The 461,373-nt window shown below is 53.9% G+C and carries 386 protein-coding genes, 8 tRNA genes, 2 other RNA genes, 5 pseudogenes and 1 other annotated feature (1 of these 402 cut by a window edge); of the genes and pseudogenes, 247 read left to right on the top strand and 154 right to left on the bottom strand.

Going from position 1 to position 461,373, the window contains the following annotated elements; translation table 11 throughout:
• Positions 1-362 precede the first annotated feature (362 nt).
• Together ACL2XJ_RS27570 and ACL2XJ_RS27565 are read right to left on the bottom strand one after the other, a co-directional pair.
• Complete coding sequence (locus ACL2XJ_RS27570; protein WP_413725203.1) at positions 363-1,145, bottom strand: ABC transporter substrate-binding protein; 783 nt, start codon at positions 1,143-1,145, stop codon at positions 363-365.
• 67 nt (positions 1,146-1,212) lie between these two features.
• Positions 1,213-2,376 carry a methionine aminotransferase gene (locus ACL2XJ_RS27565; protein ID WP_413725202.1) on the bottom strand — a complete coding sequence of 388 codons (1,164 nt, stop codon included), beginning with the start codon at positions 2,374-2,376 and terminating at the stop codon, positions 1,213-1,215.
• 213 nt (positions 2,377-2,589) lie between these two features.
• Between ACL2XJ_RS27565 and ACL2XJ_RS27560 the strand changes: the two genes are divergently transcribed.
• The 9 genes from ACL2XJ_RS27560 (at position 2,590) to ureG (ending at position 9,985) form a co-directional block, all read left to right on the top strand.
• Positions 2,590-3,531, top strand: a complete 942-nt coding sequence (locus ACL2XJ_RS27560; RefSeq protein WP_413725201.1) for a LysR substrate-binding domain-containing protein — start codon at positions 2,590-2,592, stop codon at positions 3,529-3,531.
• A gap of 72 nt (positions 3,532-3,603) precedes the next feature.
• A complete protein-coding gene (locus ACL2XJ_RS27555; protein ID WP_413725200.1) occupies positions 3,604-4,560 on the top strand; it encodes an aldo/keto reductase in 957 nt (318 codons plus the stop codon).
• A gap of 175 nt (positions 4,561-4,735) precedes the next feature.
• Positions 4,736-5,560, top strand: coding sequence for an urease accessory protein UreD (locus ACL2XJ_RS27550; RefSeq protein ID WP_413725199.1), 825 nt, complete (start codon positions 4,736-4,738; stop codon positions 5,558-5,560).
• A 201-nt stretch (positions 5,561-5,761) separates the two neighbouring features.
• Positions 5,762-6,064 carry an urease subunit gamma gene (locus tag ACL2XJ_RS27545; RefSeq protein WP_132926938.1) on the top strand — a complete coding sequence of 101 codons (303 nt, stop codon included), beginning with the start codon at positions 5,762-5,764 and terminating at the stop codon, positions 6,062-6,064.
• 13 nt (positions 6,065-6,077) lie between these two features.
• Positions 6,078-6,395: an urease subunit beta gene (locus ACL2XJ_RS27540; protein WP_132926940.1), complete on the top strand. Its 318-nt coding sequence runs from the start codon at positions 6,078-6,080 to the stop codon at positions 6,393-6,395.
• On the top strand, positions 6,392-8,095 hold the full coding sequence (gene ureC / locus ACL2XJ_RS27535) for an urease subunit alpha (RefSeq protein WP_132926941.1): 1,704 nt from the start codon (positions 6,392-6,394) through the stop codon (positions 8,093-8,095). The genes ACL2XJ_RS27540 and ureC overlap by 4 nt, the downstream gene beginning before the upstream one ends.
• A gap of 89 nt (positions 8,096-8,184) precedes the next feature.
• A complete protein-coding gene (gene ureE, locus ACL2XJ_RS27530) occupies positions 8,185-8,634 on the top strand; it encodes an urease accessory protein UreE (RefSeq protein WP_413725197.1) in 450 nt (149 codons plus the stop codon).
• Position 8,635: 1 nt separating this feature from the next.
• Positions 8,636-9,310, top strand: coding sequence for an urease accessory protein UreF (locus tag ACL2XJ_RS27525; protein WP_413726988.1), 675 nt, complete (start codon positions 8,636-8,638; stop codon positions 9,308-9,310).
• Between the two features lie 45 nt (positions 9,311-9,355).
• The gene (gene ureG, locus ACL2XJ_RS27520) at positions 9,356-9,985 is read left to right on the top strand and encodes an urease accessory protein UreG (RefSeq protein ID WP_132926945.1); all 630 of its coding nucleotides are present in this window, start codon (positions 9,356-9,358) and stop codon (positions 9,983-9,985) included.
• A 17-nt stretch (positions 9,986-10,002) separates the two neighbouring features.
• On the opposite strand, the gene yegD is transcribed toward ureG, so the two are convergent.
• The 3 genes from yegD to ACL2XJ_RS27505 form a co-directional block, all read right to left on the bottom strand.
• The gene (gene yegD, locus ACL2XJ_RS27515; protein ID WP_132926947.1) at positions 10,003-11,361 is read right to left on the bottom strand and encodes a molecular chaperone; all 1,359 of its coding nucleotides are present in this window, start codon (positions 11,359-11,361) and stop codon (positions 10,003-10,005) included.
• A 160-nt stretch (positions 11,362-11,521) separates the two neighbouring features.
• Positions 11,522-14,878 (bottom strand): diguanylate cyclase, encoded by a 3,357-nt coding sequence (locus ACL2XJ_RS27510; RefSeq protein ID WP_413725196.1) that lies wholly within the window; start codon positions 14,876-14,878, stop codon positions 11,522-11,524.
• 64 nt (positions 14,879-14,942) lie between these two features.
• Complete coding sequence (locus ACL2XJ_RS27505) at positions 14,943-16,430, bottom strand: magnesium transporter (protein WP_413726987.1); 1,488 nt, start codon at positions 16,428-16,430, stop codon at positions 14,943-14,945.
• On the opposite strand from ACL2XJ_RS27505, the gene ACL2XJ_RS27500 reads away from it, so the two are divergent.
• Complete coding sequence (locus ACL2XJ_RS27500) at positions 16,429-16,599, top strand: T3SS effector OspC family protein (protein WP_413726986.1); 171 nt, start codon at positions 16,429-16,431, stop codon at positions 16,597-16,599. The two genes, ACL2XJ_RS27505 and ACL2XJ_RS27500, sit on opposite strands and share 2 nt — an antisense overlap.
• 174 nt (positions 16,600-16,773) lie before the next feature.
• On the opposite strand, the gene ACL2XJ_RS27495 is transcribed toward ACL2XJ_RS27500, so the two are convergent.
• Genes ACL2XJ_RS27495 through ppk1 form a run of 3 tightly spaced genes read right to left on the bottom strand, consistent with a single transcriptional unit; the run spans position 16,774 to position 20,585 of the window.
• Positions 16,774-16,965 (bottom strand): YfgG family protein, encoded by a 192-nt coding sequence (locus tag ACL2XJ_RS27495; RefSeq protein WP_132926953.1) that lies wholly within the window; start codon positions 16,963-16,965, stop codon positions 16,774-16,776.
• Between the two features lie 17 nt (positions 16,966-16,982).
• Positions 16,983-18,512 carry an exopolyphosphatase gene (gene ppx / locus ACL2XJ_RS27490; RefSeq protein ID WP_413725195.1) on the bottom strand — a complete coding sequence of 510 codons (1,530 nt, stop codon included), beginning with the start codon at positions 18,510-18,512 and terminating at the stop codon, positions 16,983-16,985.
• 3 nt (positions 18,513-18,515) lie between these two features.
• Positions 18,516-20,585 (bottom strand): polyphosphate kinase 1, encoded by a 2,070-nt coding sequence (ppk1, locus tag ACL2XJ_RS27485; RefSeq protein WP_413725194.1) that lies wholly within the window; start codon positions 20,583-20,585, stop codon positions 18,516-18,518.
• A 177-nt stretch (positions 20,586-20,762) separates the two neighbouring features.
• Here ppk1 and ACL2XJ_RS27480 point away from each other — a divergent pair, with 177 nt between their 5' ends.
• The 3 genes from ACL2XJ_RS27480 to pstB are packed head-to-tail and all read left to right on the top strand — an operon-like array spanning position 20,763 to position 25,388.
• Positions 20,763-22,931 carry a phosphate ABC transporter permease gene (locus ACL2XJ_RS27480; RefSeq protein WP_413725193.1) on the top strand — a complete coding sequence of 723 codons (2,169 nt, stop codon included), beginning with the start codon at positions 20,763-20,765 and terminating at the stop codon, positions 22,929-22,931.
• Complete coding sequence (gene pstA, locus ACL2XJ_RS27475; RefSeq protein ID WP_413725192.1) at positions 22,928-24,559, top strand: phosphate ABC transporter permease PstA; 1,632 nt, start codon at positions 22,928-22,930, stop codon at positions 24,557-24,559. Before ACL2XJ_RS27480 ends, pstA begins: the two co-directional genes overlap by 4 nt.
• Positions 24,560-24,572: 13 nt before the next feature.
• Complete coding sequence (gene pstB / locus ACL2XJ_RS27470) at positions 24,573-25,388, top strand: phosphate ABC transporter ATP-binding protein PstB (protein WP_132926963.1); 816 nt, start codon at positions 24,573-24,575, stop codon at positions 25,386-25,388.
• Between the two features lie 2 nt (positions 25,389-25,390).
• Here pstB and purN read toward each other — a convergent pair whose 3' ends face one another.
• Together purN and purM are read right to left on the bottom strand one after the other, a co-directional pair.
• The gene (gene purN / locus ACL2XJ_RS27465; RefSeq protein ID WP_413725191.1) at positions 25,391-26,029 is read right to left on the bottom strand and encodes a phosphoribosylglycinamide formyltransferase; all 639 of its coding nucleotides are present in this window, start codon (positions 26,027-26,029) and stop codon (positions 25,391-25,393) included.
• On the bottom strand, positions 26,029-27,066 hold the full coding sequence (gene purM, locus ACL2XJ_RS27460) for a phosphoribosylformylglycinamidine cyclo-ligase (RefSeq protein ID WP_413725190.1): 1,038 nt from the start codon (positions 27,064-27,066) through the stop codon (positions 26,029-26,031). Before purM ends, purN begins: the two co-directional genes overlap by 1 nt.
• A gap of 234 nt (positions 27,067-27,300) precedes the next feature.
• Here purM and upp point away from each other — a divergent pair, with 234 nt between their 5' ends.
• Positions 27,301-27,927 (top strand): uracil phosphoribosyltransferase, encoded by a 627-nt coding sequence (gene upp, locus ACL2XJ_RS27455; protein ID WP_132928055.1) that lies wholly within the window; start codon positions 27,301-27,303, stop codon positions 27,925-27,927.
• Positions 27,928-27,981: 54 nt separating this feature from the next.
• The gene (uraA, locus tag ACL2XJ_RS27450) at positions 27,982-29,295 is read left to right on the top strand and encodes a uracil permease (protein WP_132926969.1); all 1,314 of its coding nucleotides are present in this window, start codon (positions 27,982-27,984) and stop codon (positions 29,293-29,295) included.
• Between the two features lie 352 nt (positions 29,296-29,647).
• Here the strand turns inward: uraA and ACL2XJ_RS27445 are convergent, their stop codons facing one another.
• Complete coding sequence (locus ACL2XJ_RS27445; protein ID WP_413725189.1) at positions 29,648-30,010, bottom strand: hypothetical protein; 363 nt, start codon at positions 30,008-30,010, stop codon at positions 29,648-29,650.
• Between the two features lie 276 nt (positions 30,011-30,286).
• Between ACL2XJ_RS27445 and hda the strand changes: the two genes are divergently transcribed.
• On the top strand, positions 30,287-31,000 hold the full coding sequence (gene hda / locus ACL2XJ_RS27440; RefSeq protein ID WP_413726985.1) for a DnaA inactivator Hda: 714 nt from the start codon (positions 30,287-30,289) through the stop codon (positions 30,998-31,000).
• A 230-nt stretch (positions 31,001-31,230) separates the two neighbouring features.
• Here the strand turns inward: hda and ACL2XJ_RS27435 are convergent, their stop codons facing one another.
• The 3 genes from ACL2XJ_RS27435 to ACL2XJ_RS27425 form a co-directional block, all read right to left on the bottom strand.
• The gene (locus ACL2XJ_RS27435) at positions 31,231-32,703 is read right to left on the bottom strand and encodes a M48 family metalloprotease (RefSeq protein ID WP_413725188.1); all 1,473 of its coding nucleotides are present in this window, start codon (positions 32,701-32,703) and stop codon (positions 31,231-31,233) included.
• 132 nt (positions 32,704-32,835) lie between these two features.
• Positions 32,836-33,303 carry a thioredoxin-dependent thiol peroxidase gene (bcp, locus tag ACL2XJ_RS27430; protein WP_132926976.1) on the bottom strand — a complete coding sequence of 156 codons (468 nt, stop codon included), beginning with the start codon at positions 33,301-33,303 and terminating at the stop codon, positions 32,836-32,838.
• Between the two features lie 20 nt (positions 33,304-33,323).
• Entirely contained in the window at positions 33,324-33,875 is a 552-nt protein-coding gene (locus ACL2XJ_RS27425; RefSeq protein WP_413725187.1) for a glycine cleavage system transcriptional repressor, read from the bottom strand.
• 146 nt (positions 33,876-34,021) lie between these two features.
• Between ACL2XJ_RS27425 and dapA the strand changes: the two genes are divergently transcribed.
• The 5 genes from dapA to ACL2XJ_RS27400 all read left to right on the top strand — a co-directional run bounded on the left by dapA (position 34,022) and on the right by ACL2XJ_RS27400 (position 39,574).
• On the top strand, positions 34,022-34,900 hold the full coding sequence (gene dapA, locus ACL2XJ_RS27420) for a 4-hydroxy-tetrahydrodipicolinate synthase (protein ID WP_132926980.1): 879 nt from the start codon (positions 34,022-34,024) through the stop codon (positions 34,898-34,900).
• A gap of 18 nt (positions 34,901-34,918) precedes the next feature.
• Positions 34,919-35,968 (top strand): outer membrane protein assembly factor BamC, encoded by a 1,050-nt coding sequence (gene bamC, locus ACL2XJ_RS27415; RefSeq protein WP_132926981.1) that lies wholly within the window; start codon positions 34,919-34,921, stop codon positions 35,966-35,968.
• A 67-nt stretch (positions 35,969-36,035) separates the two neighbouring features.
• Positions 36,036-36,749 carry a phosphoribosylaminoimidazolesuccinocarboxamide synthase gene (gene purC, locus ACL2XJ_RS27410; protein WP_203523651.1) on the top strand — a complete coding sequence of 238 codons (714 nt, stop codon included), beginning with the start codon at positions 36,036-36,038 and terminating at the stop codon, positions 36,747-36,749.
• Positions 36,750-36,936: 187 nt separating this feature from the next.
• Positions 36,937-37,389, top strand: coding sequence for a DUF441 domain-containing protein (locus ACL2XJ_RS27405; RefSeq protein ID WP_132926985.1), 453 nt, complete (start codon positions 36,937-36,939; stop codon positions 37,387-37,389).
• 22 nt (positions 37,390-37,411) lie between these two features.
• Positions 37,412-39,574: a tRNA(Met) cytidine acetyltransferase TmcA gene (locus tag ACL2XJ_RS27400; protein ID WP_413725186.1), complete on the top strand. Its 2,163-nt coding sequence runs from the start codon at positions 37,412-37,414 to the stop codon at positions 39,572-39,574.
• Positions 39,575-39,602: 28 nt separating this feature from the next.
• Here ACL2XJ_RS27400 and ACL2XJ_RS27395 read toward each other — a convergent pair whose 3' ends face one another.
• Genes ACL2XJ_RS27395 through ACL2XJ_RS27380 form a run of 4 tightly spaced genes read right to left on the bottom strand, consistent with a single transcriptional unit; the run spans position 39,603 to position 41,970 of the window.
• On the bottom strand, positions 39,603-39,788 hold the full coding sequence (locus ACL2XJ_RS27395) for a YpfN family protein (RefSeq protein ID WP_132926988.1): 186 nt from the start codon (positions 39,786-39,788) through the stop codon (positions 39,603-39,605).
• Between the two features lie 4 nt (positions 39,789-39,792).
• A complete protein-coding gene (locus tag ACL2XJ_RS27390; RefSeq protein WP_413725185.1) occupies positions 39,793-40,467 on the bottom strand; it encodes a M15 family metallopeptidase in 675 nt (224 codons plus the stop codon).
• Complete coding sequence (dapE, locus tag ACL2XJ_RS27385; RefSeq protein ID WP_132926992.1) at positions 40,464-41,591, bottom strand: succinyl-diaminopimelate desuccinylase; 1,128 nt, start codon at positions 41,589-41,591, stop codon at positions 40,464-40,466. Before dapE ends, ACL2XJ_RS27390 begins: the two co-directional genes overlap by 4 nt.
• Position 41,592: 1 nt before the next feature.
• On the bottom strand, positions 41,593-41,970 hold the full coding sequence (locus ACL2XJ_RS27380; protein WP_413725184.1) for an ArsC family reductase: 378 nt from the start codon (positions 41,968-41,970) through the stop codon (positions 41,593-41,595).
• A 713-nt stretch (positions 41,971-42,683) separates the two neighbouring features.
• Between ACL2XJ_RS27380 and ypfM the strand changes: the two genes are divergently transcribed.
• The gene (ypfM, locus tag ACL2XJ_RS27375; protein WP_132928056.1) at positions 42,684-42,743 is read left to right on the top strand and encodes a protein YpfM; all 60 of its coding nucleotides are present in this window, start codon (positions 42,684-42,686) and stop codon (positions 42,741-42,743) included.
• A gap of 129 nt (positions 42,744-42,872) precedes the next feature.
• On the opposite strand, the gene acrD is transcribed toward ypfM, so the two are convergent.
• Complete coding sequence (gene acrD / locus ACL2XJ_RS27370; protein ID WP_413725183.1) at positions 42,873-46,040, bottom strand: multidrug efflux RND transporter permease AcrD; 3,168 nt, start codon at positions 46,038-46,040, stop codon at positions 42,873-42,875.
• A gap of 305 nt (positions 46,041-46,345) precedes the next feature.
• Between acrD and nudK the strand changes: the two genes are divergently transcribed.
• Both nudK and ACL2XJ_RS27360 read left to right on the top strand, forming a co-directional pair.
• Positions 46,346-46,924, top strand: a complete 579-nt coding sequence (nudK, locus tag ACL2XJ_RS27365; protein ID WP_132926998.1) for a GDP-mannose pyrophosphatase NudK — start codon at positions 46,346-46,348, stop codon at positions 46,922-46,924.
• Between the two features lie 250 nt (positions 46,925-47,174).
• Positions 47,175-47,882: a phage antirepressor KilAC domain-containing protein gene (locus tag ACL2XJ_RS27360; protein WP_243701535.1), complete on the top strand. Its 708-nt coding sequence runs from the start codon at positions 47,175-47,177 to the stop codon at positions 47,880-47,882.
• A 4-nt stretch (positions 47,883-47,886) separates the two neighbouring features.
• On the opposite strand, the gene tkt is transcribed toward ACL2XJ_RS27360, so the two are convergent.
• From tkt to amiA, 5 genes are all read right to left on the bottom strand, one after another.
• Positions 47,887-49,881 carry a transketolase gene (gene tkt, locus ACL2XJ_RS27355; RefSeq protein ID WP_413725182.1) on the bottom strand — a complete coding sequence of 665 codons (1,995 nt, stop codon included), beginning with the start codon at positions 49,879-49,881 and terminating at the stop codon, positions 47,887-47,889.
• Positions 49,882-49,895: 14 nt separating this feature from the next.
• On the bottom strand, positions 49,896-50,846 hold the full coding sequence (gene tal, locus ACL2XJ_RS27350; RefSeq protein WP_132927002.1) for a transaldolase: 951 nt from the start codon (positions 50,844-50,846) through the stop codon (positions 49,896-49,898).
• 146 nt (positions 50,847-50,992) lie between these two features.
• Positions 50,993-51,442 carry a YaiI/YqxD family protein gene (locus ACL2XJ_RS27345; RefSeq protein ID WP_132927004.1) on the bottom strand — a complete coding sequence of 150 codons (450 nt, stop codon included), beginning with the start codon at positions 51,440-51,442 and terminating at the stop codon, positions 50,993-50,995.
• A complete protein-coding gene (hemF, locus tag ACL2XJ_RS27340) occupies positions 51,442-52,365 on the bottom strand; it encodes an oxygen-dependent coproporphyrinogen oxidase (RefSeq protein ID WP_413725181.1) in 924 nt (307 codons plus the stop codon). Before hemF ends, ACL2XJ_RS27345 begins: the two co-directional genes overlap by 1 nt.
• 94 nt (positions 52,366-52,459) lie before the next feature.
• Positions 52,460-53,335: an N-acetylmuramoyl-L-alanine amidase AmiA gene (gene amiA / locus ACL2XJ_RS27335; protein ID WP_132927008.1), complete on the bottom strand. Its 876-nt coding sequence runs from the start codon at positions 53,333-53,335 to the stop codon at positions 52,460-52,462.
• A 341-nt stretch (positions 53,336-53,676) separates the two neighbouring features.
• On the opposite strand from amiA, the gene ACL2XJ_RS27330 reads away from it, so the two are divergent.
• The gene (locus tag ACL2XJ_RS27330; protein WP_203523643.1) at positions 53,677-54,102 is read left to right on the top strand and encodes a GNAT family acetyltransferase; all 426 of its coding nucleotides are present in this window, start codon (positions 53,677-53,679) and stop codon (positions 54,100-54,102) included.
• A gap of 38 nt (positions 54,103-54,140) precedes the next feature.
• Here the strand turns inward: ACL2XJ_RS27330 and ACL2XJ_RS27325 are convergent, their stop codons facing one another.
• The gene (locus ACL2XJ_RS27325; RefSeq protein ID WP_413725180.1) at positions 54,141-54,533 is read right to left on the bottom strand and encodes a YgiW/YdeI family stress tolerance OB fold protein; all 393 of its coding nucleotides are present in this window, start codon (positions 54,531-54,533) and stop codon (positions 54,141-54,143) included.
• A gap of 202 nt (positions 54,534-54,735) precedes the next feature.
• Here ACL2XJ_RS27325 and ACL2XJ_RS27320 point away from each other — a divergent pair, with 202 nt between their 5' ends.
• From ACL2XJ_RS27320 to ACL2XJ_RS27285, 8 genes are all read left to right on the top strand, one after another.
• Positions 54,736-55,326 carry an RpoE-regulated lipoprotein gene (locus ACL2XJ_RS27320; protein ID WP_132927014.1) on the top strand — a complete coding sequence of 197 codons (591 nt, stop codon included), beginning with the start codon at positions 54,736-54,738 and terminating at the stop codon, positions 55,324-55,326.
• 389 nt (positions 55,327-55,715) lie between these two features.
• Positions 55,716-56,741 carry a sulfate ABC transporter substrate-binding protein gene (locus tag ACL2XJ_RS27315; protein WP_413725179.1) on the top strand — a complete coding sequence of 342 codons (1,026 nt, stop codon included), beginning with the start codon at positions 55,716-55,718 and terminating at the stop codon, positions 56,739-56,741.
• Positions 56,741-57,574 carry a sulfate/thiosulfate ABC transporter permease CysT gene (cysT, locus tag ACL2XJ_RS27310; RefSeq protein WP_413726984.1) on the top strand — a complete coding sequence of 278 codons (834 nt, stop codon included), beginning with the start codon at positions 56,741-56,743 and terminating at the stop codon, positions 57,572-57,574. The genes ACL2XJ_RS27315 and cysT overlap by 1 nt, the downstream gene beginning before the upstream one ends.
• Positions 57,574-58,443 carry a sulfate/thiosulfate ABC transporter permease CysW gene (gene cysW / locus ACL2XJ_RS27305; RefSeq protein ID WP_413725178.1) on the top strand — a complete coding sequence of 290 codons (870 nt, stop codon included), beginning with the start codon at positions 57,574-57,576 and terminating at the stop codon, positions 58,441-58,443. The genes cysT and cysW overlap by 1 nt, the downstream gene beginning before the upstream one ends.
• Positions 58,440-59,531, top strand: coding sequence for a sulfate/thiosulfate ABC transporter ATP-binding protein CysA (cysA, locus tag ACL2XJ_RS27300; RefSeq protein ID WP_203523639.1), 1,092 nt, complete (start codon positions 58,440-58,442; stop codon positions 59,529-59,531). Before cysW ends, cysA begins: the two co-directional genes overlap by 4 nt.
• Positions 59,532-59,689: 158 nt before the next feature.
• Positions 59,690-60,568 carry a cysteine synthase CysM gene (gene cysM, locus ACL2XJ_RS27295; protein ID WP_203523638.1) on the top strand — a complete coding sequence of 293 codons (879 nt, stop codon included), beginning with the start codon at positions 59,690-59,692 and terminating at the stop codon, positions 60,566-60,568.
• Positions 60,569-60,805: 237 nt separating this feature from the next.
• Positions 60,806-61,486, top strand: a complete 681-nt coding sequence (locus ACL2XJ_RS27290) for a response regulator transcription factor (protein WP_132927024.1) — start codon at positions 60,806-60,808, stop codon at positions 61,484-61,486.
• Positions 61,486-62,820, top strand: a complete 1,335-nt coding sequence (locus tag ACL2XJ_RS27285; protein ID WP_413725177.1) for an ATP-binding protein — start codon at positions 61,486-61,488, stop codon at positions 62,818-62,820. Before ACL2XJ_RS27290 ends, ACL2XJ_RS27285 begins: the two co-directional genes overlap by 1 nt.
• Positions 62,821-62,924: 104 nt before the next feature.
• Here the strand turns inward: ACL2XJ_RS27285 and crr are convergent, their stop codons facing one another.
• The 3 genes from crr to ptsH are packed head-to-tail and all read right to left on the bottom strand — an operon-like array spanning position 62,925 to position 65,514.
• Positions 62,925-63,434 (bottom strand): PTS glucose transporter subunit IIA, encoded by a 510-nt coding sequence (crr, locus tag ACL2XJ_RS27280; protein WP_132927028.1) that lies wholly within the window; start codon positions 63,432-63,434, stop codon positions 62,925-62,927.
• A gap of 41 nt (positions 63,435-63,475) precedes the next feature.
• The gene (gene ptsI, locus ACL2XJ_RS27275; RefSeq protein WP_413725176.1) at positions 63,476-65,203 is read right to left on the bottom strand and encodes a phosphoenolpyruvate-protein phosphotransferase PtsI; all 1,728 of its coding nucleotides are present in this window, start codon (positions 65,201-65,203) and stop codon (positions 63,476-63,478) included.
• Positions 65,204-65,256: 53 nt separating this feature from the next.
• Complete coding sequence (ptsH, locus tag ACL2XJ_RS27270; protein WP_132927032.1) at positions 65,257-65,514, bottom strand: phosphocarrier protein Hpr; 258 nt, start codon at positions 65,512-65,514, stop codon at positions 65,257-65,259.
• A gap of 113 nt (positions 65,515-65,627) precedes the next feature.
• Here ptsH and ACL2XJ_RS27265 point away from each other — a divergent pair, with 113 nt between their 5' ends.
• On the top strand, positions 65,628-65,858 hold the full coding sequence (locus tag ACL2XJ_RS27265) for a hypothetical protein (protein ID WP_413725175.1): 231 nt from the start codon (positions 65,628-65,630) through the stop codon (positions 65,856-65,858).
• A 68-nt stretch (positions 65,859-65,926) separates the two neighbouring features.
• Here ACL2XJ_RS27265 and cysK read toward each other — a convergent pair whose 3' ends face one another.
• Both cysK and cysZ read right to left on the bottom strand, forming a co-directional pair.
• Positions 65,927-66,895 (bottom strand): cysteine synthase A, encoded by a 969-nt coding sequence (gene cysK / locus ACL2XJ_RS27260; protein ID WP_132927036.1) that lies wholly within the window; start codon positions 66,893-66,895, stop codon positions 65,927-65,929.
• Between the two features lie 126 nt (positions 66,896-67,021).
• Positions 67,022-67,783: a sulfate transporter CysZ gene (gene cysZ / locus ACL2XJ_RS27255; protein WP_413725174.1), complete on the bottom strand. Its 762-nt coding sequence runs from the start codon at positions 67,781-67,783 to the stop codon at positions 67,022-67,024.
• Positions 67,784-68,010: 227 nt separating this feature from the next.
• Between cysZ and zipA the strand changes: the two genes are divergently transcribed.
• The 3 genes from zipA (at position 68,011) to ACL2XJ_RS27240 (ending at position 71,346) form a co-directional block, all read left to right on the top strand.
• Positions 68,011-68,988 (top strand): cell division protein ZipA, encoded by a 978-nt coding sequence (gene zipA / locus ACL2XJ_RS27250; protein WP_413725173.1) that lies wholly within the window; start codon positions 68,011-68,013, stop codon positions 68,986-68,988.
• A 91-nt stretch (positions 68,989-69,079) separates the two neighbouring features.
• Positions 69,080-71,110 carry an NAD-dependent DNA ligase LigA gene (gene ligA / locus ACL2XJ_RS27245; RefSeq protein ID WP_413725172.1) on the top strand — a complete coding sequence of 677 codons (2,031 nt, stop codon included), beginning with the start codon at positions 69,080-69,082 and terminating at the stop codon, positions 71,108-71,110.
• A 20-nt stretch (positions 71,111-71,130) separates the two neighbouring features.
• Positions 71,131-71,346, top strand: coding sequence for a DUF3820 family protein (locus ACL2XJ_RS27240; RefSeq protein WP_132927044.1), 216 nt, complete (start codon positions 71,131-71,133; stop codon positions 71,344-71,346).
• Between the two features lie 12 nt (positions 71,347-71,358).
• On the opposite strand, the gene ACL2XJ_RS27235 is transcribed toward ACL2XJ_RS27240, so the two are convergent.
• From ACL2XJ_RS27235 to ACL2XJ_RS27220, 4 genes are all read right to left on the bottom strand, one after another.
• Positions 71,359-72,291: a putative B6 ABC transporter permease subunit 1 gene (locus ACL2XJ_RS27235; protein WP_413726983.1), complete on the bottom strand. Its 933-nt coding sequence runs from the start codon at positions 72,289-72,291 to the stop codon at positions 71,359-71,361.
• Positions 72,291-73,388, bottom strand: coding sequence for a putative B6 ABC transporter permease subunit 2 (locus tag ACL2XJ_RS27230; RefSeq protein ID WP_413725171.1), 1,098 nt, complete (start codon positions 73,386-73,388; stop codon positions 72,291-72,293). Before ACL2XJ_RS27230 ends, ACL2XJ_RS27235 begins: the two co-directional genes overlap by 1 nt.
• Positions 73,385-75,088: a putative B6 ABC transporter ATP-binding protein gene (locus ACL2XJ_RS27225; protein ID WP_413725170.1), complete on the bottom strand. Its 1,704-nt coding sequence runs from the start codon at positions 75,086-75,088 to the stop codon at positions 73,385-73,387. The genes ACL2XJ_RS27230 and ACL2XJ_RS27225 overlap by 4 nt, the downstream gene beginning before the upstream one ends.
• A 69-nt stretch (positions 75,089-75,157) precedes the next feature.
• Positions 75,158-76,189: a putative B6 ABC transporter substrate-binding protein gene (locus tag ACL2XJ_RS27220; RefSeq protein WP_413725169.1), complete on the bottom strand. Its 1,032-nt coding sequence runs from the start codon at positions 76,187-76,189 to the stop codon at positions 75,158-75,160.
• 117 nt (positions 76,190-76,306) lie between these two features.
• Between ACL2XJ_RS27220 and ACL2XJ_RS27215 the strand changes: the two genes are divergently transcribed.
• The 9 genes from ACL2XJ_RS27215 (at position 76,307) to ACL2XJ_RS27175 (ending at position 86,813) form a co-directional block, all read left to right on the top strand.
• Positions 76,307-76,717 carry a hypothetical protein gene (locus ACL2XJ_RS27215; protein ID WP_413725168.1) on the top strand — a complete coding sequence of 137 codons (411 nt, stop codon included), beginning with the start codon at positions 76,307-76,309 and terminating at the stop codon, positions 76,715-76,717.
• Between the two features lie 508 nt (positions 76,718-77,225).
• Positions 77,226-78,611 carry an ethanolamine permease gene (eat, locus tag ACL2XJ_RS27210; protein ID WP_132927067.1) on the top strand — a complete coding sequence of 462 codons (1,386 nt, stop codon included), beginning with the start codon at positions 77,226-77,228 and terminating at the stop codon, positions 78,609-78,611.
• Between the two features lie 13 nt (positions 78,612-78,624).
• Complete coding sequence (locus ACL2XJ_RS27205; protein ID WP_413725167.1) at positions 78,625-80,022, top strand: ethanolamine ammonia-lyase subunit EutB; 1,398 nt, start codon at positions 78,625-78,627, stop codon at positions 80,020-80,022.
• Positions 80,019-80,870 (top strand): ethanolamine ammonia-lyase subunit EutC, encoded by an 852-nt coding sequence (eutC, locus tag ACL2XJ_RS27200; protein WP_165934263.1) that lies wholly within the window; start codon positions 80,019-80,021, stop codon positions 80,868-80,870. The genes ACL2XJ_RS27205 and eutC overlap by 4 nt, the downstream gene beginning before the upstream one ends.
• 66 nt (positions 80,871-80,936) lie before the next feature.
• Positions 80,937-81,665 (top strand): 4'-phosphopantetheinyl transferase family protein, encoded by a 729-nt coding sequence (locus ACL2XJ_RS27195; RefSeq protein WP_413725166.1) that lies wholly within the window; start codon positions 80,937-80,939, stop codon positions 81,663-81,665.
• Between the two features lie 454 nt (positions 81,666-82,119).
• The gene (locus ACL2XJ_RS27190) at positions 82,120-82,566 is read left to right on the top strand and encodes a MarR family winged helix-turn-helix transcriptional regulator (protein WP_132927073.1); all 447 of its coding nucleotides are present in this window, start codon (positions 82,120-82,122) and stop codon (positions 82,564-82,566) included.
• A gap of 15 nt (positions 82,567-82,581) precedes the next feature.
• Positions 82,582-84,045 (top strand): efflux transporter outer membrane subunit, encoded by a 1,464-nt coding sequence (locus ACL2XJ_RS27185; protein ID WP_413725165.1) that lies wholly within the window; start codon positions 82,582-82,584, stop codon positions 84,043-84,045.
• Positions 84,046-84,065: 20 nt separating this feature from the next.
• Complete coding sequence (locus ACL2XJ_RS27180) at positions 84,066-85,280, top strand: efflux RND transporter periplasmic adaptor subunit (protein ID WP_413726982.1); 1,215 nt, start codon at positions 84,066-84,068, stop codon at positions 85,278-85,280.
• Between the two features lie 12 nt (positions 85,281-85,292).
• On the top strand, positions 85,293-86,813 hold the full coding sequence (locus tag ACL2XJ_RS27175) for a DHA2 family efflux MFS transporter permease subunit (RefSeq protein WP_413725164.1): 1,521 nt from the start codon (positions 85,293-85,295) through the stop codon (positions 86,811-86,813).
• A gap of 87 nt (positions 86,814-86,900) precedes the next feature.
• Here ACL2XJ_RS27175 and ACL2XJ_RS27170 read toward each other — a convergent pair whose 3' ends face one another.
• The 7 genes from ACL2XJ_RS27170 to ACL2XJ_RS27140 form a co-directional block, all read right to left on the bottom strand.
• Positions 86,901-87,917, bottom strand: a complete 1,017-nt coding sequence (locus ACL2XJ_RS27170; RefSeq protein ID WP_413725163.1) for an alpha/beta hydrolase — start codon at positions 87,915-87,917, stop codon at positions 86,901-86,903.
• A gap of 376 nt (positions 87,918-88,293) precedes the next feature.
• A non-coding RNA gene (locus ACL2XJ_RS27165) (RtT sRNA) lies at positions 88,294-88,420 on the bottom strand.
• 44 nt (positions 88,421-88,464) lie between these two features.
• Positions 88,465-88,592, bottom strand: a non-coding RNA gene (locus tag ACL2XJ_RS27160) — RtT sRNA.
• 44 nt (positions 88,593-88,636) lie between these two features.
• Positions 88,637-88,712 (bottom strand) — tRNA-Lys (locus tag ACL2XJ_RS27155).
• A gap of 16 nt (positions 88,713-88,728) precedes the next feature.
• Positions 88,729-88,804, bottom strand: a tRNA-Val gene (locus tag ACL2XJ_RS27150).
• A 42-nt stretch (positions 88,805-88,846) separates the two neighbouring features.
• Positions 88,847-88,922, bottom strand: a tRNA-Val gene (locus ACL2XJ_RS27145).
• Between the two features lie 54 nt (positions 88,923-88,976).
• A tRNA-Val gene (locus ACL2XJ_RS27140) sits at positions 88,977-89,052 on the bottom strand.
• A 249-nt stretch (positions 89,053-89,301) separates the two neighbouring features.
• Between ACL2XJ_RS27140 and gltX the strand changes: the two genes are divergently transcribed.
• The 5 genes from gltX to ACL2XJ_RS27115 all read left to right on the top strand — a co-directional run bounded on the left by gltX (position 89,302) and on the right by ACL2XJ_RS27115 (position 93,655).
• Positions 89,302-90,711, top strand: a complete 1,410-nt coding sequence (gene gltX, locus ACL2XJ_RS27135) for a glutamate--tRNA ligase (protein WP_413725162.1) — start codon at positions 89,302-89,304, stop codon at positions 90,709-90,711.
• Positions 90,712-90,838: 127 nt separating this feature from the next.
• Positions 90,839-90,914: transfer RNA gene (locus tag ACL2XJ_RS27130), tRNA-Ala, on the top strand.
• 44 nt (positions 90,915-90,958) lie between these two features.
• Positions 90,959-91,034 (top strand) — tRNA-Ala (locus ACL2XJ_RS27125).
• Between the two features lie 441 nt (positions 91,035-91,475).
• Entirely contained in the window at positions 91,476-92,417 is a 942-nt protein-coding gene (locus ACL2XJ_RS27120; protein WP_413725161.1) for a glycosyltransferase family 2 protein, read from the top strand.
• A gap of 653 nt (positions 92,418-93,070) precedes the next feature.
• Positions 93,071-93,655 carry a class I SAM-dependent methyltransferase gene (locus ACL2XJ_RS27115; RefSeq protein ID WP_413725160.1) on the top strand — a complete coding sequence of 195 codons (585 nt, stop codon included), beginning with the start codon at positions 93,071-93,073 and terminating at the stop codon, positions 93,653-93,655.
• Positions 93,656-94,014: 359 nt separating this feature from the next.
• Here the strand turns inward: ACL2XJ_RS27115 and ACL2XJ_RS27110 are convergent, their stop codons facing one another.
• The gene (locus ACL2XJ_RS27110; RefSeq protein ID WP_132927083.1) at positions 94,015-95,199 is read right to left on the bottom strand and encodes a NupC/NupG family nucleoside CNT transporter; all 1,185 of its coding nucleotides are present in this window, start codon (positions 95,197-95,199) and stop codon (positions 94,015-94,017) included.
• Positions 95,200-95,582: 383 nt separating this feature from the next.
• Here ACL2XJ_RS27110 and ACL2XJ_RS27105 point away from each other — a divergent pair, with 383 nt between their 5' ends.
• Positions 95,583-96,818, top strand: a complete 1,236-nt coding sequence (locus ACL2XJ_RS27105) for an Nramp family divalent metal transporter (RefSeq protein WP_413725159.1) — start codon at positions 95,583-95,585, stop codon at positions 96,816-96,818.
• Positions 96,819-96,905: 87 nt separating this feature from the next.
• Here the strand turns inward: ACL2XJ_RS27105 and mgrA are convergent, their stop codons facing one another.
• Positions 96,906-97,895 (bottom strand): L-glyceraldehyde 3-phosphate reductase, encoded by a 990-nt coding sequence (mgrA, locus tag ACL2XJ_RS27100; protein WP_132927087.1) that lies wholly within the window; start codon positions 97,893-97,895, stop codon positions 96,906-96,908.
• Positions 97,896-98,121: 226 nt separating this feature from the next.
• On the opposite strand from mgrA, the gene ACL2XJ_RS27095 reads away from it, so the two are divergent.
• Positions 98,122-98,823, top strand: a complete 702-nt coding sequence (locus ACL2XJ_RS27095; RefSeq protein ID WP_413725158.1) for an aspartate/glutamate racemase family protein — start codon at positions 98,122-98,124, stop codon at positions 98,821-98,823.
• Positions 98,824-98,969: 146 nt separating this feature from the next.
• Complete coding sequence (glk, locus tag ACL2XJ_RS27090) at positions 98,970-99,932, top strand: glucokinase (RefSeq protein ID WP_413725157.1); 963 nt, start codon at positions 98,970-98,972, stop codon at positions 99,930-99,932.
• Between the two features lie 188 nt (positions 99,933-100,120).
• On the opposite strand, the gene ACL2XJ_RS27085 is transcribed toward glk, so the two are convergent.
• Both ACL2XJ_RS27085 and ACL2XJ_RS27080 read right to left on the bottom strand, forming a co-directional pair.
• On the bottom strand, positions 100,121-100,855 hold the full coding sequence (locus ACL2XJ_RS27085; RefSeq protein WP_203523615.1) for a LytR/AlgR family response regulator transcription factor: 735 nt from the start codon (positions 100,853-100,855) through the stop codon (positions 100,121-100,123).
• A gap of 36 nt (positions 100,856-100,891) precedes the next feature.
• Positions 100,892-102,559: a LytS/YhcK type 5TM receptor domain-containing protein gene (locus ACL2XJ_RS27080; RefSeq protein WP_413726981.1), complete on the bottom strand. Its 1,668-nt coding sequence runs from the start codon at positions 102,557-102,559 to the stop codon at positions 100,892-100,894.
• A gap of 487 nt (positions 102,560-103,046) precedes the next feature.
• On the opposite strand from ACL2XJ_RS27080, the gene alaC reads away from it, so the two are divergent.
• The 3 genes from alaC to iraP all read left to right on the top strand — a co-directional run bounded on the left by alaC (position 103,047) and on the right by iraP (position 106,022).
• Positions 103,047-104,288 (top strand): alanine transaminase, encoded by a 1,242-nt coding sequence (gene alaC, locus ACL2XJ_RS27075; protein ID WP_132927097.1) that lies wholly within the window; start codon positions 103,047-103,049, stop codon positions 104,286-104,288.
• 188 nt (positions 104,289-104,476) lie between these two features.
• Positions 104,477-105,310 (top strand): CPBP family intramembrane glutamic endopeptidase, encoded by an 834-nt coding sequence (locus ACL2XJ_RS27070; RefSeq protein WP_413725156.1) that lies wholly within the window; start codon positions 104,477-104,479, stop codon positions 105,308-105,310.
• A 409-nt stretch (positions 105,311-105,719) separates the two neighbouring features.
• Complete coding sequence (gene iraP, locus ACL2XJ_RS27065) at positions 105,720-106,022, top strand: anti-adapter protein IraP (protein ID WP_413725155.1); 303 nt, start codon at positions 105,720-105,722, stop codon at positions 106,020-106,022.
• A 176-nt stretch (positions 106,023-106,198) separates the two neighbouring features.
• On the opposite strand, the gene azuC is transcribed toward iraP, so the two are convergent.
• Together azuC and ACL2XJ_RS27055 are read right to left on the bottom strand one after the other, a co-directional pair.
• Positions 106,199-106,282 (bottom strand): stress response protein AzuC, encoded by an 84-nt coding sequence (azuC, locus tag ACL2XJ_RS27060; RefSeq protein ID WP_132928064.1) that lies wholly within the window; start codon positions 106,280-106,282, stop codon positions 106,199-106,201.
• 177 nt (positions 106,283-106,459) lie between these two features.
• Positions 106,460-106,939, bottom strand: a complete 480-nt coding sequence (locus tag ACL2XJ_RS27055) for a carboxymuconolactone decarboxylase family protein (RefSeq protein WP_413725154.1) — start codon at positions 106,937-106,939, stop codon at positions 106,460-106,462.
• A 248-nt stretch (positions 106,940-107,187) separates the two neighbouring features.
• Between ACL2XJ_RS27055 and ACL2XJ_RS27050 the strand changes: the two genes are divergently transcribed.
• Positions 107,188-107,529, top strand: coding sequence for a hypothetical protein (locus ACL2XJ_RS27050; RefSeq protein WP_413725153.1), 342 nt, complete (start codon positions 107,188-107,190; stop codon positions 107,527-107,529).
• Positions 107,530-107,970: 441 nt separating this feature from the next.
• Here ACL2XJ_RS27050 and ACL2XJ_RS27045 read toward each other — a convergent pair whose 3' ends face one another.
• The 6 genes from ACL2XJ_RS27045 to ACL2XJ_RS27020 form a co-directional block, all read right to left on the bottom strand.
• On the bottom strand, positions 107,971-108,336 hold the full coding sequence (locus ACL2XJ_RS27045) for a GtrA family protein (protein WP_203523607.1): 366 nt from the start codon (positions 108,334-108,336) through the stop codon (positions 107,971-107,973).
• Between the two features lie 281 nt (positions 108,337-108,617).
• On the bottom strand, positions 108,618-109,865 hold the full coding sequence (gene frc / locus ACL2XJ_RS27040) for a formyl-CoA transferase (RefSeq protein WP_413725152.1): 1,248 nt from the start codon (positions 109,863-109,865) through the stop codon (positions 108,618-108,620).
• Between the two features lie 92 nt (positions 109,866-109,957).
• Positions 109,958-110,395, bottom strand: coding sequence for a PAS domain S-box protein (locus tag ACL2XJ_RS27035; protein ID WP_413725151.1), 438 nt, complete (start codon positions 110,393-110,395; stop codon positions 109,958-109,960).
• A 5-nt stretch (positions 110,396-110,400) separates the two neighbouring features.
• Complete coding sequence (gene frc, locus ACL2XJ_RS27030) at positions 110,401-111,678, bottom strand: formyl-CoA transferase (RefSeq protein WP_413725150.1); 1,278 nt, start codon at positions 111,676-111,678, stop codon at positions 110,401-110,403.
• A 19-nt stretch (positions 111,679-111,697) separates the two neighbouring features.
• Positions 111,698-113,443: an oxalyl-CoA decarboxylase gene (gene oxc, locus ACL2XJ_RS27025; RefSeq protein ID WP_413725149.1), complete on the bottom strand. Its 1,746-nt coding sequence runs from the start codon at positions 113,441-113,443 to the stop codon at positions 111,698-111,700.
• A gap of 54 nt (positions 113,444-113,497) precedes the next feature.
• The gene (locus ACL2XJ_RS27020; RefSeq protein ID WP_132927117.1) at positions 113,498-114,820 is read right to left on the bottom strand and encodes an OFA family MFS transporter; all 1,323 of its coding nucleotides are present in this window, start codon (positions 114,818-114,820) and stop codon (positions 113,498-113,500) included.
• A 535-nt stretch (positions 114,821-115,355) separates the two neighbouring features.
• Here ACL2XJ_RS27020 and ACL2XJ_RS27015 point away from each other — a divergent pair.
• Positions 115,356-116,252 carry a LysR family transcriptional regulator gene (locus ACL2XJ_RS27015; protein WP_132927119.1) on the top strand — a complete coding sequence of 299 codons (897 nt, stop codon included), beginning with the start codon at positions 115,356-115,358 and terminating at the stop codon, positions 116,250-116,252.
• Between the two features lie 96 nt (positions 116,253-116,348).
• Here the strand turns inward: ACL2XJ_RS27015 and ACL2XJ_RS27010 are convergent, their stop codons facing one another.
• Both ACL2XJ_RS27010 and ACL2XJ_RS27005 read right to left on the bottom strand, forming a co-directional pair.
• Positions 116,349-116,933 carry a S1 family peptidase gene (locus tag ACL2XJ_RS27010; RefSeq protein ID WP_413725148.1) on the bottom strand — a complete coding sequence of 195 codons (585 nt, stop codon included), beginning with the start codon at positions 116,931-116,933 and terminating at the stop codon, positions 116,349-116,351.
• 651 nt (positions 116,934-117,584) lie between these two features.
• The gene (locus tag ACL2XJ_RS27005) at positions 117,585-119,402 is read right to left on the bottom strand and encodes a glycosyl hydrolase family 28 protein (RefSeq protein ID WP_413725147.1); all 1,818 of its coding nucleotides are present in this window, start codon (positions 119,400-119,402) and stop codon (positions 117,585-117,587) included.
• Positions 119,403-119,759: 357 nt separating this feature from the next.
• Between ACL2XJ_RS27005 and ACL2XJ_RS27000 the strand changes: the two genes are divergently transcribed.
• Entirely contained in the window at positions 119,760-122,450 is a 2,691-nt protein-coding gene (locus ACL2XJ_RS27000; RefSeq protein WP_413725145.1) for a hypothetical protein, read from the top strand.
• 178 nt (positions 122,451-122,628) lie between these two features.
• Here ACL2XJ_RS27000 and ACL2XJ_RS26995 read toward each other — a convergent pair.
• Positions 122,629-123,861, bottom strand: a pseudogene (locus tag ACL2XJ_RS26995) (IS3 family transposase).
• Between the two features lie 444 nt (positions 123,862-124,305).
• Positions 124,306-126,282 carry a hypothetical protein gene (locus ACL2XJ_RS26990; protein WP_413725144.1) on the bottom strand — a complete coding sequence of 659 codons (1,977 nt, stop codon included), beginning with the start codon at positions 126,280-126,282 and terminating at the stop codon, positions 124,306-124,308.
• A gap of 357 nt (positions 126,283-126,639) precedes the next feature.
• Here ACL2XJ_RS26990 and ACL2XJ_RS26985 point away from each other — a divergent pair, with 357 nt between their 5' ends.
• A complete protein-coding gene (locus ACL2XJ_RS26985; RefSeq protein WP_413725143.1) occupies positions 126,640-128,328 on the top strand; it encodes a hypothetical protein in 1,689 nt (562 codons plus the stop codon).
• 328 nt (positions 128,329-128,656) lie between these two features.
• Here ACL2XJ_RS26985 and ACL2XJ_RS26980 read toward each other — a convergent pair.
• Positions 128,657-129,781: pseudogene (locus tag ACL2XJ_RS26980) on the bottom strand (tyrosine-type recombinase/integrase).
• 165 nt (positions 129,782-129,946) lie between these two features.
• Positions 129,947-130,021: transfer RNA gene (locus ACL2XJ_RS26975), tRNA-Arg, on the bottom strand.
• A gap of 351 nt (positions 130,022-130,372) precedes the next feature.
• Here ACL2XJ_RS26975 and ccmA point away from each other — a divergent pair.
• From ccmA to sixA, 12 genes are all read left to right on the top strand, one after another.
• Positions 130,373-131,014, top strand: a complete 642-nt coding sequence (gene ccmA / locus ACL2XJ_RS26970; protein WP_413725141.1) for a cytochrome c biogenesis heme-transporting ATPase CcmA — start codon at positions 130,373-130,375, stop codon at positions 131,012-131,014.
• Entirely contained in the window at positions 131,002-131,661 is a 660-nt protein-coding gene (ccmB, locus tag ACL2XJ_RS26965) for a heme exporter protein CcmB (protein ID WP_413725140.1), read from the top strand. Before ccmA ends, ccmB begins: the two co-directional genes overlap by 13 nt.
• A 45-nt stretch (positions 131,662-131,706) precedes the next feature.
• Positions 131,707-132,444, top strand: coding sequence for a heme ABC transporter permease (locus tag ACL2XJ_RS26960; protein WP_413725139.1), 738 nt, complete (start codon positions 131,707-131,709; stop codon positions 132,442-132,444).
• Complete coding sequence (gene ccmD, locus ACL2XJ_RS26955) at positions 132,441-132,686, top strand: heme exporter protein CcmD (RefSeq protein ID WP_413725138.1); 246 nt, start codon at positions 132,441-132,443, stop codon at positions 132,684-132,686. Before ACL2XJ_RS26960 ends, ccmD begins: the two co-directional genes overlap by 4 nt.
• Positions 132,683-133,195 carry a cytochrome c maturation protein CcmE gene (gene ccmE, locus ACL2XJ_RS26950; protein WP_413725137.1) on the top strand — a complete coding sequence of 171 codons (513 nt, stop codon included), beginning with the start codon at positions 132,683-132,685 and terminating at the stop codon, positions 133,193-133,195. The genes ccmD and ccmE overlap by 4 nt, the downstream gene beginning before the upstream one ends.
• Positions 133,192-135,156: a heme lyase CcmF/NrfE family subunit gene (locus ACL2XJ_RS26945; protein ID WP_132927145.1), complete on the top strand. Its 1,965-nt coding sequence runs from the start codon at positions 133,192-133,194 to the stop codon at positions 135,154-135,156. The genes ccmE and ACL2XJ_RS26945 overlap by 4 nt, the downstream gene beginning before the upstream one ends.
• Entirely contained in the window at positions 135,153-135,707 is a 555-nt protein-coding gene (locus ACL2XJ_RS26940; RefSeq protein WP_203523515.1) for a DsbE family thiol:disulfide interchange protein, read from the top strand. Before ACL2XJ_RS26945 ends, ACL2XJ_RS26940 begins: the two co-directional genes overlap by 4 nt.
• A complete protein-coding gene (locus ACL2XJ_RS26935; protein WP_413725136.1) occupies positions 135,708-136,172 on the top strand; it encodes a cytochrome c-type biogenesis protein in 465 nt (154 codons plus the stop codon).
• Positions 136,172-137,383, top strand: coding sequence for a c-type cytochrome biogenesis protein CcmI (gene ccmI, locus ACL2XJ_RS26930; protein WP_413726980.1), 1,212 nt, complete (start codon positions 136,172-136,174; stop codon positions 137,381-137,383). Before ACL2XJ_RS26935 ends, ccmI begins: the two co-directional genes overlap by 1 nt.
• Before the next feature lie 34 nt (positions 137,384-137,417).
• The gene (mlaA, locus tag ACL2XJ_RS26925) at positions 137,418-138,176 is read left to right on the top strand and encodes a phospholipid-binding lipoprotein MlaA (RefSeq protein WP_413726979.1); all 759 of its coding nucleotides are present in this window, start codon (positions 137,418-137,420) and stop codon (positions 138,174-138,176) included.
• A 155-nt stretch (positions 138,177-138,331) separates the two neighbouring features.
• Positions 138,332-138,628 carry a YfcZ/YiiS family protein gene (locus ACL2XJ_RS26920; protein ID WP_132927151.1) on the top strand — a complete coding sequence of 99 codons (297 nt, stop codon included), beginning with the start codon at positions 138,332-138,334 and terminating at the stop codon, positions 138,626-138,628.
• 1,203 nt (positions 138,629-139,831) lie between these two features.
• Positions 139,832-140,314, top strand: a complete 483-nt coding sequence (sixA, locus tag ACL2XJ_RS26915) for a phosphohistidine phosphatase SixA (RefSeq protein WP_132927153.1) — start codon at positions 139,832-139,834, stop codon at positions 140,312-140,314.
• Positions 140,315-140,341: 27 nt separating this feature from the next.
• On the opposite strand, the gene smrB is transcribed toward sixA, so the two are convergent.
• Positions 140,342-140,872 carry an endonuclease SmrB gene (gene smrB, locus ACL2XJ_RS26910; protein ID WP_203523790.1) on the bottom strand — a complete coding sequence of 177 codons (531 nt, stop codon included), beginning with the start codon at positions 140,870-140,872 and terminating at the stop codon, positions 140,342-140,344.
• 180 nt (positions 140,873-141,052) lie between these two features.
• Here smrB and prmB point away from each other — a divergent pair, with 180 nt between their 5' ends.
• The 7 genes from prmB (at position 141,053) to ACL2XJ_RS26875 (ending at position 148,140) form a co-directional block, all read left to right on the top strand.
• Positions 141,053-141,985, top strand: coding sequence for a 50S ribosomal protein L3 N(5)-glutamine methyltransferase (gene prmB, locus ACL2XJ_RS26905; protein ID WP_413725135.1), 933 nt, complete (start codon positions 141,053-141,055; stop codon positions 141,983-141,985).
• 83 nt (positions 141,986-142,068) lie between these two features.
• Positions 142,069-143,154: a chorismate synthase gene (aroC, locus tag ACL2XJ_RS26900; RefSeq protein WP_413725134.1), complete on the top strand. Its 1,086-nt coding sequence runs from the start codon at positions 142,069-142,071 to the stop codon at positions 143,152-143,154.
• A gap of 5 nt (positions 143,155-143,159) precedes the next feature.
• Positions 143,160-143,987 carry a penicillin-insensitive murein endopeptidase gene (mepA, locus tag ACL2XJ_RS26895; RefSeq protein ID WP_203523511.1) on the top strand — a complete coding sequence of 276 codons (828 nt, stop codon included), beginning with the start codon at positions 143,160-143,162 and terminating at the stop codon, positions 143,985-143,987.
• 95 nt (positions 143,988-144,082) lie between these two features.
• Positions 144,083-144,883, top strand: coding sequence for a sulfite exporter TauE/SafE family protein (locus ACL2XJ_RS26890; protein WP_132927161.1), 801 nt, complete (start codon positions 144,083-144,085; stop codon positions 144,881-144,883).
• A 14-nt stretch (positions 144,884-144,897) separates the two neighbouring features.
• Positions 144,898-145,473, top strand: a complete 576-nt coding sequence (locus tag ACL2XJ_RS26885; RefSeq protein ID WP_413725133.1) for an elongation factor P hydroxylase — start codon at positions 144,898-144,900, stop codon at positions 145,471-145,473.
• Positions 145,474-145,483: 10 nt separating this feature from the next.
• On the top strand, positions 145,484-145,759 hold the full coding sequence (locus ACL2XJ_RS26880) for a YfcL family protein (RefSeq protein ID WP_132927165.1): 276 nt from the start codon (positions 145,484-145,486) through the stop codon (positions 145,757-145,759).
• Between the two features lie 317 nt (positions 145,760-146,076).
• A complete protein-coding gene (locus tag ACL2XJ_RS26875) occupies positions 146,077-148,140 on the top strand; it encodes a TonB-dependent copper receptor (RefSeq protein ID WP_413725132.1) in 2,064 nt (687 codons plus the stop codon).
• A 16-nt stretch (positions 148,141-148,156) separates the two neighbouring features.
• Here ACL2XJ_RS26875 and mnmC read toward each other — a convergent pair whose 3' ends face one another.
• Positions 148,157-150,175 carry a bifunctional tRNA (5-methylaminomethyl-2-thiouridine)(34)-methyltransferase MnmD/FAD-dependent 5-carboxymethylaminomethyl-2-thiouridine(34) oxidoreductase MnmC gene (mnmC, locus tag ACL2XJ_RS26870; RefSeq protein WP_413725131.1) on the bottom strand — a complete coding sequence of 673 codons (2,019 nt, stop codon included), beginning with the start codon at positions 150,173-150,175 and terminating at the stop codon, positions 148,157-148,159.
• A 155-nt stretch (positions 150,176-150,330) separates the two neighbouring features.
• On the opposite strand from mnmC, the gene fabB reads away from it, so the two are divergent.
• Positions 150,331-151,542 (top strand): beta-ketoacyl-ACP synthase I, encoded by a 1,212-nt coding sequence (gene fabB / locus ACL2XJ_RS26865; RefSeq protein ID WP_132927171.1) that lies wholly within the window; start codon positions 150,331-150,333, stop codon positions 151,540-151,542.
• Positions 151,543-151,641: 99 nt separating this feature from the next.
• On the opposite strand, the gene flk is transcribed toward fabB, so the two are convergent.
• The gene (gene flk / locus ACL2XJ_RS26860) at positions 151,642-152,676 is read right to left on the bottom strand and encodes a flagella biosynthesis regulator Flk (protein WP_132927173.1); all 1,035 of its coding nucleotides are present in this window, start codon (positions 152,674-152,676) and stop codon (positions 151,642-151,644) included.
• A 303-nt stretch (positions 152,677-152,979) separates the two neighbouring features.
• On the opposite strand from flk, the gene pdxB reads away from it, so the two are divergent.
• The 14 genes from pdxB (at position 152,980) to hisP (ending at position 166,286) form a co-directional block, all read left to right on the top strand.
• Positions 152,980-154,113, top strand: coding sequence for a 4-phosphoerythronate dehydrogenase PdxB (pdxB, locus tag ACL2XJ_RS26855; protein WP_413725130.1), 1,134 nt, complete (start codon positions 152,980-152,982; stop codon positions 154,111-154,113).
• Positions 154,114-154,130: 17 nt separating this feature from the next.
• Positions 154,131-155,141 carry an aspartate-semialdehyde dehydrogenase gene (locus ACL2XJ_RS26850; RefSeq protein WP_132927177.1) on the top strand — a complete coding sequence of 337 codons (1,011 nt, stop codon included), beginning with the start codon at positions 154,131-154,133 and terminating at the stop codon, positions 155,139-155,141.
• Entirely contained in the window at positions 155,141-155,962 is an 822-nt protein-coding gene (truA, locus tag ACL2XJ_RS26845) for a tRNA pseudouridine(38-40) synthase TruA (RefSeq protein WP_132927179.1), read from the top strand. Before ACL2XJ_RS26850 ends, truA begins: the two co-directional genes overlap by 1 nt.
• Before the next feature lie 42 nt (positions 155,963-156,004).
• Positions 156,005-156,658 carry a DedA family protein gene (locus tag ACL2XJ_RS26840; RefSeq protein ID WP_413725129.1) on the top strand — a complete coding sequence of 218 codons (654 nt, stop codon included), beginning with the start codon at positions 156,005-156,007 and terminating at the stop codon, positions 156,656-156,658.
• A 209-nt stretch (positions 156,659-156,867) separates the two neighbouring features.
• On the top strand, positions 156,868-157,788 hold the full coding sequence (gene accD, locus ACL2XJ_RS26835) for an acetyl-CoA carboxylase, carboxyltransferase subunit beta (RefSeq protein ID WP_132927183.1): 921 nt from the start codon (positions 156,868-156,870) through the stop codon (positions 157,786-157,788).
• Positions 157,789-157,860: 72 nt separating this feature from the next.
• Complete coding sequence (gene folC / locus ACL2XJ_RS26830; RefSeq protein WP_413725128.1) at positions 157,861-159,129, top strand: bifunctional tetrahydrofolate synthase/dihydrofolate synthase; 1,269 nt, start codon at positions 157,861-157,863, stop codon at positions 159,127-159,129.
• Positions 159,119-159,934 carry a cell division protein DedD gene (gene dedD / locus ACL2XJ_RS26825; RefSeq protein WP_413725127.1) on the top strand — a complete coding sequence of 272 codons (816 nt, stop codon included), beginning with the start codon at positions 159,119-159,121 and terminating at the stop codon, positions 159,932-159,934. Before folC ends, dedD begins: the two co-directional genes overlap by 11 nt.
• A gap of 190 nt (positions 159,935-160,124) precedes the next feature.
• Positions 160,125-160,613 (top strand): colicin V production protein, encoded by a 489-nt coding sequence (gene cvpA, locus ACL2XJ_RS26820; protein WP_132927188.1) that lies wholly within the window; start codon positions 160,125-160,127, stop codon positions 160,611-160,613.
• Between the two features lie 33 nt (positions 160,614-160,646).
• Positions 160,647-162,164 carry an amidophosphoribosyltransferase gene (gene purF, locus ACL2XJ_RS26815; protein ID WP_132927190.1) on the top strand — a complete coding sequence of 506 codons (1,518 nt, stop codon included), beginning with the start codon at positions 160,647-160,649 and terminating at the stop codon, positions 162,162-162,164.
• A 147-nt stretch (positions 162,165-162,311) separates the two neighbouring features.
• Entirely contained in the window at positions 162,312-162,887 is a 576-nt protein-coding gene (locus tag ACL2XJ_RS26810) for a UbiX family flavin prenyltransferase (RefSeq protein ID WP_132927192.1), read from the top strand.
• Between the two features lie 346 nt (positions 162,888-163,233).
• The gene (argT, locus tag ACL2XJ_RS26805) at positions 163,234-164,016 is read left to right on the top strand and encodes a lysine/arginine/ornithine ABC transporter substrate-binding protein ArgT (RefSeq protein ID WP_132927194.1); all 783 of its coding nucleotides are present in this window, start codon (positions 163,234-163,236) and stop codon (positions 164,014-164,016) included.
• A gap of 76 nt (positions 164,017-164,092) precedes the next feature.
• Positions 164,093-164,779: a histidine ABC transporter permease HisQ gene (locus ACL2XJ_RS26800; protein WP_413725126.1), complete on the top strand. Its 687-nt coding sequence runs from the start codon at positions 164,093-164,095 to the stop codon at positions 164,777-164,779.
• Positions 164,776-165,483, top strand: coding sequence for an ABC transporter permease (locus tag ACL2XJ_RS26795; RefSeq protein WP_132927198.1), 708 nt, complete (start codon positions 164,776-164,778; stop codon positions 165,481-165,483). Before ACL2XJ_RS26800 ends, ACL2XJ_RS26795 begins: the two co-directional genes overlap by 4 nt.
• 29 nt (positions 165,484-165,512) lie before the next feature.
• Positions 165,513-166,286 carry a histidine ABC transporter ATP-binding protein HisP gene (gene hisP / locus ACL2XJ_RS26790; RefSeq protein ID WP_132928068.1) on the top strand — a complete coding sequence of 258 codons (774 nt, stop codon included), beginning with the start codon at positions 165,513-165,515 and terminating at the stop codon, positions 166,284-166,286.
• A gap of 16 nt (positions 166,287-166,302) precedes the next feature.
• Here the strand turns inward: hisP and ACL2XJ_RS26785 are convergent, their stop codons facing one another.
• Both ACL2XJ_RS26785 and yfcG read right to left on the bottom strand, forming a co-directional pair.
• Entirely contained in the window at positions 166,303-167,208 is a 906-nt protein-coding gene (locus ACL2XJ_RS26785; RefSeq protein WP_413725125.1) for a TIGR01777 family oxidoreductase, read from the bottom strand.
• Positions 167,209-167,391: 183 nt separating this feature from the next.
• Complete coding sequence (yfcG, locus tag ACL2XJ_RS26780) at positions 167,392-168,018, bottom strand: GSH-dependent disulfide bond oxidoreductase (protein ID WP_413725124.1); 627 nt, start codon at positions 168,016-168,018, stop codon at positions 167,392-167,394.
• Between the two features lie 170 nt (positions 168,019-168,188).
• Here yfcG and yfcE point away from each other — a divergent pair, with 170 nt between their 5' ends.
• Both yfcE and yfcD read left to right on the top strand, forming a co-directional pair.
• Positions 168,189-168,740, top strand: coding sequence for a phosphodiesterase (gene yfcE, locus ACL2XJ_RS26775; protein ID WP_132927204.1), 552 nt, complete (start codon positions 168,189-168,191; stop codon positions 168,738-168,740).
• Between the two features lie 87 nt (positions 168,741-168,827).
• Positions 168,828-169,400, top strand: coding sequence for an NUDIX hydrolase YfcD (yfcD, locus tag ACL2XJ_RS26770; protein ID WP_413725123.1), 573 nt, complete (start codon positions 168,828-168,830; stop codon positions 169,398-169,400).
• 195 nt (positions 169,401-169,595) lie between these two features.
• Here the strand turns inward: yfcD and pta are convergent, their stop codons facing one another.
• Together pta and ACL2XJ_RS26760 are read right to left on the bottom strand one after the other, a co-directional pair.
• The gene (pta, locus tag ACL2XJ_RS26765; protein ID WP_132927208.1) at positions 169,596-171,743 is read right to left on the bottom strand and encodes a phosphate acetyltransferase; all 2,148 of its coding nucleotides are present in this window, start codon (positions 171,741-171,743) and stop codon (positions 169,596-169,598) included.
• 81 nt (positions 171,744-171,824) lie between these two features.
• Entirely contained in the window at positions 171,825-173,027 is a 1,203-nt protein-coding gene (locus ACL2XJ_RS26760; protein ID WP_132927210.1) for an acetate kinase, read from the bottom strand.
• 354 nt (positions 173,028-173,381) lie between these two features.
• Between ACL2XJ_RS26760 and yfbV the strand changes: the two genes are divergently transcribed.
• The 4 genes from yfbV to ACL2XJ_RS26740 all read left to right on the top strand — a co-directional run bounded on the left by yfbV (position 173,382) and on the right by ACL2XJ_RS26740 (position 177,356).
• Positions 173,382-173,837, top strand: a complete 456-nt coding sequence (gene yfbV / locus ACL2XJ_RS26755; RefSeq protein ID WP_132927212.1) for a terminus macrodomain insulation protein YfbV — start codon at positions 173,382-173,384, stop codon at positions 173,835-173,837.
• 156 nt (positions 173,838-173,993) lie between these two features.
• Entirely contained in the window at positions 173,994-174,488 is a 495-nt protein-coding gene (locus ACL2XJ_RS26750; RefSeq protein ID WP_132928069.1) for a YfbU family protein, read from the top strand.
• A gap of 23 nt (positions 174,489-174,511) precedes the next feature.
• Positions 174,512-175,168, top strand: a complete 657-nt coding sequence (locus tag ACL2XJ_RS26745) for a sugar phosphatase (RefSeq protein ID WP_132927214.1) — start codon at positions 174,512-174,514, stop codon at positions 175,166-175,168.
• A gap of 355 nt (positions 175,169-175,523) precedes the next feature.
• The gene (locus tag ACL2XJ_RS26740; RefSeq protein WP_413725122.1) at positions 175,524-177,356 is read left to right on the top strand and encodes an SLC13 family permease; all 1,833 of its coding nucleotides are present in this window, start codon (positions 175,524-175,526) and stop codon (positions 177,354-177,356) included.
• A 90-nt stretch (positions 177,357-177,446) separates the two neighbouring features.
• Here the strand turns inward: ACL2XJ_RS26740 and yfbR are convergent, their stop codons facing one another.
• Both yfbR and ACL2XJ_RS26730 read right to left on the bottom strand, forming a co-directional pair.
• Positions 177,447-178,049, bottom strand: a complete 603-nt coding sequence (gene yfbR, locus ACL2XJ_RS26735) for a 5'-deoxynucleotidase (RefSeq protein WP_132927218.1) — start codon at positions 178,047-178,049, stop codon at positions 177,447-177,449.
• A gap of 9 nt (positions 178,050-178,058) precedes the next feature.
• Entirely contained in the window at positions 178,059-179,279 is a 1,221-nt protein-coding gene (locus ACL2XJ_RS26730) for a pyridoxal phosphate-dependent aminotransferase (RefSeq protein ID WP_132927220.1), read from the bottom strand.
• A gap of 1,035 nt (positions 179,280-180,314) precedes the next feature.
• Between ACL2XJ_RS26730 and lrhA the strand changes: the two genes are divergently transcribed.
• From lrhA to ACL2XJ_RS26575, 31 genes are all read left to right on the top strand, one after another.
• Positions 180,315-181,256: a transcriptional regulator LrhA gene (lrhA, locus tag ACL2XJ_RS26725; protein ID WP_132927222.1), complete on the top strand. Its 942-nt coding sequence runs from the start codon at positions 180,315-180,317 to the stop codon at positions 181,254-181,256.
• 661 nt (positions 181,257-181,917) lie between these two features.
• Positions 181,918-182,355 carry an NADH-quinone oxidoreductase subunit A gene (locus tag ACL2XJ_RS26720; protein ID WP_132927224.1) on the top strand — a complete coding sequence of 146 codons (438 nt, stop codon included), beginning with the start codon at positions 181,918-181,920 and terminating at the stop codon, positions 182,353-182,355.
• Positions 182,356-182,370: 15 nt separating this feature from the next.
• Positions 182,371-183,051 carry a NuoB/complex I 20 kDa subunit family protein gene (locus tag ACL2XJ_RS26715; RefSeq protein WP_413725121.1) on the top strand — a complete coding sequence of 227 codons (681 nt, stop codon included), beginning with the start codon at positions 182,371-182,373 and terminating at the stop codon, positions 183,049-183,051.
• Between the two features lie 97 nt (positions 183,052-183,148).
• Entirely contained in the window at positions 183,149-184,948 is a 1,800-nt protein-coding gene (gene nuoC, locus ACL2XJ_RS26710; protein ID WP_413725120.1) for an NADH-quinone oxidoreductase subunit C/D, read from the top strand.
• A 2-nt stretch (positions 184,949-184,950) separates the two neighbouring features.
• Positions 184,951-185,484: an NADH-quinone oxidoreductase subunit NuoE gene (gene nuoE, locus ACL2XJ_RS26705; protein ID WP_243701539.1), complete on the top strand. Its 534-nt coding sequence runs from the start codon at positions 184,951-184,953 to the stop codon at positions 185,482-185,484.
• Positions 185,481-186,830: an NADH-quinone oxidoreductase subunit NuoF gene (nuoF, locus tag ACL2XJ_RS26700; RefSeq protein ID WP_132927230.1), complete on the top strand. Its 1,350-nt coding sequence runs from the start codon at positions 185,481-185,483 to the stop codon at positions 186,828-186,830. Before nuoE ends, nuoF begins: the two co-directional genes overlap by 4 nt.
• Before the next feature lie 106 nt (positions 186,831-186,936).
• Positions 186,937-189,666 (top strand): NADH-quinone oxidoreductase subunit NuoG, encoded by a 2,730-nt coding sequence (gene nuoG / locus ACL2XJ_RS26695; RefSeq protein WP_413725119.1) that lies wholly within the window; start codon positions 186,937-186,939, stop codon positions 189,664-189,666.
• Complete coding sequence (gene nuoH / locus ACL2XJ_RS26690) at positions 189,663-190,640, top strand: NADH-quinone oxidoreductase subunit NuoH (RefSeq protein WP_132927234.1); 978 nt, start codon at positions 189,663-189,665, stop codon at positions 190,638-190,640. The genes nuoG and nuoH overlap by 4 nt, the downstream gene beginning before the upstream one ends.
• A gap of 14 nt (positions 190,641-190,654) precedes the next feature.
• The gene (nuoI, locus tag ACL2XJ_RS26685) at positions 190,655-191,197 is read left to right on the top strand and encodes an NADH-quinone oxidoreductase subunit NuoI (RefSeq protein ID WP_203523487.1); all 543 of its coding nucleotides are present in this window, start codon (positions 190,655-190,657) and stop codon (positions 191,195-191,197) included.
• 10 nt (positions 191,198-191,207) lie between these two features.
• Positions 191,208-191,768, top strand: a complete 561-nt coding sequence (gene nuoJ / locus ACL2XJ_RS26680; protein WP_413725118.1) for an NADH-quinone oxidoreductase subunit J — start codon at positions 191,208-191,210, stop codon at positions 191,766-191,768.
• Positions 191,765-192,067 (top strand): NADH-quinone oxidoreductase subunit NuoK, encoded by a 303-nt coding sequence (gene nuoK, locus ACL2XJ_RS26675; protein WP_132927240.1) that lies wholly within the window; start codon positions 191,765-191,767, stop codon positions 192,065-192,067. The genes nuoJ and nuoK overlap by 4 nt, the downstream gene beginning before the upstream one ends.
• Positions 192,064-193,908: an NADH-quinone oxidoreductase subunit L gene (gene nuoL, locus ACL2XJ_RS26670; protein WP_132927242.1), complete on the top strand. Its 1,845-nt coding sequence runs from the start codon at positions 192,064-192,066 to the stop codon at positions 193,906-193,908. Before nuoK ends, nuoL begins: the two co-directional genes overlap by 4 nt.
• Before the next feature lie 147 nt (positions 193,909-194,055).
• A complete protein-coding gene (nuoM, locus tag ACL2XJ_RS26665; RefSeq protein ID WP_132927244.1) occupies positions 194,056-195,591 on the top strand; it encodes an NADH-quinone oxidoreductase subunit M in 1,536 nt (511 codons plus the stop codon).
• Positions 195,592-195,597: 6 nt separating this feature from the next.
• Positions 195,598-197,055, top strand: coding sequence for an NADH-quinone oxidoreductase subunit NuoN (gene nuoN / locus ACL2XJ_RS26660; protein WP_132927246.1), 1,458 nt, complete (start codon positions 195,598-195,600; stop codon positions 197,053-197,055).
• A 535-nt stretch (positions 197,056-197,590) separates the two neighbouring features.
• Positions 197,591-199,543 carry an FTR1 family iron permease gene (locus tag ACL2XJ_RS26655; RefSeq protein ID WP_413725117.1) on the top strand — a complete coding sequence of 651 codons (1,953 nt, stop codon included), beginning with the start codon at positions 197,591-197,593 and terminating at the stop codon, positions 199,541-199,543.
• A gap of 123 nt (positions 199,544-199,666) precedes the next feature.
• Positions 199,667-200,191: an iron transporter gene (locus tag ACL2XJ_RS26650; protein ID WP_132927250.1), complete on the top strand. Its 525-nt coding sequence runs from the start codon at positions 199,667-199,669 to the stop codon at positions 200,189-200,191.
• Positions 200,192-200,292: 101 nt separating this feature from the next.
• Positions 200,293-201,684, top strand: a complete 1,392-nt coding sequence (locus ACL2XJ_RS26645; protein WP_413725116.1) for a Fe-S-containing protein — start codon at positions 200,293-200,295, stop codon at positions 201,682-201,684.
• Positions 201,685-201,687: 3 nt separating this feature from the next.
• On the top strand, positions 201,688-202,977 hold the full coding sequence (locus tag ACL2XJ_RS26640; RefSeq protein WP_413725115.1) for an ABC transporter permease: 1,290 nt from the start codon (positions 201,688-201,690) through the stop codon (positions 202,975-202,977).
• A 49-nt stretch (positions 202,978-203,026) separates the two neighbouring features.
• Positions 203,027-204,139 carry an ABC transporter permease gene (locus ACL2XJ_RS26635; protein ID WP_413726978.1) on the top strand — a complete coding sequence of 371 codons (1,113 nt, stop codon included), beginning with the start codon at positions 203,027-203,029 and terminating at the stop codon, positions 204,137-204,139.
• Between the two features lie 3 nt (positions 204,140-204,142).
• Positions 204,143-204,868 (top strand): ABC transporter ATP-binding protein, encoded by a 726-nt coding sequence (locus ACL2XJ_RS26630; RefSeq protein ID WP_132927258.1) that lies wholly within the window; start codon positions 204,143-204,145, stop codon positions 204,866-204,868.
• Positions 204,846-205,358 carry a TlpA family protein disulfide reductase gene (locus ACL2XJ_RS26625; RefSeq protein WP_413725114.1) on the top strand — a complete coding sequence of 171 codons (513 nt, stop codon included), beginning with the start codon at positions 204,846-204,848 and terminating at the stop codon, positions 205,356-205,358. Before ACL2XJ_RS26630 ends, ACL2XJ_RS26625 begins: the two co-directional genes overlap by 23 nt.
• Entirely contained in the window at positions 205,355-205,657 is a 303-nt protein-coding gene (locus ACL2XJ_RS26620) for a c-type cytochrome (RefSeq protein WP_132927262.1), read from the top strand. Before ACL2XJ_RS26625 ends, ACL2XJ_RS26620 begins: the two co-directional genes overlap by 4 nt.
• A 115-nt stretch (positions 205,658-205,772) precedes the next feature.
• Positions 205,773-206,093 carry a stress response protein ElaB gene (gene elaB, locus ACL2XJ_RS26615; protein ID WP_132927264.1) on the top strand — a complete coding sequence of 107 codons (321 nt, stop codon included), beginning with the start codon at positions 205,773-205,775 and terminating at the stop codon, positions 206,091-206,093.
• Between the two features lie 181 nt (positions 206,094-206,274).
• Positions 206,275-207,630, top strand: coding sequence for an isochorismate synthase MenF (gene menF, locus ACL2XJ_RS26610; protein ID WP_413725113.1), 1,356 nt, complete (start codon positions 206,275-206,277; stop codon positions 207,628-207,630).
• Positions 207,631-207,634: 4 nt separating this feature from the next.
• On the top strand, positions 207,635-207,823 hold the full coding sequence (locus tag ACL2XJ_RS26605; RefSeq protein ID WP_413725112.1) for a hypothetical protein: 189 nt from the start codon (positions 207,635-207,637) through the stop codon (positions 207,821-207,823).
• Positions 207,780-209,501: a 2-succinyl-5-enolpyruvyl-6-hydroxy-3-cyclohexene-1-carboxylic-acid synthase gene (menD, locus tag ACL2XJ_RS26600; RefSeq protein WP_413725111.1), complete on the top strand. Its 1,722-nt coding sequence runs from the start codon at positions 207,780-207,782 to the stop codon at positions 209,499-209,501. Before ACL2XJ_RS26605 ends, menD begins: the two co-directional genes overlap by 44 nt.
• Positions 209,498-210,268 carry a 2-succinyl-6-hydroxy-2,4-cyclohexadiene-1-carboxylate synthase gene (gene menH / locus ACL2XJ_RS26595; RefSeq protein ID WP_413725110.1) on the top strand — a complete coding sequence of 257 codons (771 nt, stop codon included), beginning with the start codon at positions 209,498-209,500 and terminating at the stop codon, positions 210,266-210,268. The genes menD and menH overlap by 4 nt, the downstream gene beginning before the upstream one ends.
• Before the next feature lie 11 nt (positions 210,269-210,279).
• Positions 210,280-211,137 carry a 1,4-dihydroxy-2-naphthoyl-CoA synthase gene (gene menB, locus ACL2XJ_RS26590; protein ID WP_132927270.1) on the top strand — a complete coding sequence of 286 codons (858 nt, stop codon included), beginning with the start codon at positions 210,280-210,282 and terminating at the stop codon, positions 211,135-211,137.
• Entirely contained in the window at positions 211,137-212,129 is a 993-nt protein-coding gene (gene menC, locus ACL2XJ_RS26585) for an o-succinylbenzoate synthase (RefSeq protein ID WP_413725109.1), read from the top strand. Before menB ends, menC begins: the two co-directional genes overlap by 1 nt.
• Positions 212,130-212,167: 38 nt before the next feature.
• A complete protein-coding gene (menE, locus tag ACL2XJ_RS26580) occupies positions 212,168-213,547 on the top strand; it encodes an o-succinylbenzoate--CoA ligase (RefSeq protein WP_413725108.1) in 1,380 nt (459 codons plus the stop codon).
• A gap of 64 nt (positions 213,548-213,611) precedes the next feature.
• The gene (locus ACL2XJ_RS26575; RefSeq protein WP_203523479.1) at positions 213,612-214,880 is read left to right on the top strand and encodes a nicotinamide mononucleotide deamidase-related protein YfaY; all 1,269 of its coding nucleotides are present in this window, start codon (positions 213,612-213,614) and stop codon (positions 214,878-214,880) included.
• A gap of 37 nt (positions 214,881-214,917) precedes the next feature.
• On the opposite strand, the gene ACL2XJ_RS26570 is transcribed toward ACL2XJ_RS26575, so the two are convergent.
• Positions 214,918-217,089 carry a glycosyltransferase gene (locus ACL2XJ_RS26570; protein ID WP_413725107.1) on the bottom strand — a complete coding sequence of 724 codons (2,172 nt, stop codon included), beginning with the start codon at positions 217,087-217,089 and terminating at the stop codon, positions 214,918-214,920.
• A 536-nt stretch (positions 217,090-217,625) separates the two neighbouring features.
• Here ACL2XJ_RS26570 and ACL2XJ_RS26565 point away from each other — a divergent pair.
• Positions 217,626-218,927 carry an AAA family ATPase gene (locus tag ACL2XJ_RS26565; RefSeq protein WP_413725105.1) on the top strand — a complete coding sequence of 434 codons (1,302 nt, stop codon included), beginning with the start codon at positions 217,626-217,628 and terminating at the stop codon, positions 218,925-218,927.
• Positions 218,924-219,646, top strand: coding sequence for an HNH endonuclease (locus ACL2XJ_RS26560; protein ID WP_413725104.1), 723 nt, complete (start codon positions 218,924-218,926; stop codon positions 219,644-219,646). The genes ACL2XJ_RS26565 and ACL2XJ_RS26560 overlap by 4 nt, the downstream gene beginning before the upstream one ends.
• 69 nt (positions 219,647-219,715) lie before the next feature.
• Here ACL2XJ_RS26560 and ACL2XJ_RS26555 read toward each other — a convergent pair whose 3' ends face one another.
• The 5 genes from ACL2XJ_RS26555 to ubiG form a co-directional block, all read right to left on the bottom strand.
• Positions 219,716-221,206, bottom strand: a complete 1,491-nt coding sequence (locus ACL2XJ_RS26555) for an MFS transporter (RefSeq protein WP_413725103.1) — start codon at positions 221,204-221,206, stop codon at positions 219,716-219,718.
• A gap of 462 nt (positions 221,207-221,668) precedes the next feature.
• On the bottom strand, positions 221,669-221,932 hold the full coding sequence (gene yfaE, locus ACL2XJ_RS26550) for a class I ribonucleotide reductase maintenance protein YfaE (protein WP_132927288.1): 264 nt from the start codon (positions 221,930-221,932) through the stop codon (positions 221,669-221,671).
• 3 nt (positions 221,933-221,935) lie between these two features.
• Complete coding sequence (gene nrdB / locus ACL2XJ_RS26545) at positions 221,936-223,066, bottom strand: class Ia ribonucleoside-diphosphate reductase subunit beta (protein WP_132927290.1); 1,131 nt, start codon at positions 223,064-223,066, stop codon at positions 221,936-221,938.
• A 48-nt stretch (positions 223,067-223,114) separates the two neighbouring features.
• A complete protein-coding gene (nrdA, locus tag ACL2XJ_RS26540; protein WP_413725102.1) occupies positions 223,115-225,400 on the bottom strand; it encodes a class 1a ribonucleoside-diphosphate reductase subunit alpha in 2,286 nt (761 codons plus the stop codon).
• Between the two features lie 333 nt (positions 225,401-225,733).
• Positions 225,734-226,465, bottom strand: a complete 732-nt coding sequence (gene ubiG / locus ACL2XJ_RS26535) for a bifunctional 2-polyprenyl-6-hydroxyphenol methylase/3-demethylubiquinol 3-O-methyltransferase UbiG (RefSeq protein WP_203523472.1) — start codon at positions 226,463-226,465, stop codon at positions 225,734-225,736.
• 201 nt (positions 226,466-226,666) lie between these two features.
• On the opposite strand from ubiG, the gene gyrA reads away from it, so the two are divergent.
• Both gyrA and rcsC read left to right on the top strand, forming a co-directional pair.
• Positions 226,667-229,384, top strand: coding sequence for a DNA topoisomerase (ATP-hydrolyzing) subunit A (gyrA, locus tag ACL2XJ_RS26530; protein ID WP_132927296.1), 2,718 nt, complete (start codon positions 226,667-226,669; stop codon positions 229,382-229,384).
• A gap of 177 nt (positions 229,385-229,561) precedes the next feature.
• Positions 229,562-232,432: a two-component system sensor histidine kinase RcsC gene (gene rcsC, locus ACL2XJ_RS26525; protein WP_413725101.1), complete on the top strand. Its 2,871-nt coding sequence runs from the start codon at positions 229,562-229,564 to the stop codon at positions 232,430-232,432.
• Positions 232,433-232,518: 86 nt separating this feature from the next.
• Here the strand turns inward: rcsC and rcsB are convergent, their stop codons facing one another.
• The 4 genes from rcsB to ACL2XJ_RS26505 are packed head-to-tail and all read right to left on the bottom strand — an operon-like array spanning position 232,519 to position 237,460.
• On the bottom strand, positions 232,519-233,169 hold the full coding sequence (gene rcsB, locus ACL2XJ_RS26520) for a response regulator transcription factor RcsB (RefSeq protein ID WP_413725100.1): 651 nt from the start codon (positions 233,167-233,169) through the stop codon (positions 232,519-232,521).
• 8 nt (positions 233,170-233,177) lie between these two features.
• The gene (gene rcsD, locus ACL2XJ_RS26515) at positions 233,178-235,913 is read right to left on the bottom strand and encodes a phosphotransferase RcsD (protein ID WP_413725099.1); all 2,736 of its coding nucleotides are present in this window, start codon (positions 235,911-235,913) and stop codon (positions 233,178-233,180) included.
• Positions 235,914-235,937: 24 nt separating this feature from the next.
• Positions 235,938-237,089 (bottom strand): MFS transporter, encoded by a 1,152-nt coding sequence (locus ACL2XJ_RS26510; RefSeq protein ID WP_413725098.1) that lies wholly within the window; start codon positions 237,087-237,089, stop codon positions 235,938-235,940.
• Positions 237,086-237,460, bottom strand: coding sequence for a DUF4186 domain-containing protein (locus ACL2XJ_RS26505; protein ID WP_203523467.1), 375 nt, complete (start codon positions 237,458-237,460; stop codon positions 237,086-237,088). The genes ACL2XJ_RS26510 and ACL2XJ_RS26505 overlap by 4 nt, the downstream gene beginning before the upstream one ends.
• A gap of 926 nt (positions 237,461-238,386) precedes the next feature.
• Here ACL2XJ_RS26505 and ompC (ACL2XJ_RS26500) point away from each other — a divergent pair.
• The 3 genes from ompC (ACL2XJ_RS26500) (at position 238,387) to ACL2XJ_RS26490 (ending at position 242,542) form a co-directional block, all read left to right on the top strand.
• Entirely contained in the window at positions 238,387-239,523 is a 1,137-nt protein-coding gene (gene ompC, locus ACL2XJ_RS26500; RefSeq protein ID WP_132927308.1) for a porin OmpC, read from the top strand.
• 748 nt (positions 239,524-240,271) lie between these two features.
• On the top strand, positions 240,272-241,375 hold the full coding sequence (gene ompC, locus ACL2XJ_RS26495; protein WP_413725097.1) for a porin OmpC: 1,104 nt from the start codon (positions 240,272-240,274) through the stop codon (positions 241,373-241,375).
• A gap of 165 nt (positions 241,376-241,540) precedes the next feature.
• Positions 241,541-242,542 carry an ABC transporter substrate-binding protein gene (locus ACL2XJ_RS26490; protein WP_413725096.1) on the top strand — a complete coding sequence of 334 codons (1,002 nt, stop codon included), beginning with the start codon at positions 241,541-241,543 and terminating at the stop codon, positions 242,540-242,542.
• Here the strand turns inward: ACL2XJ_RS26490 and ACL2XJ_RS26485 are convergent.
• From ACL2XJ_RS26485 to ACL2XJ_RS26470, 4 genes are read right to left on the bottom strand one after another with little or no spacing between them, the layout of a single operon-like run.
• A complete protein-coding gene (locus tag ACL2XJ_RS26485; protein ID WP_413725095.1) occupies positions 242,524-243,702 on the bottom strand; it encodes an iron-containing alcohol dehydrogenase family protein in 1,179 nt (392 codons plus the stop codon). The two genes, ACL2XJ_RS26490 and ACL2XJ_RS26485, sit on opposite strands and share 19 nt — an antisense overlap.
• An 18-nt stretch (positions 243,703-243,720) precedes the next feature.
• Positions 243,721-244,587, bottom strand: a complete 867-nt coding sequence (locus ACL2XJ_RS26480) for an ABC transporter permease (protein ID WP_132927316.1) — start codon at positions 244,585-244,587, stop codon at positions 243,721-243,723.
• A 24-nt stretch (positions 244,588-244,611) separates the two neighbouring features.
• Positions 244,612-245,460, bottom strand: a complete 849-nt coding sequence (locus ACL2XJ_RS26475; RefSeq protein ID WP_413725094.1) for an ABC transporter ATP-binding protein — start codon at positions 245,458-245,460, stop codon at positions 244,612-244,614.
• Positions 245,461-245,493: 33 nt separating this feature from the next.
• The gene (locus ACL2XJ_RS26470) at positions 245,494-246,498 is read right to left on the bottom strand and encodes an ABC transporter substrate-binding protein (RefSeq protein ID WP_203523464.1); all 1,005 of its coding nucleotides are present in this window, start codon (positions 246,496-246,498) and stop codon (positions 245,494-245,496) included.
• Positions 246,499-246,783: 285 nt separating this feature from the next.
• On the opposite strand from ACL2XJ_RS26470, the gene ACL2XJ_RS26465 reads away from it, so the two are divergent.
• The 4 genes from ACL2XJ_RS26465 (at position 246,784) to cbl (ending at position 251,011) form a co-directional block, all read left to right on the top strand.
• Positions 246,784-247,815 carry a malate/lactate/ureidoglycolate dehydrogenase gene (locus ACL2XJ_RS26465; protein WP_413725093.1) on the top strand — a complete coding sequence of 344 codons (1,032 nt, stop codon included), beginning with the start codon at positions 246,784-246,786 and terminating at the stop codon, positions 247,813-247,815.
• Positions 247,816-247,868: 53 nt separating this feature from the next.
• Positions 247,869-248,870, top strand: coding sequence for a D-cysteine desulfhydrase (locus ACL2XJ_RS26460; RefSeq protein ID WP_132927324.1), 1,002 nt, complete (start codon positions 247,869-247,871; stop codon positions 248,868-248,870).
• Between the two features lie 6 nt (positions 248,871-248,876).
• Positions 248,877-249,602: an aspartate/glutamate racemase family protein gene (locus ACL2XJ_RS26455; protein ID WP_132927326.1), complete on the top strand. Its 726-nt coding sequence runs from the start codon at positions 248,877-248,879 to the stop codon at positions 249,600-249,602.
• A gap of 452 nt (positions 249,603-250,054) precedes the next feature.
• A complete protein-coding gene (gene cbl, locus ACL2XJ_RS26450; protein WP_132927328.1) occupies positions 250,055-251,011 on the top strand; it encodes an HTH-type transcriptional regulator Cbl in 957 nt (318 codons plus the stop codon).
• Between the two features lie 216 nt (positions 251,012-251,227).
• Here the strand turns inward: cbl and ACL2XJ_RS26445 are convergent, their stop codons facing one another.
• Both ACL2XJ_RS26445 and ACL2XJ_RS26440 read right to left on the bottom strand, forming a co-directional pair.
• Positions 251,228-252,397 carry a M20 peptidase aminoacylase family protein gene (locus tag ACL2XJ_RS26445; protein WP_413725092.1) on the bottom strand — a complete coding sequence of 390 codons (1,170 nt, stop codon included), beginning with the start codon at positions 252,395-252,397 and terminating at the stop codon, positions 251,228-251,230.
• Positions 252,398-252,539: 142 nt separating this feature from the next.
• Positions 252,540-253,388, bottom strand: coding sequence for an oxidoreductase (locus ACL2XJ_RS26440; protein ID WP_132927332.1), 849 nt, complete (start codon positions 253,386-253,388; stop codon positions 252,540-252,542).
• A gap of 1,735 nt (positions 253,389-255,123) precedes the next feature.
• Here ACL2XJ_RS26440 and ACL2XJ_RS26435 point away from each other — a divergent pair.
• The 3 genes and pseudogenes from ACL2XJ_RS26435 (at position 255,124) to ACL2XJ_RS26425 (ending at position 255,810) form a co-directional block, all read left to right on the top strand.
• Positions 255,124-255,327: a hypothetical protein gene (locus ACL2XJ_RS26435; RefSeq protein WP_413725091.1), complete on the top strand. Its 204-nt coding sequence runs from the start codon at positions 255,124-255,126 to the stop codon at positions 255,325-255,327.
• A pseudogene (locus ACL2XJ_RS26430) lies at positions 255,273-255,623 on the top strand (DUF481 domain-containing protein). The gene ACL2XJ_RS26435 and the pseudogene ACL2XJ_RS26430 overlap by 55 nt, the downstream one beginning before the upstream one ends.
• Positions 255,541-255,810 carry a DUF481 domain-containing protein gene (locus ACL2XJ_RS26425; protein ID WP_413725090.1) on the top strand — a complete coding sequence of 90 codons (270 nt, stop codon included), beginning with the start codon at positions 255,541-255,543 and terminating at the stop codon, positions 255,808-255,810. Before ACL2XJ_RS26430 ends, ACL2XJ_RS26425 begins: the two are co-directional and overlap by 83 nt.
• A 100-nt stretch (positions 255,811-255,910) precedes the next feature.
• Here the strand turns inward: ACL2XJ_RS26425 and ACL2XJ_RS26420 are convergent, their stop codons facing one another.
• Entirely contained in the window at positions 255,911-256,810 is a 900-nt protein-coding gene (locus ACL2XJ_RS26420; RefSeq protein ID WP_413725089.1) for a class I SAM-dependent methyltransferase, read from the bottom strand.
• 867 nt (positions 256,811-257,677) lie between these two features.
• Here ACL2XJ_RS26420 and ACL2XJ_RS26415 point away from each other — a divergent pair.
• Positions 257,678-259,504, top strand: coding sequence for a hypothetical protein (locus tag ACL2XJ_RS26415; protein ID WP_413725088.1), 1,827 nt, complete (start codon positions 257,678-257,680; stop codon positions 259,502-259,504).
• A gap of 608 nt (positions 259,505-260,112) precedes the next feature.
• Here ACL2XJ_RS26415 and ACL2XJ_RS26410 read toward each other — a convergent pair.
• The 3 genes from ACL2XJ_RS26410 to ACL2XJ_RS26400 form a co-directional block, all read right to left on the bottom strand.
• A tRNA-Pro gene (locus ACL2XJ_RS26410) sits at positions 260,113-260,189 on the bottom strand.
• Between the two features lie 78 nt (positions 260,190-260,267).
• Positions 260,268-262,043 (bottom strand): LPS biosynthesis-modulating metalloenzyme YejM, encoded by a 1,776-nt coding sequence (yejM, locus tag ACL2XJ_RS26405; protein WP_203523456.1) that lies wholly within the window; start codon positions 262,041-262,043, stop codon positions 260,268-260,270.
• A 19-nt stretch (positions 262,044-262,062) separates the two neighbouring features.
• The gene (locus tag ACL2XJ_RS26400; protein WP_132927338.1) at positions 262,063-262,290 is read right to left on the bottom strand and encodes a YejL family protein; all 228 of its coding nucleotides are present in this window, start codon (positions 262,288-262,290) and stop codon (positions 262,063-262,065) included.
• Between the two features lie 223 nt (positions 262,291-262,513).
• Here ACL2XJ_RS26400 and yejK point away from each other — a divergent pair, with 223 nt between their 5' ends.
• Positions 262,514-263,521 carry a nucleoid-associated protein YejK gene (yejK, locus tag ACL2XJ_RS26395; protein ID WP_132927340.1) on the top strand — a complete coding sequence of 336 codons (1,008 nt, stop codon included), beginning with the start codon at positions 262,514-262,516 and terminating at the stop codon, positions 263,519-263,521.
• 150 nt (positions 263,522-263,671) lie between these two features.
• Here yejK and rplY read toward each other — a convergent pair whose 3' ends face one another.
• Both rplY and ACL2XJ_RS26385 read right to left on the bottom strand, forming a co-directional pair.
• Positions 263,672-263,956, bottom strand: a complete 285-nt coding sequence (gene rplY / locus ACL2XJ_RS26390) for a 50S ribosomal protein L25 (RefSeq protein WP_132927341.1) — start codon at positions 263,954-263,956, stop codon at positions 263,672-263,674.
• 126 nt (positions 263,957-264,082) lie between these two features.
• Entirely contained in the window at positions 264,083-265,843 is a 1,761-nt protein-coding gene (locus tag ACL2XJ_RS26385) for a DEAD/DEAH box helicase (protein WP_413725087.1), read from the bottom strand.
• Between the two features lie 399 nt (positions 265,844-266,242).
• On the opposite strand from ACL2XJ_RS26385, the gene rsuA reads away from it, so the two are divergent.
• The 3 genes from rsuA to ACL2XJ_RS26370 all read left to right on the top strand — a co-directional run bounded on the left by rsuA (position 266,243) and on the right by ACL2XJ_RS26370 (position 268,857).
• On the top strand, positions 266,243-266,953 hold the full coding sequence (gene rsuA / locus ACL2XJ_RS26380) for a 16S rRNA pseudouridine(516) synthase RsuA (protein ID WP_413725086.1): 711 nt from the start codon (positions 266,243-266,245) through the stop codon (positions 266,951-266,953).
• A gap of 42 nt (positions 266,954-266,995) precedes the next feature.
• On the top strand, positions 266,996-268,201 hold the full coding sequence (locus ACL2XJ_RS26375) for a Bcr/CflA family multidrug efflux MFS transporter (protein ID WP_132927346.1): 1,206 nt from the start codon (positions 266,996-266,998) through the stop codon (positions 268,199-268,201).
• A 314-nt stretch (positions 268,202-268,515) separates the two neighbouring features.
• The gene (locus ACL2XJ_RS26370; protein ID WP_132927348.1) at positions 268,516-268,857 is read left to right on the top strand and encodes a YejG family protein; all 342 of its coding nucleotides are present in this window, start codon (positions 268,516-268,518) and stop codon (positions 268,855-268,857) included.
• A gap of 29 nt (positions 268,858-268,886) precedes the next feature.
• Here the strand turns inward: ACL2XJ_RS26370 and yejF are convergent, their stop codons facing one another.
• The 9 genes from yejF to ACL2XJ_RS26325 all read right to left on the bottom strand — a co-directional run bounded on the left by yejF (position 268,887) and on the right by ACL2XJ_RS26325 (position 279,542).
• A complete protein-coding gene (gene yejF, locus ACL2XJ_RS26365; protein ID WP_203523453.1) occupies positions 268,887-270,479 on the bottom strand; it encodes a microcin C ABC transporter ATP-binding protein YejF in 1,593 nt (530 codons plus the stop codon).
• Positions 270,480-270,481: 2 nt separating this feature from the next.
• Positions 270,482-271,507: an ABC transporter permease gene (locus tag ACL2XJ_RS26360; RefSeq protein ID WP_132927352.1), complete on the bottom strand. Its 1,026-nt coding sequence runs from the start codon at positions 271,505-271,507 to the stop codon at positions 270,482-270,484.
• The gene (locus tag ACL2XJ_RS26355) at positions 271,504-272,601 is read right to left on the bottom strand and encodes a microcin C ABC transporter permease YejB (RefSeq protein WP_413725085.1); all 1,098 of its coding nucleotides are present in this window, start codon (positions 272,599-272,601) and stop codon (positions 271,504-271,506) included. The genes ACL2XJ_RS26360 and ACL2XJ_RS26355 overlap by 4 nt, the downstream gene beginning before the upstream one ends.
• Positions 272,602-272,614: 13 nt before the next feature.
• The gene (locus ACL2XJ_RS26350; RefSeq protein WP_132927356.1) at positions 272,615-274,423 is read right to left on the bottom strand and encodes an extracellular solute-binding protein; all 1,809 of its coding nucleotides are present in this window, start codon (positions 274,421-274,423) and stop codon (positions 272,615-272,617) included.
• Positions 274,424-274,936: 513 nt separating this feature from the next.
• Positions 274,937-275,509 carry a bifunctional murein DD-endopeptidase/murein LD-carboxypeptidase gene (gene mepS / locus ACL2XJ_RS26345; RefSeq protein ID WP_132927358.1) on the bottom strand — a complete coding sequence of 191 codons (573 nt, stop codon included), beginning with the start codon at positions 275,507-275,509 and terminating at the stop codon, positions 274,937-274,939.
• A 403-nt stretch (positions 275,510-275,912) separates the two neighbouring features.
• The gene (locus ACL2XJ_RS26340) at positions 275,913-276,626 is read right to left on the bottom strand and encodes a phosphatase PAP2 family protein (protein WP_413725084.1); all 714 of its coding nucleotides are present in this window, start codon (positions 276,624-276,626) and stop codon (positions 275,913-275,915) included.
• Between the two features lie 47 nt (positions 276,627-276,673).
• Entirely contained in the window at positions 276,674-277,654 is a 981-nt protein-coding gene (locus tag ACL2XJ_RS26335; protein ID WP_413725083.1) for a CobW family GTP-binding protein, read from the bottom strand.
• A 34-nt stretch (positions 277,655-277,688) separates the two neighbouring features.
• A complete protein-coding gene (gene yeiP / locus ACL2XJ_RS26330; protein ID WP_132927363.1) occupies positions 277,689-278,261 on the bottom strand; it encodes an elongation factor P-like protein YeiP in 573 nt (190 codons plus the stop codon).
• 30 nt (positions 278,262-278,291) lie between these two features.
• Positions 278,292-279,542: a sugar efflux transporter gene (locus tag ACL2XJ_RS26325; RefSeq protein WP_132927365.1), complete on the bottom strand. Its 1,251-nt coding sequence runs from the start codon at positions 279,540-279,542 to the stop codon at positions 278,292-278,294.
• Positions 279,543-279,989: 447 nt separating this feature from the next.
• Here ACL2XJ_RS26325 and fruB point away from each other — a divergent pair, with 447 nt between their 5' ends.
• From fruB to fruA, 3 genes are read left to right on the top strand one after another with little or no spacing between them, the layout of a single operon-like run.
• A complete protein-coding gene (gene fruB, locus ACL2XJ_RS26320) occupies positions 279,990-281,123 on the top strand; it encodes a fused PTS fructose transporter subunit IIA/HPr protein (RefSeq protein WP_132927367.1) in 1,134 nt (377 codons plus the stop codon).
• Positions 281,120-282,076 (top strand): 1-phosphofructokinase, encoded by a 957-nt coding sequence (gene fruK / locus ACL2XJ_RS26315; RefSeq protein WP_132927369.1) that lies wholly within the window; start codon positions 281,120-281,122, stop codon positions 282,074-282,076. Before fruB ends, fruK begins: the two co-directional genes overlap by 4 nt.
• Positions 282,073-283,773: a PTS fructose transporter subunit IIBC gene (fruA, locus tag ACL2XJ_RS26310; RefSeq protein WP_413725082.1), complete on the top strand. Its 1,701-nt coding sequence runs from the start codon at positions 282,073-282,075 to the stop codon at positions 283,771-283,773. The genes fruK and fruA overlap by 4 nt, the downstream gene beginning before the upstream one ends.
• 47 nt (positions 283,774-283,820) lie before the next feature.
• Here fruA and nfo read toward each other — a convergent pair whose 3' ends face one another.
• Complete coding sequence (gene nfo, locus ACL2XJ_RS26305; RefSeq protein WP_413725081.1) at positions 283,821-284,678, bottom strand: deoxyribonuclease IV; 858 nt, start codon at positions 284,676-284,678, stop codon at positions 283,821-283,823.
• A 96-nt stretch (positions 284,679-284,774) separates the two neighbouring features.
• On the opposite strand from nfo, the gene yieE reads away from it, so the two are divergent.
• The gene (gene yieE, locus ACL2XJ_RS26300) at positions 284,775-285,662 is read left to right on the top strand and encodes a DNA-binding transcriptional regulator YeiE (protein WP_132927375.1); all 888 of its coding nucleotides are present in this window, start codon (positions 284,775-284,777) and stop codon (positions 285,660-285,662) included.
• A 691-nt stretch (positions 285,663-286,353) separates the two neighbouring features.
• Entirely contained in the window at positions 286,354-287,874 is a 1,521-nt protein-coding gene (locus ACL2XJ_RS26295; protein ID WP_413725080.1) for an amino acid permease, read from the top strand.
• A 12-nt stretch (positions 287,875-287,886) separates the two neighbouring features.
• Here ACL2XJ_RS26295 and fghA read toward each other — a convergent pair whose 3' ends face one another.
• From fghA to ptrR, 3 genes are all read right to left on the bottom strand, one after another.
• Positions 287,887-288,732: an S-formylglutathione hydrolase gene (gene fghA, locus ACL2XJ_RS26290; protein ID WP_413725079.1), complete on the bottom strand. Its 846-nt coding sequence runs from the start codon at positions 288,730-288,732 to the stop codon at positions 287,887-287,889.
• A gap of 79 nt (positions 288,733-288,811) precedes the next feature.
• Positions 288,812-289,936 (bottom strand): S-(hydroxymethyl)glutathione dehydrogenase/class III alcohol dehydrogenase, encoded by a 1,125-nt coding sequence (locus tag ACL2XJ_RS26285; protein ID WP_132927381.1) that lies wholly within the window; start codon positions 289,934-289,936, stop codon positions 288,812-288,814.
• A gap of 71 nt (positions 289,937-290,007) precedes the next feature.
• A complete protein-coding gene (ptrR, locus tag ACL2XJ_RS26280; RefSeq protein ID WP_413725078.1) occupies positions 290,008-290,943 on the bottom strand; it encodes a putrescine utilization regulator PtrR in 936 nt (311 codons plus the stop codon).
• Between the two features lie 103 nt (positions 290,944-291,046).
• Here ptrR and ACL2XJ_RS26275 point away from each other — a divergent pair, with 103 nt between their 5' ends.
• The 10 genes from ACL2XJ_RS26275 (at position 291,047) to mglC (ending at position 302,881) form a co-directional block, all read left to right on the top strand.
• Complete coding sequence (locus ACL2XJ_RS26275) at positions 291,047-292,171, top strand: YbfB/YjiJ family MFS transporter (RefSeq protein WP_413725077.1); 1,125 nt, start codon at positions 291,047-291,049, stop codon at positions 292,169-292,171.
• Positions 292,172-292,298: 127 nt separating this feature from the next.
• A complete protein-coding gene (gene folE / locus ACL2XJ_RS26270; RefSeq protein ID WP_413725076.1) occupies positions 292,299-292,964 on the top strand; it encodes a GTP cyclohydrolase I FolE in 666 nt (221 codons plus the stop codon).
• A gap of 92 nt (positions 292,965-293,056) precedes the next feature.
• On the top strand, positions 293,057-294,217 hold the full coding sequence (gene yeiB, locus ACL2XJ_RS26265) for a DUF418 domain-containing protein YeiB (protein WP_413725075.1): 1,161 nt from the start codon (positions 293,057-293,059) through the stop codon (positions 294,215-294,217).
• 54 nt (positions 294,218-294,271) lie between these two features.
• Positions 294,272-295,927: a phosphoethanolamine transferase EptA gene (eptA, locus tag ACL2XJ_RS26260; protein WP_413725074.1), complete on the top strand. Its 1,656-nt coding sequence runs from the start codon at positions 294,272-294,274 to the stop codon at positions 295,925-295,927.
• The gene (gene pmrA / locus ACL2XJ_RS26255) at positions 295,924-296,598 is read left to right on the top strand and encodes a two-component system response regulator PmrA (protein ID WP_132927393.1); all 675 of its coding nucleotides are present in this window, start codon (positions 295,924-295,926) and stop codon (positions 296,596-296,598) included. Before eptA ends, pmrA begins: the two co-directional genes overlap by 4 nt.
• Positions 296,599-296,627: 29 nt before the next feature.
• Positions 296,628-297,680: a two-component system sensor histidine kinase PmrB gene (gene pmrB / locus ACL2XJ_RS26250; protein WP_413726977.1), complete on the top strand. Its 1,053-nt coding sequence runs from the start codon at positions 296,628-296,630 to the stop codon at positions 297,678-297,680.
• Between the two features lie 325 nt (positions 297,681-298,005).
• On the top strand, positions 298,006-299,046 hold the full coding sequence (gene galS, locus ACL2XJ_RS26245) for an HTH-type transcriptional regulator GalS (protein ID WP_132927395.1): 1,041 nt from the start codon (positions 298,006-298,008) through the stop codon (positions 299,044-299,046).
• A gap of 212 nt (positions 299,047-299,258) precedes the next feature.
• Positions 299,259-300,260, top strand: a complete 1,002-nt coding sequence (mglB, locus tag ACL2XJ_RS26240; protein WP_132927397.1) for a galactose/glucose ABC transporter substrate-binding protein MglB — start codon at positions 299,259-299,261, stop codon at positions 300,258-300,260.
• A 69-nt stretch (positions 300,261-300,329) separates the two neighbouring features.
• A complete protein-coding gene (gene mglA, locus ACL2XJ_RS26235) occupies positions 300,330-301,853 on the top strand; it encodes a galactose/methyl galactoside ABC transporter ATP-binding protein MglA (RefSeq protein ID WP_413725073.1) in 1,524 nt (507 codons plus the stop codon).
• 17 nt (positions 301,854-301,870) lie between these two features.
• Positions 301,871-302,881, top strand: a complete 1,011-nt coding sequence (gene mglC, locus ACL2XJ_RS26230; RefSeq protein ID WP_132927401.1) for a galactose/methyl galactoside ABC transporter permease MglC — start codon at positions 301,871-301,873, stop codon at positions 302,879-302,881.
• Positions 302,882-303,380: 499 nt separating this feature from the next.
• On the opposite strand, the gene sanA is transcribed toward mglC, so the two are convergent.
• From sanA to ACL2XJ_RS26215, 3 genes are all read right to left on the bottom strand, one after another.
• The gene (sanA, locus tag ACL2XJ_RS26225; protein WP_132928074.1) at positions 303,381-304,133 is read right to left on the bottom strand and encodes an outer membrane permeability protein SanA; all 753 of its coding nucleotides are present in this window, start codon (positions 304,131-304,133) and stop codon (positions 303,381-303,383) included.
• A 161-nt stretch (positions 304,134-304,294) separates the two neighbouring features.
• Positions 304,295-305,209 (bottom strand): DNA-binding response regulator, encoded by a 915-nt coding sequence (locus tag ACL2XJ_RS26220; protein WP_132927403.1) that lies wholly within the window; start codon positions 305,207-305,209, stop codon positions 304,295-304,297.
• Positions 305,196-308,594, bottom strand: a complete 3,399-nt coding sequence (locus ACL2XJ_RS26215) for an ATP-binding protein (RefSeq protein ID WP_413725072.1) — start codon at positions 308,592-308,594, stop codon at positions 305,196-305,198. The genes ACL2XJ_RS26220 and ACL2XJ_RS26215 overlap by 14 nt, the downstream gene beginning before the upstream one ends.
• A gap of 272 nt (positions 308,595-308,866) precedes the next feature.
• Here ACL2XJ_RS26215 and urtA point away from each other — a divergent pair, with 272 nt between their 5' ends.
• From urtA to ACL2XJ_RS26185, 6 genes are all read left to right on the top strand, one after another.
• Positions 308,867-310,159 carry an urea ABC transporter substrate-binding protein gene (gene urtA, locus ACL2XJ_RS26210; protein WP_413725071.1) on the top strand — a complete coding sequence of 431 codons (1,293 nt, stop codon included), beginning with the start codon at positions 308,867-308,869 and terminating at the stop codon, positions 310,157-310,159.
• Positions 310,160-310,280: 121 nt separating this feature from the next.
• Entirely contained in the window at positions 310,281-311,207 is a 927-nt protein-coding gene (gene urtB / locus ACL2XJ_RS26205; RefSeq protein WP_203523437.1) for an urea ABC transporter permease subunit UrtB, read from the top strand.
• Positions 311,208-311,217: 10 nt separating this feature from the next.
• Positions 311,218-312,381 (top strand): urea ABC transporter permease subunit UrtC, encoded by a 1,164-nt coding sequence (gene urtC / locus ACL2XJ_RS26200; RefSeq protein ID WP_413725070.1) that lies wholly within the window; start codon positions 311,218-311,220, stop codon positions 312,379-312,381.
• A gap of 6 nt (positions 312,382-312,387) precedes the next feature.
• Positions 312,388-313,131, top strand: a complete 744-nt coding sequence (gene urtD, locus ACL2XJ_RS26195; RefSeq protein ID WP_413725069.1) for an urea ABC transporter ATP-binding protein UrtD — start codon at positions 312,388-312,390, stop codon at positions 313,129-313,131.
• Between the two features lie 10 nt (positions 313,132-313,141).
• Positions 313,142-313,831, top strand: a complete 690-nt coding sequence (urtE, locus tag ACL2XJ_RS26190) for an urea ABC transporter ATP-binding subunit UrtE (RefSeq protein WP_413725068.1) — start codon at positions 313,142-313,144, stop codon at positions 313,829-313,831.
• Positions 313,832-313,990: 159 nt separating this feature from the next.
• Positions 313,991-315,001: a formamidase gene (locus ACL2XJ_RS26185; RefSeq protein ID WP_413725067.1), complete on the top strand. Its 1,011-nt coding sequence runs from the start codon at positions 313,991-313,993 to the stop codon at positions 314,999-315,001.
• Positions 315,002-315,054: 53 nt separating this feature from the next.
• On the opposite strand, the gene cdd is transcribed toward ACL2XJ_RS26185, so the two are convergent.
• The 3 genes from cdd to ACL2XJ_RS26170 all read right to left on the bottom strand — a co-directional run bounded on the left by cdd (position 315,055) and on the right by ACL2XJ_RS26170 (position 317,348).
• Positions 315,055-316,113 carry a cytidine deaminase gene (gene cdd, locus ACL2XJ_RS26180; RefSeq protein ID WP_413725066.1) on the bottom strand — a complete coding sequence of 353 codons (1,059 nt, stop codon included), beginning with the start codon at positions 316,111-316,113 and terminating at the stop codon, positions 315,055-315,057.
• Positions 316,114-316,245: 132 nt separating this feature from the next.
• A complete protein-coding gene (locus ACL2XJ_RS26175; RefSeq protein WP_132928076.1) occupies positions 316,246-316,941 on the bottom strand; it encodes a CidB/LrgB family autolysis modulator in 696 nt (231 codons plus the stop codon).
• Positions 316,941-317,348: a CidA/LrgA family protein gene (locus tag ACL2XJ_RS26170; RefSeq protein WP_203523431.1), complete on the bottom strand. Its 408-nt coding sequence runs from the start codon at positions 317,346-317,348 to the stop codon at positions 316,941-316,943. Before ACL2XJ_RS26170 ends, ACL2XJ_RS26175 begins: the two co-directional genes overlap by 1 nt.
• 223 nt (positions 317,349-317,571) lie before the next feature.
• Here ACL2XJ_RS26170 and ACL2XJ_RS26165 point away from each other — a divergent pair, with 223 nt between their 5' ends.
• Together ACL2XJ_RS26165 and ACL2XJ_RS26160 are read left to right on the top strand one after the other, a co-directional pair.
• A complete protein-coding gene (locus tag ACL2XJ_RS26165) occupies positions 317,572-318,198 on the top strand; it encodes a protein phosphatase (protein ID WP_413725065.1) in 627 nt (208 codons plus the stop codon).
• A gap of 179 nt (positions 318,199-318,377) precedes the next feature.
• Positions 318,378-319,283: a dihydrodipicolinate synthase family protein gene (locus ACL2XJ_RS26160; protein ID WP_132927421.1), complete on the top strand. Its 906-nt coding sequence runs from the start codon at positions 318,378-318,380 to the stop codon at positions 319,281-319,283.
• A gap of 109 nt (positions 319,284-319,392) precedes the next feature.
• Here ACL2XJ_RS26160 and ACL2XJ_RS26155 read toward each other — a convergent pair whose 3' ends face one another.
• Positions 319,393-320,655, bottom strand: a complete 1,263-nt coding sequence (locus ACL2XJ_RS26155) for an MFS transporter (RefSeq protein ID WP_413725064.1) — start codon at positions 320,653-320,655, stop codon at positions 319,393-319,395.
• Positions 320,656-320,743: 88 nt separating this feature from the next.
• The gene (gene metG / locus ACL2XJ_RS26150) at positions 320,744-322,789 is read right to left on the bottom strand and encodes a methionine--tRNA ligase (RefSeq protein ID WP_413725063.1); all 2,046 of its coding nucleotides are present in this window, start codon (positions 322,787-322,789) and stop codon (positions 320,744-320,746) included.
• 130 nt (positions 322,790-322,919) lie between these two features.
• On the opposite strand from metG, the gene apbC reads away from it, so the two are divergent.
• The 7 genes and pseudogenes from apbC (at position 322,920) to ACL2XJ_RS26115 (ending at position 327,082) form a co-directional block, all read left to right on the top strand.
• A complete protein-coding gene (apbC, locus tag ACL2XJ_RS26145) occupies positions 322,920-324,032 on the top strand; it encodes an iron-sulfur cluster carrier protein ApbC (protein WP_132927425.1) in 1,113 nt (370 codons plus the stop codon).
• A 383-nt stretch (positions 324,033-324,415) separates the two neighbouring features.
• Positions 324,416-324,568: a hypothetical protein gene (locus tag ACL2XJ_RS26140; RefSeq protein ID WP_413725062.1), complete on the top strand. Its 153-nt coding sequence runs from the start codon at positions 324,416-324,418 to the stop codon at positions 324,566-324,568.
• A 277-nt stretch (positions 324,569-324,845) separates the two neighbouring features.
• Positions 324,846-325,052: a transposase gene (locus ACL2XJ_RS26135; RefSeq protein ID WP_413725061.1), complete on the top strand. Its 207-nt coding sequence runs from the start codon at positions 324,846-324,848 to the stop codon at positions 325,050-325,052.
• A gap of 252 nt (positions 325,053-325,304) precedes the next feature.
• Positions 325,305-325,621, top strand: a pseudogene (locus tag ACL2XJ_RS26130) (type II toxin-antitoxin system RelE/ParE family toxin).
• A 75-nt stretch (positions 325,622-325,696) separates the two neighbouring features.
• The gene (nadS, locus tag ACL2XJ_RS26125) at positions 325,697-325,993 is read left to right on the top strand and encodes a NadS family protein (protein WP_413725060.1); all 297 of its coding nucleotides are present in this window, start codon (positions 325,697-325,699) and stop codon (positions 325,991-325,993) included.
• Positions 325,994-326,487: 494 nt separating this feature from the next.
• Positions 326,488-326,775, top strand: coding sequence for an ash family protein (locus ACL2XJ_RS26120; RefSeq protein ID WP_413725059.1), 288 nt, complete (start codon positions 326,488-326,490; stop codon positions 326,773-326,775).
• On the top strand, positions 326,687-327,082 hold the full coding sequence (locus tag ACL2XJ_RS26115; protein ID WP_413725058.1) for a hypothetical protein: 396 nt from the start codon (positions 326,687-326,689) through the stop codon (positions 327,080-327,082). The genes ACL2XJ_RS26120 and ACL2XJ_RS26115 overlap by 89 nt, the downstream gene beginning before the upstream one ends.
• A gap of 213 nt (positions 327,083-327,295) precedes the next feature.
• On the opposite strand, the gene ACL2XJ_RS26110 is transcribed toward ACL2XJ_RS26115, so the two are convergent.
• The gene (locus tag ACL2XJ_RS26110; RefSeq protein WP_413725057.1) at positions 327,296-327,952 is read right to left on the bottom strand and encodes a phosphatase PAP2 family protein; all 657 of its coding nucleotides are present in this window, start codon (positions 327,950-327,952) and stop codon (positions 327,296-327,298) included.
• Between the two features lie 256 nt (positions 327,953-328,208).
• On the opposite strand from ACL2XJ_RS26110, the gene udk reads away from it, so the two are divergent.
• The 3 genes from udk (at position 328,209) to asmA (ending at position 331,391) form a co-directional block, all read left to right on the top strand.
• The gene (gene udk / locus ACL2XJ_RS26105) at positions 328,209-328,850 is read left to right on the top strand and encodes a uridine kinase (RefSeq protein WP_413725056.1); all 642 of its coding nucleotides are present in this window, start codon (positions 328,209-328,211) and stop codon (positions 328,848-328,850) included.
• 71 nt (positions 328,851-328,921) lie between these two features.
• Positions 328,922-329,503 carry a dCTP deaminase gene (gene dcd, locus ACL2XJ_RS26100; protein ID WP_132927436.1) on the top strand — a complete coding sequence of 194 codons (582 nt, stop codon included), beginning with the start codon at positions 328,922-328,924 and terminating at the stop codon, positions 329,501-329,503.
• Between the two features lie 46 nt (positions 329,504-329,549).
• Positions 329,550-331,391, top strand: a complete 1,842-nt coding sequence (gene asmA / locus ACL2XJ_RS26095; protein ID WP_413725055.1) for an outer membrane assembly protein AsmA — start codon at positions 329,550-329,552, stop codon at positions 331,389-331,391.
• A gap of 129 nt (positions 331,392-331,520) precedes the next feature.
• Here asmA and ACL2XJ_RS26090 read toward each other — a convergent pair whose 3' ends face one another.
• Both ACL2XJ_RS26090 and ACL2XJ_RS26085 read right to left on the bottom strand, forming a co-directional pair.
• Positions 331,521-333,101, bottom strand: coding sequence for a TerC family protein (locus tag ACL2XJ_RS26090; RefSeq protein WP_413725054.1), 1,581 nt, complete (start codon positions 333,099-333,101; stop codon positions 331,521-331,523).
• 424 nt (positions 333,102-333,525) lie between these two features.
• Entirely contained in the window at positions 333,526-333,804 is a 279-nt protein-coding gene (locus ACL2XJ_RS26085; protein ID WP_413725053.1) for a hypothetical protein, read from the bottom strand.
• A gap of 469 nt (positions 333,805-334,273) precedes the next feature.
• On the opposite strand from ACL2XJ_RS26085, the gene ACL2XJ_RS26080 reads away from it, so the two are divergent.
• The 18 genes and pseudogenes from ACL2XJ_RS26080 (at position 334,274) to galE (ending at position 357,287) form a co-directional block, all read left to right on the top strand.
• Positions 334,274-335,407, top strand: coding sequence for a polysaccharide export protein (locus ACL2XJ_RS26080; RefSeq protein ID WP_413725052.1), 1,134 nt, complete (start codon positions 334,274-334,276; stop codon positions 335,405-335,407).
• 2 nt (positions 335,408-335,409) lie between these two features.
• Positions 335,410-335,841 (top strand): low molecular weight protein-tyrosine-phosphatase, encoded by a 432-nt coding sequence (locus ACL2XJ_RS26075; RefSeq protein ID WP_413725051.1) that lies wholly within the window; start codon positions 335,410-335,412, stop codon positions 335,839-335,841.
• 22 nt (positions 335,842-335,863) lie between these two features.
• Positions 335,864-338,032 (top strand): polysaccharide biosynthesis tyrosine autokinase, encoded by a 2,169-nt coding sequence (locus ACL2XJ_RS26070; protein WP_413725050.1) that lies wholly within the window; start codon positions 335,864-335,866, stop codon positions 338,030-338,032.
• Positions 338,033-338,457: 425 nt separating this feature from the next.
• Positions 338,458-339,507, top strand: a complete 1,050-nt coding sequence (locus ACL2XJ_RS26065) for an EpsG family protein (protein WP_413725049.1) — start codon at positions 338,458-338,460, stop codon at positions 339,505-339,507.
• 528 nt (positions 339,508-340,035) lie between these two features.
• The gene (locus tag ACL2XJ_RS26060) at positions 340,036-341,127 is read left to right on the top strand and encodes a glycosyltransferase (RefSeq protein WP_413725048.1); all 1,092 of its coding nucleotides are present in this window, start codon (positions 340,036-340,038) and stop codon (positions 341,125-341,127) included.
• Between the two features lie 16 nt (positions 341,128-341,143).
• Positions 341,144-342,028 (top strand): glycosyltransferase, encoded by an 885-nt coding sequence (locus ACL2XJ_RS26055; protein ID WP_413725047.1) that lies wholly within the window; start codon positions 341,144-341,146, stop codon positions 342,026-342,028.
• A 1,453-nt stretch (positions 342,029-343,481) separates the two neighbouring features.
• Positions 343,482-344,486, top strand: a complete 1,005-nt coding sequence (locus ACL2XJ_RS26050) for an endo-1,4-beta-xylanase (protein WP_413725046.1) — start codon at positions 343,482-343,484, stop codon at positions 344,484-344,486.
• 477 nt (positions 344,487-344,963) lie between these two features.
• Positions 344,964-345,974, top strand: coding sequence for an acyltransferase family protein (locus tag ACL2XJ_RS26045; RefSeq protein ID WP_413725045.1), 1,011 nt, complete (start codon positions 344,964-344,966; stop codon positions 345,972-345,974).
• A gap of 146 nt (positions 345,975-346,120) precedes the next feature.
• Positions 346,121-346,987, top strand: coding sequence for a glycosyltransferase family 2 protein (locus ACL2XJ_RS26040; RefSeq protein WP_413725044.1), 867 nt, complete (start codon positions 346,121-346,123; stop codon positions 346,985-346,987).
• 1,269 nt (positions 346,988-348,256) lie between these two features.
• Entirely contained in the window at positions 348,257-349,321 is a 1,065-nt protein-coding gene (gene rfbB, locus ACL2XJ_RS26035) for a dTDP-glucose 4,6-dehydratase (protein ID WP_413725043.1), read from the top strand.
• Between the two features lie 21 nt (positions 349,322-349,342).
• Positions 349,343-350,209, top strand: a complete 867-nt coding sequence (gene rfbA, locus ACL2XJ_RS26030; RefSeq protein ID WP_413725042.1) for a glucose-1-phosphate thymidylyltransferase RfbA — start codon at positions 349,343-349,345, stop codon at positions 350,207-350,209.
• A 4-nt stretch (positions 350,210-350,213) separates the two neighbouring features.
• Positions 350,214-350,750 (top strand): dTDP-4-dehydrorhamnose 3,5-epimerase, encoded by a 537-nt coding sequence (gene rfbC / locus ACL2XJ_RS26025; protein WP_413726976.1) that lies wholly within the window; start codon positions 350,214-350,216, stop codon positions 350,748-350,750.
• Positions 350,747-351,595: a dTDP-4-dehydrorhamnose reductase gene (gene rfbD, locus ACL2XJ_RS26020; protein WP_413725041.1), complete on the top strand. Its 849-nt coding sequence runs from the start codon at positions 350,747-350,749 to the stop codon at positions 351,593-351,595. The genes rfbC and rfbD overlap by 4 nt, the downstream gene beginning before the upstream one ends.
• On the top strand, positions 351,592-353,028 hold the full coding sequence (locus tag ACL2XJ_RS26015; RefSeq protein ID WP_413725040.1) for a lipopolysaccharide biosynthesis protein: 1,437 nt from the start codon (positions 351,592-351,594) through the stop codon (positions 353,026-353,028). The genes rfbD and ACL2XJ_RS26015 overlap by 4 nt, the downstream gene beginning before the upstream one ends.
• Positions 353,029-353,662: 634 nt before the next feature.
• Complete coding sequence (wbaP, locus tag ACL2XJ_RS26010; RefSeq protein ID WP_413725039.1) at positions 353,663-355,096, top strand: undecaprenyl-phosphate galactose phosphotransferase WbaP; 1,434 nt, start codon at positions 353,663-353,665, stop codon at positions 355,094-355,096.
• Between the two features lie 19 nt (positions 355,097-355,115).
• Positions 355,116-355,244 (top strand): annotated as a pseudogene (locus ACL2XJ_RS26005) (phosphomannomutase); the annotation flags it as partial.
• An 81-nt stretch (positions 355,245-355,325) separates the two neighbouring features.
• Positions 355,326-356,216, top strand: coding sequence for a sugar phosphate nucleotidyltransferase (locus ACL2XJ_RS26000; protein ID WP_413725038.1), 891 nt, complete (start codon positions 355,326-355,328; stop codon positions 356,214-356,216).
• Between the two features lie 54 nt (positions 356,217-356,270).
• Positions 356,271-357,287 carry a UDP-glucose 4-epimerase GalE gene (gene galE / locus ACL2XJ_RS25995; protein WP_413725037.1) on the top strand — a complete coding sequence of 339 codons (1,017 nt, stop codon included), beginning with the start codon at positions 356,271-356,273 and terminating at the stop codon, positions 357,285-357,287.
• A gap of 164 nt (positions 357,288-357,451) precedes the next feature.
• On the opposite strand, the gene ACL2XJ_RS25990 is transcribed toward galE, so the two are convergent.
• Both ACL2XJ_RS25990 and ACL2XJ_RS25985 read right to left on the bottom strand, forming a co-directional pair.
• Entirely contained in the window at positions 357,452-360,223 is a 2,772-nt protein-coding gene (locus ACL2XJ_RS25990) for a hypothetical protein (protein ID WP_413725036.1), read from the bottom strand.
• A complete protein-coding gene (locus tag ACL2XJ_RS25985; protein WP_413725035.1) occupies positions 360,210-361,082 on the bottom strand; it encodes a hypothetical protein in 873 nt (290 codons plus the stop codon). Before ACL2XJ_RS25985 ends, ACL2XJ_RS25990 begins: the two co-directional genes overlap by 14 nt.
• Positions 361,083-362,299: 1,217 nt before the next feature.
• On the opposite strand from ACL2XJ_RS25985, the gene ACL2XJ_RS25980 reads away from it, so the two are divergent.
• From ACL2XJ_RS25980 to ACL2XJ_RS25970, 3 genes are all read left to right on the top strand, one after another.
• Positions 362,300-362,569, top strand: a complete 270-nt coding sequence (locus ACL2XJ_RS25980; protein ID WP_413725034.1) for a hypothetical protein — start codon at positions 362,300-362,302, stop codon at positions 362,567-362,569.
• A gap of 128 nt (positions 362,570-362,697) precedes the next feature.
• Positions 362,698-363,894 (top strand): methyltransferase domain-containing protein, encoded by a 1,197-nt coding sequence (locus ACL2XJ_RS25975; RefSeq protein WP_413725033.1) that lies wholly within the window; start codon positions 362,698-362,700, stop codon positions 363,892-363,894.
• Between the two features lie 45 nt (positions 363,895-363,939).
• A complete protein-coding gene (locus ACL2XJ_RS25970; protein ID WP_413725032.1) occupies positions 363,940-367,749 on the top strand; it encodes a glycosyltransferase in 3,810 nt (1,269 codons plus the stop codon).
• Positions 367,750-367,928: 179 nt separating this feature from the next.
• Here ACL2XJ_RS25970 and ACL2XJ_RS25965 read toward each other — a convergent pair whose 3' ends face one another.
• Together ACL2XJ_RS25965 and ACL2XJ_RS25960 are read right to left on the bottom strand one after the other, a co-directional pair.
• Positions 367,929-369,653, bottom strand: coding sequence for a hypothetical protein (locus ACL2XJ_RS25965; RefSeq protein WP_413725031.1), 1,725 nt, complete (start codon positions 369,651-369,653; stop codon positions 367,929-367,931).
• Positions 369,646-370,605 carry a glycosyltransferase family 2 protein gene (locus tag ACL2XJ_RS25960; protein ID WP_413725030.1) on the bottom strand — a complete coding sequence of 320 codons (960 nt, stop codon included), beginning with the start codon at positions 370,603-370,605 and terminating at the stop codon, positions 369,646-369,648. Before ACL2XJ_RS25960 ends, ACL2XJ_RS25965 begins: the two co-directional genes overlap by 8 nt.
• Positions 370,606-371,575: 970 nt before the next feature.
• Between ACL2XJ_RS25960 and ACL2XJ_RS25955 the strand changes: the two genes are divergently transcribed.
• The 10 genes from ACL2XJ_RS25955 (at position 371,576) to ACL2XJ_RS25910 (ending at position 383,945) form a co-directional block, all read left to right on the top strand.
• Positions 371,576-372,376: an ABC transporter permease gene (locus tag ACL2XJ_RS25955; protein ID WP_413725029.1), complete on the top strand. Its 801-nt coding sequence runs from the start codon at positions 371,576-371,578 to the stop codon at positions 372,374-372,376.
• A 15-nt stretch (positions 372,377-372,391) separates the two neighbouring features.
• Positions 372,392-373,132, top strand: coding sequence for an ABC transporter ATP-binding protein (locus ACL2XJ_RS25950; protein WP_413725028.1), 741 nt, complete (start codon positions 372,392-372,394; stop codon positions 373,130-373,132).
• Positions 373,133-373,678: 546 nt separating this feature from the next.
• Positions 373,679-374,692 carry an FkbM family methyltransferase gene (locus ACL2XJ_RS25945; protein WP_413725027.1) on the top strand — a complete coding sequence of 338 codons (1,014 nt, stop codon included), beginning with the start codon at positions 373,679-373,681 and terminating at the stop codon, positions 374,690-374,692.
• 658 nt (positions 374,693-375,350) lie between these two features.
• Positions 375,351-375,734: a hypothetical protein gene (locus tag ACL2XJ_RS25940; RefSeq protein WP_413725026.1), complete on the top strand. Its 384-nt coding sequence runs from the start codon at positions 375,351-375,353 to the stop codon at positions 375,732-375,734.
• The gene (locus ACL2XJ_RS25935; RefSeq protein ID WP_413725025.1) at positions 375,731-378,268 is read left to right on the top strand and encodes a glycosyltransferase family 4 protein; all 2,538 of its coding nucleotides are present in this window, start codon (positions 375,731-375,733) and stop codon (positions 378,266-378,268) included. The genes ACL2XJ_RS25940 and ACL2XJ_RS25935 overlap by 4 nt, the downstream gene beginning before the upstream one ends.
• On the top strand, positions 378,265-379,302 hold the full coding sequence (gene gmd, locus ACL2XJ_RS25930) for a GDP-mannose 4,6-dehydratase (protein ID WP_413725024.1): 1,038 nt from the start codon (positions 378,265-378,267) through the stop codon (positions 379,300-379,302). Before ACL2XJ_RS25935 ends, gmd begins: the two co-directional genes overlap by 4 nt.
• Positions 379,302-380,195, top strand: coding sequence for a GDP-mannose 4,6-dehydratase (locus ACL2XJ_RS25925; RefSeq protein ID WP_413725023.1), 894 nt, complete (start codon positions 379,302-379,304; stop codon positions 380,193-380,195). Before gmd ends, ACL2XJ_RS25925 begins: the two co-directional genes overlap by 1 nt.
• Before the next feature lie 4 nt (positions 380,196-380,199).
• The gene (locus ACL2XJ_RS25920; protein ID WP_413725022.1) at positions 380,200-381,339 is read left to right on the top strand and encodes a glycosyltransferase family 4 protein; all 1,140 of its coding nucleotides are present in this window, start codon (positions 380,200-380,202) and stop codon (positions 381,337-381,339) included.
• 8 nt (positions 381,340-381,347) lie between these two features.
• Positions 381,348-382,478, top strand: coding sequence for a glycosyltransferase family 4 protein (locus tag ACL2XJ_RS25915; protein WP_413725021.1), 1,131 nt, complete (start codon positions 381,348-381,350; stop codon positions 382,476-382,478).
• Positions 382,479-382,523: 45 nt separating this feature from the next.
• The gene (locus tag ACL2XJ_RS25910; protein ID WP_413725020.1) at positions 382,524-383,945 is read left to right on the top strand and encodes a mannose-1-phosphate guanylyltransferase/mannose-6-phosphate isomerase; all 1,422 of its coding nucleotides are present in this window, start codon (positions 382,524-382,526) and stop codon (positions 383,943-383,945) included.
• A 149-nt stretch (positions 383,946-384,094) separates the two neighbouring features.
• On the opposite strand, the gene gndA is transcribed toward ACL2XJ_RS25910, so the two are convergent.
• Together gndA and cpsG are read right to left on the bottom strand one after the other, a co-directional pair.
• Positions 384,095-385,501: an NADP-dependent phosphogluconate dehydrogenase gene (gene gndA, locus ACL2XJ_RS25905; protein ID WP_413725019.1), complete on the bottom strand. Its 1,407-nt coding sequence runs from the start codon at positions 385,499-385,501 to the stop codon at positions 384,095-384,097.
• Positions 385,502-385,670: 169 nt separating this feature from the next.
• Positions 385,671-387,038, bottom strand: coding sequence for a phosphomannomutase CpsG (gene cpsG / locus ACL2XJ_RS25900; RefSeq protein WP_413725018.1), 1,368 nt, complete (start codon positions 387,036-387,038; stop codon positions 385,671-385,673).
• A 679-nt stretch (positions 387,039-387,717) separates the two neighbouring features.
• Here cpsG and ACL2XJ_RS25895 point away from each other — a divergent pair.
• The 3 genes from ACL2XJ_RS25895 (at position 387,718) to ACL2XJ_RS25885 (ending at position 390,841) form a co-directional block, all read left to right on the top strand.
• Positions 387,718-388,302 carry a hypothetical protein gene (locus tag ACL2XJ_RS25895; RefSeq protein WP_413725017.1) on the top strand — a complete coding sequence of 195 codons (585 nt, stop codon included), beginning with the start codon at positions 387,718-387,720 and terminating at the stop codon, positions 388,300-388,302.
• A gap of 112 nt (positions 388,303-388,414) precedes the next feature.
• Positions 388,415-389,485, top strand: a complete 1,071-nt coding sequence (locus ACL2XJ_RS25890) for a hypothetical protein (RefSeq protein WP_413725016.1) — start codon at positions 388,415-388,417, stop codon at positions 389,483-389,485.
• A gap of 120 nt (positions 389,486-389,605) precedes the next feature.
• Entirely contained in the window at positions 389,606-390,841 is a 1,236-nt protein-coding gene (locus tag ACL2XJ_RS25885; RefSeq protein WP_413725014.1) for a hypothetical protein, read from the top strand.
• 180 nt (positions 390,842-391,021) lie between these two features.
• Here ACL2XJ_RS25885 and ACL2XJ_RS25880 read toward each other — a convergent pair whose 3' ends face one another.
• From ACL2XJ_RS25880 to hisG, 9 genes are all read right to left on the bottom strand, one after another.
• Complete coding sequence (locus ACL2XJ_RS25880; protein ID WP_413725013.1) at positions 391,022-394,003, bottom strand: ankyrin repeat domain-containing protein; 2,982 nt, start codon at positions 394,001-394,003, stop codon at positions 391,022-391,024.
• 388 nt (positions 394,004-394,391) lie between these two features.
• Positions 394,392-395,009 carry a bifunctional phosphoribosyl-AMP cyclohydrolase/phosphoribosyl-ATP diphosphatase HisIE gene (hisIE, locus tag ACL2XJ_RS25875; RefSeq protein WP_413725012.1) on the bottom strand — a complete coding sequence of 206 codons (618 nt, stop codon included), beginning with the start codon at positions 395,007-395,009 and terminating at the stop codon, positions 394,392-394,394.
• On the bottom strand, positions 395,003-395,779 hold the full coding sequence (gene hisF, locus ACL2XJ_RS25870) for an imidazole glycerol phosphate synthase subunit HisF (RefSeq protein WP_413725011.1): 777 nt from the start codon (positions 395,777-395,779) through the stop codon (positions 395,003-395,005). The genes hisIE and hisF overlap by 7 nt, the downstream gene beginning before the upstream one ends.
• Positions 395,761-396,501 carry a 1-(5-phosphoribosyl)-5-[(5-phosphoribosylamino)methylideneamino]imidazole-4-carboxamide isomerase gene (hisA, locus tag ACL2XJ_RS25865; RefSeq protein ID WP_413725010.1) on the bottom strand — a complete coding sequence of 247 codons (741 nt, stop codon included), beginning with the start codon at positions 396,499-396,501 and terminating at the stop codon, positions 395,761-395,763. Before hisA ends, hisF begins: the two co-directional genes overlap by 19 nt.
• Before the next feature lie 3 nt (positions 396,502-396,504).
• On the bottom strand, positions 396,505-397,095 hold the full coding sequence (hisH, locus tag ACL2XJ_RS25860) for an imidazole glycerol phosphate synthase subunit HisH (RefSeq protein ID WP_132927550.1): 591 nt from the start codon (positions 397,093-397,095) through the stop codon (positions 396,505-396,507).
• Positions 397,095-398,159: a bifunctional histidinol-phosphatase/imidazoleglycerol-phosphate dehydratase HisB gene (gene hisB / locus ACL2XJ_RS25855; protein ID WP_413725009.1), complete on the bottom strand. Its 1,065-nt coding sequence runs from the start codon at positions 398,157-398,159 to the stop codon at positions 397,095-397,097. Before hisB ends, hisH begins: the two co-directional genes overlap by 1 nt.
• Entirely contained in the window at positions 398,156-399,244 is a 1,089-nt protein-coding gene (gene hisC, locus ACL2XJ_RS25850; RefSeq protein ID WP_413725008.1) for a histidinol-phosphate transaminase, read from the bottom strand. The genes hisB and hisC overlap by 4 nt, the downstream gene beginning before the upstream one ends.
• Positions 399,241-400,563 carry a histidinol dehydrogenase gene (gene hisD, locus ACL2XJ_RS25845; RefSeq protein ID WP_413725007.1) on the bottom strand — a complete coding sequence of 441 codons (1,323 nt, stop codon included), beginning with the start codon at positions 400,561-400,563 and terminating at the stop codon, positions 399,241-399,243. The genes hisC and hisD overlap by 4 nt, the downstream gene beginning before the upstream one ends.
• A 4-nt stretch (positions 400,564-400,567) precedes the next feature.
• On the bottom strand, positions 400,568-401,467 hold the full coding sequence (gene hisG, locus ACL2XJ_RS25840) for an ATP phosphoribosyltransferase (protein ID WP_132927558.1): 900 nt from the start codon (positions 401,465-401,467) through the stop codon (positions 400,568-400,570).
• A gap of 36 nt (positions 401,468-401,503) precedes the next feature.
• Positions 401,504-401,621, bottom strand: a sequence feature (His leader region).
• A 179-nt stretch (positions 401,622-401,800) separates the two neighbouring features.
• Between hisG and ACL2XJ_RS25835 the strand changes: the two genes are divergently transcribed.
• Together ACL2XJ_RS25835 and ACL2XJ_RS25830 are read left to right on the top strand one after the other, a co-directional pair.
• Positions 401,801-402,634 (top strand): SDR family oxidoreductase, encoded by an 834-nt coding sequence (locus tag ACL2XJ_RS25835; RefSeq protein WP_203523367.1) that lies wholly within the window; start codon positions 401,801-401,803, stop codon positions 402,632-402,634.
• A 121-nt stretch (positions 402,635-402,755) separates the two neighbouring features.
• Complete coding sequence (locus ACL2XJ_RS25830; RefSeq protein ID WP_413725006.1) at positions 402,756-404,186, top strand: glutamine synthetase family protein; 1,431 nt, start codon at positions 402,756-402,758, stop codon at positions 404,184-404,186.
• A 12-nt stretch (positions 404,187-404,198) separates the two neighbouring features.
• Here ACL2XJ_RS25830 and sbcB read toward each other — a convergent pair whose 3' ends face one another.
• The 3 genes from sbcB to ACL2XJ_RS25815 form a co-directional block, all read right to left on the bottom strand.
• Positions 404,199-405,620: an exodeoxyribonuclease I gene (gene sbcB, locus ACL2XJ_RS25825; RefSeq protein ID WP_413725005.1), complete on the bottom strand. Its 1,422-nt coding sequence runs from the start codon at positions 405,618-405,620 to the stop codon at positions 404,199-404,201.
• 246 nt (positions 405,621-405,866) lie between these two features.
• Positions 405,867-406,175: a hypothetical protein gene (locus ACL2XJ_RS25820; RefSeq protein ID WP_413725004.1), complete on the bottom strand. Its 309-nt coding sequence runs from the start codon at positions 406,173-406,175 to the stop codon at positions 405,867-405,869.
• A gap of 676 nt (positions 406,176-406,851) precedes the next feature.
• Positions 406,852-407,982, bottom strand: coding sequence for a hypothetical protein (locus ACL2XJ_RS25815; protein WP_413725003.1), 1,131 nt, complete (start codon positions 407,980-407,982; stop codon positions 406,852-406,854).
• Between the two features lie 542 nt (positions 407,983-408,524).
• On the opposite strand from ACL2XJ_RS25815, the gene ACL2XJ_RS25810 reads away from it, so the two are divergent.
• Positions 408,525-408,788, top strand: a complete 264-nt coding sequence (locus ACL2XJ_RS25810) for a hypothetical protein (RefSeq protein WP_132927568.1) — start codon at positions 408,525-408,527, stop codon at positions 408,786-408,788.
• 311 nt (positions 408,789-409,099) lie between these two features.
• A complete protein-coding gene (locus ACL2XJ_RS25805; protein WP_413725002.1) occupies positions 409,100-411,160 on the top strand; it encodes a carbon starvation CstA family protein in 2,061 nt (686 codons plus the stop codon).
• Between the two features lie 574 nt (positions 411,161-411,734).
• On the opposite strand, the gene ACL2XJ_RS25800 is transcribed toward ACL2XJ_RS25805, so the two are convergent.
• Positions 411,735-412,955 carry a c-type cytochrome gene (locus ACL2XJ_RS25800; protein WP_413725001.1) on the bottom strand — a complete coding sequence of 407 codons (1,221 nt, stop codon included), beginning with the start codon at positions 412,953-412,955 and terminating at the stop codon, positions 411,735-411,737.
• Between the two features lie 262 nt (positions 412,956-413,217).
• On the opposite strand from ACL2XJ_RS25800, the gene ACL2XJ_RS25795 reads away from it, so the two are divergent.
• The gene (locus ACL2XJ_RS25795) at positions 413,218-414,297 is read left to right on the top strand and encodes an FUSC family protein (protein ID WP_413725000.1); all 1,080 of its coding nucleotides are present in this window, start codon (positions 413,218-413,220) and stop codon (positions 414,295-414,297) included.
• Positions 414,298-414,429: 132 nt separating this feature from the next.
• Positions 414,430-414,810 carry a DUF496 family protein gene (locus ACL2XJ_RS25790; RefSeq protein ID WP_243701544.1) on the top strand — a complete coding sequence of 127 codons (381 nt, stop codon included), beginning with the start codon at positions 414,430-414,432 and terminating at the stop codon, positions 414,808-414,810.
• Between the two features lie 1,219 nt (positions 414,811-416,029).
• Here ACL2XJ_RS25790 and ACL2XJ_RS25785 read toward each other — a convergent pair.
• Complete coding sequence (locus ACL2XJ_RS25785; protein ID WP_413724999.1) at positions 416,030-416,980, bottom strand: L-lactate dehydrogenase; 951 nt, start codon at positions 416,978-416,980, stop codon at positions 416,030-416,032.
• Positions 416,981-417,140: 160 nt separating this feature from the next.
• Between ACL2XJ_RS25785 and ACL2XJ_RS25780 the strand changes: the two genes are divergently transcribed.
• The gene (locus ACL2XJ_RS25780) at positions 417,141-417,779 is read left to right on the top strand and encodes a DNA-3-methyladenine glycosylase family protein (RefSeq protein WP_413724998.1); all 639 of its coding nucleotides are present in this window, start codon (positions 417,141-417,143) and stop codon (positions 417,777-417,779) included.
• A gap of 334 nt (positions 417,780-418,113) precedes the next feature.
• Here the strand turns inward: ACL2XJ_RS25780 and ACL2XJ_RS25775 are convergent, their stop codons facing one another.
• On the bottom strand, positions 418,114-419,409 hold the full coding sequence (locus tag ACL2XJ_RS25775; protein WP_132927580.1) for an NCS2 family permease: 1,296 nt from the start codon (positions 419,407-419,409) through the stop codon (positions 418,114-418,116).
• A gap of 370 nt (positions 419,410-419,779) precedes the next feature.
• On the opposite strand from ACL2XJ_RS25775, the gene ACL2XJ_RS25770 reads away from it, so the two are divergent.
• From ACL2XJ_RS25770 to ACL2XJ_RS25735, 8 genes are all read left to right on the top strand, one after another.
• The gene (locus ACL2XJ_RS25770; RefSeq protein WP_413724997.1) at positions 419,780-420,661 is read left to right on the top strand and encodes a MurR/RpiR family transcriptional regulator; all 882 of its coding nucleotides are present in this window, start codon (positions 419,780-419,782) and stop codon (positions 420,659-420,661) included.
• 86 nt (positions 420,662-420,747) lie between these two features.
• Positions 420,748-421,320 (top strand): D-alanyl-D-alanine dipeptidase, encoded by a 573-nt coding sequence (gene ddpX / locus ACL2XJ_RS25765; protein ID WP_413726975.1) that lies wholly within the window; start codon positions 420,748-420,750, stop codon positions 421,318-421,320.
• 44 nt (positions 421,321-421,364) lie between these two features.
• A complete protein-coding gene (locus ACL2XJ_RS25760) occupies positions 421,365-422,942 on the top strand; it encodes an ABC transporter substrate-binding protein (RefSeq protein ID WP_413724996.1) in 1,578 nt (525 codons plus the stop codon).
• Positions 422,943-422,995: 53 nt separating this feature from the next.
• Positions 422,996-424,015, top strand: a complete 1,020-nt coding sequence (locus ACL2XJ_RS25755; RefSeq protein ID WP_413724995.1) for an ABC transporter permease — start codon at positions 422,996-422,998, stop codon at positions 424,013-424,015.
• The gene (gene ddpC / locus ACL2XJ_RS25750; RefSeq protein WP_413724994.1) at positions 424,012-424,899 is read left to right on the top strand and encodes a D,D-dipeptide ABC transporter permease; all 888 of its coding nucleotides are present in this window, start codon (positions 424,012-424,014) and stop codon (positions 424,897-424,899) included. The genes ACL2XJ_RS25755 and ddpC overlap by 4 nt, the downstream gene beginning before the upstream one ends.
• Complete coding sequence (locus ACL2XJ_RS25745; RefSeq protein ID WP_413724993.1) at positions 424,900-425,916, top strand: ABC transporter ATP-binding protein; 1,017 nt, start codon at positions 424,900-424,902, stop codon at positions 425,914-425,916.
• Positions 425,917-425,933: 17 nt separating this feature from the next.
• Positions 425,934-426,854 (top strand): ABC transporter ATP-binding protein, encoded by a 921-nt coding sequence (locus ACL2XJ_RS25740; RefSeq protein WP_413726974.1) that lies wholly within the window; start codon positions 425,934-425,936, stop codon positions 426,852-426,854.
• A 60-nt stretch (positions 426,855-426,914) separates the two neighbouring features.
• Positions 426,915-428,606 carry a putative bifunctional diguanylate cyclase/phosphodiesterase gene (locus ACL2XJ_RS25735; RefSeq protein WP_413724992.1) on the top strand — a complete coding sequence of 564 codons (1,692 nt, stop codon included), beginning with the start codon at positions 426,915-426,917 and terminating at the stop codon, positions 428,604-428,606.
• Positions 428,607-429,406: 800 nt separating this feature from the next.
• Here ACL2XJ_RS25735 and ACL2XJ_RS25730 read toward each other — a convergent pair.
• The 18 genes from ACL2XJ_RS25730 to pduA form a co-directional block, all read right to left on the bottom strand.
• Positions 429,407-430,597, bottom strand: coding sequence for a sugar transporter (locus ACL2XJ_RS25730; protein WP_279433173.1), 1,191 nt, complete (start codon positions 430,595-430,597; stop codon positions 429,407-429,409).
• 153 nt (positions 430,598-430,750) lie between these two features.
• Positions 430,751-432,028 (bottom strand): citrate synthase, encoded by a 1,278-nt coding sequence (locus ACL2XJ_RS25725; protein WP_413724991.1) that lies wholly within the window; start codon positions 432,026-432,028, stop codon positions 430,751-430,753.
• 182 nt (positions 432,029-432,210) lie between these two features.
• Positions 432,211-433,122, bottom strand: a complete 912-nt coding sequence (locus ACL2XJ_RS25720) for a metallophosphoesterase (protein WP_413724990.1) — start codon at positions 433,120-433,122, stop codon at positions 432,211-432,213.
• A 189-nt stretch (positions 433,123-433,311) separates the two neighbouring features.
• Positions 433,312-435,360 carry an NAD(+) synthase gene (locus ACL2XJ_RS25715; protein ID WP_413724989.1) on the bottom strand — a complete coding sequence of 683 codons (2,049 nt, stop codon included), beginning with the start codon at positions 435,358-435,360 and terminating at the stop codon, positions 433,312-433,314.
• 113 nt (positions 435,361-435,473) lie between these two features.
• Positions 435,474-436,394, bottom strand: coding sequence for a PocR ligand-binding domain-containing protein (locus ACL2XJ_RS25710; RefSeq protein WP_413724988.1), 921 nt, complete (start codon positions 436,392-436,394; stop codon positions 435,474-435,476).
• Between the two features lie 455 nt (positions 436,395-436,849).
• On the bottom strand, positions 436,850-437,962 hold the full coding sequence (locus tag ACL2XJ_RS25705; RefSeq protein ID WP_413724987.1) for a 1-propanol dehydrogenase PduQ: 1,113 nt from the start codon (positions 437,960-437,962) through the stop codon (positions 436,850-436,852).
• Between the two features lie 17 nt (positions 437,963-437,979).
• A complete protein-coding gene (locus ACL2XJ_RS25700) occupies positions 437,980-439,371 on the bottom strand; it encodes an aldehyde dehydrogenase family protein (RefSeq protein ID WP_413724986.1) in 1,392 nt (463 codons plus the stop codon).
• Entirely contained in the window at positions 439,358-439,618 is a 261-nt protein-coding gene (locus ACL2XJ_RS25695) for a hypothetical protein (protein WP_132927603.1), read from the bottom strand. Before ACL2XJ_RS25695 ends, ACL2XJ_RS25700 begins: the two co-directional genes overlap by 14 nt.
• A gap of 32 nt (positions 439,619-439,650) precedes the next feature.
• Positions 439,651-439,929, bottom strand: coding sequence for a EutN/CcmL family microcompartment protein (locus tag ACL2XJ_RS25690; RefSeq protein ID WP_132927604.1), 279 nt, complete (start codon positions 439,927-439,929; stop codon positions 439,651-439,653).
• A gap of 4 nt (positions 439,930-439,933) precedes the next feature.
• Positions 439,934-440,413 (bottom strand): microcompartment protein PduM, encoded by a 480-nt coding sequence (pduM, locus tag ACL2XJ_RS25685; protein WP_132927605.1) that lies wholly within the window; start codon positions 440,411-440,413, stop codon positions 439,934-439,936.
• A 17-nt stretch (positions 440,414-440,430) separates the two neighbouring features.
• Positions 440,431-441,066 carry a phosphate propanoyltransferase gene (locus ACL2XJ_RS25680; RefSeq protein WP_413724985.1) on the bottom strand — a complete coding sequence of 212 codons (636 nt, stop codon included), beginning with the start codon at positions 441,064-441,066 and terminating at the stop codon, positions 440,431-440,433.
• 5 nt (positions 441,067-441,071) lie between these two features.
• On the bottom strand, positions 441,072-441,758 hold the full coding sequence (locus ACL2XJ_RS25675; RefSeq protein WP_413724984.1) for a BMC domain-containing protein: 687 nt from the start codon (positions 441,756-441,758) through the stop codon (positions 441,072-441,074).
• A 28-nt stretch (positions 441,759-441,786) separates the two neighbouring features.
• On the bottom strand, positions 441,787-442,077 hold the full coding sequence (locus ACL2XJ_RS25670; protein ID WP_132927607.1) for a BMC domain-containing protein: 291 nt from the start codon (positions 442,075-442,077) through the stop codon (positions 441,787-441,789).
• Between the two features lie 66 nt (positions 442,078-442,143).
• Positions 442,144-442,971, bottom strand: a complete 828-nt coding sequence (locus tag ACL2XJ_RS25665) for an MIP/aquaporin family protein (RefSeq protein ID WP_413724982.1) — start codon at positions 442,969-442,971, stop codon at positions 442,144-442,146.
• A gap of 52 nt (positions 442,972-443,023) precedes the next feature.
• Positions 443,024-443,944, bottom strand: coding sequence for a glycyl-radical enzyme activating protein (locus ACL2XJ_RS25660; RefSeq protein ID WP_413724981.1), 921 nt, complete (start codon positions 443,942-443,944; stop codon positions 443,024-443,026).
• Positions 443,945-444,057: 113 nt separating this feature from the next.
• Positions 444,058-446,604 carry a glycyl radical protein gene (locus tag ACL2XJ_RS25655; RefSeq protein ID WP_413724980.1) on the bottom strand — a complete coding sequence of 849 codons (2,547 nt, stop codon included), beginning with the start codon at positions 446,602-446,604 and terminating at the stop codon, positions 444,058-444,060.
• Between the two features lie 30 nt (positions 446,605-446,634).
• Positions 446,635-447,450 (bottom strand): propanediol utilization microcompartment protein PduB, encoded by an 816-nt coding sequence (gene pduB / locus ACL2XJ_RS25650; protein ID WP_132927611.1) that lies wholly within the window; start codon positions 447,448-447,450, stop codon positions 446,635-446,637.
• Positions 447,447-447,731 carry a propanediol utilization microcompartment protein PduA gene (gene pduA, locus ACL2XJ_RS25645; protein WP_132927612.1) on the bottom strand — a complete coding sequence of 95 codons (285 nt, stop codon included), beginning with the start codon at positions 447,729-447,731 and terminating at the stop codon, positions 447,447-447,449. The genes pduB and pduA overlap by 4 nt, the downstream gene beginning before the upstream one ends.
• Before the next feature lie 530 nt (positions 447,732-448,261).
• On the opposite strand from pduA, the gene ACL2XJ_RS25640 reads away from it, so the two are divergent.
• The 11 genes from ACL2XJ_RS25640 to ACL2XJ_RS25590 all read left to right on the top strand — a co-directional run bounded on the left by ACL2XJ_RS25640 (position 448,262) and on the right by ACL2XJ_RS25590 (position 458,468).
• Positions 448,262-449,071, top strand: a complete 810-nt coding sequence (locus ACL2XJ_RS25640; protein WP_132927613.1) for an N-acyl homoserine lactonase family protein — start codon at positions 448,262-448,264, stop codon at positions 449,069-449,071.
• A gap of 152 nt (positions 449,072-449,223) precedes the next feature.
• A complete protein-coding gene (locus ACL2XJ_RS25635) occupies positions 449,224-449,550 on the top strand; it encodes an NIPSNAP family protein (protein ID WP_132927614.1) in 327 nt (108 codons plus the stop codon).
• A 47-nt stretch (positions 449,551-449,597) separates the two neighbouring features.
• Positions 449,598-450,485: an NAD(P)-dependent oxidoreductase gene (locus tag ACL2XJ_RS25630; protein ID WP_413724979.1), complete on the top strand. Its 888-nt coding sequence runs from the start codon at positions 449,598-449,600 to the stop codon at positions 450,483-450,485.
• Positions 450,482-451,912, top strand: a complete 1,431-nt coding sequence (locus ACL2XJ_RS25625; protein ID WP_413724978.1) for an aldehyde dehydrogenase family protein — start codon at positions 450,482-450,484, stop codon at positions 451,910-451,912. Before ACL2XJ_RS25630 ends, ACL2XJ_RS25625 begins: the two co-directional genes overlap by 4 nt.
• Positions 451,913-451,996: 84 nt before the next feature.
• Positions 451,997-452,392 (top strand): carboxymuconolactone decarboxylase family protein, encoded by a 396-nt coding sequence (locus ACL2XJ_RS25620; RefSeq protein ID WP_132927617.1) that lies wholly within the window; start codon positions 451,997-451,999, stop codon positions 452,390-452,392.
• Between the two features lie 117 nt (positions 452,393-452,509).
• The gene (locus ACL2XJ_RS25615) at positions 452,510-453,856 is read left to right on the top strand and encodes an MFS transporter (RefSeq protein ID WP_203523335.1); all 1,347 of its coding nucleotides are present in this window, start codon (positions 452,510-452,512) and stop codon (positions 453,854-453,856) included.
• Positions 453,857-453,936: 80 nt separating this feature from the next.
• On the top strand, positions 453,937-454,860 hold the full coding sequence (locus ACL2XJ_RS25610; protein ID WP_413724977.1) for an NAD(P)-dependent oxidoreductase: 924 nt from the start codon (positions 453,937-453,939) through the stop codon (positions 454,858-454,860).
• Entirely contained in the window at positions 454,857-455,255 is a 399-nt protein-coding gene (locus ACL2XJ_RS25605; protein WP_203523333.1) for a cupin domain-containing protein, read from the top strand. The genes ACL2XJ_RS25610 and ACL2XJ_RS25605 overlap by 4 nt, the downstream gene beginning before the upstream one ends.
• Entirely contained in the window at positions 455,252-456,025 is a 774-nt protein-coding gene (locus ACL2XJ_RS25600) for a carboxymuconolactone decarboxylase family protein (protein ID WP_413724976.1), read from the top strand. Before ACL2XJ_RS25605 ends, ACL2XJ_RS25600 begins: the two co-directional genes overlap by 4 nt.
• Positions 456,026-456,109: 84 nt before the next feature.
• Positions 456,110-456,781, top strand: coding sequence for a GntR family transcriptional regulator (locus ACL2XJ_RS25595; RefSeq protein ID WP_132927621.1), 672 nt, complete (start codon positions 456,110-456,112; stop codon positions 456,779-456,781).
• 88 nt (positions 456,782-456,869) lie between these two features.
• Positions 456,870-458,468, top strand: a complete 1,599-nt coding sequence (locus tag ACL2XJ_RS25590) for an ABC transporter substrate-binding protein (protein ID WP_413726973.1) — start codon at positions 456,870-456,872, stop codon at positions 458,466-458,468.
• Between the two features lie 147 nt (positions 458,469-458,615).
• Here ACL2XJ_RS25590 and ACL2XJ_RS25585 read toward each other — a convergent pair whose 3' ends face one another.
• Positions 458,616-459,215, bottom strand: coding sequence for an ATP-dependent Clp protease proteolytic subunit (locus ACL2XJ_RS25585; RefSeq protein ID WP_413724975.1), 600 nt, complete (start codon positions 459,213-459,215; stop codon positions 458,616-458,618).
• Between the two features lie 265 nt (positions 459,216-459,480).
• Between ACL2XJ_RS25585 and ACL2XJ_RS25580 the strand changes: the two genes are divergently transcribed.
• The 3 genes from ACL2XJ_RS25580 to ACL2XJ_RS25570 all read left to right on the top strand — a co-directional run.
• Complete coding sequence (locus ACL2XJ_RS25580; protein WP_413724974.1) at positions 459,481-460,743, top strand: PucR family transcriptional regulator; 1,263 nt, start codon at positions 459,481-459,483, stop codon at positions 460,741-460,743.
• A 255-nt stretch (positions 460,744-460,998) separates the two neighbouring features.
• A complete protein-coding gene (locus ACL2XJ_RS25575) occupies positions 460,999-461,214 on the top strand; it encodes a DUF1656 domain-containing protein (RefSeq protein WP_132927624.1) in 216 nt (71 codons plus the stop codon).
• 32 nt (positions 461,215-461,246) lie between these two features.
• Positions 461,247-461,373, top strand: partial view of an efflux RND transporter periplasmic adaptor subunit gene (locus ACL2XJ_RS25570; RefSeq protein ID WP_413724973.1) — the 5' portion only. 704 nt of this gene lie beyond the right edge of the window; the window shows 127 of its 831 coding nt (coding positions 1-127); the start codon lies at positions 461,247-461,249; its stop codon lies off the right edge, out of view.

The following is a 461,373-nucleotide window of genomic DNA, read 5'->3' as shown; positions in this document are numbered from 1 at the left end:
CATCCTGAAACGCCTTTTCCTATAAGGCAGGATTGACGGTGTATTCCCTCTCGCTCTGGGACCAATGTAGGAGTAACAGCATTTTTTTACCAACTGGTTATACAAATAGAATCGATTGCTGAAATATTACGATAAGGGCCCGGAAAACCGGTTGGCCTGCCGCGCTTCATTGACGGCGGGCTATTTCGCAGGGTATGGGATTAACGGTTTTCAAATGAAGGTCGATTTTCTTGGAAAATGAATAATATTAGTGTGTCTCTTTAAAATTTATTTATTTTCAGTCAATTCGATTTCCATGGCGGTAGCGTCCCCATTCCTCTGGCAAGGGTTGGCAATGGGGACCAAGCGATAGTGATGGAATATTATTGCGGCGCCGAAACGTCGATATCGCCGAAATATTTATGCGCCAGGATTTTAATCGTACCCTGGGCTTTTACCTTGGCGATAGCCGCGTTCAACTGCCGTTTCAAGGCATCATCGCCTTTACGGACACCAAAAGCGATACCGCTGCCAAGAATGCTATCGTCGCTCACCGCCTCTCCGACAAAAGCGAAACCTTTGCCCTGCGGCTGGGCCAGGAAACCGGACTGGCCGGCCGGCGCCAGTACCAGCGTGCTATCCAGGCGGCCGGAAGCCAGATCCATATAGACCTGGTTTTGATCCTGGTAGGACACCACATGGACGCCCTGGCTTGCCCAATGGGCATTGGCATAGGATTCCTGAATGGAGCCCTGCAGGACGCCGACGTTTTTGCCTTTCAGCGCCTCGGGGGTGGCGGTTAATCCGCTGTCGGCGCGGGCAATGAGCTTTGTCGGCACGCGATATATCACATCGGTGAAATCGATGGCCTGCCTGCGTTTCTCCGTGACGTTCATCGCCGAATTGATGGCATCGAATTTGCGGCCCTGCAGCGCCGGGATCAGGCCGTCAAATGAGGTATCCAGCCATTGGCACTTTGCTTTGGCGGCCTGGCAGACGGCATTGCCTAAATCGATATCGAAACCTTGCAGTTCGCCGGTGGGGGATTTCGATTCAAAGGGGGGATAAAGCGCTTCGAGGCCAAAACGGATCGTTCCTTCGGCGGCCAGCGCCGGCAAAACGGCCAATCCACAGGTAATGAGCACTAAGGCGGAAAATTTATTCATTTTAAGTCCTGTTAAAGGTCAATGGTCAAAGGTAAATACGATGCTTCTGGATAAAGATCGCGATTCCTCAGACGGTGCCCCAGGCGCACAGCCGGCGCGCGCCTTCGAGCAATGTCTCGTCGTCCTTGGCAAAGCTGAGCCTTATCATGCCGGTCTCGGTGCCGTCACTGTAAAACGCCGACAAGGGTATGGAAGAGACTTTCGCGTCCCGTATCAATCCCACGGCCATGTCATTATCACTCATAGAGGAAAAATGGCGAAAGCGCGCCAATAGGAAAAAACTCCCTGCGCTTGGCATCACATGGAAAGGCGAGGACGCCAGCGCCTGCGTCAGCAGGTCGCGTTTGTGCTGGTAAAATGCCGGCAGGCGCAAATAGCTGTCGGGGTTTTCCAGCGCCGTGGCGAAGGCGTATTGCATCGGCGTGTCGGCGGCGAATACCATGAACTGATGCACTTTGCGGATCTCCCACATGAGCTCCGCCGGCGCCAGGCAGTAACCCACCCGCCAGCCGGTGACGCCGTAGGTTTTGCCGAAGGACGACACCACCACGCTGCGCGCGGCGAGAGCCGGGTAGGCGGCCATGCTCCGGTGGGGCTGGCCGTCGAATACCATATGCTCGTACACTTCATCGGAGAGAATCAGGATATCCGTATTCTCGGTCAAGGCGGTGAGCCGACGGATATCCTCTTCGCTAAAAGCCATGCCGGTGGGATTGTGGGGACTGTTGACGATGATCATCCGGGTGCGGGACGTAACGGCCGCAGACACCGCGTCCCAATCGATACGCAGGTCGTCAAGGGAGATTTTCACCGGCACCGGCACCGCCCCCTGCAGGCGGGTGATGGGCGCGTAGCTGTCGAAGGCCGGCTCGAAATAGATGACTTCATCCCCCGGATGGACCAGGGCGCTTATGGCGCTGTACAGCCCCTGGCTGGCGCTGGCGATAATGGTGACCTCCCGTGCGGGGTCGTAATGACCGCCGTACAGTCTCGCCACCTTTTCCGCCAAGGCTTCGCGCAGCGCCGGCAGGCCGGTCATCGCCGAATACTGATTATGTCCGGCGCGCATGGCTTCGGCGGTGTAGTCCACCAGTTGGGGATCGCAATCGAAACTCGGCGAGCCCGCGGCGAGATTAACGGCATTATGTTCGGCGCTCAACTGGCCGATGGTGGTAAATATGGTGGTGCCGACGTCAGGCAGCTTAGAGCGGGCGGGAATAACGCTCTGCATGGAATGGTCCCTCTATGGATACCGGCCGGGGGCAAAATACCGGGGGTAAGGTTGTGTAATGGACAATGTTCAACGATTAAGCAACAGATCCCACCGGCGGACAATGGATAATTCATCATGGTTGCCATGTTGCGAGATCATGGCTCCAATGGCAGTATGGCCTTGGACCGGGGTGATCTTTATTGTCATGGAAAAATTATAGCGGGTAGGGTCATGGGCGCACTTCCTTCACTGGATGTATTGAAAACCTTTGTGATTGTGGCGGAACAGCTGAACTTCACCCATGCGGCGCAGCGGCTGCATATTACCCAGGGGGCGGTCAGCCGGCAGATTGCCGGCCTGGAGCAGCATCTGGGGGCCGCGCTGTTTATCCGGCGGGCCCGCGGGCTGGTGTTAACTGCGCGAGGCGCCGCATTATTGGCCCCGCTGCAGCAGGCTATGGAACAAATCGATACCGCCCTGGACGGGTTCAACGCCAAGCCGGATACGCTGCGGGTTAAATGTCCCACCTGCGTCATGCGCTGGCTGCTGCCGCGGGTAATCCAACTGCAGGCCGGGCATCCGGAAATCGACATCGCGCTGACCACCTCCATCACCCACGGCGTGGATTTTCGCCATGAGCATTTTGATGCGGCGGTGCTCTATGGCCGGCCGGCGGATAAACAGCTGTGCGCCATCCATTTGTTCGACGAGGTGCTGACGCCGGTGTGCGTGCCGGAACTCTGGCGGGAAAACGCCGCCATCGCGGACGGACTGGCGGATAAAACCCTGCTGCATCCCACCCGCGACGGACGCGACTGGCTGGCGTGGCTGAAGGCCGCCGGCCGGGACGGCCTGCCGGCGGCCAAGGCGCAGCATTTCGATACCCTTGATTTGGCCATGACCGCGGCCATACAAGGCTATGGCATCGCCATAGGCGATCTGTGCCTGATTGAGTATGAGCTGCAGGCCGGCCGTTTAATCGCGCCGTTTTCCCACTGCCTGCGAAGCGGCGCGGCCTATTATCTGGTCTTTCCCGAACAATCCGCGCTATCGCCGGCGTTGCGGCTGCTGACGGAGTGGCTGCAGCAGGAAGCGCGGCACAGCCGGCAGCGCCAGCGGGACAATATGCCGGACGACGAGAATCTCGTTTCCATAGCCGGTAATACTTGGTAAAACAGATTAATACCCGCGGGCGCAATAACGTTTTACACTTCCCATATCAACATGACAGATCAAGGAGAGAGTATGAAAACCAGAACGCTGGGTCGTTCAGGCATTGCCGTTCCCAAACTCTGTTTCGGCGGCAACGTCTTCGGCTGGACCATCGATCAGGCTGCCTCCTTTCGCATCCTCGATGCCTTGGCGGAAAGAGAACTTAATTTCATCGACACCGCGGATGTGTATTCCGCCTGGGTTGACGGCAACCAGGGCGGCGAGTCGGAGACTATCATCGGCAATTGGCTGAAGAAAACCGGCAAGCGCGACGGGATTATCCTCGCCACCAAAGTGGGCAAGCCGATGGGCGCGGGTAAAGAAGGACTGTCGGCCGCCTATATCAAGCAGGCGGTGGAGGCTTCTCTGCACCGGCTGCAAACCGACTATATCGATTTGTACCAGTCCCATTCCGATGACGAATCCGTGCCGTTGGAAGAAACCCTGGGCGCGTTCGACGCGTTAATCAAAGAGGGCAAGGTGCGGGCCATCGGGGCATCCAATTATTCCGGCCCCCGGCTGGCGCAGGCGCTGCGCATCAGCGAACAGAACGGGCTGGCACGCTACGAAACCCTGCAACCGCAATATAACCTCTACGATCGGCAGGAGTATGAGCAGGATCTGGAGCCCGTTGTCACCGCCCACGGCGTCGGCGTCATTAACTATTACGCCCTGGCCAGCGGCTTTCTGTCCGGCAAATACCGCGCCAAAGAGGACGCCGCGAAAAGCAAACGGGGCGAGAAGGTCATCAGCACCTATCTCAATACCCGCGGCCTGCGTATCCTGCATGCCCTGGATGCGGTGAGCGAGCGCTACCGGGCCACGCCTACCCAGGTGGCACTGGCCTGGCAGATACAGCGGCCCGGCATCACCGCGCCCATTGTCAGCGCCACCTCCCTCGAACAGCTGGAGGAAGTGGCGAATGCCTTGACCCTGACCCTGCGTGACGATGACTATGCGTTACTGGAGCAGGCCAGCGCCTGGCGGTAATCCCTTTCCCAGTGAGTACGGTATCTCGAGCCCCGACCGTTTGCCGGGGACATGATTAACCCTCTTTTTGCGATGACTTCTTTGAGACCTTTTCTTTGAGACAAGAGTTGAGGCGAGAGTCGAGGCGAGACTTAAGGACAAAATGCACCCTGGCGCAGCAAATGATGAAATGCCGGTGAATCGGACAGCTGATGACGAGGCGGTCGGCTGGCTTGGCCGGTTGGATCTGACCTTTGCTCGCCGCGGCCGGCGTACGGCGATGATCCGGTGCGCCCATAGCGGCCCCTTCACCGTACAGCGCGCGTTTTACCCGGAAGAGGACCATCCCCATGTCTATCTCCTGCATCCGCCGGGCGGAGTGGTGGGGGGCGACCGGCTTGAGCTGTCGGTGCGTCTGGAACAACGCAGCCATGCCGTGATGACCATGCCGGGGTCGACCAAATTTTACCGCAGCGCCGGAGCCGAGGCACGGCTGACGCAAAAATTCTCCCTTGAAGAGGACAGCGTGCTGGAATGGCTGCCGCAGGGGAATATTCTATTTCCTGCCGCCAATGTTGCGATAAACAGTGAATTTACCCTGCAAGCCGGCGCGCGTCTGCTGGGATTCGAGACCTTTTGCCTGGGGCGCCCGGTGATGGGGGAAAGTTTTCATCGCGGCCGATGCCACAGCGTGCTGCGTATCCGCCTCCCCGGGTCGGCGGGGCTTTATGAACGGCTGGGCATCGAGGGGGGCAAACTGGATAAATTGGCCGGTTATCCCCTGATCGGCACCTTTTTCGCCGCGCCCGCCAGCGGTGAGATGCTGGATAACGTCCGCGTTTTATTATCCCGCTCAGCGCTGCCGGCAGCGGGCGCCACGCTGGTGGACCAGCTGTTGATGGTGCGGCTGCTGGATAATGACAATCAGCGCTTGCAGGAGATTCTGCACGGAATATGGGCCCTGCTAAGGCCGCTAATGCTGGACCGGCAGGCGGTGCCGCCGCGTATCTGGTCCACCTGAATGCGTGATATGCCCCCGGCTGGTGCAAATCGTCGCCGCTGCGCCGCCGTGGTGCGGCGGCTGACCTGAAACCGTGCCTGGCGGGATGATAACCGCCCGTTATCGCTGGCGTGATATTTGCAATGCTATGGTTTTGGCCAGGGTTCTGGTGCGACAGGTTTTTTCTCATAAAAAACAATTGGGCGACTTTAGGAGCAAGATATGGAGCTGTCCCCGAGAGAGAAAGATAAATTGCTGCTGTTTACCGCGGCGCTGCTGGCGGAGCGCCGCCGCGCCCGCGGCTTGAAACTCAACTATCCGGAAGCGGTGGCCCTTATAAGCGCGGCTATCCTGGAAGGGGCCCGTGATGGTTTGACGGTGGCCGAGCTGATGAGCGCCGGCCGTGAAGTCTTGACCCGTGACGATGTGATGGAAGGGGTGCCGGAAATGATCCCCGATGTGCAGGTTGAGGCCACCTTTCCGGACGGAACCAAACTGGTGACCGTTCACGACCCCATTATCTGACAGGATATTTATCATGATTCCAGGTGAAATGCGTATCGCCTCCGGTGACATCGATCTGAATGCCGGCCGGCCGCGAATCTCGGTAACGGTGGCCAATCACGGCGATCGGCCGGTGCAGGTGGGTTCCCATTACCATTTTTTTGAAGTCAATCCGGCGCTGCATTTCCATCGCGGGCCGACTCGGGGTTTCCGGCTGGACATCGCCGCCGGTACCGCGGTGCGCTTCGAACCGGGCCAGTCCCGGGACGTTGAACTGGTGGCCTATGACGGCCGGCGCGAAGTATACGGTTTTCGCGGCGAGATAATGGGCAAGCTGGAGCCATCCTCATGAGCAAAATCTCACGGCGCGCTTATGCCGAAATGTTCGGTCCGACCCAGGGCGACAGGGTGCGGCTGGCGGATACCGAACTGTGGATTGAAGTGGAAAAAGATTTCACCGTTTACGGCGAAGAGGTGAAGTTCGGCGGCGGCAAGGTGATTCGCGACGGCATGGGACAAGGTCAGATGACCTCGGCGTTTTGCGCCGATCTGGTGCTGACCAACGCGCTTATCATCGATCACTGGGGCATCGTCAAGGCGGATATCGGCGTTAAAGACGGCCGTATTATGGCTATCGGCAAAGCCGGCAATCCCGATATACAGCCGGGAGTGACCATTGCCATCGGTCCGGGTACCGAAGTGGTGGCGGCGGAAGGCAAAATCGTCACCGCCGGCGGCATCGACAGCCATATACATTTTATTTGTCCGCAGCAGGTGGAAGAAGCCATTTGCTCCGGCGTGACCACCATGATCGGCGGCGGCACCGGGCCGGCGGCCGGCACCAATGCCACCACCTGTACGCCGGGGCCATGGTATCTGGCGCGTATGCTGCAGGCGGCGGACGCTTTGCCGGTGAACATCGGGTTTACCGGCAAGGGCAACGCTTCCCGGCCGGAAGCCCTGGCGGAGCAGGTGGAAGCCGGCGCCATCGGCCTGAAGCTGCATGAGGACTGGGGATCAACGCCGGCGGCCATCAACTGCTGCCTCGGGGTAGCGGATGAATACGACGTCCAGGTGGCTATCCATACCGACACCCTCAATGAAGCGGGGTTTGTGGAAGATACCCTGGCGGCCATCGGCGATCGCACCATTCATACCTACCATACCGAAGGGGCGGGGGGCGGACATGCGCCCGACATCATCCGGGTGTGCGGCTACGGCAATATCCTGCCGTCCTCCACCAACCCCACCATGCCCTATACCGTCAATACCATCGACGAGCATCTGGATATGCTGATGGTCTGCCATCATCTGGACGCCGGCATCGCTGAAGACGTGGCCTTTGCCGAATCGCGCATCCGCCGGGAAACCATTGCCGCGGAAGATATCCTGCACGACCTGGGCGCCTTTTCCATGCTGTCGTCTGATTCCCAGGCCATGGGCCGGGTAGGGGAGGTTATCCTGCGCACCTGGCAGGCGGCACACAAGATGAAGGTGCAGCGCGGCCCGCTGGCGCCGGATACCGAGCGTAACGACAATTTCCGGGTGAAACGCTATATCGCCAAGTACACCATCAACCCGGCCATTACCCATGGCATCTCCCATGAGGTGGGGTCAATCGAACCGGGGAAACTGGCGGATCTGGTGCTGTGGTCGCCGGCGTTTTTCGGCGTTAAGCCCGCTTTGATCATCAAAGGCGGCATGATTGCCATGGCGCCGATGGGGGATGCCAACGCCTCCATCCCCACGCCGCAACCGGTGCATTACCGGCCGATGTTCGGCACGCTGGGCAATGCCCGCCACGCCACCCGCATGACCTTTTTATCCCAGGCGGCCTGCGGCAACGGACTGGCCGGTCGCCTGGGGCTGGCCAGCCTGATAGGGGAAGTGCGGGCATGCCGGCAAGTCAGGAAAGCCGATATGATCCATAATCATTGGCAGCCGACCATCGATGTGGATGCGCAAACCTATCAGGTGCGCGCCGACGGACAGCTGCTGGTGTGTGAGCCGGCGAGCGTTTTGCCCATGGCGCAACGGTACTTTTTGTTCTGATGCGTTTTTTCGAGTGCGGCGATTGCCTGCGCAAACCGTGTTGATTCGATCTTTTTATACCCGACTTTTAACAGAGCCAGAGAACCCGGATGATAGTGTTAACAAAACGTCTCGATCATGCCCATGACACCACCGCTACCCTGACCATCGATTTGGATACCCGGTTGAAAAGCCGGGCGCAGGTTATGCTCGATGACGGCCGCGAGGCCGGTTTGATGCTGCCGCGGGGGCAGATCCTGCGCGGCGGCGAGCTGCTGTCCACCGAGGACGGCGCCGAGGTGGTGCGCATTATCGCCGCGGTGGAAACCGTCTCCACCGCCTACGCCGCGAACCCGCTGCTGCTGGCGCGCCTGTGTTATCACCTGGGCAACCGCCATGTGCCGCTGCAAATCGAGCAGGGCTGGGTACGATATCAGCACGATCACGTGCTGGATGACATGGCGCGGGGATTGGGGGCGAAGGTCGGCACTGAACAGGCGCCCTTTGAACCGGAGGCCGGCGCGTACCAAAGCGCGCCGCACGGCCATCATCATCACTGACATGCCTGATCTGGCGCTGCTGCGCCTGCTGCAGTTAATCAGTCCCAGCCTGCCGGTGGGGGGATTCACCTACTCCCAGGGGCTTGAATACGCGGTGGAGGCGGGCTGGGTCGCCTCGGATACGGATTTTGTCCGCTGGCAGCAGCGGATTATCGAGGATACTCTCGGCGGCGTAGACTGGCCGGTTCTGGTGCGGTTATATCGCGCCTGCGAAAAAGACGATAGCCATGGGTTTGCCTGCTGGAGCGATTTTTTGCTGGCGAACCGGGAAACCGGCGAGCTGCGCAACGAAGAGAAGCAGCGGGGCCAGGCCTTGGCACGGTTAATCGCCGAATGGCCGGACCTGCCTTTCACCCCGCCGTGGCAACCGGCGGTACGCCAATGCCAGTTGGCGGGGTTCGCCTGGCTCGGATGGCAATGGGGCGTTCCGCTACGGGCGTTGGCGCTGGGTTATGGCTACAGCTGGCTGGAAAGCAGCGTGATGGCGGGACTCAAGCTGGTGCCGTTCGGCCAGCAGAAAGCCCAAAGCCTGCTGCGCGTTCTTTCGGCCACCCTGCCCGAGGTGTTTGCCAAGGCCATGACCCTTGAGGACGATGAATTGGGCGGCAGCTTTCCGCTGCAGGCTATTGCATCCTCCTGCCATGAAACCCAGTATTCCCGCTTGTTCCGTTCCTGAAGGAGCAAGACCGCTGATTGTTCGAATAACGTTTAGGAAAAGATGATGCAACAGTACAAACAACCGTTACGTGTAGGTGTGGGCGGTCCGGTGGGATCCGGTAAAACCGCGCTGCTGGAGGCGCTGTGCAAATCCCTGCGCCATCGCTATCAGCTGGCGGTGGTCACCAATGATATCTATACCAAGGAAGACCAGCGCATTCTTACCGAAGCCGGCGCCCTGGAGGCTGAGCGTATCGTCGGCGTGGAAACCGGCGGCTGTCCTCATACCGCCATCCGTGAAGATGCATCGATGAATCTGGCGGCGGTGGACGATCTGGCGAGGAAATTCGGCAATCTGGACATCATTTTTGTGGAAAGCGGCGGCGATAACCTCAGCGCCACCTTCAGCCCTGAGCTGGCGGACCTGACGGTATACGTTATTGATGTCGCCGAAGGGGAAAAAATCCCCCGCAAAGGCGGTCCTGGCATTACCAAATCGGATTTCCTGGTGATAAACAAAATCGATTTGGCCCCTTACGTGGGCGCTTCCCTGGAGGTAATGAAATCAGATACCGACCGGATGCGGCCGCAGCGGCCCTGGGCTTTTACCAACCTGAAAACCGGCGAGGGGCTGGAAACGCTGATAGCCTTTATCCTCAAACAGGGAATGCTCGCCCACAGCCCCTCGCTATAAGCCCATGCGGTACGGAGTTATCCGGCGAACTGCCGCTGCGCCCAGCGCGCCAAACCGGCGGTGACCGAACCGAAATCATCGCCGCCGGTGAGGGGAATGCCCGGCAGGCTGCGTTCCACCGCCGCTCGCAGCAAAGGGGAGCGCGCGCTGCCGCCCGTGAGATAGACCACATCCGGGCGCGGGGCGCCGCTTTGCGCCAGGACCTCGTCCACCTGCTGCTGAATCCGGTTCATGGGCTGGCGGATGGCGTCCTCCAGCTCCGCCTGGCTGATGGGCACCTCTATGCCGCTGCGGATAAAATCCAGCGGGGCGACCGTGCGCGATTCGGAGGAGAGGGCGATTTTGCTCTGTTCGGCGCTGCGCACCAACCGGTAGCTCAATCGCTGCCGATAAACCTGCAGCAGTCCGCTCAAGCGATCGGGGTCGGCGGCCCCCAGCATCAGCTCACGCAAAAAGCGTCCGTTGGCGGTACTGTAAAACTCGCTTTGCGCCGGGATATCATTTATCGCCACCGCTTGCCAAAAGGGCAGCGCCGGCAGCGCCAGTCCCTTGTTGGTCATGCCTCCCATACCGATGCTCGGCGTCAGCTGTTTAAACGCCAGCATGATATCCAGATCGTTACCGCCGACCCGGCAGCCGCTGTGCCCCAGCAGGCTCGCCCGGCGATCACGCTGTTTGAGCCACTCCGGTCCCATCAGTAGCAAGGAGCAGTCGGTGGTGCCCCCGCCGATATCCACCACCAGGACGATTTTTTCCTCCCGCAGGGTGGCTTCGAAGTCAAGACCCGCCGCCACCGGTTCAAACTGAAAAGCGACGTCTGAAAAGCCGGCGCGCGTGGCGGCGCGTTGCAAAATATTCTGCGCCTGCCGGTTGGACTCTTCCCCGCCGGTGCCCTGGAAGTTCACCGGCCGGCCGATCATGGCCTGGGTAATAGGAGCCGATAATGCCGTTTCCGCCTGCCTTTTGATATGGCACATCATGGCGCAGACCAAATCCTCGAACAGGGCGATTTGCTGCGGCTTGAGACCGTTGGCGCCCAGGAAAGACTTCGGGGATTTCACAAAGTAGACGTCTTCCGGGTCGGCGATATAGTTGGCCAGGGCGCGCTGGCCGAATTGCAGGCTTTGATCCGTGAGGATGATATCGTCCTCGCGATTGGCGTTGATGGCGCGGCGCAACAGCTGCTGGTTCTCGTCGCTGCCGGCGGGCACCTGCCAGAAGCGATGCAGGTATTCACTCACCGCATCCCTCGTCGGCGAGCATAACATAGACGCCATATAGGGCGAGGTGTCTTCCAGCGGCAGCAAGCGCGGCTGGGTGCCCTCCATCACCGCCACTGAGCAATTGGCGGTACCGTAATCGAATCCGATAAACATTATCATCTCCCCATGCCAATGAGGCGGCAAACTTTACAATAATGTAGCAAAGCAGGCAATGGATAACGGCCTCGGGCGGTAAATTCTGCTGGGTGGAAAGTGAACAATGTTATCAGGGGGAGCGTTCCCGGCACATTATGGCAACGACTTGAGCGCGGGATCAGCCTATGGCGGCATAGCCGCTATCGAGCACGGCGGTCAAGGGTATGGCGCGGCTTATGCTGTCCCCCTCCGCCATATCGATACCCAGCAGGCACAGCTTCTCCAGTACCGCCGGCAAATGGGCCGGCCCGGCAATGGAGCGGGCGTTGAGGCGATGAATATGCCCATTGATGATGGTCACCATCATCTCGTCCATTTGGCTATTGTGCAGGGAGTGGACAAACCGGTTCGGCAGTTTAATGTAATCAATGGTGCCGGTGGGTAATTTGTTAAAGGCGCTGAAATTATCGCCGAATTGATCAAGCATAAGCTGATTACCCTGCCGGCGCAGCCGTTGCAATGGCGCTTGAATAGCCGGATAGTTTTCCATGAAGGCCGCGCCGCTGACGCTGATGATTAAGGGATTGGCCTCCGGGCTGGTGCCTGAACCCGACCGGGACAGCAGTTTGTCCAGCAGCGCTTGGTCCTTCAGACCCGCCATGGAGAGGGGAATGACCAGGGTCATGCCTTTATGCGCGATGGCGGCGCCGTAAACCTCCATAATTTGATCCACCAGCCAATGATCCAGCAGCAGCGGCAAATCCTGCTGCTGCGCCGACTGATAAAATACATCCTGGGCCAGTGAACGATGCTCCTGCGGCCCCACCGCGACGGAGAGCTGGTAAAAACCGACGGCGAGCGGCGTCGCCGGCGGCGCCACCGGACCGGCCATAATTTCCAGCTCGCCGTTTTTCATCATCGCCACAACCCGGTCGCGGCTGATGGCCGGCGTCTGCATGACCAGTCCGGGATGCTTGAGCTCCGGCTCGAACAGGATGACCTGTCCGCGCCCGCTGTGTTTAGCGGTATAACAGGCGATATCGGCCTGGGTCATCACTTCCTTGGTATGGAAATTCTCTTCCGTTATCACGGTGATGCCCGCGCTGCCGCCGATAGAATATAATTTATCTTCCCAATGGAATGAATAGCTGTTGATGGCATCGATGATGCGCTGGACCTGTTTTTTGGCATCCGCCTGGGTACAGTCGGGCAGAATCAAGCCGAATTCGTCCCCGCCGAGCCTGGCCAGGCAGTCGTACTGCCGGATATTTTTCTGCATCAGCAGGCCCAGCTCCAGTAGCAATGCATCCCCCGCCGCATGTCCGGCCCGGTCGTTGATTTCCTTGAAACGATCCAAATCGATGAATACCAGCGCATGACGCCTTTTTTGGGCAATGGCGGTATGCAGCGCCTGGTCCAGATGCTGTGCGAAATTGGCGCGGTTAGGCAGCCCGGTTAAATCATCATGCAGCGCGTTGTAGCTCAGTTGCTGCATCAAATGACGGGACTCGCTGACATCCTTAATGACCAGCACCGCCCCCAATAGGGAACCGCTGATATTTTTCAGCGGCGTGCAGTTGTGCTGGATATCGAAAAACTGCCCGCTGCGGCTGTGCAGCACCAGGGAGTGTTGCAGGGAAGATCCCTTTTGCCTGGACGCGATCTGTGATTGCAATAAGGTCGGCAGCGCCGGTCCGTCATGGCCAAGGGTAAGCCGTATGATACTGTCGATATGTTTGCCGTGGGCTTCCCTTTGCAGCCAGCCGGTCATTTTTTCCGCCACCGGATTCATGAAATTGATGCACATCTGTTTATCCATCGAAATGACCGCGTCGCCGATGGAGTCCAAGGTAATGTGCAGCCGTTCCTTTTCTTCATGCAGCGCGTCGGTGAGCCTGGCCTCACTGGTAAAATCAAGGCTGATGCCCAGCATACGCACGGCCCGATCGTTTTCATCCGCCAGGACATTGGCGTACAGGCGAATATGGCGCAATTCTTGATCGGGCCCGCGGATACGAAATTCAAAGGAGAAGGGTTTGCGTTCGTCCATGGCTTTATAGAAAACCTGCAGCGCCATATCCCGGTCTTCGTCAATGATACAGGCCAACCAATAGTCATAGGTGGCTTTCTGGCCCGGCGGCAAGGAATAGATCTCCTCCATGCGCTTATCCCAGTTCATATCATCGGAAACAATATTCCATTCCCATATGCCCACGCCGCCGGCCTCGTTCGCCAGCGTAATCCGCTCCATTAAGCGGCGGTTGACAATCTCGCTGTGTTTAACTTCGGTAATATCTTCAATCTGGGAGATAAAATAGAGCGGTACTTCATGCTGATCGCGCACCAGTGAAACCGCCAGCAGTGCCCAGACAATTTCACCGTCGCTGCGGATATAGCGTTTTTCCAGCGTATAGCTCTCAATGACCCCGTTAATCAAGTCATTGAGCTGCTCGAGATCGGTGGTCAAATCGTCCGGGTGGGTAATCTCCTGAAAACTGAGCTGTTCCAACTGCCGGGGACTGTATTTTAAAAAGCGGCACAGGGCTTTATTTACCTGTAACCAGGTTCCCTCCAGGGATACCAATGCCATGCCGATGGCGGAATATTCCATGGCATAGCGAAAGCGGGTTTCGCTTTGCAAAATATTGCTGCGTTCAACCCGAAAGGCATACATGACCATGGCCATGGCGTGGGCGGGAATCAATATTATCAACAAGGGCATTTGCGGTAATAATCCCGGATTGATAATTTGTGGAATATTGAGATGGAGGAAACCCGTTATCAGGGCGAAAAACAGCGTCACGGTGACGATAAGAAACAGGCAGAAGGCTTCAAAACGCGGCAACCGTATGGCGCCGAAGAACAGCGGCAAGGCCGCGAAGGTAAACGGGAAGGGCAGTAATTTTATCGCCAGATAACTCACGGCAAGGGTAAATAACGCCGTTATGAACATTTCAATCCAGGTTTTCTGCTTGAGCATCTGGATTAAGGCCGGCCGCCGGCACAATATTCCCACTGGAGTCAGGGCGAGAATACCCACCCCTTCCGCGGTAAGCCAATGTATAATAAACGGCGCCAGGCGCGCCGGGGGAACGTGAAAAAAAAGCGCGGCGGTTGCGGCGGCGATGGCGGGAACCAATACCACGGCGATGAAGAAAAACTTCAGCCAGGAGACGATGCCGTTTAAAGGGTCCAGCGGATCCAGTGCGTATTTCAACAGCCAGGCGCCGAATACCGCTTCCAGCAGGGTGGTCGCCGTTAACGGCAGGCCGCTGGCCGGGCCGGCGCCGGCCAGGAGATTTGCGGCCGTCAGGGCCAGGGCGCTGGCGAGTATCAGCGCTGCCCAGCGCCGCAACGGCAGCGAGAATAGCGCCGCCAGCAGGATCGCCGTGGTAAACCACAATGGCGAAACGGAAAGGTCCGTGCTGCCCATGGACAAACACCACAGGGTTATTATGAAAACAAGCAGGGCGATTGCCGTAATGATGGGCCAATAATTATTATGGTTAATGGAGAGCTTATTGCTGGCGCCCATAATTATATCCTGAGGATTCTTATATTTAGAATAGCAGTTCACTACTGAAAAGGATGATTATCTCTTATGCTTGGTGCGCTAAAAAAACGGTCGCCAGTCCCAAAAAAATAAAATAACCGCCGGTATCGGTTATTGCAGCGATCATGACGCTGGAGCGTGCCGCCGGATTGCGCCCCAGCCGTGCCATGGCGAGGGGAATCATTACCCCCATCAACGCCGCCAGGATAAAATTAAACAGCATAGCCAGCATTATTACCCCTCCCAGCCCCGCATTACGGTATAAAAACCAAGTGGCCAACCCCATGATGCCGCCCCATAACACGCCGTTGATGACGGCTGCGCCCAGTTCGCGCAATAGCAGAAAAACGGCGCTGCCCTTTGCCAATTGACGGAGCGCCAGTCCCCGCACAATCATGGTCATGGCCTGGTTGCCCCCCGCGCCGCCGATACCGGCCACAATGGGCATCAGGGCGGCCAATGACACCAAGACCGATAGCGTGCCTTCAAACAGGCCGATGACGCGGGATGTGATAAACGCGGCGGCGAGATTTATCGCCAGCCAGCCCCAGCGGGCGCGCAGCGTGTTGCGTATCGGGGCGTAGATGTCCGCCGCCGGGCCGATACCGCCAAGACGGCGCTGGGTCTCGTCGTTTTCGGCAATAATCACATCAACCATGTGTTCGATACCCAGCCGGCCTACCAGCTTGCCCTTGATATCCACAACCGGGGCGGTGACGAGATCGTAGCGTTCGAAGGCGCCGGCCGCGTCCCTGGCCGCATCATCCGGCAGGAAGGCGGCGGGGTTGGCCTCCATGACCTCGGCTACCTGTTTGCCCGGCGGGTTAAGTAAAATCGCGGTCAATGCCAGTTCTCCCACCAGCTGGTTTTTCCGATCCACCACAAACAGTTTATCGCTGTTCTTTGGCAGCGTTCGGCGCCGGCGCAAATAGCGTTGCACCACGGCCAGCGTCACATCGGGGCGAACCGTCGCCAGCTCGACATCCATATACCGGCCGACGCTGTCCCGCTCGGCATTCATCATCGCCCGCGCCTGTGCCCGTTGCCGGGGCTCCAGGGCGGTGAGCATCCGGCTGACGATGTCCCGCGGCAAATAATGCGCTAGACAGGCCTGCTCATCCACCTCCAGCGGCCTGACGGCTTTCAGAATATCGCCGGGGTTCATGTCGGCTATCAGGCGGTGGCGGATGACCGGCGAGATTTCCACCAGGATTTTACCGCGTTTGTCATTATCAATCAGACGCCAGAACGCCAACCGTTTGTCCAGCGGCAGGCTTTCCAATATATCCGCCGCATCCGCCGCGCGCAGTTGTCGTTGTATATCGGCAAGTCGGGCGGTTTGATCCAGGAGTCTCTCCGGCGAAACGGTGGATTTGCGGCCGGGCCGGCCCAGGATGCTGTCCACCAGGGGGCGGTTGTCCAGTAATAGCGAGAAGACCTGATGTCTTGCTTTCGCCGGTTGCGAGGCATTATGTTTCACCACGGGCATAACGGCAACATTCCTTATGTTACAGGGTTGACAAGGCACTGAGATATCGAGCATTTTTTTAGAGCGCGGACTGGTTGATGCTAACAAAGGATTCGATAATCCCAACCCGGAAGGCACTATGTTTGATACTGCTATAAAATACTCTATTGAGGAAATGATTCGCTTGTTAAAACAATGGAGGGCTCTAACCGGAGCAGAATTGAAGACAGGCTGAACGCCCAGCCACTTCATATAGAGAATGATAGAATCCTGTCTACAACGGACCAAAGCAAGCGGATAAGATATAATTAAGTGATTTTAAGGCGCTTTAAACGTTGGGGAGGGGCGTGGCAAAACACGAAGTTTTCGCCGCAACAACCCTGGCATACGTTAAATTTCATGCCAGGGCTTAGTCATCCGGCCGGGAATCGTCGTTAACGACTTGCTCCGTCGGCTCCGCGGTCCCATCCTGCTGATGCTGCCAAGCGCCGATGGTGGCATAGATTAAGCGACCGAATAATATAATAAAACTGATAAGCAAAATCCAACGGGTCATCCGAACCGAGGTTCGTCGCCGTTTACGCGGATAAGCCAGTTTCATTAATCCGTCTTTGTCTCTCAGGGTGCTGTGTCCTCTGTAATGTCCAGTTGCCAGCCGGGAACGTCCGACCAGTAGCTCTGCTCACGTTCCAAATCCAGCTGCACCAGGTTGTTCTGGGCAAAAAAGCCGGCCGGGAACGTTAAGGTCCAATGATTCTGGTCGGTGGTAAGCCTCAATTGCATGGGCGTGGTGGCCTGACGTTGATTATTGAGCAAAACCGCCAGCCGGAGCAACTGCAGACAGGGCAAAAAATGTTTTTTCCGGAAAAGATTCAGGCGGGGCATTTCCTCAAGCTTAATGGCCTTGCGGTGAAAACGCACCAGGGTGGCCAGCAATAGCTGCTGCTCCTGATTGAATCCCGGCATATTGGTTTGCTGCAGGATATACGCGGAATGACGCTGCATCCCGCTGTGGTTTATGCCCAAACCCACTTCATGCAGCAGGGCCGCCCATTTCAGCAGGGCTTCCAACTGTTCGTTGCGCAAATCTTCGTTTTGGTTGTACCACTGCTGATACAGCTCATCGGTGGTATCGCTGACCCGTTTGGCCTGTTCGCTGTCGATATTATAATGTTCAGCCAGGCTGCGCGCGGTACGGCTGCGGATATCCTGGTGATGGAACCTGCCTTCCATTTCATACAGGACGCCTTCGCGCAAGGCGCAATCGGAGAACTGCAATTCGCTGATGGCCAGCGTATCCACCACGCCGCACAGGATAGCCAGCCCCGGCACGAAAACGCTTTTACGTTCTTCGGACAGACCGGGGAGATTAAGCGCGCTAAAACTTTTGAATTTCATCACTTTGTCATAAAGTAGCTGCAGGCGTTCCGGGGTGATGCCGCCGTCCTTCTCCCCCAGCTCGGCCAAAACCTCGCAGGCGGCCTTGATGGTCCCCGAGGCGCCCAGGGCGACCTGCCACCCCAACAGACGGTATTGCCAGGCCAGGGTTTCCAGTTTTTGCGCCGCCGCCAGCCGGGCGCGGCGGAAATGCACCGGACTGATGACGCCGCCGGGAAAAAACTGGTTGCCGAAGCTGACGCAGCCCATACGGCGGCTTTCCACCAGTATCGGTTCGAAATTTTCGCCAATCACCAGTTCAGTGGAGCCGCCGCCGATGTCGATGACCAGCTTGCGGCCCTTCTCGGATTGGGTGTGTTCCACGCCCATGAAAATCAGCCGCGCTTCTTCATGGCCGGAAATGATTTCAATGGGGTAGGGGATTACTTTTGCCGCCCGGCTGAGAAACTCCTCGGCGTTAATCGCTTCACGCAGGGCGTGGGTGCCGACCATGGTAACCCGCTGCGGCGGGAAACCCTGCAAACGCTCGGCGAACAGCGCCAGACAGTTCAAACCGCGAACGATGGCTTCCTCGTTCAGACGATTGCCGGCATCGAGGCCGTCCGCTAGATGCACGCGCTGTTTCAATCGGCTGAGAATCTGCAGCGCCCCGTTTACCACCCGGGCGACTACCATATGGAAACTGTTCGAACCGAGATCGATGGCCGCGAATTCTTCGGGTTTGGACGAGGTTGAGTTGTTTAGTGGCATACGTCAGGCCTGATCTCCGGATTGTTCCAATCGTTTAATATAATCATAGATGGCAGTCTGCGCACGTACCTTACGCCGATTACCGCGGGGGACATAGCGGTTACTGAGTTCGGCATCAATATATCGTGCTTTCACCGTGTCGCTGAACAGCAATGCTAGGATATCCAGCACCTGTTTTTTCAGCCTGGGATCCAGCAAACCCACCGCCACCTCAATCCGATAATCGATATTGCGGGTCATCCAGTCCGCCGAGGAGAGGTAAACCTTTTTATCGCCGCCGTTTTCAAAGACATAAACCCTATCGTGCTCCAGATACCGGTCAACGACGCTGATGACGCGGATATTCTCACTGATGCCGGGTAAATCGGGAATTAACGAACACATACTGCGCACCATGATATTGATAGGTACGCCGACGCCGGAAGCGGCATAGAGGCGGTCGATAAGTCCCTGATCAACCAGGTTATTGATTTTTAGCGTAATGCCTGATGCAATGCCGGCCTGGGCATTGGCGATTTCCTGATCCACCATCTGGTACAGCATATGCCGCGAATTCTGCGGCGAGACCAGCAGATAATCGAAGCTCACCGGGCGATAGGGATTTTCAATAAAGTTGAATACCCGGCGGACTTCGTTGGTAATGCGCGGATCGGCGGTAATCAAGGAGTAATCGGTGTACAGCCGGGCGGTTTTTTCGTTGAAATTGCCGGTGCCGATATGGGCATAACGCACGATATCGTCGCCTTCATGGCGGCTGATTAAAAACAGCTTGGCATGGATCTTGAGCCCCGGCGCGGAGAAGATAACGTGCACCCCCGCTTCGGTGAGGCGCTTGGCCCAGTGGATATTGGCCTCCTCGTCGAAGCGCGCCTGCAGTTCCACCACCACCGTCACCTTCTTGCCGTTGTGGGCGGCGTGGATCATCGCATCGATAATGCGTGAATCCTTGGCGACGCGGTATATGTTGATTTTGATGGAGATGACGCTGGGATCAAACGAAGACTGGCGCAGCAATTCCAGCACGTGCTCAAAGGTGTGGTAAGGATAATACAGCAGGATATCGCGCTCGCGGATGGCGTCAAAGCCGTTGCGAAAATGCTCGAACCAGTTATGGCGCAGGCGGGGCAGGGGCTTATTCACCAGGTTGGCTTTGCCGACATTGGGGAAGGTAATGAAATCCTTGAAATTATGGTAGCGTCCGCCGGGGATGACCGAGTCATAGGATGAAATGCCGAGCTTGTCTTTCAGCATTTCCACCATGTCGTTGGGCATATCCCGCTGATAGACAAAACGCACCGGCTCGGCGGTCAGCCGCTGTTTCAAACTGGAGGACATAAGCTCCAGCAGGCTGGATTCCATTTCCGTCACCAGATCATACTCGGCGTCGCGGGTCATTTTCATCGAGTAGGCGTTGAGGGTGTCATAATCGAAAAAGCCGGTGAAAATATCGTCCAGGCAATAGCGAAGTATATTGTCCAGAAGGATCATCGGCTTGCGACGGCGCGGCGGTTCCGCCGGCAGATTGATAAAGCGGGGCACCTTGTCCGCCGGTATTTCCAGCAGCGCATAGCTGGTTTTCTGTCCGCGGATGATTTCCACCGCCAGGTAGGTGTAATCATCCTTCAGGAATTCCACCAGATTGGTGTCGTGCTGGATTAATATGGGCGTAACGTGCTGGCGGAGCTGATGCTTGAAATGGGAACGCAGCCACTCCTGCTGGTTGGGCGAAAGCTGGCGCTCGTTAATCAAAAATATCTGGTTGCGGGCCATTTCCAACAGCAGGTCATTATAAAGATTGTCAAATTCCTGCTCGGTATTGAGCACTTTAGACTGAATTTTATTAAGCAGATGGCGGGACGCCAGTTGCGAACCCTGTTCTTCGCTGATCAGAATCCGCCGCTTTAATTCGGCGAACCGGACTTTATAGAATTCATCAAGATTATTGGAGTAAATGCCCAGAAAACGCATGCGTTCGATAAGGGGATTGGTTTTGTCTGCGGCTTCTTGCAGTACCCGCTCGTTGAAAGATAACCAACTCAATTCTTTTTCGCTGTATAGCTTTTCCTGACCCATTGCCGCTCCGTTAATTTGTTCAGGAAGGAAGGTCCTGTGTTGTCATCATTATCGACTCCTAAGGGGTAAAGTCCATAACAACAATTGTCTAGAGATTGTCATCATAATATCTTACAGGCAACATAGGCTTCCTTCATCCGCCTAATCGGTGAGATTGTTCCTATATAACAGGATAATATGACAGAAAAACGGCTTTCCACACTGCAAACAGCGCGCCACCGCCGCATAAACGACCGTCTGACCCGTTGTATTGTCAGCGCCGGCGGTTTACTGGTGCTGCTGGCGCTGCTGCTGATGTTTTTCTATCTGTTATATGCGGTATTGCCCCTGTTCCGCTCCCCGGCCATCGAACCGGCGTCCGGCGTCGCGTTGCCTGCGTCATCGGCGCCGCTGGCCTGGGGCGCCGATGAATCTCTTTCCTGGGGATATGGCATCGATAAAGGCGGCCTGGGGCGGTTTATCCGGCTGCGGGACGGGGAAACGCCGGCGGCGGTGCCCCTGATGGCGGATTTTTCCTCCCTGGCGGCCGCCACGGGCGGACAGCCGCTGTATATCATGGCCGACCGCCGCGGCAATATCAGGGTAACGCGACCGGTGTTCAGCCCTCATCCGGCCGAAACGGCGCAATGGACTTTCCCCTTCGGCGAGGGGCTGCGCGCACTCAGCGATGACGGACTGCCGCTGCGCCATGTGACGCTGGCGCAAACGGATGACGATACGGCGACCATTGCGGCGCAATCGGCCTCCGGCGAAATTGTCTTAGCCCGCATCGGCGCCCGGGATAGGATACGCCGGCTGCCGCCGCCCCTTAACGCCGCCGTCGATGGATTATCCCTGTCCGCCGACGGACGCCAGCTGTATGTGGTGTCCGGCACGCGTCTGAGCCTTTATCAATGGGGGGACGACGGTACGCCGCGTCTGCGGGAGCAGGTGGCGCTGGCGGCCGGCGGGCCGGTGGAGATAACGCCCTTGCCCGCGGACGGTTCGCTGCTGGTGCGGGACAGTGAAGAGAAATTGACGTTATGGTCCGACGTGCCGGCGCCCGGCGGGAACCACCTCACCGCCATCCGGCGCTTTACCGGCCCGATCCGGCCCGGCGCGCAAATCATGGTTTCGCCGCAGCGGCCGCTGTTTGGCGTACTGGCCCCCAACGGTGACTTTTCGCTGTTCAGCGCCCGTGAAAGCAGCCGGCGCTGGTCCGCCAGGCTTCTTGCCGGGGCTCAGGCCGCCTTCGCGCCGCGGGAGGCCGGCATCGTGGCGGTGGACGGTCACGGATGGCACAGCTGGCGCCTTAGCCTGGGGTCTCCTGAAGTCAGCTGGCGCACGCTGACGCAAAAGGTCTGGTACGGACATTATCCCGCGCCGGCCTGGACCTGGCAGTCCACCTCCGCAGACGGCCGTGACAGCGGTAAATTCAGCCTGGTGCCGCTGCTGGCCGGCACCCTGAAGGCCGCCGGTTACGCTATGCTGTTCGCCACCCCGCTGGCTCTGGCCGCGGCGATGTATACCGCCTGGTTTATGGCGCCGGTATTGAGGCGCTGGGTCAAGCCCGCCATGGAAATCATGGGGGCGGTGCCCAGCGTGATTATCGGGCTGATCGCCGGTGTATGGCTGGCGCCCCATGTTACCCGGGTGCTGAGCGGCGTTTTACTGCTGCCGGCGGTGCTGCCGGCGGTGATATTGGCCGCCGGCTGGGGTGTAAGCCGGCTGCCGGCCGGTTGGCGCAACCGGTTCGCCCCTGGCTGGGATTGCCTGGTATTGCTGCCCCTGGCGGCGTTCACCGTCGTCCTGATGTGCCGTCTATCGCCGTGGATTGACCGGGTGCTGTTCGGCGTTCCCCTGTCGGAGCGGCTGGGTGAGCATTACAACCCGATGAATGCGCTGGTGGTGGGCATTGCCATGGGATTTGCCCTGATCCCGTTGATGTTCTCGCTGGCGGAGGATGCCTTGTTCAACGTTCCGGTGAGGCTGGTTCAAGGCTCGCTGGCCCTGGGCGCCACACCCTGGCAGACCTTGTTGGGCGTCACCCTGCCCACCGCCGGCGCCGGCCTGTTTTCGGCGCTGATCCTGGGGCTGGGCCGCGCCATTGGCGAAACCATGATTGTGCTGATGGCCAGCGGCAATATGCCGCGGGTTGACGGCAGCCTGTTTCAAGGACTGCGGGCGCTGGCGGCCAATATCGCCATTGAAATCCCGGAAGCGGCGCAAAACGGCGACCACTACCGCATATTGCTGCTTACCGCGCTGGTGCTGTTTGTATTCACTTTTCTGATTAACACCCTGGCAGAGGCGCTGCGAATGCGTTTGCGCGAGCGTTATCGGCAACAGGATGGAGAGAACGGATGAACGCCTGGTTTCGTTCCGGCCGTCCCTGGATTTGGCTTACCGCCGGTTCGGTCAGTATCAGTTTGCTGGCCATGCTGTCGTTGATTGCGCTGTTGAGCTGGCAGGCAATGCGGCTGTTCTGGCCTCAGCCGGTTTACCAGTTCCAGCTGAGCGCCATGGCCGGGCAACCGGGCCGATTGCTGGGGGAAATAGTCGCCGTCAGGGGACAAGGGGCTTCGGCCGGCAGCGGCGCGGCGCGGACGGAGGACGGGAGGAAATATGTGATTCGTATCGGCGGCACGGATGCGGATCGTGACTTTTATACCGTGGCGGCTGACCGGGTGAGCGCACGGCAACGCCCTGCCGATGTACTGGTGGTGCAGCGGAGCTTTTACAGTAAGGAATATGGTTATTTACAAGGAATGCTGGAAGACGGGCAGCCGCTGACCGCCGTCGATATGCCCCGCGCGCTGCGGCAACGATTGGCGCTGATGGAGACCCAGCGCCGGCTGGCACGGGAACTGCGCGGCGTCGAACGGTCAGGACTGGATCAGCGGGCGGAACGCCTGGATAGCCAGCGGCGGCAATGGATAAAGGCCGGGCAATGGTCGGCCCGCAATCAGGCGGACTTCGGCGCCGCGCAGGCTGAACTTGCGCGCCGGATGGACCAGGTGGACCGGCAACTGGCGACGGTGGAGAAAGAGCTGGATCGGGATCAGCTGGTGCTGCGGGACGCGGAGGGCGCCGTGCGGATGATACCGCTGCGGGAGATAGAAAGCGCCTGGTTTCCCAACCATATGACGACCCTGGAAAAAGTGCGGCTGTGGAGCGGACAGGTGAGCCGGTTTGTCGGTGGCTCGGGAGAAGACGCCGACGCCCGCGCCGGCGCTTTCCCGGCCATGGTGGGCACGCTGTTGCTGGTGATGCTGATGTCGGTGATGGTGATGCCGCTGGGGGTGATGGCGGCGATTTATCTGCATGAATATGCGCGTTCAAACTGGCTCACCCGCCTGATACGGATCTCGGTGGGCAATCTGGCGGGAGTGCCGTCCATCGTATACGGCGTTTTCGGGCTGGGATTTTTTGTGTATGTGCTGGGGGGGACGCTGGATAAGCTGTTTTATGCCGATGCCTTGCCCAACCCCACCTTCGGCACCCCCGGCCTGCTGTGGGCGTCGTTGACCCTGGCATTGCTGACGCTGCCGGTGGTTATCGTCGCTACCGAGGAGGGGCTGGAGCGTATCCCCTCTTCGCTGCGCCACGGATCGCTGGCCCTGGGAGCGACCCGGGCGGAGACCCTGTGGCGCGTGGTGCTGCCCGGCGCGGCGCCCGCCATGATAACCGGCCTGATTCTGGCGGTGGCCAGGGCGGCAGGCGAAACCGCTCCGCTGATGCTGGTGGGCGTGATAAAATCCGCCCCCATGCTGCCCATCGACGGCGTCTTTCCTTATCTACATCCGGAAAGGAAATTTATGCATCTTGGCTTTCAGATCTACGATATGGCGTTTCAAAGCCCGGACAGCGATGCCGCACGTCCGCTGCTGTTTGCCACGGCGCTGTTGCTGATACTTATTGTCATCGGACTGAACCTGGCGGCCATCGGCCTGCGCCACCGCCTGCGGGAAAAATACCGCGCGCTGACGCTTTAATGGAGAACAAGCCATGTCATTGGTAAAGCAGGGTATTTTCCCGCCGGTGCCGGATATCAGCCTGCTGGATGTCGGGCAAACGGCGCTGGAGGCGAAAAGCCTCGCGGTGTATTACAACGGACGGCCGGCGCTGGAGGATATCAGCCTGCGCATACCCAAGCGGCACATCACATCGCTTATCGGTCCCTCGGGCTGCGGCAAATCGACGTTGCTGCGCTGTTTTAACCGCATGAACGATCTTACCGAAGATTGCCGCGTAGAGGGAGAGGTCCGTCTGGGAGGAGAAAATATCTATCATCCGCAGCAGGACGTGGTGGCCTTGCGCCGGCGGGTGGGCATGGTATTCCAGCGCCCCAATCCTTTTCCGAAATCCATCTATGATAACGTGGTCTACGGCCTGCGGCTGCTGGGGATCCGCGATCGTAGGGCGTTGGATATCGCGGCTGAACAGGCGCTGCGCGCCGCCGCGCTGTGGCATGAAGTGAAGGATCGTCTGCGGGAAAACGCCTTCCGCCTCTCCAGCGGCCAGCAGCAGCGGCTGGTCATCGCCCGGGCCATTGCCGTCGAGCCGGAAATTTTATTGCTGGATGAGCCGACATCGGCGCTTGATCCCATCACCACGCTGACCATCGAGGAGCTGATGATCTCACTGAAAGCGCATTTCACCCTGGTGCTGGTGACGCATAACATGCAGCAGGCGGCGCGGGTATCGGATTATACCGCGTTTATCCACCAGGGCCGCCTGGTGGAATTCAGCGCCACTGATCGTTTGTTTACCTCGCCGGCGGAACGTAAAACCGAAGAGTATATTACCGGACGTCTGCGCTAGGCCTAATCCGCCGCGTAGCCGGCCGGCGGCAACGGCAGCCCGTCCAACCGCGCCATGCCGTCCCGCAATTCCAGGCGGCCCTGCAGCAGCCAACGGATAGCCAGGGGATAAATGGCGTGTTCCTGGGTTTTGACGCGCGCCGCCAGCTCCGCTTCATTATCGTCCGGAAACACCGGCACCTTCGCCTGCAAAATCACCGGCCCTCCGTCCAGTTCCTCGGTGACGAAGTGCACTGACGTGCCGTGTTCAGCATCACCGTTGGCCAAGACCTGGCGGTGGGTGTGCAGGCCGGGATAGCGCGGCAGCAGGGAAGGGTGGATATTCAGCAGCCGGCCCGCATAATGGCTGACAAACGCCGGCGACAGGATACGCATATAACCCGCCAGGATGACCGCGTCCGGCCGGTGTTCATCAATGCGTTCCATCAACGCCAGGTCAAAGGCGGCCCGATGGGGATAATCGCCGGGATTAAGGGCATGGGCCGGCAGGCTTCCCTGGGCGGCGCGCTGTAATCCGTAGGCATCGGCGCGGTTGCTGAACACCGCGGCGATCCGCGCCGGAATTTTACCGTCCCGGCAGGCATCCATTACCGCCTGAAGATTGCTGCCTTCGCCGGAGAGAAGCACGACAATCTTTTTCATCAGCGGATGATCACCCGGTCCTCGCCGGTAAGGGGTTCGATCTCCCCCAGCTTCCAGGCGGTTTCCCCCAGGGCGCCCAGCATAGCAAGCGCGCTGTCCGCGCTCTCGGCCGGAACCGCTATCACCATGCCGACGCCGCAGTTAAAGGTACGGTACATTTCATGGCGGCTTACGTTGCCGGCCTGCTGCAGCCAATGGAATACCGCCGGCCACTGCCAGCTGCTTTCGTTAATCACCGCACGGGTATCCGCCGGCAATACCCGGGGGATGTTCTCCCAAAAACCGCCGCCGGTAAGATGGGCGATGGCATGGATTTCCGTCTGGGCGATAAGCTGCAGCAGCGCCTTGACGTAGATGCGGGTAGGCTGCAGCAGATGATCCGCCAAAGGCGCGCCCTCAAGCTGCGTTTGCAGCGGATCGGTCTGGCTGAACTCCAGAATTTTACGCACCAGTGAGTAGCCGTTGGAGTGCGGACCGCTGGAAGCCAGAGCCAGCAGCGTATCCCCCGCCCGGACTTTACTGCCGTCGATGATCTCTGATTTCTCCACCACGCCGACGCAGAAACCGGCGACATCATAATCCTCACCGTGGTACATGCCGGGCATTTCCGCCGTTTCGCCCCCCACCAGCGCGCAGCCGGCCTGCTTGCAGCCCTCCGCGATGCCGGTGATGACCTGGGCGGCGGTATCCACATCCAGTTTTCCTGTAGCGAAGTAATCAAGGAAAAACAGCGGTTCGGCTCCCTGCACCACCAGATCATTCACACACATCGCCACCAGATCGATACCTATGGTATCGTGACGTTGCAGATCCATCGCCAGACGCAGTTTCGTGCCGACACCGTCGGTGCCGGAAACCAGAATCGGCTCGCGGTATTTCTGCGGTATCGCGCACAGCGCACCGAAGCCACCCAGCCCGCCCATGACTTCGGGACGTTTCGTCTGTTTCACCACACCTTTAATGCGGTCTACCAATGCGTTGCCGGCATCGATATCCACACCTGCGTCTTTATAGCTGAGAGAGGTTTTTTCGGTCACTGCAAGATCCCCACGGAGATGATATGTTGCGGTTTAAATAGGGCGCGGGCAATTCTAACAGCGCGGGCAAACGTTTGCGAGTGGTGTTGTCAAACCATTTGGCTTTTCATTGTCTATAGTGAATTTTAATAATCCATTGATCGGGATCAGCTATTTTCATAGGGCGCGGCAAAAAAAAGGGGTTATAATCTCGCGATTTTTTTGACCGTTCAATGCTTCCTGGGGAGAGTAATGATGAAGATCGTTGAAGTAAAACACCCGCTCGTTAAACACAAGCTTGGTTTAATGCGTGAAAATGACATCAGCACCAAGCGTTTTCGCGAATTGGCATCGGAAGTGGGTAGTTTACTGACCTATGTGGCAACCGCCGATCTCGAGACTGAAAAAGTCACCATCGAGGGTTGGTGCGGTCCGGTTGAAATCGATCAGATCAAGGGCAAAAAAATTACCGTCGTGCCTATCCTCCGCGCCGGCCTGGGCATGATGGACGGCGTATTGGAAAACGTCCCCAGCGCGCGTATCAGCGTGGTGGGCATCTACCGCAACGAGACCACGCTCAAGCCGGTGCCCTATTTTCAAAAGCTGGTGTCGGATATCAACGAGCGCATGGCCCTGGTGGTGGATCCTATGCTTGCCACCGGCGGCTCGATGATTGCCACAATCGATCTGCTGAAAAAGGCCGGCTGCAAAGCTATCAAGGTGCTGGTACTGGTGGCGGCGCCGGAAGGGCTGGCGGCGCTGGAAGCGGCGCATCCCGATATTGAACTCTACACGGCGGCCATTGACGAGGGCCTCAACGAGCAAGGCTACATCATGCCGGGCCTCGGCGATGCGGGCGATAAGTTATTCGGTACCAAATAACATCAAGCCGACCGGAAGGGTCGGTTTTTTTTGATTTTAAATTGAGGAACTCACATGACCCGTCGCGCCATCGCAGTGGATGAACGCCCGCCGTTGCTGCAAACCATCCCATTGAGCTTACAACACCTGTTCGCCATGTTCGGCGCCACCGTCCTGGTGCCGATTTTATTCAAAATCAATCCCGCCACCGTGCTGTTGTTCAACGGCATCGGCACCCTGCTGTATCTGTTCATTTGCAAAGGAAAAATCCCGGCCTATCTGGGGTCAAGCTTTGCCTTTATATCGCCGGTGCTGCTGCTGCTGCCGATGGGATACGAATCGGCCCTCGGGGGCTTTATCGCCTGCGGCGCGCTGTTTTGCATCGTGGCATGGATTGTCAAAGTGGCCGGCACCGGCTGGATCGAGGTGGTATTCCCGCCGGCGGCGATGGGAGCCATCGTATCGGTTATCGGCCTGGAACTGGCGGGCGTTGCGGCCAATATGGCGGGGCTACTGCCTGCCGACGGGGCAAGCGTTGATCACTCCACCGTCATCATTTCCATGGTGACCCTGGCGGTGACGGTGCTGGGGTCCGTACTGTTCCGCGGTTTCCTGGCGATTATCCCGATCCTTATCGGGGTACTGGCGGGTTATGCCCTGGCCTGGTTTATGGGCGCGGTGGACTTATCGCCGGTGGCGGCCGCGCACTGGTTTGCCATGCCGACCTTTTACACACCGCGTTTTGAATGGGTGGCCATTCTGACCATCCTGCCGGCGGCGCTGGTGGTGATTGCCGAGCATATCGGCCATCTGGTGGTCACCGCCAATATCGTCAAGCGCGATCTCCTGCGCGATCCCGGCCTGCATCGTTCAATGTTCGCCAATGGCGTTTCCACCATGCTTTCAGGCTTTTTCGGCTCCACCCCCAACACCACCTACGGCGAGAATATCGGCGTCATGGCCATCACCAAGGTTTACAGCACCTGGGTAATCGGCGGCGCGGCGATATTCGCCATCCTATTGTCATGTATCGGCAAGCTTGCCGCGGCGATCCAGGCGGTGCCGGTCCCGGTGATGGGGGGCGTCTCGCTGCTGCTGTACGGGGTGATTGCCGCCTCGGGGATCCGGGTACTGATTGAATCGAAAGTGGATTATAACAAGCCGCAAAATCTCATCCTGACCTCGGTCATCCTGATTATCGGCGTCAGCGGCGCGAAAATACATATCGGCGCCGCCGAACTGAAGGGCATGGCCCTGGCTACCGTCGTGGGTATCGGCTTGAGCCTGCTATTCAAGGTGATTACCCTGGTCCGCGGTGAAGAAGTGATAATCGACGCTGACAGCACGCCGGTCCTTGACGCCGCCAATCTGGAAAAGCCGGAACGCTAGACCCGCGATCACCCTGCGTGAAGCGGACATGTTAAAGGGAGACCGTGACAATGGGGCCGAAGCCGCCGTCCGGCGGCGGCCGAAGTGCCCCATGGCGCGGTAGGCCCGCGATCGCCGCGCGTGAAGCGGACATGTTGAAGGGAGCGCGCCTGTCCTGATATTGATTTTCCGCTGGAGCGGCATCTTGCCGCGGTGCAGGAAAGGATTAGCCCACCGGCGGTGCCGGAAATAAAGCTTTATGAGCTACGTCGCCGCTACCGGCAGAAACGCATGAACGAATGCAGTATCTTGACGGCATTACGTTCGCCCGTCGTCGAATAAAACATTACTCATTCTTTTATCAGACTGACCATTAATGATAACTTGTCATAATATCCGTCACTATATTTCTTGGCAGGATTATTCCTTTGGCATAAGCCACCTCTATTTCCATATAAGCGGCCATTAATGTAATAGTATAATTAATCAAATCCAGTTTCAGGGCGACCTTTTCTAAAAACGGGAAATGCCGGGTAATAATTTCAGCATCATTCGTATTGATAAACCCTTGTTTATACGGCTTAAGCAGTAGTGCGGCAACCTCTTCCCTGCTATGTCCGCTCACGTAGGCAAGCCGGATAATTAATACCGTTAATAACGGCGGGGCGCCGGCCGATGTGGTCTGATTGTTTAAGTTATTTATGATTTCCGAGCACTCCAACGGCTGATGTTTCATGTTCTTTACTCCCTGCAATATTCATTGAAATAGCTAATCGGATGGTTTTAAAAAAACTTCAATTCCATTAATACCCCATGGGAACGATAAGCCTCTCCTGTCACGGAACAAACGAGGTTTGCCGTTCCCAATGAGCGTTATGATAAAAAAAGATTTCTAGTTACTTATGGAAAAACGGATTATGTATCAGGCAAATTAACTTTGCCAAGCCATCCTTTCCATATTATCCCCTTTTGAATTTTATGTTAAACTAAACCTGTTATCCTGCCTGTTTGCATTGAGGTAATTCTGACTACGCCGGCACAACTCTCTTTACCGCTTTATCTGCCAGATGACGAAACGTTCGCCAGCTTTTATGCGGGTGAAAATCTGTCGCTGCTGGCGGCATTGCACAGCATGTTAACCGAAGAGCACGGGAGTTATCTTTACTTCTGGTCCCGCACGGGGGGCGGGCGCAGCCATTTGATGCACGCCGCCTGCGCCGAACTCTCCGGCCGCGGGGAAGCCGTCGGCTATGTGCCGCTGGATAAACGGACCTGGTTCGTGCCGGAGGTAATGGACGGCATGGAGCAACTGGCGCTGGTCACCATTGATAATATTGAATGCATCGCCGGTGACGAGCCTTGGGAAATGGCTATTTTCAATCTCTACAACCGGATACAGGAAACCGGGCGAACCCGTCTCATCATCAGCGGCAACTGCCCGCCGCGCCAGCTGAAACTGAACCTGCCGGATTTGGCCTCGCGTCTGGATTGGGGACAAATCTACCGGCTTCAGCCTTTGTCCGACGAGGAGAAAGGCGCCGCCCTGCAGCTGCGGGCCAAACTGCGTGGTTTCGAGCTGCCGGAAGACGTCAGCCGTTTTCTGCTTAAACGGCTGGAGCGGGATATGCGGACCTTGTCACAAACCCTGGATCAGCTCGATCACGCCTCCATCAGTGCCCAGCGCAAGCTGACCATTCCCTTTGTCAAAGAGATTTTGCATTTATAAAGGCGGCGCTCAACGGCGCCCGAACCGTCGATAACCACAGGGCGTCCCGCCCTCAGACTGCCGACAAAGGTATTTGGAGTCAACAAGGCGGGACAGGCTGCCGGAAGAGTAAACCGTCCGCGCCAAGGATGGCGCGGATCGAGCCTACAAGGATGTATTCACGGCGTGTTTACGATCTGGCAGCCTGTTCCGACCGGGCATTTTGTCAACAAGCTCAGGGCGTCCTGCCCTCAGGATTTCTGGTAAGGCTTGAAGCGTTTTTCCAAATCCCGCAGCTGATCGATCCGGGCATCGTAACGGGCCTGTTGCAGACTGCCCAATTTCACCAGCGAGCTGGCATTGCTTAATGCCCGGACGGCCTGATCGAGCTGGCCGTTCAGCGCCAGGCTTTCCGCGCGCGCCGCCAGTTCCTGATCCCTCATTCCCAAGCCGGCGCAGGCTTGCGCCAGGAGATCCCAGCCGTTGGTATCGTCTTGATGATTGAAGGTGTAACGGTTAAGAAGATGGATGGCATCATTATAACGATGGCCTTCCACGTAAGCGTTCGCCAGATTAAGCAGCAAAACCGGATTGGCGGAATTGTCCTGTACCTTTACCAGCGCCTCCAGCCGGGCAATGGCCTGAGGCGCGCGCTGCTGCGCCAGGTCGATATCGGTCATCAAATCCACGAACCAGATACTGGCCGGCTGTTTGCTGAGCAGCGGTTGCAGGGATCGGCGGGCATCGTCGTATTTTTTCGCCTCTAGAAACAGCACCGCTTCACCATATTGCGCGGCGATTTGCTGACGCGCGTTGCCCTTTTTCCAGTGGGTGAGGGTGTCGTCCCCCAGAACGTTGTTGGTGGTGCTGTACATGCCGAGAATCCGCGCCTTGGCCAGATAAAAGTCCTGTGACGAATCCATCACCACATGCCGCATCTGGTTGGCCCGGTTGCGGATATCCGCCAGGCGGCTCATCGGCAGGGGGTGGGTCAACAGCATTTCCGGCGGGGTAGTGGAATAATGGGTATCGTCCGCCAGCTTTTGCAAAAAATCAGGCATGGCCTGCGGATCAAAACCGGAGCGCTGCAACACCTGAATGCCGACGCGATCCGCTTCCTGCTCGTTGCCCTGGGTAAAGCTGATGATTCCCTGCTGCGTCCCGGCGAGGGTACCGCTGAGCGCCGCCATGCCCATTTGCGGGTTAGCCATGGTCAGCAATATGGACCCCAGCGCGCCGGCCCAGGTCAGAGGCGCGCTGCGTTTTTGATCTTCCATGGCGCGCGCCAGGTGGCGCTGGGTCACATGGGATATTTCATGGGCCAGCACCGAGGCTAGCTGGCTTTCGTTATCGGTATAGCGGAATATCGCCGAATGCACCACCACGTTGCCGCCGAAAAAGGCAAAGGCGTTCAGTTCGTCGTTGCGGATCAGGAAGAAGTGAAACGGGAAATTCACCGAATGGGCATGGGACACCAGAATGTTGCCCAGATGGTTGATATAGGCCTCGAGCAGGGGGTCGTTAATCAGGGGCGAATTGCCGCGCAACTGACGGACATAAAAATCCCCCATCTGTATTTCCTGGCCGATGCTCAGCGTGCTGCCGGCCGTGGTGCCCATATCGGGCAACTGGTCCGAATCATCAGCCAACAGAAACGGGCAATAGGTCAGGGCCATGGCGGCCAGCAGGCCGGCGATAAGGCTGTTTTTCATCCTTGGTAGCATAAACTCCATCCTCTACCTGAGCCGTAGCGATACAGTCTTTGACAGCGACGGCAACTAAGCGTTCTGGCTTTTTTTCGCGCCGGCAAGCACTGACCGGCCCGCAGGCCGGACAATCATGGCCGGCATGATGAATCAGGCGCCTTTAAGGTAGGCCAGCACGATATCGTGATGGTTACTGGTTTTGAAGTCGTCGAACACCTTCTCAATCTTGCCGTCGAGTCCGATCAGGAAGCTAATGCGATGTATGCCGTCATAGGTTTTACCCATAAAGGATTTTTCACCCCATACGCCGAATTCTTCGGCCACGCTGTGATCGGCATCGGACAACAGGGTGAAATTAAGCAGTTCTTTCTCAACGAATTTCGACAGCTTTTCCGGTTTGTCGGTGCTGATGCCGAGAACTTCCACGCCCGATTTATGCAGTTCGTCCATATTATCACGCAGCCCGCAGGCTTGCACGGTACAGCCAGGGGTCATGGCCTTGGGATAAAAGTAAACCAATACTTTTTGTCCCTGGAAGTCGGTCAGACTAACCTGTTCACCGTCCTGATCGGGCAAGCTAAATTTCGGCGCAGTATCACCGGCTTTCAGTGGCGTCATTGCAATACTCCATCTATCTATTAATTCTTTGGATGATTCACAACACTAATACTGCCTTGCGCATTCAGTTCTGTACAGAGTTGATGAAACGTATCTTCGATCTCTCCCACCGGCCGATCCGACGAGCCATGGGCGGTAATCTGGATATAAAGCCGCGGCGGATGTTCACCCTGAGCCGGCTGCGTTTTGGAAACCAGCTCGGCGATATTCATATGATGGCTGTCGAACAAATCGGTAAAACGCTCAATCAGGTGGGGGGAATCCTCCACTTCCACCTTAACCCAGACCGTGGTGGGCGTCTCTTTTTGTTCACTGGCGACGGTTCGTTTCATCACGATAAGCAAATCCAGGTCGACACCCTGGAGGGGCAGGGTGGATTCGATAAGCGTGATGGCGTTCCAACTGCCGGATAACAACATGATCAGCGTGAATTCTTCCCCCAGCATGGCGAGGCGGCTATCTTCAATATTACAGCCACACCCGCTGACATGCCGGGTGATGGTATTGACAATACCGGGACGGTCGGTGCCCAGCGCGGTGATGACCAGATAATGTTGTTGTTGCTGCGGCAAAATTGCGCTTCCTGTCCAGCGAGATGTGATTTACATGGTAACCCTAAAAAAAACCTGCTGCCAAGGGCTTACATGACCGATGTTTGCTTGCTTTTGGATAGGTGACAAAAGTACCATGAATAACCTGTTTGTGGAGGGGATGGTCAATGTTTACGGGAAGCATAGTTGCACTGGTTACACCAATGGATGACAAGGGTGCCGTCGATTGGGCGAGTTTAAAAAAATTAATCGATTATCATGTCGCCAGCGGAACGTCGGCGATAGTCTCCGTCGGCACCACCGGCGAGTCATCCACCCTGAGCCACGATGAGCATGGCGAAGTGGTGATGCGGACCCTGGAACTGAGCGACGGCCGCATCCCGGTGATCGCCGGCACCGGCGCCAATTCAACCTCGGAAGCGATTTGCCTGACGCAGCGTTTTAACAACAGCGGCGTGGTGGGATGCCTGACGGTGACGCCTTATTACAACAAACCGACCCAGGAAGGCCTGTTCCAGCATTTCAAGGCGATCGCCGAACACACAGACTTGCCGCAAATCCTGTATAATGTGCCGTCGCGTACCGGTTGTGATATGTTGCCGCCCACGATTGCGCGTTTGTCCAAAATTAAAAATATCGTCGCGGTAAAAGAAGCCACGGGGAACTTAAACCGTGTCAGCCAGATCCAAGAGCTGGTTGATGATGATTTTATCCTGCTCAGCGGGGACGATTCCACTGGGCTGGACTTCATGCAACTGGGCGGCAGGGGCGTGATTTCCGTCACGGCGAACGTCGCCGCCCGCGAAATGGCGCAAATGTGCGCGCTGGCGGCGCAGGGCAATTTTCTTGAAGCGCGCCGGTTGAATCAGCGCCTGATGCCGTTGCATCAGAAATTATTTATAGAATCCAACCCAATTCCCGTTAAGTGGGCCTGTAAAGCATTGGGATTAATGGCAACCGATACGTTACGTTTGCCGATGACGCCGCTGACCGAGAATGATAGCCGTGTTGTTGAACAAGCGTTAACGGATGCCGGTTTGCTGTAACTCTGTTAGGGAGAATTGATGGCTTATTCATTACAAAAGTCGGTGGTGGCAAAAGTGGTGGGCGCGTCGTTGTTCATGCTGCTTGCGGCCTGTACCAGCGATCAGCGTTATAAACGTCAGGTAAACGGCAATGAAGATTACCTGCAGGCACCGGCACTTAGCGCGCTTAACAGTCCATCCGGTATGATTCTGCCCGTTGAGAACGGGGATTACGAAGTACCCCCCGGATCGCTGAAAGGCCAGGTAGGCAAGGAACTGGATGTCCGGCCGCCGGCGCAGCCATTGGCTTTGTTGGACGGTTCCCGTTCGCAGTATAGCGGCGATACCGCGGTCATCCAGATTGAAAACAGCGCGCAGGCCCGGGATTTGTGGTCGCGGGTCGTGGGTGTGGTGCAAAGCAAGGGCTACACCATCGCCTCCCGCCAGGACGCCGACCAGACATTAAACACCGATTGGGTGCAATGGTCCCGTGCCGACGAGGATGTGCAATATCGCGGCCGCTACCAGGTGAGCCTGCGTACCGAGGGTTATCAAACCTCGCTGATGGTTAAGTCACTGGCGCTTGAACAGCAAAACAACCCGGTGGCGGCGCCGGCCATGGTCCAGCGTTACACCGTGTCGATGCTGAACAGCGTGGCGCAGGGGCTCGAACAGCTCAACGAGGATCAGGACAAGAGCCGGATATCCGGCCAGACCGCCGATTTAAGCGTTGAAAGCGGGGCGGATGACTCCGGTCTGCCGCTGCTGGTGGTGCGCTCATCCTATGCGGTGGTGTGGCAGCATCTGCCGTCGGCGCTGGATAAGATCGGCATGAAGGTGAAGGATACCAGCCGTCCGCTGGGGACCATCTCCGTCACCTATGATTCTCCGAGCAGCGGTACCTGGGATGACCTGGGCGCCAAAGACCCCGGCCTGGTTAACGGCGATTACAAGCTGCAGGTGGGAGATCTGGGCAACCGCAGCACCCTGCAGTTTACCGATCCCAAAGGCCATACCCTCACCCAGTCGCAAAACGACGCCCTGGTGCAGGTATTCCAGGCGGCTCTCAGCAAGTCGTCTACCCACTAATCCAAAAAAGGGGCCGGCGCCCCTTTTTTTTATCGTTAAGCGTTATTTGCAATTGGAGTGAATCAAGATGCAAAAGTTAGCTGAGTTGTATCGCGGAAAGGCGAAAACGGTCTATACCACCCAGGATCCGGATTTGCTGATTTTAGAATTCCGCAATGATACGTCAGCATTGGATGGCCAACGTATTGAACAATTCGAGCGTAAGGGCTTGGTTAATAATAAATTCAACTATTTTATCATGACCAAACTCGCCGAAGCCGGTATTCCCACGCAAATGGTCCGCCTGTTGTCGGATACCGAGGTACTGGTTAAAAAATTATCCATGATTCCGGTAGAGTGCGTCGTGCGCAACCGCGCGGCCGGATCCCTGGTGAAACGTCTGGGCATCAAAGAAGGCGAGATCCTCAATCCGCCGCTGTTCGATATGTTTTTGAAGAACGACGCCATGCACGATCCGATGATTAACGAATCTTACTGCGCCACCTTCGGCTGGGCGAGCGAAGCGCATCTGGCCCGTATGAAGCAGTTGACCTATCAGGCCAATGACGTTTTGAGCAAGATTTTTGACGATGCGGGCCTGATCCTGGTGGATTTCAAGCTGGAATTCGGTTTGTTCCAGGGCGAGGTGGTGCTCGGCGATGAATTCTCGCCGGACGGCAGCCGTTTGTGGGATAAAGCCACTCTCAATAAGATGGACAAGGATCGTTTCCGTCAAAGTCTGGGCGGCGTGATTGAAGCCTATGAGGAAGTCGCACACCGTATCGGCGTTGAACTGGACTGACACGCAATCGTTTCCCTCTACCTCTGTGAGGCGGCGTAATGGTACCGCCGGCGCGTTGAGCCCAGCGCTCCCCCGGCGGGTACCGGCATAAACAGACCCGCCGGCGGGCGGGAGAGCAAGAGTGACGGGCCGTTGCCGCCGCGCTGGCGGCGTTTTGCCCTGTATGATAATCCGGGATGAAATTCTCATGACTTTTTTGGATCCGACGCTACTGATTTTACTGGCGCTGGCGGCACTGGGCATTATCAGCCATAACAACACCGTCACGGTGGCCATCCTGTTCTTGCTTATCGTCCGTCTGACCCCGTTGAGCCATTTTTTTCCCTGGGTGGAAAAGCAGGGACTGACCCTCGGTATTATCATCCTGACCATCGGTGTTATGGCCCCCATAGCCAGCGGCACGATTTCCGCCAGCAGCGTCATGCACTCTTTTTTGCATTGGAAATCCCTGCTGGCCATTTTGATCGGGGTGCTGGTTTCCTGGCTGGGCGGCCGCGGTGTTTCCCTGATGTCGAGCCAGCCTTCGGTGGTGGCCGGCCTGCTGGTGGGCACGGTGCTTGGGGTGGCGCTGCTGCGCGGCGTGCCGGTAGGCCCGTTGATTGCCGCCGGTCTTTTGTCATTAGTGATTGGCAAACATTGATATGCCCGGCCTGTCGCCTGCTATGGCGGACTGGTTGGCCGAGACCGCGGCATCCATGCGCCGTTCCGGCATCCGGCGGCTGCTGGTATTAAGCGGCGACCCGCTTTGGAGCGCTTCGCTGGTCCGCGAGCTGCGCCAGCTGTTGCCCGGCGATTGGCTTTGGGTTGGCCGGGCGGAAGACGGCGCCGGTATCACGGTTACCCCGGCCGCCATTAAATCCCTGCTGGGACGCGAGTTTCAGCATGGGGTCTTCGACGCCCGCACCGGTCTGGCGGCGGACGCCCTGGCGGCATTGGCCGGGATGCTCACCGCCGGCAGCTGGCTGGTTTTGCTCACCCCCCCCTGGGATGACTGGCCCTTGCTGCCCGACCGGGATTCCCTGCGCTGGAGCGAACAGCCCGAGCCTATCGCCACCCCTTCATTTATTCATCATTTCCAGCACAGCCTGCAGCACTGCCATGAAACGGCGCTGTTTAGGCAGCATCAAACCCCTTCGCTGCCGGTGTGGGCGGCGCGGCCCCGGTGGCAGCCGCCCAAGGGTGGACCGACGGTTGAACAACAAGCCCTGCTGGAACGGCTCCTGGCGGCGCAGAGCGGCATTTATGTGTTGACCGCCCCGCGCGGGCGCGGCAAATCCACCCTGGCCGGCATGCTGGCGGCCGGGACCAAGGCACGCTGTTGGGTGGCGGCCCCGGCCAGGCAGGCCGCCGATGTGCTGGCGCAATACGCGGCGAACCGGGCCAGGTTTTTCTCGCCCGATGCGCTGCTGGAGCATTGCCGCACCCATCCGGCCGCGGACTGGCTGCTGGTGGATGAGGCCGCCGCCATTCCTCTGCCGTTATTGCGGCAGCTGATAAGCTATTTTCCACGGGTCTTGCTGACCACCACGGTACAGGGCTACGAAGGCACCGGCCGCGGGTTTCTGCTGAAGTTCTGCGCCTCGCTGCCGCAGTGGCACAGTCTGACACTACAACAGCCGCTGCGCTGGGCCGCCGCCGATCCGTTGGAATCCTGGCTGGCGGAGGCGCTGCTGCTGGATCCCGTTTCATCCGGGGGCGGCGGCAACCCTCGCTTATCGTGCAACCCGCCGGACTCCGCCGGACCTGTGCCCATCCCGGCTCCGCAGGAACCTGGTGGCGTCGAGCCGGCGCAAGACCTGTCACTACATCATCATGGCGACGAGCCGGCGCAAGACCGTTCATCCGGATATTATGGCGGCGCGCCGTCTTTTAGCGAGCCGGGGCAGGAGAGCTGGGAGCGGCATCCGCAGACCCTGAGGGCGTTTTACGATTTGCTTACCGGCGCCCACTACCGCACCTCGCCGCTGGATCTGCGCCGCCTGATGGATGCCCCCGGCCAGCATTTTATTGTCGCACGTAGCCAGGATGCAGTGATTGGCGGGCTATGGACGGTGGACGAGGGCGGTTTAACGCCCGAGATGGCCCATGAGGTTTGGGCGGGACGACGCCGCCCGCCGGGCAATCTGGTGGCGCAGTCCCTGGCGGCTCATGGCGGCATCCGGACCGCGGCGCAGCTGCTATCCCGCCGGGTAAGCCGGATAGCGGTGGCCGCCGCTCACCGTCGCCGGGGCGTGGGGCGGGAATTATTGCGCCAGGCGCGTATGCGGGCGGCGGAAGACGGCCTGGATTTCCTGTCGGTGAGTTTCGGCCTCACCGATGAGTTGCGGCAATTCTGGCAGGCGTCCGGATTTAGGTTAGTCCATATCGGATCCCGTCTTGAGGCCAGCAGCGGATGCTATAGCGCCATGGCGCTGCTGCCCCTCAGCGCCGCCGGGCAGCGAATGACGCAGCGGGCAGAGGTGAGATTCGCCCGGGCACAGAGGCTATCGACTGATGATGGCGGATGGGAACTGGATGATGGCGACTGGCGGGATCTGGCCGGTTTTGCCTTTGCCCACCGGCCGCCGGAAGCCTGCCGGGCCGCGTTGCTGCGTCTGCTGCGGCTCTCCCCGCTGCCGCTGCCGGCCCTGCGCGGCGAGTTGGAGCAGCGGCTCGGCGACGCCGAGATGGTGACCCGCATCGGCGTTACCGGCAAAAAGGCGTTATTGATCCACCGGCGGGAGGAAACCGCGGCGGCGCTGCTGTCGCTGGATGAAAAAGCCTGCGGCATCTGGCGACGGGTAAGTGAACCCGGCGGCTACCTGGCAGACGTAAGCGATATCTAAAAAGTCCTGGTGGTTCCCCGGCCGGCGGCTATTTCTTTTTCGGCCAGTCATCGTCCTCATCCCATTTGGCGTTATTGTCCCGATGGGGCGGCAACTCCGGCTTGTCTTTAAGGTAGCGCTTGACATCCACCCGGCGCAGTTCCTTGATACCGGAAATCAGCATGCCCGCCAGCAGGATCAAGATGATCCACCAATATTTCGCCAACCATTCCATGATATTACTCCTTATCGACATTGCCGATATAACGGCGAAAAATGGCCGGTAACTGCGGAAGAATCCACGTTGACCCCGCCACTTCATACTCTTTCCATGACGCCGACACAATGTCCGGCGTTAACAAGCATTCGGCCTGGCAGGCCAGCGGACGATAACTCAGATGCCAGGGTTCTATGGCGACACCGCCGCGATCGCGGGCGTAAGGACGATAAAAACCATAGTCCGCCATATGTTCGGTTAACCACTCGGTCAACGGGGCGAAATAGCCCCCGGGCTGATACTCCGCCGGGGTCAATTGCAATGTGCGGCCGGCGGGCAGCAGATCGGGATCGTAAACGTCAACGTCGCTGCCCCAATGGTGGCGGCTGGTGCCGGGCAGGGCCGACCAGCGCAATATGGCTTCACAACGCTCCGGTACGCTCAGGCTTTGACTGTCCAGCGGACGGCTCTCTTTATCTAATAATGGTCGCCGACCGTGAAATTTTCCATTCCAGATAGCCAATTGCCGGTCAAAATCGCGAAAACTGCTGGCGGGCCGCAGATTGAATCCCTGCAATCTGCCGGCCTGCCGCAGGCCGTTAAACGCGGCCGCGGCCTCCGATTGCAGACGATGCCCCTCGGAAAGGAGGATCACATGCCGGTCGGTTTGGCCGGTAAGCATATCCGGGGTCATCATAGGACCAATTGCTCCATAATGCGCTGATACATTCGGCTCAGCAATTGCAGGTCGGCGGCGCTGACGCACTCATTCACTTTATGGATGGTGGCGTTCACCGGCCCCAGCTCCACCACCTGGGCGCCCAGGCGGGCAATAAATCTGCCGTCCGACGTGCCGCCGGTGGTTTCCAGGGAAGGGGTGAATTCCTGGTAATGCTCCACCGCGTTGACCACCGCCTCCACCAGTTCGCCGCGGGCGGTAAGAAAAGGCTGGCCGGATAACCACCAGTCAAGGCTGTAGCGCAGGCCGTGGCGCTGCAGCAAGGCCTCCACCTGGGATCGGATTTGTCCGTCGGTCAGCTCGGTGCTGAAGCGGAAATTAAACTGCACCTTGAGCTCACCGGGGATCACGTTATTGCTGCCGCTGCCGGCCTGGATATTGGCAATCTGCATCGTGGTGGGGGGGAAAAACGCATTGCCCCGATCCCAGACGGTGGATACCAGTTCATTCAGCGCCGGTATGGCGCGATGCACCGGATTATCCGCCAATTGCGGATAGGCCACATGGCCCTGGATACCCTGGACCACCAGATTGGCGGTCAGGGAACCGCGCCGGCCGTTTTTCACGATATCCCCGACATGCCGGTGGCTTGAAGGTTCTCCCACCAGGCAATAATCCAGATGTTCTCCGCGCGCCATCAGCGCTTCCACCACCTTTACCGTGCCATTGACGGCGGTGCTTTCCTCATCGGAGGTGACAAGAAACGCCAGCCGTCCCCGATGATCCGGATGCTGGGCGACAAAGCGCTCGGCGGCCACGGTCATGGCGGCCAGCGAACCTTTCATATCGGCGGCGCCCCGGCCGTATAGCATACCGTCGCGCAGAGCGGGTTCGAAGGGAGGCGTAAACCAGTGCTCCCCGTTGCCGCCCGGAACCACGTCGGTATGGCCGGCAAAGGCCAGGGTCCGCCCCTCGCCGCGCCAGGCCCAAAAGTTCAGGGTATCGCCGAACGGCATCGGCTCAACGGTGAAACCGGCAGCCTGAAGACGGGATATCAGCAGCGCCTGGCAGCCCGCATCGTCGGGACTCAGGGAAGGCCGCCTGATAAGCTGTTGGGTTAATTCCAGAACCGGACAGGCCATATTACACCCCCCGGCCGGTAAATTTCTGATACTCCGCCGGGTCAAAACCCACCAGCAGGGCGCCGTCCTGCCGCTGCAAAACCGGACGTTTGATAATGGCCGGCTGGCTTAACATCAATGCCAGCGCCCCGGCGGCATCTTCGGCCTGCCTGCGCTGCTCCTCGCTGAGCTTGCGCCAGGTGGTGCCGCGGGTATTCAGCAGCACTCGCCAGTCGGTCCGCCGGATAAAGCCCTGCAGCAGTTCGCTGGTTACGCCGTCGGCCCGGTAATCATGAAACCGGTAGGGAAGCTGCGCCTCGTCGAGCCAGCGTCGGGCCTTTTTCATCGTATCGCAGTTTTTAATTCCGTAGATCGTTAATGAGACATCTTGCTCATGCATGGGGAAAGGCTACCTTTATCAGAATGACCTTCATAATGCGTGAAAACGGAGTATGAATCCAGACAAGGGTAAACCTCTCGGCTTTGGACGGTCAATGGGGAGACGTCTTTCCCAGGACAATAGCCTTCCGCTCATTGTCATAACCAGGGTTTTAAACTGATTTAATTCCTACATCAGGCATAATCCCGCTAATGACCTTATTAAATATAATGATATTTTCGACCAGGGGGCCGGTGGTGTTATTAATCAGGTAATAAAAAGGAAGGGGTATATAATTGTCGCTTTTCGCATAAATCGGCCGCTGCGGCAATCGGAAGAGGAAATAACTTTCATTAATGCTGTGTATTGTTAATAAAAACGCGTAAATTTGGCATTCGATTAGGAATATTAATAAAACCGCCTTAGGGCAAATGCCTGAGATTTATCGGGCCAATGTATACACTCCCGCTGTTTTTTATCGGGAAAGGCGGTGCCAGGCCCGGCAGATACGCGCTGACGCTGACCGGCCAATGGGGTTTGCGGCAGCATAGTCTTAACCCGTAGTGATATGTTCTGTAACCTGGATGATGAAAATGCATCAGGATAGTGCATTAATTCTAATATGCAAATTCGTTTTGTGAAGCAGCTCGAGAAATATACTAAAATTATCCCGGCGGCTCTTCTCTTTTCACGGCGTATTTGTATAATAAGCGCACAAGAACAGAGAGGCAGGTATGATTGATACAGAGTTAGGTAACTGGAAAGATTTTATTGAAGCAATGTTACGCAAGTAAACATATGCCGAAAACAAGGCCCCAATTTTATATTTATGTAATTTTGAACACCTTGAAAATAACATCTCTAGAATAAAGGCCGCCCCATCGGAGCGGCCTTTATCATTTCTACGTCCACGCCTTTTCAGCTTACGGCTCCGGATGCTCGCTGTTTTCCGTTAACAGCTGAATGTTTGACTCGGGATGCGGCTGCGTATGGGACGGGAAGCGCCGGCGAATCAAAACGAAAAACAGCGGGATAAACACGATGGCCAGGATGGTGGCGGAAAGCATGCCGCCGATAACCCCGGTCCCCACCGCGTGCTGGCTGCCGGACCCCGCGCCGGTGCTGAGCGCCATCGGCATGACCCCGAAGACAAAAGCCATCGAGGTCATCAGGATGGGTCTTAGGCGCATGCGCGAAGCGTGCAGCGTTGCTTCCACCAGCCCCTGGCCTCTGAGATGCAGCTCATTGGCGAACTCGACAATCAATATGGCGTTTTTCGCCGACAGGCCGATAACGGTGAGTAATCCCACCTGGAAATAAACATCGTTTTCCAGACCGCGCAGCCAGGTGGCCAGCAGCGCGCCGATTACCCCCAACGGCACCACCAGCATGACCGAGAAAGGAATGGACCAGCTTTCATACAGCGCCGCCAGGCTCAGAAATACCACCAGCAGGGAGATGGCGTACAGCGCCGGCGCCTGCGAGCCGGAGAGGCGTTCCTGGTAGGACATTGCCGTCCACTCCAGTCCAAAGCCGGTGGGCAATTGCGCCACCAGTTTTTCCATCAGATCCATCGCCGTACCGTTACTGACGCCCGCGGCGGCCTCACCGACGATTTCCAGCGAGGAGAGGCCGTTATAGCGTTCCAGACGAGGTGAACCATATTCCCAATGCGAGGTGGCAAAGGCGGAAAAGGGCACCATGGTGCCGCTGCCGTTGCGGACATACCAGTGGTTGATATCGCCGGGCAACATCCGGTATTCCGCCGCCGCCTGCACATAAACGCGTTTGATACGCCCACGATCGATAAAGTCATTAACGTAGGTCGACCCCCAGGCGGTTTGCAGCGTGTCGTTAATATCATCAATGGAAACGCCCAATGTCTGCGCTTTGCGCTGATCGATATCGATTTGCAGCTGCGGGCTGTCATCCAGACCGTTATGCCGCATACGGGTAAGCAGAGGCGAGGCGTTGGCCTTGGCCAGCAGCTCATCCCGAGCCGCCATCAGCTGAGCGTGCCCCAGGCCGGCATGATCTTCCAGTTCCATATCAAAGCCGGCGGCATTGCCCAGACCGGAGATGGCCGGCGGGTTGTTGGCCAGCACCTGGGCTTCCGGGATTTTGGCGAAGGCCTTGGTGGCCCGTTCGATGATGGCGGCGGCGGAGCGCGTCGAACTGCTGGCCCGCTCATCCCAGGGTTTTAGCCGGATAAACATCCGCGCGACGTTTTGTCCGTTGCCCCCAGGCGCGGTGCCGATAGTGGAATATACCGACAGGACGTTGTCCTTTTCCTTGGTCAGGAAATACTGTTCTACCTTGCCCACCACTTTTAACGTCTGTTGCTGGGTGGCCTGGGTGGGAAGCTGCACCTGGGCCATTAATACCCCGAGGTCTTCCGTGGGCAGAAACGAGGTGGGCAGGTGCAGGAACAGCAGCACCATGCCGCCGAGCAAAAGGGCATACAGCAGCAGCCAGCGGGCGCTGCGCTGGAGGATATTGGTAACGCCGCGCTGGTAACGGTTGGCCCCTTTGTCGAACCAGCGGTTAAACCAGCCGAAGAAGCCCTTCTTCTCGTGGTGATCCTCTTTTTTCACCGGTTTTAGCAGCGTGGCGCACAGGGCGGGAGTTAAAATCAGGGCCACCAAAACCGAGAGCACCATCGCCGAGACGATGGTCACGGAGAATTGCCGGTAAATCGCCCCGGTGGTGCCGCCGAAAAACGCCATGGGCACAAACACCGCCGACAGCACCAAGGCGATCCCCACCAGGGCGCCCTGGATTTGTCCCATGGATTTTCGGGTGGCGTCCCGCGGCGATAAATGTTCCTCGTTCATTACCCGTTCCACGTTTTCCACTACCACGATGGCATCGTCCACCAGCAGGCCGATGGCCAATACCACGGCGAACATGGTCAGGGTATTGATGGTAAAACCGAAGGAGGCCAGTATGGCAAAGGTGCCCAGCAGCACCACCGGCACGGCGATGGTGGGAATTAACGTGGCGCGGAAATTCTGCAGGAACAGGTACATGACCAGGAATACCAGCAGAATGGCTTCCAGCAAGGTCTTCACCACATCTTCAATGGAGGCGGTGACGAAGGGGGCGGTTTCATAGGCGATTTCGGCTTTCAAACCGCGTGGAAAGTAGGGAGCCAGCTCCGCCAGCCGCTTTTTGACATTGACGTTGGTTTCCAGCTCATTGGCGCCGGAGGCCAGTTTCACCCCCATGCCGGCGGCGGGCATGCCGTTATAGGTACTGAGGTAATCGTAGTTTTCCGAGCCCAGCTCGATATCCGCCACCTGGCCAAGGGTAACCACCGAACCGTCGCTGTTAACCCTAAGGGTAATGGCGCGAAACTGCTCCGGGGTCTGTAACTGCGACTGGGCGTTTATGGTGGCGTTCAGCGCCTGCTTGTCCACCGATGGCGTACCGCCGAGCTGACCCACCGCCACCTGGCTGTTTTGCGACTCGATGGCCGTCACGACATCGTCGGTGGTGAGTTGAAAACTGTTTAGCTTGTCCGGATTTAGCCAGATACGCATGGAGAATTGCGAACCGTAGGCATCAATTTCGCCCACGCCGTTGACCCGGCTAAGGGGTTCCTGCAGATGGCTCACCATATAGTCCGCAATATCGGCTTTGTTCATGGAGCCGTCGGTGGACACAAACGCTATCATCATCAGGTTGCTGTCGCCGGTTTTGGTGACGGTAATCCCCTGGGTCTGAACCGCCTGGGGCAAGCGGTGCTGCGCAACCTGCAGTTGGTTTTGCACTTCCTGCATGGCTTCGTTGGGATTGGTCCCCGCCTCAAACGTCAGCGTGGTGGTGGCCTGTCCGGAGTTACTGCTTTGGGACGCCATATAAAGCAAATTATCCAGGCCCGTCATATTTTGTTCGATAATTTGCGTGACGGTATTTTCCAGCGTCTTGGCGGAAGCACCGGGATATTTGGAGGTGATGCGGATGGTGGGCGGCGTCAATTTGGGATATTGCTCGATCGGCAGCGTAAAAATGGCCAATGTACCGGTTAAACAGACAATGATTGCCAAAACCCAGGCGAAAATCGGGCGATCAATAAAAAAGTTAGCCATTCAATCTAAACCTCAAGGCGACTGGTCTGTTATTGTGAGGCGACATGCATGCGAGGCGCCATCGCCGTAGTACTTTACGCGTTAGTACGTGAGAAAACGTGGAGAAAAAAAGGAGATAGTGTAAAAAAGTGATCAACGCACATTATCTTCCTTCGTCACTAATACCCGCCCGGTAAAGCCATTATTTCTTATATTACTCAACCCGGTTGATGATTTTTGCCGTGAATCGCTCCCGTCTATGCTGGACATTGAGTTATGATCCCGATCACACTTACATCGCATTCTGTCGGATTATAGAGGGCGCTATGCCGTTAAATATTAAAATACTGGAAAATAAGTTGTTATCCGATCACTGGTTCGTCCTGCGCAAATTGGTATTCAGCCTGCAAAAAAAAGACGGCACCGCCGTACAGCAGATGCGCGAAGTCTATGACCGGGGCAATGGCGCCACTATTTTGTTGTATAACAGCCTGAAAAATACGCTGGTGCTGATTCGGCAATTCCGTATGCCTACCTATATGAACGGCAATCCCACCGGGATGCTGTTGGAAACCTGCGCCGGTTTGCTGGATGACGATTCGCCGGAAGAGTGCATCCGGCGCGAGGCGATAGAAGAAACCGGTTACGCCGTGGGTAAAGTGGAGAAATTGTTCTCCGCCTATATGTCTCCCGGAGGCGTAACCGAAATTGTGCATTTCTTCGCCGCTGAATATGACGAGTCCAGCCGCGATAATGAGGGCGGCGGCATTGAGGACGAGGATATTGAGGTGGTGGAATTGACCTTTGGCGAAGCCCTGGCAATGGTGCGGGACGGACGCATCCGGGACGGAAAAACCATCATGCTGTTGCAGCATGCCCAATTAAAAGGGTGGTTAAAGGCATAAATCAGCGTCCCGTTGGGATTATTGTCTGACTGATGATTGGGTAAATCGCTATCAATACCTTGTCCAACCAGGATCAAACCTGTGCGTTATAGCCCGTAAAGCCCTCGGTGCCTGCGCTTGGCACCCATGAACAATGCACAGGGATTACCTGAACCTGTAACGTAGTGCTGGATAAATACACAGTAGTGTTGTATATTTAACCAACTCCCTATGAGGAGCTGTAGCTTTCCGACACTAAGTGGTGAACGAGATGAAGATATCCGCAGCGGGTTTTGAAACCCTTCATCAAACGGTCTCGATGAGCAGCCGTGAACTGGCCGACTTGACCGGGACCCCTCATGGCGAAGTGACGCGCCTGATCAAAAGCCTGGAAACCAGCCGGCGATTCCCCCAGCCGTTATGTACATCGGACTATCAGCGGGAGGGGAAAATCCGTCAGGAATATCAGTTGAACAAGAGGGATTCGCTGATGGTCATCGCGCGTTTGTCCCCGTCCTTCACGCCGTTGGTCCTCGACCGCTGGCATGAACGGGAGTTGCAGCACGACCTGCCCGATTTTACCAATCCGGCGGTGGCCGCCCGTGCCTGGGCCGAGGAGTATGAGCGGCGCCAGGCCCTGGAAAGGCGTGTGGCCCTCATCGCGCCGAAAGCGGATTTTTTTGATCGCTATGTCGTGGTGGAAGAGGCTATGGGCTTTCGCCAGGTCTGCAAGCTGCTGAAGGTCAAAGAGGCGGATTTTCGGCGGTTCCTGCTGGAGCGCCAAATCATGTACCGCCTAGGCGGCGTGCTGACCCCTCATCGGCAGCACCTGGATGCCGGACGTTTTGAAGTCCATACCGGCACCAGTGAAAGCCGCCATCCCTTTTCTCAGACGCGCTTCACCGTAAAGGGGGTGAAGTGGATAGCCGGCCTGTGGGCCGAGTATCTGGCTGAAAGCTTGCGGGGCGCGGTGGCATAGCGCCTTAATGCAGCAGGGAGCGGGCTTTTTCCATGACATTCTCAATGGTAAAGCCAAACGCTTCAAACAGCGCCTCGGCCGGTGCCGATTCGCCGAACGTGGTCATACCGACGATGGCCCCCTTCAATCCCACATATTTATACCAGTAATCGGCGATACCGGCTTCAATGGCCAGCCGCGCCGATACCGCACCCGGCAGCACCGCTTCGCGATATGCCGCATCCTGCAGGTCGAATACATCGGTGGAGGGCAGCGATACCACTCGCACCTTCCGGCCTTCCTTACTCAGCTTTTCCCAGGCGGATACCGCCAGTTCGACTTCCGAACCGGTGGCGATGATAATCAGCTCAGGGGCGCCGTCGGCATCTTTGAGGATATAGCCGCCGCGGGCGATATCCGACAACTGCTGCGGCGTACGTTCCTGCTGGGCCAGATTCTGCCGGGAAAGAATCAGCGCGGTGGGGCCGTTATGGCGCTGAACGGCCTGCTGCCAGGACACCGCGGTTTCCACTTGATCGCAGGGCCGCCAGGTGCTCATATTCGGCGTCAGACGCAGACTGGCCAGTTGTTCCACCGGCTGATGGGTTGGGCCGTCCTCCCCCAGGCCGATAGAGTCATGGGTATAGACCATAATCTGCCGTGCTTTCATCAGGGCCGCCATACGCACCGCGTTGCGGGCGTACTCCACGAACATCAGGAAGGTGGCGGTATAAGGCACGAAGCCGCCATGATGGGCGATACCGTTGGCGATGGCGGTCATGCCGAACTCGCGCACGCCGTAGTGGATATAGTTGCCCGCCGGATCCTCCGCCAGGGGAACCGACTTCGACCAAATAGTCAGATTGCTGGGGGCGAGATCGGCAGAACCGCCCAACAGCTCCGGCAGCAGCGGACCGTATGCTTCCAGGGCGTTTTGCGATGCCTTGCGGCTGGCTATCTTGGCCGGGTTGGCCTGTAGCTTTTCGATATAGGCTTGGCTTTGCCGCTGCCAGTCATCGGGCAGTCGACCCTCGGTGCGGCGCTTGAACTGCGCCGCCAGCTCCGGGTAGGCCTGTTCGTAGGCGGCGAATTTTTCGTTCCAGGCGGCCTCGCGGGCGGCGCCGGCGGCTTTGGCGTCCCAGGCGTCGTAAATTTCCTGCGGGATAACAAACGGCGGCGAGGTCCAGCCCAAATGCCGGCGGGTGGCGGCTACTTCGTCGTTACCCAGCGCCGCACCGTGGGCGCCATGGGTACCGGCCTTGTTCGGCGAGCCGAAGGCAATAACGGTTTTGCACATCAGCAGCGAGGGTTTGTCGGTAACGGCCTTGGCCTGTTCAATGGCGCTCTTTACCGCGTCGCTGTCATGGCCGTCCACGCCGCGCACCACGTGCCAGCCGTAGGCTTCAAACCGTTTGGCGGTATCGTCGGTGAACCAGCCCTCCACGTGGCCGTCAATGGAAATGCCGTTGTCGTCGTAGAACGCCACCAGCTTGCCCAGTTTCATGGTGCCGGCCAGAGAGGAAACCTCGTGGGAGATCCCCTCCATCATGCAGCCGTCACCGAGAAAGACATAGGTATAATGATCGACGATGTCGTGGCCCGGACGGTTGAACTGCGCCGCCAGGGTACGTTCGCCGATGGCGATACCCACCGCGTTGGCGATGCCCTGCCCCAGGGGGCCGGTGGTGGTTTCAACGCCATCGGTGTAGCCGTATTCCGGGTGGCCCGGCGTTTTGGAGTGCAGCTGGCGGAAGTTTTGCAGTTCGGACATCGGCAGGTTATAGCCGGTAAGATGCAGCAGGCTGTAAAGCAGCATCGAGCCATGGCCGTTGGAGAGGATGAAACGATCCCGGTCCATCCATTTCGGATTGGCGGGATTGTGCTGCAGAAAGTCTCGCCAGAGGACTTCGGCGATATCGGCCATGCCCATCGGCGCGCCGGGGTGGCCGGAATTGGCTTTTTGCACCGCATCCATGCTTAATGCCCGGATGGCGTTGGCCAGTACTTTACGTGTAGTCATACAGGCTCCGCGAATTAGAGTTTTGCCGAGAGGAGATCTTCCAGGCTCTGCTGATCTACCGCAAATTGACGGATGCCTTCGGCCAGCTTGTCCACCGCCATCGGATCCTGGTTGTGTTCCCAGCGGAACTCGGGTTCGGACAGCGGCGCCGGCTGATGCAGCCCGGTGGTGGACGGCGTGAGCTTGCGTTCTACCGGCAGGTCGCTTTTGTGCAACTCTTCCAGCAGCGCCGGGGAAATGGTTAAACGGTCACAGCCGGCCAGCGCCAGGATTTGTTCGGTTTTACGGAAGCTGGCGCCCATGATCACCGTTTGGTAGCGATGCTGTTTATAATATTCATAGATGGCACGCACCGATTTTACGCCCGGATCCTGTTCAACATCGTAGGGGTCCAGGGGTTTGCGCTGATTATACCAATCATAGATGCGGCCGACGAAGGGGGAGATAAGATAAACCCCGGCTTCAGCGCAGGCTCGGGCCTGGGCGAAGGAGAACAGCAGGGTGAGGTTGCAGTTGATGCCTTCGCGCTCCAGCTCTTCCGCCGCTTTGATGCCTTCCCAGGTGGACGCCAGCTTAATCAGGATGCGGGATTTATCGATCCCCTGTTCATGGTATAGGCCTACCAGCTTGCGGGCTTTGGCGACGCACATGCCGCGATCGAACGATAACCGGGCATCCACTTCGGTGGAGACTCGCCCCGGCACGCTTTTCAGGATCTCCACGCCGATATTCACCGCTAACTTGTCGCTGGCATTGATAATTTGGGTTTCCCGTGTGCCGCCCTGCTTGCGGGCATAGGCCAGCGCGTCTTCAAACAGCGGCTGATAGGCGGTAAGGCTGGCGGCTTTGAGGATCAATGACGGATTGGTGGTGGCGTCCTGCGGGGTGTAATGGCGGATCGAATCAATATCGCCGCTGTCGGCCACAACGGTGGTGAATTGTTTTAGCGCTTCTAGCTGGTTCATTCTCAACTCCATGAAGGAAGAAATGGTACATCTTGTTGAAGGAAGAGTTAACTTAAGGATAACACTGCCTCAACAAGACGGAGAATGAAATGCGCTTTTTCTGATTATTTTGATGGTTGAAACCGATGGCGGGTCGCTTATAACGATCATCCCCTTGACTGCTGCAGGTAGCGATCCAATTCCCGGGCGAATTCCTGGCGTTCCCGCTGGCTGAGGGGCGGGGGCCCGCCGGTCTGGATGCCGCTGGCGCGCAGGGTGTCCATAAAGTCGCGCATGGTGAGGCGTTCACGGATGGTTTCGGGCCGGTAGCGTTCTCCCCTGGGAGTGAGCGCCACCGCGCCTTTCCCCATCACCTCCGCCGCCAGCGGGATATCGCTGGTGATCACCAGATCGCCCACGCCGACGCGTCGGACGATTTCATTGTCCGCTACGTCAAACCCGGCGCCTACGCGCAGGGTGCGGATAAAGGGTGACGGCGGTACCGCCAGCGTCTGGTTGGCCACCAGCGTGGTCTGGATGGACTCGCGCTGTGCGGCGCGAAACAAGATTTCTTTGATGACTTTGGGGCAAGCATCGGCGTCAACCCAAATAGCCATTAGTTCCCCCTCTGTGACAGCCAATCGCGCGCCGGTAGAAAATCCCGGTACAGTGCGGCTTCCGGGCTCTCAGGCTCCGGATGGTAATCGTACTGCCAGCGCGCCAGCGGCGGCATGGACATCAAGATAGACTCGGTACGTCCGCCGGATTGTAGTCCAAAGAGAGTACCGCGATCCCATACCAGATTGAATTCAACGTAACGTCCGCGCCGGTAGAGTTGGAACTGCCGTTCCCGCTCGCCCCAGGGCAAATGCCGGCGCCGTTGAACGATGGGCAGGTAAGCGTCGAGATAACCTTCTCCGACGGCGCGGGCAAAGGCATATGTCCGGGAAAAATCCGGTTGGTTCAGATCGTCAAAGAAGAGTCCGCCGATACCGCGCGCTTCATTGCGGTGCTTGAGGAAAAAATAGCTGTCGCACCAGGCTTTATAGCGGGCATACACTTCTTCGCCGAAGGGGGCGCAGAGATCGCGGGCGGTGCGGTGCCAGTGTTCCGCGTCTTCGCGAAAGCCGTAAAACGGCGTCAGGTCAAAACCGCCGCCGAACCACCAGACGGGGGGCGCATCGGGCTTTTCGGCCATAAAAAAACGAACATTGGCATGGCTGGCGGGGACATAGGGATTAAGGGGATGGACCACCAGCGAAACCCCCAGCGCCTGGAAAGCCCGTCCGGCCAGCTCGGGACGGTGGGCGGTGGCGGAGGCGGGCAGCGTTGCTCCGGACACGTGGGAAAAGCTGACGCCGGCCTGTTCGAACACGCTGCCCCCGGTCAAAACGCGGCTGCGTCCGCCGCCGCCTTCCTCCCGCCGCCAGATGTCCTCTTTGAACGCCGCGCCACCGTCCTCGCCGCTCAGGGCGGCGCAAATCCGGTCTTGTAAAGCAAGCAGATAATCTTTGATATGCTCAATATCGGGTTGATTCATTCAACTCACTCATGGTTGATGGCGCGCCGTTATACGTTATGAACGGTATCCAGTATAACCTTCCGCCGGGGCCATGCCTAATGGGTAACGCCGGTCAACCTCCGCTATTACTGGTGAAATGGCGTTCATGAGCGTCGTAATAGTCAAAAAAATCCATTATTCCTTTGCTGATGGCTAGGGCGATACGATCCTGAAAATCAGTGGTTTCCAGCAACTGCTCTTCCCGATGGTTGGTAATAAAAGACGTTTCCACCAACACCGAGGGTATCGACGCGGATTTGAGCACGGCGAAAGCCGCCTGTTCGGTATGCTGGCTGTGCAGCTGGTGGACCGGGCGGATATGGTTGAGCAGATGGCGGCCCAGCGTCAGGCTGTTTTTGATGGTGTCGGTTTGCACCAGATCAAACAGGACCTGCTGTAGGTAATTATCCTGTTGTTTGTATTTTGCTCCCGCCACGTCGTCGGCGGCATTTTCCCGATTGGAAAGGTAGGCGGCCATGGCGCTGCTGGCGCCGCGGTTAGACAGGGCAAAAACCGATGCGCCGGCTGCGGAGGCGTCGGTAAAGCCATCGGCATGGATGGAGACAAAAAGATCCGCCCGGTGTTCCTGCGCCAGTTCGACCCGTCGAAATAAGGGAATGAACTCGTCTTGTTCACGGGTCAGTCTGGTTTGAATATGAGGCTGCATCGCCAGGTTGGCCCGAACCTTATTGGCAATGCGTAATACCACGTGTTTTTCCTCGATACCCAGATGGCCGATTGCGCCGGGGTCGATGCCGCCGTGGCCGGGATCTATCATGACGCAGCGGGGCCTGCCGGCGTCTTTCCGCTGAGGCTGGCCGGTGCGCAGCAGGCCGTCCGCCGCCATGACCGAACGGTTAGCCATGGCGAACATGGCCAGGCCGGACAGCAATAGCCGACGGCGGCTCTGTAGAACAGTAAGCAGGGATTCGCGATGATTTTTGTTCATTACCATAATAATGAGGGATAGTTCACTGAAAACAGGCTGGAAATGTTAGGGTATAACATAGTCCCGCGAAAGGAGCGACAAAGGAACTATGTCCATCTATTGCCCGGTCGCTTTAATTGCCCCGGCGGTAAACGGTCTTGCGCGGGATAATGTTATTTGCCTTTATGGGAAATAACGTGATATTCAATTTATACCCGTCATACTTCAAGTTGCAGGCGCGTTGGCAATACTCGGCTCCACCATGGGCCTCGCCCCTTCGGGGCCGCTGCGTCGCCGCCTTCCTGCTACTCGAATTATTAAGGGTATAGTAAGTTTATTATCTGAGATGACGGCGGTCAGCTATGGAAATCCGTGTATTTCGCCAAGACGATTTTGAAGAAGTGATTACGCTGTGGGAACGCTGTGATTTATTGCGCCCCTGGAACGATCCGGAAATGGATATTGAACGGAAATTGAATTACGATCCCGATTTGTTTATGGTCGCCGAAGTGGCGGGAGAAGTGGTGGGGTCCGTCATGGGCGGCTACGACGGCCATCGCGGTTCAGCTTATTATCTCGGCGTACATCCGGATTTTCGCGGGCGCGGTATTGCCAATGCGCTCATCAGCCGTTTGGAGAAAAAACTTATCGCCCGCGGTTGCCCGAAAATCCAGCTGATGGTGCGGGAGGATAACGAAGCGGTGATTGGTATGTATGAAAAGCTGGACTACGAATTGGTGGACAGCGTGACGCTGGGCAAGCGGTTGATTGTGGATCAGGAATATTAATCGGGGGCCGCAGTGCTGCGGGCCCCGGCGGGATAACATTATTGTTTCAGAATTCGCCCCACGTTGATATGGGTTCCGTGGCGATCTTTCAACAGGCGTCCGCTGATGCTGACCAGATCTTTGGGCGTGATTTCCTGGCCGTTCCATTTATCCCCTTTAATTTCCAGGAGAACGGTACCAGTGGCGTCGCGGAAAAAATATTTATCATTGCCGATCTTTTTTTCGATATGACCATCCAGCGTAACCCAGGCATTTGTCTTCATTCGTTTGGCCGAAGCGATGCTGGTGTGCCTGGCGTCCACGGTTCCCCGATAGCCGCTTTCCTGCTTATTCGGCGGCGGAGGCGGTTCATCGCCGCGAAAGCCGCCGGATTGCGCCAATGCCGGCAGTCCAAAGAACGCAATCAGCGCGGCCATAGCCCATTTTTTCATCCCGTATCCTCTCTTTGTCTCAGCCAGGTTAAGCATGGCACAGCGGGCAGGGTTTGCGAGTTTTCAGGAAAAACTTTGGGTAAATCAGACATTAACGCACCGCCGGCGCCGCATGTGAAATTATGGCACTTTTTGGCCTCGGCGGTATCCAATGGCGGTGCGTGGAAATCCATGCCGTCTTTGCCGTTTTTAAGGAGAAAATATGAAGCAGTTACGCCCGTTAGTCATCGGGCTACCCATCCTGTTGGCCGGTTGTTCTACCCTATCCGACTTCTCATGGTCGAGCCTGTCGCCGTTTAACTGGTTCGGCAGCGCGGTCACCGTTAAGGACAGCGGGGTGGGGGGCATCAACGCCGGCACTGCGCTGGACCAGCAGGCGCTGAATAAAGCGTTGAACAACGATTACCGTTTGCGCAACGGTATGGAAACCCATAACGGCGGTATCCGGTCGTTTTACCAGGCGGTAAAGGACAACGAGGTGAAACTGACGGTATACGGTTCTTCCGCCGGCCGGGTTGAACGGGTGGTGGTAGCGGATAAGACCGTGCCCACCGAATGGGGCGTCAAGATCGGCGACCGTTTCAGTTCGCTCTACAGTAAAGCCTTCGGCGCCTGCCGCAAGGGCACGGATGAGGATCAGGACGGCGTGGTCTGCGCCGCGCAGCAAAGCGCGCACGTGAGCTATGTCTTTACCGGCAACTGGCACGGACCCGATTCGCTGATGCCCGCCGACGACACCCTGAAAGACTGGCAGATAAGCAAAATCGTCTGGCAGGCTAACGCCGCGCAATAATAAATGGCGCCACCGGAACGGTGGCGCCAGATTGCTGACAAACATACTCGGAGTCAATAAGGCGGGTTAGGCTACCAGGGAGGGTAGCCGTAATCGCGCGGATCGAGCCTACAAGGAAGGATTTACGGCGTGTTTAGGATCCGGCGGTTTGCCCCGACCGAGCACGTTGTCAACAAGCTCGCCTTCATTGATTATGTGCCCTTGAACGCCGCCGCTTTACCCCGATAACGGACACGCTGTTTGTCATATTTTTGCACCATCCGGGGGCTTATAGCTTTTCATGCTGCCAAAGCACAAAAGGATATATAAAACCGTTACAGGTTATACCCCAGTTATAAATAAACTAACCCTCCAAGACCCTATCCGCATCACTCCGACTAAGGCATAGAATGAATCGAACGCTGTTTACAGGCCGTGCAATAAAGGGCGGTATCGCGGCATTATTGCTGGCTTGTGTTCCGGCGCAGTCCACCGAGCTGCTTAACAGCTCCTATGACGTGGCGCGGGAGCTGTTCGTGGCGCTGAACCCGCCGTTCGAGCAGCAATGGCAAAAGGAACATCCGGGGGATACGCTGACCATCAAGCAATCCCATGCCGGATCGTCCAAACAGGCGCTGGCTATCCTGCAGGGATTAAGGGCCGATGTGGTCACCTATAACCAGGTTACCGACGTGCAGATTTTGCACGATCGCGGCAACCTGATCCCCGCCGACTGGCAAAGCCGTTTGCCCCACAACAGCTCTCCTTTCTACTCCACCATGGGTTTTCTGGTGCGCAAGGGCAATCCGAAAAACATTCATGACTGGAGCGATCTGGCGCGCGAGGATGTGAAGCTGGTGTTCCCGAATCCGAAGACCTCCGGCAACGGCCGGTACGCTTATCTCGGGGCCTGGGGCGCCGCCAATCTGGCGGACGGCGGCGATGCGGCGAAAACCCGCGCCTGGATGCAGAAATTCCTCGCCAATGTCGAAGTATTCGATACCGGCGGCCGAGGCGCCACCACCACCTTTGCCGAGCGCAACCAGGGCGATGTGCTGATTTCCTTTGAGTCGGAAGTGAACAATATCCGCCATCAGTACGGTGACGACAAGTATGAGGTCATTATCCCCAAGACCAATATCCTGGCGGAGTTCCCGGTGGCGTGGGTGGATAAGAATGTTGAGAAAAACGGCACCGAACAGGCCGCCAAGGAGTATCTGAACTATCTCTACAGCCCGGCGGCGCAGCGGATCATCTCCAGTTTCTATTATCGGGTCAACGACCCGGCCATCATGGCGGCCGCCAAGGACAAATTCCCCGATGTGAAGCTTTTCCGGGTGGAAGATCAGTTCGGCGGCTGGCCGCAGGTGATGAAGACCCACTTTGGCGACGGCGGCGAGCTGGATAGCCTGATCGCGGCAGGGCACCGGCAATGATATTGTCCATGCCCGGCAAACGCGTGCTGCCCGGCTTCGGTCTGAGCCTGGGCAGCAGTCTGCTGTTTGTCTGCCTGATTATATTACTGCCGCTGAGCGCGCTGGTGATGCAGTTGGCGCAAATGACCTGGCAGCAATACTGGCAGGTGATAACCGGTCCGCAGCTGGTTGCCGCCTATAAGGTGACGCTGCTTTCCGCCGGCGTCGCCGCGCTGTTTAACGCGCTGTTCGGCATGTTGATGGCCTGGATCCTCACCCGCTACGAGTTTCCGGGGCGACGGCTGCTGGACGGATTGATTGATTTGCCCTTTGCCCTGCCCACCGCGGTGGCCGGCCTGACCCTGGCGACGCTGTTTTCCACCACCGGCTGGTATGGCGCCTGGCTGGCGCAGTTCGGCATTAAAGTGTCCTACACCTGGCTCGGTATCGCCGTGGCCATGGCGTTCACCAGTATCCCGTTTGTGGTGCGCACCGTACAGCCGGTACTGGAAGAACTGGGACCGGAATACGAAGAGGCGGCGGAAACCCTCGGGGCCGGCCGCTGGCAGTCCTTTCGCCGGGTGGTGTTGCCTGAAGTGGCGCCGGCGCTGCTGGCCGGGACCGCCCTCTCATTTACCCGCAGCCTGGGGGAATTCGGCGCGGTGATCTTTATCGCCGGCAATATTGCCTGGAAGACGGAAGTCACCTCGCTGATGATTTTCATCCGTCTGCAGGAATTCGATTATCCCGCCGCCAGCGCCGTGGCGTCGGTGATATTGGCCGCGTCGCTTTTCCTGCTGTTCGGCATCAACGTATTACAGTCACGCTTTGGCCGACGCCTGGGAGGACACTGATGGCCGATATGCCCGTCTTCAACGGCGCCGTGCGCGCCCGCACCAATTGGGCCAAGTGGGCCTTGATAGGCACCGGCGTGGTGATTTCGCTGCTGATACTGGTGATTCCGCTGGGCTTTATCTTTATCTCCGCCCTGGGGGACGGGCTGGTGGCGGTGTGGAAGAATCTGCGTGACGCGGACATGCTGCACGCTATTTGGCTGACGGTATTGATAGCCTTGATTTGCGTACCGGTGAATATCCTGTTCGGCACGCTGCTGGCCTGGCTGGTGACCCGTTTTAACTTTCGCGGCCGGCAATTGCTGCTGACCCTGCTGGATATTCCCTTTGCGGTATCGCCGGTGGTGGCCGGCTTGCTGTGCCTGCTGTTTTACGGTGTCAACGGCCCTCTTGGCGGCTGGCTGGAGAATCATAATATCCAGCTGATGTTTTCATGGCCGGGCATGGTATTGGTCACCATCTTCGTGACCTGCCCCTTTATGGTACGTGAACTGGTGCCGGTGATGCTCAGCCAGGGCAGCGAGGAGGATGAAGCGGCGATCCTGCTGGGGGCGTCCGGCTGGCAAATGTTCCGCCGCGTCACGCTGCCCAATATCCGCTGGGCGCTGTTGTACGGCGTGGTTTTGACCAATGCCCGCACCATTGGCGAATTCGGGGCGGTGGCGGTGGTATCGGGTTCCATTCGCGGCGAAACCTATACTTTGCCGCTGCAGATTGAATTGCTGCATCAGGATTACAACACCGTGGGGGCGTTTACCGCCGCCGCGCTGCTGACGCTGATGGCAATGGTGACGTTATTCCTCAAGAGCGGCATGCAGTGGCGCCTGGCGCGCCAGCAGGCCCATCTTAAACAGGAGGATCCTCAATGAGTATCGAGATTGATCACATCAGCAAATATTTCGACAGCACCAAAGTGCTGAACGACATCTCCCTTGATATCTCCACCGGCGAAATGGTGGCGCTGCTGGGGCCGTCGGGTTCCGGCAAAACCACTTTATTGCGCATCATTGCCGGGCTTGAGCATCATAACAGCGGTTACCTGCGCTTCGGCGGCCGGGACGTCAGCCATATTCACGCCCGGGATCGCAAGGTGGGATTTGTTTTCCAGCACTATGCGCTGTTCCGCCATATGACCGTCGCCGACAATATCGCCTTCGGCCTGACCGTCCTGCCGCGGCGCGAACGCCCTAATGGCGCCGCCATCAGGCAAAAAGTGGCCCGGCTGCTGGAGATGGTGCAACTGGGCCATTTGGCCAATCGCTACCCCTCGCAGCTCTCCGGCGGGCAAAAACAACGGGTCGCCCTGGCGCGCGCGCTGGCGGTGGAGCCGGAGATGCTGTTGCTGGACGAACCTTTCGGCGCGCTGGATGCCCAGGTGCGCAAAGAGCTGCGCCGCTGGCTGCGCCAATTGCACGACGATCTGAAATTCACCAGCGTTTTTGTAACCCACGATCAGGAAGAAGCCATGGAAGTGGCGGATCGGGTGGTGGTGATGAGCCAGGGCAATATCGAGCAGGTGGGTACGCCGGCGGAAGTGTGGCGCGAACCTGCCAGCCGGTTTGTGCTGGAGTTCATGGGAGAGGTGAACCGCCTTGACGGGGAGATCCGCGGGTCGCAAATCCATGTGGGCGGCTACCACTGGCCGTTGTCCTATACGCCGGCATACCAGGGCAAAATAGACCTGTTCCTGCGCCCCTGGGAGATGGAAATCAGCTCGCAGCCCGGTGAACACTGCCAACTGCCGGTAGTGGTGAGCGATATCAGCCCCCGCGGCCATTACTGGCAGCTGATTGTCCAGCCGGCGGGCTGGCATCATGAGCCCCTGAGCGTGGTATTGCCGCTGGCCGGCACCATGCCGCCGCACAGAGGCGAACGTTATTATCTGAGCGGCCGGAACGCCCGTCTGTACGTCGGCGATAAGGCCCTGCAATCCATGGCGCTGGCCGAAAGCGCCTGACGGGGGCCGCGCCATCGGGACCGGTTTTATTTTATATATAATCTGATATTATAAAAATTGATGTATTTTATGAATTATTGATAACACATGATTTTTCGCGATCTGCCCACCCCCTTCAAAGCGGCCCGATGGCCGCTGATCTTTATCGGAATTCGGCCGTGACAACACTAGAGCAATGCATAGGCAATACCCCGCTGGTGGCATTACAGCGCCTGGGGCGGGAAACCGGCTGTGATATCCGGGTCAAGCTTGAAGGGAATAACCCGGCCGGGTCGGTGAAAGATCGCGCCGCGCTGGCGATGATTCAACAGGCGGAGCTGCGCGGCGAAATTATTCCCGGCGACCGGCTTATCGAGGCCACCAGCGGCAATACCGGTATCGCCCTGGCGATGATCGCCGCCTTGAAAGGTTACCGGATGACGCTGCTGATGCCTGATAACATGAGCATGGAGCGGCAGTCGGCCATGCGGGCCTATGGCGCTCAATTGATACTGGTGCCACGGGAACAGGGCATGGAGGGTGCGCGGGATCTGGCGCAGGAGATGCAGCGCCGGGGCGAGGGCCGCGTACTGGATCAATTTAATAACCCGGACAACGCCTTTGCGCATTTCGCGGCCACCGGGCCGGAAATCTGGCGGCAAACCGAGGGGAAGGTAACGCATTTTGTTTCCAGCATGGGTACCACCGGCACCATCACCGGCGTCGCCCGGTTTCTGAAAAGCCGGCGCGGCGAGGTGCAGATCATCGGGCTGCAGCCGGAGGAGGGTAGCGCCATACCCGGTATTCGCCGCTGGCCGCCGTCCTATATGCCGGGAATATTCCGTCCGGAACTGGTGGACCGGATTCTGGATATCGGACAATCCGAAGCCGAAGAGACCATGCGCCTGCTGGCCCGTGAAGAGGGTATTTTTTGCGGGGTCAGCTCCGGCGGCGCGGTGGCGGGAGCGCTGAGGATTGCCGCCGAGCGGCCGGGCGGCCTGATTGTGGCCATCATTGCCGATCGCGGCGATCGTTACCTTTCCACCGGCGTGTTTTAATGAGCAACGTCGCTGCTGTATCCCCCGCACGCTCCCGGTAATACCCTCATGCCGTCATTGACGTGGCGGCGGAAAAATGATGTCTGCCCACAATAATGTAATTACCGCGATAATTGTAACAGGAAGTCTATAATCCCTGGAACGCCGGCGCCATTATCAGGTCATAGCATACACTCTGGTTATTTATGCTGTGCCGGGGCATACCTTAATCAGTCGCGGCTTCAATGGAGAACGAATATGAATATCTTACTGGTTGATGATGACAAGGAACTGGGCAAGATGCTGAGCGATTATCTTACCGCCGAGGGGTTTGCCACGTCATGGGTCCCAACGGGAAAACAGGGCGTGTCGGGCGCGTTGTCAGGTGACTATACCGCGATGATCCTGGACATCATGCTGCCGGACATGAGCGGCACCGATGTGCTGCGGCTGGTGCGTAAAGACAGCCGAATCCCCATCATCATGCTGACCGCCAAAGGGGACAATATCGACCGGGTGATCGGGCTGGAAATGGGCGCCGACGATTATATGCCCAAACCCTGCTATCCCCGTGAACTGGTGGCGCGCCTGCGGGCGGTGCTGCGCCGTTTTGACGAGCAGCATGAGGAACCGGCCGATGCGGGCGCGGTGGTTTACGGCGACCTGGTGTTGAACCCGGCCACGCGCAGCAGCCATTGGCAGGGCAAGTCGTTCGACCTTACCGCGTCGGAGTTCAATTTGCTCGAATTGCTGATGCGCACGCCGGATCGCGTGGTATCGAAAGATGATTTATCGGAAAAAGGGCTGGGGCGCCGCCGCGAGGCTTACGATCGCAGCGTGGATGTGCATATCAGCAATATCCGGCAGAAGCTTGCGCTGCTGGCTGACAGCAGCCTGAGCATTGAAACGGTACGCAGCATAGGATACCGGATCCGTTAATGAGCACCCGCGGACGGTTATTCTGGAAAATCCTGCTGGGATTCTGGCTGATATTTTTATTGATAACCCAGCTGCTGTGGGCGGGCTTTTCATTGTACGGCAGCCATCATGAACCCCCTGAAGAGAGCATGGCCAGGCGCATGGCTGAGCTTCAGTTAGCTTCGGCGGCCTCGGTTATGGCCCGCGGCGGTTTGCCCGCGCTGAACGCCCTGATGGCCGACTGGCCGGCCCCACAGCGGCAATTCTTTTCATTCGGCCCGGCTCCCGGCTTAAGTCCGGCTGCCGGCACTGACGTCGCGCCATCGGAGCAAAACCGTTTTTCCGAGCCTTTCATTACCCGGCAAGTGACGCTGCCCGACGGCCGGGCGTATCAACTGCGCTACGATATTCAATCGTTGCGCCGGTCCTCCCATCCCGGTTCGCGCGGCAGCATTTTACATATGCCCAGCCCGCTGTTCTGGCTGGGCATGGCGGTGGGATTGCTGTTCAGCCTGTTGCTGGCCTGGAACCTGACGCGGCCGATGCGGCAGTTGCGCCGGGCCTTTGCCCGGGTGGCCCAGGGGGATCTGACGGTGCGTTTATATCCCGTGATGCGCCGCCGCCATGATGAGATAACCGATGTGGCCCGGGATTTCGATGCCATGGCCGAGCGGCTGCACGTGCTGGTGAGCGCCAGGGAGGCCCTGCTGCACGATGTCTCCCATGAACTGCGCTCGCCGCTGGCCCGGTTGCAGTTGGCTATCGGACTGGCGCACCAGAATCCGAAAAATGTCGGCTCTTCGCTGGATCGCATTGAACATGAAGCCGGCAGGCTGGACCGGATGATCGGCGAACTGCTGGCGCTGTCCCGTGCGGAAAACCAGGGCACGCCGGGGGATGACTATTTTGACCTGCTGGGCCTGCTTGAGGCGGTGGTGAATGACGCCCGCTACGAGGCGCAGGTCCCTGGAGTGGAAATCCGGCTGATAGCCCATCAGCCGGAGGATTATACCGTCAAAGGCAATGCGGAAATGATGCGGCGCGGGGTGGAAAATATCGTGCGCAATGCGCTGCGTTTTTCCACCCAGGGTCAGCAGGTCACGGTAACCTTGAGCCGGGAAGATGCTTGGCTGGTGGTGACGGTGAGCGATCAAGGCCCAGGGGTGGATGAGAGCAAATTGTCCAGCATCTTCGACCCCTTTGTCAGGGTGAATTCCCCCCAGGCGGGCAAAGGATACGGTCTGGGACTGGCCATCACGCGCAAAGTGGTGCTGGCCCATGGCGGACAGGTGGAAGCGCATAACGAATCCGGCGGCGGGCTGTTGATCCTTATCCGCATTCCCCATTGGCGTTAGCCATGCACATGCAAAAACGCAAACGGCACTCACCGTGATCATAGTGAGTGCCGCCGCTGGTCAAGATTTCACAACGTTGCTGTTAACCCGCCGGTTGCCGGCGGTTATTTTTTAATGCGGATGATCGGGGTTTCGCCTACTACGACGCTACCGGATAATTTGATCAGTTCCTTGATTTCATCCATGTTGGAAATGACCACCGGTGTCAGGGTGGATTTCGCTTTTTCTTCCAGCAGCGGAAGATCAAACTCGATAACCACGTCGCCTTTTTTCACGCGCTGACCTTCTTGGGCGATACGTTTGAATCCTTCGCCCTTTAGCTCAACGGTATCGATGCCGAAATGGACAAAAAGCTCGATGCCGCTGTCCGATTCGATGGAAAAAGCATGGTTGGTTTCAAAAATTTTTCCAATGGTGCCGTCCACCGGTGCCACCATTTTGTTCCCACTGGGCTTAATGGCAATACCGTCGCCGACGATCTTTTCGGCGAAAACGACATCTGGCACATCTTCAATGTTAACTATTTCACCTGATAGTGGTGCAACAATTTCAATGCTTCCCGTGTCTTTCTTATCATCGGAAACCAGAGATTTCAGTTTATCGAACAAACCCATGATCTTCTCCTAAGCATTTATATCGGGTCAGCGTCGTGAAATCAGCAGAGCGTTTTTTCTTCAATGAACTTATTCACCAGATTCATCAGCTCTTCCGCGGTAGGCTGAGCTAAAGCTTCCTCTGCTAACGCTTTTGCATCACCAAAATTTGTATTACGTATAATTTTCTTGATGCGCGGGATAGAGATAGCACTCATGCTGAATTCATCCAGTCCCATCCCTAATAACAGTAGTGTAGCACGTTCGTCACCTGCCAGCTCGCCGCACATACCGGTCCATTTACCTTCCGCGTGGGATGCGTCGATAACCTGTTTGATCAATGTCAACACGGAGGGAGCCATTGGGTTATAAAGATGCGAAATTAATTCGTTACCGCGATCCACCGCCAGAGTATATTGCGTTAAGTCATTTGTTCCAATACTAAAAAAATCCACTTCTTTAGCCAGATGGTGGGCAATGGTGGCGGCGGCCGGTGTTTCCACCATAACGCCTACTTCTATTTCTTCATCGAACGCCTTGCCTTCCCCGCGCAATTGCTCTTTCAGCAGATCCAATTCGCCTTTCAGTTCGCGCACTTCTTCTACCGAAATGATCATCGGGTACATGATACGCAGCTTGCCGAACGAGGAGGCCCGCAAAATGGCGCGCAGCTGCGCATGCAGCATTTCCTTGCGATCCAGCCCGATACGGATGGCGCGCCAGCCGAGGAAAGGATTGTCTTCTTTGGGCAGGTTCATATAGGGCAAATCTTTATCGCCGCCGATATCCATGGTCCGCACAATGATGGAGCCGGTGGACAGGGATTCCGCCACGGCTTTATAAGCCTGGAATTGTTCTTCTTCGCTGGGCAGGGTATCGCGGTCCATAAAAAGGAACTCGGTGCGGTACAGGCCGACGCCTTCGGCGCCGTTGCGTTCCGCCCCGGCCACATCGCGCACGGTACCGATATTGGCGCAGACTTCCACCTGATGGCCGTCAAGGGTAATGGCGGGCAGGTCCTTGAGTTTGGCCAGTTCGGTCTTTTCCTGCACATACTGGCTGTAGAGCGCCTTGAGTTCTTCGATTTTTTCCGGCGTCGGATTGATATAGACCTGGTTATTCACCGCGTCCAAAATCAGATAATCACCATTGCTCACTGACTTGGTGACGCTGCCGGTGCCCACGATGGCCGGCAGTTCGAGGGAACGGGCCATAATGGAGGTATGAGAGGTCCTGCCGCCCAGGTCGGTGACAAACCCCAGCACCTTATCAAGATTGAGCTGGGCGGTTTCCGACGGCGTCAAATCGGTGGCCACCAGCACGACTTCTTCGCTGATCGAGCTTAAATCGATGATCGGCATGCCGAGGATATTCCTCAGCAGCCGTTTACCGATATCGCGGACATCGGTGGCGCGCTCCTTGAGATATTCGTCGTCGAGTTCTTCCAGCGCCTTGGCCTGGGTCTCGATAACGTTGTAAGCGGCGGCGTCCGCCGTCGCGAGTTCGTCTTTGATAAGGGCTATGATATCCTGCTCAAGCTCTTCGTCTTCCAGCAACATGATATGGCCTTCGAAGATTGCTTCCTTTTCTTCACCGAAGGTTTCGCCGGCTTTGGTTTTAATCGCTTCCAGCTGTGCGGATGCTTTGGCACGCCCGGCCAGAAAACGCTCGATTTCCTGCTCAACCTGGCTGGCAGGAATTTTCTTCCGGTTGATGATAATCTCATCTTCCTTCAGGAGGAGCGCCTTACCAAAGGCGATACCCGGTGATGCTAAAATGCCTGAAATCATAACCCTACCTTACTCACTCATATCTCGCGTTGACTTAAAAGACCGGGCCGGGATTACTCAAGCTCTGCCATCAATTTAACCAGGTGTTCAACCGCTTTTTGTTCGTCTTCGCCTTCGGCGATAATGGAAACGACGGTGCCCTGAGTCAGGCCGAGGGTTTGTAATTTGAACAGGCTTTTGGCGCTGGCGCTTTTACCGTTGGAACTAACCGTGATGTCGGAAACGAAGCCTTTGGCTTCTTTTACAAATTGTGCGGCGGGGCGGGTATGAAGACCGTTAGGTGCAGTAATTGTAACTTCTTGCTGGAACATTATGTTTCCCCAACTTATTAGATGATATCAATGTTGTGGGGCTAAAGTTTAGCTTAAAGGCGGACTTTAGCCTATATGGTTAGTGCCTGAGTATGTTACAAAGGCGAAGATGTATGCGAGCAAAAAACGGTATAAAAGCATTTCTGGCTAAATCTTGTGAAGGCTTTGTTATGCCGTTACGCTACCAATCATTATGCCGTTTTTTAAGCAAAATCTATAGGGCGTTAATCGATTCAGCTACAAGAACAATTAATAGCCTGATTAATTTCATACATCGAAATAATTGTCCGCTTAAATACAAGGCAGAGCCAACAAAATCAGTTATGCAGGGGGCAAAAATATGATCCAGTCCACAAAAAAGCACCCGGACGGGTGCTTGATAGAGGTGAATTGTGGGCGAAGAGCCGTACACTTATTGCTGTAGTTCTTTTTCTGTGAACAGATCCGCAAAAAGCGCGGTGCTCAGATAACGTTCGCCGGAAGAGGGCAGGATCACCACGATGGTTTTGTTGGCGAAAGCTTCGTCTTCCTGAAGCTTGAGGGCAGCGGCCACGGCGGCGCCGGAGGAGATACCCGCCAGGATGCCTTCTTCTTCCATCAGGCGGCGCGCGGTGCTGATGGCTTCGTCGTTGGTGATTTTGACGACGCGGTCAATCAGGCTCAAATCGAGATTGTCGGGGATGAATCCGGCGCCGATGCCCTGGATTTTATGCGGACCGGGTTTGATTTCTTCCCCTGCCAGCGCCTGGCTTATCACCGGTGAATCGGTGGGCTCGACCGCCACGGAAATCACCTTTTTGCCCTTGGTGTTCTTCAGATAGCGGCTCACGCCGGTGATGGTACCGCCGGTGCCTACCCCGGCAATAAAGACATCCACGTCGCCGTCGGTGTCTTCCCAGATTTCCGGGCCGGTGGTTTGTTCATGAATGGCTGGATTGGACGGGTTACTGAACTGCTGCAGCATCAGGTAACGCTTGGGATCGGTGGCGACGATTTCTTCGGCCTTGGCAATGGCCCCTTTCATCCCTTTCGGGCCTTCGGTCAGCACCAGGTTGGCACCCAGCGCCTTGAGCAATTTACGACGTTCGATACTCATGGTTTCCGGCATGGTCAGGGTGAGTTTATAACCCCGCGCCGCCGCGACATAGGCCAGCGCAATACCGGTATTGCCGCTGGTGGGCTCAACCAGTTCCACACCCTGTTTCAGGACGCCGCGCTTTTCCGCGTCCCAGATCATGTTGGCGCCGATACGGCATTTCACGCTGAAGCTCGGATTGCGTGATTCCACTTTGGCCAGGATGCGGCCGTTGCCGATGCGGTTCAAACGTACCAGCGGGGTGTGGCCGATGGTATAGGAATTATCTTCGTAAATATTGCTCATGACCGATCCTTTACTGTTTATGCCAATCTAGGGAATGATAATCAGAGCATACCCTTTCAGGTTGATGACGGAAGTGAAAGAAAAGTATATCGATATGTTATTAAGACATAAGTTTTAAGAACAGGTTCACTGTCCCGTGGGTTTGGAGAATTCGTCACGATAGCTGTCCACCCACATGGCGGTGGCGCCGCAAACCGCCACCGGCATAATCAGCAGGTTCAGCACCGGAATCGCCGTGCAAATCCCCACCATGGCGCCGAACTGCATATTGCGGATTTTATGGCGCCGCAGCGCATGGCGCATGGCCGCGAAACCGACTTTGTGATTATCGAAAGGATAGTCGCAATATTGTATGGTCATCATCCAGGCGCCGAAAAAAAACCACAGCACCGGCGCCGCCGTCTGGCCGAAAACAGGGATAAAATGCAGAATCAGCAGTATGAGCGCCCGCGGCAGGTAATAGCGCAGCTTCAGCCATTCGCGGTGCATGACCCGGGGCAAGTCTTTGAGCAGCGCCACCACCCCGCTGTCGGGCAGTCGCCGGCCGGTCAGCCGCGCCTCCAGCTGCTCCGACAGCATGCCGCTGAACGGGGCGGCGATGGCGTTGGCCACGGTGCTGAAAAAATAGCTGAAGATCAGCACCACCGCCAGAATGGAGAGCGGCCAGATGATATAGCCCAGCCAGTGCAGCCAGGCGGGCATATGTTCCACCAATTGCGGGATCCACAGGTGCAGACGGGAATAGAGCCACCAGAAAGCGCCCCCCAGCAGCAAAATATTCACCAGCAGCGGCAGAATGACAAATCGCCTGATGCCGGGCAGGGTGATCAATCGCCATCCGCGGACAAAATAATGGAAGCCACTACGGGATTTTATGTCGTTAAGCATTTTTTTTCGCCGTTTTCTCACCGATAAAAAGAAAAATTGGTGTATGGGTTATCATGAAATTCTGCTGTTTTGGGACTTTTGTTCGAAAAAACAGCAAAAAAATGTGCTGACGCTATCTTTATTGTCAGAAAGTACCGTGCGGACTTGCACTTGTCTACGCAGGCAAATAGAGTTAAGAGAGTAAATGTTTGCCGCGTTGGCAATGAATTAGAACAACTGAGATGGCAATGATGCAGGATTTGCGTCTGATATTAATCGTTGTTGGTGCGATCGCTATCATAGCGTTGCTATTACACGGCCTGTGGACCAGCCGTAAAGAGCGCTCATCGGTTTTTCGCGATCGACCGGTTAAACGACTGAAACAAGATCGTCAGGAACAGGACGAGCCTCCGCTTGAAGAGCGTGACGAAGGTGTGGGCGAGGTTCGGGTTACCAAGCTGCGAACCGACGAACCTTCGTTTGGGCAATATGATACCCCTGAACATGATTCCAGGCCGCCGGAGGTGTTAAAAACGCCGGCGCGTTCCAGATCGGATTTCGATCCCCTGCTGGATGACGCGGCGGAAGAAGACGAAGAGCCCGCGGCCGCGCCGAGACCCCGCCATAAATCCTTTTTCGCCAAGCGCGCATCGGCCCGCGCCGAGGAGTCGGCGGCTTCGGCCCATCAGCCGGAGCTGTTCGGCGACGATGACCTCAGGCATGTCCCCACGTCGTCGGCATCGGTCCCCGCCGGGGAAGAGCGCCGTTCGCCGCAGGAGCCGGCGGAACCGGTTAAACGCAAAGAGACGGTGCTGGTGCTGCATGTCGCCGCCCACAACGGCACGCTCATAGGCGGCGAGGAGCTGCTGCAAAGCATCTTGCAGTCGGGATTGCAGTTCGGTGAAATGAATATTTTCCACCGCCACCTCAATCCGGCGGGCAGCGGCCCGGTACTGTTCAGCCTGGCGAATATGGTGAAACCGGGGTCTTTCGATCCGGAAGGAATGGGCTCCTTCACCACTCCCGGCGTGTCGATGTTCATGATGGTGCCTTCCTACGGCGACGCTAATCAGAACTTTAAACTCATGCTGCAATCGGCGCAGCGTATCGCCGATGATTGCGGCGGCGTGGTGCTGGATGATGAGCGCCGCATGCTTACGCCGCAGAAGCTGGATACGTACAAAGCGCGGATCCGCGAGGTGCTTGAGGTGAAGAACGGCGCCTGAGGTGACGAGGTTTTCGTGCCGGTTTTTACGTTTTAACGATTCGGTCATAATAACCCCCGCTTGCGGGGGTTTTTTTCGCTGACGGTGAGCTATGGAACAGATCGACCAAAAAATCAACGCGCTGCGCGCCCAGCTGCGTCATCATGAATATCAGTACCATGTCCTGGATGCGCCGGAAGTGCCGGATGCGGAATACGATCGGTTGATGGCGGAATTACGCGAGCTTGAAACCCAGCATCCGGAGTTGCTCACTGCCGATTCCCCCACTCAGCGGGTCGGCGGAGCGCCGCTTACCGCTTTCAGCCAGGTCCGCCATGAAGTGCCGATGCTCTCCCTGGATAATGTGTTCGACGAAGAGAGCTTTCTGGCCTTTAACAAACGGGTGATGGATCGCCTGAGAAGCGACGACGACCTGACGTTTTGCTGTGAACTGAAACTGGACGGCCTGGCGGTGAGCCTGCTGTATGAAAACGGTGAGCTGGTACGCGCCGCAACGCGGGGCGATGGCACCACCGGCGAGAATATCACCTCCAACGTCCGCACTATCCGCACCATCCCGCTGCGTTTGCGAGACGGCAACGGAGCCATTCCCCGCCGCCTGGAAATCCGCGGTGAAGTGTTCATGTCCGAAGACGGTTTTCGTAAGCTCAATGAGACCGCCGCTCGGGAGGGGGGAAAAGTCTTCGCCAACCCCCGTAACGCCGCCGCCGGTTCCCTGCGACAGCTTGATCCGTCCATTACCGCTAAACGCCCGCTGACATTTTTCTGTTATGGCGTCGGCCTGCTTGAAGAGGGCGAACTGCCGGGCAGCCACTGGGAGCGTTTGCAGCTGTTCAAGACCTGGGGCGTGCCGGTGAGCAATCGTATCGAGCGCTGCACCGGCAGCGGGCAGGTACTGGATTTCTATCGCCGGATCCAGGCAGAACGGTCGTCGCTGGGTTTTGATATCGATGGCGTGGTGATTAAAGTGGATTCCATGGCCCTGCAGCAGCGCCTGGGGTTCGTCGCCCGCGCGCCGCGCTGGGCCATCGCCTATAAATTCCCGGCCCAGGAGCAAATGACCCGGGTGCGGGATGTGGAGTTCCAGGTGGGCCGTACCGGCGCCATCACGCCGGTGGCCCGTCTGGAGCCGGTGCTGGTGTCCGGGGCCATGGTCAGCAACGCCACCCTGCATAACGCCGATGAAATCGAGCGCTTGGGGGTACGTATCGGCGATACCGTGATAATCCGCCGCGCCGGGGACGTTATTCCGCAGGTGGTGGGTGTGGTGCTGGACCGGCGGCCGGCGGATGCCCGGCCGGTGGTATTCCCCACCCACTGCCCGGTGTGCGGCTCAGACGTGGAACGGGTGGAGGGGGAAGCGGCGGCGCGCTGTACCGCCGGCCTGGTCTGCGGGGCCCAGCGTAAAGAGTCGCTGAAGCATTTTGTTTCACGCCGGGCCCTTGATGTGGACGGTATGGGGGATAAAATCATCGATCAGCTGGTGGAGCGCGAACTGGTAAAAACCCCCGCCGATCTGTTCCGTCTTGGCAAAGAGAGCCTGGCGCGCCTGGAACGCATGGGTCCCAAGTCGGCGCAAAATCTGGTGGAAGCCCTGGAAACCGCAAAACAGACCACTTTTGCCCGTTTCCTTTACGCGCTGGGGATTCGCGAAGTAGGGGAAGCCACGGCGGTAAGCCTGGCGGCGGAGTTTAAAACCCTGGACGCACTGTATGCCGCTGACATCGAAGACCTGGTGGCGGTGCAGGATATCGGCCCGATAGTGGCGGCTCATGTGCGTAATTTCTTTGAAGAGCAGCATAATCTGGACGTTATCGCCGAGCTTATCGGGCCGGAGATCGGCATTCACTGGCCGGCGCCGGTGATGGCCCCCGCGGCCGGGGACATCGACCATCCTTTTGCCGGCAAAACCGTGGTATTGACCGGATCGCTATCCGGCCTGTCGCGGGATGAGGCCAAGGATCGCCTGGTGGCCCTGGGGGCGAAGGTCAGCGGCAGCGTCTCGGCGAAAACCGATCTGGTGATTGCCGGGGAAGCGGCCGGCTCCAAGCTGACCAAGGCCCAGCAGTTGAATATCAAGGTTATCGATGAAGCGGAAATGATGCGCCTGTTGGGTGAATAACGCGGTGCCGGGAGGGGAAAATGGAAAAAGAAGATCTGGTCGCCATTGCCAATACCGAAATGCCCTTCGGTAAATACCAGGGCCGGGCGCTTATCGATTTGCCCGAGCCGTACCTGCTTTGGTTTGCCCGGCAGGGTGAGTTCCCCGCCGGCCGGCTGGGTGAGCTGATGTCCATCACCCTGGCGATTAAAATCGAGGGGCTGGAGGGTCTTATCAAGCCGTTAAAACGGAAATAGCAACGGAAAGCCTCAGCGGGAACCCCGGACATAGGGAGTACCCAGCGCGCTGGGCAGATTGGCCCGTCGTCCGAAGATTAACAGTACCAGCATCACCGCAATAAACGGCAGCATCTGGAGGACATCGGTGGGCACCGCCACCCCCAGGACCTGCAGCGCGGTGGTGAGGGATAAACAGGCGCCGAATAATAATGCCCCCCCCAGCACCCATAACGGCCTGCCGCGCGCCAGCATCGCCAGCACGATGGCGATAAACCCGTTGCCCTGCGTCATGTAAGGCACAAATATTCCCGCCCCGATTTGCGACATAAACGCGCCGCCCGCGCCCGCCAGCAGGCCGGTGGTGAGCACCGCCAGCGTGCGGATCCATAGCACATCCACCCCGGCGGCATCCAGGGCGACGGGTTTTTCGCCGGCGGCCTGCAGGGACAATCCCAGGTTGGTATAACGGTAGATCAGGGCGAACAGCGCCACGGCGGCGATGGCCAGGTAGACAATGGGCGACTGATTGAAGAGTATCCGGCCGATAAAGGGAATATGGGATAGTAGGGGCAGGGGCAGGGTATCGACGCTTCCCAGCCGCGGATAGGTGCGGCTGAACTGGATATATTGCAGCAGGGCCGTGGCCCCTTCGGCTCCCAGGGTGAGGGCGATGCCGATCACGATCTGATTAAGGCGCAGCCAGACGCAGCACAGGGACATCAACGCGGCGACGCCCATACCGCCCAGGGCGCCCGCCAGCAGACCCAGGCTCATGGACTGGGTATGCCAGGCAATATAAAAGCCCAGGTACGCGCCGGTGAGCATCATGCCTTCCAGACCGATATTCAGCACCCCGGCCTTTTCGGACAATTGTTCTCCCAGGCCCGCCAGCAGCAGCGGCACGCCGGCGACAATCGCCCCCAGCAGCAATGAACTCAAAAACCCCTGGCCCAATAAATCCATCACTCGCTCCCTCCCCGATCGCGCCGCCGTTGCGCCGCCATGTCCGACAGCGCGATCACCAACAGCAGGATGGCCACCGTCACCAGGGTAAAATGGTTGGGTACGCCCATCCTGCGGGCCGCGCTCTCGCTGCCGATAGACAGCACCGAAAAAATAAAGACAAATGCGATGGTGCCGTAGCCGTTGAACCGGGCCAGGAATACCAGCGGCACCACCACCAGGCTGTAGGCCGGGTTCCAGTCTGCCCGCACATTGCCCTCGATGCCCAGCACTTCCACCGCGCCCGCCAGGCCGGCCAGCGCGCTTGACAGGGCGAATACCGCTACGGTCAGAAGCCCCAGCGGCAAACCCGCATGGATCGCCGCCCGTGGGTTGGCGCCGATGGTGCGTAGCTGTAAACCGAATGCCGTTCGCGTCATCAGGGCATGCACCGCGATAACCGCCGCCAGGCCGATGAGCAGACCGCTGGAAATATTCGTGCCGAATAAAGACGGTAGCCGGTGCTCATAGGGCAGGGTTCGGGTCTCCGGCACCGTGGTGCCGGCATCGAAAAACACCAGTTTCACCAGCACGTTCGCCAGGGAAACGCCTAAAAATGACATCATTAGGCTGGTGATGATTTCGTTAATATCCTGCCAGGCTTTGAGCATGGCGGGCAATAACGACCACAGCGCCCCCATCACCGCTCCTACCGCCAGCCCCGTTGTCAATGTCAGCCAGACCGGCGAGCCGAGGCTATCAAGAGGCGCCGCCAGCGCCGAGGCCAGAACCGCTCCCAATAAAAACTGCCCGTCGCCGCCGAGGTTCCACAATCCGGCGCGAAACGCGACAATCAGGCTGGCGCCGATCAGCAGCAGCGGCCCCATGCGGGTCAGCGTGGCCTGGAATCCCACCGGCGTCAGCAGCCCTTTGCGCAGGATAAAACCATAATACTCCAGGGGATTGACGCCCATGAGCAGCAGCAGGCCGCCGGTGATCAGCAGGGCGATAATGACCGGTCCCACAGACCAGCCGACCTGGGCCAAGACATTTTTCAACCGGGCCAGCGCCGGCCCGCGGCGGGACAGCGCACGAGCACCTTCGGATTGGCCGCTCATAGCGTTATTCCGCTCATCAGTTCGCCGATTTGGCTGCGGGCGCGGGGTCCCTTGGCCACCATGCCGACAATTCTGCCGCCGGACATCACCCCGATGCGGTCCGCCAGCCCCAGTAACTCATCCATATCGGTGGAGATCAGAATGACCGCCATGCCGGCGCGGGCCGACCGGCGTATCCGCTCGCGGACCGCCGTCATATTCCGTACGTCCAGTCCGTGGGTGGGTTTGGCAAATATTACCATCCGGGCCGGGCCGCCGAGTTCCCGGGCCAGCAGCGCTTTCTGAATATTTCCGCCTGATAATTTGCCGATGGGGGTATCAACTTCCGGGGTGCGGATATCATATTCGGCGATACGCTCACGAGCATGGCGGGCTATGTCCTCCGGCTGTTCAATGCCCCGTCGCCAGAAAGGCGCTTCGCCTATTTGTTTCAACAGCAGGTTGATAGACACCGGGAACCCCCCCACGGTGCCTTCACCCAGCCGATCGTCGGTGACATATCGCAGGCCGAGCTTGCGCCGCTGGCCGATGCTTAGCTGTTCAATGGCTTCCCCCGCCAGCAAAATCCGGCCGCCGGCCAGGGGGCGCTGACCCGCCAGCGCCTCCGCCAGCTGTTTTTGTCCGTTGCCGTCAATACCGGCAATGCCGACGATTTCCCCGGCGGACACCTCAAGATTAATGTCCCTCAGGGGAACCAACGCATCGTTCACCGCCAGTGCCTGGACTGCAAGCACCGGCCCGGCGGCGACATGGACGTCGAATGTGTCCTTGGTATCGGCATTTTTCCCGGCGCGCGCGTCGTAAGCGGTATCATCGTTCCCGATGGCCGCGAGGCGGCTTGCAGCAGTCGGCATCTCATTTGCCGAGGAGCCGTCAAGGATTGCACCGTTCCCGGTACTCGTGGGAGAACCAACAGGGGTAGTGTCGCCGTCATCGGCGGATAAATTGAACATCAGTTGCATCACTTCGCGAGTGGCCTGTTCCGTGGTCAGGGTTTTCAGGCGTTGCGGGTTGATTTCACCCACCTTGCGTCCCCGGCGCAATACCGAGATTCTGTCGCCCCAGGCCAGGGCTTCGTTGAGTTTGTGGGTAATAAATACCACCGCCATTCCCTGCGCCACCAGCCGCCGCATCAATTGACCCAATTCATCGGCGTTGTTCGGCGTCAGCATGGCGGTGGCTTCATCCAATATAAGCACCCGGCTGCCGCGCAACAGGGAGCGGACGATCTCCGCCTGCTGCTGCTCTCCCAGGGACAGCGACCCCGCCAGGGCGAACGGATTTACCCGCACCCCGATATCCCGGGCAATCTGTCCGACCCGCTCGGCGTAAAAACGGCGGGCCGGCCGCCGCCACCAGGGATCTCCCAGGGCGATATTATCCACCACGCTCAGACCGGGCACCATCATGGCATGCTGGAATACCGTGCCGATCCCCAACGCCAGCGCCCGCCGCGGCGAGTATAGAACCTCTCCCCGGCCATTAACGGCGATTTCACCCTCATCCGGCCGCTGCAAACCGGCCAGCATCGCCACCAGGGTGGATTTACCGGCGCCGTTTTCTCCCAACAATACGTGAACCTCTCCGGCCCACAGCGTCAAATCGATATGGTCATTGGCGACAATACCCGGGAAACGTTTGGTGAGCCCATTGACGGTGACGACGGGAGATGCCGCTGCGGGCAGATTCTGGCTCATCATGTTCTCTTCTTGTGAAATGGCCGGAGCGTTACGGATGGGCAAGACTCCGGCGAGGCGACAGCAACAGGGCTATTCGCTTTTTGCCGCCAGCAGGTCGTGTAGCGTTTTAGCGTCGTAATCCGCCGGCACGGTGATTTTCCCGCTGATTATCTCGTCGCGCACCTGATTGACGCTTTGCCAGATGTCCTCGGGGATATGTTTGGTTTTCAACAGACTGATAGAGCCGTCCGCCAGGGAGGTTTTATAGTTGTGCGTGCCGAATTTATCCTGCTTGAGGTCTTCAATCATGGCGGTGAAGACCGGCGTTAAATTCCATAATACCGAACTGAGCAGATTGCCTTTATCAATGCTGGATTTATCGCCCACCACATCGATGAAATAGACTTTACCGCCGTCCAGAGCCGGGGTGGTTTCCACCGCTTGCAGCATGCCGAAGCTCGAACCGTTGCCTTGGCCGAAGATGATATCCGCTCCGGCGGCAATAACCGATGCCGTAACCCGCTTGCCGCCGGCGGCATCGCTGTAGGCTGCCGGGCCGATGACCGCATAGCGGATTTTGATGTCTTTCCTGGCCGCACGGGCCCCCAGGATAAACGCCGTGGCCTGAGCGTTCCAGGCGGGCGGTTCGCCGGACACCACGATGCCGACAATGCCGCTGCGGGACATTTTAGCCGCCAGGGTGCCGGCCAGATAGGCTCCTTCCTGCCCGCTGACGGTATAGTCCGCCACTTTGCCGGCTTTCAGGGACGACGGGCTGTCGGTCACCGCCACCGCAATCTTGGTTTGCGCCGCGATTTCCGGCGCCGCCTGGTTGTAGCCGCTGGCATGGGCGATAATCAACTGCGCCCCGTCATCCGCCAAATCGCGCAGAGTGGGCCGCACATCGCCGTAACCGAGATTCTCCGCCACCTGGACTTTTACGCCCTCTTTGGCGCCCGCCGCCTTGGCGGCGGCGATCCCCTGCTGATTCCAGCCGAAATCGGTGCCGGGTTCGGGGGTTAATATCGCAATGGAACTGATTTGCGCAGCGAACGTCGCCGGACACCCCGCTATCATGGCCGACGCCAGGGTTGCATATGTTAACCACCTCTTCACCATCATGCTTTTTCCTTAATAAATAATATGATTGACAACGCAGCGAATACGCTCTTTCCTGTTGCTTTCCGTCCGGCAGACCAGTTCTTACACGAGGATGCAATGAAATCAAAGGGGCTAGTATTGTCCTGTTTTTTATTTTTCACCACCGCAATCTATGCCGGTGAACCGGCTGAAAGCCAGCGCGGCGCCCAGGGCCTGCTGCCTTTTTCACTTACCGTCGGCAATGGCGGCACATCCCCCTTGGATTGCCAGGCCACCACCGCCCACTGGTATTCCCTGGATCTGGGCCGGGTGGCGGCCGGCAAAAAAATCTCCGCGCCGCTATGGAAAAATCTCGCCAGCGGCGAAGTGATTATCCTTAACGAGTATCAGGACCGGATGCCGGTGCAGCGCATCTGGTGCGGCGCCGAAGGTCAATCCTGGCAAACCCGCAGCGAGGTTATCCTGCCCACCGGGCGGGGAGAACGTCCGCAATCGATTGCCCTCACCTGTGCAAGCCTTGCCGGATCTGTGGCCTGCCGGCCGGATTAAGGGGGATGTCCACACCGTTCAGCGCGCAATATCATGCGCTTTCGGGGAACAGGATGAAAGTAGGGCGGGGGAGTAAATATTTTGCGCCGCCGGTGGGCGGTTGTACCGCCCAGGATTGGCGAAAGCGGATGCGAACTGGATCGATCTTTACTACAGCCCGTACCGCAACGTCAGCCGCAAGAACATCAAGAATTTCGATCAAAATCCCCTGGGCCGTTTCACCCTGGAAGATACCGAAAAACTGTATTCGGCAAGGGGGAACCATGCTGTTCCCCCGCGTGGCGACGGTCGTCTTTGCTTTGCGTGCACCGCCGCAGGCCATTGACGCTGGTTAAGGGTAAAATGACGCACCGGAACAGGGCGGTCTTGTTATCGCCCGACGGTCAAAACGGCGCAGTATGCTATTATCATATTGAAAATTCTATTAAATCAGCCGGTTGTCTTATCATTGCCTAAATTGGTATGACCTTTGCAATTTACAAATACTTACGTATCAAAGGACATCGCCATGGAAAACAACAAAACGGTACCCGGTCTGAAACGCACGCTTGGGAGTTTTCATCTCTGGGGTATCGCGGTCGGTCTGGTTATTTCCGGTGAGTATTTCGGCTGGAGCTATGGCTGGGCCCAGGCGGGGACGCTGGGGTTCCTGATTACCGCCCTGGCCATCGCCGCCATGTACTGCGCCTTTATTTTCAGTTTCACCGAATTGACCACCTCCATTCCCCACGCCGGCGGTCCTTTCGCGTATGCCCACCGTGCCTTCGGCCCCACCGGCGGCTTTATCGCCGGCTTCGCCACCCTGGTGGAATTCGTTTTCGCCCCGCCGGCCATCGCCATGGCCATCGGCGCCTATCTCAACGTCCAGTTTCCGGCGGTGGAGCCCAAATGGGTGGCGGTGGGGGCCTACGTTGTGTTCATGATACTCAATATACTCGGCGTCGGTATCGCCGCCGCCTTTGAGCTGCTGGTCACGTTGCTGGCCATATTCGAACTGCTGGTCTTTATGGGCGTCGTGGCGCCGGGATTCGATTTTGCCAATTTTACCCGCGGCGGCTGGGCCGGCGCGGAACACTTCAGCGTCGGCGCGATTTCCGGTATTTTCGCCGCCATTCCCTTTGCCATCTGGTTCTTTTTAGCCATAGAGGGGGCGTCCATGGCGGCGGAGGAAGCGAAAGACCCCCAGCGCACCATTCCAAGGGCATTTATCGGCGGTATTTTAACCCTGACGGTGCTGGCTCTTGGCGTTATGATCTTTGCCGGCGGCGTCGGCGACTGGACCAAGCTTGCCGACATCAACGACCCGCTGCCCCAGGCGATGAAAATCATTGTCGGCGGCAGCAGCGGCTGGCTGCATATGCTGGTGTGGCTGGGATTGTTCGGTCTTATCGCGTCATTTCACGGTATCATCATGGGCTATTCGCGGCAGATCTTTGCCCTGGCGCGCGCCGGTTATCTGCCAAAACCCCTCTCCAGGGTTAACCGCCGGTTCCGCACGCCCCATTGGGGCATTATCGCCGGCGGCGTGGTGGGTATCGCGGCAATATTTTCCGATTCGCTGATTATTATCGGCGGCCAGCCCCTGACGGCAAACATCGTCACCATGTCGGTATTCGGTGCTATTGTGATGTACATTATCTCCATGGCGTCGCTATTCAGGCTGCGCCGTCTGGAACCGCGGCTGACCCGGCCGTTCCGGGCGCCCATGTACCCCCTGGCGCCGGCGTTCGCGCTGGTGATGGCGGTCATCTGCCTGGTGGCCATGATTTATTATAACCAGCTCTTGTTCATGATTTTCGCCGTCATGATGCTGCTGGGTTATGCTTATTTCCGCCTGACCCGCCACGCCCGCGACCGGGCGGCGCCGGATGCACAGTTGACGTTAACGGAGTAATCCGGGAGGAGCGATGTTTCAAGCCACATTAGGCCATCGTCATTATCGTTTCGCCGATTTACGGGACCTGATGGCCAAGGCGTCGCCGCCGCGCTCCGGCGATTATCTGGCGGAGATTGCCGCCGCCAGCGCCGAAGAGCGTATGGCGGCGCGTATTGCGCTGGCGGATTTGCCGCTGCGCGTTTTTTTGCAGCAACCCCTGATCCCCTATGAAGAGGATGAGGTCACGCGCCTGATTATCGACAGCCATGACGAGGAAGCGTTCGCCCCGGTTTCCCATCTGACGGTGGGGGATTTTCGCGACTGGCTGCTTTCCGAGCGCACCGACAGCGCCCGCCTGGCCTATGTGGCGCCCGGCATAACGCCGGAAATGGCGGCGGCGGTGAGCAAAATCATGCGCAACCAGGATTTGATTCTGGTGGCGAAAAAATGCCGGGTGATCACCCGCTTTCGCAATACCATCGGTCTACCCGGCCATATGAGCGTGCGGCTGCAGCCCAACCATCCCACCGACGACCTGAAAGGGATCGCCGCCAGCATGCTGGACGGTTTGCTGTATGGCTGCGGCGACGCGGTAATCGGTATCAACCCGGCCAGCGACAGCCTGCCGCTGCTGGAAAAACTCAACTATATGCTCGACGATGTTATCAGCCACTTCGCCATTCCCACCCAGTCATGCGTATTGACCCATGTCACCAATACCATCAAGCTGATTGAGCGCGGGGCGCCGGTGGATCTGGTCTTCCAGTCCATTGCCGGAACCGAGGCGGCCAACGCCGGCTTCGGTATCAACCTCGCACTGCTGGAGGAGGCCAGGCAGGCGGCGTTAAGCCTGCGGCGCGGCACCCTGGGTGATAACGTCATGTATTTCGAGACCGGGCAGGGCAGCTGCCTGTCCGCCAATGCCCATCACGGCGTCGATCAGCAGACCTGCGAAGCACGGGCCTACGCCATCGCCCGGCGCTTCAAGCCGCTGCTGATCAATACCGTGGTGGGATTTATCGGGCCGGAATACCTCTATGACGGCAAGCAGATCATCCGCGCCGGGCTGGAAGATCACTTCTGCGGTAAACTGCTGGGGGTTCCCCTCGGGTGCGACGTCTGTTACACCAACCATGCCGAAGCCGATCAGGATGATATGGATACCTTACTGACGCTGCTGGGGGCCGCCGGGCTGACCTTTTTAATCGGCGTGCCGGGGGCGGACGATATTATGCTCAACTACCAGAGCACGTCGTTTCACGATGCGCTGTATATACGTGAACTGCTCGGACTCAAGCACGCGCCGGAATTTTCCGACTGGCTAAAACGCATGCAAATCATCGATGCCGACGGGCGGCTGCGCGATACCGGCAGCCGGCATCCGCTATTGCAGCATTTACCCCATCTGGGCGGCGGGAGTGAGCTATGAGTAAAATCGATCCGCCCTTGGCCGGCAAATTTCCGGTGGGTAATGTGATTCACGATAATCCATGGGAAAGCCTGCGGGAATTCACCGCGGCCCGTATCGCCCTGGGCCGCGCCGGCGCCAGCCTGCCGACGCGGGAAGTACTGAAGTTCGGCCTGGCCCATGCCCAGGCCCGCGATGCGGTGCACCAGCCCTTCGACAGCGAGGCGCTGGCGGCCCGGTTGGCGGCGGACGGCCTGACTACCCTGACGGTACACAGCGCGGCCGCCAGCCGGGAGACTTTTTTATGCCGGCCCGATCTCGGCCGCAGGCTGGGCGATGACAGTCGGCGAATGCTGCTGGAATATCCTGATAAAGAGGCCGACCTGCTGCTGGTGGTGGGGGACGGCCTATCTTCCAAGGCCGTTCACCGGCAGGCGGTGCCGTTTATCCGGGCATTGCTGCCCTATCTGGCTGTCCTCGGCCTCAAGCCGGCGCCGGTGGTGCTGGCGCATCAATCGCGGGTGGCATTGGGGGATGACATCGGCGAGTGCCTCCGGGCCAAAACGGTGGCGATACTTATCGGCGAACGCCCCGGCCTGTCCTCGCCGGACAGCCTGGGGATCTATTTTACCTGGGGACCGAATACCCGGCGCCTGGAATCGGAGCGCAACTGTATTTCCAATATCCGGCCCGAGGGGTTGGATTATCCCCAGGCGGCCTTTAAGCTGGCGTGGCTGCTGGAGCAGTCCCTGCATCGTCGTTTATCGGGCATCGGGCTTAAGGATGAAAGCGACAACCCGGCGCTATACGGTGTGGTCAAACCGCTGTTCGGCCAGGAGGAACCGCATCTTCCGCCGGCGAAATTGTGATGATGGATCAAGATGACAGATATACTGGTGAATATCTCCAGGTGATTTTGAGGACGTTTTTATTTTATGGTTCTTCCTGCGCCGTATATCCTGTCTCTGGCCGAAGGCTTGCCGTTCGGTCCTGCCGATCTTGTCGATCCGGCGTTGCATCTGAGCATCTGGCACTGCCGGTTCGATACCCTGAGCTATCGGGATGCCGATTACGGCCTGCATGACATTCCGCTGCCGCCTTCCATCGCCGGCGCGGCGCGCAAACGCCGGTCCGAGTATCTGGCCGGACGGATCGTTGCCGCGCGGGTGCTGCGTGGATTGGGGGCCGGTTCATTCCCGCTGCTGGCCGGGACAGATCGTGCCCCCTGCTGGCCCGAATCGATACAAGGCTCCTTGTCTCACGATGAAACCCTTGCGGTGTGTATCGGCCGATTGCTCCCACAGCAAGGGTGGGCCGGGGTGGGTATTGACGTGGAGACCATGATTGCCGACGCACGGACGCCGACCCTGTGGCCCGGCATCATCGCCGCCGGGGAGCGCGAACTGCTGGACAGCGCGTCGCTGCCCTTTACCGCTGGCCTGACGCTGGCCTTTTCCGCCAAAGAGAGCCTGTTTAAGGCGCTTTATCCGCACGTCAAACGCTATTTCGACTTTCTGGATGCCAGGGTTATCCAACTGACCGATCGGCGAATCAGCCTTGAACTGACCACAGAGCTGGCGCCGCATCTGCCGGCGGGGATGCGTTTTGACTGCGCTTATGCCCTCTCCCCGCAAGAGGTGTTGACCCTGCTGACGGTGGGCTGAGATTGATTTTCCCGCTTTTGCTCAATTTTTTTCCGCGGACGCCGATATAAAGGCCATTGCTGTGCCGGCGCGCCCGCCGTTTGGGTATACCATTGCTTATTCTTTCGCCGGCGGGAGGGAATAATTGATTATTCATGCTTTTCTTAGGGTAGCCTCTGCCCGTTTGCGTTGCCGGGTCGCCGTCGAATAAGGGATAATCAGCGGGTCAGGCTATCTCAGTCCCGCCGTCATGACCGTCAGCGTCGTGACGTTGAACTGTTTTGTTACCGGTGCCGCGACGCCGGAATAAAAAGTCTCAAAGCCCGCAGCGACTGGGCTGAAAGGTAATCTACGCCGAAAACCGGCACCGTTTTCAACGCACGCTAAAATACATTTTGTTACAAAACTGACTGTTGTTTACCTCTGCACCAGGCGGTATAGTTGCCAGCCTAATAGTTGCCTAGGCATAGATTTCATGAGTCACTTTACCTCAGATGATGTTGATACCGTTTATACCTGGGGAAGAAACATCAACCGGTTGAATTGTGCTAAAGACCGGTTTCTAGAACGATACCTGGCGCCCTACGAAATTACCGCGGCGCAATTCAAAGTTATGCTGCTGATGAATCAGAAAAGGGCCAGTACGTCGGCGGAACTCTGCCGTTGCATATCGTTGGACAGCGGCGCCATGTCGCGCATGCTCGATCGCCTTGAAAATAAAAACATGATTATGCGCGTACGCAGCACCGCCGACCGTCGCCAGCACCACTTGGCCTTGACCGAAAAAGGGCAATTGTTCTGCCAGGAAATCGGCGGGATTGCCGTCAAAGCCTTTAATGATTTGTTAGCTCCGTTGACGCCCGCCGAACTCAATGAATTTGATCGCCTGCTGAAAAAGCTGGCGGTTCTTGCCGATAGTTAAGGAGTAAATTTCACCATGCCGTTGCGCATTCGTTTATTACCGCTGCTCTGTTCATTCGTTCTGGCGGGGTGTGCTTTGCCTAATGGTTTACATACCGAAGGCCGTACGCTGGACGTCTCGACGTTACAAAGCGATCGTACCCTGTCGGCGATCCCGCACTCCACCGCGGCCTGGCCTGCGGCGGACTGGTGGAACAGCCTCGGCGACCCGCAGCTTGCCATACTGGTTCAGCAGGCGTTGCAATCCAGCCCCGATATGCAGGTGGCCGATGCCCGCGCCCGCCAGGCCAGCGCCGCGGTCATGTCGGCGCAGGCCGACCGCATGCCGACCCTGGACGCCAGCGGCGGCATTACCCGTGAGCGGCTGTCCGAGGTGCAAGACCCGCAGGGTAAAGGGAAAGAGTATTTCACCGAGCGGGATCTGTCGGCGCAGTTCAATTATACCTTTGATCTGTGGGGCGGCCAGCGTGCCGCCTGGGAAGCCGCCGTCGGCCGCGCCAACGCCAGCGAGGTGGACAGACAGTCCGCGCGCCTTACCCTCTCCGCCGATGTCGCCCGCGCCTACAATACCCTCGGCCAGGCCTATGTGATGGAAGATTTGGCGAAACAGGATCTTGCGCGTACCCATACCATGCTGGATCTGGCGTCCAAACGGTATACCGCCGGACTGGACAGTAAATTCCAATATCAGCAAACCGAAAGCCTGGAAGCCTCGGCGGAATCCACCTTGACCGACGCCCAGCAGCAGGTGCGCGCGGCCGGCATCCGCCTGGCGGTGTTGCTTGGACAGGGACCGGACCGGGCAATGAATATACCCCGTCCGCATCTGATTGCTCCGGCGGCGGTAACCCTGCCGGCCCGGCTTCCGGCGGAACTGTTAGGCCGCCGGCCCGATCTGGTGGCGGCCCGCTGGCGGGTAGAAGCGGCAACCAAAGACATCAAGGTCAGCCGTACCGCCTTCTATCCCAATCTTAATCTGACCGCGGCGGCGGGTGCCCAATCGCTGCTGGGAGATGCCTTCTTCGGCGCTCCAAGCCGCTATTTCAGCGTCGGGCCGGCCATATCCCTGCCTATCTTTGACGGCGGTCGCCTGCGGGCGAATCTGGCCGGCAGCAACGCCGATTACGATCTGGCGGTGGCGCAATACAACCAGTCGCTGGTGAATGCGCTGGGGGACATCGGCGACACCATTACCCGCCTGAGTTCGTTAGCGGTTCAGATCCAACAGCAGCAGCGCGCCTGCGATATCGCCAATGACTCATGGAAAAACGCTATGGAGCGCTATAGCGCCGGGGTCGGCAATTATCTCGATGCGTTGAGCGTGCAGCAACAGCTCATCCAGGCCCAGCGTCAACTGGCCAGTTTGAATGCCGAACGTACCGATACCGCTATCCTGTTGATGCAGGCGCTGGGTGGTGGTTTCAACTCTTCCGTTCCATCGACCGCCGCGCAAACCGTGGCCGTAAATCAAGCACACTGAGAATAATTTTTATGGCTGAGATGAATTCCAATTCTGAACAAGCAGATCAAAACGCAACGCCTGCGACCCCGCGGGCGAAGCCGGGTAAACGCAGACTGCTGTTGTTGATATTGCTGGCGATAATCATTGTGGCCGTCGTAGGCTTCGGCCTTTACTACTGGTTCCATGGACGGTTTTTTGAAAATACCGACGATGCCTATGTTAATGGCAATTTAGTGCAAATCACTCCCCAGGTAGCGGGTACGGTAACCGCCATTGCCGCGGACGACGGCGATTTCGTGAAGCAAGGGCAGGTGCTGGTGCGCCTGGATCCCAGCGATACCAGGGTGAGACAGCAAAGCGCCGAGGCCAACCTGGCGAAAGTGGTCCGCCAGGTCCGCGGATTATACAGCAATGTGGACAATTACAAGGCCCAGGTGGCCGCGCGTAAAATTGAATTGCAGCGCGCCAAGGACGACTATCAGCGCCGCGCCAACCTGGCGCGGGACGGGGCGATTTCCCAGGAAGAACTGTCCCATTCCCGCGATACGCTGACCTCGGCGGAAACCTCGCTGACCTCGGCGCAACAGCAATTGAGCACGACCTTTGCCTTGGTGGACGATACCACCATCAGCAACCATCCCGATGTCAAAGCGGCCGCCGCGCAGTTACGCCAGGCTTTCCTGGATAATGAACGCAGCACCATGGTGGCGCCGGTGACCGGCTACGTGGCGAAACGTTCGGTTCAGGTGGGCAGCCGCGTGCAGCCCGGCACTCCGTTGATGGCCGTGGTTCCCCTCGACCAGATCTGGATCGACGCCAACTTCAAAGAGACCCAACTGGTGGACATGCGTATCGGCCAACCGGTGGAAATCGATGCCGATCTCTACGGCGGCAAGGTGAGCTACCGCGGTAAAGTGGAAAGCCTTGGCGTCGGTACCGGTAGCGCGTTTTCCCTGCTGCCGGCTCAAAACGCCACGGGCAACTGGATTAAGATCGTCCAGCGTTTACCGGTGCGAATCCGCCTGGAGCCGGACCATCTGGAAAAGTTTCCGCTGCGTATCGGCTTATCCACCAATGTCACCGTGGATTTGCATAACCAGGACGGGCCGGTGCTGGCACCGCATCCTCAGGAAAAACCGCGTTTTGCCACCGATGTTTACGATCATCAGTTGGCAGAGGCTGACAGTTTAGTGGCGCGCATCATCCATGAAAATGGCGAGCAGGCCCGGGTTGCCGGTCAAGGACAAAATTAATGCGGGGCCGCCATGAGTGATCAATCATTTCGTCCGCCCAGCCTGGTCCTGGCCACTATCGGACTGTCGCTGGCGACGTTTATGCAGGTGCTGGATACCACGATTGCCAATGTGGCCTTACCGACCATTTCCGGCAATCTGGGCGTCAGCTCTGATCAAGGGACGTGGGTTATTACTTCGTTTGCGGTATCCAACGCCATCGCATTGCCGCTGACCGGCTGGATGTCCCGGCGTTTCGGCCAGACCAAGCTGTTTTTGGCTTCGGTGATACTGTTTATCATCACCTCGTTTCTGTGCGGTATTTCCCAAAGCATGACGCAATTGGTGATATTCCGTGCGCTGCAGGGCTTTTTCGCCGGACCGCTGTATCCCATGGCGCAAACCCTGCTGTTGTCCATTTACCCCGCGGCCAAGCGGGGAATGGCGCTGTCCCTGCTGGCGATGGTGACGGTGGTGGCGCCCATTATCGGGCCGCTGGCGGGGGGCTGGATTACCGATAACTACTCTTGGTCGTGGATCTTTTTTATCAACGTGCCCATCGGTATTTTCGCCGCCATGCTGGTTTTCACCCAGTTGAAGGAACGGCCGGAAGAGGTGGAGCATCAGCCTATCGATTATATCGGCCTGGGGCTGTTGGTGCTGGGGGTGGGCTTATTGCAGGTGGTGCTGGACAAAGGCAACGATCTCGATTGGTTCAGTTCCAATTTCATTGTTGTCGGCACGATAATTTCTTCGGTTTCGCTGATAGCGCTGGTCATTTGGGAATTCACCGACAAACATCCTATTGTCAATCTGCGCCTGTTCCGCTATCGCAATTTCTCTTTCGGTACCCTGGCGCTGGTGCTGGGTTATTCCGGTTTCTTCGGCATAAACCTGCTGTTGCCGCAATGGCTGCAAACCCAGCTGGGCTATACGCCGGTATGGGCGGGGATGGCGGCGGCGCCGATGGGTGTATTGCCGGTCCTGTTGTCGCCGCTGGTGGGGCGTTATGCCCATATGTTCGATTTGCGCTTGCTGTCGGGGGGATCGTTCCTGGTGATCGGCGTATCGTGCTTTATGCGGGCCGATTTTAATACCATGGTGGATTATTATCATATAGCGATGATCCAGGGTTTTATGGGTATCGGCATTGCGCTGTTTTTCATGCCTACCACCAGTATCCTGCTGTCCAGCCTGGCGCCGCGGGAGATTGCCGACGGTTCGGGTTTGGCGACCTTTTTGCGGGTGCTGGGGGGGAGTTTTGCCTCCTCGCTGACCACCTGGATCTGGCAGCGTCGGGAGATATTCCATCATGCGCAGCTGGTGGAGAATATCACGCCTTACAGCCAGAATACGCAGTCGTACATTGCACAGCTGGGGGGTAGCAGCCAGAGGGCCATGGCGCAGTTGGACAAGCTGGTGGAAGGGCAGGCCTATATGATGTCCACCGTCGATTATTTCACCCTTCTGGGCTGGATTTTCTTTTCGCTGGTGATCGTGATATTTCTGGCCAAACCGCCGTTTGTCGCCCAGGGCGGCGGGGGCGGGCATTAGGTTTTTCATTTCGCCCGCGGTCTCCCTTTAACCGGCTCGTTGTACGTTCTGAGATAGCGGCCGGTATGGCCGCTATCTAGGCTGGGGTTATTGCAGGTGGGTCTTCAGTTCGGTGGCGGCCTGCAGGATCTGTGAACGTACCGCCGGGACCTGGCTCAAGGGATTCAGCAATCCGAAGTCATGGATCATGCCGTTATAGCGGGTTACGGTTACGTCAACGCCGGCGGCATTCAGCTTCCTGCCATAGGCTTCCCCCTCATCACGCAGTACATCCAGCTCGGCGGTTTGAATCAGCGTCGGCGGCAGGCCTTTTAACTGCGCTTCGGTGGCGCGCAGCGGTGAGGCGTGGATGTCACTGCGCTGTTTGGCATCTTTGGTATAGGCGTCCCAGAACCACTTCATCATATTGCGGGTGAGGAAATGGCCTTGGGCGTAGGTCTTGTAGGAGCCGGTATCAAAGTTGGCATCCGTTACCGGCCACATTAAGGCTTCAAAGCGAATCTTCGGCGCGCCTTTTTCTTTCGCCATCAGGGAAACCACCGTTGCCATATTCCCGCCGACGCTGTTGCCCGCTACCGCCAGGCGTGAGCCGTCCACACCGATTTCATCGCCATGTTCCGCTACCCAGCGGGTTGCCGCGTATGCCTGGTTAATGGCCACCGGATAATGCGCTTCCGGAGAGGGGGTGTAATTCACAAATACCGCCGCCGCGCCGGATTCCACCACCAGGTCGCGCACCAGGCGTTCATGGGTAGGGAAATCCCCCAGTATCCAGCCGCCGCCATGGAAGAACATAAATACCGGTAATGTGCCGGTGGCGCCTACCGGTTTAACGATTTTCAGCGAAATTTCCTGCCCGTCGACGGTAATGGTCTTATCCGAGACGTCGGCCGGCGGCAGCTTGGCATTGGCCTGGGCGTCCGTGAGAACCTGGCGTGCCTCTTTCGGCGAAAGCTGTTCCATGGGTTTGCCGCCGGAACTGTTCAGTACGTTCAGGAACGATTGCACCTGGCGATCGGCGGCGGGAAGCTGGGTCGCGGCAAAGGCGCTGCTCATTCCCATGGTCAGCAGGGAGGCGGTGAAAATGGTGGCTAATTTGGACATGGTCAATTTCCTTCTGTCAGTGAATGTGATGTCGCCGAGGCGACGGGTAAGCTTCTTGTATTGCTCTCAATTAAGTATTTTGCAAATTAGTAGTGTGCTATTTAGTTAATCAGAGCTATACCTGCAACTTTTACACTAAGCGCTAAGGGGAAATTTTCGCTTCACCTTTTGCCGTTGTGCATCCAATGAAAGCTAATTTAAATAGTTCGCTATTAAATAGCAAGATATTTAATTGATAAGTTTCAAACATTTTTATGGCAGGTAAGGATATTATTATAAATCAGTAGGTTAAAAATTCCGGCAATAAGAATTGTCTGCAGATTTCATGTTGCTAAGGGTTTGAAGTAGTGGGCTGCAAAGGAGTGTTTTTTGAAAGTGGTGGGTTGTGCAGGATGACTCGGCCTTTGGCCTCGCCCTTCGGGTCGTTGCCATACGGCAACGCTGTCTCGCTTCGCTCGGCTCGAACCTGCGCAGGTTCTCATCCAGCACGACTCGTGCGATATAAGCGTTAAGCGGAAATTTGCTGCTAGGGGAAGTATTTTGAAAGTGGTGGGTCGTGCAGGATGACTCGGCCTTTGGCCTCGCCCTTCGGGTCGTTGCCATACGGCAAACGCTGTCTCGCTTCGCTCGGCTCGAACCTGCGCAGGTTCTCATCCAGCACGACTCGTGCGATATAAGCGTTAAGCGGAAATTTGCTGCTAGGGGAAGTATTTTGAAAGTGGTGGGTCGTGCAGGATTCGAACCTGCGACCAATTGATTAAAAGTCAACTGCTCTACCAACTGAGCTAACGACCCACTTAAAGATCAGAAATGGTGGGTGATGACGGGATCGAACCGCCGACCCTCTCCTTGTAAGGGAGACGCTCTCCCAGCTGAGCTAATCACCCATTTCTGAAAACCGAAAATCAAAACAATACTGACTTAAGAAGTGGTGGGTGATGACGGGATCGAACCGCCGACCCTCTCCTTGTAAGGGAGACGCTCTCCCAGCTGAGCTAATCACCCACTTCTTACAGCGTATTACTTCTATTTCTCACAGCGGAGCCACCCAAAATGAAGTGGTGGGTGATGACGGGATCGAACCGCCGACCCTCTCCTTGTAAGGGAGACGCTCTCCCAGCTGAGCTAATCACCCCCGCCGTGTGGTGTCGCATTATAGGGATACTGCCAAGTGAGTCAACGGTTTTTCAAAGTAAAAAGTGTGTTCGTCGTAAAATTAGTCAAGAATTGACTTGCCGCTACCGGAATATAGGTAAAAAACGCCGCTAAAGTCAAACGGCGTTGAGGAATCGAGGGGGAGTGGTAGAATATTGTCCACTTTTTATATACGGCGGGAAGCCGCGCTTCCCACTGTCAGCCAAGCGTGATTAAGGCAATATCCCCAATGAAAATTAAAACCCGTTTTGCGCCCAGCCCCACCGGCTATCTGCACGTCGGCGGCGCCCGTACCGCTCTTTATTCGTGGCTTTTTGCCCGCCATCACGGCGGCGAGTTCGTGCTGCGTATCGAGGATACCGATCTGGAGCGCTCAACCCAGGCTGCTATTGATGCCATTATGGATGGGATGAATTGGCTTAATCTGGATTGGGATGAAGGTCCGTATTTCCAGACCAAACGCTTTGACCGATATAACGCGGTTATCGATGAGATGCTTGAACAAGGCACCGCTTATAAATGCTACTGCTCCAAGGAACGGTTGGAAGCGCTGCGTGAAGAGCAGATGGCTAAAGGGGAAAAGCCCCGTTATGACGGCCGTTGCCGCGACAGCCATGAGCATCATGACGCGAATGAGCCGTGCGTGGTGCGTTTTGCCAACCCGCAAGAGGGTTCGGTGATTTTTGACGATAAAATCCGCGGCCCCATCGAGTTCAGCAATCAGGAACTGGACGATTTGATTATCCGCCGCACCGACGGTTCCCCCACGTATAATTTTTGCGTGGTGATCGATGACTGGGATATGGAAATCACCCATGTTATCCGTGGCGAAGACCATATCAATAATACCCCGCGCCAAATCAATATCCTGAAAGCGCTGGGGGCGCCGGTGCCTGAGTACGCCCATGTTTCGATGATATTGGGGGACGATGGCAAAAAACTCTCCAAACGCCACGGGGCGGTTGGGGTGATGCAGTATCGCGACGATGGCTTCCTGCCCGAAGCGCTGCTGAACTATCTGGTGCGTCTGGGCTGGTCACACGGCGATCAGGAAATATTCAGCATCGGCGAGATGAAAGAGCTGTTCAGCCTGGGAGATATCAACAAGTCCGCCAGCGCGTTCAATACCGAAAAGCTACTGTGGCTTAACCATCATTATATCAATCATCTGCCGGCGGAGTATGTGGCCACCCATTTGCTCTGGCATATGGAGCAAGAGGGTATCGACACCAGCAATGGCCCGCAGCTCACGGCGCTGATTGGCCTGCTGGGGGAACGCTGCAAGACCCTGAAGGAGATGGCGTCCTCTTGCCACTACTTTTATCAGGATTTCGAGGAATTCGATGCCGATGCCGCCAAGAAGCATTTGCGGCCGGTTGCCCGGCAGCCGCTGGAGCTGGCGCGCGCCAAGCTGGCCGCATTGACCGACTGGACGCCGGAGCGGGTTCACCAGGCCATCGAACAGACCGCAGCGGAGCTTGAAGTGGGCATGGGCAAGGTGGGGATGCCGCTGCGGGTCGCCGTCACCGGCGCCGGCCAATCGCCGGCATTGGATGTGACGGTGCATGCGGTAGGCCGGGCCCGCACCCTGGCTCGAATTGACATGGCCTTGGCGTTTATTACCCGGCGTGAACAATAAACCGGTTCGGAGCCGCTGATTTGGCGGCTTTTTCAGCGTTTGATGCGTTTAATACATTTAGCCGTTGACACCGTTTGCCGGGTTTCATATCATGCGCCCCGTCCACAGAATACGATATGTATGGAACGGGGCTATAGCTCAGCTGGGAGAGCGCTTGCATGGCATGCAAGAGGTCAGCGGTTCGATCCCGCTTAGCTCCACCAATCGCAGGATTGGTTTGAATCGTGATTCTGAAAAGCAGTACGTTGGGGCTATAGCTCAGCTGGGAGAGCGCTTGCATGGCATGCAAGAGGTCAGCGGTTCGATCCCGCTTAGCTCCACCAAATTCTTTATGTTGAAAAAACCGGCCTAGAGCCGGTTTTTTTATGCCGGGACAATATCCTACTAAATCCTTAAGAGGGCTGAGACGTCCCAATCTTCATGTCGCTGTCTACCTAAAGGACACTGTTCGCTGATTCAAACCGGCTAAGATTCAAATTGAGTCATTATGGAGTAGATAAAGCTGATTTCACCTTCAAGTAGACTTACATTAACTAGTTAAATATGTTATAAAAATCTAAGTTTAAAAATTTTAACTAAAAGTATGTAAAAAGGCGCTAGGATTAGACGCAAGGATTCAAATATTTATTAATCATATTAATATAATTTAAGTTTTGGCTTGTGAATTGTACATCAAATGTCGTTTTTTTACTTATTTAATAGAGAATATACTCAGTATTCATTGTCTATTGTCAAAAGACTGACAGACTTTTGGAACGAATATAATGAAACTAATCATACAAATACCCTGCTTCAATGAAGCACAAACGCTTCCTATTGCGCTATCTGCGCTGCCTAGAATGCTTCCGGGTTTTACAACCGTCGAATGGCTTATCATCGATGATGGTAGCCAGGATAATACAGCAGAAGTGGCTAGAGAATATGGTGTTGATCATATAATTAGACACGCGGGTAACAAAGGATTGGCTGCCTCGTTTATGACTGGATTAGATGCCTGTCTAAGACTGGGTGCTGATATAATTGTTAATACCGATGCCGATAATCAATATAATGCTGACGATATCCCCCTGTTGCTCGAGCCCATACTTGGACACCAAGCAGAAATAGTCATTGGTGCTCGCCCAATACACACAATAGAAAGTTTTTCTCTCATAAAAAAATTCTTGCAAAAATTGGGTAGCTGGGTTGTGCGAATTGCCAGTAAAACTGATGTTCCAGATGCTCCAAGCGGTTTTCGGGCAATGAGCCGTACTGCGGCACAACAGCTTATGGTTTTTAATGACTATACTTATACGCTTGAAACGATTATTCAGGCGGGACAAAAAAACATCATCATTACTTCTGTACCTATCAGAGTTAATGAAGAGTTGCGTCCTTCAAGGCTGGTGAAAAGTATCCCTGCGTATATTAATAGAAGTATAGCAACTATAGTACGTATATTCATAATATACAGACCGTTTAGATTTTTTGGCACTATTGGTACCGTTTTATTTGGCGCTGGCTTCTTAATCGGTATCCGTTTCCTTTGGTTTTTTTTTGCAAGGGAGGGAGAGGGACATATCCAGTCACTTATTCTTGCTTCCGTGCTTCTAGGTATGGGTTTTCAGACTATCTTAATTGCATTTATAGCCGATTTATTGTCAGCAAATCGTAAACTATTGGAAGATATTCGTTTTAAAGCTGCTAATTTTCCAAAAGAACATTAGTTAGTAATACAACCTAGCGATTGCTATAGCCGCTTTTTTGTACGGGTGGTTAGTTTTACCTATCTTTAGAGAAAACATATCTATGGCTAACAGTGCAATTTTATTTATACTATCAATTTCGGCAAAGATCATGTCTGGTCTAAGCAAAAATCGACGCTACGTCTCCCTGTCCCTAAGGACTGCGTGGAAGGATCTTGTTCTGCAGCGCGACATTTTTATGTTTATGGTTCAAGCGCAGCCAGGCCTGTTCTGGTAAAATTTTCCACTATGCAATCTGGGAAAATATGGCAAAAAGAACTCATATCTGTTAGTGATGATGATTATAGGGTTTCCCTACCGTTAAGCCATCTTGAAGGGAACCAGAAAATTGAAATTTCTGTCCCACAGGCTACATCGCCTCACAATCTAGGCATTAATGAAGATATAAGGACTATTGGTATTGCTCTGGAGAAAATTGAATTAATTAGGCACTGATTATTAGAGCAATATGATAATTGAGTAAGGGTACTCGCTTCTTTATCATTTTTATTCTTATGGAAAAAATTCGTTAGGGGTGAAAAAGTATCAACGTTGTTGCGAATTGTATGAAAAAATTTATGCAGATATCCCCTACCTAACAAACAGAGCAGTTTCTGACTTGAGGAAAATGTAAAATGGCTGACCAAGGGGCGGAGGGATTATTGTCACCCTACTTGCGTAGAGAACGTATCCGGCGTGCAGTCCCCTATCTCAAGGGCCGTGTGCTTGATTTTGGCTGTGGATCGGGTACGCTTGCCGCACACATAGATGCTGATTGTTATCTCGGCGTCGAAAGGGATACTGTATCTCTTCAAATCGCCCGGGAGCATTTCTCTATTCATACCTTTGTACCAGAATTGTCGGAAATAACCAATAAATTTGACACTGTGGTTTCTCTGGCGGTTATTGAACATGTAAAAAATCCCGTTGAATTTTTAAGAACTCTTGCTGCTTATCTTGATGATAACCCAGCATCAAACATCATTATTACTACACCACATCCTTCGGTAGATTGGGTTCATCATCTAGGGGCTTCCCTTGGGCTGTTCTCCAAGCATGCCAGTGAAGAGCATGAGGATTTACTGGATCGGTCTAGGCTCGAGGAGGTCGGTCGAGAAGCAGGTTTATCTATTATTGACTATTCTCGTTTTTTGTTTGGTGCTAATCAAATCGCAGTCTTTGCTAAGGATCGTTCCCGTAAGGAAAAACAATTCGTGTAGCACGAACTAGGTTATTCTCAGCAAAGCTCATACCTGCATGTCTTTCATAGGCAATTGATTGCTGTTGTGAGATCAAATCCTTCAGATATGCTTCATCCATGGTGTAATGTGCAGCATACAAGGAATTTGTGGTACGAGCTTTGTTGAATGCTACGAAAGGAGAATAAATGGAAATGCCGGGTCGTATTGTATGAGCAATCGCAATAAACCAGACCGGGTCTCTTACGAATAAGTATTTTTTATCAATAATTGAAAACATCTTAAGGCTATCATTATCCCAACAAAGCAAAAAAAGGGTCAGATTTCCCCGACCCCAACGGGCCTTGCGGCCCTAATGATAACGATTTTTTTATTCGCTATTACATGACCAGTCCGGTAACGGCCGCGGACAGCACGCTAACCAGAGTGGATCCATAGACCAGCTTCAGACCGAAGCGCGACACCACATTGCCCTGGTGCTCATTCAAGCCTTTGATTGCCCCGGCCACTATCCCGATGGAGGAAAAGTTAGCGAATGAGACCAGGAACACCGAAAGAATCCCCTCCGAACGCGGCGACAGCTGGCCGGCGATTTTTTGCAGATCCATCATGGCGACAAATTCATTGGATACCAGTTTGGTGGCCATGATGCTGCCGACCCGCAGCGCTTCGTGAGCGGGAACGCCCATGACCCAGGCGAACGGAAAGAAGATATAACCTAATATCCCCTGGAAACTGATGCCGAAGATGACGTTGAACAACGCATTGATAGCGGAAATAATGGCGATAAAACCAATCAGCATGGCCGCGACGATGATAGCCACTTTAAAACCCGCCAGGATATATTCCCCCAGCATTTCGAAGAAGCTTTGTCCCGCGTGCAGATTGCTCATCTGCAGCTCTTCTTCCTTCTCGACCCGGTAAGGGTTAATCAGCGATAAAACCACAAAGGTGCTGAACATATTCAATACCAGGGCGGCCACCACGTATTTCGGTTGAAGCATGGTCATATAGGCGCCGACGATGGACATCGACACCGTTGACATGGCGGTGGCGGCCATGGTGTACATCCGGCGTTCAGACATTTTGCCCAGGATATCTTTATAGGCGATGAAATTTTCCGATTGGCCGAGGATCAGTGAACTGACGGCATTGAACGACTCCAGTTTACCCATGCCGTTAACCTTGGACAGCAGGGTACCGATGATCCGGATAATCCAGGGCAGCAGGCGGATATGTTGCAAAATGCCGATCAGCGCCGAGATAAAAACAATCGGACATAAAACGTTCAGGAAAAAGAACGCCAGTCCTTGTTTGTTCATATTGCCAAAAACGAAGCCGGTCCCTTCGGCGGCATAGCCTAATAATTTATCGAATAATGCGGAAAAACCTTGAACGAACCCCAGTCCTATCGATGAGTTGAGGAAAAAATAAGCAAGTAAAATCTCGATCACCAGCAATTGAACAATGTAGCGCAGTCTGATGTTTTTACGATCGCGACTGACCAGCAATGCTAAAATCGCCACGACGACAAGGGCGAGAATAAAATGAAAAATCCGGGACATAGAAGCTCCAATCGTAAGCCATGCAATAATTCGCCGCTTATTCTATGGAACGGCAGCATTAAAAACGAGTTATAAGTTGCAAATATAGAAAAATCATCTAGCAACCTAGGTCAGGCACAGGTGGTTAGAGATGTAATTAAAAAAATTGTTATAATTGTAGCCATATATGTTTTTGATGTGCTAACATTTGGTAGTAGCCCAAAAAACGCTCTACATCATCTCCAGCGCGGGATGCAACTGCCATCAGATTGGGTTATTAACGCCCTATATGCTCATCATCGTCATCTATCACAGAGATAAGCTGAAACGTTCCAAATGCACTTGATAATTATTATCGTTTGGGTACGATGAAGCTGACTCGATGGATCATAAGGGTAACCGATATGTTGAATAGCCGAACCGTTGATGAGGTAAAGAGCTCCGGGCGAAAGATCAAGCTGTCCCTGCTCGGGCCGGCATTCATCGCCGCTATCGGGTACATCGATCCGGGTAACTTCGCCACCAACATCCAGTCCGGGGCCAGCTTCGGCTATCGTCTGCTGTGGGTTGTGGTCTGGGCCAACTTTATGGCCATGCTTATCCAGCTCCTGTCGGCAAAACTGGGCATCGCCACGGGTAAAAACCTCGCCGAGCATATTCGTGACCGGTTTCCGCGTCCGGCGGTGTGGGCTTACTGGATCCAGGCGGAAATTATCGCCATGGCCACCGACCTGGCGGAATTTGTCGGCGCCGCCATCGGCTTCAAGATGCTGCTGGGGGTGTCGCTGCTGCAGGGCGCGATATTAACAGGCATTGCCACCTTCCTAATCCTCATGCTGCAGCACCGGGGCCAGAAACCGCTTGAAGTGGTGATTGGCGGGTTGCTGGTATTCGTCGCCGCCGCGTATATCGCCGAACTGTTTTTTTCCCAACCGAATATCGCCGAGCTGGGCCGGGGTATGCTGATTCCCACCCTGCCGAACGCCGACTCGGTGTTTCTGGCGGCCGGGGTGCTGGGTGCGACCATTATGCCCCATGTTATCTATTTGCACTCGTCGCTGACGCAGAACGCCATGAAGGGCACCCGAGCCCAGCGTTATTCCTCCACCAAACTGGATGTCGCTATCGCTATGACCACCGCCGGGTTTGTTAACCTGGCCATGATGGCCACCGCGGCGGCGGCGTTCCATTTCAGCGGACATGCCGGTATTTCCGATCTGGGCGAGGCTTATCTGACTTTGACGCCGCTGTTGAACCATACCGCGGCGACGGTGTTCGGTCTGAGCCTGGTGGCGGCCGGCCTCTCCTCAACCGTGGTGGGCACCATGGCGGGGCAGGTGGTGATGCAGGGGTTTGTCCATTTCCATATTCCGCTGCTGGTGCGTCGTCTTGTCACCATGCTGCCTTCTTTTATCGTCATCATGGCCGGTTTGGATCCCACCCGAATCCTGGTGTTAAGCCAGGTGCTGCTGAGTTTCGGCATCGCCCTGGCGCTGATACCGCTGCTGGTCTTTACCGGCAATCGGCAGTTGATGAATGAGATGGTCAATACCCGTCTGGTGAAGATTATCGGCTGGTGCATCGTGGTGGTGGTGGTGTCGCTGAATATCTACCTGCTGGTGTGTACGGCGCTGGCATAAACCCTGCTCCGTTAATAATCATTGAAAAGGCCCGGACTATGTTCGGGCCTTTTTTGACTTTGACGGCGTGTTGTGAGGCGATTGTCGTCAGCCCAGGATGGCGTCTATCTGGCTCAGTTCGTCTGCGCTGAACTCGCGGTTGGACAGCATGCCCACCGCATCCTCGATTTGTTCCGGCTTGCTGGCGCCGATAAGTACCGATGTCACCCGGTCGCCGCGCAGTATCCAGGCCAAGGCCATTTGCGACAATTTTTGTCCCCTGGCAAGGGCGATGGCGTTAAGCCCGCGCACTTTATCCATCGTCCGGCTATCCAGCCGTTCCTTGGTCAGGAAATGACTGCCGGTGGCCACCCGCGAATCCTCCGGAATACCGTCCAGATAACGATCGGTAAGCAGACCGCCCGCCAGCGGTGAGAAGGCGATGGAGCCAACACCGGAATCCGCCAGCACATCCAGTAATTCCGGTTCGACCCACCGCTCGAACATCGAGTATTTGGGTTGGTGTATCAGGCACGGGGTGCCCAAATCCTGCAGAATCTTGAACGCCTGCCGGGCCAGCTCCGCCGGGTAATTCGACAATCCGATATATAAAGCCTTGCCCTGACGCACCAGCAGATCCAGGGCGGTCATGGTTTCAAGCAGCGGCGTGGCGGTATCGGGACGGTGGTGATAAAAGATATCCACATAATCCAGGCCCATGCGCCGCAGGCTCTGGTTAAGGCTTGATACCAGGTATTTTTTAGATCCCCAATCGCCGTAAGGCCCCGGCCACATGGTGTAACCCGCTTTGGTGGAAATGATCAGCTCGTCGCGGTAGGGATGCAAGTCCTCACGCAGCAAACGGCCGAAATTTTCTTCCGCCGAACCTGGAGGCGGCCCGTAATTATTGGCAAGGTCGAAATGGGTAATACCCAGATCGAAAGCGCGACGCACCATATTGCGGCTGTTTTCAAACCGGGTTATATCGCCAAAATTATGCCACAGTCCTAGTGACACCGCCGGAAGCTCAAGGCCGCTGGCACCGCAGCGACGATAAACCATGTCCTCATAACGGGTAGGACTGGCCAAATAAACCATACAAATTCCTCAAATCATTAAGCGGGACGGTAGGGTAGCCATTATTGACCGCCGCCGCCCGGTAGGCGATCACATTTTGGGTGTCTGTAATCTTAAAGCTCTCAATTCAAGCTGATGCGGACATTGAACTCAACCTGTGACAAGGATACATTCGGTTAAATTATTTTTTCTGTGATGTATAATCCGCCCGGCCGTATACCGCCGCCGGGATCAAAAGGACAATGCCATGAAAACGCTCGGACTGCTCGGCGGCATGAGCTGGGAATCTACCTTACCCTATTATCGTATGATCAACCAAGGGATTAGCGAGCGGCTGGGCGGCTTGCATTCCGCCAGCCTGCTTCTTTGCAGCCTGGATTTCGCCGACATCGCGCAAATGCAGGCCGGCGGGGAGTGGCGCCGTGCCGGGCAATTGCTGGCGGATAAAGCAGTGGCGTTACAGCAGGCGGGCGCGGAGGCTATTGTGTTATGTACCAACACAATGCATAAAGTGGCGGATAATATAGAACAGACTTGCACCTTGCCTTTGCTGCATATCGCCGATGCCACCGGCCGGGTCATAAACCGTCAAGGGCTGCGCCGGGTGGGATTGCTGGGCACCCGCTTCACCATGCAAGAGGATTTTTACCGCCAACGGCTGGCGCAATCCCACGGTATCGAGGTTGTGGTTCCGGATGATCATGACAGCGATATTATCCATCGGGTGATTTTCGAGGAGTTATGCCTTGGCCGGATCCGTCCCGAATCCCGTGAGGCTTATGCACGTATCATCGCCAAACTTGAGAGCCAAGGCATTGAGGGGCTCATTCTGGGTTGCACCGAGATAGGATTGTTAATCAGTCAGGACGACGCCGCCGTACCCTTGTTCGATACTACGGCGATTCATGCCGCCTCGGCCGTTGCGTTTGCGCTGGGAGACGAAGGGTAAGAGGAGGATGGAAGGCTCATCCTATTTAAAGCTTTGCCAACATATAGCAATGGTTATTATAACTGGTATCATTATTTTATTATTTATACTTTTTGTCCGACGTTTGCCCTACGGCAATGTGCAAAGTAAGTGGAGCCTTGAATATAATGACTAAATACGCCCTGGTGGGTGATGTCGGCGGGACAAATGCCCGGTTGGCGCTGTGCGATGTGGACAGCGGGGCAATTTCCCATATCCATACCTATTCTTCCCAGGAATACAGCACCCTTGAAGCCGTGATCCGGCACTATCTCGATGCGCAGAAGGTTGCCGCCGCCGAAGCCTGTATCGCCATTGCCTGCCCCATTACCGGCGATCGGGTGGAGATGACCAATAATTCCTGGACCTTCTCCATCAAAGAGATGAAAGCGAACCTCGGTTTCGCGCTGTTGGAAGTTATCAATGATTTTACCGCCGTGTCGATGGCGGTACCGGTCTTAGGCGAGGCCGATGTGGAACAATTCGGCGGCGACAAGCCCCGGCCGGGACCGATCGTGGTCTATGGCGCGGGTACCGGGTTGGGCGTCTGTCATTTGCTGCGTCAGGACAAACGCTGGATAAGTTTGCCCGGCGAGGGTGGACATGTGGGTTTTGCCGCAGGCAGCGACGATGAAATCGCTGTTCTGACCCAACTGCATGCCGTACGGGGACATGTTTCGACCGAACGGGTACTGTCGGGACCGGGCTTGGTGAATATCTACCGCAGCCTGATGTCCGCCGAGGGCCGGACTCCGGAAGATTTACGTCCATCGCAGGTTACCGATCGGGCCATTGACGGCGCTGATGCCGACTGTCGCCGCGCGTTGTCGGTATTCTGCGAAATCATGGGCCGCTTCGGCGGGAATCTTGCGCTGAACATGGGAACCTTTGGCGGGGTGTATATTGCGGGCGGTCTGGTGCCGCGCTTTAAGGATTTTTTCCGCGCGTCCGGGTTTCGGGCGGCTTTCGAGGATAAGGGCCGTTTCAAAAGTTATCTGGCCGCCATTCCGGTTTATCTGATTACCCATGAGCAGCCGGGCCTGCTGGGTGCCGGCGCCCATTTGCGGCAATTGATGGGCAGCGAGCTTTAAAGCGCCCGGCCTCCCTTTAACACGATCGTTGCACGTTCGGTGATAGCGGGCCTGGCGTGCCATGAGGCGCTCGGTCGGGCGGAAAAAAACGCCCGATTCGACCTCATTGGCGCGCTCTCCCTTTAACACGATCGTTGCACGTCCGGTGATAGCGGGCCTAGCGTGCCATGAGGCGCTGTCTGCTTTATTCACAACCGCATCAGCTGGCGGAAGGCTTTGACCTTGCTTCTGCTCACCGGCACCTCAAAATCCAGGTCGTTTAACCGTAGCAGATAGGTATTGTTAAACCACGGGACGATTTCGCGAATTTTCGTCAAATTCACCACGTAAGATCGATGACAGCGGAAGAAAAATGCTTCCGGCAACCGGGTGCAAAATTCGGTGATCACCATCGGCATGGTGAAAATTTCTTTACGGGTATACACCAGCGTCACTTTTTCCTGTGCCGCGGCATAGTAGATGTTATTGATATCGGTAACAATAATACGTTCGTCTTTTAGCAAATTTATGGAATGGCGGTCGGAAGAGGAATTGTTACTACTGGGGAGCGTAGCGGCGGGAGCGGCAAGCAGCGCTTCCAGTTTCTGCAGCATGGTGACAATGCGCGATTCTTGATAGGGCTTGAGGATGTAATCGAAGGCCTCCAGCTCAAAAGCTTCCACTGCATGTTCTTTATAGGCGGTAATAAAAACTATCTGCGGCTTATGAATGAATTTGCTGATGCTTTGCGCCAGCAAAACGCCATCCAGAGAGGGAATATTGATATCCAGAAAAATCACATCCACTTCATGGCCCTGTAAATACCGCAGCACGTCCAGGCCGTCTTCAAAGGTGGCTTCAATGGTCAGACTGCTGTGTTTACGGATGAGATAGCTCAATTCCTCCTGCGATAAGAACTCATCTTCGACAATAACGGCTTTCATACGGTTTCGCTTTCTCTGAACAATAAATCCCGGCTGTCAGGCGGCCAGCTTATTGCTTTTATGGGGAATGTAAAACCAGATTTCAGTGCCTGGTTCAAGACGGCGGATATGGAGACCCTCGCCGTATAATAACGATACGCGATGATGCACATTCAGCAGGCCGATTTTTTTACCCGGTAATTCGTTGCGCTTCACCTGTTCAATCACCTCTTGGCTGATGCCGTTGCCGGTATCCTTCACCGAGATGCGAATACGTCCGCCGTCTTCTCTGACGGAAATCACTACTACCCCTTTACCTCGGCAAGGCTGTATACCGTGGACGATAGCATTTTCCACCAAGGGTTGGATCAGCAGACTGGGAATAGAAAAAGACAATTCCTCGTCAATATCGTAAATGATGCTCAATTTGCTGCCGAACCGCGCCTGCTCAATGGCGACATAATCCTGGATTTGATAAAGCTCCTTTTTGATATCAATCTGGGCATCATTAAGCTCCAGGTTATAGCGCAGATAACGTGAAAGATTGATAATAAGCTGGCGGGCAGTATCCGGATTGATGCGGATAGACGATGAAATGGCATTCAGGGCATTAAACAGGAAATGCGGATTGATTTTGCTTTGCAACGCCCGCAGCTCAGCCTGGTCGGCCATTTCCCGCAGCTGTTCGATGCGGGAAACCTCAATTTGGGTCGAGATGATTTGCGACAGGCCGATGGCCATAACCTTCAGGGAATTGGTGATCTGATGGGCATGGCGATAATAAATTTTCAGCGTACCGGTCACGACGCCTTTTTCCCATAGGGGAATAATGATCAGAGAATGTATTTGCGGAGTGCGTTCCGCCTCATCATTATTCTTGATGGTGATTTTGCCGCTCTGGATACTCTCTTTGGTCATATCGCTGATGATTTCATGGCCGATGTTATAAAATTCGGCGCCAACACCGACATAAGCCAGAATATTGTGCTCATTGGTGATGGCCACTGCGTCGGCCTTGATATCGGTGCGGATGATATCGCAAATGGTATTAAGGGATTCACTGTTGATATGTCGGAAATAGGGTAATGTTTTGTTGGCAATATCCAGGGCCAGCTTGGCCTGCCGCGCCGCAATCACTTCTCTTTCGTCTTCCACCCCCTGCACCAGCAGCACAATCATGCCGATACTGACGCCGCCCAGAATCATCGGCATCGCAATTTTTGATACGATATCCAGCCCCAGCGACATCGGCTGTGCCCACAGCACCACCAGCAGCATGGTCAGGCACTCGCAGAGCATGCCGCCGATGATGCCGATCCCCCAGCGATGCTCTTTAATGATTTTTAATTTGATGTAGCCGGAAACAAACCCCGCCACTACGCTGCTGATAAGGCAGGGGACCGACGTGGGACCATTGATATCAATGAGATAACGATGTACACCGGCAATGATGCCGGTGGTAATGCCGACCCAGGGGCCGAACAGGATACCGCCGGACATGACCGCGATAATCCGTACGTTAACCAGCGAGCCTTCCACATGGATACCGGAATAGGTGCTGAAAATCGCGAACAGGGAAAAGATGGCGGTGACCGCCAACAATTCCTGGCCGGTATGCTGCTCTTTTTGCAATAGCTGCCGAAATTGACGGGTTCTGGTCAATAAAAACAGACAAATCAACATCAATGCCGCGCGTTCATAGACCGCCAGCAGCATATCAAACATCTCTTTCACAACCTCGTCCCGCTCATCTAACAGTACTGCCGCTACTATAAGCAAAAGGCGGTCAATGTTCCAGCCGCGCCGTCCCGGGATTCGCGTGAGGAATATATAATTGAGGAAACTTGAGTAAAATAAAGAGGAAGCCTATTTTCCCCAATTATGCTTTAACTAGAGTGAGTTAGACGCTGAAAAGAGGAAATTATGCTGTCTGTGATTGAGTTTTCTACCTCTTTTAATGTCCGCGCTTTTGTATCTACAGCGCAAAAAGTTTCCCTTAACCGCTAAACAAAGCATGTTCGACAATAAAGCCGGCCTTAACCGGTATCTTAGTTCTGCCCCGGAGAAAGAACCGCCGACGAATATTCTCTTGTACCGACGCGGAACGGTTATCCATTGTATTGCCGCTGATTCTGGGATAGGTTTTAACCAGACCTTAAATAGGGTCAGCGTCGCTCGGATGGTCCGGGCGCTAACGTACATTGAGGAAATTATGGCCGAATCCGGTTCACCACGGCGTTTTACACGCATCGATCGTCTCCCCCCTTATGTATTTAATATCACTTCCGAGCTGAAAATGGCGGCGCGCCGTCGCGGTGAAGATATTATCGATTTCAGCATGGGCAATCCCGACGGGCCGACACCGCCGCACATCGTAGAAAAACTCTGCACCGTGGCTCAGCGCGAAGATACCCATGGTTATTCCACCTCCAGGGGCATTCCGCGTCTGCGGCGGGCAATTTCGCGCTGGTATGGCGATCGCTATGGGGTGGAGATCGATCCTGATAGCGAAGCAATTGTCACCATCGGGTCGAAAGAGGGCCTGGCGCACCTGATGCTGGCCACCCTTGATCATGGCGACACGGTGCTGGTGCCCAATCCCAGCTACCCCATTCATATATATGGCGCGGTGATCGCCGGCGCGCAGGTACGTTCCGTACCGCTGGTGGAGGGCGTGGACTTTTTCCGCGAGCTGGAGAGGGCCATTCGTGAAAGCATTCCCACCCCGAAAATGATGATCCTCGGCTTTCCCTCAAATCCCACCGCTCAATGCGTCGAGCTGGATTTTTTCGAGCGGGTGGTGGCGCTGGCGCGCCAGTATGGGGTCCTGGTGGTCCACGATCTGGCCTATGCCGATATTGTGTATGATGGCTGGAAAGCGCCTTCCATTATGCAGGTACCGGGCGCCAAAGAGATTGCGGTGGAATTCTTTACCCTGTCAAAAAGTTACAATATGGCGGGGTGGCGCATCGGGTTCATGGTGGGCAATGCCGAACTGGTCAACGCGCTGGCGCGCATTAAAAGTTACCACGATTACGGCACCTTCACACCACTGCAAGTGGCCGCCATCGCCGCGCTGGAAGGGGACCAGCAGTGCGTGCTGGATATCGCCGAACAGTATCACCAGCGCCGGGACGTGCTGGTGCGCGGTCTCCACGAGGCGGGCTGGATGGTGGAGAATCCCAAGGCCTCCATGTATGTCTGGGCGAAAATCCCGGAACACTATGCCGCCATGGGTTCGCTGGAATTCGCCAAAAAATTGCTGTCGGAGGCCAAGGTCTGTGTCTCTCCCGGGATCGGTTTCGGTAATTACGGCGATACCCACGTCCGGTTCGCCTTGATTGAGAACCAGGATCGTATCCGGCAGGCGGTGCGGGGCATCAAAGCCATGTTCCGCGCCGACGGGCAATTGAAACCCAGCTCCGCCAAACATGTCGCCGATCAGGCATTATGAGAATACTGGAACCGGGCTATGCCCGGTTGAGCCTTTAGATATTCCTGCTAGACTTCAGCTCATCAATATAAAGAATTCATTACGCAGAAATCCGGCTCGTAAAAGCACTATTGCCGCCCGGTTTACAATTCATCCCACATTATTGACTATTCCGCTTCGTTTTTTATTATTTTATAGGATGCAATGCTATGTGGGTACTTCTGGCCGCCGCACTCACCTGCGGAGTCTTCCCACGTTTGGATCGGCGAATCACCGCGGCTGTTTTTTTCACGGCCTTGCTCCTGGCGGTGTATGAAAAGATTTTGGGCTGGCCGGCGATACTGGCGCTGATTTTCTTCCAATTGACGGCAGCGGCTAAAAGTTTTTTCCGCAGCAGCCGAGCATTCACCGTCGGCGGCGAAGCCCTTCTTTTACTCGGCAGTCTGGGATTGTTTATGCACCTGTTCCCAGGTTTTCATAATCCCCGCGTTGTCGACAATATAGCCATAGGTCCCTTGAGCGCCCGATTCAGTTTGTATCTCAATATTGATAAAGCATTGGTGCCGGTCTTGCTGCTGGCATGTATGCCCACATTGTTATCAAGACCAGTGCCGACGCATCCACGCTGGTTTTATTGGGCGGGACTGGCACTGAGCATATTTGCCTTGCTCTGCCTGGCGACCCTGCTTGGCGGGCTTCGTGTTGAGCCCCATTTTCCCTCTTGGCTGGGTTGGTTTATCCTGTCCAACTTTTTTTTTGTCGCCCTGGCGGAAGAAGCATTGTTTCGTGGTTATCTGATGCAGCGTTTACAGGACTGGACTCATAATCCCGCCATTGCCCTGGGCGTATCGTCGCTGCTATTCGGGTTGGCGCATACAGCCGGCGGCTGGATGTTGGTACTGTTTGCCACCCTGGCCGGAGTTATTTATGGTTTGGCCTGGTTATGGAGCGGCAAACTCTGGGTTTCGACGTTGTTTCATTTTCTGCTTAATCTGATACATCTGTTATTTTTTACCTATCCTTTTTATCGGCCCGGCGGATAAACTTTTGTTAAATTTATAGCGTCATATAACATCCCCCAGACCATCTCATTGCCCAAGCGATCACTTTTCCCGGCCGGAAGAAACCCTTAGAAGCGAATCGTCAAAAACTCGCCTGGAGATAGCTCCTTATCGCTGGCGCTCTTTAATCCCGGCTGAAAAGTTGTTTCGCAGAAAGAATGATTAAGGAGATGTTATTACATAAGATAAATTAATGTTTAGTATGATTGCCAGCAGAGTTTCATCTTCGCGAAAGGGAGCGGAACCGGACGGATCTAGTGATTGGGAGAGCTTTGATGTGAATACTTACAGTCCGTGGATGTGATCTTAATCATTAAAAGAGTATCATGATCAGGCTATGTTTGGGTTGTGACAGTGTCGTTACCGCCTTTTTTTTTTCGAGAAATATAATATGCAAAACCTTGTCATTGATATCCTGAGAAAATTGGCGAAAGTTGATGCCGCTACCAAGGATTTGATAGCGCAAGTAGAGGCTCAGTCCCTTCTTTTAGCCGCGTTAATGCTAACCGTGGGTAAAGGAAGCTCTCCAGTAATGGCGACCAATATTGAAAAAGCCATACTGTCCGCTGCCAGCGCCAGTGAAGAAATACTGCAAACGGACGTTGATTTGCTGTTGTCGCATTTTGTCCGCTTGATTTCGGTTTCGCAATTCGTTGAAGTGAATGGTGAGGAAACCAACGCCGAGAGCTCGTAAAACGGGTTTTATCCCTTAATCAAGCCATTGCGTAACGCCGTGATGGCCGGAGCAGGTTCCCCTCCGATAGACGCTTAATACTTCCGTAAAGAGAAAGTAGGCGGGAAAAAGCGGCATCAACCGGGTAGAAGCATAAAAAAAAGCTGCCGTAGCAGCTTTTTTTTATATGCGTGGTCTTAAAACATCGCGCCAGGCGGCACATCTTTTACAGTGTTAAGATATGAAGCCAGCATTTTTTTCAACAAGTTACGTAATTTCATCTGTCCAGCCCGTTTGGCAATGTAATATGAATGTTGTCTACGGCATTAATAGTATGATCTGTGTCACATAAAATCAAGTTTATGTGATGTGCATCACAATTTTTTTTGCTGTTTCTATTCATTCAGGCATGTATTTGCGGGTATCACGGGCTTTAGGAAGACTGGTGCCATTCAAAGTTAATTTAACCCGGCCTTACTCAATCCAAAGGCGGCGTCCGCTGAGCCCGGGACCGTTCTGAACGCCACGTTCAGCCGGTTCCAACCATTGATGGCAACGATTAAAAAGCTGAGATCCGACACCTCTTCTTCGGAGAGCTGCGCGCGCACCGCTTCATAGATGACGTCGCTGACGCCGTGCGTTGAGAGGGTGGTCAAGGCCTCGGTCCATTCTAATGCGGCCTTTTCCCTTGGCGTAAACAGCGTTGACTCACGCCAAATGGCAATATGGTATAAACGCAGTTCACGCTCGCCATGAATTTTCGCTTCCTTGACATGCATGTCGAGGCAAAACCCACAGCCATTGATTTGCGAAGCCCGGATGGTCACCAGGTGGCTGAATTCTTTAATGACGGGTTTGGCGGCCAGGGCCGCATTGAAGTCGAGATATTTCCCGGCAAATCCGGCCGACAGCTTGAAGTAATCTAAACGTTGACTCATATCGTTACCTATTCAAAATTTTTGTGAAGCACTGGTCTGAGAAAATCGCCATTCAAGGTATAGCGGCCAAACCAGAACTGTTTTAATGCCCAGCGCCACTATGCGGTAGAAGTAAAACGGGCAACAGTGACAAGAACTGCGTTTACGCCTGGGCCATGAATGAGTTCGATACGCCATGCTTCAAACGCGCTATCTGGCGGTTTTGCCATGGGATGCTATGATGTGAAAAATTTTCCCGGAAACCCCTTATGAAGACATTGATACTTGCATTGTTATTAATAGTCACGGCGGTGCCTGCTTTCGCCAGCGTTTCCTATACGAAAGAAAATCTCACTACTTTGTATTCAAAAGGAAAGCTTCCCAAGGTCGGTCCGGCGGTAACAATCGATGACACCGCTATGGATTTTAGCGAATGCCGCAACCAAGGGAATGAAACCTATACCTCGTCCATCGGCAACTACCCCGCCAAGATTATCATCGATTCCGGCGTACTTTATACCCTTAAACTGTGGAAAGAGAACGCGCTGATAGTCTTCAATTGCTCCAGAACGGACGGGAAAAGGACAATGACCCAGGCTGATTATCAATAAAAGAATTTTGGAAATGAATGATATTGCGGGCTACTTAAAACGAATAACCTGACTAGGGATTAAAATAGAAAATTATTATATTCTGGAAATTCATTGGATTATTTTGTTGACATCAAGGTATTATGTACAATGAAATGTCAACGTTATATCTCGGCGAGTTTTTGATATACAGACCCACCATAGAGTATGGTTTTCTTTATCATGTTTCTGCGAGCGTTTTTCTGTGCTATCAATGTAAAGCAGATTTGCATTATAAAAACGGGCTAAAATAGATGGTGAAGGAGACGAAGTAACTCGTTGATAAAATTCAAGGTTGGCAGCATCGCAGTCATCCGGTGTTCATATTTTAGGCGATTATATCAAAAGAAAAATGCCTTAACAAACCGAAATTTTAGGCAACATTATCGCTTTATCTGGGGTAATATGCCCCGATAAAACAAGCTAATCATTACTTCCTTTGAAAACGATATAATTTGAATATAAAAAACCACAAATCAAACTGAATATTGAGAACGAAATCAGCGTATATAGCCCTTGGATATTGAACGTGTCAGCGATCAGGCCGAAAACAATACTCATCAATCCCAAAAAGCCGACAAAAAGAATGTAACGTTTTATCGTCGATTTGCGCTTGAATGTGAATTTCGCGTTGGCAAAAAATGAGAACGTCACGGCGAAGGAGAAGCCGATGACGTTGCATATGGCTTGGTTGTTAGTAAACTCATGACGGATTATCGCAAAAACCGCCCAGTGTATTAACGTATTGACTATCCCAACGGATACATAACGATAAAATAATCTATTCATATCAAAGAAATAAAAAAAATAATTTACTCATTGTATCTCATTGAGAGCAAATGTCCATGGAATGTAATGGACATGGCGGGATCGCCGGTGAAGTCCTGGCTTCCATCGGCGCCGATGGCGGTGCCCGCCGGTCTGCGGGCTAAAGATGGCCAAAAGATAAAAGGGCAGTTGGAACTATCAGTGAAAGAAGGGACATTATTCATTCAAGGAACGGCGTAATCTACTTAAGCAACAAGCGACTACGCCTGCGTGGATAACCCTGATATCAACACTACACCTTATCAAATCACGTTTTTGTTGCGCAGGGCCGCCACCGCCTCGTCGCCATAGCCCAACTCACGCAAAACCTGAACCGTATGTTCGCCGCGCAAGGGCGAAGAGGTGATGTCCACCGGGCTGTCAGACATCTTGATGGGCATGCCAACCGTCGTGTATCTGCCACGCACCGGATGATCGACCTCGACGATAGTGCCATTGGCGCGCAGGGCGTCATCCTCGGCAATCTCCTTCATTGAGAGAACCGGGCTGCAGGGGATGTCATAATGGTTAAGAATTTCCATAGCCTCGAATTTTGTCTTGGTCATGGTCCATTGCTCGATGCGCCCGAAGATCGATTTCAATTTTGGCAGGCGGGCGGCGGGCGTTTTGTAGCCTTCGTCCTCAGCCCAGCCCTCTTCGCCGATCACTTTGCACACCGCCGGCCAGACCGCTGCTTGGGTGATGAAGTAGATATAGGCGTTGTGGTCGGTTTCCCACCCCTTGCATTTGAGAATCGATCCCGGCTGGCCGCCGCCGGAGGCATTGCCGGCACGGGGCACCGCCTCGCCAAAGTGGCCATCGGGGAATTGTGGATATTCATCCAGCACACCGGTACGTTCCAGCCTTTGTTGGTCACGCAGTTTGACACGGCATAAGTTGAGCACCGCGTCTTGCATTGACACCGACACTTTTTGTCCACGCCCGGTGGCGTGACGCTGGTAAAGGGCACAGACGATGCCAAGGGCGAGATGCAGGCCCGAGCCGGAATCGCCGATCTGCGCACCTGTAACCACCGGCGGTCCATCGTCGAAGCCGGTGGTTGACGCGGCGCCGCCCGCGCATTGCGCTACGTTCTCATAGGATTTGCAATCTTCATAGCGACCCGGCCCGAAGCCCTTGACCGACGCGAGGATCATGCGTGGATTGGTGGCGTGAATATGCTCCCAGGTTAGACCCATGCGGTCCAGCGCGCCGGGGGCAAAGTTCTCAACCAGCACATCACAACGTTTGACGAGGCTGTCTAACACCTGCAGGCCCTCGGGTGTCTTGGTGTTGAGCGTGATCGCACGTTTGTTGTGGTTAAGCATCGTAAAGTAAAGACTGTCCGCATCGGGAATGTCGCGCAATTGCTTGCGTGTCGCGTCCCCCTCGCCGACGCGCTCTATCTTGATCACATCGGCGCCCATCCAGGCGAGCAACTGGGTACAGCTCGGGCCGGACTGCACATGGGTAAAATCTATAATTCTTATCCCGTCCAATGCCTTGCTCATGAAAATTTCCCTCGAATTAGTTCCGTATATTCATCCGTTTTGCTCACCCTAAGAGCATGCCAAAACCGCCGGTCCGCTTAAAAAGCCGCCTTCTATGAAGGCGACTTGGATTGCACTTCGGCTTGTGCCTCGGCCAGACGCTTGCGCACTGCGCGTTCTTCACTGAAGCGGGCGGTCTCATCGCGGATGACGGCGACGATTAACGCAGGCTTGCTGTCCTCCACAGGCAGCAAAGCCACGGTGAACGCGATGGAAATAGTGCTGCCATCACGCGTTAAGGCCGGTACTTGGAGCAGTGATGTGCCGTACTTCGTGATGCCGGTATGCATGGTCTGGTCGTAGCCGGACCAGTGCCGCCGGCGTTGCCGCTCGGGAATGATAATATCGAGCGAGGCGCCTAACGCCTCGCCGGCGGTGAAGCCGAACAAACGTTCGGCGGCCGGGTTCCAGGCGGTGATGGTTCCGGAAACATCGGAAATAACGACCGCGTCGCCAATCACCGTGAGGAACTGCTCTAGAGTGAGTGCCATGGCGCTTATACTGCTTTGGATGTGTGAATGACCGCAATCTGCTCTTTCGAGTAGCCCAGTTCAGCCAGCACTTCGTCGGTGTGCTCACCCAGCAGCGGCGAGGCGGTCACTTCAGGCTTGAGATCAGAGAATTTGATCGGGCAACCGACGGTCCAATAGCTGCCGCGCACTTTGTGCGGTACCTCGACGATGGAACCGCTCGCAAGCAGTGATTTATCGTGCAGCAGTTCCTTCATCGACATCACCGGCGCGCAAGGAATACCGAACTTACCGAAATAATCCACCGCTTGATACTTGTTCTTGCCCGCGGTCAAAATGAAATTTTCAATGGCGGCAAAAATATCCATAATGTGCGGCTGACGCGCCTTCGGCGTCGTGTAGGCGGGGTCTTCCCTCCATTCCGGACGCTCTATCGCGTCGCAAATAGGGGTCCATACCAGGTCTTGTACCGTAAAGTAGATGTAAGCGTTGGGATCGGTCTCCCAGCCCAGGCACTTGAGAATCCAGCCAGGTTGGCCGCCGCCGCCGGCATTGCCGCCGCGCGGTACGACGTCCGTGAAAGGTTCATGGGGGTACTGCGGATACTCTTCCAGGTAGCCCACTTTGTCCAAACGAAGCTGGTCGCGCATCTTGACACGGCAGAGGTTGAGTACGGCGTCTTGCATGGCACAGGCGACTTTCTGCCCTTTGCCGGTCTTCTGGCGGCCAATATAGGCGGTAAGGATTCCGATGGCCAAGTGCATGCCGGTGTTGCTGTCGCCTAATGCCGCCGCCGAAATTGTCGGACCGGAATTTTCTCCCTTCCACCAGCCGGTGGTGGAGGCGGCACCTCCGGCACATTGTGCAACATTCTCATAGGCCCTGAGGTGTTCGTAATGATGACCTTCGCTAAAACCCTTAACAGAGGCGAGAATCATGCGCGGGTTCAGTTCTTGAATGTATTCCCAAGTGAAACCCATACGATCCAGCGCGCCGGGACCGAAGTTCTCAACCATCACATCACTCTCTTTGATTAGCTTAATCAGGACTTCCTTGCCTTCGGGCTTCTTGGTATCCAGCGTCAGAGAACGCTTGTTGCTGTTGAGCATGGTGAAATAAAGCGCGTCCGCATTGGGAATATCGCGCAATTGATTACGGGTTATATCACCTGAGCCAGGACGTTCGATTTTGATCACGTCCGCGCCGAACCAGGCCAGCATTTGTGTACACGCGGGGCCGGCTTGAACATGGGTGAAGTCGATGATTTTAACGCCGGCCAAAGGCAAGCTTTTATTATTACTCATAATATAATCTCCTTAGTCTTTATTTCCTGATCGCTTTAGCGGGGTTCAGGTTGGTGATGCGGCCGCTTTCGGTGCCGGCCGTCTCGTCGATAGCGGCATTAATCAGCGTCGGCTTGCCGGAGGCGATTGCCTCTTTCATGGCGTTATGCAACTCATCGGTGGTGGCGACCTGCACGCCCACGCCGCCAAAAGCCTGCATCATCATGTCGTAGCGTGCGTTCTTGACGAATACCGTGGGCGCCATATCGGCCCCGCCAGAGCCATTCTTGTCAGTACCTTTGTAAATGCCGTTGTTGTTGAACACGACGATGCACACGGGCAAGTTGTACCGGCAGAGGGTTTCAACCTCCATGCCGCTGAAGCCGAAGGCTGAATCGCCCTCAATAGCGATAACCTGATTGCCTGTCACTACGGCGCCCGCGACGGCGAAGCCCATACCTATGCCCATGATCCCCCACGTTCCCACATCCAAACGCTTGCGCGGCAGGTACATGTCCACGATGCTGCGGCCAAAATCGAGGGTGTTGGCCCCTTCGCTGACGACAATGGCTTCCGGATTGTCCTTGACTACCTCTTTCACTATGCTCAGTGCGCTCTGGAAGTTCATTGGCGACGGACGGGCAGCCAATGTAGCGGCCATTTTGCCGAAGTTTTTCGCCTTGCGGTCTGCGATGGCGCCGGTCCATTCAATGGATGGTTTGGCCCAGTCGCTGCCGATGCCGTTCAACAAGGCGCTCACGCAAGAACCGATGTCGCCTATGAGCGGCGCGTCGATGGCCACATTGCTGTCAATCTCGGTGGGAGCTATATCGATCTGTATGAATTTTTTCGGCCCTTTTTCCTGTCCCCACGTTTTGCCTTTACCGTGGGAGAGCAGCCAATTCAGGCGGGCACCCACCAACAGAACCACATCGGCTTCCTGCAAGACATAGGAACGCGTCGCGGCGGCCGACAGCTCGTGGGTATCCGGCAGCAGACCCTTGGCCATGGACATCGGTAGGTAGGGGATGCCGGTTTTTTCCACCAGCGCTCGGATATCGGCATCAGCGCGCGCGTAGGCAGCTCCCTTGCCCAGCAGAATCAGCGGTCTCTTGGCGTTTCTGAGCAGATCAAGCGCGCGCGCAACCGACTCAGGTGCGGGCAGCTGTCTCGGCGCAGGGTCTACCACCTTAATCAACGATCCGCGGCCTGCCTCAAGCGGCAGGGTTTGCGAGAACAGCTTGGCCGGCAGATCCAGGTAGACCCCGCCGGGACGGCCGGATACGGCCGCACGGATAGCCCGGGCAATACCTACGCCGATATCTTTCGCATGCAGCACGCGAAAGGCGGCCTTACACAGCGGCTTGGCGATGGCGAGTTGATCCATTTCTTCGTAATCGCCTTGCTGCAGATCGACTATCTCGCGCTCGCTTGAGCCGCTGATCAGAATCATGGGAAAACAGTTGGTCGTCGCATTGGCCAGGGCGGTCAGGCCATTCAGAAAGCCAGGGGCGGAAACAGTCATGCAGATGCCTGGCTTACCGGTCAGGAAACCCGCTGCCGCCGCTGCGTTACCGGCATGCTGCTCGTGACGGAATGATATAACACGCATGCCTTCAGCCTGGGCCATTCGCAGGAGATCGGTAATAGGGATTCCAGGCAAGCCGAAGATGGTATTGATGTCGTTCAGTTTGAGCGCATCGAGGAAAAGATGGAATCCGTCAATCAATACAGGAGTTTCAGATACTGCATCAATTTCGGTGTCAATTTCGCTGATAGAAGACATAGTGACTCTCTTTAATTTGCTATGTTATTAGGCTCTGTAATAAATCCAGGTGGTTTATGCTTTGTGCGTAAAATGCGTTGAGATCAATATTCCATCCGCTTCCTTCCAGACGGGAGGATGTTTCCATAGCGGAATGAGAATGAAACCAGAAAGTAAAGCCATCACTGAAGAGACGATAATGGTGAAAGGATGACCGTAGGTGGTAATTAAATAAGCGGATAGCACACCGCCATATATTCCGCCCAGCCCCTTGGCTGTGGCATACAACATGCCATAATTGGATCCGGAAGCGACTTCGCCATAGTAATAACCTACGATGGAAGCAAATAGCGAGTACAGCGCCCCCCAGAAGAAGATGGATATAATACAGCTGCTGATAAAGCCCGTTGAGCTGCCTGCTTCAGCAAAGAACAGCGCTACCAGCGAAAACAGGCCGCAAAGAATATAAAAAACCGTCATCGTTTTGTCGACGCCAATTTTATCAGCAATCCAACCGCCAATAACTCGGCTTAGACCGCTGGTAATGGCAATCCCAACGGTTACAACCGTTCCCGCAGTCACACTGAAGTGGAACGCTGCTGCAAATTTGATGCTATTAGAAATAAAGGTCAAACCCGCCGATGAGGCTAAAACGAAAGAGGCAACCAACATCCAGAACTGCCATGTGCGCATTGCTTCTCCCATACTGTACTGCTTGTCGCAAGGTCGTTTTGCCGTTTTGTTCTTGGCGGTCATCGACGGCGCAAATTGGTTCCAACCCTTCGGCGGATCCTTCATAAAAAGGCCGGTAATGATAATGACACCAGCGATAATCGCAGTCATAACGTAAATCACGCTAAAAAAGGTACTGTCCGGGGCACTGTCTGGTATAGCTTGAATAGGAAAAATAAAAGGAATGGCACCCCAGGAGAAAGCAGCGGATATGATGCCTATTGTGATGTTTCTATGGTCAGGGAACCACTTATTGCAGGTCGTCACCGCCGCGTTGTAGACGAATCCGCAGAAGAAACAACCGATACACCAGACAATGAGAATGATGCCATAAGAGAAAGTTTGGCCATATGCACAGATCAGAATGCCCAGCCCCGAAACGATGCCGGCGACGACAGAAACAATCTTTGGTCCAAACTTGTCGCGTAGAATCCCTCCAGGCAATGTGCCGAATGCCTGGAAAATGACAAACGTAGTAAACATCAACGAAAGTTTAGTTGGCTGCCAGCCATAGATTTTTGCAAAATGCGGCGCAATAACCGACCAGGCATATTCATAAGGGCTAATAACAGACATTGCCAGGAAAGCCAATACAAAAAGCCACCATCGGCTGAAACCTAATATTTCTTTGTCTGTACGATTCTGCGTAGTTATAGTCTCACTCATAACAGTATCTCCTAAATTAGGAAGCTTTAAAACGTAAGGTTTAAAGTGAAACACGCAAGGAAACATTCAACGAAAGAAATGACAGCTTATTCGCAGTGTGTTGCACTCAACGCTTATACTCATTAACTTGAATATGCAGTATCACGCCAGCGGAAACTGTGCTCAGCTCTACTGAATGAAACACAGGATTCTGCAAATTCCTCGATATTTATTGACCCGTTTACATAGTGAATCAGAATAGTTTGATATAACCGCGATATTTTAAATTTCCGGTTTTGAATGTTATTCAACTGTAGCGTATTAATAACAAAATGGAATCCATCTGTTACTATGGGCGCCTGTCACTGTTTTATTCATCATTTTTTCTTCTTTTGCGTTTTATTAAATAAATTTGAGAGGTGTTTCTAATAATTTTAATGATTATTTAATTAGTATCGAAACACCAAGGCTCTTCATCCTGTTTCTGGTGTTTATTAAGACCCACGGGAACCGAATGGGGAAATGTTTTTTTTTACTCTATCGATGATTTTAAATCATGAATATCTCAAACATATCTTTAAGGCAGTTACGTATTTTTTTAGCGGTTGCCGATCATCATGGCTTCAGCCGTGCGGGCAACATGCTTTCTTTGACGCAATCAGCCATGAGCCATAGTATCGGTGAGCTGGAAAATGAGCTGGGGATCCGATTATTTGATCGGACCACCCGGGAGGTTCTGTTGACGAAAGAGGGGGCCGATCTGGCGGAAGAGCTTCGCCATTTAATGGGTGAACTCGCCAACACGCTGTCTAATGCCCAGCGCCGGAGCGAGCGGCACCGTGGACTGGTGCATGTGGCCACCAGCCCGACTATCTCCGCAGGAATTATGCCTGACTGCATTACGCAGGTTGTGGAAAATTATCCACAAATCAATTTGATAATACATGATCAGGTGCAGCAACAGACTTTACAGATGGTGGTGAATGGCGAAGTTGATTTTGGTGTGATTATCGAGCCTTCCGTGCCCTCAGATCTTTACACCGAGACATTCATGGAGGAACCCTTTTGTCTGGTGCTGCCTGAGACCCACGAGATTGCGCGTCAGAAACAGGTAAATTGGAGTGACTTGCAGAATCAGGAGCTGGTGTTACTGGATTATGCCTCCGGTAGCCGGCCCTTGATCGATAATGCGTTGATTCGTCATGGCGTCACTCCCCGAGTCATTCAGGAACTGGGACATGTAACAACAATATTTCGTATTTTGCAGTCAGGTATCGGGGTTTCGGTCATCCCGCAACTGGCTTTGTCATCCCTTGAAGGGTCCGGCCTGGCCACGCGTCAGCTGTGGCCATTGGAGAACCGGCGCCTGCAGCTGGCGCGCCGGCGCAATCGTTCGCTCTCCCCGGCGGCGACTGCGGTATGGACGTTAATCCAGAATTGGTGCCAGACCTGAGACGGCAGCTCCCTGACAATCAATAAGGGATGTTTAGCCGGCTTAAAAAAAAATGGGTCATGGTCGGCCCAAATAGACCCTGGAGAGTCATCTGCATCAGCTACGTGTTTCCAAGCTGACCCAGCGGGCAATCTCCTGATAAGGAACAAATATGGTTTGATTCCTTTGAGGATGCGTTGCGGTAAATATTCCCACCACCTTGCCATCATCCGCATAAACCGGACCACCGCTCATACCCTGTATGCCGCCCGCGCTACTGAGAGCAATGTAGCAGCTCTGTTTTGGCTTGTCCCACCAGCCAAACGCGGCTATAGCGCCTGAGGACGAAGTGGGCTCGGTGGTATACGCGTTATAGCCATACATTTTGACATGCTCTCCCGCAGCGGCTGGAGCCAATTGGGGAATGGACTTGCCATGATTGTCCTGATAGATCAGCGCCACGTCGCACAGAGGATTGTAGGCTTTAACCTCTAACATCATTATCCTGGCGACATGACCCGCTGTCAGACTGTAATTTTCCGTTATCGGGAAACTTGAACCCACCGCGCCGGCCAGAAGCGGGATGCCAATGAAGTGTAAATCTGCTTTTTCCTCGGCCTGTTTGTCAACGTGGTATTGCCCCACGGCGCTACAAGCTAAAAGCGTTTGGCTCATAAAGACGATCATCAGAGTCTTGGTCATATCAAGAACCTTTAGTCAGAAGCGAATGTATAACCGGTTGATAATCGGCCTTTATCGGCGTTTTATCTTTGTAACCGGAAAGCGAATACAGGCTGTAACAAAGGTCATCCAGACTCAGTGGCTATAGTTGGGAGGGACAAAGGGGTTCTTTATTGCCGAACTTCTGTCAACAGGGTCAGGCTCATTGTTATCCAAACTCGACCGCCGTTGCTGCACTGGGTCCGGCCCGTTAAAGATAGCTGAGATTTGTATGATGTAGCAAAAAAATGATGAAATTTTAATCAAATTTCCGTCTTTGCAATCTTGGCGCCCTCTTTTAAAACTGAATAGATAATTATGGCTTTAAAATTCTCATTTTAATATTGGCTATATTTTCCGAAAAATGGTTTTGCTTCAAGGGTAGATTCTACCCAATTATTTTCAGTAAACTGACCTTTAGTTCAGTTCTCGCGAAAATGTTAAATTAATAGTCTCCTGTCGTTAATTTTAAATTAACCTAAAAAGAGATATTCATGATTACGCATAAAGTACCAGAAGTTAAAATTTCGCAGACGATGAATCCGATAAATTTTTCATTTTATAGCTGTTAAATAACTCAGGCCAGGTTAGGCCCAAGTTTGAGAAATAACACATGTACACTGATATATGCGATTAGGATAATGTGAACTGTTTCCACAGACTCCATGTAGTCCCATTATAGACACGGGTATAAATAGAGTCTCCATTACTACCAGATGTTCCGTAACCGTATAATATTTGCCTAGTGCGGTAGCTGTTAGACACATAATATCCTATTGCGGTAAGAAACCAAGTCCCGCTTTCAGTTGGCGCATTGGTTGGTGTTACCAATATTCTACCTAGCGTAGTTTTATATAATTTGTTTAGATCTAACCCATTTTCTGCGGGTGCTCCATCAGCGAGGCCAAAATTGGGTAAAGGAATTTCTTTAACTATCAATCCTGCTCCCCTGATAACGTTTGAATTACCCCCTCCATCTGTATTAAGTCCGGCATAGGTAGTTCCATCATCACCATCGAGGATCCCTTCCGATAGGATCAGATCGGTGCAGTTTACGACCCTGGCACCTCCGCCAGTATTCGAGGAAAACAAACCAGCGCCGCAATTGAGACAAAACGGTTTTATTACAGACCTTGTTACTCCATTCAATTGCAGACCATACCCATTCGAATTGCTGCTTATATATTTGGCATATATGCGGCTGCAATTAAATATGCTCACTCCTTGGTAGGTTGCATTTGATACATCAGATGAACCCTCTGCCTCTCCTGCAACATCTTGGCAATTAGAAATATAAATACCATGTGCTTGAGTGCTATGGACCTGAATATCATGAAGCCTTAGTTTTGTCACGCCTGAAACATATAATGCATGACTAAAAGCATTACCCCTCACCTTACTTATAAAAATATTATTAATAACTGAGTTTGTACCATACTTAATGACTCTGATAACATCCCTAGCAATGGTGTCATTGGCAGTCTTTACGTCGCTAATATCGAGATTGCTGCAAGGCATGGATGCATACGTTCCTCCAGGCGCTTCCTCATTATAAATGACAACAGAAGCAAAATCAGATTTACCAACGATACGACGAATTGTTATGTTTTTTGTCCCAAGGTATTCAGAGGTGATACCAACACAATCGTCGCCGGAATCAATATCTGCACGATCAACGACTACATTTGTTCCGTCCAAAATATGAATTCCATCGCGTCCCCCTGGTAATCCTCTACCGCCTCCATAAATTGTGGTATCGTATATTCTTACGGTCATACATGTTTCAATAGAGAGACACCAATCAGCAGAGTTTCCCGCACGACATTCTTTCAAGTATAACCCTTCAACGTTAATAAATCTTATAGTGCGTGTAGAATTTTTTGTCGTAATGGCTGCGCTTACACCACCATCTACATCTAAACCTGTAATAGTTATATTCGTTGTATTAGATGATTTCAGGAGCGTTATAGGAGTATCTGGAAGCGTAAATAATCCGCCACCATCAGTAGCATATATATTTGTACCGCTAGTCAGATTCCACGTGCTGAGAACCTGATATTTTCTCTGGAGGATAAGCACTCGGTTATTCTCGACAGCATAGGCATTCGCTCTTGTCAGTGCTGGTTGCCAATCATTGCCATCCGCTGTTTGATAATAAGCGTCAGGATAAATAAACAGGTCCATTAATTTCATAACTGAAGTGGCAAATATATCAATACCTCCTAGCGCATCCCGCAATCTTCCCACATCAGTACTTAACGAATTGCTTATGGCGGGAAGCTTTAGTCCAAGCTGCTCTGTCGTATCGTCCGTTATCGAACCGCTTGCCCGCCCGCTCCAAGAGGAATTGTCAATTTCATCCTTGTCATACACATCCAAATTCTCCCGCGCCGTGGCGGCATCGCTTACATCTGACAGATTATTGATATCTAGCAAAGGAATACCTGGCATGATTTTTCCTTACTCAGTAATCATTAGGAAACCTAACGATATTCTCATTGAAGGATAAAGTGATTGAGGTGGGAGAAAATCAGAGTATGTCTTAGCGAAAGGGTTAAAAAAAAGGCCAGGATAGGGCCCAAACGTCCGCAGCAAATGGAACCTAAGGGAAAGGAGCTCATCATGCCGAAATAGATAAATTTCTTTATTTCTCAATGCGTTGCGTTTAAATGTAGTTTTATTGCTTCACAAATCCTACCCGGTGGCATAGCCTGTAATTATATACAGTAGTTCGTATATGACCACAAAGCAAAGCGTCTTCCAGTGGGAGGCTTTGCCTTCATTGACAGTACCATTTGGAGGTAGGTTATGCCAACATCGATATCAGTCACCGGTGTGATCCCGACATCTGAAGAATACAGTGATCTCGTTACTCAAGAAGAATTAACAGCCGCTATTGGCGCGTTTTCAACGGAACTGTCATCATCTAGCGGGGGAACGTTAGTCAATACCAGCACCGGCACGGTAGAGGAGCGATTTACGGCAGATGAAGCCAGAATAGTGCATAATTTGGCTCCAAGCGCAACGGACCCCGCAACGGCAATCGAAGGAGATGAGTTTTTCAGCACAACGGATAACGTTTATAAAATCTATCGTTCCGGGGCCTGGGTTGTTAATGACTCCGCAGCATTGGCACTTAATTTAGCATCAACTACAGGGTTATCTTTTATTGGCCAGGTAGACAGCGTTGCAACTTTAAGAGTAACAATATCGACATCGGGTACCAGAATATCTCTTGCATCCTATTTTCCCGGACTGGAATGTGGTGGTGGAGAATTTATTTATACGGCCGACGCAACATCGGATGACGACGGAGGTACTATTTTTAGGGTAAACGATGATTATATCTGGAGGAGGGCACTAAAATCAGCAATAAATGCAACATGGTTTGGAGTCACCGGTGATGGGGTAGATAGGGGAATATATGTAAAAGCCGCATTTGATTATATTATAAAAAAGGGTGGAACTCTTATTTTTCCGAAAGGGACTGTTAATTTAGGAACAATGAGATATGTTACTACAGCAATGAATGGTCCTTCATTTATAATTACAGGTTATGGATGTAAAATTATTTGGGAAAATGTAGATCCAATACCGATAGATATTACAACCACTAACTATTCAAGTGAGACCGCTTTACTATTTTTTGGTGCTGATCCTACAGGTTATGGACGAGGTGATTATTTCCCTTCCTTCATTATTGAAGGGTTTACCTTTGATTATTCAAATCAGGCTAATAAAGGCGGTAATACTTATGCAACAATGGGTGTTGGGCCTCACCCAACCCCTTATAGTTGTGGCACGACTATGTTAGATATATGGGGTAGTTCATACCCTATTGTACGTAATTGTACATTTCAAAATTGTTGGGGAAATGCCTTGCGTTTCCGAAATTGCAATGGCCCCTATGTTTATAATGTATTGGTTAAAGATGTTGCGGCTAATGAATTAATTAATCGTCTTACTAATACATTAAAATCCGATTCATTTGGCAGTGGTTGTTTCATGTGGGGATGTGCTAATGGTAAAGTACAAAATTCACAATTTATAAATACGAAAGTGTATATCTGTGATCCTTCTATTGTTTCTCCTGAAACAGGAGCTGTTATTAATGGAACTTTAGTAGGATATATAGGATGTTATGCAGAATATCCAATGGGAGTAAGTAATAATTCCAAAGTACCCCCTGGAATAACTACTGTAACTGATCCTTCTGGCGTGTTATTAAAAGATGCGGATACAACCCAATATGTTACATTTGAAAATGTGTCTGTGTCTGGATACGTTCTAGGTATAAAAAGTGAAAATACTACAAGTGTTAAAGTGTTGAATTGTATTTCTACTAATTGTTATTTGCCATTAATAAATGCGTCAAATATGTTCGTACAAGGTGGAATTTTTGATAAAGCTGAATGTTCTTATAAAATAAATCCACAAGGAGGATATTATTTTCAAGATTCTACCGTTGCTAATGGTTCGTTTAGTGGTAATTATCCAAATTCAATATTTATTATGGATGGAGCAACAATTACATGTAGGCATGCCCATGCTATTGTAAATTCTAAAGGACATAATAGAATAACCAATTGTAGATTTAATCTGTTTGATCAAGCAACTCTGTGTGATCAATTAACAACAAATACAATTTATTTGACTGAATTTGTTGGTAATACAATAACATTTAATGCCGATATGGTTAATACTACTGGACATATAAGAATTACTAATACTGATGTGTTGAGAATGACCAATAATACGTTCATAAATCTTGGCACTACAGCAATGCAACTCGGCACTAATGATAGTGGTGGTAACCTATGGAACGTTGATAATAATCAATATTCTGGTCCCTTTACAATTAACTTCAATGGTCAAATTAAAAGCATAACATTTAATTCTAATGTATTTCACAATGTTGGGTCAGTCACTTTAGGCGGCCAACTTCATGCGCAATTAAATGGGAATACATGGGCAGCACTACCGGATTCATTTATGGTGGGAGGGGGTCATCCTATTTATATGAATTCTTTACAAAATTTTGAAATATCATATAATGTTGTCTATAGAAATCAAGATATTGCTGCCGGAGGTTTAACTGCTCATTATAATTTTATAGCATGCTTTAATAATCCAAGTCGGTTTGGTAGCATTACACATAATGTTATTAACAATAATGCAACTACATTTGGTCTTCGTTTAATTTCGGCATTATTAGAAATATGCGATATTAATAATAATCGTTCTGACTCTACTACTGCACCAATGGTAAGTTGGGGTGCATGTAAAGGACCAATCAATATTAAAAACAATGGTTGGATTGTGGGAAATCCCTCCACTGATTATAATAAAGTGGCAAATTTATCAACTTTTTATCTACCCCATAAAGGAGATGTTGTAAATTATCTATTGCCTACTGCAAGTGGAATTATCGGTATTGTTTGGGATGGTACACAATGGTTAAGCTCTGGTACAGTTGGTTCAACAGCAATAACTTCATAATGGAGATTAAAAATGACTTATAAATTTAATGAAAGATGAAATTAAATCATTGCAAAGATGAATGATGGCGTCAGTAAATAATGTTTGAGAATATTATTCTGACGCTTCTTATGAGGATCAAATTAATTTAATAAATTTGTTGTGAATAGTGTACGTACAGATGCTGCATATGATTTGATTAATGGTTTTGACCCCATATATCCATGCACCTATTCCCGCTTAGGTTGATGGTTTCCCCCGGCGCCGATATTCTCTTGGCGAGCGATATCCTAAAGCGATGTGCGGGTGATATTCGTTGTAATGTCCGAACGCCAATGACAGATTTAATACCGCCGTCTGGCTGTCCGGCTTAGGCATCATGTCGATATAATCACGCTTCATCGTCTTGACGAAGCTTTCCGCTACACCGTTACTCTGGGGACTTCTTATAGCGGTTGTCTTTGGCTCAAGGCCCAACATTTTAGCGAACCTGCGGGTTTCTTCTGCGCGATAGGCCGAACCGTTATCCGTCAGCCATTCGATGGGCGATGTCGGCAGATTTTGACCGAACCGCCGCTCAACCGAACGTAGCATCACATCCTGTATCCTATTGCTATCATAGCCACCCGTGCTGGCCTCCCGTCAATGCTTCCCGGTCGCTGCAGTCGATGGCGAAGGTGACTCGTAGCTTTTCGCCGTTATCACACCGGAACTCGAGGCTATACGAACTCCAGCGGCGATTGCTGTCGGCAACCGCCACCCGGCCAGTGTGACGACGGGTATCCAGTTTGGGCCGGGGTTTCGACTCTAACAACAAGCCGTTATCACGCATCACGCGCCATACCCGTTTTCGGCAGACCTTCCTGCTCCGAACGGCGGCGCATGTTAGCCCAGATGCGTCTATCGCCATAACTCGGCAGGTCGACAACTTCGGCACGGATGCGTTCCAGTAATTCGCCATCATCCTGATGCCGCTGTTTGCGGCCATCCTGCCAGTCAACCTGCCGATAACGATAAAGCGAGAGCTGCGCACGCGACACTCCCAAGGCTTCACTTACCGGTTTTACTCGTCGTCCTCGGGCAATAAGGGTCCGTGTGCAATCCATTTTTTTGCTTTGCCGTATTCAACCGCCTCTTTGAGGATCTCGGCTTCCATGGCTTTCTTACCCAGAAGACGCTGGAGTTCACGGATCTGTTTCATGGCGTAGTTTAATTCAGATGCTGGCACAACCTCTTCGCCGGCCGAGAGGGCCGTCAGGCTCCCGTCCTGGTATTGCTTACGGCATTTAAAGACTTGATTGGCATTGACATTATGACGGCGAGCGACAAGAAAAACGGAGCTTCCTGGCTGGAAGGTCTCATGGACGATGGTGATCTTCTCCTGCGGAGTACGACGGCGGCGCCCCTCTGGTTCAGTAAGAATAGTACCCATGACTTCGCTTTGATCAGTCTTGAACACAGTTCCAAGCCTACCTCTTATTTTAGGCGGGTCAAAGTGTATGGATCATCAGGGGGCTAATACACTCTGTTTAGTCATGGTAAATGGATCAGCACCACTGAGGATGGTTCGGGTGTGGAAGACGCTCTCAGTGATAAGGGGGCCACGGCCAAACCGAGTCCTGGCGACTTACTTAACTACGATCACCATCCCAATCCGGATGATTCAGATAAAGCTCTTCTCTGGAGCAACTGGAATTCACCATCTAATTTAAATTCTGGTGATTCTGCTGCATCCAATACCGACCTATATGGCTCACCAACGGATAAATGGCCCTAGTATCAATGCGTATACAAAATTCTTTACGGCCCGAAGTTCGAGATATTTAGTTCTATAGATACTTTATAAAGTGGGCCAGGATAGGCCCACCATCATTATTTACCAGATCTCAATATCATAAGTACCTATAGTAGATATCATAGCACCAATAGATGCACTATTCGCAGGCCAAACAGGCGCATAAAATCCTGCTGTACTTTCATACAATATTGTAATTGTTGGATTTACACTGGTTGCGTTAGGTTTAGCCATTACATACTCCCCATAATCTTGTGTAGCAGAGCTTCCAGCGCCCTCTATTTTTATATGACATAGTCCTTTAGTTAATCTAACCCATGACGGGAATGAAACTGTTTGGTCTACTACAGTAGTCGTTACGGTCATTTTTGCCCTACCTGGCCTTGTGAAGCTATCTGCGGAAACGCTGATGGGTAATGTTCCCGTACAGCTAATGAAAACGCAATCTATGCAGCGCATTACCGCAGCGTCTAAGCTATTAAATGATACATTAACGAAAATGCATTCTTTGAACTGTGGGGGATTAGTAGGTGATGCATTAATTATTCCGCCCGAATAATTCAAAAATTTACATTTATCGAATCTTAATATTCCAGCTAAATTTACGGAGAGAGCAGCACCAGTATAGACGGGTCCGCATTCTGCCGTTATTCCATAAAATTCATGGTAATTTCCTGTAACATTTGAACCATACTGTCCGACTGGTCCCAATATACTGTTTCCTATATATATACCATGACTTCTAGCTCCTCCCTGGTTCATAGAACTGAGGGATGCATGTGTTTGCCTGGATCCGATTATAGTATGGTGTTGAGCTGTATGCGTGTCACCATAAACCCGAAAAGATGTTAATTGAGAACCTATAACGGATATTGCGGAAGCATCGCCTGGTAGTACTGAAGCATGGTAATCATTAATACAGGGAACTGTGTTTCCGTCAAATACATCCCCTATACTTGCTGTAAATAAAGCTCCGTCATGGTGTATTGCAGCGTGGACTGTAGATGAACCAGATTCACCCATATGGTCAAAAAAATGTTTTCCCATGCTACAAAATATATTTCTATTCCAAACCCCTCTAACTTGGGATGACTGAATTGTTCCTCCGATACTCGTATGAATGTTAAGTTCGGTGGAAGCCATTCCTATCCCATGCCCTAGCGTATTAACTCCAATACTATGTGTATTACAACGAGATTCTTGCCCTTCCGCCCAAAGACAAGCGTTTTGATTGCTAGCTTCGGATGCTAACAGACCTCGGAAATACATCCCCATGAAGACTGCTCGCATAGCATGATCGTTATCAGCCAAATCACCGTTGTAAAAATATGAGCCATCTGTACTTAACGCGCTCGCACCTCCGCCAATAGCAAAGTTATCTTCACTGGCACCACCAAAAAGAATAGAAGCTTTACCATTTCCAGTAAAATATTTTTGTCCATTTACTCGGACGTTGTTAAAAAAAACTCTACTACATTCGTCAGTATAAATACTTAAATTTCCAGAGCCATCTATTACCAGATCATCTATTAAAACATCGCTGCAATTTTCAATATTAAAAGCACCTTGTGCCCCTCTGTTTAATGGAGCATTGTTTAAATACATACCACCTACCGTAATTCCGTTTATGCTATAAAGCCCAAATTGAACTCCATCTCCTGCGGAAGCGGAACCTGCTGGATGTGTAATTTGTGTTGACCGTGATCCTTGTCCGCGTATTTCAACTTGCTTATATTGAGTAGTTTTCTGTTCATCCGTCATTACAAAAAGATGGTTCAGAGTGAAATTCCCATTGGGGATAACCCATTTATGGTAATCAAAATCTGAAGTGTTATCTGGGATGTTTGTCAATGCATTGGGATATCCTGGTGCAGCATCTGTGCCAACTTGGGAAGCATCAAGTTGGCTCATCACTGTTTTTACACGGAAGCCGATAAGGCTAGCTCCATCAGTTGCTGCTAACGTTTCTTTATCATAAATGTCTAGATTTACCCTCGCCGTTGCAGCGTCGCTCACATCTGACAAATTATTGATATCTAGCAATGGATTGCCTGGCATGATTTTTCCTTACTCGGTAATCATTCGGAAATTTAACGATATTCTCATTGAAGGATAAAGTGATTGAGATGGGAGAAAATCAGAGTATGTCTTAGCGAGAGGGTTAAAAAAAAGGCCAGGATAGGGCCCAAACGTTCGCAGCAAATGGAACCTAATGGAAAGGAACTCATCATACCGAAACGGCTAAATTCCTCCAAATCTCAATACGCTACGTTTAACAGCCGTTTCAATGCTTCACAAATCCTACCCGATGGCATAGCCTGTAATTATATACAGTATTATGGGTATGAGCTCAGAGCAGAGCCTCTCTTCAAGGGAGGTTTTGCCTTCATCGACAGCACCATCTGGAGGTAGGTTATGGTAGATATCGTCGCAGACATTGCAACTTTACGGACAACTGAACCAGCAACCGCACAGCAATTGGACTATGTTACGAAATATGCATCGGGGTCATCGGCTGGGGGAGGATTTTTTCAATATGACTCATCTGATTCAACATCAAATGATGATGGCGGTTCGATAATCATAACCACTAGTGGCAAGCGGTGGAAGCGTAAATCAAAGCAACTTATACCCGCTCATTTCGGTTGCGATCCCGCTGGAGTAATTGATTGTACCTCAAAATTTAAAAATTATATATCCGCGAGCGTAGGACGGCCAGTTGACATTAGGGGAGGTAGTTGGTTGATTTCGGACACGATTGACTTTAGTAGATGCACTCAGATAATAGCTGACTCTAAATCTAAAATAATAGTGGATGTTATTAATTTCTCAGGAGAAGATGGCTCGTATGCAGTGACCATTGGAACTCCGGGAGCGTCAGGCTCAGGCAGAGTGGCAGGATTTGGAATAAAAGGCTTCTTATTAATTCAGTCAAATTCAAGAATTCGACAAATACATGGTATATATTTAAAAGGTTCTTGGTTGAATATTGATCATGTAAGGTCAACTGGTTTTAATGGCTATTGTATCAACTGCGATTCAGTATGGGACTCAACAATAATCAGGCTTTCTGCTGAGATAGGCGGAAGCACTTCGTATGCTCAAATAAGAATTGATAGTGACGGGGATACCACAAATGCTAGCCATATTATTAGCCTTCAATCAGAGCAGGCTTACCATAGGGCATTGGAAGTAAATGTTTTGAGAACTGTGATAGATAATATACACGCTGAAAGAACGTATAATTTGCAAGATAATACGTCAACAACTGGTTGGAACGTGTATTTAAATCTTGGCAATTCATCTATTAATAACACTACAATGGATTGTAATAATTCAGTAATTACGGCTCCTGACGGAACGCCTATATTTAATCAGAATCATAGGCTTTCTCTTTCCTTGGATTATTCATCGATCATTGATATGAACGCAGGTAATGTCAGTCATATGTTCGGTCGCAGTGGTAAAGTATCTAGATTATATTGTAATAAATATGGCGAAAATGCCAATTCAGATACGGTTGATACTCAAGTTGATTTGTTATCTTGTTCAGGTCAGGTTACTCTTGGAAATAAAACATCAATAACAAGATTAGTTGCTGATATATTAGATTTTGGATACAATTCATCTGCAGTTACAGTATTATCTGGGACAGTGAATACTGTACTACAATCTAATAATATTCTTGGTGATATCGTTTTGTCTGGGCTTTTTATTACTAATGGCCTAACATCACTTAAAAGCCAAGTTGCCGGATATTCTCCAACTGTATTTAAAGACTGCCATATGGCTTCTTTAGTCGGGTCGGCAGGGGGGAGTATAAAAATAATTGGCGGATATGTGGCATCTGCTAATTTAGTTAGCTATGCCAAAGTGGAAATGGAAGGCGTTAAAGGAACTACTTTTAATTATACAGGTACTCCAGTATTTGTGACCCGCGGATGCAGGTTTGATACCGTGACTGCGTGGTCTTCTCCACAAGGAGCATGGCCGGTTGGTACTGTTACTGAACGAATGGGCATTATTAATTCAGGTGATGGGGTAATTTTCAGAAGTAATAATGCAACATCTGCTTCATGGATAACTTTATTATCCGCACCTTAAATAGTTTTTAAACCTATTGAGACTCACTCGAAGTGTGCTAAAAATAAGGGGGGAAATGTCCGTTCTTTTGCACGGAACGAGCAGATCTAATAGCAGGTATTGAATGAACAGCCGATGTGAGCTACATTCTTCAAATACGCCGACTTGCGCTTAAAGCGTGGTCGGCTTTTCCAAATCATCCCAAATGGAGTCTGCATCTGATGACATTGACGTGTTGCAATGCTGGGGTGTTGTGACATAAGTGTTCAACGACATAAGAGGCAGAGAGGTTGATGATTGCCCGAGGATGTGAGGGCCACTACAACCCATCGAGGTAATCGGCGTACCACTACATCATTTTTACTCTCGTATCCCAATACTGAGCATGGTTATACACGCCACGCATGATGCTGCTGTTGTGAACGAGTTGGCGCTCAATAGCATCGGGCGGCCATCCATATTCGTGCGCCGCAGTGCTGAATTGATTCCTTAAACCCTGTCCACTCGCAATGCCGTCATAACCTATCTGTCGGATCACCATTAATACGGCATTTTTGCTGATAGGTTTTGTTCTCTCATTTCGCCCGGGGAATATATAATCACAATCGCCGGTGACTGGCTGTAGCTTTTTAGAAGAGCATAGACTTGGTTAGAGATAGATGCGGCGTGCAGGCGGCGCATTTTCATGATCTCGGGCGGGATTGAAATTTCCCGTTGCTCAAAATCCACCCATATCCACCGAAGCTCTCGAGCCTCTATGGTACGCATTGCCGTGTACTGGATTATCTGTGTTGCCGCCAGGCTGATTATACACCGCTATATTTTGCTAAAGCCTTGTTGAATGCTCCGATCTGGTTTTGGAGAAGAAGGGGTAATTTTTCTTCTGATAGCCAGTCAATGCTCCAGCTAAATCAGGGGCTGGGTTGTATTTTGTACGCCCGGTGATGACCCCATACCTGAACACCGTGCCACAGAGCCGGCGCGCCTTATTGGCTCGTTCCATGGCGCCGCGTTTCTCGAATACCCGGATCACCTTTAATAATGTCGAATGCTCAATCTCTGCTATTGGTATGGAGCCAATCATTGGTAGGATGTCCTGGTCAAACATGCATTGCAATTCGAGCGCATATCCCGTTGACCACACTTTTTTCCGACGTTCCAACCATTCCCGATAAACCTCTTCAAACGAGTCCCCACATTTCACCGGCTGCTTTTCTTCACGTTTCTACTGAGCCGAATTAATGCCAGCCTTAATTTTTAATTTTGTTGCTGCCTGCGGGGACCTAGCTTCAGACAAAAAAATGTTCGGGTACTCCCCAATGCTAAGTGTTTGCTCCTTACTGTCGAACCGATAACGCATCCGCCAAACCTTAGCGCCTGCAGGTGTAATGAAAAAAAATAGGCCATCCATGTCAGCCATGCGGTAGCCTTTTTCTCTCGGCTTGGTCTGTTCTATCTGCTTTGCGGTTAACATTTGTGGGTATTGCTGTGAGGGCACTTGGGGGATGCCCGCACGAATGCCCGCAAAAGTTTGGTGCTGTGAATGGATTTTGGATAATCCCGGGTAACTATATTTTAGCGGGAAACCTTTCTACACGTGGGATTGAGGTATGTAAGGTAACGAGCGGTAATTTCATAATGGTGTCCCCGACAGGAATCGAACCTGTAACTAGCCCTTAGGAGGGGCTTGTTATATCCGTTTAACTACGAGGACCGTATAGCGGACGGCATTATACCCGATTCGGTCCCGAAAATAAGCACTTAACGATTCGATTGCTTATTCCGTCGTCAATGGTGGTGAAAAAAACATTTTCCGCCCCGTGTTCATGGCTGGCGCGGCAGCCGGCGCCGGCCGGTTATCAGGGGGCCGGGTGATACGCGCCATGGCCATTTATACGGGTAAATCAAATAGAGTGCCGGCCACGCAGGGTAGGGTTGCCTTCAATGCATTTATTGATTTCATTCAATAAGCCTCTTGGTTGAAGTGATTACATTGATGGCTAACTTCCCGCTTCGGTTGCCTGTGCTATGATGGCGTTCCTGTTAATGAAGAGCTGAGTTTCCGATGCTGGAAGCAAGAAACCTGGCCTGTATCCGCGACGATCGCGAGCTTTTTTCCCGTTTATGCTTTCGGGTCGAGCCGGGGGACATTCTCCAGATTGAAGGCGGCAACGGTGCCGGCAAAACCTCCCTGCTGCGTATTTTGGCAGGACTCGCCCGCCCGGAGCGCGGGGAGGTTTGCTGGGGGCAAGAAAATATCAGCCTGGTGCGTGAAATATATCATCGGGATCTGCTTTATATCGGGCATCAAGCCGGCATCAAACTTGCTTTGACGCCTTTTGAGAATTTGGCGTTTTACCAGGCGGCCAGCGGCGGTCAGCGGGACGAAAAAGCCGTTTGGCGGGCGTTGGAGCAGGCGGGATTGCTGGGATACGAGGAACTGCCGTCCGCCGGCTTGTCAGCCGGCCAGCAGCGGCGGGTGGCGCTGGCGCGTTTATGGCTGAGTCCGGCCCGTTTGTGGATCCTGGACGAACCTTTCACCGCCATTGATAAACAGGGCGCCGCGCAGCTGATGTCCTTGTTCGCCGGCCACAGCGCGGCCCGGGGTATGGTTTTGCTTACCACCCATCAGGCGCTTCCCCCAGCGTCGGTGGCGATACGCAAGATGGCCTTGATGCCGGTACGGGATACGCCATGTTCTGGCTGATTGTTCGCCGCGATTTGCGCTCGGCATTACGCAGCCGCAGCGATATTATCAATCCGCTGTGGTTTTTTCTGATTGTGATAACCTTGTTTCCCTTGGGGATCGGGCCGGAACCGCAATTACTGCGCCGTATCGCCCCCGGTATCATCTGGGTGGCGGCCTTACTGGCCTGTCTCTTATCGTTGGAGCGCCTGTTTGGGGAGGATTTTCATGATGGCACCCTTGAGCAACTGCTGTTGTTGCCGTTGCCGCTTCCCATCGCGGTGCTGGGCAAGGTCTGCGCGCACTGGCTGGTGACCGGTTTGCCGCTGCTGCTGCTGTCGCCGGTGGCCGCGCTGCTGCTGTCCCTGGATTTGGCCACCTGGCGGGCCGTGGCGCTGTCATTGTTGCTGGGTACGCCGACGCTGAGCCTGGTGGGAGCCGTGGGCGCGGGATTAACCCTCGGCTTACGCAAAGGCGGTGTCTTGCTGAGTTTATTATTGTTACCCTTGTTTATTCCGGTGTTGATTTTCGCTACCGCGGCCATTGATAACGCGGCGCAGGGTTTACCCATTGACGGTTTTTTGGCGATCTTGGGGGCATTCCTGGTATTAAGCGTCATGTTGGCGCCTGTTGCCGCCGCCGCGGCGTTACGCGTAACGTTGCAATGAATTTCACCGCGGCGGTTGGATGGTTTTGACAGTGGACAATGTTGCATGTGGAAATTGTTGCATCAATTGAGCAGGCCTGAGCGGCTTTACCGGCTGTGCGGCGGTCTGATTCCCTGGCTGGCGCTGGCCACGGCGGGCTCATTGATGGTGGGCTGGGTCTGGGGATTCGGTTTTGCGCCGCCGGACTATCAGCAGGGTAATGGTTTTCGCATCATCTATGTACATGTGCCCGCCGCCATGTGGTCGATGGGAATTTATATGGCGATGGCGCTGGCGGCGTCTGTTGGCCTGGTCTGGCAAATAAAGATGGCGGACTTGGCGGCGGCGGCGATGGCGCCGGTGGGCGCGGTATTTACCTTTATCGCGCTGGTGAGCGGCTCCGCCTGGGGCAAGCCTATGTGGGGTACCTGGTGGGTATGGGATGCCCGCCTGACCTCTGAGCTGGTATTACTGTTTTTATATCTGGGCGTCATCGCTTTATATAACGCTTTTGAAGATCGGCGCCTGGCCGGGCGGGCCGCCGGTATTCTGATCTTGGTGGGCGTGGTGAATATTCCCATCATTCATTATTCGGTGGAGTGGTGGAATACCCTGCATCAGGGTTCTAGCCATATGCAGCAAAGCATTGATCCCAGTATGCGTACCCCGCTGCGCTGGGCCATCCTCGGTTATTTGCTGTTTTTCTTGACACTAACGCTGATGCGTTTGCGCAATCTGATCCTGCGGCAAGAATGCCATCGTCCCTGGGTGGTGGCATTGGCGGCAAAGGGACGTGCGTCATGAACCCCGCATTCAGTTCCTGGACGGCTTTTTTTGCCATGGGGGGGTATGCTTTCTATGTCTGGCTGGCGGTGGCCTCGACGTTGGCGCCGCTGGCGGCGTTAATCGTGCATACCCTGTGGCAGCGCCGGGCCCTGTTGGCGGAAATCCGTCGTCGGCAGGCGCGCCTGCGGCGTATCCGCCAGAGCGCATCAGCCCCCGGGCCGCACAGCGCCGCCGCCCCGCAACGGGGGGATGGCCAGTGAATCCTCGCCGTAAAAACCGCCTCTATCTGCTGTTCGGCATGCTGGCGGGCGTTGCGCTTGCCGTGACGCTTTTCTTGTATGCGCTGAGTTCCAATATCGATCTGTTTTATACCCCGCGTGAGATGCTGCTGGGTAAAGGCGAGCAGCATGCTTTGCCGCATATCGGCCAGCGTCTGCGCATCGGCGGCCTGGTCATGCCCGGCAGCGTGCGGCGGGATGCGCAAACCCTGAAAGTGACCTTTAAAATTTATGATGCCGCCGGTGCGATTACGGTAAGTTATGACGGTATCCTGCCGGATCTGTTCCGGGAAGGGCAGGGAGTGGTGGCGCAGGGTGTGCTGGAGGCCGGTAATCTGGTGCAGGCAAAGGAGGTGCTGGCGAAACACGATGAAAATTACACGCCGCCCGAAGTGGCGGAAGACGTAAAAAGTTCGGCCATTCTTCCTTCCGTTGGCTCGCGCTTCGCTTCCGGCAGCTTCAGTATTATCCAAACGAAGGTGACGCCGTGATTCCCGAATTGGGTGATTTCCTGCTCTGCCTGGCTATGGCGCTGGCGCTGTTATTGAGCATCTATCCGCTGTGGGGCGCGGCGCGTCAGGATGCAAGGCTCATGGCGACAGCGCGTCCGCTGGCCTGCGGACTGTTTGTGTGCATCAGCGGGGCCTTTATTTGTCTGGTGTACGGGTTTGTGGTCAATGATTTTACCCTGATTTACGTGGTGAATAATTCCAATACCCGCCTGCCGCTATATTACCGCATTGCCGCCACCTGGGGCGCCCATGAGGGGTCGTTACTGCTGTGGGTGCTGCTGCTGGGCTGCTGGACGCTGGCGGTAGCGCTGTTCAGCCGCCGTATGCCCGACGAGGCGGTGGCACGGGTGCTGGCGGTGATGGGGATGATAAATACCGGTTTTCTCGCCTTTATTTTACTCACCTCCAATCCCTTTAGCCGTACCCTGCCGGATTATCCCATTGACGGGCACGATTTGAATCCGGTGCTGCAGGATATCGGGTTAATCTTTCATCCGCCGCTGCTGTATATGGGGTACGTGGGATTCTCCGTGGCGTTTTCCTTCGCCATCGCATCCCTTATCGCCGGTCGTCTGGACACCGCCTGGGCGCGCTGGTCGCGTCCCTGGACTCAGGCCGCCTGGATTTTTTTGACCTTAGGCATCGTGCTCGGCTCCTCCTGGGCCTATTACGAACTGGGCTGGGGCGGGTGGTGGTTCTGGGATCCGGTGGAAAACGCCTCGTTTATGCCCTGGCTGGCGGGCACGGCGCTGCTGCATTCCCTGTCGGTGACCGAGAAACGCGGCACCTTCAGATCATGGACCGTGCTGCTGGCCATTACCGTTTTCTCCCTCTGTCTGCTGGGGACGTTTTTGGTGCGCTCCGGGGTTCTGGTGTCGGTACACTCCTTTGCCTCCGATCCGGCGCGCGGGATGTTTATCCTGGCATTTTTGGTGCTGCTGATCGGCGGTTCGCTGCTGCTGTATGCCATTCAGGGCGGCAAAGTACGCAGCCGGGCGCAAAACGAGCTGTTCTCCCGCGAGACCTTTTTGCTGAGCAATAACGTGCTGCTGATGGCGGCAATGCTGGTGGTACTACTGGGTACGCTGCTGCCCCTGATCCATAAACAGTTAGGCATGGGCAGTATCTCCGTCGGCGAGCCGTTCTTTAACAGTATGTTCACCTGGCTGATGGCGCCGTTTGCGCTGCTGATGGGGATTGGTCCGCTTATCCGCTGGCGGCGGGATGAGGCAAAAAAATGGATCAAGCGCCTGTCATGGGCGTTCGCGGGCTGCCTGGCCATGTCGTTATTGTTGCCCCGGCTGATGGGAGATGACATTCGCGGCATGACCGTAACCGGTCTGATGATGTCCCTTTGGGTGATGACTCTGACCCTGATGGAGTTACGGGAGCGCGCCGGCCATCGCCGCTCGTTCTGGCGAGGTCTGGCTCATCTGACCCCTAGCCACTGGGGCATGGTGCTCGGCCATCTGGGGGTGGCGGTCACGGTGATAGGCATCACCTTCAGCCAGAATTACAGTCTGGAACGGGATATACGGATGAAAACCGGCGATCTGGCGGACATCGGCGGCTACCGGTTCAGTTTCCAGGCTTTACGAAGCCTGACCGGGCCGAACTACACCGGCGCGGCGGCGGTCTTCGACGTGACGCATAACGGCAAGCCGGAGGCCAGGCTGCAGGCGGAAAAACGCTATTACAGCGTGAGCCGGACCGTCACCACTGAAGCGGCCATCAGCGGTGGTTTAACCCGCGACCTGTATGCGGCGCTGGGTGAGGAAATGGATGACGGCGCCTGGGCGGTCCGGCTCTATTACAAACCTTTTGTCCGCTGGATCTGGCTGGGCGGTTTATTGATGGCGGCCGGCGGCGCGTGCTGCCTGGCGGATCCCCGTTATCGCGCCCAGAAAAAGTCCCGGTTGTCCGAGTCGGGTGAGCAATGAAAACCAGATTGCTGCTACTGGTCCCGCTGCTCCTGTTTTTGGCGCTGGCGGCGAGCTTTGTTGTGCAGTTGACCCGCAACGCCCATGGCGATGACCCAACTTTGCTGGAGTCGGCGCTTATCGGCAAGCCGGTGCCGGTTTTCACTCTGCAGTCTCTGGACGATCCGGCGAAGCAATACGATCAATCGGTATTGCGCGACGGTAAGCCGCTGCTGCTGAACGTTTGGGCCACCTGGTGTCCCACCTGCCGGGCAGAGCACCAATTCCTTAATACTCTGGCGGCACAAGGTATTAGGGTGGTAGGCATGGATTATAAAGACGACCGGCTCAAAGCGGTGAACTGGCTCAATACCCTGGGCAATCCTTATGCGCTGAGCCTGTATGACGGCGACGGCATGCTGGGATTGGATCTGGGGGTGTATGGCGCGCCGGAGACCTTTCTGATTGATGGACGGGGTATTATCCGCTATCGGCACGCCGGGGATATGAATGCCGGGGTCTGGCAGCGGGAAGTGCGGCCGCTCTATGAAAAATATGCCGGGGGAGCCTGAATGATCCTGCGCAATCTGTTAACGGTTCTGCTGCTGTGCAGCACCGCCGCCGGCGCCGCCATTGATGCCCGGCACTTTAACAGCGTGGCGCAAGAGCAGCAGTATCGCGAAGTAACCGAGCAGCTGCGCTGTCCGAAATGCCAGAATAACAGCATTGCCGATTCGGATGCGATTATCGCCGCCGAAATGCGCGCCAAGGTCTACCAGTTGATGCTGCAGGGCCGGACTCAACGGCAGATTATCGATTATATGGTGGCGCGCTACGGTAATTTCGTTAGCTATGAGCCGCCGGTAAATCCCCTGACGCTGATGTTATGGCTTGGCCCTCTGCTGGTGGTGATGATAGGCGGTCTGGCGGTGGTATTACAGGCCGCGCGGCGCGGCGGCCGCGCAGAACCGCTGTCATCCGATGAGCGGCGGCGCCTGGAGCAGTTGTTGGATAAGCCGGACGGGAAGCAATCATGATAGCATTGGGCGTGGCCATGCTGGTCCTGCTGGCGGCGGCGGGGGGAGCGTTTGTATGGCCGGCCCTGCGCCACGGTTCCCGTCCCGGCGCGTTGACCCGCGACGGTCAGAATACGCTGTTTTACCGGCGGCGCCTGGACGAGCTGGCCCATGAGGAAGCGGAGGGCGTGATCGACGACCGCTCCGGGCATATTGAAGATTTACAGCAAAACCTGCTGGCGGATATTCCGCCGGTACCGCAAGCGCCCGGGCGCACGTCGAGCGCCTGGGCGCTGCTACCTGGAGTGGTGGCGCTGGTGGTGGTGACGCTGGGTCTTTACGCGGGTACCGGTGGTTTGGGGCAGCTTTGGCGCTGGCGGCAGACGGTGGCTGAACTGCCTGCGCTGCGCGCCCGCATCATGGACCCCCGGGCCCGGCAGTTGACGCCCGGCGAGCTGTCGGATTTTGCGGTGGGGTTGCGCGCGTCGCTGCAGCGGCGGCCGGACAATGTGCAGGATTGGCTGATTCTCGGGCGGATCGGGGTGGTATTGAAGGACGCGTCCATGGCCACCCATGCTTTCGAGCGGGCCTGGCGATTGGCGCCGGACGACGAGGGCATCCAGCTCGATTATGCCGATGTGCTGACCCGATCCGCCGATGCGGGTGACAACCTGGACGGCAATCGGCTACTGCGGCAGATGGCGCAGCGTCATCCGGACGATATCCCGACGCTGGATCTGCTGGCCGTCAGTGAGTATCAGCAGAATAATTTCCCACAGGCTATTATACTGTGGCAGCGTTTGTTGACATTATTGCCCGCGGGCGATGTTCATGTGGAGGCTATCAAGCACAGTATCGCCCTGGCCCGTGAGCAAACCGGCCAGGAGACGGCTAAACTCGATGTTACCGTTACGCCCGCGCCGGCGATAGCCGATAGATTACCGCGGCGGGGCGTCGTGATTATCTCGGTTACCGACGGTAAAAGTCCGCAGCCGGTGGCGATAAAAACGTTACCGCTGAGTCGCTTTCCATTATCGTTATCTCTCGACGACGGCAACGCCATGATGCCGGAGCGTTTACTTTCCGCCCAGGTTCAGCTGAAAGTACGGGTCAGACTCTCTTTGGACGGTACCGCCGAGGCGAAACCGGGAGAGTGGTTTGGCGAGAGTGCTGTACAGGATTTCAATGGCGCCGGCCGGATTGCCGTGCAAATCGATCAACAAGTGCCCTAGAGGCGGGCATAATAAATTAAAACGGAGTCGAATGATGAATTACCGCCTGTCAGGCGTGGCGCTGGCCACTATATTGATTCTGGGGTGCGCCAGTAAAACCGATCAGTCGGCTCAGAAACGATCTGATCCGTTGGAAGGGTTCAACCGGACAATGTTCAATTTCAACTACAATGTCCTTGATCCTTATGTGGTGCGTCCGGCGGCGGTGGCATGGCGCGATTATGTGCCGATGCCGGCCCGTAACGGACTGAGCAATTTTCTGAGCAATCTTGAAGAACCGGCGTCCATGGTAAACTACTTCGCCGTAGGCAAGCCGTACGAAGCCATGATTCATTTTAACCGCTTCTTCCTCAATACCCTGCTGGGCATGGGCGGGCTGATTGATGTGGCCTCCATGGCGAACCCCAAGCTGGCCAAGGAGCAGCCCAGGCGCTTTGGCACGACGCTTGGCACCTACGGCGTAGGATACGGCCCGTATGTGGTGCTGCCCGCTTACGGCAGCTTTACGCCTCGGGAAGATATCGGCGGCCTGGCGGATAATTTCTATCCGGCCCTAAGTTATCTTACCTGGTGGATGAGCATCGGCAAATTTGTCTTCCAGGGCATCGAAACCCGCGCTGAATTGCTGGATTCGGACAGTCTGCTGCGTAACTCCGCCGACCCGTACGCCCTGGTGCGCGCGGCTTATTTCCAGCGGCACGATTTCCTGGCCAGCGGCGGCCGTCTGGTGCCGCAGGAAAACCCGAACGCGAAGGCGATACAAGGCGATCTGAAGAGTATCGATGCGCCGTAGCGGATAAGGTCCGGCCTCCGCCCTTAATGCATAGGCGATAAGCCAGGGGCGGTGGGTTTATCCCTGTTATCATCTTGCCGGGAAGCGTATAATCAAGCACAGATAGTTTGTAAGGTTATTATTGTCAGACAGGTTTATCCTGTGGAGAAAAAACGATGGCTCATTCAATTAATAAATGCAGCGCTGAAGAAACGGCCGCCTGCTGTTGTGTCGATGTCGGCACCATTATCGACAACGAAGATCGCAAGGCATCTTTCAGCCAGGTCTATGCGGACCGCCACCAGGCTGAAGCCATGCTGGCAAAACTGACGGAAAAAGCCCGCGCGGTGGAATCCGATCCTTGCCAGATAACCAGTCGCATTGAGCCTGCTGAAGGCGGTGTGGCGTTAACGGCCGATTTTAACTTCAGCTGTGAGGCTGAGAGCCTGATATTCCAGCTCGGGTTGCGCTAATTTACTGATATCGCGGTCCTCAAACGGACCGCGATTATCGGATTTACCTCATTATTTTTTCAGCTTTAATGTTATATCTGCAATATCAAGTCCCGTGAGTTTCGTAAGTTTGCTTACCGATCACTAAAATCCCATGCCCGCTATTTCACTCACTTGAAATTCTATAGAGTGTCTGGCGAACAGCGCTTGCAAAATTATTGAAGTTTTACCGTGCGGATAAAATGGTTGAATTCCTAATAAAGATAATTAAGTTGTTATTCGAAATAGCGGGCCTGGTATGCCGTGATGTAATACGTCCGGCGCCGTCGAATGATAAACCCGAAAAAAAGCGACGGGGCGGCAGAAGTACCGGAGAAGTACCGGAGAAGTACCGGAGAAGCACCGGCCGGTGGGAAGCGAAACGGTAAAGACGCCCGGGCCAGCCACAATGGATCGAGAATGATGCAGGTTATCGACGGCATGCTATATTTTGAATTATGCCTTTACGGCAATTGAAAGGATGAAATAGCAATAGAAGCCTGCGGGTATAATATGCGCCTGGCCTGGTCCGATAAAGCCCCGAATCGTTAGTCATGAATGTCATTTATTGCAAGTTGACGTTATTGACAAAATGGTGTCGGCGATAAAAACTTGACTGATACAGGTCAGATTATTGCGTCAAGTTAAATAGCAATACAATAAAAATACGTACCGGCGCCGGGCGGGCAGGCATCTTTGCCGGCGCTTTGACGGCTGTGCTCGTTTGTCCGCAGATTGTTTTTTTATGAATATTAAATATCGCCATGCAGCCGAAACCTCTTCCCCGTCGGAGCCGGTTTGATCCGCGGCCGGGTTGCGATGGGCCGAAAGGGCGCCCAGGGGGCGTCGGCAGGTGTCAATTGCAAAACTGTTACTTAACGCGCACCTTTGTCTGAAAGCGTTGTCTTATGCTAATAGCCATTACACTCAGTAGACGTTTTTGTTATGACATTTTGTTTTCGGGAGGGGCATCTGTGTTCGATGTGTTGACTACCTAGTGGGTATTGATGTAAAAAGCAGCGTTTTATTACGTGATTTCGAGCTCTCAATGCCCGGTCGCTTCGGGGGGACGGTTAGCTATGCGTATTTCAGGTTGTCATAGAATCTAGATTTAGCGACAGCATGGCTTAATACGGTAAAACCTGTTTCCCCATGGCGTTTTTTGTCAAACAACAACGGTGCACTATGCAAGTTTTGATTATGCGGCACGGCGACGCTGCGTTAGAAGCCGCCAGTGATGCTGAAAGACCTTTAACTGTTCGTGGCCGTGATGAATCACGCCTGATGGCGAGTTGGTTGAGTAGCAAGATTATTGATACCGATCGTGTTTTGGTCAGCCCTTATTTGCGCGCCCGGCAAACGCTGGATGTCGTGCGTGAGGAACTGGTGCTGCCAGACGGTGAAGAGACCCTGCCGGAGCTGACGCCGGGCGGCGATGTGGCCATGATTTGCTGTTATTTGCAGGCGCTGGCCAACGAAGGACTGGGCACCGTGCTGGTGATTTCTCATTTGCCGCTGGTGGGTTACCTGGTGGCCGATCTGTGTCCCACGGAGCAGGCGCCGATGTTTGCCACCTCGGCGGTGGCCTGCGTGGAGTTGGATCCGGCGGACGGCAATGGGGTATTGAACTGGCAAATCAGCCCGGCGCAATTGCTGGCGAAGGTCTGACCCCGGTTGTAGCCTACCGGGTCAGCGCTATTCGTCCAGCTCTATCAGCACCAGCAGCGCGGCATCGCCGCCAAACATTTTCGGCGCCTGATGAAAACCGAGCACGTCCGGATGCTGCGCCAGCCACAGCGGCGTTTGCTGCTTGAGGATATGTTTGCCGTGGCCATGCATAACGCAGGCGCAGTGTACGTGTTCTCGCCGGCAGGCGGCCAGCAGGGCGCCCAGTTCTTCCTTGGCTTCGGCCTGGGTCATGCCATGCAGGTCGAGAAATAATTCAGGTATGTAATCACCCCGCCGTAATTTTTTCACTTCATAGGGGCTGACGTCAGGACGCATATAGCGGGCCGGACCTTCGCTCTCCAGCAGCGGCTGGAACTCATCGGAAAAATAAAAGCTGGCGTCCACCTGTTCATGCAGCAATCGCCGGGCGGGGAGATGATTGGTATTCAGCCGAGGCTTTGGCGGTTTAACGGTATCCTGCCGCAAGGGTTTGGTACCGGTTATGGACTCGCGAAACAGATGGCGTTCCTCTTCGGCCAGTTGATATCTTTTTTTCATTCCCCACTCTGCAATTGCTATTTTTAGCAAGTCTACCCTCTCTTTTCCCTTAACGGCGAAAATTTCCGGCAAAAAAGTGCGGTGCGACCCGTCCAGGGACGGTTGTGCCTGCTGCTTTGTGAGGCGCTTCATGGCAAACTAACCGGCAGATAAGATGACATCGCCCTTGCGGAGAGCAAATTGGATAAAATTTTTGTGGATGAAGCGGCGGCCGAGCTGCATACGATACAGGATCTGCTGCGCTGGACGGTCAGCCGGTTTAACGCCGCGCAGATTTTTTACGGTCACGGCACCGATAATTCCTGGGACGAGGCGATACTGTTGGTCCTGCCGAGCCTGTTCTTGCCGCTGGATTTTCCGGAGGAAATGTACCACTCCCGGCTGACCTCCAGTGAGCGTTACCGTATTGTGGAGCGGGTGGTCAAGCGGGTTAACGAGCGTATCCCGGTACCTTATCTGACCAATAAAGCCTGGTTTTGCGGATTGGAGTTTTATGTGGATGAGCGGGTGCTGATTCCCCGTTCCCCCATCGGCGAACTGATAGACAATCGATTCCAGGCGTTGCTCCCCAAACCGCCGACGCATATTCTTGACATGTGCACCGGCAGCGGCTGTATCGCCATCGCCTGCGCATTTGCTTTTCCGGAAGCGGAGGTGGATGCGGTTGATATTTCCGGCGATGTGCTGTCGGTGGCCGAAATGAATATCCAATCCTATGGCCTGGATCAGCGGGTCACGCCCATTCGTTCCGATCTGTTCCGTGAGCTGCCGGCGTTGCAGTACGATCTGATCGTCACCAATCCTCCTTATGTGGATGAAGAGGACATGAGCGACCTGCCGCAGGAGTTCCGGGCGGAACCGGTGTTAGGCCTGGCGGCGGGCAGCGACGGTCTGAAGCTGGTGCGCCGTATTCTCTCCGCCGCGCCGAATTACCTGAGCGAAGACGGTGTGCTGATTTGCGAAGTGGGCAACAGCATGGTCCATCTTTTGGAGCAGTATCCGGACATTCCTTTCACCTGGCTGACATTCAACAACGGCGGCGACGGCGTCTTTATGCTGACCCGGGCGCAGCTGGCGGCCTGCAGCGAAACCTTTGCACTGTATAAGGACTGATAGGTATCGGTATTTATTGACAGATTACTGATAAACGTGCAACTCAGGTTGATTACTTATTCTGGTTAAACAAAGGAGTCCCGATGGCAGGGAACAGTATTGGCGAATTATTTCGCGTCATGACCTTTGGCGAATCCCACGGGGTGGCGCTGGGCTGCGTGGTGGACGGCGTTCCGCCCGGCATCCCGTTGACGGAAGCGGATTTGCAGCACGATCTCGACCGGCGGCGGCCCGGCACCTCACGCTATACCACGGCGCGGCGCGAGCCGGACCAGGTGCGGATCCTCTCCGGGGTGTTCGAAGGGGTCACCACCGGCACCAGTATCGGATTGCTGATTGAAAACACCGATCAGCGTTCCCAGGATTACAGCGCCATCAAAGATCTGTTTCGTCCGGGCCATGCGGATTACAGCTACGAAATGAAATACGGCCTGCGGGATTACCGCGGCGGCGGCCGCTCTTCGGCGCGTGAAACCGCTATGCGGGTGGCGGCGGGGGCGATTGCGAAAAAATACCTGGCGCAAAAACACGGCATCCTGGTGCGGGGATATCTGGCGCAAATCGGCGATATCCGCTGTGAGCTGAAAGATTGGCAACAGGTGGAGCAAAATCCGTTTTTTTGTCCCGATCCCGATAAGCTGGATGCGCTGGACGAACTGATGCGCAACCTGAAAAAAGACGGCGATTCCATCGGCGCCAAGGTAACGGTAATGGCCGAGCGGGTGCCGGCCGGCCTGGGTGAGCCGGTATTCGATCGTCTGGATGCCGATCTGGCCCATGCCCTGATGAGCATCAATGCGGTAAAAGGGGTGGAAATCGGCGACGGTTTCGCCGTGGTCACCAAGCGCGGCAGCGAAAACCGCGATGAAATCACGCCGACGGGTTTTGTCAGTAACCATGCGGGCGGGGTGCTGGGTGGAATCAGCAGCGGGCAAACCATCATTGCCCATATCGCGATGAAACCCACCTCCAGTATCATGGTGCCCGGCCGTACCATCAACCGCCAGGGCGAACAGGTGGAAATGGTGACCCGCGGGCGCCACGATCCCTGCGTCGGCATCCGTGCGGTGCCCATCGCCGAAGCCATGCTGGCCATCGTGCTGATGGATCATCTGTTACGGCAGCGCGCGCAAAACGGCGATGTCGTCCCAACCCTGCCCCGGTGGTAAATGAAATGCGACAATGGATAGTCGGGTTATTGGCCGCGCTGGCTTTCAATGCGTTGGCCGTTCCCACTCCCTGGCAAAAAATAACCCAACCGGTGGCCGGCAGTCCGCAGGCCATCGGCGCTTTCGCCAACGGCTGTATTGTCGGCGCCCGGCCGTTGCAGCTGGAGGCGTCGAACTATCAGGTGCTGCGCCCGGATCAGCGTCGTTACTTCGGCCATCCCGATCTGCTGCTGTTTATCGTGCGGTTAAGCAACCAGGTCCGGAATCTGGGGCTGGGGGAGGTACTGGTGGGGGACATGGCGATGCCGGCCGGCGGCCGCTTCAGCAGCGGCCATGCCAGCCATCAGTCAGGGCTGGATGCGGATATCTGGCTGCAGACGCCGCGTCAGCGCTGGACGGCGCAGGAATTGCTAAAACCGCAGCCGCTGGATTTGGTGGCGGCCAACGGACGGGACGTCAATCCGCGCCTGTGGCAGCCGCAAACCATGATGCTGATTAAGCTGGCGGCCCAGGACAGCGATGTGACGCGTATTTTTGTCAATCCGGCCATTAAAAAGCAGCTGTGCCGTGTCGCCGGGCCGGATCGCGCCTGGCTGAACAAGGTGCGGCCGTGGTTCGGCCACCGTGCCCATATGCATGTGCGCCTGCGCTGTCCTGCCGATAGCCGGGAGTGCCAGGATCAGGCTCCGCCGCCGGCGGGCGACGGTTGCGGCGCCGAACTGGAAAGCTGGTTCCTGCCGCCCAAACCCGGCAAGCCGCCGGTGAAAAAGGCGCCGCCGCCGCTACCGCCGTCGTGTCAGGCACTGCTGGATAACCACTTGGTAGCGGAATAATTTACTGCCGACGGCGCGCCGGCGCCGTGCCGTTTTCAGACGGCCGGCGGTATCGCCGGCCGCTGCCGGCTTGGAAAAAGAGTCACGGAAAAAACATGGATTGGTTAGCGGTTTCACCCCCGGTATTGATATTGCTGTTCGGCGTGGCGGTCTTCGCGGGGTTTATTGATTCCATTGCCGGCGGCGGCGGATTAATCACACTGCCGGCGCTACTGGCAGTGGGACTGTCGCCGGCGCAAACGCTGGGCACCAATAAAATTCAATCGGTAGGCGGCTCTTTCTCCGCCAGCCTCTATTTTATTCGTCAACGGGCGGTGGATCTGGGCGGGCAAAAACTGACCATCGCCATGACGTTCCTCGGCTCCATGACCGGCGCTATCCTGATTCAGCACCTGCAGGCCGGATTGCTGCGCCAGATCCTTCCGCTGCTGGTCATCGGCATCGGCCTCTATTTTCTGCTGATGCCGCGTATCGGCGAGGAGGATCGGCAGCGTCGCTTGTCCGCCTGGCCGTTCGCCCTCGTGGCCGGTTGCGGGGTAGGCTTTTACGACGGTTTTTTCGGCCCTGGCGCCGGTTCGTTTTATGCCCTGGCCTATGTGACCCTGAGTGGTTTTAATCTGGCCAAAGCCACCGCCCATGCCAAGGTATTGAACTTCACCTCCAACCTGGGCGGCCTGATACTGTTTATGCTTGCGGGTAAAGTGGTGTGGAGCGTAGGATTTGTCATGCTGGCCGGCCAGATTTTCGGGGCTCGACTGGGCGCCCGCATGGTTTTGACCAAAGGGCAAAAATTGATTCGCCCGATGATTGTGGCAGTATCATTTTTAATGAGCCTGAAGCTCCTTTATGACAGCCATGGCGCCGACATCATGCTGTGGCTGGCTTCCCATTGGTAAAATATAACGAGATCATGCAAACCGAAACCCATCATTTCCAGCAGCTGATTGAGATATTCAATCGATGTTTCGCCGACAGCCTCAATACCCGCCTGGTCAAGGGCGATGAGGAGCCGATTTACCTGCCTGCCGATAATCTGATTCCCTATCACCGCATTGTGTTCGCCCATGGCTATTATGCCAGCGCGCTGCATGAAATCTCCCATTGGTGCATTGCCGGGGCGTCCCGCCGTCTGCAGGTGGATTTCGGCTATTGGTATTGTCCCGACGGACGGGACGCGCCGACCCAGCAGCGGTTCGAGCAGGTGGAAATCAGGCCGCAGGCGCTGGAGTGGCTGTTTTGTGTCGCGGCGGACTTTCCCTTCAATGTCAGCTGCGATAATCTCAGTGGCGACTGTGAACCGGATCGCATCGCTTTCCAGGGCCGGGTGCACCATCAGGTCATGGACTATCTGTCCCGCGGTATCCCGCAGCGGGCAGGGCGTTTTATCGGGGCATTGCAGTCGTATTACCAGACCCGGCCGCTGACGCCGGCGCTGTTTCGCCATCCCGCCGATCCCGCGGCGTTTTCGGCGCAGAATAATCAATAGAGGACATTTGATGATCGCAGATTTTGAAGCGCGTATCCTGGCGATAATTGACGATATGGTGGAGCACGCCAGCGATGACGAGTTGTTTGCCGGCGGCTACCTGCGCGGCCATCTGACGCTTGCGGTCGCTGAAGCCGAAGAGAACAATGAGCATACCCTGGAGGCCCTGCATGAGCGCGTACAGGGCGGTATCAACAAAGCCATCGGCAACGGTGAACTGTCGCCGCCGGATCAGGCATTGGTGCTGGGTATGTGGCACAAGCTGTATGAGCGCGCAAAAATCTGAACATTGCGCTTACCAAAGGTAAACGAAACTGAAGTTTTTAGCCCGCCGGCGCCGTTAATCACGTAAAATTCACACCCTGTGGTTAGCGCTTTCTTGCCGGCCGGTTTCATCTTTCCCGATCCCTTGTCCCGCGATTCGCCTTAACACGCCTGACCACGGCTGTGGTCAGGTTATCCAGGCGGCTCTCCCGCTGATTAAAACGGCCGGAACGGAGTTTCCGCCTGGCGAACCGGCTTCTTTCCCCGGCATTGCCATTATCTCTTCGGCCTGTCTCCACCGACCGTTGGTCAAAGGACGTTTACAAATAAGGAAAGTTGATGTTTATCAAATTCTCTCTCCCTAAAAACCTGCCCGGATATCGCGGTTTTGTCCGTCTGGTGCCCATTTTCACCCTGGCGGCGCTCAATGGCGCCGCCGCACAGCCCGTCTTGCCGGAAGAGCGCGACGATCCGCGGCGGAAAAACGGGGATGCGGAGGTCATGACGGTTACCGCTCCGCGGGGTTCTCCCCTGACGGTGGTTACCTCGCCCAGAACGCCGCGCCAGCCGGTTCCCGCCAGCGATGGCGCTGACTACCTTAAAACCATTCCGGGATTTTCCCAGGTCCGCAACGGCGGGACTAACGGCGATCCGGTCTTTCGCGGCATGTTCGGCTCGCGCTTGAAGATACTTGCCTCCGGAGCGGAAGTCCTCGGCGCCTGTCCCGGCCGCATGGATGCGCCTACCGCCTATATCTCGCCGGAAAGCTTTGACCTCTTGACCCTGGTAAAAGGACCGCAAACGGTGTTATGGGGTCCCGGCGCTTCGGCGGGCGTCGTGCGGTTCGAACGGACCCGTCCCCGTTTTGATCAAGGCATGGCCGGCGCCGATGCCGGCCTGCTGGCAGGATCCAACCGGCGCCTCGATAAAAATATCGATGCTCGCCTGGGGAGCGATCGGGGCTATTTGCAGTTGATCGGCACGCAGTCGCGGGCCGGGGATTATAGGGACGGTGCGTATCGGCGTGTTCCGTCCCGCTGGAATAAATGGAGCGGGGACGCGGTATTGGGTTGGACGCCGGACGCCGACACGCTGGTGGAGTTCAGCGGCGGCAAGGGCGATGGCGAGGCCAGCTATGCCGGCCGTGGCATGGACGGTTCGCAGTTCAGGCATGAGCGCCTCGGCGCCCGTTTCGAGAAACAGGATATCGGCCGAATATTGGACAAACTGGACGCGCAGATTTACTACGGCTATGCCAACCATGTGATGGACAATACCACCCTGCGTACCCCAGCCAAACCATTGGCTTGCTGCTGCAAATCAATGCGGCATGCCGTGAGCGCCGCCAAACGCAAAAACCTGGATCGGCGCACCGTCGGCGGGCGCGTCGTCACCGACTGGCTATGGCAGGACCTCAAGCTGCAATCGGGCGTGGATATGCAAGCCGATAGCCACCGCGGCAAAACCGACCGGACCTGGTTCAAAGACGCGCAATTTGCGCATTACGGCGCATTTGGCGAACTGACCTGGTTTGCCGGCGAGACGAGCCGCTATGTCGGCGGGGCGCGTATCGATCGGCATCGGGGGAAAAAATACGGTTTTGAAAACCAGCAATCCCGATCTGCCGCCACCCCCGCCGGTTTTGTCCGTTACGAACACCGGCCGGCGGCGCTGCCGTTCATGTTTTATGCCGGATTGGGCTATATCGAGCGCTTTCCGGACTATTGGGAGCTGTTTTCTCCCTCTGCCGGGCCCGGCGGTGGCGCCCCTTTCACTAACTTGAAAAGTGAAAAGACCAGCCAGATTGATATCGGCGCCCACTACAGCGGAGCAAAATACAATGGATGGATCTCGGCTTACCTGGGGCGGGTCAACGACTTCATCCTTATCAAATACGATCCGCAAAACGCCAACCGCAGCCAGGCCGATAATACCGATGCGGTCATTATGGGCGGGGAAGTGGGGCTGGAATATCCGTTAACCGAACGGTGGAAAGCCGATGCCGCGCTGGCCTACTCATGGGGCAAAAATAGCCGTGACGGCCGGCCGTTGCCGCAGATGCCGCCCCTGGAGGCGCGGGTGGGCCTGGTATATGAAAGAGAGCAATGGAGCGCCGCCGGGTTATGGCGCGTTGTCAGCGCCCAGCGTAGGGTGGCCTTGAATGAAGGCAACGTGGTGGGGAAGGACTTTGATGCCGGTGCCGGTTTCGGCGTACTGTCGGCCAACGTCGCGTTCAAGCTGACCGAACAGGTGAAGATAAGCAGCGGCATCGATAATATCTTTAATAAACGCTATAGCGAGCACTTGAACCTGGCGGGCAACAGCGGTTTCGGTTATTCCGCCAACGAGCCGGTGAATGAACCAGGCCGAACGGTATGGGCGAAACTGAACCTCTCTTTTTGATCCTCACGGCGTTGGCTCAAAGCTCACGCCCTTTCAACAGCTTTTTTACCCAGAAGCGGTTGGGGCTTAGTGCCGCCGACAGCTCCCGGCTAACGGGGAGCGGCTCGCCGAAGATTTGCGCCGCCAGGATTTCCGCCGCCAGCGGCGCTGAGCACAGTCCCCGCGAGCCCAGGGCACCCAGCATAAAGAGATTCGCGTGGTGGGGGGCAAGTTCGATGGCGCCGCCGCTCTCCAGCAATTGGGGAAGGTGCCGGTAATGGGCCAGCGTAGCGGCATAATCGGGCACATTGCCCACCATGGGCATATGGTCCCGCGCGGTGCTGCGCACGCCGCAGCGCGCCTGGTCATGATGGATATCCACGCTGCCGGTCCATGCCTGATGCGGCAGGCAGGCGGTAAGCCGGTCCAGATTCTGCCGCTGCTCGGCGGGGCTGAAATCGGTGCTTTCATCATGCCACACCGCGCTGGCGCCCAGGCTGTGGGTCTGGTAGCCGGGGCTGGCGGGCGTCAGGTAGCCGTCATAGCAGAGCACCTGTTTCAGGGCGTTCAGCGCCGGTACGGCGGGAATATGGCTCACCTGCCCGCGCACGCTGGTGAGGGGCAGGGCGCTGGTGAACGGCCACTGCAGCAACTGATGGCCGTTGGCCAGCACCACCACGGCATGATTGGCGAAGGCGCCGTGGGAGAACCGCAATTGCCAGCCGGTGGCGGTGGGCTCCAAACGTTCTGCACGGTGCCCGTAATGGATACTCATGCCGTATTGCCGGCCCCTTTCCACTATACCGGCTATCAGCTGCGCCGGATTGAGCCAGCCCCCCTGGGGATAGGTGATGCCGCCGGTACCGGTAGCCAGTCCGGTCAGTTGCTCCATCTCCCCGCTCTCCACGCCGCGCACCAGGGTTTCGGGCAAATCCAGCGCCAGGATGTCGCGCAGCTTGCGGGCGCTGCGCGAATCATAGGCCAATTGCGTTACGCCGCACCATTGATGTTCAAACGAAATGCCCTGGCGCGCGAATTCCCGGTAGCAGCGACTGGCGAAGGGGAACGCGGCGGCGAAAAATTGCGTCAGCGCCTCGTCCTCAATATTGAGCAAGGGATACAACGCGCCCTGGCGGTTGCCGGAGGCGCCCATAGCCAGGGCGTCGTCGGCGCAATAGAGGGTAACCCTTGCTCCGCGCCGCTGTAATGCCGCCGCGCATAACGCGCCGGCAATGCCGCCGCCGACTATCGCCACTTCCTGCGGCTCGGCTGGACTGTGCCGGTGATACCAGGGCGTGCCGTTGATCCGGGGGGCGACGGTAGAAAGCTGTCCGGACAGCATTTCCCGTTTTTGACCGAAACCCGTCAGCTTGTCGACCTTGAATCCCGCCGCCTGCAATCCCCGCCGGACGAACCCGGCGGCGGTAAACGTGGCAAAAGTTCCCTGCGGCCCGGCCAGGCGTGCCATGGCCTGAAAAAGCCTATCGCTCCACATGGCGGGATTTTTCGCCGGAGCAAAGCCATCAAGGAACCAGGCGTCCGCCTGGCCGTTCAGGCTGTCGTCCAGTCCCGGCAGTACTTCGTTCACCTCGCCGAACCACAGGTCCAGCGTCACCGCGCCGCCGTCCAGGATCAACCGGTGACAGCCGGCGATGGCCGGCGGCCATGATTCACGCAATGGTGATGCGTAATCGGCCAATTCCGGCCAGCGTTCGTGGGCCAGCGCCAGATCGGCGACCCGCAGAGGGAATTGCTCAACGCTGACGTAATGCAGCCGCCGCAGGATTGCGTCAGGATTGTCCCGGCGGAACCGATGGAATGCCTGCCATAGGGCCAGAAAATTCAGACCGGTGCCGAAACCGGTCTCCGCCACGGTAAAAGACGCCCGGCGATGCCCGGTAAAACGCGCTGGCAGGCCGTTGCCCCGCAGAAAAACATAGCGGGTTTCTTCCAGCCCGTCCTGATTGGAAAAGTAAACGTCATCAAATTGTCGGGATACAGGTGTACCCTGTTCGTTCCAATTAAGCACCGCATGGCCGATAGGGGCGGGATTCAAGGCGATAGCCTCATTTATCAAGGAGTGAAGCGATTCTAACCATGTGTGCTTCGGGGCGCAAATTTTGCAAACTTCGTCTGATCGGACTTGTTCAGCGTACAACTGTAAGCTAAAGTGCCACACAGAATCTCATATATAAATACAAGAGGTATTAAATGAAACGTGCAGTGATTACCGGCCTGGGAATTTTATCGAGTATCGGGAACGACCAGAAAGAAGTTCTGTCCTCCCTGCAACAAGGTCGCTCCGGAATCACTTTCTCTCAGGAATTGAAGGATTCGGGCATGCGCAGCCATGTCTGGGGCAATATCAAACTCGATACTACCGGGCTCATCGATCGGAAAATTGCACGCTTTATGAGTGATGCTTCAATTTATGCTTATCTCTCCATGGAACAGGCAATCCAGGACTCCGGACTGAGTCCCGAAGACGTTTCCAACGACCGCACCGGCCTTATCGTGGGTTCCGGCGGCGGTTCGCCGCGTAATCAGGTGGCCGGTTCGGACGGTATGCGCGCTCGCGGCCTGCGCGGCGTCGGCCCCTATATGGTTACCAAAGCCATGGGTTCCGGCGTGTCCGCCTGTCTGGCGACGCCGTTTAAAATCCGCGGCGTCAACTACTCCATCAGTTCCGCCTGCTCCACGTCTGCTCATTGCATCGGCAATGCGGTGGAAATGATCCAGTTGGATAAGCAGGATGTGGTTTTTGCCGGCGGCGGTGAAGAGCTGTGCTGGGAAATGGCCTGTGAATTCGACGCCATGGGCGCGCTGTCCACCCGCTATAATGAAACCCCCGCCAGAGCCTCGCGCACCTATGACGTCAATCGCGACGGTTTCGTCATCGCCGGCGGCGGCGGCATTGTAGTGGTGGAAGAGCTGGAGCATGCGCTGGCCCGCGGTGCGCATATCTATGCCGAAGTGATCGGCTACGGCGCCAATTCCGACGGTGCCGATATGGTGGCGCCGTCCGGGGAAGGGGCGATTCGCTGTATGAAAATGGCGCTGAAAAATGTCGATACGCCCATTGACTACCTGAATGTCCACGGTACATCTACCCCGGTAGGGGATGTGAAAGAGCTGTGGGCCATTCGCGAAACCTTCGGCAGCAAGCAGCCGGCGTTTTCATCCACCAAAGCCATGACCGGTCATTCGCTGGGGGCGGCGGGGGTGCATGAAACCATTTTTACCCTGCTGATGCTGGAGCATAATTTTATTGCGCCGAGCATTAATATCGAGGAGCTTGATCCCCAGGCGGAAGGCATGAATCTTATCACCGAGCCCACCGAACGCCGATTGACCACCGTGATGACCAACAGCTTTGGTTTTGGCGGCACTAACGCCACATTGGTGATGCGTAAATATCAATAAACCGGTCGGCTTTCCTCCACCGCCATCAAACCTAAACCACCTGGATACCGTCACCGGTCGAAGGTGGTTTTTTGTTATGGCAGGAACAATCGCCCGGCGCTAAATCAGCAGCCAAATCAGCACTAATACCGCCAGCAGCGCCAGCACCACCGCCCAGCGGCTTTTGGCGATACCCACGGTGTGTTCCCTCGGTTCGGTGGCGATCAGGGGATTCATGGCCGGTTGCAACAGGCGACCGTCGGCGGTTTGGTGTTGGCTTTGGGTACGCGACAGGCGGTAGATAAACAGGAACTGCATCACCGCGCTGACCTGGGCGGGCGTCAGCACGCTTTGCGCGGTGGCGTTGAAATGCTGCAGGCAGTAGGCTTCAATCGCCTGCTGCTCATCGCTGCTGGTGGGCTGTTTCAGGGTGGCCTGTACCGTTGCCAGGGTGGGGGAGGCTTGTTGTGACAGTGTCACATGGCCCTGGACAAACTGCATCAGCAGGGGAAAATGGCGAGCCGGAATGGGATCGCCGGCCTTCAACCCCATCATGGTCATCAGGCTCTGCCAGGTATCCGTCGGCGATTCGCCGGTTACCGCCGCCAGCCGGATGACTTGCTGATTCAAAGCACTGTGCTCGGCGGGCAGCAGGGTCCGGTCCGAGATGGCGGCCTGCTGCGGTTTGGGAATGTCCAGCCGGCCCTGTTGCAACAGTTCCACTACCTGCTGCAGCTGTTCGGGATCCAGCTGGCTCAGGACGGTATGGCCGAACTCCCGCCGGATATAATCGCTCACCGCCTGGCGGTTGTTACCCTGTGGCAGCAGGTCGGTTAACTGTTGCATCAACTGCCGGCCGGCATGGGTCTGCTGCGCCTGATCGAGACGCCCTTGCAGCAATTGTTCCGCGGGCAGGAATTGACCTGAGGTCAGTTCCCCCTCGCCGGGTATATTCAGCTGATGGCGCAGAGCGGCCCAGATTTCGGGGGACTTGCTGCTGCTCAGCGCCATGATTTTGACTATCAGCCGTTCAAGCGCGGTGCGTTGCGCGGTGCTGAGCGGGCTGTCAGCGTCCCGCACAACAGACGGAGCGCCCATCCGACCCTGTGGCTGTTCCCCCGGTACCGGGTTGCCGGGACCTTGTACAGGTTGCATATGACTCATCCTTTCGTAGAGAGGGTTGCTGCCATTCAACCCGGTCATATCGGCGGGCGTCTGAAAATAGTGCGGCGAATAATAACAAGTCGCACAATTATAGGGTAGCAGCAAGCGTCAGGAAGGCATTTTCTGCTGTTAATGGGTGCGGCGTCGAAAAAAAAACCGCTTCATGCAGCGCTCTCGGTAACAGGTTGTGCTGAAATTTTGCATGTTAGCATTGGGTTTCCATGGCTTTCAGTGGCAGAATATTCTCCTTTTTTATATTCAATGACAGCCTGTTCATGGCTGACGGAGCCCGATGTGGAAATCCTGGTGGACGAAAACATGCCTTACGCCCAAGAGCTGTTCAGCCGGTTAGGGGAGGTGCGGCCGGTTGCCGGGCGTCACATCACCGCCGAGGAGCTGCGGGAGGCCGACGCGCTGATGGTGCGCTCCGTAACGCCGGTGAACGCCGGCCTGCTGCAGGGCAGCGGGGTGAAGTTTGTCGGCACCGCCACCGCGGGCACCGATCATGTGGACGAGGAGTGGCTTACCGGCGCCGGCATCGGCTTTTCCGCGGCGCCGGGCTGTAACGCGGTGGCGGTGGTAGAGTACGTTTTTTCCTCGCTGCTGTGGCTGGCGGAGCGGGACGGATTTGCCCTGAAGGATAAAACCATCGGCATTATCGGGGCGGGCAATGTCGGCGGCCGGTTGAACCGTCGTTTAATGTCACTGGGCGTACGTACCCTGGTGTGCGACCCGCCCCTGGCCGCCAGCGGCGCCGCCGGTCCGTTTTACCCGCTGGAAAAACTGGTGGCGCAAGCGGATGTGCTGACCTTCCACACGCCGCTAAACCGTTCCGGGCCCTATCAGACCTGGCATCAGGTGGACGATGAGCTGCTGGCGGCCCTGCCGGACGGACGGATCCTGGTTAATGCCTGCCGCGGCGGGGTGGTGGATAATGCCGCCCTGCTGGCCGCCCTGGAACGGGGCAAGAAGCTGAGCGTTATCCTGGATGTCTGGGAACCGGAGCCGGCGCTGTCTCTGCCGCTGCTTGGCCGGGTGGATATCGGCACGCCCCATATCGCCGGCTACTCTCTGGAAGGCAAAGCGCGCGGCACCACCCAGGTTTACGAGGCTTACAGCCAATTTCTCGGCACGCCGATGCATGCCCCGCTGGAGCGGCTGCTGCCGGCTCCGGCGGTTGAACGGGTGCGGATACGCGGGCCCGTGGACGAAGGGATGCTAAGGCGGCTGGCGCATCTGGTGTATGATGTGCGCCGCGATGACGCGCCGCTGCGGCGCCAAGCGGCCGTGCCGGGAGAATTCGATCGGCTGCGCCGGCAGTATCAGGAGCGCCGCGAGTGGTCGTCGCTGCGGGTGGAAAGCGATGACCCCGTCAGTATCGGTCTGTTACGGGATCTCGGTTTTAACGCCGTCCCCGCGGATTCTTAACCTTTCTGGAGAACATCATGTCTGACGGCTGGAATATCGCCCTACTGGGTGCGACGGGCGCAGTGGGTACTGCGTTGCTGGAATTATTGCAGGAACGGCAGTTTCCGGTAGGGGAACTCTATTTATTGTCCAGTGAGCGAAGCGCCGGCGAGACGCTGCGTTATGACGGCAAAAGCTATTTGGTGGGAGATGCCGCGCAGTTCGACTGGTCGCAGGCGCAGCTGGCGTTTTTTATCGCCGGCAGCGCCGCCAGCGCAAGCTATGCCGATCAGGCCGCGGCGGCGGGCTGCCTGGTTATCGACAGCAGCGGCCTGTATGCCCTCGAGCCGGATGTGCCGCTGGTGGTGCCCGGCGTGAACGACCAGGTGCTGGCGGACTATCGCAACCGCAACCTGGTGGCGGTGGCGGACAGTTTGACCAGTCAGCTGTTGCTGGCCATCAAGCCCTTGACCGAACAGGCCGGGTTAGCGCGTCTGAATGTGGTAAACCTGCTGTCGGTGTCCGGGCAGGGCAAATCGGCGGTGGATGCCCTGGCAGGGCAGAGCGCGCGTTTACTGAACGGGCTGCCCGCCGAACCGGGATTTTTCAGCCGGCAACTGGCCTTTAATCTGCTGCCGCTGTTGCCGGATGAAGAGGGCAGCGTGCAAACCGAGCGCCGCCTGGTGGACGAGGTCCGCAAGATATGGCTGGACGAAGGGCTGCCCATTTCCGTGGGTACGGTCCAGGCCCCGGTGTTTTACGGCCACGCGCAAATCGTGCATATGGAAACCCAGCGTCCCATGGGGGCGGGGGAGGCTCGCGATTTGCTGGACAGCGGTGAACATCTGAGCGTCAGCGAAGAGCAGGATTACCCTACCCAGGTGGAGGATGCGTCCGGACAGGTGCAACTGAGCATCGGCTGTTTGCGCAACGATTACGGTATGCCGGATTTGCTGCAATTCTGGTCGGTGGCGGATAATGTCCGCTTCGGCGGCGCGCTGATGGCGTTGCTCACCGCGGAGCTTCTGGTAACGGAGTATTTGAATTAATGTCGCAGGCGGTATCGGGATTCGCCTCGGCGCCGATGAAAATCGCGCTGGGCATTGAGTACGACGGCAGCCGTTTTTACGGCTGGCAACGGCAGCAGGAGGTGGTCAGCATCCAGGCTTGCCTGGAACAGGCCTTGTCCAAGGTGGCGGACGAACCGGTGACGGTGTTTTGCGCCGGTCGCACCGATGCCGGCGTGCACGCCACCGGCCAGGTGGTGCATTTTGAAACCCGCGCCCGTCGTGAGGATGCCGCCTGGACCCTGGGAGTGAACGCCAATTTGCCGGCGGACGTGGCGGTGCGCTGGGTGTCCGGCGTGGCGGCGGAATTTCACGCGCGTTTTAGCGCCACGGCCCGCCGTTATCGCTATATTATTTATAATCATCCTTATCGCCCGGCCATATTGTCCCGCGGCGTGACGCATTTTTATCATCAGCTGGATGAACATAAAATGGAACGGGCCGGGCGCTGCCTGCTGGGAGAGCATGATTTCACGTCGTTTCGCGCCATGCAGTGCCAATCCCGCACCCCGTGGCGCAATGTTAAACATTTAACGGTCACCCGTCAGGGCGCTTATGTGGTGGTGGATATTAAAGCGAATGCTTTCGTGCATCATATGGTTCGTAATATTGTAGGCAGCCTAATGGAAGTGGGGTGCGGGCGCCAGGGGGAGGGCTGGATTGAAGAGCTGCTGGCGGCCCGCGACAGAACCCTGGCGGCGGCCACCGCCAAAGCGGAAGGCTTATATTTGGTGGCGGTGGATTATCCGGCGAGCTTTGCTTTGCCCGTGCCGGCCTTGGGACCGTTGTTTTTGGCGGAATAACATTTTATTGATACCTTTTTTCGCGTCCGGGGACGGTTATATATGGAATTGATCCATTTTGTCGTAGATTTTATCTTGCATATTGACGTTCATTTGGCGGAGTTGGTGGCGCAGTACGGCATCTGGATTTATGCCATCCTGTTTTTGATTCTGTTTTGCGAAACCGGCCTGGTAGTGACGCCTTTTTTACCGGGAGACTCGCTGTTGTTCGTCGCCGGCGCGCTGGCCGCCCTGCCGTCCAACAGCCTGGATGTGCATCTGATGGCGCTGTTGATGGCCTGTGCGGCGGTGCTGGGGGATGCGGTCAACTACACCATCGGACGGCTGTTCGGCGAAAAGCTGTTCAGCCGTCCCGATTCCAGGATTTTCCGCCGCAGCTATCTGGATAAAACCCACGGGTTTTATGCCCGCCACGGCGGCAAAACCATTATCCTGGCCCGTTTTGTGCCAATCGTCCGCACCTTCGCGCCGTTTGTGGCCGGCATGGGACATATGTCATATCGTCATTTCGCCCTGTTCAACATTGTCGGCGGCGTGTTATGGGTTGCCCTGTTCACCTATGCCGGCTATCTGTTCGGCGATTTGCCGGTGGTGCAGAGTAATCTTAATTTACTGATTGTGGCCATTATCGTACTGTCCGTATTGCCCGGTCTGATAGAAGTGTGGCGGCACCGGCGGGCCGCACGGCGAGGATAATGCGCTTTTTACCGCTGCGTTAGGCGTGAATTATACGCATCGGGCAGAGTTTTCTATCCCAACTCGTTGGCGGTTATGGTTTAATGGGCAACATTTTCAAAGACCATTACTTTCCCCCGCGGAAGATGGCGGCGAATGTTATGCCCGCTCAGTGGTCTTACTATGAATAGCGGACTGGCGCTTGCCAGGTTCAGACAGAAAGGTTATCGATGAGCTGGATTGAACGAATTCTCAATAAGAGCACTATCACCCCGGCGCGCAGGGCGAATATCCCTGAAGGCGTCTGGACGAAATGCGATAGCTGCGGCCAGGTTTTATATCGTGCGGAGCTTGAGCGCAACCTGGAGGTTTGTCCCAAATGCGATCACCATATGCGTATGACCGCGCGCGCGCGTTTGCTCTCCTTCCTGGATAAAGGCAGCGAAGTGGAGCTGGGCAGCGAGCTCGAACCGCGGGACATTCTCAAATTCAAAGATTCGAAAAAATACAAGGATCGCCTGGCGGCGGCCCAGAAGGCCACCAACGAAAAAGACGCCCTGGTGGTCATGAAAGGCTCGTTATACGGTATGCCGGTGGTGGCCGCGTCGTTTGAATTCGCCTTTATCGGCGGCTCCATGTCGTCGGTGGTGGGCGCGCGTTTCGTCCGGGCGGTGGAGCAGGCGCTGGAAGACGAATGTCCGCTGATCTGTTTTTCCGCCAGCGGCGGCGCCCGCATGCAGGAAGCGCTGCTGTCGCTGATGCAAATGGCGAAGACCAGCGCCGCCCTGGCAAAACTGCGGGCCCGGCGTTTACCCTATATTTCCGTGATGACCGATCCCACCATGGGCGGCGTTTCGGCAAGCCTGGCCATGCTCGGCGATCTGAACGTCGCCGAACCGAAAGCGCTGATAGGCTTCGCCGGTCCGCGGGTGATAGAGCAGACGGTACGGGAAAAATTGCCGGCCGGTTTCCAGCGCAGCGAGTTCCTGCTGGAAAAAGGGGCTATCGACATGATCGTGCGCCGGCCGGAGCTGCGCCTGAAACTGGCCGGTCTGCTGGCCAAATTTACCCACCGGCCCCAGCCGGAAGCCACCCATATGCCGGAGCCGCGACAAGAATTCATTCCCGAGGAGCATCAGGACGGGGTATAACCGAGACTCAGCCCGCCGCTGCAATCGGTCCGGGGCTTTTTAGTAAATCAGTACAGTCAATGAACGGGACGTATGGAAAAGCTTCTTACTCCTCAAGCCACGTCGCCGCTGGCCGCGTGGCTTTATTACCTTGAGCGCCTGCATGCCAAAACCATCGACCTGGGCCTGGAACGGGTAGGTTCGGCGGCTGCCCGCCTGCTGTTGCTGCGGCCCGCGCCGTGGGTTTTCACCGTGGCGGGCACCAACGGCAAAGGCACCACCTGCCGTCTGCTGGAAACGATTTTGCAGGCCGCGGGCTATAGCGTCGGCGTCTACAGCTCGCCTCATATGCTGCATTATGCCGAACGGGTGCGTATCCGCGGCGAAGAATTGCCCGAAGCGCGGCACAGCGAGGCCATGGCGGCTATTGAGTCCGGCCGCGGCGACATCTCCCTCAGCTATTTCGAATTCGGCACCCTGGCGGCCCTGTGGCTGTTTAAACAGGCGCGTCTGGACGTGGTTATCCTCGAGGTCGGGCTGGGCGGACGCCTGGACGCTACCAATATCGTCGATGCGGATGTGTCGGTCATCACCAGCATCGGTCTTGACCACACTGAATTATTGGGACCGGATCGCGAAAGCATCGGCCGGGAAAAGGCCGGCATCCTGCGCGGCGGCAAACCGGCGGTAATCGGTGAGCCGGACCGTCCGTCCTCTATCGACCTCTACGGACAAACCGTGGGGGCGAAGCTGTACTGCCGCGATCGCGACTGGTGGTATGAACGCAATGAGGACAGCTGGTGCTGGCGTGACGAAGAAGTTTCATACACCGGCCTGCCGCTGCCGACGATTCCGCTGGCCAATGCCGCCACCGCCCTGGCCGCCCTGCGGCGTTCGTCTCTCAAGTACGACGAGGCGGCCATCCGCCATGGACTCGAGACGGCGTCCCTGCCGGGCCGTTTCCAGATTGTGCGGCGGCATCCTTTATGTATCCTCGACGTGGCGCATAATCCCCATGCCGCCGGCTATTTGTCCGCCCAGCTCTCACAGCTGGCGGTAGCGGGCAAAGTCCGGGCGGTGGTGGGCATGCTGGCCGACAAGGATATTCCCGCTACCCTGGACTGCCTGCGCGGACAGGTGGACGAATGGTACTGCGCCGGCCTGGACGGGCCGCGCGGCGCCAGCGCGGCTCAGGTAGCGGCCCATCTGGACAGGGCGCGCCGGTTCGACGACGTGGTCGATGCCTGGCGCCAGGCGCTGCAGGACGCCGATCCGGCGGATTGCATACTGGTGTTCGGGTCGTTTCATACCGTTGCGCCGGTCCTGGCGGTGGTTAACGCGGAGAAACAACGTGGCGAGTAAATTTCAAAACCGCCTGGTGGGCACCATTATCATCGTCGCGCTGGGAGTGATAGTGCTGCCGGGCCTGCTGGACGGCAAAAAGAAGCATTATCAGGATGAATTCGCCGCCATCCCCCTGGTGCCCAAACCGGGGGATACCGATGAAACCGAGGTGTCTCCCCAGGCCAACCAGGCGTTGCCCAGCCAGCCGCCGGAAGGGGCGGGGGCTGCCGTGGAGCAGGCTAACAACGCCCCGGCAGGGGAGTCGCAGTCGGCGGCGCCGGTCCCCGATGCCCCGGAACAACCCGCCATTGTGGTGCCAAAGCCCAATGCGCCCGCCGCGCGTCAGGAGCAGGTGAAACCGGCGTCCCGTCCGGCGCAGGCCAAGCCGGCGGTGAAGCCGGAAAACAGACCGTCGTCCCCGGCGGCTCAAACGGCGCCGGCGAAACCCATCGCCAGACCGGAAAGCAAACCGGCGCCCTCCCCGGAGGATACGGCGCCCAGGCCCGTGGCCGCGGCACCGAAACCCGCCGCGCCGGCGCCGAAGCCCGAAGCGCAGCAAACCACCGAGCAGGCGCCGAAGGGCCAGGCCTGGGTGGTACAGCTGGGGGCGTTGAAAAACGCCGCCAAGGTGACTGAAATCACCGCCAAGCTGAGGCTGTCGGGTTATCGGGTCTATACCGTGCCGTCCCAACCGGTGGCGGGCCAGATTACCCGGATCTTTGTCGGACCGGACGCCTCAAAGGATAAGCTGCAGGGCGCGCTGCCGGAAATGAATCAGTTAAGCGGCCTGAGCGGCCAGCTGCGTGCCTATCAGGTACGTTAACCGTGGGAGGAGCGGAGCAAAAATGCCGGCTTTTTCACCGTTCCGCTCTATCTTCCTGCGGCGGGCGGCTTTTTTTAATCGCCGTTATTTATTTAATGACAGGACGGAATTCCGGTGCGCAAACGTTTTCGTTTTCTGATAGAATTCGCCGCGAACCAGTTGTCGGGGCGGATTATCATGGGATGTACGCATGACTTGGGTTGATTATGTCATCATCGGCATCATTGCCTTTTCAGCCTTGGTAAGCCTGATTCGCGGGTTTATCCGGGAAGCGTTATCGTTAATAACCTGGGGATGTGCTTTTTTTGTCGCCAGCCACTATTATGTATATCTCGCAGTCTATTTTACCCGCTTTGAAGATCAGCTTGTTCGCAACGGTATCGCGATTGCCCTGTTGTTCGTGGCGACCCTGATAGTCGGGGCAATCGTCAATTACGTGATTGGCTCTTTGGTGGAGCGGACCGGGTTATCCGGCACCGACCGGGTGCTGGGGGTGTGTTTCGGCGCACTCAGGGGCATCTTGATCGTCGCGGCGATCCTGTTCTTTCTGGACACCTTCACCGGCTTTGCCCAAAGCGCTGACTGGCATCAGTCGGAGCTGATACCGCAGTTCAGCGGTATCATCAGATGGTTTTTTGACTATCTGGCAAGCACGTCGAGTTTTTTACCGAAGCATTAATCGCTCCGGTAACGCTGATGAGGAAATGACTACATGTGCGGTATTGTCGGTATCGCCGGTTTTATGCCGGTCAACCAGTCGATTTATGACGCGTTAACGGTGCTTCAGCATCGTGGGCAGGACGCCGCGGGCATCGTCACCATCGATGCATTGAACTGCTTTCGTTTGCGCAAAGCCAACGGCCTGGTGAAAGACGTCTTTGAAGCCCGGCATATGCAACGGCTGCAAGGCAACATGGGCATCGGCCATGTCCGTTATCCCACGGCCGGCAGTTCCAGCGCTTCCGAAGCCCAGCCCTTTTATGTCAATTCCCCGTTCGGCATCACCCTGGCCCACAACGGCAACCTGACCAATGCCCATGAGCTGCGTACCAAGCTGTTCGATAAAGGGCGCCGGCATATCAATACCACGTCCGATTCGGAAATTCTGCTGAACATTTTCGCCAGCGAATTGGACCGGTTTCCGGATTATCCCCTGGAAGCGGACAATATCTTTGCCGCCGTGGCCGCGACCCATCAGCAGATCCGCGGCGCGTATGCCGTGGTGGGAATGATCATCGGCCACGGGCTGGTGGCGTTCCGCGATCCCAACGGCATCCGTCCGCTGGTGATCGGCAAACGCACCCTGGCCGACGGACGCAACGAATATATGGTGGCGTCGGAAAGCGTGGCGCTGGATACCCTGGGTTTTGAATTCCTGCGCGATGTGGCTCCTGGCGAAGCGGTGTACATCACCGAAAAAGGCCAGCTGTTTACCCGCCAGTGCGCTGAAAACCCGCAGAACCATCCCTGCCTGTTTGAATATGTATATTTCGCCCGCCCGGATTCTTTTATCGATAAAGTGTCCGTTTATAGCGCGCGGGTGCGCATGGGCCAGAAACTGGGTGAGAAAATCGCCCGCGAATGGGAAGATCTGGATATCGACGTGGTGATCCCGATTCCGGAAACGTCTTGCGATATCGCCCTTGAAATCGCCCGCATCCTGAATCTGCCCTATCGTCAGGGGTTTGTGAAAAACCGCTATGTCGGCCGGACGTTTATCATGCCGGGCCAGCAGGTTCGCCGCAAATCGGTGCGCCGCAAACTCAATGCCAATCGCGCCGAGTTCCGCGATAAGAATGTGCTGCTGGTGGATGACTCCATCGTCCGGGGCACCACCTCCGAGCAAATCGTGGAAATGGCGCGGGAGGCCGGGGCCCGAAACGTCTATCTGGCCTCCGCCGCGCCGGAAATCCGTTTTCCCAATGTCTACGGCATCGATATGCCCAGCGCCACCGAACTGATTGCCCACGGCCGCGAGGTGGATGAAATCCGCACGCTGATTGGCGCCGATGCGTTGATATTCCAGGATCTTAGCGACCTGGAACAGGCGGTGCGCGAGGATAACCCGGATATTGCGCAGTTTGAATCCTCGGTGTTCAACGGCATTTACGTCACCAAGGATGTGGATCAGCGCTATCTGGACTATCTGGAATCCTTGCGTAATGATGACGCCAAAGCGGTCCGGATGCAGAATGAAGTGGAAAATCTGGAAATGTATAACGAAGGTTGATCCACGCCTTCCCGGTGCATTGGCTTAAAGACTGCCCTACCATGCGGCATACCGTGCCGCCGGAGAGGGCAAAATTTCACGCACCCGGGCGGTTAAACGCTCCGGGTGTTTTTATTTAGGGCACACGCCATGGGGACAACTTCCGGTATGACGAAAAAACGACTGATTGTGGGCCTTACCGGGGCCAGCGGGGCAATCTATGGCGTACGGCTGCTGCAGGTGCTGAAATCGATTGAGGGTGTCGAGACCCATCTGGTGCTGAGCAACGCCGCGCGCCAGACTTTGGCGCTGGAAACCGATTATAGCGTGCGCGATCTGCAGGCCTTGGCTGACGAGGTGCACGACAGCCGCGATATCGCCGCCAGTATCAGTTCCGGTTCGTTTAAAACCGCCGGCATGGCGGTTCTGCCCTGCTCGATGAAAACCCTGTCCGCCATTGTCAACAGCTACACCGACGGCCTGTTGTCCAGGGCGGCGGACGTCGTATTAAAAGAACGCCGCACCCTGGTGCTCTGCGTGCGCGAAACTCCTTTGCATCTGGGCCACCTGCGCTTAATGACCGCCGCGGCGGAAATGGGGGCGGTAATCATGCCGCCGGTGCCGGCGTTCTATCACCGACCCTCTTCCCTGCAGGATATTATCGATCAAACGGTTAACCGGGTGCTGGATCAATTTGACATTGAGCTTCCCCACGACCTGTTTGCCCGCTGGCAGGGCTCCTGAACCGCCGGGCCAGCTGGCCGACGGTTCCATTTTACGGCCTTGGCTTTTGCCGAGGACGCTGCCTGATGGCGCGTTCTTATAACATTGCACCAATAATGATCATGCTGTGTATAATCATGGTGCAAAGTGTGATGTCTTTCTAGGCAATCCGGAACCGGCTTGCGCTATCCCCGGTCAGGATGCCGTCAAAAAGGAGACGGGAAGGTCTCTTTACGCCGCCCCGGCTAGGGCGGCTGCGGCGATGATTAAAATGGCACGGAAAGTGCAGTTAATCAGCCTGAAAAGCCTGGAAAAGCCTGAAAACATCACAGGGTCTATCTAATTAAAAAAATTCAGAGGGTAATGTATGAATAAGCTGGTTAAAGTTCTTCCTCTTATATTGGCAATGGCTTACGCCGGAAGCGTTTTCGCGGCGGTACCAAAAAGCATCAAGATAGGCACCGATCCCACCTATGCCCCGTTTGAATCCAAGGATTCCAGCGGTCAGTTGGTAGGGTTCGACATCGATTTGGCGAAAGAACTTTGTAAGCGTATCCAAACAAAGTGCACCTTTGTGGAAAGTGATTTCGATGCCTTGATTCCCTCCTTGAAAGCCAAAAAAATCGATGCCATCATCTCCTCGTTGTCCATTACCGAAAAACGCCAGCAGGAAATTGATTTTACCGACAAACTGTATGCCGCCGATGCGCGCCTGATTGCCAAAGCCGGCACCAATATCACCCCGACGCTGGATTCCCTGAAGGGTAAACGCGTGGGCGTATTGCAGGGTTCGACCCAGGAAGCGTACGCCAACGCCAACTGGCAGCCCAAAGGTATCGATGTGGTGGCCTACGCGAACCAGGATCTGATTTACGCCGATCTCGCCGCCGGCCGTATCGATGTAGCGTTCCAGGATGAAGTGGCCGCCAGCGAAGGCTTCTTGAAACAGCCCGCGGGCAAAGGCTATGTTTTTGCCGGTCCGTCGGTGAAAGACGATAAATTCTTTGGCGTGGGTACCGGTATGGGCTTGCGTAAAGATGAAACGGATCTGAAAGCCGCGTTGAATAAAGCTTTTGCCGATATGCGCAAAGACGGCACATACGACAAGTTTGCCAAGAAATACTTTGATTTCGACGTTTACGGCGGTTAATCCTGTCATACGCGGTATGCCCGCCAGCGCTGCGGGCATATCTGTTTTTATCCTCCGCCAGGACAGGATATGATCGATGTTTTATGGCTACGCACAACTTATTTTTAACGGTGCCCTGGTCACCCTCGAACTGGCGATAAGCTCCGTTTTGCTCTCGGTGGTTATCGGTCTTTTCGGCGCGGGGGCAAAGCTATCCCAAAGCCGTGTGCTGGCGGGCATCTTTGAAGGCTATACCACGCTTATCCGCGGCGTGCCCGATCTGGTGCTGATGCTGCTGATTTTCTACGGCCTGCAAATCGCCCTCAATAGCTTGACCGAGGCCGTGGGCATGGATCAGATCGATATCGATCCCATGTCGGCGGGCATCATCACCCTGGGCTTCATTTACGGTGCCTATTTCACCGAAACCTTCCGGGGCGCCTTCATGGCGGTGCCAAGAGGGCAAATCGAAGCGGCTACGGCCTTCGGCATGTCCAGCCGGCAAATTTTCCGCCGCATCATGTTTCCCGCCATGATGCGTTTTGCCTTGCCCGGCATCGGTAACAACTGGCAGGTTATCCTCAAAGCCACCGCCCTGGTGTCCCTGCTGGGCCTGGAAGACGTGGTGAAAACCACCCAACTGGCCGGTAAAGGCACTTTCCATCCGTTCTATTTCGCCATTGTGGCCGGCGTGGTGTATTTGATATTTACCACGTTGTCTAACGGGGTTTTGCTGTGGCTGACGCGCCGCTACTCCCACGGTGTTAAAAAGGCCGAACTATGATTGAGATTCTTCAACAATACGGCCATGCATTATTGTGGAGCGACGGCTATCGTTTCACCGGTCTGGCCATTACCCTTTGGCTACTGGTTTCTTCGGTGGTCATGGGGGGGATACTGGCGGTTTTTCTGGCGGTCGCGCGGGTATCGCCGCTGCCGTGGCTCCGGTTTCCGGTTTGGCTGTTTACCTATATCTTTCGCGGTACGCCGCTTTATGTACAGTTGCTGGTGTTCTATTCCGGCATGTACAGTCTGGACTTTATCCGCGGCACGGAGTTCCTCAATACGTTTTTTCGCAGCGGCCTGAACTGTACCGTCCTGGCCTTGACCCTCAATACCTGCGCCTATACCACGGAAATTTTCGCCGGATTTATCCGCGGCGTGCCCAGCGGCGAAATCGAGGCGGCCCGGGCCTATGGCTTTACCTGGTTCAAGCTCTATCGCTGCATCATTCTGCCTTCGGCCCTGCGTTCGGCCATTCCGGCGTACAGCAATGAAGTGATCCTGATGCTCCATTCCACGGCGCTGGCGTTTACCGCCACCGTGCCCGACGTGCTGAAAATCGCCCGGGATATCAATGCGGCGACTTACCAGCCGTTTTATGCGTTCGGCATTGCGGCGGTGATATATTTGATGATCTCTTTCGTGCTGATCGGGTTGTTCAAACAGGCGGAAAAACGCTGGTTGCGACACGTTAAGCCGCAATAATCCCTAAGGCGCTGACTATGGGTAACGATATGCAAGACACTAAGTTATTGATTCAAGAATTGCACAAGCGCTATGGGGATCAGGAAGTCCTCAAAGGGGTTTCCCTGGAAGCGCGGGCAGGGGATGTCATCAGCATTATCGGATCCTCCGGATCCGGTAAAAGCACGTTTTTACGCTGTATCAATTTCCTGGAAAAGCCCAGCGAAGGGTCTATCAGCGTCAATAACGTCGATATCCACATGGTGCGCGACCATGACGGCCAGCTCAAGGTTTTCGATAAAAAGCAGCTGCAGCTGCTGCGTACCCGCCTGACCATGGTGTTTCAGCATTTCAACCTGTGGAGCCACATGACGGTGCTGGAAAATGTCATGGAAGCGCCGGTGCAGGTGCTGGGCCTGAGCAAACGGGAAGCCCATGACCGGGCGGTCCGCTACCTGGATAAAGTGGGTATAGACGAGCGCGCCCGGGCGAAATATCCCATCAATCTCTCCGGCGGACAGCAGCAGCGGGTTTCCATTGCCCGCGCGCTGGCGATGGAGCCCGATGTACTGCTGTTTGACGAACCGACGTCCGCGCTCGATCCCGAACTGGTGGGGGAAGTCCTGCGCATCATGCAAAAACTGGCGGAGGAGGGTAAAACCATGGTGGTGGTGACCCATGAAATGGAATTTGCCCGGCACGTCTCCAGTCACGTGATTTTCCTGCATCAGGGGGTTATCGAAGAGGAGGGGCCGCCGGCCGAGGTGTTCGGTAATCCGAAAAGCCCGCGCCTGCAGCAGTTCCTTTCCGGCGCGCTGAAATAACGTCCCGGCGGCGCGGTTAGGCCGCCGAGGCGACGATCTCTTCGAGGGCGGCGCGCAGCTCGCTGTAGCGGAAGACAAACCCGGCCTGCTCCAAGCGTTTAGGCACGGCGCGCTGTCCCCCCAGTACCAGGGTCGCGCCTTCTCCCAGCAGCAGTTTCACCGCTCTCGCCGGCGCGCGCATCACCGCAGGCCGGTGCAATACCTCGCCAAGCGTCGCGGCAAACTGTTCGTTATGCACCGGATAGGGGGATACCAGGTTAAACGGACCCCGCAGATTATCCGTGGTGAGCAAAAACAGCAGGGCATTGACCATATCCTCGATATGAATCCAGGATAAAAATTGGCGTCCGTCGCCCACCGGCCCCCCCAGCCCCATTTTAAACAGCGGCAACAGTTTGCTCAGCATGCCGCCGTCATGAGCCAGCACCACGCCGGTGCGCGACAGGCACACCCGGGTTTTGTCGCTTTGCGCCGCCAGCGCCAGGGCCTCCCAGCGTTCGCACAGGGTATGGGAGAACTCATCCGCCGGCGGCTCGTCTTCGGTGACCAGTATTTGATCCTGATTGCCGTAATAGCCGGCGGCGGACCCGGAGATAAAGACCGCGGGCGGATTATCGCTTTGGTTTATCAACTGGCTGAGCCGCTCGGTAATATCCCAGCGGCTGCGGCACAGCAGGTCCTTTTGTTCCGGGGTCCAGCGTTTTTCCGCAATGGACTCGCCGGCCAGATTGATAACCGCATCGAATTCATCCAGGTTGCCGCAGGACGTAAGGGAAGTAAGCGTGGTAATATGCGAGCCCAGTTTTTGATGGGCGCGGGGCGCATCGCGGGTCAACACCGTAATCCGATGTGATAACGCCAGCAGTCTGACTATCAGATGCCGCCCGATCAATCCGGTTCCTCCGGTAATCAATATCTTCATCTTCGCTCTCCTGTCGCACCGGTGCTGCCATACCGTTATGGTTCAATCATAGGACATATTGCGGCAGAAATGAGTGCTTCGTCACCGCTAATTGAGAATTTAGCGACTGCCCGGCGGGAAAAAGCGACCGCCGATCAGGTAAATGACGCGTTCCGGCAGGGGACGAAACGCGAGGGAGATGTTTTATCTGGTTGCAAGCCGGTACGCCCGTTCCACCGCGGGGCGGGATTTGATAAGGTCGAACCAGCGCCGCACCGCAGGATAGTCCGCCAGATCGATGCGCTGACGCTGATGGGACGCCGTCCAGGGATAGGTGGCGATATCGGCTATGCTGTAGTGCTCGCCGGCGAGGTAGGGATGTTGCTGCAACTGCCGGTTGAGAACACCATACAGCCGCGCGGTTTCCACCTGGTAACGTTCAATGGCATAGGGCACCGGCTTGGGGGCGAAGTGATTGAAATGGTGGTTTTGCCCCAGCATCGGACCGAATCCCGCCGCTTGCCAGAACAGCCACTGCAGAGTGGATTGCCGCTCCCGAAGATCCTTTGACAGCAATAAGCCGCTTTTTTCCGCCAGATAAAGCAAAATGGCGCCGGATTCAAACAGGCTCAGCGGCTCGCCGCCGTCGGCGGGATCACGGTCCACAATGGCCGGAATCTTGTTGTTGGGGGATATGGCGAGAAATGCCGGGGAAAACTGTTCATTTGCCGAGATATTGATGGGGTGAATCTGATAAGGCAGGCCGGTTTCTTCTAAAAAAAGGGTGATTTTATGGCCGTTAGGGGTAGGGGCGTAATACAGGTCAATCATATTTCCTCCTTGTCGCCGTGTATTGACATCAACGCTAGACACTCTAAAACAAATATCCCTGGAACGCATCCTAAAGGCATTCACAACCGAATCGTTACCCGGTCCGAGAAGTTTGTTAAGCTAGGCCATAATAACTGTCTTGTCCTGTCATCAAGCGTGAGGAGAGGTAAATGAAACTGCTGTTCGCCGCCGATATACACGGTTCCCTGGCCGGCGCCAGGCAAATGCTGGCCGCCTATGACGCCAGCCGAGCCGATTGGCTGATACTGCTGGGGGATCTGCTTTATCACGGCCCGCGCAACGCGCTGCCGCAAGAGTATCGCCCGGCGGATGTGGCTGCCCTGTTGAATAATTACTCTGACCGGATTATCGCGGTCCGCGGCAATTGCGACAGCGAAGTCGACCAGATGCTGCTGAACTTCCCCATTACCGCTCCATGGCAGCAGGTGTTGCTGGAGCGGACCCGGCTGTTTTTAACCCATGGCCATTTGTATAATCCCGACGCCCGTCCGCCGATGCGCCAGGGCGATGTACTGGCCTACGGCCATACCCATATTCCCCAGGCCGCAGAAGCCGAAGGGATAATCTGCTTTAATCCCGGGTCGGTAAGTTTGCCCAAGGGCGGCTTTCCCCCCAGCTACGGCCTGCTGGAAAACGGCACTTTGCGGGTAGTTTCATTGGAAACGAGCGAAACTATTGCGCAAGTCGCGATTAACCACTAATTTATGACGGATCTCGGTAGGATTTTTTTTCAAATTTTTACAAAAGGTGCGCGGCTCTTCCGCGTCTTATAACAAGGGATTCGAAAGATGGTGCAACAGAGTCAGGCTGCGGGTATTGAATGGGTTGACATCGTCAACGAAGAGAATGAGGTCATTGCCCAGGCCAGCCGTCAGCAGATGCGCGCCGAACGCCTGCGCCATCGTGCCAGCTATATCGTGGTTCATGACGGCGCCGGCAATATCCTGGTGCAGCGCCGTACCGAGACCAAGGATTTCTACCCCGGTTATCTTGACGCCACCGCCGGCGGCGTGGTGCAAAGCGGCGAGAATATGCTGGAATCGGCCCGCCGCGAAGCGGAGGAAGAACTGGGCATCGCCGGCGTTCCTTTTGCCGAGCACGGCGTATTCTACTTTGAAAACGAGCATTGCCGGGTATGGGGCGCGCTGTTCAGCTGCGTTTCCCATGGTCCTTTCGCCCTGCAGGCCGAGGAAGTGGAAGCGGTGAAATGGCTGCGTCCGGAAGAGATCACCGCCCGCTGCGATGAGTTTACCCCAGACTCGCTCAAAGCCCTTTCCCTGTGGATGAGCCGCAATAACCAGCAAAGCCACGGCAAGCCCCTCACCCCTTCCCCGACGCAGGAAAGGCCCGCCGACCAATAACCGTCGCCGATCGCGCAGCGAACCTGTAAAAGGGAGAGCGTGCTGATGGGGTCGAGGCGGGCGTGGTTTTACCGCCCGCCGGAGCGCCCCACAGCGCGGTAGGCCCGCAATCGCCGATCGCGCAGCGAACCTGTTGAGGGAACGCCCGGCAAAAAAAAGCCGGCTTGCGCCGGCATCATGTCATGGCAACTGCGTTTACTTGCCTTCAGCCTGTTTTGACTGAATGGCGGTCAGGGCGACGGTATAAACGATATCGTCCACCAGGGCGCCGCGGGACAGATCGTTCACCGGCTTGCGCATGCCTTGCAGCATCGGCCCGATGGAGATAAGGTCGGCGGAACGCTGAACCGCTTTGTAGGTAGTGTTGCCGGTGTTCAAATCCGGGAAGATGAACACGGTGGCTTTACCGGCTACCGGCGAATTCGGCGCCTTGGACAGCGCCACATCGGCCATAATGGCCGCATCGTACTGCAGCGGACCGTCGATCACCAGATCAGGACGTTTTTCCTTGGCCAGACGGGTGGCTTCGCGCACTTTTTCCACATCGCTGCCGGCGCCGGAGGTGCCGGTGGAGTAGGAAATCATCGCCACGCGGGGTTCGATACCGAAAGCGGCGGCGGAGTCGGCGGACTGAATGGCGATTTCAGCCAGTTGTTCCGCGGTGGGATCCGGGTTGATGGCGCAGTCGCCGTAAACCAGAACCTGTTCCGGCAGCAGCATAAAGAACACCGAGGATACCAGCGAACTGCCCGGGGCGGTCTTGATCAACTGCAGCGGCGGACGAATGGTGTTGGCGGTGGTATGGACCGCGCCGGAAACCAGCCCGTCCACTTCCCCCTGTTCCAACATCAGGGTGCCCAGCACAACGTTGTCTTCCAACTGTTCGCGCGCTACCACTTCAGTCATGCCTTTGCTCTTGCGCAGCTCAACCAGACGCGGCACATAACGCTCACGGGCGACTTCCGGATCGATGATTTCGATGCCCTTGCCCAGTTCCACGCCCTGCACGGCGGCCACGCGATGGATTTCATCCGGGTTACCCAGCAACACGCAGTGAGCAATACCGCGTTCGGCACAAATGGCTGCGGCTTTGATGGTGCGGGGTTCATCCCCTTCCGGCATCACGATACGTTTGCCGGCCGCGCGGGCCAGTTCGGTAAGCTGATAGCGGAAAGCAGGCGGTGACAGGCGGCGTGAGCGTTCGGAGCTGGCGGTCAGGGATTCTATCCACGTATTGTCGATATGGCCGGCCACGTAGTTAGCCACTTTTTCCACACGGCTATGGTCGTCAGCGGGGACTTCCAGGCTAAAGCTTTGCAGATTAAGGGACGTCTGCCAAGTATTGGTATTGACCTTGAACATCGGCAAGCCGGTCTGGAATGCGCGTTCGCACAGGCTGTTGATGGTGGGATCGATTGTATAGCCCCCGGTCAGCAGGATGGCGCCCAGTTCCACACCGTTCATGGCCGCCAGACAGGCCGCAACCAGGACATCGGGACGGTCGGCGGAGGTCACCAGCAGCGAACCCGGACGGAAATGTTCCAGCATATTCGGCAGGCTGCGGGCGCAGAACGTTACTGATTTGACGCGGCGGGTCTGGATATCCCCTGCATGGATAATGGTGGCGCCCAGATGCTTGGCCATATCAATGGCGCGCACGGCGATCAGTTCAAAACTCCAGGGTACGACGCCCAGTATCGGTAAAGGAGTGTTGTCGAACAGCTGCTTGACATCGATATTGGTGACGCTGGCCTTGCTGGAGTCGTCGAATATTTCGGACAAATCAGGACGGGTCCGGCCCTGTTCGTCCACCGGCGCGTTCAGCTTGTTGACGATAACGCCGATGATGTTTTTATTCTTGCTGCCGCCGAAGCTGGAACGGGCCAGTTCAATCCGTTCTTTCAGCTGATCGGGAGAATCATTGCCCAATGACAGCACAAAAACGATTTCCGCATTCAGGGTCTTGGCGATTTCATAGTTCAGCGCGTTGGCGAACTGATGCTTGCGGGTCGGGACCAGCCCTTCCACCAGCACCACTTCCGCATCTTTGGTATTGTCATGATAGCGGGCAATGATCTCTTCCATCAGCACATCCTGCTGATTGGAGCCCAGCAGCGATTCCACATGGCTCATCCGCAGCGGTTCTGCGGAGGGAATGGTGGAATTGGCGCGGATGATATTGGTCGTGGCATCAAGTGCATCGTCACCGGACCGGGGCTGTGAGATCGGTTTGAAGACACTGAGTCGCACGCCTTTTTGTTCCATGGCGCGAATGACACCCAGGCTGATGCTTGTCAGTCCGACACTGGTGCCGGTGGGAATCAACATGATTGTACGGGACACGGCTAAACCTCTTTTATACGGTTGCTCGTTGGTCAAACAAGTGTTCCGCCGGGTAAGGCCTGCGGCGGAACGGTGAAATCATTACGCGGTCAGACGGGCGGCATCCTGGGCGATGACCAACTCTTCATTGGTCGGGATTACGATGGCCGGACGGCTGGTATCGGTGGTGATAATGCCGCTGTTGCCGAAACGGGCGGCCTCGTTGCGTTTTTGGTCGATTTCAAAGCCCAGCAGCGACAGTTTCTTAAGGGTCAGCTCGCGGACCATCGCCGCGTTTTCACCGATGCCGCCGGTGAAGATAATCGCATCGAGACGGCCGTCCATCAGCGCGGTATAAGAGCCGATGTATTTCGCCAGCCGATGGCAGAACACGTCCATGGCACGCTTGGCTTCCGGTTTAGCGGCGTAATTATCGATGACCCAGCGCATATCGCTGGTTTCGCCGGTCAGGCCCAGCAGGCCGGATTCCTTGGTGAGCATATGGTCGATTTGATCAACCGACATCCCCATGGCATTATGCAGATAGAACATAATGGCGGGATCGATATCGCCGCTGCGGGTGCCCATCACCAGGCCTTCCAGCGGAGTCAGTCCCATGGAGGTATCCACGCTTTCGCCATTGCGCACCGCGGTGATCGAACCGCCGTTGCCCAGGTGACAGGTGATAAGGTTAACCGCCGACATTGGCTTGCCCAGGAATTTGGCCGCTTCGCGGGTCACATAAAAGTGGCTGGTGCCGTGGGCGCCGTAGCGGCGAATGCCGTGTTCCTTATAGATGGAATACGGCAGGGCATAAAGATAGGCTTCTTCCGGCATGGTTTGATGGAACGCGGTATCAAAAACCGCCACGTTTTTCTTCGCCAGTTTCGGAAAGTTCTTCTGTGCTTCGTTAATGCCGATGATATGGGCGGGGTTATGCAGCGGCGCAAACGGGATGGAATCCTTGATTGCCTGCAACACCGCGTCCGTGATGACGGCGGAACTGGTATATTTTTCGCCGACATTGACGACGCGATGGCCGATGGCGGTGATTTGTGCCGATAATTCTGGTTTTTGCGCCAGAATTGTATTAACTATAAAGCGTAATGCTTCGCTGTGTGCGGCACGGTCGCCCAATTCAGCTTCGTGTTTGGCGCCGTCCATCTTCCACTTGATGCGCGCTTCCGGCAGGTTGAAGCACTCAGCGAGGCCGGAAAGGAATTCTTCACCGCTTGCAGCATCGATAATGGCAAATTTAAGGGATGAACTGCCACAGTTAAGAACCAGTACTAGCTTACTCGACATGGAAGTACCTATGTATTGTGCATGGTTAATAAATCATCAATCAGTCTTAAAGCGTAGCGCATTAGCCCATTGAGATTTATGATTAACATCATGCCAAAGGTCATTTTTTTGACATGAAATCGAAAATAGTTGAAGTTAATCAATTTTTTTTGAAACGTAATTTTACCTATTCCCTCGCCGCCGTCGGCGGAGGATACTGAAAGCCTGCAGTCCGGGGCCGGTTTATCCCGCCGCGAGACGGCAACAAGGATAACGACTGCCGGCAGCAAAGACAAAATATATTTAAATGTTCTAAAATTATCTTGTGTTTTTGCACAAAAAATTTAATTTTTATTCGTAAAGTTGAGGTCCGCTATGGCGACAATCCCCTCCGGTTCGGTAAGCTGGTATAAAATCTTCCAGCGCGGACAAGACTATATGAAAACCTGGCCGACCGACAAACGCCTGGCGCCGCTTTTTCCGGAAAATCGTATGATCACCGCCACCCGTTTCGCCGTGCGTTTTATGCCGGCGGTGGCCGTCTTCACGCTAAGCTGGCAAATCGCCCTCGGCGGACAGCTCGGTCCGGCGGTGGCGACGGCCGTTTTCGCCTGCAGCCTGCCGATGCAAGGGCTCTGGTGGCTGGGCAAGCGCTCGGTCACGCCGCTGCCGCCGACCCTGCTGCACTGGTTCCACGAAGTGCGCCACCAGCTTACCGAGGCAGGGCAGGCCATGGCGCCGGTGGAAGGCGCGCCCACCTATCAGATGCTGGCGGATGTTCTCAAACGCGCCTTCAAGCTGCTCGACAAAGCTTTTTTAGACGATTTATAACCTCGTGCCCGCTTCTTGTTACAGCGGGCCGATATTTCATCATCGGCTGTCTTAAATCAAAAAAGCGCCGGCTTCCGATACCGTCGCCGCCAGCATTATGACATGCTAACGACGGGATAGTTTAGGCGATTCAAGATACAAAATCAGGAGTGGATGATGGAGATGACAAACGCCCAGCGGCTTATTCTGTCGAACCAGTATAAAATCATGATCATGCTGGATCCGGATAATGCCGAGCGTTACCGCCGCCAGCAGACCATTGTGGAGCGCGGATACGGCTTGCAGATGGCCGAACTGGATCGGGATTTCGGTCAGTTAAGCGAAGATGTCTGCCGCACGATTATCGATATTATGGAAATGCATCACGCCCTGCAGGTGTCCTGGGGCAATCTGAAGGATCGCCAGGATATTGATGAACGGCGTTTATCATTCCTGGGTTTCGATGCCGCCACGGAATCCCGTTACCTGGCCTATGTTCGTTTTATGGTCTTTACCGAAGGGCGCTACACCCACTTCGATTCCGGCACGCACGGATTTAATGCCCAGACCAAAATGTGGGATAAATACCTGCGCATGCTCGCCGTTTGGCAATCCTGCCCGCGTCAATACCATTTGAGCGCGGTTGAAATTACGCAAATCATCAATGCCTGACGGCTTAATCCGGAGATATGCCAGTGCTTTGTAGAGGTTTTTTGTTTGACCTTGATGGAACCTTGATTGATTCATTACCGGTGGTGGAGTTAGCCTGGAGTAACTGGGCCAAAAGCAAAGGCGTTTCCGTTAAGGACGTATTTGACTTTATCCATGGGAAACAGGCGATTACCTCATTGCGTCATTTTATGCCGGGTGCCAGTGAGGAGACGCTGCGGGCTGAATTCCTCGCCCTGGAAAAATTTGAAGCGGAGTGTATCGACGGCGTGACGGCGTTGCCTGGCGCGGTGGCGCTGCTCAACCGCCTGAATGAATTGGATATTCCCTGGGCCATCGTGACATCGGGAACGATGCCGGTGGCCTCCGCCCGCATCCGGGCCGGCAATCTGCCGGCGCCGGCGGTATTGATTACCGCCGAGCAGGTGGCGCGGGGCAAGCCTCAGCCGGACGCCTATCTGCTGGGGGCGGAAAAGCTGGGGTTCGCGCCCCGTGAATGCATCGTGGTGGAAGACGCCATCGCCGGCATCCAGGCCGCGCTGGCCGCCGGTTGTCCGGTGATTGCGGTTAACCCGCCGGCCCAAACGCCGCAAAAGGATGCCGTGGGCATGCTGCTCACTTCCCTGGAGCAGCTGCGAATCGAGCGGGAAGCCGGCGGCGCCAGGGTCAGTCTCATTGCTTGACGAAATCCCCGTCCGCGGCATGGGGTCGAGCCAACCGAGGGCTCCACGGCGCGCTAGGCCCGCGATCGCCGATCGTGCAACGACGTGTTAAAGGGAGAGCGCGCCAATGAGGTCGAATCGGCCATTTTTGGCCGACCGAGCGCCTCATGGCACGCTAGGCCCGCGTTCACCGATCGTGCAACGATGTGTTAAAGGGAGAGCGTGCCGATGGGGTCGAAGCGGGCGTGGTTTTACCGCCCGCCCGAGCGCCCCACGGCGCGCTAGGCCCGCTACCGCCGAACGTGCAACGAGCCTGTTAAAGGGAGAGCGCGCTGACTGAAACACGTGAGATACCGACATCATCAGGGACAATGTCGTGACTAATGAACTCATCTGGGTGCTCGTCCTGCTGTTGATCGCCATCCTGTTGTTTACCACCGGCAAAGTGCGCATGGATGTCGTGGCGCTGCTGGTGATTATCGCCTTTGTGCTCAGCGGCACGCTGACGCTGGCGGAAGCCACCGCTGGTTTCAGCGATCCCAACGTCCTGCTTATCGCCGCCCTGTTCGTCATCGGCGAAGGACTGGTGCGCACAGGCATAGCCTATCAAATGGGGGAGTGGCTGATGCGGGCGGCGGGCAAAAGCGAAACCCGCATGCTGATTCTCCTGATGATCACCGTGGCCTCCCTCGGGGCGTTCATGAGTTCCACCGGCGTGGTGGCTATTTTCATCCCGGTGGTGCTGAGCGTCGCGGCGCGCATGAAAACGTCCCCCGCCCGGCTAATGATGCCCTTGAGTTTTGCCGCCCTTATCAGCGGCATGATGAGCCTGGTGGCGACGCCGCCCAATATGGTAATCAATAGCGAACTGGTAAGGGACGGCGCGCAGGGATTTGGTTTCTTCGCCGTGACTCCCATCGGTATCATGGTGTTGATCATGGGTATCGGCTACATGCTGGTAGCGCGTTTTTGGCTAAACGGCAACAACAGCGACCCGGAGCGTGAGCGGTGGAAACGCCGGACATTCCGCGATCTCATCCATGATTACAAACTGAGCGGACGCGCGCGGCGCTTGGCGCTGCGGCCCGGTTCGCCATTGATCGGGCAGCGGCTGGACGATCTCCGGCTGCGCGATCGCTACGGTGCCAACGTGGTGGGTATAGAGCGCTGGCGCAAATTCCGCCGGGTGATGATCAGCGCCGGGGGCAATACCGAGCTGCAGCAGCGCGATGTATTGTTAGTGGATATTTCAGCCAACGAGGCGGGACTACGGCAATTTTGCAGCGAACAGCTGCTGGAGCCGATGATCCTGCGGGGCGAATATTTTTCCGAACAGGCGCGGGACGTCGGCATGGCGGAGGTCAGCCTGATTCCTGACTCCGCATTGCTGGGCAAAAGCCTGCGTCAGGTGGGCTTTCGCAGCCGATACGGGCTCAACGTGGTGGGTATCCGCCGTGGCGGCGAGGCGATGACCGGCAAACTCATCGACGAAGAGCTGACGCTGGGGGATATCTTGCTGGTGATCGGCGATTGGAAGCTTATCCGCCAGCTGCAGATGCAAAAATACAATTTTATCGTGCTCAATTTGCCGGCGGAAGTAGACGACGTGGCGCCGGCGGTTAGCCAGGCGCCCCATGCGTTGTTTTGCCTGGCGCTGATGGTGGCGATGATGCTCACCGATCAGATCCCCAATCCCATCGCCGCCCTTATCGCCTGTGTACTGATGGGAAAGTTCCGCTGTATCGATATGGAAAGCGCTTACCGCGCCATCCATTGGCCGAGCCTGATTCTTATCGTCGGCATGATGCCGTTCGCCCTGGCCCTGCAAAAGACCGGCGGCGTCGAGCTGGTGGTGCGTTTGCTGATGGACATATCGGGCGGGGCGGGAGCGCATATGATGCTCTTGAGCCTGTTTGTCCTTTGCGCGGTCATCGGACTGTTCATTTCCAATACCGCCACGGCGGTACTGATGGCGCCCATCGCGGTGGCCGCCGCCCATGAAATGTCGGTGTCCCCGTATCCCTTCGCCATGATTGTGGCTATCGCCGCCTCCTCGGCTTTCATGACGCCGGTTTCATCGCCGGTAAACACCCTGGTGCTGGCGCCGGGAGGCTATAAATTCGGCGACTTTCTCCGCCTCGGCGTTCCTTTCACCCTATTGGTGATGGCGGCGAGCGTGCTGCTGGTGCCGGTGCTCTTTCCCTTCTGATTAAGGCTTGCTCAAGACGCTTTCATTCCGGCCGCCATGGCCAGGCAATGCATTCCCGATAGATTTATGCCGGCCGGGCCGGCATAGCCGTTACAGCGGCGAATCGTGGTTGCTGATTTCGTCCAGGGAGAGGCTGAAGCTGGGAATAAACACCGTCATAAAATAGTCCATTTCCGGGCTGTTACGCTCTTCGAGGGTTTTCTCCAGCCGCGCCATGGCCGGGGTAAATTCATTGTTGCCGGCGGAAATCTCCTCCAGGCACTTTAAATAGGCGCAAAGGGTGTCCGCCTGTTTCACCACTGCTTTCTCTTCCGGGGCATAGTATTGCTCGTCAATCAGCGGCCGGAAATCCTCCCTCAGCTCTTCCGGCAGCATCTCGATAAGCTTTCCCTGGGCGATTTTCTCGATGTTTTTGTATTCATGGGCAATCTGCGCATTGAAATATTTAATCGGCGTCGGCATGTCGCCGGTGAGCACTTCGCTGGTATCGTGATACATCGCCAGCAAAGCGATGCGTTCGGCATTCAGCCGGCCGCCGAACCTGCGGTTTTTGATCACCGCCAGGGCATGGGCCACAAACGCCACCTGCAGGCTGTGTTCAGATACATTTTCGGTGCGGATGTTACGCATTAACGGCCAGCGATTAATCAGCTTCAACCGGGACAGATGGGCAAAAAAATGGCTTTGGTTCATAACTCGCTCTTATTGCTGATGGTATTTCTGCAAAAAACGGCTGAATTTGCCGAGGGCGCTTTCCAGCACATCCACCCTTGGCAGCGTGACGATGCGCAGATGATCGGGCCACGGCCAGTTAAACGCCGTGCCCTGGACCAGCAGCACTTTCTCTTCCAGCAGCAAATCCAGTACCAATTTCTGATCGTCAAGAATATTGAAACGACGGGCATCGATGCGAGGGAACATATAAAGCGCACCGCTGGGTTTGACGCAGGAGACGCCGGGAATATCGTTAATCAGTTCCCAGGCCCGGTTGCGCTGTTCGTATAACCGTCCCCCCGGCATAATGAATTCGCTGATGCTCTGGTAGCCCCCCAGCGCGGTCTGGATGGCATGCTGCATCGGCACATTGGCGCATAATCGCATGGACGCCAGCATTTCGAGTCCTTCAATATAGCCTTTGGCCTGTTTTTTCGGTCCGTTCAGTACCATCCAGCCCTGGCGAAAGCCGGCGACACGATAGGTCTTTGACAGGCCGTTAAAGGTCAAGGTAAGCAGATCGGGCGCCAGGGCGGCTATTGAATGATGCTGCGCCTCGTCATAAAGTATTTTGTCATAGATTTCATCCGAGAAGATAATCAGGTTATGTTGACGGGCTATCTCTACCAATTCCAATAACATTTCTTTACTGTAGACCGCCCCGGTGGGGTTATTGGGATTGATGATCACCAGTCCCCGGGTGCGCGGCGTAATTTTTTTGCGGATATCGTCCAGATCCGGAAACCAACCGGCGCCTTCGTCACAGAGATAATGTACGGCGTTGCCGCCGGACAGCACTACTGACGCGGTCCATAACGGATAATCAGGGGCGGGTATCAGCATTTCGTCACCGGTGTTAAGCAACGCCTGCATTGATTGCAGGATGAGCTCGGATACGCCGTTGCCGATATACACGTCTTCAACGGTGATATCCAGCATATTGCGTGCCTGGTAATGCTGCATGATGGCTTTACGGGCCGAATAGAGGCCTTTTGAATCACAATAGCCCTGCGAGGTGGGCAAATGGCGAATCACATCCACTAAAATCTCGTCCGGCGCTTCAAAACCGAACGGAGCGGGATTGCCGATATTTAGCTTAAGGACTTTATTACCTTCTTCTTCGAGACGCTTGGCTTCTTTGAGCACCGGGCCCCGAATGTCGTAACAAACATTTTCCAATTTACTGGATTTTTCAACGCTAGTGCTCACGATATTATGCCTTATGCAGGGAAAACGTATTTTAACCGGGAAATCGCGCATTCTGCATAATGTACTCCACTGGTTTGTCCTTTAGAAGGTTTCAGGGCGTCAATAGCGGTAATGTTCAGGCTGAAAACAGGATGTCAACAGACAATTTTACATTAACCGTTTTTTCAGTTAAAAAATCCATAAAATATTAATCATTAGATATATTATTCTGATGTGATAATCTTTACATTCCGCTTGGTTTCACGGTTTGAGTATTTTATATACTAATGATGGCGAATAGGGTCTACTCTGATAAAAGAGGTCGGTTGGCGACCGGTCTAGTTACCAGCGGTTAAGATGTTAAGAAAAATTGCGTAAATATCCCTTTCGCATTCCTTTTAGCGCAAAAGGGCCGGGATGAAGCCAGGTATCATGATACTTATCACATTTTTCACCCAAGTAAAGTATCCCTACTTCATCGGCATGTGAGCACTTTCCCATTGAAAAATAAAGGTCAACTTTTGATGCTTACAAATTATTGTTGTTTCGTTTAAGGTAGCTATTTATGGTATACATTTACCAGTAAGAAAATTTTGCCATGAGATATATTTTACCGAAGAAACAATAGTTAAGAAAAATTTATGTAAATAAAGCGGGTTGGGATAAAAAAATTGGACCTAGCCACTAATATTCAACATTTGAAATTGAAGTTAGCATGCCATTTAATTAATTACATTTAAGTTTTAGTTTACCGTTAAGCCTTTCTTTGTTTTACATTTAGCTTTATGTAGATGATATCCTTGCGAAATTTAGCCTTTTATCCACTACGGGCGCTATGTTTCAACGATGCTGGCTACCATTTATATATGTGTGAACTTTGCCTGTAAATCGCAAAGTCTCCGCAAGATTAAAGTGCGTATCGGTTATCGAAACGACCCCGGATTTTGTTGTTAAGGCTGTGGGGATACGTGCATAACAGTAATAGCTTGGAAATGCGATTTTTTTGAACGCCAGGGTAGTAGTGTGTAATTAGAATTCATAAGTGAAGACAATATTATGACCAATGCAAATCGTCCAGTGCTCAATCTAGATCTTGATTTATTGAGAACGTTTGTTGCCGTCGCTGATCTCAACACCTTTGCGGCCGCAGCAGCTTCAGTATGCCGAACACAATCGGCCGTCAGCCAGCAGATGCAACGATTAGAACAGCTTGTCGGAAAAGAATTGTTTGCCCGTCATGGTCGGAACAAGCTTTTGACCGAACACGGGATTCAATTGCTTGGTTATGCCAGGAAGATTTTACTTTACAACGACGAGGCCTGTACGTCGCTTATGTACAGTAATATCCAAGGTTCGCTGACAATCGGCGCATCGGACGATACGGCTGACTCCATACTGCCTTTCCTGCTCAGCAGGGTCACCAGGATATACCCTAAGCTGTCAATTGATGTCTGTGTCAAACGCGGCCCGCAGATGCAGGAAATGCTTAACAGCGGAGAGGTGGATTTGGCTATCACTACGCTGGGTGAAGGAAAACATTCCCATGTCACTCTGCGTACTTCTCCCACCCTGTGGTATTGCGCCGCCGATTACCGTTTCAGTCCCGGTGATGTGATCCCGCTGGTGGTTTCCGATGAGCCAAGCCCGTTTCGGACCCAGGCTATAGAGTTTCTACAAGATGCGGGTATCCCATGGCGTATCGCATACAGTGCGTCTACCCTGGCGGCTATCCGCGCGGCGGTTAAAGCGGGTCTCGGCGTCACCGCGCGGCCGGTGGAGATGATGAGCGCGGATTTACGGGTACTGGGGCAAAGCGACGGATTGCCGTCTTTGCCCGACACTCAGTATGTGCTCTGTAAAAATCCTCAATGCGAAAATGAGCTGGCTATGGCGATTTTCAGCGCGATCAATGCCGGCAACGGTTCTTATAGTCCTGTTCTGCCACGGGCAGTGAACGGGGAAGGGAAGGGAGAAAGCTTTACCGTCAGTGATGAGTAGCTGTGTTGAGTAGCCTAATTAAGCCCCTGATTAATGGGGCTTAATCTACTAAAATCTATTAAAATATCAATTATATATTTTTATTTGATTATAAAGCTTATTACCTCCACTTTTCTCTACCTAATTTATCCTTGCGGCATTCCGGCGCCGGATTTTGTTGCGTCGGCAATGTTAAGCATCTCTTTATTTGTGCAAATAAAAATCAAAACGTTGTTTCTGAAAAAAAAATCGTTGCAGGGCGCACGTACTGTGCAACTTTCACTCCTAAAAGTTGCAAAATTGTGTCCTGGATCATATTTTGCCCTTACCAAAAACGCGGAATAACATGATTTCTCGTGAAAATGGTATAGTGTCTTTCAGGTTACGCAATCGCCGAACAAGGGGATTCCCTTTTTCGTGTCGTTTACTGACTCGATTAAGCGGCGAGCATACGCATCAAATGTTAATAAGATATTGCAGGTGTAAATTACTATGAAGTTTCCTTTGTCCAAGTTGACAAAAGGTTATGCAAAGGAGTAAAAACCCCACATAATGACTGTGTTTGCCGGTGGCTGCAGCACTATGCGGTTTTTTAAATCCTTCCCATAAATCGATGTGGTGAGTCGAACTGCCGTTAAAGAGCAGGCTGCAAAACGCCACTTTTGATGAGTAAGCAAAGAGAATGTCAATAACCACTGAAGTCACCGCCCATTACTGGGCGCTTGCCGTATTTTTCGTTGGCGCCGCCGGTCTCTGCTGTTTTATGTTGTCCGGCGGTTACCTACTGGGCGGAAAAGCCCATGCCCGCTCGAAAAACGTCCCGTTTGAATCCGGTATCGATCCCGTTGGAACCGCAAGGTTGCGGCTTTCGGCCAAATATTACCTGGTTGCCATGTTTTTCGTCATTTTCGACGTGGAAGCATTGTATTTGTACGCCTGGTCCACCTCTATCCGCGAAGTGGGCTGGGGCGGCTTTTGCGAAGCAGCCGTTTTCATTTTAGTGTTGTTGGCGGGGTTGGTTTACCTGGTGCGGATTGGCGCGCTGGATTGGACGCCTGAGCGTTCCCTGCGTCTGCGCCGGTCCGGCCCTATCGCCGAAAACCAACGTCGACAGCCGTAACAGCGAGGCAAAAAAATGGATTATACACTTACCCGGGTTGATCCGGACGGTGATAACGGGAATGACCGCTATCCGCTGCAAAAACAGGAAGTTGTCGCCGATCCCATGGAGGGCCAGGTCAATCGCAGCGTCTTTCTCGGCAAACTTGAAACTGTGTTGCACGATGTGGTGAATTGGGGCCGCGGTAATTCTCTTTGGCCCTATAACTTCGGCCTCTCCTGCTGCTACGTGGAAATGACCACCTCCTTCACCGCGGTGCACGATGTGGCGCGCTTCGGTTCCGAGGTTATCCGCGCCTCTCCGCGCCAGGCGGACTTCATGGTCATTGCCGGTACGCCTTTCACCAAAATGGCCCCGGTTATCCAGCGCCTTTATGATCAAATGCTGGAGCCCAAATGGGTGATTTCCATGGGTGCCTGCGCCAACTCCGGCGGCATGTATGACATTTATTCCGTGGTGCAGGGAGTAGACAAATTCCTGCCGGTGGATGTGTACATTCCCGGCTGTCCGCCGCGTCCCGAGGCCTATATTCAGGCGTTGCTGCTGTTGAAGGAATCCATCGGCAAAGAGCGGCGTCCCTTATCCTGGGTGGTGGGTGACCAGGGGGTCTATCGCGCCAATATGCAGGCGGAGCGCGATCGTAAGCAGGGTGAAAGAATCGCGGTGACCAACCTGCGTTCCCCCGACGAAATTTAGTTTTAAAGCGCGAATCAACACGACATTTGTCGGCCATAATCAGTCAGCGCGCACAATGGCATGACGCCGGTATAGCCTTAATTTGGTGAAAAAAACTATGACAGAGTTGATGACGCAAAACCTCGCCCAGCCGGCCTGGCAAACCCGCGATCACCTTGATGATCCGGTTATCGGCGAATTGCGTGACCGTTTCGGCCCGGAAGCCTTCACCGTACAACCCACCCGTACCGGTATCCCGGTGGTATGGGTCAAACGCGAGCAGATTCTCGACGTCCTGCTGTTCTTGAAAAAACTGCCGAAGCCTTATGTGATGCTGTACGATCTCCACGGCGTGGACGAGCGTTTGCGCTCTCACCGCGAAGGCCTGCCGGCGGCGGATTTCACTGTGTTTTATCACCTGATTTCCATTGAACGGAACCGGGACGTCATGCTTAAGGTGGCGCTGTCGGAAAGCGATCTGCACCTGCCCACCGCCACCAAGATTTTTCCCAACGCCAACTGGTATGAACGTGAAACCTGGGAAATGTTCGGCATGACCTTCGACGGCCATCCCCATTTGACGCGTATCATGATGCCCAAAAGCTGGCAAGGCCACCCGCTGCGCAAGGACTATCCGGCGCGGGCCACCGAATTCGATCCCTTCACGCTCACCAAGCAGAAGCAGGATCTGGAAATGGAAGGGCTGACCTTTAAACCCGAGGAGTGGGGAATGACGCGGAGCCGGGAGAACGAAGACTTCATGTTTTTGAATCTCGGTCCGAACCATCCCTCCGCCCATGGGGCGTTCCGCATCATTTTGCAGTTGGACGGCGAAGAGATAGTCGACTGCGTTCCCGACATCGGTTATCACCACCGCGGCGCGGAAAAAATGGGTGAACGGCAGTCCTGGCACAGCTACATTCCCTACACCGACCGGGTGGAATATCTGGGGGGATGCGTCAATGAAATGCCTTACGTGCTGGCGGTGGAAAAGCTGGCCGGTATTGTGGTGCCGGACCGGGTAAACGTCATTCGCGTCATGCTCTCCGAGCTGTTCCGTATCAACAGCCATCTGCTGTACATCAGTACCTATATTCAGGATATCGGCGGTATGACGCCGGTGTTCCTGGCCTTTACCGATCGCCAGAAAATCTATGACGTGGTGGAAGCCATTACCGGATTCCGCATGCATCCGGCCTGGTTCCGCATCGGCGGCGTGGCCCACGACCTGCCCCGCGGCTGGGACGGCTTGCTGCGCGATTTCCTCAACTGGCTGCCCAAACGCCTGGACTCCTATGTGAAAGCGGCGCTGAAGAACAGCGTGCTGCGCGGCAGGGCCGAGGGCGTCGCCGCCTACAATGCCCAGGAGGCATTGGATTGGGGCGTTACCGGCGCTGCGCTGCGCGCCACCGGTATCTCCTTCGACGTGCGTAAATGGCGGCCCTATTCGGGCTATGAAAATTTTGACTTTGAAGTGCCGGTGGGCGACGGCATCAGCGACTGCTATAGCCGCGTCATGCTCAAAGTGGAGGAGATGCGCCAGAGCCTGCGCATCCTTCAGCAATGCCTGGACAATATGCCGGAGGGGCCGTTTAAAGCGGATCATCCCCTGACTACGCCGCCGCCCAAAGAACGCACGTTGCAGCATATCGAAACGTTGATTACCCATTTCCTCCAGGTGTCCTGGGGACCGGTGATGCCGGCCAATGAATCCTTCCAGATGATCGAGGCCACCAAGGGGATCAACAGCTATTACCTGACCAGCGACGGCAGCACCATGAGCTACCGGACCCGCATCCGCACGCCGAGTTTCCCGCATTTACAGCAAATACCCTCGGTTATTCGCGGCAGCCTGGTGTCCGATCTCATCGTTTACCTGGGCAGTATCGATTTTGTTATGTCAGATGTGGACCGCTAATTATGCCAGAATCTAAAGCCACCCATGAACAGGCCGTTGCATCCGGCCAGCCGGCCGCGGCCGAGGTTTTTGTGCTGAGCGCCCTTGAGCGCGATGCCATCGAGCATGAAAAACAGCATTACGAAGATGCCCGCGCCGTTTCCATCGAAGCGCTGAAGATTGTGCAAAAGCAGCGAGGCTGGGTGCCGGACGGCGCCATTGACGCCATCGCCGAGGTGCTGGGCATCCCCGGCAGCGATGTGGAAGGGGTCGCCACCTTTTACAGCCAGATTTTTCGTCAGCCGGTGGGACGGCATATCATCCGCTATTGCGACAGCGTGGTATGCCATATCACCGGTTACCAGGGCATTCAGGCCGCGCTGGAGCACTCCCTCAATATCAAGCCGGGCCAGACCACCGAGGACGGGCGTTTTACCCTGCTGCCCACCTGCTGCCTGGGGAATTGCGATAAGGGGCCGACCATGATGATCGACGATGATACGCACGTTCATCTGACGCCGGAAGGTATCGGTTCGCTATTGGAGCAGTATCGATGACCAAACAGATTATACGAACTGCTGAAACGCATCCGCTGACCTGGCGCCTGCGGGACGACCACCAGCCGGTCTGGCTGGACGAATACCGCGGCAAGAACGGCTATGCCGGCGCGGAAAAGGCGCTGAAGGGGATATCGCCGGACGATCTTGTCGCCCTGGTAAAGGATTCGGGCCTGAAAGGGCGCGGCGGCGCCGGCTTCTCCACCGGGCTGAAATGGAGCCTGATGCCCAAAGACCCTTCCATGAATATCCGCTATCTGCTGTGCAATGCGGATGAAATGGAACCCGGTACCTATAAAGACCGGCTGCTGATGGAACAGCTGCCCCATCTGCTGGTGGAAGGCATGCTCATTGCCGCCTTCGCCCTGAAATCCTATCGCGGCTATATTTTCCTGCGCGGCGAATATATCGAAGCGGCGGCCAATCTGCGCCGCGCCATCGCCGAGGCCACCGAGGCCGGCTATCTTGGCAAGAATATTCTGGGCAGCGGGTTTGATTTCGAGCTGATGGTGCATACCGGCGCCGGCCGCTATATCTGCGGAGAAGAAACCGCATTGATAAGCTCGCTTGAAGGCCGTCGCGCCAATCCGCGTTCCAAGCCGCCGTTCCCGGCCACGTCCGGCGCCTGGGGTAAACCCACCTGCGTCAATAACGTGGAAACCCTGTGCAATGTGCCGGCCATCGTTGCCGACGGCGTTGAATGGTACAAGGGCATTACGGCGGGCAAAAGCAGCGATACCGGCACCAAGATGATGGGCTTTTCCGGCCGGGTTAAAAATCCCGGCGTGTGGGAACTGCCCTTCGGCATTACGGCGCGGGAAATCCTGGAAGACTATGCCGGCGGCATGCGCGACGGCCTGACCCTGAAAGCCTGGCAGCCCGGCGGCGCCGGCACCGATTTTCTCACCGGGGATCATCTTGATCTGCCCATGGACTTCGAGCATATCGGTAAAGCGGGCAGCCGCCTGGGTACGGCGCTGGCCATGGCGGTGGACAATGAAATCAATATGGTGTCCCTGACGCGCAACCTGGAAGAGTTCTTCGCCCGCGAATCCTGCGGCTGGTGCACGCCCTGCCGAGACGGCCTGCCCTGGAGCGTGAAACTGCTGCAGGCGCTGGAAAACGGCCGGGGGCAGCCGGGGGATATCGAAACCCTGGAGCAGCTTTGCCGTTTCCTCGGCCCGGGCAAGACCTTCTGCGCCCATGCGCCGGGTGCGGTGGAACCGTTGCAAAGCGCCATTAAATATTTCCGGGAAGAATTCGAAGCGGGAATTGCACCGCAGCATATCGGTAATACCCGCGCTATTGCCGGTGTACAGCCAAATTTGCTAAAAGCGCGTTGGTAACCCTGCAGAGGTTGTCCGCCAAAGGGCATGGGCGACCCTGTTATGCACAAGACGCATTTTTGATTAACGCCCGCGGTTTTACGGGCCACACGGAAGCATGCTGACTATGGCTACCATTCATGTAGACGGCAAGGAATATGAGGTTAACGGGGCGGACAACCTGCTGGAAGCCTGTCTGTCGCTTGGCCTTGATATTCCCTATTTTTGCTGGCATCCGGCGCTGGGCAGCGTCGGAGCTTGCCGCCAGTGCGCGGTCAAGCAATACCAAAACGCCGAAGACACCCGCGGCCGGCTGGTGATGTCTTGTATGACGCCGGCGTCTGACGGCACCTTTATCTCCATTGCCGATGACGAAGCGAAAAATTTCCGCCAGAGCGTGGTGGAGTGGCTGATGATTAATCATCCCCACGACTGTCCGGTGTGCGAGGAGGGCGGCAACTGCCACCTGCAGGACATGACGGTGATGACCGGGCAGAATTTCCGCCGCTACCGTTTTACCAAACGGACCCATCGCAACCAGTATCTCGGGCCGTTTATTTCCCATGAGATGAACCGCTGTATCGCCTGTTACCGCTGTGTCCGCTTTTATAAAGATTATGCCGACGGTACGGATCTCGGGGTCTATGGCGCCCATGACAACGTCTATTTCGGCCGTACCCAGGATGGGGCGCTGGAAAGCGAATTCTCCGGCAATCTGGTGGAAGTCTGTCCGACCGGGGTATTTACCGACAAGACCCATTCCGAACGCTACAACCGCAAATGGGATATGCAGTTCGCTCCCAGCATCTGCCAGCAATGCAGCGTCGGCTGCAACACCAGCCCCGGTGAACGCTACGGCGAATTGCGCCGTATCGAAAACCGCTATAACGGCAGCGTCAATCACTATTTCCTCTGCGATCGCGGCCGTTTCGGCTACGGTTACGTTAATCTGAAAGATCGTCCCCGCCAGCCGCTGCAGCGCCGCGGCGAGGATTGGATCGCCCTGAACGCCGAGCAGGCGATGCAAGGTGCGGCCGACGCGCTGCGGCAGGCCAAAAAGATGATCGGTATCGGGTCGCCGCGTGCCAGCGTAGAGAGCAATTTCGCCTTGCGCGAACTGGTGGGGGCCGAGAATTTTTACAGCGGCGTTTCCGCCGCTGAACAGGGCCGCCTGGCGCTGATGCTCAAGGTGCTGCGCGACAGCGGCATCCGTACTCCCGCGCTGCGTGAAATCGAGAGCTACGACGCGGTGCTGGTGCTCGGGGAAGACCTGACCCAGACCGGCGCCCGCATCGCCCTGGCCGTGCGCCAGGCGGTAAAGGGCAAGTCCCGTGAGATGGCTGCGGCGCAGAAAGTCGCCGACTGGCAGATTGCCGCTATCCAAACCATCGGTCAGCGCGCCGGCTATCCGCTGTTCGTCACCAATGTCGACAGCACCAAGCTCGACGATCTCTCTGCCTGGACCTACTGCGCGCCGGTGGAAGATCAGGCCCGGCTCGGTTTCGCCATTGCCCATGCCCTGGATGACGGCGCGCCGGCGGTAACCGATCTCGCCGACGGACTGAAATCCAAAATCGACATTGCGGTGCAGGCCCTGGCCGGCGCCCGTAAGCCGCTGATTATTTCCGGCGGCAGCGCCGGCAGCGAAGCGGTAATCGCCGCCGCCGCCAATGTCGCCCGTGCATTGAAAGGCCGCGGCGCCGATGTCGGCATTACCTTTGTCGCCCCAAGCGCCAACAGTATGGGACTGGCGATGATAGGCGGCGGTTCCCTGGACGACGCGCTGGAGCAGTTGGAAAGCGGTGGGGCGGACAGCGTTATCGTGCTGGAAAACGATCTCTATCGCCACGGGGCGGCCTCGCGTATCGACGCCGCGCTGGAGAAGGCCATTAACCTGATTGTGGTGGACCACCAGCGTACCGCCATTATGGATAAGGCGGATCTGATCCTGCCGGCGGCCAGTTTCGCCGAAAGCGACGGGACGCTGGTGAATCAGGAGGGCCGGGCTCAGCGCTTCTTCCAGGTGTTTGACCCGGCTTATTATGACAGCCAGACGGTGATGCTGGAAAGCTGGCGCTGGCTGCACTCTCTGCACTCCACTTATCTGAATCGCCACGTGGACTGGACTCAGTTCGACCACATCATCGCCGCCTGCGCCGAAGCGCTGCCGCAGCTGGCGGGCATCGTCCAGGCCGCGCCGGACGCCGGTTTCCGCGTCAGGGGCCAAAAACTGGCCCGCGAGCCTCACCGCTACAGCGGACGGACCGCCATGCGCGCCAATATCGACGTGCACGAACCCCGTCAGCCGCAGGATCAGGACACCATGTTTGCCTTCTCCATGGAAGGCAACAGCGGCCCGAACAGCAACAGCAAACAGGTGGCCTTCGCCTGGGCGCCGGGCTGGAACTCGCCGCAGGCCTGGAATAAATTCCAGGATGAAGTGGGCGGCCATTTGCGCCACGGCGATCCCGGCGTGCGTTTGCTGGAACCCGGCGACGGCGCGTTGGCTTACTTCACTGACGTTCCGGCGGCATTCTCCCCGCCATCCGACGGACGGTGGCGTATCGCGCCTTATTATCATCTGTTCGGCAGCGAAGAAACCTCGCAGCGGTCGGCCGTTATCCAGGAGCGGATGCCGGCGCCTTATGTGGCGCTCAACCGTCGAGACGCCGAGCATCTGGGGGTCAACAGCGGCACGCTGCTTGAGTTTACCTGCGCCGGCCAGTCTGTGCGTCTGCCGGTACGATTCAGCGAAGGCCTGACCGTCGGTCAGATTGGCCTGCCGCTGGGTTTGCCGGGCATACCGCCGGTGTGGTTGGGACAAACCGTTGAAAATCTGCGGGAGGCCGCACTATGAGTTGGTTAACACCGGATGTGATTGACGCCATTATTGCCGTGCTGAAAGCGATTGTGATTTTACTGGTGGTGGTGTCCTGCGGCGCGTTCATGAGCTTTGGCGAACGCCGGCTGCTTGGGCTGTTCCAGAACCGCTACGGACCGAACCGGGTAGGGTGGGGCGGCTCGCTGCAGCTGGTGGCGGACATGGTGAAAATGTTCTTTAAAGAGGACTGGATCCCGCCCTTCGCCGACCGGATGATATTCACTTTGGCGCCGGTGATTGCCTTTACCGCGCTGCTGCTCTCCTTCGCCATCGTGCCGGTGAGTTCCAGCTGGGTGGTGGCGGATCTCAATATCGGCGTGCTGTTCTTTCTGATGATGGGCGGTCTGGCGGTATACGCGGTGCTGTTCGCCGGCTGGTCGAGCAATAACAAATACTCTCTGCTGGGAGCCATGCGCGCCTCGGCGCAGACCCTGAGCTACGAGGTTTTCCTCGGACTGTCGCTCATGGGCGTGGTGGCGCGGGCCGGTTCCTTCAAACTGGGGGACATCGTCGCCTCCCAGGCGCATTTGTGGAATATCATTCCGCAGTTTTTCGGTTTCGCCACCTTCGTGCTGGCCGGGATTGCGGTGTGCCACCGTCATCCCTTCGACCAGCCGGAAGCCGAACAGGAACTGGCGGACGGTTATCACATTGAATATTCCGGCATGAAGTTCGGTTTATTCTTTGTCGGGGAATACATCGGTATCGTGACGGTGTCGGCCCTGATAGTCACGCTGTTTTTCGGCGGCTGGCAGGGACCGTTTTTACCCTCCTTTATCTGGTTCGCCATTAAAACCGGCTTCTTTATGATGATGTTCATCCTGATCCGCGCGGCGCTACCCCGTCCGCGTTATGACCAGGTGATGGCTTTCGGCTGGAGATTCTGCCTGCCGTTAACGCTGCTGAACCTGCTGGCGACGGCGGCGGTCATCTTGTACAACGCTCAATAAGGGGTGAAAAAACCATGACATTAAAAGAGCTGGTCTTTGGTTGCGGCACCCAGTTACGCAGTATCTGGATGATTGGCATGCAAGCGTTCAGCAAACGCGAAACCCAAATGTATCCCGACGTGCCGGTCAATCCGCCGCCCCGTTTCCGCGGCCGCATCGTATTGACCCGCGATCCCGACGGCGAGGAGCGCTGCGTCGCCTGTAACCTGTGCGCCGTGGCCTGTCCCGTGGCCTGTATTTCGCTGCAAAAGGCGGAAACCGCGGACGGACGTTGGTATCCGGAATTTTTCCGTATCAATTTCTCCCGCTGCATTTTCTGCGGTTTGTGTGAAGAAGCCTGCCCCACCACGGCAATCCAGCTGACGCCGGATTTTGAAATGGGCGAGTTCAAGCGTCAGGATTTAGTGTATGAAAAAGAAAATCTGCTGATTTCGGGGCCGGGTAAGTATCCGGAATATAATTTTTACCGGATGGCCGGCATGGCGATTGGCGGGAAAGATAAAGGCGACGCGGAAAACGAAGCCAAACCCATCGACGTCAAAGGTTTGCTGCCCTAAGGAGTTAAGCATGGAAGTCGCTTTTTATGTAGCCGGTCTGGTGGCCATATTGGCCACGCTGCGGGTGATTACCCACACCCATCCGGTACGCGCACTGCTGTATCTGATCGTATCGCTGCTGGCTATCGCCTGCGTGTTTTTTACGCTGGGCGCCTACTTTGCCGGGGCGCTGGAAATTATTGTCTACGCCGGCGCCATCATGGTGCTGTTCGTGTTCGTGGTGATGATGCTCAATCTCGGGGCGTCCACGGCGCGGCAGGAGCGCGATTGGCTGGCGCCCTCGGCCTGGATCGGACCGGGAATCCTGTCGCTGCTGCTGCTGTGGACCCTCATCCGGGGTATTTACGGCGCTGCCGATCACGGCATCAGCGGCGAGATGATCAGTGCGAAAAACGTCGGCATCACGCTGTTCGGGCCTTACGTCCTGGCGGTGGAACTGGCTTCCATGCTGCTGTTGGCCGGTTTGGTGGTGGCCTTCCATCTGGGACGCGAAGACCGTGACGTGGATGCCCTGTACAAGGGTCCGAAAATCACCGACGCCATAAAAAGAAAATCGGAGGAACAAGCATGATCCCGCTTTCCCACGGACTCATTCTGGCCGCCATTCTGTTTGTTCTCGGTTTAACGGGCATGCTGATTCGCCGTAACCTGCTGTTTATGCTGCTGGGGCTTGAAATCATGATCAACGCTTCCGCCCTGGCGTTTGTGGTGGCGGGCAGCTATTGGGGACAGGCCGACGGACAGGTGATGTACATTCTGGCCATCAGTCTTGGCGCGGCCGAGGCCAGCATCGGCCTGGCACTGCTGCTGCAGCTGCATCGCCGCCGTCAAAACCTGAATATTGATAAAGTCAGCGAGATGCACGGATGAACCTACTTTACTTAACCATTCTGTTTCCCCTGCTGGGATTCCTGCTGCTGGCGTTTTCCCGGGGACGCTGGGGAGAAAACGCTTCGGCTATCGTGGGGGTCGGCACCATACTGCTGGCCGCGCTTACCACACTCTGGGTGGCCATTGATTTCCTCGGCACCCGCAGCGACGGCGCGGCGGTGTTTAACCAGCCGCTCTGGACCTGGATGTCGGTGGATAACTTCAATATCGCCGTCACCCTGAGCCTGGACGGATTGTCCCTCACCATGCTGTCGGTGGTTACCGGCGTCGGCTTTCTTATCCATCTGTTCGCCGCCTGGTATATGCGCGGGGAAGAGGGGTATTCGCGTTTTTTTGCCTATACCAACCTGTTTATCGCCAGCATGGTGCTGCTGGTGCTGGCGGATAACCTGCTGCTGATGTATCTCGGCTGGGAAGGGGTGGGGCTGTGCAGTTATCTGCTCATCGGCTTCTATTACACCGAATCGAAAAACGGCGCGGCGGCGATGAAAGCCTTTATCGTCACCCGCGTGGGCGATGTGCTGCTGGCCTTTGCCCTGTTTATCCTGTTTACCCAGCTGGGCACGCTGAATTTCCGCGAAATGGTGGTCTTGGCGCCGCAGCATATGGCGGCGGGTTCAACCGCCATCACCCTGGCGACATTGATGCTGCTCGGGGGCGCGGTAGGTAAATCGGCGCAGCTGCCGTTACAGACCTGGCTGGCGGATGCCATGGCCGGTCCGACCCCGGTCTCGGCGCTGATCCACGCCGCCACCATGGTCACCGCCGGGGTTTATCTCATTGCCCGCACCCACGGCCTGTTCCTGATGGCCCCCGAGGTGCTGCACCTGGTGGGCATCGTCGGCGCCATCACCCTGGTGCTGGCGGGGTTCGCCGCCCTGGTGCAAACCGACATCAAGCGCGTCCTGGCCTATTCCACCATGAGCCAGATAGGCTACATGTTCCTGGCTCTTGGGGTACATGCCTGGGATGCGGCTATTTTCCACCTGATGACGCACGCGTTTTTCAAAGCCCTGCTGTTCCTCTCGTCGGGCTCGGTTATCCTGGCCTGTCACCACGAGCAGAATATTTTCAAGATGGGCGGGCTGCGCAAATCCATTCCGCTGGTGTATATCTGCTTCCTGGTGGGGGGCGCGGCGCTGTCGGCGCTGCCCATCGTCACCGCGGGTTTCTACAGTAAGGATGAAATCCTTTGGGGCGCCCTGCTCAACGGCAATAACAACCTGATGCTGGCGGGCCTGGTGGGGGCGTTTCTGACCTCCATTTATACCTTCCGCATGATTTTCATCGTCTTTCACGGTAAAGAGCAAATCAAGGCCCATGCCGGCAAAGGCATTAGCCACCATCTGCCGCTGCTGGTGCTGCTGGTGCTGTCCACCTTTATCGGCGCGCTGATTACGCCGCCGCTGGCGGGGGTTCTGCCGGATATCCGCGGCGGCGAGGACGGCAAAATGACGCTGGAAATCGTCTCCGGTCTGCTGGTGATCGTCGGTATACTCATTGCCGCCTGGCTGTATCTCGGCGAGCGCCGGCTGGTGAAGTCCATCGCCGCCAGCGCGCCGGGGCGCTTGCTCACCCTGTGGTGGTTTAACGCCTGGGGCTTCGACTGGCTGTACGACAAAGTGTTTGTGCAAACCTATCTGGGCATTGCCAGACTGCTGCAGCGCGATCCGCTGAACGCCTTGATGAATACCCCGGCGGTGCTGGCGCGCTGGGGCGGCCGCGGCCTGACGCTGAGTGAAAACGGCCAGGTGCGCTGGTATGCGGCCTCGATGAGTTTAGGCGCCGTGATTGTGGTGGCGCTGTTGATTTTCGTTTGATGCTGTCCGGATAACGCTTTATCGGTTAACGGAAAGTCGTCTGACAAATAAATGGTGATGACGACATGCGCGGAGCGGGAGGGGAGAACACCTTCTCGTTCGACAGCAAGTTTTCGGGTTTTTTTCAATTTAGGGACGCATAACGCCATGCTACTACCTTGGCTAATACTTTTCCCCTTCATTGGCGGTCTGCTGTGTTGGCAAAGCGAGCGATTCGGTACCAAGGTACCGCGCTGGATTGCCGTGATCTCCATGGGGCTGACACTGGCGCTCTCCCTGCAGCTGTGGCTGCAGGGCAATTATTCACTGGTTTCAGCGCAGGGGCTGCCCCAGTGGCAATCTGAATATGTGCTGCCGTGGATACCGCGCTTCGGTATTTCCATCCATCTGGCGCTGGACGGATTGTCCCTGCTGATGGTGGTGCTGACCGCGCTGCTGGGGGTGCTGGCCATTCTCTGTTCCTGGCGTGAAATCCAGCGTTACCAGGGGTTCTTCCACCTTAACCTGCTGTGGATCCTCGGCGGCGTTATCGGTGTGTTCCTGGCTATCGACATGTTCCTGTTTTTCTTCTTCTGGGAAATGATGCTGGTGCCGATGTATTTCCTGATAGCCCTGTGGGGACATCGGGCATCGGACGGCAAAACCCGTATCGCCGCCGCCACCAAATTCTTTATCTATACCCAGGCCAGCGGACTGGTCATGCTGGTGGCCATCATCGGGCTGGTGTTCGTCCATTACAACGCCACCGGCGTCTGGACCTTCAATTACGAAGATCTGCTGCATACCCCCATGTCTTCCCAGGTGGAATATTTGCTGATGCTGGGATTCTTCCTGGCTTTCGCGGTAAAGATGCCGGTGGTGCCGCTGCACGGCTGGCTGCCGGACGCCCATAGCCAGGCGCCTACCGCCGGCTCCGTCGACCTGGCGGGCATACTGCTGAAAACCGCGGCCTACGGTCTGCTGCGCTTCAGCCTGCCGCTGTTTCCCCATGCTTCCCATGAATTCGCCCCCATCGCCATGTGGCTCGGGGTGATAGGTATTTTCTACGGTGCCTGGATGGCATTCATCCAGACCGACATCAAACGCCTGATTGCCTATACCAGCGTGTCCCATATGGGTTTCGTGCTGATAGCGATATACAGCGGCAGCCAATTGGCTTATCAGGGGGCGGTGGTGCAGATGATTGCCCATGGCCTCTCCGCCGCCGGGATGTTTATCATCTGTGGACAGCTTTATGAACGCCTGCATACCCGCGATATGCGGCAAATGGGCGGGTTGTGGGGCCGCCTGAAGCTGATTCCCGCCTTGTCGCTGTTCTTCGCGGTGGCCACCCTGGGTATGCCGGGAACCGGTAACTTTGTCGGCGAGTTCCTGATTCTTTTCGGCAGCTTCCCGGTGGTACCGGTTATCACGGTGATTTCTACCTTCGGCCTGGTGTTCGCGTCGGTTTATTCGCTGATTATGATGCAGCGCGCTTATTACGGTCCGGCCAAATCCACCGACATCCTGCCGGGAATGACGGTGCGCGAGCTGTCGATCATCCTGCTGCTGGCGGTGTTGCTGGTGCTGCTGGGAATATTCCCGCAGGCGGTGCTGCAAACCTCTCAGGCGGCAATGGGCAACGTACAGCACTGGTTCTCGATAAACGAAGCTGGTTCAACTTTTACAACAACAAGGCCGTAATTCGCCATGACAATAACTCCTCAACAACTGATCGCACTGTTGCCGCTGTTGATCGTCGGATTGACGGTGGTGGTTGTGATGCTGTGCATTGCGTGGCGACGCAACCATTTCGTCAACGCCACCCTGACGGTCATCGGCCTCAACGTGGCATTGCTTTCACTCTTTTTCGTCGGTTATGCCGGCGCCATGGACGTCACGCCGCTGATTCGCTCGGACGGCTATTCGGTGTTCTATACCGCGCTGGTGCTGTTTTCCAGCCTGGCCACCAGCACCTTTGCCTATCCCTGGCTGGCGGGTTATCCCGGTAACCGCGACGAGTTCTATCTGCTGGTATTGATCGCCGCCATGGGGGGCATACTGCTGGCGGGCGCCACCCATCTGGCGTCCATGTTCTTGGGCATTGAACTGCTTTCGCTGCCGCTGTTCGGCCTGATTGGCTATGCCTATCAGCAAAAACGGCCGTTTGAAGCCAGTATCAAATACACATTGCTGTCCGCTGCGGCCTCGTCCTTTCTGTTATTCGGCATGGCGCTGGTGTATGCCGATACCGGCAACCTGTCGTTCGTCGCCCTGGGCCATCAGCTCAACGCCGCCATGCTGCAACAGCCGCTGCTGCTGGCGGGTCTGGGCATGATGATCGTGGGTATCGGCTTTAAGCTCTCGCTGGTGCCGTTTCATCTGTGGACGCCGGATGTGTATCAGGGGGCGCCAGCGCCGGTGTCCACGTTTCTCGCCACCGCCAGCAAAGTGGCGATTTTTGCGGTGCTGATGCGGCTGTTCCTGTACGCGCCGGTCACCGACAGCAGCGCGCTGCGGCTGGTGCTGGGCATTATCGCCTTTTTCTCCATCCTGTTCGGTAACCTGATGGCCCTGGGTCAAAGCAATATCAAACGGCTGTTGGGGTATTCCTCCATTGCCCACCTGGGCTATATGGTGGTGGGGCTGATTGCGGTCAACGCGCATCTGCTTTCCATGGAGGCCATCGGGGTCTATTTGGCGGGGTATCTCTTTAGCAGCCTGGGCGCCTTCGGCGTGGTCAGCCTGATGTCCAGTCCTTACACCGGGCCGGATGCCGATTCGCTTTTCTCCTATCGCGGGCTGTTCTGGCATAAGCCCATCCTGTCGGCGGTGATGACCGTGATGATGCTGTCATTGGCGGGGATTCCGATGACGCTGGGATTTATCGGCAAGTTCTATATTATCGCCGCCGGCGTCAGCGCCCACTTATGGTGGCTGACCGGCACCGTGGTGGTGGGGAGCGCCATCGGCCTTTACTACTATCTGCGGGTGATGGTCAGTCTGTATCTGAGCCCGCCGGAAAGATTACGCCGCGATACTCCGAGCAACTGGGCGTTGACCGCCGGTGGGGTGGTGGTGTTGATCTCCTCGCTGCTGGTGCTGCTGTTGGGGATCTACCCGCAGCCGCTGATTGCCATTGTGCGGCTGGCGCAGCCGATTATGTGATGAGTTCCGCGCCTGCGGCGCGGGATTGCTTTTCGCTCGCTGCGCGTCCGGTGATAGCGGGCTTACCGCGCCATGGGGCGCTCGGGCGGGCGGTAAAACCACGCCCGCTTCGACCCCATCGGCACGGTTTCCCTTTAACTGGCTTGCTGCACGTCCGGTGATAGCGGGCTTACCGCGCCATGGGGCGCTCGGGCGGGCGGTAAAATCACGCCCGCTTCGACCCCATCGGCACGGTTTCCCTTTAACAGGCTTGCTGCGCGTGCGGTGATAGCGGGCTTACCGCGCCATGGGGCGCTCGGGCGGGCGGTAAAACCACGCCCGCTTCGACCCCATCGGCGCGGTTTTCCTTTAACACGCCCGGTTCAGCTGTAGTGAATTGCGCTGTCAGCCCGGCGTGCGGCGGGCCTGCCGCATTCAGATACAATTCCCTTCAAAAAATTTTTGTTAAAAAAACCTTTCTTGACCCTAATCATTGTTTATTCGTGCGGTTCGGTGATAATGCAAATAAATCTCATTGACGTTTGGTATTGGTTCGATGTTCACCTCCTTGCCGAAATTTTTGCTGTGTGCCCTGATCTGGCTGCTCGGTGTTACGTGCGCCTGGTCGGCGGATGATTACAAAGCCTGGATAACCGATATCCAGGGCCGTCTGGATACTACCGCCCAACTTTATCAGCAGCAGCAGAAAGATGCCGCGCGCCGTGAAGTGCAGATGGCCTATTTCGAGGTTTTCGAAAACCTGGAAGGGCCGATTCGCATTAATACCTCAGCGCAGAAAAGCTATCAAATGGAAAGCCAGTTTGGCGAAATCCGCCAGATGATCAGCGACGGCAAGCCGCTGTCCGACGTGCAGGGGAAAATCGAGACCCTTAAAGGCGAGCTGGCGGATGTATTGCCCATATTGACCGGCGGGAAACCCTTGGTGGCCACGGCGCAGAACTCGGTCTACGGTAACGACAAGATTGCCCTTTACTGGCAGCAAAAATTCAAGGTCATTGACGATTTTCTGGCGAACGCGGTGACGCAGTACCAGCAGGGTCAGTATGACGCCGCCAGTCAAAGCGTGCAGCAAGCCTTTTTCCAGGGCTTTAAAAACTCGGAAATGGAAATGTCGGTGCGTAATAACCGCTCATCGCAGCAAGCCGCCGATATCAACCAGCAATTTTCCGCGCTGATCACCCTGGCGACCCAGCCTGATCAGATGACCGCCATGGCCTACGCCGACACCACGCTGCTGCAGAATATCGAAGATCTGCTGCCGGGCCTGCCCACCACCCGTCCGGATCAGCCGGTAACGGCGCCGGTACCGGCCACCGCCGGCAGCGCGGCGGCAAGCGCTGGCGCGGACGCGGCGCCGGATGCCAACTGGCGGCAGGTGAGCGATGATATCAATTCCGCGGTAGCCGCCGCCATCGCCCAATACCGGGCGGGGCAAGGCAAAGAGGGCATGATGGCGATTCAGGACGCGTACTTCGATCACTTCGAAGCCAGCGGCATGGAAAATAAAATCGGCTCCCGCGATACGGCGTTCAAAACCGCCCTGGAAGGCTATTTTACCCGTCTGGTCAGCCTGATGAAGGCCGGAGCGCCGTTGGATCAGGTGCAACAGCAGGCCGATGCCTTGGGCCAGGACCTGTCCAAGGCAGTGGATATGCTGGGGGCCGGGCAGGAAAGCCATTGGGGCCTGTTTATCTACAGCCTGCTGATTATCGTGCGGGAAGGGCTGGAGGCGCTGTTAATCGTAACGGCAATTATTGCTTACCTGGTGAAAAACAAACATCAGGACAAACTGCCGATGATCAATCAATCGGTCTGGGTGGCATTGCTGGCAAGCCTCGTCACCGCGGGTCTTTTCCAGTGGATGTTCGCCAATTCCGGCGCCAATCGGGAACTGCTGGAAGGCGGCACCATGATGGTGGCGGTGGTGACCCTGTTCTTTATGAGTTATTGGCTGCTCTCCAAGGTGGAGGCGCGGCACTGGAAGGCCTATCTGGAAGGCAAGCTTTCCCTGTCTCTCACCAGCGGCTCACTGGCCGGCCTGTGGTTTACCAGTTTTCTGGCGGTGTACCGTGAAGGAGCGGAAACCGTACTGTTCTATTACGCGCTGATTGGTGACTCCGCCGGCGTGGCGGGCCATATGTCCATACTGGCCGGATTCCTGGTGGGATGCGTCGTGTTGCTGCTGGTATATGTGCTGATGCGTTATACGGTGGTGAAACTGCCGCTTAAGCCGTTTTTTATGTTTACCGGCGGTTTTATGTATCTGATGGCGTTCGTATTTGCCGGCCAGGGGGTTCTGGAGCTGATCGAAGGAAAATTATTCGAACCGACCCTATTAAAGAATATGCCGCAAATTAGTCTGTTGGGGATTTACCCCTATCTGGAGACTCTGGCTCCGCAAGCAGTTTTGGTACTGGCCGCGCTGTTCGCCCTCTGGGTGATGCGTCGCCGTTCCCGTACCGAGATACCCGGGCATGAAGCAGTGTAGAGCAATTTATAACAATTATACCCAATTGAAGTAACGGGTATTTACCCTAAATACTTCGAGTTGCAGGAAAGCCAACGCAGCTGCAACCAGGAATATGGCGGATATGACTTGAGGATGAGATAGATGATGATGAACAAAGGGTTGATAACCGCGATGGTTATTACCGGTTTTACAGTCGCCCCGGCGGTTATGGCCGCCGAGCATCCGGCCGGTGAACCTATCACCATGAACGGCATGGAAATCGCAGCGGTTTATTTACAGCCCATCGAGATGGAGCCTCGCGGCATGGGCTTGCCCGCGGCCAAGGCCGATGTCCATCTTGAAACCGATATCCACGCGGTGAAAGGCAATCAGAACGGTTTTGGCGCCGGTGAATGGATGCCTTACCTGACCATTGGCTACTCTTTGGTGAACACCGATACCGGTGCGAAACAAGACGGTACATTTATGGCAATGGTGGCCAATGATGGCCCGCATTACGGCCAAAATGTCAAAATGATGGGCGTGGGTAATTATAAAGTGACTTTCCATATCGAGCCGCCGCCGAAGGCCGGCATGTACCGCCATACCGACGCTGAAACCGGTGTCGGTCCGTGGTGGAAACCGTTCGACGTGAGTTATACGTTTAAATACGTCGGCTTGAAATAATACTCTCCAGCCACGACCGCCTTGGCGGTCGTGTTCTGTTTTCGCTGTCGCAGTGGCCTGCCGGACCACCGCACAATGATTACCGGTTCTGAGTAGGCTTCATGAACTATTTTTTCGTTACCGTATTACAAGCTTTCCTGCCGGTGGCGCTGCTCTGCGGTTTGAACTGGGTCCGTCGGCCGACGCCTTCCCTGCGCGGGCTGGTATGGGTAAATTTACTGGCCCTGGCGGCCGGGACCCTGGCGGGGATTTACCTGCGCGCCGGCCAGCCGCTGCAACTGACCCTCGCCGTGCTGCAATTTATTTTACTGCTGCTGTTCCTGGCGAGTCAGTTCACCTATTCCGCCCGTATCGGCTACGGTTGGCAGTTTCTGCTGCCGGCCGGTGCGGCATTGAATTGGGGCGCCGATCCCAATCTCAGCGCATTGACGTCTTCAGGGGTCATCAATACTGATTTGCTGTTGAATCTCAGCGCGGTGGCGTGCGCCGTGGTGGTATTGGCCCTGAGCGCCATCATGACCGCCATGGTGGTGCGGCGGCTGGCGGCCTGGCGCTGGCCGCTGCTGGTAATATTATCGCTGCTGCTGCTGCTGCCCCTGAGCGGCGAGTGCGTTCTGCTGTTGATGAAGCTGGAAACCATCGGCTTGACGAAACCCCGTCTGAGCTTTGTCGCCCATGTCACCAACGGCGCGTCCTGGCTGAATTATCTCAGCGCGGCGGCGATGGCGGTGCTGATGGCCGGCTACCTGCCGATCCTGGTGCGCCTGCGTGGTGAATACCGCCGTCAGGTCGGGCCTATTCTTCGCCGCAAGGGGATTGCCCGCTACCGCAACGCCCGCCGCACCGCCGGCAGCCTGCTGGCGGCGGCTGTGCTGGTGGTGGCCGGCCAGCTGTACTGGGATCTTGTGGCCTCCCAGCCGCCGCGTTTATCGGAAGCGGTGCCGGTGACGCTGGCCGCCGACGGGCTGGTGCATATCCCCCTGCAACAGGTACGGGACGGCAAGCTGCACCGTTTTGTCTGGGTGGCGGACGACGGGAAAGCGGTGCGCTTTTTGGTCATTAACCGTTATCCCGACAGGCTGCGGCTCGGGGTCGTCTTTGACGCCTGCCTATTGTGCGGCGATCAGGGGTATGTGATGGAAGGCAACCAGGTGGTGTGCGTCGCCTGCGGCGTGCATATCTTCATTCCCTCCATCGGTAAATCGGGGGGCTGCAATCCTATTCCCATCGCCGACTGGCGTAATGACGATAAAGAACTGACCATCGGCAAACCGGCGCTGGTGGCGGGGGTGAATTACTTCACCACCGTGATGACGCTGCATGTGTCCGACCCGGTGGACGGCAGCAAACTGACCAATACTCAGGCTGAATACAAATACAGTTACGGCGGGAAAATGTACTTCTTCGCCAGCGAAGCGAACTACAACCGTTTCCGTGGGCAACCGACCCTATTCGTGCCGGCGGCCACCGGCAGCGGCGCGGCGGAGGATTAGCCTATGTTGTGGCGTATGTTGCGGCAGTCGTGGTGTAAAAATATCCGGCGCAAATCGCTGGCGGTTTTGACGGTATTCCTCGCCGCCGGGCTGATTTCGGCGCTGCTGGCGGTCTCCATTGATATCGGCGACAAGATGGCGCGGGAATTGAAATCCTATGGCGCCAATATCCTGATCGAACCGGCGGGCCAGGCGGCGCTGCCGGTAATGTTCGGCCAGCGCGCCGTGCCGCTGTCCGGGGAGGACCTGATCGATGAGTCCGAACTGCCCAGTATCAAGGATATTTTCTGGCGTAACAATATCGTCGGCTTCGCGCCGCTGCTCAACGGCGAAGTGACGGTTAACGATACCGCGGTGCCGGTGCTGGGCACCTTCTTCTCACAGCCGGTAAACGTGCCGGATGAGACGGATTACCATACCGGACAGGAAGTCATCAGTCCCTACTGGCGGGTGGCGGGGCAGTATCCCCACGAACCGGTGGCGGCGGGGCGGCAGCCGGAAGCCTTGATAGGCAAACAGCTGGCTCAGCGCAGCGGCTGGAAAACCGGCGACGTCTTATCCCTCAAGGGCAGCCACGGGGCGGTGACGGTGCGCATCAGCGGCGTATTGACCAGCGGCGGCGATGAAGAGGGCCGCCTGGTCATGCCGCTGGCGGTGGTCCAGCAGTTGCTGGGATTACCGGGCAAGGTGCAGGCGGTGCGGGTGTCGGCGCTGACGGTGCCGGAGAACGCGCTCTCCCGGCGGGCGCGGGACAATCTTGACGGCCTGTCGGCGGCGGATTATGACCGCTGGTATTGCACCGCCTTCGTCTCCTCCATCGCTCATCAGCTGGAAGAGGCGATTTCCGGCTCGGTGGTGCATCCCATTTGGCAGGTGGCAGCCTCGGAAGGGGTGGTTATCGAAAAAATCCAACTGCTGCTGGCGGTGGTGACGCTGGCGGCGCTGGCAGCCTCTGCGATGGGCATTGCCTCGCTGATGACCAGCACCATCATGGAGCGCGCCCGGGAAATCGGCCTGATGAAGGCGCTTGGCGCGCATCAATGGCAGATTATGCTGCTGTTCTATTTGGAGGCGGTGATGAGCGGCGCCTTGGGCGGCCTGCTGGGCTGCGTTGCCGGCTGGGCACTGGCGAAAGCCATCGGCTTGATGCTGTTCGGCGTCCCGCTGAGCTTTGCCTGGGTGGTGGTGCCGTGCGTGCTGGTGATCGCCATTCTGATCGCGGTCATCGGCACCTGGTTCCCGGCGCGGCGCATCGGCAAGATGTATCCGGTGGAGGTGCTGTATGGCAATTGATTCCGCCCTCGCCAGGCCGGCGGCGCGCAAATCCGCCCTGGGCGGTTCCATGTTCTGGCTGCTGGTTCTGCGTGCCCTGAGGCTTCGCCTGCAGCGGGTGGCGGTGGTGTTCGCCGCCCTGACGGTAGGGGCGGCCATCGTTACCGCCATGGCATCGGTGTATTTTGATATCAACGCCAAAATGAGCCAGGAACTGCGCACCTTCGGCGCGAATTTTTATCTTGGCCCCGGTCACGGCGACAGCCTGCCGGCGTCGATACTGCAACCGGTTATCGACGGTGCGCCGCCGGGGCTGATTAATGCCGCCAGCCCCTATTTGTACGGCATGGCGCGCACCGAACTGCAAAAAGTGGTGCTGATGGGGGTCTGGTTCGATTCCCTACAGCAGCTGGTGCCCTACTGGCAGGTCAAAGGGGACTGGATTGGCGTCGATTTTGACGATCGCCATGCCATGATCGGTATCAAACTGGCGGATATTTTGCACGTCAAGCTCGGCGATACCGTGACCCTGGTGGAAGGCAATAAGCGCAAGAGCCTGCAAATCAAAGGCATCGTTGAAGCCGGCGACGCCACCGACAATATGCTGATTTTAAATCTGGATCTGGCGCAGGAGTGGCTGCACCAGCCGGGAGCCATCAGCGATGCCATGTTCAGCGTCAACAACGATCTCGGCCAGGTGGATGTTTTCGCGCGCCGGCTGCAACGGCAGCACCCTGAGCTGGACGTGCGGCCGATCCTGAAGGTCTCGGCGTCCGAAGGCCAGGTGCTGGATAAGATCAAAGGCTTGATGGGATTGGTATCGGCGGTGATCCTGATTCTGTCGTCGTTATGCGTCAATACCACGCTGATGGCCATTGTGGGGGAACGCTCCCGTGAATTCGCCCTGCAAAAGGCCCTGGGCGCCAGCGCCCGGGATATTACCCTGCAAATGCTGGCGGAAACCGGCATTATCGCGCTGGCGGCGGTGATATGCGGCGTGGTTATCGGCTTTGTGCTGGCGCAGATCCTGGGCCATGCGGTATTCAACGCATCCATTGCCCTGCGCGCCCCGGTTTTTCCGCTGACCCTGGTGTTGTCCCTGCTGGTGGCGGCTGTTGCGGCCATTGTTCCGGTGCGGCGTGCTTTGCATGTCGTCCCGGCTCTGGTCCTGAAAGGAGAATAGAACATGGCTTCAACCATCCGGTTGATACAACCTCAGCCCGCGGCGGATTATGTTATCGAGACGCGGCATCTCTTTAAGCGCTTTGGCAAGGTCACGGCGCTGGAAGATATCAATATCCGCATCCGCCGGGGTGAATTTGTCGCCTTTATGGGGGCCTCGGGCTCCGGCAAAACCACGCTGATGAATATCCTGACCTGCCTGGATACCGCCAGCGAAGGGCAGGTGCTGCTGGACGGCGTGGATGCCGCCGCGCTGGACGAAGAAGGGCGGCGCAATTTCCGCGCCGACAAGATAGGCCTGGTATTCCAGCAGTTTCACCTGATTCCGTTTCTCACCGCATTGGAAAACGTCATGCTCGCGCAGCACTACCACAGCGTGGTGGACGAACCCGCCGCCCGGGCGGTGCTGGAGCAAGTGGGCCTGGGGGCGCGGGTGGATCATCTGCCCAGCCAGCTCTCCGGCGGCGAGCAGCAGCGGGTCTGTATCGCCCGGGCTCTGGTTAATGAGCCGCCGGTTATTTTCGCCGATGAGCCCACCGGCAACCTGGATGAAGAAAATGAACAGCGGGTGCTGGATTTGCTGACGGATTTGCACCGTCAGGGCCGGACCATCGTCATGGTGACCCATAATCCGGAACTGGGACGTTTCGCCGATCGCATCATCCGCTTGCAGCACGGTAAATATCTTGGCGAGGAGAATAATCATCATGAATTGGCGTCGCGCGGTTAGTCTGTTTTGCCTGCTGGCGCTGGCGGCGGCCCTGGGCGGCTGCAAAGACCAACAGCAGGTGGCCATTGGCGCTAAAGCCCCGTCCCTGGCGGCGTTTGATTTACGCGGGCAGCCGGCGGCACTGGAAAAATGGCACGGGAAGCAGGTATATTTAACCTTCTGGGCGGCAGACTGCGGCGGATGCGCGGCGGATTTGGCGGCTTTGCAAAAGCTGACCGACAGCTATGGCAACGGCAGCGGCCTGGTGGTGGTGGCGGTGAATACCGATCCGCAGCAGACGGACATCGCCCCTTTTCTCGGCCAGCTGCATCTGAGCTATCCGGTGGTGCGCGACCAGCTCGGCATTACCAAAGAACGTTATCAGGTGATTGGTACGCCCACCTCGTATCTTATCGATGGGCAGGGCCAGGTGGTGGAAGTACACCAGGGCATGCAGGGTGAACCGGCGCTGGCGGCCATGTTCCGGCAGGCGCAACAAGGAAAATCATGAAAAAAATCATTACTGTCGCGCTGCTGTGCTGCGCGGCGGCGCCGGCCTTCTCAGCCGTCGACGGGGCGCTGAAATACAGCCAGAGCTGCGCCGATTGCCATGGCCGCAAGGCTGACCGGCAGGCATTCGGCAAGGCGCCGCCGCTGATTTCCTTATCCCGCGACCAGCTGGTATCCGGCTTGACCGACCGCCGGGACGGCAAAATCGAAACCAGCGGCGCCGAACATCAGGCCAAAACCACCCTGACCGATGAGGATATCCAGGGGCTGGCTGATTACATTCAAACCCTTAAACATTGACGGCGGCCATAGCGGGTTGATTTTAAGAATGATCCGGCAGGAAATGTTCCTCGGTTATTGAAATACTTGACTATAGTTATAGCATCGGTCTTTCATCAGAACACGGAGAACAGTTATGGTTAACCCAACAGATCCCACTCAACCACATGAAACACATGTGGACGACGACGTGCAATTGTTGTCCGATACCCTGGAAGAGGTTTTGGCTTATTCCGGCGATAAGGCGGACCAAAAATATGTTGAGTTGAAGACCCGCGCCGAAGCGGCGCTGGACGAGGTCAAGAAGCGCATCAGCCGCGCGTCGGATAATTATTATTATCGGGCCCGACAGGCGGTCTACCGCGCCGATGAATACGTGCAGGAAAATCCCTGGCGTGGCGTGGGTATCGGCGCGTCGATAGGTCTGGTGTTCGGTTTGCTGCTGGCCCGCCGCTAACGTTCCGCCGGCTGGCTGAAAGAGCCAGCCGCTCTCATGTAAATACCTGCTAATCGATGCATATCTACCAGCATTCCTTTCGTTTTTGGCATGACCGACCGTATAATCCATACTCATATAATTAGCTAATAAACCCAATAGCTTTCGGGTTGCCGCCGGCACGGCCGCAACGTGAGGGATAATGGGAATAATTATGCGGGTGCTTATGCTGCCGTTACTTCAATCAGCTCTTCAACAGCATATGGATGCGGGGACCATACCCGACGTACCGGGGGTCTATTCCATCAGCCTGCCCTGGACGCCCGGCGTGCACGTGCCCATGCTGGACTGGCTGAACGCCGTGCCCCTTTATCCCCAATGCTATTGGCAGCATCGCGACGGCGAGCTGGAGGCGGCGGCGTGCGGCGGCGTGAAGATATTCAACCGCCTGGCGTCGGCACAGGCCTTTTTAGCCGCCCATCCGGCCCGCGATACGCTGCGCCTTTGGGGCCTGAACGCCTTCGGTCATGGAGAAGGCGAACCGGAGAGCTATCTGTTTTTGCCCCGGATTACCTGGCAGCGCGAGCGGCAATCCCATCAGTTAATCCTCAATCTGGCCAGCGACGGCTCCCTGCTGGAGGATGCCCGGCTGTGTGCCGCCCAATTGGCCCAATTGGCCCGATTGCCTGGCGCCGGGCCACTGGACCCCTTTGCCGCCGGTGAAATCAGCGCCGCTCATCAGCCTGAACGTCCCCAGTGGCGGCAGATAATCGCCCGGGCGCTGACGGCTCTGCGGGAACAGCAATTCGCCAAAGTGGTGCTGGCGCGCCGCACCCGTCTGGTGCTGAGCGGCAAGCTTCGCTCCGCCGCCCTGATGGCCGCCAGTAAGGCGGTTAACCATCACTGCTATCACTACATGCTGTGCTGGTCTCCCGGGCGGGCGTTCTTGGGGTCAAGCCCGGAGCGGCTCTACCGCCGGCGGGAAAACCGGCTTGATACCGAAGCGCTGGCGGGCACCGTCGCCGCCGGCGGGCCTTCGTCATCCGCCGCCGAATTGGCGGACTGGCTGATGAACGACGATAAAAATCAACGGGAAAATCTGCTGGTGGTGGATGATATCTGCCAACGGCTGCATCCGGCCGCTCTTTCCCTTGACGTCACGCCGCCGGAGATCATCAGCCTGCGCACCGTGCAGCACCTGCGGCGGACCATTATGGCGCAGCTCAACTGCCGGGACGATGTCCGCTGCCTGTCCATGCTGCAGCCCACCGCCGCGGTGGCCGGGCTGCCCCGTGACGCCGCCCGGCGCTTTATTGCCCGCCATGAGCCGTTCGGGCGGGAGTGGTACGCGGGCTCGGCGGGCTATCTTTCCCTGGCGCAATCGGAGTTCTGCGTCTCCCTGCGCTGCGCTCAGGTGGAGAACCAATCCGTCATGCTCTATGCTGGCGCCGGTATCGTGGAAGGATCCGATGCGGATCAAGAGTGGCGGGAAATTGAAAATAAAGCCGCGGGCATGCGCTCCCTGTTCGCCGCCGAGTCCGCTGAACCGGCGGGATGAGGTTATGCCGTTTTATATCAACATCCCGCCGGCGGTACGTGCTTATAATGGCGGCTTGCCGGGGGGCCGGGAATACCAATCCTGTCCCCCTTATGTCCTGACCACCTCGGCGGGACGGGTTTTTCATTCCCTTGAGACGGTTTTCTTTCATGACAAAAAATGCGATGCCCGCAGCGTCATCAACCGAATTTAACCGGCGCTGGGCCAGAGTAGTGCTGGAAACCCTGACCCGCCACGGCGTGCGGCATATCTGCATTGCGCCCGGTTCCCGTTCAACCCCGCTGACCCTTGCCGCCGCCGGGCATCCGCGGCTTGTCCGCCACACTCATTTCGATGAGCGCGGATTGGGACATCTGGCTTTGGGACTGGCCAAGTCCACGGGCCAGCCGGTGGCGGTTATCGTCACTTCCGGCACCGCGGCGGCCAATCTCTACCCGGCGCTGATCGAAGCCAGCCTCACCGGCGAACGGCTGATTATGCTCACCGCCGATCGGCCGCCGGAACTGATTGATTGCGGCGCCAACCAGGCCATCCGCCAACCCGGCCTGTTTGCCGGATTTGCCGGCCGGTCGGTAAACCTGCCCCGTCCGACGCCGGATATTCCGGCGGGCTGGCTGGCATCCACCCTCGATCAGGCCTTGTCCGCCCGCGAAACGGTCCATGTCAACTGTCCGTTTGCCGAACCTCTGTACGGGCCCGAAGAGAACGGTGAGGATCCCTGGTCGTCGGCGCTGGCGGAGTGGTGGCAGGATGACCGGCCCTGGCTGTCGGTGCCGCTCCCGGCGCAGGCCCGGACCTTGCCTGAGGATGACTGGGAAGGCTGGCGCCGGCGCAAAGGGGTCATTATCGCCGGGCGTATACCGGCGGAGGAGGGGGGGCGTCTGGCGGCCTGGGCCGCTGAGCTGGGCTGGCCGCTGATTGGCGATGTCCTGTCGCAAACCGGGCAGCCGCTGCCGTTTGCCGATTTGTGGCTGGCCGACCCGGCCGCCGGAGAGTGCCTGCAACAGGCGGAACTGGTGATTCAGTTCGGCGGCAGCCTGACCGGCAAGCGCCTGCTGCAGTGGCAGGCGCAGTGCCGGCCGCGGGAGTATTGGCTGGTGGATCCGCTGCCGGGCCGTCTGGATCCGGCGCATCACCGCGGCCGGCGTTTTCATACGCCCGTCGGCGCCTGGCTCGACTGCCATCCTTCCCCGTCCCCGTCCTCACGGGACAACAAGAACTGGGCCGCGCCGCTGGAAGCGTTAAGCCGCCGGGCGCACCGCCATATCCGGGCGGCGATGACCGGAGCCCTGGGGGAAATTCAGCTGGCGCACCGTCTGGCGGAGCTGCTGCCCGCCGGCGGCCGGCTGTTCATCGGCAACAGCCTGGCGGTTCGGCTGGTGGACGCCCTGGGGCAATTGCCTGCGTGCTATCCGGTATTCGGCAACCGCGGCGCCAGCGGTATCGACGGTTTGCTCTCCACCGCCGCCGGCGTATTGCGGGGCGGCGACGGGCCGCTGCTGGCCGTGGTGGGGGATTTATCGGCGCTTTACGATCTGAATGCCCTGGCGCTGTTTCGCCACACCACCGCGCCGGCGGCCATCCTGGTGGTCAACAATAACGGCGGCCAGATATTCTCCCTATTGCCGACCCCTGAAGCGGTACGGGAACACTATTACGTCATGCCGCAGCAGGTGGAGTTCCGCCACGCCGCGGCATTGTTCGGCCTGAATTATGCCAGCCCGCCGGATTTCTCCACGCTGCAAAGCTGCCTGGCCGATGCCTGGCGGCAGCCGGCTGGGAGCGCCGCCACGCTGATTGAACTGGCGGTGCCGCCCCATGAGGGAGCCGACCGGTTCCGGAGCCTGGTGGCCGGGATGGCGGCGGTATGAAGTGGGCCGTGAATCGCCTGCGGCCCGGTGAGGCCGGGCGGCCCTGGTTGGTTTGGCTGCACGGTCTGCTGGGCAGTGGCGATGATTGGGCGCCGGTGTTACCCTATTTTGATGGCTGGCCGATGGCGGCGCCGGATTTACCGGGCCATGGCGCGTCCTGTTCCATGTCGCCGGAGGGTTTCGCCGAGGTCACGCAGGGGCTGGCGCAGACGCTGGCTTCCCTGGACATCGAACGCTATATTCTTATCGGCTATTCTCTCGGCGGCCGTATCGCCCTTTACCATGCCTGCCGGGATCGTCCGGCGGGGTTGCGCGGAGTGTTTGTGGAAGGGGCGCATCCGGGATTGGCCAGCCCGGAAGCCCGGGCAGACCGTCTGCGACACGATCGCGCCTGGGCGCAGCGTTTTGCCCAGCAGCCCCTGGGGCAGGTATTGGACGACTGGTACCGACAGCCGGTATTCGCCGATTTATCCGACGCGCAGCGCCGGGAACTGGTGGCGCTGCGCCGCCATAACCAGGGAACCGCCATCGCGTCCATGCTGGACGCCACTTCGCTGGCGCGCCAGCCCGATTTACTGCCGTCGCTCCAGACCCTGAGTTTGCCCTTCGGCTATCTGTGCGGCGAACGGGACGCCAAATTTTCCACGCTGGCACGGCAGGGCGGCCTGCCCTGTTCCCTGGTGCCCGGTGCGGGTCATAATGCCCACCGGGCCGAGCCGGCGGCTTTTGCCGCAAAACTTTTATCCCTGCTTGCCCCGTTATACTAAAGGAACGCTTTATGCTTAAACCCAGTGAAGAACAATGGTATGCCCCGGTGGACTGGCGCGATTGCAGCGGTGACTTCGTGGATATCCGTTATCAGAAATCCGCCGACGGCATCGCCAAAATCACGATAAACCGTCCCCAGGTGCGTAACGCCTTCCGCCCGCTGACGGTCAAGGAGATGCTCCAGGCCCTGGCGGACGCCCGCTATGATGACGGGATCGGGGTGATTATCCTCACCGGAGAAGGGGATTTGGCGTTTTGCTCCGGCGGCGACCAGAAAGTGCGGGGGGATTATGGCGGTTATAAAGATGACAGCGGCGTGCATCACCTGAACGTGCTGGATTTCCAACGGCAAATACGCACCTGCCCGAAGCCGGTGGTGGCGATGGTGGCGGGCTATGCCATCGGCGGCGGCCATGTGCTGCATATGATGTGCGATCTCACCCTGGCGGCGGATAATGCCGTTTTCGGCCAGACCGGCCCCCGGGTGGGATCATTTGACGGCGGCTGGGGCGCGGCGTATATGGCCCGCATCGTCGGCCAGAAAAAGGCTCGGGAAATCTGGTTTTTGTGCCGCCAGTACGACGCTCAGCAGGCGCTGGACATGGGGCTGGTGAATACCGTGGTGCCGCTGGCTTCACTGGAGAAGGAAACTGTGCGCTGGTGCCGTGAAATGCTGCAAAACAGTCCCATGGCGCTGCGCTGCCTGAAGGCCGCCCTCAATGCGGATTGCGACGGACAGGCAGGGCTGCAGGAACTGGCGGGCAACGCCACCATGCTGTTTTATATGACGGAAGAGGGCCAGGAAGGCCGTAATGCCTTTGTGGAAAAACGGCAGCCGGATTTCTCCAGGTTCAAACGGAACCCTTGATGCGCCGCGGGACGCTGCTGGCTTATAGCCTGCCGCTGCATGCCGGCGTGGTGCTGCGCGGACAGCATCAGCGACAGCGCAACGGTCTGGTGGTGCGCCTCGAGGAGGATCACCGCACCGGCGAAGGAGAGATAGCGCCGCTGCCCGGCTTTAGCCGGGAGACCCTCCCTCAGGCCGCCGAGGCGGCGCTATTGCTGATGTGGCGCTGGGTTGCCGGCGCCTCCATCCTGGCGGATCTCTCAGGCGGCGAAGACATCGCGCCCTCGGTGGCATTCGGCCTCAGCTGTGCCCTGGCGGAGCTGGAAGACCGCTTTCCCCCGCAGGCTCCCTCTATTGCGGTGCCTTTATGCAGCGGCGACAGCGATGAATTCATCCGCCGTTTGACCGCTTTGCCGGACAGCCGGCTGGCCAAGGTCAAGGTGGGCCTGACGGACGGCGGTGCAGAGAGCCGCCAGGTGAACGGCATGCTGGCGGCGCTGCCCGGGCTGCATTTACGCCTGGATGCCAACCGCAGCTGGACCGCCGCCGCCGCCGCCGCCTTTGCCGCAGGATTGGACCCGTCATTACGGGGGCGGATTGATTTCATCGAGGAGCCCTGTGCCACTCCCGCCGCATCTCTGGCGTTTGCCCGCGACAGCGGCATCCCTATCGCCTGGGACGAGACGGTGCGCGAAGGGGATTTTTCTTTGCGGCCGCAGCCGGGCGTGGCGGCGGTTATCATCAAACCCACTCTCACAGGCAGCCTGCGGCGATGCGAACGTTTAATCCACCAGGCCCGGCAGGCGGGTTTAACGGCGGTGATAAGTTCTTCCATTGAATCAAGCCTGGGCCTGACCCAGTTGGCCCGTCTGTCGCAAGTTCTGACTCCCGACGTCCCCCCCGGGCTTGATACGCTGTCGCTGCTGGGAGCGCAACTGCTGCGCCGCTGGCCCGGCAGCCTGCTGCCGTTGCAGTCCCCCGCGCAATTGCACACTATCGCCCGCGCATCCTGAGGGAGCGGTTTTCTTCATGAATCAAGATGAATAACACCATGACAAGCTTTGATAACTGGCCCTGGCATTACTGGGCGCACCATACTCCGCACAGCATCGCTTTGCGTACCCCTGCCGCTCAATGGAGCTGGCGCGTACTGGCGCAACGGATCAATGAACTGGCCGCCGCCTGGCGGCAGGCCGGCGTCACGGCCGGCTGCGGCGTGGCCCTGCGGGGAAAAAACCGGCTGGAGCTGGTGCTGGCTTATCTGGCCGTTCTGCAGTGCGGCGCCCGGGTCATTCCCCTCAGCCCACAGCTGCCGCCGGATCTGCTGGTCCGGCTGCTGCCCGGCCTGAACATTGATTTTGGCTGGTGCGGGGCGGATTTTTCCTGGCCGGACGGTATCACTCCTCTGGCCATAAGCCCGTCGTCCGTGGGCTCCCCCGCCAGGATCCCCTGGCAGATCAATCGCCTGGCCACGCTGACCCTCACATCCGGCTCCAGCGGCCTGCCGAAAGCGGCGGCCCACACCTTCGCCGCCCATCTGGCCAGCGCGGAGGGTGTCCTGTCATTGATGAATTTTCAGCATCGCCACAGCTGGCTGCTCTCGCTGCCCCTGTACCACGTTTCCGGCCAGGGTATCGTCTGGCGCGCCCTGGCGGCCGGCGCCACGCTGGTAGTGGCGGACGATATGCCTTTGGAGCAGGCGCTGGCGGGCTGCAGTCACGCCTCTCTGGTACCTACCCAGCTGTGGCGCCTGTTAAAGGGCGACATGGCCGGCCTCAGCCTGCAAGACGTCTTGCTGGGCGGAGCGATGATCCCGCCCGACCTTACCCGGCAGGCCGAAGCCTTGGGGATCCGCTGCTGGTGCGGCTACGGCCTCACCGAGTTCGCCTCGACGGTCTGCGCCAAACGCGCCGACGCCTCGCCGGGTGTAGGCATGCCTCTGACGGGACGGGAGCTGCGGCTGGTGGATGACGAAGTGTGGCTGCGCGGCGGCAGCATAGCGTCGGGTTACTGGCAGCAGGGACGGCTGATTCCCTTTACCGACAGCGACGGCTGGTTCCATACGCGGGATCGGGGCAGGTTTGTGGACGGCGAGCTGCATATTTCCGGCCGGCTGGACAATTTATTTATCTGCGGCGGAGAGGGTATCCAGCCGGAGGACATTGAACGTGTACTGGCTATTCATCCCGGTGTGCGCCAGGCATTTGTGGTGCCGGTGGCGGACGAGGAATTCGGCCAGCGCCCGGTAGCGGTGGTGGAAGGAGATACGCCCTTTGAACAATTGCGCGCCTGGCTGGATCCGCAACTGGCGCCCTGGCAGCGACCGGCGGCTTATTTTACGCTGCCTGACACCCTCGGCGGCGGCGGCATTAAAATTTCCCGCCGCAGTATCATGGATTGGGTGGCGGCGCAATTCACCATAAATCCCTAAAGAAAGGTTGTGTTTATCGGTGCGGCTTTCTAAAGTGACGGTATGGGGTTTACAGGAGAAGATAATGCTTAGGGTAGAAATGCTGTGCACCGGCGATGAAGTTCTGCATGGACAGATTGTCGATACCAATGCGGCGTGGCTGGCGAATTATCTGTTTGAACAGGGCCTGCCGATGAGTGCACGCATGACCGTGGGCGACAATCTGTCCGCACTGGTGGCGGCCTTGACCGAACGCAGCCTGCGGGCGGATATTCTCATTGTCAACGGCGGCCTGGGTCCCACCAGCGACGATCTGAGCGCGCTGGCCGCTTCCACGGCGGCCGGGGAAGAACTGGTGGAGCATCCCGAATGGCTGGCGAAAATAGAAGCCTATTTTGCCGAACGGGGACGGGTCATGGCCCCCAGCAACCGCAAGCAGGCGCTGATCCCCGCCAATGCGGAGATGATCGACAACCCGGTGGGCACCGCATGCGGGTTTGCGTTGCAGCTGAATCGCTGCCTGATGTTTTTCACCCCCGGCGTGCCGTCTGAATTCAAAGTGATGGTGGCGCAAGAGATTGTGCCGCGGCTGCGTGAGCGTTTCGACCTGCCCGATCCGCCGCTGTGCCTGCGGCTAACCACTTTCGGGCGCGCGGAAAGCGAGCTGGCCAGCCAGCTCGACGGTATGCCGCTACCGGAAGAGGTGGTCCTGGGCTACCGTTCCTCCATGCCGATCATCGAACTAAAACTCACCGGCCCGGCCCACGAGCGGGAAGCAATGGAGCTGGCCTGGCAACAGGTCAGGGCGGTGGCCGGTGAAAGCGCGATATACGAAGGCACCGACGATTTACCCACCCAGTTGGCCGGACGGCTGCGCCAGCTCGGACTGACTCTGGCCATCGGCGAACATTTCACCGCCGGCTTATTGACCTGGCAGTGCCAAAGCGCCGGCATGCCGGTGGTAAGCGGTGAATGGCTGTCCTCCCTGGGCGCCGATAGCGCCGATAAGAGTGCGGATAGGAATCCGGCCGGGGCGCGGCAATCTTCCGCAGAAGAAGCTTCTCCTTTGCAAAAACTGGCCCGGCAGGCGCAAGACCTGGCTGCCCGACATGGCGCGCAGCTGGCGCTGGCGGTAGGTAACCTGGAACAGGAACGGCTTAGCCTGGCGCTGCACACTCCCGATCGCAGTTATGCCCAAACGGTCACTTTTACCATCAATATACAGCGGCACGGTCTCAAAACCCGGCAGGAAGTGGTCTCGCTGATGGCGCTGAACATGCTGCGCCGCTGGCTCAATGGCTGGCCGGTCTACGCCGATCACGGCTGGATACGAACGACCGATACCCTGGCGTAATTTTTTTCTGTATTCAATTATAGATGCCATAACCCCGTCAGTTGGCGTGCCGAATCAATCTGCTGCCGACGGGGTTGGGTGCCGCGCTTGCTTTCACCGGCGGCATTTTTGTAAATAGGGCAATGCACACCATGAAAAACAGTATCGATTCTGAGCTGACTAACAAGACATCCGACAGACCGTAAACGATTATGCAGCAGCCAATCAGCAGCATTGGCGTATTCTTTCTCACCAGCGACTGGCTGATGATATAAACATAAAAAAGCACCACGGTCAGCAGGCCGACAATACCTTGCAGCGAGGCGGCTTCAAGCAGTTCATTGTGCAGGTGCGTGTCGATATATTCCATCGCGGTTCTGTTACCCGGATCGTGGACGATGATCTCCGCGGCTTGCATGTGGCGCCCCTCAACGGTATTGCCAAAAGGATGCTGAGAGAATATATTCAGGCCGACATACCATAACGAGAACCTGGAGCCCAGTGATGATTGGTCGTTACCGTTTTGGTAAAGCGCTATTTCACTGTCGGTTTGTTCAATCTTCGGCTTGATGTATTTGCCATAAGACATACCCACACCAAACCCCAGCAGCACCATGACGATCAGCAGGGGTTTGAGGTAAATCTTGCGGAAATGGAACAACATCATCAGCGAAATCATTAACAGGTGCGCAAGTATTGCGGCGCGGGTGCCCATCATGATGATAACCAGGAAGGAGATGGTGATCACCGCCATTAATGTTATATGGTGATTGACGGTTTTCTTGAATATCAGAAGCAGATAAATAAGAAGAATAGACAATGCAGAGTAAATATAGGCCGCAATGGTTGCGCGATTGGTGCTTAGGGCAATGCGGTCCATACCGTGATGAATCTGATAAAGACCATAACCGGTAGCCAGCACAAAGGCTAACGCAAATCCGGACAACAGGTATTTACGGTAATTGAAACTTGCCAGATAGTGGGAAAACTGGGTGATATAAAAAATCAGCGCGCCGCCGAAAATGAGTTTCTTACCCGAATTCAGCTGTATAAATCCCAAGGCGTAGGTGTGCTCATGGCGATACAGGATCAGTGTCCAGATAATTTTGACCACGCCAATTAACATGATGGCATACGAAAGATCCTTTTTGGGCCATTTGAGGTTTTTTCGCTCGGCGAACAGCCCGAGCAGGGCAGCGTAACCAGAGAAATAGAATAATTCCCGCTGTATACTCGTTGAAATCAAGGTAAATACAACCGATAAAATAGCCAATAAAAAACTGGCTAAATACAACCCTTGTCCTATTTTGTCCCTATAAAGCGATACTGCTGCCTTTTTTTTATAACTGAATCTTACCGACGGGTTTATAAAAAAACGGATGCGGCGAGTTTCCTGCACTTTCTCCTGCAGCGTATTTAATTGCTCTCTATCCGTAATCCATTTTTTCCTTTTCAGCTGAATATCCAGCCAATGACACAAGACTAAATCATGAAATTTTTTGCCAAAAAGCGCATCCATTTTTTCCGTGCATACGAAGAGATTATGTATTTTTTTTTCCGATGGGGAGTTCGACAGGCTGTCGGCGCGTTTTATATAAAGATAATGGCTCTCAGATGAAAACACGATGGTTGTGGCCTTGGTCAGAATTTCCGGAAAGATGTAAAAATCTTCATAGCAGGTAAAATCCGGCATAGGGGATGACAACAGCAGGTCCCGATGGATGAATTGTCCAATCAAGTGCGCCTGGAAATCTTTGTGAATCAGGAAACGCGTTATCGCTTCATCCGCGAGCAGGGTCTTGGTTTTCAACCCCTTCCAGGTTTTATCGGCGGTACCGAGATCACGCACCTCCTGTAGCTTGGTCAATAGCAAGCTGGGTTTTTTCTGGGCCAGGAAAGTGAGGATCTCCCCAAGAGAGCCGCTTTTCAAGAGGTCATCACTGTCAAACATAGTGACGTATTCACCCTGGCTGTGAGCCAAGGCAAAGCTACGCACCTTGCCAAGGTTGGTGAATTCAACCGCATAATAATGTGCTTGCGGCGTTGATTGGGCGAAAGCCCTGAGAATTGAAGCGGTGCCATCACTTGAGGCATCGTTGACCAAGATGATTTCACAGCGTCCGATGTCGGCGCCCAATGCCGCAAGCAGGCTTTGCAGTGTGTCTTGAAGATATTCATCGCTGTTATGGGCGGCGATAATAATGCTAAGAATCACATTTTGTGTTGGCATAATTTAGAGGTAAACCAAAAAATTGACTTAAGTACGCCGTTTAAAAACTCAGCGGCAGAAATAGTTAAATTACGATTTTATTTTAGTTATCTATCTATCGTTAATGATAATCATTCTTTTATCAACACACCTCGAACAAGGTCCGTGATACTTATAAAATACCTCCCGGGTGGTGTCAATGTCATTTTGCACTTTCATGCTAAGCTTACAATTCGGCCACTATTTTTATAAAAATGAAATCCATTGCTATTATTACTTATATTGATAAATATTATTTAAGTATGTAATAAACTCTTTCTGCTATCACATTCAAATTTCCCATTTAAACGTGGCCTGAAGATATAATGTAGAACTGCTTAATATATTAATTCTAGATATGCCAGCTGACTTTCGGCGGGTCCGCCGCCCTGACCATAAACGACCACTTCAAGAGCGTGCCTATCCCAAGGCTAAACAAACCGATATCTATCCTTTACGAGCCCCGATCTTCGCGACAAAATGCCTACACTATCTTGCCCAGGACAGGAAGCGGCCCATTGAATATCCAAGAAATTTCAATCAAGAATTTCAAAGGTATCCGACATGAGACCTTCTCCTTCCGTTCGCGGTTCACCGTATTCATTGGTGATAACGCCACCGGTAAAACCACCATCCTGGATGCCCTGGCGGTGGCGCTGGGAAGCTTTTTCCTCGGACTTGACGCTATCAGCTCAAGGCCGATACGTGCCGATGAAATCCGGACGGTCAACGTTGACGGACAGCCCAGGCCGCAGTTTCCCGTATCCATAGAGGCTAAGGGCATGATTGACGGCCAACAGCATGTTGCCTGGTCAAGAGAAATCATCCGACAGAAAACCACTGTCAAGGGCGCGAGAGCCTTAAGCAATATCGCCGCCCGCAAGCTTGAGCAAAGCCGCAGACCCAAATCCGAACGCAATAACAAAGAGGTGATCTTCCCGCTTATCGCCTACCACGGCACCGGACGACTGTGGGCGGAAAATGAAGAGATTGGCTACCAGAAGCAGGCGGAAGGGATAACGAAGGCCTATACGCATTGCCTATCCGCCAAATCCTCAAGCCGGGATTTTCTTTCCTGGTACAAGACCCAGGACGACAGCATCAAGAAATTCGGCGATCCTTTGGATATCATCCATCTGAAAGCGCTCAAGGCCGCGGTTCTCAAGCTGATCCCCGATAAACGCTGGGTCGATACGGAATTTGACTATAAGCTCAATACATTGGTGGGGACTTATAGCGATGGGCGCGGCCACAATCACCGCCTGGCCTTCAACCAGTTGAGCGACGGTTTGCGCAATATTATCGGCATCGCGGCGGATATGGCCTACCGATGTATTCAGCTCAATCCGCATCTGGGCATCAATGCCGTTGTGGAGACCCCCGGCGTGGTGCTTATTGATGAAATCGACCTGCATCTGCACCCCATCTGGCAAAAGAGCATTATACAGGATTTCAAAGACGCATTTCCCAAGCTGCAGTTTATCGCCACCACCCATTCCCCCTTTATCGTGCAGAGCCTGGGGGTGGGTGAGCTCATCAATGTCGACCGGCCGGGTAATGAGTCGGTGCCCAATGAACTGCCTCTTGGCAAAGTGGCGACGCAGATCATGGGCGTTGAAAATATCCGCAGCGATAATTTTGAGCGGCGCGTCAAATCAGCCCGGGAACAACTGGCACAGATAAAAACCCAAGGTGGGAAATTAACGCTTGATGACTATTTAAACATACGCCGGGTAGTGAATTCGTCGCTGATTAATGAAACCGACGATCCGGAATATAAAGCCTACTTGTTAACCAAAGATCAAGGAACTGATAAATGAGGCCCATAGATAAGGGAACATGGCCGCTAAACAAAAAGGGCGCCAAAGCCTGTTTCAATCATTGGCGAAACGCTAAACAGTATCTTGAGGAGCGTACCGGTTGCTATTGCCATTTGTGTGAAATGCGGGTGAATAATGCCCTGGCCGTCGAGCATATCAAACCCAAGGACAGCTATCCGCGCCTTTCCGCCTGCTGGACCAATTTTTTACTGATCTGCACCCCGTGCAATTCCCGCAAGAGCAAATCGCTCCTTGCCGTTCCTTACCGGCATCATTATTACTGGCCCCATATAAATAACACTCTGCTGGCCTTCCATACGCCGCTGACCGGAGACAATGCCATGGTGGTCAACGCTCATCCATCGCTATCGCCGTCGCAGAAGCAAAAAGCCGATGCCACCATAAAATTGTATGCGCTGGACAAGACCACGACGGTAACCGGGGACAGCGACCGGCGCTATCTTGAGCGCCAGCTAACCATCAGCATGGCCCTTGAACGCCTGGAAGAGTATGCCGACAATCGTGCGACGGCGGCAGCCATCGTTGACCTGGCGGTCAGCAGGGGATTTTTCAGCCTGTGGATGGTTATTTTCAGCGATTATCGGGAAGTGATGGAGGCATTGCTGGATGCCAGACCGTTTTGCCAGAACCGGACTGCCTGGTTCAGCGCCGCCCTTGCGCCGCTGCCCCGCAATCAGGGCCAGGCCGATCCGCTATGAAGTAGTGGATCGGCCATGGAAACTCCTGGCAGGCCATACCCGCCGCACCCGGAGCCTGTATATCATTTTTCAGCGCTCAGGGGCCGCAGCGCCAAAATCCTCCGCATCCACATCATAGCCCGACGGCTCCCAGCGAATCAGCAGCAGCGCCAGCAACCCCGCCACGGGGGCTGCGGCAATCACCCAAAACACGCCGGTCTTAAGCCAAGCCACCAGCACCGGAAACAGAAACAGCGAAAGCGTGGAGCTGGCGCGCATCAGCGTCTGGTTAAATCCGACACCCACGCCTCGCAGCGAGGTGGGATAGCTCAGCGAGGCAAAGGTCATGCTGTGGGAACCCGGGCCGAAACCCTGGCCGAACAGGAACAACGCCAGCATGGCGATGGCCAGGGCGGCATGGGCGCCGTCCGCCGGCCGGCCGATGAGCGCCAGTCCGATCAAGGCGACCAGTTGGCAGGCATAACCCAGCACCGTCATCCGCCAGGCACCGAAGCGGGGTACCCAGCGGACGCCTATCAGGCCGCCCACAAAGGCAAATAACAGGTTAAGCCCCAGGGAGGCCAAAATAGTGGTCAGCATGGACTGCGCCAGAAAACTGCTGATAATCACCGGCAAACCGAATGCCACGGCGTTATAGGCAAAGGACGACGCCACGGCGATAACCGTCGCCAGCACGGTACGCCGCAGATAAACCCCCCGCAATAACCGGCCGTAATTACTCCAGCGGGCGCGCAGCGCCTTGGGCGCGGGCTGTTGTTCCGCCACCGGCGCCGCCTGGGCATTGATACCGTAGGAGCGCCGCAGAATTTGCGCCGCGCCGGTTAAATCGCCCTGATTAGCCGCCCAGACCGGCGACTCGCTGATATACCGGCTGCGAATGGCGATAATCGCCAGCGCCGGCACCGCGCCGAAGCCCAGGATTAAACGCCATAGCCAGTGGGTTTGTTCAGCGGGCAATACGGCATACAGCAACAGCACCAGCAAATAGGAGATACTGATGGCGGCATACCAGGTGGGACACCACATGGCGACGCTGGCCGCTTTATTGCCGCGTCCCTTCAGCCGCGAGAACTCCGCCAGAAAGGCCATGGCCACCGGCAAATCGATACCGACCCCCAATCCCATGACAAAACGCGCACCGGCCAGCACCCATTCGTTAGGGGCGAACGCGCAGGCAATGGCGGCGAAGACGAAGAAAAACATATCGGCCATGAAAACGCGATAGCGGCCAATCTTGTCGGTGAGGTAGCCGCCGAAAAACGCGCCGACAATAGCGCCGAAGGTAATGGCGGAGGCCACCATGCCGGTGCCCGCCGGGGTAAGGTTGAACTCGCGGGTAATATCCTTCACCCCGAACGCCAGGGCTCCCAGGTCATAGGCATCCAGGAAAACGCCCCCCAATGCGATGCCGATGATAATACCGGCATGACTGCGCTTTTCCCCACCGGAATTCACTAAATGGGATACATCGGCGGCGCTACGGATAAAAACGGTTTCGCTCTCGTACGGCTTGTCTCGGTCAAGAGCGGCGACATGCGCCATTTTGAGGAGTTCGGACATGGTATTAAGCAGGCTTATAAAAAGTGTGATCTAGGTAACATGAGCATACCGGGCAGGGCCATGAAAACCAATTCCGAATCGCTATAACTTACAACTAAAAGATCAGAGCGCCCCATGCCGGGGTAGGCCCGCGATCACGTAACGTACAACGAGCCGGTAATGACACTTCGGTGAAAGCGGGCGCGTGTTGAAGGGAGACCGCGGCAATGGGGTCGAAGCCGCCGTCTGGCGGCGGCCGGAGCGCCCCATGCCGGGGTAGGCCCGCGATCACGTAACGTACAACGAGCCGGTAATGACACTCCGGTGAAAGCGGGCGCGTGTTGAAGGGAGACCGCGGCAATGGGGTCGAAGCCGCCGTCTGGCGGCGGCCGGAGCGCCCCATGCCGGGGTAGGCCCGCGATCACCTAACGTACAACGAGCCGATGAAAGCGATTTTTTCCGCCTCGACCGGATACAACTCTGCTATAGCTCCAGCTCGATATCCCCCGCCGGCAGGCAGCAACAGGGCAGAATATCGCCCGGCCGGATACAGGCCAGGGGGGACTGGGTATAAGCGACCCGGCCCCGCAGCAGCCGCATACGGCAGGCGCCGCAATAGCCGGACCGGCACTGGAATTCGACGTCGATATGATTGGCTTCCAGGGCGTCCAGCAGGGAGCGGTGGCCGGATTCGCACTGAAGCTGCGCCCCGATATGGCGCAGCGTGACCTTGGCCGATGGGTCCATGGCTTACAGCTCGAAATCGCTCAAATCGCCCGAATTCATCTCGGAGTCGATTTGGCCTACCAGGTAGGAACTCACCTCCACCTCTTGCGGCGCCACCTGAACATTGTCCGACACCAGCCAGGTATTAATCCACGGAATAGGATTGGAGCGGGCGGCAAAAGGCAGATCCAGACCCACCGCCTGCATGCGGATATTGGTAATATAATCCACATACTGGCACAGAATATCTTTATTCAGGCCAATCATGGAACCGTCGCGGAACAGATAACTTGCCCACTCTTTTTCCTGCTCCGCCGCCAGCACGAACAGGTCATAACACTCCCGCTCGCACTCTTTGGCAATCTCGGCCATTTCCGGATCGTCCTCGCCGGAACGCATCAAATTCAGCATATGCTGGGTGCCGGTAAGATGCAGCGCCTCGTCGCGGGCGATCAGGCGGATGATTTTGGCGTTGCCCTCCATCAGTTCGCGCTCGGCGAACGCGAACGAGCAGGCGAAACTGACATAAAAACGGATGGCTTCCAGGGCATTGACGCTCATCAGACAAAGGTAGAGGCATTTTTTCAGCTCATGCAGATTCACCACTACCTGGGCGCCCTTCACCTGATGGGTACCAACGCCGAGCAAATGATAGTAGCCGGTCAGTTCGATAAGCTTGTCGTAATAGCCCGAAATATCCTTGGCCCGCTTCAGAATCTCTTCATTGGTCACGATATCGTCGAATACCAGCGAGGGGTCGTTAACGATATTGCGGATGATATGGGTATAAGACCGGGAATGAATGGTTTCCGAAAAGGCCCAGGTTTCCACCCAGGTTTCCAGCTCCGGAATGGAAATCAGCGGCAACAGGGCGATATTGGGGCTACGGCCCTGGATGGAGTCCAGCAGGGTCTGGTATTTCAGATTGCTGAGGAAAATATGCTTCTCGTGTTCCGGCAGCGCCTGGAAATCAATGCGGTCACGCGACACGTCCACTTCTTCCGGCCGCCAGAAAAAAGAGAGCTGTTTTTCGATTAATTTTTCAAAGATATCGTATTTTTGCTGATCGTAGCGCGCAACGTTCACCGACTGGCCGAAAAACATCGGCTCCAGCAATTGGTTGTTTTTATTCTGTGAAAATGTGGTATAGGCCATGGTCTCTCCCGTTACACGCGGACGGCAATGGCGCCGCCCGCGGCCATGTTAAATCTTGCAGGCTCCGCTCTCGCAATCATCAGTCTCGGCGGCGGCTTCCATATCTTCCTGGGCATCTTCCGCGCCGTCGCGGGTATTCTGATAATACAGCGTCTTGACCCCGAACTTGTAGGCGGTGAGCAAGTCCTTCAGCAACTGCTTCATCGGCACCTTGCCGGCCGGGAAACGGGTCGGATCGTAATTGGTATTGGACGAAATGGCCTGATCGACGAATTTCTGCATCAGCCCCACCAACTGCAGATAACCGTCGTTGTTCGGCATTTCCCACAAGAGCTCATAGGCGCCTTTCAGCCGGTTGGATTCCGGCACCACCTGGCGCAGAATGCCGTCTTTAGACGCCTTGATACTGACGTAGCCCCGGGGCGGCTCGATACCGTTGGTGGCATTGGAGATTTGCGACGACGTTTCCGACGGCATCAGCGCCGACAGGGTTGAATTACGCAGGCCGTGCCGTTTGATGTCTGCGCGCAGAGCCTCCCAATCGTAATGCAGCGGCTCACTGCAAATCCCGTCCAGATCCTTTTTATAAGTATCAATGGGCAGGATGCCCTTGGCATAGGTGGTTTCATTGAACCACGGGCAGGCGCCCCGTTCTTTGGCCAGCTCGTTGGAAGCTTTTAATAAATAGTACTGAATGGCCTCGAACGTCCGGTGCGTCAGGTTGTTGGCGCTGCCGTCGGAGTACCGTACGCCGTTTTTAGCCAGATAATAAGCATAATTTATCACGCCCACGCCAAGGGTCCGCCGTCCCATGGCGCCGCGTTTCGCCGCCGGGATCGGGTAGTCCTGGTAATCCAGCAGCGCGTCCAGCGCACGCACCGCCAGGGTCGCCAGTTCCTGCAGATCGTCCAGGCTCTCCAGCGCTCCAAGATTAAAGGCCGAAAGCGTACACAAGGCGATTTCGCCGTTTTCGTCGTTCACGTCTTCCAGCGGTTTGGTGGGCAGAGCCACTTCCAGGCACAGATTGGACTGGCGGATAGGCGCTACGGCCGGATCGAATGGACTATGGGTGTTGCAATGGTCCACATGCTGGATATAAATACGCCCGGTGGATGCGCGCTCCTGCATCATCAGGGAGAACAGCTCCACCGCCTTGACCCGGCTTTTACGAATAGAGGCGTCCTGTTCATAACGGGTATACAGCCGCTCGAATTCATCCTGGTCGGCGAAGAACGCATCATACAGCCCCGGCACATCAGACGGGCTGAACAGCGTAATCTCTTCTCCCTTCACCAGGCGCTGATACATCAGTTTGTTGATCTGTACGCCGTAATCCATATGGCGGACGCGGTTGCCCTCTACGCCGCGGTTGTTTTTCAGCACCAGCAGGCTTTCCACTTCCAGATGCCAAAGCGGGTAGAACAGGGTGGCCGCGCCGCCGCGCACGCCGCCCTGGGAACAGGATTTCACCGCGGTCTGGAAATGCTTGTAAAAGGGAATGCAGCCGGTATGAAAAGCCTCGCCGCCGCGGATCGGGCTGCCCAGGGCCCGGATACGGCCGGCGTTGATGCCGATGCCGGCCCGCTGCGATACATATTTGACGATGGCGCTGGAGGTGGCGTTAATGGAATCGAGACTGTCGCCGCATTCAATCAGCACGCAGGAGCTGAACTGGCGCGTGGGGGTGCGCACCCCGGACATAATGGGCGTGGGCAGGGAAATCTTGAAGGTGGAAACGGCGTCATAGAAACGCTTGACATAACCCAGCCGGGTTTCCCGCGGATAACCGGAGAACAGGCAGGCCGCCACCAGCATATAAAGGAACTGCGCGCTTTCGTAAATTTCCCCGGTGACCCGGTTCTGCGCCAGATACTTGCCTTCCAGCTGCTTCACCGCGGCGTAGGAGAAGTTCATATCCCGCCAGTGATCGATAAAGCCGTCCATCAGCGCGAATTCTTCGGCGCTATAATCGTCCAGCAAATGCTTGTCGTATTTGCCCATGGCCACCAGCCGCGACACGTGGTCATAAAGCTTGGGCGGCTCGAACTGGCCATAGGCTTTTTTACGCAAATGAAAAACCGCCAGGCGCGCCGCCAGATATTGATAATCCGGCGCGTCGCGGGAAATCAGATCCGCCGCGGCCTTGATAATGGTTTCATGGATGTCGGCGGTTTTAATGCCCTCATAAAATTGGATATGCGAGCGCAGTTCAACCTGCGAGACCGAAACATTCTCGAGACCTTCCGCCGCCCAGTCGATGACGCGGTGGATCTTGTCCAGATTGATTTTTTCTTTACTGCCGTCGCGTTTTGTAACAAGCAGACTCTGGTTCATGGGGCTTAATACCTGTCTGAGTGATCCCTATGCCTTATGTCGGACATAAGCGAAATTAGTGTCTGATCTATGGGATAAACACTACATATAGGGTTTTTTGTTAATTTGATAACAAGATAGTGACTTAACGTCGTTATTGCAAGGGACGAAAATAAAGCTTTTTGTGGATAACTTGGGGGCAAAATGTTAACAGGCCGACTAAAGCGCTATTCCCTCTGCCCTTAAAGGATGTCAACTGCTGTAGATAAAAAATTCAAAAAGATATTATTTGTCGAATTATTAAACATTGATCACGCCGGCCAGGGCCGGCCGGCGAGATTACACCCGTCAGGGTTACAGGCGGTGGCGGGTATGCAGCATGTAATTAACGTCAACATTGCCCCCCAGGCTAAAACGATCCCTCAGCGGGTTATAATGCAGGCCGGTGATATGCCGCTCCTGCAGCGGGGTGTCGTCGAGCCAGTGCAGCAGCTCCGCCGGCTTGATGAATTTGGTAATGCTATGGGTGCCACGAGGCACCAGACGCAGCAGGTACTCGGCCCCCACGATGGCCATCAGCCACGCCTTGGGATTGCGGTTCAGGGTGGAGAAGAACACGTCGCCGCCGGGTTTCACCAGCCGTGCGCAGGCGCGGACGATGGACGCGGGATCCGGGACGTGTTCCAGCATTTCCATACAGGTCACTACATCATAGCGCTCCGGGTTTTCCGCCGCGTGCTCTTCCACCGTCTGCTGGATATAATCAATATTCAGCCGGCTTTCCAGCGCGTGCAGCCGCGCCACCGCCAATGGTTCGGCGCCCATGTCCAGCCCGGTGGCCGTCGCCCCTTCCAGGGCCATGCTTTCAGTCAATATTCCCCCGCCGCAGCCCACGTCCAGCACCGTTTTGCCGAACAGGCCGTCGGCATGGCGCAGAATATAGTCCAGGCGCAGGGGGTTAATGCGGTGCAGAGGTTTGAATTCCCCTTCCTTATCCCACCAGCGGGAGGCCACCGCGTCGAATTTGGCGATTTCCCGCCGATCCACATTATCGCCGGCGGCAGCGGTCTGAGATTCCCGATTCATAACGGCCTTCCTGAGTATTTGCATAACGAAATGAAGCCAGTATACCTGCAACCGGCCGTCCGGTCAGTGATTCGGTAGCGGAAACAACTATAACCACGGCTTTTCGTCGCCGACAATTTTCCCAGAATCACCTATCTATGGTATACTTTGGCACCTTTAAATCCGGGTGGATGCTTCAATTAGTAGAGGGATAGCGGCTCAATGAGTGACCTTGCCAGAGAAATAACACCGGTCAACATCGAAGAAGAGTTAAAAAGCTCTTATCTGGATTACGCCATGTCCGTTATTGTCGGACGTGCGCTGCCGGATGTACGGGATGGGTTGAAACCGGTACACCGCCGCGTATTGTTTGCGATGAGCGTACTCGGTAATGACTGGAATAAACCTTACAAAAAATCGGCCCGTGTGGTCGGGGACGTCATCGGTAAATATCACCCCCATGGTGATACCGCGGTCTACGACACCATCGTGCGTATGGCCCAGCCGTTCTCGCTGCGCTATATGCTGGTGGATGGCCAGGGTAATTTCGGTTCCGTCGACGGCGACTCCGCCGCGGCAATGCGTTACACCGAAGTCCGCATGTCGAAAATCGCCCATGAATTGCTGGCGGACCTCGAAAAAGACACCGTGGATTATGTGCCGAACTACGACGGCACCGAACAGATCCCCGACGTCATGCCCACCAAGATCCCCAACCTGTTGATCAATGGCTCTTCCGGCATTGCCGTAGGTATGGCCACCAACATTCCGCCGCATAACCTGACGGAAGTGATCAACGGTTGCCTGGCCTATATCGACGACGAGAATATCAGCGTCGAAGGCCTGATGGAACATATTCCCGGCCCTGACTTTCCCACCGCCGCCATCATCAACGGCCGGCGCGGTATCGAAGAGGCCTACCGCACCGGACGCGGTAAAATCCTGATCCGCGCCCGCGCGGAAGTGGAAGCGGATGCCAAAAGCGGTCGTGAAACCATCATCGTGCATGAAATCCCTTATCAGGTGAACAAAGCGCGTTTGATAGAAAAAATCGCCGAGCTGGTGAAAGACAAGCGCATTGAAGGTATCAGCGCCCTGCGCGATGAATCCGACAAAGACGGCATGCGCATCGTCATCGAGATCAAGCGCGACGCGGTAGGGGAAGTGGTGCTCAACAACCTCTACTCCCAAACGCAGCTGCAGGTCTCCTTCGGCATCAATATGGTGGCGCTGCATCAGGGCCAGCCCAAGATCATGTCGCTGAAGGATATTCTCTCCGCCTTCGTGCGCCACCGTCGTGAAGTGGTCACCCGCCGCACGATTTTCGAACTGCGCAAAGCGCGGGATCGCGCCCACATCCTTGAAGCCCTGGCAGTGGCGCTGGCCAATATCGAACCCATTATCGAATTAATCCGCCATGCGCCGAGCCCGGCCGAAGCGAAAAGCGGACTTATCGCCCGTTCCTGGGAACTGGGCACGGTAGCGGCCATGCTGGAACGCGCCGGCGACAACGCCGCCCGGCCGGAATGGCTGGAAGAGCAATACGGCATCCGCGACGGACGATATTATCTCACCGAACAGCAGGCGCAAGCCATCCTGGATCTGCGCTTGCAGAAACTGACCGGGCTGGAACATGAAAAGCTGCTGGATGAATATAAAGAACTGCTGACCCAAATCGCCGAACTCATCATCATCCTGGAAAACCCGGATCGGCTGATGGAAGTGATTCGCGAAGAACTCAACGCGATGAAAGAGCAGTACAACGATGCCCGCCGCACCGAGATCACCGCCAATACCTCCGATATCAATATCGAGGACCTGATTAATCAGGAAGACGTGGTGGTGACCCTGTCCCATGAAGGGTATGTGAAATACCAGCCGCTCACTGACTATGAAGCCCAGCGCCGCGGCGGAAAAGGCAAATCGGCGGCCAGGATCAAGGAAGAGGACTTTATCGACCGCCTGCTGGTGGCCAACACCCATGACACCATCCTGCTGTTCTCCAGCCGGGGGCGCCTGTACTGGATGAAGGTTTACCAACTGCCGGAAGCCAGCCGCGGCGCCCGCGGCCGGCCTATCGTCAATCTGCTGCCCCTTGAACCGAACGAGCGTATCACCGCCATCCTGCCGGTGCGTGAATACGAAGAAGGACGCCATGTCTTCATGGCCACCGCCAGCGGCACGGTGAAAAAGACCGCGCTGACCGAGTTCAGCCGTCCGCGCAGCGCCGGCATTATCGCCGTCAATCTGAATGACGGGGATGAACTTATCGGCGTCGATCTTACCGACGGGCAGAACGAGGTTATGCTGTTCTCCGCCTACGGCAAGGTAGTGCGTTTCCCTGAAAGTCAGGTGCGTTCCATGGGCCGTACCGCCACCGGCGTGCGCGGCATCAATCTGGCCGACAAGGATCGGGTGGTTTCCCTGATCATTCCGCGCGGCGACGGTCCAATCCTGACCGTGACGCAGCACGGTTACGGCAAGCGTACCGCCCAGGCTGAATATCCCACCAAATCCCGCGCCACTCTCGGCGTGATATCGATAAAAGTGAGCGAACGCAATGGCGAAGTGGTGGGCGCCGTGCAGGTGGAAGACAGCGATCAGATCATGATGATCACCGATGCCGGCACCCTGGTGCGCACCCGTGTGTCCGAAGTCAGCATCGTCGGGCGCAACACCCAGGGTGTTACCCTGATCCGGACCGCTGAAGGCGAACATGTGGTCGGCCTGCAGCGCGTGGTGGAACCGGTGGACGATGAAGATCTCGACACCGTCGAAGGGCTGGCGGAAGGCGAAGTGAATGACGCGGGAGACGACGCCGATATCGACGACGACGCCGCGGACGATATCGCCCTTGATGACGCCGACGATGCGGATGATGCCGACGATGCGGATGACGAAGACGGCGAAGACGAGGGTGAAGACTACCCGAACAGCTGATCCGCTGCTTTGCCCCGGCCGGGCACCGTTGTCAGCCCTCGGATGCCCAGGGTTACCGGTCGGCGAGTCTCAATCAACCAGGCCAGCGCGTTGCGCTGGCTTTTTTTTTACTGGGTCGGTAGTGTATCGGCTGGGCAGGCCCGCATTAATCAGTTCTAGCACTGGAACGGTATAGTTTTGAAATACTTCTCATCCTTTCGCACAACGGTCAAAATATCCCGCTACCTGTTTCGGACGCTGGCCCTATTGCTCTGGGCGCTGGGGGCGCTGTTATCCACTTTTTACATTATCAGCCTCCTGCATCAGCGCGAATCCGATCTCCGTCAGGAATACAATACCAGCTTCGCCCAGGCCCAAAGCTATTTCACCCGCTCTGCCGATATGATGCGGGAAATCAAATACGTGGCGGAAAACCGCCTCAACACCAGTTTGCCCGGCCCGGATATGATGACCGGCCTGTTGGCCGGCAAGGTGAGCCGGCCGGAATATACGCCCCTTTCCCCCAATCCCGACTGCGGCCGCGTGGAAACCGAATACCGCCACTCCGTGGATTCGCTGAGCTATTTTCTCAGCTACTGGAAAGACAGTTTTACCGAAACCTACGATTTGAACCGGGTTTTTTATATCAGCGGTGAAAGCCTGTGTATGGCGAACTTCAATCTGCGCGCTGATAACGGCGTTGACAACACGTTGCCGAAGAGCCTGCAGCAGCAAGTGGTCAAATACCGCAACGCCCGGCAAAACGATCGGGAGGATGACATTTATTGGGTGGCTCCCGGCCAGCGGGGCGACCGCGGCTATTTGTATATGTTAACGCCGATTTACGCGGCCAATAAGCTGGAAGCCCTGCTGGGAATCGAGCTCAATATCCGGCTGGAGGATTTCATCACCAACAGTACTTTGCCCATCGGCATCACGCTGCTGGATCAGAATAACGCTCCGATGATGTCACTGTCCGGCGGGATACGGCGGGTCTCCGAACTAAGCTCCTATCCCGAAGCGGCCGGATTTTACGGTTATACGGAAGGCTACAAGAATCTGGTGATGAAAAGGAGCCTGGCGCCCACGTCCCTGAGCATTGTCTATTCGCTGTCTTTATCCACTATTATCGAGAATTTTAAAGCGGTCTTCATCAATGCTCTTTTGCTGAATGTACTCACGGCATTGCTGCTGTTTATCCTGACCTGGCTGTTTGAGCGCAAAATGTTTGCCCCGGCGGAAAAAAATGCGTTGCAGCTGGAGGAAAACGAACAGTTCAACCGCAAAATCGTCGCTTCCGCACCGGTGGGTATTTGCATCCTGCGCATCAGCGACGGCGCCAACCTCATCAGCAACGAGCTGGCCCATAATTATCTGAGCCTGCTGACCTTTGAAGACCGGGAACGCATCATCCATATCATCTGCGGGCAGCAGGTGAATTTTGTCGATGTCATGACCAGCAATAACAATAATCTGCAAATAAGCTTTGTCCATTCCCGCTACCTCAATGAAAACGTCGCCATCTGCGTGCTGGTGGATATCAGCGCCCGGGTGCGGATGGAAGAGTCTTTACAGGAAATGGCGACGGCGGCCGAGCAGGCCAGCCAGGCGAAATCCATGTTTCTGGCCACCGTCAGCCATGAATTACGGACGCCGTTATACGGCATTATCGGCAACCTGGATCTGCTTAAAACCCAGGATTTGCCGGAAGGCGTCGACCGGCTGGTGATGGCAATGAATAACTCGTCGGCGTTATTGCTCAACATTATCAGCGATATCCTGGATTTTTCCAAAATCGAATCCGAGCAGCTGAAAATTGAGCCGCGCAGCTATTCTCCCCGCGAAGTGGTGAGCCACATCGCCGGCAATTACCTGTCGCTGGTAGTGAAAAAACGCCTGGGCCTCTACTGCTTCGTCGATCCCGGCGTGCCGAACAGCATGCGAGGGGATCCGGTGCGGCTGCAACAGGTGTTATCGAACATATTAAATAACGCCATTAAATTCACCCATAGCGGCTGTATCTCCATTTATGTCTTTTGCCATGACGGCTACCTGCAGTTATGCATCAGGGATACGGGGGTCGGCATTCAGCAGCGGGAATTAATCAAACTGTTTGATCCCTTCGTGCAGTTGGGCAGTGACGGTCACCAGCAGTTCCAGGGAACCGGGCTGGGATTGGCGATTTGCGAGAAGCTGGTCAATCTGATGGACGGCGACATCGCCGTTGAATCGGAGAGCGGGTTGGGTAGCCAGTTCACTATCCGGCTGCCGCTGTATGAGGCGTCCCGCTCCTATACGGTGCTTAACAGCGATTTGTACGGGCGGGTGTGCTGGCTGGCGTTGCGCAACACCGCCCTTGAACACTATCTGACCCGCCTGCTGAAAGAAAACGGCCTCATGGCCAAGCGGCATACCGATCAGGTCATCGGCGGCGACGAGGTATTTATCAGTGACGATGATATTCCCCCCGGTGGCTGTTATCGTGCCTGGATCCGCTTTTGCATCGCGCATATCGGCCCGGCACTGGAAATCAACCCCGGCCACTGGTTGCTCAGCCCGGCCTTTACTGAAGAATTGCCGCTGTTACTGTTGAAAATCTATCGTGGTGAATCCACGGCTTCATCGGCGCCGCTGCTGCCTCAGCCGTCGCCGACGGCGAATGGCGAAAACAATGACATCAGAATCCTGGTGGTGGATGATCATCCCATTAACCGCCGGCTGTTGGCGGATCAACTGGGTTCCTTGGGATATCAGGTAATGACGGCGAACGACGGCGTGGATGCGCTGAGCTTTCTTAACAAGCAGTCGGTGGATATCATCCTGAGCGATGTGAATATGCCGAAGATGGATGGGTATGAACTGACCCGCCGTTTACGGCAACAGGGCAGGGTATTGCCGGTTATCGGGGTGACCGCCAACGCGCTGGCGGAAGAGAAGCAACGCTGTCTTGATGCGGGGATGGACAGTTGCCTGTCCAAGCCGGTTACAGTGAGTGTATTGCAACCCGCTCTGGCCCTGTTCAGTCGCAGGGCCAGAGAGCAACGCGGCGAGCTTGAGGAACACTCCTGAATACCTGAGCGGCCTGGTTAACCGCTCAGGTATGGGATAACCGCGTGTTTCCACCGGCGCCAGGCTTTATTATCGAAATCGGAGCATTACTCTTTATCTATCGGCGCCATACTTACCGACGACAGATAATTCAGCAGAGCAATATCATTTTCCACGCCAAGCTTCAGCATGGCGGATTTTTTCTGGCTGCTGATGGTTTTAATACTGCGATTCAGCTTTTTGGCGATTTCCGTCACCAGAAAACCCTCCGCGAATAAACGCAGCACTTCACTCTCTTTCGGCGACAGGCGTTTATCGCCGTAACCGCCGGCGCTTATTCTCTCCAGCAGTTTAGCCACGCTGTCCGGCGTGTATTTTTTGCCTTTTTGCAGCGAGGCCAATGCCTTGGGTAAATCGGTGGGTGCGCCTTGTTTAAGGACAATACCGTCGATATCCAATTCCAACACGGCGCTGAGGATTGCCGGGTTGTTATTCATGGTTAATACGATAATCGCCAACTGGGGATAATGGCGCTTGATGTATTTGATAAGAGTAATGCCGTCGCCATACTTTTCGCCGGGCATCGAAAGATCGGTCACGAGTACATTTGCATCCAGCTTGCCGAGGCTATTGATGAGCGACGTGGAGTCTTCGAATTCACCGACCACTTTTACCCATTCGATTTGTTCCAAAGATTTTCGAATACCGAACAGGACGATAGGATGGTCATCTGCAATGATGACGTTGAGATTATTCATAAAGTTGACTACCTTGCATGCTGTAGCAGTTTAATGACAAAAACATCAATTTGGCGGATATCGTTGCCGATTTTAGAATTATCATTGTCTATAATAGCTTGTTTGATATGTTGTTCCAGCGTTTCACATAACAGCTTGCCGGGAAGTAGATTCAGCATGGCAAAAACACCTTTCAGGCGGTGCGCAGTCTGGGCCAAAGCGGATAAATCGCCGCTCTCGGCTTCAGTATACAGCCTCTTGATGTCAACGGGTACTGTCTCGACAAAGAGCGGAAGATAGTCCCCGCTCAGCAGGGCGGCGGGATCGTCCGCTGCGCCGGCGGATTCCCTCTCATCCGGCGGTATAATGTCCGTTTGCGCCAGTCTCAGTTCCATCAATTGTAGCATCGCGTCGAGCAAAGAAGCGGCAAGATTATAATTCACCTTTAAACGGCAGGGCGTCAAAGGCGTTATTCCGCTCTCATTCGATTGAACCAGGATAGCGAAATCCTCCAGATGAGACGGATCGTCCGTCAGCAGGAGATCGTGTTCCTGCACCAGGGTATGTTCTTCGGGATGGATACACTCCACCCCCCACTGCTGCAGCATATCGCTGATTATCTCCTGTATTTCTTCATTGGCGATATCCAGCATAGCCACCGTTCCTCCAAGAATTTTTTCATTATCATCCTGTTGCGTGATATCCACATAAGGCAACGTCAAACGTACCCGATAACGGGTGCCGATATCGATCTTGCTGTGAATATCCAGGTTGCCGCCCATTTTCCTTGCCAACTGGTTGCACAGGAACCAGGAGAGGCCGGAGCCGCGCTGATAATGATCTTTTTGCGCCTGGGTGACAAAGGGCTGCTGCAGATTGGCCAATTCCTTGGCGTCAATGCCGTTACCCGTATCGCTAAGGCTTAATATGACCGTATCCGGACGGGAGGGATCCTGGTCCACGGAAAGAACAATTTTGCCATACTGGGTGCTGATAATGCTGTAATCCAGCAGCAGCGAAAGGATTTTTTTCACCGCCTCCCTATCGCCGGTATGCTGCTGATTAAAGGGCAGCCGGTAGTGATTGAACAGGCTAAGGCCCTTTTGGTTCAGGGCGGGCATGCGTTCCGCCAGCAGTTCATCCACCAGGGCGGACAGGGAAAATGCCTCTTGCTTCGGCCGCCAGTCTTGCAGCTCCAACTGAGTCAGCAGGCGCAGGTTGTCGAACAGCGCCCCCAGACGGCCTACTTCGGTTTTAAGGTTGAACATCAGGCGCAGGCGTTTCTCCTCGGCTTCGGCATGCAGCAACCCGTCAAGCAGTGTGGTGATCTCCATGAGCGGCTGATTCAGCTCATGCTGAAAATTGGTGAGGATTGTCCGCCGGGCCTGATGGTTTTTGTTCAGTTCCTGCTGCGCCTGCTGCAGCTTTTTATTGACCAGAACTTCCTTATCATGATCCAGTAATTGGAACAGGTAGGTGTCCGGCGAAAGGCGGCTTTTGAACATCCTGATTTCATAGACTTCATTATTCACCGTGGCCTGGATAATTCCCTGATGGGCCTGCGCGAGGTTGGCTATTTTTTGCAGGCTCAGGTGAGGCAGCAGATGATCGGCTATTTTATTACTGGCCACCAGGTTATTGCTGCTGAAATCATACACCAGCAAACCCAGCGGCAGGTTGGCTATCACTTCCTCACTGAGTATCTGACGGGATCGCAAGGCCAGGGCCATATTCTCCCTGGGTCGCAAAAAATGCTGCCGGATCAGGTAAATACCAAAAATGGACAAGGCGATCAGCAAAAGATGTATCACGACGGGCCACAGATTATTGCGCAGTAAATCCACCGTTAAACTGGTCAGCGGCACCAGATACAACAGCTTTAACGGCGCATCAACAAGGCGCGTGCCGATTTCAAGGGTTGAGCCCTTGATATGGCTGGTCACTCTTTGGGTATTGTCCCGATCGGCATCGCCGTTGCCGGCCTCAGCGCTGTCCGTATCCATATCGGCATCGTCGGAGGCTACCAGTGAGAAGTTGGCCCGCGCCATATTCAGCGGGATAAGATCGCCGATGGGCAAATCAACCGCCATAATGGTGGCCAGATGACCGGGCTGGTTGAAGATGAACCGCTGGGTAAAATAGTAATCATTCTGCAGGCGGAGCTTGCGCAGCGGCGAGAAACTCTCCCGTTGATCCAGGATATTGGCCTGCTGGAGCATTTCGGTGCGGCGCGATTTTATCAGGGCGCTGATGTAGCTGTCTTCAAAGCGAGCGGCGGTATCCCGAAGCGGCTGGGTGGAAATCAGCGTCAGGCTGTTGTCGGCGCCGTTCAGGTAATATAAGGAGTAGGTGTTGCCTTCCGAGCCCCAAAGTATATCAAGATAAGCCGACATATCGGCAGCAATGGACAAAGTAGCGGCGTCATGAACGCCAAAGATCAGGGCATCGGTTTTTTTATGGGGTTTATCGACATAAAACACATCAGGGCGCAGGCGCGTTTCTTTCAGGCTTGTGCCGTCGTTATCCTTGGGGCCGCCGTTCGTCGCCAACGACAGATCGTACAGCTGATCCGTCACAAAGCGGTACGTGTCGATCCGTTTTTGCAGCCCGGCGGTGAGGGTGGACATGCTGTGCTTCTTTTCGATGAGATAAGCATTGAAGGCATGAAAACCAAACAGCCATAACGACAGCAGCAGCAGCAGGATAAACAGTATCAGGCTGCGGGTTAACGCCGCCGAGGTTAACTTCAGATTCTTAATTTGCATAAAGCGGGTTTCGCCAATCGTTGTTTATTGAGTCGCACGGCGTGCGCTCAAGCTTACAACCAAAAGAAGTATTGCGACACAGCCGAACGCGACAAACAGACTGGTCAAATGGGCAATAAAGCCAATTAATGCCGGGCCGGCCAATATGCCGGCATACCCTACGCCGGAAATCGCCGCCAGCGCCAGGTTAGGCGGCATATCCTTCTGATTGCCGACGACGCTGAACAGCAGCGGAACCAGGTTCGATGCTCCTAGCCCCACCAGCAAAAAACCCAGCAGGGTGACATAGGGCTGATTTACCGTTATCGCCAGTCCGATCCCCGCCGAGGCGCATAAACTGCCCGCCAGCAGGGTGTGGTAACGGCCGATGGCATTGATCAATCGATCGCCGTTCAAGCGTCCTGCGGTCATGGCAATGGAGAACAGGGCATAACCCAGTCCGCCCATGGCGCTGTCAAGGCCGCGTTCCAGCGTGAGGAACAGCGCGCTCCAGTCCAGCATAGCGCCTTCGGTTAAAAAGAGAATAAAACAGAGCGCTCCGATGAACAGAACCTTGCCGCGTGGCCTGACAAAGAGAGGGCCGGCATCGTCTTCGGGGCGATCGGATAATAAATTCTCGGCGGCGTACAGCATCAAGGCCAGGATAATCAGGACGACGACGACGACCGACCACAGCGGATTCAAACCCAGCCAGAGCAGCAGGCTCACCAATCCCGCCCCGATGATGCCGCCGATGCTGAAAAAACCATGGAAGCCCGACATCATGGCCCGGCCGCTGGCTCTTTCCACCACCACCGCCTGGATGTTCATGGTAATGTCCATCGCGCCGAGCCCCATGCCGAATAGCAATAATGAGAGGGCCAGGGTAAAGGTGCCGCCGGCAACGGCCAGCGCGGGAAGCGCCAGCCCCAGCATGACGGCCGATGCGATAATCAGCGGCCTGCAGCCCAGCCGGGCGGCCATGGGCGCCGCCAGCGGCATTGCCAGCAGCGATCCGATGCCCAGGCAAAGCAACAGCATTCCCAAAGAGGCATCATTGATGCCCAGCCGCTGTCTGGCGAAGGGAACCAACGGTGCCCAGGACGACATCCCGAAACCGGCGATAAAAAAGACAATGCGGGTGGCTATGCGTACCGGTAAGGCGGCGTGCTGTTCCGTACTCAGCGTTTCAGTCATAAAACTCTCGGCATCTCCTGTCGGCTGAGCCATAACGCAATCATCTGCACTATATATTCCTGCTGGACATCGGTAAGGGGTTGCCCTTTGGCGATGCCATGCCATTTCTCCAGACAGCCCCGGCAGCAGGTCGCGGTGGCATGCTGAGCCACAAATACCGGATGTCCCCGCCAAGGGGTTTGCTTACCGTCCTTGGCGGGCAAGGCGGGCGCCAGCCTCCCTGAGATGAAGTCGCGGGCATGGGAAAGTATGACCGGCATACCTTTACTGCGCAGATAGGCCAGATCTTTCTGGTTAAGTCGAAATTTTGAACGGAATGCCGATTGCTGCAAACGGCTCCAGATGTCTTCCAAATTCTGATATTGCTGCATGGCATTAGGGTTTCCGTAGGAACAGCGAGCTTCTCACGGCCAGTTTTCCGGCGACCTGTTTTCCGGCGAATAGTGCCGCAAAGTGTAACACGACCCGAGGGCCAGAACGAAGGCCGCCGTGCAGATGGATGGGGAGATCAGGGTGGCATGCCGGGCTGAGCCGGCCGCACGGACAAGACCAGGGGACGGGCGAAAATTGGGGTTTTGAATATAAATCGAAACGAGATAAGCGGTTAAATACCCAGGAAGCCATAGGATCGGACAAATTCCGCACAAAATTATTTTATGAATATTGAATAATTAATGTGACGTATGCCATATATTTACATTTAAATTAAAGATTAATGAAACCAATGTTTCATAATGCGAAAAATTAAGACAGATATTTATAATTTAAATGTAGAAATGATTTAAAATATTAATATGGCAATATTTAGTATATAATATTAACATTTGTTAATATATAATCCTCTCTTTTTTCATATTTAAAAATCACGCATAAAAAAGCCGGCACAAGGCCGGCTAATAAAGACGTTAAACCAAATGAGAGTAATAATGACAATTTAATGATGATAGCGCTTAAAATGATAGAGGAAAAAAAAAGGCCTTTTTAGCACATCGTGCTATTTTATAACTTTATTTTAAATAATTGTTTTTATTGATTATTTTTAATAATGTCAAAAACAAGACTCACCTCAAAGTTTTAATTGTCTATGTATGGTGATTATCAGGTTAGTTCCATGACGGAAACATAATCGAATATAAAATTTTCATTTTGAAACATTGTAAGCCAATTCGTATCATTTTAACGCTAGTATAAAACTGCATTTATTGCAGAATAAGATTGCGTGTCAGATAGACAGCATTGATACAGCACACAAAGTAAAATAGTGGCCAAAGATAATAAATATACCGAGGAAAAGAAAATGAAACTACAGGTTCTTGCCCTGTTGATTCCAGCGATGTTAGCTGCTGGTACGGCTGGTGCTGCAGAAGTATATAATAAAGACGGTAATCAGCTTGATTTGTTTGGATCCCTTCATGGATTGCACTATTTTTCTAACAACGATAGTGCTAACGGCGATCAGACCTACACCCGTATCGGTTTCAAAGGTCAAACGCAGATCAACGATCAATTGACCGGTTATGGCGACTGGGAATACCAGATAAACGGCCATGTGACTGAAGCGTCCGGTACCTCTGACGGCGGCAATTTTACCCGTTATGCTTTTGCCGGCTTGAAATTCGGCGACTACGGTTCAATCGATTACGGTCGTAATGACGGTATCCTTTACGATATCACCGCATGGACCGATATGCAGCCTGAATTCGACGGCTCCACCTATAGCGCCGACCAGTTTATGTTTGGTCGTTCTACCGGCGTCGCCACCTACCGCAATAATAACTTCTTCGGCCTGGTCGACGGCCTGAAGTTCGCTGTTCAATACCAAGGTGAGAATGGCGCTCCCGGTGAAACCGCCAACGGGCGTGATGTGCTGGGTCAAAATGGCGACGGTTACGGTATGTCGTTGAGTTACGATCTCGGCCTGGGCTTTTCCGTCGGCGGCGCGTTCATGAGCTCCAAACGTACCGACGAACAAAATGGCGTTGGTCAACCGGGCATCTCCGGTCGCGGCGACAGAGCCGAAGCTTATACCGGCGGCTTGAAATATAACGCCAACGGTTTTTATGTAGCGACGGAATTTACCCAGTCTTATAATGCTGCTCCGTTCGGTTCCAGTGATTCGGACGTATACGGTTATGCCAACAAGGCCCAGGGCTTTGAAGCTTATGCAGGCTATACTTTCGACTTCGGTCTGGTTCCGTTCGTCGGGTATAACCAGACTCGCGGCAAAAACATCGGCGCTGCCGGCGACGGCAATACCTATGATAACCAGGATCTGGTTAAATTTGTCGACGTGGGTGCGACTTACTACTTCAACAAAAATATATCGACCTATGTTGACTACAGAATCAACCTGATCGATAGCAGCCAGTTCACCGATGCAACCGGTATCAATACCGACGACATCGTTGCCCTCGGTTTGGTTTACCAGTTCTGATCAGCATTTCCATGCTATGGGCAACAGGGAGGGTTGCCCGTTCAGGTTGGATGGCCGGTATTTCGCGCTGTCCTACTCTCCTTCGTTTCAAGCTATCCTGACAAACTCCAGTGTTTCTCTCTGTCCTGACAATCCTTATCCCTTATCCCCTATCCCTCTGCATTATGGCATGCGGGTACCGCAATACCTCGTTATCGTCCAATGAAACTCACTGCAAAATTTATCTGTATCACATTAAATAATGCCATAATATTTATTAACCTTTATAGAACGAAATTTTCCCGCCAATAGCCGTACCCCTCTTTAAATAGAGCCGCCATGAAGATTTATGAGCGTGCTGATGAACGTTAGATAATCGCAGCCCAGCGGGTTAAATATGTCCGGCGTCAAAATGAATAACTCATTGCCTGTGCGTTTAGGTTTGACCGTTTACTATCCCCTCAAAGAATATTCTCCTTTTTTGCCGTCTAATTAAGCCAATAAAAAAAGCATAATGATCAATAATATTGAGTTGATATAAAAATATGCTATTCATAAAAAATGGAGTGTAAGATAAATAAATAGTCATTATTTATCAATGCCTTAACTCTGGTTTATGATTGGTCGACAAAAAGGAAGATCTACTACTAATAAATAGGTTGCCAAGTCTTTGCACCAGTGCGCAGAGGCCGGTTTAATCAGGTAAATAATGCCGGGGGAATACCTGTTTATTAAAGCGATGGCAAAAAATATTTATAGAGAGGTAATAATGAAACTACGACTTATTTCAATTATGGCGCCGGTAGCGCTTATTTCAGGAGTGGCCGCTGCCGCTGAAATATACAATTGTGATGGCAATAAATTAGATTTATTCGGTTCGGTTGTCGGCGTGCATTATTTTTCCTCTAATGAGAAAGCGAATGGCGATCTCTCCTACATGCGCTTGGGTTTTCGCGGCGAGACCCAAATAAGCGACGAGCTGACCGGCTATGGCCACTGGAAGTACCAAGGGGACCTGAATAAGTCCGAAGAGGAAAAAGACCAGCAAGGCTCGACCCTGCTGGGTTATGCCGGATTAAAATACGGCAAATTCGGCTCCCTTGACTACGGCCGTAACTTTGGCGTCCTGTACGACGTTCTTGCCTGGACGGATGTATTGCCGGAGCTCGGCGGCGATACCTACGGCGTCGACGATATGATGTCCAACCGCGGCAACGGCATGCTCACCTATCGCAACCGGCATTTTTTCGGCCTTGCGGAGGGGCTTCACTTCGCGCTGCAATACCAGGGCAAGAACCCGGAGAGCGGTAAGGCAGGCGAGGGCCGCGAAGTGATGGCGGCAAACGGAGACGGCTACGGCATGTCGCTGTCCTATGATTTCGGCGCGGGCATCAGCGCCGCCGGTGCCTTTAGCAGTGCCCATCGCACCCTGGGACAGCGGAATCTGGCCTATGGCCACGGTGGCGACAGGGCCAATGCCTATTCCGGCGCGTTGAAATTCGAAAAAGAGGCGGTTTATCTGGCGGCCATGTATACCCAGAGTTATAACCTGATGCGTTTTGGCGACACCAAGAAAACGGTGCATGGATTTGCCAATAAAGCGCGAAACATTGAACTGGTGGCGCAATATACGTTTGATTTAGGCTTAAAGCCCTCTCTGGCCTATGTACAGGCCCGTGGAGACGATATCGAAGGTTACGGCAGCCGGGATCTGCGGAAATATATTGATATCAGCACTTCCTACAACTTTAACAAAAACATGCTGGCCTATGTCGATTATCAAATTAATCTGTTGAGAGAGAATACGTTTTCCCGTGCCGCCGGAATACATCACGATAATATCGTTGCCGTGGGCATGACCTACCAGTTCTGAGGAACGGGTCGTCCGACGCGGGGCGCGACTCATGGATGAGCCGAGTAATAAAGCCAACACACATGAGACTTGAAGTATGGCGGGGATAAGGACTCGCATTGTTCAGGAATACCAGCTTTAATTGGGTATGATTAAAATCCCCAAAACGGTACAAGGCAACGTCTCATGAAAAAACGAGCATGGTTTACCGGTGCGGCTTTTGCTGCCTGCGCAATGCTGAGTTCAATGTTTATTACCTTGTCGGCGCAGGGCGCACCCGCACCGGTAAAAGTCACCTTTGTGCAAGAGTGGCCGGTGGCGGATGGTTTCTGGATACCCTGGACGCTGGGCAAAGCGAAGGGTTTCTATCTGGACGAGGGTATTGATCTGAATATCGTCGCGCCGCCCACCGTGGCCGATACCATGAAATTTCTCGGCACCGGCCGGGCTGAAGTAGCCTTCACCACGGTAATGGATATCATCTTCGCCAAGGAGCAGGGTGCGCCGGTTATTGCCATCGGACGTTATGGCATCGGCAACAACTGGGGTATTTTCACTCAGGAAGGGCATCCGCTTACCGTCAGCGAATTGAAGGGCAAAAAGATCGGCATCTACAACGATGCCTGGACGAAAGCGCAGCTCTCACTGGTCTTGAAAAGCGCCGGCATGACGCTGGACGATGTGAAGATGGTGGCGGCCGCGGATGATACCGTACCGCTGCTGCTGCAAAACCGCGTTGACGCCACCACCGGCATTACCAACGCCGAGGGCACCGAACTGGCGGTGACTGGAAAGCAGACGCCGGTCTTTATGCCCGCCACCGCCTACGGCGTGCCCGATACTCCCATCTTCATGTTCGCCGGCAACCAGCAGTGGCTGGATAAGAATCCGGCCCTGGCCAAGGCGTTCATGCGCGCCACCAGTAGGAGCATACGTTATGCCATCGCCCATCCGGGTGAGGCCGTCGCCGCGTTTGCCGCGCAATACAGCAAGTCCTTCGATGCCGATTTTGTTAAACGGCAATGGCAGGATACCATGGCGGTGCTGGGTAAACCGGACAGCGAGCAGCTAAAACTTAACGATCGCGCCTGGAGCGAACTCATCACTGCGATTACCGGGCTGGGCATCGTGAAGCAGGCGTTACCGCCCGCACAGTATTACACTAACGATTATTTGCCACTGGAGTAAGCGGCTTGCGGTTGCAATGGTCTTTCAGTCAACGCCGGGGCGACGTTTTCCTTGTCACCGGCCGGGCTCTCATCCGCTGAGTCATCCCCGGCAGCACTAAGCAACGCCTGCTCTATTCGTTCGGCGTTCATCGCGAAGGGCAGGCGGGCGGCAATGGCCGGGGCAATCTGCACGCCCTGGGCGATTTGCGCGGCGCGGCGCGCCACCGATTCGGTAACGCCCAGCTCGCGCAGCGTTAACGGCGTTGAAAACACTTTCAGTAAATTTAATAACCGCGCCCGCGACGGCGCGCCGGTGGTATCCAGCAAGGATTGTATTACCAATCCAAAGCCCACCAGTTCGCCATGCAGGAATCCATGCAGGTCGGGTTGGCGGGTGATGCTGTTGTGAATCCCATGTGCGACGCCGATACGCGTGATTTCATCACGCATGCTATTGGCCATGCCGGCCAGGGCAATAACGGCATCCACCACTTTTATTAATGCCGGTGTAACCTGGCGGGCCTGGTTGTCGGCGACGGCCTGTTCGCCAAGCTGTTCGAATATGTCCAGCGCCAGCTTCGCGGCCTGGGCCTTTAATATCAAGGAAAGACTGCTGTCATCCTGGCGCAGATAGGGTTCGAACTCATACCATTTCGCCAGGGCATCCACGATGCCGGCTTTCAGATAACGAACCGGCGTTTGGGCGATGATTTGACTGTCTACCAGCACCCATTCAGGGGTGCGTTGCAGCGGCATGGAGTTCAGGTGCGCGCCGGCCTCGGTATAAAGTACCGAAATCGGCGACCAGGCGGCGCAAGTAGCGGCAACGGTAGGCACGGTAATCAGCGGCAAACGTCCGCCGGATTCCGCTATTCCTTTTGCCGTGTCCAGCACTTTCCCGCCGCCGATGCCGATGATAAGCCTGATATCCTCGGCCGCCGCCTGTTCAGTAAAGGCGGCGATAGTCGCCGCGGTGCATTCGCCCTGCAGGAAGTAGCGCTGATACTGGATACCATGGGGGGCGAAGCTTGCCTCCACGGCCCGTTGCGTCGCCAGCCACGCCTTGGGGCTGGTGATAATCATGACGTTGTCGCGGCTGATAGGCGCGACATAATCGCCGATACGGGCGATAAGCCCCGGCTCGTTCAGGTAATTTTGCGGTGCTTTAACTCCAATCACGCTTTGCCTCTCTTAAAATTATTTCTGCATACCCCAGCGTTTTACCGTCACCCGTTCGAGGGTGGTAAATATCAGTCCTTCCACCAACAGCCCGATAATGATGACCGATATCAGACCGGCAAATACCCGGTCGGTAAAAAGTTCGTTGCGGTTTTGGAAGATATACCAGCCCAATCCCCCTTTACCGCTGGAGGCGCCGAATACCAGTTCAGCGGCGATAAGGGTCCGCCAGGCGAATGCCCAGCCGATTTTCAGGCCGGAGAGAATAGAAGGCAGGGCGGCGGGGATCAGAATGTACCAAACGTAGCGCAACCCGCGCAGCCCGTAATTTCTGCCGGTCATGCGCAGCGTATCGGATACCCCGAGGAAACCGGCATAGGTATTCAGCGCCATGGGCCACATCACCGAATGCACCAGCACAAAAATCAGACTATTTTCCCCCAGACCGAACCACAATAGCGATAACGGCAGCAGGGCAATGGCGGGCAGCGGATTGAACATTGAGGTCAGGGTGCTCAGCAGATCGCGGCCGATGCGGGTCGATACCGCCAGCGAGCTCAGCACCAGCGCCAGCACGGTACCGATGATATAGCCCTTGATAAGCGTGCCCAGTGAAAAGCCTATTTTGGTCGGCAGTTCCCCGCTGGCCATGTCCTGCATAAAGGCCTTCAGGGTCTGGATGAATCCCGGCAATAACAGGTCGTTGTTTTGCCAACGCGCCGCCCCTTCCCAGAGCAGTATCAACACCAGGATGATTACCGACTTGCGCAGCCAGGCCTGGTTCCACAGACGCGTCATCAACGGCAAGGGCTTTACCAGGGTCATTTTCCCCAGGGGGGGCAGATCATAAATATATTCCGGACGGACCGGCGGCTGAATACTCATACTATTTTCTCCCATACGGTCCGGTCATTTACCCACGACCTTGAAACGGGGTTTGGCCGTCTCGGCAGGGGCCGATGCGGGGCCGCTTTCCGGATCGCTGAACAACAGCTCATGGATCCGCTGCGCTGTCTGCTGGAAGTCGCTGCTGCCGAAATCATTAATGCCATACTGATGGCTGTTGATTTCCGCTCTGACCCGGCCGGGATGGGGGGACAGCAACAAAATCCGGCTGCCCACCACCAAGGCCTCTTCAATGGAATGGGTAACGAACAGCAGGGTAAAACGCACCTCTTCCCACAGAGCCAGCAGCTCTTCCTGCATTTTGCGCCGGGTTAGTGCGTCCAGCGCGGCGAAAGGCTCATCCATCAGCAGCACCTTCGGCTGCATCGCCAACGCGCGCGCAATGGCCACCCGCTGTTTCATGCCGCCGGATAAGGTATGGGGATAGGCATCGGCGAAAGCCGATAGGCCGACTTTATCCAGAAAATAGCGCGCATGTTCCCGGGCTTCGGCACGGTGCGCCTTGCCGCTGGCCAACAGCGGGAACATCACGTTCTCCAGCACGGTTTTCCAGGGGGGCAACTGATCGAACTCCTGAAATACCATCAAACGGTCCGGTCCGGGCTGGGTAACGCTCTGGCCTTCCAGTTCGATTCGCCCGCTTACCGCCGGTAAAAAGCCGCCTATGGCTTTCAGCAGGCTGGATTTGCCGCAGCCGGAAGGGCCCAGCAGCACAAACCTGTCTGCGGCAAACACCTCAAAGCCGACATTATGCGTGGCGCGAATTACCCGCTGGTGGGTATGGTATTCGAGATTCAATGCGTCGACCCGAAGCAACGGCGCCGCCGGGATGTGCTGAACGTTATGTGCCATTATGCAGGTCCTGTAACCGTTAAAAGCGAAAAATCAGCTGCCGGGCAGCGCGTAGGCTTCAGGGAAAAAGTAATCCTTCCAGGAACCGGCCTGATTTTTCAAAACGCCTAATTCATGTAATTTATCAGCATAAACAAAAGTCTTTTGCGGCGTGATAGTGAAGTCATTTTCCGGGTCGCTGATGATTTTCTCAATAAGCTCCAGCGGCAAATGGGATTTCTCTACCCGAATATAGGTTTCGGCCGCCTCATGTTTATTTGCCTTGATAAATTCTGCGGCTTCCGCCAACGCATCAAAAAAGGCTTTGTATGTCTTCGGGTTGGCGTCATGGAATTTTTCAGTGGTATAAAGCAGATTGAAAGTGCCTTTACCGCCCAGAACATCATAAGAGCTCAGGATCTTATGAATATTGGGATGCTCCAGCGCCTGATATTGGAACGGGGGGCTGGAAAAATGCGCGGTGATTTCGGAGCCGCCGGAGATAAGGGCGGCGGTGGCATCCGGATGAGGCAGACTGAGCGTGATATTGTCAAAGCGTTTATAATCCGCGTTCCCATAAATACGGGCGGTTTCAATTTGCAGGGTACGCGATTGGAAACCCACGCCCGCCGCCGGTACGGCGATACGATCCTTATCGGTCAAGTCCTTGATGCTTTTCACCGCCGGATTATTGCTGAGCAAATAGTTGGGCATGGAACCCAGAGAGGCGATAGCTTTGACATTTTGCTTACCGCGGGTACGATCCCATACCGTCAGGGCCGGCGGTACCCCGGCGCTCACCACATCCAGCGAACCGGTCAGCAGCGCCTCGTTCATGGCGGTGGCGCCGGAAATGCTGTGCCAATCCACCTTGATATCCAGCCCTTCCTGCTTACCGTATTTTTCAATCAGATGCTGATCCTGCACCACATCCAAAATCAGATAACCGATACCGAACTGCTGCGCAATGCTGATGGTCCCTTCAGCGTGGGCATTTATCGTACCCAATGATAAACCGAGCGCGACGACAAGGCCGGCTCGTTTAAAAAGTGAATTCATCGATTTTTCCTAAGATAAAGAAGATCTGTTTGGCCCATCATAAAGTCCAATGGTACTTCTTCCTAAAGTGTTTTTTGGAATAAATTAGAAGTAAATTCTTAGATAATATTTGGATTTACTTAGCGATATTTTAGCTAAGGGTAATTTGTGCGAAAGCGATCGCTGCTTAGCATTAATTTAACTATCCTTAGCATCTTATTGTCTTTTGGCGGAAAGTTCTTCGGCATTAAAGTTCTTCGGTTATTAGATATGGCCTAATTAGCCTTAATCATCGGAGTAAAACTTGTGCCCATTTTTCAGCACCAATTTTTGCGGGAGTTTCTGACCGCCCGCCTGACGGATATTCAGGTGGATCACGGCATCGCCACTCAGGTGGCGGATAATTTGGTGGAAGCCTGTTTAAAAGGACATGATTCCCACGGTGTCAGCATGCTGCCGCGCTATATCGCCGCCATTAGGGAAGGGGGATTGCATCCCCATGCCGACGCTGTGCTCACTCTTGACGCCGGGGCATTGCTCTCCTTTGACGGTGGGCAGGGTTTTGGACAGGTGGTAGGCCGCCAGGCCATGGCGCAGGGCATCGAACGGGCTAAACAGTACGGCGTAGCGGTGGTGGGGCTGGCCAACGCCCATCATCTCGGCCGGATCGGCGCCTGGGCGGAGCAAGCGGCCAAAGCCGGTCTGGTCTCCATTCATTTCGCCAACGTCAACAGCCGCTCGCCGGTGATGCCGTGGCAAGGGCAGAAGCCGCGGCTGGGAACCAACCCGTTCTGCGTCGGCATACCGGTGGACGGGGCCAGTCATCCGTTGGTCCTGGATTTCGCCACCAGCATTATCGCCGGCAATAAAGCCCGCATCGCCTGGAATGCCGGCCAGGAGTTGGCGCCCGGTTGTATTGTGGATGACCAGGGCCGGCCCGCCGTTGATCCGCGCTGGCTGATGGAAGAACCTTTCGGCGCATTGCTGCCGTTCGGCAAGCATAAAGGTTCCGGGCTGTCGGTCGTGTGCTCATTGCTGGGAGCGGCCTTGACCGGCGGCCTGACCGAGAGGCATGATAACCGCGATACGCAACGTATACTGAATAGTATGCTGTCGATTTTGATCGATCCCCACAAGCTGGGCGGGGCGGCGAATTATCAACAGGAGATCGCCGAATTGCTGGACTGGGTCCGCAGTTCCCGCGATGATGCCTCGCTTTTGCTGCCCGGCGACTCGGAACATGAAAAATATCAACAGCGGCTGGCGCTGGGGATTGAGGTCGACGACACCAGTTGGCGACAATTGGCGGCGCTGGCGGACATACCGGCCGGCCATTAATCCCAACCGACGAATGAGAATTTATTTCACCCCTTTATCAGGACAATAAGATTATGCATCTGGCCCGTTTTCCCCGACTTTCCCTTGGACAGTTCCCGACGCCGTTGGAGGCGTTGCCCAATCTGAGCCGCTATCTCGGCGGCCCCAACCTGTATATCAAACGTGACGACAGCACCGGCCTTGCCACCGGCGGCAACAAAACGCGCAAACTGGAGTTCCTGCTGGCCGATGCGCTGCAGCAAGGCGCCGATGTGGTAATAACCCAGGGCGCCACCCAATCCAACCATGTGCGCCAGACTATTGCCGGCGCGGCGAAAATCGGCCTGAAGACCCAGATACTGCTGGAAAAACGGGTAGAGCGGTTCGGTGAGGACTATCAACGCTCCGGCAACGTGCTGCTGGATAACCTGCTGGGCGGCGTTATCGTTGATCACCTGCCGGCCGGCACCGATATGCAGCAGGCCATGGAACGGTTGGCGTCAACCCTGCGTGAACAGGGCCATACCCCTTATGTTATCCCGGGCGGCGGTTCCAACCCCATCGGCGCCCTGGGTTATGTGGCCTGTGCCGAAGAACTGCTGTATCAGTCCAGCCAGCAGCGGCTGCGCATCGATCGGGTGGTGCACGCCACCGGCAGCACCGGGACCCAGGCCGGTCTGGTGGCGGGTTTGAACGCCAGCAACAGCGGCATACCGGTATTGGGCATCAGCGTGCGCGCGCCTAAGGCCAAGCAGGAAGAGAATGTTTATGCGCTGGCACGGGCCACCTGGCAACTGCTCGGCGCCCGCGGTGAATTGCCCCGCGAACAGGTCAGCGTCAATAGCGACTACGTGGGGGAAGGCTACGGATTGCCCACCGAAGGCACCCTGGAAGCCCTGCGCTTGTTGGCGCAGCTGGAAGGCATTTTGCTCGATCCGGTTTATACCGGTAAAGGCATGGCCGGTCTTATCGATTTGATCCGCAAAGGTCAATTCGGCAAAGATGAAAACGTGGTGTTTATCCATACCGGCGGTTCGGCCGGGCTGTTCGGCTATCGCCAGGTACTGGAACAATAGGCTGATATGAGCGGATTCCTGTTGGGTGTGCTGGGCGGTATGGGGCCTTTGGCTACCGTCGATCTGTTGCAGAAAATCATCGAGGAGACCCCGGCGCGGCGGGATCAGGAGCACGCGCCGGTGGTGGCCTGGAGCGTGCCGCAAATCGCGGACCGGCAGCGGGCGCTGGCCGGTACCGGGCCGTCGCCGCTGCCGGATTTGCTGCCGGCGCTAGCGCAGCTTAACCGGGCGGGCGCCAGCCATATCCTGATACCCTGCAATACCGCTCATTTCTGGTATCCGCAGTTGGCCGAGGCCAGCGCGGCGCCCATAGTGCATATTGCCGACGCCACGGTGGCGAGCCTGACGCAGGGGGCGGTGGCGCGGGTGGGGTTGATTGCCACTCAGGGCACCCTTGATGCCGGTTTGTTCCAGCAGAGATTTGCGGATATGGGGATTGCTACGCTGGAGCCGCTGCCGCAGGAGATGACCGATTGGTTCGTACCCGGCTGTTATGCGGTGAAGCGTGGTGAATTGCGGCGGGGCGGCGAGTTGTTGTCCTTGCTGGCGCAGGCGCTGATAGCGCGGGGGGCCGAGCGATTGGTTCTGGCCTGTACCGAGGTGCCGCCGGCGCTGGCGGCTATTGATTCCCCTTTGCAACAGCTCAGTATTGATCCTACCCGCGCTCTGGCCCAAGCCGCGGTGCGTTTGTGGGTGGCCTACCGGGATGGTGCCGGCGCGGTTTCCCTTTAATACGCATTGCCTTTCGTATGGACGGTTCATGCTACGGTGATAGCGGGCTTACCGCGCTGTGGGGCGCTCCGGCGGGCGGGAAAACCACGCCCGCTTCGGCCCCATCAGCACGGTTTCCCTTTAACACGCATTCCCTTTCGTATGGATGGTTTATGCCACGGTGATAGCGGGTTTCAGGGTTTTCGTGGTTTAGATAAAAAGAGCAATAGCTTAGATAAGTTTTGGCTGATTCTTCAGGGTTAAGGGCTGCTGAATGAGATTCTTTTTTCATTTTTGACGATGTTGATTTTAATTACTTGAAATCTGGCATGTTTTAATTAAATAGCTTCCTAATGGAAAATTTAATTTTCCCTTAGTATAAAAAACTATAAGTTACCTATTTTTCTTATTTGTCCCTTTATCACTTCCCCGGTATGAATATAGTTAAATTTAAGATAACGGAGGGGCGACGGGTGAACTTTCAACAGCTACGCATAATTCGGGAATCGGCCCGGTGCAATTATAATCTGACCGATGTGGCCAGTATGTTATTTACCTCCCAATCCGGTGTCAGCCGTCATATTCGTGAGTTGGAAGAAGAGTTGGGGGTGGAGATTTTTATCCGCCGTGGTAAACGTTTAATCGGTATGACCGAGCCGGGCAAAGCCTTGTTGACGGTGGCGGAACGCATCCTTAGCGATGCCAATAATATTCGCCGCATTGCGGATGTTTTCGCCAATAAAGACTCCGGCGAATTATCTATCGTCACTACCCATACCCAGGCACGCTATAGTTTGCCGGCGGTCATTAAAGAATTCCGCGAGCTTTATCCCAGGGTGCGGCTGGTGTTAAATCAAGGCAGTCCGGAGGAAATCGTCGCCATGCTGCAATCCGGTGAAGCGGATGTGGGCATCGCCAGTGAAAAGCTGATGAGCGAGGAGCAACTGGCGGCGTTTCCTTATTATCGCTGGCATCATACGATTTTGGTGCCTGAGGGGCATCCTCTGACCAAAGAAGCGGAAATTACGCTGGAAACCTTGAGCCAATATCCGCTGGTAACCTACCGGCGCGGCATTACCGGTCGTTCCCGGCTGGATATCGCCTTTCAGGCCGCCGGACTCAAACCGGAAGTGGTCTTAAGCGCCCAGGATTCCGATGTGATTAAAACCTACGTCGAGCTGGGTTTGGGGGTGGGCCTGTTGGCGGATATGTCCTATAACCGCGAACGTGATACCGGATTGGTGAGCATCAACGCTGAACATCTATTTGAAGCCAATACCGTCTGGCTGGGGGTCAAACGCGGCCAGCTGCAGCGTAAATACGCCTGGCGCTTTATCCAGCTGTGTAATCCGCAGCTGACCCTGACCGAAATTGAAGAACAAATCCTGGCGCCCTATAGCAGCGAGCCGGCATTAGATTATCAGATCTGACAATCAAAATGCCCGGTAAAACCGGCCATCAGACTGCTGACAAACGTACTCGGAGTCAAAAAGGGGACCGGTTGCCAGAAGAGTAAACCGTCCGCGCCAAGGATGGCGCGGATCGAGCCCCCAGGGACGGGTTCACGGCGTGTTTACGATCTGGCAGCCTGTCCCGACCAGGCACTTTGTCAACAAGCTCATGCCCGGTTTTACCGGGCATCCTTCTTAGGCTATCGATGCGGCCTGAAGGGCGGTCGGCTGCGATATCAGCGTCGCCAGCGCCCGATCCGCCAGGCGGGCGAAATAGGCCGCCGCCGGATAAATCAACTGTTCGGAAGGATTGAAGCGGGGATGGTGCAGACCGTATTCACTGGCCGACCCTATGCTGACAAAGGTGCCCGGCACCTGCTGCAAATACAGTGAAAAATCTTCGCCGCCCATCTGCAATTCCGCCTCCTGTACCTGATAGCCCGCCTCGGCGGCCACCTGCTGGCTGAACTGTGCCCAATAGGCGGTATTGACCACCGCCGGCGGTCCCGGATACCAGCTGAGCTCCGCTTCGGCTCCCATGGCGCTGGCGACGCCGCCAATCACCCGGTTGAGTATATCCGGCACCCGCTCGCGAATTTTCGCATTATGGGTCCGTACAGTACCCTCCAGCTCTACCGTTTGCGGCAGAACGTTCCAGGTATTGCCGCCCTGGATACGCGTCACGCTGACCACCAGGGATTCCAGCGAGCTGAAATTGCGGCTGGGCAGGGTTTGCAGTGCATTGACAATCTGACTGGCGGTAACAATGGTGTCGATACCCTGCTCGGGTTTGGCCGCATGGGCGCCTTTGCCGGTCACCGTGATTTGAAAACGATCGATATGCGCATAAAAAGCGCCGCTGCGGGTGGCAAAGGTGCCCACCGGTAACTCCGGGGCATTATGCATACCGAATACCGCAGAGACGTTGGCCAATGCTCCGGCTTCAATCAAATGGCAGGCGCCATTGAAGTTCTCCTCCGCCGGCTGGAAGAAAATCCGCACCGTACCGGGCAAGGTCGCTTCCCGCTCTTTTAGCAGCAATGCCGCGCCGAGCATCACCGAGGTATGAACATCATGGCCGCAGGCATGCATCACCCCGTCATGGTGCGAACTGAACGGCACGCCGGAGATCTCCTGAATCGGTAACGCATCGATATCGGCCCGTAACGCGATAATGGGACCGGTAGCCGGCCCGATTTCCGCTACGACCCCGGTGGTCAGTCCCAGCGGCAAAATACGGATGCCCGCCTCTTGTAACCAACGGGTAATTTTTTCAGTGGTGGCGAATTCCTGGTTTGAGAGCTCAGGATGGGTATGCAGTTCGCGTCGACAATAAATGAGTTTTTCAGCAAGTTCGCCAGACATGGGCCAGGACCGTTTTATCAGAATGAGAATTTATCTTAGCGGGTAATATTAAAAGTCGGTAAATACTGTTCGGTTATATTACATAGCCATCGGGTATGACTATCGAGAATCGGCCCGTTGCGGGGCGGGCCGGTGATTTAGCTTATGCTTCCGGCGGAAAATCCGCCCCTTTGGTGACCTCGGCCCAGCCGTCAAAATCCCGCTGCAGCAGCTGAATCTTTTTATAGGCATTCTCCAATGCCGGTTTACCCAGCAGCAACCGCAGCGGCGGTTGTTTGGCTTCCACCGCCTTTACAATGGCTTTCGCGGCGCGCACCGGATCTCCCATCTGCTTACCGCTGCCGCCGCGGCTTGCCCGCGCCCTGCTATGGGCGGTCTCGGCATAATCGGCAATGGTCTGCGGCGCTTCGCTGGCCGATCGGCCGGCCCAATCGGTACGGAAAGGACCGGGCTCGACGATGAGGACATTGATGCCCAGCGGCGCCACTTCCTGCGACAGCGACTCGGAAAGCGCTTCCACCGCGAATTTGGTGGCGTGGTAGAAACTCAGCGACGGGAAGGTGGTGATGCCGCCGATGGAGGAAATATTCACTATCGTACCGCTGCGCTGCTTGCGCAGGGTCGGCAATACCGCCCGGCTCATGGCGGTCAGGCCCCAGACATTGATATCGAACATCCGGTGTACGTCTTCCATCCGGCTCTCTTCAAACGAACCGAAATAACCGATGCCGGCGTTATTCACCAAAACGTCGATCCGGCCAAAATGCTTCAGCGCGGCGCTGACGGCTTCGTCAATCTGATCCTGCTGCGTCACGTCCAGCTTCAGCACCAGGGCACTTTCCTCATGGCCGGCGATGACATCCTGTACCTGATCGGTATTACGCGCCGTCACCACGGTAGGATAGCCCAACGACAAGGTAAGTCCGGCCAGCTCACGGCCAAAGCCGGTGGAACAGCCGGTAATGAACCATACTGGTTTTTGTTGTGTCATTTTCATTCTCCAGGTCGCTCAAGGTAATAATAACTGTAAAGCATAGTGTATTAAGCCGACAGGAGTTGCAACCGGTCAGCACTGGAGAAACCCGTCGCGGCAAGGTATTTACACCATGAGCTTGCTGGCATGTCAATTTATATAATTTATTGAATTAATTATAAAATATTTTCATATCAAACCTGCGGAGAATAGGGTGTGGGGAAAAATGAAACGCAATTTTATTTACTAATTGTCATGATTCATTATTGCCTTGGTTTGCCACGCTACCGCTTTTCAGTCTGTTGTGAAGAGTGGGTTAACCGAGCTGTTTTGGGGCAGTGGGGCCTTTTGCCGATGGCTGGTGATCCCCTTGAGTTGCGACGGGTTTAGAATCCAACGCCAGGTTCATCGATGGAGCCGCTTTATGCAGCTGGAAGAAAGCCCTGACCGGCAGATTATTTGAGGTCGCGAGGGGTCGCGTTTGCGCATCGTCAGCATGCGGCACGGAAGGCAGATGAGAAGAGTTAATGGATGACCGCGAAGCGCCGGACAGGGGTATCGATGAATTGGTAGCCGAGCTGAACCCGTGAGGGGCGTTGATGGATGTGTGGTGATGAGCTCCGTTGCAATTGTAAGGGTCACTAAAAGTGCCTGAGTTAATGGAAGAGAAGTTATTCATATGCACATACTCCATTTTAGTGAGGGTCTACGGCGTGATAACAATCTTTGGGCGCTACGCTATAAAGTTAGGTGTACATAACTGCTACATCCAAGTAGATAATCAGGCAGAAAAGATAAATATTAGGATAACAGTAATGAGAAAAAGGGGACGGGCATCAATGCATTGAGGCGGAGTATCTTCTGGATAGCAACAAGAAGCCTAATCAGGGGGGTTTTGGTCCCAACGGTCAAAAAAGTTCGAAAGTGATTTCCGAAAAGGACATATAACGCTAAACATTCCGATGACAGACAGTTCGGAACTGTGATAATTATCACTGACTTTTATTAAGAATAATCTTATTATAATACCATCCTTCACAGAGCTACCGCCTTGAACATAATCAAGAGCGCCGGAGATAAGCGCCGGAAAGGATAATCCCTTTTAGCCAAGCCCTGTTCATTGATGGGGCTTTTTTTCCTCAGAAAAGCGCATCGGCTACTTACCTCCTCGAAAGAGGGAGTACAGCAAAGGTTGTCGGTGCGCTTCTCTGTCAACGCACCAATTCTGTCATCGCACCAATAAAGTTATCCTGCCGTCAGGCAGCATGTATTTTTGTCATGCGTACATAAATGTTACAAAGCCGATGATCACCAAAACCAGTGCGGCTAGAAATGCAATGTCGTTGGTTCGCAGCATATGTCACCTCCATTCCATGCTTTAATCATGGCCTGGATTCGCGCCGGTGGCTGTGACAGCCAAAGCAATTTGTAAAAAACGCCCATTATCCTGCAGGAGTTACTCGTGAGAAAAAAATTTAATATACGGGCTCTATACTCTCGCACAGGCATTGTTGACGAGTAACGTCTCCACCGTTTACACAATCCTGTTGATTATGTTCATGATAAATTTATCTATTATTATTATCAGTTGAATAATATTAAGCACGATTATGAACCTCTTTGCCCGATTTTGGCCCGTAGCCGTACTCATGGTTTGCCTGTTCTTTATCATGATACCTGTGGTATCGGCATTTGCCGATACCGTCTTTCTCAAAAATGGCGATCGGATAAGAGAACGAATAAAGACGTGCCCATGGCAACAATCCGTCAGTTCGTCAAACCCAAGGCGCACGTTACCGACCTGGTGTGGAATGGCAATGCCCATATCGGCGCTAATCTGCAAAAATCTTCAACGCGCAGCCAGAACTATGCACTGGATTTTAACGGCAAACTGAGCCACGCATGTGGCGCCATGATTTCGGCGGCGCCTGTAATCGCGAAACGGAGAATTCTATAGTAAATACAAACAATTATAGTGCGCGTTACTCCCTCGACCATTTTATTAATCAGCAAATGTTCTGGCAAGGCCGAGTGGTATTCAAACGTGACTGGGTTGAAGATCTTTCACGGTAATTTCTCGTCGGTACCGGTCCCGGCTATCAGTTTTGGGACAATGAACTGGGGGCCTTTTCTTTAACGGCCCTGCTTGGCCGGGTTAACTACCTTTATAATGATGGTGAAAGGATCATTTTCCGCCGCCGGTATTCGCTGGGATTATGGCCGTTTTATCTTCGGCAAGCGCTTGGAGTTTAATGCTCGCGGCGAATTCGTCCACTCATTGTCCGGCGATACGTCGAGCCTGGATGCCGACACAGGTATACGGTATAAACTCACCGATCGCGCCACGCTGAATCTCTCCTATGGCCATGATCAGGTCACCGGCACAAGAGACAGTCTTAACGAGCGAACCCTCACCACCGGCCTTGGCGTAATATGGTAAGCGATTAAAACGCGGCGGTACTCGCTGTGTCTGCCCACCAAGAACGGTAGCAAGGTGCGATTTGAACATTGGAAAGCTTCGCCCTTTGCGATGGCAACAATCATGCTTCATTTATTCTTTCCGCAAGTACCCAGGCCACGGAATTCATAACATTCCCATGGCATACACCGTCCCGGTCGGTGAATTGGTTGAGCTCCATATCCCGTGAAGTCATTTCATCGAGCACCTTTAGCCGGTAGGGCTGTAAAAATACAGCCAGCGTGTCTTTTTCGATACCAAATCGCCAGGGTTCCCCCACGGTTCTTACCTCAGCGATGCATTCAGCCTCGTTATAACTGCCATACTCACCACTAATGACTTCAGCATAGGCATAATCGAAAAAAAGCCGGCATTGCCCGGCTGCAACTTGGCTGATGGTGTGCAAAATGCTTTTCATCTGTTGTGGGGCAAGGTACATGGTGAGTCCCTCAAGTAGAAAAAAACATCTATCTTTAATAGATAAATCAATACCTTGTATCCATTCAGCAAAAGAGTAGTCTGAAAAATTGATGGGAACAAAGTTGACGTTCTCGGGATAATCAATATTAATTTTTTTCAGAAGCCGTCGTTTGTTGTACTGCATATCCGGATGATCGCATTCATACACCAGACAATTTTTTAGCGCTTCTTGAAAGCGAAACGCCCGTGAGTCATAACCGGCGCCCAATATAAACACACGGGATGTTCCGGCTGGCAGAGTACAGAATAAATTATCGATATAGCGGGTTCGGGCGACAACATATTCATAAATTCCGGCCGGCAGCATGGGATTGAAACCATCAAATCCCAGGACAAAAGACTTATGCATGATTGATAAAAAAGAATTCAGTGAGTGGCTTATCAGAACGGAAACATAGTCGTCACTTTTAAAAAATTCTCTTTTTTCATTGAAGGATTTTGCTCGTAGAAGGCATACCATCTCGGCGGTGGTGGAGAAAAAAGGTTTGGCTTTATTGGTCATATATAAACCTTTTGCAAGGGGGTTGAAAGTAATAAGGCCTGGATATTTTTACTGTCAGTTTATTGATAAACAGGATGCACTTTTAGGCTGGGAATGTAGTGATCAGGCTCTCTGCTTTGAAAATTCCGACTTGGGGAAAATTCAGTAATTAAAGGGGACGCACTAAAAATGCTGAGTGGCTTTTCCTATCCAAATCCAAGGCATAAAAAAATCAACCCTGATGGATTTTTTTTCTTGAAATGGATTGGTCGGTATGAGAGTATTTGAACTTACAATCCCAAATACAGCGAGTTATTTTCCGTAAAACCCTGTGACGTGGGCCAGAAATCACGGTAGCTATCAACGAAGTTCTCACTAGGGCCGGTGTTGGGGCTCGATCAGTGAATGAATTAGGTCTAAGTGGAACGGATATGGCGCCGGGGGCGTTTATGTATCTGGATTTACAGGTAACATTATGTGATGGTTCAGGATAAAATATTATCAATGCTTATGTTTGCGCAAAGCCATTCAAACTGGCGCAGACATCATGTTGAGTGTAATCCACGGTAATTCCGCGGTCTGGATTGATTAGAATTATTCGATAATAAACGGTTTCACAATTCCACCCGCGACGGATGCCGCAGGGTGAGTTTGTCCTGAAATTGGCCAGGGGTAATTCATATAAAATAAGCATGGACTATAATGCTGGTGCAGCGCCGAATGGTTAATATATCTTAATATTTAATTCGGATTCAGTTAATTTTTTTCAACTGGTTATTGATTAAAAATATTAAGAATGACCTAGTAAAACGAAATTTCTCGGCTTTAATTTTTTGAACTATTGAAAAATTTATACCTTATAGTATTAATCTAAAGGCCTATTGGAAAATGCAAGATTATCTTACCATTACTTGGATGATATTATCCACATTAATTACCATGCTATCAATCGTTGGGGTAGGGGTATTCTTTATTTTAAAGCTTTCAATTAAAAAAATGTCAGTCTTTGAATTATTTATGTCATCAATTTTTGCTGGGATGGCTTTATTTTCATTTTACATATTTTTCTTATCAACATTGAAAGTTTTTCGCTATGACTTTGTGTTTTATCTAAAAATAGTAGGTTTTGTCATATTTTTGAAAATTTTTATTAAAAATTTCGGTAAAATAAAAAATATGATGTGTAAAAAAAAGTTTGTGATCTTATCATTTTTTACTTTATTTTTATTTTTTACGTTAAGTACAGTGAGTAATGTATTGATACACGGTGATGCGAAACAGTATAATTTAGCTTTCCCTTGGTTAATGTCTGTAACAGGCCATTTGGTTAATAATGATACTTTATTGCATAATGGGACATATATTTCTTTTGATATATTGTATCTAAGCATAGGAGACTTGAGAGATCTGCTTTATCGGCCTGATTTAATCGATAAAATAAAGCTTTTTGACTCGAATGCAGCTTTTTTACTTCCATTATCAATCTACATGTTATCAAGACGACTTGAAATTTCGGAAAAAGCGTCTCTGTTAGCTTCTTTCGCAATCTTAACTATTGGAAGTATTAACAATTGGGGGGAGATAAAAAATGATATTTTCTCATCCGCAATAGGGATTTCATCTTTATGCTTCATTCTAATTGCCAGCAAAACAAAAGATCATAAAATTCTTTTCCTCGCTTCATTTATTGCTGGTTGGGCTGTAAGTGTAAAATTGACTAATGCTATAATTTTAGTGCTTCCGTTTTTTTATTTATATCTAATCGGTTTTTTTAGTAAAAAGTATATATTTATTAGTATATTGACAGGCATGTTGCCATTACTTCCCTGGATGTTATATGCGTACCATGGAACAGGAAGTCTAATTTCGCCTGAATTGATAAAACTTCCTCCAGAAATAAACTACTGGTGGGGAGTCCGAAATGCTAATGGCCTGCCTCATGGGATGATTACGGCTATAAATTATTTCGAACCAATACTGATGAATTCTTATAAAATATCTGGAAATGATAGTATTGGTGTTTTCTCCTTATTATCAATAGTTGTATCTCTTTTATATATAATGCGTGTCATATATTTAAAAGAATTTAATATGAATTCGATAATTTTAATATCAGTGATGATATGGTTTTTCATTTTTTATATAATGAGGTACGATAATAGATTTCTTTCGAGATATATAATCGCACCGCTATCAATATTTATAATATATGCAATATCTTATCTAGAACAATTAGCAGGTAAATATAAAAATATACTTATATTTTTTTTATGTAGTTTGATCGCTTATTGTTCTTTCAATAAAGATAACGCTCGGAGATTAAATGATATTGCTAAAATTTTAAATGTTACTGAAATGCAAAAACAAAAATTATCTGATCTTGATAGTTATGAAAAACCGTATAAGTACCTTAATGCAATAAGAAAAAATGGAGAAGCAGTTGCCGTCAATGAACATACGATCTTATTTGTAAATCCTCCGTTTTATAACCTAAACCCACTTCATGCCATCAACCTCAATCTTTATCGCATGAGCCAGCATGACATCAAAAAATATATAGAACAAAAAAATATAAAATATTTTATTTTTAGAAAAATAAATTCTTGGGGATATGATAATATAAATAACTATGTTATGGAATGTACTGATTTAATCAAACCATTTGATAATGGTAATTTAAATTTACTAAGAGTAAAAGACAACTGTAACGTATGAATGGAGTAAGGTCCAGGCATGCATTTATCACAGCAGATGAGTAAAAAAAGCGGGCATCGTCGGGCTGATCCTACCCAGATTTGACGGACACACTGCTAACTGAGGTAAACTCATTAGCGGAGTTGATCCATGACGAAATCGACAGCTATTAAAAATAAGCCACGTAATCAATACACGCCAGAGTTTCTCGAGCAAGCGTTGGTACTGGCCGATACTATCGGTGTGGCTCAAGCTGCAAGGTAACTTAATCTCTATGAAGCAGAACCTTATACGTGGCGTTCTAAAACGCGTCACCAGAATAACAACGGTGAACGCGGACAACAGCAGCTTGCCGATAGTTCGCTGAGCTCAGATTCAAGCGTTCCCGGCGCGTGAATGAGATTATCTGGATTTACCAAGGCAAATAATGCCAGTACCGGATAGCACTTGGTAACGATAATCTGGTCTCCTGGGATGTGGTTACATATGTGCTGAACGACGAGAACAAGGGATTATAAACGATGGTCCTCTACATTATGGAAATCCTAACGGGGATTCACTATTTTTTCCCTAACAAATGCCAGGCATAAAAAAACCAACCCTAACGGGTTGGTTTTCTTGGGATGGATTGGTCGGCATGAGAGGATTCGAACCTCCGACCCCCGACACCCCATGACGGTGCGCTACCATGCTGCGCTACATGCCGACTTCATGGGGGCCTATACTACCTTTTCCTGCGTCGATTGCAATAGCCCATTGAATTGACTGCGTTAGATTTAAGCGGTTAGTTGGCAATAAAGCGTTTTTCGTCTGTCAGCACCTGCAACAGCAGCGCTAACTGTGGTTTCGCATGGCGGATCCGTTCACCTTTCAGGTCATAGGTGCGGTAATCGCCGTCGCTTTGCAACACAATGGTCTGGGTCGGCGTGTTGATGACCAGCGTGCCGTTATCACCGCTGGCCACCCAATCGTTATGCCGCTGCGGGGCGAACAGGTCTTCGCCCTGGGTGTAATCGCTGGGATCGGTGGTGCTGTGCAGCAAACGCTGCATCAAGGTTGCGGTGACGTCATTATGATTGGTCAGTTTCTCGATGCGCTGCGGCGGGGTGCCCGGCCAGTGGACAACCAGGGGAACCTGCAGCTGGACGCGGTTAAGCCGGGTACCGGCCTCCCAATGCCCGTTACCGGCATCGTTCAGCTCCAGGCCGTTGGTGGCGGTGATGATAACCACGGTATGCTCCAGGTCGCCTTTCTCCCGCAGCGTTGCGAGGATTTGTCCAATGTAGCCGTCAAGGCGCTGCGCGCTCTGCTGGTATTGGCGGGCCAGGGCCGGCGTATTATCTTGGCCGGCGTTGATATCGGTACCGTTGAACTCGACAAAGGAGAACCAGGGCGCCGCGCCGGTATAGGCCGAACGCCATTTCTGCCATTGCTGGGCGGTCTGCCCGTCGGACTGTCCTACCGGCTCCGGCAGGCTGAAATCGGTAAGCAGCGCCTGCCGGTCTAACGGACTGCTGAAACCGTTGGACGAGAACAGGCTTAACTGATAGCCCTGTTTGCCCAGGGCATCCAGCAATACCGAGGTTTTGCGCGATGCCAGGATCCCGTCCAGATAAGAAGAGGATATACCGTAGAACAGGCCGAACAGTCCGGTATCGGAACGATTGCCGGTGCTGAAATGGTTGGCGAAAAATGCGTTTTCATCGGCAAACTGCTTTAGCGCCGGCATCCGCTGCGCCAGGGTATCGTCGCGCAATGCGCCGGTGGTGATGATCAGCAGGTTGAAGCCGCTGCCGGTCTTTTGGAATTTTAAGGGACTGAGCGGATACTCCACCGCCACCGCTTCGGGATTTCCTTGTCGCACCAGGCGGCGTTCATACTCCTGCGCGTCCAGCAAACCATGGCGTTCCAGGAAACGGCGGGCGGTCATGGGGTAGGATAAGGGCAGATTGGAACGCTGCATGGTGATGGGGCGGTAAAAGTTGGCATCCGCCCAGATATAAAGGATATGGGAAGCGAAAAAAGCGCAGATCAGCAGGATGGCGATGGGCTTGCCGATTTTATGCCGGTTGAGGCTGCGTAATTTCTGCCAGCTCCAGGTGGCGTACAGCATTTCCATAAGAAATATCACCGGGATGCCGATAAACATCAGCTGCCAGTCACGCGCCAGTTCCCCTTCGTCCGGGTTGACCACCAATTCCCAGACCACCGGATTAAGATGCAGGTGGAAGCGGGTAAAGACCTCCGTATCCACCAGCAGCAGCGTTAAGCCGGCGGTGGCGATGATTGCCGATAAAAACCGCAGCAGACGCTGGGACATAACCACAAAGGTTAGCGGGAAGATTACCAGCAAATACAGCGTGAAGCCGATGAAGCTGAAATGGCCGAGCCAGCTGACAAACGCATAGGTGCGGCCGGCGAGCGACCCCGGCCAGTCGGCGACAAGCAAATAGCGGCTGCCCAGCCCGAGGCTGAGCAGAATATTGAAGAGTGCGAACCAGTGACCCCAACCGATCATTTGGGAAACTTTGTCACGGTAGCGCTGGCTATTTGTCACCATATGAAGTTTAGGCAGCTGTTTAATGCGTGTCGGGTTCGCGTATGGAAGACAGCAAGGCCTCGCTAAACGAGCGGGCCAGGGTTTTCCGTTGCTCCGGCGATACGCTGGTATTGATTACATGGGTAATCATATTACCCAAAACCATCAATGATAAATCCGTCGGCGTATGATGCTTTGCCAGCACCGCCGAGAGTTCGTTTAATAATGTCTCAATCTGCTCGTCGCTGTAACGGGATGCTTGCGGCATAATATAATCTTCATAAGCTCTTAAAACCCGCTATCTTACCGTATCAACTCCTCTTTTTCCGCATTTTTATCCACCGTGCCGTAAAACCTCGACCTTTGCGCCTGGAATTAGGTCCCATTTTTCTGCCTTAAGCCCGCGGAGTGCCGCCGCCCTTTGCAACACCGGTTGCGGCCGAAGGCAATTCGGTGTTTGAATACGCCTCTCACCAAAAGGAGAATAAATCATGAGTCTGGATATTGACCAGATTGCGTTACATCAACTTATTAAACGCGATGAGCAAACGCTGGAGCTGATATTGCGGGATTCGCTGCTGCAGCCGAACGCGGCGGTGGATGAGATGATGGCGGAGCTGCATCGGGTCTACAGCGCCAAGACCAAAGCCTACGGTCTGTTCAACGCCGGCAGCGAACTGGCCGAGGCGTTGCGCCATTGCCGCCGGGGCGATGAGGACTTTCTGGCCTTCACCCGGGCCGCCACCGGCCGGCTGCGTGATGAGCTGGCTAAGTATCCGTTTGCCGAGGGCGGTATTGTCCTGTTTTGCCAATACCGCTATCTGGCGGTGGAATATCTGCTGATTGCGGTTCTCTCCAGTTGCAGCAGTATGCGGGTCAATGAACAGCTGGATATCAGCAGTACCCATTATCTTGATATCAATCATGCGGATATAGTGGCGCGCATTGATCTTACCGAATGGGAGGCCAATCCCTCATCTACCCGCTATCTGACCTTTTTGAAAGGGCGGGTAGGGCGGAAGGTGTCGGACTTTTTCATGGATTTCCTGGGCGCCGCCGAAGGGCTGGATACCAAGGCGCAAAATCGCGGCCTGTTGCAGGCGGTGGATGAATACTGCGCCGAAGGTCAACTGGATAAACAGGAGCGGCAAACCGTTCGCGAGCAGGTATACAGCTACTGCAAAGAGCAGTTGCAATCCGGTGAAGAGATTGCGCTGGTGGAATTATCCGAGGCCCTGCCGCCGGTGGGTGATAAGTCCTTCCAGGCGTTCTCCAGCGGCGAGGGTTATGCCCTGGAGGAGAGCTTCCCCGCCGATCGCGGCACGCTGCGTCAGCTGACCAAGTATGCCGGCAGCGGCGGCGGTATCACCCTGAGTTTTGACGCGCCGCTGATGGGCGAACGGATTTTCTGGGATCCCGCCACCGATACCCTGACCATCAAGGGCACGCCGCCGAATTTGCGCGATCAGTTGCAGCGTCGGCTGGGCGGCGGCAATTAATTGAGTTTAGGCATCATGGTTAGGTTAAGCATGATGCCAAGGGAAGGGGGGCATCTGTTATCCGGTACCGGCCGGAGTGATTTTCGCAAAAGCAAAAAAAACGCCGCTTCATTCAGCGGCGTTTTTGCACGTAGTATCACTTACACGCGATTAAACGCGAACAAAGTCGATATGCGTCAGCTTGGGTTTGAACGGATGACGCTGCACTGCCTGGACCTTGACCTGGGTTTCTTTACCGTCGATGACCAGCGATAGGACATCGCTGTAAAAACCCGGTTTGGTCTGGGTATTCAGGACAACTTCGTGTTCCATTTCAATGGCAACCGGCGCTTCCGGGCCACCATACACGATGGCGGGGAATTTGTTGGCGATACGCAGGCGGCGGCTCGCACCCTTACCCTGCTCTTTACGCGTTTCTGCATTAATAATTAGCATTTATATTCTCGATACTGACAAGTATTCCCGCTACAGGCGACCCAGCAGCGGGCTGGATAGTCTTGCTTTAGAGTAAAGCGGGCGGAATTCTACCGGATTATGCGCCCGGGGGCAAATAAAACCCGGTCACGGACGCAACTCATGGGCCAGTCGGTAACGGCCCTGGTAGTCAAAAAGTTTTTCCCGTATCCGCCAGAAACGGCCCTGCCGGCGGGCGACGACAAAATCCGGGTGGCGTAGCAGCGGCGCGGCGGCGCAGATATCCGCCGCGGTGCGCCAGGGCAGCGGAACGCCCGGCGCCCTCTGGTGCGGCCGCAAAAACCGGTAATCGAACAGCCGCCGCTGCGGCGGGGTGGCGAGGCGAAAACGTTCGTCCACTTCGGCGCCGTCTTCATCATGATAGGTCACCCGCAGCCATTCGCCGTGCTCATCGCCGCCAACCGCCAGCGACATGCCGCTGCAGCGTAGCACCATGGCGTCTTTTAACCGCAGGGCGGCCTTGAGCATATCATCGGGATCCACCATCAGATGATCGCACTGGTGGCAGCGGCGGGCGGCAATGTCGTTTTCGGCGCCGCATTCGGGACAAATTTTGAATCGGAAGCGGAAATCGCACTGCCGCCGTTCGCCGTCGTCATTTTCCTGCCAACCCTGGCAGCGCCGGCCGTAGTGCTCAATCACGGCGCCGTCCGGCGCGGTTTTACCCCAGAAGGTGTTGGCGAAGCCGCACAGGGGGCAAAACACCTGTACCGGTTTGCCGGCTCCGGGGGGTTTGGGCTGTCCGATTTCGGGAAAAAACAGATCATGGCCGTTACCGGCATAGTCCAGAATGACGCAGCGGCTTTTACCCGGATATAACCGCAGGCCGCGACCGACTATTTGCTGATAGAGACCGACGGATTCGGTGGGCCGCAGGATAGCTATCATATCCACGTGAGGGGCGTCGAAGCCGGTAGTAAGCACCGCGACGTTCACCACGTACCTCAGCGCCTGTTGCCGGAAGGCGTTAATCAGGCTATCGCGCTCGGCAAAGGGCGTTTCGGCGCTAATCAACGCCGCCTGATCCGGCGGCAACAGGGAGAGAATCTCGCCGGCATGCTCGACGGTGGCGGCGAAAATCATCACACCGCGTTTATCCGCGCCGTATTGTCGGATCTGGTTGACTATCAACGGCGTGACCCGGCGCTGCCGGTGCAGCTCCCGGTTCAGGTCGGATTCGGCATAATAGCCGTTCAGGCTCGGGGCGAGCCGGCTGAAATCGTATTGCAGCACCGGCATATCGAGGCGTTCCGGCGGCACCAGGAATCCATGCTTAATCATATAGTGCAGCGGCAGTTCATAGATGCATTCGCGGAAAAAACAGTTTTCATCACCCCGCACCATACCGTGGTGGTGGTACTGGTAAATCCAGCCTTTACCGAGGCGAAACGGGGTGGCCGTCAGGCCCAGGATGCGCAGGTCGGGACGGGACAGGCGCAGATGCTGGATAATCTGCCGGTACTGGCTGTCGCCGTCGTCGCTCAACCGATGGCATTCATCCACGATCAGCAGCGAAAAGGCCCCATCGAACAGCGGCAGGTGGCGGGCAACCGACTGGACGCTGCCGAAGACCACTTTGCCCTGGCTGTCGCGCCGCTTTAAGCCGGCGGCGAAAATATCCGCCTCAAACCCCAGCGCCCGGTATTTTTCGTGGTTTTGCGCCACCAGCTCTTTAACGTGGGCCAGTACCAGGACACGACCGCGGGCCAATCGAGCGAGTTCGGCGATGACCAGGCTTTTGCCGGCGCCGGTGGGGAGGACAATCACCGCCGGCTCATGATGATGGCGGAAATAATCCACCGCGGCGTCCACCGCCTCCCGCTGATAAGGTCGAAGGGTAAACGACATCAAAAACGCTGTCCCGAGGTAAGGCAAAACATAACGAAATCAATATGACTGCGCATCAATTTCATGGTGATAATAAATGTACCTAATAGCTTTCGAGTTATAGCGCTTGCGCCGGCCCGAAGGGTGGACCTCAGGGATGAGGTTCATCATCCCAGGAGCTTAGACAGCTAAGTGACTGGGATAAGCGAGCGCGGCCAACACCGCTGCAATTTGAAAGATGAAGGATAGATGGCGTTGTTCGCTAGGCTTGGAACCCAAGCCCCGTTATACTGCCATGTATCTCTAGCCCATGCGGCCCTTTCTGTTCAATTCCACGGCATCCCGGTGAATACCGGACGCGGCGACGCGCTCGGCCGTGGGATTGGCAGGCGTTTAAAGATTACAGGCAAAACAGACTTAATGCGACTGGACAAATTTCTATCTCAACATTTAGGCATCAGCCGTGCGCTGGTGCTGCGGGAACTCCGCGGGAAGCGGGTTACGGTGGACGGCGAAATCATCAAGCAAGGGTCGTTTCAACTGCTGCCGCAACACGAAGTGCGTTTTGACGGCAACCCGCTGCAACAAATCATCGGGCTCCGCTATTTCATGCTGCATAAGCCCCAAGGCTATGTTTGTTCCACCGATGATCCGGATCATCCCACCGTGCTTTATTTTATGGATGAACCGGTGCCGGATAAACTGCATGCCGCCGGCCGCCTTGATATCGATACCACCGGACTGGTGCTGATGACCGATGACGGCCAATGGTCCCACCGGATTACCTCTCCCAAGCACCATTGCGAAAAAACCTACCGGGTGACGCTGGCGGAACCCCTCTCCGGGGACGCCGCGCGGCAGATAACCGAGGGCGTGATGCTGCATGGGGAAACCCTGCCTACCCGTCCGGCGGTGCTTGAAGCGCTGTCGGAAACGGAAGTGCGGCTGACCATCAGCGAAGGGCGCTACCACCAGGTGAAAAGAATGTTCGCCGCCACCGGCAACCGGGTAGAGACCCTGCATCGCGAGAGCATTGGCGCCATCGTGCTGGATGAGAACCTGCAGCCGGGTGAATACCGCCCGTTGACCCGCGAAGAAATCGACAGCATCGGCGCACCGGTGAAGAAGTAAAAATTGCCGCCTGGCAGGGCGGCTCAAAAGGAGTGGTATAGCGTGCAAGCGTCACAAAAATCCCATATCGGGTTGATTGTCATCCTCGGTCTGTTGTCCATGCTGATGCCCCTGGCCATCGATATGTATTTACCGGCCATGCCCACCATTGCCGCCGAGTTCGGCGTCAGCGACGGCAGCGTGCAAATGACCCTTAGCGCTTATGTCCTGGGATTCGCCGTCGGCCAGCTTTTTTACGGACCGCTGGCGGACAGTCTGGGGCGCAAGCCGGTTATTTTGTTCGGCACCTTTTGTTTCGCCCTGGCCGCCGCAGCCTGCGCGTTATCCCACTCGGTTGATCAGCTGATTTACATGCGGTTATTGCATGGCTTATCCGCCGCCGCCGCCAGCGTGGTGATCAACGCTCTGATGCGCGATATGTTCACCAAAGACGATTTTTCCCGCATGATGTCGTTTGTGGTGCTGGTGATGACGGTGGCGCCCCTGCTGGCGCCGCTACTCGGCGGCGCCCTGCTGTTGCTGTTCAACTGGCATGCCATCTTCTGGATCATGAGCCTGGCGGCGCTGGTGGCCAGCGTGCTGGTGCTGCTGTATATCCGGGAAACCCTGCCCCGGGAGCGGCGGCAGAAATTTCACCTGCGCACCACCATAGGCAATTTCGGCGCGCTGTTCCGTCACAAACGGGTTTTTTGCTATATGCTGGCCAGCGGCTTCTCGTTTGCCGGCCTGTTCTCGTTTCTCAGTGCCGGCCCTTTTGTCTATATCAATATCAACGGCGTTTCGCCGCAGCATTTCGGCTACTACTTCGCCCTGAACGTGGTGTTCCTGTTTATCATGACGCTGATAAACAGCCGCAGCGTAGGACGCTTCGGCGCGCAGCGGATGTTCCGGCTCGGGCTGCTTATCCAACTGCTGATGGGCATCTGGATGGTTATCGTGTGCGCTTTCAACCTGGGCTTCTTGCCGCTGGTCATCGGGGTAGCGGTCTTTGTCGGCTGCGTGGCGATGGTGACCTCCAACGGCATGGCGGTGATTCTGGATGATTTCCCCCATATGGCCGGTACCGCTTCCTCCCTGGCCGGCACCCTGCGTTTCGGCGTAGGCGCCGTCGTCGGCGCGGTTCTGTCGCTGGCAACCTTCAACAGCGCCTGGCCAATGGTCATCTCCATGGCGTTCTGCACCCTGACCGCCATGCTCTGCTACGTTTACGCCAGCCGCCCGCGCCGTAGCGCCAAGGCCACCGCCTAACGCCGGCAGCCACTTACCGCAGCGGGCCAAGCCCGCGATCGCCCAGCGTGCAACGAACGGGTTAAAGGGAGAGCGCGCCAAGGGGTATGTTCGATAAATGTAAACCAAAAGCTGGCGATAAGTTATGCAAATGCATAAAAAGTTGTTGTGTTTGTCGATCTAACGCGGTACATATAGGCCGAAAAGAGATCTGGCTCTCATTTTTGCGGTTAAAAAGACATTTGTGTAAACAATAAAGTCCTATATGTCATTCTAACATTATTATTTTGTGATAAAATTGTTACCAGCCATTTGATTACCTTTGGGGAAAGGCAGTGAATAATTTACAATTATCCGTCATACATCGCCTGCCGCAATCTTATCGCTATTTAAACGGATTTTGCGGTCTCAAGGTTGAGCCCATTGACTCGGTGGGCAAAGGGGAGAATGAACTGGTGGGCCTGACGCTGCTGAACCATGAGGGCGGCACCGCTTGGCAAACCATGCGGGAACTGGCGGGTTCACTAATGGAAATCCAGATTTCCTGCTCCGTGCTGGAATATGAAGGACAGCCTTGCCTTTTTTTACACCGCGATGATGAATGTACCGCGCTATGCCGCCTGAAAAACATCGGCGTGGCCATTGCCGAACCGGCCGCGGCGCCCTATATCATCTGAAACAGGCTGCCTGAAGGGCCCGCCGGGCTCTACTGGTTGCTGGATTGCAACAGCTGCTTAGTATAGTCCGCCGCCGGTGAATCAAAGATTTGACGGCACTCTCCCTGTTCCACCACTTCCCCCTGGCGCAACACAATCACCTGATGGCACATTGCCCTCACAACCTGCAAGTCATGGCTGATAAAGAGATAGGTCAACTGATGTTTTTCCTGCAGCGACTTCAGCAGTTGCAGGATCTGCGCCTGAACCGAACGGTCCAGGGAAGAGGTTGGTTCATCCAGGATAACCAGCTCCGGCTGCAGAATCAGCGCTCGGGCTATGGCGATGCGCTGCCGCTGGCCGCCGGAAAACTGATCGGGATAGCGGTTGCGGGTGTCGGGATCCAATCCCACCTCCTGCAAGGCGACAATCACCCGCCGTTCCTGTTCCTCCGATGAATAATGATGGTGAACCCTCAGCCCCTCCACCACGATTTGCGCCACCGTCAGCCGCGGGTTAAGGGCTGAATTCGGGTCCTGGAATACCACCTGGATGCGGCGCCGTACGGGAAGCATCTGCCGCCGGTTAAACTGATGCAGCGGCTGGTCTTCAAACCAGATTTCCCCGTCGGATTGCAGCAGGCGCAGCACCGCCAGCGCCGTTGTGCTTTTGCCCGATCCGGATTCGCCCACCAATCCCATGCTTTCGCCGCGCCGCAAGGTGAAAGTAACGTTGTTTAATACCCGTTTTTCCATCACCGAGCGCCGCAGCAGTCCCCGCTGTACGGAAAACGACACCCCCAAGCCGTTAACCCTGAGCAAGGGGGCGGCATCTTCGTCCACCGGCAGGGGGCAGCCGCCGTGTTCAGCCGCCAGCAACTTACGGGTATAGGCATGGCGCGGAGCGCTGAAAAGCGTTCCGCAGGGGCTGATTTCCACGCATTTGCCATCCTTCATCACCGCCACGTTATCCGCCAGCCGGCGGACGATATTCAGATTGTGCGTGATAAACAGCAGCGCCATGCCCATTTCCCGGCGCAGATCGGCCAATAATTGCAGAATTTGCGCCTGGACCGTGACATCCAGGGCGGTGGTGGGCTCATCGGCTATCAGTAATTTCGGCCGGGTCAGTAACGCCATGGCGATCATCACCCGCTGCCGCTCGCCACCGGACAACTGATGGGGAAAATCCCTTAGCCGCGAAGAGGCATGGCGAATCCCCACCCGATCAAGACTGGCGAGCACTTCGGCGCGGGCGGAATCTCCCTTCATGCCCCGATGCAGAATCAACACTTCCAGCAGCTGCTTTTCAATGGTATGCAGCGGATTAAGGGAGGACATGGGTTCCTGGAAGATCATGGCGATATCGTTGCCGCGCACCCGCCGCAACGCGGTTTCATCCGCATGGAGGAGGCTTTGTCCCCGGAACAGGATATCACCGTGGCTATAAACGGCGGGAGGGGACGGCAGTAAGCGCAGCACCGATAACGCGGTCACGCTCTTGCCGGAACCGGATTCTCCCACCAGGGCCAGGGTTTCGCCGGCGTTGACGGTCAGGGATACCTCATCCACCACCTGACGGCAGGTTTCCCCCTGGCGAAAGGCGACGCTCAGCGCTTGGATCTGCAGTAAAGGTGCGGTCATGGTTAATGGCCCTTGCCGGGGTCGAAAGCGTCGCGCACCGCCTCGCCGATAAAAATCAAAAGCGACAATACCAGGGCCAGCATCACAAACGCGGTAATGCCAAGCCAGGGCGCCTGCAGGTTGTTTTTGCCTTCCAGCAGCAAATTGCCCAGGGAAGGCGAACCCAGCGGCAGACCAAAACCCAGGAAGTCCAGTGACGTCAGGGTGGTTATGGAGCCGCAGAGAATAAACGGCATAAACGTCAGCGTCGCCACCATGGCGTTGGGCAGCATATGGCGCAGCATAATCATCCCGTCGCTGACCCCCATGGCCTGGGCGGCGCGGATATAGTCAAAGTTGCGGGTGCGCAGGAATTCGGCCCGCACCACCCCCACCAGGCTCATCCAGCCGAACAGCACGGTGATGCCCAGCAGCCACCAAAAATTCGGCGGCACCACGCTCGACAGCAGAATAATCAAAAACAGCGTCGGCATACCCGACCAGACTTCGATAAAGCGCTGGCCCCACAGGTCCAGCCTGCCGCCGTAGTATCCCTGCGTAGCGCCGGCGATAATGCCTATCAGGCTGGAGAACAAGGTCAGGGCCAGTCCGAACAGCATCGACAGTCGAAAGCCATACAGTAAATTCGCCAGCACGTCTTTGCCGGAACTGTCGGTGCCCAGCCAGTTTTGCGCATTGGGCGGCGAAGGGAAGGGGACCTTGGTGGCGAAGTTGATAGTGCGGTAGTCGTAGCGAATGGGCGCCCAGAGCGTCCAGCCGTGGGATTCCAGCCGGTGCGCGACATAGGGATCGCGATAATCCGCCGCGGTGGCCAGCTCGCCGCCGAAGGTGGTTTCGTTATAGTTGAACAGCAGGGGAAAATACAACCGCCCTTCATAACGAACCAGCAGGGGCTTGTCGTTGGCCACCAGTTCCGATCCCAGGCTTACGGCGAACAACAGCAAAAACAGCCATAACGACCAGTAGCCGCGGCGATTACGGCGAAAGCGCGCCCAACGCGCCTGGTTTACCGGGCTTAATCCGCTCATTGCCGTCCCTCGAAATCAATGCGGGGATCCACCAATGTGTAGGTCATGTCGCTGAGAATATTCAGCAACAGCCCGATAAGGGTAAAAATATACAGGGTGCCGAACATCACCGGATAATCCCGCTGCAGGGTGGCATCGTAACCGAGCAGCCCCAGTCCGTTGAGGGAAAACATCACTTCAATCAGCAGCGATCCGGTGAAAAACATGCTGATAAACGTCGCGGGAAAACCGGCTATCACCAGCAGCATGGCGTTGCGGAACACGTGGCGGTAGAGAATCTGGTTTTCATCCAGCCCCTTGGCCCGTGCGGTGATGACGTACTGCTTGCGGATTTCATCCAGAAACGCGTTTTTGGTTAGCATGGTCAGGGTGGCGAATCCGCCGATGACCGTGGCCAGCACCGGCAGCGTGATATGCCAGAGGTAATCCGTGATTTTTTTATACCACGGCAGACTGTCGAAATGGCTGGAGACCAGACCGCGCAGCGGAAACCAATCCAGATAGCTGCCGCCGGCAAACAGCACTATCAGCAATATGGCGAACAGAAACGCCGGAATGGCATAACCGACGATAATCAGCGTGCTGCTCCAGACATCGAATCCGCTGCCGTTATGGACCGCCTTCCTGATGCCCAGCGGAATGGACACTAAATAAATAATCAGCGTGCTCCATAGTCCCAGGGTAATGGAAACCGGCAGGCTCTCTTTTATCAATTCCATGACCGACGAGCCGCGAAACAGGCTGTCGCCGAAATCAAACCGCACATAATTCCACAGCATGGTGAAATAGCGCACGTGCAGCGGCTTGTCAAAGCCATAGCGCTTGGTGATTTCAGCAATGACCTCCGGATCCAGTCCGCGGGCGCCGCGATACTGGCTGTCGCCGATTTGTCCGCCGTGCAGCGTCTGGATGCGGGCGGTGGGATCGGTGTGGCCGCCGCCGGAGAAACCGCTTTGCTGACCCGTTTCAATGGCGGCAATGGCCTGATCCACCGGGCCGCCGGGAGCAATTTGCACGATAAAAAAATTCAGCGTAATGATGGCCCACAGCGTGGGAATGACCAGTAATAATCGACGCAATAGATATGACGTCATGCAAGCCCCTCTGTTAGCGCCGTTCCGCAGGCAATTTCGCCGACCGGTTGACATCGTACCACCAGGTGTCGAAACCCAGCGCATAAGTGGGACGAATTTCCGGCATGGCGAATTTATCCCAATAGGCCAACCGGGTCTGATGGGAGAACCACATGGGGATCATAAATTGATTCCAGGTCAGCACCCGGTCCAGGGCCCGTCCAAGGGAAAGCAGGGCTTTTTCGTCCCCCTGGTGATGAACGATTTCATTGATCAGTCGGTCGATGGCGGGATCCTTTACCCCCGGCCGATTATAGGTGGATTCCACATAGGCCGAACCCCACATGATCTGCAAATCCCCGCTGGGATAGGGGAACGGCGCGTAGGTGGCGGGCATCATATCAAAATCGCGCTTGCGCAGCCGGTTGGTGAATTGCGCGCTGTCCACTTCCCGAATCTGGAGGGTAATGCCCAGCCGCTGCAGATTATGCTGGAACGGCAGGATATATTGGCTGTTGTTGCCGCTCATCAGCATCATTTCAAACTGGAAGGGTTTACCGGTTTTACTGTTCACCAATTGCTGGTTTTTCAACTCCCAACCGGCCTCTTTTAACAAGGTGAGCGCCTTGAGCAGGTTTTTCCGATCGTATCCGCTGCCGTCCGAGACCGGCGGATGGTAAATATCGGTAAAGACTTCCGGCGGGATCTGCCCTTTCAGCGGCGCCAGCCAGGCCAGCTCGGCGGCGTCGGGATATCCTCTGGCGGCGTAGTCGGTATTGATAAAATAGCTGTTGACCCGTTCATAGCCGTTAAAGAAAAGCGCCTTGTTCATCCATTCGAAATCAAATGCCAGGCCGATGGCCTCGCGCACCCGCCTGTCGGCGAACAGCGGACGCTGGATATTAAACGCCAGCCAGGGCGTAGTGACCGGAGCGTTATTGGGCACTTCCTGTTTGACGATGTAACCACGGTCAAAATTACCGCCGTGGTACTGAGTGGCCCAATTTTTCGGCGAAGTTTCCACCCGCAGATCGTAGGCGCCGGCTTTAAAGGCCTCCAGCGCGACATTGTCGTCCAGGTAATAGTCATAACGGATAGTATCGAAATTATTACGCCCGCGATTCACCGGCAATGTCTCCCCCCAGTAATCCTTGACCCGGGAGTAAGTGACGTACTGGCCCGTGCGCCAGGCGGTGATGCGATAAGGACCGCTGGCCGGCGGCGGCGAGGACAGCGGGTCGCTCAGTTTGTGATGTTGCCAGAAGCTTTCCGGCAAAATGGGCAAGTCCAGCAAACCCAGCATTTTGTCTTTATCGGGCTGGGGGAATTCATAACGCACGGTCAGCGGCGCGATGGCCGTGGCGGTAACGCCTTTATAATAAAGCCTGAACTGGGGCACCCCTTCGGTCATGAATTTGTTGAAGGTAAAGGCGACATCCCGCGCGGTGATGGACTGGTGATTATGATAGCGGGCCCGGGGATTGATGGTGATTTCAATCCACTTGAAATCCGCCGGGTAGCGAGCGGACTCCGCCACCAGCGGGTAATAACTGCCCATTTCATCGTCGGAGGTGGTGAACAGCGAGTCATAGAGCTGATCGGTCCGCATGGCGGCGGAGCCACGCAAAGCGTAACGGTTGAAATTGTCAAAGGTGCCGATGGCGGCCAACGTCACGGCTCCGCCTTTGGGGGCGGCGGGATTGACGTAATCGAAATGATTGAAATCACTGCTGTACTTTGGCTCTCCCAACAGCGCAAACGCATAACCTTCGTTAATGGCCTCGGCGTGCGGACCGTAGCTAACGATACTGAAAACCAGCGCTATCCAAAAACGTAAAAACATCAGGTTACGCTCCTGCGCAGATACTGACTGACTCAAGCTGAATAACAAGGCCATCATGCCGGCAATGTGCAGTATGACTGCGTTTATTATAATAGCGGTAATAACGATATAAATAATTTTAATGTCAAAATTATCAGCGGTTTTTTTTGTTTATCGCGTTAGGCAAATCGAGGGGGCGAGTGGCAGTGAGAATCCAGCGGTGCGCCGCGCCGGCTCTATCATAATTTATCGGCGAGTGCAACGAATAATAGGGTAAATATTTAAGGGAAAATGTTTCCTGAATTGTTCTTATTTTGCCTTATGCAGCCGTCAGTAAAGGCGGCTCATTTATTAATGAACGTTCATTAACTAAAGTCTATGGCCGTTAATTCCATTAACTTAAAGCAAATTATTAATTAAGTAATCTAATTATGAGATTTACAAAACTTTAAGAATGAACATAAAAAAGCCGACTTATTAAGGCGGCTTTTTTTTCTCGTTCGGCATTCAGGGCGTTTAAATAATAACCATTATTTAGCTTTGTGTACCGTGGACCAGTACCCTTCGTGCTTCGCGATAGCGTTTTTTCCAATAATCTTCATTCATGCTGGAAATCATCACACCACTGGTGGTTGAAGCATGAACGAATTGATCATTACCCAGATAAATTCCCACGTGGCGACCGGTGGAACCGGCATGGAACAACACTAAATCACCCGGACGCAGCTTGGTGCGCTGGATTTTAGAGCCCATTCCCTGCTGTTCCGTGGTGGAACGGGGTAATTCAAGGCCGAACTGCTCTTTGAAGGTCATTTGGACAAATGCTGAACAATCAATACCGCGTTTGGTACTGCCGCCTAGCCGATAACGCACGCCTTTCCAGACGGCATATTGATCCATAATTTTCGTTTTAATGTCGACATTACGGACCATTTCTTCAAATTGATCCTGAGAGGCTTGCAGTGAAGACTGATCATTATCATTAACTGCATGCATCTCAGCGGTTTGCCTGGAACTCTGAGAACTACAGGCGGAAAGTACTACCGCTACCGCCACTGCGGGGATGAGCCGCAGAACATATCTCAAAATAGGTTGAGATTTGACCATTATAAGTGTTATCCCTTAAAGTCCTTAGCGACGGTGCCGCTATAAAATGCCAAACGAATCGAGAATAAAGCGCAAATACCAATCGACCAACTATTATTCCTGCATTGTGTGGTTTCTCTCACACATTTTAATTGGCATAAATATCAGTCCATGAGTACAGCGAATTCGAGGTTACCGTAATGAATAAGGGAAAGCGAGAATTTTTATCGACTAATTTATAACTTTTCATGATGTGAAAGTTTGATGAAAATAAAGTTAAAAAATGGATCTGAACAATAACATCTCAACAGAGAAGGGCGGCGGACGGGGAATGTTGCCCTGGAGGAGAGGGGAAAGCGGTCGTCCGGCGTTAACGCTTTTTAAGGTAGGCCGTGCAAAGCATTAACGCCGACATAATGAAATCCTATTGAAACCTGTTGATCCGCGCGCCCGGCAGAAGATGATTAATGCGGTTCACCAGCTTATCGCAGGCGTCGGTAAGCAGCCACCAGCTCAGTCCCACCAAGAGCACCGACAGCGAACCCACCGCGATATCGGTAAACCAGTGGGCGCCGATCATCAGCCGGGGCAGCGAGAAAACCACCAGGATCGCCAGACCGCCGATAAACGCGCGCCGGCCGAAATAGCGCCACATATAAACGGCGAAAATCATCAGCATCATGCCGTGGTCGCCGGGAAAGCTGTCCGCGGAGGCATCTTTGGTGGGGATATCCACAAACTGCGATACGCGCGCCACGCGAGGGTCATTTTCGAAAAACAGCGTCGGACTGGGGTGGCTGACGGGCAGCAAATGGCCCAGTTGATTGAGCACCACAGCGGAAAGCAGCATCACGATACCGATACTTAACATGCGGTAGCGCTCTTCCCGGCCGGACCGGCGATAGTAATAAAAATACATTGCACCCATGAACAGCAGGGCAATGGCATCAAAGGCCCGGTAATTGGTGACGGCCAGGAACAGGGCAAAGGCATGACTCTGGGTCATCAGACGGTTGAAATGCAGGAAAATGGATGAATCGACGGTGAACCAGAAACCGTGGTCCGGCGGGAGATACCAGGAAAAGAAGAGCACAACTCCCGCTAAGTTGAGGGCTATGATAGCCGGTAAGCGTTGCATGACACGGGACCCATTCAGAAATTAACATTAATGTAATAATAATAATGCTAATTTAAACGTGCCCTCAACAAATTCGATTGTAAAATATTCCATTCGGCTGGCGCAGGGTTGATCAGTTCGATTCGGCTGTCGGGAGGCGGCGCCGGGCGGGTCTCGATAAAGAGGGAATCCCCTTGGCGATTGACCATCAATGCCCCTTCAGCAATGCGCATAACCCCTTTGACCCGTTCCACCGGCGCCAACCGCGCCCATTCCAGCAGGCGGACGGTATCAAAAACCGTTTCGCCGTCAAAAATCCAGCCGCAGGATTCATACCCCTGGCCGCGGTTCAACGCACGGCGCCAGCCGGCATTGGCGGGCAGGCTGAGGGCGGCCAGACCGGTTTTGGCGGCGGGGACGGCGTGGTGGTGCGTTCCCCCGGGCAGTTCCCGCAGGTTGCGCCGCGGACTGTCCAGCAGCGCGAGGGAAATATCGCCGCGGGTGGCGCCGATAATCGGCCTTTCTCCGCCATGGTCACGGGCCCAGGCCGCGAGGAGTTCCCGATCGCGCGGGGCGTAGCTATCCTGCTTATTGGCGATAATGATATCCGCCGCCGCCAGCTGATCGCGAAAATTCTCGTTGTCGGTATAACGCGCGTCGCTGAGCTGGCGCGCGTCAAGCAGACAGAGGGTCGCCTGCAGGTTTATCCAGCTTTCATAAAACGGCGAGGCGAGCAGGCGGAGGATTTCTTTCGGGTGGCCAAGGCCGGTGGGCTCAATAAGCAATCGGTCAGGGCGGCCGCGCAGCAGCAGGCTATTAAGCCCTACCTGCATCGGCAGGCCGTTGACGCAGCACATGCAGCCGCCGGGGATCTCTTTGAGAAGAGCGCCGCTATCGGCCAGCAGGGCGCCGTCGATACCTATTTCGCCGAACTCGTTCACCAGCACGGCCCAGCGTTCATCAGCCGGCTTGTGCGCCAGCAGGTGCTGCAGGGTGGTGGTTTTCCCGCTGCCGAGAAAACCGGTTACCAGGGTCGTTTTGGCGGTCATAGCGTTGCGCAGCGCCGGTGGCGGGGTCGATACATCAATCGGCGCGGCTCATATAGCGGCGTTCGGCCACGTGAATACGAATTTTTTCGCCGCTGTTAAGATATTCCGGTACCGATACCGTCAGGCCGGTGCTCATCAGCGCCGGTTTGGTGCGGGCGCTGGCGGAGGCTCCCTTGATGCCCGGCGTGGTCTCGACAATATCAAGATCAACCGTCTGCGGCAGCTCCAGCGCCAGCACCTGTCCGTCCATGGTCAGCACCTGCATGCCGGGGATGCCGCCTTCGGGAATAAACAGCAGCTCGTCTTCGATTTGATCTTTTTTGAACGGATAAGGCGTGTAATCCTCGTCGTCCATAAAGATATATTCATCACCGTCGATGTAAGAAAAGGTCACCGACCGGCGGACCAGATCAATGGTGTTGAGGATATCGTCGCCCTTGAAACGCTCTTCCACTTTCAGTCCGGTGCGGACATCGGAAAAACGCATCTTGTAAAGCGTACTGGCCCCGCGTGCGCTCGGGCTTTGAATATCAATATCTTTTACCAGCAACAGTTTGCCGTTGTAGTTCACCGCCATACCGCGCTTAATTTCGTTTGCTCTAGCCATTAACATGGACCTGTATAATTGTGTCGGAATCTATGGCGACACGTTACCGTTGCCGGGCGTTCCAGGCAAGGGGGAAGTGTGTGTGTCGCGGGGCAGCGGCGAATCTACATCACGGATGCGCCACATGCAATAACCGGCGCCGGCAATCATAAGCAATGCCACATAAAAAACCCCGTGCAATTGCCAGATTTCAGATATCAGCCCGGCCAGCGATCCGGCGAAAATCCAGCCGACCCGGCCGGTATTGGTAAACAGCGTCGTGGCCGCGCCGGCCTGGCCGGGCATCAGATCCTGAAAATAGATCATGCCGATACCCGCCAGTATACCGATGAAAACCGCATTAAGCAGCTGCAGCAGCAGCAGCGCCGTGGCATCGGTAAACAAGATAAGCCCCAGGTAGAACAGCAGGCCGGCTGCCACGGCGATGCGCATCAATAAACGATTGCCATATTGCTTGGAAATATAGCCGGCAATAAGCATGGTGGGGATTTCCAGGCCGGCGGCGGTACCCATCATGATCCCGGCCATTTTTTCCGGCAGCCCCAGTTCATGGATCAGGTATAAAGGCATGTTGATAAGGTACATGCAGTTGCAGGTCCACATCAGGGTACAGGCGGAAAACAGCAGCAGCGTATCCCGGCGGTTGCGCCGAGGGGCTTCCATCACCGCCTCGGTTGTAAGCAGCGACTTGCGCATGGTGGGCAGCAGCATCCACACCAGGCCGCCGCATACCACAAAGGTGGCCGCCGCCATCATATACATGGCCTTGAAACCAAAACCCAGCGCCAGGGCAAAGGCCAGCGGCGGACCAATCACCCAGGCCAGGGAGACCTGCGCGCGCATCACCGAGCTGAACATCACCGACTCGCGGCCGCTGTGATCGGCATGCTCCCGCGCCAGGGCAAACAATTGCGGGTTGGCGGTGGAACCGAAGCTGGTGAGCAGTACGCCGAAGATAAGCAGGACAAAATAGTTGCGGTTGAAGGCAAAAAGCACGCAACCCGCCGCTCCAAGGGCGCAGCATTGGAAAATCAGCATTTTGCGGTCGCCCTTTTTATCGGAACGGCCGGCCAGGAACTGGCTGACCGCAATGCCTATCACGGCGCTGCCGGTGTAAAACAATCCCACCATAAACGGGCGTGCCTGCACATCGGTGGAAAGAAAAAGGCTTAACGTCGGGAGTTGCAGCGCGCCGGCGATACCGGAAAGAAAAGCGATAACCAGAAATGCCGAAGCGGTCATATCCGGTAGACGCCGCGAAAGGGCGATAGGCGTATGCATGATAATGAGGTCTGAATCAAAAACGGAGGAGGACGCGGGCATCATACGCCGGTTATGCCAAAACGAAAGTCTCCGGCGAAAAATAATACAATCAAGGCCCGTTCCTGACATTTTTTGCTAAAAATCCCATTGGCCGTCATTCAATCCCAGGTATGACCGGTCTTAATGGCATAAACGGAGAATGGGTCTCCCGGTTCGTAGCAGGGCGCTTCAGCTGCACTTCAGCTTTAGCGGTAAAAAACCGGTATTTATTGATATCATGTCAGCAAAATGTGCGTGGCTTCAAAGATTCAATAGGAATAATTCGCCGATGCTTGCATTCGATTCCGCAACGTCGGAAACTTTCTTGAAACGTTTCAGCGTCATTTCCGGGATCGGTTCCAGAGAATGGCGCGATTATTTCCCATTAAAGCTGAATCGATTCAATTTCAGCAAGCGAGGAGAAGTATGTTTGAGTTGTCACTGAACGATATTCACCTCGGTGCCCAGGCCCCGAACAAGCAAGAGGCTATTACGCGGGTGGCCGCGGCGCTGACGCAGGCAGGCTACGCGCGGGAGGGCTACCTCAACGGCATGCTGCAGCGCGAACAACAAACCTCGACTTTTTTGGGCAGCGGCATCGCCATTCCCCACGGAACCACCGATACCCGCGACCTGGTGCTGAAAACCGGCGTTCAGGTATTTCAGTTCCCCCAGGGTATCGACTGGGGCGATGGACAAATAGCCCATGTGGTTATCGGTATCGCCGCCCGTTCCGACGAACATCTGGCGCTGCTGCGTCAGCTGACGCACGTATTAAGCGATGAAAAGATGGCGGACCGTCTGGCCACCACCACCGATGCGGAAGAGTTGCGCAGCGTGCTGACCGGTGAACGGCTGCCGGCCCCCTTCCTGTTCGATATTTCGCTTATGGCGCTGGATATCGCCGCTGAAGATATGATGACCCTCAAGGCGCTGAACGCCGGCCGCCTGCAGCAGGCCGGGGCGGTGGATGCTGATTTCGTCAGCGACGTGGTGAGCGGCGCTCCGCTGAACCTCGGCCAGGGCATCTGGCTGAACGACGCCACCCGCGGCAATCTGGCCAGCGCCGTGGCGGTGAGTCGTCCGCTGGCGGCGTTTAACCTGGACGGAGAGTCGGTTGCCCTGCTGGTAACGGTGGCCATGGCGGACGACCAGCCGCTTAGCGTATTGAATACCCTTGGCGATCTGGTGCTGGCGGGGCAGTCGGAACGCCTGCTCACCGCCGATGCGCCCGCGCTGCTGGCCTTGCTCAGCGGCGAAGCGACGCAGCAGGGGTCGTTGCTGAGCGCGGAATTCGTTATTCGCAACGAGCATGGGTTACATGCCCGGCCCGGCACCGCCCTGGTGAATGTCATCAAACAATTCAACAGCGCCGTCACCGTCACCAATCTTGACGGCAGCGGCAAGCCGGCCAACGGCCGCAGCCTGATGAAGGTCGTGGCCCTTGGCGTTCAAAACGGCCACAGATTACGTTTTACCGCCGACGGCGCCGATGCTGAACAGGCGCTGAAAGCCATTGGCGAGGCAATTGCCTCCGGACTTGGAGAGGGTGTGGCATGAGCAGGCGAGTCGCAACGATTACGTTGAATCCGGCCTATGATCTGGTGGGATTCTGCCCCGCCATTGAGCGGGGAGAAGTGAACCTGGTGCAAACGACCGGACTGCACGCGGCGGGAAAAGGGATAAACGTAGCCAAGGTGCTTAAAGACCTGGGTATCGATGTCACGGTAGGGGGCTTTTTGGGCAAAGAGAACCAGGACGGTTTTCAATTATTGTTCAGTGATTTGGGTATCGCCAACCGCTTTCAGGTGGTGCAGGGGCGCACCCGCATCAACGTCAAGCTGACGGAAAAGCAGGGCGATGTAACCGATTTCAATTTTTCCGGTTTTAACGTGACGCCGCAGGATTGGGAACGTTTCGTCAATGATTCCCTGACCTGGCTCGGCCAGTTCGATATGGTGGCGGTGAGCGGCAGCCTGCCCACGGGCGTTGCGCCGGAAGCCTTTACCGACTGGATGATAAAACTGCGCAGCCATTGTCCGTGCATCATTTTCGACAGCAGCCGCGAAGCGCTGGTGGCCGGTTTGAAAGCGGCGCCCTGGCTGGTAAAACCCAATCGCCGCGAACTGGAAATCTGGGCCGGGCATAAACTGCCCACCCTGGCGGATGTGGTCACCGCCGCTCACGCACTGCGGGAACAGGGCATCGCCCACGTGGTTATCTCTCTTGGGGCGGAAGGGGCGCTGTGGGTTAACGCCTCCGGCGCCTGGCTGGCAAAACCGCCGGCCTGCGAAGTCGTCAGCACGGTGGGCGCGGGGGATTCCATGGTAGGCGGCCTGATTTACGGTTTGCTGATGCGCGAATCCAGCGAGCATACGCTGCGCCTGGCCACCGCCGTAGCGGCGCTGGCGGTAAGCCAAAGTAATGTCGGCATCACCGATCGTCCACAGTTGGCCGCCATGATGGCCCGGGTCGAATTAAAACCTTTTAATGACCGGCAGGAGACAAAATGAAAACGCTGCTGAAAATAGAGAGCTCACTGGGGCAGGCACGAGGCCATCTGGTGAAAAAATTACTGGCGGCCGCCGCTGCCGATGCCGGGCTGACCCTGGTGGATTCCGCGGATGATGCGGAATTGGTCGTGGTGGTAGGCACGCCCGCCGTTGCTGACGCCGGGCTGAACGGGAAAAAGGTCTTTTTCGGCGAGGCCGCCCAGGCCGCAAGCCGGCCCGCGGCCTTTCTGACGCAGGCAAAAAATGCCGCCGAAATCTACCAGGCGCCGGCCCAAAGCGGCGCGACGCCGCTGTCTTCTTCTAACGGTCCGAAGCGCATTGTCGGCGTGACCGCCTGCCCCACCGGGGTGGCCCATACCTATATGGCGGCGGAAGCCATAGAAGGGGAAGCGAAAAAACGCGGCTGGTGGGTCAAGGTCGAGACGCGCGGCTCGGTGGGAACGGGCAACGCCATTACCGATGAAGAGATCCGGCAGGCGGATCTGGTTATCGTGGCCGTGGACATCGAAGTGGATTTGAGTAAATTCGCCGGTAAACCCATGTACCGTACCAGCACCGGCCTGGCGCTGAAAAAGACCGCGCAGGAACTGGATAAAGCGGTGCAGGAAGCGGTGGTGTACCAGCCGGACAGCCAGAAAAGCGGGGCCGCGGCGGGTCAGGAGAAGAAGACCACCACCGGACCCTATCGCCATTTGCTCACCGGCGTCTCTTATATGCTGCCGATGGTGGTGGCGGGGGGGCTTTGCATTGCTTTGTCCTTTATTTTTGGTATCCATGCGTTTGAACAGCCGGGCACCCTGGCTGCGGCATTGATGCAAATCGGCGGCAAGTCGGCCTTTGCGCTGATGGTTCCGGTACTGGCGGGCTTTATCGCCTTTTCCATCGCCGATCGTCCGGGGCTGACGCCGGGTCTGGTGGGCGGCATGCTGGCGGTCAGCACCGGCGCCGGTTTTATCGGCGGCATCATCGCCGGTTTCCTGGCGGGCTATGTGGCAAAGGCCATCAGTACCAAGCTGCCGCTGCCGCAAAGCATGGCGGCGCTGAAACCCATCTTGATCATCCCGCTCATCGCCAGTTTGATAACCGGGCTGGTAATGATTTACGTGGTGGGTACGCCGGTGGCTAAAATTCTCGCCGCGCTGACCGGCTGGCTGCAATCCATGGGCACCGCCAACGCCGTGCTGCTGGGGGCGATTTTGGGCGCCATGATGTGCAGCGATATGGGCGGTCCGATTAATAAAGCCGCTTATGCCTTCGGCGTCGCGCTGCTCAGCACCCAGACCTATGCGCCGATGGCGGCGGTGATGGGTGCGGGCATGGTGCCGCCGCTGGGCATCGCCGTCGCGACGCTGCTGGCGCGCAACAAATTTGAGAAAACCGAACGCGAGGCCGGCAAGGCCGCATTTGTCCTCGGCCTGTGTTTCATCACCGAAGGCGCCATTCCTTTCGCCGCGCGAGATCCGTTTCGGGTTATACCCAGCTGCATGATTTCCGGCGCGGTAACCGGAGCGTTGTCCATGTTCTTCGGCGTGAAACTGATGGCGCCCCACGGCGGGATGTTCGTCTTGCTGATACCGGGAGCCATTACGCCGGTGCTGCTGTATCTGGTGGCCATTGCCGCCGGCACCCTGCTGCTGGGCGTGCTGTATTCCATGCTCAAACGTTCGGATCAGGAGCTCGCCAAAGCGCTGGCCTGACAGACCCGGCGGCCCGGCCCATACCGGGTCGCCGGATACCAAAGGGGCTAATCCTTATTATGTTTGCCGTCCATGGATTTCAGCCAGGCGATTTCCTCGGGCCAGATAGCGGGATTCACCGTCTCCAGGATAAGCGGGATGTCATCAAAACGCTTATCCCCCATAATCCAGGCAAAAGCGGTTTTGCCGATATTGCCTTCCCCCAGGCTGTGATGGCGATCGACCCGGCTGTTCAATGCGGTTTTGGCGTCGTTAAGGTGCATGCCGCGCAGGTACTTAAATCCGACGATACGGGCAAAATCCCCGAAGGTCTGCGCACAGGCCTCCTCGGTGCGTAAATCATAACCGGCGGCAAAGGCGTGGCAGGTATCGATACAGACTCCCACCCGGCTCTTGTCTTCCACATGATGAATAATCGCCGCCAGATGTTCAAAACGAAACCCCAGGTTACTGCCCTGGCCGGCGGTATTTTCAATCACCGCCGTCACACCCTCGGTTTTATCCAGCGCGATATTAATGGATTCGGCGATGCGCGCCAGGCATTTTTCTTCTTCGATTTGCTGTAAATGGCTGCCGGGATGGAAATTCAGCAAGGTCAACCCCAGTTGCTGACAGCGGGTCATTTCGTCAATAAAGGCGTCGCGGGACTTTTGCAGCGCTTCCTCTACCGGGTGGCCGAGATTAATCAGATAACTGTCGTGAGGCAGGATATGCGCGGCCGGGAAACGGTATTTTTCGCAGGCGGCCTGGAATTTTTCAATATCCTCTTGGGCCAGATCCGCCGCTTTCCATTGCCGCTGGTTCTTGGTAAATAACGCAAACGCCGTCGCATCGAGTTCATGGGCACGGATCACCGCCTGATCCGCTCCGCCCGCGGCGCTGACATGGGCACCAACATATTTCATGACTTTCTCCCCGAATTTCGATGGGTTAACATGATTCTAAAGAGCAATACTACATCATAGGGGCGTTACCCCCTAATGGCAGGATCCCAGCGTCTCATGCATATCACCTTGCGCCAGTTGGAAATTTTTACCGAAGTGCTGAAAAGCGGCTCCACCACCCAGGCCTCCGCCGTCATGGCGCTTTCGCAGTCGGCGGTGAGCGCGGCGCTCACCGATTTGGAAAATCAGCTGGCGGTGAAACTGTTCGATCGCGTCGGCAAACGGCTGGTGCTAAACGAACACGGCCGGCTGCTCTACCCCCGCGCGGTGGCGCTGCTTGAGCAGGCCGGAGAAATAGGCCGGCTGTTTCACCAGGGGAATGGCGCATTGCGGCTGTTTGCCAGCAGCACCATCGGCAATTACATCCTGCCGGAGATCATCGCCGCCTACCGGCGGGATTTTCCCGATGCCCCGCTGGCGCTACAGGTGGGGAACAGCATGGATGTGATCAACGCGGTGATGGATTTTCGGGTCGATCTGGGACTGATTGAAGGCCCCAGCCACAACCCGGCGCTGGTGACGCAGCCTTGGCTGCGAGATGAACTGGTGGTGTTCGCCGCCCCGGACAATCCGCTGGCGGGGCGGCCCCTGACGCTGGAACAGCTGGCGGACGCGCCCTGGATACTGCGGGAACAGGGATCGGGCACCCGCGAAATCGTCGATTATCTTTTACTGGCGCAACTGCCCCGTTTCCAGTCGGTCATGGAACTCGGCAACTCCGAAGCCATCAAACACGCGGTGCGCCACGGCCTGGGCATTAGCTGCCTGTCCCGCCGGGTAGTGGCGGAAGCCTTGGCCCTGGGCACGCTGGTAACGCTTACCCTGCCTCTTCCGCCGCTGATGCGCACCCTGTATCTGGTACACCACCGGCAAAAACACCTCTCCCAGGCCCTGACCCGGTTCCAGCAATACTGCCAGGGCCGGCCCGCCATCACCGAGGCCTGAGACGGGCGTGTTAAAGGGAGACCGTGCTGATGGGGTCGAAGCGGGCGTGGTTTTACCGCCCGCCGGAGCGCCCCACAGCGCGGTAGGCCCGCGATCGCCGATCGCGCAGCGAGCGTGTTAAAGGGAGACCGTGCTGATGGGGTCGAAGCGGGCGTGGTTTTACCGCCCGCCGGAGCGCCCCACAGCGCGGTAGGCCCGCGATCGCCGATCGCGCAGCGAGCGTGTTAAAGGGAGACCGTGCTGATGGGGTCGAAGCGGGCGTGGTTTTACCGCCCGCCGGAGCACCCCACAGCGCGGTAGGCCCGCGTTCACCGATCGCGCAGCGAGCGTGTTAAAGGGAGACCGTTCTGATGGGGTCGAAGCGGGCGTGGTTTTACCGCCCGCCGGAGCGCCCCACAGCGCGGTAGGCCCGCGATCGCCGATCGCGCAGCGAGCGTGTTAAAGGGAGACCGTGCTGATGGGGTCGAAGCGGGCGTGGTTTTACCGCCCGCCGGAGCGCCCCACAGCGCGGTAGGCCCGCGTTCACCGATCGCGCAGCGAACATGTTAAAGGGAGCGCGTGCCAAAGGGAGTATCGCTAATAATACCCCCTCCATTATGAAGCTCTCTAATAACAGGGCAGCTAAACTCCCCACCGCTGTTCTTTTTGGTACAATCCGCCGTCGAATTTTTCATGGACAGACAACATCATCATGCGAGAAACCCACAGTGACACCCGGCCTGTTCCGGGGCTGCGTCGTGAACTCAAAGCACGTCACCTGACAATGATCGCCATCGGCGGCTCCATCGGCACCGGCCTGTTCGTCGCCTCGGGCGCCACCATCTCCCAGGCCGGTCCGGGTGGGGCGTTATTGTCATATATCCTCATCGGCCTGATGGTCTATTTCCTCATGACCAGCCTCGGCGAACTGGCGGCCTATATGCCCGTATCCGGATCCTTCTCCACCTACGGCGCCCGCTACGTGGAAGAAGGCTTCGGTTTCGCCCTCGGCTGGAACTACTGGTACAACTGGGCGGTAACCATCGCCGTCGATCTGGTGGCCTCGCAGCTGGTAATGAGCTACTGGTTCCCGGCCGTGCCTGGCTGGATCTGGAGCGCGCTGTTCATGGCCATCATGTTCAGCCTCAACGCCATTTCGGTAAAAGGTTTCGGCGAAGCGGAATACTGGTTTTCGCTGATCAAGGTTGTGACGGTCATCATCTTTATCGCCGTGGGCGTACTGATGATAGTAGGTATCCTGCGGGGCGGCGAAAGCGCCGGCTGGCATAACTGGCAGGTAGGCAACGCGCCGTTTGCCGGCGGTTTCCCGGCCATGATCGGGGTAGCGATGATTGTCGGCTTCTCTTTCCAGGGCACCGAGCTTATCGGCATCGCCGCCGGCGAATCCGCCGACCCGGCGAAAAATATTCCCCGGGCGGTACGCCAGGTATTCTGGCGGATCCTGCTGTTTTATGTGCTGGCTATTCTGGTGATAAGCCTCATTATCCCTTACACCGACCCCAATCTGCTACGCAACGATGTTAAAGACATCACCGTCAGCCCCTTTACCCTGGTGTTCCGCAATGCCGGACTGCTTTCCGCCGCGGCGGTAATGAATGCAGTCATTCTGACGGCGGTGCTGTCGGCGGGCAACTCCGGCATGTACGCCTCCACCAGGATGCTGTATACCCTGGCCTGCCAGGGCAACGCGCCGAAAATATTCGCCAAATTGTCCAAGGGCGGCGTGCCGCGCAACGCGCTGTATCTCACCACCGTCATGGCCGGCCTGTGTTTCCTCACCTCCATGTACGGTAACCAGACAGTGTATCTCTGGCTGCTGAACGCCTCCGGCATGACCGGGTTTATCGCCTGGCTGGGCATTGCCATCAGTCACTACCGTTTCCGCCGGGGTTATATGATCCAGGGCCGTGATCTGGCGGAATTGCCGTATCGCGCGGGCTTTTTTCCCCTGGGACCGATTTTCGCCTTTGTGTTATGCCTGTTGATTACCCTGGGCCAGAATTATCAGGCTTTTCTTCAGGACCGCATCGATTGGTACGGCGTCACCGCCACCTATATCGGCATTCCCCTGTTTCTGGTGATCTGGCTGGGTTACAAATGGCGGCACGGAACGCATCTGATTCGCTACCAGGACATGACGTTCCCCGGCCGCAGCAATAACTACTCAGCCGACGAACGCGTCCCGCTGCGCAGCCAAACCGAAGGGAAATAGGGCTCCCCCTGATCAGGCGTTCAGATACCCCGCATGGAAGCGCAGGTGATCCTCGATAAAACTGGCGATAAAGAAATAGCTGTGATCGTAACCCGGCTGCATGCGCAGCGTCAGCGGCCAGTTCTTCCGCCGCGCCGGCTCCTCCAGTTTTTCCGGCTGCAGCTGCAGCCCCAGGAACGGGTCCGCATCCCCCTGATCGATTAATATCGGCAGGGGTCTTGCGTCCTCGGCCGCCAACAGGCGGCTGCTGTCGTAGGCGTGCCATGCATTTTCATCGTCCCCCAGATAGGCGCCGAAGGCCTTGCGCCCCCAGGGCACGTCGCAGGGATTGACGATGGGGGCAAAGGCCGAGACGGACCGGAATCGCCCCGGCAGGCGCAACGCGAGCATTAACGCGCCGTGGCCTCCCATGGAGTGACCCATCACCGCCTGCCGGTCGCTCAAGGCAAATTGCGAATGCACCAGGGCCGGCAGTTCGTCGGCCACATAATCAAACATCCGGTAATGCCCGGCCCAGGGCGCCTGGGCGGCATTAAGATAAAACCCGGCTCCCTGGCCCAGATCATAGGCTGCGTCATCCGGCACATCCTGGCCGCGGGGGCTGGTGTCGGGCATGATAAGCGCCAGATTGAGTTTGGCGGCCACGCGCTGCGCGCCGGCCTTCAGGGTAAAGTTCTCGTCGTTGCAGGTCAGGCCGGAGAGCCAGTAAATGGCATGGGGCGGCTGCTGCTTATCCGCCGGCGGCAGGAAAACGCTATAGGTCATCGGTCCGCTGGTGCTGGCGGAGTGGTGGCGATAGCGACACTGCCGGCCGCCGAACAGCCGGTGTTCATCGATACATTCGGGGTTCATTTCCATCGGGCGCTCCTGTTGCTTATCCACTATCCACTATGCCGTAAAACCCCGGCCCCAGGGCCAGGGAGGGGGAGGAGGGAGGTCAAGGACGGAAATGGATCACCGAACGAATGGATTTGCCGGCATGCAGGAGTTCAAAGGCGTCGTTGATCTTCTCCAGGCCCATGGTATGGGTGATAAAATCATTGAGCTGGAACTCGCCGTCCAGATAGCGCTGCACCAGTCCGGGCAACTGCGAGCGTCCCTTAACGCCGCCAAAGGCCGAACCGCGCCATACCCGCCCGGTCACCAGTTGGAACGGCCGGGTGGAAATCTCTTCGCCGGCGCCGGCCACGCCGATAATCACCGATTCGCCCCAGCCTTTATGGCAGCACTCCAGCGCCGAACGCATCACATTGACATTGCCGATACACTCAAAGGAAAAATCCACGCCGCCTTGGGTAAGTTCGACAATCACCTCCTGGATGGGTTTATCATAGTCCTTCGGGTTGATAAGATCGGTAGCCCCCAGTTTCAGCGCCAAATCGAATTTACCGGTGTTGACATCAATGCCGATAATGCGTCCGGCGCCGGCCATTTTGGCGCCGATAATCGCCGACAGTCCGATGCCCCCGAGGCCGAAAATCGCCACGCTGTCCCCTGGCTGCACTTTAGCGGTATTGATCACCGCGCCCATGCCGGTGGTCACGCCGCATCCCAGCAGGCAGACTTCTTCCAGCGGCGCTTCCTTGCTGATTTTGGCCAGGGAAATCTCCGGCACTACGGTGTATTCAGAGAAGGTGGAAGTACCCATATAATGAAAAATAGGTTTACCGTCCTTGAAGAACCGGGTGGTACCGTCCGGCATCAGCCCTTTACCCTGGGTGGCGCGGATGGCCTGGCAAAGATTGGTCTTGCCTGAGCGGCAATATTCGCATTCGCCGCATTCGGGAGTATAAAGGGGGATCACATGGTCGCCGGCCGCCACGCTGGTAACGCCTTCGCCCACCGCTTCCACCACGCCGCCGCCCTCATGGCCGAGAATCACCGGAAAAACCCCCTCCGGATCCTTGCCCGACAGGGTATAGGCATCGGTATGGCAGACGCCGCTGGCGACAATACGCACCAGCACTTCTCCTTTTTGCGGCGGCATTAAATCCACTTCTTCCACTGACAGGGGAAGATTAGGGCCCCAGGCGATGGCGGCGCGGGTTTTGATCATTTGCATAGAATAACTCCTTTTATACCCGTGATCTTTCACGTTGCAGGCGCGTTTGCCGCTTTCCTGCAACGTGAAAGCTATAAGGTAAATATATTAAGTGCTGGGTGAAGGGGTTTATTTCCGACCGCGGCGGGGAGGCGCTCCGGCGCCGGGTCCTCTTGTTCGATAATCAGCTGCTTTAGGGCTTGTACATTGGGACTGAACGCGTCCCGGCGCCAAATCAGCCAGGTGGCGACGTCGGCGGTTTCCGGCGGCAGGGCGTGCAAGGTCACCTTTTCCTGGCCGGGCAATTGGCGCAGTACCGACAGGGGCAGCATGGCCACCCCTGCGCCGCTGGCCACGCAGGCCTGCATGGTGTGATAAGACTGGATCTCCATCACCGGCCCGTGGACCACGCCTTGACCGTTGAACCAGGCCTCCAGCCGGCGCCGGTAGGAGCAGCTGGGCCGGAAAGCGAACACGGTTTTACCGGCAACGTCCCTCGCGTCATGCACGGGGGGCTGATCCAGGCCGGCTATCAGCACCAGGGTTTCACGGAAACTGATGCAGCCATGGATTTCCGGATAGGTCACCGGACCGTCCACCAGGGCGGCGGCCAGCGTGCCGGCGCGTACGCTATCCACCATTTCCCCCGAGGAACCGGTAATCAGCGACAGGGCAACCTGGGGGAAACGCTGGTGATAGTTCGCCAGCAGCGCCGGCAGGCGTATGGCGGCGGTGCTTTCCATGGCGCCGAGGGCAAAGTTTCCCACCGGCTCGCCGGCGCGGGCCATTTGCAGCGCTTCTTCGCTCAGGGCCAGGATCTTGGCGGCATAACAGAGAAAATTATGGCCCAACGGAGAGAGCCGGATCCGCTGTTTCTCGCGGATAAACAGATCGCTGCCCACCTCGTTTTCCAGCTGGCGCAGGCGGGTAGTGAGATTGGATGGTACGCGATGCAGCAGTTCGGCGGCGCGGGCCAGCGAGCCGGTATCTGCGACGGTGCAAAACATCTTGAGCTGGGTCAGATCCATATCTTCTCGTTTTGTCAGCAACTTCGTCTGTATTATTCATTTTCCGTGAGTTTATTGATCGTGCATGCTGTTAGCAACAGAAAAATGGTCTTTCGGAGAAGGTATGGCGGTAAAAGTGGCCCTTAGCGGCTTTCTGGCATTATTGGTGGCGATGGGGATCGGACGTTTTGCCTTTACCCCTCAGGTACCGCTGATGATTCACGCCGGTCAGCTGACTCTCACCAGCGCCGGCCTGGTGGCGGCGGCGAATTATCTTGGCTATCTTATTGGCGCCTATGATGCCATGAGGGCGTCCACAGGGCTTGAGCGCCGGATCTGGCTGGGCGTTTGGGGGGCGGTGGCGCTGACGCTGCTGTCAGCGGTTATCCACAACGCCCTGATGCACGGCGCGCTGAGGCTGGTCATCGGTATCGCCAGCGGCTGGGCCATGGTGCTGGTCTCCGCCTGGACCCACGATCAACTGCTGCTCCTGCGCCGGCCGGCGCTGAGCGCGGCGGTCTTCGCCGGACCGGGCACCGGCATCATGGTCAGCGGGTTGCTGGCCCTCATCATGCATCATTACCACGTCAGCGCCGGTCATGCCTGGTGGGTCTACGGTATCACCGCGCTGCTGCCCATCGCCCTTATCAGCGGGTATCTTCCCCGCCGCGGGGATTTTATGCGCCGTACGCCCCTGGAGGCGATGCCCGGTCTCAACCCGGTGCTGAAAAAACTGCTGTGGAGCTATTCCCTGGCGGGCTTCGGTTATATCCTGCCTGCGACGTTTTTATCCCAAATGGCGGCGCAGCGTTTTCCCGGCAGCGCTTTCGGGCAATGGGTCTGGCCGGTGTTTGGCGCCGCCGGCGTGGCGGGTATTGCCGTGGGTATTCTGACCCGCGGCTTTCTGACCCCCGGCAAACGGCTGGCGTTGACGCTATGGGCGCAGGGACTGGGCGTCGCGATGATGCTGGAACTCCCCGGCGTAAGCAGCCTGGTAGTGGGCGCGCTGCTCACCGGCGGCGGTTTTCTCAGCGTAGTGCAACTGACCCTGGAATGCAGCCGTCGCCAGGCGCCGGAACATATGCGCTATATGGCCGGTTTGCTCACCTGCGGTTATGCCGTCGGGCAATTGATCGGGCCGGTATTGTCGGCGCTGTCCAGCGCGGCGACGGGCCGGCTGGAACCGGCGCTGACGGTGGCCCTGGCGGCGCTGTTGCTGGCGGGGGGACTGGTGTGGCGCCAGCCTTGACGTCAATTTGCAATAATTTCATCACTCATGCGATACAATCACTGGATAATCGTCGCGGGCTCCTCTAGAGTGGAAACGCCTCTTGACGCATTGAGATCAAGAGCTGATTTTCCTGCCGGAGAAAGAAATGGTATCGCTGACAAAAGAAGCATCACTGGTGCATGAGACCCTGCTGGCCCGCGGTCTGGAAACGCCGTTGCGGGGAGAAGTCCTGGATGGGGAAATCCGTAAGCGCCGCATCGCCGAGCATATGACCGGGATCATGCAGTTACTGAATCTCGATCTGAGCGACGATAGCCTGGCGGAAACGCCCCACCGCATAGCCAAAATGTATGTGGATGAAATTTTTTCCGGCCTGGATTACGCCAATTTCCCCAAGATAACCCTGATTCAAAATAAAATGAAAGTGGATGAAATGGTGGCGGTTCGCAATATCACCCTCACCAGCACCTGCGAACACCATTTTGTGATCATCGATGGCAAGGCCACCGTGGCCTATATCCCCAAGGAAAGCGTCATCGGACTGTCGAAAATCAACCGCATAGTACAGTTTTTCGCCCAGCGGCCCCAGGTCCAGGAGCGTCTTACCCAGCAAATCCTTATTGCATTGCAAACCCTGCTGGGGACCAATAACGTAGCGGTATCCATCGACGCGGTGCATTATTGCGTCAAAGCCCGCGGCATCCGCGATGCCACCAGCGCCACCACCACCACCTCGCTGGGGGGACTGTTCAAATCCAGCCAGAATACCCGGCAGGAGTTTTTGCGTGCCGTCCGGCACCATGACGACTAACGAACCGATCCCGTGCCTGCGTTACGGCGCTCGGCGCCGTTCTTTATCTGAACGTTCTTAACTGAACGTTCTTATTTGAATAAGGACCGTACATGCGCGAGCGCATACTCATGCTGGATTGCGCGCGGGGAATGGCGATTCTCGGCATCCTGCTGATGAATATCACCTCTTTTGGCCTACCCAAGGCGGCGTATCTCAACCCCGCCTTTGCCGGAGAACCGTCGCTCCCAGATGCCTGGGCCTGGGCCGTAATGGATATGGTGGCGCAGGTGAAATTTCTTACCCTGTTCGCCCTGCTGTTCGGCGCCGGGCTGCATATGCTGCTGCCGCGCGGCAACCGCTGGATAACCTCGCGGTTGCTCTGGCTGATGGGCTTTGGTTTTATCCACGGGGTTTTTTTCTGGGACGGCGATATTTTATTGGATTACGGACTGGTGGGCCTGCTTTGCCTGGGGGTGATACGCCGCATGCCCAATCCGAGAATGCTGTTTATAACCGGCGCGGCGCTCTATCTGTTCGGACTCATTATTCTGCTGCTGCTTCAGTGGCTGGTGGCGGATGCGCCGCCGGGACGCTTTTGGCAGCCCGATATCGCCGATCGGATTTATGAATATTACTGGCAGACCACCGGCGGTCCCGAGGCCTGGCGGGTGCGCCTGGGACTGCTGCATGACAGCCTGAGTTCGCTGGGCATGCAGTACGGCTGGCTGCTGGCCGGGTCGATGCTGATGGGGGCCGCGCTGATGCGCTGCGGCTGGTTGTCCGGCGAGATGCCTCTTGCCCATTACCGAAAAGCGGCCGGGTTGTTGATTGTTGCGGGCATCATCATCAACCTGCCGGGCGTACTGCTGCAATGGCATGTGCACTGGGCCTTTCGCTGGAGCGCGTTTGCGCTGCAGATCCCGCGGGAATTGAGCGCGCCTTTTCAAGCGCTGGGATATGTGGCGCTATGCTATGGCTGGTGGCCGACCCTCTCCCGCCTGGGCATCGGCCGTTGGCTGAGTAATGTCGGACGCATGGCGCTGAGCAATTATCTGTTGCAAACCTTGTTGTGTACCTTGCTATTTAACCGGTTCGGTCTGTTTATGACCTTTGGCCGGGCCGATTTGCTGTTATTTGTACCGGCCGTCTGGTTGGTGAATATTATTTTCTCCACCCTGTGGCTGCGGATATTCAGGCAAGGACCAATGGAGTGGTTATGGCGTAAGCTCACGCGTTTGACCGGCGGCGGGCTTAAGGTTCAATTAATGTAGCAATGCTACTCTTTGACTAATTTTTTTTCAGTATGGCAGAAGATAAAAAAGCACATGTCGCTACACTCAGCTAAAGCCTTTCCACGACCGGTTGTTCATCCTTGGATCTTCAATATAATTATTGCGATAATAATTACTTTTTTTCAAAATATTATTTTCTTTAAAAAAATCTTAGGGCTGGTGGATATATCGCAGCTGAACAACCTGCTGTTTTTCCTCAGTATGCCGGTTACCCTGCTGTTTGCGCTGAATTTTATTTTCAGCTTTCTGCTGCTGCCCTATATTCGTAAGCCAATCATTATATTGATTTTTATCAGCGACGCGCTGGCGCAGTACTTTATGCTTAGCTATGGCGTTTTAATCGATCGCGGCATGGTGCAGAATGTCCTCGATACCACGCCGATGGAAAGTTTTTCGCTATTATCGCCGCAGCTGATTTATCATTTTTTGGTGCTCGGCGTGTTACCGTCCTTGATTATTCTTTGGATCAAAGTCAAGCCCGTCTCGTTTTCCTGGCACACCGCGGGTTTTTATTTTCTGAACATACTGCTCTCTTTGTGCGTTATCGCACTGGTGGCCACGTTCTTTTATAAAGACTACGCATCATTGATGCGGAATAATCCGCAGCTAATTAAAAATCTGGTGCCCAGCGACATGGCGGTTGGCGGTTATTCTTATTATAAACATGACTACATTAAAAATATGCCGTTCGTGCAAATCGGTTTGGACGCGCATAAAACGGTGCCCATTAATGACAATCAGAAAAAAAACCTGCTGATTGTGGTGGTGGGGGAGACCTCCCGGGGGCAGGATTTCTCCCTGGGAGGATATGACAAGCTCACCAATCCCCGACTGGCCCGGGATAACGTGGTTTATTTCCCCAATACCAGTTCTTGCGGCACCGCCACGGCGGTCTCGGTTCCCTGCATGTTCTCCAACATGACGCGGGCGCATTTTGACGACGATACCGCGGCCCATGAAGATAATGTGCTGGATATTCTGCAGCGCGCGCACGTCAATATTTTATGGCGTGAAAACGACGGCGGCTGTAAATATGTCTGCAACCGCGTCGCCACCGAAGATTTGTCGAAGTGGAAGGATCTGCCGCAGTTTTGCAGCGATGGGGTATGCCTGGACGAGGCGCTGCTCCATAATCTTGATGCTTATATCAATGAGCAAAATAATGATACCGTCATCGTCCTGCATACCATGGGCAGCCACGGCCCCTCCTATTATCAGCGTTATCAGGCCGCCCAGGCGGCTTTTTCACCCACCTGCGATACAAATGAGATACAAAAATGTTCAAATCAGGCGCTGGTGAACACTTATGACAATACAATCGTCTATATTGATTACCTGTTGGACAAGAGCATAAAGCTGTTACAGGCCCATCAGGACAAATTCAATACCGCCCTGGTGTATTTATCCGATCACGGAGAATCTCTGGGTGAAAACGGGCTGTTTTTGCACGGTATGCCTTATGCCGTGGCGCCGGCGCAGCAGACCCACATCCCGATGCTGTTATGGATGTCGCCCTCTTTTGTCCAGGCGCAGGGTATCGAGGATGAGTGCTTGAGAAGCCGGGCTAAACAGCAGGCGTACTCCCAGGACAATCTTTTTGCCACCCTGCTCGGACTCATGAATGTGGGTACCAAACTCTATCAGCCGGCCCTGGATATCGTGCAACCCTGCAGGATGACGCAATCATGAAAATTCTGATCATCGAAGACGACAGGTTTCTGCAGGAGGGTCTGCAGCTGGCGCTGCAACAGGAAGGCTATGCCAGCGATTGCGCGGGCAGCATGCGCGAAGCGGAAAACCTGATGGAAACCGCCCCCTATAGCCTGGTAATCCTTGATTTAGGCTTGCCGGACGGGGATGGCATGTCGCTGTTGGTGAAATGGCGAAAAAAAGGCAACGACGTACCGGTATTGATTCTTACCGCCCGGGACGGTCTGGATCAGCGGGTCAGCGGGCTGAATTTCGGCGCGGACGATTATCTTATCAAACCCTTTGCCCTGGCCGAATTATTGGCGCGGGCGCGGGCGGTTATCCGGCGTCACCAGGGCGTAAGCAACAATTATATTTGCGTGGATAATATTTCGCTGGATTTAAACAGTCATGAGGTTACCGTCAACGGCAGCCCCATCGATATCACGCCGAAGGAGTTCGCCATCCTCTCCCGCCTGATGCTGCGCGCCGGGCACCGCATCCACCGGGAAATACTTCATCAGGACCTGTATAACTGGGACGATGATCCCTCATCCAACTCCCTGGAAGTCCATATCCACAACCTGCGGCAAAAGATTGGCAAAGACAGGATCCGCACTCTGCGCGGTTTCGGTTATCTGCTTATCAAGGAAAACGGTGAAAACACGTGACGCCTTCCTCCGCGCCCCCGCTTATCAGCATGCGCTGGCGGTTAATTGTGGTACTGGGCATTATTTTATTATGCTGCCAGTTTATTACCGTCATCTGGCTGTGGCACGAAAGCAAAGAACAGATTGATCTGCTGGTGAACCGCACGCTGGCGGAAAGTGTGCGCAACGAACACGTCAACCAGGAGATCCGCGAGGCTATTGCCGCATTAAGCGTGCCGGCGCTGATGATGATCATCGTCACCCTGCTGTTTTGTTTTCAGGCGGTGAGCTGGATAACATTGCCCCTTTCCCGCTTGCAGAATGCGTTGCAAAAGCGCGGCGCCGAGAATTTCGAGCCGCTGCCGGAACAAAGCAACATCAAAGAAGTCATTGCCGTCACCCGCAGTCTTAATCAGCTGCTCGCGAGGCTCAACGACACGCTGCAGCAGGACCGCCAATTTACCTCCGATGTGGCCCATGAGCTGCGAACGCCCCTGGCCGGTATCCGGCTGCACCTGGAATTGCAGGAAAAACAGGCCGCCGTCGATAACCAGCCGCTGATTGAGCGGGTAGACAATATGTCCTATACCGTGGAGCAGTTGTTGATGCTGGCCCGTATCCGGCATGATTTTACTTCCGGCCATTACCAGACGGTGAAACTGATGGCGGATGTAATCGCGCCGCAGCGGGAGGAACTGGAGGAAATGGCGCGGCTGCACCGGCAAACCCTGTGCTGGATCCTGCCGGAAGAAGAAATCCTGCTGCAGGGCAATGCAATACTTATACGCCTGCTGCTGCGCAATCTGGTGGAAAATGCCCACCGTTACGGCCCGCAAGAGAGCCAAATCGATATCCGGCTGGCGCGCAGCGAAGATGGCAGCATTCTGCTGGAAGTGATTGATCAGGGACAGGGGATTGATCCTGCCAAGGCCGTGGAGCTGACGAAAAAATTCGTCCGCATGGATCAGCGCTTTAACGGTATCGGTCTGGGCTTAAGCATCGTGACGCGCATTGCCCAACTGCACAACGGCAAATTTGAACTGGTCAATCGGCAGGATATCCCGGGCACCATCGCCCGCCTGCTGCTGCCGGAGTCCCTCTGACCTCTCGCTCCTTCATCCCCTTTTAGCCGCCTTGGCTGACCGGGCAGAGCAACTGTTTTCTTCCGGATATCTTCCCGTTTGCTCATAAACGCTTGCGGCGACGCCTCTTTTTTCCCCGATGAAAGCGATTCCGTTTTTCTTATGTAAGCGCTTTCGGTCCTGTGAGCTGTTTCACGCTGCGGCGGCAAGAAAACGGTTAGGATAGCGCCTTATGTTTCAGACCTGTGACGGCAATGGGTAACACCACCGGTGCCTGAACAAAACGTGCTTCACCCGTTTGGTCAAATATTATCCTGGGCGGACGTCATAAATAACAGGGGATGACATGATCACCATACGTGATGTGGCGCGGTTGGCCGGAGTCTCGGTGGCGACCGTTTCACGAGTATTAAATGACAGCGCCATCGCCAGCAAGGAAGCCCGTGACCGGGTGATGAAGGCGGTGAATGAGTTGGGCTATCGTCCCAATGCCAACGCGCAGGCGCTGGCCACGCAAAGCAGCGACACCATCGGCGTGGTGGTGATGGATGTGTCCGATCCCTTTTTCGGCGCGCTGGTAAAGGCGGTGGATACGGTGGCGCAGCGCCATAAAAAGAATGTGCTGATCAGCAACAGCTATCACCAGGCGGAAAAAGAGCGGCACGCCATTGAGGTTCTGATTCGCCAGCGCTGCAGCGCGCTGGTGGTGCATGCCAAAATCCTCTCCGACGAGGAATTGATTCCTTTTATGGAGCGGGAGCCGGGCATGGTGCTGATAAACCGAATCATCCCGGGCTATGAACACCGCTGTGTCGGGCTGGATAACGTCAGCGGCGCCCTGATGGCCAGCCGGACATTGATAAAACAGGGGCATCGGCAGATTGGCTATATCGGCTCCAATCATCCCATAGAAGATGAGGCGCAGCGGCACCAGGGCTATTTGCAAGTGATGCAGGAAGAGGGCATTACGCCGCCGCAAAGCTGGCAGGTGCTGGCCTCGCCGGATTTGCAGGGAGGAGAAGCGGCCATGGTGGAGCTGCTCGGCCGTAATCAACAATTGACGGCGGTGTTTGTCTATAACGACGCCATGGCGGTGGGGGCGCTGGCCACCCTGCGGGAAAACGGCATTGCGGTGCCGAATCAATTCTCGGTGGTGGGATTCGACGATATCCCCATTTCCCGTTATACCAGCCCGCACCTCACCACCATACGGTACCCGATTTTCGCCATGGCGGTGGCGGCCACCGAATTGGCGCTGCAAGGTACCGCCGGGCTGCTGGATCCCAAGCAGACCCATCTGTTTATGCCGACGGTGGTTCGCCGCCATTCCGTGGCTCCGCTGCGAAATGTGGCGGCGATCACTTCCTCATCACAAGATGAGATGTAACCGTTTTCAAAGTGTGAGAATATTCACAGTTTATTAACATTTATCCCTTTATGCTAGCCATGTTTTACGCCTGACATGGACAAAACACTTGTCCAGCCGGACCCTGAAAATTTTTACCCCGGCCTTTGCTCTCTTTGCTGGCATTACCGGTGTATGAGTATTTGGAAATTGTTCTACCCAAAACGTAACCTTACAAATTTCCGGAGAATCTAATGAATAAAAAGGCTTTTGTTCTTACCGCCGTGGCCGCCGGACTGTTATTTTCAGTCGTGGCGCGGGCTGCCGACACCCGTATCGGGGTAACTATTTATAAATACGATGACAACTTTATGTCGGAGGTTCGTAAAGCCCTGGAAAAAGACGCCAAAGAGAGCACCGGCGTTCAGCTGTTGATGAATGACTCCCAAAACGACCAGTCCAAACAAAACGACCAGGTAGACGTGCTGATTGCCAAAGGCGTTAAAGCGCTGGCAATAAACCTGGTTGACCCGGCCGCTGCGCCGGTGATTATTTCCAAAGCCCGCGGCGCCGGTATTCCGGTGGTATTTTATAATAAGGAACCGAGCCGCAAAGATCTGGACAGCTATGACAAGGCGTATTATGTCGGCACCGACTCCAAAGAGTCCGGTATTATCCAGGGCGAACTGATCGCCAAGCATTGGCGCGCCAACCCGCAATGGGACTTGAATAAAGACGGCACCATCCAGTACGTTCTGCTGAAAGGCGAACCGGGACATCCCGATGCTGAAGCCCGCACCACCTATGTGGTCAAAACCCTTAATGAGCAGGAAAAGCTGAAAACCCAGCAGCTGCAGCTGGATACCGCCATGTGGGATACCGCGCAGGCCAAGGATAAAACCGATGCCTGGCTGTCCGGCCCCAATGCCGATAAGATTGAAGTGATTATCGCTAATAACGATGCCATGGCCATGGGCGCGGTTGAAGCATTAAAAGCCCATAGCAAAACGGCTATCCCGGTCTTTGGCGTGGACGCCCTCCCTGAAGCTCTGGCATTGGTTAAATCCGGCGCCATGGCGGGTACTGTGCTGAACGACGCCAACAACCAGGCAAGAGCCACCTTCGATTTGGCGAAGAATCTGGCGGCGGGCAAACCGGCCGCCGACGGCACCAAATGGAAACTGGAAGATAAAATCGTCCGTATCCCTTATGTAGGCGTCGACAAAGATAACTTAACGCAATTCACCAAGAAATAGTCCTGACTCCCCCCGGCGTCATTCCGCGCCGGGGGATTTTATCTGTATCAAATTTAGCCGGGTATTATCATGGCCGACATTACGACCGAACAGCCCCGTGAGTGGCTGCTGGAAATGACCAATATCAGTAAGTCATTCCCTGGCGTCAAAGCATTGGATAATGTGAACCTGAAAGTTCACTCGCATTCCGTTCATGCATTAATGGGAGAAAACGGTGCGGGAAAATCCACTTTATTAAAGTGCCTATTTGGTATTTACAGCAAAGATTCCGGAACAATTGTCTTTCAAGGGCAGGAAGTCAATTTCAAGAATTCCAAGGAGGCGCTGGAGCATGGCGTTTCCATGGTGCACCAGGAACTGAATCTGGTATTGCAACGCACCGTAATGGACAACATGTGGCTAGGCCGTTATCCCCTCAAGGGCATGTTCGTCGATCAGAAAAAAATGTACCGCGATACCAAGACTATTTTCGAAGAGCTGGACATCGATATCGATCCCTACGAAAAAGTCGCCAACTTGTCTATTTCACAAATGCAAATGGTGGAAATCGCCAAAGCCTTTTCCTACGATGCCAAAATCGTCATTATGGACGAACCCACGTCATCGTTGACCGAACGGGAAGTCAGCCATCTTTTCAGCATCATTCGTAAACTGAAGGCGCGGGGTTGCGGCATCGTTTACATCTCCCACAAGCTGGAAGAGATATTTCAGCTGTGCGATGAAATAACCATACTGCGCGACGGACAGTGGATTGCTACCCGGCAGGTGGAAGGCCTAACGATGGATCAGATTATCGCGATGATGGTGGGACGCGAACTCAGCCAGCGTTTCCCGGATCGTGTTGAAGGAGAGCAGGGGGAAGTGATTCTTGAAGTCAAGGATTTGACCTCGCTACGCCAGCCGTCCATACGCAATATCAGCTTCAATCTGCATAAAGGGGAAATCCTCGGCATCGCCGGACTGGTGGGGGCCAAACGCACCGATATCGTCGAGGCGCTGTTCGGTATCCGAGAAAGATCCTCCGGCACCATAACCCTGCACGGCAAGCCCATTAAAAACAAGAGCGCCAACGAGGCCATCAATAATGGTTTTGCCCTGGTGACCGAAGAGCGGCGGGCCACCGGTATCTACGCGTTCCTGGACGTGGGTTTTAATTCATTGATTTCCAATATCCGTAATTATAAAAACAAAATCGGATTATTAAGCAATACCCGCATGAAAAGCGATATACAGTGGGTAATAGACTCAATGCGGGTTAAAACCCCCGGTCATAAAACCAATATCGGTTCGTTGTCCGGCGGCAACCAGCAAAAGGTGATTATCGGCCGCTGGCTATTGACCCAGCCGGAAATCCTGCTGATGGATGAACCGACCCGCGGTATTGACGTTGGCGCAAAATTTGAAATTTATCAATTGATTACTGAACTGGCAAAGCGGGGTAAAGGCATTATTATTATTTCGTCGGAGATGCCGGAATTGTTGGGAATTACTGACCGTATTTTGGTAATGAGTAATGGTCTGATGGCGGGGATTGTCAATACCAAAGAGACCTCCCAGAACGAAATTTTACGTCTTGCTTCCGTGCATCTTTAATTTTAAGGGTTCTTATTATGAATGCGTTAAATAAGAAAAGCCTGCTCACTTACTTAAAAGAGGGCGGTATTTATGTGGTGTTGTTGGTATTACTGGCGCTGATTATTATACAGGATTCCACTTTTTTAAGCCTTATTAACCTGAGTAATATCCTGACCCAGTCGTCGGTGCGGGTTATTATCGCCCTGGGCATGGCGGGTTTGATTGTTACCCAGGGGACCGACCTGTCGGCCGGGCGCCAAGTGGGTCTGGCGGCGGTGGTGTCGGCCACGTTGCTTCAGGCCATGGATAACGTCAATAAGGTGTTCCCCGATCTGCATACCGTGCCGATTCCACTGGTTATCCTGACCGTCTGCATTATCGGCGCGATAATCGGGCTGGTGAACGGTCTGGTTATCGCTTACCTGCACGTGACGCCGTTTATTACCACCTTGGGTACCATGACCATTGTGTATGGTATCAACTCGCTGTATTACAACTTTGTCGGCGCATCGCCTATCGCCGGCTTTGATAGTCATTTCTCGAAATTTACGCAGGGATTTCTGCAATTTGGCGAGTTCAAGCTGTCGTATATTACCTTTTACGCGGCTATTGCCACGGTTTGTGTCTGGATATTGTGGAATAAGACCCGCTTTGGCAAGAATATTTTCGCCATCGGCGGTAATCCCGAGGCGGCGAAGGTGTCGGGCGTGAATGTGCCGCTTAACCTGATTTTGATTTATGCTTTGTCCGGGGCGTTTTATGCTTTCGGCGGTTTGCTGGAGGCGGGCCGTATCGGCAGCGCCACCAATAATCTGGGCTTTATGTATGAGTTGGATGCCATCGCGGCTTGCGTGGTGGGCGGCGTGTCGTTTTCGGGCGGGGTGGGGACTATCGCCGGGGTGATTACCGGGGTGATTATCTTTACGGTTATCAACTATGGGCTGACTTATATCGGGGTTAACCCTTACTGGCAGTATATTATCAAGGGGGCGATCATTATCTTCGCGGTGGCGCTGGATTCATTGAAGTACGCCAAGAAGAAATAAGCCTGAAGTCCGCGCCTCGTGGCGCGGTCTCTCGTTGGCGGGCTCGCTGTCAAGATCGGTGATGGCGGGCCTACCGCGCTGTGGGGCGCTCGGTCGGGCAGGAAAACCATGCCCGATTCGACCCCATCAGCACGGTCTCCCTTTAACACGTTCTCACTTTAAGACTTGGTGCTGGCGGGCCTACGGCGCTGTGGTGTGCTCGGTCGGGCAGGAAAACCACGCCCGATTCGACCCCATCAGCACGGTCTCCCTTTAACACGTTCTCACTTTAAGACTTGGTGCTGGCGGGCCTACCGCGCTGTGGGGCGCTCGGTCGGGCAGGAAAACCATGCCCGATTCGACCCCATCAGCACGGTCTCCCTTTAACACGCGTCCTCCTTGTCACTCGTTCAGTCGCTCCCTTTAACACATGCTCGCTTCACCTCGTTCTCGCTTTGGCGGGTATTTCCTGAGATTTGTTTGTTGCGAGACAGGTGATGGTGAGTTTGGCCTGCCTACGTTATCGCATATCCTGTAATACGTCCGCGGAGGCGCCGTCCGGTTTTGGCTGGATTTCCAGCAGCTGTTCGGGAGAGACGGCGGGGTAGTCCTGCGCGCCCTGGGGAATTTCTTCCTGCCGGGCGGGAATGGGAATCTGAGGGCCAAGGAAACGGGGCTCGCGCTTCATGATATAAAGATCCGCCAGGGTGCCCAGCCGCGCGCCGATCTCGCGCATCCGCACCGAGAACATGTTTTTCGGGGAGGGGACCGCGTAGCACTGCGCCTGGATGCCCATATGCTGGGCGATGAACAGCGCCCGCTCACAGTGAAAACGCTGGGTGATAATCGTGAAATCGTTGGTATCGAATACCTTGCGGGTGCGGATAATCGAGTCCAGGGTACGAAACCCGGCATAGTCCAGCACGATATCCCCGGCGGGCATGCCGTGGGAGAGCAAATCCCGCCGCATGGTCACCGGTTCGTTGTAGCTTTGCAGCGCATTGTCGCCGCTTAACAGCAGGTAATCGGCCTTGCCGCTGTTGTAGACGTTAATCGCCCCCTGGATTCGGTAGAGGTAGTATTCGTTGATAACCCCGGTGCGGATATATTTAGCCGTGCCAAGCACCACACCGACCTGGCGGTGAGGCAAAAGCCTTAAGTCTTCGTAAATATAGGGGGCGGTTTTCCAGCTGATCCAGCGATCCAAGCCGAACGCCGTAAACAGCAACACGCCCGCAATACCAATCAGGAAATATATCAGGCGCTTCCACATGCCGTAAGCCTTAACCGGATCCTGCTGCAATGTCATGCCCTCAGGCTACTTTACCTGTGAAGCTGAAGCAAGGAGCGTAACCGGTTGAAAGCCTTAAAGTCGGCAAATTGCGCTGCTGGCCGCAAAAAATGCGGAGCAATATCCTGCCGCCGACGCGGCCGTCAGGAGTGGGCGGGGGAGGACTCCAGTATCCGTAACGCCAGGGCCGCCGCGGAGGTGCGGTTGTCTACCGCCAGCTTGCGGAAAATCTGTTCCAAATGCTTGTTCACCGTGCGCGGGCTCAGGGAGAGTATCTGCCCGATTTCCCGGTTGGTTTTGCCTTTGGCAATCCAGGACATCACCTCCGATTCCCGCTGGGTAAGAGCAAAATGCCGGCGCAGAATGGCGCATTCGTCGTCCTTTTTTGCCGTTTCCTCAAGGCGCAATAAAAGCTCGCCGTTGTCGGTGGTGCGCATAAGATGAAGGCGCAACGGGAGCGCCAGGCCGGACAATACCAGCGGCTGGGCGGGAGCCGACCGCAGCCAGGCCAGCAGCCGGTTGACAAAGGGCCGGCTGAGGGTGAACTCCTTATCGCAACACTGTTCCAGCAGGCGATAGGAGTGCGGCGTCGCCCACAGCAGCCGGCCCTGTGGGCTGAAGGCGCAGGTGAGCTGTCCCACCGATTCAAGGGCGTTGTAGGCGCTGGAAGTGAGCTGCGAATTATGCAGATGGGTGCGCATCCGCGCCAGCAGCTCCTCAATGCGGATGGGTTTGATCACGTAATCCACCACGCCGATATCAAAGGCATCCACCACGTTGCGGGTTTCGCTCAGGCCGGTCATAAAGATAATCGGCGTATGGCGCAGGGTGGGATTAAGGCGCAGGCGACGGCTGGTTTCAAATCCGTCCAGGTGGGGCATCATGGCATCCATCAAAATGATATTAGGCACGATTTGCTGGGTAATGGACAGCGCCTGGCTGCCTTCGAGGGCCACCAATACGGTAAAGCCGGCATTATCCAGGTTGTCGTTAAGCATGCTGACGGTATTGATATCGTCATCGACAATCAGTACCGTCGGCTTGTCAGCGGGGGACATCTTCTTTCTCCAGTAAGGCTAATTCCATTACCACCGATTCAAAACGGAAACGGCTGGCCAGCAGATCCAGGTTTTCGGCGCTGGGGGTGTTCACCTTGCCTTGGGCCGTCAGTTGCCGCAGCCGCTCGCGAAACCCTTTGGCATAACCGAGCCGCGCCAGTCCGATAAGCTCTTGGTACTCATTTTCATCCAGGAGGTTATTGCCCGCGGGAAGGGGCTGCGGCGCCTTTTCATCCAAACGGCTATTGCCCGCCGAAAGGGATTGCGACACCGGTTTATCGGCTTCCCTGATCCATTCGATACACAGCAGCGAGCCGATGTTATCCAGCAGTAATGACATTCGCAGGGGTTTGGTTTGAAAACGGATTTCCCCCCGCTTTTTGATCTGCCGCCATTTACCTTCGTCCGCCTCGGCGGAAATCATCAGCACCGGCTGTTCCTTTCCTTCGGCCCGCAGGTGATTGAGCAGTTCCCAACCGTTCATTTCCGGCATCGCCACATCCAGCAAAAACAGATCCACGGCGGTGTGGTCCAGCTGCGCCAGGCACACAGACGCGCTCTCGGCCACCAAGACCTCGAAACCCAGCGGCGTCAGCATATCGGCCATGAGCCGGCGATGGGCATCGTCGTCATCCACCACCATCAGCCGTTTGGGCGGTCCGCGGTATTTGACGATGCGCCGGGGTACCGAGGGGAGATAACCGCCGGCATTCTGGCTCGACAGCATCAGGCTCAAGGTAAAAGTCGTGCCGGCGCCGGGAATGCTTTCCACCTGCAAATCGCCCCCCATCACATAGGTCAACAGCCGGGTGATGGTCAAACCCAGCCCTGTACCGGCACGGCCTCCGCGCTGCGCGACCCGTTCGAAAGGGCGGAAAATGCGTTCCAGGTTGACGCTGTCGATACCGACGCCGGTGTCATGGATGGCAAAAAACGCCACTTCGCTGCGATACTTGAAATCCAGCGTGACCGTGCCGCTGTCGGTGAACTTGATGGCATTGGACAACAGGTTGATCAGGATTTGCCGCAGCCGGTTTTCATCGGTCAGCACCACCTCGGGGAAGGTGGGCGGCGGGTTGTAGATAAAACGCAATCCCTTGTCCAGCGCCTGGTGATGGAACATCTCCACCAACTGCTGCATCAGTTCGCCGATACGTACTTCTTCCCGTTGGATATCGATTTTACCGGCTTCGATTTTGGAGATGTCCAGTAATCCTTCGATGAGATTGGCCAGGTGCTCACCGCTGCGCCGGATGACGCTCAGCCCATGACGCCGTGGCAGCGGGATGTCCTGTGCCTGTTCCAGCAGCTGTGCATAGCCGAGCATGGCGTTGAGGGGCGTGCGCAACTCGTGGGTAATGCCGGTGAGGTAGCGGCTTTTGGCCAGATTGGCTTCGTCGGCGGACTCCTTGGCCTTTTGCAGCTGTTTGTCGGTGGCTTCGTGGGCGATGATCTCTTCCAGCAGGCGTTCGCTCTGCAGCCGCAGCTCCTCCTGCGCCACCTGGCGGCTTTTATGGGTCAGGATAAACAGCCAGGTGGTGATGCCGGTAATAATCAGCAGGATAAAGAATACCTTCCACAGGGTGGCGGCCAGGATAGGATAGTCCTCGCCGAATTCGCTGCGCATCTGCACATAGACCAGCATCAGCAAAATGCCGATAATGCTGCTGAACAAGGACAATATGCTGAGGAAACTCCAGATTTTCGGGTCGAATCTTTTCAGGAACGAGAAGGGCAGAAAGCTGAAGGCCAGATGCCGGATCTGATCGGAATAATGGGACTGGGGCTTACAGGCGTCATTGCAGCGGACATCCAGCGAGCAGCACAATGAACAAATCGCCCCTTCATAAAGGGGACAAAAGCTCATTTCCGGCGGTTCGAAATGATTGCCGCAGACGCAGCAGACGCCTGCCACCCCGTGGGTTTCCACCCTGGCGAGATAATATTTCCCCCCGGTATACCAGGCGATCAACGGCGAAAAGACAAAGGTCATTCCCAGGGTGAGCAGCGAGGCGAATCCCTGCAAACCGGCCCCCAGCCAGCCGAAATACGCCGCCAGCCCCAGGGCCATGGACAGCAGCATCGACCCCATGCCCACCGGATTGATATCATACAGATAGGCCCGGCGGAATTCGATGCCCGGCGGGCTTAATCCCAGGCGCTTATTCACCGCCAGATCCGCCACCACCGTGCCCAGCCAGGCGGTGGCCGCCACCGCGTAGATGCCCAGGATATCCTCGAACACGTGATACACGCCCAGCTCCATCAGCAACAACGCGATGCCGACGTTAAAAAACAGCCACACCACCCGGCCGGGATGGCGATGGGTCAGGCGCAGGAAAAAATTGGACCAGGCAATGGAACCGGCATAGGCGTTGGTGACGTTGATCTTGAGCTGCGACAGTACGACAAAAATTCCGGTGAGGGCAAACAGCCAGGTGGAGGAGTGGGTCACATAGCTGAAGGCTACCAGGTACATATGGGTCGGCTCGCTGGCGGAATCCACGTCCAGTCCGTAACGGAACGCCAATACCGCCAGAAAAGAGCCCAGCATGATTTTTAATGCCCCTACCACTACCCAGCCGGGACCGGCGGCGATGACGCCGCACCACCAGCGTAAGCCGTGGCCGGCTTGTTTTTGCGGCAGGAAACGGATCTGATCCACCTGTTCCCCTACCTGCGCCACCAGGGAAAGCAGCACCGAACACACCGCGCCGAACCGCAGCATATCGAAGCCACCGTTATCGGGGGGCATCAGGCCGGTAAAGGCCGTCCAGGAATGAAAGGTCCCGCCGTCCCGCAACAGGATCAGGACAAAGGGCATGAGCTGCATAATGAGCCAGACGAACTGGGTCCACTGCTGAAAGCGGGAGATAAACGTAAAACCATAGGTCACCAGGGGGATAACCACCAGCGATCCCGCCAGATAACCAAAATGCAGGGGCATGCCGAACAGCATATTCAGCGCCATGGCCATGATGGCCGCTTCAAGGGCGAAAAAGATAAAGGTGAAAGAGGCATAAATCAGCGAGGTGACCGTGGAACCGATGTAGCCAAAACCCGCCCCGCGGGTCAGCAGGTCGATATCCAGCCCGTAGCGGGCGGCATACCAGCTGATGGGCAGCGCCAGTAAAAAAATGATGATGCTCACCAGCAGCACCGCCATGGCGACGTAATGAAAACCGTAAGTCAGGGTCAGCGCGCCGCCGATGGCCTCAAGGGCCAGGAAGGTAATGGCGCTGATAGCGGTGAGCACCACCCGGCCCGAGCTCCAGCGGCGCGCCGAGTGGGGCGTAAAACGCAGTGCGTAATCTTCCAGCGTCTGGTTGGTGACCCACTGGTTGTACTGGCGTCTGGCCTTGAAGGCTTTTTGCTGCGCTGTCATGAAATATCCCGCTGTGTACGCCATTTCCGCGTAATCGGTTGAGCGCCCGGATGCGGGCACCACCGATCAAATACATAAGCAATGCCCGTGCCACTCTGCATCGCATTATTCCTGCGCGCCCGCGATGACGTTATTGTGCGCGCCCGGCCGCAGCCGGCCTATACGTCAAATGACGTAGAGACTGCGTAGATTGGCCCATTGCCGCTTTTTAGCCCTGAACACACTATGGAGACCTTACAAAACCAACCAGCCATTTTTCAGGGGATAACAAGATGCTCAATCAACAGCAGGCGGCGGGCCAAGGCGCCATTCATGCCGCACTCCGGGGCGGTAACAGCAGGGCGGGGCGCTTTTGGCGCACCCCCTTGCTGGCCGCGGCACTTCTGGTCGCCGGTCATTTCACGCCGGTCTTCGCCGCGCCGCCGGCTACCGCCGCCGTCAATACCACCGGCCTTGCCGTCACCGACAGTACGGTGAAAGTCGGCATACTGCACTCTTCCACCGGCACCATGGCCATCAGCGAAACCGGTTCCATTCAGGCGGAGAAGCTGGCAATCGACCAGATTAACCAGGCCGGGGGCGTTCTGGGCAGGAAAATCGACTTTATTCAGGAAGACGGCGCCAGCGATTGGCCGACCTTTGCCGAGAAGGCCAAGAAGCTGCTGGTGAGCGATAAGGTGGCGGCTATTTTCGGCGGCTGGACCTCCGCCTCGCGCAAGGCGATGCTGCCGGTGCTGGAGCAGTATAACGGCATGCTCTACTACCCCACCTTTTACGAAGGACTGGAACAATCGCCTAATGTGATTTACACCGGCCAAGAGGCCACCCAGCAAATTATCGCCGGTATTGATTGGGTGGTTAAAAACAAACATGCCAAAACCTTCTATCTGCTGGGTTCGGACTATATCTGGCCCCGCACCGCCAACAAAATTGCCCGCCATCATATTGAAAAGCTGGGCTTGAAGGTCATCGGCGAAGATTATTATCCGCTGGGCAATACCCAGTTCAATTCGGTCATCAACAAGATCAAATTGAAAAAACCGGATGTGATTTACGCCATCGTGGTGGGCGGCTCCAACGTGGCGTTTTACAAACAGCTCAAGGCGGCGGGTATCGACATGACCAAGGAAAAACCGCTGCTGCTGACCATTTCGGTGACCGAGGATGAAATCCGCGGCATCGGCGGCGAAAATATCGTCGGCGCCTACGCCTCGATGAAATATTTCCAGAGCATGGATAACCCGGCCAATAAAGCCTTCGTGGCGGCATTCAAGCAGCGCTGGGGCAACGATATCGTCATCGGCGACGTGACGCAGGCGGCCTATCTCGGTCCCTGGCTATGGAAAGCCGCGGTGGAAAAAGCCGGCTCCTTTGATATCGATAAAGTCCGCGCCGCCTCGCCGGGTATTGAAATGAAAGATGCCCCCGAAGGCTATGTGCGAATTCACGAAAATCATCATCTGTGGTCAAAAACGGTGATTGGCCGGGCCCGGGCGGATGGACAATATGACGTCATCTACCAGACCCCCAACCTTATCGAACCCAATCCGTTTCCGAAAGATTAACCACAGGCTCCCCCGTTCATGACGGGGGAATTATCGACGTTTTACCCTGAATCATTCGTGTTGCAGGAAAGACAGCGCACCTGCAACTCGAAATATGGCGGGTAAATGAGGGGGATACAGCATGTTTAGTGGCTACAGCTTTGCCGACCTGACCTCTATTTTTGTCATGCAGGGTTTCGCCGGATTGAGCCTGTTTTCGGTTTTTGTTCTGATGTCGCTGGGGCTGGCGATTATCTTCGGCCAAATGGGCGTCATTAATATGGCCCATGGAGAATTCATGATTCTGGGCGCCTATGTCACCTGGCTGACGGAGCTCTTCTTCAAAAACTTCCTGCCGGGCTTATTCGGCGGCTACTTTTTTGTGGCGGTGGTGCTGGCGTTTATCTGCGCCGCCCTCTTGGGCATGTTTATCGAGCGGATATTAATCCGCCATCTCTATCACCGGCCGCTGGATACCCTGCTGGCCACATGGGGCCTGAGCCTGATACTCCAGCAAGCCTACCGTACCCTGTTCGGACCGCGGGAAGTGGGGGTGGATTTGCCGGACTGGCTGATGGGGTCCTATCACTTCGGCGACAATATCGAAATTCCCATCAACGGCGTTTTTGTCATGCTGTTGACCCTGGTCATTACCCTGCTGCTGGGCTGGCTGATGTACCGCTCCCCCTGGGGAATCCACGTGCGCGCGGTGGTGGCCAACCGGGCCATGGCCGGCGCGGTGGGCATCAATACCGCCCGGGTGGATAACCACAGCTTCGCCCTGGGCTGCGGTATCGCGGGCATCGCCGGCAGCGCCTTTACCATGATCGGCTCCACCGGGCCCACCGCCGGACAGCAATATATCGTCGACACCTTCCTGGTGGTGGTGTTCGGCGGCGCGCAAAGCCTGATAGGCACCATCGCCTCGGCGTTCGCCATCTCGCAATCGCAGTCGACGCTGGAATTTTTCCTCAGCGGTTCCATGGCCAAGGTCATGACCCTGCTGATTGTCGTCGTGATTTTAATGCTGCGTCCCCAAGGCCTGTTTGCCAGCCGGATACGTCGTTAGGAGAATTATCATGTTTGCATCTATCAAACGATTGGCGGCGCAGCGGCAAGTATCGGGCATCCTGCTGCTGTTTATCCTGATTGCCGTCGTGTTCCCCCTGACCATGGATATTTTCCGCCTCAACCTGGTGGGTAAATACCTCACTTACGCTTTCGTGGCGGTGGGGCTGGTATTGTGCTGGGGCTATAGCGGCATATTAAGCCTCGGCCAGGGCATATTTTTCGGCCTGGGGGGCTATTGCATGGCAATGTTCCTCAAGCTGGAGGCCTCCACCCCCGCCGCCACTAAAATTCAAACCACGCCGGGCATTCCCGATTTTATGGACTGGAACCAGCTGACGCAGTTGCCGGCGTTCTGGCAACCGTTTCACTCTTTTAGCTTCACCCTGCTGGCCATCGTGGTGGTGCCGCTGATATTTTCCTACCTTCTCGGCATCGCGATGTTTAAACGCCGGGTGGGCGGCGTCTATTTCGCCATTATCACCCAGGCGATTTCCGCCATCATGACCATCCTGATTATCGGCCAGCAGGGCTACACCGGCGGAATCAATGGCATTACCGATTTGCGGACCCTGCTGGGCTGGGATATCAGAACCGATTACGCCAAATACGTTTTGTACTATATCAATGCCGGCTGCTTACTGGCGGTGGTGCTGATGGCCTATTTTATCCTGAAAAGCAAATTAGGCCGGTTATTGGTGGCCATTCGCGATAAAGAGGACCGCGTCCGCTTTTCCGGTTATGACGTGGCGAATATCAAGACCATGATATTTTGCGTCAGCGCCATATTCTCCTCCATCGGCGGCGCGCTGTTCACCCTGCAGGTGGGCTTTATGTCCCCCGGTTTTATCGGCACCGTGGCCTCCATCGAAATGGTGATTTTCTGCGCGGTGGGCGGACGTTTATCCATCCTGGGGGCGATATACGGCACCTTATTGGTGAACAGCGCCAAAAGCCAAATATCGGAATCCTTCCCGGAAGTCTGGCCTTTTGCCATGGGGGCGTTATTTATCCTGGTGGTATTGGGCTTTCCAAAAGGATTGGCGGGCATTTACAGCGATATTTTACTACCCAGGGCAAAACAATTGCTCTTTCCCCGGCGGGTGGAAAACCTCCCCCCGGTCATCACTAGTCTGGCTACCGATGCGGTAGACGATAAAGTTTCTCCACGGTGAATGCTGATGAAAACCAAAGACATCATATTGGCCGTTGAAGGACTCACCGTCTCTTTTAACGGGTTTAAAGCGGTAAACGATTTTTCCATGTATGTGGACGAAGAGCAGATATACGTGATTATCGGACCCAACGGCGCCGGTAAAACCACGGTGCTGGATCTGATTTGCGGTAAAACCGCCGCCACGGCGGGAAGTATTAAATTCAAAGGCCGCGAGCTTAGCAAATTAAGCGAGAACCAGATTGTTCATGCCGGGGTGGGGCGCAAATTCCAGAACCCGTCGATTTATGAAAACCTGACGGTTTTCGAGAATCTGGAGCTCTCCTATCCCCAGGCGAGAACGGCCCTCAGCGCCCTGTTTGCCCGGCGCGACCAGACCATGACCGACAGCATTCTCGACGTTGCGCAACAAATCTTCCTGGCCGACTTCCTGGATGTGCAGGCGGATTTCCTCAGCCACGGCCAGAAACAGTGGCTGGAAATCGGCATGCTGCTGATCCAGAACCCCAGCCTGCTGATGCTGGACGAACCGGTAGCCGGCATGTCGGTGGCGGAGCGGCGGCAGACCGCCGAACTGCTGCGGCGCATCGCCACCGGACGGTCGGTGTTGGTGATTGAACACGATATGCAGTTTGTGGAAAACATCGCCGATCACGTCCAGGTGATGCACCAGGGCAAGTCGCTGTCCGAGGGCAGCATGCAAAAGGTGAAGCAAGATCCGCGGGTTATCGATGTCTATTTGGGGCATTAAGGGGGGAACCGTGCTGAAAATACAGGATTACCACGTTGCCTACGGGCAAAGCCGTATTATCGAAAACCTCAATATCGAGGTAAAAGAAAATGAAATCGTGGCCTTGATTGGCCGCAACGGCATGGGCAAAACCACCCTGATGAAATCCCTGATCGGTATGATACCCGCACAGTCCGGCCAGGTGCTGTTCCGGGGCAGCGATGTGTTCGCCGAAAAAAGCTATCAGCGCGTGCGCAGGGGCATGGGTTTTGTGCCCCAGGGCAGAATGGTTTTTGCCACCATGACGGTGGAAGACAATATCAAAACCGGTTTGGCCGCCAAAGAAAAGGGCAACATTCCCGCCGCGCTGTATGCCATTTTCCCGGTGCTCGAAGAAATGAAAACCCGGCTGGCGGGCAATCTTTCCGGCGGTCAGCAGCAACAGCTGGTGATTGCCCGTGCTTTGGCGGGCAATCCGCGCTTATTGCTGTTGGATGAGCCCACCGAGGGAATTCAGCCTTCCATCATTAAAGAAATGGCCCAGACGCTGCGCAAGATTCGCGACCAGCGGGGATTAACCATTGTGGTATCCGAACAGGTATTGAGTTTTGTTCTTGATGTGGCGGATCGCGTGCTGGTGATGGAAAAGGGCGCCGTCGTACATCAAGAGGAAAGACAAACCATCGACGAAAAAACCATTGCGGGCTATTTATCCGTTTAGGGAGCGCCGGTAAATGATTTCGCCAATCAATTGCCGGGCATGGGCAGGTTAGCGGGTAACAGGATCTATTAATCAGTACACATCGTCGTATTTAACGCTGAAACAACGCTGTTTCGGCCACCGTTAGTATTGTCAATCGAAAGCTAAAAGGGGTGATTTATGGGAAGTACCGGAAGTGTCAGTGCCTGGGAAGAAGCGTTATTGGTCGCCATGATTCAATATCCCGTTCCCGTGATAAAAGGACCTGAGGATATCCAGGTTCAGGTACAGCAGATATGTAAAGCCCTGGCCAATACCAAAGCCGGCTATCCCGATCTGGATTTGATTGTCTTCCCTGAATATTCCACGCAGGGATTGAATACCGGTATCTGGACCTATGATGAAATGCTGCTCACCATCGACAGTCCTGAAATCGACTGTTTCCGCCAGGCCTGCCGTAAAAGCGATGTCTGGGGGGTATTTTCGTTAATGGAGCGCAATGAGGATCCGGCGCTGCCTCCTTATAATACGGCCATCATTATCAATAACCAGGGTGAGATTGCCCTTCACTATCGCAAGCTGCAGCCTTGGGTGCCCATCGAACCCTGGATGCCGGGTAACTTCGGCATGCCGGTATGCGACGGGCCGAAAGGCTCGAAGCTGGCGGTGTGCATCTGCCATGACGGTATGTTCCCGGAACTGGCAAGGGAGGCGGCCTATAAAGGCTGTAACGTGTATATCCGTATTTCCGGTTATTCCACCCAGGTGAACGATCAGTGGATATGGACCAACCGCACCAATGCCTGGCAAAACCTGATGTACACCATTTCGGTGAATCTGGCGGGTTACGATGAGGTTTTCTATTATTTTGGCGAAGGCACCGTCTGTAATTACGACGGCAACGTTATTCAGCAGGGGCAGCGCAATCCTTGGGAAATAGTTACCGCCGAGCTTTTCCCGCGGCTGGTGGATAAGGCGCGGGAAAACTGGGCGCTGGAGAATAATATTTTCAACTTGGGCTGCCGGGGCTATGTGGGCAAGCCTGGAGGCGAGCGGGAGAATTATTTGACCTGGGTGAAGGATTTGGCCAACGGGGAATATAAATTGCCGTGGGATAAGAGTGTGCGTATCCGCGACGGCTGGAAATACTATCCGGACGGCGTGAAACTCGGGCCGATGCCGAAGGAGTAAGGGACGCGCGGTCGCCCTTTAACAGGTTCGTTGCACGTTCGGTGATAGCGGGCCTATCCCTCCAGCGTCCGGCGATGTATTTCTCCGCATCCTAGGGCGCGCAGGGTGGCGCAGGTGGCGTCCCATTGCGATAACGCCACGGCGTCGCGTTCTACCAATACCGCCCGGCGGATATCCCGGCAATCTCCGCCGGTGATATTGAGTAAAATCAGCGCCGATTGCAGCGGCGGCAGGCTGGGGTTGAAGGCGGCGTTTTCCGCATAGCGGCCGGCGAAAATCCGGCCGTCCGCCAGTTGCAATGCCACACCGCTGTGCGCTCGGCTGTAGGGTGCATGGCTCTGGTTGGCTGCCTGCAGGGCCTGTTGTAACAACGGGTCGTCGGCGCTGAGCCCGTTCATTGGGGGGGCTGTTTTTGCTGCCGTTACGCATGAAGCTTCCGGGGTGCTACTGTGCGCTGCCGTTACACATGAAACTTCCGAGGTGCCTCCTTGCGCTGTTTCAACGGATAAACCTCCCCTAAGGGGCGTTGTGTCCGGCGAGAGCAGCTCTTTTGCCAATGAGTAGCCATGATTGACCCGATCCATCAGCAGGCTTTGGATAGACAGATCGCGGGGGCCGAACGCATCGGGCAGATAGTGGGCGAGGGTGGCCGGCGCGCGGCCGGGCAGGTGAATCATGATATCCACGCCGCTGTTCAATTCGTTCATAAACTGCCGGCAGTGGCCGCAGGGGGTGTAGTTGACCGTGATGCCCCGCAGCCGCTGTTCGCCGCGCAGCCAGGCATGGTTGATGGCGCTCTGTTCGGCATGGACGGTTTGCGACAGGGGAACGCCGGGAAATTCCATATTGGCGCCGAAATAAAGATTGCCGCCGATGCCCCGGGCAATGGCGCCTACGTTAAAGTGAGAAACCGGCGCCAGGGCGCAGGCGGCCGCCAAGGGTAATAACGCCAGGCACAGACCGTCTTCGTCCAGGCCGCCGGCCTTCATCAGCGCCATAACCTGCCGGGCGCTCAGCATTCCGTTGAATGACGGTTCGGCGAGTATGGGCGCGAGCGCCGCCCACAGCCCAGGTTCGAGGGTTGCCAGCGGTGTTTCAAAGCGTGCGTGCATGGTGGGGATTCTCCCGGAATGCCTAGGGAGAGTCATTTTAAACGCTTAAGGCAAAAATAATATGATCAATATCTTATCCCATTACCATGCTGGTCCAAACCGCAGGCAAAATCGATAACATCCCTCCCTCATTCAGCCGAACACCGCCAGTAATACCGGGAACAGGAAGGGGGCGATCAATGAGGTAATAATGCCGCAGATCACCAGCGCCAGCGAACTGAACGCGCCTTCCTGGAAATCCATCTCGGCGCAGCGGGCGGTGCCCAGGGCGTGGGAGGCGGTGCCCATCGCCAGGCCGCGCGAGGCCCTGGTGGTGATTTTGAGCAGATTCAGCAGCGTGTGGCCGAAAACCGCGCCGAGGATACCGACAAAAATCACGCAGACCGCGCTGATGGCCGGTATGCCCTTAATGGACTGCGATACCGCCATAGCGATGGGGGTGGTGACCGATTTGGGCAGTATCGATGCGGCGATCTCCGGCGTAGCTCCCATCCACAGCGCGATGACGGTACCGGTTATCATGGCGGTGAGGCTGCCGACAAAACAAATGCTGATAATGGATTTCCAGCGTGCGCGGATTTGGTGCAATTGCTCATAAAGAGGAAAGGCCAGGGCCACCACCGCCGGTTGTAATAAATCGTTAAGCACCCGGCTGCCGGCAAAATAACGCTCATAAGGAATGCCGGTCATCAACAGCAAGGGAATAATCACCACCATCGAGACCAATAACGGATTTAACAGCGGCATAGGGTATTTTACCGCCAAACGGCGCGCGGCGAAAAAGACCAGCAGGGTCAACGGCAGCGACCACCAGATATTGGCTAACATCATTTATCCTCGCCGGGTCTGGGCGGCTCACCGGCCACCGGGCGATCGCGGTGAATATAATGGGAACTGTAGCCCACCACCAGCATGACGATAAGCGTGCTGACCATGCACGACACCACAATGGGACCGAACTGCGAGGAGAGCTGTTGATAGTAATTCATCACGCCGACCCCGATGGGCACAAATAACAGCGCCATATAGCGAATCAGCAAATGGCAGCCCGGCTTGAGCCACGTCGGCGGCAACAGTTGAAACGAAAGCAGCAAAAACAGGATAAGCATGCCGAGGATACTACCGGGAATGGTAATGGGCAGCAGCGAGGACAGGAAATTACCGATGAATAAACACAGGTAGATCAAGGCAAAAGCGCGGATTAAGGCCCAGCCATTTAAAATTAAATTGCCCATTGTTTTAACCTTATTGCTGAATGCTTTCATCATACAATTAAACTGCAGGACGTGCTACCGCGGGCTGCTTATCCCGGTGAAAGGTTTTAATGACATTGTCATAGATCATGGCTAAGGTAATGCGGTAATTCTGCCGCTCGGCATGATTATTGCTGTCCTATCATTAATAACCTGTGCATTTCATTGACGGCCTGTCCGTCGTAACCAACCGCATGAGGTCTCTATGAAGGTGAAACCGGCTCCGCTTCAGGAGAATCTTATCACGTCGGAACCCCCCCTATCGACAAAGCAATATGAAGACAGCCGGCCTTTGCTCTGGCTGGTGGAACAGCATGTCGGGCCTTATGATGCCACGCTGTTTCTCGGTAACGGCCAGGCGGCCTGCGACGGGGAGTTGCTGGCCGGGCGGGGCATTACCAGCGCCTTGAACGTGGCGGTGAACTTGCCGCTGGCGCCGTTGATTTTGCCGGACGGCATGCTGTTGCGCCGCAGCCATGTGGGCCTGATCGACGGCCGGGGCAACACCGCTCCCCATCTGCTGGCGGCGATGCTGGCGCTGGCCGGCCTGCTTACCCAGGCCAGTCCCGGCAAGGCCGGTTATCCCGCCCACCGGCCGGGCAATATCCTGGTGCACTGCCGGGGCGGACGCAGCCGCGGGGTGGCGGTGCTGGCGCTGTTTTTACATCTGGCCCTCACCGAACGCTACCCGACGCTGAAAGATGCCCTTGATCACCTGCGCGGGGTGCGCGGCCTGGACAGCACCGAGCCCTGCGGACCTTTGTGGCAGCTCATGATCCAGTGTCTGAACAGCAATTTAAGCACCTGGCTGAAGGGGCTGCTGCACGGGTAATGAGGGGCAATTTTTTTGAACTGGCGCACGAAAAAGAGCCGGCTAATCTGTTAACAACTATACCTGTCATACTTCGCGTTGCCGTCTTTCGGCAGCGGGAATTATTTAGGCTATAAGATTTTTTATGCGACCGCTGTTGCGGGTCGGATTCATTTCAGCTGTCAGGAGAGTGTTTTATTATGCCGAACCCACGCTTTTATGGTGTTATTCCGCCGGTACCCACCCTGTTTACCGCAGACGAGCAATTAGACGAAGCCAGCATGGCCAACCTGCTGGACAGCCTGATTGCATCGGACGTCAACGGGCTGTTCTTCCTGGGCAGCGCCGGCGAATTCGCCCATATGTCGGAAGCATTGCGTTTTCAGACCGCTGAGTTTTGCGTTAACTATGTCAACAAGCGCAAGCCGGTGCTGGTGGGCATTGCCCATTCCGGCACCCGTGAGGCCATCCGTTTCGGCCTGCATGCACAGAAAATCGGCGCCGACGGCGTGGTGGCGGTTAATCCTTACTACAATCCCCTCAGTGAGGAAAATCTCTATCTGCATTATAAACACCTCGCCGACGCGCTTGAACTGCCGATCCTTATCTATAACTTTCCCGGCTTGACCGGCCAATCCATTCCGGTGCCGATCATCCGCCGCCTGGCGGAAAGCTGTGAAAATATCGTCGGCCTGAAGGATACGGTGGATACCCTGAGCCATATACGCGAAACCATTCATGCCGTTAAGCCGGTACGGCCCGATTTCGCGGTGTTCTCCGGCTACGACGAGTATCTGTTCGGCACGCTGATCCTCGGCGGCGACGGCTGCATCCCCGCCAGCGCCAACTTCGCGCCCCAGCTGACCTGCGGCATCTATCAGGCCTGGCAGCGGCAGGATTACGCCGAAGCGGTGAGATTGCAGCAGCGGCTCTCCTTTATTCCCGAGCTGTACAACTACGATTTGCCTTTCTATAACGTGGTGAAATACGCCATTCAGCTGGTGGGAGTGGATGTATCGGTGAACGCACTGTGGCCCGCCTCGCCTTTGACCGATGAACTGAAAGCCAAGATCAAGGCGGCGCTGCAGCGAAGCGAGGTGATTTAAGTCCGACCCCATTCCCCGGTCAAACAGGAAAGAGAACCTGGTTTGTGCTTTCACGTCTGTGAACAGGGCGTTTATGGCGGCGGGCAAAGCATGGGGCGACCTGAAGCGTTCAGCCCATGTCGGCGGCCGTCCGCCGCGAATAGCGAAAACCGCGGTAAAACAGCCCAAGGCTTACCAACGTCGCCAGGATCAAGACCCAAAACAGCGTCGCCGGCGGCGCATAGGTGAGCACAAAACCGGTCAGCATCGGGTTGACCGCGCCGCCCAGGCTGCTCAGGTTCTGCATGCCGTAATAACTGCCCTTCAGGTGCGGCGGGGCGATAAAATCGATAAATAGATATTCCACCGGGATGATAATGATTTCCCCCAGGGAGAAGATGGCCACGCCGATTATCCACAGCGGCAGCGAGTGGCGGGCAAACATAAACACCACCAGGCCGATGATAAAAAACAAGCTGCCGGCCACCAGCCAGGGCATCAGGGTCTCGCGCCTGATGTTCCGGCTCACCAGGTATTGCAGCGTAATCACGATGGCGGCGTTGGTGGGCAGTGTCCAGCCCACCACCCGGTAGGCGAACTCACCGTTGAACGCCACCATGAGAAACTGGGAAAGACAGCTGGCGAACTGGCTGCACACCAGGCTGCCCAGGGCGCCGCCGAGGGTGAAATAGATAAGCCGTTTATCATGGCTCAGCACATAAAACACCTGGCGGAAATTGATCGGGTTTACCGCCGGTTTTTCATGGGCCGGTGCTTCATCCGCCATCCCTTCCTGGCCGTCGATATCCACCGGCGGCCGGCCGCAGCGGGGCAGGAACCAGGCCATGATAAGCGCCGCCGCCGCGCTTAAGGCGCCGGACAGATAAAAGGGCAGGGTCGGGTTGGTTTCGGCCACCACCACACCCAGCGGCGGGCCCACCGCCCAGCCGACATTCACCAGCGTATAGTTGACGGAAAACGCCTTGATGCGCGCCGCCACCGGCAGCCACTGGGCGATGGTGGCTTTCAGGGTAATGCTGAACTGCCCATATGCGCTGTTAATCAGCGCGATCAGCACCACCAGTCCCGGAACGGCTCGGCACTGCGGCAGCAGGAAAAACGACAGGGCGAATAGGACCAGTGAACCCAGTATCAGCAGATGCTGATTGAACCGGTCCACCAGATAACCGCCGTACAGGCTGAAAACAATGCCCAGGGTCAGGCCCGCCCCCAGCACCAGGCCGATTTCACCGGGCATCATGCCCTGTTGCCGGGAGAGATAGAGTGCAAGAAAGGGCAGGGTCAGGCCGCGCCCGATGGTCATTACGACGGACGTCAAGACCAGGGCGTTGATAACCGGCGGGAATCCTTTTTTGGTCAACGGGGCTTCCATGGTAAAACCTTAAAATGCCCGGCCTGACGAAGGCCGGACAGGTATGTCTACAGGCTGATCCGGAGAGTCATTCCGGCGAGGGGGTCCTTTATTTCACCGCCATGCCCGGCAGCGCGCCGGCATCCGGGCTGAGCAGGAAAATATCCTCCCCCCCCGGGCCGGCCGCCATGACCATGCCCTGGGAAACGCCGAACCGCATCTTGCGCGGCGCCAGGTTGGCTACCATGACCGTCAGACGGCCTTCCAGCAGTTCCGGATCGGGATACGCGGCCCGGATGCCGGAAAATACCTGGCGGGTCTCGCCGCCCAAATCCAGCGTCAGCTTCAGCAGTTTATCCGAACCGTCCACCAGCTCCGCCCGTTTAATCAAGGCAATGCGCATATCCACCTTGGCAAAATCATCAAAGCTGATGGTGTCCAGCAGCGGCTCGTCCGCCAGGGGACCGGCGGCCGGTTTGCCGCCGGATGCGGGCAGGGACGCGGCCGCCTCTTCTTTCGACTCCGCGATCATGGCTTCCACATTAACCGGATCGATACGGTTGAACAGCGCCTTGAAGGTGCTGATGGTATGGCCCGTCAGCGGCGTTTGCATGGCATCCCACTCAAGGGTGACGTTCAGGAAGGCTTCCGCCCGCTGCGCCAATGACGGCAGCACCGGTTTAAGGTAAGTCATCAGCACGCGGAACAGGTTGATGCCCATGGAGCAGACATCCTGCAGCCGCTGATCGCCCCCTTCCTGCTTCGCCACCACCCACGGCGCCTGTTCATCCACATAGCGGTTGGCCACATCCGCCAGCGCCATGATTTCCCGAATCGCCCGGCCGGATTCACGGCTGTTGAACGCCTCGGCAATGCTCGCCGCCGCATCGGTAAAAGTGCGGTAGAGCGCCGGGTCCGCCAGGGTATCGGACAACCGGCCGGCAAAGCGCTTGGCGATAAAGCCGGCGTTGCGGGAAGCCAGGTTCACCACTTTATTGACGATATCCGCATTGACCCGCTGGACAAAATCCTCCAGGTTCAGATCGATATCATCGATATGGGACGAGAGCTTGGCGGCGTAATAATACCGCAGGCAATCCGGGTCCAGGTGCTTGAGATAGGTGCTGGCCTTGATAAAGGTGCCGCGGGATTTCGACATCTTGGCGCCGTTCACCGTCACATAGCCGTGCACGAACAGATTGGTGGGCTTGCGAAAATCGCTGCCTTCCAGCATCGCCGGCCAGAACAGGCTGTGGAAGTAGACGATATCTTTACCGATAAAGTGGTACAGATCCGCATCGGAACCCACCCGCCAGTAATCGTTAAAATCGATATCGCCCCGTTTGTCGCACAGGTTCTTAAACGACCCCATGTAGCCGATGGGCGCATCCAGCCAGACGTAAAAATATTTCCCCGGCGCATCCGGCACTTCAAAGCCGAAGTAGGGGGCATCGCGGGAGATATCCCACTGCTGCAGGCCGGATTCAAACCACTCCTGCATTTTGTTGGCCACCTGCTCCTGCAGCGCGCCGGAGCGGGTCCAAGCTTTGAGCATGTCGCTAAAGGCCGGCAGGTCGAAGAAGAAATGTTCCGACTCCCGCATCACCGGCGTGGCGCCGGACACCGCCGATTTCGGGTCGATCAGATCGGTGGGGCTATAGGTGGCGCCGCAGACTTCACAGTTATCGCCGTACTGATCCGGCGACTTGCACACCGGGCAGGTGCCCTTGACGAACCGGTCAGGCAAAAACATCTCTTTTTCCGGGTCGTACAGCTGGGAAATAGTCCGGTTTTTGATATAGCCTTTTGCTTTCAACCGCTGGTAGATAAGGTTTGACAGCCCGCGGTTCTCCTCGCTGTGCGTGGAGTGGTAGTTATCATAGCTGACGCCGAAACCGTTGAAATCCGTCAGATGCTCATGGTTCATTTCATCAATCATTTTTTCCGGCGGGATGCCCAACTGCTGTGCCTTCAGCATGATCGGCGTGCCGTGCGCGTCGTCGGCGCAGATGAAATAAACCTGATTGCCGCGCATTCGCTGAAAACGGACCCAAATATCCGCCTGGATATGCTCCAGCATATGGCCTAGATGGATTGAACCGTTAGCGTATGGTAACGCACAGGTTACCAATATTTTTTTCGCGACTTGAGTCATGTTGGGAATGTGCTTTTGTTGGATGTCATAAAGAATTCCGATGGTAACCGATAGCGACACCCCGCGTAAACAAGCTCGGCCAGTTCTGTTATCCTATGCCCATCGATTACAAACCCTATAAGGAGCCGGGATGACTACTCCATCGCCCGAAAAATCAACCCCCGACGCGCTGCGCGCCCAGGTTGCCCAGGTCCTCGCCGCCTATCGGCATCCGACCCTCAAGCGCGACCTCACCGTACTTAAGGCGCTGAACCACTGCGCCCTGCTGGACGGCGCGCTGCACATCGAGCTCACCATGCCCTTTGCCTGGCAGAGCGCCTTTGAAGAAATGAAAGAGAGCCTCAGCGCCGAGCTGCTGCGGGTCACCGGCGCCGGCGCCATCGACTGGAAGCTGTCGCACAATATCGCCACCCTGCGCCGGGTCAAGGATCAGCCGGGGGTCAATGGCGTGCGCAACCTGATTGCCGTGAGTTCCGGCAAAGGCGGCGTCGGCAAATCCAGCACCGCGGTCAACCTGGCGCTGGCGCTGGCGGCGGAAGGGGGACGCGTCGGGTTGCTGGACGCGGATATCTACGGTCCTTCCATTCCCGCCATGCTCGGCGCCGCCCATGAACGTCCCACCTCGCCGGACGGCCAGCATATGGCGCCGATCATGGCCCACGGCCTGGCCACCAACTCCATCGGCTATATGGTCACCGACGACAACGCCATGGTCTGGCGCGGTCCTATGGCCAGCAAGGCGCTTCTGCAGCTGCTGCAGGATACCCTCTGGCCGGAGCTGGATTACCTGGTGCTGGATATGCCGCCCGGCACCGGCGATATCCAGCTTACCCTGGCGCAGAACATCCCGGTCACCGGCGCGCTGGTGGTGACCACGCCCCAGGACATCGCCCTGACCGATGCCCGCAAAGGCATCATCATGTTTGAGAAAGTCGGCGTGCCGGTGCTGGGTATCGTGGAAAACATGAGCATGCACATCTGCAGTCATTGCGGGCATCTGGAAGCCATCTTCGGCTCCGGCGGCGCTGAAAAATTGGCGGAACAGTTTAACTGCGCCCTGCTGGGCCAGCTGCCGCTGCATATCAGCCTGCGGGAAGATCTCGACCGGGGCGAACCCACGGTGGTCAGCCGCCCGGACAGCGAATTCACCGACCTCTACCGCCAGCTGGCGGGGCAGGTGGCGGCCCAGCTTTATTGGCAGGGTGAGGTGATCCCCACCGAGATTGCGTTTAAGGCGGTTTAAGAGGAAGGGCGATGGTGCCTGGGTGACATAGAGATTGAATGTTAAACCCGGCATCTTTCGCTCATTTTTAATGAGGATAACAATGATTGTGTTCTGCATCTCAATACTGGAATTTAAGCAAAATTTCGCCGAAACGAGACGGAATGTGTGCAAAGGCCCGGTGTTTATCCCAACCCGAATCAATACGGCTAATGCCCTTCCTGGCACGGACGAAGGTTTGCCTGTGTCGTGTCGTCGGAAAAGTGACGCGGGTAACAGCATATTCGATGCGCTGTTACCGCCCGAGGGTATATCTCTTGATCTTGAAACGGAGCGCGTGGCTATACAGAGTAGGCCGGCTGATTTACGATAAATGCGTAACTAAACGATCCTGGAGGATAAAAATGGCAACCTTAGACGAACTGTTGGCGAAACGTACCCCAAAAAGCCGTATGAGAATCGCCGCCCGGGTCGAAGAAATTCGGCGCCAAATCACTCACGACAAGATTCGTGACGTTACATTGCCGAATGGGAAAAGCCTCGCAGTTTATGAATAAAGGAATTTGACACCGACAAAACCCCTTGCGATTCAGTAACATTGACGATATCGTTTGACTGCGTCTGGACATCCAGGCGTCGGGATTGGTCTCTTAAATACTACTCGTTGAAGACAAGAAGGCGCATCGGCGTCTTTTCGTCAGCATCCGGCCCTGGCTGCGATTTCTAATCGCTTCCTGACCTCAACCGTAAGCGTCACGCCTGCGCCGTCTTTTAATGACTCTCAGTTTTGGTGAAGATAGTGTCCATCATCTATTTTAATGGACGCAATTCACCGTGGATAAGCAACCCTCAACATCTTCTCGCCATCGCCTCAATTTTCCTCTGAAATTCAAAATTAGCTTCGTGGAACAGTCGCTTAAGCCTGGTGTTTCAATTGCTCAGTTGGCGCGGGCTAATGGTATCAACGACAATTATTATTCAATTGGCGCCAGCTTTATCGCCAAGGCAAGTTTGGTGTTCATCCGAAGGTCGGCTCGGTAGAGGCCTCCGCTAGGTTCTCAATGCGACGGTGCAGATCGGCGAAATTGGCTGGGTGGTTTGCGTAGCTCATGCCGGAATCATTGGGATTCGCGAGCAAGAGTGACGAAATCGGTTTGTAGCCCAGATGTTTCAAGTTAGAAATACTACAGCTATTTTAGATATGTACAGGGTACATTAAATGACTTGATTGATTTACCCTGTACCCTGTACACTTACAATGCTTTAAAAGCCACGATAACGTCAGTGAGTGAGATGTACACTTTTATTGAGCTGCTCGGTTTCAGTAAACGGCGTCAAGACTTTTGCCGGATGACGAGTTTCGGGCCTTCCAGGAGGTATTAATCGAAGATCCTGAAGCCGGAGACACAATCGCAGGGACTGGGGGATTTCGGAAAATCCGCTGGAGCCGTCCGGATATGGGCAAGCGTGGTGGCGTGCGTGTGATTTACTACAATTTGACGAGTAAAGGACGAATATATCTGGCTCTGGTATATCCCAAAAATGAGCAGGATGATTTAACGGAAGAGCAAAAGAAAGTTCTGAAGCAGTTATCCGATATGATGGTGTAACGTTGAGGTTCTGAAACTCCCATATGGGCGAACTATAAGGCCCAATGCGGCGTCAACGGGGGCGATGAGGTACAGATGAAAGACGAATTATTTGCCGATCTGCTGGCCAGTGCAGAAGAAATGGTAAGAATTGAAAAGGGGGAGCAGACACCGGAATCGGAGCATGTTCATACGTTTAGCCCGATTGATGTTAAAGCCATTCGTGAAGCGACTGGGTTGAAACAACAGGATTTTGCAGTCGCTGTTGGCGTCAGCTATGACCTTGTAAAAAGCTGGGAAACAAAACGGCGTCAGCCAACCGGTGCGCCGCGAAAGCTGTTGCTGCTGCTGCAGACCAACCCTTTTATTATCAACCAGCTTAAAGCTATTTAGTTCTGTGATGCGGTTGCGGCAGGAATAGCCGTTACCGGCTCTCCCCCGCACAGATCCTGACGTGCGCTGCTAACGCATCCGGCTCCTATTGCGGGTGTCTGGCGTAAAAGCGCTGCATAGGATAAGGATGGACGACTCTGGATTAGGGGAGCCAATGTTCTTTTTAAGGAAGAATGAGATCAGATCGGATTTGCTACACAAATGTCTCATTGTCAAATCATGTCGATATCTTAGCGTAAAATTTATATACGCATTGGATATGAGTAAGCGAACTGCGAGCTCACTTCAATTTTGCGGCGTTTACCGATTAAGATCATTGTTTGTTCAACGAGGTGATTACATAAATAATAATAATATCAGCATGTAACCTCATTTCCCTGTGACAATATCCCTTGCGGCTCAGTAGCGTTAACGGTATCATTCAACCGCGTCTGCACATTCAGGCGTCGGGATTGGTCTCCTGAATACTACTCGTTGTGGACATAAAGGCGCTTATGCGTCATTTTTGTCTGCGTCCGGCTCTGGCTGCGGTATCTTATCGCTTCCTTACCTCAATGGTGGGCTGGGCGGGGGCACCGCAAGGTGCGCCGGTAGCCAACGAGGCCGGTAAGACCAACTCCGTTCAGTCCACCACCCGCAAGATTGGTCTCTTTCGGTGGCGGTTATATCAATCACTCGTTGGAGGCTGCCTTTATGGCTACAATCCCCACCCAAAATCGCGCGTTATTTTCCAGCCCCCTCAGTTCAATCACGGATTTCACCGTGCTGGCCGATCACTGTGAGCAGTCCACGATGGGAAATCCTATTCCGCCGCACTTGGTTGAAAGGCTAACAGTGGATGAGCCGCCGTCGAGCTCACCCCGCTTTGAGCCGGAATCCGATCTGCTGTGCGAATATTGTCAAGTCTTAGTGCGGCTGTTGACGGACCGGACGATATCGCAAGATATGGAACCAACCATTATCGGACTGCTGTTTGAGCTGGTGAACTATCTCGCGGATGAACTGCGGGCACCGCGCTGGATACGTACCGCCGATGGGGTAAAAATTATAGAAGAAGTGGAGGTGTCGAAGGAACACTGGATCCCCTGAAAATAACAACCCGCCTTAGGGGGCGTGAGGTTGCGGACAAATGTACTCGAAATCAACAAGGCGGGACAGAATGATAGAAGAGTGAACCTTACGCGCCATGGACCAAAACGCCCGGAGCGTTTAGGAACAATGCCGTCAGGATTAAGTAGAGCTTTATTGGATTGACATTAGTGTACCCCCCAGCCCGGCGGGCACAGCTATCGCCAGCCGGGTTTATTGCGGGGTAATAAGTGAGGTATCCGCATCTAGCCGGCCCTTAAGCAGGTCCGCGCGGGTATACACATGCTGAATCGGCGCAATAGCCAGCGCGATGCGCTCCAGCAGATCCTGGGTCGGCGCTTTTTTGCCCTGCATCACCAGCAGCAGCGGCAATAGCAGCACCGCCGACAGCTGGCCCGCCGACAGATGACGGATACGGGTACCGCGGGAATACTGCATCAGCAAAAACGACGTGCTGATGGTAAAGCCCAGCGCCAGCCCGGCAATCACTTCCGAAACCGAATGGGCATGCAAAATGACCCGCGACACGCCGATGGCCAGCGCCAGCAGATAACCAAAGGCCACCGCCGCCAGACGAAAGCGCCGGGACGCCCGGCTGGCCAGAATCCAGATCAACACCGGCCAGATGCTGGCGGATAACGCCGAATGACCGCTGAAGCCGGTAAAATCATAGGCGCGGCTGCCGATGCCCCAGCCCAAAAAGGCCAGCTTCGACACGATAACGATAGCGCCCGCGGCGCCTATCAGCAGCAGCCATTGCAGGCTGGTGCGCCGGGTTTCCGCCTTCCAAAGCAGCAAAGCGACGATAATGACCGCGCAGGGCAGCAACAGCATGGTGTCGCCAAAAAAAGTCAGCCAATGCCAATTCATTCAATAACGCTCAGTCTGATTGTATGGGGATGATGAATAAAACTATGGTTATACTTTACGCAAGCGCGCGTGTTTGCTCCAGCATGAATTATCTTAATTCTGTGACTTAACTCGCTGCAAAGCACAAAATAGATGTTCCAGAGAAAGGGAACCCGCCGCAAACACTGGTATCGTTTTCACTGGCACTCTATAATTGCCGCGTCAAACGCGCCGCAAACGCGTATCCCTTCTCTTTTTTTACCAGGCCACTTATTGTATGACTGACAAGCCCCACCAGTGCGTTATTATCGGCATTGCCGGCGCATCTGCCTCTGGAAAAAGCCTTATTGCCAGCACGTTGTACCGCGAATTATGTGAACAGGTAGGGGACGAACACATCGGCATCATCCCCGAAGACAGCTATTATCAAGATCAAAGCCATATGATCATGAGCGAACGGGTAAAAACCAACTACGATCATCCCAGCTCCATGGATCATAATCTGCTGTTCCAGCACCTGCAGATGCTCAAGGCCGGCAAGGCCATCGAAATGCCGGTATACAGCTATCTGGAGCATACGCGCCGTCCGGAAACCCTGCACCTGGCGCCGAAAAAAGTGATTATTCTGGAAGGGATACTGCTGCTCACCGATGTTCGCCTGCGAGAAGAGATGAATTTTTCCATTTTTGTCGATACCCCGCTGGATATCTGCCTGCTGCGGCGCATGAAACGCGATGTCAATGAACGCGGACGATCCATGGACACGGTGATGGAGCAGTACCAAAAGACCGTGCGCCCCATGTTCTTGCAATTTATCGAGCCTTCCAAGCAATATGCGGACATTATTGTCCCACGCGGCGGTAAAAACCGTATTGCCATCGATATACTGAAGGCCAAGATCAGTCAGTTTTTTGAATAAAACGCCCCACCCGCGCAACAGACGCCCGCGAGGATGACGGCCCCTTTTAGCGTCTTACGGAGAAACCTGCGATGAGACTGTGCGATCGAGACATAGAAGCCTGGCTGGACGACGGCCGGCTGGTAATCAGCCCCCGTCCTCCCCTGGAACGCATTAACGGCGCCACGGTGGATGTCCGGCTCGGCAATCAGTTCAGGGTATTTCAGGGACACAATGCGGCTTTTATCGACCTGAGCGGCCCCAAGGATGAAGTGACCGCGGCGCTGGACCTGGTGATGAGCGATGAAATCGTCTTGCCCGAAGGGGGCGCGTTTTATCTGCACCCCGCCGAACTGGCCCTGGCGGTCACCCTGGAATCCGTCACGCTGCCGGATAACCTGGTGGGCTGGCTGGACGGCCGCTCGTCCCTGGCCCGGCTCGGTTTGATGGTGCATGTCACCGCCCATCGCATCGATCCCGGCTGGCAGGGTAGAATCGTGCTGGAGTTCTATAATTCAGGAAAGCTACCACTGGCTTTGCGCCCCGGGATGTTGATTGGGGCGCTGAGCTTCGAGCCCTTAAGCGGTCCGGCGGCGCGTCCGTACAATCGCCGCGAAGACGCCAAATACCGCAATCAACAGGGAGCCGTTGCCAGCCGTATCGATAAGGATTAATCCCGCCGGACGCAGGGTTAGGGCAGAGACAACAGATGGGGATTTCATGAAGAGATTACTGACTACGCTGGTCATACTGCTGGCGGTTCTGGTTGTCGGTATCACCGCGTTGGTGGTGCTGATCAACCCTAATGATTTTCGTCACTATATGGTCAGCAAGGTTAAACAGCGCAGCGGTTATACCCTGGCCCTTGACGGCGATCTGCGCTGGCATGTCTGGCCGCAGCTCAGCATCCTGGCCGGACATATGACGCTTACCGCGCCCGGAGCCAGCGTGGCGGTGGTAAGCGCGGAAAATATGCGCCTCGACGTCGAGCTTTGGCCTCTGCTGTCCCATCAGCTCGCCATCAAGCAGGTCATGCTGAAAGGGGCGGTTATCACCCTCACCCCCGACAGCTCCGCCCGCCGGCCGGAAAACGCCCCTATCGAGCCGGCCGACACCCCGAACCCGGTCAGCCAGCCGGGCTGGTCTTATGACATCGCCAGCCTGAAACTCACCGACAGCCTGATGATTTGGCAGCGGCAGCCCAACGAACAGATCAACCTGCGGGATTTAAACCTGGATGTAGAGCAAAGCGCCACCCGGCAGGCCGACATCACCTTTTCCAGCCGCATCAACCGCGACCAACGGGATTTGACGGTATCCCTCAAAGGCAATGTGGATTTAAGCCATTATCCGCGCCAGATGACCGCCCGCCTCGACAGCGTTGACTACCAACTGCACGGTTCCGGACTGCCGGCGGACGGCATCAAGGGCGAAGGCAAACTCAGCGCCGACTATTCCCGAACCAACCAAACGCTGGAAATCAGCAATCTGACCCTCAGCGCCAATGACAGCCACCTCTCGGGCCAAGCCAGCGCCAAGATGGATGCGGTGCCGGTCTATCAGCTGGATTTGAATGCGCAGCATCTCAATCTGGACAACCTGATGGGCTTTACCCCGGACAACGCCGCCGACAATAACGGCCAGTCCGCGGCCCATCAAAGCAACGGCAGGCCGATCATCGTCTCCGCCATGGAGGTCCATAATCCGTCATTCCTCAACGCCTTCAACGGCCAGCTCAACCTGACGGCGGATCAGGTCATTTATCACGGTTTGAATATCACCGGTTTCAAAACCCAGGCGGACAATCGCCACGGCCACCTGTCCCTCAACACCCTGAACGGCAAGCTGGGGGAAGGGGAGTTTAACCTGCCCGGCACCGTCGATGTCACCGGACCGCAGCCCAAATTCGAACTGCATCCCGATATCAAAAGGGTGGCGCTCGGACCGTTGATGCAGGCCTTCTCCTTGCCGCAGACCCTTACCGGCCTGCTGTCGGTGGAAGGGCAAATAACCGGCCGATCGCTCACCGCCGATGATTTTGCGCAGAACTGGCAGGGCTCCGGCCGGATGGCCCTGGACAATGCCCGACTGGAAGGGCTGAATATCCAGCAACTGATTCAGCGGGCGGTAGCGCGCAGCAACAGCAGCGTCAGCGCGCAGCAGCGCACGGAAAATTATTCCGAAGTGAAACAGCTCACCGCCCAGGCCACCTTAAACCACGGCAGCCTGCAGTTGGACAACCTGGCGGGTGACTCCGACTTACTGGCCCTCAGCGGCAACGGGACGCTTAATCTGCCGGGCCGGCAGTGCGACGTGAACCTGAATATCAGGGTACTGCAAGGCTGGCAGGGCGATCCGCAAACGGTGGCGGCCCTGGTGGCCACCCCCATCCCGCTGCGCGTCTACGGCCCCTGGGATGCCCTTAGCTATCAGCTGCATGTGGATCAGCTTATCCGCAAACAGCTCGAGGATGAAGTGAAGCGCCGCCTCAACGACTGGGCGCAGAAAAACCAGAACCACCCGCAAAACAAAAATGTCCAGAAGCTGCTGGAGAAGCTATAACGCGGGTATCCGCCCACAGTGTCACAGCTCGACCATATCACCCGGCAATCAGCGTATCGCCGGGTGATAAATTTTATCCCCCGCAGGCTGTGCCGAAGATAAAGGTAGCGGCATGCCCATCGCGACAGCTTACACTTCGTACTCCGCTTCGCTCACCGGCGTAATCAGCACCTTCAAAATCCGGTGGCTCTCCACTTCCAGGATGTCGAACAGGTAATTATCGATAGAAATCCGGTCCCCCACCTGGGGAATGGTTTGGCTATGCTCCATCAATAATCCCGCCAGGGTGTGATACTCCCGCCGTTCGGCCAGGGAAATATCGATATACCCCGCCAAATCCTCCAGCGGCAGGTAGCCGTTGACAATCAGCGTACCGTCGTCGTGCTGCTGTATATCATGGCGGGGATCCATCTCCTCATTTTCCAGCGGCAGGTTGCCGGCAATGGTCTCCATGATATCGCTCAGGGTGATAATCCCCTCCACCGAACCGAACTCATCGACGATAAAGGCAAAATGGGTATGGGCCTCGCGGAACTGCTCAAGGGCCAGCAACAGCGACAACTGCTCATGAAACACCAACGGCTGGCGGATCAGCGAGCGGATATCCAACGGCTCTTGACGCAGCTGCTGGGTCAATAGATCAATCACATGCACCACCCCCAGCGGCTCATTGGACGCCGAATCCTCGGTAATCACCAGCCGGGTGTGCTGGTTGTTTTCCAGCAGGGAAACGATTTTATCCGGCGGATCCCGCAAATCGATATGCTCGATATCATGGCGAGAGGTCATCACGCTGCTGACGGTGCGCTGTGCCATGCCCAGTACCCGCTCAATCATGCGCCGCTCCTGCTCATTGAAGACCTCCTGGCCTTCTCCCTCGTTATCGGCGATTAACGACGATGACTGGGCATCCAGCTCCGCTTCCTCATGCTTACCGTTCAGCATACGCAATACCGCCTCGGCAGTACGCTTGCGCAACGGCACCGAGGAAGATAAAAAGCGCCGCCGGTTGAACTGCGCCAGCTGATTAAGACATTCAATCCCGATAGAGAAGCCGATGGCGGCATACAGATAGCCCTTCGGAATAGAGTAACCGAAGCCGTCCGCCACCAGGCTAAAGCCAATCATCAGCAAAAAGCTCAAACAGAGGATAACAATGGTGGGATGGGCATTGATAAAGCGGGTCAGGGCCTTGCTGGCCAGCATCATCACGCCGATGGCCACCACCACCGCCACCATCATTACCGCCAGATGATCCACCATGCCCACGGCGGTAATCACCGAATCCAGGGAAAATACCGCATCCAGAATAACGATCTGAACCACCACCGGCCAGAATCGCGCTCCTTTGCGCTCCGATTCTGATTCTTCGTCACTGCCCTCAAGCCGGTCATTAAGCTCCATGGTGGCTTTGAAGATAAGAAAGATACCTCCGGCCAGCATGATCAGGTCACGCGGGCTAAAGGGGTGCCCCAGGGCGCTAAACAGGGGAGATGTCAAAGAGACCAGCCACGACATGGACGCCAGCAGCAATAACCGCATCACCAGCGCCAGGGCCAATCCCACTAATCTGGCACGATCGCGCTGACCCGCGGGCAGCTTCTCCGCCAGAATGGCGATAAACACCAGGTTGTCGATGCCCAACACCAGCTCCAGCACTATCAGCGTTGCCAGACCGGCCCACATTGTCGGATCAGCGATCCATTCCATAATCGGCGTTTTACCTTATGTATTAGCGGTTCAGAAGGGAATGATGGGAGTTAACCGGAGAAAACTCAATAATTGCTTAATCAAAATTGGGTATTTTTTAATCGATTTTGATCACTATGAAAGGCTAATGACAAAATAATTAAGTTCATTTATTGATTTGTAACTCGCTACAATTAAATCTTAGTGAATGGTTTGTATATTAATCATTCTAAACTTGAATTAAAAAAAACCTTAATCCACATTGGCCTTTAACAGGCCACAGGAAGGGATATAATAAGTTTTTGTTATTTTTCAAGGAGGTACGGCAATAAACGCCCACTTTTTGTAAGTAAAACACCATTCTGCGCCAGTCACTTCTACCGAAACGGGTAGTCTTATTCCTAAAACTCAGGGCAGTGGACATGGAAACCTTGTAAAGAGATAATTAATAATTAGTATAACAATGATGAGGCATATGTTGTGCCAATACTGTCTTTTTTGAATAAAAAAACGCTAAGGCAGATTGGATTTGTGACAAAGCTAACATTGTGATGGTGTTACAGCCTAAAGCAAAGCAACAACTAAAGGCAGTTTTGTGAGAGATGAAGAAGTGCGCATTGGTTGCTGCAAGCCAAGGGCGGTAGCGTGCCTCGGCATAATTCACGCGCACTGAAGTGTACAAGCCTGAATCGGCTTGCTGCAATTGCACACCAAGTCTGCTCATTTTTGGCAGGCCGGCATGATGTATCGCACATCACAGCCAAACCGCTTCAGAGCCTTTTAAAATTATAATCGGTGTTTGAGCGGACGCGCTGAACCGTCCTCATTAAGTTATGTCGCAATCGCAGTGACGGCCGGCCAAAGTCAATCCATAACTAAAGCTTCACTCCTACCTACCGATAATACTTCCGCCAAGCGCTGCCGTGCTTGAGCGCTAGATCAAACAGGATCATAATGATAAGTTCTATAGTTGTATTTTTCAGCTATATTTGCTCAAGTAGTTCTATCTTTACAGTGGATGACGTTCTTAAGAGATGTGAGGCGATGACACGGAACAACCCTTGCAACCGAAGTACCTGGACACATAGCGCGATGTTTTGGGACCTTTTTGGCACTAACCCCCTTTCGGAAGGCGGTATCAAAGACATGGATACGCTTTTTAGCCGAGCAACAACGAGAGTGACGATAACTCAATGATGAAAACAAAACTTAAGTTGATGCCGCTTTTGGTGTCTATAAGCTTGATCAGTGGCTGTACAGTTGTTCCGGGTATGAATTTATCAACAAGTGACAAAACAGTGATAAAACAGGATGACTCAAATATTGATTTGAGCCAATTTGTTAATGTCTATCCTTTGACCCCTAGTTTGATTGAACAGTTACGCCCATCTGCGGTCGTTTCTCGCCCTAATCCTGAATTGGACAAACTTCTAAGTAACTATGATTATCGTATCGGAATAGGTGACGTACTAATGGTTACCGTATGGGATCATCCAGAATTAACTATTCCAGCAGGACAGTATCGAAGCGCTAGTGATACTGGGAACTGGGTGAACTCAGATGGTACAATTTTTTATCCATACATTGGTAAGGTACAAGTCGCTGGTAAAACGTTGCCACAAGTTAGAAATGAAATCGCTAGTAGATTAACAACTTATATTGAGAGCCCGCAAGTTGATGTAAGCGTTGCTGCTTTTCGTTCTCAGAAAGTATATGTTACAGGTGAAGTCAAAAACTCTGGACCACAGGCCATTACTAATATTCCGCGTACCGTTATAGATGCGATAAATGGTGCAGGAGGTTTGGCAGATGATGCCGATTGGCGTAATGTTGTGCTTACTCACGATGGTAAAGACACTACTTTATCCCTTTACGCATTAATGCAGAAAGGCGATTTGACTCAAAACCGTCTACTTTATCCGGGTGATATTTTGTTTATACCTAGAAATGACGATCTAAAGGTATTTGTAATGGGCGAAGTGGGTAAGCAGTCCACTTTGAAAATGGATCGTAGTGGTATGACGTTAGCTGAAGCCTTGGGAAATGCGGAGGGTGTGAACCAAGATATGTCTGACGCTTCTGGTGTATTTGTAATACGCCAGATTCGTGGAGGTAAAAGGGGAAAGATTGCTAATATCTATCAACTTGATTCAAAAGATGCGTCAGCGATGGTTATGGGAACAGAATTTCAACTGGAACCATATGATATTGTCTATGTCACAAGCGCTCCCGTGGTACGATGGAATCGCGTTATCTCGCAGTTGGTGCCGACCATTACAGGTGTACATGATATGACTGAGACAGGACGTTTTATCCGGACCTGGTGATTATGTTTGAATCAATTTTGGTAGTGTGTACGGGAAATATTTGCCGCTCGCCAATTGCGGAGCGACTATTGCTGAAGGCTATGCCTACAAAGAATATCAGTTCTGCCGGTGTGGCTGCATTAGTAGGTAAAAGTGTGGATTCGTCTGCTATTCAAATTGCAGAAAAACATGGGTTGTCATTGGCTGATCATGTTGGGGTTCAATTTACCTCGGATTTAGCTCGGAAGTATTCGCTAATTCTCACTATGGAGTATCACCAGCTAAGGCTGATAAGTCGTAAGTACCCAGAAGCAAGTGGGAAAACAATGTTACTCGGCCACTGGATTGGGGAACGAGAAATTCCGGACCCCTATCGAAAAAGCGAGGAAGCCTTTGAGGCTGTCTATCAGTTAATTCACCAGGCTTGCCTACAATGGGTAGAAAAGCTTGGCTGATAATTCATCAGGGAAACAGTGCATGTCATCCGTAATGTCAAAAAAACCTACGGTCCCAGAATCGGAGGCGATCGATCTGAGGCGTTTGATTGGCCAATTGATTGATTACCGTAATTTGATCGTTGGTGTTACCGCGGGAATTACAATATTGTTTGTGCTTTATGCGTTACTTGCTACTCCGATTTACCAGGCTGATGCACTGATCCAGGTTGAGCAGAAAGAAGGTAATGCCATACTGAATAGCCTATCTCAAATATTGCCGGATAGTCAGCCTATGTCGGCGCCAGAAATTGCCTTATTGCAGTCGCGGATGGTACTCGGCAAAACGGTTGATGACCTCAATCTGCAGGTTAGCGCCGAGCAAAAATATTTCCCCTTAATTGGCAGGGGAATTGCCCGCCTGCTGGGTGATAAACCAGGGAAAATCAATGTAACGCGGTTATACCTTCCACCAATAGATGACGACACGCCCACAAAAATAGTATTGACAGTCAAGGATGAGAATCATTTTCAAATTGAAGGGGAAGATTTTAAATTCAATGGCCAAGCTGGGAGTCTAATTGAAAGGAATGGAATTTCGTTGAAGGTTGATGAAATTCAGGCAACACCAGGCACAAAATTCACATTAACTTATGTCACAAAATTAAAAGCTATCAATGACTTACAAGAAAATTTTGATGTCTTTGACCAAGGAAAAGATACCGGAATGCTGAATCTAAGCATAACCGGAGAAAATGCAGATTTAAATGCTCGAATACTTGATTCTATAAGTCAGAATTACTTAGAACAGAATATTGCTCGTCAAGCAGCTCAAGATGCAAAAAGTCTTGAGTTCCTTAATTTACAACTGCCAAAAGTTCGGACAGACCTCGATACTGCTGAGGATAAATTAAATCTTTATCGTCGTCAGAAAGACTCAATAGATCTTTCAATGGAAGCAAAATCTGTACTCGATCAAATAGTAAATGTTGATAACCAGCTGAATGAATTAACATTCCGTGAAGCAGAAATTTCTCAATTATATACTAAAGAGCACCCAACTTATAAAGCCCTTATTGAGAAACGACAGGTGCTAGAGGAAGAAAGAGGAAAACTAAATAAACGTGTTGGACAGATGCCCTCTACACAACAGGAAGTGCTACGTCTAAGTCGCGATGTGGAATCAGGAAGAGCAATTTATATGCAATTGCTCAATCGTCAGCAAGAACTAAATATTGCAAAATCGAGTGCGATAGGTAATGTTAGAATCGTTGATAATGCTGTAACTGAACCTAAACCAGTAAAACCTAAAAAGGCTTTGATTTTACTTTCAGGTCTCTTATTTGGTCTACTATTCTCTGTCTGTATGGTATTACTACGGATATTTCTGCATCGTGGAATTGAATCCCCAGAACAATTGGAAGAAATAGGGATTAACGTGTACGCTAACGTACCAGTGTCTGAGTGGTTTATTGACAATAATCGGAAAAATGGGAAGAGTAAGGGTAATGAGCCCAGTTCGACTCTGTTGGCAGTGGAAAATGCGGCAGATCTTGCGATTGAGGCAATTCGTAGCCTCCGTACTAGCTTACACTTTGCAATGATGGAAGCAAAGAATAATGTTTTGATGATATCAGGTGCGAGTCCAGATGCGGGGAAAACATTTATCAGTAGTAATCTTGCTGCCATAATTGCACTAACGGGTAAAAAAGTATTGTTTATTGACGCCGACATGCGCAAAGGATATGTCCACAAGATGTTTGGACAGAAACAGGATAAAGGTTTGGCAGATGTTCTCTCGGGGCAGGTAGAGGTGGGTGATGTCATTGAAACCGTAGCGTCAGCGGGATTTGATTATATATCAAGGGGACATAGACCACCTAATCCTGCGGAATTACTTATGCATCCGCGTTTCGAAGCTCTATTTACTTGGGCGGGGCAGCATTATGATCTTGTGATTGTCGATACACCGCCTATTTTGGCGGTAACTGATGCGGCAATAATTGGAAGATACGTTGGTACAGCATTATTAGTTGCGCGATTTGAGAGAGATACAGTCAAAGAAATTGACGTAAGTGTTAAGAGGTTTGAACAAAGTGGAGTTGTAATTAAAGGCTGTATCCTTAATGGGGTGGTTAGAAGAGCGAGCAACTACTATGGATATGGCTATAGCTACTATGACTACTCTTACTCAGATAAAAAGAAAGATTAACACGAATATCTACTAATGAAAAATGCAATTGACTTTTTATCGATAATGTTACTAGTCAGGATTAAGTAAAGATTTTGTTATTTTTTCTCATATATCTTTAAAAATTCATGATTCAATTTTCACATAATTAACAACACATTATAAAATGTCGCTATAAGCAATTGCATCCAAAGAAATAAAGAAGGTTAACCCGAGTTTTCTTCCTAAACTAGAAGCAGCATGTATTTTTTGTAACAAGTAACTTATTCAAAAATAGGATATTTTTACTTAGAACGTCTAATAAGATAATCAAAAATCATCATTTCAAGTAGAGGATGGTATATAGCAAGGATGATTTACAAATATTGTTTATCATAACTCGAAAAGTAAATTTCGCATTTTATATTATATTAAAATTATGTATTTTCAAATAAAGAGAATGCGCCATGTATCCATATATTATTGTACTAATGGTTGTATCCCTATGGGTTGGGCTCGAAGAAAAAACAATCAATAAAAGAGCCATCATAATTCCGCTTTTAATGTTAATGCTTTTAGCTACTATTCGGTATTATAGTGTTGGCACGGATGCCGAAATGTATTCTAGATATTTTAGATTTCCATTTAATAAATTTGCATACCAATTTGATCCTGATGTCGAAAGAGGTTATCAATATTTAGTTGTTATAATACGTGAAATTTATAATGATTATTTCTTTTATTTTTTTATTATGTCCATCGTTTGTATATTTCCAGTTTTGTTTTTTTTAAAAGAGAAATCAGTCAATTATACGCTTTCCGTCTATATATACATAACGTTTGGATTGTACTTCACCTTATACAATCAAATAAGACAAAGCATAGCAATGGGTATATGTTTTTATGCAACAAAATATTTATTGAAAAAAGAATTCATAAAATTTGCTATGTTTATAATAATAGCAGCGCAATTCCATGTGACAGCTTTAATTATGTTAGGAATGTATTTTCTCTGCCATTTTAAATTAAGAATTGAACTTAAAGCATTAATGACCTTTTTGGTTGGGGTGATTGCTGCACCAGCTATAATTGCGCATATGGCACTTAATAATTCAAGATATGAACACTATACAGAGCAAGTTTCCGGTGGATCTCATGGAATGTTTACGGTGGGGCTATATGCATTGATAGCAATATTTATTTATATATATGGTAAACAGATAAGAGAAGATGATAATGATTATAAAATATATGAGTGTCTGTATATATGCGGAGTCTCAGCATTATTTCCTATAGCAATGCTAGGGACTGATCCAGCGGGACCACAGAGAATTGTGCAATATTTTGTATTTTATATAATGCTAATTCTTCCAATAATTTTTTTGAGGAAATTAAATAATATTATTGTATATACGTTATTTATAGTACTTTCCTTTTCTTATTTTATTATGATGATATCAAGTAATATTGCAGGGATTTACCCTTATAAAATAAACCCGGTATTCGATCTATTTTAAAGTTTAATGTGTTAGAAATATGTTTCTGATATCATTAAGCCAAAAAAATTAGAACACCTTTTATTTGAATAATGAAATTTTTTAGTATAACTAATAAATTTTCTAAAATTTATTAGACTATAAGATAAACACACATTATTTTAGTTCCAACTATATCTGATTCATGATTATAAGTTGGTATATATGTAAAAAAATCACAAAATTATAGTTTCAGTCTGTAAACCTTTTAATAAGTTTTAAATTTATATAATATTTGTAGCTAATGGGCAAAAATATTCAGAACCGAACAGTAATTAATACATAAACCTTAGTTTGCAATCAACGAATTAGGAAATATTACTTAAATTTCTTAGGAAATTAGAGATCATCTTTGAAAGATAATTATTTTTTTGAATATTATATGTCTAAAGAATATTATAAGTTAATTGTTTGATATCATACATAATAAAATATTAAATCAATTAATAATAATTATGGTATAAGAATTTTCAAAAGATTATAGATAATGTTTAAATTAAGGTAAATTTAATGAAAGTTTTTCATGCGGCAGAAACAATCAAAGGTGGTGTTGCTACAGTATTAAATAATCTGGCGGTTTATCAAAAGGATAATAATAAAATAGATAAAATAACCATTTTAATACCAAAAGAACATTTAAGTGAGCTTTCTCCAGCTTTGAATGATTCGATTACGACTTTCAATAGAAAGAAGAGAAATACTTTTTCTCTTTTCAATTTCTCAATTAGTTTCTTTAAAATAGTAAAGTCGTTTCAGCCAGATATCGTTCATTTACATAGTACCTATGCTGGTTTCCTTGGAAGGCTTATTTTGTATTTTTTCTTTCATAAAAATAAAATAAAAATTATTTATTGTCCGCACGCATTCGCATTTTTGATGGACACATCAAAATTTAAGAGAAAATTTTATAATATCTGTGAAATTAATCTTTCAAAAATTACTGAAAGAATTATTTGTGTAGGCGAAAATGAATATCACGACGCCATTTTATGGGGAATACCAAAAAACAAGCTTATTCTCATTAATAATGGCGTTGATATCCCAAAAAATAAAAATGTTAAGACGCACAATAAGTTAGATGAATATTTATTGCTATATGTAGGAAGGTTTGATTATCAAAAAGGTATAGATATATTTATTGATGCACTAAAAATTATTGATCGTGAAAAATTAAATTATAAGATTAAAGTGATTTTAATCGGTGAGACTGTAAATGAGGATATGGACTATAAATCAGTTAAGTTTGAAAACATTGATATTAAATACACCGGTTGGATTAATCGAGAATTGGTAATAGACTATTACAGACAGGCTGATTGTTTGATTATACCCTCCCGCTGGGAAGGCTTTGCTATGGTACCTTTAGAAGCAATCAGCTATTATTTGCCAATAATAACAAGTGATATACCGGCTTTCAATACAATTAATAAGATAAGCGGATTATCCTTTAAGAAAGGAGACAGTAAATCTTTAGCGAATATCTTAGCACGTTTAAATGAGTATGATCTAGATAGTGCAAAAGAAAAACTGATGGGGAAATTATTAATCACGTATACTAAAGATATAATGAACGAACAAACTTTAGATTTATATGTTAGATAAAATAAGGAGAACATACGTGCAAAATTTCCCGCTTGTTACAATATATATTCCGACCTACAATCGATTGAATTTACTTAAACGTGCAATTGAGTCTGTTAGAAATCAAACTTATACAAATTTAGAGATAATTGTTGTAGATGATAAATCTTCCGATGGAACACAAGAGTTTTTGGAAAAAATATCATTGGCTGATACTCGAATTAAATTTATTTTGAAGGAACAAAATTCGGGCGCTTGTATTAGTCGAAACATGGCCATAGAACATGCAACTGGTTTATACATAACTGGGTTAGATGACGATGATTTTTTTCCTAAAAATCGCATAGAAATTTTAGTTGATAATATAAACCTCTTAGATGAGTATTCCTTTTTATATACATATTACTTAACATTAACAAAATCAGGGAAATTTAAAAAAACAAGATTTGTCAGTTTTTTATTACCAACGATAATTTCTTCTAGAGATATTTTGTTTAAAAATATCATAGGAAATCAATGCTTTACATTAACAGAAAGAATGAAAGAGGCTGGAAAATTTACTCCAGAAATGCCTGCTTGGCAAGATTTGGACCTGTTTTACAGATTGCTCATTAAAGGCAAATATAAAAAAGCGTATCTTATAAAAGTTCCGTTGTACATTCAAGATACATCTCATGATTTGAATAGAATAACATTAAGTAATAAGAAAAAAATTAATGACGCTTTCGAATTGTTTTGTACGCGAAATTTTGTAGTAGGTAAGGAAAAATCTATTCTTCAGGCACAATTGATAAGTTATGGAATCAAAGTCAAGTATTCAGTTTTTCTCAATAGATTACTATCAACAAAGAAATTCTATTTTTATCTTGTTGATTTTTTTCTTCTACTGAAGAATTTAAAGAACAATGAGAATTTACAATAACATTGTTATTATGGAAATGATTCGAATACTTAAAATTTTAACAGAACGTTTATGGTTTGTTGTGTTGAAAAATATTGTATTGATTCACGCAAACATTGTTTGCTAGCTGCTGTGTGTCGAGGGAAAAGAGGATGCCGCTTTTTTTTATAATATAAGAGGGCAATACTTTTCATTAATAGCCCAATGTATCAACGCTGGTGATTACAGGTAATTGCTCTATGGATTGCCAGGCGCAACTGTTTTACTCTGCTTGCCAGAGTAAGTAACAGGTTTATATAACAGGGTAAAGCTAGATTTTTCTTTAAACCAATCGTAACTTATCTGAAGTTTGTCAATGATGTAATTACCTCCGATATATCGTTATATATTACGCGCTGAGATTTAGGGCTTCTCTGGTATCTAAGCATTATTTGTCAATAAATCCGAATTATAATTATTGTTCTGATATGAACGACATCGATTGTCCTCACATGTAATATATGTACCACAATATGTTTTTCGGTTTTCCCCACATAGGCATCCGTTTTAGTTGTCCTCCACATTGTCAGTGAGTGATAATTTTTACATTAAATTCTATGTCCATTTCATTCTTCATAAACACCATATAGTCCTAAATAGGCGTTTCTTTAATCGCAATAATTTTTTCCTTTATGAGTGGTTTCCTACAGTGTCGTATCAGGCTCAACCTCGCCAGATCAAGCAGTTTTATGTAGTCACTTTAGGGGAGCAAGTGGTTTATATCGTTAAATGATTAATTAATTTCAATCGGTAACACTCTACTGCTTCAACGTTCATAAAGATAATTGAATTATTATATGGAATGTTTGACTAATATGTCCACATTCGCGCGGAAGCTTCTCTGGGCTAATGCTTTATTGACGCCCCAAGGGGGAACTAAGCTGACTAAATTAAGATAGTCTATCATCTGCTTACTAATAAGCGCGCAGCATAAAGACGAATTATGATATCACAGATAGAGTCAAACCTGTTTGCAAAAGAATTATCATTAGTCGCTTACATGATTTCAATTACGAATTAAGTTTATTTCTTTCTGCATAGAATAGAGCCTTGTTCCCCGTTCTTGTCACAGTAAGAATGCTCAGATCGGCATAGCTTAATCCGATTGGTTAAATGTTCTTTTTATTGCAGGATTAGGTGGCTTAAATCGTATTTGTTCTCTTTATTTATCTGCTATTCGGCTAATTATTTAGAATCATAATTAATATTGTTTTAAATAACCATTTTTAATTTTTATTTAATTTACTTACAAGTTCAAAATGAGAATATTAATTGATTCGAGAGCTTTATCATTTGTCTATATTTCTATTTTTGTTCTGATTAGCAAAATGCTTAAGATTTAATTAGTGTGTTAATTTCGTACGTTTCCCACTGATGATAACAGCATAGCTAATTTATCTTTTTTATATCAAGTCTTTTTATGCTAAGGGTGAATATGAAAAAATTATTTATTTTTGTGATGTTTTTTATTTTTTCTAATATTTCTTTAGCCTCACAAAACAAATACATAGGTGTTTGCTTTCATCCCGAGAAAATAAATATAAGCAATGATGTATTATTAAAAGTACTTAATAAATATAAATTTAATTCATTTAGAACAGATTATAGATGGTCAAATATTGAAACTAAAAAAGGTGTTTTTAATCCTCCAAATGAGAGGCTTGACAAAATCATTGTTGATTCAATCAATAAATATAATATCACCCCATTGATAATTTTGGGCTATAAGAATGATCTATATGGTCCAGGGAAGCCTATTAGTCCTGAATATTTGGAAGGATTTAGTAACTATGTGACCTGGGTAGCAAATAGATATAAAAATGATAAAATAATATATGAAATTTATAATGAATGGTGGCATGATGATTTTAAATCAAACAGTAGTGTAAATGATAAAATTTCATCAATGAATTATTTATCTTTGATTAAAAAAGCAAGTGTTATAATCAAAGAAATAGACCCCAATGCTCTGATTATTGCAGGCAGCATGAATCCACTGGATCAAAGACATATTGATTGGATGAATAGCATGATGGGTGCTGGATTACTAAAATATGTCGATGGAGTGTCAATCCATCCCTATTCAGTTAAAAATCCGGAAACGGATTTTATAAGGATAGATAGATTCGAAAAAGAGTTAAGATCTAAATATAATGAGGGAAGAGATGTAGATATATATATCAGTGAAATGGGATATTCTGATTCAATCCAGGGGAAATTGTTAGCATCTAGACAAGAACAATATGCTAAAGAATATATGGACTTGGTTAATGATAGAAATTATATTAAAGGAATTTGGTGGTATCAATTAATTAATGAAAAAAATGTGAGTTCTTATGAATCTAATTTCGGATTGTTAAATTCAGACTTAACTGAAAAAAATATTATGAAAGGTTTCAAAAATTCCAAAATTTTAAATGAAATTTCTGCTAATAAATAAAACTGTTTTAATACTATTGAAATAACAAATAATAATATACACATTTGCATAAGCACTTTTTTGCTTTTTTTTTAGCTTAGAATTTTATTCTATAGCAATATAATATTGTGTTTAAGGACATTTTGTCTTCCTATATTCATGCTTTCCGATATTATTCTATGTTCATTCCAAAGTTTATTTTCTTAGCACAGTAATCACATCGTATGATGAGACTCAGTGGGTCGAAAGAAAGTTGCAAAATTTGTTATTACAAATTTTAATTTTTTGAAGAGATTAGTTCCTGACGATAGTGTACAAACCTATCTTAAGTCTATGTTGAAAATAGGGGGTCTTTTTTTCTAAAATATATGGGTTATTTATAGAATGATAAGTAAAAGTGTTTTTGTCAGCATAACCATGCCTCATAACTATTTCATCTTAGTAACAATTATCATTACTAATCCCGAGTGAACTTATTTTACACAGGAAATGATGCTCATGATAGCTGAACGCCAAAGCCACAAGGGCCTTATCTCTGTGCAAATTTTGAGAGGTATCGCTGCATTACTTGTTATTACTTCACATATAGCAGTGAAGTCCTATCAAAAAGGATTGTCTGAAAGCGAATATTTTGCCATAGGAGGATGTGGTGTTGATTTATTTTTTATAATTTCTGGTTTTATAATGAGTTATACAACATCCATAACGACTTCTTGGAAAAAATTTGCTGAATCTCGAGTAATAAGAGTTTTCCCACCTTATTGGATACTAACAACTATTGCACTAATTGTTTATTTGATAAACCCTTCCATGGTCAACTCAAGCGGAGGGACGACTGGAATTTTTGTTTCTTTTTTTCTTATACCAAATGGTGACAAATTCCTTGTCCAAAATGGGTGGACTCTAAGTTATGAAATGACGTTTTATTGTATATACGCATTTTCGTTATACGTATCACCTTTAAAAAGAAATCTTGTTGCTTCAGCAATCATGATAGCTTTATTTTTATGTGGTTTTTTATTTAAGACTCAGCAACATCTTATAAATTTTTTATTTAGTAATCTTTTCCTTGAATTTGTGCTAGGAATTTGTGCCTTTGAGGTTTATAAAAGAGTCAAGCTTACACCTTATCAATCTATGATCATGATTGCGAGCTCTATTCTATTCCTTTTAATTGGTTATAAATATTATTTTGGTATTAGGGCTATTTCGTTTGGGATCCCCATGTTTATTCTTTTCATCGGTGTGGTTAACTTGGAATTTATTTTTGAAAAACAAAATAAATTGTCGCTATTAGGCGATATGTCTTACTCGCTTTATCTTGTTCATCCTTTTATACTTAGTCCGTTAGCAACTATTTTGGTCAAAATAGGCATACAAAGTAATATCATCTTTTTTGTATTTTTAATGACTGTTTCAATAATAGCTTCTTTCCTATTTTATAAGAAAATAGAATATCCAGTGACTAGACAAATAAAAAATGCACGTAAAAAGTATGCGCTAAGCTAAAATGTCATGCTATATGCTATATTTTTTTGTAAAATTTGGAAATATTATTATAAATATTTATTTTTTATACCTAGGTTCTAGGACGGTTTTTACAAATCATTAAGTACACGCTGTATTTTAACGATTAATTGAAATTATAGATATAGATGGAAATGATGAAAACTCTTTTATTAGTAATTTTATATGATAAAGAAATCGACAAGTCATTAACTTTGGAATGTATCTCGCAAGGAGATTTTAAAAATTGTGATCTTGTTATTGTCAACAATGGACCTCAAAAAATAGTTTTAGAAGGGAGTTTTCATTCTTTACTAATGGATGTTGTTTCTAAAATTGAGCTTAGAGAATATCTGGATAATAGACCTCTTAGTTGGATTTATAACGAAATAATTGTGGATTATATACATTATGAAAGGATTATTTTTTTAGATGATGACAGCCATTTGAATAGTAACTTTCTGAGCAATATAGATAGATTTTACTGTGATGATATTGATATTCAAATTCCAAAAATTTTAGAAAGGAGTGATCATCAGCTTTATTATCCTTTAGTTAATGGTTTCATTTACGATGGCCATGACGGGGAAATTATCGATGCGGAAAAAGATGTTTTAAGTATCGGTTCTGGTCTGGTAATTTATAGGAGTTTGATTGATAAATTCTCTCATTTGAATTTGGAGGTTTTTGATAGTAGGTTCGCATTGTATGGTGTAGATTTCAGTCTTTTTAGAAGAGTTAGAGAAATGAGAAAAAACAATATTTATGTGAAGATTCAGCTTGTCTCGTACGTAAATCACTCCCTATCCCGAGCCAGTGACAATATCAGTGAATGGCGGTATAAGGAACGATTATATGATAGTGTTTTATCGATTCGGTTCTACTCTAAAAATACCTTTCATTCTTTCCTTAGACTCACCAAATATTTAGGGGGGGAACTGTTAAAAGGAAACGTTCGCAGTGTACCATTAATCTTTAAAACTTATTTTATTGGTAAGCATCCTCGTTGTCGTTAATGTCAAACTAATTTGATTTTTATGTCCTACGATTAAAATCAATTAGTTATTTTCAGCTTTTCTTTCAGTTATTAAATTTTGTTAAATCATCAAATTTTGATTAACTTATTTTAATGTAATTATATTATCCCCAGGATTTAGTAAATGACACCTCTAACGGAAACTCTAAATCAGGTGATGGGGTATTGGCATTAAGCACTGTTTACTGGGACTAAATGCCGCCACACTTGCCAAATTATTTTCTCATTAACATGACCGTTACGCACATCCACTACAGGCTAGGATGTTGGAAGCTGCCCTTTCCACCATTGGAGTAACCAAGAAAAAAAGGAGAGAAAAACGGTGTCTGGAGCTAATAAAACTTCAGGCCAATGGTCTACAGAAGCTTGTTTTGCGTCACCGTTGAGACTCCTTCACTCAGTGAACCCGAACTGAATGAACACTACCGTCGCAAATGACTTTATTCTGAACAAATACAGTACTAGAGAGGGATTTCCTACACACATCTCTAACCGATACTCGCCAGTCACAAAAACAAACTAAAAAATCAATACGATGAATCATGATAAGGCATGCAAATAAAGGCCCAGGCGGAGGCGTTGCTGGATTTGCGATAGAAACTGAATTGTAATGATTCTATTACGATATTACGATGCGGAGGACGGTAGAGATTTACTACATTCACGTATGTGCGCATACGTAATTTGTCCGGTCCTACTTTAAGCCATGTCCGCTTGCATACGTTAGCTCCCCCCGCTTGTGAAAAGTTGGGTTGAGCTTGAGTTCCTGCCTACGTTGGTACGATCATACTAAAGATTCTTAAGTCAACAATGATAATTTAAATGGTGTCGCTATTTAGTACGTTCTAAGTATATTTCGGCGTGGTCTGAGTATCAAGCTTGCAGGTTCAGGATAAACCCCAGTGTTGGAGAAACTGTCCCGCCGTTGATATAATTAAGAGCTTTATGACATGGCGCCATTGGGCATACCACATCGGAAAAGTGTCATAAGAATAGGATATAAGCCTATTGGCAAACTTATCTACACTCGCCTCTTTATTAAAGATAGCAGTTTTGTTAATTTAGTCAAAATTAGTATTGTATGATAAGTTAAATTTTTTTTTTAAATAGTCTTACACTATACGATGAATTTACGCCTTATCACGTCACTAGGCACTGAATAAATGGCAATGGCTGTTTTGCCTGGCTGTATCGGAAAGTAGTTAGCTTAATAGTATATTAGTAATTTGATTATGGGGTGTATTTTAAAATGAAAATATTTGTTACCGGTGGCGCAGGATTTATTGGATCCGCAGTTGTGCGATATATCATTAATGAAACATCTGATGAAGTTGTAGTGGTGGATTGTTTGACCTATGCAGGAAATCTCGAATCTTTAAGACCAGTGGCTAATAATAATCGATTTTTTTTTGAGCAAGTAAACATCTGTGATCGTCAGGAGTTAGATAGAATATTTATCGAATATAAACCTGATATGGTAATGCACTTAGCAGCTGAAAGCCATGTGGATCGTTCTATAGATGGCCCAGCTGAATTTATCAAAACAAATGTAGTTGGTACATATACGTTGTTGGAAGCTGCACGCCAATATTGGAATATGCTTGAGAAACAGAAGAAGCAGCTTTTCCGCTTTCACCACATTTCAACCGATGAAGTATATGGTGATTTATTTGGCACTGAGGAGCTTTTTACCGAATCTACACCATATGCTCCAAGTAGCCCTTATTCTGCATCAAAAGCTTCAAGTGATCATCTCGTCCGTGCTTGGCTAAGAACTTATGGCATGCCAACTATTGTAACAAATTGTTCCAACAATTATGGTCCTTATCACTTCCCGGAAAAACTTATTCCCCTGATTATTTTAAATGCGCTGGAAGGTAAAATTTTACCTGTTTATGGAGATGGGGGGCAGATTCGTGACTGGTTATATGTGGAAGACCATGCCCGTGCACTTTATAAGGTGCTCACGGAAGGTCAAGTGGGAGAAAACTACAATATAGGTGGCCATAATGAGCGGAAAAATATTGAAGTTGTGAAAACTATATGTCACTTGCTTGAAGAACTTGTTCCCAATAAGCCTGCTGGGTTGGTTCGATATGCGGATTTGATCAGCTTTGTTGCTGACCGTCCGGGTCATGATAAGCGTTATGCAATCGATTCATCAAAAATTGGCAAAGAACTGGGCTGGGTACCATTCGAAACTTTTGAAAGTGGTATTCGCAAAACCGTGGAATGGTATTTGGCAAATGAAGACTGGTGGTGTCGCGTTAAAAATGGCTCTTATTTAGGTGAACGTCTTGGCCTTTCACGTTAATCACAGTCAGAGGACATAGTAATGAAAGGTATAGTTTTAGCTGGTGGTTCGGGCACTCGGTTGTATCCTATTACACAGGGCACCTCAAAACAACTCATGCCGATTTATGACAAACCGATGATTTATTATCCAATTTCGGTACTGATGTTAGCCGGGATCAGGGAGATATTGATTATAACTACTCCAGAGGATATGCCAAACTTTAAAAGACTTTTAGGTGATGGCAGTAAGTTTGGGGTGTTTTTTAATTATGCCGTCCAGCCAAGTCCAGAGGGTTTGGCGCAGGCTTTCTTGATCGGTGAAAAGTTTATCAATGGTGATAGTTGCGCGCTGGTTCTTGGCGACAATATTTATTTTGGGGAAAGCTTTGGCCGCAAGTTGGAAAATGTAATGGGCCGTAAAGAAGGCGCGACAATATTTGGTTATCAGGTTATGGACCCAGAACGTTTTGGTGTGGTTGAATTTGATAATAACAACCGGGCTTTATCTATCGAAGAAAAGCCTGATAAGCCTAAATCAACCTGGGCAGTAACTGGGTTATATTTTTACGATCATAACGTGGTGGAAATAGCTAAACAGGTTAAACCATCGTCTCGCGGGGAATTGGAAATTACTACTATCAACCAGATGTACCTTGAGAATGGAAACCTGCATGTGGAGTTACTAGGTCGTGGCTTTGCGTGGTTGGACACAGGTACCCATGATAGCTTGCTTGAAGCTTCTCAGTTTATACATACTATTGAACAGCGACAAGGTTTTAAAGTGGCTTGTCTGGAAGAGATTGCCTATCGTAAGGGATGGTTGAATAAGGAACAGGTAGCAGCCCAGGTAAAGCTTTTGAGTAAAACTGGCTATGGTAAATACCTTTCTCTTCTTATTGAGGGCTAAGATGATGCAGGTAATTGATACCAAAATTGTTGACGTAAAAATCATTAAGCCGAAAGTATTTGGTGATGCACGTGGTTTTTTCATCGAAACTTTTGAAAAAAAGCGTTATCAAGAAATGCTAAATATTGAATATGACTTTGTTCAAGATAATTATTCACGTTCCGGTAAAGGGGTCCTGCGTGGTCTTCATTTTCAGACACAAAATCCTCAAGGCAAACTTGTGCGTGTGGTGCGTGGTGAGGTGTTTGATGTCGCGGTCGATATTCGTCAAGGTTCGCCGACATTTGGTCAATGGGAGGGGGTAATTCTCTCGGAGGAAAATAAAACACAATTTTGGATTCCACCAGGTCTGGCACATGGTTTTGTGGTATTGACAGATTTAGCTGACTTTGAATATAAATGCACTAATTATTACGACCCGGGTCACGAAGGCTGCCTAAATTGGAATGATCCAGATATTGGTATCGATTGGCCTGTAAGTAATCCATTGCTTTCGGATAAAGATAAAACCGGTAAGTACCTTAAGGAATTATTAGTATGAAAATTCTATTAACCGGTGCTAACGGGCAACTTGGCCGTTGTTTTCAGGACTGTATACCTATTGGCTGGAATATATTAGCAACTGATTCAAATAAATTAGATATAACGAGTCGCGAGCAAGTCCAGACTGTTGTGGAAACTTTCCAGCCTGATGTTATCGTTAACGCAGCTGCTTACACTGCTGTGGACAAAGCGGAAAGCGAACCAGAGATTGCCTCACTGGTAAATAAAATAGGTCCGCAAAATTTGGCGTTAGAGGCAAAAAAGGTAGGCTCTCGATTCGTACATGTCTCTACTGACTATGTGTTTGATGGACGAGCTATAATGCCTTATGTTGAAACCGACGAGACTAATCCATTGAGCGTATATGGCAAAACCAAACTTGACGGAGAAATTGCCGTATCAAACATATTGCAGGACGCCATTATTATTCGTACGGCTTGGGTCTTTAGCGAATATGGCAATAACTTTGTAAAGACGATGCTGCGCTTGGGTAAAGAACGTGATGAGTTGAGTGTTGTTTGTGACCAACGGGGATGTCCCACTTATGCGGGTGATATTGCACAAGCTATTATAGGACTTCTTAGACAGGACGCAGGGGGTGGGATCTATCATTTTAGTGGTGGGAAGGAAATGACCTGGAGCGAATTCGCTGAAAAAATTTTCAAAGTCGCAATTGAAACAGGCAAACTAGATAATGCTCCATTAGTTAAAAAAATTACTACAGAGCAATATCCCACAGCAGCTCATAGACCTGCCTATTCTTCATTGAGTAATTTAAAAATTTCTGCTTTTGTAAGTCCTTCAAACTGGAAAGAAGTACTTAGAAAGGTTATTACTGCATGACATTACTTTCAAATGCAAAATGGAATATGTCATCACAACTTTTTAAGGTAATGGTCCAAGCAATTAATATCATTTACCTTGCTAAAATTATTCCTCCTTCAGAATATGGACTAATGGCAATGGCATTGGTAATATTTAATTTAGGAGTTTTACTAAGGGATTTAGGCACGTCAGCAGTAATTATTCAAAGAAAAGAGCTAACAAATAGTTTGATTAATACAGTGTTTTGGTTGAATTTACTTATGGGAATAGGACTCGCTCTTATAATAACAGTATCTGCACCTTTTATTGCTTCTTTATATCATCAACCAAAATTAACCAATGTATTAATGCTATTGAGTATCACTTTCCCTTTATCGAGTTGTGCATCAGCACATTTGGCATTACTGGAAAGAGAGTCTCAATTTAAAAAGGTGTCAGTGATTGAAATCACATCATCATTGGCTTCCGTTATTGTTGCAATAATTTTAGCTAATTTTGGGTATGGGGTTTATAGCTTGGTTGCTCAGGCAATAGTACTCAATATGATGTCTGCCATTCAGTTTTGGATGGCATCATCATGGCGGCCAAAAATGAGTTTGTTTATTGATATGAAAGAGCTAAGAAATATTTTTGGCTTTAGCGCCAATCTTTCATTATTTAACTTTATCAATTATTTTTCACGTAATAGTGATAGTTTTATCATAGGAAAATTTATGTCATCCGCTGTTCTAGGTTATTATAATCTAGCTTACAGAATAATGCTTTTTCCTTTGCAAAGCTTGTCGTTTGTAGCTACCCGCTCATTATATCCAATTTTGAGTAAAAGTCAGGATGATGATGAAGAAGTACTGAGAACGTATCTTAACTGTATTTTTATTGTATTAATGATTACTACACCATTAATGAGCGGTATAGCTTTTTATAGCGAACCATTCGTTAGGCTGGTTATTGGTCCTCAATGGCATCTAACGGGTGATATATTAAAATGGTTGGCTCCTACAGCAATTATCCAAGCGGTATTAAGTACATCTGGTTCTGTATTTATGGCGAAGGGACGAACTGATATATTGATGCGGTTGGGTATTGTGGGAACTATTTTGCAAGTGGGATCTTTTATTATAGGCATCCGTTTTGATATTACTAAATTTGCAATGTGTTATTTAATTGCGAATATTTTAAATTTTTTTCCAGTAATGTTTTTTCTATTAAGAATAATTAATGGAACTTTATCTTGTTTCTTTAAAAAGATATATGCAATTTTTGTATCATCGTTCGTTATGATTGCCGCATTAACAATTTTTAATAATTTTTATCCTATGGTAAAAATTATTAATATATTATCACTTGTAATGCTTTGCTTTTTAGGCGTAATTGTTTATAGTTTTGCTTTGTTTACTACTTCACCAATGGTTAGACTTGCAGTTATTTCTAAATTTTCTAAAATAAAATAGCACTTACTTACTAAGTTTCCAAATGAAGAATAGTTTTTATATTCGAACAATAATTATATCAGGAAATAATATTTCTCCTACAAAAGCACCGGTATAAATAAGAGGTCTCTATCCAGTTGGCAAATAACGAATGGTGTTTGGAACTGACTACTAATCATCAAATGACTATTGATAAAATACCATATTTGCAAAGGACCATAATTTAAATGTTATTTAAATTATATGCATATCTGAAACCTACATTTTATTGTTTTAAAGGTTTTCTTCGTATTGGGCATTCCTTCTAATAATATTAGATTGTAATTGATGCGGACGATGTGGACAAGTAAGTGAATATAATACTAGTCTAGCGTAAGTTATATAGATCAATTTCTCAAGTAATACCATTTTTCATCTGTCGTGGTATAACTTAAATTTTTGTAAACTTTTCAGTGAGTAGATCAAGCGAAGATAATACATGTTGTTCAAATGGAGAAACAGATATATTTAATGCGTATAATGTTGGAGGCAAGTTAAGTGGTAAAAAAAAGAGTCTTAGTCATAGTGGATTTTTATTCATCCTAATTCAAATAGCATATGGTGGGTTGATATTATGACAGCTATGCCTAAATCAAATTATGACAAAGAGCATCTTATGAGTAACAATATTGGTTCTCTACAAGCATTTGTAGGAAAGATAACATTGGCTTTTTCTGATTTATTTTTTCTTTGTATTTCTCTAGTTTTGGCCTTGTCCCTATTAGAGTTGACTACGGATGATCTTTATGCATTTGTTCCAAAATCAGAAATGCATGCTAGGTATTATTCCCATATCATACTGTCGGTAGTTTGTGTCTCATGGTTCTGGATGCGCCTCAGGCATTATACATATAGGAAACCTTTTTGGTTCGAATTAAAGGAAGTGCTGAGAACAATCATAATTTTTTCTGTTATAGACCTTGCCATCGTGGCTTTCTCGAAATGGGAATTGTCTCGATATGTCTGGTTTTTGACATGGGTTTTAGCGAGCATATTGGTCCCGCTTGGACGTGCCATAGTCAAGCGCACCCTGAACTGGGCTGGGATTTGGAAAAAGCAGACCATTATAATTGGTTCCGGTAAAAATGCCTGCGACGCTTATGCAGCTTTACAGAGTGAAGAGATTTTAGGATTTGATGTCATTGCCTTTTATGCCGTGGAAAATCATGACAAATCGACGTTGCTTGACAAACAGGTTATTAATGATGAATCAGAATTATGGTCAATGGTTGATACCGATAACACTCAAATTATCGTTGCGGTAGAATTTGAACAGCACGCTAATCGCGATTATTGGCTAAAAAATCTGGCTAAGCATGATTGTCGCTCTGTATCCGTTATCCCAACGTTGCGCGGCGTACCCTTGTACGGTACAGACATGTCCTTTATTTTCAGCCATGAGGTCATGATACTTAGGGTAAGCAATAATCTCGCAAAGCGGTCATCTCGTTTCCTTAAGCGCGCGTTTGACATTTTTGGTTCCGGAATGATCATGCTGTTTTTATCCCCTGTAATAATTTTCATTCTTTATCAGGTATCAAAGGACGGTGGCAGTCCTATTTATGGCCATGAGAGGGTAGGGTTAAATGGGAAAAAATTTAAATGCCTCAAATTTCGCTCAATGGTTTTGAACTCACAGGAAGTGCTCGCCCATCTTTTGGCGAATGATGAAGAAGCAAGGAAAGAATGGGATAAAGATTTTAAACTTAAAAATGACCCCAGAATTACAAAAGTTGGGCAGTTTATAAGAAAAACCAGTCTTGATGAATTGCCGCAGCTTTGGAATGTTTTCAGAGGAGAGATGAGCCTAGTTGGGCCGAGGCCTGTCATTGAGAAAGAACTTGAACGCTATGCTGGCGATGCTGATTACTATCTTATGGCGAAGCCGGGTATGACGGGACTGTGGCAGGTGAGCGGACGTAATGATGTCGATTATGATGTGCGTGTCTATTTTGATGCGTGGTATGTCAAAAACTGGTCTCTGTGGAATGATATAGCCATTTTATTCAAAACCATTAACGTTGTTCTAAAGCGGGATGGGGCTTATTGATGTAGCGTGTTAAAACTTGCGTTTCAACCTACGCAGTTCCAACACCAAGCCTGTAGTCCTTTTAAACATTGAGAGCAAGGCCAATCCCAATCCCACTCTTATGCATGAAAAAACAGCAGCCCTGCTGACATTGTTAAGAAGCGAGTAATCATATCGCTTGTCCTAGTGCTATCATTGTAACTAGGTTTATAAATACATGTCTTTTTTTAACCAATTTGGTGCTTACTGAATGAAAATTTTAAAAGCTGTGATCCCCGTTGCCGGCCTGGGCATGCATCTTCTGCCGGCCACCAAAGCCATACCGAAAGAAATGCTGCCCATCGTTGATAAGCCGATGATCCAGTATCTGGTTGAAGAGTGCGCAGCCGCCGGCATCAAAGAAATTGTGCTGGTGACGCACGCGTCCAAAAATGCCATTGAAAACCATTTTGATACCTCGTTTGAACTGGAAGCCCTATTGGAAGCACGGGTTAAAAACACCCTGCTTAAAGAAGTGCAGGCCATTTGCCCGAAGGGCCTTACCATCATGAATGTTCGCCAGGGTGAAGCGCTCGGGCTGGGACATGCCATTCTGTGCGCCAAACCGATGCTGGGCAACTCGCCGTTTGTAGTGGTTCTGCCGGATATCCTCCTGGACGATTCCACCTATAATAATCGCACCCAAAACCTGGCGGCCATGGTGAAGAGTTACCATGAAACCGGCCATAGCCAGGTATTGGTGCAGTCCATGCCGCGGGAACATTTGCCGGAGTATTCGGTGATCAGCTGCAATGAGGATGTTTCCAAGCCCGGCGACAGCGCGTTGATTCAGTCGTTTATCGAAAAACCCCAGGACCTGACCAATATCGATTCCGATCTGGCGGCGGTGGGGCGCTATGTCCTGTCGGCGGATATCTGGCCATTGCTGGAAAAAACCGAGCCGGGCGCCTGGGGCCGTATCCAGCTCACGGATGCCATTGCGTCGCTGGTTAACCATCAGCCGGTGGATGCGCTGTATCTCACCGGTAAAAGCTTTAACTGCGGCCGCAAACTGGGTTATATGCAGGCATTTGTGACCTATGGCCTGAGAAATGAAAAATTCGGCAAAGATTTCCGTGAGAAGATCAAAAGCCTTCTGTAGCATAGCTCTCTGTTGTGATAAATAGGGTTGCGCTAAATAACTTCAGGAGTTCTTATGGCGATTCTTGTCACCGGCGGGGCCGGGTATATCGGTTCGCATACGGTTTTATCGCTGCTGGAGCGGGGCGATGAGGTAGTGGTGCTGGATAATCTTTGCAACGCGTCTGATGTCTCCCTTGACCGGGTGTCCGAATTAACGGATAAAGATATTGTTTTTTATCAGGGCGATGTGCGGGATCCGGATTGTCTGCAGCGTATTTTCGACGATCATGATATTACGGCGGTGATTCATTTCGCCGGCCTGAAGGCGGTGGGGGAATCCGCCCACAAGCCGCTGGAGTATTATCAAAACAACGTCAGCGGCACCCTGGTGCTGCTGGAAGAGATGCGCCGCGCCGGCGTGCACCGTTTTATTTTCAGCTCTTCCGCCACCGTGTATGGCGTCAATGCAACGGTGCCCTACGTGGAGACTTCGCCCATCGGGGGGACAACCAGTCCTTATGGTACCTCCAAGGTGATGGTGGAGCAGGTGTTGGCGGATTTCGCCAAAGCCGAGCCGCAGTTTTCCATTATCGCGCTGCGTTATTTTAACCCGGTGGGCGCCCATGAGTCCGGCCGTATCGGCGAAGACCCTAACGGCATTCCCAATAACCTGCTGCCGTTTATCGCCCAGGTGGCGGTGGGGCGCCGTGATCAGCTGCAGATTTTCGGCGGCGACTATCCCACCGAGGACGGCACCTGCCTGCGGGACTATATCCATGTGATGGATCTGGCCGACGGGCATCTTAAAGCCATGGACCATCTCGCTAACCTTAAAGGTTTCAAAGCCTATAATCTCGGCGGCGGGGTGGGGACATCGGTGCTGCAGATGGTGAAAGCCTTTGAGCAGGCCTCCGGTAAAACCATTCCCTACGTTATCGCGCCGCGGCGCGAGGGCGATCTGCCGGCGTTTTGGGCCGATCCCGGATTGGCGAAACGCGAACTGGGCTGGGCGGTGACTCGCGATCTGGATTGCATGATGCGTGACACCTGGAACTGGCAGAAGAGTAATCCGAACGGTTATAAAGCTTGACGACTGTCAATTACCCGCTTGGATAGGGCAGTATGCTGTTAAAAAGACCCGGTCTGAAGCCGGGTCTTTTTTTAGCCCTGCATAGTTACAGTATCATATCAGGCCTATCATAAGTGGTACCCAATGAGATATATGCCTATGGCAGCACGTTCTCACTTTAAAATTTATTTTATTATTAAATCAATACGTTGAAGTCCAAGGCCAAGAGTGCGCCCATCATCAGATATACCCAAAGCCAGTGGAGAGGTAGCCATCGGAACTGAAATTTCTAATTTTTGGCTTTCATTCGAGTTAGTTAAAGGCACTGAAATTGAGTAATTTCTGCCATCAATCGATGTAAGTTCTTTATGCCAATTTTTTCCAGCTTGTTGAGTATCGAATTTAACGAGAACTGGCCTGGTCGGACTCGAACCAAAAATATTAAATTTTAGCTCTGCATGACATTCCTTTTTTGAACAATCTACGGGAACGGGTAATAACAGTGAAGATTTTCCTGTGGACCAGACATGCTGTGCCTCAGAAGTATTCCAGCCCGCTTGGAGTATAAATGGCGCCCACGTTAACTCTTTTCCGAATACGAGCGGGTAGCGAATGTTGCTGATTATAACTCTCCTTAACGCTTCTCTGCTTGCTGCTCCTGAAAACTCTGATCGTAACCTTACAGTTGCAAATAAATCACCATCCAGCACCTGTAAGTAAGGTGAAGATTGTAATGCGTTGATAACTTTACTCGAATTTTCTCTTGCGTGGTCAGGACAAATTTCTGAAGCATTACTAAATCTAACATTGACGGGGTGATTTTGCGTAGCTCCAAATACAGAGTATTTAAGCGACAAATTACATTTGTCAGGAAAACATTTATCGGGAACCGGAATAGTTAAAGCGGCTAGCTTTTCAGACCAAATAAAATTCTTATCATTACTATACCAACCATCTGAAAGGAGAGTTGAGCGATTTTTCATTGCAGGATCAACGTCAATGGAATAAAAATCATTTTTATCGTTAGCTTGGATATTTCCATTTGATGGGTTTGGCTTCAGCGTAATGTTGTGAAGGGAAATACCTAAAATTCTATCATCTGACGAATCGCTAATGGCACGGGGGGACGTTGCCTCAGGTACGGAAATGTAAATATTTTGGAAGTTGTTAGAGCCTGATACTGGTATTTCCGTTTCTTGCGCGTTCTCTGTTGAAGACACTATATTCTTGTTCCACTCAGGGCCGTTATCGTATATGCCTGTACGGCTGGTTGATTCACATGGCCAGCTATGTGCTGCATGCAACATGTCAAAATAAGGGATTACTACCACATCAGCATCACCCGCAGTCAATAAATTCAATATTTGATTCGTATTATTTTGACTCAAATCCAAATTTTGACCAATTAATGTCACGGGCCATTTTTTTTGGGCTTCAGCTAAATTTTTATCTCCACCGATATTATAGGTTTTAAAACCGGCTGTAGGTGCCAAATAATTTGCTATAAAGTCATTGCTGTAGGGCAAAAATGCCACGACTTCATTTTTTTTTATAGTACTCTGAAGCTTTTTGACTAATTCGTTGTCTATTTGTTGGAACATCACGCGCGAATCAATAGCTAAACGCCAGTTCTTCATAATATGGGGTAAATTAAACACTATGATACCGGATAAGACCCCTATCCAGATTAGTCTGTTTTTCTTGGGGGTAGTTGCCAGCTGTACCATGACTAACAGCCATAAAGCAAAAATCCCGAGAGCGGACCAGCGGTATGATGCGCGCATCACGTTAAAACCAGGAACGTATTTGGAAATCAATGCGCTGCCGGTGGGCATAATGGCCAATTCCGCCGGCATCCCAGCGCTTAATTGCCCAGGTTGACTCACTGATAATGCTGTAGGTTTGGTCGAGTTAATTTTTAACGATGGACCTAATGCCATATAAAAGGCGAAAACCGCAACGGCTAGCGCCCCAGTGGCTAACTTGACGTTCTTTTTACTCAACCACCATGCAATCATCCCGGCTAACACAAGCGGTAAACAAAAGGTCGTTTTCCAGACAGAACCATCTCCAAAAAAGAGCTCGTCGCCCCGATATATACTCAACCCAAAAAAATCAAATAGCCATAAGGAGCCTCGGGTTGGAATCGCCACAAAGGACAGATCAAGTCCCCATCCTCTAAAATTGCTTAGATCATATGCTTCGAAACTACTTTTTCCTATATAGCTAGCAAACAATAGATACGCTAGTGTGAAACTAGATATATGAACTGGAAGCGCAATTTTTAATAATAATTTACGCCTATCAGGACAGGAAATATAGGTGTATACGAAAAGGATGCTCGTTCCCGTGGCAAACATGATAAATGAATAACCATCCATGAAAACAGAAATAACGGCCGTCACAAAATATAAAAAGATGGTCTTCCAGTTGACGGCTATGCTTCCTGAATGCCAACCGAACATTTTTAATGGGCATAAGAAATAGAAGGGCAGTAATGCTATTCCTAGTTCAATCATACTGTATCCGTTATGCGCCCAGATGATTGGCATGCCAACCCATGCCACACCACCAAGAATCGAGCAATAACGTCTCATTCCAAGTCTAATGCAGATATGATAAGCGGAAAAGAAGGCCAACAGGAAATAAAATGCAAAAATACCAGAATAAGCATCAGCAGGATGTAATCCTAGGCGAATCAGCAGACTAGCAGGCCAAGCAGCTGATAATCCAAACGCGATCGCCGCTGGCTGAGGAATTCCAAAATCATGCGCATAGATACTGTACCAGGGACCATTGGCAAATGATTGTGAAAATCCCATAGTCCATACCGCTTGCCCTAGGGTGGGCATCATCAAAAATGGTACTGCCCCATGCAATGCAAGAATAAAAATAATAGCTGCTATTAATATTATTATATCTTTTAACTGCCATTGCTGTCTGCTAGTTGTATTCATTTTTATGCTGGCCTCTACTTATGGGAATTAGAAAAGAAACACAAAAAAATAATAAATCACCCACCACGGTGACTGCCCGTCCCAGCAGGATAACCATGATCAGATCGGTCTCTGTAATGTAGCCTTTTAATAAAAAAAGTAATATCCATTCACGTACACCCACTCCGGCTGGCGCGCCTGGCGTGATTAATCCTGCAAGCCATGCAATGACATATGAGCTCATTATCAAAAGCCATGTCTGAGGATAAAAATTTTCACCCTTGATAATCAAATCCAGAAGAATCGAGAAAATCGCACCAGAGATAAGAAGAAACACCATGTGCAGCCTAAAGCACGTTGAAAGATGTTTGCCATTTGTTCTTTTTAGTAAGGCGGTAATAATCCAAAATGAAAAGGTTAGCAAAGCAGCGCAAACCACAATAGGTACGCTTTTTACGAACAATGGCACTACCAACCAACTAAATAATAAGCCTGCAAAAGCAATTGAGCCGAGTTCGAGAAGACTGGATCGGGCCAGTACTCTGGCGGATATTCCCGCCGCCATGCCTTTACTCTGTCTTCCCGCAATATGAAAGATATTTCCTGGGACATATTTAGCAAGCTGCGATATTCCATAGGTCCTGATGGACCATTTATAGGTGGTCTTTATTTCAGCCTGAAGCAATAACTGCCGCCACGCTAACGCAAGCAGTACATTTGCGATGCCATAAACTCCGGCCAATATTGCACAGTAAACCCAGACCTCCGAAGTTATGTTTGAAAGAACATGACTTCCCATATAGTCTTTCAATCGCAAATACACAAACAGTATGCCAATCAAGGCGGCACCGTTGCCAGCCCAATTTAGAACTTCTCGCACCGCGGGCCTCATACTGACCTTAAGGGGCGATGTGGTTTAAGGATAATGTTGATAAAATACTGAGTCACGGCGCGTTGCCATGCCTGGATAGCAAAGTAGGGCTCCAGAGGTGTTGCTTCAGATTCTTGTTTTATCCTTTGCAAAGACCAATAAGTTTCCGTGTGGTCAATTATCATTCTTGTATTCACTCTATCCACCTCTTTTTCTTACGTTACTTGACCAGCTTTGACGTGTATGCTGTTTTCACGGCTGCTATTCTTACGTTGACCAGTGATCTGTTTTGAACGGTTAAACCGGTTATCCGCATCAGTGTTGGCAATGACATCGACTCCAAGACGTAGATCAGCGTCCAATCCAGTCATAAAAGCCGCGGTCGGTCCCTTGTTCCTTGCATGCCGTATTCAATGATCCCCACGAAGGTCCCTGGTAACTTCTAAGACATAGTCCTTACTGGCATCATTGATGATCAGCCATTTCGCTGAGTCGAATCCAGGCATTGTTCGAGGAAGTGCAATAAGTACAATGGGGAGCGTTTTCGCTTCGTTAAAGCAAGGTATTTGTATGTTAAGTTTCATTATTTTGATCCGGCTTGATTTGCGTCATTATAAACAAGCAGTTGGAAATGTTTATTTGAATTCGCTCATTTTGCCAGTAAAACAGAGGTTTTTATAGTAAGTTATTGAAATATTAGAAAATATTAACTATTGGTCCATGCAAGTCCGTTGACCTGCCGTGTATTCTGACCATTTATTAGGCAGCAGCGGCACCGTCTATTATTCTTTTATCCAGCCGGCAACAGCTTGTCAAATTCTGCCTTTTCTGATTGTGTTAAGTATTGTGGTTCAAACATCCTAATGTTAGAAAATGCGTGTTAACTCACTCTTTGAGCCTATGATAATATAGTGAAGCGCTCTGAAGAAGAAATCCTAATGATCACGTTTTATCTGGTTTGTCCACTATCCGCGCAGAGACGCCAGTGTTATTGATGCTTTAGATCATCTAACTGTTTCATCTAGGGGCGGTAGCGTGGGGAACAGCCACGGCTTTAACATAAGCAAAATTATTCATGAGGTATACTTAAACTATTTTAGCTGTGCTAGTCGTGGTCCATTGAGATTTATTATCAATATGATGTAAAATATGAAAGACTTTTGAGAATATTTTTTGTTACAAAATCAACAAATCCACACTAAATGAATGAGATGGAATAATATTAGATGAATAATTTTGTCACTGGGGCAGCCGGTTTCACCGAATCGGCTATCGTTCGAAATATCATTAACGATCCTCAAGATCCGGTTTTGGTGGCTTTTTGCCTCGCCAATGCTGAAAATGATGAGTCACTGGCGGAAGTCAGCCAAAATGCTCTTAATCAATTTGAGCTGTTGAATATCTGTGATCGCGCGGCCTGGTACGGGTTTTTAAATCATATCAACCTGTTGCTTTTATGTGCTTGGCGGCTGAAATCATGTCGATCGTTCAATTGATGGCCCGGCGGCAGTAATCGAAACAAATACTGTAAATATCTGTATTTTATCGAAAACTGAACGGCATTACTGGTTGTTCATGGATGAGCCGTTTAAGTTGGCTTTCCATCGCGAGTGAGGTTATACCGATGATTGACGATCGATTTTATTTTGCTTTTGAAGAACGTTTTCGCTATTCGAAAGCAGTGATCGCGAATAGATTGCCCACCTATCTTCCTATACTGCAAATTTTTGAGGGGGCAAATCGCGCTCCAATAGCCTACGACTATAGCATCGAATGTGGGGAATGGCTAAATTTGCTGGCGAGCCGCGGGTGGGATGTACGCGGGGTTGAGATAAACGAACGTACGGCAAACAGATATATCGCCAAAGGGATGAATGTCGTCATTGCCGATGCGCTTTCACATATTAAATCCATACCCGACGACTCCGTGTCACTCATTTCCGGCTTTCATCTTGCAGAATGCCTATCATTTGAGATGCTTTACGATTTTGTCAATGAGGCTCTGAGGGTACTCATTCCAGGTGGAATATTAATTATCGAGACTACCCAAGCAGAAGATTTTCTTGTTGGATTAAATCATTTCTATTATGATCCGGCGCAAATCAAACCCTTGCCACCGACATATTTACAATTTTTGGTCGAATATTTAAATTTCAAAACGACTAAAATAATTGGTTTTCACAATTCCGTTATTTCCAAGCCCTCTGCTCTCACAACCAGCAGCAATTGTTACACGGAACTTTCGTGCTACTACTCGCTGGTTGCTCAAAAAGATCCGGCCGGGGCGGACGAGCTTAACTGTTCCGTCGCCGATGTCATTGACAAGGCCAATAAATGTGAATCTCCCCCGGGTTATGCAGTATTGGGCTCGTTGGGTGAGCAACCCGATATCGTCAATGGTTGGCGCGGCCAGATTCAAGAACGCTTGTTTGAAGTCGAGAAAAAGCATACTGCATTTGAAGATGATCTTTCATTTTTGAAGAGACATAATGCGCACCTTAGCGAAAGTGTGATTCGGCTCTATGAATCGGCGGCGTCGAGCGCATTGCATCGGGCAGAGGATACGAATGCGGAGCTTCGCTCGGCGCAAACATTATTGCATGCCATCTACGCCAGCACCTCTTGGAAGATAACCAAGCCACTACGCAGCCTAGCCACTCTCGTCAGAGGCGCCCGCCGGCGTTTAATGGCTAAGGGGGTAGTTGCGCCTGTGGCGGACAAACGGGAGGTTGTTTCGGATAACGACCTGACGCCGCACGCCAATTTAATCTTAATGGACTTGGAGTTTGCAATTAAACAAAAAAAGTCTGCTGAAGATTGATAGAAAGTATTAATAGGAGATTTTTAAATTCGTATCGTAATTGACATGCAGGACGCACAGACGGAAAGTCTTGATGGCGTCGGCCGGTATACAATCGGATTTGTGCAGGGAATCGTGCGCAACCGTGGACCGCACGAGGTGGTGTTGGCATTGAACGGTCTGCTGGATCAGACCATCCAGCCTATCCGTCATATGTTTGAGGGTTTGCTACCTAAGGAAAATTTCCGTGTCTGGTATGCTCCTGCGGGATCGGACGCCAGGGGCGGTACCGAAGACCTGTGGCAGGACACAGCGTTACTTGTGCGTGAAGCATTCTTACAAAGCCTGGAGGCGGACATCATCCATGTCTGCAATTTTGCGGGGAGGAACTCCACAGGTCGTATGAGCGGCACCGATCGAGTTAATCGCACGACGCCCGTCACTATGACGTTGCGCGGTTTCTCCATAGGGCAACATATCAGTTCGGAACATACTGGTGCGAACGACGACGAACGCAGGCAACGGTACCTTGAATATGCCGATCTTTTTTTCGTAAGTTCCGAGTTCGCCCGCGAGGAGGTGCTCAAGATGTCTGGGCTCCCACCCGAGCGGATAGTAAAACTTTCATCTGCCATCGGAGCGCAGTTTCGGTCAATCCCGGTGGCAAAGGCAAAAAAAACCGCACTCCTCAGCGGGTTTGGGGTGAATAAGCCGTTCATCTTTTCTGTGGGAGGCGATAAGGCGTGTGAGGACCTGCTCCGTTTAGTGCGGGCTTATGCGTTGCTACCGGAGGAACTACGCACGGATCATCAGTTGGTATTCGCTGGTGAAATAAGGGAGGAGGGGGTCGAAAAGCTGCGTCGTCAAGGGACTACAAGCGGTCTCAGTGAAGATACAATCGTATTTGTCGGCCAAGTGGACGATAAAACACGGGTTGAACTTTATAATCTTTGCAGCTTGTCAGTCTTTCCCGCCGGTGACGAAGATTCTGCGTTATCAGCACTGGAGGCAATGGCTTGCGGCGCTCCAGCGATCGGCGCTAACGCCATGTATTTACCGGAAGTCATCAATGAACCCGAGGCGCTGTTTGACCCAAAAGAGGTCTCAACCTTTGCCGAAAAGATGGCACAGTGCCTTGACGATGCCGACTTCCGCGATCGGCTTCGTCGACGCGGGCTGGAGTACAGTGCGTTTTTCTCATGGGACAGGATGGCGCGGCACGCCATTTCGGCTTGGCGGGATTTGCTCGACTGTAGGTCTAAGCATGATGGGGCTGGAGCTGCTGTCAAGTCATCCCGTCCGGGCGTTGCGTTACCTGTCGGGCATGCATCTGTGCGTGCTTCCGTCGAGCGCAAGCCAAGGCTGGCCTTTGTTTCTCCGCTGCCGCCCGAGCGGAGCGGCATCGCTGATTACGCCGCGGAACTGATTCCGGCGTTGGCTGAATTTTATGATATCGATGTCATTGTCGACCAAAAAGACGTTGAAGAAGCGCGTGTTCAACGCGTTGCGCATGTGCGGGATTCGGCGTGGCTACTGGCGCATGCGGGCGAATTGGACCGAGTGGTCTACCAGGTGGGCAACTCTCCGTTTCACAATTACATGCTTCCCCTGATGCGCCAAGTGCCGGGCACGGTCGTGCTGCACGATTTTTACCTGAGCGGCCTGATGGGGTGGCGGGAGCTGCTTGCCGGAGAAGGCTGTGTTTGGAGCGAGGCTCTTTACGAGGAACATGGTATTGAGGCAGTTCTGATCCGTTTACGTGACATCGAGGCCGCCAGGAACGAATATCCCGTCAGTTTTTATCCGCTTTCCCATGCCAGAGGGGTCATCTTTCACTCGGACCATGCGCTACGTATGGCCAAACGATGGTATTCGCCGGCGCGCGTTGCGCATTCGGCGGTGATTCCCCTTCTGCGCGAGCCTGCCGGCGTTCTCGATAAGGCTGTTGCCCGCGGGTGCCTTAAGATTGATCCAGCGGCATTTGTGATCTGCAGCTTTGGGTTTCTCGGGGAGACGAAACAGACCTTACGCCTGTTGAAAACCTGGCTGAGCAGCGGCTTGGCCGCCGATAAAAACTGTGAGTTGGTGTTCGTAGGCGAACTTGGCGGCGGCGAGTACGGCAGGCAGATGCTGGCGGCGTTAAATGCAGTGGTAATGGAACAACGGGTGCGAGTCACCGGTTTTGTCTCCGCGCAGACCTATCGCCAATACTTGACGGCGGCTGATATGGCGGTTCAATTGCGCACGCACAGCCGTGGAGAAACCTCCGCGGCAGCTCTCGACTGTATGAATTACGGCCTTCCGCTCATCGTTAACGCGAATGGTTCGATGGCGGAAATCGATGAGTCGGCCGTTTGGATGTTGCCGGATGAGTTCACTGATAGCGAACTTCTCAATGCATTGGAATCGCTGTGGAAAGCGCCGGACCGTCGCCGTGTTCTTGGAGAACGGGCCCAGGCACGTGTCCACGAACGCAATTCTCCGGCGGCTTGCGCGCAGCAATACGCGGCGGCGCTGGATGGTTTCGCTTCTGAGATAAGGCAACCACCTCTTCCCATGCTGGTGCGTGCGATTGCCAAGAGCGACGCCTGCCCCAAGGCGGAGGCCGAATTGGCAAGGATAGCCGAGGCCCTTGCTTTGACTTTTCCCTCCGCGCGGCCTTGCAAACGGCTTTTCCTCGATATTACGGCGACGAGCCGCAACGACCTTAAAACGGGTATCGAGCGGGTTGCGCGGGCGCTGCTGCTTGCGCTGTTGAAGGCGCCCCCTGCCGGCTGGCGAATCGAGCCCGTCTACCTGAGTCAGGACGGCGGGCGGTGGCGCTACCGGCGAGCTGCCCGATATGTCCTGAACTTGTTGGGCTGGAGGGATGACCCGCTGATTGGGGATGCGGTGGTGGTGCCCGATGTTGGCGAAGCCGTAGTGGGGCTCGATATTTCCGGCGAAATGCTGGCCCAAGCCGCTGAGGCGGGTTTTTTTCGGCGCATCAGTGACCGTGGCGCCCATGTACAGTTCATGGTTTACGATTTGCTGCCCGTGCGAATGCCCGAAGTGTTTCCCCCCGGAGCGGATAGCTCTTTCGAGCGTTGGCTGCGCAGCGTCTGCAGTTTCGACGGTGCGGTGTGCATTTCGCAATCCGTGGCTGAAGATCTGGCGCGTTGGCGTGAGGCAAACCAACCGGAGGCCCCACTGGAAAGAACGTCATTTCCAATTTCGTGGGTTCATCTCGGCGCGGATGTGATGAACTCTGCCCCCAGCCGGGGGCTCCCCCAAGATGCCCTGCGAGTTTTGTGGCAATTGCACGAGAGCCCGACCTTCCTGATGGTGGGAACCATCGAGCCGCGTAAGGGTTACGGACAGGTGCTCGAGGCATTCAGCCAATTGTGGCGTGATAAACAGGATGTCAATCTCGTGATCGTTGGCAGGGAGGGTTGGCTCGGACTGCCGGCGGAGAACCGGCGAGATATTCCGCAGACGATTGAGAGCATTCGTAACCACCCTGAGCTGGGGCGGCATCTGTTTTGGCTGGAAGGTATCAGCGACGAATACCTTGAAGAGGTTTATTCCGGCGCCACATGCCTGCTTGCCGCGTCATATGATGAAGGCTTTGGCTTGCCATTGATCGAAGCCGCGCAGCACGGACTGCCTCTGCTCGTTCGGGATATTCCCGTGTTCCGGGAAGTGGCGGGGGAGCGCGCCAGTTATTTTTGCGCCGAGACAGCCGCCGAGTTGGTCAAGTCGGTGCGGGCGTGGTTGGCGCTGCGAGCCCAAGGTAAGACCGTGGCATCGAAAGGCATGCCCTTCCTGTCTTGGGCGGAGAGCGCGGTGAATTTAACGGAAGCCGTGCTAAAGGGGGATGGCGAATGGGAAGGGTGATGTAGCTCTATGAATCGGGTTAACCGGTTGGCGGTTATCAGCTTGTGGCGTCTCCAGAGAGTCCTGGCTGCGAGATCTTAATTGCTATGCTTTATGCTGCAAAATGATTTGCAATTGACGCGCAAACCCACCTTGACGGATAAGTTAATCCAGCAAGGTGGGTTTGCGCGAGTTTGCCCTTATTGAACTTTTAAGGGTAGCGTACTGATGCCGGTATGAGTATGCCAGCGCGATGTATATAAATCATATTCACACAATCCAGTCTGGATGTGATGCTTATTAATATAATTATCTACCCTTGAAATATAAGTTTCATGGGGTTGAAAACCAAAATCCCAGTCAGAAGGGTTGAACGTGGAAAAACCATTGATGGTTCTCAGAGCAAAAATCTCAGATAGGAGCATTGCGTCAACATTATGAGCGTATACGTTATAGGTGGCATCATCCTTTTTATTCAAGGATTCATCAAGACGCTGCCCACTGACAAAAAAAGATCGACATGACGGCGGCGGTTCCTCTGCTTGCTTAATAAAATTGAGCTGTTCTTGTCTATTAAGCCATTGACTTCTACCGAGATTAATTTGTTCCATTATTAAAAGGCAAGCCAGTATTATGGTTAAGCCTTTATATTTGTATCTGGCCACTTTGCCAAGGAAATAGACCACCAATACCGTTATCGGGAAATTCAGGAACAACGCATATCGCGCCGTAACACGCATTCCTTTCGCTCCGGGGACTAATTCCCATACTAATTTCCATAATGTATGATTGCCAAATTTAATCATTAATAGTAGTGACAAAATTACAGCTAATAAAAGACTTCTAATCAGAACGCTTTCTATGGTAAATGCTGAATTTTTGAAAAAATAAATCAGGGAAACAAGGCTGACGATCAATATAACGGGAGGGAAGCCAACCATAAACTCCCCACCAAGCTGAAAGTTAGGAGGAAAAATAGAAAAATAATGTTGGCTAAGCTTACCGAAAAGAAAATTAGTGTCGCCAGGATTAAGAAGATTAGTTAGACGGGGAGTATAACTAAGTACTTCACCAAAATGATGCACCCCGACTTTTTTCGCTGACTGCAAATAGACAATGAGAAACGGCAAAAAAGAAAGGAGGGTGACTATGGCTGGGATAATTATTTCATAAACATTAAATGATGGTCTGATAAAAGATTCATTATGGCGCCGTTTTTCCCAATAAGAAATCAAAACAATGAAGATAGTGAGAATCATTGTAAAGAAAATAAAAAACCAGGCCATATAAAAAGTACTTAACAGCCAACTGCCAAGCAATATCCCGGAAGCGGAGCCATATAGGATGGCTTTTTTTCTACTGTTCCCGCTGGTTAAAAAAAGCATATAGCGGTAAAGTAAAAGTGTCAGCAAAGGACTTAACGCTACGCTTAATAGTTGTGCATGGCCCGATTGGAGAACAAGATTATTATTTAGGGTGAATATACTGGCGCCGGTGATAGCAAGAAAGGGTTTTAGTCCAATACACCGGCGGCAAAGTGCATAAAATGAATAATAACCTATGGTCCTCAAAACAATATTAACGAGCTCCGCGGAAAGAAAAATATCAGTGCCTGAAAATCTAAAAAATGATGCTATCAAACCGTACAGAAAATAGCCATCATTATAACCCAGCGTATTGGGATAAGGTGAAAAATACCCTACAATATTCCAAGGAGATTTGCCTCTGAACACATTATACCAATGCTCCAGCAGACTATTCTCGATTAACCCGTCATACCGATCGCCGGTCAGTATATTAAATCCTGTTTCAAGCTGTACTCGTAAAATAAAGCTTATGACACAAAGATAAATAACGCTAACTACAATTATTTCTTTAAGCGAAATTTTCGACTTATCAATTTTGGTCGAAGCGATATTAAACATGTTCATTAGTCCCTTGATTACCATGAGGAAGGGGAAGTGATAGATAAAACAGGCGCTTAAACTCCCTGCGCCCCATGGTGATACATTCCAGGATTAACCCCGTGATAAATGCAATGGCCGAAAAGATGAGTAATCCCGTTGACAGTACCGCAGTCGGCAAGCGAGGAACTAACCCCGTAATGATATATTCATCAATAATGGGTATGGATATGCATATTCCTATTAGGGCAAATATTATTGCCAATATGCCATAGAAAAAAAATGGGCGTTCGACCGAATATAATTTAATGATAGTTTTTAGAATCTTTGCACCATCCTTATAGGTAGATAATTTACTCACTGAGCTTTCCATGCGGGGACTATAGGGGGTATCAATTTCGGCATAGGGCATGCGCAGTTCCAACGCATGCACCGTCAGCTCTGTTTCGGTCTCAAATCCCGTCGCCAGTGCGGGAAAAGATTTTACATAACGTTTTGAAAAAACCCGGTAGCCCGATAACATATCAGAGAATTCACCGCCAAAAATGAGTTTAACGCAACCGGTAAGAATTTTATTGCCCCAACTATGGCCGGGACGATAGGCTTCTTTGATCATATGAACACGCGCACCCACAACCATATCGAGATGTTCGGATATGAGTTTATCAATCAGTGCCGGGCAGCATGAGGCATCATAAGTCGCATCGCCGTCCACCATGACGTATATATCGGCGTCCACATCCGCGAACATGCGCCTGACGACATTTCCTTTGCCTTTTTGCATTACGTTAAATACTTGAGCCCCCTCACTCTTCGCAATTTGCACTGTATTATCAGTCGAATTATTATCAAATATGAATATTGATGCCTCTGGTAGCGCTTGACGAAAATCAGCTATAACCTTTTGAATTGAAAGAGCTTCATTGTAGCATGGAACAATGATGGCCACTTTATTACCAGCAAAATTATTCATAATAGCATTCACTAAAATAACAATCTAAAAGCCGTTCAACATGATTAAACTCTGCATATTGATCCCGTATTTCATTCCGGAAGCACATATTTTATCCTAAAAGCGTGGTTACTTAATAATAGTGGGAAAGCTCGAACCCGTGTAGCACGTTGCTTTGCAACGGTGGAAAACAGCAAGGCATCCGATATTCCCGCGAATTGTACCGAATTTTTCTGAGACTGAATAGTGCTTGTAGGGTTTTAAACCTTTTTTTAATCCAGTGTTAAGATGCCTCCTCTAGCACCATTTGGAAACAGGCATAGAATAATAGGATCGTTGAAAAGGTATGCTTGCAAAAGATTCTCGGTAATAGTGGGTTTGGGCGGCTATCATTGTTGACATGTGCGTAGCCCTAGCCTGCTGTTATAAACACCATTCTTCAGGGGGATGCGGACGAAAACTTGGACTGCTTGGGCGGGGGTTTCCATACTCATGCCAAGACCGCATTCGAGCGGGTTTGACATGGCATATTGAATTCAGCCACTTGGAGAGGGGTGAAATCATCACCTCCGCAAACGAACAGGTAACACAATGATCGGATTGAAAAAAGAGAACATCCGGCCGCGGAGGGGAAAAGGCGCACTCAGGCCCGTCGAATACCGAAGAGGCCCTAGACTTGCGGCATAGACCCATGCATGGTTTTTGCCGCATTCGGGGAATACCCCTATCGAATCAGAGGGCGCGACGGAGCGGCGAAGCGCAAAGGTCTTTTGGTGAGGTCTGGTATGAAAGATACCTCATGCAAAATTTGGTCAAAGGGCCCCCTTTATTCGTTCAAGAATTAACCAGGCTTAATGAGATTATTCGGAAAATACCTTTCAAGCCGCTACTTTTGTACAGATTAGATCCAAATCAAAAACGAAAGGGGTGACATAAACTGCATTGCAGATTAATATGTCCCTCTTTTATTGGTAATTGGTATTTTTTCACTATGGGCAATAGCTCAGTATCCATCGCATTTTCCGATATAGTCGCCGCCGCAAGACGATATTCCCTTGCCGGCATGCTTGGATGGCAAGATGTGCGCCAACGCTATAGACGCTCGTCCTTGGGACCGTTTTGGCTGACCATCAGTATGGGTGTTATGATAGGTACCATCGGTCTTGTTTTCGGAGGAATTTTTGCTACTCCGATGGCTGATTTTTTCCCATTTCTATCAATAGGATTGATTCTATGGGGCTTTATCTCCTCGGTGCTCACTGAGGGCTGTACCGGTTTTATTGGTGCTGAAAACATAATTAAGCAATTACCTATTCCCTTATTTGTACATATTTTACGAATGATGTGGCGTAATATTTTGATATTGGGGCATAATATTCTTATATTACCGCTTGTTTTTATTTTTGTTGGCAAGCCCCTTCATTTGATTTCCCTGTTTAGTATTTTCGGAATGTTTTTAGTCCTCATCAACCTCCTGTGGATTGTCTTGGTGTTAAGTATCGTGTGCGCGCGGTACCGCGACCTCCCACAAATGATTATCAGCGTATTGCAGGTTGTCTTCTATATTACACCAATAATGTGGATGCCCACGCTTTTGCCGAAACGAATAGGTCTGCAAATATTAAATTATAATCCATTATACCATTTAATAGAGATTGTTCGCGCACCGCTGCTCGGTGAATTACCAACGATGACAAATTGGGTTGCTTCGATTCTATTTGCCGTGGTCGGATGGTTTGTGGCACTTGTGATTTATGGGCGTTATAAGCGCCGAATAGCGTACTGGCTCTAAAAAAGAAGATAAAATATGGCATCTATTGAATTTAGCAATGTTTGTGTTGATTTTCCCATATACAACGCCAATGGTCGATCTTTAAAGAAAAGGCTAATTCAAGTTGCAACGGGTGGGCAACTTGGAGAGGATACACAAGGCCGCGTTATTGTTAAGGCGCTTGAAGGCCTGAACTTTACGCTGAAAGATGGTGATCGTGTAGGATTGCTAGGGCACAATGGCGCGGGTAAAAGTACTTTACTTCGCTTGCTGAGCGGTGTCTATGAACCCTCGTCGGGGACAGCCAGAATTCAAGGCCAGATAGGATCCCTGATAGATATTTCCCTCGGGATTGATCCTGAAGCAACGGGAAGAGAGAATATTTACATCCGGGGAGGATTATTGGGAATGACAAAATCGCAAATTACAAAACAGCTTTCTGAAATAATAGAATTTTCAGAATTAGGTGATTTTGTTGATATGCCCGTTCGAACTTATTCTAGCGGCATGCATTTGCGGTTGGCATTCTCCGTGTCTACAATTATGCGTCCTGAAATTTTGCTTATGGATGAGTGGCTTTCCGTGGGCGATGAAAATTTTAAGCGAAAGGCGGAAGAAAGAATGCACGAACTGGTTAAGTCTACCAATATCTTAGTCATCGCGAGCCATTCTAAAAAATTGATTTGTGATTTGTGTGACCGGGCAATCTGGCTTGAACATGGAAAAATCAAGCTTGATGGACCGGCTGAGGTTGTTGCCGATCAATATTTTTGTTGAGTTGATTGGCATAGCGACAACGGGATTCTCAGGTAGCTTGGACCGGTTTATTGGAGGACTCCGGCGAGTTTTTTCCAGTAAATCTTAAGTAGACGTATTAGATGACTCCCATTAGCTGCTCCTATTTACTCACAGCCAGCGCTGATCAAAAAATGAAGTATGTAGAGACAATACATTCATGCATATAACAGCGATGATACAGCAGAAACGTTAATATTTTTGATATTTTGTAACAATATATGATTTCTGCGTAAATTTTTGATATACTGTTTTTGAAATGTCTAAAAGTAATATTTTTAAAAATTTTACTTTGTAAAGGGTCTTTTTTTTGCTTTTGCGAAATAATAATCAGTGGTTTAATAAGATAGCATTTACTGTTATGGCGGTATATGTGGTATGAACTGAACCACGAATAAAATGCTATATAAAGAATTGTGCCCGCGCACTTATTAGACATATTTAATATTAAAAACATATAACAAAGTATTAACTAACATTCGTCCGGTTAAAGGGCATTGTTACTATCTCAACATTGGAGATTCAATTATGACCTTTGTATCTTTCGCGCAAAATTATGAAGATGTCATCCTTTGGCGTGCTCTGAATCGATTTGGTCCTGGCTTCTATATCGATGTTGGGGCCAGTGATCCCGTCAACGATTCTGTAACCAAGGCATTTTACGATCATGGTTGGCATGGCATTAACATTGAACCTATGAAGGAGTCCTACGACAATATATGTAAAGATCGTTTAAGAGATATTAATTTAAATATAGCGATCGACAAGCAAAATGGTACAAAAACGTTTTACAGTATTGACAGTGGAAATGGATTATCCACTTCGGTTAAGGATTACGCCGATAAATATACCACTGACGGGAAATGTGTAAATGAACTTGAAGTGGAGACGAAAACATTAGCTTATATTTTCAAAAACTTTGTGACCGGAGATGTGCATTTTTTGAAAATTGATGTCGAGGGCAGCGAGGAGTTTGTTCTTGAGGGAGCCGATTTTACCACTTATAGACCCTGGATCGTTTTGGTTGAAGCGACAAAACCCAATACTAGCGATTTATCATATCATAATTGGGAACATTTGCTTATTGATGTAAAATATACATTTGTGTATTTCGATGGACTGAACCGATTTTATGTTGCAAATGAAAAAGTAGAATTATTACAGCAATATTTTTCTGCGCCTCCTAATTATTTCGACTTTTTCGTTTTATACAGAAATAATTTAAATTTAGAAAAGTTATATATGTTTACGCAGGAGTTCCATGCTATATCTGAACTTGTTCTCAATAGAAGGGACGAAAGCGCTCGTGCCGGTAATGAGTCAAGTAACATTGAATTGAATGCAGATTCATTCGCAGACATAAAGAAAAATATAAACTTGTTGCTTATTGAAAATGAACGTTTAAGAAAATTAAACGACGATTTATGCAAGAATATAGATATTTTAGAGCAACAAAAAACAGAAATTTTGCAGAGCTATTCATGGTCTATGACAAAACCCGTGCGTGCGATTGTTGAAAAAATAAATAAATTGATCAGTTAATATTTTTTAGGACCATTGATTGATGGGTTTCTTTTACAAATACGTGCTGGTGGTTATACTGGTAAGAAACAGAGATTGGCCCATTTTCTGAGGGTTGTAGTCGAATTTAATATTCTGGATTGATGTTAAATTGTAGCGAATATGTAATAGATCCAGGTGAATTGTGGGGAAAATATTCAGACATATAAATGATATAGGCACTAGATGTCTATTTCGAATTTAAGCCGGCTTTCAGCAACTATAATCTTGTCTTAATGAGGAGATTTGTATTATGCGGCATGCGGCAAAGCGAAATGTGCATAACATCACAGTAATATTTTGTTACAATCTTAAATTGTGAATAAATGTATTAAATTGCACCATACCGTGCTGATTAGCAAACGACGATTGATATCAGAAACCAGATGCAAATTCTTGAGAACATGATCATAATAGCGAGTCTTTATAAGAAATTTTAAGTGAAAAATAAATTTGCACATGTTGAGGTTTTTAGGTATGCAATATTTATTACGTTAAGCGTTCAGATAATATAAAAGAAGTTATGTGTGGTGGTAGCTAGAAGCCAAGGGCGGTAGCGTGCTTAATTTTTCTGATGAGGGATTCCATTAAGGGTAAACGATGATGTATCACTCATTTAGCTCGATGGAAATGATGAAAAATGAAACTCCTGAAGGAGCACAATCCTATTCAGCCATGTGTTTTGGATAAGTCAGGAAGGATGGTTGTTATGCTTATATCCTTAAACTCTCTTTCAAGGGTGCTAATCAGGCCCAAAAAAATAAAATTTAAGGCAGTACTATTTATTAAGCATTCATTTTACGATATTTTATCTTATGTTTCTCGGCACCAAAAATTAAAGAATAAACTTGTCTCTATCGCCAAAAAAACACATTTACACACGAGATTGAGCTCTATATCTGCTCGTGTCAGTGCTTCCCGAAATAGTTCACGCGATTCCATCGACGCACTTTACAAAAAAGAAGAATTGTCTTTATACGCGAAAGAAATTTATAAGCAATTGACCGAAAAATATAAACCATGAAAATATTAGTTGATTTACAAGGTTGCCAGTCTTCTTCACGTTATCGAGGAGTGGGGCGATATGCTTCTGAATTAACGAAAAGTTTAATTCGTCGAGATAAGCAAAATGATTATACTTTGCTTCTGAATGGCGCCCTGGGTTTCGTTGATGAAATCAAATCAGATTTTGCTAGTCTCCTTCCCGAAAAAAATATCCTTTGCTGGACACAGTACACGGGCATAAGTTCAAGCACAAATCATAAAAAAGAAATTTTTATATCAGAAATAATTCGCGAAGCATTTATTTATCAACAAAATGCAGATTTGCTCTTCATCCCTAATTTCCAAGAAGGTTGGGAAGATGCGGCAGTAACATCGATAGGCAGATTACAAACCTTACGAAAATTCGCTACGAGCTTGAAAATAATTGCCACATTACATGATGTCATCCCATTGCTGAATGAAGATGAATATTTGGGCTTAAAGAGTCCTATAAGGCCATGGTATTTTGAAAAGCTCTCATATTTACATGATACAGACCTGCAATTAACCGATACCTATGCTTCCCAAGCTGAAATCAGCGCTAAACTAAATTTGCCGTCTTTGCACGTGGTTCCTTGTGGTATCAATAAAAAACAGTTCGGATATTTATCGTCTGACGAAACTAAGGATATATTACTGCGATTAAGTATCCCTGAAAAATTCATTCTTTATACGGGGGGGACGAATCCTCATAAAAATCTCATTAATTTATATAAAGCCTTTTCACAATTACCTCAGGATATTCAAGATCAATATACTTTAGTGGTCGCTGGAAAAAAACCGGTTGATATTGATAATATAATCAATATTTTGAGTAAGTTAGGAATAAGCACGAAAGTTTACTTCACTGGGTATGTTTCTGATACTGAATTGAGGGCGTTATATAGTAGCTGTGAATTATTTGTTTTCCCTTCATATCAAGAAGGGTTTGGAATGCCGCCACTGGAAGCAATGGCTTCAGGGGCAGTGGTTATTGCTGCTGATATTCCAGTTATGCGGGAAATTATTGGTAATGAAGTGGACTCATATTTTGATCCGTTCAATGTGACAAGTATTTCTGAAAAAATTACATTAGCAATTCGAAACGAGACCTTCAGGAAACTTTCCAAAGCAAACGCATTCAAGCGAGCCCAAATCTATACTTGGGATAAATCCGCCGAGAAATTCCTGGGCGTTATTTCTTCTATTGACACAAATCATTTCAGCAAGCGTGAGACGTTGACAGCGAATGAAATTTTATCGGCGGCGATTGAAGAAATAACGAATTCGAATTTTACGTTTACAAAAAATGATTTTTTACACATTGCGCTATTATTGAGCAAAAATATTGTGCCTGAGCACAGAAATCCTAAAAAATATATTGATATCAGCGCAATGATACATGATGATTCCAAAACCGGCATACAGCGTGTTGTCCGCGCTATTACAACTGAATTGACTAGTCTGGCTGATAATATTGAAGTTATTTATTCTTTTCCCTATGATCGGACTTTCCGAAAAGCTAAAAAAGACGCTACTCATTTTTATTGCGCTTCCGAGAGCGATGAAGTGGTAGACTTCTTTCCAAAAGATCAGTTGATTTATCTTGATCTGCACCCTTTATTAGCCGTTTCACACCGTATCATAAATAATGATCTCAAGGATCGTGGTGTGGAAGTCTATTATGTCGTTTATGATCTCATACCTCTTCATAAACCAGATAATTTTGTCGCTAAATTATCTTTAGAATTTACTGAATGGGCAAAAACGGTAAGTTATGCAAACGGTATTATTTGCATTTCACGTTCTGTAGCTGACGAATATATTGCTTGGATAAAAAGTCACGCACCTTCAAGAAAAACCGAACTTAAAGTGGGCTATTTTCATTTAGGTGCAGATATCAAAAATAGCCTTCCCACTTCAGGTTTGCCTGACGATGCAAAAGAAATATTGGATTACATCGACGGAAAACTAAATTTTATTATGGTTGGTACGTTAGAACCACGCAAAGGGCATATACAAATAATAAAATGTTTCGATGAATTATGGAGTCAAGGCATCGATGCTAATCTTTTAATCATTGGACGTCAGGGATGGTTGTCTGAAAATCTGGTTAACTTGATTAATGAACACCCTGAGCTTGGAAAAAAACTTCACTGGTTCAATGGCATTTCAGATGAATATCTTGATGAGCTCTATAAAAAATCAAGTTGTTTAATCGCGGCATCTGAAGCGGAAGGTTTTGGTTTACCATTAATCGAAGCGGGTATGAAAGGCATAGCAATCATTGCTCGAAATATCCCGGTCTTTAAGGAAGTAGCTGGAGAAAATGCGTTTTATTTTTCCGGCATAACCCCTCTGCAGCAGTCGGAAGAAATTAAACAATGGATTGATTTATGGAATAGAGGGATGCATCCCGTTTCTTCCGGTATGAAGTGCTTAACCTGGAAGGAAAGCGCTGAGCAATTCTTAAATTGTCTCAATAACAGCGTCTGGTATCATACGTGTAAGTTTGATGATGGAGATTTAGCGTGAGTAAAACTGCAGTTATTACAGGAATCACCGGACAAGATGGCGCCTATTTAACGGCGTTGTTATTAGAAAAAGGCTACAACGTCTACGGCACATACCGTCGTACAAGTTCGGTTAATTTTTGGCGCCTGAAAGAGCTTGGCGTCGATCAGCATCCGAATCTGCATTTGGTGGAGTATGATTTGACCGACCTGTCCACCAGTATCCGCCTACTCCAGCAGTCGGGCGCAACCGAGGTGTATAACCTGGCGGCGCAGAGCTTTGTCAGCGTCTCGTTTGCGCAGCCGGTGACCACCGCCGAGATAACCGGCATCGGTCCTCTTAACCTGCTTGAAGCCATTCGCATCGTTAACCCGAAGATTCGCTTCTACCAGGCCTCGACCTCGGAAATGTTCGGCAAGGTCCAGGCTATTCCCCAAAAGGAGGATACGCCGTTTTATCCGCGCAGCCCTTATGGGGTAGCCAAGCTTTACGCCCATTGGATGACCATTAACTATCGTGAAAGCTACGGAATTTTTGGTTGCAGCGGCATTCTTTTCAATCATGAATCCCCGCTGCGCGGGCTGGAATTCGTCACCCGAAAAATCACTGATTCCGTCGCTAAGATAAAGCTCGGCAAACTGGACGTGCTGGAACTGGGCAATATGGACGCCAAGCGTGACTGGGGTTTTGCCAAGGAATATGTCGAAGGCATGTGGCGCATGATGCAGGCCGACGAGCCGGACACCTTTGTTCTGGCCACCAACCGCACCGAAACCGTAAGAGATTTTGTTTCAATGGCTTTCAAAGCCGCCGGGTTCAATTTGCGGTTTGAAGGGCAGCACGAAGACGAAGTCGGCATTGATATCGATACCGGTAAAACGCTGGTGCGGGTTAATCCGAAATTCTTCCGCCCCGCCGAAGTCGAATTGCTGATTGGGCTGCCCGAGAAAGCCAAAAAGGTGTTGGGCTGGGAACCGAAAACCTCCCTTGAAGAGCTGTGCAAAATGATGGTTGAGGCCGATATGCGGCGCAACGAGCAGGGCTTTTCTTTCTGATGGCCGGCAATGGCAAAAGGGCCCTGATCACCGGGATCAGCGGATTCACCGGCCATTATATGGCGGCGGAGCTGTCCGCTGCCGGATACCGGGTGTTTGGTTTAGGTTCCATCGCTTCGGATCAGCCGGATTATTTCAACGTTGATCTGTTGGATTTATCGGCCCTTTCCGCCGTGATGGCTCAGGTGCGGCCGCATGTCGTGATCCATCTGGCGGCCATTGCTTATGTCGGACATGGCGACGCCAACGCGTTTTATCAGGTTAATCTGGTGGGAAGCCGCAATCTGCTCGAGGCGCTTAGCCACTCGGGCATAGCGCCGGATGCGGTGCTGATGGCCAGCAGCGCGAATGTCTATGGCAACAGCCGCGAAGGCCGGTTGGATGAGCTGACTCCACTTAATCCCGCTAATGATTACGCTGTCAGTAAGGCAGCGATGGAGTTTATGGCGCGGTTATGGCTGGATAAGCTGCCGGTTATCCTGGTGCGGCCGTTTAACTATACCGGAGTCGGTCAGGGCGAGAATTTCCTGTTGCCGAAAATCGTCAAGCATTTCAAAGAAAAAGCGCCGATCCTTGAATTAGGCAACCTGGATGTATGGCGTGATTTCACCGATGTTCGCGCACTGGTTAAAGCCTATATGGGATTAATCAACTCGGCCGCGGCAGGGCAGACGGTGAATGTCTGTTCAGGGAAAACCTACTCGCTACGTGAAGTGGTGGCAATGTGTGAAGTTATCACCGGCCATCATTTAAACATTACCGTCAATCCGGCATTTGTTCGTGCCAATGAAGTGAAAACCCTGTGCGGAGACGCCGGTAAATTGCGTTCCATCATCGGGGAGTGGAGTACGCCTCCGTTAGAGGAAACCCTGCGTTGGATGCTGGAAAGTTGAATAAATGAAAGTCATTTTTGGTACGGACCCCATCAAGTATCCCTTGACGGGTATCGGCCGGTACACGTACGAATTGGCCAAAGGCTTGCAGTTGCACGAAGGCTCGGAGATTTCTGAGCTTTTATTTCTCCAGGGTCGGCACATCAGCCGTGATATCCCGGCCGCCAGTGAGACCGCGCCTTTGAATAGCGGCCTCAAGCGTATGGTCCAGCGCAGCAAAGTGGCATCCGAGCTTTACAGGATTACCGCGCCCTGGTTGAAAACCCGCGCGTTAAAGCCCTTTCCACAGCATATTTACCACGGACCCAACTTTTATCTCCCGCCGGGGGTGGATAACTGCGTCGCAACCTTTCACGACCTGTCCGTATTCAGCTTCCCTGAATGCCATCCGGCGGAGAGAGTGCGCTATATGCATAAAGAGCTGTCATTGACGCTGCGGCGGGCAAAAGTATTAATCACGGATTCGGAATTCACCCGGCAAGAATTAGCCAGATATTTTGCTTACCCTCTTTCGCAAATCGCCACCGCGAGTCTGGCCAGCAGCGGTGAGTTTTTCCCCCGGGACGAACAGCAGATCAATCAGGCATTGGCCTCTTTCCAGCTTTCCGCGGGCCGCTATACGCTATTTGCCGGTTCCATAGAACCGAGGAAAAACCTGAAGACCCTGCTGGATGCTTATCAACGGCTGCCTGCGCCTCTTAGTCAGCGCTATCCGCTGGTGATCTGCGGTTATAAAGGCTGGGGAAGCGAGGCGCTGCACGCACGTTTTGAACAAGCCGGGCGGGAAGGGTGGCTGCGTTATCTCGGCTATACCCGTTCGGGTGATTTGCCCTGGTTATTTGCCGGCGCCAGAACCTTTGTTTTCCCTTCGCTTTATGAAGGATTCGGCTTGCCGGTACTTGAAGCAATGTCTTCCGGTGTACCGGTTGTTTGCTCCAATAGTTCGTCTTTACCCGAAGTAGTGGGCAATTGTGCGCTCATGCATGATCCTCACGATATCGATGGATTTACCGCATCGATACGCCTAAGCCTCGAAGATAATGTCTGGCGCGAGTCAGCGATTTCCAGCGGTTTGGAGCGGGCAAAACTTTTTTCTTGGCAACGTTGCGCGCAAGAAACGATTAATGCATATAACCAGGTTTGATATTTTACATGCTGAAAGTCCTCCATTTTTATAAAACATATTATCCAGATTCCTTTGGCGGCATTGAGCAAGTTATTTTTCAGTTGAGTGAGGGCGGCGTGGCTCATGGCATCCAGTCTGACGTGCTTTCCCTAAGCCCGCGAGGGCATATTCAAAATCAGCGGCTTGGTTCGCATATGACCCATTGCGAGGCGGTGACGTTTGAACTGGGCTCAACGCCATTTTCATTTGCCGCCATCAGACGCTTTAAAGAACTGGCCAAACACGCGGATGTTATCCACTATCATTTTCCATTTCCCTTTATGGATATGGTCCACTTTATCAGCGGCACCAAAAAACCTACCGTGGTGAGTTACCATTCCGATATCGTTAAGCAAAAGACATTGCTGAAGTTTTATACCCCTTTAATGGACTTCTTTCTTTCCAGGGTAGATCATATCGTCGCCGCGTCTCCTAATTACGTTTCCACCAGTCCGACGCTGCAGAAGCATATCGATAAAGTCAGCGTTATCCCTTATGGGCTCGATAAGAACTCCTATCCATCGGTGAGTCAGGAAAGTTTGAATGCTTGGCGCGCCAGAATTGGTGCTCCGTTCTTTCTGTTTATCGGTGCGTTTCGCTATTACAAGGGGCTGCATATCCTCATAGAAGCGGCGATGGGTGCGCCTTATCCCATCGTCATCGTCGGTGCCGGACCGATAGAAGATGAGCTTAAGCAGCAGGCGAAAAGGCTGGGCCTAACCAATATCCATTTCTTGGGGGCAGTACCGGATGTGGATAAGGTCGCGCTGTTGATGCTTTGCTACGGCATTGTCTTTCCGTCGCATTTGCGCTCCGAAGCGTTCGGCATTTCGCTGCTGGAAGGCGCGATGATGGAAAAGCCGCTGATTTCCAGCGAGATTGGCACCGGTACGACGTTTATCAATATCCATAATGAAACCGGCCTGGTGGTCCCCCCTTCCGATGCATCCGCGCTGCGTGCGGCGATGGATACATTATGGAACGCGCCGGAACTGGCCGGGCAATTCGGCAAAAACGCCAGCGCTCGGTTTGAAAAGATGTTTACGTCAGAGCAGATGGTTGAAAAATACGCTGAAATTTATAAAGGGCTGCTGACCGGCTCGCCTTCGCTGGCATAGCGCGATCGTTTAGACACTCACTCGTTTTAACATTCAAGGACTAAAATGTTACTTCCAATCATTATGGCCGGCGGTATCGGTAGCCGATTGTGGCCTATGTCGCGAGAGCTTTATCCTAAGCAGTTTTTGACGCTGCACGGCAAGCAGTCGATGCTGCAAGAAACGCTGACGCGCCTTGCCGGCCTGGATATCCGCGCTCCGCTGGTTGTGTGTAATGAAGAGCATCGTTTTCTGGTGGCCGAGCAATTGCGGCAGATTCATCAATTGGCCGGCAATATCATCCTGGAACCGGTGGGGCGAAACACTGCCCCGGCTATAGCCCTTGCAGCGCTGGATGCGGTCGCCACGGGAGATGATCCCATCCTGCTGGTGCTGGCGGCAGATCATATTTTCGCCGATGTGGGTGCCTTCCATCAGGCGGTGAACCTGGCGCTGCCCTATGCCGAAGCCGGCAAACTCGTGACTTTCGGTATCGTTCCCGCCGGTCCGGAAACCGGCTACGGCTATATTCAGCGCGGCGAACAGGTCAAGGATGCGCAAGGGGAGATTTTTAAAGTAGGCCGTTTTGTCGAAAAGCCGGATCGCGTCACCGCGCAGGGGTATATTGCCAGCGGTGAGTACTATTGGAATAGCGGGATGTTTATGTTCCGCGCCAAACAGTATTTAAACCAGTTAGGCAAGTTTCGTCCCGATATCCTGGCCGCCTGCCAGCAAGCGATGCAAGCGCATCAGCCTGACGCGGGCCAGGATTTTATCCGGGTGGACAAGGAAGCCTTTTTCGCCTGTCCGGAGGAGTCGGTGGATTATGCGGTGATGGAAAAAACCGACGAGGCGATAGTCGTTCCCATGGATGCGGGTTGGAACGATGTGGGATCCTGGTCCGCTTTATGGGATGTCAGCGAGAAAGATGGCCAGAACAATGCCCTTTCCGGGGATATATTTCTCTATAACACTTCGGATTGTTATATCAACACCGACGAGAAGCTGGTAGCGGCGGTTGGCGTTGAGAATCTGGTGATTGTGAATACCAAGGACGCTGTCCTCGTTATTAACAAATCCCAGGTTCAGGACGTTAAAAAAGTCGTCGAATATCTTAAGCTGAATCAGCGCAGCGAATACCGTCGCCACCGCGAGACCTACCGTCCCTGGGGACGCAGCGATGTGGTTGTTAATGAAACACGCTATAACGTTAACCGGATTACGGTAAAACCGGGCGGCATGTTCTCGTTGCAAATGCACCATCACCGTACCGAGCACTGGGTGGTCCTCGCCGGTACTGCCAAGGTGACGGTTGAAGATAAGTGTTTTTTGATTACCGAGAACCAATCCACCTTTATACCGGTGGGGTCGAAACATATGCTGGAAAACCCCGGTAAAATCACCTTGGAATTATTAGAGATCCAGTCGGGGTCGTATCTAGGCGAAGACGATATTGTCCGTATTAAAGATCATTACGGACGGGTGTAACGGATACAACAAAACGCTTTTATTAAATAATTAAAAACCGCGCCGCCAAACGAGGGATACCCTATTTACGTTTGGCGGCGCGGTTCGTTTATAATTCCGTCCGCGGCGGCAGGGTACTAGCTACACGCTACCGGTCGCTATGGAAAATATTACTCTAGCCATTCGGTGTGGAAAACGCCGTCCTTGTCGGTACGCTTGTAGGTATGCGCCCCGAAGTAGTCGCGCTGCGCCTGGATCAGGTTGGCCGGCAATACTGCCGAACGGTAGCTGTCGTAGTAGGCGATAGCCGCGGAGAACGTCGGAGTGGGGATGCCGTTTTGCACGGCATAAGAGACTACGTCACGCAAGGCTTGCTGATATTTATCGGCGATGTCCTTGAAATAGGGTGCCAAAAGGAGATTGGCGATATCGGCGTTATCCGCGTAGGCATCGGTGATTTTTTGCAGGAATTGGGCCCGGATGATACAACCGGCACGGAAAATCTTGGCGATTTCGCCGTAGTGCAAGTCCCAATTGTTTTCCTTTGATGCCGCCTTCAGCTGGGAGAAACCCTGGGCGTATGAAACGATTTTACCCAGATAGAGGGCTCGACGAACCTTCTCGATGAATTCAGCCTTGTCGCCGCTGAACGCTTTGTCGGCGGGGCCGGTTAAAACCTTGGACGCCGCAACGCGTTGATCTTTTAACGAAGAGAGATAGCGGGCAAATACAGACTCAGTGATAAGCGTCAGGGGTTCACCGAGATCGAGGGAGCTTTGGCTGGTCCATTTGCCGGTACCCTTGTTTGCCGCCTCGTCCAGGATCACGTCAACCAAATAGTTTCCTTCAGGATCCTTCTTGGTGAAGATGTCCTTAGTGATGTCGATCAGGTAGCTATTGAGCTCTCCTTTGTTCCATTCACTGAACGTTTGGGCAAGCTCTTCATTATTGAGATGCAGTGCGTTCTTCAGCAGGGAATAGGCTTCAGAGATTAACTGCATGTCGCCATATTCAATACCGTTATGCACCATTTTCACATAGTGTCCGGCGCCGTCGGCGCCGATGTAGGTCACGCAGGCTTCACCGTCGGCTTTGGCGGCGATTTTTTCAAGAATGGGGGCCACCAGTTCATAGGCTTCTCTTTGGCCGCCAGGCATGATGGACGGGCCTTTCAAGGCGCCTTCCTCACCGCCGGAGACGCCGGTGCCGATAAAGTTGAAACCTTGATCGGACAGCTCGCGATTGCGGCGAATGGTATCTTTGTAGTAGGTGTTGCCGCCGTCGATCAGGATGTCCCCTTTGTCCAGGTGCGGTGTCAGGGACTCGATGGTTTTATCCGTCGCGGTGCCGGCTTTGACCATCAGCAGGATTCGGCGCGGTTTTTCCAGTGAGTCGATGAACTCTTCAATTGTGTGGTAAGGAACCAGCTTTTTACCCGGATTCTCCGCAACGACTTCGTCAGTTTTGTCGCCGGAACGGTTGAAAATGGACACGGTGTAGCCGCGGCTCTCAATGTTAAGCGCCAGATTACGGCCCATTACCGCCATACCGACAACGCCGATCTGTTGTTTGGACATTACTAACTCCTGTCTGAGTGTGGACTCCCGGCGCCTAATTGCCAAGCGGCGGGCTCTGTTAATGTGACGTACATGTTAACTCAGGATCACCATAGGGGTGAAGTGATTGGAATAATAGGTTGTTAACAATATTACATTCTGGCACTTATCGTACGTTAACGCCTGTGAATCAGGACTTCAGCATCGCCATGATCTCATCCGTTTTGGCCTGCATCAAAGCGATATCCCCTCGGGATTCCACATTTAAGCGAACCACAGGCTCGGTATTTGACGAGCGCAGGTTAAAACGCCACCGCTCAAATTCCATACTGATACCGTCGGTATGATCGACGCTTATCGCCCGTGCGCGATAATGATCTGCCACTTTTCCGATTGTGACGGCCGGTTGTTGCAACATAACGTTTATTTCGCCGGATGATGGATATGCGGCAATACGTTCCTTGACTAACCGGCCGAGTGACTGGCCTTTGATACTGACCAATTGAGCCACCAGGAGCCAGGGGATCATACCGCTATCACAATAGGCAAAATCACGGAAATAGTGATGGGCGCTCATCTCGCCGCCATAGATCGCATCTTCCGCCCGCATCCGTTCTTTAATAAAGGCGTGGCCGGTTTTCGACATGATCGGGGTTCCCCCCGCCTTTTTGACCATATCAATAGTGTTCCAGGTTAAACGCGGGTCATGAATAATCTTGGCCCCGGGCTGCAGGTGCAAAAACGCCTCGGCCAAAAGCCCGACAATGTAATAACCTTCAATAAACTGGCCGTTCTCATCAAACATGAAGCATCGGTCAAAATCCCCATCAAAGGCAATGCCCATATCGGCACGGTGTTCGAGAACGGCATTGGCGGTAGCCGCCCGGCACTCCGGCAACAATGGGTTGGGTATGCCATTTGGGAAATGGCCGTCCGGCTGGTGATGGACTTTTATAAATTCAACCGGCACTTCGTTTTGTTTGAAGTTAGCTTCGATGGCGTCGATAACGTGCCCGGCGGCGCCATTGCCGGAATTAATCACCAGTTTAAGCGGAACGATGCGGCTAATATCAATATACGTCAGGATATGCTTGACGTAATCACTCAAAATATTTTTGCAGGCGTAAGTTCCCTGGCGGAGAGCGGGAGCCGCAAAGGCATTGTTTTCCGCTATCCGTTGAATGTCATGCAATCCGGTATCGCCGCTGATGGGCCGGGAACCTTCGCGAACCAATTTCATCCCGTTGTAATTGATAGGGTTGTGGCTTGCTGTAACCTCAATGCCCCCATCCGCTCCAAGAAAGGATGTCGCGAAATACATCTCCTCGGTGCCGGTCATGCCCAAATCGATAACATCGGTACCCGCCTCCCGCAGACCTTTGGCCAAGGCTAATTTCAGGCTTTCGCTGGTAAGGCGCACATCGCTGCCAAGGGTAATGGTTTTTGGCTTCAGATACTCACCATAAGCACGACCAATGCGATAAGCGATTTCCTCATTTAATTCATCACCTAACTTGCCGCGAATATCATATGCCTTAAAACAGGTCAATTTTGCCATCTTAACGTCCATCACTCATACGATTACCATCCCAAAAGTGCTTTCCATATCGTGAAATTTTCACAGTATCCCCAGGCTTTGATACCGATCCAACGGGTAAGCGTGGATAAGCCCGCTCCCTCTGGTATGTCAAATAAATAATCAATTTCAGCTAGTTATCCGTTACGCTAGGTCAGTTGATACCGTCACTGGACGCGCCGGTCGCACTATTGTCCTTTTTTTTTCCGAAACGGGACGCACTGTGCACCACTGTACTGGTAGGTCATGGATTTTTTTACCTGAAACCTAATGTAATGCTATCACCGCAGATAAAGATTTTCTTCAGGAAAATGTGCCAAAACCCGAAGTAAAAGCATCGGCACTGAAGCGATAGCTGAAAAAAGAATCTGGAAAAGGCAAGGAGAAAGCTTTTGCAGCAGTATGGGTGACTCTTTTTTAGCCATTTCGTTAAAATGGAATCATCAAAATCCAAACCGATTTAGAAATCGAGAGGTTAACATCCTTGCTCTTAGAATAAGTTTTATGGAGGGTGCATTATATAAAATATATTAAAACCGCGAACCCAGTCATTTAACATATTATTTTCCTTTCGATTCAGCTACCGCTTTGAGTTCGACATATCATTTGCGTAGACTAGAGATAACGAAAATGTGTAATCCATCAAAATCAGGAGCAGGGGATGTTTGGTTTGACATGGAGTTGTTTTCATCAGAACAAAGAAACGGGAGAAATTGAACCTCTTATTTACGCAGATCAGAATAAATGGCCCAAGCTTTTTGGCGTAAGCATTACCTGTATGGGCAATCGGCCGGATGTCTCTTTGTGTCAATCTAAGCATTTTAAAAGCGGTACGCCCGCAGAAGAGATATCGTCCGGCCAACACCGGCAGACGGGTGGAAGCGGATTTATGGCGGAACACCATCTGCTGTTCATCCGCATGCGTGAAATCATAAGGGAGTGGCCGCCGGCGGTGCAGAGGCTGGCCCAAACCGTTTTCAGCGAACGGGGATTAAAACATATAGAAAATAGCGAGTTGCTGGGTGCTTGCAAGGTCTTGCTTGCCCGATTTGAAGTGTTCCCGCCATCGTGCCAACTCTATCTTGCAACTGAGATTAACCGTAACGGCACCAGATTAACATCGGATGAAAAAAATTTACTTTCTCAGTTTCTTGTCGACCTATTGAAGGATGGTTCGTATTCATGTCCAGCATGTCATTATTTGCGTGATATCTTGCAAAACACCAGGAACTCAATGCTAGCTTAATAAAAAGCTGAAATTGAATGCCTTTAAAAGAGGAGGGCGTTAGTATGCGTTACTGAAAAAAACAACGCGGTCAAACGATCGCTGAACTTAACATAATCATAAAACTAATAATATGCAAGATAATGTCACCCATCGACTTTCCGCACATCCAGGGTTTTTGGCTTTCAACCTCGACCATGACAACTTAAAATCCCAAGTAGCAATGCCCATAGCGTCCTTGCAAAGGATCAATGGAGTACGAAATACGCCGGCCCCAATTGAGGCAGAAGCAAGCAGCGCCATATATCGGCGATATGTGCTGCCGTTGACGGCCGGTCGGGCAAGGCGGCACTCATCCGCTAAGAGTTTACCTCTGACGGCGGATACCATCGCGCGTAACAACGCTAAGCTTATCAATGAGCAGATGAAGCGCGTGCCGAGAAAATTAGTTAATCTTAGCGAGAGTGCGGATATACAAAATGAATATATCAGCCGGGGAGTATGGACAGAATATAATTTATCCTTGTTAAAGGCTTTATTGGGCACAGCTATTCAACCAGGGGCTATTGCAACATTGAGTCCACCGGAGCAACTTCGAAAGCTCATTATTATTATGGATAATTTTCAGCACTTGGAAAGGAATCATAAACTTTTTGTTTTTCAAAGGCTGAAGAGTCTATTTCCCCCATCGGTGGATAACGTTAATTTAACTCAGCGGCAGTTCCAATTATTGGAGAAATGCTTGGCTTATTTTAGTCGACATTGCCTCCGGCACTACCCAAGTCAATTTTTTCCACAGGTCTATGATTACTTATTTCAAACAGTCTCTCGATTCACTACTGTGAATTGCAATGTCATTATCCGGCAATTACTTAAGCATTTCCCGGTTTTGTGCCAACAGGCACCGCCTGCAACGCTTTTTCCATATTTTAAATCTCTTTTGGAAGCGTCTTTTTTATGCTCAAGTGACGTGAGAAATTATATTTTCAATGGCTTATCAAAAAACCTGATTTTTTTACCTGATAATCTTGTCAAAGATGGTGCCATTCTAATGGAATTATGTTCAAGAAAATTCATGTCAAAGCGCTTTAATCAAAAAATTGAAAAAAACATCTCATACTGTTTAAAAGAAGAATTAGCTCATTATAAGTTAGATATTATCAATTCAACTTTCTATTCACCAATATTGACTGCAATAAAATGATCACGTCATCGTGGATTTCATTCTCTCCAAAAAAAGAGGATAAAAAGCTCTTTCAGAATTTGATAATTAATCATCAGGTTCAACAATGAGAATGATTTTTTTATAACAGAGGAATTTGAAATGATCCGATTTTTATGCTGTCGCCACACGCAAAATAATCTAACAACCGAGCCGGTGGCTGAAGCTTTTTGTGGTGCAACCCAATTGAAAACGATTTCCAATCATCACACGTTGGCCTCTTTTCCTAAGACGACGGCGGGTATGGGTTGTACCAACGTTTATCCTGTAGACCAGGTAGAATGGTCTCCCCCAGCAATGTCCACTTCTGATGGCGCTCCATCCTATGGAAGTGAATGCTTATCCGCACAAGGCGTCGTTGTCAAAATCAAGACATACCCAGCTCGGCATGCTTCTACGTGTAATTATGTTCCATCAAAAAAAATAATAAATCGTACCCAAAGTTTTAACGTAAGACCAAAAAAGAGTGATGAACCAAGCACCCCGTTATCTCCGCATGTTTCGCCAGCGGGAGCGGGACGGCCGCCTCGCGTCAAACGAACGGTGAGCTTTAATCTGCCGGCTGAGAAATCAGCCGCAGATGATAAGACTCGTTCGATTACTTACAAAAGTATTGAGCAGGGGCAACTCCTGTTAGCCAGTCTCGAAAATCATTATACCGAACCGGAAATCAAAAGATTGTTAGGGCAGGATGGCAACCCCGGAGAACTGAGTAACTATGACCCGCTCATGCAATTGATGATATTTAAAACGCTGTTTAGGAAGGTAAATATCAAGAATGACCACTTTTTTGCATATTTTTTCAGTCGATGTGTGGAGATTTCTTGTCAATGGTCCGAATACTTTGAAGATGTCTATCGGCGCGATACCGATTTGCTGGAAATAATAAATCGTTATGTATTGCTTGAAATTCCAAGGGATATTTCTACATTAGGGAAAATACAGCCGCGGGGGGAACTATGGTTGAAATTCTATCGGGAACAGTTTAATAAGGTCCCGCCAAAAACATATATTTTAATATGTAGAGAATTTTTCAATACCAGAAGCACGTTTCGATATGAATATCAAATAGAAATCATAAGCAATATTCTAAAAGGGTTTAGATATATACCACAAGTGGACAATGAAGAAGTTTTCCTGAAATTAACAAAATTATGCATACAGCACAATCCGTTGGTTAGCTATGAATATATCAAACTGCTGGCGGAGAATGTGAAATATCTTGCCCCTAAACTGCGTTACCAGCAAGCGTTGGCGATAAAAAATCTAAGCATATCATTAGATCTTGCCGGACAAGGAATTATCCATGCGATATTGAGACCTAACATGATTGATTGAGTACTAAGCAAAAATTATTGCCATCAGCCACTATCGGCTGAGTAGCATTAGCCAACGCAGGCTGAACGTATGTTGGCAATGACAGATGCATGATTGCTTCCTTAGTTGAGGATGTGGGGTGCAAAAAAGTTGTCCTAGCGTCGCTTGTTCACGTCTAAGATCACCTTGGGAAATCGTTTTTTAGTCAGTCATGGTTTGATTGTGGTCTGCAGTGAATGTTTGACCGGTAGATTGATCTTTGTTTTCTTTCGATGTCTCTAAATCTAAAGCAGCATTCCCTTTATGAATACTTTTTATCGTTAAAGACTCAAAATAGTCTCTTTCCTCCGCCTTTATGTTCGCCCCGGCGACGAAAAGTAATTGTGCCATATTTTTGTTTCTTTTTTCCAATGCAATCATAAGAGCGCTTTTCGAACATGAGGTAGGTAAGTTAACTTCGGCTCCTTTATCAATGAGATATTTCACGATCTTTTCGTTGTTGCAATTTACCCCATGCATTAACGCCGTCCAGCCTTGATGATCCGCTTGATTGATATCGGTGCCTTTTTGTATCAGTAATTCCATGACATCCAGTTTCCCGCGAAAGGAGGCAATCATAAAGGGGGTTTGATTGTTGCTATCTTTAACATTTATATTTTTAGTTAAGACTATAAGCAAGTTGATGATGTTCTGGTTGGTAGAGTATTTGATGGCCAGGTGTAACGCTGTTTCCCCTTTGTTATTGGTTAGCTCGCTATTGGCGCCCCTTGCGATCAGCTGCATAAACGTTGATAAATCGTTTTTAATAACGGTCATCATCAGTGGACTAAAACCCTCTGTGCCCGTTAAATCGCTGTCCGCGCCGTTGTCTAGCAGGCTGCTTATGATTTCTTTTTTAACAACAAGATGGCAATTAATCTCATGCAGCGGGTCGTCGCTTGGACCCGTTTCGTCACATGGAGTGCTGCGGTATTCGGACGTATCGCTATTGAGCACAGCCATATAGCTCTCCTCACATGACATGTCGGTACAATGTAAATTATCTAATTTAAAATTTTTATCAATGATATTTAATAGGGCATTATCCGCTGCTATTTTGGCTTTGCCAAATAATCTTTTAGGCTTGGCAACGTCGAAAATATCCTCTTCACAGGCGGTTTCGTCACAAATGATGTCATCGCAACGCAATTCTTGTGGCTGTTCTTCTTCTGGACGAAAGCGGAGATAATAATCTTTATGATTGACTTTTCCCAACGTCAATTTTTGCAGCTGATGTTTATTTCTTTCTTTTTCTTCATTCATCTCAAGAAACGATTTAACGGCCCACATTAATGCGGTATTGTTTTCCTTATCCCGAAGGTTTACGTCGGCGCCATCATTTCTTATCATAGGATTAACAAAGCCAGCATTAGAGTAGCTGGTGGCTGCCTGCATCATTAAATCGCTTATGCCATCATGGTTTTGGGCATTGCTGCTATTACCAATTTCAGCACAAAAATTGATGTAGTTTTTTTCCAATTCTATAGCGCTTACCGCGATGTTTTTTGCGCCATTTACCGTTTGCAGGCATGCCTGACGTGTCTGGTCAATGAAAGGATTTTTAACTTTATTATTGCTGGCGGTAAGTTTTCTAATATGGTTTTTGATAATATCCTGCCAAACAATACTTTCAGGGGAATTACTTTTTTTCTCTTCAGGGGCGTGCCTTTTATTTGCGTTATGCTTTTTTTTACGCGTGACGTTATGTTGAAACGTCTGCGCTATATGATTCTCTGCCCGTTTTCTTCTTTTATTATCATCTGAATCCTTTGCGGGAGTAAGCGTTGGCAGAATGCTTTGCGTCGTCAGCGTTGCCTGCTGTGGTGTTCGAGATGATAAGTCAGATAGGTGTGTGTTCAGCAATTCAGTGATGTTGTTATCTTTATTTTCCTCAGCAATGTGGAGTGCTGTTATATTATCGGCATTCACAAAATTGACGTCAGCGCCTCTTTTCAACAAATAGTCGACCATTTTTAGCTCACCGCAATTGACGGCGTGCATCAAAACCGTCCAGCCCAGAGTATCGGTATCTGTTAAATCAACGCCTTTGGCCAGCATGATAGCGATGATATCCCATTTCCCTCGCTGTACCGCCAGCATAAACGGCGTTTGACCCTTCTTATCTTTTTTATTGATATCAGTGGCGTAAAGCAAAAGCAATTCAACTATTCTCCAGCAGGTATTGTATTTTACCGCCAGATGAAGAGCCGTTTCACCCGCGTTATTTTGCAGGTCAGCATTGGCTTTGTTTTTTAGCAGCTTTTCCAAGAGTGTTAATTCATTGCTTATCACCGCGAGCATCACTGCACTAAAGCCGCCGGTGCCTGTTAGGGTGACACTGGCGCCGTGGCCAATCAAGGTGTGGATTATCTGTAATATTGCTTTATCTTTGCGTTGCGTGGGAAAGAGATCGATGTTTATTTTCACCTCTTCGAATGTTTTATCCCTTGCCGATTTTAATTTTTTTTCTCTGCGTTCTGATGGATTCTCGCGGGCGCGATCCGTTGACATAGCGCCGTTAATCCATAGTTCTGACGCGCTTTTCCATTTTTTTAGATAGCGTAGTTTTTCTCTATATTGCTGGCTAACCAATGCAAGGCTCTTAATGGCCCAGATCAATGCCGTGTTTCCTTCTTGATCTTGCAGGTCTATTTTTGTGCCATTATTTAATAAATTTATAACATACTCTAGGCTGTACGTGGTGGCTGAAGCCACCATCAAACGTGTTATTCCATGTTGATTTTGTGCGTTAATGTCGCTGCTGTTAATCCTTGCTTCATATAAACGTTTATTGTCAAACACACGATTATTTGCAATAACACCATTTGCTTTTCCCATCTGAGGCAGGCAATTGAGTATTGCTTGTTTTCGATGAATATACGCATTGCGATGTTCTGCCGTGATATTTTCGCTCTTGTTCTTTTTTAAATCGTGCAATAATGGTTTTTCTTTAAATTTATTATTTTTGGTTGAGTTATTACCATAGCGCTCTTCAGCCTTAGCCAGCATGGGTAAAACCCTATTGGTTATTAAGTCTAGTTGTGCAGTATAATTGGCAAGATTATTGCCCTTCGAGGCTAATGACATAGTTTTTGACAAATTAGCCAACTCAGGCTGTAGGTATGGCTGCAATGTCGTATTCATTTAATTCCTCTCTAAATATTTATAACGAAAAGTGTTCGTAAAGAGCTCGTAGCGGCCTCTAAGAACGTATCCTGATTTCAAGGTTGGGTATATAAGAAAACGCAGTTGATATGAGATGTGTTTACCATTCTCGTTTATTTATAATATGTGTAAATATGTTTTTCTAGAAGATTACCATCTTAGCCGAATATTAGGATTGGGTGCTAATATATTTATAATAATTGAGGGGGCGTTTAGCCATGGAACGCCTGGTCGGGAACGTTTGGTTGGGAAAGATGGTTGGGTACTGACAAACCTGCAAGGAAGGTTTCCTTTTAAGTGCCGTCGCCGGTGAAAAGGGAAGATGAGCAAAGGATCGCTGCCGACCACGGGTTCGGCAGCGGGATTTTTATGGCTTGTTATGCCGCTCACGCAAACGGCCAATCACCCGGCTGAGATTCAGATCCTGATCCTGCAGTAAAACCAGCAGGTGATAGACCAGGTCGGCGGCTTCGTTGGTTAATTCCTCCCGGTCATGGACCGTGGCCGCCAGGGCCGTTTCTACGCCTTCTTCCCCCACCTTCTGGGCGATGCGCTTGGTGCCGCTGGCATAGAGCCGGGCGGTATAGGAGCTTTGCGGATCGGCGTTTTTTCTGCCCGCCAGCAGGGTTTCCAGCTGGTACAAAAAGCCCCAGTCGGTGGCGGCGGGGGAGAAGCAGCTGTCGGCGCCGGTATGGCAGGTGGGGCCGTCGGGATTGGCCAGGATCAAGAGCGTGTCGTTATCACAGTCGGCATGGATGCTGACGACGTTCAGGAAGTCGCCGGAGCTTTCTCCTTTGGTCCACAGCCGCTGCTTGCTGCGGGAAAAGAAGGTGACCTTGCCGGAGTCTTGCGTGACCTGCAACGCTTGCGGATTCATATAGCCCATCATGAGGACTTCGCCGGAGACCGCATGCTGGATAATCGCGGGCATCATTTGACCGGTTTTGGTCCAATCCAGCCGGGCGCGTTGTTGTTCGGTTAACATAATCTGATCTCTACTCCCTGTTGTGCGAGAAACGCTTTCAACTCTCTGATATTGATGATTTGTTTGTGGAATACCGAGGCCGCCAGCGCGCCGTCCACTTCGGCGTCGCGAAAGGCTTCCAGAAAGTGTTCCGCCGTGCCGGCTCCGCCGGAGGCAATTAAAGGTACGTGGCACAGTTCGCGGATAAGCTTGAGCTGTTTCAGGTCGTAGCCGTTGCGGACGCCGTCCTGGTTCATCATGTTCAGGACAATTTCACCGGCGCCGCGCCGCTGGACTTCCGTTACCCAGTCAGGGGTCAGCCATTGGGTCACGCGTGTGCGGGTTTCGTCGCCGGTATATTGATTGACCTGATAGGTACCGCTGCCGGCGTCGAACCAGGTATCGATGCCCACGACGATACACTGTACGCCGAAGCGATCCGCCAGGCGGGTGATGAGGGTCGGGTCCGCCAGCGCCGGCGAATTAATGGAAATTTTGTCGGCGCCGAACGACAGTATGCGGCCGGCTTGTTCGAGGGTCTTGATGCCTCCCGCCACGCAGAAAGGAATATCTATCACTTCGGCCACGCGTTCCACCCAGCTCTGATCAACTACCCGGTCGTCCGACGAGGCGGTGATGTCGTAGAACACCAGTTCGTCGGCGCCTTCCTCGGCGTAACGCCGGGCCAGGGGCACGATGTCGCCGATGATTTCATGGTTGCGGAACTGTACGCCTTTCACCACTTGTCCGTTCCGGACGTCCAGGCAGGGAATTATACGTTTTGCCAGCATGCGATGGCCTCCTCAAGGGTGAATTTGCCTTCCAGCAGGGCGCGGCCCACGATCACCCCTTGAACGCCGCTGGTGCGCAGCTGTTTGATATCTTCCAGGCCGCCGATACCGCCGGAAGCCTGAAAAGCGATGGCGGGGTAGGCGCGGCAAAGATCCCGGTACAAAGCGACGTTAGAGCCTTGCAGGGTACCGTCGCGGGAAATGTCCGTGCACAATACGTGTTTGAGACCGTAGGCTTGATACTGGCCGATGGCTTCCTCCAGCGTCATGCCCGAATCCTGCTGCCAGCCGCTCACCGCCACCCGGCGCTGTCCCTGGTCGTCGATGCGGACATCCAGGGCCAGCACCAGCGCATCCGGACCGAAACGTTCAAACCATCCCTGTACCTCCCGCGGCTGTTTCACCGCCGTAGATCCCACCACCACCCGGGTGGCGCCGGCCTCCAGTAGTGCCTCCACATCCGATAGGGTGCGGATGCCGCCGCCTATCTGCACCGGCGCCGGCGTTACGCCGGCCAGCAGCGTCTTCAGCAGGGGAATTTGGCGCGCGGCCGGGTCTTTGGCGCCGGTAAGATCCACCAGGTGCAGGAGCTGTGCTCCTTGCCGAACGTAATTCTGCAGGCGGGGCAGGGGATCGTTGCCATACCGCCGGCTTTGTCCGTAGTCGCCCTGATGCAGCCGCACCACCTGGCCATCAATTAAATCCAAAGCGGGAATAATCACCGGTTACATCTCCAGAAAGTTTTTCAGTAAACGGGCGCCGGCGGCGCCGGAGCGCTCGGGGTGGAACTGCACGCCGAAGAAATTTTCCTGCTCCACCGCCGCGCTGAACGGCTCGCCGTAATTGCATTGGGCCAGGGTGGCGGCACAGAGCGGCATGGCATAGCTGTGGACAAAATAGAAATAGCTGCCGTCATCGATGCCGCGGAACAAACGGCTGTCGCTGCGGGCCTGTACCTGGTTCCAGCCCATGTGCGGCAGCGGCAGGCCGAAATCGGTCATTTTGACCACCGGGGTATCGATGATGTCCAGGGTGCGGATGCCGCCGTTTTCCTCGCTCGCGCTGCCCAACAATTGCATACCCAGACAAATGCCCAATACCGGCTGGGTGCAGGATTTCACCAGGTCAATCAGGCCGCGTTCCCGCAGTTGTTCCATCGCCGCGCGGGCGGTGCCCACGCCGGGCAGGAAGAGTTTATCCGCCCGCAGGACGGTATCGGTTTCGCGGCTGACCGTCGGTTGATAGCCGAGGCGGCGCACGGCGGCGGTGACGGAAAAGAGATTGGCGCAGCCGGTGTCCAGGATCACGACGTTCATCAGAGCACTCCTTTCGAGCTGGGCAGGGTGTTGCCTTCCACCCGGATTGCCTGGCGCAGGGTACGTCCGAACACTTTAAACAAGCTTTCCACCCGGTGGTGATCGTTTTTACCCTTGGTTTTCAGATGCAGGGTGCAGGCCATGGCGTACGACAGGGAGCGGAAAAAATGTTCCACCATTTCGGTGCTGAGATCGCCCACCCGCTGATAGCTATATTCCGCCTTGTATTCCAGGTGCGGGCGGCCGGAAATATCCAGCGCGCAGCGCGCCAGGCATTCGTCCATGGGCAGCATAAAACCGAAACGGCCGATGCCGCGCTTGTCCCCCAGGGCCTGGTTAATGGCTTCGCCCAGCGCCAGGGCGGTATCCTCCACCGTATGGTGGTCGTCAATATACAAATCCCCCTTGACGTCGATGTGCATACGAAAGCCGCCGTGGGTGGCTATCTGATCCAGCATATGATCAAAAAAGCCGACGCCGGTATTGATGCTGCTGTCCCCTTCCCGGTCGAGCCAGACCTGGACATCGATGGCGGTTTCACGGGTGACGCGGTTAACGCGGGCGTAGCGGTCGCGGCGGGTCAGTTGCCCGGCTATCGCCGGCCAATCCAGGGCTTCGGGCTGGTAGCGCAGCCCCTTGATGCCCATATTGTTCGCCAACTGCATATCGGTTTCCCGATCTCCTATCACATAACTGTTGGCGGTATCCATCAGGCCGTTTTCCATATAGACCTGTACCATGCCGGTGCCGGGTTTGCGGCATTCGCAGCCGTCGGACGGCAGATGGGGACAGATTAATACCTTGTCGAACCGGATGCCTTGGGAAGCGAAGATCTGCATCATCATTTTATGGGGCGCATCGAAATCCGGCTGCGGGAAGCTGGCGGTTCCCAGTCCGTCCTGATTGGTGATCATAATCAGGCTAAAGCCGGCTTTTTGCAGCGCCAGCAGGGCGGTGATGACCCCCGGCTCCAGCGCCAGCTTGTCCAGCCGGTCGACCTGGAAATCTTCCGGTTCGGTGATAAGCGTGCCGTCGCGATCGATAAACAGTAGTTTCTGCTTCACAATGCCTCCTGGCGGCGGGTTGCGGTTACCGGCAGTTCACGAAGCGCGGCCACCACCCGCCGGCACTCTTCCCGGGTGCCGATGGTGATGCGCAGGCAATCGGTCAGGCCCGGCTGTTTGCTTTGATTACGCAGGATAATGCCTTGATCCCAGAGGCTTTTAAACGCCGGGCTGCCGGGAGCGAAACGCACCAGCAAATAGTTGCTTTCGCTGGGATAGACCTCCAGCACCGCATCGCACTCTTGCAGTTCATTCGCCAGCCATTGCCGGGTGGCGGTGATTTGGGCCACCCGTTCGCGCATCAGCGCCACGCCCTCGGCGCTTAAGGCCTGTTCGGCGATATCCGCCACCGGCAGCGACAAGGGATAGGGCGCAATCACCTTTAACAAAAGCTGGATCACCTCGGCGCCGGCCAGTACGAAACCGCAGCGCAACCCCGCCAGGGCGAAGGCTTTCGACAGGGTGCGCAGGATAACCAGGTGCGGGTAGTGCGCCAGCCAGCCGGCCAGGGTCGCCCGGGGGCAGAATTCGATATAGGCTTCGTCCGCCACCACCAGCGCCCGGCCGCGGGTCATCTCCAGCAGCGCTTTGAGTTCTTCGGGCTGGATAATGTTGCCGGTGGGATTATTAGGGCTGCAAACGTATACCAGCTTGACGCCGTCCAGCTGTGCTTCGATGGCGGGCAGGTCCAACTGCCAGTCAGGAAGGGCCGGGACGGTACGGCGCGCCACGCCGAAGGTCTCGGCGCTGACGGCATACATGCCGTAAGTGGGCGGACAAAACAGGACAGCATCCCGGCCCGGTTCGCAAAAGGCACGAATCAGCAGCTCTATGCCTTCATCGGCGCCGCGGCAGACCAGCACGCCGTCGGGCCTTACGCCGGCATAGGCGGCATAACCGTTAATCACCTGTTCGGGCTGGCAGGCCGGATAGCGGTTCAAATTGCCGTAGCGCGGTTTAAAGGACGGCGGCAGGGGATATTCGTTGGCGTTGAGCCAGACATCACCGCTACCCCCGAGGCGTCGCGCCGATTGATAGGGCTCCAGCGCCAATACGTTGGCGCGCGCCAGGTGGCTGATAGTCATGGTTGCTCCTGTAATGCGTTGAGTGCGGCGACACGCACGGTGACGGCGTATTTATGGGCGGTGAGCTGTTCCGCCGCGGCCAGGATTTCAATGGTGGGAGCCAATCCCAGCAACCCTTGCGGCGTGAGATGCTGGACGGTCATCCGCTTTTGAAAGTCCGCCAGTCCGAGGCTTGAATAGGTGGTGGTGTAGCCATAGGTAGGCAGCACGTGGTTGGTGCCGGAAGCATAATCCCCAGCCGACTCCGGCGACCAGTCGCCGAGAAATACCGACCCGGCATTGATGATGGCCGGCACCCACTGTTCCGCATCGCGGGTCTGGATAATCAGGTGCTCGGGTCCGTATTCATTGCTGATCTCGATGCATTGCGCCAGGTCGCGGGCAATAATCAAACGGCTGCTCTTAAGCGCCCGGCGGGCGATATCGCCACGGGAGAGCCGAGCGAGCTGCGCGTCGGTTTCCCGGGCCACCGCATCGGCGATGGCCGGATCGGGGGTGAGCAGGATGACCTGGGAATCCGGACCGTGTTCCGCCTGGGACAGTAAGTCGGCGGCGATAAACGCCGGAGTGGCATGGCTATCGGCTATCACCAGCACCTCGGAGGGGCCGGCGGGCATGTCGATGGCCGCGCCGCCGGGGAGCTGGCTTATCTGGCGTTTGGCCTCGGTGACATAGGCGTTGCCGGGACCGAAGATTTTATCCACCTTGGGTATGGATTCGCTGCCGAAGGCCATGGCGGCGATGGCCTGCGCCCCACCCACCTGATAGACCTCCTGTACGCCGCACAGCCGCGCCGCATAGAGTATTTCATCAGCGATGGGGGGCGGCGAGCAGAGGATCACCTTGGCGCAGCCGGCGATGCGCGCCGGGGTCGCCAGCATCAATACCGTGGAAGGCAGCGGCGCCGAGCCGCCGGGAATATAGAGACCCGCCGAGGCCACCGGGCGGGTCAGCTGGCGGCAGCGCACGCCGGGCTGGGTTTCCACATCCACCGTCGGCAGCTGCTGGGCGCGATGGAAACAGTCGATATTTTTTACCGCCGTCGCCATGGCCTGTTTTACCTCCGGCGCCAGGCGTTCCGCCGCCTGTTCGATAGCCTCAGCGCTGACCCGCAATTGTTCGGTGGCGGTGTGGTCGAAGCGCTGGTTAAGGGTTTTAATGGCGTCATCGCCGCCCTGGCGGACCTGGGCGATAATGTCGCGCACCGCGTCGCCAATCCTGCCCGAGGCCGCCACGGCGGGGCGGGCCAGCAGAGCCGTCCGCTGCGTCGGCGAGCACGCGTCCCAGCGAATCGGCGTTGAAAAAGGGGAGGGGGTCATCAGGCTACTCCATCATTTTTTCAATGGGCAGTACCAGAATGGAGCTGGCACCGAGGGCTTTGAGATTTTCCATCGTTTCCCAGAACAGGGTTTCGCTGCTGACCATATGCATGGCCACCCGCTGTTTATCGCCGGCCAGCGGCAGGATGGTGGGGCGTTCGGCGCCCGGCAGCAGGGCCACGATATCGTCAAGACGTTCGGTGGGGGCATGCAGCATGATGTATTTCGATTCCCGGGCCTGGATGACCCCCTGGATGCGGATCATCAGTTTGTCGATCAGCGCCTGCTTGGCCGGCGGCAGCTCAACGTCGCTTTGGATGAGGCAGGCCTTGGAGCGGTAAATCACCTCTACTTCCCGTAAACCGTTGGCCTCGAGGGTGGCGCCGGTGGAAACCAGATCGCAGATGGCGTCCGCCAGGCCGGCGCGGGGGGCCACTTCCACCGAGCCGTTCAGCAGGCAGGATTTGAAGTTGATACCCAGTTTATCGAGATATTGTTTGAGCAGGTGCGGATAGGAGGTGGCGATGCGTTTGCCTTGCAGGCACTGCGGTCCGGTGAAGGGCTCATCCAGAGGCAGCGCCAGCGATAGCCGGCAGGCGCCGAAATCCAGGCGGCGCAGGATAAAATACCGGGGGTCTTCACCCTGGGCGCGGCGATTGAGCAGCTCTTCTTCCAGGACATTTTCACCGATAATACCCAAATCCACCACGCCGTCCATCACCAATCCGGGGATATCGTCGTCACGGACGCGCATGATGTCGATGGGCATGTTTTCCGCAAAAGCCAGCAAACGCTGCTGCTGGAGATTGATTTTAATGCCGCAGTGCTCAAGCAGTTTCTGCGAGTCCGTGCTGAGCCTGCCTGATTTTTGCATCGCTATCCGTAAACGTGATTTGTCCAAAATAAAGTCCTCTAACCTAAGATTTGAAATTATCGAGCCAAAAAAAAACCCTCGGAAGAAATCTTCCGAGGGCTCTCTTACGTTCTGCGCCACTGGAAGATTTTTGTCTTCCAGCACCAAACGCCTGAAAGACTAGTCAGGGTGATGGTGGTGATGGTGGCTAAACTGAACGCAGTACATAAATATTCTCGCAATAAGCTGATGAAACGGTGTATTACATTTATAGTTAACCTAACGATATTTGCCGCCGAGTGCAACATTTTTTTGCCGATTGGCTTGACGTTTAGCAGCGAGGCTATCGATCCTGTGAGAGCGGAGCCTTGCGGATGAGGGATTATGAAAAAAATTGCGATTGTGGGTTTAGGGTGGCTGGGAATGCCCCTGGCCCTGTCATTACTGGCCAAAGGCTATGGCGTCACCGGAACGAAAACCACCCCGGACGGGGTTGATGCGGCCCGGATGTGCGGCGTGGAGTGTTATCCGCTGCTGCTGACGCCGGAGATCCAGGCCGAGCCGGATGATATGGCCGCTCTGCTCCAGGTTGAAGCGCTTATCGTGACCCTGCCGGCGGGCCATACCGCGCAGCGGCCGGAGGACTATTTCCTGGCGGTCCGGCAGGTGGTGGACAGCGCGCTGTCCTTCGGCGTGCCGCGGATTATTTTTACCAGCTCCACGTCGGTATACGGCGATACCGTCGGCACCCTGCGGGAGAACAGCCCGCTGGAGCCGGTGACCCCCACGGCGATTTGTCTGAGGGAACTGGAGCAGTGGCTGCATCGCCTGCCCAATACCTCGGTGGATATCCTGCGCCTGGCGGGGCTGGTGGGACCGAGCCGCCATCCCGGCCGGTTTTTGGCGGGCAAAACCCATTTACCCGGCGGTTCCCATGGGGTGAATCTGGTGCATCAATCCGATGTGATAAGCGCTATCGAATTGTTGCTTAAACTGCCCAAGGGCGGACATTTGTATAATATCTGCGCCCCGGGGCATCCGGCGAAACGGGACTACTATCCGGCGCGGGCGCGTGAATTGGGCACCAAGCCGCCGGAATTTTTGCCCGGCGACGACAAGGAAACCGGTAAAATCGTCGACGGTAACCGTATCTGCCGTGAGCTAGGCTTTGAATATCAGTATCCGGATCCCGCGCTGATGCCGATCCGGTTATCCTAGCCGGGGACGTATTTGCCAATACCGGCGATTGCCGCTATGTTTTTTATAGTGGGCGTAGTGTGCGCTCTCGGATTTGGCGTCAGCCATAATCTCATCAGCAGCATATTCATGCGGGTGGTCTATGCATAATCTCAAGGAAGCCGAGCCTTGTACGGCCGTTCGCCGTGCAGCGCGATACGATGAGAGTCGAACCAGCGCGTTCCAGCGGGAAGTCCATGCTTACCTGGAACGCTATCCCCATACGCAGCATGTCGATATTCTTCTCACCGATCTGAATGGTTTTTTCCGCGGTAAACGTCTTCCCGTCGCCAGCCTGGCGAAAATTGAAAACGGCTGTTATTTCCCCTCATCGGTTTTTGCCATCAACCTCTACGGCCATACGGTGGAGGAAGCGGGACTCGGACAGGAAAAAGGCGAGCCGGATCATCTGTGCATGCCGGTGGCCGGTACATTAATGCCTTCCGCCGCCGATCCCTTCCATATTGCCCAGCTTATGCTGACCATGCTGGATGAGGACGGGTCGCCGTTTGCTGTTGAACCGCGCAACGTGTTGAATCAGGTTTGGCATGTCCTAAAGCAGCAGGATATTTTCCCGGTGGTGGCGGTGGAAATGGAGTTTTACCTGGTGGATCAGGACCGGGATTCCTCCGGCATGCTGCAGCCGCCCTGTGCGCCTGGCACCCATGAACGCCATACCCAGCCCCAAATCTATTCATTGGAAAATCTGGATAACTTTGCCGCCGTGCTGGACGATATCCACCGTTTGGCCGGTTTACAGAAATTGCCTCTCAACGGCGCGGTAGCCGAATCTTCCCCCGGCCAGTTCGAAATCAATCTGCTGCATGGGGATAATCTCATGAAGGCCTGCGATCACGCCCTGCAGCTCAAACGGCTGGTGCGGCTGGTGGCGGAAAATCACGGCATGAACGCCACCTTTATGGCGAAGCCTTACGAGGACTTCGCCGGCAGCGGTATGCATCTGCATATCAGCCTGCAGGACGGCCTAGGCAAAAATCTGCTGTCCGATGCCGCCGGCCGGAATTCCCCGCTGATGCGCCGCATCCTGGCCGGAATGCTGGATTTGCTGCCGGCTTCCATGGCGGTATTGGCGCCGAATGTCAATGCCTTCCGGCGTTTCCAGCCGGGCATGTATGTGCCGACCCAGGCCAACTGGGGCTATAACAACCGGACCGTGGCGCTGCGCATTCCCTGTAGCGACAGCGCCAATCACCGGGTGGAATACCGGGTTCCGGGGGCTGATGCCAATCCCTACCTGGCCCTGGCCGCGGCGCTGGCCGGCATAGCTCATGGTTTGGAGCATCCGTTGCCGCTGCCACAGGAGGTCACCGGCAACGGCGAGGAGCTGCAGGGGGCGACGCTGCCCATCCGGCAATGCGAGGCACTGCGGCTTTTTGCCGGCAATCAGGCGTTAACGCATCGATTGGGCGAGCATTTTTGCCATGTTTTCCATACCTGCAAACAGGCGGAGCTGCGGCATTTCGAACGTATGGTGACGCAGACCGAAATCGGCTGGATGCTGAAAAACGCTTGAAGCTGCGGTAACTTAAAGCTGCTGCAGATAGTCAAACAGCGCCTTTAACAGCCGAAGGTGGTTTTCATTGTCCTGGTGTTCCGCATAAAGCCGTTCCAGGGTCGCGACGTAGGTTTGTAATTTTTCCGCACTGAACACATTTTTGCGATAGGCCAGCCAGCGCTGCTGTTCGCCGTCATCCAGGGTATGGGGAAAATTTCGCGCCCGATAGCGAAATAGCAGCTCTTCCAGCCGGCCGTCGACAAAGCTGATATCCAGCGCCGGCAGATTGACCGGATCGGTTTCCAGGATAATCCCCATCGCCGTCCGGTCGGCGTCGCTGAAAAAGCCGTTATACAGCTGGGCATCCACATCCTGCGAAGGGACAAAAGGTTCCGCCTCGCTAAATATCGCTAAAACCTTTTCCCGCACTTCGGCATGCTGGCGTAAAATGAGCAGGTTATCCAGGCAGCGCTGCCTGTCGATACCCAGCCGCTGTGCGTCCTCCGGCCGCAGGGTATTGGCGGGGGCCAGCACCGGGCACTTGTTGATATGCACCAGCTTGATGGGCACCGGCGATTGCTCCCCCAGTTGATCCCGGCGGGTATAGAGCAGGGTCCGCAGCCGGTCCGCATCCAGGTCCAGCAAAACCGACATGTCGCCGGCCAGATCGCAGACAATCAATGCGTTCTGGTTATCCGGGTGCCAGGCCAGCGGCGCTATCCAGGCGGTATTGCCGCGTCCGGCGCCGAACATGCCCGATACATGCACCAGGGGTTTCATGGCGGCGATGTCAATCAACGCCTTCAGGGACTGCTTGCCGCGGTGACGATAGAGATAATCGAACAGCTTCGGCTGCGCCTGGCGGGCCAGCCTGGCCATGGCCAGGGTGGCATGGACATCCGCCATGGCGTCATGGGCATGGGTATGTTCCACGCCGTTGGCCCGCGTCAGATGTTCCAAACGAAAACTGGGCAAGCCGTCATCGTTTTGCGGCCAGTTGATGCCCTCCGGACGCAGGGCATAACAGGCGCGCATTACATCCAGCAGATCCCAGCGGGAATTGCCCTGCTGCCAGCTGTAGGCATAGGGATCATAGAAGTTGCGGTAAAAAATATTGCGCGTCACTTCGTCATCGAAGCGGATATTGTTGTAACCGAGGATGCAGGTATCCGGCACGCTGAACATAGCATGGATACGCCGGGCGAACTCCGCCTCGTTCACTCCCTCGCGGGCGGCCTGTTGAGGCGTAATGCCGGTGATCAGCACCGCTTCCGGGTCGGGCAGGTAGTCGTCCGCCGGACGGCAGTAAAAGACCTGCGGCTCCCCCAGCGGGGCAAATTCCGAATCGGCCCGGATGCCGGCAAACTGGGCCGGGCGGTCCAGCGCCGGATGCTTGCCGAAGGTCTCGTAATCATGCACCAGAAAGGTCGGCTGTCTTTTTGTGTCCGCCATGGTATCTCATCGCTCTCCAAAGCTATGTCCGATACATGGTAAACCATATGCCGGCCTTACCGAAATATTTGATTCTAGTGGGCTTGGTGGAAAGGGATCGGGTAAGGGCAAGGGGGCCTTTTGAGCTTAATGATTCCGAGTATGTTTGCCTGCGGTCTGAAATAAAAGGCCTGACGGCCTTTTATAAGATTATTGATTATGTGCAAAGCTTGCAGGAGTTATTACTCTCATGGCTAAAGTTGCTTTCTACATCATTGAGCATAGGTATCCCGGGCCGGGATAATAGGAACCATCGTATTTTTTTGGATGCGGGTGATAGCCAATGGCTTTCCCATTGCCATCCCGGGCGCAGGTGTTATCACCTTGCTCCTGCAAGTTTTGAGGTACGGCGCCAAATAAACCCGCATCATTCCAGAGCTGCTTTTGTCCGCTGGCCGTAACAATTCTTGGTGAAGTGCTGGAAGGATTGCTACCTGGAGTTCCGCTTAAATATGAACAGCCTGCAGACGAGAGAATAATAATAGCCAATGGGATTATATAAGTCGATCTGTTCAATTTTTTATTCCTGAGGATAGTTGTTCCAATGGAAACCGTTAACACAGTTTCAAGTTGAAATGGTTATTATATTTTTAAAGATTTTGTTTCTGTTAAAAAATATAACGGCATCAGTTTGCGTGTTAGTCAGCAGATATTCAATAATATTTATGTGAAGTATGGGTGAAATTTGACTTTAACCCAAATTTCATAAGTGAAATGAACTTATGAAATTTATTTTTTAGTGAAATCAGCACATATGAAATAAAGCCGCTATTAAAAAAAATTGTGCCGCTTATTTGGTCTAACCAACTGAATAAAAACATTTAATCTGCTTTCGAAAATTTCAGCAAGAACAGCGGTCAAGTTTTGCGTACAAATAACCCAAAGATTCTTATGCCGTCTGCAATATTGGCATTCCCCCAGGTCGGCTGTTTGGTTGATTTTGGCACTGTTAGCGGATGACCGGCCAGGAAGTGGCCTGGACCCCCCAAGGGATGCCAGGCTAGACAATGGGTATTGTAAACCCGATGCGGGCACGTCATAAAGGCTGCCCATTGAAATCAAATATGTGTGTCAGCCCAGGAGAGTCCTGGTCTATAACATGGCGCTGGGTTACTGTTTCAGCGCAGTATTCAGAAAAAAAATCTTCGTATCTCAAATTATGCAATAGACCTGTTTTTTCTGGAAATCATATCTATTTGAAAAGCTGTAACCACATAGGGTCTTTATCTATAGATTCGGGCCAACCGTCAAACGCCATAAGGACTTCAGCATCGTTCGCAATGGCTTCGTAAAATCCGCTCAGATCTTTAGCAGCAAGACGAATGCGTATCAGGGAATTTAGTATGACGGATTCATTTTTATAAATTTTCCCTCTTTTCAGAATTTCAATCATTTTTCTCAAGGCATCATGCTTTTCTTGCAATAGTAAATCTAAATTATCTTTATAGTTAATTCTTAAGTCATTAAAATCTTTAACTTCCTTTTCTCTCATGCCGAGTGTGGAGATAAAAGCCTTTTTCAACTCTTCGAGATTTTCCGGCATAACTCTCTGTGAAAAGGTTGACTGAAATGATGGGGGCTGGTGAGTCGTTAGCGACGTTTTGTCCAGTTCAGATTCCGTTTTCAAGCTTACAGATTTTGGCAATGAACTCCGCGAAATTTTATGGAGTCGCTGTGGCTGCGGGGAGAGTCTCGATGGCAGTGGCGCCGGAATTGATAAACGTGGCCGGGGAACCGGCTTTTGTTTTCGCAGGGTGACATGAGAGGCAGCGTGATCCTCCTGAACGTCATCATGGGCTTGCGTGCGGAGTGTGGCGTCAGAGCTTGCAAAGGCGCTCTGTTCATCTGAAAGACCGGGAGCTTTAACGTTTCCCGGCAGCAAGGCGTCGCCACGTTGGTCCACCGATATAAAGCTGAGCCTTTGAGCCGGTTTCGGCGTTTCACCGGTCAGGTGCCTCGATGCGCGTTTTTCCCGTGCCCGGAAAGCTGCCTGAGCGATAAGCTGCTGCTGCGTTTTTTGTGCTTTGATTGCTTCCAGCACGCATTGTCTGGCCTTGTTTTCCAACTTTCGGGACTCTTCGTCAATGAGGACCGTTTGACCGTCGGTGTCTTGATGGCTACTGCCAGGCGACCCTGCCTGGTGAAGATTAAGGGCGGCCGAAGGAGAATCAAACGGTTGCCCTGCCGTTGAGCCTGGTCCTTCAAGTACGATATTTGCGGCATTAGCCATGGAAGCTAGCGGGCTTTGGGTTTCATGATTTACCGGCTCATTATTGTGCTGATAGGAGGAAGTTTCTGTTAAGCTGATTGTATTATTATTCATGTTGTGAAGATCCTTTTCCATGATAAATAGAGAATTGTGGATAAACTGACTGTAACAAAACCAATTTTGTCGAGAAAATCATTGGCTGAAACATATAATCTCATGGCTGGCAATGCTAAGTAAATAAGGTGTTTCTTAACTTTATATAAATAAAACCCTGATGGTGCATAAACGGAAAAAAATGGATTTATGGAAATAATTATTAAAGTGCATTTTTACATCAAGAGTAATTGGTTTCGAGAGGGAATAATAGCCACCGCTTATTCGATAATGGAGCAATTAATGATTTATGAGCTATCTCACTACTCACTCCAGGAAGAATTCCAGGAAGAATTCGCTATCAACATTTCAACACACTTGGATGGCACGAATGGCGGCTTGTCATCATAAAAACCTCCATTGCTTTGGGATCGCGGTGTTATGCCCTTCGTGTCCGTCCACCTAAGGTGGGCCGTTGTAAAGTTAGCCATTTAGAGATGACGGCAAGGTTTCATTATGTTATGCATGATAGGTTATCGATCATTTTCTGCGGGACTTATCCCATGCATACAGTGTTAGTGGTTTCCGGCGGTCTGCTTCTGCTTGGCGTGTTTGTGCTGGTGGCGCATTTTATCGCCGCCGTCACGCTGTTGGCGGCGGTCAAGGTTTTTATCGTGGTTTGGCTGGTGGTATCGCTGCTTAATTTATGGGGCGGAGTGACCCAAGGCGGTTATTCGCTGTTGGAGGAATTGCCGATGCTGTTATTGGTGTTCGGCATTCCGGCGATTTTTTCGCTGATACTGCTGAAATGGGTAACTGCGGGGTGAATGCCGCCCTTATTCCTGAGCAATGCGTGATCGCTGTCTCAATTTAACCTGCTCTGCCGGCTCGGGCTCTCTTTGGAGTAAAGCTGGCTGTAAGATGTTATTGCAAAGACCTTCCCTAACGGAACCGGCATTATAGCCTACCCCGGATTATCAGTAAGAGATTATCAAAGCTTTCTTAGTGGATCACAAATATGAATCAAGCGGCTGTCAATATTGTTTAGGCAATGTTATGAGGATGGGGAATACAACGGTTGGGTCCTCATCAGACGTCGTCTTAATTTAGAAAGCTAATAATCAACATGGAGGAGTCTATGCGAAACATCGCTTCCCATCTTGTCTGGGTTTTAGTCGCAATTGCCGGTGCCTTTGGGTTAGGTATTATCGCGTTGCATAACGGCGAGAAAATTAATGCGCTGTGGATTTTAGTGGTGGCGGTGTCGGTGTATTTAATTGCCTATCGCTATTACAGCCGTTTCATCGCCCGCCGCGTGTTGCAACTTGATCCGACGCGCATGACGCCGGCCTTCCGGCATAATGACGGACTGGATTTTGTGCCTACCAATAAATATGTGCTGTTCGGTCATCATTTTGCCGCCATTGCCGGCGCCGGACCTTTGGTGGGGCCGGTGCTGGCGGCGCAAATGGGATATCTGCCGGGCATGATCTGGATTCTGGCGGGGGTGGTGCTGGCCGGCGCGGTACAGGATTTCATGGTGCTGTTTGTTTCGCTGCGGCGGGACGGCCGTTCCCTTGGCGATCTGATCAAGCAGGAATTGGGCGCCGTGCCGGGGGTCATCGCCTTATTCGGCACCTTTATGATCATGATTATCATCCTGGCGGTGCTGGCGCTGATTGTGGTGAAGGCGCTGACGAACAGTCCCTGGGGGGCCTTCACCGTGGCCTTTACCATTCCGCTGGCCCTGTTTATGGGGATTTATCTGCGCTTTATCCGGCCGGGTAAAATCGGTGAGGTGTCCCTTATCGGTTTTGTCCTGTTGATGGCCGGCATTATTTTTGGCGGCGATGTGGCCCGCAGTCCGGCCCTGGCGCCGTTTTTTACCCTTGACGGCAAACAGCTGACCTGGGTCTTGGTGATATACGGCGGCGTGGCTTCTATCCTGCCGGTCTGGCTGCTGCTGGCGCCGCGGGATTATTTGTCCACCTTTCTGAAAGTGGGCACCATTATCGGCCTGGCCATCGGCATCGTCTTTATTGCCCCAACGCTGGAAATGCCGGCCATGACCCGTTTTGTGGACGGTACCGGGCCGGTATGGTCGGGTTCGCTGTTTCCTTTTTTGTTTATTACCATCGCCTGCGGCGCGGTGTCCGGTTTCCATGCGCTGATTGCCTCCGGCACCACGCCCAAAATGCTGGAAAACGAAAGCCAGGCGGCCTTTATCGGCTACGGCGGCATGCTGATGGAGTCCTTTGTGGCGATCATGGCGCTGGTGGCCGCCTCGGTTATCGATCCGGGTGTGTATTTCGCCATGAACAGTCCCGCCGCCGCGCTGGGAGGCTCCACGGTGGAAGCAGCAGCCGCCACCGTCAGCGGCTGGGGGTTTGAAGTGACGCCGGCCATGCTCACCCAGTATGCGCAATCGGTAGGGGAGAACAGCATCGTCTCCCGCGCCGGCGGCGCGCCGACGCTGGCGGTGGGTATGGCCCATATCCTCAGCCAGGCGGTCAGTTTTATCAGCATGGCCTTCTGGTATCATTTCGCGATCCTGTTTGAAGCGCTGTTTATCCTGACGGCGGTGGACGCCGGCACCCGCGCCGGGCGGTTTATGCTGCAGGATTTGCTGGGCGTCGCGGTACCCTCTTTACGGCGCACCGAATCCCTGGCGGCCAATGTTATCGCCACCGCGCTCTGCGTGGCCGCCTGGGGCTATTTTCTATATCAAGGGGTGGTTGACCCGTTGGGAGGCATCAACACGCTGTGGCCGCTATTCGGCATCGCCAACCAGATGCTGGCGGCCATGGCGCTGACTCTGTGTTTTGTGGTGCTGTTCAAGATGAAACGACAGATGTATGCCTGGGTGGCGGGGGTGCCGATGGCGTTTTTGCTGGTGTGCACCACCTCCGCGGGCTTGATAAAGATTTTTTCCGCCGACCCCAGGGTGGGTTTTCTGGCCCTGGCCAATAAATACCAGGCAGGCATCGATCAAAACCAGATTATCGGCCCGGCTAAAACCATGGTGGAAATGAACCGGCTGGTATTTAATAATCAGCTCAACGCCGGATTGACCGCCGTCTTTATCTTTGTGATGATCAGTATTTTCCTGTTTGGTATCCGTGCGGCGTATTTGGCTTACCGCCTTGATAAACGTAGCGATCGGGAAATTCCTTATCAGGCGCAGCCGTCGTTGAAATAGACAATATGCCCCGCGCCGCGGGCGTGGGGCATATACCCGTCATATTTCAAGCCGCGGGTATAAGCGGCGTTAAAGCCAGGTAATGAGGCCGATTACCGCCAGCCAGAAGAGAGAAGATAATAAAAAGACCAGTTTCCAGGCCAGGGATCTTGAAATATTTATCATATGCAGGTATATAATTGAACAAGGTTAAATAATAAGTTAACTATTTTTATGAATAACTAAAAATAATGCGATGGGAAAAATTATCCGGGCAGCATAACCTAAATAATAGCCGCGAAACAGCTTCCTCTCGGTAAAGTTGAATGAATTTAAGTAAAGTATAAATTAAAGGTGATTTGAATATACTGTGCTAGATAACTTAATTTGGTGCCTTGGAAAAAACGGCGTCATAGCCTAAATAATTCGCGTAGCGGGAAAGCCAGCACACCTGCAACTTGAAGTATGAGGGGGTATAGCGGGAGAAATACTTTGATAGCCTACCTTATGGTAATAAGATAATAGGTAGCACCCGTCGCGGCAAATCGTGAAAATGGCGTACAGGGCTTTATACCGTTGCCCTGTACTGCCGTGGTCATGGCTGCAAGTTTTTGCGCAGACGCGCAACCTCGGCGGCTTTCACCGGCTGCGCGGCATTGCCCCAGCTATTGCGAATATAGGTCAGGACATCGGCCACCTGCTGGTCGTTGAGGTCCCTGGCGAAGCTGGGCATTGCCGGCGCGGTGGGGCGGCTGTCGGTGGAACCGGCGCGGCCGCCCGTCAGCACCATGTGAGCCAGGGAAGTAGGATTGGTGGCGCGGATTAGCGGATTACCCGCCAGGCGAGGAAAAGTCCCCGGTTCTCCGGTGCCGGAGTCGTTGTGGCAGGCGGAACAATTGTCGGAATATATCGCCTTTCCCGCCACCATGCGGCTGTCGTTAGCGCCGAGCGCCAGGGGCGATGGCTGCAGGCTGTTGACGCTTTTCAGATAAACCGCCACCGCCTTGAGATCCGCATCGTGCCAATGCCGGGAGGAGTTTTCAATTTCTTCCGCCATCGGGCCGGAGGCGATGCCGAAGCGATTGACGCCGGTGCGTAAATAATTGACCAGATCGTCGTTTGTCCACTGGCCGATACCGGTGTGATTGTTATTGGTGATATCCGGCGCCCACCAGACGCCGAGATTATTTCCCCGCAGGAATTGGCTGTTTTTGTCGCCGCCGAGAGTATTTTTCGGCGTATGGCAGGTGCCGCAGTGGCCGGGGCCCTCCACCAGGTAAGCGCCGCGATTCCAAAGGGCGGATTGCACCGGGTCGGGTTTGAATTCGCCCTTATTGAAATTCAGCCAGTTCCAGACCAGCAGGCTGGTGCGGATATTAAAGGGGAACGGCAACTGATTGGTATGCACATTATTGGCGATGGGCTGCAGGGTTTGCAAATAGGCCCATAAATCCCGGTCGTCCTGCTGAGTCATTTTGGTATAGGCGGTGAACGGCATGGCGCCGTAGAGCCGCTTGCCGCGGTGGCCGATACCCTCCGACATGGCGCGCTGGAAGTCGCCAAAGGTCCAGGTGCCGAGGCCTGTCACCACATCCGGCGTAATATTGGCCCCCAGCAAGGCCCCGAACGGCGTGTCGATGCGAAAACCGCCGGCGAAGGGTTTGGCCGGATCCGCGGTATGACAGGCGCTGCAATCTCCCACCACCGCCAGGTACCGTCCCCGTTCCACCTGATTGAACTCCGGCTGCGCTAGCGCCGTACCTGCACCCACCACCAGCGTCAGCAATCCGGCGTATAAACACATGAGTGTTTTCATGGGGTGATCATCTCCGGGGCGTTTTTTATTGTAATGATGCGTGTAGGCATTATGCGTTTTCGATTTCACGACAAAACTGCCAGAGTTGTTGTGGTTAAATTATAAATAAAGCAACTATGTTGCAATGAATAAATATGTTGATAACAAAATAGTCACGTTACGATGGTTACATTCCGATACAGATAAGAAGAATTAATGATGTGAAAGCCGTTTAATTTCTTTAAAATAATTTTTCAGCTTAGTCATCCCAGGTCGATAGCCCGTGCGTTTGGACAGAAAGATTTCCTCCCTCGAAAATACCATTTACCAGAATTACCGTATCGCCCATGGATTGCGCATCGGACTGGCGTTTGTTCTCACGTTTATGATCATCCGCTTGCTGGATATTCCGGAAGGAACCTGGCCGCTGATTACCCTGGTGGTGGTCATGGGACCGATTTCATTTTGGGGGAATGTGCTGCAGCGCGCCGGGCAGCGCATTATCGGCACCATTTTTGGCGCCGCCTCGGGGCTGATAGCCTTGCGGCTGGAGCTCTATTCCCTGCCGGTAATGCTGGTCTGGTGCGGGCTGGTGATGTTCGTCTGCGGCTATTTGACCCTGGGCAAGCGGCCCTATATGGCGCTGCTCATCGGCATTACCCTGGCGGTGGTCTGCGGCGCCGGGGCCGGCGATATGCAAACCGCCCTGTGGCGCAGCGGCGATGTGATCATCGGCTCGCTGCTGGCACTGTTGTTTACCAGTATCTATCCGCAGCGGGCGTTCATTCATTGGCGCATGCAAATGAGCTTTAACCTCACCGCCCTGAGCAAGCTTTATGCCGCCTACGTCTCGCCGAATATTATCGAGCGTCCGCGCCTGGAGGGGCGGTTGAAAAAGCTGCTCAACGACGTGGTGAAAATGAGCACGCTGGCGGCGCCGGCCGCCAAGGAGACCGCCATCTCCAAGGAGATATTCGACCGGATACAGAATCTCAGCCGTAACATCGTCTGCGTGCTGGAATTGCAAATCGATGCCTGGTGGGCCTCGCGGGAGAGCCATTTTATCCTGCTGAACGCCACCACCCTGCGCAGCACCCAGATGGTGACGCTGCGTACCCTGCTGACCCTGGCCGAGGCCTTGCGCCAGGGTAATCCCGCGCCTATTGTCGCCAACAGCGGCGAGCTGGAAACCATTGCCGCTGAACTCAGGCAGCTAATGGAGCTGGCCAGCCGCCGCGAGCAGATTGAAGCGCCGATTTTCGGCTATGTCTGGCTGAGCCTGAAGCTTACCGGACAGCTTGAGCAAATGGCGCAGCTGCTTTGCCTGGCGCTGCGTAAGCCTTTGCCTGTGCAGGAAGATTGAAGTAGGGTTCGCGGGCGAAAACGGGTAAAATGGGTTAAGCCATTGCACAGGATAGCTGCTACTCTGTAGGGTAGCGGCTATGAATTTGTCATCGCAACCTATTCAACCTATGACTTAAGCAAGGAAATCGAAATGGATCATATCAAGCCCTCTTTCCAGGATGTGCTGGAGTTTGTGCGCATGTTTCGCCGCAAAAACAAATTGCAGCGCGAAATCGCCGATAACGAGAAAAAAATCCGTGACAACCAAAAACGGGTCTTGTTGCTGGACAACCTCAGTGACTATATCAAGCCGGGCATGTCCATCGACGAAGTCTTGGCGATCATTGCCAGCATGCGCAGCGATTATGAAGACCGCGTGGATGATTACATCATCAAAAACGCCGAGCTGTCGAAAGAACGTCGCGAACTGTCGAAAAAACTGAAATCCATCGGCGAAGTGAAAGCGCTGGTATCCGCCAATACGCCAAGCGGCGCCACGACAGGCACCCCCACCGGAACGCCCACAGCCTGAGTCAATTCAACGGGGCCATGCCGTTTTCGCCGGTGAGTATGCCGGCGGCGGCGCCCGCGCAAGCCTTAGTGCAAGACACACCGAGGGCCGGAAACTATCCGGCCATCCGGTCCTGCCTGTTTTCCCGGATTTTTTCTCTTTTCTGCCCTGGCGGAATTTAACGGTTTGCATTTGCCTGCCGTTCGTGAATATTCTATTTAAATAGATTCATTAGTTCATGAGGAAATAATATTCCCTTACTGATGAATAAAGAATCAAATGGATGGAAAAAAATGATGTTATGGATGCACTTTGGTTATAAATGATAATGAATTTCGCCATTCCATTATTGCACACCCACTCTTATCTGAATAATATTGTAGACTTGTAGGGTTATTTGTATATTAACACCATGCCATCGTTGATGGGAATGATTTAACCGGGTTTAAGAATATTACTAGCATTATATTTAATAAAATTTATAGAATGTTATCTAATTATCGACAGAGGATGGCAGAAAATTTTCCCGCCGGCAAAGCGTTGTTCCGCCAGATGGGAAACCGACAATGGCATCAGTGAAACGCAGGTAAGTTATTTCATGACCAGCAGAAAAAATCAGCTTAATGTAATATTGCGATCAGTTCTATTATTATCAATGATAATGATTTTAATCCAATCATTGGACCCACCCAGACTGCCGATGCCAATGATTCAATCTCCGTTACCGATGCATTATTATCCGATATTGTCGCCGGTCCCCCAGCGGGCCAGTCTGTTCTGTTCGATCCCGGTCTGCGTGCGAAAGGCTCACCCGGCGCACTGCCCATGCAACCTGCGGCGGGGGGTATTATTGCCGAATTATGTCAGCGCCAACAATAGTGATGTCCTTTGCCAATGGCAAACCAAAGGCAATCACGGTACTTACCGCTTCGTCAAGTATGATGATTTCAAGAAAAGATTAAAACGCATGGTAAGGCGCTTGCTTAAATTAAAATAAAACAGGTTATTTCAGTCAAACGGCCTGATCCGGGGCGGATTGACTTGAATAATAACGCCGTAAATAAATATTAACGTCTTTATGGTTTCGCATAATATATAATTTGACGTAATGTCGTTTATGCTGTTTTTTTAATGGGACATCGCATTGTCTATTGAGCGTTCGCATTCTTTATTTGCAATCACCTAAAGGGTTTTTCCCGGCCGGCAGACCGGAAAATCCTATTGCATTAACGTTAGACCGTTAATGGTGAAGCACCGCCAGTCGCTGGATATTGGTTTTTATAGCGGCCGCCGAATCATCAAACTGCCGCTGCTCCAGTTCGTTGAAATCCAGCTCGATAATCTGTTCGATGCCCCGCTGGGTTAATACCGCCGGAACGCCGATGGCTAATCCCTCCTTGCCATACTCCCCATCCAAGACGCAGGAGACGGTCAGCGCCCGATGGCTGCTGGTGAACAGGTTACGGCAAATTTCGGTAATGGTGCCGGCCACGCCGTATTCGGTACAGCCCTTTTGTGAATAGATTTCAAAGCCAAGCTGGCGTGTGCGCTCGCCCAACGCCGCAAAGTCCAGTTCCTGCCCGGTTTTCCAGCGGCTGTATTCATTGAGCGTCATGCCGTACACCGACGAGTGCGACCAGACCGGGAATTGCGTTTCGCCGTGTTCGCCGAGAATAAAAGCATCGACGCTTTGGGCCGCGATATCCAACTGCTCAGCCAGGATGCGCCGCAAGCGGGTGGTGTCCAGCCATACGCCGGTGCCCAGCACCTGTTGGCGGGGCAGGCCGGAGAGCTTCCATACCTGATAGGTGATAATGTCGCAGGGGTTGGTGGCCACCAGGAATATGCCCTTAAAGCCGTTTTGCATCATCTCCGGTACGATATTACCTACGATGCGGGCGGTGCCGTCCAGCTCGTCCAGCCTGGTCTGGCCGGGTTTGAGGCCGCCGCCGGAAACGGTAATCACCGCGATATCCACATCGGCGCAGTCCGTCACCGGCCGGGCGCTGATGATGATCCGGCCGGGCATATAAGCCGCCGCATCGGCGAGATCCTGGCGATGGCCTTCCACCAGGGATTGGTTCAGATCCACCAGGATAAGCTCTTGGCAAATCTGCTGGTTCAGCAGCGCATAGGCGGCGGAGGATCCTACATTGCCCGCGCCGATGATCATCACTTTACGTGGTTTCATACTGCCTGCCTCTATGAATAGGAAAATGAAGTCCGTAGTACGGATAAGGGCATGGTAAGCCTTCATTTATAGCATTTTTATAAATTATTGCCTAACGAACAAAATGCTATTCTTGAGGCGGTAGAGTGTGTTTTGGGGATTGAAACAGAGAGTGAGATTCATGGCAATATTTGAATATGGTGCGAAAGAATTGAATTGGCTGGCGAAAAGAGATAAGCGCATGGCGCAGGCCATTGAGCGTTTCGGCATCATCATCCGGCCGATGATGCCGGATCTGTTTGCCGCCCTGGTTCGCAATATTGTCGATCAGCAAATATCCACTAAGGCCGCGGTCACGGTGAACGGACGCCTGAGGACGCTGGCGGGCGCCATAACCCCGGCGGCCATGGAGCAATTGACGGCGCAGCAGATTCAATCCTGCGGTATGTCGATGAGAAAGGCATTGTATATTAAGGGGGCGGCTACGGCGGTCATGAGCGGTGAGCTGGATTTGGCGGCCATCGGCGGATATACGGACGGGGAGGTGATTGCGGCGTTATCGCGTCTGCCGGGCATCGGCATTTGGACGGCGGAGATGTTGATGATGTCTTCAATGGGGCGGCCGGATATTTTGAGCTGGGGGGATTTGGCCATTCGGCGCGGGATGATGAATCTTTACCGGCATAGGGAACTGCCACGGGAGCGTTTTGAGCGCTATCGCCGGCGTTACACGCCTTATGGCTCTACCGCGTCCCTTTATCTGTGGGCCTATTCGGCCCCGGAATACAGCCTGCAGCCCATCGTAAAATCCGGCAAATAGGCTCTGTCACGTCCGGTGCTGGCGGAAAAACCATGCCCGATTCGACCCCATCAGCACGGTCTCCCTTTAACACGCTCGCTGCGCGATCGGCGATCGCGGGCCTACCGCGCTGTGGGGCGCTCGGTCGGGCGGTAAAACCACGCCCGATTCGACCCCATCAGCACGGTCTCCCTTTAACACGCTCGCTGCGCGATCGGCGATCGCGGGCCTACCGCGCTGTGGGGCGCTCGGTCGGGCAGGAAAACCATGCCCGATTCGACCCCATCAGCACGGTCTCCCTTTAACACGCGCTCGCATCAACATAAGATTTGCTGAGGCGAGCCCGGCCTGCCGCTTAGGCGCTGAGCCAGCCCAGCTTGATCACAAACAGCAGCGACAGAATCACCAGCGCGGCGTTCAGATCGCGGTAACGGCCGCTCAGGAGTTTCACTACCGTCCAGGTGATGAAACCAAAGGCGATGCCGTTGGCGATGGAGTAGGTCAGCGGCATGGTCAGGGCGGTTACGGTGACCGGCGCGGCCACGGTAATGTCACGCCAGTCGATTTCCGCCAGGCCGGAGGTCATCAGCACGGCGATAAACAGTAACGCCGGGGCAGTGGCGAAGGCCGGGACGCTGCCGGCCAGCGGGGCGAAAAACAGGCTCAGCAGGAAGAGTATACCCACCACGATGGCGGTGAGGCCGGTACGGCCACCGGCGCTGACTCCCGCGGCGGATTCGATGTAACTGGTGGTGGTGGAGGTGCCCAGCAGCGAACCGAACAGGGCCGCGGCGCTATCCGCCACCAATGCTTTGCCCATTTTGGGAATGTTGCCGTCTTCGTCCGCCAGTCCGGCGCGCTTGGTGACGCCAATCAAGGTGCCGGAGTTATCGAACACATCCACGAACAGGAAGGCGAACACTACGCTTATCATGGACACATCAAACGCCCCGCGAATATCCAGGTGCAGGAAGGTCGGCGCAATGGAGGGCGGCATGGAGAGTACGCCGCCCCAAGGGCTTAGGCCCACGGCGATGGAAATAAACGTAATGGCCAGGATGCCTATCAGCACCGCGCCAGGCACCCGGCGCGCTTCAAGCACCACGATAATGATAAAGCCAAGCATGGCCAGCAGCGGGCCGCCTTTGGTCAAATCACCCAGGCCCACCAGGGTGGCGGGATTGGCGACGACGATCCCTGAGCTTTCCAGAGCGATAATGGCCAGGAACAGGCCGATGCCGGCGGCAATGCCCGATCTCAGCGGTAACGGAATACTTCTGATAATCCATTCGCGGATTTTGAAAATGGACAAGGCAAAAAAGATCAATGCCGACAGGAATACCGCCCCCAGAGCCACCTGCCAGGTATGGCCCATATGCAATACCACGGTATAGGTGAAGAAGGCGTTGAGCCCCATGCCGGGAGCCAGGGCGATGGGATAGTTGGCTATAAAGCCCATCAATGCCGAACCGATAGCGGCGGCCAGGCAGGTCGCCACGAACACCGAGCCTTTATCCATACCGGTAGCGCTCAGGATAGAGGGGTTTACAAACAGAATATATGCCATCGCCAAAAATGTGGTCAGCCCTGCCAAAATTTCGGTTCGAACGTTAGTACGATGAACCTTTAATTTGAAAATTCTTTCTAACATGGGAGTTATCTCATTGAAGTTGTCTGCACAGCCTAAGCAATAGCTATGCCATCATTCCGCCTTTTATCCGGCGGCGGCAAACACTGAAGCAGGCGCATTATATAAGGAAACAACGAACTGAGCGCGTAAAAAGTGAATGCCTTTATCCCGATAAGGGCACCTAGAGGGTGCCATTTACCGAAGGTGTTGGTGCAACGGCACCAAATCGGTGCGCCGGCGCGGCGGTTTTGCGCTGGCAATGGTCTCAAGATATTGCCGGTGATGACGTTTATTCTCATATCATGTCTAAATCACTGCCGTAGTCGCGGCCTGGCATAAATTCTGCATGTTATCCTCATAACATTTAACCTTAATGTGTTAATTAACTAACATGACTGTATCCCAAGCCCACTCAGATATCGTCGCCCGCATTGAGGCTTCCTTTATCCATCAAACGCCCTCGGGTAAACGGATTGCCAGCTGGCTGCTGGCCAATCTGACACAGATCCCTTTTGAAACCGCTGACAGTATTGCCCGTAGCGCCGATACCAGCGGTATTACCGTCGGCCGTTATCTGCGGCGCATCGGCTATCGCAATCTGGACGATTTCAAACGGGAGTTGCGGCAGGAGAGCGGGGCTCTTTACCAGACCTGGGGCGTTACCGACCGTCTGGACGCCTACCGGCAGCGCAGCGAACAGCCGCGGCGGCAAAAGCTGCAGCAGTCCCTGGGATTGGAACTGGATGCAATTCAACATGCTTATCAACTGGCGCAAACCGAGACCTTCGATACCGTCTGCCGGCAATTGGCCGAGGCCGATGCGGTATTTGTGGTCGGCATACAATCGACGCGGGGTATCGCCAATGCATTTTTCAGCCATTTGGAATATCTCCGTCCAAATGTATGGTTTGCCGACGGGTTGTCCGGCACCTATGTGGAATCGCTGAATTCCGGATTCACCCATCCTTATCTGGTGGTGACCGATACCCGCGCCTATTCGGTGATGGCGCGGAAATATTGTCGGGTTGCCAGCGAGCGCGGGCTGAGGCTGGCTTTGATAACCGATCTTTTTTGCCCCTGGGCGCGGGATTATCCGGCGGATTTATTGCAGTTGAAAACCGATACCGGCCATTTTTGGGATGCGCTGTCGCCGTTCAGCTGCCTGTTTAATTTAATGCTGTCGGTGGTGGTGGAGCATTTGGGAGACGATATGGAGCGGCGTTTGGCGGCCAACCGGTGGTTGCAGCGAGAATTGGGCCAGTTTGAGCCTTAACGAAGCGGGGGACCGGCAAAAATGCGCCGGGGCCGCTGGGGCATGGACAGTCCAAGCCCGGCATGGCAAAGACACGAGAATAAATGATGAGTGAAGAAATCGAACTTATTGATATTTCCCATAGCCTGCCGGCATTGGAAATAGATCTGAAATACGCCGGCGCCGACAATATCACCGGCCGGGCGATTTACCGGCAACCGCGCTGTCTGCTGCATCCCGAAGCGGCCCGTGCCTTGGCCCGCAGCGTAGAAGTGGCCGCCATGGCCGGCCTGACACTGATTCTGTATGACGCCTATCGACCGCGTCTGGCGCAACAATATTTATGGGAAGCCTGCCCTGACCCCCGCTATGTGATGGACGTTAAGCAGGGTTCCCATCACAGCCGCGGCGTCGCGGTGGACGTCGCCTTGCGCGACAGGGATGGCGGGGTGCTGGATATGGGCAGCGGATTTGATGAGATGATCCCCCGTTCCCATCCGTTTTTTCCCGGTCTGCCGGTGACGGCACAGCGCCATCGCCTGTTATTGAACGCGATCATGGCGGCGGGGGGCTTTCGCGGCATCAGTAGTGAATGGTGGCATTTTGAGCTGCCGAACGCCGCCGGTTATCCGCTGCTTACCGATCGTTTTGGCTGTTATCCTCCCGGCAACGCGAAGTAACTCCGTCGCCGATACCGTCCTAAGTAACTTGCTGGAGCCCTTGTATGCATAACCCCGTAGCCAAGTCATGTTCACTATTGAGCCGAACCTGCGCCGCCGCCGCCGTCGCGTTAACCGTCTCGCTGTCGCCGGCGGTTCAGGCCGCGGTGCCGAAAGATATGCTGGTTATCGCCAAGGCGGCGGATCCGCAAAATCTTGATCCGGCGGTGACCATCGATAATAACGATTGGACGGTAACCTATCCTGCCTATCAGCGACTGATTCAGTACAAGACCGCCGGCGGTAAAGGCTCCACTGACATCGAGGGGGATTTGGCGTCCCGCTGGACGGTGAGCGCCGACCAGTTGATATGGACCTTTACCTTGAAGCCCGGGCAGAAATTCGACGACGGCAGCGCGGTAGACGCCGCGGCGGTGAAGTGGTCGTTTGAACGGCTGATGCAAATCGGCCAGGGCCCGTCGGAAGCCTTTCCCAAAGATATGGTGGTTGAGGCGGTGGACCCGCAGACGGTGCGATTCACGCTGAAAACGCCCTTTGCGCCATTCCTCTATACCCTGGCCAACGACGGGGCGGGCATTGTGAATCCGGCTATCGCCAAGCTGCACCCCGAGGACGGCGGTAAAGCGTGGCTGGCGGGAAATACCGCCGGTTCCGGGCCTTATAAGTTGGAGCGTTGGCAAAAGGGCCAGCAACTGGTGCTGGTGCCCAACGGCTATTTCAACGGTCCCACGCCGGCTTTTAAACGGGTCACGGTGAAAATTATCGGCGAGAGCTCCGCCCGTCGCCTGCAATTGACCCGCGGCGATGTGGATATCGCCGAATCCTTGCCCATCGATCAGCTCACGGCGTTAAAACAGGAAAAAAAAGTGGCGGTGAATGAGTATCCGTCGCTGCGGGTGACCTATCTCTATCTCAACAACGGCAAACCGCCGCTTAATCAGGTGGATCTGCGCCGGGCCATCTCCTGGGCGGTGGATTACCAGGGCATGGTTTCGGGCATATTGGCGGGCGGCGGCAAACAGATGCGCGGCCCGATTCCGGAAGGATTGTGGGGCTATGATCCCGCCGCCATGCAGTACGGCCATGATATCGATAAAGCCAAAGCGGCGCTGGCCCGGGTGAAGGATAAACCGCAGTCGCTGGATTTCCTTTATTCGGTGAATGATCCCAACTGGGAAGCCATTGCCCTGTCGGTGCAGGCCGGCCTGGCGCAAATCGGTATCCAGGTGAAACTGGAAAAACTGGCCAACGCCACCATGCGCGATAGGGTGGGGCAGGGTAACTACGATATTGCCATCGGCAACTGGAGCCCGGATTTCGCCGATCCCTATATGTTCATGAACTACTGGTTTGAATCCGATAAAAAAGGCTTGCCGGGCAACCGTTCGTTTTACAGTAATCCCCAGGTGGATGACCTGCTGAAAAAAGCGGTGTCGGTGGCCGATCAGGCGCAGCGCACCGCGGATTACCGGGCCGCGGAGAAAATCGTTATAGACGAGGCGGCCTATGTTTATCTGTTTCAGAAAAACTATCAGGTGGCGATGAATAGCGATGTGACGGGATTTGTGTATAACCCGATGCTGGAGCAGGTATTCAACGTCGCGCAGATGCGTAAAAAATAGGGCCGCCGTCCGGTTTCCTGTGGATACCCGACCATCCCGCTACAGGGGGAAATATGACGTTCTGGAGCATAATCCGTCAGCGCTGCTGGGGGCTGGTAGTGGTAATGATTGGTGTTTGCGTCATTACCTTTATCATCTCCCATTTGATTCCGGGCGACCCGGCGCGATTGCTGGCCGGGGATCGCGGCAGCGACGAAATAGTGCGGCATATCCGCCATCAACTGGGTCTGGATCAGCCGCTTTATCGGCAATTCATCCATTATATCAGTGATTTGCTGCATGGTGATTTCGGCATCTCCATCCGGACCGGCCGGCCGGTGGGGGAGGATTTGCGGGCCTATTTCCCGGCCACGCTGGAACTGGCCTTAACCGCCATGATCCTGGCTATCGTTATCGGCGTGCCGCTGGGGGTGCTGTCGGCGGTGTACGCCAACCGCTGGCTGGATCATCTGGTACGCCTGCTGGCCATCAGCGGCATTTCCACTCCGGCGTTCTGGCTGGGGCTTGGGGTTATTATACTGTTTTATGGCCGGCTTAACTGGCTGCCGGGAGGCGGACGGCTGGACGATTGGCTGGATCCGCCGCGGCATATCACCGGTTTTTACGTGCTCGACGCGCTGTTGACCGGTAATCGCGAGGTATTGGCCAACAGCCTGCAACACCTGATTTTGCCGTCATTCACCCTGGCGTTCGTCCATTTGGGGATTGTGGCGCGCCAGATCCGTTCGGCGATGCTTGAACAGCTTGGGGAAGACTATATCCGCACCGCGCGGGCCAACGGGCTTTCCGCCATGCGGGTGGTGCTCGGCCATGCGTTACCCAATGCGCTGATCCCGTCGGTGACCATTCTGGGTCTGGCGCTGGGTGATCTGCTGTATGGCGCGGTGCTGACCGAAACGGTTTTTGCCTGGCCCGGCATGGGCGCCTACGTGGTGGATTCCATCCAGGCGCTGGATTTCCCGGCGGTGATGGGATTTGCGGTGGTGGTGTCTTTTGCCTATGTGTTGGTGAACCTGGTGGTGGATTTACTGTATCTGTGGATTGACCCGCGCATGGGCAGGGCGGCGCCATGAGCTTGCAAATCATCCAGCCGCCGGTGACGGCGGTACCGCGGTTTGCCCGCTTGCTCCGGGTCGGCTGGATAGTGCGCCGCAGTCCGCTGACCCTGTTTGGCGGCTTTATCATGGCGGTGATGCTGGCGGTGACGCTGTTCGCCCCCGTTCTGACCCCGCAGGATCCTAATGCCATACAACTTGCCCTGCGCCTGCAGGCGCCTTCCGCCGCCCACTGGTTCGGCACCGACGAAGTGGGCCGGGATTTGTTCAGCCGCGTGGTGGCGGGCAGCCGGCAGTCGGTGGCGGCGGGATTGGCGGTGGTGTTCATCGCCGGTACCCTGGGGTCGCTGCTGGGCTGTTTTTCCGGCATGGTGGGCGGGCTGGCGGATGCGCTGATTATGCGCTGCATGGATGTCATGCTGTCGGTCCCATCGCTGGTGCTGACCATGGCGCTGGCGGCGGCGCTGGGACCGAGCCTGACCAATGCCATGCTGGCGATTGCGGTGGTGCGGATACCCTTTTATGTGCGGCTGGCCCGGGGCCAGACCCTGATGCTGCGGCATCTGCCTTATATGCAGGCGGCGCGGACCTTCGGCGCTTCGCGCTGGCATCTCATCAGTTGGCATGTGTTGCGCAATGTTTTGTCGCCGCTGGTAGTGCAGGCGTCGCTGGATATCGGCACCGCCATTCTGATGGCGGCCACCCTGGGCTTTATCGGCCTGGGGGCGCAGCAGCCCACCGCGGAGTGGGGAGCCATGGTGGCCAATGGCCGCAACTATGTGCTGGACCAGTGGTGGTATTCGGCGTTTCCCGGCTGCGCCATCATGATTACCGCAACCGGATTCAACCTGTTCGGCGACGGCCTGCGCGATTTGCTGGATCCCAAAGGGCGGGGGCGTTAGATGAACGAATCTGAGCCGAACGCCGGCGATCCGGTGCTGGCTATTACCGATTTGGAAGTGAATTTCCCGGTTTACGGCGGTGTGGTCAAAGCGCTGAACCGGGTGACGCTTCAAGTGGGACGCGGGGAAATCGTCGGTTTGGTGGGGGAGTCCGGTTCGGGTAAATCCGTCACCGCCATGATGGCGATGGGTCTGCTGCCGAAGGGGAGTTTTCAAGTGGCCGGCGGCGGGATTAGGGTGTTGGGACGGGATATACTTCAGGCCGGCGAGCCCGAAATGCGTACCCTGCGCGGGTCAACGATGTCAATGATTTTCCAGGAGCCGATGACCGCTCTTAATCCTACCCGGCGCATCGGCGGTCAGATGTGCGAAGTGATCCGTTTGCACCAGCGGGTGACCAAGGCGGCGGCCAAAGGCAAGGCCATCGCGCTGCTCAGCGAGATGCATATTGCTGATGCCGCCGGCGTCATGGAGCGCTATCCCTTCGAGCTTTCCGGCGGCATGCGGCAACGGGTGCTGATTGCCATGGCGTTTTCCTGTGAACCCCGGCTGATTATCGCCGATGAGCCCACCACCGCGCTGGATGTCACCGTCCAGCGGCAGGTGTTGTTATTATTGCAGCGTAAGGCAAGGGCCAGCGGTACGGCGGTGTTGTTCATTACACATGATATGGCGGTGGTGTCGCAGCTGTGCGATCGGGTGTATGTGATGTATGCCGGCACGGTTGCCGAAAGCGGACCGACGGCGCAGGTCATCCGTCAGCCGGCGCATCCTTATAGTCGCGGCCTGATAAACGCCACGCCGGAAGGCGTCGCCCCCCGCTCGCCGCTGCCGGCCATTCCGGGCACGGTACCCGATTTGACGCGGTTGCCGTCGGGCTGTGCGTTTCGCGATCGCTGCCGTTATGGCGACAAGCAGTGTCAGCAGCGGCCCGCCCCGGATAGCTTTCATACCCCCGACGGCCGGCAGGCCGCCTGTTGGCATCCGCAAGACCGGCGATTGGGAGAGATGCCGTGAAGAACAACGAGACGTTAATGGAACTGCGTGATGTGCGGGTGCGTTTTCCCGTCGGCGCCGACTGGCGCGGCAAGGCCAAAAGCTACGTCCACGCCCTCAACGGCCTGGACCTGGCTGTACGGCGCGGCGAGACGCTGGGTATCGTCGGCGAATCCGGCTGCGGCAAGAGCACGCTGGCGCAACTGATGATGGGATTGCTGGCGCCTTCCTCCGGCGCTATTTTTCGCGCCCGCTCCTCCGGGTCATGGTTTGGTTCGGGAATGCAGATGGTTTTCCAGGATCCCCAGTCCTCTTTGGATCCGCGTTTACCGGTGTGGCGCACCATTACCGAACCGGTGTATGTGCAATATCATAATCCGGTTCGCGAGCGGCGGGCGCTGGCGGAGGCCCTGGCGGAACAGGTGGGTATCCGCGGGGGCTATCTGGACCGGCTGCCCCATGAGTTTTCCGGCGGACAGCGCCAGCGGCTGTCCATTGCCCGCGCGCTTTCTTCCGAACCGGATATCGTGGTGCTGGATGAACCCACCTCGGCGCTGGATGTGTCGGTGCAGGCGCAAATCCTTAACCTGCTGGTGGAGTTGCAAGGCAGCCGCCAACTGACCTATGTACTGATTTCGCATAATGTTTCGGTGGTCAGGTATATGAGCGACCGGGTCGCCGTCATGTATCTGGGGCAAATTGTGGAGCTGGGCGACAGCCAGGAGGTTTTGAACCATCCGCGACATCCCTATACCCGATTACTGTTGGATTCCGTACCCCGCGCGGATCGTCCCCTTCAGGAGGCCGACGGCGGGGTTGGGGAGTTGCCCGACAACCGCAAACTCCCCCCGGGCTGTTTTTTCTTCGATCGCTGCCCTTATGCTGGCGACGGCTGCCAAATGCCGCAGCGGTTGGAGGCCAAAGCCTCCGGCGTTGAGGTTCGCTGCCACCGGGTTTGAGGAGGCGTTCAAGGAAAATTCTGCTACTATTTCAAGAGCGATACTTCAGGATGCCATTGTATGTTCAATAACCTCGCGGTTTGCCAAGCAGTGCTTAATGCCTTGCCTGACGCTACCTTTCTTAAGGATGAAAATTATCGTCTGGTGTTTTTGAACCGCAGGGCCTGCGAACTGTTTGGCAAAACCGCTGAGGAGCTCATCGGCCAGACCGCCTTGGATGGGCTGGATGCTTTGCTGGTATCGCATATCCAGGAACGGGATCGGCAGGTGATGGAAACCGGTGAACCGGTAGAATATGAAGAGCGCGTATCGGGACGGGATAACCAAATCACGACCTTTATGGTGCGGTCATCGCGAATTTTATTGAATGCTCGGCCCTATATACTGATTTCATTGAATGACGTTTCGGTACTGCGCGAGTCCGAAGCCCAAACCCGCTATCTGGCCTATCACGATATTCTCACCGGCCTGCATAACCGCACCGCCCTGTATGAAGATCTTAACCATGCGGTGGCGCCCGGCGGAACGTCGGGGCAGACCGGCGGCATGCTGATGCTGATGGATCTCGACGGGTTTAAAAACATCAATGACACCTACGGCCACCAGGCCGGGGATTTCGTGCTGTGCGAATTTGCCCGGCGTTTGCAGCACGTGGTGCCGGAAGAGAGTCTGGTGGCCCGGATGGGCGGTGATGAATTTGCATTGCTGATCAGGGGCGATCTTCCGCGCCAGGACGCGGAATTGTTATGCCGCAAGATTGTTAAGCAGACGCAATCGCCTTTCACCATTACCGGCGCCTCGCCTTTTGTCACGGTATCGGTGGGGGTTATTCAGATAGCGGAGTCGGATACCACCGCCGGCGAGCTGATGCGCAAAGCGGATGCGGCCCTGTATGAAGCGAAACGCAAGGGTAAAAACGTGCATTGTTTTTATTCCGAATCGCTGGATGCCAGCCTCACCAGTAAGCGGCGCATGGAAAAGGCGCTGGCGTCCGCCCTGTCCCGTAATGTCGGCATCAGCTGCGCCTATCAGCCGCTGGTGCGGGCGTCGGACAAGACGATTATCGGGGTGGAGGCGCTGGCGCGGTGGGAAGATCCGGTGTTGGGTGAGGTTTCGCCGGTGCAGTTTGTGCCGCTGGCGGAAGAGACCGGCCTGATCATTCCCTTGGGTAAATTTATCCTGCGCCAGGCCTGTCGCGAGATGCGGCGCTGGGACGCGCTTTCGGTATCGGTTAACGTTTCGCCTATTCAGCTTCGGGACGGCGCCTTTGCCCGGATGGTGCTGGAGTTGCTGGTGGAAGAGGATTTTCCGCCGCAACGGCTGGAGCTGGAGCTGACCGAAACCGCCATCATGAATTCCGATGCCAACAGTAAGGACCAGCTGATTGCCTTGCGTTTGGCCGGGGTGAGAATTTCCCTGGACGATTTCGGTACCGGCTATTCCAGCCTCAGCCTGTTGAAGGACATCGTGGTGGACAGCGTGAAGATTGACCGTTCGTTTGTGCAATTTGTTACGCAGTTGAAGGATACGGCGGCGATTGTTACCGCGGTATCCAATCTGGGGGTGAAACTGAATTTGCAGGTGATCGCGGAAGGGGTGGAGACGGTGGAGCAGCAGCAGTTCCTGGTGGATGCGGGCTGTACGCAGCTGCAGGGTTTCTTATTTTCCAAGCCTCTGACGCAGGAAAATCTGGGGCATTTGCTGGACGGCGACGGGACGGATTATCACTCTACAAACGCGAAGGAAGGGTGATCGTATGCCGCCGCTGGCAAACGTTCGCTGCGCGTTCGATGATCGCGGGCCTACCGCGCTGTGGGGCGCTCTGGCGGGCGGTAAAACCACGCCCGCTTCGACCCCATCAGCACGGTCTCCCTTTAACAGGCTCGTTGCACGATCGATGATCGCGGGCCTACCGCGCTGTGGGGCGCTCCGGCGGGCGGTAAAACCACGCCCGCTTCGACCCCATCAGCACGGTCTCCCTTTAATACTCTCGCTGCACGATCGATGATCGCGGGCCTACCGCGCTGTGGGGCGCTCCGGCGGGCGGTAAAACCACGCCCGCTTCGACCCCATCAGCACGGTCTCCCTTTAACAGGCTCGCTGCACGATCGATGATCGCGGGCCTACCGCGCTGTGGGGCGCTCCGGCGGGCGGTAAAACCACGCCCGCTTCGACCCCATCAGCACGGTCTCCCTTTGACACGTTCACTGCGCGATCGATGATCGCGGGCCTACCGCGCTGTGGGGCGCTCCGGCGGGCGGTAAAACCACGCCCGCTTCGACCCCATCAGCACGGTCTCCCTTTAACAGGCTCGCTGCACGATCGATGATTGCGGGCTTACCGCGCTGTGGGGCGCTCTGGCGGGCGGTAAAACCACGCCCGCTTCGACCCCATCAGCACGGTCTCCCTTTAACAGGCTCGTTGCACGATCGATGATCGCGGGCCTACCGCGCTGTGGGGCGCTCCGGCGGGCGGTAAAACCGCGCCCGCTTCGACCCCATCAGCACGGTCTCCCTTTGACATGTTCGCTGCGCGATCGGTGATCGGGGCGCTTATTCGGTTTCCGCCGCCTGGTTTACGATGGCCGAGTAGCGGTGAAAAATAAACGCGCACAGTCCCAGCGCCAGGGCGCAGAATGCCGCGCCCACTAGGCCGATATTCTCCATGCCGATGTGTATACTCACCTGATTGCCCAGCAGCGCCCCCGCGCCGATACCGATATTGAATATGCCCGAAAAGAGCGACATGGCCACGTCGGTGGCGTCCGCGGCCATCGTCAATACCTTCACCTGCATACAGAGTCCGATGGCCGTCATGGCGACGCCCCATACCAGGCTCAGCAGCGCAATGCTTAATTCGCTAAAGGAGAGCGGGCGCAATACCAGCAGGCAGACGAACAGGACACCGATGGCGGTTATCAATATTCCCGAGGGATAGCGGGTGCTGAACCGGGAGAACATCAGGCTGCCGATAATACCCGCCAAACCGAATAACAGCAGCACCATGGTGGTAAAGTTCTCGCTCATACCGGCGATTTTCTGCAGGAACGGCTCTATATAGCTGTAGGCGGTGTAATGGGCGGTGACCACGGTAGCGGCGAGCAGATACATGCATACCAGCGCCGGCCGCCTGAACAGCTCAGGCACGCTTTTAAGCGAACCGGAATGGTGGCTGGGCAGCGTCGGCAGCAGCTTGAACAGGACCACCATAATCAGGCAGGCCAGTACGCCGATGATCATAAAGGTGGTTCGCCAGCCTAATGCTTCGCCTATCATGCGTCCCAGGGGCAAGCCCAATACCATCGCCATGGCGGTCCCGGTGCTCAGTAAACCCAGGGCCTGGGCTTTTTTACCGCTCGGCGCCACGCGCATGGCCAGCGAGGCGGTGATGGACCAGAATATGGCATGGGCCATCGCCACGCCGAGACGGGCAATCATCAATACGCCGAAACTCCAGGCGAAGGCGGAAACCACATGGCTGGCGATAAACACCAGAAAGGTCAGCATCAATAAGGTGCGCCGTTCAATGCGGCTGGTGAGCAGCATAAAGGGCAGGGACATCAGCGCCACCCCCCAGGCATAGATTGTGAGTATCAGGCCGGCTTGGGCGGCGGTCATAGAAAAGCTGGCGGCGATATCGGACAACAAGCCGATGGGGACAAATTCGGTAGTGTTGAAGATAAACGCGGCCAGGGTCAGACTGACCACTCTTAACCAGGCGGTGGAGCGGGGAGAACGCGATATTTGCATAAAAAATACAGCCAGAATCTTATGATGTTAACGTTATGGACTAAAAACTGCCTACGGCTGTTAATGATAGCGCGTTTCTTGCCCCGTGTTACCGGTAATTTGTCTGGTTAAGTCAGTACGCCGGGCAACGGCCCCGGCGTCCGATGGCTAGAGTTGCGAGGTATAATCCCGGCGGGCTTTGCCGGTGTACACCTGGCGCGGCCGGTAGATCTGCGGCCGCTGGCCGTGCATTTCGCTCCAGTGGGCAATCCAGCCGATGGTGCGGCCCACCGCGGAGATCACCGTAAACATGGAGGGGGGCAATCCCATGGCTTTCAGGATAAGCGCCGTGTAGAAATCCGCGCTGGGGTACAGTTTGTTCTCAAGGAAATAGGCATCGGTCATGGCGATATGCTCAAGCTCAATGGCCACCTGCAGCAGGTTGTCTTCCATGCCCAGCTCCGCCAGGACCTCGTGGCAGGTTTTACGTAAAATAGCGGCGCGCGGGTCGAAATGATGATAAACCGAATTGCCGAACCCCATCAGACGGAAGGAGTCGTGGCGATCTTTGGCGCGGCTGATGAAGGCCGGAATGCGATCCACCGTGCTGATCTCTTCGAGCATGCGCATGCAGGCTTCATTGGCCCCGCCGTGCAGGGGGCCCCACAATGACGCCAGGCCGGCGGCTATGCAGGCGAAAGGGTTCGCCCCTGAAGAGCCGGCGGTTCTGACCGCGGTGGTGGAGGGGCACTGTCCGTGATCCGCATGCAGGATCAGGATGCGGTTCATGGCGCGCTCCAGCACCGGGTTCACTTCTGACTTTTCCGCCGGGATGGCGAACAGCATATGCAGGAAATTACCGGTATAGGAAAGTGAATTATTCGGGTAGACCGCGGGCTGTTCAATGGAATATTTATAGCACATTGCCGCCACGGTAGGCATTTTGGACAGCAGCCTGACCGCCGCCAGTTCACGGTGTTCCGGGTTGCCCACGTCCAGCTGATCGTGATAAAACGCCGCCAGCGCGCCCACCACCGCGCACATCAGCGCCATGGGATGGGAGTCGCGGCGAAAGCCGCTGAGCATGCGGCTCATTTGCTGATGGATCATGGTGTGTCGGGTAATGGTATCGGTGAACGTAGCGAACTCCGCGGGGGACGGCGCCTCGCCGTGCAGCAGGATATAGCAGACTTCCAGGAAGGAGCACTGGCTTGCCAGCTGATCCACCGGAAACCCCCGGTGCAGCAGCACGCTGTTGCGGGGGTCGATAAAGGTAATGGCGGATTCGCAGCCGGCGGTATGGGTAAATCCGGGATCGTAGGTAAATAATTCTTCGACGCCCAACGGTTGGATATCCAGCGCCGCCGGTCCCCCCGTGCCGGCGTTGAAATCAAGTACCACTGCTTTGTGTTCGTTAAGTGTAAGGGTCGCTTTTTGCTCGGTCATGTCTATTTTTTCTCCAGCCCGAATTTGAACAAGACAGAACCCGTAGGTAGGTCCTGTAATAATTATCCCATAATGTTTTAACATTACTCGTCTGGAGAGGATTTAACCAGAGGAAAGCCTGTGGGGAGCTCTAATCAAATGGACCGCCCGTGACGGACGGTCATGGCGCGGATGCGGTCGCTTCAGAGTTCCCGGCCGATCTCGGGACCGCGGCCATGAAGGGTGAGTGCCGAACCCCGGAGTTCGACGATGGCGTAAGGCGTCTGCTCCTCGCCGTCAACCATGCCTTTGAGCGTGATGAAATCGGTGCCCTCAATGCGCTGGTAACCGCCGCCGTGCTGATGTCCGCCGAAATAGGCCCGCACGCCGTAGCGACACAGCAGCGCCGCTACTATTTCATCGTTCCAGAGATTATGGCTGTTGACCGGAGCAAGGGGATAGTGCCCGAGCACAATCACCGTTTCCTGACGGGCTTGGGCTGCCTGCAGGGTTTTTTCCAGCCAGTATAATTGCGCCTTGCCCAGCGCGCCGTTCCAGCTTTGCGCCTGGGGTTTGCCGTCGGCGGTGAGCTGGGCCAGCATCCGCTGCGCCTCCGGCAGGTCGTCGCCGTTGGCCTGATTGCAATACAGGCTGATGTCGTTGCCGTCGATTACCACAAAGCGATAACCGTTCACCAGGAAATGGAAATAGTGTTTCGGCAGCCCCAGCGGCGGTTGCCGGCCGGCTAAATAATGGGAAACGGTATCCGCGTCATGGTTGCCCATCACCGTCACATGGGGATGCCGCAAGCGGCCATACAGGGGCAGGAGATCCCCATAGCTGGACCATGCCCTATCCACCAGGTCGCCGAGGGTGACGACAAAATCCAGCGGCGTATCGTTGAGGTCGGCGATGGCGGCGGCGAGCTTGCGCAAGCTGTGGCGGTAATAACGCCCATGGCGCATATCGGGATCGGCGTCGGCATATTGCGGATCGGCAATCAAGCCAAAGCGTACCCTGCCGGAGGAGGCGGTTTCGGCAAAGGCGGGCCGGTGGTAAAACGTGCCGACCTCTCCCAGCGCCTGCCACTGCTCGGCGGTCAGTAGTGAATTCATCGTGTCCTCCGCCCATGGCCGACGCTGTTCGCCAGCCGTCCGCCGGATAGGTCGTTTCTTCCAGTCAGGACATCAAAAGATAGAGTGGGGGGGTGACGGTTTTATAACAAAAGCATGACGGTTTTATGGCAAAAATCCAGCCCGCCGGTATTGCCCGGCGGGGTATTAATCAGCATCCGGCCGCGGCGCTTAGCTTTCCGGCACGTTGGTTTCCAGCTCCTCGATCCAGATGCGGGCGTTGCCGTCGGACGGAGCGCGCCAGTCGCCGCGCGGCGATAAACTGCCGCCCGCGGTGACCTTGGGGCCGTTTGGCGAAGCGGAACGTTTGAACTGGCTGGTGGTGAAGAAGCGATACAGGAAGACCCGCAGCCAGCGGCGTATTTCCGGCAGCGGATAACCGTGGCGTTTCTCCTGCGGATAACCCGGAGGCCAGGCGCCCGCCGCCGCGTCTTCCCAGGCGTGGAGCGCCAGGAAGGCTATCTTTGACGGCCGGAAGCCGTAGCGCAGGGTATAGAACAGGTTGAAGTCCTGCAGGTTGTAGGGGCCGATAAGGGACTCGGTGCTCTGTATCGCGCCGGCATCGTCGGCGGGCACCAGCTCCGGGGATATTTCCGTTCCCAGAATGGCCTCGAGGGTGTTCGATACCGGCTCCTCAAACTGGCGGGAGGAGATTACCCAGCGAATCAGATGCTGGATCAGGGTTTTCGGCACGCCGGCATTCACATGATAATGGGACATCTGATCGCCCACGCCATAGGTGCACCAGCCCAGGGCCATCTCGGATAAATCGCCGGTGCCCACCACCATGCCGTTTTCATGGTTGGCCAGGCGGAACAGGTAATCGGTGCGCAGCCCCGCCTGGACGTTTTCGAAGGTGACGTCATAGACCTTTTCTCCCCGCGCGTAGGGGTGGCCGATATCCTCCAGCATGCGCAAGGCGGCGGGCCGGATATCTATTTCGCGGTGGGTGGCCCCCAGGGAGGTAATCAGGCTCAGGGCGTTTTGCCAGGTTTCATCGCTGGTGCCGAACCCCGGCAGGGTGCAGGCAATGATATTTTCCCGCGGCAGGTTCATGCGGTCCGCCGCCTTGGCGATGACAATCAGCGCCTGGGTGGAATCCAGCCCGCCGGAGACGCCGATAACCAGGCGCTTGATACCGGTGGCCAGCGCTCGCTGCACCAGCGCCGCCACCTGGATGTTATAGGCTTCGTAGCAATCCTGGGCCAGCCGTTCCTTATCGGCCGGGACAAAGGGAAAACGTTCCACCGAACGCGTCAAACCCAGATCTTCGTCACGGGGCGCCAGGGTAAAGGCGATATGCCTGAACGCGCCGGTCCGTGCCTCATGGGTCCGCCGGTTATCGTCAAAGGTCCCCATGCGCAGGCGTTCCTGGCGCAGCAGGTCGAGATCGATATCGGCCATGGCCCATTGGCTTTCCAAGGCGAAACGTTCCGTTTGTGCCATCAGTTCGCCGTTTTCGTAAATGACGCACTGGCCGTCCCAGGCCACTTCGGTGGTGGATTCACCCAAACCCGCCGCGGCATACAGATAGGCGGCCAGGCAGCGCATGGACTGGGAACGGCACAGCAGCTTGCGCGTATCCGCGCGGCCGATGGTGATGGGGCTGCCGGACAGGTTGGCCAGGACGGTGGCGCCGGCCAGCGCGGCTTCGGCGCTGGGGGGAATCGGCACCCAGAAGTCTTCGCAAATTTCCACATGCAGCACAAAACCCGGCAAATCCTCCGCCGCGAACAGTAGGTCGGGGCCAAAAGGCACATCCTGCCGCGCCAAGCGGATAGTCCCTTTGGTCTGGTCGCCGGCGGCGCACTGGCGACTTTCGTAAAACTCCCGGTAGGTGGGCAGGTAGGATTTCGGCACTACCCCCAGCAACCGGCCCCGGTGCAGCACCAGGGCGGTATTATAGATGCGCCCGGCATAACGCAGCGGCGCGCCCACCACCAGCACCGTCTGGAGCGCGGCGGTGGCGTCCAGCAGTTCGCCGATGCCGCGTTCCACCGCGTCAAGCAGGGTATCCTGCAGCAACAAATCCTCTATGGAGTAGCCGGACAAGCATAATTCGGGAAAGATGCCCAGCGCGACGCCCTCGGCGTCGAGACGGACGGCCGTCTCGACAATGGTGCGGACATTTTTTGAGGGTTCCGCCAGCGCGCAGGGAACGGTACAGGCTGCTACGCGGGCGAAACCATGCTGATAAAGGGAGCGAAAGCTCATTGACATAATACGTCTTCTCAAGTTGGGCTGAATTCATGACCGATTCCCGAAACTATAGCAGATGGCACTGCCTGTTCTGTAGCGGTTTACCCATAACCTGAGAGCACACCTTTATCTTTTCAGAGAGAAGGCGAGGGGGTGTAACTGTTCTGGATCATAATCTGGCCGGCGCTGGTTTGCCGGAACACCTTTGGCGACAGGCCAAAGCTTTTCTTGAAGGAGCGGGCAAAGTAGGGACTGTCGCAAAAGCCGACATTCCTGGCGATTTTATCGATGCTCCACTCCGTTTTTTCAAGCAAATAACGCGCCTCATTCATCCTTTTATTATTTAAATAAGAATTGAATCCCACGCCAAGCATACGTTTAAACAAACGGGAAAAATAAAACTGGCTAAGATTGGCCATGTTCGCCATTTGTTCAAGATTAAGATTGTCGGAGAAATTCTGATTTATATAATTGACGATTTTTTCAATTTTTGCCCGATGAAGGTCAGAGGTGCCGATATAGGTCTCGGTATCATCGTCCGGATCAATACTTTTGATAATACGTACGTCGTATTGCTTGCACAGATAATTTTCAACGATAACGTTCAATAATTGCGCAGCGGCCCTGATCTTCATCAGATTCATCACCGGAACCTCATGATAAAGATCAAACAGACGCGATTCTTTGCGCATATCATTATTATCGCGCAGGATATTGGGGATGGGCGATTCATCCGTTACCCGCGCCTGACCGCAGGCCAGAAAACCCACCAAACTGTCGTTGATGACAATGGGGATGGAAAAATCCACTAATCCGGCATGACAGCGATAGCAATTGACTTGTTTGAGTTTTGAACTTTCAAGACCGCCACTGCGATCGCATTGCTGACAATAAGGATAAAAGGCGGCGTTTTTTCTCACATGCTGGCAAAAGGAGGTAAAATTATACCATGGTGGGATTTCCTTGCCGTTAAGATCGACCACAACTGAACCCAAACCGGTGGCATAGGCAAAATCATACGAGATCTTATCGATAATATCTTTGGATGGTCGCATATTTTAACCCGTTATTGCTAATGGTAATAAATCAAAATATCTTATGAGTCATCCTAACCTATAAGACAACCTATTTTTTGTCTACAATGGGCGTCATTCCTCTAACATTATACTCTCCTGTATCGCTCTGTAAATTAGAGTGAAATCACACTTTACCGACTCTTGCTAATTTGAACAATAATTTCATTAATAGTAAAAATGTTGATGTAATGTGATATTTCGGTAAATTGATATGCCTTAATGAATTGTCTTTTTTTTATTTCCTTCTCAAGCATAAAATTGATCTAGGGTAATATCCGAGGAAAAACTTTCGGCCGCGCCAAGGCCCCCACATAAGATAATGTCACGATATCTTATCAGGCGAACGATATGTCTTATAGTGATGCATAACATAGTCATCTTTTGCGTTTCTTATAGGCGCCATTGACCGATTGCCCAATCAATGGCGAGGTGGTTCAAATGATACCGTGAATAATCCCCCTGATATCGGCGACACTGGCCGGCAACGGGTTGCTTGCCAGCGTCACGTCATGCAATGCCGCCGTCGACATGGCGTCTATCACCTCAAGAACGCGGGGACGTTCGATATTCAGCGAACTCAAGGTCCCGGCGATGTTGAACTGCAGCATGAGATTGCGCAGATGGTTTATAAGGTTAGCCACGCAGTAATCATCCGTTGACTGGAAATTGGCCAGCCCGCAGAGCTTGCTTAACCGGGCATACTTGGCCCGGGCGGTTTTATCCCGGCTGTTGAAGCGGATCACATGACATAGCAGCAGGGCATTGGCCAAACCGTGTGGAATATGTAATTGCCCGCCCAATTGATGGGCGATGGCGTGGTTTAACCCAAGTCCCGCCTGGCTGAACGCCATGCCCGCCAGGGTGGAGGCATTGTGCATTTTATCCCGGGCTTCCTGCTGATGGCCGTTTTGATAGGCTTTTCCCAGATAAAGCAGCACCATTTGTACCGCTTTTTCGGCCAGGGCATCGGTAAAGTCGGTGGCGCCGACGGCGACATAGGCTTCCAGCGCATGGGTCAGCACGTCCAGACCGGTATTCGCCGTGACCGCCGGCGGTACGCTCATCACCAGCCGCGGTTCCAGTATGGCGATATCGGGATAGATACTGTCATCGAACAGCGGGTATTTAACCTTGGTGAGCGGATCGCTTATCACACAGGCGCTGGTCACTTCGGAACCGGTGCCGCTGGTGGTGGGAATCGCGATAAAGGTTTCTATCGCTATGCCCAGTTTGCGGCCGAAAAAAATAATCCCTTTGGCGGAATCCAGCGCCGAGCCGCCGCCGAAGCCGATCACCACCTGCGGCTGGACTTTGCCCATCTCGGTAATACCGGCCACCACCGTCGCGATCGGTGGATCCGGAATGATATCGGTAAACAGCGCGGTTTCGTTATCCGCACCGATGTTATCGGTAATCATTTTCAGATTTTCACTGCCGGCCAAAAAGCCGTCGCAGACTATCCAAACCTTTTTATCATGGAGGGTCTGCAACCAGGACAAGCTATCGGCACCGCTGTAAATCCGGGTCTTTACCGTAAAAATAGCCATGATTCGCCTCTTGATCCCTAACGAATGGAAAACCCATTGGTCAGCACACAGCGACGTTTGCGGGCAAAAGTCCGCGGGGAGGTTGTCCCCTCGCCGGTGGGTGTGGCAATGGTGAAAGTGGTGAATCCCTCGGCGCCGATACCCAAACCGGCATAAGAGGGGCCGTTTTTAACGAAGATCGATGTCTGCATGGTTTTGGCCGCGCGATTCAGCCGGCTGACATTTTGCGAATGCATGATGGCGGTGTGATGCAGGTCGTTTTCCACCACCAGCGCCAATGCCAGACCCTCATCGAAATCTTTGACCCGCACAATGGGCAATACCGGCATCAACTGTTCCACCAGCACCAGCGGGTCATCTTTTCCGACTTCAACGATAATCAGCCGCGGCGCGAAAGGCGCGCTCAGTCCGGCCGCCTGTAAAATCACCGCCGGGCTTTTGCCCACCAGTTTTTTATTGGCTTCACCTTTTTCAGTTATCGCCACCTGCCGCAACTTGGCCACGTCGGCGACGGAACTCACCAGCAACGCACCGTTTTTTTGCATATTGTCCACCAGGCGGTCGGCAATGCTGTCGACCACTATCACGCTTTTTTCCGCGATACACAGTACGTTGTGGTCAAAGGCCGCCCCGTCGACGATATCCTTGGCCGCTTTAATCGGGCAGGCGGTTTCGTCCACCAGCACCGGTGGGTTGCCGGGACCGGCGCCGATGACTTTTTTGCCGGTTTTCATCGCCATGTCCACGATGGCCGGGCCGCCGGTGACGGCCAGCAGCGCAATGCGCGGATGCGCCATCATTTCCCGGGTGGCGTCAAAGGTGGGATTGGCCACCGTGGTCACCAGGTTGTGGATACCGCTGGCGCGGTAGATAATCCCTTCGATTTTTTCTATCAGCCACAGGGAGACATTCTTCGCGCCGGGATGGGGGCTGAAATAGACCGCGTTGCCGGCGGCCAGCATGCTGATGGTATTGTTGATAATGGTTTCGGTGGGGTTGGTGATGGGGGCGATGGCGCCGATAAGGCCGAACGGCGACAGTTCGAACAATACCATGCCGCCGTCGCCGGTGAGGGCGCGGGTGGTTAAATCTTCAATGCCCGGGGTGTTGGCCAGCGCCGCGGTGTTTTTGGCTATTTTATCCAGTGCGTTACCCATGCCGGTTTCGTCGGCGGCGCGTTCGGACATTTCGCTAATCAACGGTGCCAGTTCTTCTCTCAAGGCCGTAATGATTTTGGTCCGTAGCGCCAGGGCTTCGGCCATATATTGCCGGTAGGCGCCATAACCGGCGATGATAGCATCTTCAACCTGGTGGAATATGGCATTTGGCGTGGCTTTGGATCCCACGGCACCATTCAGGTTATCGGCGAGAATGGCGCGAATCATGTTCTCCAGTTCAGTGCTGTTCATGTTTAACTCCCTGATTGAGGCTGCCTGCAGCCTCTTTTGCAATAGACAAACTTTGTTTAACGGAACCGTCGTTAATATCGATTCCTCCGGTTAATGTTCCCGGGAGATAAACAGGATGCGCGCTGCCGGCATCCCTGTGTTCACCCTGGGTTTCCTGCGCCTGGAATTGAGCAATAACCTCTTTGATGGCATATTCCAGCAATACGCGATGCTCTTTGATAAGGGCCGCGATATCATTGTCCGGCATGATTCAATCCCTCATCGGGCTATGGCCCGATACTAAAATCTGTCGATGGTGTCGATAATGCCGACAATCGCCAAATCGATGGCCTGGTTCGGCTCCGGAAAAATTTTTCTGGCCGAGGAACCGCGGGTAACCAGGACTAATTCACCCACGCCGGCCCCTACCGAATCCACGGCAATCTCTTCCAGTTTCTCGTTCTGGGCCGGTCCGGAACCATCCAGGTTCACCCAGGTAATCACCATCAGCTTTTTGCCGAGCAGTGATGCGGATTTTTGCGTTGACACCACCGAGCCTATTACTTTTGCCAATTGCATCGCGTTATTCCCGCCGTATCAGTTTAATATTCTGATTTTCCATAACATCCCGCGCCAGGGGAGTTATAAAAGTTTCTCTTTCTATTAACAGCCAGCAGTCATGGAATAAAACCACATTGGCATAACTGATGCTGCCGCCGGCCGCCATATGCACCGGTATCTCCAGATGATCCACCACGGATACCGGCAAACGGCATAATTCCCGAAGCGGCAGAGCGGTTAATAACTGCCGGTGCACCATCAGCCGTAAACGCACGCCATAGGCCCATGCTTCCAAAAGGGTCGCCACAGCCGGATTGCCGGAATCATATGCCACCAGGCTTTGAATAAAGGCCAGATCCGGTAATAACAAAGACAATTGCGCATGATGCAAATAAACTGTTTTTGTTAATCCGGCGGACAACTCGGGCATATTTGCCGTATAGGTTTTATTTTCCCGTTCGTGCAGCAATGCGATAACCCGGGCGACAATCAATTCAAGCATAGGTCCTCCTCCATCCATTAAAACTGCGTGAGGAGGAGCCTCGCCGTCGGCTTGCCTTCACCGATATCCGCCGCATTCGCTTCGTCGGTATCAATATGCAGTTCCAGACGCATATCGTCGCCGACCCGAATGCATACACCGCCAAAAATCAATGGGCGGTCGGTACCTTTAATCTCGACATTGACAATTTCTCCCTGCTTTACGCCAAATATCGCCGCATCAAGGCGCGACATATGAATATGCCGTTGGGCGATGATCACGCCTTCCGCCAGGGATATTTCAGCGTAATCGCTGACCAGGGTGATGCCGGCGGAGCCGGCCACATCGCCTGACAAACGCAGCGGCGCCGTGATCCCCAGCAGGCGCGCATCGGTGCGTGATATTTCGATTTGCGATTGGCCGCGCAGCGGTCCCAGCAGGCGAACATTTTTGAGCTGGCCCTTGAGACCTTTCAGCGTAACGGTCTGTTCCGCGGCAAACTGGCCCGGCTGTCCCAGCGCTTTTTTAACCGTCAGCGGCTGTCCGGGAAATAAACGTTGATAATCCATTGCCGATAAATGGACGTGCCGGTTGGATATCCCCAGAGGGATGGCCCGTTGCCGCATTTGTGCAATAACCTGGCCGGTCAGCAACGTAATCTGATCGTTATCCATTTGCTCTACCTCAATACCGTTTTTTGATAATGAATGCATTTACTGCGGGGTTCCCCTTTTTGTCTGCCGCATAACGGATCGCCGCAGATTTTGCAGGTGGCCGGCAATACGCCGGCGGATGCCTGCACCGTACTGACCGTTCTGGTCAGCGTGTCGGTGAATTCCGGCCGTTCGGCAGAGGAAACCAAAACCGTTTCAACGGCGGCAGCCTGCGGATTTTCCCCGATAGCTATCGCCCCGGCCGGAGCCGAAGCCCCATCGCCAGAGGGCGCCGTGGTTTCAGCGGCGACGGCCGCCGGGCTGTCTTCGACGCCTGTTGACCCGGCGGGAGCCGGCGCCGCATCGCCATCGGCATCCGGGGTTTCGGCGTCAGCGCTGTCGCCGGCAACGTCCTCCTTGATGCCGTTGTCTTGACGCAGCGACGCCGAAATGATTTCGCTCGTGCCTGTGGCCGGACGGGCGATGGTGGTGCAGGCGACAAAACCCGAACAACTCCGCGCCATTTCCTCGCCGGCGGACAGCGCCGTGCGCACCGACGCGACATCGCCATGGATTTTCACCAGCATCCAACCGGATCCGATGGTCCGCTCCACCCCGAGCAATCCCACCGATGCGGTTTTAGCCATCGCGTCGGCGACGGTTATCGCCAACGACAAACCCGTGACTTCGATTAAGCCGAGAGAATGTTGCACGTGGTCCCCCTTATCCAGGTTGAGTGATTTACTCAGTCACCAAGGTCTGGTAAACGGGTAACAGGACTTCCACATCGTTGTGGGGGCGAGGTATTACATGGGTGGATTTCACTTCACCCACGCTGGTCGCCGCCACCGACCCGGCTTCCACCGCCGCTTTTACCGCGCCGACATCGCCGCGCACCATAACGGTAACCAGACCGGAGCCGATTTTCTCGTAGCCCACCAGCTGGACGTTCGCCGATTTGACCATGGCATCCGCGCCGACGATGGCGCCGATCAGGCCATAGGTTTCAATCATGCCAAGTGCATTATTCATTTATTGGTATCTCCAGAAATGCTTTGCTTTTGATTAAGTATCCATTCCCCGTCCGCGGCATCGCGGTTATGACGCGCGTTCAGGGAGATTTTTCTTATCTTTTGTTTTGCCGGGCAGCGGCTTATTGACCAGGCTGCGATACAGCACCGCGCCCAGACAGGCGCCGACAATCGGGGCGACAATGGGAATAATAAAATAGGGAACCTCGCGACCGCCGGTCAGCGCGTTGACGCCCCAGCCCGCCAAAATGCTAAACAGCCTGGGGCCGAAATCCCGCGCCGGATTCAGGGCGAAACCGGTGAGCATGCCTTGGGCGACCCCAACCAGGGCAACCGTTATGCCAATCAGCAACGGCGCCAGCGGGCCGCGCGGCACGCCGTTACCGTCGTCGGTCAACGCCATAATCAGGCACATCAGCGTCAATGTGCCGATCATTTCGCTGGCGAACGCCTGTACCAGATTGATGGCCGGATGAGGATAGGTGCTGAAAATACCGGCCTGGGCCAGGCTCTCCATGCTGCCGCGCTGGATGTGGTGAAGGGTTTCGAAGTCAATGAACAAATTGTAATACAGCAGATAGACAACCAGGGCGCCGCCAAACGCGCCCGCGGTTTGCGACAGGATATAAGGCAGGACCTTTTTGCCTTCAAAGTTGCCGAACAGCCACAGGGCGATGGTGACCGCCGGGTTGATATGGCCGCCGGAAATCCCGGCGGTAAGATAAACACCCAGCGAGACCCCCAGGCCCCATACGATACAGATTTCCCACAGGCCGAAACTGGCCCCGGCCAACCGGATGGCCGCCAGGCAGCTGATTCCGATGAACAAAAATAATCCGGTTCCGAAAAACTCGGCAAGACATTGTTGCTTTAATGAGGGTAAGGATACGTTCATAGTAGGATCCTAAATAAGTTGTTCGAAATAATGTCCATCGTTATTTTTATTGCTAACCGCCGATAACACAGGCTATTCCCAATGATTCAACAATAGTTTTGTATTTCTGAAGACGGCTGTCTTCAGGCGGCTTTATACCAATCAAGCCGTATTGCCTGCCGAGCAGGGAATATTTGTTCTGTCCGTAATTGTGATAAGGCAATAAATGCAATCGCGAGACATTTTTCATATGCGTGACGAATGTGGCAATGGCTCTGATACTCTGTTCGTCATCATTAAATGTCGGAATTACCGGTACCCGGACGGCAATATTTTTCGCCAGCCCGGAAATCGCCAGGGCGTTGCGTAAAATCACTTCATTCGGATGACCGGTAAATTCTTCATGCCTGGCGCTGTAAAAGGTCTTGATATCCAGCAGCAGCAAATCCAGCAGGGGGATAACCCGTTCCAGCACCTTCAGGGAAGCGATGCCGGTGGATTCCATCGCCGTGTGCCAGCCCCTGGCCTTGCACGCCTTCAGCAACGCTTCGGTAAAGTCCGGCTGCGCCAGCGCTTCGCCGCCGGACAGGGTAATGCCGCCGCCGGAACGGCGGTAATGCGTCTCGTCCTTGCGCAGTTCGTCCATGACTTGCGCCACCGTCATCTTTGTACCTGACTGCACCATAGCGCCCGCCGGGCACGCTTGCGCGCAGGCGCCGCAATGGGTGCATGCCTCACGATCGATAAGGCCCGGACGTTTGGGATCTATCGCCCCGATAGGGCATGCGGCCACACAGCGCCCGCAATGAATACAGTTGCGTTCATGATAGAACATCTCCGGCTCGGTTTTTTGCGATTCAGGATTACTGCACCATTTACATGCCAGATAACATCCTTTTAAAAAAACGATGGTCCGAATGCCCGGTCCGTCATGTAAAGAGAACTTCTGAATATTAAACACGGTGCCAGTTTGTTCAGAATCAATTGCCGCCATGTCATCACCTTTAATTAATTCCGCCATCTGTCCTTCGACATCTATTTTCCGGGCTGGGGCCGGGTGATTTTTTTGGCCGCGGCGTATTTCCGTCGCGGCTAAAAAGGTCCCTATTAAAAGACGTGTTCGGTACGCAGGATAATGTCATCCTGAACGCCTTTATCCAGCGACACGAACTGCGCGCTGTAGCCGGCGACCCGCACCACCAGATCGCGGTATTTTTCCGGCTCCTGCTGCGCGGCCAATAGCGTGGCGCGGTCAACCACGTTGAACTGGACGTGCATGCCTTTTTGATCGAAATAGCCGCGCAGTAGCGCCGCCAGGTGATGCAGACCCTCATCGCCCTTCAGCGCCGCCGGATGGAATTTCTGATTGAACAGCGTGCCGTTGGAAGCCAGGAAATGATCCAGTTTCGCCACCGAGTTGGCCGCCGCGGTGGGGCCCTTGGTGTCCATGCCGCGGCTGGGGGAGACCCCGTCCGGCAGCGGTTGGCCGGCCAGGCGTCCGTCCGCCGTCGCACCGACGGTTTCCCCTAGCGCCACGTTGGCCGATACCGGATAGAGCCCGGCATGGAAGATACCGCCGCGGGGGTTGGTGTATTTTTCAACCTCGCGGCAATAAATTTCAGCGCCGACGCGCGCCAGCATATCCACTTCATCAATATCGTTACCGAATTTGGGCGCGTTGTTGATGAGCATCTGGCGTACCGCGGTCAGGCCGCCGTTGCCGTTCGAGGCAGCGGCCGATTCACGGGGAGTGATGTTAAGGGACGACAGGGCCAGCGCGCCGTTTTCACCCAGAACTTTTTTCACCGCTTCCAGCACCAGATCGTAGGCGGCGTCTTTTTTCACGCCCCCTGCCGCCGCCGGCGCCGCATCCACCGATCCCACCGGAACGCCGAAATTGGCATCCAGCGCTTCTTTCAAATGGGCCAGGGAGAGTTTGCCCTCGTCGAACACCAGGCGTTTGATGGCCATCAGAGAATCGCCGACGTTGGCGACGCCCACTCCTTGCGGACCGGTGAAGTTATAGTGCGCTCCGCCTTCCTGCACGGTTTTACCCCGGCTGATGCAATCATCCACCATGCTGGAAAGAAACGGCAGCGGCGCGCGTTCGGCGTGGGCCAGATCCACACTGTTGTCCGCCATCGCCAGATGGTAGACAAAAAATTCGTTCTGCTTGCGGTAAGCCTCGATGATATCGTCGATGCTGTGGAAGGAATCCAGTTCACCGGTTTTTGGTCCGAGCTGTTTGTTGCCGCTGCGGCCGTTATTGAGGGCGATTTCCAATACCTTGCTCATATTGTAAAACGCGGCATCGTGCCAGCCTTCGGTTTTGCCCGGCTTTTGCGGTTCCACGCAGCCGATGATGCCGTATTCCCGCGCATCTTCCAGGGTCAGGCCGCGATTGATCAAAGAAGCGATAATGACTTCGTCGTTGTAATAGGCCGGGATGCCCATGCCCATGCGGCTGATTTCACAGGATTTAAGTAATAAATCATCAGGGGTTTTCGACCACATGCGCACCGACAGCGAGGGTTCATGCAGCCGCACGTGGGCGGTGGCCGCCATGGCCATAAACGATAAACGGTTGGTGGCATCCTGCCCGCCGCGGGTCTGGCCGCCGACAATCAGGTTCTGGAACATCGGATAGCCGCCGAAACCCTTGGTGGACCCCTCGTCACGCACCTTATTGACGTCGTTGAATTTCACCCACAAGCAATCCAGCAGTTCCTGCGCCTGTTCATCGCTCAGGGTCTTATCCTTTTCCAGGAACGGGAACATATACTGATCAAAACGGGCCGGCGAAATGGAATGGCCGTTGGATTCAAGCTGGATGATGGCATGGGCGAACCAGAATGACTGGCAGGCTTCATAAAAATTGCCGGCGCCGTTTTCCGGCACGGTTTCGCAAACCTGGGCGATCTTCAGCAATTCCTGTTTCCGTTCCGGCGTGGCGCTATTTGCCAGGGCGCGGGCTTTAGCCGCGTAACGGTGCGCAAAATTCACCGCGGCGTTACAGGAGATGAGCACCGCTTTGTAAAACGACTCTTGTTTAAGATAATCGGGGGAGGTTTTATCCGCGGCGGCCATGGCGGCCAGCACGTCCTGGATAATGCCTTTATAGCCCTTGTTCAGGACCTTGGCGTAATCCACCGCAACATGGCCGACGCCGTTGAAATAGTAGTTGCCGACGGTAAAAACGTTTTCCGCTATGCATTCACGGGTGTCCGGCAGCATGTAGGAAGTGGCCAGTTCGTTGGTGGTTTTGCCCTGCCAGTAAGGGAAAACCTCGTTTAATTCCTGCTTGGCCTGCTCGGAAATGGTGAACCGGTCGCCTTTGCGTAAATTCAGGCGTTCAAATTCATCTTTGATCCAGATATTGGAAAATTCCGGATAAATCTGCGCGGAATGCGGCGTCACCGTCAGGCTGCCGACGATAAGCTCGCCGTCGCGGATGGTGACCGGCAGCTCCGCCAGGATTTTTTCCAGCGCCTTGGCGCGGCGGATCACGGTAGGCAATGCTTCCGTTTCTTGGTAGGACGCCGTGACGAGCCGGGCGCGATCGGTTTCAATGCAGGGCGTGCTGTCAAGAATTTGTTCCCGCAACGCGTTGACTCTAGCGGTCGGTTCGCCAAAACCCTGTGATATAAGACTCATTATGTTTTTCTCCGCATCAAGCAACGCAGGTTAGATGTAAGGTGTCGTGGCTGAAGGCGCTTTGCCGCCCATGGTTTCCAACAAGACCAGGCCGACTTCCCGTGCCGAGCGCACAGCCTGGCGAACCGCACCGGAATCGCCGGACACGATAAGAATGACTTCGTTGGTGAAACTGGTGCCCTTGGCCGGCGAGCTGTAGGCCACCACATCGACATTGGCCGCCTTGATAGCGGTATCCGCCATCAGGACCCCGATGGCGGCGGGGGCGCCGACGATAACGCCGCAGGCTCTGCCCAACGGTGCGCCGAAGGCTTTTTCCAACGCATAGCTGGCGCGGGCGGTATATTGCAGTTCCACATGTCCGGCATCGTTGGCATAAATATCGCCGAAGGTGCGATCCAGTTCGTTAAGGGCCACTTCCACCGCCCGTTTAACGTCCGATACATCCTGGCCGCCGAACAGCACCAATGAGCCGTGACCGGCGCCGCCTTTGGTATCGCGGGCGAGTTCAATGGCCACCACTTCGGTATTGGTGGCTTTTACCGCTTCATCCGCCGCCATAATCTGCGGGCCGGCGCCGGTACGGGCGCCAAGGATGCCGATGGAGCGGTATTTTTTTTCCAGATGCATCGCTTCCAGCAGCGCGCTATCGACGTTGGCGATAACCAGACCGATGGAATCGCCAATGGCGGTGCCGACAAATTCCGTTAACGTACATATTTTTTCTGACATGATAGGGTCCGCTTGAGGGCTGTTTTCCAGAGATGCCGTGGCGGGGGTTTTTAATTCACCCACTTTTCCGAGTACCTCGGCGATGATGTTTTCCACCAGGTTGTCGGTGTTCATGCTTTAAGGCCTTTCGGCAGCAGATTTTCAACGTCGGAGTGCGGACGCGGAATGACATGGGTGGCGATGACATCGCCAATCTGGCGGGCCGAGGCGCAGCCGGCATCAGTGGCTGCCTTTACCGCACCCACATCGCCGCGCACGAATACCGTCACCAGGCCGGAGCCGATTTTCTCGTAGCCAATCAGTACCACGTTGGCAGATTTGACCATGGCATCCGCCGCTTCAATGGCCGCGGTCAACCCTTTGGTCTCTACCATACCTAACGCTTCTTGTTGCATGTTGTTCTCCTTGGCGCAAATCATGGGTAGGGGATTAATTTCACTGGGGTAGGGTAAGGGAGAAAAAAATAAAATAATTGCCCTGTTAAATTTTCTGGCAAATACGGCCTTGCGATTAACGGTGTTTTATTGCTATGGAAATAAAGTAGGTGTTTGAGTTAAATCGATTTTTTTATTTATTGCGCTGTTGAAAAATTGCGAAGCGGGTATTTCTTTTTACATCATGACTCTTGTTTCGTTTGTTTTTTTATGATAGCTGGACCGATTTTTTTAATAATGGTTTTGCCGCCTCGCCATTTTTTCCGATTGTATTATCTGTGAACTGCATCACTCATTGTCTTCTTGACTGATTGTATGACGATAATATAGTTTTATCTCATGTAAAACGTTTTGGTAACCCAGTTTTAACCTGACAATAACGTTTACCCATCGCCGGTTCGCAACCGCGTTGGCGAATGGATCCGGTACGCCGGCAACGGTGAATGAATGTATTTATCGCGAGAATTCAATAAGTAAAGTGGAGATGGCCCATGTCTTTGCCCCTTGAGAATTACCGTATTTTTGCTATTAAATATGCTCATCACCATCGTCTGGCCCGGGAAAATTTCATCGGCGGCGATCTGCACGACGGGCCGATGCCCATCGACTATTTTGTCTGGGCCATTATCGGCGGCGACCACACCTATATCGTTGATACCGGTTTTGACGGCGCCATGGCCGATCGGCGGGGGCGCACCATTACCCACCCGGTGGGGGAAGGGGTTCGCCGGGTAGGGATAGACACCGAAACGGTAACCGATGTCATCATTACCCATATGCATTATGACCACGCGGGCAATCATCTGCTGTTTCCCGGCGCCTTGTTCCATGTACAGGAGCGGGAAATGGCCTTTTGCACCGGCCGCTGCATGTGCCACGGCGAACTGCGCCATCCCTTCGCGGTGGAGGATGTGAAGGCCATGGTGGACAAGCTTTTCGCCGGACGGGTGCGGTTTCATCACGGCGACGCCGAATTGGCGCCGGGTCTGACCCTGCACCGGGTCGGCGGCCACTCGGACGGATTGCAAATCGTACGGGTGCATACGGAACGCGGCTGGGTGGTGCTGGCGTCGGACGCGGCGCATTTTTTCGCCAATATCGAACAGCAGCGTCCCTATCCGGTGGTGTATCACATTGGCGATATGCTGGAAGGGTATGCCACGGTAAACCGATTGGCGGCATCGGCGGAACATGTGATACCGGGTCACGATCCGCTGGTATTGGAACGCTACCCGGCGATGGACGGGGATACGGCGGGATGGATTGTCCGGGTGGATCTCTCTCCCCTGGAAGTTGAATAACGGCGGGCGAAAGCCTGATAAAGCTGCCGGACCGGGTCATGATTGCGCCATAATGGGGTCGAAAGTGCATCCGGGGTATGACCCCGGCTGAACCATCGTCGTCCCCGTGATGGCCTCGGGGACAAGGCAACACATTCTAGCGGAGAGAAATCATGATTGTTGAATTGCGGGTCTATCACTGTTTACCGGGACGTTTACCGGCCCTGCAGGACCGCTTCAGAGATACCACCCTGGCTTTTTTTGAAAAATACGGCATTGAGCCCGTCGGTTTTTGGACAACCCTGGTAGGCGAGAGCAACCAGTCGCTGACCTACATGCTGAAATGGGCAAGCCTGGCGGATCGGGAAACGCGCTGGGCCGCTTTCCAGGCGGATGCGGATTGGCAGGCCAAGCGGGCCGCCAGCGAAGCACAAACGCCGATTGTGGCCCGTATTGAAAACAGCTTTTTAACGCCGACGGATTTCTCCCCCCGCAGCTGAATGCGGGCGGGCGGTCGGCAACCCTGACTTCAAAAGGATAACTGCAGATGAGTGATTTGCATAACATCGGTTTTTGCGGGCTGGGTATGATGGGAACCCCCATGACGCAGTGTCTGGCCGACGCCGGCTTCTCACTCTGTCTTGGCGACGCCGACCGCCGGCGCCAGGAGACGTTAATGGACCGGCTGGGCGCCGGTCCGCTGGATGCCGCCCGCGCGGCGGGTCTGGATGCGCTGATTACCATGCTGCCCAATTCGGACATCGTGGAAAACGTTCTGCTGGGGGATAAGTCCCCCGGCTTGGCATCGATGCTGCCCAAAGGGGCGGTGGTCATCGATATGAGTTCTTCTGAACCGGCGCGATCGCGCCGGCTCGGCGCCCAACTAAAAGAAATGGGCCTGGATTATCTGGATGCGCCGGTTTCCGGCGGCGTGAAGAAAGCCGTGGCGGGTGAACTGGCGATTCTGGCGGGCGGCGAGGAGGCGGTGCTTAACCGCTGCCGGCCGCTGCTGGAGGCAATGGGTAAAAGCGTGCTGCATATCGGCGCGGCGGGCAGCGGCCATGCCGCCAAGGCGCTCAATAACTATGTGTCCGCCGCCGGGCTGCTGGCGACGGTAGAGGCCTTGCACATCGCCGAAGGTTTCGGCATCGATCCCGGCGTGATGACCGATGTGCTTAATGCGTCTACCGGCCGAAGCAACACCTCGGAAAACAAGGTTAAGCAGTATATGTTAAGCGGCGCCTTCAACTCCGGTTTCGCCTTGCAGCTGATGAACAAGGATTTGCGTATCGGCCGGGCGCTGGCGCGGGACCTGGGTTATCCCATGCGGTTCGGCGCCGTTTGCGCGCAGCTGTGGGACGAAGCGGCCCGGCGCGCCGCCCCCGGCGCCGATCACACCGAAATGTACCGGCTGATTAACAGGAGTATGCCATGACTCGTGCCGCTCAGTTTTATATCGGCGGACAGTGGGTAACGCCCCTGTCCGCCGCCGGACTCGATTTGATCGATCCGGCCACCGAACGGACGTTTGCCCGGCTGGCCATGGGCAACGGCGCCGATGTGGATCGCGCGGTGGCGGCGGCGCGAGAGGCGCTGCCCGCCTATGCCGACAGCCCGGTATCGGAGCGTGTCGCCCTGTTGCGGCGAATTTTGCAAATCTACCGCCGCCGTTACGACGAATTTGCCGAGACGATGCGCCGGGAAATGGGTTCCCCCATTACCTTTGCCCGCGACGGCCAGGCGGTGCGAGGGGTGGCGCATCTGGAGGCGATACTCAAGGTGCTGGACGGTTTCGCCTTTGAGGAGCAGCGGGGGACGACCCGGCTGCGGCTGGAACCGGTGGGGGTCTGCGCCCTTATCACCCCCTGGAACTGGCCTATCAATCAGATTGTGGTGAAAATCGCCCCGGCCCTGGCCGCCGGCTGCGCCATGGTCATCAAGCCCAGCGAATATTCCCCCCTCAGTGCGCTGCTGTTCGCCGAGGTGCTGGATGAAGCGGGGGTTCCGGCCGGGGTGTTTAATCTGGTCAACGGCGACGGCCCCACCGTCGGCGCGGCCCTGGCCCGCCATCCCGGCGTCGATATGGTGTCGTTCACCGGCTCCACCCGTGCGGGGATCGAGGTGGCGAAGATGGCCGCGGACACCGTTAAACGGGTCGCGCAGGAGTTGGGAGGCAAATCGGCCAATATCCTGCTGGACGACGTTAATCTGCCGGAAGCGGTCAGCCGCGGCGTGGCCGCCTGTTTTACCAATTCCGGTCAATCCTGCTCCATTCCCACCCGCATGCTGGTGCCGCATGCCATGATGGAGGAGGCAGCGGACATCGCCAAGGCCGCGGCGCAGGCTTTTCGCCTGGGACCGACGGATTCTCCCGCCACCCAGCTCGGACCGCTGGTGAACCGCAATCAGTTCGATCGGGTGCAGGCCTTGATTCAAGCCGGCATCGATGAGGGCGCCCGCCTGGTGACCGGCGGTACCGGACGGCCCGAGGGTTTCGAGCGGGGTTATTATGTCAAACCGACGGTGTTCAGCCATGTGACGCCGCAGATGACCATTGCCCGCGAAGAGATCTTCGGCCCGGTGCTGTCCATCATGGGATATGAATCGGAGGCGCAGGCCATCGACATCGCCAACGGCACCGATTACGGCCTGGCGGCCTATGTCCAGTCCGGCGACAGGCAGCGGGCGCGGCGGGTGGCCCGTAAGCTTAAGGCCGGCGGCGTCCATATCAATTATCCGCCGGCGGACTTCCTGGCGCCGTTCGGCGGCTATAAGCGCTCGGGCAACGGCCGTGAATGGGGCGAAGCCGGCCTGCGGGAGTATTTGGAGATAAAATCCCTCGTCGGTTACGGCGAGGATTAACGGGCAGGCATATTTTTTTTTGCCTGAAACTGCTGTCATACAATCATACGATTTCTGTTCGCTGCCATAGCCTGAGGAGTCACCATGGAATTCGAAGAGCGTTTTGAGCGTGGTTTCGCAAATCGTAAGGAAGTGCTGGGCGCCGCCCATGTGGAAAAATCCTGGGCCGCCGCCGATGATTTCAATCGCCCGATACAAAAGCTGGTGACGGAGTATTGCTGGGGCGAAGTCTGGGGCGATCCGACGCTGACCTTCAAAACCCGCAGCATGCTGAATATCGGCATCCTGACCGCCATGAGCCAGCATCACGAATTGTCGGTGCATATCAAAGGCGCCTTGAAAAACGGCGTGACCCGCGAGGAGATCCGCGCGGTGCTGATCCAGACCGCGGTCTACTGCGGCGCGCCGCTGGCGCTGGCCGCGTTCCGGGTGGCCAGCGCGGCCATCAAAGCCTACGAGGATGAAACCGGCGGCGCCTGACGGCGCGCCTGCTCCACGGTAGACCCTGTATTCCCTACCTGCCCGCCGCGGCTGATGTACGGCGGATCGCAACCCCACGCATCCGTAAGAGGTGCGCTTGAATAACGGGAGACGGATATGGAAACGTTAAGCGACTATAACATCGCCTCGGCGAAAGAAAGCGACCAATCCATAGAAGTAAAAAGGAAGAACGCCATCAAAGGCGCCTTCTTTTCCGAATACATCGATATGTTTGATATCTACCTGCCGGTGGTGGCGCTGTCGCCGGTGCTGTTCTACTTCCAGCCGCCGCAGCTTTCGCCCGGCCTGGAAACCATCCTGGCATCGCTGGTCTTTATTACCACACTGCTGGGCCGGCCCATCGGCGCGCTGCTGTTCGGCATCGTGGCCGATCGCATCGGCCGCCGCAAAGCCTCCATCTATTCGGTGTCGGGTTTCGGCGTGGTGACCTTGCTGATTGCGTTATTGCCCGGCTATGAAAGCCTGGGCGTGACCTCTTATGTGCTGCTGGTGATTTTGCGGTTTGTGGACGGAATATTCCTCGGCGGCGGCTATACCGGCGCCATGCCGCTGGCCATCGAGTATTCAAAGAAATCCCAGCGCGGATTTGTCGGCGGCCTGATTATCAGCGGCTTCCCCGCCGCCTATGTCAGCATCAATCTCATCACCTGGCTGGTGTTGATGTTCTCTCCCCTGCACGGTCTGCACTCGCCCTTCGCGCAGTGGGGCTGGCGCATACCGTTCGTGATAGGCGCGCTGCTGGCGGGGGTGCTGGTGCTTTATTACACCTATAAAGTGTCCGAATCGGAAATCTGGCAAAGCGAAAGCGGCGAGAAAAAAGAGAAACTGGCCCTGACCGATCTGCTGCACGGCAAAAGCGGGCGCAATCTGCTGCAGGTGTTGTTAATGATGACCGGCTTCTGGCTGACCCAGAATATCATCACGATTTTCCTGCCCACCGGCCTCTTGGTGAAAACACTGCATTTCAATGGCATAGAAATGACCGCTACCCTGATGCTGACCTATTTCGTGTTGTTCTTCACCTACATCGGTTCCGGCATGCTGGGGCAAAAAATCGGCCGCCGGCTGTTCTTTTTGATTGTCGGTCCGCTGATAGCGGTAGTGGGCTCGGCGCTGCTGTATATCCTGAGCACCCGGCAGGGCATGCCGGTGCCGGTCACCGTCGCCTTGGTATGCCTGCTGGCGGTATTGGTCACCTCTCCCTGGGGCGTGATCGTCACCTACATCAATGAACGCTTCGTCACCGATGTGCGCGCCACCGGCTTCGGCGTGGGCTTCAGCCTGTCGGTGATTATTCCCTCGTTCTACGCCTTCTATATGGACTGGCTCAGCGCGGTGATGCCGTTGGCCCTTACCGCGGTGGCTCTGCTGGCCCTGGGGGGAATTATCGGCACCGTCGGCGCCGCCATGGGTCCGGAAACCAAAGACGTGGACTTTTCCTGAGGGGGATCGGCCCGGCGCAAGGCGGAGACTTTCACCGCCGGCGGGGACCGGCACTATCGGATGCCTATAAAGAGGGTGACATGATGAATATCGATCGGGCGGGATTTATCGGTTTAGGCAATATGGGCGGACGCATGACCCGGCGTCTGGTGGAGGCCGGCATCGCGGTGCGGGGCTATGACACCGAACGGGAGCGGGCCGCCGCCGCGGGCGCCCAGGCCGCCGCATCGCTGCGCGAGGTGGCGGAGTATGGCGACGTGGTGCTGCTGTCATTGCCCGACAGCCGGGTGGTGGAGGCGGTGGCTGAAGGGCGGGATGGACTGCTGGACCACTGCCGCGCCGGGCAAACGGTGATTGATCTGAGCACCAGCGCCGTCACGTCCACCCGCCGGCTGCATGGCCTGTTCAAGGCCCGTGGCGTGGCCTATATCGACGCCGGTATTTCCGGCGGCGCGGCGGCGGCGGAAAAAGGCGCGCTGACGCTGATGGTGGGAGGCGACGCCGCCGCCATCGAGGCGGTGCAATGGGTGTTCCGTCCCTTCGCCGCCAAGGTGGTCAACATGGGGGACAGCGGCGCGGGGCATACCGCCAAGCTGCTGAATAATTTCCTCAACGCCGTCAGTCTCGCCGCCACCGCGGAGGTGATGGTGGCGGCGAAAAAGGCCGGTCTGGATTTGCATTCGCTGCTGGAGGTGCTTAACAGCAGCAGCGGCGTTAATTTCGCCACCCTGAACCGCTTTCCGAAAATTGTCGACGGCGATTATCTGGAAGGCGGCCTTACGTCCCGGCTGATGATCAAAGATGTGGTGCTTTACACCGACCTGACCCATGAACTGGGGGTGGCGTCGCTGAACGCGGCGGGTCCGCTGGCCAGCTTCGGATTGGCCGGCGCCCTGGGCTACGGCGATAAGATCAGCAATCGCGTGGTGGACGCCATCGGCGATATTTCCGGCGGCGTCAGGCTTTATGATGCCGGTTCAACACCTGAGGGAGGACAGAAATGAAGATTTTTTACGGCAGGGCGGCGGACGCGGCGTCGGAACAACGCACCGCCAGCTTCAGCGGCGTGGTGTGGGCGGATCCGGTGATGCCCGCCACGGACAATATCACCATCGCCAACGTGTTTTTCTCGCCGGGGGCGCGCACCTATTGGCATACCCATGAGCAGGGCCAGATATTGCAGGTCACGTCGGGCTGCGGCTGGATTTGCGTCGACGGCCGGGACGCGCAAAAAATCCGCCAGGGCGATGTGGTATGGATTCCCGCCGATGAACGCCACTGGCACGGCGCCGCCCGCGACAGCTACCTGGCGCATACCGCCATCTCCCTCGGCAAGACCCGGTGGCAAGAGGAAGTGGCGCAGCAAGACTATCTGGATCGCACGGAGCGTAAATCATGAGCTTAAATGAAACTTTTTTACCCATCGATGAAACCGGTGTTTCCTCGCAGGGGGAGTGGGGGGCGCAATGGGAAAGCATCCGCCGCCTGGATGCGGGTTTTTATGACGCCTGCCGGCAATTGGCCGCGGTGCCCTGGCAAAAAAATCATCTGGATAACAAGACCAAGGCATTTATCGCTCTTAGCGCCAGCGCGGCGGCCACCCATCTTTATCTGCCGGGGGTGGAGCGCTACCTGCGCCTGGCATTGAGCTATGGCGCCACCCGCGAGGAGCTGATGGAAGTGCTGGAGCTCACCGCCACCCTGGGTATCCACGCCGCCAATATTGGCGTCCCTCTGCTGATGGAAGTGCTGGAGGAGGAGGGGCTGCGCAGCGGTTCATCCCCCCTTGATGCCCGCCAGGAAACCCTGAAGCAGCGTTTTATTGAAAACCGCGGCTACTGGCACGCCTTTTGGGACGGCATGCTGGAGCTGGATCCGGAATTGTTTGACGCCTACGTGGAATTTTCCTCGGTCCCCTGGCGCAGCGGCGTGCTGAGTCCCAAGGTGAAAGAGCTGATTTACTGCGCCTTTAACGCTTCCGCCACCCACCTGTATGTCCAGGGATTAAAGCTGCACATGCGCAATGCCATCGGCTACGGCGCCGGCGCGCAGGAGATCCTCGAAGTGCTGGAGATTGTCAGCGCCATCGGCATGCATGGCGCCGCCGCCGCCGCGCCCTTGCTGGAGCAGGCGCTGGCGGAGCGGCCATCCCCTGGCCGGCGGGGGTAGGACGGGCGCGGCGCCCGCGCTCTTGTGACCGGCAGGGAGAATGTGGTACAAAGAAGCCATATTTTGTCGGACAGGAATACAATAATGTCAGCAGAACTGGAAATGATACGACCCGAATCATTGCGTCACCAGGTCGAAAATGTCCTGCGGCAGGCAATCATGACCGGGCGTTATGCCCCCGGTGAGCGGCTTATCGAGCGGGAGCTCTGTGAAACGCTGGGGGTCAGCCGTACCTCGGTGCGAGAGGCGTTGCGTAAGCTGGAAGCGGAAAAACTGGTGCATATCGTGCCTAATAAAGGACCGATTGTGGCCATTATCTCGCCGCAGGAAGCCGCGGAGCTGTACGCGCTGCGCGGGCTGCTGGAAGGCTTTGCCGCCCGTGAGTTCGCCGTACGGGCCAGTGAAGAGGACATCGCCCGCTTCGGCGCCGCGGTGCAGCAGCTGCACGCCGCCGGCGCGGCGCAGGATCAGGGACGGGTCTTGGACGCAAAAAACGCTTTGTATGATGTTTTGCTCAGCAACTGCGGCAATTCACTGGTGAAAGAGATCCTCGGCAGCCTGCATTCGCGGGTAAATCTGCTGCGCGCCACGTCGCTGATGCATCTGCAACGCCTGCCCGCCAGCCTGAACGAAATCGATAATCTGTATCGCGCGATACAGCAGCGGGATGCGGATGCCGCCCAGGCGGCGGCGCAGCTGCATGTGGCCAACGCCGAAAAAATGGCCCTGCGCCTGCTGGCCGGCTTGCAGCATTAATCCGCAATCGGAACGTGTCGTGATGGAGAGCATAGATGTCGGGAAAACCAGGAAAATGTTCCCTTTCGCCAGGGCGGCCAGGGCCGCAATGTTAATGTTAAGCTGCCTGAGCTTTTGGGCGGCGTTGCCCGCCGGCGCCGCCACCGTGCCGCCCGGCGTCGAACTGGCGGCCAAACAGGAAATCGTGCGCAATAACGGCAGCGAACCGGCTTCCCTCGATCCGCATAAAGTGGAGAGCGATGTGGAATTCAATATCATCAGCGACTTTTTTGAAGGACTGGTGAGCATTGACAATGACGGCCATGTCCGGCCCCGCCTGGCCGCCCGCTGGGAAAACAAAGACAACCGCGTGTGGACCTTCCATCTGCGTCCGGGACTGACATGGTCGAACGGCGATCCCCTCACCGCCGGTGATGTGGTCTATAGCTGGCGTCGCCTGGTGGATCCCAAGACCGCCTCGCCTTATGAAAGCTATCTTGCCAATATGCACCTGCTGAACGCGCGGCAGATTATCGAAGGTAAAAAAGGAACCGAGACGCTGGGTATCCAGGCGGTGGACGACGTGACGCTGACCATCACACTTGAGCAGCCGACGGCCTATTTTCTCGCGATGCTGGCCCATCCCTCCCTGGTGCCCGTTCCGCAAAAGGCGGTGGCGCGGTTTGCGGATAAATGGACCCAGCCGGGCCATTTCGTCAGCAACGGCCCCTTTACCCTGTCGGAATGGGTGGTGAACGAGCGCCTGACGGGCGTGCGTAATAAACGGTACTGGGATGACGGGCATACCCAAATCAACAAAGTGACCTATTTGCCCATCGGTTCGGAAACCGCCGACGTTAACCGCTATAAGGCCGGTGAAATCGACATTACCTATACCGTGCCGCAGACGTTATTCCCATCGCTGCAACAGGAATTGGGCAACCAGGTCCATATTTCGCCGAAACTGGCCACCTATTATTATGAGTTCAATACCCGCAAGGCGCCGTTTAATGACAGCCGCGTGCGCCAAGCGCTTAACCTGGGCCTGGATAAGGATATCATCGCCGGTAAGGTGCTGGGACAGGGGCAAATTCCCGCCTGGCTGATAAGCCAGGAAAAAATCGGCGGCGTGACGCTGCAAAAACCGGACTATGCCGGATGGCCGCGGGAAAAAAGGATTACCGAAGCGAAAAAATTATTGGCCCAGGCCGGATTTACCGCCGGGCATCCGCTGACGCTGGATCTGCTGTACAACACGTCCGAATCGCACCAGCGCATCGCCATTGCCGCCAGCTCGATGTGGCGAAAAAATCTCGGCGTCGAGGTGAAGCTGCATAACCAGGAATGGAAAACCATGCTCGACACCATGCACGGCGGTGGCTTTGATCTGGTGCGTTATGCCTGGGTGGCCGACTATGATGATGCTTCCACCTTTCTGAACAACTTTCGCACCGGCGACAGTGAAAACACCTCGTTATATGCCAATCCGGACTATGACCGGACCCTTGCCCTTGCCGCCCGGTCGGGCACGGCGGCGCAAAGAGGCCGGTACTACCAGCAGGCGGAAGATATCCTGGCCCGGGATGTGCCGGCGATTCCGGTCTACCATTATGTGTCGGTACAGCTGGTGAAACCCTATATCGGCGGCTTCAGCCCGAGCCCGCTGGGGGTGTATTACACCAAGGATCTTTACGTGGTCAAACATTGACCGGGAGGTGGTCCAGGCCGGCGGCCAGCAACGGGGTGTTAAAACCCACAGAACCTAAACGCTATTGGCAAAGCAGCTTTGGCCGGTGGATGTCCTGAGAACGCCGATACAAACGGCGTTCTCAGCGCTTTAGCGGCGGGGAGAATGTCAGGAAAGATCCTTCTGGGAGGAGATGATCTGTCCCACAATCCCGTAATCCAACGCTTCCGGCGCGGTGAGCCAGAAGTTGCGGTCGGTGTCTTTCTGCACTTTTTCCAGCGACTGGCCGGTGGCGTCGCTTATCATCTTGTTGACCCGGTCCAGCATGCGTAGGATCTCTTTGGCTTCGATTTCGATATCCGTCGCCTGTCCCTGTACGCCGCCGAGGGGTTGATGGATCATAAAGCGGGTATTGGGCAGGGCAAAGCGGTTCTTTTTCTCCGCCGCCAGGAAAATGGTAATGCCGGCGCTGGCCACCCAGCCGGTGCCGATTATCTGCACTTCCGGCTTGATGAATTTGATGATGTCATGGATGGTATCGGCCGCTTCCACATGCCCGCCCTGGCTGTTGAGAAAGATTTTTATCGGCTTATCATTCACTTCCTGTAAAATCAACAGCTGGGACACCACCTTTTCGGTCAACGCCTGATTGATCTCGCCGGAAATGATCAGGGAACGGGCATCCAGTAATTTGTTCAGGGCAAAGGAAGAAATCGCCGGTTGATCTTTCTCTTTGTCTTCATCGTTCTCTTTTGCTTGAGACCACATAGCATTCCTCTCTTGTGAATAAGGTGAGTTTTCTGGCGCTACCTAAGCTTACCCCAATGACGGGACGGAGCATACCTTTGCGGCGGGTCTATCCACCACGGCCGCGAAAAATTTATACTTATCGCCGGCCGGCACGTTTTGCCGGCACGCTGCGTTTTGTTCCCCGACGGTCGCCGGACGGCTGTGCCGGGTTATCGGGCCCGATTTTCGGGACGGGGGCCGTTATGATCATTTCCCTGCCGCCGGCAGGGCCGGAGACAATGCTATGCTGAACGTGCCGACGCTTTCCCCCTCCCTGCGGGAAAACACCTTATCCCTGGCGGACAATCTGACGGTTATGACGGACGGGGTGTTCTCATCGTTGCTCAAAATGAAAGAATATGCCGATTTGACGCCGGTGGTGAGGCTGGATGTCAATGAATCCATCACCTTTTCCGCCCGTCTCTGGTTCCGGTCCATTTTGAACGGAACGCCGCCCTCGCAGGAGGATTTGCTGGTATTCCAGGAGTTCGGCAAACGGCGGGTGCATCAGGGCATGCCGCTGCCGGCGCTGCTGCGGGCGTTCAGACTGGGGTCCTTGGAATTATGGCGCGGGTATATCCTTATCGCGGAACGAAACGAAAGCCTGCGCGGGGAGCTGCTGTTTAACATCTCGCCTTATTTGCTGGAGTATTTTGATGAAATGGCGCAGCTGATTTCCCAGGCATACCTCAAGGAACAGTTCCGTCAGGCACGCTGGCGGGAATCTTTACAACACCAATTGTACGGTATTATTTTCACTTTTCCCGAAGAAACCGGGGAATTCCACAAAACCGCGGCGGCGCTGGGGCTGGATCCGTCTGCCCCCCGCATTGCTTTCGCCGTGGAGCTCCCGGAGGCGGATAGCAATTCCCCGCAGTTTGCCCAGGAACTCGATAGCGTGGTGTCAGGAATTGCGCGCCGGCTTACCGTAGCTGAGGATTTTCTGTTGCGTGTCTGGCACCACGGGCGGCTGGTTATCTGGGTGCCGGCTGTGCCGGGCAATGCCATGAATGCCAACGATCGCATGATGGCGGGTCGCGTGGCCGAGCTGAGAGAAGCCTTGCCCGCATCGGCCATGATGGGAGTGGGGCTGATGGGCCAGGGCGCAAGAGGATGGGCTTCCACGGCGGATGAGGCTATCAGGGCCCTCGATTTCGGCATGCGCTGCGACGATGGCCGCCGGGTGTATTTTTATTCCGATATCGTTATGGAAGAGAGCGTGCGCGGCACCGATACGACGTTACGTTATCTGGTCTCGCTGATTGAACAATTATCCGGCGATCCGGATCTGCTGTTGACCCTGGAAACCTACTTTGAGCAATGCCAGCGCCGGAAGGCGGCGGCAAGCGTACTGGGTATTCATCCCAATACGCTGAACTATCGGCTCGAGCGTATTGAAAAACTGCTGGGGGCGCGGCTGGATGACGTAGGCTGGACGACAAAACTCTATGTGGCGCTCAAGCTCCGTCGCGCCGGTCCCCGAATTGCCCTAAACCCGGACGCATAGCGCCGGTGAAATAAACCCTGCCGCCGTCTTTTAAAATCTTTTGCGGAGGCAAATCAATGCGTCTTATTTGGAAAAAAATCGCTATTCATTGTGACTCTATACAATTTATCCGGGGATTATTATTTTCGCGAAAACATCCATTGACAGGAATGTGGTTCATATATACTTTAACATTATTCCACCCACGATTAACCGGTATATGGCCTTCGCAGATTACCGCCGGTATGCCGGGATTTTGATAATGGTTGAGACCTTATGAAAGATCTCACGCTGGGAGCGATTATATTTTTCCCGGCACTGATATGGGTTATTTTACTCGGTTTTTTTATCTGGCTGCTGGTGCGTGTAGCCTATCGGGATATCATTTTTAACGGTTATTTCTGGCATCCAAATCTTATTGATCTTGGTGTCTTGTTTTTGTGTATTTATTTAAGCCATAAAGTGATTATCTCGCTGGAAATCTTATTATGAAAGCGATTGGGAAATATATTCTCAGTGTGATCATGCTATTTATAATTGTGGTTGTAAGCTATCGACTGTGGAATTTTTACACCCTCGGCCCCTGGACCCGGGATGCCAAAATCCGGGGGGAAGTCATACAAATCGCGGCGGAGGTGCCGGGCAAACTGA

Origin of the sequence: Sodalis sp. RH16 (assembly GCF_047324245.1) — a bacterium.
GTDB lineage: Bacteria > Pseudomonadota > Gammaproteobacteria > Enterobacterales > Enterobacteriaceae > Acerihabitans > Acerihabitans ligni.
The sequence above is the reverse complement of the archived record's forward strand: the minus strand, read 5'-3'. Positions and strand labels throughout refer to the sequence as shown.

Bases quoted from the DNA above. Each gene is read 5' to 3' on its own strand.
- ACL2XJ_RS27570 (WP_413725203.1), bottom strand. From the start codon at position 1,145: ATGAATAAATTTTCCGCCTTAGTGCTCATTACCTGTGGATTGGCCGTT.
- ACL2XJ_RS27565 (WP_413725202.1), bottom strand. From the start codon at position 2,376: ATGCAGAGCGTTATTCCCGCCCGCTCTAAGCTGCCTGACGTCGGCACC.
- ACL2XJ_RS27560 (WP_413725201.1), top strand. From the start codon at position 2,590: ATGGGCGCACTTCCTTCACTGGATGTATTGAAAACCTTTGTGATTGTG.
- ACL2XJ_RS27555 (WP_413725200.1), top strand. From the start codon at position 3,604: ATGAAAACCAGAACGCTGGGTCGTTCAGGCATTGCCGTTCCCAAACTC.
- ACL2XJ_RS27545 (WP_132926938.1), top strand. From the start codon at position 5,762: ATGGAGCTGTCCCCGAGAGAGAAAGATAAATTGCTGCTGTTTACCGCG.
- ACL2XJ_RS27540 (WP_132926940.1), top strand. From the start codon at position 6,078: ATGATTCCAGGTGAAATGCGTATCGCCTCCGGTGACATCGATCTGAAT.
- ureC (WP_132926941.1), top strand. From the start codon at position 6,392: ATGAGCAAAATCTCACGGCGCGCTTATGCCGAAATGTTCGGTCCGACC.
- ureE (WP_413725197.1), top strand. From the start codon at position 8,185: ATGATAGTGTTAACAAAACGTCTCGATCATGCCCATGACACCACCGCT.
- ACL2XJ_RS27525 (WP_413726988.1), top strand. From the start codon at position 8,636: ATGCCTGATCTGGCGCTGCTGCGCCTGCTGCAGTTAATCAGTCCCAGC.
- ureG (WP_132926945.1), top strand. From the start codon at position 9,356: ATGCAACAGTACAAACAACCGTTACGTGTAGGTGTGGGCGGTCCGGTG.
- yegD (WP_132926947.1), bottom strand. From the start codon at position 11,361: ATGTTTATCGGATTCGATTACGGTACCGCCAATTGCTCAGTGGCGGTG.
- ACL2XJ_RS27510 (WP_413725196.1), bottom strand. From the start codon at position 14,878: ATGGGCGCCAGCAATAAGCTCTCCATTAACCATAATAATTATTGGCCC.
- ACL2XJ_RS27495 (WP_132926953.1), bottom strand. From the start codon at position 16,965: ATGAAACTGGCTTATCCGCGTAAACGGCGACGAACCTCGGTTCGGATG.
- ppx (WP_413725195.1), bottom strand. From the start codon at position 18,512: ATGCCACTAAACAACTCAACCTCGTCCAAACCCGAAGAATTCGCGGCC.
- ppk1 (WP_413725194.1), bottom strand. From the start codon at position 20,585: ATGGGTCAGGAAAAGCTATACAGCGAAAAAGAATTGAGTTGGTTATCT.
- ACL2XJ_RS27480 (WP_413725193.1), top strand. From the start codon at position 20,763: ATGACAGAAAAACGGCTTTCCACACTGCAAACAGCGCGCCACCGCCGC.
- pstA (WP_413725192.1), top strand. From the start codon at position 22,928: ATGAACGCCTGGTTTCGTTCCGGCCGTCCCTGGATTTGGCTTACCGCC.
- pstB (WP_132926963.1), top strand. From the start codon at position 24,573: ATGTCATTGGTAAAGCAGGGTATTTTCCCGCCGGTGCCGGATATCAGC.
- purN (WP_413725191.1), bottom strand. From the start codon at position 26,029: ATGAAAAAGATTGTCGTGCTTCTCTCCGGCGAAGGCAGCAATCTTCAG.
- upp (WP_132928055.1), top strand. From the start codon at position 27,301: ATGAAGATCGTTGAAGTAAAACACCCGCTCGTTAAACACAAGCTTGGT.
- uraA (WP_132926969.1), top strand. From the start codon at position 27,982: ATGACCCGTCGCGCCATCGCAGTGGATGAACGCCCGCCGTTGCTGCAA.
- ACL2XJ_RS27445 (WP_413725189.1), bottom strand. From the start codon at position 30,010: ATGAAACATCAGCCGTTGGAGTGCTCGGAAATCATAAATAACTTAAAC.
- ACL2XJ_RS27435 (WP_413725188.1), bottom strand. From the start codon at position 32,703: ATGCTACCAAGGATGAAAAACAGCCTTATCGCCGGCCTGCTGGCCGCC.
- bcp (WP_132926976.1), bottom strand. From the start codon at position 33,303: ATGACGCCACTGAAAGCCGGTGATACTGCGCCGAAATTTAGCTTGCCC.
- dapA (WP_132926980.1), top strand. From the start codon at position 34,022: ATGTTTACGGGAAGCATAGTTGCACTGGTTACACCAATGGATGACAAG.
- bamC (WP_132926981.1), top strand. From the start codon at position 34,919: ATGGCTTATTCATTACAAAAGTCGGTGGTGGCAAAAGTGGTGGGCGCG.
- purC (WP_203523651.1), top strand. From the start codon at position 36,036: ATGCAAAAGTTAGCTGAGTTGTATCGCGGAAAGGCGAAAACGGTCTAT.
- ACL2XJ_RS27405 (WP_132926985.1), top strand. From the start codon at position 36,937: ATGACTTTTTTGGATCCGACGCTACTGATTTTACTGGCGCTGGCGGCA.
- ACL2XJ_RS27400 (WP_413725186.1), top strand. From the start codon at position 37,412: ATGGCGGACTGGTTGGCCGAGACCGCGGCATCCATGCGCCGTTCCGGC.
- ACL2XJ_RS27395 (WP_132926988.1), bottom strand. From the start codon at position 39,788: ATGGAATGGTTGGCGAAATATTGGTGGATCATCTTGATCCTGCTGGCG.
- ACL2XJ_RS27390 (WP_413725185.1), bottom strand. From the start codon at position 40,467: ATGATGACCCCGGATATGCTTACCGGCCAAACCGACCGGCATGTGATC.
- dapE (WP_132926992.1), bottom strand. From the start codon at position 41,591: ATGGCCTGTCCGGTTCTGGAATTAACCCAACAGCTTATCAGGCGGCCT.
- ACL2XJ_RS27380 (WP_413725184.1), bottom strand. From the start codon at position 41,970: ATGCATGAGCAAGATGTCTCATTAACGATCTACGGAATTAAAAACTGC.
- acrD (WP_413725183.1), bottom strand. From the start codon at position 46,040: ATGGCTAACTTTTTTATTGATCGCCCGATTTTCGCCTGGGTTTTGGCA.
- nudK (WP_132926998.1), top strand. From the start codon at position 46,346: ATGCCGTTAAATATTAAAATACTGGAAAATAAGTTGTTATCCGATCAC.
- ACL2XJ_RS27360 (WP_243701535.1), top strand. From the start codon at position 47,175: ATGAAGATATCCGCAGCGGGTTTTGAAACCCTTCATCAAACGGTCTCG.
- tkt (WP_413725182.1), bottom strand. From the start codon at position 49,881: ATGACTACACGTAAAGTACTGGCCAACGCCATCCGGGCATTAAGCATG.
- tal (WP_132927002.1), bottom strand. From the start codon at position 50,846: ATGAACCAGCTAGAAGCGCTAAAACAATTCACCACCGTTGTGGCCGAC.
- ACL2XJ_RS27345 (WP_132927004.1), bottom strand. From the start codon at position 51,442: ATGGCTATTTGGGTTGACGCCGATGCTTGCCCCAAAGTCATCAAAGAA.
- hemF (WP_413725181.1), bottom strand. From the start codon at position 52,365: ATGAATCAACCCGATATTGAGCATATCAAAGATTATCTGCTTGCTTTA.
- amiA (WP_132927008.1), bottom strand. From the start codon at position 53,335: ATGAACAAAAATCATCGCGAATCCCTGCTTACTGTTCTACAGAGCCGC.
- ACL2XJ_RS27330 (WP_203523643.1), top strand. From the start codon at position 53,677: ATGGAAATCCGTGTATTTCGCCAAGACGATTTTGAAGAAGTGATTACG.
- ACL2XJ_RS27325 (WP_413725180.1), bottom strand. From the start codon at position 54,533: ATGAAAAAATGGGCTATGGCCGCGCTGATTGCGTTCTTTGGACTGCCG.
- ACL2XJ_RS27320 (WP_132927014.1), top strand. From the start codon at position 54,736: ATGAAGCAGTTACGCCCGTTAGTCATCGGGCTACCCATCCTGTTGGCC.
- ACL2XJ_RS27315 (WP_413725179.1), top strand. From the start codon at position 55,716: ATGAATCGAACGCTGTTTACAGGCCGTGCAATAAAGGGCGGTATCGCG.
- cysW (WP_413725178.1), top strand. From the start codon at position 57,574: ATGGCCGATATGCCCGTCTTCAACGGCGCCGTGCGCGCCCGCACCAAT.
- cysA (WP_203523639.1), top strand. From the start codon at position 58,440: ATGAGTATCGAGATTGATCACATCAGCAAATATTTCGACAGCACCAAA.
- ACL2XJ_RS27290 (WP_132927024.1), top strand. From the start codon at position 60,806: ATGAATATCTTACTGGTTGATGATGACAAGGAACTGGGCAAGATGCTG.
- ACL2XJ_RS27285 (WP_413725177.1), top strand. From the start codon at position 61,486: ATGAGCACCCGCGGACGGTTATTCTGGAAAATCCTGCTGGGATTCTGG.
- crr (WP_132927028.1), bottom strand. From the start codon at position 63,434: ATGGGTTTGTTCGATAAACTGAAATCTCTGGTTTCCGATGATAAGAAA.
- ptsI (WP_413725176.1), bottom strand. From the start codon at position 65,203: ATGATTTCAGGCATTTTAGCATCACCGGGTATCGCCTTTGGTAAGGCG.
- ptsH (WP_132927032.1), bottom strand. From the start codon at position 65,514: ATGTTCCAGCAAGAAGTTACAATTACTGCACCTAACGGTCTTCATACC.
- ACL2XJ_RS27265 (WP_413725175.1), top strand. From the start codon at position 65,628: ATGCGAGCAAAAAACGGTATAAAAGCATTTCTGGCTAAATCTTGTGAA.
- cysK (WP_132927036.1), bottom strand. From the start codon at position 66,895: ATGAGCAATATTTACGAAGATAATTCCTATACCATCGGCCACACCCCG.
- cysZ (WP_413725174.1), bottom strand. From the start codon at position 67,783: ATGCTTAACGACATAAAATCCCGTAGTGGCTTCCATTATTTTGTCCGC.
- zipA (WP_413725173.1), top strand. From the start codon at position 68,011: ATGATGCAGGATTTGCGTCTGATATTAATCGTTGTTGGTGCGATCGCT.
- ligA (WP_413725172.1), top strand. From the start codon at position 69,080: ATGGAACAGATCGACCAAAAAATCAACGCGCTGCGCGCCCAGCTGCGT.
- ACL2XJ_RS27240 (WP_132927044.1), top strand. From the start codon at position 71,131: ATGGAAAAAGAAGATCTGGTCGCCATTGCCAATACCGAAATGCCCTTC.
- ACL2XJ_RS27235 (WP_413726983.1), bottom strand. From the start codon at position 72,291: ATGGATTTATTGGGCCAGGGGTTTTTGAGTTCATTGCTGCTGGGGGCG.
- ACL2XJ_RS27230 (WP_413725171.1), bottom strand. From the start codon at position 73,388: ATGAGCGGCCAATCCGAAGGTGCTCGTGCGCTGTCCCGCCGCGGGCCG.
- ACL2XJ_RS27225 (WP_413725170.1), bottom strand. From the start codon at position 75,088: ATGATGAGCCAGAATCTGCCCGCAGCGGCATCTCCCGTCGTCACCGTC.
- ACL2XJ_RS27220 (WP_413725169.1), bottom strand. From the start codon at position 76,189: ATGATGGTGAAGAGGTGGTTAACATATGCAACCCTGGCGTCGGCCATG.
- eat (WP_132927067.1), top strand. From the start codon at position 77,226: ATGGAAAACAACAAAACGGTACCCGGTCTGAAACGCACGCTTGGGAGT.
- ACL2XJ_RS27205 (WP_413725167.1), top strand. From the start codon at position 78,625: ATGTTTCAAGCCACATTAGGCCATCGTCATTATCGTTTCGCCGATTTA.
- eutC (WP_165934263.1), top strand. From the start codon at position 80,019: ATGAGTAAAATCGATCCGCCCTTGGCCGGCAAATTTCCGGTGGGTAAT.
- ACL2XJ_RS27195 (WP_413725166.1), top strand. From the start codon at position 80,937: ATGGTTCTTCCTGCGCCGTATATCCTGTCTCTGGCCGAAGGCTTGCCG.
- ACL2XJ_RS27190 (WP_132927073.1), top strand. From the start codon at position 82,120: ATGAGTCACTTTACCTCAGATGATGTTGATACCGTTTATACCTGGGGA.
- ACL2XJ_RS27185 (WP_413725165.1), top strand. From the start codon at position 82,582: ATGCCGTTGCGCATTCGTTTATTACCGCTGCTCTGTTCATTCGTTCTG.
- ACL2XJ_RS27180 (WP_413726982.1), top strand. From the start codon at position 84,066: ATGAATTCCAATTCTGAACAAGCAGATCAAAACGCAACGCCTGCGACC.
- ACL2XJ_RS27175 (WP_413725164.1), top strand. From the start codon at position 85,293: ATGAGTGATCAATCATTTCGTCCGCCCAGCCTGGTCCTGGCCACTATC.
- ACL2XJ_RS27170 (WP_413725163.1), bottom strand. From the start codon at position 87,917: ATGTCCAAATTAGCCACCATTTTCACCGCCTCCCTGCTGACCATGGGA.
- gltX (WP_413725162.1), top strand. From the start codon at position 89,302: ATGAAAATTAAAACCCGTTTTGCGCCCAGCCCCACCGGCTATCTGCAC.
- ACL2XJ_RS27120 (WP_413725161.1), top strand. From the start codon at position 91,476: ATGAAACTAATCATACAAATACCCTGCTTCAATGAAGCACAAACGCTT.
- ACL2XJ_RS27115 (WP_413725160.1), top strand. From the start codon at position 93,071: ATGGCTGACCAAGGGGCGGAGGGATTATTGTCACCCTACTTGCGTAGA.
- ACL2XJ_RS27110 (WP_132927083.1), bottom strand. From the start codon at position 95,199: ATGTCCCGGATTTTTCATTTTATTCTCGCCCTTGTCGTCGTGGCGATT.
- ACL2XJ_RS27105 (WP_413725159.1), top strand. From the start codon at position 95,583: ATGTTGAATAGCCGAACCGTTGATGAGGTAAAGAGCTCCGGGCGAAAG.
- mgrA (WP_132927087.1), bottom strand. From the start codon at position 97,895: ATGGTTTATTTGGCCAGTCCTACCCGTTATGAGGACATGGTTTATCGT.
- ACL2XJ_RS27095 (WP_413725158.1), top strand. From the start codon at position 98,122: ATGAAAACGCTCGGACTGCTCGGCGGCATGAGCTGGGAATCTACCTTA.
- glk (WP_413725157.1), top strand. From the start codon at position 98,970: ATGACTAAATACGCCCTGGTGGGTGATGTCGGCGGGACAAATGCCCGG.
- ACL2XJ_RS27085 (WP_203523615.1), bottom strand. From the start codon at position 100,855: ATGAAAGCCGTTATTGTCGAAGATGAGTTCTTATCGCAGGAGGAATTG.
- ACL2XJ_RS27080 (WP_413726981.1), bottom strand. From the start codon at position 102,559: ATGTTTGATATGCTGCTGGCGGTCTATGAACGCGCGGCATTGATGTTG.
- alaC (WP_132927097.1), top strand. From the start codon at position 103,047: ATGGCCGAATCCGGTTCACCACGGCGTTTTACACGCATCGATCGTCTC.
- ACL2XJ_RS27070 (WP_413725156.1), top strand. From the start codon at position 104,477: ATGTGGGTACTTCTGGCCGCCGCACTCACCTGCGGAGTCTTCCCACGT.
- iraP (WP_413725155.1), top strand. From the start codon at position 105,720: ATGCAAAACCTTGTCATTGATATCCTGAGAAAATTGGCGAAAGTTGAT.
- azuC (WP_132928064.1), bottom strand. From the start codon at position 106,282: ATGAAATTACGTAACTTGTTGAAAAAAATGCTGGCTTCATATCTTAAC.
- ACL2XJ_RS27055 (WP_413725154.1), bottom strand. From the start codon at position 106,939: ATGAGTCAACGTTTAGATTACTTCAAGCTGTCGGCCGGATTTGCCGGG.
- ACL2XJ_RS27050 (WP_413725153.1), top strand. From the start codon at position 107,188: ATGAAGACATTGATACTTGCATTGTTATTAATAGTCACGGCGGTGCCT.
- ACL2XJ_RS27045 (WP_203523607.1), bottom strand. From the start codon at position 108,336: ATGAATAGATTATTTTATCGTTATGTATCCGTTGGGATAGTCAATACG.
- frc (WP_413725152.1), bottom strand. From the start codon at position 109,865: ATGAGCAAGGCATTGGACGGGATAAGAATTATAGATTTTACCCATGTG.
- ACL2XJ_RS27035 (WP_413725151.1), bottom strand. From the start codon at position 110,395: ATGGCACTCACTCTAGAGCAGTTCCTCACGGTGATTGGCGACGCGGTC.
- frc (WP_413725150.1), bottom strand. From the start codon at position 111,678: ATGAGTAATAATAAAAGCTTGCCTTTGGCCGGCGTTAAAATCATCGAC.
- oxc (WP_413725149.1), bottom strand. From the start codon at position 113,443: ATGTCTTCTATCAGCGAAATTGACACCGAAATTGATGCAGTATCTGAA.
- ACL2XJ_RS27020 (WP_132927117.1), bottom strand. From the start codon at position 114,820: ATGAGTGAGACTATAACTACGCAGAATCGTACAGACAAAGAAATATTA.
- ACL2XJ_RS27015 (WP_132927119.1), top strand. From the start codon at position 115,356: ATGAATATCTCAAACATATCTTTAAGGCAGTTACGTATTTTTTTAGCG.
- ACL2XJ_RS27010 (WP_413725148.1), bottom strand. From the start codon at position 116,933: ATGACCAAGACTCTGATGATCGTCTTTATGAGCCAAACGCTTTTAGCT.
- ACL2XJ_RS27005 (WP_413725147.1), bottom strand. From the start codon at position 119,402: ATGCCAGGTATTCCTTTGCTAGATATCAATAATCTGTCAGATGTAAGC.
- ACL2XJ_RS27000 (WP_413725145.1), top strand. From the start codon at position 119,760: ATGCCAACATCGATATCAGTCACCGGTGTGATCCCGACATCTGAAGAA.
- ACL2XJ_RS26990 (WP_413725144.1), bottom strand. From the start codon at position 126,282: ATGCCAGGCAATCCATTGCTAGATATCAATAATTTGTCAGATGTGAGC.
- ACL2XJ_RS26985 (WP_413725143.1), top strand. From the start codon at position 126,640: ATGGTAGATATCGTCGCAGACATTGCAACTTTACGGACAACTGAACCA.
- ccmA (WP_413725141.1), top strand. From the start codon at position 130,373: ATGCTGGAAGCAAGAAACCTGGCCTGTATCCGCGACGATCGCGAGCTT.
- ccmB (WP_413725140.1), top strand. From the start codon at position 131,002: ATGTTCTGGCTGATTGTTCGCCGCGATTTGCGCTCGGCATTACGCAGC.
- ACL2XJ_RS26960 (WP_413725139.1), top strand. From the start codon at position 131,707: ATGTGGAAATTGTTGCATCAATTGAGCAGGCCTGAGCGGCTTTACCGG.
- ccmD (WP_413725138.1), top strand. From the start codon at position 132,441: ATGAACCCCGCATTCAGTTCCTGGACGGCTTTTTTTGCCATGGGGGGG.
- ACL2XJ_RS26940 (WP_203523515.1), top strand. From the start codon at position 135,153: ATGAAAACCAGATTGCTGCTACTGGTCCCGCTGCTCCTGTTTTTGGCG.
- ACL2XJ_RS26935 (WP_413725136.1), top strand. From the start codon at position 135,708: ATGATCCTGCGCAATCTGTTAACGGTTCTGCTGCTGTGCAGCACCGCC.
- mlaA (WP_413726979.1), top strand. From the start codon at position 137,418: ATGAATTACCGCCTGTCAGGCGTGGCGCTGGCCACTATATTGATTCTG.
- ACL2XJ_RS26920 (WP_132927151.1), top strand. From the start codon at position 138,332: ATGGCTCATTCAATTAATAAATGCAGCGCTGAAGAAACGGCCGCCTGC.
- sixA (WP_132927153.1), top strand. From the start codon at position 139,832: ATGCAAGTTTTGATTATGCGGCACGGCGACGCTGCGTTAGAAGCCGCC.
- smrB (WP_203523790.1), bottom strand. From the start codon at position 140,872: ATGAAAAAAAGATATCAACTGGCCGAAGAGGAACGCCATCTGTTTCGC.
- aroC (WP_413725134.1), top strand. From the start codon at position 142,069: ATGGCAGGGAACAGTATTGGCGAATTATTTCGCGTCATGACCTTTGGC.
- mepA (WP_203523511.1), top strand. From the start codon at position 143,160: ATGCGACAATGGATAGTCGGGTTATTGGCCGCGCTGGCTTTCAATGCG.
- ACL2XJ_RS26890 (WP_132927161.1), top strand. From the start codon at position 144,083: ATGGATTGGTTAGCGGTTTCACCCCCGGTATTGATATTGCTGTTCGGC.
- ACL2XJ_RS26885 (WP_413725133.1), top strand. From the start codon at position 144,898: ATGCAAACCGAAACCCATCATTTCCAGCAGCTGATTGAGATATTCAAT.
- ACL2XJ_RS26880 (WP_132927165.1), top strand. From the start codon at position 145,484: ATGATCGCAGATTTTGAAGCGCGTATCCTGGCGATAATTGACGATATG.
- ACL2XJ_RS26875 (WP_413725132.1), top strand. From the start codon at position 146,077: ATGTTTATCAAATTCTCTCTCCCTAAAAACCTGCCCGGATATCGCGGT.
- fabB (WP_132927171.1), top strand. From the start codon at position 150,331: ATGAAACGTGCAGTGATTACCGGCCTGGGAATTTTATCGAGTATCGGG.
- flk (WP_132927173.1), bottom strand. From the start codon at position 152,676: ATGCAACCTGTACAAGGTCCCGGCAACCCGGTACCGGGGGAACAGCCA.
- ACL2XJ_RS26850 (WP_132927177.1), top strand. From the start codon at position 154,131: ATGTCTGACGGCTGGAATATCGCCCTACTGGGTGCGACGGGCGCAGTG.
- truA (WP_132927179.1), top strand. From the start codon at position 155,141: ATGTCGCAGGCGGTATCGGGATTCGCCTCGGCGCCGATGAAAATCGCG.
- ACL2XJ_RS26840 (WP_413725129.1), top strand. From the start codon at position 156,005: ATGGAATTGATCCATTTTGTCGTAGATTTTATCTTGCATATTGACGTT.
- accD (WP_132927183.1), top strand. From the start codon at position 156,868: ATGAGCTGGATTGAACGAATTCTCAATAAGAGCACTATCACCCCGGCG.
- folC (WP_413725128.1), top strand. From the start codon at position 157,861: ATGGAAAAGCTTCTTACTCCTCAAGCCACGTCGCCGCTGGCCGCGTGG.
- cvpA (WP_132927188.1), top strand. From the start codon at position 160,125: ATGACTTGGGTTGATTATGTCATCATCGGCATCATTGCCTTTTCAGCC.
- purF (WP_132927190.1), top strand. From the start codon at position 160,647: ATGTGCGGTATTGTCGGTATCGCCGGTTTTATGCCGGTCAACCAGTCG.
- ACL2XJ_RS26810 (WP_132927192.1), top strand. From the start codon at position 162,312: ATGACGAAAAAACGACTGATTGTGGGCCTTACCGGGGCCAGCGGGGCA.
- argT (WP_132927194.1), top strand. From the start codon at position 163,234: ATGAATAAGCTGGTTAAAGTTCTTCCTCTTATATTGGCAATGGCTTAC.
- ACL2XJ_RS26800 (WP_413725126.1), top strand. From the start codon at position 164,093: ATGTTTTATGGCTACGCACAACTTATTTTTAACGGTGCCCTGGTCACC.
- ACL2XJ_RS26795 (WP_132927198.1), top strand. From the start codon at position 164,776: ATGATTGAGATTCTTCAACAATACGGCCATGCATTATTGTGGAGCGAC.
- hisP (WP_132928068.1), top strand. From the start codon at position 165,513: ATGCAAGACACTAAGTTATTGATTCAAGAATTGCACAAGCGCTATGGG.
- ACL2XJ_RS26785 (WP_413725125.1), bottom strand. From the start codon at position 167,208: ATGAAGATATTGATTACCGGAGGAACCGGATTGATCGGGCGGCATCTG.
- yfcG (WP_413725124.1), bottom strand. From the start codon at position 168,018: ATGATTGACCTGTATTACGCCCCTACCCCTAACGGCCATAAAATCACC.
- yfcE (WP_132927204.1), top strand. From the start codon at position 168,189: ATGAAACTGCTGTTCGCCGCCGATATACACGGTTCCCTGGCCGGCGCC.
- yfcD (WP_413725123.1), top strand. From the start codon at position 168,828: ATGGTGCAACAGAGTCAGGCTGCGGGTATTGAATGGGTTGACATCGTC.
- ACL2XJ_RS26760 (WP_132927210.1), bottom strand. From the start codon at position 173,027: ATGTCGAGTAAGCTAGTACTGGTTCTTAACTGTGGCAGTTCATCCCTT.
- yfbV (WP_132927212.1), top strand. From the start codon at position 173,382: ATGGCGACAATCCCCTCCGGTTCGGTAAGCTGGTATAAAATCTTCCAG.
- ACL2XJ_RS26750 (WP_132928069.1), top strand. From the start codon at position 173,994: ATGGAGATGACAAACGCCCAGCGGCTTATTCTGTCGAACCAGTATAAA.
- yfbR (WP_132927218.1), bottom strand. From the start codon at position 178,049: ATGAACCAAAGCCATTTTTTTGCCCATCTGTCCCGGTTGAAGCTGATT.
- lrhA (WP_132927222.1), top strand. From the start codon at position 180,315: ATGACCAATGCAAATCGTCCAGTGCTCAATCTAGATCTTGATTTATTG.
- ACL2XJ_RS26720 (WP_132927224.1), top strand. From the start codon at position 181,918: ATGTCAATAACCACTGAAGTCACCGCCCATTACTGGGCGCTTGCCGTA.
- ACL2XJ_RS26715 (WP_413725121.1), top strand. From the start codon at position 182,371: ATGGATTATACACTTACCCGGGTTGATCCGGACGGTGATAACGGGAAT.
- nuoC (WP_413725120.1), top strand. From the start codon at position 183,149: ATGACAGAGTTGATGACGCAAAACCTCGCCCAGCCGGCCTGGCAAACC.
- nuoE (WP_243701539.1), top strand. From the start codon at position 184,951: ATGCCAGAATCTAAAGCCACCCATGAACAGGCCGTTGCATCCGGCCAG.
- nuoF (WP_132927230.1), top strand. From the start codon at position 185,481: ATGACCAAACAGATTATACGAACTGCTGAAACGCATCCGCTGACCTGG.
- nuoG (WP_413725119.1), top strand. From the start codon at position 186,937: ATGGCTACCATTCATGTAGACGGCAAGGAATATGAGGTTAACGGGGCG.
- nuoH (WP_132927234.1), top strand. From the start codon at position 189,663: ATGAGTTGGTTAACACCGGATGTGATTGACGCCATTATTGCCGTGCTG.
- nuoI (WP_203523487.1), top strand. From the start codon at position 190,655: ATGACATTAAAAGAGCTGGTCTTTGGTTGCGGCACCCAGTTACGCAGT.
- nuoJ (WP_413725118.1), top strand. From the start codon at position 191,208: ATGGAAGTCGCTTTTTATGTAGCCGGTCTGGTGGCCATATTGGCCACG.
- nuoK (WP_132927240.1), top strand. From the start codon at position 191,765: ATGATCCCGCTTTCCCACGGACTCATTCTGGCCGCCATTCTGTTTGTT.
- nuoL (WP_132927242.1), top strand. From the start codon at position 192,064: ATGAACCTACTTTACTTAACCATTCTGTTTCCCCTGCTGGGATTCCTG.
- nuoM (WP_132927244.1), top strand. From the start codon at position 194,056: ATGCTACTACCTTGGCTAATACTTTTCCCCTTCATTGGCGGTCTGCTG.
- nuoN (WP_132927246.1), top strand. From the start codon at position 195,598: ATGACAATAACTCCTCAACAACTGATCGCACTGTTGCCGCTGTTGATC.
- ACL2XJ_RS26655 (WP_413725117.1), top strand. From the start codon at position 197,591: ATGTTCACCTCCTTGCCGAAATTTTTGCTGTGTGCCCTGATCTGGCTG.
- ACL2XJ_RS26650 (WP_132927250.1), top strand. From the start codon at position 199,667: ATGATGATGAACAAAGGGTTGATAACCGCGATGGTTATTACCGGTTTT.
- ACL2XJ_RS26645 (WP_413725116.1), top strand. From the start codon at position 200,293: ATGAACTATTTTTTCGTTACCGTATTACAAGCTTTCCTGCCGGTGGCG.
- ACL2XJ_RS26640 (WP_413725115.1), top strand. From the start codon at position 201,688: ATGTTGTGGCGTATGTTGCGGCAGTCGTGGTGTAAAAATATCCGGCGC.
- ACL2XJ_RS26635 (WP_413726978.1), top strand. From the start codon at position 203,027: ATGTTCTGGCTGCTGGTTCTGCGTGCCCTGAGGCTTCGCCTGCAGCGG.
- ACL2XJ_RS26630 (WP_132927258.1), top strand. From the start codon at position 204,143: ATGGCTTCAACCATCCGGTTGATACAACCTCAGCCCGCGGCGGATTAT.
- ACL2XJ_RS26625 (WP_413725114.1), top strand. From the start codon at position 204,846: ATGAATTGGCGTCGCGCGGTTAGTCTGTTTTGCCTGCTGGCGCTGGCG.
- ACL2XJ_RS26620 (WP_132927262.1), top strand. From the start codon at position 205,355: ATGAAAAAAATCATTACTGTCGCGCTGCTGTGCTGCGCGGCGGCGCCG.
- elaB (WP_132927264.1), top strand. From the start codon at position 205,773: ATGGTTAACCCAACAGATCCCACTCAACCACATGAAACACATGTGGAC.
- menF (WP_413725113.1), top strand. From the start codon at position 206,275: ATGGGAATAATTATGCGGGTGCTTATGCTGCCGTTACTTCAATCAGCT.
- ACL2XJ_RS26605 (WP_413725112.1), top strand. From the start codon at position 207,635: ATGCCGTTTTATATCAACATCCCGCCGGCGGTACGTGCTTATAATGGC.
- menD (WP_413725111.1), top strand. From the start codon at position 207,780: ATGACAAAAAATGCGATGCCCGCAGCGTCATCAACCGAATTTAACCGG.
- menH (WP_413725110.1), top strand. From the start codon at position 209,498: ATGAAGTGGGCCGTGAATCGCCTGCGGCCCGGTGAGGCCGGGCGGCCC.
- menB (WP_132927270.1), top strand. From the start codon at position 210,280: ATGCTTAAACCCAGTGAAGAACAATGGTATGCCCCGGTGGACTGGCGC.
- menC (WP_413725109.1), top strand. From the start codon at position 211,137: ATGCGCCGCGGGACGCTGCTGGCTTATAGCCTGCCGCTGCATGCCGGC.
- menE (WP_413725108.1), top strand. From the start codon at position 212,168: ATGACAAGCTTTGATAACTGGCCCTGGCATTACTGGGCGCACCATACT.
- ACL2XJ_RS26575 (WP_203523479.1), top strand. From the start codon at position 213,612: ATGCTTAGGGTAGAAATGCTGTGCACCGGCGATGAAGTTCTGCATGGA.
- ACL2XJ_RS26570 (WP_413725107.1), bottom strand. From the start codon at position 217,089: ATGCCAACACAAAATGTGATTCTTAGCATTATTATCGCCGCCCATAAC.
- ACL2XJ_RS26560 (WP_413725104.1), top strand. From the start codon at position 218,924: ATGAGGCCCATAGATAAGGGAACATGGCCGCTAAACAAAAAGGGCGCC.
- ACL2XJ_RS26555 (WP_413725103.1), bottom strand. From the start codon at position 221,206: ATGTCCGAACTCCTCAAAATGGCGCATGTCGCCGCTCTTGACCGAGAC.
- yfaE (WP_132927288.1), bottom strand. From the start codon at position 221,932: ATGGACCCATCGGCCAAGGTCACGCTGCGCCATATCGGGGCGCAGCTT.
- nrdB (WP_132927290.1), bottom strand. From the start codon at position 223,066: ATGGCCTATACCACATTTTCACAGAATAAAAACAACCAATTGCTGGAG.
- nrdA (WP_413725102.1), bottom strand. From the start codon at position 225,400: ATGAACCAGAGTCTGCTTGTTACAAAACGCGACGGCAGTAAAGAAAAA.
- ubiG (WP_203523472.1), bottom strand. From the start codon at position 226,465: ATGAATCGGGAATCTCAGACCGCTGCCGCCGGCGATAATGTGGATCGG.
- gyrA (WP_132927296.1), top strand. From the start codon at position 226,667: ATGAGTGACCTTGCCAGAGAAATAACACCGGTCAACATCGAAGAAGAG.
- rcsB (WP_413725100.1), bottom strand. From the start codon at position 233,169: ATGAATAATCTCAACGTCATCATTGCAGATGACCATCCTATCGTCCTG.
- rcsD (WP_413725099.1), bottom strand. From the start codon at position 235,913: ATGCAAATTAAGAATCTGAAGTTAACCTCGGCGGCGTTAACCCGCAGC.
- ACL2XJ_RS26510 (WP_413725098.1), bottom strand. From the start codon at position 237,089: ATGACTGAAACGCTGAGTACGGAACAGCACGCCGCCTTACCGGTACGC.
- ACL2XJ_RS26505 (WP_203523467.1), bottom strand. From the start codon at position 237,460: ATGCAGCAATATCAGAATTTGGAAGACATCTGGAGCCGTTTGCAGCAA.
- ompC (WP_132927308.1), top strand. From the start codon at position 238,387: ATGAAACTACAGGTTCTTGCCCTGTTGATTCCAGCGATGTTAGCTGCT.
- ompC (WP_413725097.1), top strand. From the start codon at position 240,272: ATGAAACTACGACTTATTTCAATTATGGCGCCGGTAGCGCTTATTTCA.
- ACL2XJ_RS26490 (WP_413725096.1), top strand. From the start codon at position 241,541: ATGAAAAAACGAGCATGGTTTACCGGTGCGGCTTTTGCTGCCTGCGCA.
- ACL2XJ_RS26480 (WP_132927316.1), bottom strand. From the start codon at position 244,587: ATGAGTATTCAGCCGCCGGTCCGTCCGGAATATATTTATGATCTGCCC.
- ACL2XJ_RS26475 (WP_413725094.1), bottom strand. From the start codon at position 245,460: ATGGCACATAACGTTCAGCACATCCCGGCGGCGCCGTTGCTTCGGGTC.
- ACL2XJ_RS26470 (WP_203523464.1), bottom strand. From the start codon at position 246,498: ATGAATTCACTTTTTAAACGAGCCGGCCTTGTCGTCGCGCTCGGTTTA.
- ACL2XJ_RS26460 (WP_132927324.1), top strand. From the start codon at position 247,869: ATGCATCTGGCCCGTTTTCCCCGACTTTCCCTTGGACAGTTCCCGACG.
- ACL2XJ_RS26455 (WP_132927326.1), top strand. From the start codon at position 248,877: ATGAGCGGATTCCTGTTGGGTGTGCTGGGCGGTATGGGGCCTTTGGCT.
- ACL2XJ_RS26445 (WP_413725092.1), bottom strand. From the start codon at position 252,397: ATGTCTGGCGAACTTGCTGAAAAACTCATTTATTGTCGACGCGAACTG.
- ACL2XJ_RS26440 (WP_132927332.1), bottom strand. From the start codon at position 253,388: ATGACACAACAAAAACCAGTATGGTTCATTACCGGCTGTTCCACCGGC.
- ACL2XJ_RS26435 (WP_413725091.1), top strand. From the start codon at position 255,124: ATGGCAACAATCCGTCAGTTCGTCAAACCCAAGGCGCACGTTACCGAC.
- ACL2XJ_RS26425 (WP_413725090.1), top strand. From the start codon at position 255,541: ATGATGGTGAAAGGATCATTTTCCGCCGCCGGTATTCGCTGGGATTAT.
- ACL2XJ_RS26420 (WP_413725089.1), bottom strand. From the start codon at position 256,810: ATGACCAATAAAGCCAAACCTTTTTTCTCCACCACCGCCGAGATGGTA.
- ACL2XJ_RS26415 (WP_413725088.1), top strand. From the start codon at position 257,678: ATGCAAGATTATCTTACCATTACTTGGATGATATTATCCACATTAATT.
- yejM (WP_203523456.1), bottom strand. From the start codon at position 262,043: ATGGTGACAAATAGCCAGCGCTACCGTGACAAAGTTTCCCAAATGATC.
- ACL2XJ_RS26400 (WP_132927338.1), bottom strand. From the start codon at position 262,290: ATGCCGCAAGCATCCCGTTACAGCGACGAGCAGATTGAGACATTATTA.
- yejK (WP_132927340.1), top strand. From the start codon at position 262,514: ATGAGTCTGGATATTGACCAGATTGCGTTACATCAACTTATTAAACGC.
- rplY (WP_132927341.1), bottom strand. From the start codon at position 263,956: ATGCTAATTATTAATGCAGAAACGCGTAAAGAGCAGGGTAAGGGTGCG.
- ACL2XJ_RS26385 (WP_413725087.1), bottom strand. From the start codon at position 265,843: ATGTCGTTTACCCTTCGACCTTATCAGCGGGAGGCGGTGGACGCCGCG.
- rsuA (WP_413725086.1), top strand. From the start codon at position 266,243: ATGCGACTGGACAAATTTCTATCTCAACATTTAGGCATCAGCCGTGCG.
- yejF (WP_203523453.1), bottom strand. From the start codon at position 270,479: ATGACCGCACCTTTACTGCAGATCCAAGCGCTGAGCGTCGCCTTTCGC.
- ACL2XJ_RS26360 (WP_132927352.1), bottom strand. From the start codon at position 271,507: ATGAGCGGATTAAGCCCGGTAAACCAGGCGCGTTGGGCGCGCTTTCGC.
- ACL2XJ_RS26355 (WP_413725085.1), bottom strand. From the start codon at position 272,601: ATGACGTCATATCTATTGCGTCGATTATTACTGGTCATTCCCACGCTG.
- ACL2XJ_RS26350 (WP_132927356.1), bottom strand. From the start codon at position 274,423: ATGTTTTTACGTTTTTGGATAGCGCTGGTTTTCAGTATCGTTAGCTAC.
- mepS (WP_132927358.1), bottom strand. From the start codon at position 275,509: ATGGTCAAATCTCAACCTATTTTGAGATATGTTCTGCGGCTCATCCCC.
- ACL2XJ_RS26340 (WP_413725084.1), bottom strand. From the start codon at position 276,626: ATGCAACGCTTACCGGCTATCATAGCCCTCAACTTAGCGGGAGTTGTG.
- ACL2XJ_RS26335 (WP_413725083.1), bottom strand. From the start codon at position 277,654: ATGACCGCCAAAACGACCCTGGTAACCGGTTTTCTCGGCAGCGGGAAA.
- yeiP (WP_132927363.1), bottom strand. From the start codon at position 278,261: ATGGCTAGAGCAAACGAAATTAAGCGCGGTATGGCGGTGAACTACAAC.
- ACL2XJ_RS26325 (WP_132927365.1), bottom strand. From the start codon at position 279,542: ATGCATACGCCTATCGCCCTTTCGCGGCGTCTACCGGATATGACCGCT.
- fruB (WP_132927367.1), top strand. From the start codon at position 279,990: ATGTTTGAGTTGTCACTGAACGATATTCACCTCGGTGCCCAGGCCCCG.
- fruK (WP_132927369.1), top strand. From the start codon at position 281,120: ATGAGCAGGCGAGTCGCAACGATTACGTTGAATCCGGCCTATGATCTG.
- fruA (WP_413725082.1), top strand. From the start codon at position 282,073: ATGAAAACGCTGCTGAAAATAGAGAGCTCACTGGGGCAGGCACGAGGC.
- nfo (WP_413725081.1), bottom strand. From the start codon at position 284,678: ATGAAATATGTTGGTGCCCATGTCAGCGCCGCGGGCGGAGCGGATCAG.
- yieE (WP_132927375.1), top strand. From the start codon at position 284,775: ATGCATATCACCTTGCGCCAGTTGGAAATTTTTACCGAAGTGCTGAAA.
- ACL2XJ_RS26295 (WP_413725080.1), top strand. From the start codon at position 286,354: ATGCGAGAAACCCACAGTGACACCCGGCCTGTTCCGGGGCTGCGTCGT.
- fghA (WP_413725079.1), bottom strand. From the start codon at position 288,732: ATGGAAATGAACCCCGAATGTATCGATGAACACCGGCTGTTCGGCGGC.
- ACL2XJ_RS26285 (WP_132927381.1), bottom strand. From the start codon at position 289,936: ATGCAAATGATCAAAACCCGCGCCGCCATCGCCTGGGGCCCTAATCTT.
- ptrR (WP_413725078.1), bottom strand. From the start codon at position 290,943: ATGGATCTGACCCAGCTCAAGATGTTTTGCACCGTCGCAGATACCGGC.
- ACL2XJ_RS26275 (WP_413725077.1), top strand. From the start codon at position 291,047: ATGGCGGTAAAAGTGGCCCTTAGCGGCTTTCTGGCATTATTGGTGGCG.
- folE (WP_413725076.1), top strand. From the start codon at position 292,299: ATGGTATCGCTGACAAAAGAAGCATCACTGGTGCATGAGACCCTGCTG.
- yeiB (WP_413725075.1), top strand. From the start codon at position 293,057: ATGCGCGAGCGCATACTCATGCTGGATTGCGCGCGGGGAATGGCGATT.
- eptA (WP_413725074.1), top strand. From the start codon at position 294,272: ATGTCGCTACACTCAGCTAAAGCCTTTCCACGACCGGTTGTTCATCCT.
- pmrA (WP_132927393.1), top strand. From the start codon at position 295,924: ATGAAAATTCTGATCATCGAAGACGACAGGTTTCTGCAGGAGGGTCTG.
- pmrB (WP_413726977.1), top strand. From the start codon at position 296,628: ATGCGCTGGCGGTTAATTGTGGTACTGGGCATTATTTTATTATGCTGC.
- galS (WP_132927395.1), top strand. From the start codon at position 298,006: ATGATCACCATACGTGATGTGGCGCGGTTGGCCGGAGTCTCGGTGGCG.
- mglB (WP_132927397.1), top strand. From the start codon at position 299,259: ATGAATAAAAAGGCTTTTGTTCTTACCGCCGTGGCCGCCGGACTGTTA.
- mglA (WP_413725073.1), top strand. From the start codon at position 300,330: ATGGCCGACATTACGACCGAACAGCCCCGTGAGTGGCTGCTGGAAATG.
- mglC (WP_132927401.1), top strand. From the start codon at position 301,871: ATGAATGCGTTAAATAAGAAAAGCCTGCTCACTTACTTAAAAGAGGGC.
- sanA (WP_132928074.1), bottom strand. From the start codon at position 304,133: ATGTGGAAGCGCCTGATATATTTCCTGATTGGTATTGCGGGCGTGTTG.
- ACL2XJ_RS26220 (WP_132927403.1), bottom strand. From the start codon at position 305,209: ATGTCCCCCGCTGACAAGCCGACGGTACTGATTGTCGATGACGATATC.
- ACL2XJ_RS26215 (WP_413725072.1), bottom strand. From the start codon at position 308,594: ATGACAGCGCAGCAAAAAGCCTTCAAGGCCAGACGCCAGTACAACCAG.
- urtA (WP_413725071.1), top strand. From the start codon at position 308,867: ATGCTCAATCAACAGCAGGCGGCGGGCCAAGGCGCCATTCATGCCGCA.
- urtB (WP_203523437.1), top strand. From the start codon at position 310,281: ATGTTTAGTGGCTACAGCTTTGCCGACCTGACCTCTATTTTTGTCATG.
- urtC (WP_413725070.1), top strand. From the start codon at position 311,218: ATGTTTGCATCTATCAAACGATTGGCGGCGCAGCGGCAAGTATCGGGC.
- urtD (WP_413725069.1), top strand. From the start codon at position 312,388: ATGAAAACCAAAGACATCATATTGGCCGTTGAAGGACTCACCGTCTCT.
- ACL2XJ_RS26185 (WP_413725067.1), top strand. From the start codon at position 313,991: ATGGGAAGTACCGGAAGTGTCAGTGCCTGGGAAGAAGCGTTATTGGTC.
- cdd (WP_413725066.1), bottom strand. From the start codon at position 316,113: ATGCACGCACGCTTTGAAACACCGCTGGCAACCCTCGAACCTGGGCTG.
- ACL2XJ_RS26175 (WP_132928076.1), bottom strand. From the start codon at position 316,941: ATGTTAGCCAATATCTGGTGGTCGCTGCCGTTGACCCTGCTGGTCTTT.
- ACL2XJ_RS26170 (WP_203523431.1), bottom strand. From the start codon at position 317,348: ATGGGCAATTTAATTTTAAATGGCTGGGCCTTAATCCGCGCTTTTGCC.
- ACL2XJ_RS26165 (WP_413725065.1), top strand. From the start codon at position 317,572: ATGAAGGTGAAACCGGCTCCGCTTCAGGAGAATCTTATCACGTCGGAA.
- ACL2XJ_RS26160 (WP_132927421.1), top strand. From the start codon at position 318,378: ATGCCGAACCCACGCTTTTATGGTGTTATTCCGCCGGTACCCACCCTG.
- ACL2XJ_RS26155 (WP_413725064.1), bottom strand. From the start codon at position 320,655: ATGGAAGCCCCGTTGACCAAAAAAGGATTCCCGCCGGTTATCAACGCC.
- metG (WP_413725063.1), bottom strand. From the start codon at position 322,789: ATGACTCAAGTCGCGAAAAAAATATTGGTAACCTGTGCGTTACCATAC.
- apbC (WP_132927425.1), top strand. From the start codon at position 322,920: ATGACTACTCCATCGCCCGAAAAATCAACCCCCGACGCGCTGCGCGCC.
- ACL2XJ_RS26140 (WP_413725062.1), top strand. From the start codon at position 324,416: ATGGCAACCTTAGACGAACTGTTGGCGAAACGTACCCCAAAAAGCCGT.
- nadS (WP_413725060.1), top strand. From the start codon at position 325,697: ATGAAAGACGAATTATTTGCCGATCTGCTGGCCAGTGCAGAAGAAATG.
- ACL2XJ_RS26120 (WP_413725059.1), top strand. From the start codon at position 326,488: ATGCGTCATTTTTGTCTGCGTCCGGCTCTGGCTGCGGTATCTTATCGC.
- ACL2XJ_RS26115 (WP_413725058.1), top strand. From the start codon at position 326,687: ATGGCTACAATCCCCACCCAAAATCGCGCGTTATTTTCCAGCCCCCTC.
- ACL2XJ_RS26110 (WP_413725057.1), bottom strand. From the start codon at position 327,952: ATGAATTGGCATTGGCTGACTTTTTTTGGCGACACCATGCTGTTGCTG.
- udk (WP_413725056.1), top strand. From the start codon at position 328,209: ATGACTGACAAGCCCCACCAGTGCGTTATTATCGGCATTGCCGGCGCA.
- dcd (WP_132927436.1), top strand. From the start codon at position 328,922: ATGAGACTGTGCGATCGAGACATAGAAGCCTGGCTGGACGACGGCCGG.
- asmA (WP_413725055.1), top strand. From the start codon at position 329,550: ATGAAGAGATTACTGACTACGCTGGTCATACTGCTGGCGGTTCTGGTT.
- ACL2XJ_RS26090 (WP_413725054.1), bottom strand. From the start codon at position 333,101: ATGGAATGGATCGCTGATCCGACAATGTGGGCCGGTCTGGCAACGCTG.
- ACL2XJ_RS26085 (WP_413725053.1), bottom strand. From the start codon at position 333,804: ATGAGCAGACTTGGTGTGCAATTGCAGCAAGCCGATTCAGGCTTGTAC.
- ACL2XJ_RS26080 (WP_413725052.1), top strand. From the start codon at position 334,274: ATGATGAAAACAAAACTTAAGTTGATGCCGCTTTTGGTGTCTATAAGC.
- ACL2XJ_RS26075 (WP_413725051.1), top strand. From the start codon at position 335,410: ATGTTTGAATCAATTTTGGTAGTGTGTACGGGAAATATTTGCCGCTCG.
- ACL2XJ_RS26070 (WP_413725050.1), top strand. From the start codon at position 335,864: ATGTCATCCGTAATGTCAAAAAAACCTACGGTCCCAGAATCGGAGGCG.
- ACL2XJ_RS26065 (WP_413725049.1), top strand. From the start codon at position 338,458: ATGTATCCATATATTATTGTACTAATGGTTGTATCCCTATGGGTTGGG.
- ACL2XJ_RS26060 (WP_413725048.1), top strand. From the start codon at position 340,036: ATGAAAGTTTTTCATGCGGCAGAAACAATCAAAGGTGGTGTTGCTACA.
- ACL2XJ_RS26050 (WP_413725046.1), top strand. From the start codon at position 343,482: ATGAAAAAATTATTTATTTTTGTGATGTTTTTTATTTTTTCTAATATT.
- ACL2XJ_RS26045 (WP_413725045.1), top strand. From the start codon at position 344,964: ATGATAGCTGAACGCCAAAGCCACAAGGGCCTTATCTCTGTGCAAATT.
- ACL2XJ_RS26040 (WP_413725044.1), top strand. From the start codon at position 346,121: ATGGAAATGATGAAAACTCTTTTATTAGTAATTTTATATGATAAAGAA.
- rfbB (WP_413725043.1), top strand. From the start codon at position 348,257: ATGAAAATATTTGTTACCGGTGGCGCAGGATTTATTGGATCCGCAGTT.
- rfbA (WP_413725042.1), top strand. From the start codon at position 349,343: ATGAAAGGTATAGTTTTAGCTGGTGGTTCGGGCACTCGGTTGTATCCT.
- rfbC (WP_413726976.1), top strand. From the start codon at position 350,214: ATGCAGGTAATTGATACCAAAATTGTTGACGTAAAAATCATTAAGCCG.
- rfbD (WP_413725041.1), top strand. From the start codon at position 350,747: ATGAAAATTCTATTAACCGGTGCTAACGGGCAACTTGGCCGTTGTTTT.
- ACL2XJ_RS26015 (WP_413725040.1), top strand. From the start codon at position 351,592: ATGACATTACTTTCAAATGCAAAATGGAATATGTCATCACAACTTTTT.
- wbaP (WP_413725039.1), top strand. From the start codon at position 353,663: ATGAGTAACAATATTGGTTCTCTACAAGCATTTGTAGGAAAGATAACA.
- ACL2XJ_RS26000 (WP_413725038.1), top strand. From the start codon at position 355,326: ATGAAAATTTTAAAAGCTGTGATCCCCGTTGCCGGCCTGGGCATGCAT.
- galE (WP_413725037.1), top strand. From the start codon at position 356,271: ATGGCGATTCTTGTCACCGGCGGGGCCGGGTATATCGGTTCGCATACG.
- ACL2XJ_RS25990 (WP_413725036.1), bottom strand. From the start codon at position 360,223: ATGAATACAACTAGCAGACAGCAATGGCAGTTAAAAGATATAATAATA.
- ACL2XJ_RS25980 (WP_413725034.1), top strand. From the start codon at position 362,300: ATGAATAATTTTGTCACTGGGGCAGCCGGTTTCACCGAATCGGCTATC.
- ACL2XJ_RS25975 (WP_413725033.1), top strand. From the start codon at position 362,698: ATGATTGACGATCGATTTTATTTTGCTTTTGAAGAACGTTTTCGCTAT.
- ACL2XJ_RS25970 (WP_413725032.1), top strand. From the start codon at position 363,940: ATGCAGGACGCACAGACGGAAAGTCTTGATGGCGTCGGCCGGTATACA.
- ACL2XJ_RS25965 (WP_413725031.1), bottom strand. From the start codon at position 369,653: ATGTTTAATATCGCTTCGACCAAAATTGATAAGTCGAAAATTTCGCTT.
- ACL2XJ_RS25960 (WP_413725030.1), bottom strand. From the start codon at position 370,605: ATGAATAATTTTGCTGGTAATAAAGTGGCCATCATTGTTCCATGCTAC.
- ACL2XJ_RS25955 (WP_413725029.1), top strand. From the start codon at position 371,576: ATGGGCAATAGCTCAGTATCCATCGCATTTTCCGATATAGTCGCCGCC.
- ACL2XJ_RS25950 (WP_413725028.1), top strand. From the start codon at position 372,392: ATGGCATCTATTGAATTTAGCAATGTTTGTGTTGATTTTCCCATATAC.
- ACL2XJ_RS25945 (WP_413725027.1), top strand. From the start codon at position 373,679: ATGACCTTTGTATCTTTCGCGCAAAATTATGAAGATGTCATCCTTTGG.
- ACL2XJ_RS25940 (WP_413725026.1), top strand. From the start codon at position 375,351: ATGAAACTCCTGAAGGAGCACAATCCTATTCAGCCATGTGTTTTGGAT.
- ACL2XJ_RS25935 (WP_413725025.1), top strand. From the start codon at position 375,731: ATGAAAATATTAGTTGATTTACAAGGTTGCCAGTCTTCTTCACGTTAT.
- ACL2XJ_RS25925 (WP_413725023.1), top strand. From the start codon at position 379,302: ATGGCCGGCAATGGCAAAAGGGCCCTGATCACCGGGATCAGCGGATTC.
- ACL2XJ_RS25920 (WP_413725022.1), top strand. From the start codon at position 380,200: ATGAAAGTCATTTTTGGTACGGACCCCATCAAGTATCCCTTGACGGGT.
- ACL2XJ_RS25915 (WP_413725021.1), top strand. From the start codon at position 381,348: ATGCTGAAAGTCCTCCATTTTTATAAAACATATTATCCAGATTCCTTT.
- ACL2XJ_RS25910 (WP_413725020.1), top strand. From the start codon at position 382,524: ATGTTACTTCCAATCATTATGGCCGGCGGTATCGGTAGCCGATTGTGG.
- gndA (WP_413725019.1), bottom strand. From the start codon at position 385,501: ATGTCCAAACAACAGATCGGCGTTGTCGGTATGGCGGTAATGGGCCGT.
- cpsG (WP_413725018.1), bottom strand. From the start codon at position 387,038: ATGGCAAAATTGACCTGTTTTAAGGCATATGATATTCGCGGCAAGTTA.
- ACL2XJ_RS25895 (WP_413725017.1), top strand. From the start codon at position 387,718: ATGTTTGGTTTGACATGGAGTTGTTTTCATCAGAACAAAGAAACGGGA.
- ACL2XJ_RS25890 (WP_413725016.1), top strand. From the start codon at position 388,415: ATGCAAGATAATGTCACCCATCGACTTTCCGCACATCCAGGGTTTTTG.
- ACL2XJ_RS25885 (WP_413725014.1), top strand. From the start codon at position 389,606: ATGATCCGATTTTTATGCTGTCGCCACACGCAAAATAATCTAACAACC.
- ACL2XJ_RS25880 (WP_413725013.1), bottom strand. From the start codon at position 394,003: ATGAATACGACATTGCAGCCATACCTACAGCCTGAGTTGGCTAATTTG.
- hisIE (WP_413725012.1), bottom strand. From the start codon at position 395,009: ATGTTAACCGAACAACAACGCGCCCGGCTGGATTGGACCAAAACCGGT.
- hisF (WP_413725011.1), bottom strand. From the start codon at position 395,779: ATGCTGGCAAAACGTATAATTCCCTGCCTGGACGTCCGGAACGGACAA.
- hisH (WP_132927550.1), bottom strand. From the start codon at position 397,095: ATGAACGTCGTGATCCTGGACACCGGCTGCGCCAATCTCTTTTCCGTC.
- hisC (WP_413725008.1), bottom strand. From the start codon at position 399,244: ATGACTATCAGCCACCTGGCGCGCGCCAACGTATTGGCGCTGGAGCCC.
- hisD (WP_413725007.1), bottom strand. From the start codon at position 400,563: ATGACCCCCTCCCCTTTTTCAACGCCGATTCGCTGGGACGCGTGCTCG.
- ACL2XJ_RS25835 (WP_203523367.1), top strand. From the start codon at position 401,801: ATGAAAAAAATTGCGATTGTGGGTTTAGGGTGGCTGGGAATGCCCCTG.
- ACL2XJ_RS25830 (WP_413725006.1), top strand. From the start codon at position 402,756: ATGCATAATCTCAAGGAAGCCGAGCCTTGTACGGCCGTTCGCCGTGCA.
- sbcB (WP_413725005.1), bottom strand. From the start codon at position 405,620: ATGGCGGACACAAAAAGACAGCCGACCTTTCTGGTGCATGATTACGAG.
- ACL2XJ_RS25815 (WP_413725003.1), bottom strand. From the start codon at position 407,982: ATGAATAATAATACAATCAGCTTAACAGAAACTTCCTCCTATCAGCAC.
- ACL2XJ_RS25810 (WP_132927568.1), top strand. From the start codon at position 408,525: ATGCATACAGTGTTAGTGGTTTCCGGCGGTCTGCTTCTGCTTGGCGTG.
- ACL2XJ_RS25805 (WP_413725002.1), top strand. From the start codon at position 409,100: ATGCGAAACATCGCTTCCCATCTTGTCTGGGTTTTAGTCGCAATTGCC.
- ACL2XJ_RS25800 (WP_413725001.1), bottom strand. From the start codon at position 412,955: ATGAAAACACTCATGTGTTTATACGCCGGATTGCTGACGCTGGTGGTG.
- ACL2XJ_RS25790 (WP_243701544.1), top strand. From the start codon at position 414,430: ATGGATCATATCAAGCCCTCTTTCCAGGATGTGCTGGAGTTTGTGCGC.
- ACL2XJ_RS25785 (WP_413724999.1), bottom strand. From the start codon at position 416,980: ATGAAACCACGTAAAGTGATGATCATCGGCGCGGGCAATGTAGGATCC.
- ACL2XJ_RS25780 (WP_413724998.1), top strand. From the start codon at position 417,141: ATGGCAATATTTGAATATGGTGCGAAAGAATTGAATTGGCTGGCGAAA.
- ACL2XJ_RS25775 (WP_132927580.1), bottom strand. From the start codon at position 419,409: ATGTTAGAAAGAATTTTCAAATTAAAGGTTCATCGTACTAACGTTCGA.
- ACL2XJ_RS25770 (WP_413724997.1), top strand. From the start codon at position 419,780: ATGACTGTATCCCAAGCCCACTCAGATATCGTCGCCCGCATTGAGGCT.
- ddpX (WP_413726975.1), top strand. From the start codon at position 420,748: ATGAGTGAAGAAATCGAACTTATTGATATTTCCCATAGCCTGCCGGCA.
- ACL2XJ_RS25760 (WP_413724996.1), top strand. From the start codon at position 421,365: ATGCATAACCCCGTAGCCAAGTCATGTTCACTATTGAGCCGAACCTGC.
- ACL2XJ_RS25755 (WP_413724995.1), top strand. From the start codon at position 422,996: ATGACGTTCTGGAGCATAATCCGTCAGCGCTGCTGGGGGCTGGTAGTG.
- ddpC (WP_413724994.1), top strand. From the start codon at position 424,012: ATGAGCTTGCAAATCATCCAGCCGCCGGTGACGGCGGTACCGCGGTTT.
- ACL2XJ_RS25745 (WP_413724993.1), top strand. From the start codon at position 424,900: ATGAACGAATCTGAGCCGAACGCCGGCGATCCGGTGCTGGCTATTACC.
- ACL2XJ_RS25740 (WP_413726974.1), top strand. From the start codon at position 425,934: ATGGAACTGCGTGATGTGCGGGTGCGTTTTCCCGTCGGCGCCGACTGG.
- ACL2XJ_RS25735 (WP_413724992.1), top strand. From the start codon at position 426,915: ATGTTCAATAACCTCGCGGTTTGCCAAGCAGTGCTTAATGCCTTGCCT.
- ACL2XJ_RS25725 (WP_413724991.1), bottom strand. From the start codon at position 432,028: ATGACCGAGCAAAAAGCGACCCTTACACTTAACGAACACAAAGCAGTG.
- ACL2XJ_RS25720 (WP_413724990.1), bottom strand. From the start codon at position 433,122: ATGAATTCACTACTGACCGCCGAGCAGTGGCAGGCGCTGGGAGAGGTC.
- ACL2XJ_RS25715 (WP_413724989.1), bottom strand. From the start codon at position 435,360: ATGTCAATGAGCTTTCGCTCCCTTTATCAGCATGGTTTCGCCCGCGTA.
- ACL2XJ_RS25710 (WP_413724988.1), bottom strand. From the start codon at position 436,394: ATGCGACCATCCAAAGATATTATCGATAAGATCTCGTATGATTTTGCC.
- ACL2XJ_RS25705 (WP_413724987.1), bottom strand. From the start codon at position 437,962: ATGGCTATTTTTACGGTAAAGACCCGGATTTACAGCGGTGCCGATAGC.
- ACL2XJ_RS25700 (WP_413724986.1), bottom strand. From the start codon at position 439,371: ATGAACAGCACTGAACTGGAGAACATGATTCGCGCCATTCTCGCCGAT.
- ACL2XJ_RS25695 (WP_132927603.1), bottom strand. From the start codon at position 439,618: ATGCCGGACAATGATATCGCGGCCCTTATCAAAGAGCATCGCGTATTG.
- ACL2XJ_RS25690 (WP_132927604.1), bottom strand. From the start codon at position 439,929: ATGCAATTGGCAAAAGTAATAGGCTCGGTGGTGTCAACGCAAAAATCC.
- pduM (WP_132927605.1), bottom strand. From the start codon at position 440,413: ATGCTTGAATTGATTGTCGCCCGGGTTATCGCATTGCTGCACGAACGG.
- ACL2XJ_RS25680 (WP_413724985.1), bottom strand. From the start codon at position 441,066: ATGGATAACGATCAGATTACGTTGCTGACCGGCCAGGTTATTGCACAA.
- ACL2XJ_RS25670 (WP_132927607.1), bottom strand. From the start codon at position 442,077: ATGAATAATGCACTTGGCATGATTGAAACCTATGGCCTGATCGGCGCC.
- ACL2XJ_RS25665 (WP_413724982.1), bottom strand. From the start codon at position 442,971: ATGAACGTATCCTTACCCTCATTAAAGCAACAATGTCTTGCCGAGTTT.
- ACL2XJ_RS25660 (WP_413724981.1), bottom strand. From the start codon at position 443,944: ATGGCGGCAATTGATTCTGAACAAACTGGCACCGTGTTTAATATTCAG.
- ACL2XJ_RS25655 (WP_413724980.1), bottom strand. From the start codon at position 446,604: ATGAGTCTTATATCACAGGGTTTTGGCGAACCGACCGCTAGAGTCAAC.
- pduB (WP_132927611.1), bottom strand. From the start codon at position 447,450: ATGAACACCGACAACCTGGTGGAAAACATCATCGCCGAGGTACTCGGA.
- pduA (WP_132927612.1), bottom strand. From the start codon at position 447,731: ATGCAACAAGAAGCGTTAGGTATGGTAGAGACCAAAGGGTTGACCGCG.
- ACL2XJ_RS25640 (WP_132927613.1), top strand. From the start codon at position 448,262: ATGTCTTTGCCCCTTGAGAATTACCGTATTTTTGCTATTAAATATGCT.
- ACL2XJ_RS25635 (WP_132927614.1), top strand. From the start codon at position 449,224: ATGATTGTTGAATTGCGGGTCTATCACTGTTTACCGGGACGTTTACCG.
- ACL2XJ_RS25630 (WP_413724979.1), top strand. From the start codon at position 449,598: ATGAGTGATTTGCATAACATCGGTTTTTGCGGGCTGGGTATGATGGGA.
- ACL2XJ_RS25625 (WP_413724978.1), top strand. From the start codon at position 450,482: ATGACTCGTGCCGCTCAGTTTTATATCGGCGGACAGTGGGTAACGCCC.
- ACL2XJ_RS25620 (WP_132927617.1), top strand. From the start codon at position 451,997: ATGGAATTCGAAGAGCGTTTTGAGCGTGGTTTCGCAAATCGTAAGGAA.
- ACL2XJ_RS25615 (WP_203523335.1), top strand. From the start codon at position 452,510: ATGGAAACGTTAAGCGACTATAACATCGCCTCGGCGAAAGAAAGCGAC.
- ACL2XJ_RS25610 (WP_413724977.1), top strand. From the start codon at position 453,937: ATGATGAATATCGATCGGGCGGGATTTATCGGTTTAGGCAATATGGGC.
- ACL2XJ_RS25605 (WP_203523333.1), top strand. From the start codon at position 454,857: ATGAAGATTTTTTACGGCAGGGCGGCGGACGCGGCGTCGGAACAACGC.
- ACL2XJ_RS25600 (WP_413724976.1), top strand. From the start codon at position 455,252: ATGAGCTTAAATGAAACTTTTTTACCCATCGATGAAACCGGTGTTTCC.
- ACL2XJ_RS25595 (WP_132927621.1), top strand. From the start codon at position 456,110: ATGTCAGCAGAACTGGAAATGATACGACCCGAATCATTGCGTCACCAG.
- ACL2XJ_RS25590 (WP_413726973.1), top strand. From the start codon at position 456,870: ATGTTAATGTTAAGCTGCCTGAGCTTTTGGGCGGCGTTGCCCGCCGGC.
- ACL2XJ_RS25585 (WP_413724975.1), bottom strand. From the start codon at position 459,215: ATGTGGTCTCAAGCAAAAGAGAACGATGAAGACAAAGAGAAAGATCAA.
- ACL2XJ_RS25580 (WP_413724974.1), top strand. From the start codon at position 459,481: ATGCTGAACGTGCCGACGCTTTCCCCCTCCCTGCGGGAAAACACCTTA.
- ACL2XJ_RS25575 (WP_132927624.1), top strand. From the start codon at position 460,999: ATGAAAGATCTCACGCTGGGAGCGATTATATTTTTCCCGGCACTGATA.